Origin of the sequence: Weizmannia sp. FSL W8-1119 (genome assembly GCF_038008605.1) — a bacterium.
Classification (GTDB): Bacteria; Bacillota; Bacilli; order Bacillales; family Bacillaceae_C; genus Weizmannia; species Weizmannia coagulans.
In genome coordinates this window covers 1605881-2067253 of record NZ_JBBOZL010000001.1, presented here as the reverse complement: position 1 = coordinate 2067253, position 461373 = coordinate 1605881, and the positions used below count along the sequence as shown (strand labels likewise).

The 461373-nt window shown below is 48.8% G+C and carries 466 protein-coding genes, 1 tRNA gene, 1 other RNA gene, 4 pseudogenes, 3 riboswitches and 7 other annotated features (1 of these 482 running past the window's edge); of the genes and pseudogenes, 391 read left to right on the top strand and 81 right to left on the bottom strand.

Annotation, left to right across the window (positions count from 1 at the left end; genetic code table 11):
• Positions 1–105: 105 nt before the first annotated feature.
• Complete coding sequence (locus NSQ19_RS10140; protein ID WP_061567098.1) at positions 106–417, bottom strand: PepSY domain-containing protein; 312 nt, start codon at positions 415–417, stop codon at positions 106–108.
• Positions 418–797: 380 nt separating this feature from the next.
• Between NSQ19_RS10140 and NSQ19_RS10135 the strand changes: the two genes are divergently transcribed.
• Positions 798–3563, top strand: coding sequence for a hybrid sensor histidine kinase/response regulator (locus tag NSQ19_RS10135; RefSeq protein WP_340702803.1), 2766 nt, complete (start codon positions 798–800; stop codon positions 3561–3563).
• A gap of 245 nt (positions 3564–3808) precedes the next feature.
• On the top strand, positions 3809–4648 hold the full coding sequence (locus NSQ19_RS10130) for a CheR family methyltransferase (RefSeq protein WP_340702802.1): 840 nt from the start codon (positions 3809–3811) through the stop codon (positions 4646–4648).
• Positions 4649–4888: 240 nt separating this feature from the next.
• On the opposite strand, the gene NSQ19_RS10125 is transcribed toward NSQ19_RS10130, so the two are convergent.
• Complete coding sequence (locus NSQ19_RS10125; protein ID WP_340702801.1) at positions 4889–6028, bottom strand: fused response regulator/phosphatase; 1140 nt, start codon at positions 6026–6028, stop codon at positions 4889–4891.
• A 142-nt stretch (positions 6029–6170) separates the two neighbouring features.
• Here NSQ19_RS10125 and NSQ19_RS10120 point away from each other — a divergent pair, with 142 nt between their 5' ends.
• The 3 genes from NSQ19_RS10120 to ytpR all read left to right on the top strand — a co-directional run bounded on the left by NSQ19_RS10120 (position 6171) and on the right by ytpR (position 8047).
• Positions 6171–6485 carry a thioredoxin family protein gene (locus tag NSQ19_RS10120; RefSeq protein WP_013859987.1) on the top strand — a complete coding sequence of 105 codons (315 nt, stop codon included), beginning with the start codon at positions 6171–6173 and terminating at the stop codon, positions 6483–6485.
• Between the two features lie 148 nt (positions 6486–6633).
• Positions 6634–7428, top strand: a complete 795-nt coding sequence (locus tag NSQ19_RS10115; RefSeq protein ID WP_061567105.1) for a DUF1444 domain-containing protein — start codon at positions 6634–6636, stop codon at positions 7426–7428.
• 13 nt (positions 7429–7441) lie between these two features.
• A complete protein-coding gene (ytpR, locus tag NSQ19_RS10110) occupies positions 7442–8047 on the top strand; it encodes a YtpR family tRNA-binding protein (protein WP_340702800.1) in 606 nt (201 codons plus the stop codon).
• A 51-nt stretch (positions 8048–8098) separates the two neighbouring features.
• Here ytpR and NSQ19_RS10105 read toward each other — a convergent pair whose 3' ends face one another.
• Positions 8099–8734 (bottom strand): YhcN/YlaJ family sporulation lipoprotein, encoded by a 636-nt coding sequence (locus NSQ19_RS10105; protein WP_340702799.1) that lies wholly within the window; start codon positions 8732–8734, stop codon positions 8099–8101.
• Positions 8735–8908: 174 nt separating this feature from the next.
• On the opposite strand from NSQ19_RS10105, the gene NSQ19_RS10100 reads away from it, so the two are divergent.
• The 6 genes from NSQ19_RS10100 (at position 8909) to ccpA (ending at position 17206) form a co-directional block, all read left to right on the top strand.
• The gene (locus NSQ19_RS10100; protein WP_340702798.1) at positions 8909–11734 is read left to right on the top strand and encodes a DNA translocase FtsK; all 2826 of its coding nucleotides are present in this window, start codon (positions 8909–8911) and stop codon (positions 11732–11734) included.
• Between the two features lie 290 nt (positions 11735–12024).
• Positions 12025–13338: a UDP-N-acetylmuramate--L-alanine ligase gene (murC, locus tag NSQ19_RS10095; RefSeq protein WP_061575937.1), complete on the top strand. Its 1314-nt coding sequence runs from the start codon at positions 12025–12027 to the stop codon at positions 13336–13338.
• Positions 13339–13540: 202 nt separating this feature from the next.
• On the top strand, positions 13541–14065 hold the full coding sequence (locus NSQ19_RS10090; protein ID WP_019720690.1) for a DUF948 domain-containing protein: 525 nt from the start codon (positions 13541–13543) through the stop codon (positions 14063–14065).
• A gap of 18 nt (positions 14066–14083) precedes the next feature.
• Entirely contained in the window at positions 14084–14461 is a 378-nt protein-coding gene (locus NSQ19_RS10085; RefSeq protein WP_061575939.1) for a YtxH domain-containing protein, read from the top strand.
• A 329-nt stretch (positions 14462–14790) separates the two neighbouring features.
• The gene (locus tag NSQ19_RS10080; protein WP_017553447.1) at positions 14791–15867 is read left to right on the top strand and encodes a bifunctional 3-deoxy-7-phosphoheptulonate synthase/chorismate mutase; all 1077 of its coding nucleotides are present in this window, start codon (positions 14791–14793) and stop codon (positions 15865–15867) included.
• Positions 15868–16207: 340 nt separating this feature from the next.
• Entirely contained in the window at positions 16208–17206 is a 999-nt protein-coding gene (gene ccpA / locus NSQ19_RS10075; RefSeq protein WP_133536247.1) for a catabolite control protein A, read from the top strand.
• 90 nt (positions 17207–17296) lie between these two features.
• Here the strand turns inward: ccpA and NSQ19_RS10070 are convergent, their stop codons facing one another.
• The 3 genes from NSQ19_RS10070 to NSQ19_RS10060 are packed head-to-tail and all read right to left on the bottom strand — an operon-like array spanning position 17297 to position 19755.
• Positions 17297–18451, bottom strand: a complete 1155-nt coding sequence (locus NSQ19_RS10070) for an acetoin utilization protein AcuC (protein WP_340702797.1) — start codon at positions 18449–18451, stop codon at positions 17297–17299.
• On the bottom strand, positions 18448–19095 hold the full coding sequence (locus tag NSQ19_RS10065; protein ID WP_014097698.1) for an acetoin utilization AcuB family protein: 648 nt from the start codon (positions 19093–19095) through the stop codon (positions 18448–18450). Before NSQ19_RS10065 ends, NSQ19_RS10070 begins: the two co-directional genes overlap by 4 nt.
• A gap of 27 nt (positions 19096–19122) precedes the next feature.
• Positions 19123–19755 carry a GNAT family N-acetyltransferase gene (locus tag NSQ19_RS10060; protein WP_013859974.1) on the bottom strand — a complete coding sequence of 211 codons (633 nt, stop codon included), beginning with the start codon at positions 19753–19755 and terminating at the stop codon, positions 19123–19125.
• A gap of 223 nt (positions 19756–19978) precedes the next feature.
• Here NSQ19_RS10060 and acsA point away from each other — a divergent pair, with 223 nt between their 5' ends.
• From acsA to NSQ19_RS09995, 13 genes are all read left to right on the top strand, one after another.
• A complete protein-coding gene (acsA, locus tag NSQ19_RS10055) occupies positions 19979–21697 on the top strand; it encodes an acetate--CoA ligase (protein ID WP_265114987.1) in 1719 nt (572 codons plus the stop codon).
• Between the two features lie 165 nt (positions 21698–21862).
• Positions 21863–22651: a molybdate ABC transporter substrate-binding protein gene (modA, locus tag NSQ19_RS10050; protein WP_340702796.1), complete on the top strand. Its 789-nt coding sequence runs from the start codon at positions 21863–21865 to the stop codon at positions 22649–22651.
• Positions 22652–22654: 3 nt separating this feature from the next.
• Positions 22655–23374 carry a molybdate ABC transporter permease subunit gene (gene modB / locus NSQ19_RS10045; RefSeq protein ID WP_340702795.1) on the top strand — a complete coding sequence of 240 codons (720 nt, stop codon included), beginning with the start codon at positions 22655–22657 and terminating at the stop codon, positions 23372–23374.
• Positions 23334–24041: a sulfate/molybdate ABC transporter ATP-binding protein gene (locus tag NSQ19_RS10040; RefSeq protein ID WP_061566131.1), complete on the top strand. Its 708-nt coding sequence runs from the start codon at positions 23334–23336 to the stop codon at positions 24039–24041. Before modB ends, NSQ19_RS10040 begins: the two co-directional genes overlap by 41 nt.
• A gap of 349 nt (positions 24042–24390) precedes the next feature.
• Positions 24391–25392 (top strand): GTP 3',8-cyclase MoaA, encoded by a 1002-nt coding sequence (gene moaA, locus NSQ19_RS10035; protein WP_026104877.1) that lies wholly within the window; start codon positions 24391–24393, stop codon positions 25390–25392.
• Between the two features lie 4 nt (positions 25393–25396).
• Positions 25397–25897, top strand: coding sequence for a MogA/MoaB family molybdenum cofactor biosynthesis protein (locus tag NSQ19_RS10030; RefSeq protein ID WP_013859968.1), 501 nt, complete (start codon positions 25397–25399; stop codon positions 25895–25897).
• Positions 25894–26574 (top strand): molybdenum cofactor guanylyltransferase, encoded by a 681-nt coding sequence (mobA, locus tag NSQ19_RS10025; protein WP_046721540.1) that lies wholly within the window; start codon positions 25894–25896, stop codon positions 26572–26574. The genes NSQ19_RS10030 and mobA overlap by 4 nt, the downstream gene beginning before the upstream one ends.
• A complete protein-coding gene (locus NSQ19_RS10020; protein WP_340702794.1) occupies positions 26471–27769 on the top strand; it encodes a molybdopterin molybdotransferase MoeA in 1299 nt (432 codons plus the stop codon). Before mobA ends, NSQ19_RS10020 begins: the two co-directional genes overlap by 104 nt.
• On the top strand, positions 27729–28211 hold the full coding sequence (gene mobB, locus NSQ19_RS10015) for a molybdopterin-guanine dinucleotide biosynthesis protein B (protein WP_061575951.1): 483 nt from the start codon (positions 27729–27731) through the stop codon (positions 28209–28211). The genes NSQ19_RS10020 and mobB overlap by 41 nt, the downstream gene beginning before the upstream one ends.
• Positions 28212–28215: 4 nt before the next feature.
• Complete coding sequence (locus NSQ19_RS10010; protein ID WP_013859964.1) at positions 28216–28671, top strand: molybdenum cofactor biosynthesis protein MoaE; 456 nt, start codon at positions 28216–28218, stop codon at positions 28669–28671.
• A complete protein-coding gene (gene moaD, locus NSQ19_RS10005) occupies positions 28668–28898 on the top strand; it encodes a molybdopterin converting factor subunit 1 (protein ID WP_013859963.1) in 231 nt (76 codons plus the stop codon). The genes NSQ19_RS10010 and moaD overlap by 4 nt, the downstream gene beginning before the upstream one ends.
• Positions 28899–28901: 3 nt before the next feature.
• Complete coding sequence (gene moaC, locus NSQ19_RS10000) at positions 28902–29390, top strand: cyclic pyranopterin monophosphate synthase MoaC (RefSeq protein WP_013859962.1); 489 nt, start codon at positions 28902–28904, stop codon at positions 29388–29390.
• A gap of 2 nt (positions 29391–29392) precedes the next feature.
• Positions 29393–30394 carry a ThiF family adenylyltransferase gene (locus tag NSQ19_RS09995; RefSeq protein WP_340702793.1) on the top strand — a complete coding sequence of 334 codons (1002 nt, stop codon included), beginning with the start codon at positions 29393–29395 and terminating at the stop codon, positions 30392–30394.
• Positions 30395–30435: 41 nt separating this feature from the next.
• On the opposite strand, the gene NSQ19_RS09990 is transcribed toward NSQ19_RS09995, so the two are convergent.
• Entirely contained in the window at positions 30436–30963 is a 528-nt protein-coding gene (locus tag NSQ19_RS09990) for a DUF1641 domain-containing protein (RefSeq protein ID WP_017554563.1), read from the bottom strand.
• A 15-nt stretch (positions 30964–30978) separates the two neighbouring features.
• On the bottom strand, positions 30979–33921 hold the full coding sequence (gene fdhF, locus NSQ19_RS09985; RefSeq protein WP_340702792.1) for a formate dehydrogenase subunit alpha: 2943 nt from the start codon (positions 33919–33921) through the stop codon (positions 30979–30981).
• Between the two features lie 241 nt (positions 33922–34162).
• Between fdhF and fdhD the strand changes: the two genes are divergently transcribed.
• Positions 34163–34972 carry a formate dehydrogenase accessory sulfurtransferase FdhD gene (gene fdhD, locus NSQ19_RS09980; protein ID WP_014097714.1) on the top strand — a complete coding sequence of 270 codons (810 nt, stop codon included), beginning with the start codon at positions 34163–34165 and terminating at the stop codon, positions 34970–34972.
• A 213-nt stretch (positions 34973–35185) separates the two neighbouring features.
• Positions 35186–35384: a binding site (T-box leader), on the top strand.
• Positions 35385–35524: 140 nt separating this feature from the next.
• Positions 35525–36784 (top strand): tyrosine--tRNA ligase, encoded by a 1260-nt coding sequence (gene tyrS, locus NSQ19_RS09975; RefSeq protein ID WP_013859957.1) that lies wholly within the window; start codon positions 35525–35527, stop codon positions 36782–36784.
• Between the two features lie 100 nt (positions 36785–36884).
• Here the strand turns inward: tyrS and NSQ19_RS09970 are convergent, their stop codons facing one another.
• A complete protein-coding gene (locus tag NSQ19_RS09970; protein ID WP_014097716.1) occupies positions 36885–38258 on the bottom strand; it encodes a sigma-54 interaction domain-containing protein in 1374 nt (457 codons plus the stop codon).
• Between the two features lie 181 nt (positions 38259–38439).
• Between NSQ19_RS09970 and pruA the strand changes: the two genes are divergently transcribed.
• The 4 genes from pruA (at position 38440) to NSQ19_RS09950 (ending at position 42948) form a co-directional block, all read left to right on the top strand.
• Positions 38440–39987 carry an L-glutamate gamma-semialdehyde dehydrogenase gene (gene pruA, locus NSQ19_RS09965; protein ID WP_014097717.1) on the top strand — a complete coding sequence of 516 codons (1548 nt, stop codon included), beginning with the start codon at positions 38440–38442 and terminating at the stop codon, positions 39985–39987.
• Positions 39988–40003: 16 nt separating this feature from the next.
• Complete coding sequence (locus NSQ19_RS09960) at positions 40004–40999, top strand: proline dehydrogenase family protein (RefSeq protein WP_340702791.1); 996 nt, start codon at positions 40004–40006, stop codon at positions 40997–40999.
• A 481-nt stretch (positions 41000–41480) separates the two neighbouring features.
• On the top strand, positions 41481–42155 hold the full coding sequence (locus NSQ19_RS09955; RefSeq protein ID WP_013859953.1) for a hypothetical protein: 675 nt from the start codon (positions 41481–41483) through the stop codon (positions 42153–42155).
• A gap of 16 nt (positions 42156–42171) precedes the next feature.
• Positions 42172–42948 carry a hypothetical protein gene (locus NSQ19_RS09950; protein ID WP_013859952.1) on the top strand — a complete coding sequence of 259 codons (777 nt, stop codon included), beginning with the start codon at positions 42172–42174 and terminating at the stop codon, positions 42946–42948.
• A 187-nt stretch (positions 42949–43135) separates the two neighbouring features.
• Here NSQ19_RS09950 and rpsD read toward each other — a convergent pair whose 3' ends face one another.
• A complete protein-coding gene (gene rpsD, locus NSQ19_RS09945; RefSeq protein WP_013859951.1) occupies positions 43136–43738 on the bottom strand; it encodes a 30S ribosomal protein S4 in 603 nt (200 codons plus the stop codon).
• A 499-nt stretch (positions 43739–44237) separates the two neighbouring features.
• On the opposite strand from rpsD, the gene NSQ19_RS09940 reads away from it, so the two are divergent.
• Positions 44238–46106, top strand: coding sequence for a sensor domain-containing diguanylate cyclase (locus tag NSQ19_RS09940; RefSeq protein WP_340702790.1), 1869 nt, complete (start codon positions 44238–44240; stop codon positions 46104–46106).
• 230 nt (positions 46107–46336) lie between these two features.
• On the opposite strand, the gene NSQ19_RS09935 is transcribed toward NSQ19_RS09940, so the two are convergent.
• The gene (locus NSQ19_RS09935) at positions 46337–46816 is read right to left on the bottom strand and encodes a GAF domain-containing protein (RefSeq protein WP_340702789.1); all 480 of its coding nucleotides are present in this window, start codon (positions 46814–46816) and stop codon (positions 46337–46339) included.
• Positions 46817–46978: 162 nt separating this feature from the next.
• Between NSQ19_RS09935 and refZ the strand changes: the two genes are divergently transcribed.
• The 14 genes from refZ to NSQ19_RS09865 all read left to right on the top strand — a co-directional run bounded on the left by refZ (position 46979) and on the right by NSQ19_RS09865 (position 61370).
• Positions 46979–47617: a forespore capture DNA-binding protein RefZ gene (gene refZ, locus NSQ19_RS09930; RefSeq protein ID WP_019720711.1), complete on the top strand. Its 639-nt coding sequence runs from the start codon at positions 46979–46981 to the stop codon at positions 47615–47617.
• Positions 47618–47909: 292 nt separating this feature from the next.
• Positions 47910–49610 (top strand): septation ring formation regulator EzrA, encoded by a 1701-nt coding sequence (gene ezrA, locus NSQ19_RS09925; RefSeq protein WP_340702788.1) that lies wholly within the window; start codon positions 47910–47912, stop codon positions 49608–49610.
• 394 nt (positions 49611–50004) lie between these two features.
• Positions 50005–51159: a cysteine desulfurase family protein gene (locus NSQ19_RS09920; RefSeq protein WP_019720714.1), complete on the top strand. Its 1155-nt coding sequence runs from the start codon at positions 50005–50007 to the stop codon at positions 51157–51159.
• Positions 51156–52364, top strand: coding sequence for a tRNA uracil 4-sulfurtransferase ThiI (thiI, locus tag NSQ19_RS09915; RefSeq protein WP_035188423.1), 1209 nt, complete (start codon positions 51156–51158; stop codon positions 52362–52364). The genes NSQ19_RS09920 and thiI overlap by 4 nt, the downstream gene beginning before the upstream one ends.
• An 88-nt stretch (positions 52365–52452) precedes the next feature.
• Entirely contained in the window at positions 52453–52656 is a 204-nt protein-coding gene (locus NSQ19_RS09910; protein WP_013859944.1) for an alpha/beta-type small acid-soluble spore protein, read from the top strand.
• Positions 52657–52789: 133 nt separating this feature from the next.
• Positions 52790–54364 (top strand): acyl-CoA synthetase MbcS, encoded by a 1575-nt coding sequence (gene mbcS, locus NSQ19_RS09905; protein WP_340702787.1) that lies wholly within the window; start codon positions 52790–52792, stop codon positions 54362–54364.
• A gap of 115 nt (positions 54365–54479) precedes the next feature.
• A complete protein-coding gene (sppA, locus tag NSQ19_RS09900) occupies positions 54480–55496 on the top strand; it encodes a signal peptide peptidase SppA (protein WP_340702786.1) in 1017 nt (338 codons plus the stop codon).
• An 11-nt stretch (positions 55497–55507) separates the two neighbouring features.
• Positions 55508–56032 carry an RDD family protein gene (locus NSQ19_RS09895; protein ID WP_019720717.1) on the top strand — a complete coding sequence of 175 codons (525 nt, stop codon included), beginning with the start codon at positions 55508–55510 and terminating at the stop codon, positions 56030–56032.
• Between the two features lie 55 nt (positions 56033–56087).
• On the top strand, positions 56088–56759 hold the full coding sequence (locus NSQ19_RS09890; protein ID WP_118497816.1) for a DUF2953 domain-containing protein: 672 nt from the start codon (positions 56088–56090) through the stop codon (positions 56757–56759).
• A 35-nt stretch (positions 56760–56794) separates the two neighbouring features.
• On the top strand, positions 56795–57244 hold the full coding sequence (ytfJ, locus tag NSQ19_RS09885; RefSeq protein ID WP_118497765.1) for a GerW family sporulation protein: 450 nt from the start codon (positions 56795–56797) through the stop codon (positions 57242–57244).
• A 120-nt stretch (positions 57245–57364) separates the two neighbouring features.
• A complete protein-coding gene (gene tpx / locus NSQ19_RS09880; RefSeq protein ID WP_019720720.1) occupies positions 57365–57868 on the top strand; it encodes a thiol peroxidase in 504 nt (167 codons plus the stop codon).
• A 113-nt stretch (positions 57869–57981) separates the two neighbouring features.
• Positions 57982–58983, top strand: a complete 1002-nt coding sequence (locus NSQ19_RS09875; RefSeq protein ID WP_340702785.1) for a class I SAM-dependent methyltransferase — start codon at positions 57982–57984, stop codon at positions 58981–58983.
• Between the two features lie 210 nt (positions 58984–59193).
• Positions 59194–60384, top strand: a complete 1191-nt coding sequence (locus NSQ19_RS09870) for an acetate kinase (protein ID WP_029141419.1) — start codon at positions 59194–59196, stop codon at positions 60382–60384.
• A 155-nt stretch (positions 60385–60539) separates the two neighbouring features.
• The gene (locus NSQ19_RS09865) at positions 60540–61370 is read left to right on the top strand and encodes an EcsC family protein (protein ID WP_019720724.1); all 831 of its coding nucleotides are present in this window, start codon (positions 60540–60542) and stop codon (positions 61368–61370) included.
• 30 nt (positions 61371–61400) lie between these two features.
• Here the strand turns inward: NSQ19_RS09865 and NSQ19_RS09860 are convergent, their stop codons facing one another.
• Positions 61401–61865: a universal stress protein gene (locus tag NSQ19_RS09860; RefSeq protein ID WP_019720725.1), complete on the bottom strand. Its 465-nt coding sequence runs from the start codon at positions 61863–61865 to the stop codon at positions 61401–61403.
• 68 nt (positions 61866–61933) lie between these two features.
• On the opposite strand from NSQ19_RS09860, the gene NSQ19_RS09855 reads away from it, so the two are divergent.
• Together NSQ19_RS09855 and ald are read left to right on the top strand one after the other, a co-directional pair.
• The gene (locus tag NSQ19_RS09855; RefSeq protein ID WP_142918780.1) at positions 61934–62197 is read left to right on the top strand and encodes a hypothetical protein; all 264 of its coding nucleotides are present in this window, start codon (positions 61934–61936) and stop codon (positions 62195–62197) included.
• Positions 62169–63284: an alanine dehydrogenase gene (gene ald / locus NSQ19_RS09850; RefSeq protein ID WP_340702784.1), complete on the top strand. Its 1116-nt coding sequence runs from the start codon at positions 62169–62171 to the stop codon at positions 63282–63284. The genes NSQ19_RS09855 and ald overlap by 29 nt, the downstream gene beginning before the upstream one ends.
• A 79-nt stretch (positions 63285–63363) precedes the next feature.
• Here ald and NSQ19_RS09845 read toward each other — a convergent pair whose 3' ends face one another.
• A complete protein-coding gene (locus tag NSQ19_RS09845) occupies positions 63364–64458 on the bottom strand; it encodes a M24 family metallopeptidase (protein ID WP_061575649.1) in 1095 nt (364 codons plus the stop codon).
• Between the two features lie 151 nt (positions 64459–64609).
• Between NSQ19_RS09845 and NSQ19_RS09840 the strand changes: the two genes are divergently transcribed.
• Together NSQ19_RS09840 and NSQ19_RS09835 are read left to right on the top strand one after the other, a co-directional pair.
• Positions 64610–65293, top strand: coding sequence for a metal-dependent hydrolase (locus tag NSQ19_RS09840; protein WP_013859929.1), 684 nt, complete (start codon positions 64610–64612; stop codon positions 65291–65293).
• Between the two features lie 198 nt (positions 65294–65491).
• Positions 65492–66808, top strand: a complete 1317-nt coding sequence (locus tag NSQ19_RS09835; RefSeq protein WP_019720729.1) for a CBS domain-containing protein — start codon at positions 65492–65494, stop codon at positions 66806–66808.
• A gap of 18 nt (positions 66809–66826) precedes the next feature.
• Here the strand turns inward: NSQ19_RS09835 and NSQ19_RS09830 are convergent, their stop codons facing one another.
• A complete protein-coding gene (locus tag NSQ19_RS09830; RefSeq protein ID WP_195850575.1) occupies positions 66827–67135 on the bottom strand; it encodes a YtpI family protein in 309 nt (102 codons plus the stop codon).
• An 82-nt stretch (positions 67136–67217) separates the two neighbouring features.
• Between NSQ19_RS09830 and NSQ19_RS09825 the strand changes: the two genes are divergently transcribed.
• A complete protein-coding gene (locus NSQ19_RS09825) occupies positions 67218–68156 on the top strand; it encodes a DHH family phosphoesterase (protein ID WP_327076665.1) in 939 nt (312 codons plus the stop codon).
• 41 nt (positions 68157–68197) lie between these two features.
• Here the strand turns inward: NSQ19_RS09825 and ytrI are convergent, their stop codons facing one another.
• Positions 68198–68704, bottom strand: a complete 507-nt coding sequence (ytrI, locus tag NSQ19_RS09820; protein ID WP_017554745.1) for a sporulation membrane protein YtrI — start codon at positions 68702–68704, stop codon at positions 68198–68200.
• Positions 68701–69033, bottom strand: a complete 333-nt coding sequence (locus NSQ19_RS09815; protein ID WP_013859924.1) for a YtrH family sporulation protein — start codon at positions 69031–69033, stop codon at positions 68701–68703. The genes ytrI and NSQ19_RS09815 overlap by 4 nt, the downstream gene beginning before the upstream one ends.
• A gap of 146 nt (positions 69034–69179) precedes the next feature.
• Here NSQ19_RS09815 and dnaE point away from each other — a divergent pair, with 146 nt between their 5' ends.
• From dnaE to pyk, 6 genes are all read left to right on the top strand, one after another.
• Positions 69180–72518 (top strand): DNA polymerase III subunit alpha, encoded by a 3339-nt coding sequence (gene dnaE, locus NSQ19_RS09810; protein ID WP_340702783.1) that lies wholly within the window; start codon positions 69180–69182, stop codon positions 72516–72518.
• A 93-nt stretch (positions 72519–72611) separates the two neighbouring features.
• Complete coding sequence (locus tag NSQ19_RS09805) at positions 72612–73844, top strand: NAD(P)-dependent malic enzyme (protein WP_041819251.1); 1233 nt, start codon at positions 72612–72614, stop codon at positions 73842–73844.
• Between the two features lie 104 nt (positions 73845–73948).
• On the top strand, positions 73949–74824 hold the full coding sequence (gene accD, locus NSQ19_RS09800) for an acetyl-CoA carboxylase, carboxyltransferase subunit beta (RefSeq protein ID WP_328191960.1): 876 nt from the start codon (positions 73949–73951) through the stop codon (positions 74822–74824).
• Positions 74818–75792: an acetyl-CoA carboxylase carboxyl transferase subunit alpha gene (gene accA, locus NSQ19_RS09795; protein ID WP_061575644.1), complete on the top strand. Its 975-nt coding sequence runs from the start codon at positions 74818–74820 to the stop codon at positions 75790–75792. The genes accD and accA overlap by 7 nt, the downstream gene beginning before the upstream one ends.
• Positions 75793–76212: 420 nt before the next feature.
• On the top strand, positions 76213–77175 hold the full coding sequence (pfkA, locus tag NSQ19_RS09790) for a 6-phosphofructokinase (protein WP_019720737.1): 963 nt from the start codon (positions 76213–76215) through the stop codon (positions 77173–77175).
• A 21-nt stretch (positions 77176–77196) separates the two neighbouring features.
• On the top strand, positions 77197–78957 hold the full coding sequence (gene pyk, locus NSQ19_RS09785; RefSeq protein WP_118497773.1) for a pyruvate kinase: 1761 nt from the start codon (positions 77197–77199) through the stop codon (positions 78955–78957).
• A 42-nt stretch (positions 78958–78999) separates the two neighbouring features.
• Here the strand turns inward: pyk and ytvI are convergent, their stop codons facing one another.
• Positions 79000–80118, bottom strand: a complete 1119-nt coding sequence (gene ytvI, locus NSQ19_RS09780) for a sporulation integral membrane protein YtvI (protein ID WP_029141411.1) — start codon at positions 80116–80118, stop codon at positions 79000–79002.
• Between the two features lie 167 nt (positions 80119–80285).
• On the opposite strand from ytvI, the gene NSQ19_RS09775 reads away from it, so the two are divergent.
• From NSQ19_RS09775 to rplT, 19 genes and pseudogenes are all read left to right on the top strand, one after another.
• A complete protein-coding gene (locus NSQ19_RS09775) occupies positions 80286–80753 on the top strand; it encodes a DUF441 domain-containing protein (RefSeq protein WP_014097750.1) in 468 nt (155 codons plus the stop codon).
• 379 nt (positions 80754–81132) lie between these two features.
• Positions 81133–82248 (top strand): citrate synthase, encoded by a 1116-nt coding sequence (citZ, locus tag NSQ19_RS09770; RefSeq protein WP_328014089.1) that lies wholly within the window; start codon positions 81133–81135, stop codon positions 82246–82248.
• Positions 82249–82444: 196 nt separating this feature from the next.
• Positions 82445–83719 carry an NADP-dependent isocitrate dehydrogenase gene (icd, locus tag NSQ19_RS09765; RefSeq protein ID WP_017554735.1) on the top strand — a complete coding sequence of 425 codons (1275 nt, stop codon included), beginning with the start codon at positions 82445–82447 and terminating at the stop codon, positions 83717–83719.
• Between the two features lie 71 nt (positions 83720–83790).
• Positions 83791–84726, top strand: a complete 936-nt coding sequence (gene mdh, locus NSQ19_RS09760) for a malate dehydrogenase (protein ID WP_340702782.1) — start codon at positions 83791–83793, stop codon at positions 84724–84726.
• A gap of 232 nt (positions 84727–84958) precedes the next feature.
• Positions 84959–87586, top strand: coding sequence for a DNA polymerase I (gene polA, locus NSQ19_RS09755; RefSeq protein WP_445798156.1), 2628 nt, complete (start codon positions 84959–84961; stop codon positions 87584–87586).
• 35 nt (positions 87587–87621) lie between these two features.
• Positions 87622–88455 carry a DNA-formamidopyrimidine glycosylase gene (gene mutM / locus NSQ19_RS09750; RefSeq protein ID WP_013859910.1) on the top strand — a complete coding sequence of 278 codons (834 nt, stop codon included), beginning with the start codon at positions 87622–87624 and terminating at the stop codon, positions 88453–88455.
• A 64-nt stretch (positions 88456–88519) separates the two neighbouring features.
• The gene (ytaF, locus tag NSQ19_RS09745) at positions 88520–89161 is read left to right on the top strand and encodes a sporulation membrane protein YtaF (RefSeq protein ID WP_017554730.1); all 642 of its coding nucleotides are present in this window, start codon (positions 88520–88522) and stop codon (positions 89159–89161) included.
• A 16-nt stretch (positions 89162–89177) separates the two neighbouring features.
• Positions 89178–89780 (top strand): dephospho-CoA kinase, encoded by a 603-nt coding sequence (gene coaE / locus NSQ19_RS09740; protein ID WP_013859908.1) that lies wholly within the window; start codon positions 89178–89180, stop codon positions 89778–89780.
• A gap of 132 nt (positions 89781–89912) precedes the next feature.
• Complete coding sequence (locus tag NSQ19_RS09735) at positions 89913–90950, top strand: glyceraldehyde-3-phosphate dehydrogenase (protein WP_340702780.1); 1038 nt, start codon at positions 89913–89915, stop codon at positions 90948–90950.
• 97 nt (positions 90951–91047) lie between these two features.
• Positions 91048–91536 (top strand): annotated as a pseudogene (locus NSQ19_RS09730) (benzoate transporter); the annotation flags it as partial.
• 205 nt (positions 91537–91741) lie between these two features.
• The gene (nrdR, locus tag NSQ19_RS09725; protein WP_013859905.1) at positions 91742–92200 is read left to right on the top strand and encodes a transcriptional regulator NrdR; all 459 of its coding nucleotides are present in this window, start codon (positions 91742–91744) and stop codon (positions 92198–92200) included.
• Between the two features lie 14 nt (positions 92201–92214).
• The gene (locus NSQ19_RS09720) at positions 92215–93612 is read left to right on the top strand and encodes a replication initiation and membrane attachment family protein (RefSeq protein WP_017554726.1); all 1398 of its coding nucleotides are present in this window, start codon (positions 92215–92217) and stop codon (positions 93610–93612) included.
• Positions 93609–94553: a primosomal protein DnaI gene (gene dnaI / locus NSQ19_RS09715; RefSeq protein ID WP_340702779.1), complete on the top strand. Its 945-nt coding sequence runs from the start codon at positions 93609–93611 to the stop codon at positions 94551–94553. The genes NSQ19_RS09720 and dnaI overlap by 4 nt, the downstream gene beginning before the upstream one ends.
• A 126-nt stretch (positions 94554–94679) precedes the next feature.
• Complete coding sequence (locus NSQ19_RS09710; protein ID WP_061566488.1) at positions 94680–95516, top strand: putative sporulation protein YtxC; 837 nt, start codon at positions 94680–94682, stop codon at positions 95514–95516.
• Between the two features lie 117 nt (positions 95517–95633).
• Positions 95634–95856 (top strand) — a binding site (T-box leader).
• Between the two features lie 76 nt (positions 95857–95932).
• On the top strand, positions 95933–97855 hold the full coding sequence (gene thrS, locus NSQ19_RS09705; RefSeq protein ID WP_061566489.1) for a threonine--tRNA ligase: 1923 nt from the start codon (positions 95933–95935) through the stop codon (positions 97853–97855).
• Between the two features lie 111 nt (positions 97856–97966).
• Positions 97967–99220 carry an MFS transporter gene (locus NSQ19_RS09700; RefSeq protein WP_340702778.1) on the top strand — a complete coding sequence of 418 codons (1254 nt, stop codon included), beginning with the start codon at positions 97967–97969 and terminating at the stop codon, positions 99218–99220.
• A 397-nt stretch (positions 99221–99617) separates the two neighbouring features.
• Positions 99618–99733: a sequence feature (ribosomal protein L20 leader region), on the top strand.
• A gap of 71 nt (positions 99734–99804) precedes the next feature.
• Positions 99805–100326 carry a translation initiation factor IF-3 gene (gene infC / locus NSQ19_RS09695; RefSeq protein ID WP_162096694.1) on the top strand — a complete coding sequence of 174 codons (522 nt, stop codon included), beginning with the start codon at positions 99805–99807 and terminating at the stop codon, positions 100324–100326.
• Between the two features lie 23 nt (positions 100327–100349).
• Positions 100350–100547: a 50S ribosomal protein L35 gene (gene rpmI / locus NSQ19_RS09690; RefSeq protein WP_013859898.1), complete on the top strand. Its 198-nt coding sequence runs from the start codon at positions 100350–100352 to the stop codon at positions 100545–100547.
• A gap of 33 nt (positions 100548–100580) precedes the next feature.
• The gene (gene rplT / locus NSQ19_RS09685) at positions 100581–100934 is read left to right on the top strand and encodes a 50S ribosomal protein L20 (protein WP_013859897.1); all 354 of its coding nucleotides are present in this window, start codon (positions 100581–100583) and stop codon (positions 100932–100934) included.
• A 144-nt stretch (positions 100935–101078) separates the two neighbouring features.
• Here the strand turns inward: rplT and NSQ19_RS09680 are convergent, their stop codons facing one another.
• Positions 101079–101219, bottom strand: a complete 141-nt coding sequence (locus tag NSQ19_RS09680) for a hypothetical protein (RefSeq protein WP_013858507.1) — start codon at positions 101217–101219, stop codon at positions 101079–101081.
• Between the two features lie 87 nt (positions 101220–101306).
• On the opposite strand from NSQ19_RS09680, the gene NSQ19_RS09675 reads away from it, so the two are divergent.
• The 3 genes from NSQ19_RS09675 (at position 101307) to NSQ19_RS09665 (ending at position 103764) form a co-directional block, all read left to right on the top strand.
• Positions 101307–102425: a transposase gene (locus NSQ19_RS09675; RefSeq protein WP_237348971.1), complete on the top strand. Its 1119-nt coding sequence runs from the start codon at positions 101307–101309 to the stop codon at positions 102423–102425.
• A gap of 234 nt (positions 102426–102659) precedes the next feature.
• Complete coding sequence (dut, locus tag NSQ19_RS09670) at positions 102660–103127, top strand: dUTP diphosphatase (protein WP_340702777.1); 468 nt, start codon at positions 102660–102662, stop codon at positions 103125–103127.
• 118 nt (positions 103128–103245) lie between these two features.
• Entirely contained in the window at positions 103246–103764 is a 519-nt protein-coding gene (locus tag NSQ19_RS09665; protein ID WP_148256254.1) for a VOC family protein, read from the top strand.
• Between the two features lie 346 nt (positions 103765–104110).
• Here the strand turns inward: NSQ19_RS09665 and NSQ19_RS09660 are convergent, their stop codons facing one another.
• From NSQ19_RS09660 to queC, 3 genes are all read right to left on the bottom strand, one after another.
• Complete coding sequence (locus NSQ19_RS09660) at positions 104111–104665, bottom strand: NADPH-dependent FMN reductase (RefSeq protein ID WP_013859893.1); 555 nt, start codon at positions 104663–104665, stop codon at positions 104111–104113.
• A gap of 460 nt (positions 104666–105125) precedes the next feature.
• Positions 105126–106058, bottom strand: coding sequence for a ketopantoate reductase family protein (locus NSQ19_RS09655; protein WP_207368919.1), 933 nt, complete (start codon positions 106056–106058; stop codon positions 105126–105128).
• 48 nt (positions 106059–106106) lie between these two features.
• Complete coding sequence (gene queC, locus NSQ19_RS09650; RefSeq protein ID WP_445798149.1) at positions 106107–106802, bottom strand: 7-cyano-7-deazaguanine synthase QueC; 696 nt, start codon at positions 106800–106802, stop codon at positions 106107–106109.
• Between the two features lie 254 nt (positions 106803–107056).
• On the opposite strand from queC, the gene NSQ19_RS09645 reads away from it, so the two are divergent.
• From NSQ19_RS09645 to NSQ19_RS09635, 3 genes are all read left to right on the top strand, one after another.
• Complete coding sequence (locus tag NSQ19_RS09645; RefSeq protein ID WP_013859890.1) at positions 107057–107254, top strand: hypothetical protein; 198 nt, start codon at positions 107057–107059, stop codon at positions 107252–107254.
• Between the two features lie 125 nt (positions 107255–107379).
• Entirely contained in the window at positions 107380–107715 is a 336-nt protein-coding gene (locus NSQ19_RS09640) for a PadR family transcriptional regulator (protein ID WP_003353767.1), read from the top strand.
• Complete coding sequence (locus NSQ19_RS09635) at positions 107708–108403, top strand: DUF1129 family protein (RefSeq protein WP_340702774.1); 696 nt, start codon at positions 107708–107710, stop codon at positions 108401–108403. The genes NSQ19_RS09640 and NSQ19_RS09635 overlap by 8 nt, the downstream gene beginning before the upstream one ends.
• A 562-nt stretch (positions 108404–108965) precedes the next feature.
• On the opposite strand, the gene NSQ19_RS09630 is transcribed toward NSQ19_RS09635, so the two are convergent.
• Entirely contained in the window at positions 108966–110189 is a 1224-nt protein-coding gene (locus tag NSQ19_RS09630; RefSeq protein WP_237349286.1) for an IS110 family transposase, read from the bottom strand.
• Positions 110190–110600: 411 nt separating this feature from the next.
• Here NSQ19_RS09630 and NSQ19_RS09625 point away from each other — a divergent pair, with 411 nt between their 5' ends.
• Positions 110601–110972, top strand: coding sequence for a hypothetical protein (locus NSQ19_RS09625; protein WP_017553840.1), 372 nt, complete (start codon positions 110601–110603; stop codon positions 110970–110972).
• Between the two features lie 129 nt (positions 110973–111101).
• On the top strand, positions 111102–111755 hold the full coding sequence (locus NSQ19_RS09620) for a hypothetical protein (RefSeq protein ID WP_340702773.1): 654 nt from the start codon (positions 111102–111104) through the stop codon (positions 111753–111755).
• Between the two features lie 26 nt (positions 111756–111781).
• On the opposite strand, the gene sspI is transcribed toward NSQ19_RS09620, so the two are convergent.
• Positions 111782–111994, bottom strand: coding sequence for a small acid-soluble spore protein SspI (gene sspI / locus NSQ19_RS09615; protein ID WP_029142306.1), 213 nt, complete (start codon positions 111992–111994; stop codon positions 111782–111784).
• A gap of 103 nt (positions 111995–112097) precedes the next feature.
• Here sspI and NSQ19_RS09610 point away from each other — a divergent pair, with 103 nt between their 5' ends.
• The 3 genes from NSQ19_RS09610 to pheT all read left to right on the top strand — a co-directional run bounded on the left by NSQ19_RS09610 (position 112098) and on the right by pheT (position 116939).
• Positions 112098–112853, top strand: a complete 756-nt coding sequence (locus tag NSQ19_RS09610; RefSeq protein ID WP_029142307.1) for a TrmH family RNA methyltransferase — start codon at positions 112098–112100, stop codon at positions 112851–112853.
• Between the two features lie 339 nt (positions 112854–113192).
• Positions 113193–113426, top strand: a binding site (T-box leader).
• 48 nt (positions 113427–113474) lie between these two features.
• Positions 113475–114512: a phenylalanine--tRNA ligase subunit alpha gene (gene pheS / locus NSQ19_RS09605; protein WP_013859882.1), complete on the top strand. Its 1038-nt coding sequence runs from the start codon at positions 113475–113477 to the stop codon at positions 114510–114512.
• 12 nt (positions 114513–114524) lie between these two features.
• Positions 114525–116939 (top strand): phenylalanine--tRNA ligase subunit beta, encoded by a 2415-nt coding sequence (gene pheT, locus NSQ19_RS09600; RefSeq protein ID WP_340702772.1) that lies wholly within the window; start codon positions 114525–114527, stop codon positions 116937–116939.
• 630 nt (positions 116940–117569) lie between these two features.
• On the opposite strand, the gene NSQ19_RS09595 is transcribed toward pheT, so the two are convergent.
• Together NSQ19_RS09595 and rnhC are read right to left on the bottom strand one after the other, a co-directional pair.
• The gene (locus NSQ19_RS09595) at positions 117570–118478 is read right to left on the bottom strand and encodes an NERD domain-containing protein (protein ID WP_013859880.1); all 909 of its coding nucleotides are present in this window, start codon (positions 118476–118478) and stop codon (positions 117570–117572) included.
• 765 nt (positions 118479–119243) lie between these two features.
• Positions 119244–120179 carry a ribonuclease HIII gene (rnhC, locus tag NSQ19_RS09590; RefSeq protein WP_041819237.1) on the bottom strand — a complete coding sequence of 312 codons (936 nt, stop codon included), beginning with the start codon at positions 120177–120179 and terminating at the stop codon, positions 119244–119246.
• Between the two features lie 100 nt (positions 120180–120279).
• On the opposite strand from rnhC, the gene zapA reads away from it, so the two are divergent.
• From zapA to NSQ19_RS09525, 13 genes are all read left to right on the top strand, one after another.
• Entirely contained in the window at positions 120280–120570 is a 291-nt protein-coding gene (gene zapA, locus NSQ19_RS09585) for a cell division protein ZapA (RefSeq protein ID WP_013859878.1), read from the top strand.
• Positions 120557–121093: a CvpA family protein gene (locus NSQ19_RS09580; RefSeq protein WP_019720771.1), complete on the top strand. Its 537-nt coding sequence runs from the start codon at positions 120557–120559 to the stop codon at positions 121091–121093. The genes zapA and NSQ19_RS09580 overlap by 14 nt, the downstream gene beginning before the upstream one ends.
• Positions 121094–121339: 246 nt before the next feature.
• Positions 121340–123058, top strand: a complete 1719-nt coding sequence (polX, locus tag NSQ19_RS09575; protein ID WP_340702771.1) for a DNA polymerase/3'-5' exonuclease PolX — start codon at positions 121340–121342, stop codon at positions 123056–123058.
• Between the two features lie 75 nt (positions 123059–123133).
• Positions 123134–125494 (top strand): endonuclease MutS2, encoded by a 2361-nt coding sequence (locus NSQ19_RS09570; RefSeq protein ID WP_340702770.1) that lies wholly within the window; start codon positions 123134–123136, stop codon positions 125492–125494.
• Positions 125495–125731: 237 nt separating this feature from the next.
• Complete coding sequence (locus NSQ19_RS09565) at positions 125732–127429, top strand: AMP-binding protein (RefSeq protein ID WP_340702769.1); 1698 nt, start codon at positions 125732–125734, stop codon at positions 127427–127429.
• Positions 127430–127571: 142 nt separating this feature from the next.
• On the top strand, positions 127572–128165 hold the full coding sequence (locus NSQ19_RS09560) for a TetR/AcrR family transcriptional regulator (protein WP_029142316.1): 594 nt from the start codon (positions 127572–127574) through the stop codon (positions 128163–128165).
• A gap of 34 nt (positions 128166–128199) precedes the next feature.
• Positions 128200–128973, top strand: a complete 774-nt coding sequence (locus NSQ19_RS09555; RefSeq protein ID WP_019720777.1) for an enoyl-CoA hydratase — start codon at positions 128200–128202, stop codon at positions 128971–128973.
• 61 nt (positions 128974–129034) lie between these two features.
• Positions 129035–129808 (top strand): electron transfer flavoprotein subunit beta/FixA family protein, encoded by a 774-nt coding sequence (locus NSQ19_RS09550; RefSeq protein ID WP_013859871.1) that lies wholly within the window; start codon positions 129035–129037, stop codon positions 129806–129808.
• A 30-nt stretch (positions 129809–129838) separates the two neighbouring features.
• Positions 129839–130819, top strand: coding sequence for an electron transfer flavoprotein subunit alpha/FixB family protein (locus tag NSQ19_RS09545; protein ID WP_019720778.1), 981 nt, complete (start codon positions 129839–129841; stop codon positions 130817–130819).
• Between the two features lie 215 nt (positions 130820–131034).
• Entirely contained in the window at positions 131035–132450 is a 1416-nt protein-coding gene (locus NSQ19_RS09540; RefSeq protein WP_340702407.1) for an ISLre2 family transposase, read from the top strand.
• 385 nt (positions 132451–132835) lie between these two features.
• On the top strand, positions 132836–133150 hold the full coding sequence (trxA, locus tag NSQ19_RS09535; RefSeq protein WP_013859869.1) for a thioredoxin: 315 nt from the start codon (positions 132836–132838) through the stop codon (positions 133148–133150).
• A 106-nt stretch (positions 133151–133256) separates the two neighbouring features.
• The gene (gene uvrC, locus NSQ19_RS09530; protein ID WP_340702768.1) at positions 133257–135029 is read left to right on the top strand and encodes an excinuclease ABC subunit UvrC; all 1773 of its coding nucleotides are present in this window, start codon (positions 133257–133259) and stop codon (positions 135027–135029) included.
• A 102-nt stretch (positions 135030–135131) separates the two neighbouring features.
• Positions 135132–135309, top strand: a riboswitch (Lysine riboswitch).
• Between the two features lie 136 nt (positions 135310–135445).
• Complete coding sequence (locus NSQ19_RS09525) at positions 135446–136675, top strand: aspartate kinase (RefSeq protein ID WP_340702767.1); 1230 nt, start codon at positions 135446–135448, stop codon at positions 136673–136675.
• Between the two features lie 39 nt (positions 136676–136714).
• Here the strand turns inward: NSQ19_RS09525 and NSQ19_RS09520 are convergent, their stop codons facing one another.
• On the bottom strand, positions 136715–137173 hold the full coding sequence (locus NSQ19_RS09520) for a YslB family protein (RefSeq protein ID WP_041819228.1): 459 nt from the start codon (positions 137171–137173) through the stop codon (positions 136715–136717).
• 428 nt (positions 137174–137601) lie between these two features.
• Here NSQ19_RS09520 and NSQ19_RS09515 point away from each other — a divergent pair, with 428 nt between their 5' ends.
• From NSQ19_RS09515 to NSQ19_RS09500, 4 genes are all read left to right on the top strand, one after another.
• Positions 137602–138210 (top strand): succinate dehydrogenase cytochrome b558 subunit, encoded by a 609-nt coding sequence (locus tag NSQ19_RS09515; RefSeq protein WP_237348285.1) that lies wholly within the window; start codon positions 137602–137604, stop codon positions 138208–138210.
• A 71-nt stretch (positions 138211–138281) separates the two neighbouring features.
• Complete coding sequence (gene sdhA / locus NSQ19_RS09510; RefSeq protein WP_019720782.1) at positions 138282–140033, top strand: succinate dehydrogenase flavoprotein subunit; 1752 nt, start codon at positions 138282–138284, stop codon at positions 140031–140033.
• A 72-nt stretch (positions 140034–140105) separates the two neighbouring features.
• On the top strand, positions 140106–140873 hold the full coding sequence (gene sdhB / locus NSQ19_RS09505; protein WP_237348284.1) for a succinate dehydrogenase iron-sulfur subunit: 768 nt from the start codon (positions 140106–140108) through the stop codon (positions 140871–140873).
• Between the two features lie 98 nt (positions 140874–140971).
• A complete protein-coding gene (locus NSQ19_RS09500) occupies positions 140972–141448 on the top strand; it encodes an acyl-CoA thioesterase (protein WP_013859860.1) in 477 nt (158 codons plus the stop codon).
• A 33-nt stretch (positions 141449–141481) separates the two neighbouring features.
• Here the strand turns inward: NSQ19_RS09500 and NSQ19_RS09495 are convergent, their stop codons facing one another.
• Positions 141482–141706: a hypothetical protein gene (locus NSQ19_RS09495; RefSeq protein WP_061574094.1), complete on the bottom strand. Its 225-nt coding sequence runs from the start codon at positions 141704–141706 to the stop codon at positions 141482–141484.
• A 96-nt stretch (positions 141707–141802) separates the two neighbouring features.
• Between NSQ19_RS09495 and NSQ19_RS09490 the strand changes: the two genes are divergently transcribed.
• From NSQ19_RS09490 to NSQ19_RS09430, 13 genes and pseudogenes are all read left to right on the top strand, one after another.
• Complete coding sequence (locus NSQ19_RS09490; RefSeq protein WP_014097816.1) at positions 141803–142027, top strand: helix-turn-helix domain-containing protein; 225 nt, start codon at positions 141803–141805, stop codon at positions 142025–142027.
• Between the two features lie 636 nt (positions 142028–142663).
• Positions 142664–142963 (top strand): DUF1648 domain-containing protein, encoded by a 300-nt coding sequence (locus NSQ19_RS09485; protein ID WP_019720898.1) that lies wholly within the window; start codon positions 142664–142666, stop codon positions 142961–142963.
• Positions 142964–142975: 12 nt separating this feature from the next.
• The gene (locus NSQ19_RS09480) at positions 142976–144064 is read left to right on the top strand and encodes a DUF2157 domain-containing protein (RefSeq protein ID WP_340702766.1); all 1089 of its coding nucleotides are present in this window, start codon (positions 142976–142978) and stop codon (positions 144062–144064) included.
• Complete coding sequence (locus tag NSQ19_RS09475) at positions 144057–144575, top strand: GDYXXLXY domain-containing protein (RefSeq protein ID WP_133536951.1); 519 nt, start codon at positions 144057–144059, stop codon at positions 144573–144575. Before NSQ19_RS09480 ends, NSQ19_RS09475 begins: the two co-directional genes overlap by 8 nt.
• A 362-nt stretch (positions 144576–144937) precedes the next feature.
• Entirely contained in the window at positions 144938–145390 is a 453-nt protein-coding gene (locus tag NSQ19_RS09470) for a MarR family winged helix-turn-helix transcriptional regulator (protein WP_013859856.1), read from the top strand.
• Between the two features lie 10 nt (positions 145391–145400).
• The gene (gene racE, locus NSQ19_RS09465; RefSeq protein WP_013859855.1) at positions 145401–146210 is read left to right on the top strand and encodes a glutamate racemase; all 810 of its coding nucleotides are present in this window, start codon (positions 145401–145403) and stop codon (positions 146208–146210) included.
• Positions 146211–146291: 81 nt separating this feature from the next.
• The gene (locus NSQ19_RS09460; protein ID WP_013859854.1) at positions 146292–146507 is read left to right on the top strand and encodes a hypothetical protein; all 216 of its coding nucleotides are present in this window, start codon (positions 146292–146294) and stop codon (positions 146505–146507) included.
• Positions 146504–146872, top strand: a complete 369-nt coding sequence (locus tag NSQ19_RS09455; RefSeq protein ID WP_168986082.1) for a spore coat protein — start codon at positions 146504–146506, stop codon at positions 146870–146872. Before NSQ19_RS09460 ends, NSQ19_RS09455 begins: the two co-directional genes overlap by 4 nt.
• 9 nt (positions 146873–146881) lie before the next feature.
• Positions 146882–147610: pseudogene (locus NSQ19_RS09450) on the top strand (alcohol dehydrogenase catalytic domain-containing protein); the annotation flags it as partial.
• Positions 147611–147727: 117 nt separating this feature from the next.
• Positions 147728–148768, top strand: a complete 1041-nt coding sequence (locus NSQ19_RS09445) for a GerMN domain-containing protein (RefSeq protein WP_340703178.1) — start codon at positions 147728–147730, stop codon at positions 148766–148768.
• A 106-nt stretch (positions 148769–148874) separates the two neighbouring features.
• A complete protein-coding gene (locus tag NSQ19_RS09440; protein ID WP_013859849.1) occupies positions 148875–149483 on the top strand; it encodes an XTP/dITP diphosphatase in 609 nt (202 codons plus the stop codon).
• A complete protein-coding gene (locus NSQ19_RS09435; protein WP_013859848.1) occupies positions 149480–149989 on the top strand; it encodes a metallophosphoesterase in 510 nt (169 codons plus the stop codon). The genes NSQ19_RS09440 and NSQ19_RS09435 overlap by 4 nt, the downstream gene beginning before the upstream one ends.
• A gap of 243 nt (positions 149990–150232) precedes the next feature.
• Positions 150233–150306, top strand: a tRNA-Arg gene (locus tag NSQ19_RS09430).
• An 82-nt stretch (positions 150307–150388) separates the two neighbouring features.
• Here NSQ19_RS09430 and NSQ19_RS09425 read toward each other — a convergent pair.
• Positions 150389–150685, bottom strand: a complete 297-nt coding sequence (locus NSQ19_RS09425; protein WP_340702765.1) for a hypothetical protein — start codon at positions 150683–150685, stop codon at positions 150389–150391.
• A gap of 135 nt (positions 150686–150820) precedes the next feature.
• Between NSQ19_RS09425 and NSQ19_RS09420 the strand changes: the two genes are divergently transcribed.
• From NSQ19_RS09420 to yihA, 7 genes are all read left to right on the top strand, one after another.
• Entirely contained in the window at positions 150821–151264 is a 444-nt protein-coding gene (locus tag NSQ19_RS09420) for a YndM family protein (protein ID WP_029142253.1), read from the top strand.
• Positions 151265–151403: 139 nt separating this feature from the next.
• Positions 151404–152396, top strand: coding sequence for a tetratricopeptide repeat protein (locus tag NSQ19_RS09415; RefSeq protein ID WP_013859845.1), 993 nt, complete (start codon positions 151404–151406; stop codon positions 152394–152396).
• 163 nt (positions 152397–152559) lie between these two features.
• On the top strand, positions 152560–153846 hold the full coding sequence (tig, locus tag NSQ19_RS09410; protein ID WP_340702764.1) for a trigger factor: 1287 nt from the start codon (positions 152560–152562) through the stop codon (positions 153844–153846).
• A gap of 369 nt (positions 153847–154215) precedes the next feature.
• A complete protein-coding gene (gene clpX / locus NSQ19_RS09405) occupies positions 154216–155484 on the top strand; it encodes an ATP-dependent protease ATP-binding subunit ClpX (protein WP_029142254.1) in 1269 nt (422 codons plus the stop codon).
• A gap of 293 nt (positions 155485–155777) precedes the next feature.
• Positions 155778–157415 (top strand): ATP-dependent protease LonB, encoded by a 1638-nt coding sequence (lonB, locus tag NSQ19_RS09400; RefSeq protein ID WP_013859842.1) that lies wholly within the window; start codon positions 155778–155780, stop codon positions 157413–157415.
• Between the two features lie 40 nt (positions 157416–157455).
• Positions 157456–159780, top strand: coding sequence for an endopeptidase La (gene lon / locus NSQ19_RS09395; protein ID WP_340702763.1), 2325 nt, complete (start codon positions 157456–157458; stop codon positions 159778–159780).
• Positions 159777–160361 carry a ribosome biogenesis GTP-binding protein YihA/YsxC gene (gene yihA / locus NSQ19_RS09390; RefSeq protein ID WP_258921363.1) on the top strand — a complete coding sequence of 195 codons (585 nt, stop codon included), beginning with the start codon at positions 159777–159779 and terminating at the stop codon, positions 160359–160361. Before lon ends, yihA begins: the two co-directional genes overlap by 4 nt.
• 181 nt (positions 160362–160542) lie before the next feature.
• Here yihA and NSQ19_RS09385 read toward each other — a convergent pair whose 3' ends face one another.
• Complete coding sequence (locus NSQ19_RS09385; RefSeq protein WP_340702762.1) at positions 160543–161037, bottom strand: LiaI-LiaF-like domain-containing protein; 495 nt, start codon at positions 161035–161037, stop codon at positions 160543–160545.
• Positions 161038–161223: 186 nt separating this feature from the next.
• On the opposite strand from NSQ19_RS09385, the gene hemA reads away from it, so the two are divergent.
• From hemA to ysxE, 8 genes are all read left to right on the top strand, one after another.
• Positions 161224–162555, top strand: a complete 1332-nt coding sequence (hemA, locus tag NSQ19_RS09380) for a glutamyl-tRNA reductase (protein ID WP_019720883.1) — start codon at positions 161224–161226, stop codon at positions 162553–162555.
• A gap of 15 nt (positions 162556–162570) precedes the next feature.
• A complete protein-coding gene (gene ccsA, locus NSQ19_RS09375; protein WP_340702761.1) occupies positions 162571–163395 on the top strand; it encodes a cytochrome c biogenesis protein CcsA in 825 nt (274 codons plus the stop codon).
• A gap of 12 nt (positions 163396–163407) precedes the next feature.
• A complete protein-coding gene (gene hemC, locus NSQ19_RS09370; protein ID WP_340702760.1) occupies positions 163408–164340 on the top strand; it encodes a hydroxymethylbilane synthase in 933 nt (310 codons plus the stop codon).
• Complete coding sequence (locus NSQ19_RS09365; protein WP_340702759.1) at positions 164337–165125, top strand: uroporphyrinogen-III synthase; 789 nt, start codon at positions 164337–164339, stop codon at positions 165123–165125. Before hemC ends, NSQ19_RS09365 begins: the two co-directional genes overlap by 4 nt.
• A gap of 211 nt (positions 165126–165336) precedes the next feature.
• Complete coding sequence (gene hemB / locus NSQ19_RS09360) at positions 165337–166314, top strand: porphobilinogen synthase (RefSeq protein ID WP_013859834.1); 978 nt, start codon at positions 165337–165339, stop codon at positions 166312–166314.
• 15 nt (positions 166315–166329) lie between these two features.
• Positions 166330–167619 (top strand): glutamate-1-semialdehyde 2,1-aminomutase, encoded by a 1290-nt coding sequence (gene hemL / locus NSQ19_RS09355; protein WP_013859833.1) that lies wholly within the window; start codon positions 166330–166332, stop codon positions 167617–167619.
• Between the two features lie 312 nt (positions 167620–167931).
• The gene (locus tag NSQ19_RS09350; RefSeq protein ID WP_340702758.1) at positions 167932–169824 is read left to right on the top strand and encodes a LysM peptidoglycan-binding domain-containing protein; all 1893 of its coding nucleotides are present in this window, start codon (positions 167932–167934) and stop codon (positions 169822–169824) included.
• A gap of 363 nt (positions 169825–170187) precedes the next feature.
• A complete protein-coding gene (gene ysxE / locus NSQ19_RS09345; protein ID WP_019720878.1) occupies positions 170188–171204 on the top strand; it encodes a spore coat protein YsxE in 1017 nt (338 codons plus the stop codon).
• A gap of 16 nt (positions 171205–171220) precedes the next feature.
• Here the strand turns inward: ysxE and NSQ19_RS09340 are convergent, their stop codons facing one another.
• On the bottom strand, positions 171221–171412 hold the full coding sequence (locus NSQ19_RS09340) for a hypothetical protein (RefSeq protein ID WP_017553791.1): 192 nt from the start codon (positions 171410–171412) through the stop codon (positions 171221–171223).
• A 142-nt stretch (positions 171413–171554) separates the two neighbouring features.
• Positions 171555–171783 (top strand) — a binding site (T-box leader).
• Positions 171784–171838: 55 nt separating this feature from the next.
• Between NSQ19_RS09340 and NSQ19_RS09335 the strand changes: the two genes are divergently transcribed.
• The 17 genes from NSQ19_RS09335 to NSQ19_RS09255 all read left to right on the top strand — a co-directional run bounded on the left by NSQ19_RS09335 (position 171839) and on the right by NSQ19_RS09255 (position 190790).
• On the top strand, positions 171839–174484 hold the full coding sequence (locus tag NSQ19_RS09335) for a valine--tRNA ligase (protein ID WP_017553790.1): 2646 nt from the start codon (positions 171839–171841) through the stop codon (positions 174482–174484).
• A gap of 62 nt (positions 174485–174546) precedes the next feature.
• Positions 174547–175869 carry a bifunctional folylpolyglutamate synthase/dihydrofolate synthase gene (locus NSQ19_RS09330; protein WP_340702757.1) on the top strand — a complete coding sequence of 441 codons (1323 nt, stop codon included), beginning with the start codon at positions 174547–174549 and terminating at the stop codon, positions 175867–175869.
• A 117-nt stretch (positions 175870–175986) separates the two neighbouring features.
• The gene (locus NSQ19_RS09325) at positions 175987–176406 is read left to right on the top strand and encodes a prepilin-type N-terminal cleavage/methylation domain-containing protein (RefSeq protein ID WP_029141301.1); all 420 of its coding nucleotides are present in this window, start codon (positions 175987–175989) and stop codon (positions 176404–176406) included.
• A complete protein-coding gene (locus tag NSQ19_RS09320) occupies positions 176403–176912 on the top strand; it encodes a prepilin-type N-terminal cleavage/methylation domain-containing protein (protein ID WP_340702756.1) in 510 nt (169 codons plus the stop codon). Before NSQ19_RS09325 ends, NSQ19_RS09320 begins: the two co-directional genes overlap by 4 nt.
• Positions 176912–178579, top strand: coding sequence for a polymer-forming cytoskeletal protein (locus NSQ19_RS09315; RefSeq protein WP_340702755.1), 1668 nt, complete (start codon positions 176912–176914; stop codon positions 178577–178579). Before NSQ19_RS09320 ends, NSQ19_RS09315 begins: the two co-directional genes overlap by 1 nt.
• A gap of 127 nt (positions 178580–178706) precedes the next feature.
• Positions 178707–179750, top strand: coding sequence for a hypothetical protein (locus tag NSQ19_RS09310; protein WP_340702754.1), 1044 nt, complete (start codon positions 178707–178709; stop codon positions 179748–179750).
• Positions 179751–179882: 132 nt separating this feature from the next.
• The gene (locus tag NSQ19_RS09305) at positions 179883–180236 is read left to right on the top strand and encodes a hypothetical protein (RefSeq protein WP_340702753.1); all 354 of its coding nucleotides are present in this window, start codon (positions 179883–179885) and stop codon (positions 180234–180236) included.
• Positions 180237–180252: 16 nt separating this feature from the next.
• Positions 180253–181668, top strand: a complete 1416-nt coding sequence (locus NSQ19_RS09300; protein ID WP_340702752.1) for a VanW family protein — start codon at positions 180253–180255, stop codon at positions 181666–181668.
• Between the two features lie 45 nt (positions 181669–181713).
• Entirely contained in the window at positions 181714–183375 is a 1662-nt protein-coding gene (locus tag NSQ19_RS09295; protein WP_340702751.1) for a GspE/PulE family protein, read from the top strand.
• Between the two features lie 9 nt (positions 183376–183384).
• Complete coding sequence (locus NSQ19_RS09290) at positions 183385–184437, top strand: type IV pilus twitching motility protein PilT (protein WP_340702750.1); 1053 nt, start codon at positions 183385–183387, stop codon at positions 184435–184437.
• Positions 184424–185629 (top strand): type II secretion system F family protein, encoded by a 1206-nt coding sequence (locus NSQ19_RS09285; protein WP_340702749.1) that lies wholly within the window; start codon positions 184424–184426, stop codon positions 185627–185629. The genes NSQ19_RS09290 and NSQ19_RS09285 overlap by 14 nt, the downstream gene beginning before the upstream one ends.
• An 81-nt stretch (positions 185630–185710) precedes the next feature.
• Entirely contained in the window at positions 185711–186187 is a 477-nt protein-coding gene (locus tag NSQ19_RS09280; RefSeq protein ID WP_340702748.1) for a prepilin-type N-terminal cleavage/methylation domain-containing protein, read from the top strand.
• A gap of 95 nt (positions 186188–186282) precedes the next feature.
• On the top strand, positions 186283–187281 hold the full coding sequence (gene pilM, locus NSQ19_RS09275) for a type IV pilus biogenesis protein PilM (protein ID WP_340702747.1): 999 nt from the start codon (positions 186283–186285) through the stop codon (positions 187279–187281).
• On the top strand, positions 187282–188118 hold the full coding sequence (locus NSQ19_RS09270; RefSeq protein ID WP_340702746.1) for a PilN domain-containing protein: 837 nt from the start codon (positions 187282–187284) through the stop codon (positions 188116–188118).
• Positions 188115–188819, top strand: a complete 705-nt coding sequence (gene pilO / locus NSQ19_RS09265) for a type 4a pilus biogenesis protein PilO (protein WP_013859815.1) — start codon at positions 188115–188117, stop codon at positions 188817–188819. The genes NSQ19_RS09270 and pilO overlap by 4 nt, the downstream gene beginning before the upstream one ends.
• A gap of 107 nt (positions 188820–188926) precedes the next feature.
• The gene (locus NSQ19_RS09260) at positions 188927–189688 is read left to right on the top strand and encodes a prepilin peptidase (RefSeq protein WP_013859814.1); all 762 of its coding nucleotides are present in this window, start codon (positions 188927–188929) and stop codon (positions 189686–189688) included.
• A gap of 109 nt (positions 189689–189797) precedes the next feature.
• Positions 189798–190790, top strand: coding sequence for a hypothetical protein (locus NSQ19_RS09255; protein WP_340702745.1), 993 nt, complete (start codon positions 189798–189800; stop codon positions 190788–190790).
• A gap of 336 nt (positions 190791–191126) precedes the next feature.
• Here the strand turns inward: NSQ19_RS09255 and NSQ19_RS09250 are convergent, their stop codons facing one another.
• The gene (locus tag NSQ19_RS09250) at positions 191127–192350 is read right to left on the bottom strand and encodes an IS110 family transposase (protein ID WP_237349286.1); all 1224 of its coding nucleotides are present in this window, start codon (positions 192348–192350) and stop codon (positions 191127–191129) included.
• 411 nt (positions 192351–192761) lie between these two features.
• On the opposite strand from NSQ19_RS09250, the gene radC reads away from it, so the two are divergent.
• The 18 genes from radC to pheA all read left to right on the top strand — a co-directional run bounded on the left by radC (position 192762) and on the right by pheA (position 209811).
• A complete protein-coding gene (radC, locus tag NSQ19_RS09245) occupies positions 192762–193445 on the top strand; it encodes a RadC family protein (protein ID WP_081105548.1) in 684 nt (227 codons plus the stop codon).
• Positions 193446–193616: 171 nt separating this feature from the next.
• Positions 193617–194633, top strand: coding sequence for a rod shape-determining protein (locus NSQ19_RS09240; protein WP_029141928.1), 1017 nt, complete (start codon positions 193617–193619; stop codon positions 194631–194633).
• Between the two features lie 107 nt (positions 194634–194740).
• Entirely contained in the window at positions 194741–195613 is an 873-nt protein-coding gene (gene mreC, locus NSQ19_RS09235) for a rod shape-determining protein MreC (protein ID WP_029141929.1), read from the top strand.
• Complete coding sequence (gene mreD / locus NSQ19_RS09230) at positions 195613–196131, top strand: rod shape-determining protein MreD (RefSeq protein ID WP_237348262.1); 519 nt, start codon at positions 195613–195615, stop codon at positions 196129–196131. The genes mreC and mreD overlap by 1 nt, the downstream gene beginning before the upstream one ends.
• A 231-nt stretch (positions 196132–196362) precedes the next feature.
• The gene (gene minC / locus NSQ19_RS09225; protein WP_017552667.1) at positions 196363–197055 is read left to right on the top strand and encodes a septum site-determining protein MinC; all 693 of its coding nucleotides are present in this window, start codon (positions 196363–196365) and stop codon (positions 197053–197055) included.
• On the top strand, positions 197048–197857 hold the full coding sequence (gene minD, locus NSQ19_RS09220) for a septum site-determining protein MinD (protein ID WP_019720858.1): 810 nt from the start codon (positions 197048–197050) through the stop codon (positions 197855–197857). Before minC ends, minD begins: the two co-directional genes overlap by 8 nt.
• A 126-nt stretch (positions 197858–197983) precedes the next feature.
• Entirely contained in the window at positions 197984–198736 is a 753-nt protein-coding gene (locus NSQ19_RS09215) for a M23 family metallopeptidase (protein ID WP_019720857.1), read from the top strand.
• Complete coding sequence (locus NSQ19_RS09210; RefSeq protein ID WP_340702744.1) at positions 198729–199595, top strand: M50 family metallopeptidase; 867 nt, start codon at positions 198729–198731, stop codon at positions 199593–199595. The genes NSQ19_RS09215 and NSQ19_RS09210 overlap by 8 nt, the downstream gene beginning before the upstream one ends.
• Positions 199595–201124, top strand: coding sequence for an Rne/Rng family ribonuclease (locus NSQ19_RS09205; protein ID WP_340702743.1), 1530 nt, complete (start codon positions 199595–199597; stop codon positions 201122–201124). The genes NSQ19_RS09210 and NSQ19_RS09205 overlap by 1 nt, the downstream gene beginning before the upstream one ends.
• A gap of 47 nt (positions 201125–201171) precedes the next feature.
• Positions 201172–201255, top strand: a sequence feature (ribosomal protein L21 leader region).
• An 11-nt stretch (positions 201256–201266) separates the two neighbouring features.
• On the top strand, positions 201267–201575 hold the full coding sequence (gene rplU / locus NSQ19_RS09200) for a 50S ribosomal protein L21 (RefSeq protein WP_013859803.1): 309 nt from the start codon (positions 201267–201269) through the stop codon (positions 201573–201575).
• A 12-nt stretch (positions 201576–201587) separates the two neighbouring features.
• Positions 201588–201917, top strand: coding sequence for a ribosomal-processing cysteine protease Prp (locus NSQ19_RS09195; protein WP_013859802.1), 330 nt, complete (start codon positions 201588–201590; stop codon positions 201915–201917).
• A gap of 12 nt (positions 201918–201929) precedes the next feature.
• Positions 201930–202220, top strand: coding sequence for a 50S ribosomal protein L27 (gene rpmA / locus NSQ19_RS09190; protein ID WP_013859801.1), 291 nt, complete (start codon positions 201930–201932; stop codon positions 202218–202220).
• A 244-nt stretch (positions 202221–202464) separates the two neighbouring features.
• A complete protein-coding gene (locus NSQ19_RS09185) occupies positions 202465–203880 on the top strand; it encodes an ISLre2-like element ISBco6 family transposase (protein ID WP_308928167.1) in 1416 nt (471 codons plus the stop codon).
• Positions 203881–204784: 904 nt separating this feature from the next.
• Positions 204785–206200, top strand: a complete 1416-nt coding sequence (locus NSQ19_RS09180) for an ISLre2 family transposase (RefSeq protein WP_340702407.1) — start codon at positions 204785–204787, stop codon at positions 206198–206200.
• A gap of 379 nt (positions 206201–206579) precedes the next feature.
• Complete coding sequence (locus NSQ19_RS09175) at positions 206580–207110, top strand: Spo0B C-terminal domain-containing protein (protein WP_340702742.1); 531 nt, start codon at positions 206580–206582, stop codon at positions 207108–207110.
• Positions 207111–207144: 34 nt separating this feature from the next.
• Positions 207145–208440: a GTPase ObgE gene (gene obgE / locus NSQ19_RS09170; RefSeq protein WP_019720853.1), complete on the top strand. Its 1296-nt coding sequence runs from the start codon at positions 207145–207147 to the stop codon at positions 208438–208440.
• 47 nt (positions 208441–208487) lie between these two features.
• Positions 208488–208940, top strand: a complete 453-nt coding sequence (locus NSQ19_RS09165) for an ACT domain-containing protein (protein ID WP_014097873.1) — start codon at positions 208488–208490, stop codon at positions 208938–208940.
• Positions 208941–208965: 25 nt separating this feature from the next.
• Entirely contained in the window at positions 208966–209811 is an 846-nt protein-coding gene (gene pheA, locus NSQ19_RS09160; protein WP_013859797.1) for a prephenate dehydratase, read from the top strand.
• A 127-nt stretch (positions 209812–209938) separates the two neighbouring features.
• Here pheA and NSQ19_RS09155 read toward each other — a convergent pair whose 3' ends face one another.
• Positions 209939–210526 carry a transcription repressor NadR gene (locus tag NSQ19_RS09155; protein ID WP_029141938.1) on the bottom strand — a complete coding sequence of 196 codons (588 nt, stop codon included), beginning with the start codon at positions 210524–210526 and terminating at the stop codon, positions 209939–209941.
• Between the two features lie 155 nt (positions 210527–210681).
• Here NSQ19_RS09155 and safA point away from each other — a divergent pair, with 155 nt between their 5' ends.
• The 9 genes from safA (at position 210682) to yajC (ending at position 218529) form a co-directional block, all read left to right on the top strand.
• Complete coding sequence (safA, locus tag NSQ19_RS09150; RefSeq protein WP_340702741.1) at positions 210682–211920, top strand: SafA/ExsA family spore coat assembly protein; 1239 nt, start codon at positions 210682–210684, stop codon at positions 211918–211920.
• Positions 211920–212888 (top strand): aminoglycoside phosphotransferase family protein, encoded by a 969-nt coding sequence (locus NSQ19_RS09145; protein WP_315958503.1) that lies wholly within the window; start codon positions 211920–211922, stop codon positions 212886–212888. Before safA ends, NSQ19_RS09145 begins: the two co-directional genes overlap by 1 nt.
• Before the next feature lie 111 nt (positions 212889–212999).
• Positions 213000–213722 carry a YebC/PmpR family DNA-binding transcriptional regulator gene (locus NSQ19_RS09140; protein WP_017552656.1) on the top strand — a complete coding sequence of 241 codons (723 nt, stop codon included), beginning with the start codon at positions 213000–213002 and terminating at the stop codon, positions 213720–213722.
• 400 nt (positions 213723–214122) lie between these two features.
• Positions 214123–214725: a Holliday junction branch migration protein RuvA gene (ruvA, locus tag NSQ19_RS09135; RefSeq protein ID WP_019720849.1), complete on the top strand. Its 603-nt coding sequence runs from the start codon at positions 214123–214125 to the stop codon at positions 214723–214725.
• Positions 214726–214741: 16 nt separating this feature from the next.
• Positions 214742–215740, top strand: coding sequence for a Holliday junction branch migration DNA helicase RuvB (gene ruvB, locus NSQ19_RS09130; protein ID WP_017552653.1), 999 nt, complete (start codon positions 214742–214744; stop codon positions 215738–215740).
• The gene (locus NSQ19_RS09125; RefSeq protein WP_013859790.1) at positions 215737–215943 is read left to right on the top strand and encodes a DUF2905 domain-containing protein; all 207 of its coding nucleotides are present in this window, start codon (positions 215737–215739) and stop codon (positions 215941–215943) included. Before ruvB ends, NSQ19_RS09125 begins: the two co-directional genes overlap by 4 nt.
• A gap of 35 nt (positions 215944–215978) precedes the next feature.
• Positions 215979–217007 carry a tRNA preQ1(34) S-adenosylmethionine ribosyltransferase-isomerase QueA gene (gene queA, locus NSQ19_RS09120; protein ID WP_029141942.1) on the top strand — a complete coding sequence of 343 codons (1029 nt, stop codon included), beginning with the start codon at positions 215979–215981 and terminating at the stop codon, positions 217005–217007.
• Positions 217008–217024: 17 nt separating this feature from the next.
• Positions 217025–218164 carry a tRNA guanosine(34) transglycosylase Tgt gene (tgt, locus tag NSQ19_RS09115; RefSeq protein WP_013859788.1) on the top strand — a complete coding sequence of 380 codons (1140 nt, stop codon included), beginning with the start codon at positions 217025–217027 and terminating at the stop codon, positions 218162–218164.
• Between the two features lie 29 nt (positions 218165–218193).
• Positions 218194–218529, top strand: a complete 336-nt coding sequence (gene yajC / locus NSQ19_RS09110; protein ID WP_019720847.1) for a preprotein translocase subunit YajC — start codon at positions 218194–218196, stop codon at positions 218527–218529.
• Positions 218530–218558: 29 nt separating this feature from the next.
• Here yajC and NSQ19_RS09105 read toward each other — a convergent pair whose 3' ends face one another.
• Positions 218559–218954, bottom strand: coding sequence for a TIGR04086 family membrane protein (locus NSQ19_RS09105; RefSeq protein WP_017552650.1), 396 nt, complete (start codon positions 218952–218954; stop codon positions 218559–218561).
• A 143-nt stretch (positions 218955–219097) separates the two neighbouring features.
• Here NSQ19_RS09105 and NSQ19_RS09100 point away from each other — a divergent pair, with 143 nt between their 5' ends.
• Complete coding sequence (locus tag NSQ19_RS09100) at positions 219098–219751, top strand: DUF421 domain-containing protein (protein ID WP_265115148.1); 654 nt, start codon at positions 219098–219100, stop codon at positions 219749–219751.
• Between the two features lie 34 nt (positions 219752–219785).
• On the opposite strand, the gene spoVB is transcribed toward NSQ19_RS09100, so the two are convergent.
• On the bottom strand, positions 219786–221330 hold the full coding sequence (gene spoVB, locus NSQ19_RS09095; RefSeq protein WP_041819186.1) for a stage V sporulation protein B: 1545 nt from the start codon (positions 221328–221330) through the stop codon (positions 219786–219788).
• 102 nt (positions 221331–221432) lie between these two features.
• Between spoVB and NSQ19_RS09090 the strand changes: the two genes are divergently transcribed.
• The 9 genes from NSQ19_RS09090 to NSQ19_RS09050 all read left to right on the top strand — a co-directional run bounded on the left by NSQ19_RS09090 (position 221433) and on the right by NSQ19_RS09050 (position 233118).
• Positions 221433–221753, top strand: coding sequence for a post-transcriptional regulator (locus tag NSQ19_RS09090; protein WP_017552647.1), 321 nt, complete (start codon positions 221433–221435; stop codon positions 221751–221753).
• A 157-nt stretch (positions 221754–221910) separates the two neighbouring features.
• The gene (gene secDF, locus NSQ19_RS09085) at positions 221911–224175 is read left to right on the top strand and encodes a protein translocase subunit SecDF (protein ID WP_340702740.1); all 2265 of its coding nucleotides are present in this window, start codon (positions 221911–221913) and stop codon (positions 224173–224175) included.
• An 88-nt stretch (positions 224176–224263) separates the two neighbouring features.
• Positions 224264–226627: a single-stranded-DNA-specific exonuclease RecJ gene (gene recJ / locus NSQ19_RS09080; protein ID WP_340702739.1), complete on the top strand. Its 2364-nt coding sequence runs from the start codon at positions 224264–224266 to the stop codon at positions 226625–226627.
• Positions 226618–227139 (top strand): adenine phosphoribosyltransferase, encoded by a 522-nt coding sequence (locus NSQ19_RS09075; RefSeq protein WP_013859780.1) that lies wholly within the window; start codon positions 226618–226620, stop codon positions 227137–227139. Before recJ ends, NSQ19_RS09075 begins: the two co-directional genes overlap by 10 nt.
• A 221-nt stretch (positions 227140–227360) precedes the next feature.
• Positions 227361–229550, top strand: coding sequence for a RelA/SpoT family protein (locus NSQ19_RS09070; protein ID WP_340702738.1), 2190 nt, complete (start codon positions 227361–227363; stop codon positions 229548–229550).
• Between the two features lie 13 nt (positions 229551–229563).
• Positions 229564–230004, top strand: coding sequence for a D-aminoacyl-tRNA deacylase (gene dtd / locus NSQ19_RS09065; protein ID WP_019720839.1), 441 nt, complete (start codon positions 229564–229566; stop codon positions 230002–230004).
• Between the two features lie 182 nt (positions 230005–230186).
• The gene (locus NSQ19_RS09060) at positions 230187–230627 is read left to right on the top strand and encodes a MarR family winged helix-turn-helix transcriptional regulator (protein ID WP_019720838.1); all 441 of its coding nucleotides are present in this window, start codon (positions 230187–230189) and stop codon (positions 230625–230627) included.
• 7 nt (positions 230628–230634) lie between these two features.
• The gene (locus NSQ19_RS09055) at positions 230635–231285 is read left to right on the top strand and encodes an HlyD family efflux transporter periplasmic adaptor subunit (RefSeq protein WP_061575629.1); all 651 of its coding nucleotides are present in this window, start codon (positions 230635–230637) and stop codon (positions 231283–231285) included.
• Between the two features lie 9 nt (positions 231286–231294).
• Positions 231295–233118: a DHA2 family efflux MFS transporter permease subunit gene (locus NSQ19_RS09050; RefSeq protein ID WP_340702737.1), complete on the top strand. Its 1824-nt coding sequence runs from the start codon at positions 231295–231297 to the stop codon at positions 233116–233118.
• A gap of 28 nt (positions 233119–233146) precedes the next feature.
• On the opposite strand, the gene NSQ19_RS09045 is transcribed toward NSQ19_RS09050, so the two are convergent.
• Positions 233147–234610: an N-acetylmuramoyl-L-alanine amidase gene (locus NSQ19_RS09045; RefSeq protein WP_340702736.1), complete on the bottom strand. Its 1464-nt coding sequence runs from the start codon at positions 234608–234610 to the stop codon at positions 233147–233149.
• Positions 234611–234747: 137 nt separating this feature from the next.
• Here NSQ19_RS09045 and NSQ19_RS09040 point away from each other — a divergent pair, with 137 nt between their 5' ends.
• From NSQ19_RS09040 to NSQ19_RS09015, 6 genes are all read left to right on the top strand, one after another.
• Positions 234748–234924 (top strand): hypothetical protein, encoded by a 177-nt coding sequence (locus NSQ19_RS09040; RefSeq protein ID WP_328194377.1) that lies wholly within the window; start codon positions 234748–234750, stop codon positions 234922–234924.
• A gap of 126 nt (positions 234925–235050) precedes the next feature.
• Positions 235051–235273 (top strand) — a binding site (T-box leader).
• A gap of 144 nt (positions 235274–235417) precedes the next feature.
• Positions 235418–236701 (top strand): histidine--tRNA ligase, encoded by a 1284-nt coding sequence (gene hisS / locus NSQ19_RS09035; RefSeq protein WP_029141953.1) that lies wholly within the window; start codon positions 235418–235420, stop codon positions 236699–236701.
• Positions 236698–238470 carry an aspartate--tRNA ligase gene (aspS, locus tag NSQ19_RS09030; RefSeq protein ID WP_328191910.1) on the top strand — a complete coding sequence of 591 codons (1773 nt, stop codon included), beginning with the start codon at positions 236698–236700 and terminating at the stop codon, positions 238468–238470. The genes hisS and aspS overlap by 4 nt, the downstream gene beginning before the upstream one ends.
• 162 nt (positions 238471–238632) lie before the next feature.
• A non-coding RNA gene (gene ssrS / locus NSQ19_RS09025) (6S RNA) lies at positions 238633–238817 on the top strand.
• 108 nt (positions 238818–238925) lie between these two features.
• Positions 238926–239861 carry a bile acid:sodium symporter family protein gene (locus tag NSQ19_RS09020; protein ID WP_050808939.1) on the top strand — a complete coding sequence of 312 codons (936 nt, stop codon included), beginning with the start codon at positions 238926–238928 and terminating at the stop codon, positions 239859–239861.
• 73 nt (positions 239862–239934) lie between these two features.
• Positions 239935–240702 (top strand): tRNA threonylcarbamoyladenosine dehydratase, encoded by a 768-nt coding sequence (locus NSQ19_RS09015; RefSeq protein WP_017552633.1) that lies wholly within the window; start codon positions 239935–239937, stop codon positions 240700–240702.
• A gap of 32 nt (positions 240703–240734) precedes the next feature.
• Here NSQ19_RS09015 and NSQ19_RS09010 read toward each other — a convergent pair whose 3' ends face one another.
• Positions 240735–242012 (bottom strand): replication-associated recombination protein A, encoded by a 1278-nt coding sequence (locus NSQ19_RS09010; protein ID WP_019720831.1) that lies wholly within the window; start codon positions 242010–242012, stop codon positions 240735–240737.
• A 263-nt stretch (positions 242013–242275) separates the two neighbouring features.
• Between NSQ19_RS09010 and NSQ19_RS09005 the strand changes: the two genes are divergently transcribed.
• The 6 genes from NSQ19_RS09005 to recD2 all read left to right on the top strand — a co-directional run bounded on the left by NSQ19_RS09005 (position 242276) and on the right by recD2 (position 249597).
• A complete protein-coding gene (locus NSQ19_RS09005; protein WP_017552631.1) occupies positions 242276–243019 on the top strand; it encodes an SDR family NAD(P)-dependent oxidoreductase in 744 nt (247 codons plus the stop codon).
• Positions 243020–243401: 382 nt separating this feature from the next.
• A complete protein-coding gene (cymR, locus tag NSQ19_RS09000; protein ID WP_013859764.1) occupies positions 243402–243821 on the top strand; it encodes a cysteine metabolism transcriptional regulator CymR in 420 nt (139 codons plus the stop codon).
• A gap of 20 nt (positions 243822–243841) precedes the next feature.
• Positions 243842–244987: a cysteine desulfurase family protein gene (locus NSQ19_RS08995; protein ID WP_340702735.1), complete on the top strand. Its 1146-nt coding sequence runs from the start codon at positions 243842–243844 to the stop codon at positions 244985–244987.
• Positions 244988–245002: 15 nt separating this feature from the next.
• Positions 245003–246118, top strand: coding sequence for a tRNA 2-thiouridine(34) synthase MnmA (mnmA, locus tag NSQ19_RS08990; RefSeq protein WP_013859762.1), 1116 nt, complete (start codon positions 245003–245005; stop codon positions 246116–246118).
• A gap of 376 nt (positions 246119–246494) precedes the next feature.
• Positions 246495–247163, top strand: coding sequence for a tetratricopeptide repeat protein (locus NSQ19_RS08985; protein ID WP_013859761.1), 669 nt, complete (start codon positions 246495–246497; stop codon positions 247161–247163).
• A 10-nt stretch (positions 247164–247173) separates the two neighbouring features.
• The gene (gene recD2 / locus NSQ19_RS08980) at positions 247174–249597 is read left to right on the top strand and encodes an SF1B family DNA helicase RecD2 (protein ID WP_340702734.1); all 2424 of its coding nucleotides are present in this window, start codon (positions 247174–247176) and stop codon (positions 249595–249597) included.
• A gap of 179 nt (positions 249598–249776) precedes the next feature.
• On the opposite strand, the gene NSQ19_RS08975 is transcribed toward recD2, so the two are convergent.
• A complete protein-coding gene (locus NSQ19_RS08975) occupies positions 249777–250217 on the bottom strand; it encodes a YndM family protein (protein WP_258921399.1) in 441 nt (146 codons plus the stop codon).
• Positions 250218–250376: 159 nt separating this feature from the next.
• On the opposite strand from NSQ19_RS08975, the gene NSQ19_RS08970 reads away from it, so the two are divergent.
• From NSQ19_RS08970 to NSQ19_RS08915, 12 genes are all read left to right on the top strand, one after another.
• A complete protein-coding gene (locus NSQ19_RS08970) occupies positions 250377–250589 on the top strand; it encodes a hypothetical protein (RefSeq protein WP_013859758.1) in 213 nt (70 codons plus the stop codon).
• A gap of 17 nt (positions 250590–250606) precedes the next feature.
• The gene (locus NSQ19_RS08965; protein WP_235962360.1) at positions 250607–250738 is read left to right on the top strand and encodes a YrzQ family protein; all 132 of its coding nucleotides are present in this window, start codon (positions 250607–250609) and stop codon (positions 250736–250738) included.
• A 239-nt stretch (positions 250739–250977) separates the two neighbouring features.
• Complete coding sequence (locus NSQ19_RS08960) at positions 250978–252069, top strand: AI-2E family transporter (protein WP_328013652.1); 1092 nt, start codon at positions 250978–250980, stop codon at positions 252067–252069.
• A 417-nt stretch (positions 252070–252486) separates the two neighbouring features.
• Positions 252487–255132, top strand: coding sequence for an alanine--tRNA ligase (gene alaS / locus NSQ19_RS08955; RefSeq protein WP_340702733.1), 2646 nt, complete (start codon positions 252487–252489; stop codon positions 255130–255132).
• A gap of 146 nt (positions 255133–255278) precedes the next feature.
• Positions 255279–255551 (top strand): IreB family regulatory phosphoprotein, encoded by a 273-nt coding sequence (locus NSQ19_RS08950; RefSeq protein ID WP_019720823.1) that lies wholly within the window; start codon positions 255279–255281, stop codon positions 255549–255551.
• The gene (ruvX, locus tag NSQ19_RS08945; protein ID WP_013859753.1) at positions 255548–255964 is read left to right on the top strand and encodes a Holliday junction resolvase RuvX; all 417 of its coding nucleotides are present in this window, start codon (positions 255548–255550) and stop codon (positions 255962–255964) included. Before NSQ19_RS08950 ends, ruvX begins: the two co-directional genes overlap by 4 nt.
• Positions 255965–255976: 12 nt before the next feature.
• The gene (locus NSQ19_RS08940) at positions 255977–256282 is read left to right on the top strand and encodes a DUF1292 domain-containing protein (protein ID WP_013859752.1); all 306 of its coding nucleotides are present in this window, start codon (positions 255977–255979) and stop codon (positions 256280–256282) included.
• Positions 256283–256468: 186 nt separating this feature from the next.
• Positions 256469–257569 carry an endolytic transglycosylase MltG gene (mltG, locus tag NSQ19_RS08935; RefSeq protein ID WP_340702732.1) on the top strand — a complete coding sequence of 367 codons (1101 nt, stop codon included), beginning with the start codon at positions 256469–256471 and terminating at the stop codon, positions 257567–257569.
• 101 nt (positions 257570–257670) lie between these two features.
• Complete coding sequence (locus tag NSQ19_RS08930) at positions 257671–258312, top strand: O-methyltransferase (RefSeq protein ID WP_340702731.1); 642 nt, start codon at positions 257671–257673, stop codon at positions 258310–258312.
• 5 nt (positions 258313–258317) lie between these two features.
• Positions 258318–258953, top strand: coding sequence for a uridine kinase (gene udk / locus NSQ19_RS08925; RefSeq protein ID WP_019720819.1), 636 nt, complete (start codon positions 258318–258320; stop codon positions 258951–258953).
• Positions 258954–259106: 153 nt separating this feature from the next.
• Positions 259107–259577: a transcription elongation factor GreA gene (gene greA / locus NSQ19_RS08920; RefSeq protein WP_013859748.1), complete on the top strand. Its 471-nt coding sequence runs from the start codon at positions 259107–259109 to the stop codon at positions 259575–259577.
• Positions 259578–259748: 171 nt separating this feature from the next.
• Positions 259749–260363 (top strand): DUF1510 family protein, encoded by a 615-nt coding sequence (locus NSQ19_RS08915; protein WP_340702730.1) that lies wholly within the window; start codon positions 259749–259751, stop codon positions 260361–260363.
• Between the two features lie 17 nt (positions 260364–260380).
• Here the strand turns inward: NSQ19_RS08915 and NSQ19_RS08910 are convergent, their stop codons facing one another.
• Positions 260381–260587, bottom strand: coding sequence for a YrzA family protein (locus NSQ19_RS08910; protein WP_014097926.1), 207 nt, complete (start codon positions 260585–260587; stop codon positions 260381–260383).
• Positions 260588–260703: 116 nt separating this feature from the next.
• Between NSQ19_RS08910 and mtnN the strand changes: the two genes are divergently transcribed.
• The 6 genes from mtnN (at position 260704) to sigK (ending at position 265828) form a co-directional block, all read left to right on the top strand.
• Positions 260704–261396 (top strand): 5'-methylthioadenosine/S-adenosylhomocysteine nucleosidase, encoded by a 693-nt coding sequence (mtnN, locus tag NSQ19_RS08905; protein WP_340702729.1) that lies wholly within the window; start codon positions 260704–260706, stop codon positions 261394–261396.
• A gap of 88 nt (positions 261397–261484) precedes the next feature.
• Positions 261485–261763 (top strand): YrhC family protein, encoded by a 279-nt coding sequence (locus tag NSQ19_RS08900; RefSeq protein WP_230951705.1) that lies wholly within the window; start codon positions 261485–261487, stop codon positions 261761–261763.
• A gap of 373 nt (positions 261764–262136) precedes the next feature.
• On the top strand, positions 262137–262280 hold the full coding sequence (locus NSQ19_RS08895) for a YrzI family small protein (RefSeq protein ID WP_013859742.1): 144 nt from the start codon (positions 262137–262139) through the stop codon (positions 262278–262280).
• A gap of 524 nt (positions 262281–262804) precedes the next feature.
• A complete protein-coding gene (gene ahpC, locus NSQ19_RS08890) occupies positions 262805–263368 on the top strand; it encodes an alkyl hydroperoxide reductase subunit C (RefSeq protein WP_013859741.1) in 564 nt (187 codons plus the stop codon).
• Between the two features lie 13 nt (positions 263369–263381).
• The gene (ahpF, locus tag NSQ19_RS08885) at positions 263382–264938 is read left to right on the top strand and encodes an alkyl hydroperoxide reductase subunit F (RefSeq protein ID WP_013859740.1); all 1557 of its coding nucleotides are present in this window, start codon (positions 263382–263384) and stop codon (positions 264936–264938) included.
• 164 nt (positions 264939–265102) lie between these two features.
• A complete protein-coding gene (gene sigK / locus NSQ19_RS08880) occupies positions 265103–265828 on the top strand; it encodes an RNA polymerase sporulation sigma factor SigK (RefSeq protein WP_013859739.1) in 726 nt (241 codons plus the stop codon).
• Positions 265829–265866: 38 nt separating this feature from the next.
• Here the strand turns inward: sigK and pssA are convergent, their stop codons facing one another.
• From pssA to NSQ19_RS08865, 3 genes are all read right to left on the bottom strand, one after another.
• The gene (gene pssA, locus NSQ19_RS08875) at positions 265867–266406 is read right to left on the bottom strand and encodes a CDP-diacylglycerol--serine O-phosphatidyltransferase (RefSeq protein WP_237348235.1); all 540 of its coding nucleotides are present in this window, start codon (positions 266404–266406) and stop codon (positions 265867–265869) included.
• A gap of 92 nt (positions 266407–266498) precedes the next feature.
• Positions 266499–266639 carry a sporulation histidine kinase inhibitor Sda gene (locus NSQ19_RS08870; protein WP_017553160.1) on the bottom strand — a complete coding sequence of 47 codons (141 nt, stop codon included), beginning with the start codon at positions 266637–266639 and terminating at the stop codon, positions 266499–266501.
• 397 nt (positions 266640–267036) lie between these two features.
• On the bottom strand, positions 267037–267948 hold the full coding sequence (locus NSQ19_RS08865; RefSeq protein WP_017553161.1) for a cation diffusion facilitator family transporter: 912 nt from the start codon (positions 267946–267948) through the stop codon (positions 267037–267039).
• A 202-nt stretch (positions 267949–268150) separates the two neighbouring features.
• On the opposite strand from NSQ19_RS08865, the gene NSQ19_RS08860 reads away from it, so the two are divergent.
• The 5 genes from NSQ19_RS08860 to NSQ19_RS08840 all read left to right on the top strand — a co-directional run bounded on the left by NSQ19_RS08860 (position 268151) and on the right by NSQ19_RS08840 (position 271233).
• The gene (locus NSQ19_RS08860) at positions 268151–268849 is read left to right on the top strand and encodes a VIT1/CCC1 transporter family protein (RefSeq protein ID WP_207368137.1); all 699 of its coding nucleotides are present in this window, start codon (positions 268151–268153) and stop codon (positions 268847–268849) included.
• A gap of 91 nt (positions 268850–268940) precedes the next feature.
• Positions 268941–269354 (top strand): fluoride efflux transporter CrcB, encoded by a 414-nt coding sequence (gene crcB, locus NSQ19_RS08855; RefSeq protein ID WP_026683581.1) that lies wholly within the window; start codon positions 268941–268943, stop codon positions 269352–269354.
• A 13-nt stretch (positions 269355–269367) separates the two neighbouring features.
• Entirely contained in the window at positions 269368–269739 is a 372-nt protein-coding gene (gene crcB / locus NSQ19_RS08850) for a fluoride efflux transporter CrcB (protein WP_237348233.1), read from the top strand.
• A 130-nt stretch (positions 269740–269869) separates the two neighbouring features.
• Entirely contained in the window at positions 269870–270448 is a 579-nt protein-coding gene (locus NSQ19_RS08845) for a LemA family protein (protein ID WP_013859734.1), read from the top strand.
• The gene (locus NSQ19_RS08840; RefSeq protein ID WP_029141926.1) at positions 270448–271233 is read left to right on the top strand and encodes a TPM domain-containing protein; all 786 of its coding nucleotides are present in this window, start codon (positions 270448–270450) and stop codon (positions 271231–271233) included. Before NSQ19_RS08845 ends, NSQ19_RS08840 begins: the two co-directional genes overlap by 1 nt.
• A gap of 142 nt (positions 271234–271375) precedes the next feature.
• Here NSQ19_RS08840 and NSQ19_RS08835 read toward each other — a convergent pair whose 3' ends face one another.
• On the bottom strand, positions 271376–271570 hold the full coding sequence (locus NSQ19_RS08835; RefSeq protein ID WP_328192083.1) for a hypothetical protein: 195 nt from the start codon (positions 271568–271570) through the stop codon (positions 271376–271378).
• A 92-nt stretch (positions 271571–271662) separates the two neighbouring features.
• Between NSQ19_RS08835 and NSQ19_RS08830 the strand changes: the two genes are divergently transcribed.
• Entirely contained in the window at positions 271663–272277 is a 615-nt protein-coding gene (locus NSQ19_RS08830; RefSeq protein WP_013859732.1) for a TlpA family protein disulfide reductase, read from the top strand.
• Between the two features lie 56 nt (positions 272278–272333).
• Entirely contained in the window at positions 272334–272570 is a 237-nt protein-coding gene (locus NSQ19_RS08825) for an SHOCT domain-containing protein (RefSeq protein ID WP_014097940.1), read from the top strand.
• A 66-nt stretch (positions 272571–272636) separates the two neighbouring features.
• Here the strand turns inward: NSQ19_RS08825 and NSQ19_RS08820 are convergent, their stop codons facing one another.
• Positions 272637–273074: an Hsp20/alpha crystallin family protein gene (locus NSQ19_RS08820; protein ID WP_013859730.1), complete on the bottom strand. Its 438-nt coding sequence runs from the start codon at positions 273072–273074 to the stop codon at positions 272637–272639.
• 170 nt (positions 273075–273244) lie between these two features.
• Between NSQ19_RS08820 and NSQ19_RS08815 the strand changes: the two genes are divergently transcribed.
• The 7 genes from NSQ19_RS08815 to NSQ19_RS08785 all read left to right on the top strand — a co-directional run bounded on the left by NSQ19_RS08815 (position 273245) and on the right by NSQ19_RS08785 (position 281522).
• Positions 273245–274465, top strand: coding sequence for a multicopper oxidase family protein (locus tag NSQ19_RS08815; RefSeq protein WP_340702728.1), 1221 nt, complete (start codon positions 273245–273247; stop codon positions 274463–274465).
• A 1213-nt stretch (positions 274466–275678) separates the two neighbouring features.
• The gene (locus NSQ19_RS08810; protein ID WP_042512439.1) at positions 275679–277142 is read left to right on the top strand and encodes a transposase; all 1464 of its coding nucleotides are present in this window, start codon (positions 275679–275681) and stop codon (positions 277140–277142) included.
• A gap of 819 nt (positions 277143–277961) precedes the next feature.
• Positions 277962–278216: an SHOCT domain-containing protein gene (locus tag NSQ19_RS08805; RefSeq protein ID WP_014097942.1), complete on the top strand. Its 255-nt coding sequence runs from the start codon at positions 277962–277964 to the stop codon at positions 278214–278216.
• A gap of 162 nt (positions 278217–278378) precedes the next feature.
• The gene (locus tag NSQ19_RS08800; RefSeq protein ID WP_061566457.1) at positions 278379–280319 is read left to right on the top strand and encodes a CoA-disulfide reductase; all 1941 of its coding nucleotides are present in this window, start codon (positions 278379–278381) and stop codon (positions 280317–280319) included.
• 15 nt (positions 280320–280334) lie between these two features.
• Complete coding sequence (locus NSQ19_RS08795) at positions 280335–280694, top strand: rhodanese-like domain-containing protein (protein ID WP_013859726.1); 360 nt, start codon at positions 280335–280337, stop codon at positions 280692–280694.
• Positions 280695–280882: 188 nt separating this feature from the next.
• Positions 280883–281116, top strand: a complete 234-nt coding sequence (locus tag NSQ19_RS08790) for a glutaredoxin family protein (protein ID WP_013859725.1) — start codon at positions 280883–280885, stop codon at positions 281114–281116.
• 13 nt (positions 281117–281129) lie between these two features.
• Positions 281130–281522 (top strand): DsrE/DsrF/DrsH-like family protein, encoded by a 393-nt coding sequence (locus tag NSQ19_RS08785; protein WP_013859724.1) that lies wholly within the window; start codon positions 281130–281132, stop codon positions 281520–281522.
• A gap of 38 nt (positions 281523–281560) precedes the next feature.
• Here the strand turns inward: NSQ19_RS08785 and NSQ19_RS08780 are convergent, their stop codons facing one another.
• On the bottom strand, positions 281561–282001 hold the full coding sequence (locus NSQ19_RS08780; RefSeq protein ID WP_013859723.1) for an Hsp20/alpha crystallin family protein: 441 nt from the start codon (positions 281999–282001) through the stop codon (positions 281561–281563).
• 177 nt (positions 282002–282178) lie between these two features.
• Here NSQ19_RS08780 and NSQ19_RS08775 point away from each other — a divergent pair, with 177 nt between their 5' ends.
• Positions 282179–283603, top strand: a complete 1425-nt coding sequence (locus tag NSQ19_RS08775; protein ID WP_340702727.1) for a multicopper oxidase family protein — start codon at positions 282179–282181, stop codon at positions 283601–283603.
• Positions 283604–283857: 254 nt separating this feature from the next.
• On the opposite strand, the gene NSQ19_RS08770 is transcribed toward NSQ19_RS08775, so the two are convergent.
• On the bottom strand, positions 283858–284943 hold the full coding sequence (locus NSQ19_RS08770) for a CdaR family transcriptional regulator (RefSeq protein ID WP_061566456.1): 1086 nt from the start codon (positions 284941–284943) through the stop codon (positions 283858–283860).
• A gap of 167 nt (positions 284944–285110) precedes the next feature.
• Here NSQ19_RS08770 and glcD point away from each other — a divergent pair, with 167 nt between their 5' ends.
• From glcD to NSQ19_RS08720, 10 genes are all read left to right on the top strand, one after another.
• Entirely contained in the window at positions 285111–286520 is a 1410-nt protein-coding gene (gene glcD, locus NSQ19_RS08765) for a glycolate oxidase subunit GlcD (protein ID WP_340702726.1), read from the top strand.
• On the top strand, positions 286517–287857 hold the full coding sequence (locus NSQ19_RS08760) for a (Fe-S)-binding protein (RefSeq protein WP_029141919.1): 1341 nt from the start codon (positions 286517–286519) through the stop codon (positions 287855–287857). Before glcD ends, NSQ19_RS08760 begins: the two co-directional genes overlap by 4 nt.
• 299 nt (positions 287858–288156) lie before the next feature.
• Positions 288157–288675, top strand: a complete 519-nt coding sequence (locus tag NSQ19_RS08755; protein ID WP_017552590.1) for a YqeG family HAD IIIA-type phosphatase — start codon at positions 288157–288159, stop codon at positions 288673–288675.
• Positions 288676–288677: 2 nt separating this feature from the next.
• Positions 288678–289784: a ribosome biogenesis GTPase YqeH gene (gene yqeH / locus NSQ19_RS08750; protein WP_340702725.1), complete on the top strand. Its 1107-nt coding sequence runs from the start codon at positions 288678–288680 to the stop codon at positions 289782–289784.
• 33 nt (positions 289785–289817) lie between these two features.
• Positions 289818–290660 carry a shikimate dehydrogenase gene (aroE, locus tag NSQ19_RS08745; protein ID WP_340702724.1) on the top strand — a complete coding sequence of 281 codons (843 nt, stop codon included), beginning with the start codon at positions 289818–289820 and terminating at the stop codon, positions 290658–290660.
• Positions 290654–290944 (top strand): ribosome assembly RNA-binding protein YhbY, encoded by a 291-nt coding sequence (gene yhbY, locus NSQ19_RS08740; RefSeq protein ID WP_017552593.1) that lies wholly within the window; start codon positions 290654–290656, stop codon positions 290942–290944. The genes aroE and yhbY overlap by 7 nt, the downstream gene beginning before the upstream one ends.
• A gap of 11 nt (positions 290945–290955) precedes the next feature.
• On the top strand, positions 290956–291525 hold the full coding sequence (locus NSQ19_RS08735) for a nicotinate-nucleotide adenylyltransferase (protein ID WP_340702723.1): 570 nt from the start codon (positions 290956–290958) through the stop codon (positions 291523–291525).
• Positions 291515–292084, top strand: coding sequence for a bis(5'-nucleosyl)-tetraphosphatase (symmetrical) YqeK (gene yqeK, locus NSQ19_RS08730; protein ID WP_029141916.1), 570 nt, complete (start codon positions 291515–291517; stop codon positions 292082–292084). Before NSQ19_RS08735 ends, yqeK begins: the two co-directional genes overlap by 11 nt.
• Positions 292085–292438: a ribosome silencing factor gene (gene rsfS / locus NSQ19_RS08725; RefSeq protein WP_017552596.1), complete on the top strand. Its 354-nt coding sequence runs from the start codon at positions 292085–292087 to the stop codon at positions 292436–292438.
• A complete protein-coding gene (locus NSQ19_RS08720; protein ID WP_340702722.1) occupies positions 292435–293181 on the top strand; it encodes a class I SAM-dependent DNA methyltransferase in 747 nt (248 codons plus the stop codon). Before rsfS ends, NSQ19_RS08720 begins: the two co-directional genes overlap by 4 nt.
• 80 nt (positions 293182–293261) lie before the next feature.
• Here the strand turns inward: NSQ19_RS08720 and comER are convergent, their stop codons facing one another.
• Positions 293262–294083 carry a late competence protein ComER gene (gene comER, locus NSQ19_RS08715; protein ID WP_340702721.1) on the bottom strand — a complete coding sequence of 274 codons (822 nt, stop codon included), beginning with the start codon at positions 294081–294083 and terminating at the stop codon, positions 293262–293264.
• A 105-nt stretch (positions 294084–294188) separates the two neighbouring features.
• Here comER and NSQ19_RS08710 point away from each other — a divergent pair, with 105 nt between their 5' ends.
• The 3 genes from NSQ19_RS08710 to NSQ19_RS08700 are packed head-to-tail and all read left to right on the top strand — an operon-like array spanning position 294189 to position 297827.
• The gene (locus tag NSQ19_RS08710) at positions 294189–294902 is read left to right on the top strand and encodes a helix-hairpin-helix domain-containing protein (protein ID WP_029141914.1); all 714 of its coding nucleotides are present in this window, start codon (positions 294189–294191) and stop codon (positions 294900–294902) included.
• Between the two features lie 24 nt (positions 294903–294926).
• Positions 294927–295529, top strand: coding sequence for a ComE operon protein 2 (locus NSQ19_RS08705; protein WP_017552599.1), 603 nt, complete (start codon positions 294927–294929; stop codon positions 295527–295529).
• A 12-nt stretch (positions 295530–295541) separates the two neighbouring features.
• Positions 295542–297827 carry a DNA internalization-related competence protein ComEC/Rec2 gene (locus NSQ19_RS08700; protein WP_340702720.1) on the top strand — a complete coding sequence of 762 codons (2286 nt, stop codon included), beginning with the start codon at positions 295542–295544 and terminating at the stop codon, positions 297825–297827.
• A 54-nt stretch (positions 297828–297881) separates the two neighbouring features.
• On the opposite strand, the gene NSQ19_RS08695 is transcribed toward NSQ19_RS08700, so the two are convergent.
• On the bottom strand, positions 297882–298016 hold the full coding sequence (locus NSQ19_RS08695; protein WP_017552601.1) for a YqzM family protein: 135 nt from the start codon (positions 298014–298016) through the stop codon (positions 297882–297884).
• Between the two features lie 268 nt (positions 298017–298284).
• Between NSQ19_RS08695 and holA the strand changes: the two genes are divergently transcribed.
• Positions 298285–299310 carry a DNA polymerase III subunit delta gene (holA, locus tag NSQ19_RS08690; protein ID WP_046720731.1) on the top strand — a complete coding sequence of 342 codons (1026 nt, stop codon included), beginning with the start codon at positions 298285–298287 and terminating at the stop codon, positions 299308–299310.
• 38 nt (positions 299311–299348) lie between these two features.
• Here holA and rpsT read toward each other — a convergent pair whose 3' ends face one another.
• Complete coding sequence (rpsT, locus tag NSQ19_RS08685; RefSeq protein WP_340702719.1) at positions 299349–299609, bottom strand: 30S ribosomal protein S20; 261 nt, start codon at positions 299607–299609, stop codon at positions 299349–299351.
• 135 nt (positions 299610–299744) lie between these two features.
• On the opposite strand from rpsT, the gene gpr reads away from it, so the two are divergent.
• The 11 genes from gpr to mtaB all read left to right on the top strand — a co-directional run bounded on the left by gpr (position 299745) and on the right by mtaB (position 313490).
• Positions 299745–300896 (top strand): GPR endopeptidase, encoded by a 1152-nt coding sequence (gene gpr / locus NSQ19_RS08680; RefSeq protein WP_327076615.1) that lies wholly within the window; start codon positions 299745–299747, stop codon positions 300894–300896.
• A gap of 103 nt (positions 300897–300999) precedes the next feature.
• On the top strand, positions 301000–302202 hold the full coding sequence (locus NSQ19_RS08675; protein ID WP_061566448.1) for a stage II sporulation protein P: 1203 nt from the start codon (positions 301000–301002) through the stop codon (positions 302200–302202).
• Positions 302203–302326: 124 nt separating this feature from the next.
• Complete coding sequence (gene lepA, locus NSQ19_RS08670; RefSeq protein WP_371729402.1) at positions 302327–304159, top strand: translation elongation factor 4; 1833 nt, start codon at positions 302327–302329, stop codon at positions 304157–304159.
• 91 nt (positions 304160–304250) lie between these two features.
• Positions 304251–305384, top strand: coding sequence for a radical SAM family heme chaperone HemW (gene hemW, locus NSQ19_RS08665; RefSeq protein ID WP_118498193.1), 1134 nt, complete (start codon positions 304251–304253; stop codon positions 305382–305384).
• Between the two features lie 99 nt (positions 305385–305483).
• On the top strand, positions 305484–306512 hold the full coding sequence (hrcA, locus tag NSQ19_RS08660; protein WP_340702718.1) for a heat-inducible transcriptional repressor HrcA: 1029 nt from the start codon (positions 305484–305486) through the stop codon (positions 306510–306512).
• A gap of 108 nt (positions 306513–306620) precedes the next feature.
• Positions 306621–307283, top strand: a complete 663-nt coding sequence (grpE, locus tag NSQ19_RS08655) for a nucleotide exchange factor GrpE (protein ID WP_340702717.1) — start codon at positions 306621–306623, stop codon at positions 307281–307283.
• A gap of 34 nt (positions 307284–307317) precedes the next feature.
• Complete coding sequence (dnaK, locus tag NSQ19_RS08650; protein ID WP_133536708.1) at positions 307318–309144, top strand: molecular chaperone DnaK; 1827 nt, start codon at positions 307318–307320, stop codon at positions 309142–309144.
• A 131-nt stretch (positions 309145–309275) separates the two neighbouring features.
• Positions 309276–310412 (top strand): molecular chaperone DnaJ, encoded by a 1137-nt coding sequence (gene dnaJ / locus NSQ19_RS08645; protein WP_118498202.1) that lies wholly within the window; start codon positions 309276–309278, stop codon positions 310410–310412.
• A 22-nt stretch (positions 310413–310434) separates the two neighbouring features.
• The gene (prmA, locus tag NSQ19_RS08640; RefSeq protein ID WP_340702716.1) at positions 310435–311373 is read left to right on the top strand and encodes a 50S ribosomal protein L11 methyltransferase; all 939 of its coding nucleotides are present in this window, start codon (positions 310435–310437) and stop codon (positions 311371–311373) included.
• A gap of 6 nt (positions 311374–311379) precedes the next feature.
• Positions 311380–312132: a 16S rRNA (uracil(1498)-N(3))-methyltransferase gene (locus tag NSQ19_RS08635; protein WP_013859695.1), complete on the top strand. Its 753-nt coding sequence runs from the start codon at positions 311380–311382 to the stop codon at positions 312130–312132.
• Between the two features lie 5 nt (positions 312133–312137).
• On the top strand, positions 312138–313490 hold the full coding sequence (gene mtaB, locus NSQ19_RS08630) for a tRNA (N(6)-L-threonylcarbamoyladenosine(37)-C(2))-methylthiotransferase MtaB (protein WP_013859694.1): 1353 nt from the start codon (positions 312138–312140) through the stop codon (positions 313488–313490).
• A 173-nt stretch (positions 313491–313663) separates the two neighbouring features.
• Here mtaB and NSQ19_RS08625 read toward each other — a convergent pair whose 3' ends face one another.
• Both NSQ19_RS08625 and NSQ19_RS08620 read right to left on the bottom strand, forming a co-directional pair.
• Positions 313664–314587: a Na/Pi symporter gene (locus tag NSQ19_RS08625; protein ID WP_237348217.1), complete on the bottom strand. Its 924-nt coding sequence runs from the start codon at positions 314585–314587 to the stop codon at positions 313664–313666.
• Positions 314588–314657: 70 nt separating this feature from the next.
• Positions 314658–314942 carry an acylphosphatase gene (locus NSQ19_RS08620; RefSeq protein ID WP_013859692.1) on the bottom strand — a complete coding sequence of 95 codons (285 nt, stop codon included), beginning with the start codon at positions 314940–314942 and terminating at the stop codon, positions 314658–314660.
• A 201-nt stretch (positions 314943–315143) separates the two neighbouring features.
• Between NSQ19_RS08620 and rpsU the strand changes: the two genes are divergently transcribed.
• From rpsU to NSQ19_RS08525, 19 genes are all read left to right on the top strand, one after another.
• Positions 315144–315317, top strand: coding sequence for a 30S ribosomal protein S21 (rpsU, locus tag NSQ19_RS08615; RefSeq protein ID WP_017552614.1), 174 nt, complete (start codon positions 315144–315146; stop codon positions 315315–315317).
• 14 nt (positions 315318–315331) lie between these two features.
• The gene (locus NSQ19_RS08610; RefSeq protein ID WP_029141283.1) at positions 315332–315778 is read left to right on the top strand and encodes a GatB/YqeY domain-containing protein; all 447 of its coding nucleotides are present in this window, start codon (positions 315332–315334) and stop codon (positions 315776–315778) included.
• 193 nt (positions 315779–315971) lie between these two features.
• Positions 315972–316256 (top strand): sporulation protein YqfC, encoded by a 285-nt coding sequence (gene yqfC, locus NSQ19_RS08605; protein WP_013859690.1) that lies wholly within the window; start codon positions 315972–315974, stop codon positions 316254–316256.
• A 12-nt stretch (positions 316257–316268) separates the two neighbouring features.
• The gene (gene yqfD / locus NSQ19_RS08600; protein WP_041819158.1) at positions 316269–317462 is read left to right on the top strand and encodes a sporulation protein YqfD; all 1194 of its coding nucleotides are present in this window, start codon (positions 316269–316271) and stop codon (positions 317460–317462) included.
• Entirely contained in the window at positions 317459–318412 is a 954-nt protein-coding gene (locus NSQ19_RS08595) for a PhoH family protein (RefSeq protein ID WP_013859688.1), read from the top strand. Before yqfD ends, NSQ19_RS08595 begins: the two co-directional genes overlap by 4 nt.
• A 136-nt stretch (positions 318413–318548) precedes the next feature.
• Positions 318549–320645 carry an HD family phosphohydrolase gene (locus NSQ19_RS08590; RefSeq protein ID WP_340702715.1) on the top strand — a complete coding sequence of 699 codons (2097 nt, stop codon included), beginning with the start codon at positions 318549–318551 and terminating at the stop codon, positions 320643–320645.
• 37 nt (positions 320646–320682) lie between these two features.
• On the top strand, positions 320683–321153 hold the full coding sequence (ybeY, locus tag NSQ19_RS08585) for an rRNA maturation RNase YbeY (RefSeq protein ID WP_013859686.1): 471 nt from the start codon (positions 320683–320685) through the stop codon (positions 321151–321153).
• Positions 321137–321532 (top strand): diacylglycerol kinase family protein, encoded by a 396-nt coding sequence (locus NSQ19_RS08580; protein WP_340702714.1) that lies wholly within the window; start codon positions 321137–321139, stop codon positions 321530–321532. The genes ybeY and NSQ19_RS08580 overlap by 17 nt, the downstream gene beginning before the upstream one ends.
• A 369-nt stretch (positions 321533–321901) precedes the next feature.
• Positions 321902–322810: a GTPase Era gene (gene era / locus NSQ19_RS08575; protein WP_013859684.1), complete on the top strand. Its 909-nt coding sequence runs from the start codon at positions 321902–321904 to the stop codon at positions 322808–322810.
• Positions 322811–322927: 117 nt separating this feature from the next.
• A complete protein-coding gene (locus NSQ19_RS08570) occupies positions 322928–323071 on the top strand; it encodes a YqzL family protein (protein ID WP_340702713.1) in 144 nt (47 codons plus the stop codon).
• A 39-nt stretch (positions 323072–323110) separates the two neighbouring features.
• Entirely contained in the window at positions 323111–323878 is a 768-nt protein-coding gene (gene recO / locus NSQ19_RS08565) for a DNA repair protein RecO (RefSeq protein WP_340702712.1), read from the top strand.
• 241 nt (positions 323879–324119) lie between these two features.
• Positions 324120–324761, top strand: a complete 642-nt coding sequence (locus NSQ19_RS08560; RefSeq protein WP_013859681.1) for a helix-turn-helix transcriptional regulator — start codon at positions 324120–324122, stop codon at positions 324759–324761.
• 17 nt (positions 324762–324778) lie between these two features.
• A complete protein-coding gene (locus NSQ19_RS08555) occupies positions 324779–325579 on the top strand; it encodes a pyruvate, water dikinase regulatory protein (protein WP_041819155.1) in 801 nt (266 codons plus the stop codon).
• Between the two features lie 463 nt (positions 325580–326042).
• Complete coding sequence (gene dnaG / locus NSQ19_RS08550; RefSeq protein ID WP_340702711.1) at positions 326043–327848, top strand: DNA primase; 1806 nt, start codon at positions 326043–326045, stop codon at positions 327846–327848.
• A gap of 77 nt (positions 327849–327925) precedes the next feature.
• Positions 327926–329059 (top strand): RNA polymerase sigma factor RpoD, encoded by a 1134-nt coding sequence (gene rpoD, locus NSQ19_RS08545; RefSeq protein WP_019720565.1) that lies wholly within the window; start codon positions 327926–327928, stop codon positions 329057–329059.
• A gap of 148 nt (positions 329060–329207) precedes the next feature.
• Entirely contained in the window at positions 329208–329744 is a 537-nt protein-coding gene (locus tag NSQ19_RS08540; RefSeq protein WP_013859676.1) for a hypothetical protein, read from the top strand.
• A gap of 219 nt (positions 329745–329963) precedes the next feature.
• The gene (gene cccA / locus NSQ19_RS08535; protein ID WP_315958469.1) at positions 329964–330335 is read left to right on the top strand and encodes a cytochrome c550; all 372 of its coding nucleotides are present in this window, start codon (positions 329964–329966) and stop codon (positions 330333–330335) included.
• 90 nt (positions 330336–330425) lie between these two features.
• Positions 330426–331124: a tRNA (adenine(22)-N(1))-methyltransferase gene (locus NSQ19_RS08530; protein WP_340702710.1), complete on the top strand. Its 699-nt coding sequence runs from the start codon at positions 330426–330428 to the stop codon at positions 331122–331124.
• Positions 331121–332239, top strand: a complete 1119-nt coding sequence (locus NSQ19_RS08525) for a Nif3-like dinuclear metal center hexameric protein (RefSeq protein ID WP_340702709.1) — start codon at positions 331121–331123, stop codon at positions 332237–332239. Before NSQ19_RS08530 ends, NSQ19_RS08525 begins: the two co-directional genes overlap by 4 nt.
• Positions 332240–332522: 283 nt before the next feature.
• Here NSQ19_RS08525 and NSQ19_RS08520 read toward each other — a convergent pair whose 3' ends face one another.
• Together NSQ19_RS08520 and vrrA are read right to left on the bottom strand one after the other, a co-directional pair.
• Positions 332523–333488: a 4-hydroxy-3-methylbut-2-enyl diphosphate reductase gene (locus NSQ19_RS08520; RefSeq protein ID WP_195850660.1), complete on the bottom strand. Its 966-nt coding sequence runs from the start codon at positions 333486–333488 to the stop codon at positions 332523–332525.
• A gap of 226 nt (positions 333489–333714) precedes the next feature.
• A complete protein-coding gene (gene vrrA, locus NSQ19_RS08515; RefSeq protein ID WP_195850659.1) occupies positions 333715–334347 on the bottom strand; it encodes a VrrA/YqfQ family protein in 633 nt (210 codons plus the stop codon).
• A 211-nt stretch (positions 334348–334558) separates the two neighbouring features.
• Here vrrA and NSQ19_RS08510 point away from each other — a divergent pair, with 211 nt between their 5' ends.
• From NSQ19_RS08510 to NSQ19_RS08500, 3 genes are all read left to right on the top strand, one after another.
• On the top strand, positions 334559–335869 hold the full coding sequence (locus NSQ19_RS08510) for a DEAD/DEAH box helicase (protein WP_013859669.1): 1311 nt from the start codon (positions 334559–334561) through the stop codon (positions 335867–335869).
• A gap of 15 nt (positions 335870–335884) precedes the next feature.
• Positions 335885–336784 carry a deoxyribonuclease IV gene (locus NSQ19_RS08505; RefSeq protein ID WP_195850658.1) on the top strand — a complete coding sequence of 300 codons (900 nt, stop codon included), beginning with the start codon at positions 335885–335887 and terminating at the stop codon, positions 336782–336784.
• A gap of 283 nt (positions 336785–337067) precedes the next feature.
• Positions 337068–338441 carry a C40 family peptidase gene (locus NSQ19_RS08500; RefSeq protein WP_340702708.1) on the top strand — a complete coding sequence of 458 codons (1374 nt, stop codon included), beginning with the start codon at positions 337068–337070 and terminating at the stop codon, positions 338439–338441.
• Positions 338442–338482: 41 nt separating this feature from the next.
• Here the strand turns inward: NSQ19_RS08500 and NSQ19_RS08495 are convergent, their stop codons facing one another.
• The gene (locus NSQ19_RS08495; RefSeq protein WP_014098002.1) at positions 338483–338737 is read right to left on the bottom strand and encodes a DUF2624 domain-containing protein; all 255 of its coding nucleotides are present in this window, start codon (positions 338735–338737) and stop codon (positions 338483–338485) included.
• Between the two features lie 194 nt (positions 338738–338931).
• Between NSQ19_RS08495 and NSQ19_RS08490 the strand changes: the two genes are divergently transcribed.
• From NSQ19_RS08490 to NSQ19_RS08480, 3 genes are read left to right on the top strand one after another with little or no spacing between them, the layout of a single operon-like run.
• Positions 338932–339690: a metal ABC transporter ATP-binding protein gene (locus NSQ19_RS08490; protein ID WP_340702707.1), complete on the top strand. Its 759-nt coding sequence runs from the start codon at positions 338932–338934 to the stop codon at positions 339688–339690.
• Between the two features lie 14 nt (positions 339691–339704).
• Complete coding sequence (locus NSQ19_RS08485) at positions 339705–340562, top strand: metal ABC transporter permease (RefSeq protein ID WP_340702706.1); 858 nt, start codon at positions 339705–339707, stop codon at positions 340560–340562.
• A gap of 2 nt (positions 340563–340564) precedes the next feature.
• Complete coding sequence (locus tag NSQ19_RS08480) at positions 340565–340996, top strand: Fur family transcriptional regulator (protein ID WP_013859662.1); 432 nt, start codon at positions 340565–340567, stop codon at positions 340994–340996.
• Between the two features lie 147 nt (positions 340997–341143).
• On the opposite strand, the gene NSQ19_RS08475 is transcribed toward NSQ19_RS08480, so the two are convergent.
• The 3 genes from NSQ19_RS08475 to NSQ19_RS08465 form a co-directional block, all read right to left on the bottom strand.
• On the bottom strand, positions 341144–341737 hold the full coding sequence (locus NSQ19_RS08475) for a 5' nucleotidase, NT5C type (RefSeq protein WP_340702705.1): 594 nt from the start codon (positions 341735–341737) through the stop codon (positions 341144–341146).
• A 123-nt stretch (positions 341738–341860) separates the two neighbouring features.
• The gene (ispG, locus tag NSQ19_RS08470) at positions 341861–342961 is read right to left on the bottom strand and encodes a flavodoxin-dependent (E)-4-hydroxy-3-methylbut-2-enyl-diphosphate synthase (protein ID WP_340703177.1); all 1101 of its coding nucleotides are present in this window, start codon (positions 342959–342961) and stop codon (positions 341861–341863) included.
• A gap of 107 nt (positions 342962–343068) precedes the next feature.
• Positions 343069–343401, bottom strand: coding sequence for a hypothetical protein (locus NSQ19_RS08465; protein WP_029142057.1), 333 nt, complete (start codon positions 343399–343401; stop codon positions 343069–343071).
• 181 nt (positions 343402–343582) lie between these two features.
• Between NSQ19_RS08465 and sodA the strand changes: the two genes are divergently transcribed.
• The 3 genes from sodA (at position 343583) to NSQ19_RS08450 (ending at position 347796) form a co-directional block, all read left to right on the top strand.
• Positions 343583–344191, top strand: coding sequence for a superoxide dismutase SodA (gene sodA / locus NSQ19_RS08460; RefSeq protein WP_013859658.1), 609 nt, complete (start codon positions 343583–343585; stop codon positions 344189–344191).
• 122 nt (positions 344192–344313) lie between these two features.
• Positions 344314–345528 carry an MFS transporter gene (locus NSQ19_RS08455; protein ID WP_019720582.1) on the top strand — a complete coding sequence of 405 codons (1215 nt, stop codon included), beginning with the start codon at positions 344314–344316 and terminating at the stop codon, positions 345526–345528.
• A gap of 102 nt (positions 345529–345630) precedes the next feature.
• Positions 345631–347796: a peptidoglycan D,D-transpeptidase FtsI family protein gene (locus NSQ19_RS08450; protein ID WP_328004585.1), complete on the top strand. Its 2166-nt coding sequence runs from the start codon at positions 345631–345633 to the stop codon at positions 347794–347796.
• A gap of 65 nt (positions 347797–347861) precedes the next feature.
• Here NSQ19_RS08450 and NSQ19_RS08445 read toward each other — a convergent pair whose 3' ends face one another.
• Positions 347862–348224 (bottom strand): hypothetical protein, encoded by a 363-nt coding sequence (locus NSQ19_RS08445; protein ID WP_118497745.1) that lies wholly within the window; start codon positions 348222–348224, stop codon positions 347862–347864.
• A gap of 276 nt (positions 348225–348500) precedes the next feature.
• Between NSQ19_RS08445 and rpmG the strand changes: the two genes are divergently transcribed.
• From rpmG to NSQ19_RS08420, 5 genes are all read left to right on the top strand, one after another.
• Positions 348501–348650 carry a 50S ribosomal protein L33 gene (gene rpmG, locus NSQ19_RS08440; RefSeq protein WP_014098013.1) on the top strand — a complete coding sequence of 50 codons (150 nt, stop codon included), beginning with the start codon at positions 348501–348503 and terminating at the stop codon, positions 348648–348650.
• 114 nt (positions 348651–348764) lie between these two features.
• Positions 348765–348941 (top strand): hypothetical protein, encoded by a 177-nt coding sequence (locus tag NSQ19_RS08435; protein ID WP_181980963.1) that lies wholly within the window; start codon positions 348765–348767, stop codon positions 348939–348941.
• A 100-nt stretch (positions 348942–349041) separates the two neighbouring features.
• Positions 349042–350208 (top strand): rhomboid family intramembrane serine protease, encoded by a 1167-nt coding sequence (locus NSQ19_RS08430; RefSeq protein WP_029142060.1) that lies wholly within the window; start codon positions 349042–349044, stop codon positions 350206–350208.
• Positions 350209–350516: 308 nt separating this feature from the next.
• A complete protein-coding gene (locus NSQ19_RS08425; RefSeq protein ID WP_029142061.1) occupies positions 350517–350738 on the top strand; it encodes a YqgQ family protein in 222 nt (73 codons plus the stop codon).
• Complete coding sequence (locus NSQ19_RS08420) at positions 350731–351699, top strand: ROK family glucokinase (protein WP_029142062.1); 969 nt, start codon at positions 350731–350733, stop codon at positions 351697–351699. The genes NSQ19_RS08425 and NSQ19_RS08420 overlap by 8 nt, the downstream gene beginning before the upstream one ends.
• A gap of 98 nt (positions 351700–351797) precedes the next feature.
• Here the strand turns inward: NSQ19_RS08420 and NSQ19_RS08415 are convergent, their stop codons facing one another.
• Entirely contained in the window at positions 351798–351971 is a 174-nt protein-coding gene (locus tag NSQ19_RS08415) for a DUF2759 domain-containing protein (RefSeq protein WP_019720590.1), read from the bottom strand.
• 129 nt (positions 351972–352100) lie between these two features.
• Between NSQ19_RS08415 and NSQ19_RS08410 the strand changes: the two genes are divergently transcribed.
• On the top strand, positions 352101–352730 hold the full coding sequence (locus tag NSQ19_RS08410) for an MBL fold metallo-hydrolase (protein WP_013859649.1): 630 nt from the start codon (positions 352101–352103) through the stop codon (positions 352728–352730).
• 69 nt (positions 352731–352799) lie between these two features.
• Here the strand turns inward: NSQ19_RS08410 and NSQ19_RS08405 are convergent, their stop codons facing one another.
• Together NSQ19_RS08405 and NSQ19_RS08400 are read right to left on the bottom strand one after the other, a co-directional pair.
• The gene (locus tag NSQ19_RS08405; RefSeq protein ID WP_014098019.1) at positions 352800–353042 is read right to left on the bottom strand and encodes a DUF2626 domain-containing protein; all 243 of its coding nucleotides are present in this window, start codon (positions 353040–353042) and stop codon (positions 352800–352802) included.
• A 77-nt stretch (positions 353043–353119) separates the two neighbouring features.
• A complete protein-coding gene (locus tag NSQ19_RS08400; RefSeq protein ID WP_029142063.1) occupies positions 353120–353836 on the bottom strand; it encodes a helix-turn-helix transcriptional regulator in 717 nt (238 codons plus the stop codon).
• 194 nt (positions 353837–354030) lie between these two features.
• Here NSQ19_RS08400 and comGA point away from each other — a divergent pair, with 194 nt between their 5' ends.
• The 9 genes from comGA to NSQ19_RS08355 all read left to right on the top strand — a co-directional run bounded on the left by comGA (position 354031) and on the right by NSQ19_RS08355 (position 358752).
• Positions 354031–355146: a competence type IV pilus ATPase ComGA gene (comGA, locus tag NSQ19_RS08395; protein ID WP_285958217.1), complete on the top strand. Its 1116-nt coding sequence runs from the start codon at positions 354031–354033 to the stop codon at positions 355144–355146.
• 1 nt (position 355147) lies between these two features.
• Positions 355148–356110, top strand: a complete 963-nt coding sequence (gene comGB / locus NSQ19_RS08390; protein ID WP_328004587.1) for a competence type IV pilus assembly protein ComGB — start codon at positions 355148–355150, stop codon at positions 356108–356110.
• A 68-nt stretch (positions 356111–356178) separates the two neighbouring features.
• Positions 356179–356490, top strand: a complete 312-nt coding sequence (comGC, locus tag NSQ19_RS08385; protein ID WP_029142066.1) for a competence type IV pilus major pilin ComGC — start codon at positions 356179–356181, stop codon at positions 356488–356490.
• Positions 356487–356930 (top strand): competence type IV pilus minor pilin ComGD, encoded by a 444-nt coding sequence (gene comGD / locus NSQ19_RS08380; protein ID WP_118497741.1) that lies wholly within the window; start codon positions 356487–356489, stop codon positions 356928–356930. The genes comGC and comGD overlap by 4 nt, the downstream gene beginning before the upstream one ends.
• Positions 356917–357225 (top strand): type II secretion system protein, encoded by a 309-nt coding sequence (locus tag NSQ19_RS08375; RefSeq protein WP_029142068.1) that lies wholly within the window; start codon positions 356917–356919, stop codon positions 357223–357225. The genes comGD and NSQ19_RS08375 overlap by 14 nt, the downstream gene beginning before the upstream one ends.
• Entirely contained in the window at positions 357188–357670 is a 483-nt protein-coding gene (comGF, locus tag NSQ19_RS08370; protein ID WP_061566238.1) for a competence type IV pilus minor pilin ComGF, read from the top strand. Before NSQ19_RS08375 ends, comGF begins: the two co-directional genes overlap by 38 nt.
• Positions 357667–358035 (top strand): competence type IV pilus minor pilin ComGG, encoded by a 369-nt coding sequence (gene comGG / locus NSQ19_RS08365; RefSeq protein WP_029142070.1) that lies wholly within the window; start codon positions 357667–357669, stop codon positions 358033–358035. The genes comGF and comGG overlap by 4 nt, the downstream gene beginning before the upstream one ends.
• Positions 358032–358589: a shikimate kinase gene (locus NSQ19_RS08360; protein WP_029142071.1), complete on the top strand. Its 558-nt coding sequence runs from the start codon at positions 358032–358034 to the stop codon at positions 358587–358589. The genes comGG and NSQ19_RS08360 overlap by 4 nt, the downstream gene beginning before the upstream one ends.
• Positions 358576–358752: a YqzE family protein gene (locus NSQ19_RS08355; RefSeq protein WP_237348197.1), complete on the top strand. Its 177-nt coding sequence runs from the start codon at positions 358576–358578 to the stop codon at positions 358750–358752. Before NSQ19_RS08360 ends, NSQ19_RS08355 begins: the two co-directional genes overlap by 14 nt.
• A gap of 33 nt (positions 358753–358785) precedes the next feature.
• Here NSQ19_RS08355 and NSQ19_RS08350 read toward each other — a convergent pair whose 3' ends face one another.
• Both NSQ19_RS08350 and NSQ19_RS08345 read right to left on the bottom strand, forming a co-directional pair.
• Positions 358786–359577 (bottom strand): YqhG family protein, encoded by a 792-nt coding sequence (locus tag NSQ19_RS08350; RefSeq protein WP_340702704.1) that lies wholly within the window; start codon positions 359575–359577, stop codon positions 358786–358788.
• Positions 359546–361249 carry a DEAD/DEAH box helicase gene (locus NSQ19_RS08345; RefSeq protein WP_328197599.1) on the bottom strand — a complete coding sequence of 568 codons (1704 nt, stop codon included), beginning with the start codon at positions 361247–361249 and terminating at the stop codon, positions 359546–359548. Before NSQ19_RS08345 ends, NSQ19_RS08350 begins: the two co-directional genes overlap by 32 nt.
• 218 nt (positions 361250–361467) lie before the next feature.
• Positions 361468–361558: riboswitch (glycine riboswitch) on the top strand.
• A 170-nt stretch (positions 361559–361728) separates the two neighbouring features.
• On the opposite strand from NSQ19_RS08345, the gene gcvT reads away from it, so the two are divergent.
• The 3 genes from gcvT to gcvPB are packed head-to-tail and all read left to right on the top strand — an operon-like array spanning position 361729 to position 365649.
• Complete coding sequence (gcvT, locus tag NSQ19_RS08340; RefSeq protein WP_340702703.1) at positions 361729–362850, top strand: glycine cleavage system aminomethyltransferase GcvT; 1122 nt, start codon at positions 361729–361731, stop codon at positions 362848–362850.
• The gene (gcvPA, locus tag NSQ19_RS08335) at positions 362847–364199 is read left to right on the top strand and encodes an aminomethyl-transferring glycine dehydrogenase subunit GcvPA (RefSeq protein WP_340702702.1); all 1353 of its coding nucleotides are present in this window, start codon (positions 362847–362849) and stop codon (positions 364197–364199) included. Before gcvT ends, gcvPA begins: the two co-directional genes overlap by 4 nt.
• Entirely contained in the window at positions 364189–365649 is a 1461-nt protein-coding gene (gcvPB, locus tag NSQ19_RS08330) for an aminomethyl-transferring glycine dehydrogenase subunit GcvPB (protein WP_013859634.1), read from the top strand. Before gcvPA ends, gcvPB begins: the two co-directional genes overlap by 11 nt.
• A 35-nt stretch (positions 365650–365684) precedes the next feature.
• Here the strand turns inward: gcvPB and NSQ19_RS08325 are convergent, their stop codons facing one another.
• Positions 365685–366071: a rhodanese-like domain-containing protein gene (locus NSQ19_RS08325; protein ID WP_013859633.1), complete on the bottom strand. Its 387-nt coding sequence runs from the start codon at positions 366069–366071 to the stop codon at positions 365685–365687.
• A gap of 246 nt (positions 366072–366317) precedes the next feature.
• Between NSQ19_RS08325 and NSQ19_RS08320 the strand changes: the two genes are divergently transcribed.
• The 5 genes and pseudogenes from NSQ19_RS08320 (at position 366318) to NSQ19_RS08300 (ending at position 372084) form a co-directional block, all read left to right on the top strand.
• A complete protein-coding gene (locus tag NSQ19_RS08320) occupies positions 366318–367154 on the top strand; it encodes a lipoate--protein ligase family protein (RefSeq protein ID WP_017553551.1) in 837 nt (278 codons plus the stop codon).
• A gap of 345 nt (positions 367155–367499) precedes the next feature.
• Positions 367500–370058, top strand: coding sequence for a vitamin B12-dependent ribonucleotide reductase (locus tag NSQ19_RS08315; RefSeq protein ID WP_019720601.1), 2559 nt, complete (start codon positions 367500–367502; stop codon positions 370056–370058).
• Positions 370059–370189: 131 nt separating this feature from the next.
• A pseudogene (locus NSQ19_RS08310) lies at positions 370190–370504 on the top strand (FAD-dependent oxidoreductase); the annotation flags it as partial.
• 88 nt (positions 370505–370592) lie between these two features.
• A pseudogene (locus NSQ19_RS08305) lies at positions 370593–370940 on the top strand (thiolase family protein); the annotation flags it as partial.
• Positions 370941–371199: 259 nt separating this feature from the next.
• On the top strand, positions 371200–372084 hold the full coding sequence (locus NSQ19_RS08300; protein WP_328004591.1) for a patatin-like phospholipase family protein: 885 nt from the start codon (positions 371200–371202) through the stop codon (positions 372082–372084).
• A gap of 16 nt (positions 372085–372100) precedes the next feature.
• On the opposite strand, the gene NSQ19_RS08295 is transcribed toward NSQ19_RS08300, so the two are convergent.
• Both NSQ19_RS08295 and NSQ19_RS08290 read right to left on the bottom strand, forming a co-directional pair.
• On the bottom strand, positions 372101–372466 hold the full coding sequence (locus NSQ19_RS08295; RefSeq protein ID WP_234969520.1) for an SA1362 family protein: 366 nt from the start codon (positions 372464–372466) through the stop codon (positions 372101–372103).
• A gap of 158 nt (positions 372467–372624) precedes the next feature.
• A complete protein-coding gene (locus NSQ19_RS08290) occupies positions 372625–373548 on the bottom strand; it encodes a DUF1385 domain-containing protein (protein ID WP_029142193.1) in 924 nt (307 codons plus the stop codon).
• A gap of 184 nt (positions 373549–373732) precedes the next feature.
• On the opposite strand from NSQ19_RS08290, the gene NSQ19_RS08285 reads away from it, so the two are divergent.
• The 27 genes from NSQ19_RS08285 to NSQ19_RS08155 all read left to right on the top strand — a co-directional run bounded on the left by NSQ19_RS08285 (position 373733) and on the right by NSQ19_RS08155 (position 396895).
• Entirely contained in the window at positions 373733–374251 is a 519-nt protein-coding gene (locus NSQ19_RS08285; protein WP_201028578.1) for a YqhR family membrane protein, read from the top strand.
• Positions 374252–374377: 126 nt separating this feature from the next.
• Complete coding sequence (gene aroQ, locus NSQ19_RS08280; RefSeq protein WP_328004592.1) at positions 374378–374833, top strand: type II 3-dehydroquinate dehydratase; 456 nt, start codon at positions 374378–374380, stop codon at positions 374831–374833.
• Positions 374827–375888, top strand: a complete 1062-nt coding sequence (locus NSQ19_RS08275; RefSeq protein ID WP_017553543.1) for a M24 family metallopeptidase — start codon at positions 374827–374829, stop codon at positions 375886–375888. Before aroQ ends, NSQ19_RS08275 begins: the two co-directional genes overlap by 7 nt.
• Before the next feature lie 49 nt (positions 375889–375937).
• Positions 375938–376495: an elongation factor P gene (gene efp / locus NSQ19_RS08270; RefSeq protein ID WP_013859621.1), complete on the top strand. Its 558-nt coding sequence runs from the start codon at positions 375938–375940 to the stop codon at positions 376493–376495.
• A 208-nt stretch (positions 376496–376703) separates the two neighbouring features.
• A complete protein-coding gene (gene spoIIIAA / locus NSQ19_RS08265) occupies positions 376704–377630 on the top strand; it encodes a stage III sporulation protein AA (RefSeq protein WP_118497731.1) in 927 nt (308 codons plus the stop codon).
• Positions 377623–378138 carry a stage III sporulation protein SpoIIIAB gene (gene spoIIIAB / locus NSQ19_RS08260; protein WP_029142198.1) on the top strand — a complete coding sequence of 172 codons (516 nt, stop codon included), beginning with the start codon at positions 377623–377625 and terminating at the stop codon, positions 378136–378138. The genes spoIIIAA and spoIIIAB overlap by 8 nt, the downstream gene beginning before the upstream one ends.
• A gap of 30 nt (positions 378139–378168) precedes the next feature.
• Positions 378169–378372, top strand: a complete 204-nt coding sequence (gene spoIIIAC / locus NSQ19_RS08255; RefSeq protein WP_013859618.1) for a stage III sporulation protein AC — start codon at positions 378169–378171, stop codon at positions 378370–378372.
• A 34-nt stretch (positions 378373–378406) separates the two neighbouring features.
• Entirely contained in the window at positions 378407–378796 is a 390-nt protein-coding gene (spoIIIAD, locus tag NSQ19_RS08250) for a stage III sporulation protein AD (protein ID WP_017553540.1), read from the top strand.
• A gap of 4 nt (positions 378797–378800) precedes the next feature.
• Positions 378801–379997, top strand: coding sequence for a stage III sporulation protein AE (spoIIIAE, locus tag NSQ19_RS08245; protein WP_340702701.1), 1197 nt, complete (start codon positions 378801–378803; stop codon positions 379995–379997).
• 13 nt (positions 379998–380010) lie between these two features.
• The gene (gene spoIIIAF, locus NSQ19_RS08240) at positions 380011–380652 is read left to right on the top strand and encodes a stage III sporulation protein AF (RefSeq protein WP_340702700.1); all 642 of its coding nucleotides are present in this window, start codon (positions 380011–380013) and stop codon (positions 380650–380652) included.
• Positions 380642–381295: a stage III sporulation protein AG gene (gene spoIIIAG / locus NSQ19_RS08235; RefSeq protein WP_013859614.1), complete on the top strand. Its 654-nt coding sequence runs from the start codon at positions 380642–380644 to the stop codon at positions 381293–381295. Before spoIIIAF ends, spoIIIAG begins: the two co-directional genes overlap by 11 nt.
• 12 nt (positions 381296–381307) lie before the next feature.
• On the top strand, positions 381308–381850 hold the full coding sequence (locus NSQ19_RS08230; protein WP_340702699.1) for a SpoIIIAH-like family protein: 543 nt from the start codon (positions 381308–381310) through the stop codon (positions 381848–381850).
• 308 nt (positions 381851–382158) lie between these two features.
• Positions 382159–382641, top strand: coding sequence for an acetyl-CoA carboxylase biotin carboxyl carrier protein (gene accB / locus NSQ19_RS08225; RefSeq protein WP_013859612.1), 483 nt, complete (start codon positions 382159–382161; stop codon positions 382639–382641).
• A gap of 13 nt (positions 382642–382654) precedes the next feature.
• Positions 382655–384004 (top strand): acetyl-CoA carboxylase biotin carboxylase subunit, encoded by a 1350-nt coding sequence (accC, locus tag NSQ19_RS08220; protein WP_013859611.1) that lies wholly within the window; start codon positions 382655–382657, stop codon positions 384002–384004.
• A gap of 25 nt (positions 384005–384029) precedes the next feature.
• Positions 384030–384440 carry an Asp23/Gls24 family envelope stress response protein gene (locus tag NSQ19_RS08215; protein ID WP_237348190.1) on the top strand — a complete coding sequence of 137 codons (411 nt, stop codon included), beginning with the start codon at positions 384030–384032 and terminating at the stop codon, positions 384438–384440.
• A 106-nt stretch (positions 384441–384546) separates the two neighbouring features.
• A complete protein-coding gene (gene nusB, locus NSQ19_RS08210; protein WP_026104799.1) occupies positions 384547–384942 on the top strand; it encodes a transcription antitermination factor NusB in 396 nt (131 codons plus the stop codon).
• Positions 384943–384955: 13 nt separating this feature from the next.
• Positions 384956–385807 carry a bifunctional methylenetetrahydrofolate dehydrogenase/methenyltetrahydrofolate cyclohydrolase FolD gene (gene folD, locus NSQ19_RS08205; RefSeq protein WP_340702698.1) on the top strand — a complete coding sequence of 284 codons (852 nt, stop codon included), beginning with the start codon at positions 384956–384958 and terminating at the stop codon, positions 385805–385807.
• A gap of 164 nt (positions 385808–385971) precedes the next feature.
• Positions 385972–387312: an exodeoxyribonuclease VII large subunit gene (xseA, locus tag NSQ19_RS08200; RefSeq protein WP_013859606.1), complete on the top strand. Its 1341-nt coding sequence runs from the start codon at positions 385972–385974 to the stop codon at positions 387310–387312.
• Positions 387305–387532: an exodeoxyribonuclease VII small subunit gene (locus tag NSQ19_RS08195; RefSeq protein WP_340702697.1), complete on the top strand. Its 228-nt coding sequence runs from the start codon at positions 387305–387307 to the stop codon at positions 387530–387532. Before xseA ends, NSQ19_RS08195 begins: the two co-directional genes overlap by 8 nt.
• Positions 387533–387534: 2 nt before the next feature.
• The gene (locus NSQ19_RS08190) at positions 387535–388404 is read left to right on the top strand and encodes a polyprenyl synthetase family protein (RefSeq protein ID WP_019720614.1); all 870 of its coding nucleotides are present in this window, start codon (positions 387535–387537) and stop codon (positions 388402–388404) included.
• 148 nt (positions 388405–388552) lie between these two features.
• On the top strand, positions 388553–390454 hold the full coding sequence (gene dxs / locus NSQ19_RS08185) for a 1-deoxy-D-xylulose-5-phosphate synthase (protein WP_061566878.1): 1902 nt from the start codon (positions 388553–388555) through the stop codon (positions 390452–390454).
• Positions 390455–391279, top strand: a complete 825-nt coding sequence (locus NSQ19_RS08180) for a TlyA family RNA methyltransferase (protein ID WP_013859602.1) — start codon at positions 390455–390457, stop codon at positions 391277–391279.
• 163 nt (positions 391280–391442) lie between these two features.
• The gene (gene ahrC, locus NSQ19_RS08175; RefSeq protein WP_013859601.1) at positions 391443–391892 is read left to right on the top strand and encodes a transcriptional regulator AhrC/ArgR; all 450 of its coding nucleotides are present in this window, start codon (positions 391443–391445) and stop codon (positions 391890–391892) included.
• A 17-nt stretch (positions 391893–391909) separates the two neighbouring features.
• The gene (gene recN, locus NSQ19_RS08170; RefSeq protein WP_340702696.1) at positions 391910–393613 is read left to right on the top strand and encodes a DNA repair protein RecN; all 1704 of its coding nucleotides are present in this window, start codon (positions 391910–391912) and stop codon (positions 393611–393613) included.
• 179 nt (positions 393614–393792) lie between these two features.
• Positions 393793–395076 carry a SpoIVB peptidase gene (gene spoIVB / locus NSQ19_RS08165; RefSeq protein WP_019720618.1) on the top strand — a complete coding sequence of 428 codons (1284 nt, stop codon included), beginning with the start codon at positions 393793–393795 and terminating at the stop codon, positions 395074–395076.
• Between the two features lie 166 nt (positions 395077–395242).
• Positions 395243–396028 (top strand): sporulation transcription factor Spo0A, encoded by a 786-nt coding sequence (gene spo0A / locus NSQ19_RS08160; RefSeq protein WP_017553057.1) that lies wholly within the window; start codon positions 395243–395245, stop codon positions 396026–396028.
• 123 nt (positions 396029–396151) lie between these two features.
• Entirely contained in the window at positions 396152–396895 is a 744-nt protein-coding gene (locus NSQ19_RS08155; RefSeq protein WP_061575203.1) for a glycerophosphodiester phosphodiesterase, read from the top strand.
• Between the two features lie 9 nt (positions 396896–396904).
• Here NSQ19_RS08155 and NSQ19_RS08150 read toward each other — a convergent pair whose 3' ends face one another.
• On the bottom strand, positions 396905–397147 hold the full coding sequence (locus tag NSQ19_RS08150) for a DUF2627 domain-containing protein (RefSeq protein ID WP_061565219.1): 243 nt from the start codon (positions 397145–397147) through the stop codon (positions 396905–396907).
• A 133-nt stretch (positions 397148–397280) separates the two neighbouring features.
• Between NSQ19_RS08150 and NSQ19_RS08145 the strand changes: the two genes are divergently transcribed.
• From NSQ19_RS08145 to NSQ19_RS08100, 10 genes are all read left to right on the top strand, one after another.
• A complete protein-coding gene (locus NSQ19_RS08145) occupies positions 397281–397700 on the top strand; it encodes a Fis family transcriptional regulator (RefSeq protein ID WP_340702695.1) in 420 nt (139 codons plus the stop codon).
• A 44-nt stretch (positions 397701–397744) separates the two neighbouring features.
• A complete protein-coding gene (locus tag NSQ19_RS08140; RefSeq protein WP_013859594.1) occupies positions 397745–397897 on the top strand; it encodes a helix-turn-helix domain-containing protein in 153 nt (50 codons plus the stop codon).
• Between the two features lie 272 nt (positions 397898–398169).
• A complete protein-coding gene (locus tag NSQ19_RS08135) occupies positions 398170–399273 on the top strand; it encodes a Leu/Phe/Val dehydrogenase (protein WP_029142209.1) in 1104 nt (367 codons plus the stop codon).
• Between the two features lie 22 nt (positions 399274–399295).
• Positions 399296–400708 carry a dihydrolipoyl dehydrogenase gene (lpdA, locus tag NSQ19_RS08130; RefSeq protein WP_340702694.1) on the top strand — a complete coding sequence of 471 codons (1413 nt, stop codon included), beginning with the start codon at positions 399296–399298 and terminating at the stop codon, positions 400706–400708.
• A 23-nt stretch (positions 400709–400731) separates the two neighbouring features.
• Complete coding sequence (locus tag NSQ19_RS08125) at positions 400732–401721, top strand: thiamine pyrophosphate-dependent dehydrogenase E1 component subunit alpha (RefSeq protein WP_013859591.1); 990 nt, start codon at positions 400732–400734, stop codon at positions 401719–401721.
• 11 nt (positions 401722–401732) lie between these two features.
• Positions 401733–402716 carry an alpha-ketoacid dehydrogenase subunit beta gene (locus tag NSQ19_RS08120; protein ID WP_013859590.1) on the top strand — a complete coding sequence of 328 codons (984 nt, stop codon included), beginning with the start codon at positions 401733–401735 and terminating at the stop codon, positions 402714–402716.
• A 24-nt stretch (positions 402717–402740) separates the two neighbouring features.
• The gene (locus tag NSQ19_RS08115; RefSeq protein ID WP_327076742.1) at positions 402741–404021 is read left to right on the top strand and encodes a dihydrolipoamide acetyltransferase family protein; all 1281 of its coding nucleotides are present in this window, start codon (positions 402741–402743) and stop codon (positions 404019–404021) included.
• A gap of 213 nt (positions 404022–404234) precedes the next feature.
• Positions 404235–405146 (top strand): 1-phosphofructokinase, encoded by a 912-nt coding sequence (pfkB, locus tag NSQ19_RS08110; RefSeq protein ID WP_013859588.1) that lies wholly within the window; start codon positions 404235–404237, stop codon positions 405144–405146.
• Positions 405147–405412: 266 nt separating this feature from the next.
• Positions 405413–405850, top strand: coding sequence for a BrxA/BrxB family bacilliredoxin (locus tag NSQ19_RS08105; protein ID WP_019720627.1), 438 nt, complete (start codon positions 405413–405415; stop codon positions 405848–405850).
• A 148-nt stretch (positions 405851–405998) separates the two neighbouring features.
• On the top strand, positions 405999–406502 hold the full coding sequence (locus tag NSQ19_RS08100; RefSeq protein WP_017550501.1) for a L,D-transpeptidase: 504 nt from the start codon (positions 405999–406001) through the stop codon (positions 406500–406502).
• Between the two features lie 27 nt (positions 406503–406529).
• On the opposite strand, the gene prli42 is transcribed toward NSQ19_RS08100, so the two are convergent.
• Complete coding sequence (prli42, locus tag NSQ19_RS08095) at positions 406530–406622, bottom strand: stressosome-associated protein Prli42 (protein WP_017550500.1); 93 nt, start codon at positions 406620–406622, stop codon at positions 406530–406532.
• 122 nt (positions 406623–406744) lie between these two features.
• Here prli42 and NSQ19_RS08090 point away from each other — a divergent pair, with 122 nt between their 5' ends.
• Genes NSQ19_RS08090 through NSQ19_RS08080 form a run of 3 tightly spaced genes read left to right on the top strand, consistent with a single transcriptional unit; the run spans position 406745 to position 409631 of the window.
• On the top strand, positions 406745–407866 hold the full coding sequence (locus NSQ19_RS08090; RefSeq protein ID WP_340702693.1) for a tripeptidase T: 1122 nt from the start codon (positions 406745–406747) through the stop codon (positions 407864–407866).
• Between the two features lie 6 nt (positions 407867–407872).
• The gene (locus NSQ19_RS08085; RefSeq protein ID WP_081105616.1) at positions 407873–408400 is read left to right on the top strand and encodes a chemotaxis protein CheW; all 528 of its coding nucleotides are present in this window, start codon (positions 407873–407875) and stop codon (positions 408398–408400) included.
• 19 nt (positions 408401–408419) lie between these two features.
• Complete coding sequence (locus NSQ19_RS08080; protein ID WP_013859583.1) at positions 408420–409631, top strand: DNA polymerase IV; 1212 nt, start codon at positions 408420–408422, stop codon at positions 409629–409631.
• A gap of 58 nt (positions 409632–409689) precedes the next feature.
• On the opposite strand, the gene zwf is transcribed toward NSQ19_RS08080, so the two are convergent.
• The gene (gene zwf, locus NSQ19_RS08075) at positions 409690–411189 is read right to left on the bottom strand and encodes a glucose-6-phosphate dehydrogenase (protein WP_013859582.1); all 1500 of its coding nucleotides are present in this window, start codon (positions 411187–411189) and stop codon (positions 409690–409692) included.
• A 272-nt stretch (positions 411190–411461) separates the two neighbouring features.
• On the opposite strand from zwf, the gene rnz reads away from it, so the two are divergent.
• Positions 411462–412379, top strand: coding sequence for a ribonuclease Z (gene rnz, locus NSQ19_RS08070; RefSeq protein WP_340702692.1), 918 nt, complete (start codon positions 411462–411464; stop codon positions 412377–412379).
• Between the two features lie 41 nt (positions 412380–412420).
• Here rnz and proC read toward each other — a convergent pair whose 3' ends face one another.
• The gene (gene proC / locus NSQ19_RS08065; protein WP_340702691.1) at positions 412421–413251 is read right to left on the bottom strand and encodes a pyrroline-5-carboxylate reductase; all 831 of its coding nucleotides are present in this window, start codon (positions 413249–413251) and stop codon (positions 412421–412423) included.
• A 490-nt stretch (positions 413252–413741) separates the two neighbouring features.
• Between proC and NSQ19_RS08060 the strand changes: the two genes are divergently transcribed.
• The 3 genes from NSQ19_RS08060 (at position 413742) to NSQ19_RS08050 (ending at position 416264) form a co-directional block, all read left to right on the top strand.
• Positions 413742–414539 (top strand): SDR family NAD(P)-dependent oxidoreductase, encoded by a 798-nt coding sequence (locus tag NSQ19_RS08060; protein WP_017553634.1) that lies wholly within the window; start codon positions 413742–413744, stop codon positions 414537–414539.
• A gap of 151 nt (positions 414540–414690) precedes the next feature.
• Positions 414691–415926, top strand: coding sequence for a DNA polymerase IV (locus tag NSQ19_RS08055; protein ID WP_013859577.1), 1236 nt, complete (start codon positions 414691–414693; stop codon positions 415924–415926).
• Positions 415923–416264: a YolD-like family protein gene (locus NSQ19_RS08050; protein WP_013859576.1), complete on the top strand. Its 342-nt coding sequence runs from the start codon at positions 415923–415925 to the stop codon at positions 416262–416264. Before NSQ19_RS08055 ends, NSQ19_RS08050 begins: the two co-directional genes overlap by 4 nt.
• A gap of 116 nt (positions 416265–416380) precedes the next feature.
• On the opposite strand, the gene NSQ19_RS08045 is transcribed toward NSQ19_RS08050, so the two are convergent.
• The 5 genes from NSQ19_RS08045 to NSQ19_RS08025 form a co-directional block, all read right to left on the bottom strand.
• A complete protein-coding gene (locus NSQ19_RS08045) occupies positions 416381–417790 on the bottom strand; it encodes a LysM peptidoglycan-binding domain-containing protein (protein WP_340702690.1) in 1410 nt (469 codons plus the stop codon).
• A 75-nt stretch (positions 417791–417865) separates the two neighbouring features.
• Positions 417866–418789: an alpha/beta hydrolase gene (locus tag NSQ19_RS08040; protein WP_013859574.1), complete on the bottom strand. Its 924-nt coding sequence runs from the start codon at positions 418787–418789 to the stop codon at positions 417866–417868.
• Between the two features lie 478 nt (positions 418790–419267).
• Positions 419268–420749 (bottom strand): ArnT family glycosyltransferase, encoded by a 1482-nt coding sequence (locus NSQ19_RS08035; RefSeq protein WP_340702689.1) that lies wholly within the window; start codon positions 420747–420749, stop codon positions 419268–419270.
• A gap of 452 nt (positions 420750–421201) precedes the next feature.
• A complete protein-coding gene (locus NSQ19_RS08030; RefSeq protein WP_340702688.1) occupies positions 421202–422404 on the bottom strand; it encodes a toxic anion resistance protein in 1203 nt (400 codons plus the stop codon).
• On the bottom strand, positions 422401–423051 hold the full coding sequence (locus NSQ19_RS08025; RefSeq protein ID WP_017553629.1) for a 5-bromo-4-chloroindolyl phosphate hydrolysis family protein: 651 nt from the start codon (positions 423049–423051) through the stop codon (positions 422401–422403). The genes NSQ19_RS08030 and NSQ19_RS08025 overlap by 4 nt, the downstream gene beginning before the upstream one ends.
• A 236-nt stretch (positions 423052–423287) precedes the next feature.
• On the opposite strand from NSQ19_RS08025, the gene NSQ19_RS08020 reads away from it, so the two are divergent.
• Positions 423288–423629 (top strand): YqkE family protein, encoded by a 342-nt coding sequence (locus tag NSQ19_RS08020; protein WP_327076748.1) that lies wholly within the window; start codon positions 423288–423290, stop codon positions 423627–423629.
• 212 nt (positions 423630–423841) lie between these two features.
• On the opposite strand, the gene NSQ19_RS08015 is transcribed toward NSQ19_RS08020, so the two are convergent.
• Together NSQ19_RS08015 and mciZ are read right to left on the bottom strand one after the other, a co-directional pair.
• Positions 423842–424753, bottom strand: coding sequence for an aldo/keto reductase (locus tag NSQ19_RS08015; protein ID WP_013859570.1), 912 nt, complete (start codon positions 424751–424753; stop codon positions 423842–423844).
• Between the two features lie 69 nt (positions 424754–424822).
• Positions 424823–424954: a Z-ring formation inhibitor MciZ gene (gene mciZ, locus NSQ19_RS08010; RefSeq protein ID WP_013859569.1), complete on the bottom strand. Its 132-nt coding sequence runs from the start codon at positions 424952–424954 to the stop codon at positions 424823–424825.
• An 85-nt stretch (positions 424955–425039) separates the two neighbouring features.
• Here mciZ and NSQ19_RS08005 point away from each other — a divergent pair, with 85 nt between their 5' ends.
• From NSQ19_RS08005 to NSQ19_RS07930, 16 genes are all read left to right on the top strand, one after another.
• Positions 425040–425588 carry an NUDIX hydrolase gene (locus NSQ19_RS08005; RefSeq protein WP_061566879.1) on the top strand — a complete coding sequence of 183 codons (549 nt, stop codon included), beginning with the start codon at positions 425040–425042 and terminating at the stop codon, positions 425586–425588.
• Positions 425585–426760, top strand: a complete 1176-nt coding sequence (locus NSQ19_RS08000; RefSeq protein ID WP_340702687.1) for an endonuclease Q family protein — start codon at positions 425585–425587, stop codon at positions 426758–426760. Before NSQ19_RS08005 ends, NSQ19_RS08000 begins: the two co-directional genes overlap by 4 nt.
• Before the next feature lie 93 nt (positions 426761–426853).
• Positions 426854–427498, top strand: coding sequence for a stage II sporulation protein M (gene spoIIM / locus NSQ19_RS07995; RefSeq protein ID WP_340702686.1), 645 nt, complete (start codon positions 426854–426856; stop codon positions 427496–427498).
• 109 nt (positions 427499–427607) lie between these two features.
• On the top strand, positions 427608–428084 hold the full coding sequence (gene fur, locus NSQ19_RS07990) for a ferric iron uptake transcriptional regulator (protein WP_013859565.1): 477 nt from the start codon (positions 427608–427610) through the stop codon (positions 428082–428084).
• Between the two features lie 142 nt (positions 428085–428226).
• Positions 428227–428445, top strand: coding sequence for a YqzK family protein (locus NSQ19_RS07985; protein WP_328004599.1), 219 nt, complete (start codon positions 428227–428229; stop codon positions 428443–428445).
• 5 nt (positions 428446–428450) lie between these two features.
• Positions 428451–429344, top strand: coding sequence for a site-specific tyrosine recombinase XerD (gene xerD / locus NSQ19_RS07980; protein ID WP_340702685.1), 894 nt, complete (start codon positions 428451–428453; stop codon positions 429342–429344).
• Positions 429345–429616: 272 nt separating this feature from the next.
• On the top strand, positions 429617–430780 hold the full coding sequence (locus tag NSQ19_RS07975; RefSeq protein WP_340702684.1) for a D-alanyl-D-alanine carboxypeptidase family protein: 1164 nt from the start codon (positions 429617–429619) through the stop codon (positions 430778–430780).
• Between the two features lie 111 nt (positions 430781–430891).
• Positions 430892–431242 carry an anti-sigma F factor antagonist gene (gene spoIIAA / locus NSQ19_RS07970; RefSeq protein WP_014098106.1) on the top strand — a complete coding sequence of 117 codons (351 nt, stop codon included), beginning with the start codon at positions 430892–430894 and terminating at the stop codon, positions 431240–431242.
• A complete protein-coding gene (gene spoIIAB, locus NSQ19_RS07965) occupies positions 431243–431686 on the top strand; it encodes an anti-sigma F factor (protein WP_013859559.1) in 444 nt (147 codons plus the stop codon).
• A gap of 12 nt (positions 431687–431698) precedes the next feature.
• The gene (gene sigF / locus NSQ19_RS07960; protein ID WP_013859558.1) at positions 431699–432457 is read left to right on the top strand and encodes an RNA polymerase sporulation sigma factor SigF; all 759 of its coding nucleotides are present in this window, start codon (positions 431699–431701) and stop codon (positions 432455–432457) included.
• Between the two features lie 216 nt (positions 432458–432673).
• Positions 432674–433294 carry a stage V sporulation protein AA gene (locus NSQ19_RS07955; RefSeq protein WP_017553619.1) on the top strand — a complete coding sequence of 207 codons (621 nt, stop codon included), beginning with the start codon at positions 432674–432676 and terminating at the stop codon, positions 433292–433294.
• Positions 433281–433706: a stage V sporulation protein AB gene (locus tag NSQ19_RS07950; protein ID WP_019720469.1), complete on the top strand. Its 426-nt coding sequence runs from the start codon at positions 433281–433283 to the stop codon at positions 433704–433706. Before NSQ19_RS07955 ends, NSQ19_RS07950 begins: the two co-directional genes overlap by 14 nt.
• A gap of 16 nt (positions 433707–433722) precedes the next feature.
• Positions 433723–434295: a stage V sporulation protein AE gene (locus NSQ19_RS07945; protein ID WP_017553617.1), complete on the top strand. Its 573-nt coding sequence runs from the start codon at positions 433723–433725 to the stop codon at positions 434293–434295.
• Entirely contained in the window at positions 434288–435766 is a 1479-nt protein-coding gene (locus NSQ19_RS07940; RefSeq protein ID WP_340702683.1) for a spore germination protein, read from the top strand. The genes NSQ19_RS07945 and NSQ19_RS07940 overlap by 8 nt, the downstream gene beginning before the upstream one ends.
• Positions 435767–435909: 143 nt before the next feature.
• Positions 435910–437226, top strand: coding sequence for a diaminopimelate decarboxylase (gene lysA / locus NSQ19_RS07935; RefSeq protein WP_340702682.1), 1317 nt, complete (start codon positions 435910–435912; stop codon positions 437224–437226).
• Positions 437227–437374: 148 nt separating this feature from the next.
• Positions 437375–437734, top strand: coding sequence for a GNAT family N-acetyltransferase (locus NSQ19_RS07930; protein ID WP_017553614.1), 360 nt, complete (start codon positions 437375–437377; stop codon positions 437732–437734).
• A 72-nt stretch (positions 437735–437806) separates the two neighbouring features.
• Here NSQ19_RS07930 and NSQ19_RS07925 read toward each other — a convergent pair whose 3' ends face one another.
• Positions 437807–437899, bottom strand: a complete 93-nt coding sequence (locus NSQ19_RS07925) for a YjcZ family sporulation protein (RefSeq protein ID WP_014098115.1) — start codon at positions 437897–437899, stop codon at positions 437807–437809.
• Between the two features lie 156 nt (positions 437900–438055).
• On the opposite strand from NSQ19_RS07925, the gene NSQ19_RS07920 reads away from it, so the two are divergent.
• From NSQ19_RS07920 to NSQ19_RS07860, 13 genes are all read left to right on the top strand, one after another.
• Positions 438056–438799, top strand: a complete 744-nt coding sequence (locus NSQ19_RS07920; protein WP_013859550.1) for a segregation/condensation protein A — start codon at positions 438056–438058, stop codon at positions 438797–438799.
• A gap of 1 nt (position 438800) precedes the next feature.
• Positions 438801–439403 (top strand): SMC-Scp complex subunit ScpB, encoded by a 603-nt coding sequence (scpB, locus tag NSQ19_RS07915; protein WP_013859549.1) that lies wholly within the window; start codon positions 438801–438803, stop codon positions 439401–439403.
• Positions 439369–440643, top strand: coding sequence for a D-alanyl-D-alanine carboxypeptidase family protein (locus NSQ19_RS07910; protein WP_142236784.1), 1275 nt, complete (start codon positions 439369–439371; stop codon positions 440641–440643). The genes scpB and NSQ19_RS07910 overlap by 35 nt, the downstream gene beginning before the upstream one ends.
• Positions 440636–441226 (top strand): nucleoside recognition domain-containing protein, encoded by a 591-nt coding sequence (locus tag NSQ19_RS07905; RefSeq protein WP_207368211.1) that lies wholly within the window; start codon positions 440636–440638, stop codon positions 441224–441226. Before NSQ19_RS07910 ends, NSQ19_RS07905 begins: the two co-directional genes overlap by 8 nt.
• A complete protein-coding gene (locus tag NSQ19_RS07900) occupies positions 441226–441759 on the top strand; it encodes a spore maturation protein (RefSeq protein WP_017553611.1) in 534 nt (177 codons plus the stop codon). Before NSQ19_RS07905 ends, NSQ19_RS07900 begins: the two co-directional genes overlap by 1 nt.
• 135 nt (positions 441760–441894) lie before the next feature.
• Positions 441895–442632 carry a pseudouridine synthase gene (locus NSQ19_RS07895; RefSeq protein ID WP_019720474.1) on the top strand — a complete coding sequence of 246 codons (738 nt, stop codon included), beginning with the start codon at positions 441895–441897 and terminating at the stop codon, positions 442630–442632.
• A gap of 117 nt (positions 442633–442749) precedes the next feature.
• Positions 442750–443289, top strand: coding sequence for a thiol-disulfide oxidoreductase ResA (gene resA / locus NSQ19_RS07890; protein WP_017553609.1), 540 nt, complete (start codon positions 442750–442752; stop codon positions 443287–443289).
• Between the two features lie 15 nt (positions 443290–443304).
• Positions 443305–444945: a cytochrome c biogenesis protein ResB gene (resB, locus tag NSQ19_RS07885; protein WP_340702681.1), complete on the top strand. Its 1641-nt coding sequence runs from the start codon at positions 443305–443307 to the stop codon at positions 444943–444945.
• A gap of 43 nt (positions 444946–444988) precedes the next feature.
• Positions 444989–446191, top strand: coding sequence for a c-type cytochrome biogenesis protein CcsB (ccsB, locus tag NSQ19_RS07880; RefSeq protein ID WP_237349380.1), 1203 nt, complete (start codon positions 444989–444991; stop codon positions 446189–446191).
• Between the two features lie 139 nt (positions 446192–446330).
• Complete coding sequence (locus NSQ19_RS07875) at positions 446331–447047, top strand: response regulator transcription factor (RefSeq protein WP_019720476.1); 717 nt, start codon at positions 446331–446333, stop codon at positions 447045–447047.
• A complete protein-coding gene (locus tag NSQ19_RS07870; protein WP_013859540.1) occupies positions 447044–448813 on the top strand; it encodes an ATP-binding protein in 1770 nt (589 codons plus the stop codon). Before NSQ19_RS07875 ends, NSQ19_RS07870 begins: the two co-directional genes overlap by 4 nt.
• A gap of 109 nt (positions 448814–448922) precedes the next feature.
• A complete protein-coding gene (locus NSQ19_RS07865) occupies positions 448923–449639 on the top strand; it encodes a peptidoglycan DD-metalloendopeptidase family protein (protein WP_340702679.1) in 717 nt (238 codons plus the stop codon).
• A gap of 70 nt (positions 449640–449709) precedes the next feature.
• Positions 449710–449845, top strand: a riboswitch (FMN riboswitch).
• A 147-nt stretch (positions 449846–449992) separates the two neighbouring features.
• Positions 449993–450571, top strand: a complete 579-nt coding sequence (locus NSQ19_RS07860; RefSeq protein WP_035188057.1) for an ECF transporter S component — start codon at positions 449993–449995, stop codon at positions 450569–450571.
• 31 nt (positions 450572–450602) lie between these two features.
• Here the strand turns inward: NSQ19_RS07860 and NSQ19_RS07855 are convergent, their stop codons facing one another.
• Positions 450603–450851, bottom strand: coding sequence for a ferredoxin (locus NSQ19_RS07855; RefSeq protein ID WP_013859537.1), 249 nt, complete (start codon positions 450849–450851; stop codon positions 450603–450605).
• A 265-nt stretch (positions 450852–451116) separates the two neighbouring features.
• On the opposite strand from NSQ19_RS07855, the gene NSQ19_RS07850 reads away from it, so the two are divergent.
• The 5 genes from NSQ19_RS07850 (at position 451117) to NSQ19_RS07830 (ending at position 455044) form a co-directional block, all read left to right on the top strand.
• Positions 451117–452193, top strand: a complete 1077-nt coding sequence (locus NSQ19_RS07850) for a helix-turn-helix domain-containing protein (RefSeq protein WP_013859536.1) — start codon at positions 451117–451119, stop codon at positions 452191–452193.
• On the top strand, positions 452165–453649 hold the full coding sequence (locus NSQ19_RS07845; RefSeq protein ID WP_207368214.1) for a RecQ family ATP-dependent DNA helicase: 1485 nt from the start codon (positions 452165–452167) through the stop codon (positions 453647–453649). The genes NSQ19_RS07850 and NSQ19_RS07845 overlap by 29 nt, the downstream gene beginning before the upstream one ends.
• Positions 453622–454200 (top strand): CPBP family intramembrane glutamic endopeptidase, encoded by a 579-nt coding sequence (locus tag NSQ19_RS07840; protein WP_017553602.1) that lies wholly within the window; start codon positions 453622–453624, stop codon positions 454198–454200. Before NSQ19_RS07845 ends, NSQ19_RS07840 begins: the two co-directional genes overlap by 28 nt.
• A 24-nt stretch (positions 454201–454224) precedes the next feature.
• Entirely contained in the window at positions 454225–454464 is a 240-nt protein-coding gene (locus tag NSQ19_RS07835) for a hypothetical protein (RefSeq protein WP_340702678.1), read from the top strand.
• A gap of 133 nt (positions 454465–454597) precedes the next feature.
• Positions 454598–455044 (top strand): YpbF family protein, encoded by a 447-nt coding sequence (locus NSQ19_RS07830; RefSeq protein ID WP_013859532.1) that lies wholly within the window; start codon positions 454598–454600, stop codon positions 455042–455044.
• Between the two features lie 65 nt (positions 455045–455109).
• Here NSQ19_RS07830 and NSQ19_RS07825 read toward each other — a convergent pair whose 3' ends face one another.
• From NSQ19_RS07825 to NSQ19_RS07815, 3 genes are read right to left on the bottom strand one after another with little or no spacing between them, the layout of a single operon-like run.
• Positions 455110–455679: a manganese catalase family protein gene (locus NSQ19_RS07825; RefSeq protein WP_133536043.1), complete on the bottom strand. Its 570-nt coding sequence runs from the start codon at positions 455677–455679 to the stop codon at positions 455110–455112.
• A gap of 23 nt (positions 455680–455702) precedes the next feature.
• Positions 455703–455963 carry a spore coat protein CotJB gene (locus tag NSQ19_RS07820; RefSeq protein WP_017553600.1) on the bottom strand — a complete coding sequence of 87 codons (261 nt, stop codon included), beginning with the start codon at positions 455961–455963 and terminating at the stop codon, positions 455703–455705.
• The gene (locus NSQ19_RS07815) at positions 455960–456187 is read right to left on the bottom strand and encodes a spore coat associated protein CotJA (protein WP_019720962.1); all 228 of its coding nucleotides are present in this window, start codon (positions 456185–456187) and stop codon (positions 455960–455962) included. The genes NSQ19_RS07820 and NSQ19_RS07815 overlap by 4 nt, the downstream gene beginning before the upstream one ends.
• A gap of 176 nt (positions 456188–456363) precedes the next feature.
• Here NSQ19_RS07815 and NSQ19_RS07810 point away from each other — a divergent pair, with 176 nt between their 5' ends.
• The 6 genes from NSQ19_RS07810 to sleB all read left to right on the top strand — a co-directional run.
• Positions 456364–457143 (top strand): metallophosphoesterase, encoded by a 780-nt coding sequence (locus NSQ19_RS07810; protein WP_019720961.1) that lies wholly within the window; start codon positions 456364–456366, stop codon positions 457141–457143.
• 59 nt (positions 457144–457202) lie between these two features.
• A complete protein-coding gene (locus NSQ19_RS07805) occupies positions 457203–457748 on the top strand; it encodes an adaptor protein MecA (RefSeq protein WP_340702677.1) in 546 nt (181 codons plus the stop codon).
• 97 nt (positions 457749–457845) lie between these two features.
• A complete protein-coding gene (locus tag NSQ19_RS07800) occupies positions 457846–459123 on the top strand; it encodes a Glu/Leu/Phe/Val family dehydrogenase (protein WP_035184678.1) in 1278 nt (425 codons plus the stop codon).
• 155 nt (positions 459124–459278) lie between these two features.
• Positions 459279–460262 (top strand): YpdA family putative bacillithiol disulfide reductase, encoded by a 984-nt coding sequence (locus NSQ19_RS07795; protein WP_029141306.1) that lies wholly within the window; start codon positions 459279–459281, stop codon positions 460260–460262.
• Between the two features lie 106 nt (positions 460263–460368).
• Entirely contained in the window at positions 460369–461049 is a 681-nt protein-coding gene (prsW, locus tag NSQ19_RS07790; RefSeq protein WP_340702676.1) for a glutamic-type intramembrane protease PrsW, read from the top strand.
• Between the two features lie 111 nt (positions 461050–461160).
• Positions 461161–461373 carry the 5' end (the start) of a spore cortex-lytic enzyme gene (gene sleB, locus NSQ19_RS07785; protein ID WP_013859525.1) on the top strand. 582 nt of this gene lie beyond the right edge of the window, so only the first 213 of its 795 coding nucleotides appear in the window; it begins with the start codon at positions 461161–461163; the stop codon falls past the right edge of the window.

Here is a 461373-nt window from a genome sequence, read left to right as displayed (position 1 = left end):
CGCATAGAGCCGGCATGAAAAGCCAGCCCTAAAAGGATGCTGCTTTTCCAGCCATCCGGCACAAGCCGGTTTACAAAACCGGGTCCTTACAGATCTGCTTTTCCGTTAAATCGGATAGACATCGAGGACGGTGCCGGTTTTGGAGTCAGCAATAAACTCATACTGCTTCTTCTCCCCGTCTTTTGTAAGCGAAACCCCGCCTTTATAAACCCTCGTTTTAAACGGATATTTTTCATAATCTTCCTCTGTCATTTGAATCCAGGAACCGTCAATCGGCCCGTTTTCTTTAAACGCTTTCTTGACTTTTGCAAGAACGGTTTCTGCGGATACGTTAACGGTATGGTGCAATGTTTCATTTACGGCATACCCGGCGGCTGCGCCCACTGCAATTCCGGCTATAAAAGTTTTCCAATTCATAAGTGCCCACCCTTTCATTATTTAGTGCATCTAATATTTCACCTAGCTATCATTATACACTGAAAAAGCAAAGAAAGATAACGATCGGAAAATTTGAATAAATCAGCTTTTTCAGATCGGGCGCCTCTTTTTCCGCGCCAACACTTCTGCCTTTCGAGAAAAATTTTACCACACAGACATTTCTTTGCAACGGCCACAGGCTTTTGTCCCGGGAAAAACGTCCGGTTTTGCGGGGGACAGCGTTTTGTAACAAATTTGCCACAAATTGGTGGTATAATATGTTGGAAAATCGGGAATAGAGTATAAGCTTCAATGGCTTCATCACTTGGCTTGAGAAGTGTTGATATATCCGGCAGATGGAAAAACAGGGGGAAGAAAGCATGGGCTTTAAGAAAAAACAATATGCAGGGTTCGGCGTGATACTCGCTTTTATGCTTGTCACGGCTGTCGTCATGCTCGTTTCCATGAACCATATGAAAAAAAACATGTCTGAAATCGTGCAGGACCGCTATATGAAAGTAAAAATGGCAACGGAGATCCAGCTGCTGTTTTCGCAGTCCGACCGGGAACTTTTAGCCATTATCAATGATGAAAAAGCAAGCGGCACGGAAACCGCCATTCAAAATATTACGGCTAACCGTGCAAAAATCGAATCAAGGCTGAACCAGCTAGACAATATATTAAACCATAGCCAGGCAAAGAATATTTTGGCAAAGCTCCAAAATGAATTTGCTTCCTATACGGAAACGGAAGAAACGATTATCAATGATGCACGGCACAATAAAACGGTGCCGTCCGGGGTGATTTCCGACTATCAAACGAAGCGGAGCCATTTAACGGCATACATTACCGATTTTAAAAATTTCCAGGAAAACTTGATGTCGAAAGCAATGAAAAATGCCAGCCAGCTGGAAAAAAACTTGCTGCAGATGATTGTCGTTTCTTCCGGGCTGATGATTGCTGTTATGCTGTTTATTGCTTACTGGATTGTATCGGGAACGGGGAAAAGCTTAAACAACATCTCAAAAGTAATGGCGCATATCAATTACGATGACCTTACGTCACTGCCGCGGGTGGATGTGAAGACAGAGGATGAGATCGGAGAAATCGCCGCGGCTTTTAACCGGATGGCCGCATCGCTTGAACAGGCAAGCCAGAAAGAAAAAAATTATATCGAACAAATATCGGAAAGAAACTGGATGCAGACGACGCTTGCCGAAATGGCGACGATGTACCAGAATATTACCCATATCAACACGCTGGCGGAACGGTTTATTCAAAAAGCCGTACCTGTTATGGCAGCCTCGATGGGTGCCTTCTACTTGAAAAGAGGAGAAAAAACAAAAGCCGAGTTTGTTAAAATTGCCGCTTATGCGGAAGACCGCGGAAATCCGGGCCGCGAAACATTTTCATACGGGGAAGGGCTGGCCGGCCAGTGTGCACTGGAAAAAGAGAGCCGGGTCATTACCGATGTTCCCGAAAATTATTCGCTCATTTCGACCGGGTTAGGTGAAGCGAAACCGCGCAGCATTTTGATCGCGCCTGTTATTTATGAAGAAGAAGTGCTGGCGGTTTTGGAACTGGCAAGCCTGGAGGAGTTTACGCCGGCTGAGCTTGAGCTCATTAAGCAAATTAACCATACACTCGGGATGGCGATTAACAGTGTCCTGAGCAGAATGGAGGTCGAGCGGCTCCTGAAAGAATCGCAAATGATGACGGAGGAGCTGCAGGCCCAATCGGAGGAATTGCAATCGCAATCGGAAGAGCTGCAGGCCCAATCAGAGGAATTGCAGTCGCAGTCTGAAGAATTGCGCATGATCAATGAACAGCTTGAGGAACGGACGAAAGAAGCGGAAAAAAGAGCGCATGAACTGGAAAAAACAAAGCAGCAGCTGGAAGAAAAAGCAGATCAGCTTATCCAGAGCTCGCAGTATAAATCTGAATTTCTTGCGAATATGTCGCATGAACTGCGGACGCCGCTCAACAGCATTCTGCTTCTTTCCGAAATGCTTGCGGATGAATCGGAAGAGGGCAATCTAACCGAAGAACAAAAAGAATTTGCCCGTGTGATCCATTCATCCGGCAGCGACTTGCTCAATTTAATTAACGATATACTTGACTTGTCCAAAGTGGAAGCCGGGAAGATGGAAATTGTCATTGAAGAGACGAACACCCGCGAATTACCGGTGTATGTCGGCAATCAGTTTGCTTATTTGGCAGAGCAAAAAGGGCTTGAACTGAAGATTGATGTCGATGATAATGTGCCGGATTTGATTTATACCGACCAGCGGCGTTTCCAACAAATCGTGAAGAACCTGCTTTCAAATGCCGTCAAATGTACGGAAAATGGTTCGGTAACGTTCCGGATGCGCAAAGTGGGCGCAGAAACAGCCGGAAAATACGTGAAAACCGAAGGCGCAGATTTTTGGCTGGAAGTGGCTGTGCAAGATACGGGGATCGGGATTCCGGAAAAGAAACAGGATCTCATTTTTGAAGCCTTCCAGCAAGGGGACGGCGCAACCGGCCGCAAATACGGCGGCACGGGACTCGGTTTGTCCATTTGCCGCGAATTTGCCCGCTTGCTCGGCGGCACGATCCGTCTCGACAGCACTGTCGGAAAAGGCAGCACGTTCATTTTGTATATTCCAAGCCTGCCAAACGGGATGGCCGCCACGGAAGAAGTGCCCGCGCCGGAAAGCGAAGCGGCGCCGGCATTGCTGCGTGAAGAGGACCAGCAGCCGGGCGAAGAAGAATCAGCCGGCCAGGCGTTCCGGAATAAAACCGTGCTGATTTGTGACGATGACAACCGGAATATTTATGCACTGAAAAAGGCGCTGTCAAAAGAAGGCATGAAAGTGCTTGTGTCGCAAAACGGTTTCGAATGCCTGGATATGCTGGACGTTCACAAAGAGGTCGACATCGTCCTCATGGATATTATGATGCCGGGCATGGACGGTTACGAAACGATGCAAAGAATCCGGGAGAACGATGCATTTGCGGATTTGCCCATTATAGCCCTGACAGCAAAAGCGATGAAAGGCGACCGGCAAAAATGTCTGGATGCCGGCGCAACAGATTATATCAGCAAGCCGCTGAAGATGGACCAGCTGTTGTCTGTCATGCGGGTATGGCTGCCGCAAGAGTAATTGGCAGGCTGAGGGAAGGAAGCCCGTGAAAAAGCATGCTGTAAGTAGGGGATAAAGGGATTCCTCACGAGGATTGTTCTATGTAAAGGGAGGCCGCAATTTAGCGTGGTTTCTTCCCGCAGGAATGCTTTTTTAGTGAAGGAAGCCCGAAAAATTTCGTTGCTTTCTTAGCCGCCTGTCCGGAATGGATGCTTCCTTCTACAATTCAATAAGCCCAAACTTTAGGATGATGGAGTGCAAAAAGCGTGAAAAAAAACCAACTAACAGATGATGACATCAGGAAGCTTGAAATGGATATGCTGCTATTTGCCATTTACCGGATATCAGGCTATGATTTCCGCCAGTATGCCCGTTCTTCCATTGAAAGGCGGGTTACGCACCGGATGCGGCTCGAAAATCTCCCGAGCATCAGTGCGCTGATCGAAAGGGTGATCCATGAACCCGAATTCCTTGAAGTGTTGCTAAACGATTTGTCCATTCAAGTGACAGAAATGTTCCGGGATCCGGACTTTTTTGCCGCCTTCCGTGAAAAAGTCGTCCCGGAATTAAGGCAGTACCCGGAAATCCGGATCTGGCATGCAGGCTGCTCCTCTGGTGAAGAAGCCTACTCGATGGCCATTCTTTTGGACGAAGAGGGGCTGCGCGAAAAAACGAGAATTTATGCAACCGACATGAATGAACGGGTGCTGCGCCAGGCGGAAAGCGGCGCCTTTTCGCTTCATAAAATGCAGATATATACAAAAAATTATTTCCAGGCAGGTGGGAAACGGGAATTTTCCTATTATTACACGGCGGATGCCCAGCATGCCTATTTCAACAAGAGCCTTGCGGACAATATCGTCTTTGCCCAGCACAATCTTGTCACGGACGGTTCGTTTAATGAGTTCCATGCCATTATTTGCCGGAACGTGATGATCTATTTTGACCAAAACCTTCAAAAAAAAGTTTTGCGATTATTTGATGAAAGCTTAACGAACCGGGGGTTTCTCGGGCTCGGCCATAAAGAAACCGTGCTGACGATTGATACGGAAGGAAAGTATGAGGTTTTTGACAGAGATGAAAAAATTTACCGAAAAAAAGCATAATCCATTTGCAAAAAACGGCGGGGCAATATGACCCCGCCGTTTTTCATTGCAATGGATCCGGCAAATAGCCGGATCCATTGCAAGTGATATAAGCGCGCGGAAAGCTGCATCGCACAGAAAAAGCCTGATTTTCCGTTTTTAAGCAAAACAGTGCGTGCTGAATGGAACCGGTCGTTTTTTTACGGCATCTGCGCAAGGAGCCTGAACGGGCACAACACATCCGGCCAATGGGACCAGCACTCAATTTGCCTGAACGAGCACAACACACATATCATCCGGCTGTTGTTCTTGCTGTTCTTTGGCAAGGATAGCATCCAAGGGGGAAGCGGCCTTTTCCGGAGGCCAGGCGGACGAGGCGAGCTGTTGCAGGATGTTCAGGCCGTCGCGGCTGTCCGAATCGAGTGCTTCCATTACGCCGTCTGTAAATAAAAGGAGCTGCAGGCTTTCATGGTAACGGAGCACCTGCTTTTCCACTTCCAATTGCGGGAAGAAGCCGACAGCACATCCGCCTTCCGAAAGCGGCACGACTTCCTTTTCATCCACGAGGGCGAAAGCGGGCGGGTGGCCGGCATTCACATATTCAACCGTTTTGCCGGCACAGTCAAGCACAAGGTAGATCGCCGTAAAATAATGCTGCATCCCGCCGTCCTTATTCAAGTAACGCATCAGTTCGTTTAATTTCTGCATCACTGTTTCAGGGTCTGCCTTGCTTTGCATTAAATCCCTTAATTTGGAAGAAATAAACATGCAGACGAGCGATGCCGAAATGCCGTGCCCCATCACATCGAGTAGCATGAGGCTGTAGCGGTGGTCATCTATTTTATACCAGTAATAAAGATCACCGGCCAATTGATGTGCCGGTTTGTAAGAAGATGTAATGGAAAGGCAGTTTTCTTTGATCGGTTTGCTCAAAAGCGTGCGCTGAACCTGCATTGCAAGATCGAGCTCGTCTTTTAAATGTTTCTCCTGTTCCGTATGCCAGTCTTTCTCCTCTTTCAGGCGAAGTGCCACTTTAAGGCGGGCGATCAGCTCGACTTTGTTGATCGGCTTTGTAATATAATCGATTCCCCCGGCGTTTAACGCTTCCGCCAGTTTCCGGGCATCATCAAGCGCGGTCAGGAAAATGACGGGAATATCACGGAAACGCGGCGACTGCTGCAGCATCCGGCACGCTTCAATCCCGTCAATTTCGGGCATCATAATATCCATCAGAATACAGTCGGCAGGCGGTTTTGGAGCATGTTCCTCTTCCAGATGCAAATAAGCGAATAATGCTTTAGCCGAAGTGAAAGATACATATTGATCATATCCGGCATTTTTTAAAATTTTTTCTATGACAAATAAATTTACTTTATGGTCATCTACAATTAAAATGGTCATGAAGTCTACCCCTTATGTAAAAAATCCATTTCCCGCAAACTGATCAACTTTCATTATACCGGGAAAGCCGGGTGATGAAAAATGAAACAGCTCTGCCGTTACGGTATAATAAAAAGCAGAAACAGAAACTGGAGGGTTAACCATGCAGGAATTGCAATCAATGGAAGATTTTAAAAACTTGAAAGAAAACGGGGCGCACATTTTTTTGTTCTCAGCGGACTGGTGCCCGGACTGCCGCTTTTTAGACCCGTTTATGCCGGAAATTGAAGAAGCATACAGCGATTATACTTTTGTCCATGTTGACCGCGACAAATTTTTGGATTTATGCGCGGATCTCGATGTATATGGCATCCCGAGTTTTGTCGCATTCCGGGACGGCAAAGAAATCGGCCGTTTCGTCAGCAAAGACCGGAAAACAAAAGAAGAAGTCGAAAAATTTATCGAAAGCCTTGCCTGAATCATCGATGCCCATGCCGCATGGAACGTGGCATCACCCGAATGCACGCGCATATTTTCAGGAAAGACAAAAAGCAGGCCGGATTTCCCCCTCTTTGCGGATGGGGGATTTTTCCGTAGCCGACGATAAAGGAGGTGCCAGCCGGAAAATGGATACGAAACAATTAAGGCGGGAACTGGAAAAAAGGCTGGAGAAAAAAGGCCGCATTTTTTCCTATGACCGTGAAAAAGATATACTCCGGGTCGAAAATGAAGACACGCATCAGGGACTCAATATTTCCCTGCCGGAGATTGCCGCCAAATGGGTCTCCCAAAAAGAAGAAGCGATTGAAGAAGTTGTCTATTATGCGGAAGAAGCGCTCGGCGTGATGGGGAAAAACCATTCACTGCATGGCCGGGAAAAAAGTATTTTTCCTGTGATCCGGTCTACTTCTTTTCCGGCAGAAGCCCCGGGAGGCATCCCTTTTTTAACGGATGCGCACACGGCGGAGACGCGCATTTATTACGCGCTCGACCTCGGGAATACGTACAGGCTGATCGATTTTCAAATGCTGGAGCGGGAAGGATGGAGCCCGGAACATGTCCGGGAAACGGCGCGGTTTAATTTGCGGTCGCTTTCCACGAAAATGAAAAAAGACACTGTCGCCGGGAATGATTTTTATTTTTTAAATACGAATGACGGCTATGATGCGAGCCGGATTTTAAATGAAAAGTTTTTGCAGGAAATGTCTGTAAAAACGGAAGGGGAGATGGTCCTCGCCGTTCCCCATCAGGATGTTTTCATTATAGGTGACATCCGCAATGAAACAGGTTATGATATAATCGCGCAAATGGCGATGAATTTTTTTGCAAACGGCCATGTGCCGATTACAGCCCTCTCATTTTTATATCAGGACGGCGAACTGGAGCCGGTCTTTATTTTGGGCAAAAACCGGAAGTCTTGAAAGGAGTACGTTTATGAATGTTTTTTACAACCGCGAAGGCATCGGCGATACATTGATTGTCATGATCAAAGAGACGGAGCATGCCGCTTATGAAAAGAGGGGCACTGTCGCCCGCATTTATGATGAAAAGACAAAAGAAACAGTCGGGTTCAATATTTTCGAAGCATCCCGGTACGGGGGGTTTGAAGGAAGCGGCCCCGTGAAACTGACGGAAGCTTTGGTCGACAAGCTGAACGGAATTCTCGCCGAAAATGGGTTCAATGAAAAACTTGACGCCGATCTTTCCCCGAAATTCGTTGTCGGGTATGTAAAAGAAAAGGAAAAGCACCCGGATTCCGACCATTTAAGCATCTGCCAGGTTGACACCGGCACTGAGACATTGCAAATTGTCTGCGGCGCGCCGAATGTGGAAGCCGGGCAAAAAGTAGTGGTTGCAAAAACAGGCGCTGTGATGCCGAACGGGATGATCATTAAAGATGCTGTCCTGCGCGGTGTGGCTTCAAGCGGCATGATCTGCTCGGCGCGTGAACTCGGGCTCCCGAATGCGCCGCAGAAAAAGGGCATCTTAGTGCTCGACGGGCAGTACGAAGTCGGAAGCGAATTTCCGCTGCCAAAATAAAGCCGGGATGGCAAAAAAGGGCGCATCACGCGTGATGCAGCCCTTTTTTACTTATCTTGATCCATTCGGAAAGACACGCTGGATGGTATCGTTAAACTGGTTAAAAAATCCTGAAATCGGGCGGCCATTCCGGATGTCGTTGACGTAATCACTCATCTGGTCAAAGAAATCCGGGTTTTCGGAAATGTACACATCATTGATCGATGGATCGGTTTGCTTGACGACTTTTGAAATTTTGTTTTTCAATTTCTTGTCAAGTTTGTCGTTGTTTTGGTTCCTTTCCAGCAAGACAGCCACATAAGCATTGTCATTCGTGGCGATGACGTGCGCTTGTGCCACCTCTTTTAAATCCTCAATGCTGCGCGCAATACGGTTGGCCACCCGGACATTGTTGTTGTTATTATTGTTGTTGCCGTTGCCATTATTGTTCGTCAAATTGGCGTTGTTGATCCCCTGTGTACCCCGTGTATTATTCGTCAAATCAGCGCCGTTATTGCCGTTTGTTCTTCCTGTATTGTAACGGACGTTATTGTAACGCACATCATTATTGTCGGCTGTGTCGTTATATCGTACAGGCCGTGCATTGTTGCGGGTGCCGTTATTGTCGCCGGTGCCGTTATTGTTTCCGCATCCCATTAACAGCCCGGATGCAAGCCCGATGCCGAGCAATGCTTTTGCGATCTTCAATCCATTCCCTCCTTCAAAAAGATAGTATCACTCATAATGTGCCTAACCCCGATTTTTTTATGCTGGCGTGCCTGTGTTAAAAAATCCCTCGAAAAACATGTGTTTCCTTTGTATAATGGAAGGTGAGAGGAATTTTTGAAAGGCTCTTCGGACGCATGAGCATAGGAAAGAGTGATGAATTTGAGCTGGATTAAAAAAATGGCAAAATACTTCAAAGATGAAAACGTGCACGAAGAGGCCCCGGATGCGGCCGGGCTTTACCAGGCACGCCCGGAGAAAATAGATACCCGTGTGGCTTATCATTATCCGAAAAAACAGTTTCGTTTTCCTGTGATTCCGGATCAGGAAGGGGCACGCCGGAAGACGACTGAAAAACCGGAAAAGCAGCAACCGCGGGCAAAAAAACATCGTCCGGATCCACGGCCAGAACGGGGAGAAAAGGTGCAAAAAGGCCATCCTTTCCGGCCGACGGACATCCCTTCCCCGGTCTTTGGATTCAAACGGCCGGCAAATGATTTGCCTTCGCAAGAAGAAACAACAGTGTTGGAATACGAGCTGGAAGATCATTATAAAAAGGATATCCATCTATTCGATATGGCAAAACTGCAGCAATCGCTTGATTTTGCAGAAAATCCGGGCACGGACGGCGAAGGGAACCCGGCAGAACCGGAACACGGCATCCAAATGGCGGATCAATGGTTCGAAGAGGAACAAACTGATTTACCGGCAGATCAAGCCGGGCGCACAACAGCGGATCAGGCGGAAAAGGGCGAATCTGTCCAAACGGAAACAGGGCACGGCGAAGATTCGCCAGGTGCGGCAGATGAAGCCGCAGGAACGCCGGAATCCGAAACGGCATACAGGCTAGAAGTACCCGGCGCAATTCCGTCTAATGAATCGGAACAGCCGAAAGTGAAAACGTCGGAATCCGGCCCGGCAAGTGCGCTGCCAAAAGAGGATGCGGCGGCCATTTCTTCTGAAGAATCCGGTGCAAACCCGGCAGATGAAGCAGAAAAAGAAACAATGGCATCCTATCCGGCAAGTGAACCGGCAAAAGGGAAAGCGGAAGAGACCCCGGCGTCCGCTTTGGAGAATATGGAGCCAGAACAATATAGCATAGGAACGCCGGAATCTGGAGCAGCAGACGGATTGGAGAAAACTGACATAAGCCTGGCGGATGAACCGGAAACAGGGAAAGCCAGCCTGGCAAGTGATCCTGGAAAAGTGGAATCCGAAGCCGATCCGGCAAACAGACCGGAAACAGGGAAAGCCGCGGCTGTTTCTCCGAAGGCAAGCATGGCGGACCTTGCAAATGAACCGGAAAAAGTCTCTTCGACATATGCTTTGGAAAAAGCCGAAAAAAATGCAGGAAATGAACCGGAACAGCGGCATACGGAAACGGCGGGCATTTCTCCGTCATCCGGCGAAGCAACAAAAACGGAAGGACGCCCGAGAAAGCATCTGCCGTTTAACGTGCTGATGCTGAAACAGGATCGCCGGAAGATCACAGAAAAAAAAGAGGCCCCGGTTCCCCGGCCGGAACAGGAAAACCCGGCCGAAAACAGTCGTGAAAAACCGTTTTCTTTCCCGCCGCTCTCGTTGCTGGAGCCGCCGGTAAAGCAGACCCGGGATGAGGGGTGGATCCAAGAACAAAGCTATACGCTGGATGAGGCACTTGAAAATTTCAATGTCCGCGCGAAAGTGGTAAATGCAAGCCAGGGGCCTTCCGTTACCCGGTTTGAAGTCCAGCCTGAACCAGGCGTAAAAGTCAATAAAATCACCAATCTGAACGACGACTTAAAATTAAGCCTCGCTGCGAAAGATATCAGGATCGAAGCGCCGATTCCGGGCAAGCATACGGTCGGCATTGAAATCCCGAACTTGAAAAGCCGCCCTGTCCGTTTGCGTGAGATTATCGGCGATCCCGTATTTCAAAACAGCAAATCCCCGTTGACGGTTGCGATGGGCCTGGATATTTCCGGAAAACCGGTTGTAACCGACCTGCAAAAAATGCCGCACGGGCTGATTGCAGGCGCCACCGGATCGGGAAAAAGCGTCTGTATCAATTCGGTGCTTGTTTCGCTTCTGTATAAAGCGGCGCCGCAGGATTTGAAACTGCTCCTGATCGACCCGAAAATGGTGGAGCTTGCGCCATATAATCAGATTCCGCATCTCGTCAGCCCGGTCATTACAGATGTCAAAATGGCAACAGCGGCATTAAAGTGGGCGGTTGAAGAAATGGAAAGGCGTTATGAATTGTTTGCCCATGAAAGTGTACGCGATATTCACCGTTATAATGAAATGGCCGCCCGTACCCGCAGGTTTTCCGAAAAGCTGCCGTATATTGTCATTGTCATCGATGAGCTCGCTGATTTAATGATGACCTCGCCGGGGGATGTGGAAGATGCCATCTGCCGGATTGCGCAAAAAGCGCGCGCCTGCGGGATTCACCTGATTCTGGCGACACAGCGGCCGAGCGTGGACGTCATTACCGGCTTAATCAAGGCCAATATCCCGACGCGCATTGCTTTTTCCGTCTCTTCACAGGTCGATTCGCGCACCATTATCGATATGAGCGGGGCGGAAAAGCTGCTTGGAAAAGGGGACATGCTGTTTTTGGAAAACGGTACTTCCAAACCGGTCCGGCTGCAGGGCACTTTTGTGAGCGACCGTGAAATCGACGATGTTGTGTCATATGTAAGGGAAGCTGCAACGCCTGAATATTTGTTCCAGCCTGAAGAATTGCTGAGACAAACGGAACCGGGCGAAGAAGAAGACGAGCTTTTTCCCGACGCCTGCGAATTTGTCATTCACCAGGGCGGGGCGTCCACGTCACTTTTGCAGCGCAATTTCCGGATCGGCTATAACCGGGCTGCCCGCCTGATTGATATGATGGAGCAGCAGGGGATTATTTCCGGGGCGAAAGGAAGCAAGCCGCGGGATGTTTTAATCACGAAAAGCGAATTGATGCAAATGCAGGAAGCAGAAAGCAGAGAGTGATGGTTTTTCCTTATAGCCGGCAGCTGTTTTGGCAAGGATAGTGGAAAAAGGGCATGAAGAATGCGGATGTGAGCTGCCCTTTCCGGCTTCCGGCGGGCTGCGGGCAAAATTCCGCTTTTTCATGTTCACGGCTGCCTGGAAATGATATAATGATGAAGTATGATTTTTTTATGATGGGCATGAAGGCGGCCGTATAAAGCCTGTACAGCTGCTGTGGAAACATGCCTTATCGCACATGGCGGGTTTTTATCATATACTGCATACATATAGACATTGTTGGAGGTTCTATTATGACTGTATACCATTTCGTAGGGATTAAAGGATCGGGCATGAGCGCACTGGCACAGATCCTGCATGACATCGGATACGAAGTGCAGGGGTCTGACGTGGAAAAGCGCTTTTTTACCCAGCAGGCATTAGAAGATGCCGGCATTAAGATCCTGCCTTTCAACCGGGAAAACATCCGCCCCGGCCTGACGGTGATTGCCGGCAATGCTTTTCCCGATACGCACGAAGAAATTGATGAAGCGATGAAACGCGGTATTCCTGTGATCCGTTACCATAAATTTCTCGGTGAGTTTCTGAAAAATTTTACGAGCGTTGCTGTAACAGGCGCGCACGGCAAAACATCGACTACCGGGCTGCTTGCCCATGTCATGCATGAGATCAAGCCCACTTCCTATTTGATCGGGGACGGAACGGGAAAAGGGGTTCCGGGAGCGGAATATTTTGTATTTGAGGCATGTGAATACCGGCGCCACTTTCTTTCCTACCATCCGGATTATGCGATTATGACCAATATTGACTTCGACCATCCGGATTACTATGCGAACATTGACGATGTCTTTTCCGCTTTTCAAGAAATGGCGCTGCAAGTCAAAAAAGGCATCATCGCTTACGGGGATGACGAGCAGCTGCAAAAAATCCAGGCAAAAGTGCCGGTTGTTTTTTATGGCTTTGAAGAAGGCAACGATTTTCAGGCAAGAAATATTGTGACGGAGCCGCAAGGAACGAAATTCGATGTGGTGGTCCGCAATAGTTTTTACGGAACGTTCGAAATTCCCTCCTTCGGGAACCACAATGTGCTGAATGCGCTCGGGGTCATCGCCCTCTGCCAATACGAAGGCATCGAAAAAGAAGCGGTTAAAACGCATTTAAAAACATTTCACGGGGTCAAACGCCGCTTTACGGAAAAAGAAATCGGCACGCAAATCATCATTGATGACTATGCCCACCACCCGACCGAGATTAAGGCAACCATTGATGCCGCGCGGAAAAAATATCCGGAAAGAGAGCTTGTCGCCGTATTCCAGCCGCATACTTTCAGCCGCACGCAGGCATTTCTTACAGAGTTTGCGGAAAGTTTAAACCTTGCAGATCGGGTTTTTCTGTGCGATATTTTTGGCTCGGCGCGTGAACATCACGGAAAGCTTTCTATTTACGATTTGCAGGAAAAAGTCGGCGGATCGCAAATTATCAAGGAAGAGGACATGTCCCCGCTTCTTGGCATTGAAAACAGTGTCATCCTCTTTATGGGTGCCGGGGATATCCAAAAGTACCAAAAGGCATACGAAACATTGCTGCAAAAGCATGTAAGCCGGTAAGGCAGAGGCATTGTCCGAAAAACAGGCGGGCAATGCCTCTTTTTGTTATGAGATTTGTCAAGCAGAAAATGTTTCCATTTTTGTTGGCATAAGGCGGCCGTTATGCGAAAATAAGGGTGGTACCCGCAAAGATTTCAACCCCCAATTGTTTAAGGAAGGCAATTTGGGGTAATTTTATTGTACATGGAGGTGGTAACGAAAGATGAAAATTATCCTGTATTTGAGCGTGGCGCTAATTGCTGTTGCATTCCTCATTCTGGTCATCGCCCTGACGAGGACATTGAAATCATTAAGCAAAACATTGGACAACTTGTCGGATACGGTAAAGGGCCTTGAAGGGCAGATGCACGGCATTACAGAGGAATCTACAAAATTACTAGAAAAAACGAATGTGCTGGTTGAAGACATCGAGCATAAATTGGAAAGGCTGAACAGTGTCGTCTATGCCGTGGAAGATATCGGTGTTTCCGCCCAGCAACTGAGCCAGACGCTACGTAAAGTCACAACATCGATTGCTTCGGCCGTCAGCAAAAGGCAGGACAAAATTGCACAGGCCGTGCAATGGGGCGCTGCGCTGAAGGAAATAAAAGATAGATGGTCGGGCAAAAAAGGTGCAGGCACGAATGAAACCCATCCTGTCCATGCCCAAAACCCTATCCCGAAACACCTTCTTGAAGAACCGGCCCGTAATGATGAAAGGCTGCTCCAACGGGTAAGAAATTCATAAACTGAAGGAGGAATTTACATGTCTGAAGAACAAATGTCCACGAAAGATTTTTTGACTGGTGCAATTGTCGGCGGTGTTGTCGGTGCTGCGGTAGCGCTTATGTTGGCGCCGAAATCAGGGAAAGAACTTCGGGAAGACTTAAGCGGCCAGGTGGAAACCATCAAAGGAAAAACAGACGGCTGGCGTGAATTTGCGACCGAAAAAGGCACCCAGCTGGCTTCGCAGGCTGCTGAAAAAACAAAACAAGTACGCGATTTTGCCGTGCAGAAAGGCAGCCAGCTGAAAGACAGCGCCGTCCAGACCGCGCAGCAGGCAAAAGATAAAGCCGAAACGGATATGGGAGATGTAAACCAGCAAAGTTCAAATCCAGGCAGTTCCTCATCGGCCGGCGAGTAACGACGCAAAAAAAAGCGGCATGTCTGCCGCTTTTTTTTGCGCTTTTCAGGCGGCAAAACAGAACAAGACGAATGATACGGGCTAAGAGCCTGCCCCTTTTTGTGCGCTTTTTTTCAGGCCGAGCGGGAACCTTTTCCGAAAAAAACATATAAAACAATAACAGGACGGTTGTTGCTTTAGTACATAAAAGCGTTTATCCAGTAAAGAATTTTTCCGTGACTTTTTAAAATGAATCGATTATAATAAGTGCAATCACTTGTAAACTTTTATGGCAACAGGCACCGGCAACAAAATGAGATAAGGATATTGACAGAGAGGATGAGAGGTACGTGGGGAACAGAGAGCTTGAACAATTGCGGAAAGAAGTTGAAGAAGTAAACTTAAAGCTGCTGGAGTTGATCAACAAGCGGGGTGAGCTCGTCCAGGAAATCGGGAAACTGAAAGAAGCCCAGGGCGTAAGCCGCTATGACCCGATCCGGGAACGCGAAATGCTGAATGCCATTATAGAACATCACGATGGCCCGTTTGAAACGTCTACCATTGAACATTTATTTAAAGAGATTTTTAAAGCGGCCCTTGAACTGCAGGAAGATGACCACCGGAAAGCATTGCTTGTTTCGCGGAAGAAACAGCCGGAAAATACAATTGTTGACATTAAAGGCGAAAAAGTGGGCGACGGCAACCCGCATTTTGTATTCGGCCCGTGTTCGGTTGAATCGTACGACCAGGTTGCGGCTGTTGCGGCATCCGTAAAAGCGAAGGGGCTGAAACTGCTTCGCGGCGGCGCCTACAAACCGCGCACCTCTCCGTATGATTTTCAGGGGCTTGGGCTTGAAGGCCTGAAAATTTTAAAGCAGATTGCCGATGAATATGATCTCGCTGTGATCAGTGAAATCGTGACACCTGCTGATCTCGAAAAAGCGGCCGATTACCTCGATGTAATCCAAATCGGCGCGCGCAATATGCAGAATTTCGAGCTGTTGAAAGCGGCAGGTTCCATCCAGAAGCCAATTCTCTTAAAACGCGGGCTCGCGGCAACGATTGAAGAATTTATCAATGCCGCTGAATACATTATGTCAAGAGGAAACGGACAGATTATTCTTTGCGAACGGGGCATCCGGACGTACGAACGGGCGACCCGCAATACGCTCGATATCACGGCGGTTCCGATTTTAAAACAGGAAACGCATTTGCCGGTATTTGTGGATGTGACCCATTCGACAGGGAGAAGGGATTTGCTCCTTCCGGCTGCCAAAGCGGCGCTTGCGATCGGCGCGGACGGTGTGATGGCGGAAGTGCACCCGGATCCGGCAGTCGCGCTTTCGGACGCCGCACAGCAAATGGATTTGAAACAGTTCGATGCGTTTTATCAGGAAATCCAATCCGCCTTGCCGGCGAAAATATAAGGATCTGCATCCAGCCTTCTGCCTTGCAGAAGGTTTTTCTTTGTGGCGCTTTTTCAGTTGGCTACATTCTGTTATAAAACGTTGAATCCGGATGGTTGGCTAAATTCGTTTGTGAAGAATGTGGCAATTTTGTGTCAAACCTTGCAGGAAGTTTTTGCCTGGCTTATCATATATGGTATAATGAGAAGTCTAATGAACCGATAAAAGTGTCGAACGCGATCGTGTTTGGGCATTTTTTTGTACGATACACCAGAGGAAAAAGCCTTACATTTCTATGTTTAAGACAGACTGATTGGTGAAAACTATGAACAGGACTTGTATATTGGAGAGTGATTGAAAGATGAATATTACGATTTATGATGTTGCCCGTGAAGCCAACGTTTCCATGGCAACGGTCTCGCGGGTCGTTAACGGAAACCCGAATGTGAAACCGACAACAAGGAAGAAAGTGCTCGAAGTGATCGACCGGCTCGGCTACCGCCCGAATGCGGTTGCGCGCGGCCTCGCCAGCAAAAAGACGACAACCGTGGGCGTCATTATCCCGGATGTGTCGAATATGCTGTATGCGGAACTTGCCCGCGGGATTGAAGATATCGCGACGATGTACAAATACAATATTATTTTAAGCAATTCCGACCAAAATAAGGAAAAGGAACTGCGCCTTTTGAACACGATGCTCGGCAAACAGGTGGACGGCATTGTGTTTATGAGCGGGAATATTACGGAAGAGCATATTGAGGAATTTGAAAAATCTTCAGTCCCGATCGTACTCGCCGGGTCGATTGAACCTACGGGGAAAATTCCGTCCGTTAATATCGATTATAAAAAAGCGACCATTGAAGTGATCAGCGAATTTGCCAAAAAAGGCCATAAGGAGATTGCATTGGTAATCGGGCCGCTGCATGATACGGTCAACCGCGAATTGCGCCTGGAAGGATACAAAGAAGCGCTCCGTAACGCAGGCATCGAATTCAATGAGGATTATGTGCTGGAAGGGGACTATACATATGATTCCGGCATAGAAGCATGGCAACGGCTTCAGGAATTGGACAAGACCCCTACGGCCGTGTTTGTCGGAAACGATGAAATGGCGCTCGGCGTAATCCACGGCGCCCTTGATGCCGGCGTCAACATTCCGGAACAGCTGGAAGTCGTTTCTTCCGATAATACGCGTCTCGCTGAAATGGTGCGCCCGCAGCTGACTTCCGTTGTCCAGCCGTTGTATGATATCGGTGCTGTTTCCATGCGGCTTTTGACGAAATACATGAACAAAGAAACCGTAACGGAAAACCAGGTCATCCTGCCGCACCGCGTGGAGTACCGGAATTCGACAAAATAAAAAAGCAGCATGGGCGTAAAACGCTGCGCACCATTGAAACGAATAAAATTAAGGCCGGTGCTGCCAGAATGGTCTGGCAGGGCCGGCTTTTTATTTTGTTTGTTTAATGAATTGCAGCAACCGGTTCAGCACAAGCCGGTTTTTTTCTTCAATTTCCGGTTTGCGCGGGATCGGGCGGTATAAACCTTCCGGGTCGTCCCATCTTTCAGGCAGGGGGTAGGGGGAGATTTTTTGCCATTTTTCGAGCCATGCAGCAGGGATCTCTCCGCCTCCGCCTGCCTTTTCCGCCATTTCCAGCCAAATGAGTGACCAGGCCCGCGGCACGACCCGCCAAATGTCATAGCCGCCCCCGCCGGTTGCAATCCACCGGGCTTCGCAATATTCGTGCGCAATTTTGTGGGCCAGTTTCGGAATTTCGCGGTAAATGTTCATCGTCGCGGACAAATGGGTGAGCGGGTCATAATAATGGGCGTCCGCCCCGTTTTGCGTGACCAGTACATCCGGCTTGAAATATGCGGCGATTTCTTCCAATGCTTTTGAATAACATTCCAGCCATGATTCGTCTTCTGTAAACGCATCCAAAGGAATATTGAAAGAATAGCCATATCCTTTTCCCGTTCCCCATTCGTTGACATTACCGGTGCCGGGGAAAAGGTAACGGCCTGTTTCATGGATGGAAAACGTACAAACATTTTCATCATCGTAAAAAGCCCACTGCACGCCGTCGCCGTGGTGGGCATCCGTGTCCACATAAAGAACGCGCGCGCCGTATTGTTTGCGCAAATATTTGATTGCAATCGCCGTATCGTTATAGATGCAAAATCCGGAAGCTTTGCCGCGGAATCCGTGATGCAGCCCACCACCAAGGTGCAAGGCATGCCGCGCCCTCCCCGACATCACTTCTTCGGCTGCCTGCAATGTGCCGCCAGCGATTAAAGCGCTTGCTTCGTGCATATTCGGAAAAACAGGGGTGTCTTCTGTCCCGAGCCCGTAATTTTCAGCTTTGACCGGATCAAGTTTTCCATGGCCGGCCAGTTTTACGGCTTCCACATAAGACGGGTCATGGATAAGCAACAGTTCTTCATCAGCAGCTTTCCGCGGTTTGACGATATCCTCCCCGCTTAAAGCCCCGATCGTTTCGAGCAGCTCTTTTACCAATTGGAGCCGCATCTGATTAAACGGGTGGTCATCGCGGAAACGGTAAGCCAGCAAATCGGCGGAATAGACGAAAACAGCATCTTTCATCGCGGCATCCCCGGCATATTCGGCCAGAGTACTTCATAGCCGGCCTCCTTCAAATGCGTAATAAGGGACACCGGATTCATCGTGCTGACCCGGAACACGAGCACACGGTTTTCCTCATTTTTACGATCGGGGTAAATCAGCACACTTAAAATATTCAGATGATGTTCGTATATGATTTCGGTAATATCGCGCAGGATGCCGGTCCGGTTGCGGGCGCGGATTTCAATCTGCGAACTCGGATGCCCTGCGCCGGTCAGATCGACAAAAGTCTGAAGCAGATCGGTCCCTGTCACAATCCCGGCCAGTTGCCCGTTTTCAAGAATCGGCAGGCAGCCGATCCGGTTGTCATTCATGAGCGCGGCAATGTCTTCGATAAAGTCGAGCGGATGCCCTGTCAAAAGGTCCGTTTTCATAATTTTTTCAAGCGGCAGCGAAAGTTTTTCCAGCTGCTCGCCCGGGAAAAACGGATTGGGCGCCACTTCCTTGATGTCACGTTCAGTGACGACCCCGCACAGTTTGCCGTTTTGGTCGAGCAGCGGGATATGGCGGATCTGTTCCTTCTGCATCAATTTTAGCGCGTCCTGTACGGTATGCCGGGGCGACAGCGTCTTGACGTCTTTTTGCATGATTTCTTCCACAATCATCTTTACCCATCCCCTTTTGCCGAAGTTTTAGTACATATACCGGTTTTTAAAGCGGATCCGGTCAAATTTTTCAACCGATTCCTGATCGACTCTTTTCCCGATCCGCACCATTAGGCAGTTTGCCGGATGCGAGCAAATTTCGGGATCGTCCGTGGCGAACCATTTCAAGCCGCCTGCTGCCATCATTTTTTCCATCATCTTCCGGTATTCCCACACGTTCAGGCCGGTTCCTTTCATATCCCAGTGCCAGTAATATTCGGTCGTGATAATAATATAATCTTCCATCGCGTCGTCCATCATGGAGACTTTCAGCAAATGCTTGCCGACAGCGCATCCCCGGTATTCCGGAATGACTTCGATTGCGCCGAGTTCGAGAAGATTGTCCATATGGCCCTCTGACCAGCGTTCGAGCGGGTCCGGGAAAAGAAACGTGACATAGCCGACGATTGTATTGCCGCTGCGTGCCAGAATGATCCTCCCCTCCGGCAGGTCGGCAATTTCAATCAGGGCAGCATGCTGTTTCGGCGCGGGGCGGAAAGCTTTTAAGTCTTCATGGAATTCCATTTCCGCAAGCCTTTTCCCGGGAACCGGCCCTTCAATCACAAGCGGCCCTGCTTTTGTAGGCAATTCGATAGCATAATATGTTTTCTTATGTTCCATTTTTCCACCATCCCTTGAACAAATCAAAGAAAAAACAGTATGATGAATGACCGTTCATTTCACAATTTCATCATCTCATGTTTACAGAACAAAAACAATATGGAAAAAGGGAAATTCCAGAATTGTTCACAATGGTGGCATTTGCGGAAAGAAGTTTTAAATTGTGAATAAAACAGTTTTCATATATAATAAATGTGTGAATCTAAACAAAGGGGGACCTTACATGAAACTGGAAGCGTTACCAACCGTACAAGGGGATTTCAATCTGAAAAACTATGAAGAAACCCGCAAAACGTTCAGCTGGAAAGACGCCGAGAAAAATTTTTCATGGTATGAAACAGGGCGTGTCAACCTGGCGTATGAAGCCATTGACAAACATGCGGAAAGCTCCCGCAAAAATAAAGTAGCGCTCATGTACTTAAGTGATTCACGCAACGAGAAATATACTTACTATGAAATGAAAAGGCTGACAAACAAGGCGGCAAATGTTTTAAAAGAAAAAGCGGGCGTCCAAAAAGGTGACCGCGTTTTCATCTTTATGCCGCGCTCTCCGGAACTGTATTTTGCCATGCTTGGCGCCATCAAGCTCGGCGCCATTGTCGGCCCGCTGTTTGAAGCGTTTATGGAAGGGGCTGTAAAAGACCGCCTTGAAGACAGTGAAGCGAAAGTGCTTGTGACAACCCCTGACCTTGTCGGGCGTGTCCCGGCCGGCCAGCTTCCGGCATTGGAAACCATCTTTGTTGTCGGGGAAAATGTCAAAGAAGAAGGAAAGTACAAAGACTACCTGAAATATTTTAACGAAGCTTCCGATAAACTGGAAATCGAATGGGTTGACCGGGAAGACGGGCTGATCCTCCACTATACGTCCGGTTCAACCGGAAAGCCAAAAGGCGTCCTCCATGTCCATAATGCCATGATCCAGCATTACCAGACGGGAAAATGGGTGCTTGATTTAAAAGAAGATGATATTTACTGGTGCACGGCAGACCCGGGATGGGTAACGGGAACTTCTTACGGCGTGTTTGCGCCATGGTTAAACGGCGCAACAAACGTCGTTGTCGGCGGCCGCTTCAGCCCGGCAGCGTGGTACAGAACGATTGAACGGTTCGGCGTCACCGTTTGGTACAGCGCCCCGACTTCGTTCCGGATGCTGATGGGGGCCGGCAATGAAATCATTAACCAATATGACCTCTCGACATTGCGCCATATTTTAAGTGTCGGTGAACCGCTGAATCCGGAAGTGATCCGCTGGGGCAATGAAGTATTCGGGCTCCGCATCCATGATACATGGTGGATGACGGAAACCGGCGCACAGCTGATCTGCAACTATCCTTGCATGGATATCAAACCGGGATCGATGGGGAAACCGCTCCCTGGCATTGAAGCGGCCATTGTTGATGACCAGGGAAATCCGCTTCCGCCGAACCGGATGGGCAATCTCGCCATTAAAAAAGGCTGGCCTTCCATGATGCGTGCCATCTGGAACAACCCGCAAAAATATGAATCTTACTTTTTCCCGAACGGCTGGTACGTTTCCGGTGACTCGGCTTATATGGACGAGGACGGCTATTTCTGGTTCCAGGGCCGCGTGGACGATGTCATCATGACGTCCGGCGAAAGGGTCGGGCCGTTTGAAGTGGAAAGCAAACTGATCGAACATCCGGCCGTTGCGGAAGCCGGCGTCATCGGCAAGCCGGATCCGGTCCGCGGCGAAATTATTAAAGCCTTTATCGCTTTAAGGGACGGATACGAACCGTCAGATGAGCTGAAGGAAGAAATCCGCCAATTTGTGAAAAAAGGGTTGGCCGCCCATGCCGCGCCGCGGGAAATCGAGTTTTGCGAAAAACTGCCGAAAACCCGGAGCGGGAAAATCATGCGCCGCGTCCTGAAAGCCTGGGAACTGGACCTGCCGACCGGCGACCTTTCGACAATGGAAGATTGAGTACGAAACCGGACAGCTTTAGTGCTGCCCGGTTTTTCTATCTAAAGGTTTCAGTGATACGGAACAGTGGAAAAATCCCCAGGTAAGTGAAAAAATTGAGAAAGAAAAAATATTCCGCTATCATAAAAACATATCCTTTTATAAAAGTTAAGGTTGGTGTTCAATATGAAAAGGTTCGGTATGGCGTTGCTTTGCCTTTTCCTGCTTGCGGGCTGTTCCGCACAAGGGCGTGCATCCGGCTCCACCAAAAAGCAATCGAAACAAACAGAAATTAGTGTAGCGGCAGCTTCAGATTTGACAAAGTCTTTCCGGCAAATCAGCAAACAGTTTGAAAAACAGACCGGCATCAAGGTGAAACTTGTTTTTGCCGCATCCGGCGAGCTGGAGCAGCAAATTGAAAACGGCGCGCCGTATGATGTGTTTGCGGCAGCGAACGCGGATTACGTCAACCAGCTGGCGGATAAAAACATGCTCGTTCCTGGCACAAAAATCGTCTATGCCTACGGGAAAATCGGGATTGCCGCCAAACAGGGCAGCCATCTTTCCATCCGCAGCCTTAAAGATTTAACCCGCCCTGAGGTGAAAAAAATTGCCATTGCCAACCCGGAAACAGCGCCATACGGATTGGCGGCAAAACAAGCGCTTCAAAAAGCGGGGATTTGGGATGAAGTGAAATCAAAATTGGTTTACGCCAAAAATATTTCAGATACCCTCACATACGTAAAATCGGGAAATACAGAAGCCGGCATCGTTTCTCTTTCTCTTGCGCAAGGTGAAAAGCTGGCTATTGCCAGCATTTCAAGCAGCCTGTACAATCCGCTGAAACAGACGGCAGGGGTTGTGAAAAGCTCGAAAAAGCAGGAAGCCGCGAAGAAATTTGTGCATTATTTAGCCGGCAAGGAAGCGCAAAATACGATGAAAAAATACGGCTATGCAGTGTCTGCGGGGCAGTAACAAGTGGGGCAGGTCGATTTATTTCCCATCTATCTGTCTTTTAAAGTGGCATTGCTTTCAACTGTTTTTTCCCTTATCCCCGGACTGTTGGCAGCCTATCTTTTAAGCCGGTCGGAGGGAAAAGCGGCGGATGTGGCAGACGCTTTGCTGACGCTTCCGATTGTGCTGCCGCCGACCGTGCTCGGCTATTATCTGCTCGTGATCCTCGGAAGGCAAAGTGTGTTCGGCCGGTTTCTTGAACAACAATTCGGAGTGACGATTGTATTTACGCAAACAGGAGCGGTCATTGCGGCAATGTGCGTATCCCTTCCATTTTTCATCCAGTCGGCGCGCACGGCTTTTGCCGGTATTGATGAATCGCTCCTTCATGCCGCACGCCTTTTGGGGCGGACGGAATGGAATATCTTTTTTTCTGTCATGATCCCTTTATCATGGCGGGGGCTCACAAGCGGCGTCATGCTTGCATTTGCACGCGCCCTCGGCGACTTCGGGGCAACGTTAATGGTGGCCGGCAGCATTCCGGGAAAAACGGAAGCGATGTCCATTGCCATTTACAATTGCCTGATGAACGGGGATGAACGGACGGCAGGGCTCCTCGTTGCGATCATGACGTTTTTATCGCTGGCCGTCTTATACGGCATGAAGCGGATGGAAAAAAAGATGGGAAGGGGTGGCAGCAGGCATGCTCCGCATAAACATAAAAAAAACATTTCCGGAATTTGAGCTGGATGCCGCATTTGAAGCAGGCCCCGGCGTCACCGGCATTTTAGGGCCGTCCGGAAGCGGCAAAAGCCTGACGCTGGAGTGCATTGCCGGGATCGACAAGCCCGATGAAGGAAAGATTGAACTAAACGGCCGGATATTATTTGATAAGGAAAAGCATATGGATATCAAGACGCGGCACCGCCATACGGGCTATATGTTCCAGCATTACGCCCTTTTTCCGCATTTAACGGTAAAACAAAATCTTGCATTTGGTTTAAAGGGGCGGCCAAAAAAGGAAATAGAAGAGAAGACGGCTGCTTTTCTGAAAAAAATCAAAATGGAAGGTTTTGAAAACCGCTACCCTGCTGAACTGTCAGGCGGGCAAAAGCAGCGTGTGGCGCTTGCAAGGACGCTCATCACGGAGCCCTCCTGCCTGCTTTTGGATGAACCTTTTTCCGCACTGGACCCGGACACGAAGGAACTTGTGATGGAAGAATTTTTATCGTTTCTTCACGATCATTTTCACGGGGCCGTTTTGCTGGTTACCCACAATATGGCAGAGGCTGATCTGCTTTGCGACAATGTCATTTTGTACAGAAACGGGAAAGTATTGCAGGCGGGCCCGAAAAACGAAGTGCTGAAACACGCAGCCGCCCGGCAAGATGCCCGAAAGTGCGGAATCTGAACATGAGAGCCGGGGACCAAAGAAAAAGGCGTGCCGTCCGGTAAAATGCCCGGATTCCTCTCAAAGAAGCGGCATGCTTCAGGCAAACATGGCAACCGTGGACAAAGAAAGCGGTGTGCGCCCGGCAAGATGCTCGGAACCGTGGAAGCAGAACCGGGGACCGAAGAAAGCGGTGGGCCGCCCGGCAGGATGCCCGGGTTCCCGCGGCATAACAAACCGTGGCCAGTGCGTGCGCCTTACAATTGAATGGGAACTTTGGCGGTTAAGAATGGCAGCCGGGCGCCTGCAAACATTTGGCAAATGCATTTTTAACAGAGAAACAGAATTTAAAACGGAGATGATGGAGAACATGCTGACCGATAAGCTGAACCGGCCGCTTTTGGATTTGCGGATTTCGGTAACGGACCGCTGCAATTTCCGTTGCACGTACTGCATGCCTGCCGATAACGGCCAGAAATATTGTTTTATGAACCGGTCCGAACTCATGACATTTGAAGAAATCACGCGCCTTGCGAGACTTTTTGTATCCCTTGGCGTCCGGAAAATCCGGCTGACGGGCGGGGAGCCTTTGCTGCGGAAAGACATCGATCAGCTTGTGGCCATGCTCCATCAAATCAGCGGCCTTGAAGATTTATCGGTGACAACGAACGGCTTTCTGTTGAAACGATATGCCGCACCGTTAAAAAAGGCCGGCCTTTCGCGCATCAATGTCAGCCTGGATGCCCTCGATCCGGAAATCTTTCCGGCCATCAACGGCGTCGGGGCAAAACCGGCAAGAATTTTGGAAGGGATGGAGGAAGCCATCCGCCAGGGCATCAAAGTCAAAGTGAATATGGTGGTCAAAAAAGGGATGAACGATTCGCAAATTGTACCGATGGCCGCCTATTTCAAGGAAAAAGGGATTTCCCTCCGTTTTATCGAATTTATGGATGTCGGCTCCCTGAACGGATGGAAGCTGGATGAAGTCGTGACCAGCAAAGAAATTCTCAACATGATTTCAAAAGAAATGCCGCTTGAACCGTTGAAAGAAAATTATTACGGGGAAGTTGCCAAACGGTACCGTTACAAAGGGACGGATACGGAAGTCGGGTTCATTTCATCCGTATCCCAGCCTTTTTGCGGCGACTGCACGCGCTTGCGGCTGTCGGCAGACGGGAAAATATACACCTGCCTGTTTGCCGCACAAGGCACGGACCTGCTTGGCGCCATAAGGGAAGGGGCAAGCGATGAAGTGCTGGCTGCCCGCATTGCAGGCATATGGCAGAACCGAGCGGACCGCTACTCACAAGAACGGGGAAAAAACCCGACTTTTAGAGGAAAACGGATCGAAATGTCGTATATTGGAGGGTAAAGGATTGAGCACGAAAGAACATAAACAACAGGCCGATCTTCCGGTGCTGTGCAAAGTGATCACCGTTTCCGATACCCGGACGGAAGAAACAGACAAAAGTGGCAGGCTGATGATAGATTTGTTAAAACAGGAAGGGATGGAAGCGGCGGAATACAGCATCGTTAAAGATGAAGCGGACGAAATCAGGCAGGCGGTTTTACAGACGAAAGAAACCACCAATGCCATTTTGCTGAACGGCGGCACCGGCTTTACGAAAAGGGATGTTACAGTGGAATCGGTCCGGCCGCTCCTCGATAAAGAAATGCCCGGTTTTGGCGAGCTGTTCCGCTATTTAAGTTATGAAGAAATCGGAAGCGCCTCGATGCTCAGCAAAGCGCTTGCCGGCACAATCGGGAAAAAAGCCGTATTTTCAATGCCGGGCTCCAGCAACGCCGTGTCCCTTGCCATGAAAAAACTCATTTTGCCGGAATTAAAGCATATTGTCTGGGAGCTCAGCCGGCAATGAATACAGCCGGAATTGTTCTGGCAGGCGGGAAGTCGAGCCGGTTCGGCGGCGAAAAATCGCTTGCGAAAATCGGCGGCATAGAGATGGTCGCACGCAGCGTGGATGCGCTCGCCGGAACTGGGGCGATCATTGTGGTAGCGCGGCCCGGGCTTGCGGAAAAAATCCCGCGCAACCGGCCGATTGAGGTGATTTGCGATCTTCCCCGCTACCGCGGAAAAGGCCCGCTCGCCGGCATTTATTCGGCGATGCTCGCAGTGGACGCCCAGTGGTACGCTGTGTTGCCGTGCGATACGCCGTGGATCGGAAAAAGAACGGTTGCCCGGCTGCTTCAAGAACGCGATCCGGCATATGACGCCATCGTGGCCCGGGCAGAGGGGAGAATCCAGCCGCTCGTTGCCGTTTTTCACAACAGGGTGAAAGAAAAAGTAAGGGAGCAGCTTGAAACAGGCCGCCTCAGCATGCGGGCGCTTTTTGAACGCTGCCGCCTGAAATTTATCGATTTTGCGCAGGAAAAGGCGTTTGCCAATATCAATACAAAAGAAGATTATATTTTACAACAAAAAGAAGCCGGTGATGTTGATGAGAAAACCAATCAAAGTGGCGGAGGCCATCCGCAAAGTGATGGCCCATCCGCTTGCAGGCGAAAAGGAGCTTGTGCCGATTCAGAGCAGTTTTAACCGGGTGCTTTCCGATGATTTGGCTGCAACCCATGACGTGCCGTGGTTTAAACGGTCGCCGTATGACGGGTATGCGATTTTTTCCGGGTCCACACTTGAAGCGAGCGCGGACCACCCCGTTCTCCTTGAAGTTGTCGCCACAATCGGGGCAGGTTTTACATGGGATGAAGGGATAAAGCCGAATCAGGCCGTGAAAATCATGACCGGCGCCGCCATCCCGGACGGGGCGGATGCCGTGATCATGGTGGAGCTCACAAAAGAAGTGGTGCAGAACGGGAAAACATTTGTGCAGATTAAACGGAAAGTCCGGCCCGGTGAGAACATTGTCGGCATTGGCGAAGATATGAAAAAAGGCGAAGTGCTTGTCCCGAAAGGCACGCTCGTTAATCCGGGCGTAATGGCGGCGCTTGCAACTTTCGGATATACAGAAGTGCCGGTCACAAAAAAACCGAAAGCCGCCGTTATTGCAACGGGGACGGAGCTGCTCGAAGCCGGCGAGCCGCTCGAAAAAGGGAAAATCCGCAACAGCAATGCCTATATGCTCTGGGGGCAAATCATCCGCGCCGGGGGCGAACCGGTTTTTTACCGGCTTGTGAAGGATGATTTCGAGGAAACATATGAAGCGGTTAGGCAGGCGGTTAAGGAAGCGGATATCGTCATGACAACGGGCGGCGTTTCGGTCGGCGATTTTGACTATATTCCGAAAGTCTACGAAAAGCTGGGGGCAACGCTTTTATTCAATAAAGTGGCGATGCGCCCGGGGAGCGTGACATCGGCGGCCGAATTGGACGGGAAAATCCTTTTCGGCCTCTCCGGCAATCCGTCCGCCTGCTACGTCGGTTTTGAACTGTTCGTCCGCCCATACTTAAAAACGATGCTTGGCGAACGAAATGTTTATTTGAAAAAAACGCAGGCTGTACTTGGGGAGGATTTCCCGAAACCAAACCCGTTCACCCGTTTTGTCCGCGCCAAACTTTCTTATCAGGAAGGCCTGCTGCACGCGCTTCCGGTAAGAAGGGACAAATCGAATATTGTTTCCTCTTTAATAGAAGCGGATGCGTTGATTGTGCTGCCGGGCGGGTCCCGCGGTTTTACAAAAGGGACCATGGTGGATGTGCTGATGCTGGAAGACGGGGAAGGGGCGCCTCTTTGGGATGAAAATATTACAGATCGCAGGCCGCAAAGACAGCGGTAAAACCGCTCTTGCCGAACTTTGGACACGGGCTTTGGCGGATAACGGATACCGGGTCGGAACACTGAAACACCACGGCCATGGCGGGAAGCCGTTGCTCGCTCCCGGCAAAGATTCCACGCGGCACTTTGAAGCGGGTGCCCGGGCAGCCGGGGTGGAAGGGGACGGCTTGTTTGTCCTCGCCGTTCGTGCCGATCAAGGGCTCGCACTGGAGCAGCTAATCGGCTGGTACGAGGCATTGCCGCTTGATTTGCTGCTGATAGAAGGCTACAAATACGCGCCTTATCCGAAAGTGGTCTGCCTGCGTGATGAACAAGACAGGGATTTGCTCAGCCTGCCGAATGTGCGGGCCGCCTTCAGCCTGAATCCGGCATTATCCGGCTGCATGAAACTCTCTGACCGGAAAAGCTGCGTCGAATGGGTTGAAGCGTTTTTAAAGGGGTGAAAAGATGTTTGAAATTGTAAAAGAACCGGTGGATGTTTCCAAACTGATCCAGGCTGTTGCCGACCGGAATGCAGGCGCCATTGTCACTTTTATCGGCACTGTCCGGGAAATGACAAAAGGAAAGAAAACATTGTATCTGGAATATGAAGCATACGAACCGATGGCCCGGAAAAAGCTGGAACAAATCGGTACGGAAATCCGGCAGCAGTTCCCGGAAGCCAAAACGGCGATCGTGCACCGGACCGGGCGCCTCGGCATCTCCGACATTGCGGTTGCCATTGCGGTTTCCGCCCCGCACCGGGATGAGGCTTACCGGGCAAACCGGTACGCGATTGAAAGAATCAAAGAAATGGTGCCGATCTGGAAAAAAGAACATTGGGAAAACGGCGAAATGTGGGTCGGCAACCAAAAGGAAACGGTTTTCTATGAATCAGGGGCACCGGAGGCGTTTGAACGATGATTAAAGTATTGTTATTTGCCCATTTAAAAGAACAGGCCGGCCGTTCTGAAATGGACATCAACTGCGAAAAAATGACGGTCGCCGAACTGCGCCAGGCGCTTGCGGAAAAAGGGATTTTGCAGCAGGATGCAGTTATGGTGGCCGTGAACGAAGAATTTGCCCGCGATGAGGAAATGGTCCATAGCGGCGATACCGTTGCCCTCATCCCGCCGGTCAGCGGAGGTTGAAAGATGGGAAACTTGACGCATATGAACGAACAGGGCCGCGCCAAAATGGTCGATGTAACGGCAAAACCGGAAACCGCCAGGACGGCGCGCGCAAAAAGCAGTGTGATCGTGTCAAAGGAAGTCTATGAACAGATTACAAACTTTAAAATCAAAAAAGGGGACGTGCTTGCCGTCGCACAGGTAGCCGGCATTATGGGCGCAAAAAAAACGGCGGATGTCATTCCGATGTGCCACCCCTTGCCTTTAACAGGCGTTGACATTTCGTTCAGCTGGCACGAACGGGAAGACGGGTACAGCCTTGATATCGAAGCGATGGCCAAAACGAAAGGGCAAACGGGCGTGGAAATGGAAGCTTTGACAGCGGCGTCCGTATGCGCGCTGGCCGTTTATGATATGTGCAAGGCACTGGACAAAGGCATGGTCATCGGGCCGACCTATCTGATCGAAAAAACAGGCGGAAAAAGCGGGCATTATATCAGGCAGGAGGAATGAGCATGGAACGGTATTCCCGGCAAATGCTGTTTGCCCCGATCGCTGAAAACGGGCAGCAAAACATTTCAAAAGGCCATGTGCTGATCATTGGCGCCGGCGCGCTCGGCTCCGCTGTTGCGGAAAGCTTGGCGCGGGCGGGCGCCGGAAAAATCACGATTGTGGATCGTGACTATGTCGATGAATCGAATTTGCAGCGGCAAAATTTGTATTGTGAGGAAGATGCGCGCACCCATTTGCCAAAAGCCATCGCCGCAAAAAGACGGCTTGAAGCCATCAACAGCACCATCCGGATCGAGGCGCATGTGATCGATGCATTTGACTCGAAATTGCTCTCTGTTTTGGAAGAAGGCGTTGATGTGATCATTGACGGGACCGATAATTTTGAGACGCGCTTTTATGTGAATGACCTGGCGCAAAAATACCGGATTCCGTGGATTTACGGCTCCTGCGTTGGCAGCTGCGGTGTTTCGTTTCCAATTATTCCCGACGAAACGCCTTGCCTCCGCTGCCTGATTGGCCATCTCCCCGCTTACCACGCGACGTGCGATACAGCGGGCATTATCGCGCCGGCTGTGCAAATGACCGCGGCTTATGAGACAACAGAGGCTTTAAAGCTGCTTTCCGGGGAAAAGCCGCGCCCATCTGTTGCCGTGTTTGATATTTGGCAGGGCGAACACCATTTTATCAAAGCAGGAAAAATGAAAAATAAGGACTGCCCGTCATGCGGAGGGCATCCGGTCTATCCGGCCCTTCAATCCCAATCATCCGCCGATGTATTGTGCGGGCGGGATACAGTCCAAATCCGCCATCCAGGCACGTTCGAGCTTGAAAACATGGCGCGGGAGATGAAAGCGGGCGGTGCTGCCGTGCAGTATAACGGCTACTTAATGATCACTGCGCTTGAAGGCCACCGGACGGTTTTATTTCCGGACGGGAGGATGCTCATTCACGGGACGAAAGATAAGAGAGAGGCCCGTTCGCTTTATCAAAAATATTTTCAATGAAAAAGGAAGCACGCATTTCCGTGCTTCCTTTTTGAATGGCGTTAAATATTTGCCAATGTTTCATGATCCACGTCTTCTTTTTTCGGCACCGGTTCCTGGAGCGCTTTTCCCATGCCTTTCAAAAAGGAAATGGCGAAACCGACTGCCCGGTTGACGTCCGGGTCGCTCAACGATTTCAGCAGCCCGAACAATGTCACTTTTTCCTCCGAGCCAATGAATTGCTTGCCTTCATCAAAGCCTGATGATACACCGTTCATCAAGTGGATAATAAGGTCGTGGTCGGCTTTCATAAAGACGCCGGCCGTGCCGAGCAGCATGTTGATCAGGTTGACGACCTGTTCCCGGGACAATTGCTCGAGGACGATTTTTAAAATATCGTTTTTTGCGAGAATCATTGCATTTGCGGCTTCCAGTGCACCGGTATCATTGAAATCATCGATCAGGCGGATCAAATTTTCAAACGCATCTTTATGATCGGCAACCAGTTTTTCCAATTCCTCGAGCTTTTGCCGGGTGATTTCTTCTTCCGCCGGCTGCTGTTTTACAATCTCTGTGATCGGAGCGGCCATCCTTTTTTCCCTCCCTTAGCGTACGTCTGTTAATGGTTGATAGCCTTCGCGCTGCCATTTCCGTTCGACTTCCACGCCGCGTGTAGGATTTCTTTTCTTATCGCGGTGGTTTGTTTTTGGCAGCGGCGGCTTCCCGCCTTTTTGGATCAGTTCCATCTTCACTTTCGTTTGTTTAAACGCCGGTGTGCTTTGCCGTTTATCGTAAATCGGCCCGGTTAAGAAGTTGATCGCCGATTCCTTTTCTGTCGAGTGCATCGGCAAGTACAGCTCATTGCCCTGCACGCGGTCTGTAACCAGCACATGCAGTTTCAGCGATCCGAACGGGGAAGTGACGCGGACAAGGTCTCCGGTGTAGAGATTGCGTTCTTTTGCAAGCTCCAGTGACACTTCAACAAATACGCCTGGGACTTTTGATTCGATGCCTTCCGATTTATTGGTCAGGTTGCCTTCGTGGAACTGTTCCAGCATCCGGCCGTTATTAATATGCAAATCGTATTGTTCCGGAAATTCAGCCGGTTTTACCCAGTCTGTCAGGGCAAACCGCGCTTTGCCGTCCGGGAACGGGAAGCCGTCCTTGTAAAGAAGCGGGGTATTGGCGCCATCAAGGCTTCCCCAAAGGAAACTGTTCCAGCCTTCCAATTTGTCGTAGTCCGCCTGTGCAAACAGCGGAGCCAGGCTGGCCATTTCGGCAAATATTTCGCCCGGGTGGCTGTAATGCCAGTCTGCGCCGAGCCGTTTTGCCACTTCCTGGATAATCCACCAGTCCGGTTTGGATTCGCCCAAAGCCGGGAGTGCCTGGTACATCCGTTGCACACGGCGTTCCGTGTTTGTAAAGGTGCCTTCTTTTTCAAGCGACGGGGCTGCAGGCAAAACAACATCCGCATATTGGGCCGTCCTTGAGAAAAAGACATCCTGGACGACAAGAAAGTCAAGATTGGAAAGTTCCTCGCTAACATGGTTGGCGTCGGAGTCGACAAGCGCCATGTCTTCGCCGATGATATACATGGCTTTTAACTGCCCGGCTGCAATCTCATGCAGCATTTCAATATTGTTCAGCCCCGGTTTGTTGCTGATTTTGACGTCGTACGCTTTTTCAAATTTTTCGCGTGCCGCATCATCCTCCACATGCTGGTAGCCCGGCAGCCATCCCGGCAGCGTGCCCATATCGCATGCGCCTTGCACATTGTTATGCCCGCGCAACGGATAAGCGCCTGTACCCGGGCGCGCGTAGTTTCCGGTGGCAAGGAGCAGATTGGAAATAGCGGCGGACGTATCGGAACCGCCTGTATTTTGCGTGACGCCCATGCCCCAGAGGATACATGTCCCGTCTGCCTGATGGATCATTTCGGCGATTTGGACCAGCGTTTCCTTCGGGATGCCGGTAATCTTTTCAGCGTAGTCGAGCGTGTATTTTTCAAGCGTTTCTTTAAATTCATCGAAAAAGTTCACTTTTTCCTCGATGAATTTTTGGTCATGCCAGCCCTGGTCGATGATATATTTTGTCACCGCCATCAGCCATACCTGGTCTGTGCCCTGGTTCGGATGGATAAAAAGATCGGCGCGCTCTGCCATTTCGTTTTTGCGCATATCGGCAACAATCAGTTTCTGGCCGTGCAGTTTATGGGCCCGTTTGATGCGGGTCGCAAGGACCGGGTGGGCTTCCGCCGGGTTCGCGCCGACAATCATGACAAGGCCGGCTGACGCAATATCTTTAATCGTGCCGCTGTCGCCGCCCATGCCGACGGTTCTGAGCAGGCCGTCCGTTGCCGGCGACTGGCAATAGCGCGAACAGTTGTCGACATTGTTAGTTTCAAACACCTGGCGCGCCAGCTTTTGCATCAAATAGTTTTCTTCATTGGTAACTTTTGAAGAAGAAATAAAACCGACGGAATCTTTTCCGTATTGGGAATGGATTTCTTTCAGCCGGCTTGCCACCACGCTGAGCGCTTCATCCCATGACGTTTCTACAAATTTTCCGTCTTTACGGACAAGCGGTTTTGTCAGCCGCTTATCGGAATTCACAAAATCCCAGCCGAATTTGCCTTTGATGCAAGTGGAGATGGCGTTTACCGGTCCTTCATGCTTCGGTTCGATTTTTAAAATTTTCCGGCCCTTTGTCCATACTTCAAATGTGCAGCCGACACCGCAGAAGGTGCAAACGGTTTTCGTTTTTTTCGTGCGCTGTTCGCGCATCGAAGCTTCGATTTCGGATATGGCAAAAATGCTGCCGTAACCCGGTTCGACTTTTTTCACAAGATCAATCATCGGGTCAAGCAGGTCTTCTTCAAGCCCGGTTAAATAGCCTGCCTCGCCGAGCATTGATTTTTCCATCAATGCATTGCAAGGGCAGACGGTGACGCAATGCCCGCAGGAAACGCATGACGATTCGTTGATCGGAACGCCGTTATCCCAAATGACGCGCGGGCGTTCTGCTTCCCAGTCAATGGAAAGCGTTTCGTTCACCTGCAGATTTTGGCAGGCTTCCACGCATCTCCCGCATGCGATGCACTGGTTCGGGTCGTACCGGTAAAACGGGTGCGAATAGTCGACCCCGCTTGCGTCCGTTTTTGGCGTAAACGGATATTTCTGGTGTTCGATGCCCATTTTTTCCGTTGTATTGTGGACGATGCAGTTGCCGTTGTTATTGTCGCACACCGTACAGTATAAAAGGTGGTTGGCGAGAATCCTGTCCATCGCTTCATGCCGGGCCGCTTCCGACCGGTCATCGCTGAGGTGGACCACCATGCCGTCCTCCGCCGCCGTCGAACAGGTGCGCATCAGTTCCCCGTTCACTTCCGCAATACACGTGTCGCAAGTTTGGATCGGATCTACTTCCGGGTAATAGCAAATTTGTGGATGAAAAATATCATTCCGGTTGATCACATCGATGATTTTCTCGCCGGGGCGGGCTTCATAATCCCGGCCATCAATCGTGATGTGAATCGATTTGGTTTCCATTTTTTTCCTCCTTTTGCAAACAGTGAAGGCAGGCCTTCAGAAAAGAATACAAAAAACCGGCAACTCTGTTACTTATACCAAACCTTTGCAAAAATAAAACTACTATTCTCTTTTTTTATTCTAGCATCTGATGCAAAAATGAACAAACCATCAGAGTGTTTTGCCTATTTGAGCGGGCGGCTTTTGTTTTTAATCTGATTCCTTTAAAATAAAACATTATAGACAGGGGGCTGTTGAACCCATGAAAAATGTGGACACGCAGAGGGAAATTCTCCGTTTCAAGAACGGGCGGCTCGAACGGGCGCTGGATACAGTCGCAACGGAATTCCCGGTGACATTAAAAGTGAATGGGCAGGAATGGGTGACGATGGTGTGCACACCTGAATATATCGAGGACATGGCGGTCGGTTATCTTGTGTCGGAAAGGGTTGTCCGGCGCTATGAAGATATCCGCGACATCTGGACGGATGAAAAAGGAGGATTCGTCCATGTCCGGACCGATCATCTTAATCCTTATTACGAACAGCTGCAAAATAAACGTTATATCACCTCCTGCTGTGGAATGAGCAGGCAGGCGTTTGTTTTTGTCAATGATGCTCTGGCGGCGAAAAAAATGGACGGTGTGCACGTCCGGATTACAGTTGATGATTGTTTCCGGCTGATGGAAGCATTGCAGGAGAATGCCGAAGTGTTTAAAAAAACAGGGGGCGTCCATAATGCTGCGCTGTGCGATGCCGGCGGGATCCTTGTCAGCCGGATGGATATCGGCCGCCATAACGCGCTTGATAAAATTTACGGATATTGTTTGAAAAATCAGGTTTCCACAAAAGGGAAAATCCTTGCATTCAGCGGGCGCATTTCCTCGGAAATTTTATTGAAGACAGCCAAAATCGGCTGCGAGGTGATTTTATCGAAATCGGCACCCACCACACTCGCCCTGGAATCCGCTGAAGAACTCGGCATTACCACGATCGGCTTTATCCGCGGTGGGTCGATGAATATTTACACCTGCCCGGAACGGATTGCCGGTGTTGCCGCCCATGCCCGGTGATTGCCGGGTGTATACGATCGGAAAGGCACGGTTTGGGTTGGAAGAAAACGGGAAGACACGCTGGAAGGCGTGCTTCGGGACGGAACAGGGCCTTTGCCGGATGAGGAAAGGTTAAAATGGGCATTACCGGATTTGAAGAAAGCGCTGGTGCAGCCTGCTTGGCAAGGTTGACATTTCAAAATGTATATGGTAAAAATAACTTACAATTTGATGAATGAAGCGTCGAAAGGATCAAGTAGCTTCCTGTTGCTGCATACAAGAGAGCCGGTGGTTGGTGCGAACCGGTACAGGCAGGCGGCGAATTACACCCCGGAGCTTTTGCCGGATACGGCAGACGGCCCCCAGCCGTTATCCAAATGAGTGGAGAAGCAATTCTCAAGTTGGGTGGTAACGCGATACAATCGTCCCTTCGTTTTGGCGGAGGGGCGTTTTTCTGTTTTACAGGAAAAAGAAGGCAGCAACAGGTTCCTGCCCATTATCGCCGGATATAAGCCGGGCGCTGGAACCTGAATGCTGCCGGCATTTGAAATGGCACAAAAGGAGTGGTTTGAAATGGATTTACTCGAAGATTTAAAATGGCGGGGAATTGTTTACCAGCAGACAGACGAAGAAGGGCTCGCGGAGTTGCTTCAAAACCGGAAAGTGACCCTGTATTGCGGGATTGACCCGACAGGCGACAGCATGCATATCGGGCATCTGCTCCCGTACCTGACGCTGCGCCGTTTCCAGCAAGCGGGACACCGGCCGATTGTCGTGCTCGGCGGGGCAACCGGCATGATCGGCGACCCGAGCGGCAAGAAGGAAGAAAGAAAGCTGTTAACAGTTGAAAAGGTCAAGCAAAACGGCGAAGCATTGAAAAAACAGCTGGAACGCTTTTTTGATTTTGACGGCGAGTCAGGCGCCATCATGGTCAATAACTATGACTGGCACGGCTCGATGGATCTCGTTACTTTCCTGCGTGATTACGGAAAGCATATCGGCATCAACTACATGCTTGCAAAAGACACGATCGCATCACGGCTTGAAACCGGTATTTCGTTTACGGAATTTACATATACAATCCTCCAGGCCGTCGATTACTTTAACTTGTATAAACAATACAACTGCCGCCTGCAAATCGGCGGAAGCGACCAGTGGGGCAATATTACAAGCGGCCTTGAGCTGATCCGCAAGCTCGAACCGGAAGGAGAAAAAGCTTTCGGGCTTACCATTCCGCTTGTCACAAAAGCGGACGGCACAAAATTCGGGAAAACAGAAAGCGGCGCAGTCTGGCTCGATGCCGAGAAAACATCGCCATATGAGTTTTACCAGTTCTGGGTCAACACGGCTGACCTCGATGTCGTAAAATACTTGAAGTACTTCACCTTCTTGCCAAAAGAAGAAATCGAAGAGCTGGAAAAATCGGTTGAAACCGAACCGCATCTCCGCAAAGCCCAAAAAGCGCTGGCCGCGGAAATGACAAAACTGATCCATGGGGAGGAAGCATTGCAGCAGGCTTTGAATATTACAGAAGCATTGTTCAGCGGCAATGTGAAGAAACTGTCGGCTGAAGAAATGAAGCAGGGATTTAAAGATGTTCCGTCATTCCAGCTTGAAAGCGAAGAACAAAAGCAGCTTGTGGAGTTGCTCGTTGCCGCCAAAATCTCCCCGTCAAAACGCCAGGCACGCGAAGATATCCAAAACGGCGCCATTTACGTAAACGGTGACCGCGTAACGGATCTCGGGTTTGTGTTGCAGGAAAAGGACAAAATCGGCGGCGAATTTACCGTTATTAGAAGAGGGAAGAAAAAATACTTTTTAATTAAACATTGAGGATATTAAGGGATGCACAATGAAGATGCCTGAAATGTGCATCCCTTTTTTATTGCTCCGATCGCGGCTTGCCCTTCTTCGTTTTTCCCGGCGGGGGAAGTCAGCTCCCAATTCCAAATTTTTTCAGCTTCTGATACAGGGTGACCCTTGAAATGCCAAGTTCTTTTGCTGCGGCGGATTTGTTCCCGCCTGCTTTGCGCAATGCTTTTTCAATGAGCTGTTTTTCCATATTTTCTTTTTCCACAGGCAAAGTGCCGCTTTCCGGGATGGCACTTCCGGACGGTTGGGTTTCATTTCCCTGGAAAAAGCGGAGAAGGGAGGCGCGGTCAATAAACGGCTTTTCTGATAGGATCACCATCCGTTCCATTAAATTCCGGAGCTCCCGGACATTCCCTGGCCAATGATACGCTTGCAGGAAAGAAAGGGCATCAGGGGCGAGTTCCGGTTCAGGCATCTTGTACTGGACGGCAAATTGTTTCAGAAAGTAGCGGGCGAGGACAGGAATATCGTCTGTGCGCACCCTTAATGGCGGCATCGTAATTTGAATAACATTTAACCGGTAATAAAGGTCCGACCTGAATGTCTTTTCTTTCATCATTTTTTCAATGTCTTGGTTGGTGGCGGCAATAAAACGGACATTGATTTTCCTGCCCGAAGCGTCGCCAATGCGGTAAATCACTTTTTCCTGCAGCACGCGCAGCAGCTTCACCTGCATATCTAGCGGCAGTTCGCCGATTTCGTCCAAAAACAGCGTACCCCCGTCCGCTTCTTCAATTTTTCCCGCTTTTCCTTTTTTCTCCGCACCCGTAAACGTGCCAGGTTCATAGCCGAATAATTCGCTTTCAAACAGGGCGGAAGGGATCGAGCCGCAGTTCACCGGAATAAAAGGGCCGTTTTTCCGCGCGCTTGCTTCATGGATAGCGCGCGCACATATTTCTTTCCCGGTGCCGGACTCGCCGAGAATAAGCGTGACGGCATCCGTTTTCGCCGCTTTCGCCGCAATTTGGATCGTATCCCGGAGCGCGCGGCTTTTCCCCTTTAATTTGGAAAAAGGCGTTTCTTCATAGCTTGTGTACATTTTTTGGCGCAGTTCATTCAGTTCTATGGAAGTGGAGACGAGATTGTCGTTCAGCCTAACAATCTGGGTGATATCGCGTTCCACGGATACCGCGCCGATCAGCCTGCCGCGGTTGTCAAAAATGGGCCGCGCATTGACGACGACATGCTTGTCGGGGCGGGGCCGATGATATTGGTCGGTGATACGGGCTTTTGTCCGCAGCACTTTGAGCACCATTAAATCATCATCGCGAAAAAAATCGGTAATTTTTTTGGTTAAGATCATTTCTTTTGGAATATTGTAGGTCCGGACGGCGGCATCATTCCAATAAATGACTTCCTTTTTTTCGTTTACGATCGTAATCGCATCATTTTCCGCCGATAATACCGCCTGCAAATAAGACAGTTCATTTGCCATTTCCGTCTTCCTCCCCTTTGTCGTGTAAAGGTATTGTACATTCGATTTACAATTGTGTAAATATATTGTACATAGAAAACGGTTTATTTTTTTGCGGATATAGGGAAACAGGGATGTTCCGGAAGTTGGCATGATTCTTGCATGGTATTAAGCCAGAACGAGGATGAAGGAGGTTTTTTCATTGGTCTTGCCTTTTAAACATGAACCATTAACGGATTTTAACCAGCCTGAAAACGTACAGGCGTTTCAAGCGGCACTTGAAAAAGTGCGTGCGGAACTCGGGAAGGAGTACCCGCTTGTAATAAACGGAGAACGGATTTTTACAGAGGATAAGCTCGTATCCGTCAATCCTGCGAATAAAGAACAGGTTGTCGGGAAAGTTTCGAAAGCATCGAAAGAACTGGTTGACAAAGCTTTCGAAGGCGCCAATGAAGCATTTCGCAGCTGGCGGAAAATGGCACCCGAAGCGCGGGCGAATGTGCTGTTCAAAGCCGCTGCGATTGCGCGCCGCCGCAAACATGAGCTGTCGGCGTGGCTTGTGTTTGATGCCGGCAAGCCGTGGAGCCAGGCGGATGGGGATACGGCGGAAGGAATCGACTTTTTGGAATACTACGGCCGCCAGATGCTTGAGCTTGCAAAGGGGCAGGAAATGGAACAGCGTGAAAATGAGCACAACACTTATTTTTATCAGCCGATGGGGCCGGGGGTGACCATTCCGCCGTGGAATTTTGCTTTCGCCATTGTTTGCGGCACGACGGTTGCCCCGCTTGTTGCCGGGAACCCGGTTCTGCTGAAGCCTTCGGAAAGCACGCCTGTTATTGCATACAAACTCGTTGAAATTTTGGAAGAAGCGGGGGTTCCGAAAGGCGTGCTCCAGTTTGTGCCGGGCGATCCGGCAGAAATCGGCGATTACCTGGTGGATCATCCGTCTGCCCATTGGATTAACTTTACGGGTTCCAAAGCAACGGGCCTGCGCATTTATGAACGGGCTGCGAAAGTGCAGAAGGACCAGCACTTTTTAAAACGGGTCGTTGCTGAAATGGGCGGCAAAGATACGATTATTGTCGATAAAGAAGCGGATCTCGATCTCGCCGCAGATGCGATTGTCCAGTCGGCATTCGGTTTTTCCGGCCAGAAATGTTCAGCCTGCTCGCGGGCAGTCGTGCATGAAGACGTATATGAAGAAGTGCTCGAAAAGGCGATCGCCCTTGCGAAAAACGTAACCGTCGGCGACCCGTCCGAAGAAAATGTGTACATGGGTGCTGTCATTAACGAAAAGCAGTTTAACAAGATTAAAAGTTATATAGAAATCGGCAAAGAAGAGGGCAAACTCGTCTTTGGCGGGGAAACGGATGGCGAAAAAGGATTTTTCGTTTACCCGGCGATTTTTAAAGATGTAAATCCAAAGGCACGGATCATGCAGGAAGAAATTTTCGGGCCGGTTGTCGCTTTTGCGAAAGGAAAAGATTTTGACGAACTGCTTGAAATTGCCAATAATACGGAATACGGTCTGACAGGCGCCGTCATTTCGAAAAACAGGGAGCATTTGGAACGCGCCCGGTACGAATTCCATGTCGGCAACCTGTATTTTAACCGGGGATGCACGGCGGCCGTTGTCGGTTACCAGCCGTTCGGCGGTTTTAAAATGTCCGGTACCGATTCGAAAGCGGGCGGCCCGGATTATTTGAAGCTGTTTATGGAAGCAAAGTCTGTATCGGAAATGTTTTAACGGGAGGGAAGGCGATATGGCAAATTTGACGAGGGATTTTTTCATCGGCCTTTCAAACAGCAGGTTTTTAAATAAAAGTGCGCAAAAATGGGGTTTTCGGTTCGGTGCTGAAAAATTTGTTGCGGGGACGGATATTGATTCCGTCACCCGGACTATCCGGGAAATGAATGCCCGCGGAATCAGCTGCACCGTTGACAATCTGGGCGAATTCGTATCGGAAAAATCGGAAGCGGCATCGGCGAAACAGCGCATCCTGCAAATGCTGGACAGGATCCATGAGGAGAACATGGACTGCCATATCTCGGTGAAACTGACCCAGCTCGGGCTGGATATTGACCGCACGTTTTGCCTGCAAAATATGGAAGACATTTTGGCGCGTGCAGCGGAATACGGGATTTTCATCAATATTGACATGGAAGATTATACCCATTTTCATGCTACAATAGAGGTGTTGAAAACCCTGCTTGAAACGTACCAAAATGTCGGAACAGTCATCCAGGCGTATTTGCGCAACGCCGAAGCGGTTATGGATGAACTGAAGGATGTCCGGCTCAGGATTGTAAAGGGCGCTTACAAAGAAAGCGAGACAGCCGCTTTTCAGTCAAAAGCGGAAATTGACCGGAACTATGTAAAGCTTGTAAAAAAACGGCTGCTCGGCGAGGCATATACGTCCATTGCCACCCATGACCACCACATCATTCGCGAACTGGAAGCATTTATTGAAGAAAACCAAATCCCACACAGCCGGTTTGAGTTTCAGATGCTGTACGGATTTCGCCAGGAGATGCAGTATGAACTGGCGAAAAAATACCATTTCACGACGTACATGCCGTTCGGAAATGACTGGTTCGGCTATTATATGCGGCGCCTTGCCGAACGCCCGCAAAATGTGAACCTGATTGTAAAGGATGCACTGTATACAAAAGATAATAAATTGAAAAAAGAACCGCTTCTCACCGCTGCCCTGACCGCTTCGCTTTTCATGCTGTGGCGACGCAAAAGGAAGAGGTAAGAAAAAGGCCGCTCCGCAAAGCAACCGTGCCCCGGGCGGCCTTTTCTATTTCATTTTGTTGATTTGTATTTCTATCCCGGCCGCGCCGTGCCTAACCCGGCATGGGCAAGCTATCAGTAAATTGTGCCACAACGGTGAAAACCAATGGCACGGACTCCTCTTTTTTTATTTTCCCGCACGGTTAAGGACTTTCCAGTTTGGACCAACCCAATTATGCATATTGGACTTCTTTCGGTTCAATTTTTGTAATCGAAAACATGTTCATTGCTTCCATTACATCACGTATACGTTCAATCGTAGCGCCATAGTATTCATTTCTTTCATCCCTTGATACTTGAGACGGGGCCACTCCCAGTCCGAAGATTATTTTTCAATAGTTTGACCGTATCGGAATTTGTCGAATGAATTTAGTGGATTTTTGGCGAACTTTATCTATATAATTTATTTAAAATATTAAAACAAAAAAGGGGGGAATAAGCTAATGAATAGAAAAATTAAAATCTGTATTTTTTCATTCATTGCATTTGTAATGACAATAGTTGGTTATGGAGGTACGTCTAAAGCATTGGCAGATGACTCTGAATCAGAAGTTTCAGCAGTTTATGATATTAAAAATGGCGATCCCATAGCGGTTTCAAAAAACCAATGGGATGAATATCAAGAGGTGCAGGATTGGGAGGATGAACCCGATGTTCCATCAACCTATTTAAAAAAAGCTGTTGACATTTCCGAAAGACGTGCATGTATGGGTGGCTGGGCTTATTCCGCAACAAAACAAGGATATGCATTTTATAAGATAGTGGAGGGAACTCATTACCTTAATAGAACAAAAGACAATGTGACTATAACATCAACATTTACTGGTACACATTCCAAAAGCTCAACAGCAAGTGGAAAATTAGGTGGTGGTTGGAAACCTGTAAGTGCTGAAGTGGGATATAATGCCGACCGGACAGTATCATGGTCTAAATCTGATTCAGTGAAAATAACTGTCCGTCCTAAATATGAAGGATGGAATGATTATGGAACAAAACGTGATAAATGGTATGGCACGTATTACTATCTAAGCAATAGTTGTGTGCAATCAAAAAACGTTCAGCTCACCGTGTATATTCCGAAAGTGAAAGCAGTCGTTGCACACACAAAACATTTATAGATGAGGGGCAACGACCATGACACGGCCGATTTTTAGACACGCTTGTACAATTTTTGTGATGCTTCCCATTCTATTAAACGGTTGTTCAGCAAGTCATTCCGGTAACCAGGTGAAGCATGAAATACAGCCAAACCACACCAAGGCCAAGGAGAATAGCCAAGCGGCGTCCCTTAGTCTTGACCAAATGATGATGACTGAGGCATCAAAAGACGAACAGCAAACACCGCTCGATACCGTTACCCATGTGGTTAAATGGAAGTTTTCAGATGAAAAAGATGTTGTTCCTTCTAAGAAGAATATATTATGGGAAACCCATTTGGGAAGCGAAGCGGTCGTAGCAACCAAAGTACCAAAACTTAAAGATTCAAGATTGAATCTGTTTGCCCTGTCCTTTCATGACGGTAAGTGGGGAATAAAAAACGTGACAGATGCCCCTATTGATCGTTTGGAAGATCATGTTAAAGGTTTAACGCTTCCTATGCAAAAATATGCTGTAATCACCTCAGATTTTGATGGAAAATCGATATGGAACATCACAGACGGGAAAAGAACAGTCATGATTGCACTGTATCCCCAATTTTCCTTTTCCATGCCTGAAGGAACGAAAACCATTCCGTTTAAGGGCGATGAGGCTTTTGTAAATACTCGATCGAAAACGCAATCCTTGTTTTATTATTTTGACCAGGAAAAACTGATTTGGATCTATGGTGATTTGTCTGAAAGCGAAATCATAAAATTGGCTAATTCACTGCCAAGTGCTGGATCTCCCAGTTTTCCCGAAGCATCATCATAGACCCAAACCGGGAATGCCATCTGAGAAAATGTGATGCAGTGGTTTTTTATGATCCTCGATTAAGAGGGGAGGGCTTGGAAGTCTGAGGGCCATATCTTTCTGTTGGCTAATTTTTCACCTGTTTATAAATTTGTGTCTCAGAATATAAAAAAACCCCGGAACCAGAGCGGTTTCGGGGTTTTACACATTACCTGGAATAGAACTCAACGATTAACGATTCGTTAATTTCAGCCGGCAGTTCCGAGCGTTCAGGGAGGCGGCTGTAAGTCCCTTCAAGCTTGTCTGCATCAAAAGAAAGGTAATCCGGAACGAATGTCGTTGTTTCGATCGCTTCTTTGATAACATCAAGGTTGCGGGATTTTTCGCGTACGCCGATCGTTTGCCCCGGTTCTACACGGTAAGACGGGATATCGACGCGTTTGCCGTCAACGAGAATATGCCCATGGTTTACGAGCTGGCGTGCCTGGCGGCGTGTGCGGGCCAAACCCAGACGGTAAACAAGGTTGTCAAGGCGTGATTCCAAAAGCACCATGAAGTTTTCACCATGTTTCCCTTGCATTTTGCCGGCTTTCAAGAAAGTGTTATGGAATTGGCGTTCATTTAAGCCGTACATATGGCGAAGCTTTTGTTTTTCCTGCAATTGCAAGCCGTATTCAGACAATTTTCTGCGCTGATTCGGGCCGTGCTGCCCGGGTGCATAAGGGCGCTTCTCCAATTCTTTTCCGGTACCGCTTAAAGAAATCCCGAGACGGCGGGACAATTTCCAGCTTGGACCTGTATAACGAGCCATGAAAGACTCCTCCTTTGTTTTTATTTTGTTGTAAAATAAAAACAGATATCATGGACACTTCTTCATGCGTATTTTGTTTTCATGTACCATCGCCCCAGCAGCAGAGGGTTACACGATACACCTTGCATTCAGGCAAGGAACAAAATACAAACACAAAGCCGTCCAATAAGGCTGCATTATTTTACACAACGTTGATTATATGTTTTTAAAGATAAAAAGTCAACAACAAACGCAAATTGGGCTGTGTTGCGACAAAAAATTTTCACATTCCGTTCGCGCGGCTTCATAACAGGACTTAAGACACAATATATACAGTATATCGGTTAGGCAGACTGTACATTTATAGTTCTTTTGCATTATAATGGTATTAATTTGACCGGTTTTTAACATTTTTACGTCTCCCGTGCAGTTTTTTGTTTTAATATTCTTCATTTTTAAGGCTCGCGCTTTTTATGCGTTTTTCGCTTTTATACGGAAACAGGGTCAGGGTGATTAGGAAATGGAAAAGAAAGAAAATCATTTAATCCTATATTATAAGTCCCGTTTACTGGATTTAATGAATCTTGAGGCAGCAAGTAGCCTGGATGACTGGGTGGCGGTCGTGGCAGAAGTGCTCAGCGCTGATCATATCGTGTATTATAAGCCGGACAGCGAGAACACAAAGTTTTACAAAATATGCGGCTTTTACAATCCTTTCCGGCATGACGTCGAACTTGTCGTGCCATCCGGAAAAATTAAAGCTTTAAAAACAGCCTCCCAGGTTGTCACAAATGGGAAACTGAAAAAGGATCCTTATTTAAAACAGTTTAACATTGCTTTTTTTATTCCGGAAAAAAACATGGAGGATGGCTGCCTGCTTCTTTCCATTCCAAACAGGATGTTCGGGGAGCTGTCTGACGCGGATTTGCAGGCGTTTGTCAGGGAAAGCCGGAACTTCCTGCAGCTGAAGTATGAGTTGTCTGTTGTCGAAGCCGACAGAAAGCGTTACATCGAATTATTCCAAGTGACCGGAAAATTCCATTCTTCCATGGATACGGATACGATCCTTGCAGAAATCATTTACACGCTGAAAAGGCTGTATCCGGTTTTTGAATACACCTTAATGCTGTCGGACGATTATCACCACAATCTTGATTTGCCGATCAAATCGCTGCAATATGATGCGGTCGACGAAATGGCGCTCGAATCATATGTAAACGGCCAGGTCCACCTTGCCACGGTATGGCGGACAAACGAAACGATGCTTTATGCGCCGCTAAGGGGAAAGCAGGGCGTGTATGGCGTGCTGCAGGTCATCACTTTTACCAACTATGAATTTAATCGCAGCGATTTGGAATTTATCAGCCTGCTGGCCAATACGGCGGGAAGTGCGCTTGAAAATGCCAAGCTGTACCAGCAGTCGATGCAGTCCATTGAAGAACTCCGCCTGATCAATTCGGTTTCCCGCCAGTTAAATAAAAGCGCGAATTTAAAAGAAACCGTCGATTTTTTAATGAAACAGATCTCCAGTTCATTTGATACCCAGGCAATCGGGTTCGTGATGATGGAGAATGGGAAAATGGACCTACTTGAAGGTAGCAGCCCCATTTTTGAAGAAAAGGAAGGCGCCCGTTATCTTGAATTTGCAAACCGTTCGTTTGCCGAAAAGAAAGAATCCCTGTTTATCAGCAATTTAAACCGGCGCTTTCCCGGCAGGAACTATCGTTTTTCTTCGCTGATGGCTGTCCCGATTATCCAGGAAGATGATTTAAAGGGGTTTTGCCTTGTTCTTCATGAAGCGCCTTACCATTTTTCTTTCGACAGGTTCAAACTTTTTCAGTCGCTTATTTATCAGTCGGGCATGGCCTTAACCAACTCCATGCTTCGCGAGCGGCTTGAAAAAATGGTGATTACCGATCATCTCACCCAGCTGTTTGCCAAAAATTACTTGAACAGCCGGATGGAAACTTCTATTGGTGAAGATGAGCAGGGCACGCTGATTTTGCTCGATATTGATGACTTTAAAAAAGTCAATGATACATACGGCCATCAAACCGGGGATGAAATTTTGATCCAGGTTGCAAAGCTGATCAAAGAAAACATTCGTTCAACCGATATCGGAGCAAGATGGGGCGGAGAGGAAATGGCGATTTATCTTCCCGGCGTGCCGCTTCAAACAGGGGTGCAGGTCGCCAAAAGGGTGCTTGCGGCTGTTCGGAAAAATACAAATCCTCCGGTTACCATTTCCTGCGGGGTGTCGTACTGGAATAAAGAGATGAATGAAACGGCGGAGTCCCTCTTTAACAGGGCGGACGCCGGATTGTACCATGCGAAAAGCCTCGGGAAAAACCAGGTTGTCATCAGCGATATGGAAATGAAATCCAATTAGGGCGCACTGCAGCTGATTTCTTTTGTCAGCCGCCTTTAAAACCCCCCTTGCCGGATCCGGCAAGGGGGGCATTTTTTATGCATTTCGTTATTGTTGTAATATCTGCTTCAGGCCACAAACCCCGGCTGCCTGTGCCAAGTTCGTCCGGCCTGCGGATTTTGGGTTTGGGCATGGGGCTTTGCCAGCCAGTATCTTTTGCCGCCCTGATTTTTCAGCCTGCGAAACCGGCCTTACAGCACTTTTTCCAGCGCAGCGGCAAAAGCTGCCAGCCCTGCCTCATCTTCTGCATCAAAACGATTTTTTTCCGGGCTGTCGATATCCAAAACGCCGACCACTTCCCCGTTTTTCATAAGCGGTACGACAATTTCAGACTGGGAAGCGGCGTCACAGGCAATATGGCCTGAAAACTGCTGGACATCGGCGACCCGGAGCACCCGTTTTTCTTTCCAGGCTGTCCCGCACACCCCTTTCCCATACGGAAGCCGCACACAGGCCGGCAAACCCTGGAACGGCCCGAGGACGAGTTCATCCCTGGATGCGAAATAAAACCCAACCCAGTTCACCCGGTCAAGAAACTGGTTTAACAGCGCTGTAGCATTGCTTAAATTGGCAATTTTGTCCGGTTCGCCTTCTGTGAGCGCGATCAGCTGTTTTACGACAAGATCATACTTTTCTTTCTTCGTACCCTGGGCATTTTCTGCATGAAACATTGCCATCATCCTTACATCAGCAAATTTTTTAAAAACGGGGCGGGATTTTGTCGGAAAGTTTTTAAAGGAACCCCGACCCGGCATATGGAATAGTACGGAATAGAATATTTTTAACACAAAAGGGGAAGCCCGGCAAGCAAAAAAGAGGAAAGGGTGGAACAAATGGACGGAAACAGCAGCGAAACAAAAGAAAAAATATTCAATACGGCGATTGCTTTATTTCATACGAAGGGCTATAAAGGAACGACGATCAGGGCGATTGCGGCTTCCGCAAAAGTCAATTCGGCCAATATTTCCTATTACTTTAACGGCAAGCAGGGGTTGCTGGAGGCGTGCTTTATCCGCTTTTTTGAACCGTATATTGCCTGCCTTGAAGAAGAAGTGCAAAATCTTTCGGAAGAAGGATTAAAACGGGCGGCCTTCCGCATCCTGCACTTTCAAAGCGAAAACCACCTGCTGTCCAGATTTGTATGGCGGGAAGTCACCGTTGATTCGCAAATTGTCCGCGAAATTTTGTCCACTTATTTCATGAAAGAGCGTTATTTATTGAAAAAACTTGCCAAGGCTTGGTGCGGGCCCGGAATCCAGGCGGGCAAACTGAACTTTCTCATGATTCAGCTGAAAAGCATGCTGTCGATGCCGTATTTAAACAGCCAGTACATTCGGGAAGTATGGGGCATGCAGCCGGAAGAACCGTATTTTGCCGAAAAATACGGCAAATCGGTTGCCGAATGGCTGGACAGCATCCGGCAAAACGCGGGGGCGCAGCCGGAACCGCTGCTGCTTGAAACCGCTTTTTAATGTGCCGGCCCGGGCCGGCTGTTTTTAAATGCCGGCAGCTTTCCGAAAAAGCCCGCCGCCGTGCAAAAAATAAGCGCCGGCTTTTTTTATTTTGGGTGCGGAAAAAACCTTCCCCAAAATGAATCGAAAAATCTCGAATTTCATAGTCAAATATTGTCATTACATGGTATCATAGAATAAAAATAAACATACATGCCTATGGATATCGGGAAGGATTGCTCCGGTATTCATACATACATAATGAGCGGATATTAAGGTTTGATTTGTGGACGAACGGGAGGCTTTCAAGTTTATGATGTATGGCATCATTGGCGCTATTCTTTTGTTGCTCGTTTTATTGACTTGCGGTTTTTTTATCAGGAGGCAATTTTATAAAGAGATTGACAAGCTTGAAGCATGGAAAATTGAAATCATGAACCGGCCTGTCACTGAAGAGCTAGGAAAAGTCAAACGGCTCAATATGGGCGGGGAGGCGGAAAGTTTATTTGAAGGCTGGCGCAAAGACTGGGAGGACCTTTTAAACGAGGAACTGCCGGCAGTGGAAGATAAGCTCTTTGAAATCGAGGAGCACACCGACAAATACCGTTTCAAAAAGGCGAAAGAAGTACAGGCGGGAGCAGAGGCGATTCTTCAAAATGCGGAACAAAAAATAAAAGATATACTGGACGGCGTCAATGAACTGATGGATGCCGAGAAAGAATCCCGGAAAGAAGTGGAAGAACTCGGGAAAATCTTCAAAGACTTGAAGAAACAGCTCCTGACACGGCGCCATACATACGGAAAAGCCATTAAAAGCCTCGATTTGAGAGTGGACAGCCTGGCGGAGAAATTTGTCCGTTACCATGAACTGACGGAAGCCGGGAACTATTTGGAGGCAAAGAAATTAGCCGATGAACTGAAAGCAGAAACAGAAATGTTGCAGGAGGATGCCGGGAAAATTCCGGATTTGCTGGCGGAAACGGAATCGCTTTTGCCGATGCAGTTTGCAGAATTAAAAGAGGGCTACAAAGAAATGGCTGCACAAGGCTTTGCGCTCGATCACCTGCAATTTGATGAAGAAATGAAGGAACTTACAGAGAAGCTTTCGGCTTACCGAAAACAACTTGAACAGGCTGACACAGCGGATGTCGAGGAAGGCATCCGGGAAATCAAGGAAAGAATAGAAACGATTTACGATATTTTAGAAAAAGAAGCGTACGCGAAAAACTATGTGCTCAAGCATTTCCGCGAAGTGAAGGATATCCTGGATGAAGTACGGGAAGAAAACAAGCGCCTCAAAACAGAAACAGAATCCGTGCAAAAGACATACCAGCTGCATGAGGAAAACATGGCTGTTCCTGCTGAACTCGAGAAACAATTGGAGAAACTGGCCGCGCGTTTGGCGGTCCTTGAAGTAAAAATTCCCGAAAACGAAACGATTTATTCCGTGTTAAGCGAACAGCTCAAAGAAATGGAAGGGCAGATTGAAAAACTGCGGGATGACCAGAAGACGTTTAACGAATTTTTGCAGAACCTGCGGAAAGAAGAAATGGAAGCACGCGCGAAGATCGCGGAATTGAAGCGGACAATCCAGGATATGCGCCGCCTTGTCGAAAGAAGCAATATTCCTGGGCTGCCGGACTCGTACCGTACCCTGTACGAAGCGGCCTGGAACGCGATTCGTGACACTGCCGAAAGCCTCCATGCCACGCCGCTAAACATGGAGAAGGTCAACCGCCATCTGCTGGAGGCGGAACAGGCAGTCGGAAACTTTGAAAAAAGCACGAAAGCTTTAATGGAAAATGTGCAGCTTGCTGAAAAAGTGATTCAATACGGCAACCGTTACCGCGCTAAATATAAGAAAGTGGCGGACGGGCTAGAACGCGCAGAAGCGGCTTTCCGGCGCTACGATTATGAGAAGGCGCTTGAAGAAGCCGCAACGACAGTGGAAGCGGTGGAGCCCGGCGCATTGAAAAAAATTGAAAAAATGCTGGAAACTGAAGAATTACTTTGAAGCAAACGGAAAAAATACGGAGCACTCCCCGTTTTTTTCGTTTGCTTTTTTCTGCGCCTTTCAGCCGGCAGGCAGGCCTTTCATGCGGCTGATGCCAAACAGACGCACTCGTTTTTTGGCGCCTGGTTCTTTAACCTGGTAAACAGGCACGGGTGAAGACCTTTGAGCCTTAAGCAATTCATTTTCTGTCTGAACGGGTACAACACGCACGGTCGCAGGGCCATTTCCGCCCCATTCTGGAGATTAAAGACCAGTGCCGCGAAAGAAGCGGCGCGGAGACCGGGATGGGCGGCGCATAACGGGAGTATATCGGTTGTAAGCTCGTTATCCGGCATGGTATATTAGGCAATGATGCAGGTCTGGATCCAATTTTATGCCAACAGAGGGTGTTCAAATGATTTACTTTGACAACAGTGCCACAACGAGGCCTTATCCGGAAGTGCTGGATGCTTTTGTGAAAACATCGGAAAACTATTTTGCAAATCCCTCTTCCCTGCACAGCCTCGGCGCGCGTACAGAGAAACTTCTCACGCAGGCAAGACGGCAAATTGCGAGCCTTCTCGGCGCAGACGAGAACGAAATTTTTTTCACATCCGGCGGCACGGAAGGCAATAATCTGGCGATTAAAGGGACAGCCCTCGAGTACCGTTCAAGGGGGCGCCATATCATTACGACGGCTGTTGAACATGCATCTGTTTTTGAAACATGCCGGCAGCTGGAAGAATGGGGCTTTCGCGTCACGTATTTGCCGGTTGACAGGAGCGGAAGAATCAAACTGGACGATTTAAAACAGGCCATCACGGATGAAACGATTCTTGTTTCCGTGATGCATGTGAATAACGAAGTAGGAACAGTGCAGCCGGTGGAAGAAATCGGGCAGCTTCTCAAAACTTACCCGAAAATCCTGTTTCATACAGACGATGTCCAGGGTTGCGGAAAAGTTCCGCTTTCCCTGCATGATGCCGGCATCGATCTTTGTACGGTTTCCGCGCATAAATGCCATGGCTTAAAGGGAACCGGGATATTATATAAACGGGCAAATCTCCGCCTGTCACCGCTTTTAACCGGCGGGCACCAGGAGAGGGGCTTGCGCAGCGGCACCGAAAATACAGGCGGAATCGTTGCAGCCGGAAAAGCGCTCCGCCTGGTCCATGAAAAATTTGAAGCCGGGGCGGCAGAAAGAACGGCCCGTATCCGGGATGCCCTGATCGAAAAACTTCAGGAGATGCCTGCTGTGACAGTCCATACCAATCCGGCTGTTTCAGCGCCGCACATCCTGAATTTTTCCGTCCGCGGCATCCGCGGCGAAGTGCTCGTGCATGCGCTTGAAGAGGAAGGCACTTATATTTCCACAACAAGCGCCTGCTCTTCAAAAACGCGGGAACTGAGCCGCACGCTTCTTGCCATGGGGGTTTCCGAAGACGAAGCCGAATGGGCGGTGCGCGTGAGCCTTTCTTATGAAAATACAATGGAGGAAGCGGAACGTTTTATCCGCATATTAAGGCAAACAATCACAAATTTACAACAAGTGTTGGGGAGAAATCAATGAACTATGACCGCATTTTAATCCGTTATGGGGAACTTTCGACAAAAGGGCATAACCGCCAGTTTTTTATCCGGCATTTAAAAGACAATGTCAAAAAAGCGCTCAGGCCTTTTGGCGGCATTGAAGTCCAGGCGCTGTACGACCGCATGTACGTGCTCTTGCATGGCGCAGACGGCGGGCAAGTCATCGATATTTTAAAATCAATCTTCGGGATCCAGTCATTCAGCCCGGCCGTCCGCACCCGGAAACAGCTCGAAGACATCGAGCAGGCGGGGCTCGAACTCGTCCGGCAAAACTTTGCGAAAGGCAAAACCTTCAAAGTGTCAGCCCGCCGCGGCGATAAAACATTTGAATACGATTCGAATGATTTGAACCATCTCGTCGGCGGCTATATTTTAAAGCAGCTGGACGGCATTCAAGTCAATGTAAAACAGCCGGATATCGAGCTGCTTGTGGATGTCCGGAAAAACGGCGTCTATTTGTCCACTGAAGTGATAAAAGGATCCGGCGGGCTTCCTGTCGGTGCGTCCGGAAAAGCGATGCTCATGCTTTCGGGCGGTATTGACAGCCCGGTTGCAGGATACCTCGCGATGAAACGCGGCGTGAAAGTGGAAGCGGTCCATTTCCACAGCCCGCCGTTTACAAGCCCGCGTGCAAAGCAAAAAGCGCTTGACCTTGCGCAAAAAATTTCCGCCTACAGCGGCTCCATGAAAGTGCATATTGTCCCCTTTACAAAAATCCAGGAAACGATCCATAAAGGGGTTCCGGAAGGCTATTCGATGACCGTGCAGAGAAGGGTGATGCTTGAGATTACCGACCGGCTCCGTAAAATTCATAACGGGCTTGCGATTGTAACCGGCGAAAGCCTCGGCCAGGTTGCCAGCCAGACGCTCGACAGCATGGTTGCAATCAATGATGTCACAACGACACCAGTGTTGCGGCCGCTTGTTTCGATGGATAAGCTGGACATTATTGATATTGCCCAAAAAATCGGCACATACGACATCTCAAGCCTTCCGTATGAAGACTGCTGCACGATTTTCACGCCGCCTTCGCCGAAAACACGGCCGAAACTCGAGCTTGCGCGTCTTTACGAAAGCCGCCTCGACCTGGAACCATTGATTGAAGAAGCGGTGCAAAATACGGAGGACGTCTTTATTACACCAAATGAAACGGCGCAGGAAGAAGATTTTTCTGAGCTGTTATAAAATCCAGTAATTGGCAGCACCGCCAATAAACTTACAACATGATGCCATGTGTTTATGCGCAATCTATACTCACAAGGAGGTGAGACACATGGCACAAAGCAACAACAGCAACCAATTGCTTGTAAGCGGTGCTGAACAAGCACTGGACCAAATGAAATACGAAATCGCTCAGGAATTTGGCGTAAACCTTGGTGCTGATACGACTTCCCGCGCAAACGGGTCTGTCGGCGGCGAAATCACGAAACGCCTTGTTTCGATGGCTGAACAACAATTAGGCGGTACTTCCCGATAACTGAATGAAGAATGGATAGAGAAGCGGGCCTGAATCGGGTCCGCTTCTACTTGTTTTTGGCGTAAATTTGTATCATATTTTTTTAATATCAGGTATAATAATGAGGTACTAAAAAATTCTGGAGGCGATTCGCTTGCGTCGTAGTGACCTGATTGCGCCACAAACATACAATATAGCCGAAGAAATTGAGAAATATGCCCGGGACCCGCACAAAGTTGCGCTGATTTGGGAAGACAAAGAAGGCATGCACAGAGAAGTCACATATAAAGAATTAATTGAAAATGCAAACCGGACCGGCCATGTCTTTTTGGAAAGCGGGCTGAAAAAGGGAGATACCATACTTGTCATGGTTCCGCGTATTGTAGAAGCATACGAAGTATATCTCGCTGCAATGAAATGCGGCATCGTCCTTTTACCGGCCTCGGAAATGCTGCGGACAAAAGATCTCGACTACCGGATCGAAACAGGGGATGTAAAAGGCGTTGTCGCCCATTATTCATGCACCGCACAGTTTAAAGATGTCCGCGGCATTGAAAATTTGAAAAAATTCGTAATTGGAGCACCGGAACCGGGATGGGCGTTCCTGGATGAAAAGAAAAAAGCAGCCCCTTGTGAACTGGAAATCTTCAAAACGTCAAAAGATGATATCGCCATTTTGTCCTATACTTCCGGGACAACCGGCAATCCGAAAGGCGTTATCCATACGCACAGCTGGGGATATGCCCATTTGCGCACGGCTGCCCCGAACTGGCTTGGCATTCAAGAAGGCGACCGTGTTTGGGCGACGGCCGCACCGGGATGGCAAAAATGGGTGTGGAGTCCGTTCCTTTCCGTTCTCGGTTCAGGCGCAATCGGGTTTGTTTACAACGGCCGTTTTGACCCTGAAAAATATTTGTCCCTTTTAGATGAATATGAAATCAATGTGCTCTGCTGCACACCGACTGAATACCGTTTAATGGCAAAAGTCGATGATTTGTCCCAGTATCATCTGAAAAGCTTAAGGAGCGCGGTCTCAGCCGGAGAACCGCTGAACCGCGAAGTCATCGATGTTTTCCAAAACCATTTCGGCATCACGATCCGCGACGGTTACGGCCAGACGGAAAGCACGCTGCTCGTCGGTTATTCCCTTGATACGCCGTTGCGCCCGGGTTCAATGGGCAAACCGTTTCCCGGGAATGAAGTCGAAATCGTAAATGATGACGGGAAGCCGTGCAAACCGGGTGAAACCGGCGATATTGCCGTCCATAGAGACACGCCTGCGCTTTTTAAAGGCTATTATAAAGAGCCAGAGCGCACGGCCAAGCAGTACCGCGGCGATTACTTCATTACAGGGGACAGGGCAAGAAAAGACGAGGACGGTTATTTCTGGTTTGAAGGCAGGCGGGATGATATCATTATTTCTTCCGGCTATACGATCGGACCGTTTGAAGTCGAAGATGCCCTTGTCAAGCATCCGTATGTGAAAGAATGTGCCGTTGTTGCAAGCCCGCACGAAATCCGCGGCAGCATTGTGAAAGCTTTTGTCGTTTTAAAAGACGGCATCAGCGAGAATGTGCCGGGTCTTGTAAAAGAACTGCAAAACCACGTCAAACAACTGACCGCGCCGTACAAATATCCGCGTGCAATTGAATTTATCAAGGAATTGCCAAAAACGGCCTCCGGCAAAATTCGCCGTGTCGAGCTCAGGCAGCAGGAATGGAATAGATAAGAAACGAAAAGCCGGGCATTTTTTTTCAAAAAATGCCCGGCTTTTTGTTTTAATGTCCCGGATCTTCAAGTAGAATAAAAGAAAAACCAAAAAAGTGGAAGGATGAAATGTTGGCATGAACAAAAAAAGATGGGGAGCGCTTGCTTTGGCAGGCGGGCTGTTCGTCGTTTCCATTATTGTGAACTTGGCGAGCATGGCGGCATCAACCAACTTTTCCAAAATCTTTAAAGAGACCGTGGAAGCTGGGGAAGGGGATGTTTCCGAAAATGTATTGCAGGATGGGAATGAGTCAAAGAAAATCGTCGTGCTGAATGTGAACGGGACAATTCAGGATACCGGCACGACACCATCACTGCTTGACACCGGTGAATATAACCACCAAAGTTTTTTGAAAGAACTGGATCAGGCGAAAAAAGACAGCGATGTAAAAGGGATCATTTTACATATTAATTCGCCGGGTGGCGGGGTGGCCGAGTCGGCAGAAATCCATCACCGCCTGATGGAAATTAAAAAAGATACGAAGAAGAAGATTTACGTGTCCATGGGGCCGACTTGCGCATCCGGCGCTTATTATATTTCAACGCCGGCCAATAAAATATTCGCAAGCCCGGAAACCTTGACCGGGTCGCTCGGGGTCATCATGGAAAGCGTGAACTACGGGAAGCTTGCCAAAAAATACGGCATTGATTTTCCGGTTATCAAAAGCGGGGAGTATAAAGACATTATGAGCCCTTACCGGGACATGACGAAGAGCGAAAAAGAAATGCTGCAGAAAATGGTCAACAATTCGTACAACGGTTTTGTCAATGTGATTTCCAAAGGGCGCCACATTCCGAAAGAAGAGGTGCGCAAAATTGCGGACGGGCGTGTCTATGATGGCAGGCAGGCACTCAATTTGCATCTGATTGATAAATACGGCTACCTGGATGACACCATTTCGGCAATGAAAAAAGACCTTCATCTCGGGAAAGCGCAGGTTGTGGAATATGAAACAAGCGGCGGGCTCGATTCGCTGTTTTCTGCTTCAGTGCAAAAAATGCTCGGCAAAGAAGCAGAAATGACAGGGCTTGCGCATTTGTTGACGCAATCGAACGCACCACGCCCGATGTACCTGTATTCCGGGGCTGAATAGGGGGGAGCATCATGAATTCAAACGAAAACCATATTCCTGAAACATTGACAAAAGCGCCGGAACAAATATCCGGGAGTTTATCAGGAGCCCGTTATGCCGGGTTCTGGATACGGTTTTGGGCTTATTTGCTTGACCTGCTTGTTGTCCAAAGTGTGAAATGGCTGGTCATCCATCCCATTTTCCGGCTTTCCGGACTGTCCCTTACAGACGAAAAAATTTACTCGCCGATTACGATCGCATCAGCCCTTGTATTTTACGGTTATTTCGTTCTAATGACGAAGTTTTTCGGCCAGACGCTTGGGAAAATGGTGTTTGGCCTCAGGGTTGTACCGCTGAACCATCCCGGGCCGCTGAAATGGAGCACCGTTTTATTCCGGGAATGGATCGTCCGTTATGTTTGTGTCAAGATTGCGGTCATCTATATTGTCGTTGCATTTACGCCGAAAAAACAAGGGGTGCACGATTTGTTTGCCGATACGGCCGTCATTCATGAACGGTCCCATGAACCGGTCTATCCTTATTATGAACCTGCTTAAGGGCAGGTTTATTTTTTTGCTCTGTTGGCGATAATGGTTGCAAAAAAGGCTGATGATGGAAATGATATGGTGGCTATCCGCGTTTTTCGCACTTGCCGCAATCACTGCGATTGTATGGTTCTCTTCCCTGTCCGTCCTTATTGAATACGGGCACCGCTTAGATGATGATAAAATTTTTATCCAAATCAGGGTGTGGGGCATCATCTGCTATACCGTGAAAATCCCGGCAGTGAAAGTGGACCGGAAAAAACCCGGTGTCGTATATGAAAAAGAGACAAAACATGCAGAGCAGGAAAGGAACATTACGCCGGATGTCCTCGAACAGCGGATTGAAGATGTGAAAAAAATTGCGGAGCGCGTCATCGGTTTAAAGGCGATTGTAGGCAAGTTCATCCGCAATGTCCAGTTAAGAAAATTCGAATGGCATACAGCAATCGGGCTGCATGATGCCGCGTGGACGGGAATTGTCGCCGGAAGCATCTGGGCGGTGAAAGGGGGGATCTTAAGCCTCATTACCACACATCTGCGTGTAAAAACGGATCCTGTCCTTTCCGTTACGCCCTTTTTCCAGTACCCGATTTCCGAAACACAGTTAAAATGTATGGTGAAAGTCCAGATCGGGAAAGCTATAATAGCCGCATTTAAAATGCTGAAATACTGGCGGGGAGGAAAAGCGGAAATCGCGCTTACACCGGTTTCTGAGCCGGAAAACGGCCGGCATGCTTAAATCCCGGCAGAAACAAATGACAGGAGGAAACAACAATGGGTTCACATCCGATTGAAGGCCTGATGACGGCCGCAATGGAAAATTTAAAAGAAATGATTGACGTAAATACGATTATCGGGGATCCGGTGGAAACGCCGGATGGAAGCGTCATTTTAACCGTATCCAAAGTCGGTTTCGGGTTTGCGGCAGGCGGCAGCCAATTTAACGGGCCATCCGGATCCGGCGGCAGCGGCGAATCCCGCCCGGCAGAGCTGCCTTTCGGGGGCGGCAGCGGCGGCGGCGTCTCGATTATGCCCATTGCCTTTTTGGTTGTTGGCGCACAAGGCGTGAAAATGCTGCATCTGGACCAAAACACGCATCTGATTGAAAAAATTATGGATGTCGCACCGGGCGTTATCGAAAAAATCCAGAGCATGCTGAAACAAAACGGCCAAAATGGCGGGCAACAGCCGGCCAACCAGCAAAAACAGGATCTTGATTTTTAACAACCCGCATGATTCGCGGGTTTTAAATTGGAAATTTTTTTCGTTGTCCAGTATGATAAGGTATGAGTACAGCTGAAATACGGGGATTGTAAGCCCCGGCAAAAATAAGGAGGGTATTTCATGGCTTCGGTTACATTTAAAGGGAATCCAGTCACATTGGAAGGGACACAAGTAAAAGTTGGCGATAAGGCACCGGACTTTACGGTTCTGGATAATGACTTGAATGAGGTGACACTTTCGGATACAAAAGGCGGCGTCCGCATCTTCAGCGTTGTCCCGTCGATTGATACCGGTGTTTGCGATGCACAGACGCGCCGTTTTAACGAAGAAGCAGCAAAACTCGGGAAAGAAGTCAACGTTTATACTTTCTCCTGTGACCTGCCTTTTGCTCAAAAAAGATGGTGTGCGGCATCCGGGCTCGACCATGTAAAAGTGTTGTCCGACCACCGCGACCTGTCATTCGGCAAAGCTTACGGGGTTGTGATGAAAGAACTTCGCCTGCTTGCCCGCGCCGTATTTGTCGTGGATTCCAATGATACGGTTACATATGTGGAATATGTAAGCGAAGGCACCAACCATCCTGACTACGAAAAAGCCTTGCAAGCCGCAAAAGATGCATCGTAAAACAGGCATTGAATAGCGCCGGGAAACGCGAAGAGCGCTTGCTATACTGCGATAAAATCCCCGATCTCCATCGGGGATTTTATATGGAAGAAGAATATGAAGGAGGAGAATGAATGTCGGCCTCTCCTGTTGAAACCCTTTTTACCGTTTTTAACGAATCCGCGCAAATCTTGGAAAATCGCCTCTCTGTCCCGTATTTGGAAGCCGTGGCGATGACCGGGGAAAATTTATTCACCGGAAGCATCCGCCAAAATGGGATTGATGCGCGCGATGAAAAACGCCTTGAAAACATATACGGAACGGTCCGCCTCGGGGACTTTACCCGCGAGCAAATCCGGAAAGCCTACCAGCTCGCCATCCTGAAGGGGATGAAAGCAAACGTCCAGGCAAACCACCAAATGACGCCGGATTCGATCGGACTGCTGATGAGCTATTTTATCGGCAAGTTTGCAGAAGATACCAGTGCGTTTTCGATTTTGGACCCTGCGGTGGGCACCGGCAATTTGCTTTTGACCATTTTGAACCAGCTCAGCGGGAAAAACATCACTGCTTACGGCGTGGATATCGATGATGTTTTGATCCGGCTCGCATACACGGGGGCGAACCTTCTGCACCATGAAATCGAACTGTTTACGCAGGATGCCCTGTCCCAATTGTTCATTGACCCTGTCGATATCGTTGTTTGCGATTTGCCGGTCGGATACTACCCGAATGATGCGGGCGCCGCAGATTACAAGCTGAAGGCAGATGAAGGGCATTCGTACGCCCATCATTTGTTTATCGAGCAGAGCCTGAGAGCGGCGCGCCCGGGCGGATTTTTATTTTTTCTCATCCCAAACGGATTATTTGAAACAAAAGAAGCCCCGAAACTTCGCCGGTTTTTAAAAGAAGAGGCGGATATCCAGGCGATTTTGCAATTGCCGATGACCATCTTCAAAAACGAACAGGCTGCCAAAAGCATTTTTGTCATCCGCAAGAAAGCGGAAGGCGTGAAGGCGCCGGAACAAGTGCTGCTGGCGTCGCTCCCGTCCCTGTCCAACGAGGGGGCGCTAAGGCAGCTGATGGCAAAAGTGGACGCCTGGTGCAAAGAAAATATCCAAAGCGGCAAAATTTGACGAATTGGGAAAAGTGGGGGCCGGAAAGCAGAAAATTGCGTTCCGGCCCCCATTTGTTTGTGTTTTTATGGTATCATTTTATATGTTCCCGGGAGACGAAACCAAAAAACCGGTTGAAAAAAACCGGATAGAATGGCAAAATGAGAAAATGAGATCACTATTTTAAAAAAATAAAAGGGTTCATTTGATTTTGCGAAGGGAAGACGAGCAATGGCAAAAATTATGGCAATTAATGCGGGGAGCTCCTCCTTAAAATTTCAATTATTTGATATGCCGAATGAAAGCGTTATAACGAAAGGCCTGATTGAACGGATCGGGTTAAACGATGCTTTATTTTCCATTACGGTAAACGGGGACAGGGTGAAGGAAATTACCGATATTCCGAACCATGAAGTTGCCGTGCAGTTTTTATTAAAAAAATTAACGGAAACCGGTATTATCCGGTCTTTGGATGAAATAGAAGGCGTGGGCCACCGGGTTGTGCACGGCGGCGAAATATTCAATGATTCTGCTGTCGTCAATGACCAGGTGCTCGCGCAAATTGAAGATTTGGCGGAACTCGCGCCGCTTCATAACCGGGCGAACGCAACGGGGATCCGGGCGTTCCGTGCCGTGCTGCCGGATGTGGTTCAAGTGGCCGTGTTTGATACCGCTTTCCACCAAACGATGCCGGAAAGTGCTTTCCTATACAGCCTACCCTATGAATACTACGAAAAATATCGGATCCGCAAATACGGGTTTCACGGCACTTCCCATAAATATGTAGCGATGCGCGCCGCTGAGCTGCTCGGCAGGCCGCTTAAACAGCTGCGCCTGATTTCATGCCATTTGGGCAACGGGGCAAGCATTGCGGCGATCCAGGGCGGCCGGTCAATCGATACGTCCATGGGCTTTACGCCATTGGCCGGTGTGACGATGGGCACGCGTTCCGGCAATATCGATCCTGCGCTGATTCCGTTTATTATGGAGAAGACAGGCAAAACCGCGGAAGAAGTGCTCGAAGTGTTAAACAAAGAATCCGGGCTTCTTGGCATTTCGGGCGTTTCCAGCGATTTGCGCGATATCCAGGTGGCGGCAGAACTCGAGCGGAACAAGCGGGCTGAACTGGCGCTTGACATTTTTGCAAGTCGCATCCATAAATACATCGGGTCGTATGCGGCGAAAATGGCCGGCGTGGATGCGATTATATTTACAGCCGGCATCGGGGAAAACAGCGATGCCATCCGCGCAAGAATTTTAACGGGACTGGAATTTATGGGCATTTACTGGGATCCGACCCTGAACCAGATCCGCGGGACCGAAGCGTTTATCAATTATCCGCATTCCCCTGTAAAAGTGCTCGTTATCCCTACTAATGAAGAGCTGATGATCGCACGCGATGTTGTCCGGCTGTCTTCATGACCGCGGAAGCCGGCCGGCGCCGGCAGCTTGCTTTCTCTGCTGCCCGTGCCCGAATAAATCGTTTCAGGAAGCGCTTTGGCATAACATAAACGGACAGCCGTGCATGGAATTTATGTTATAATGGCTGTAAAACAGAGTTTGGGAGCGGATCGAAAATGGCGGAATGGACAGACAGGGAAAAAATAGTCCTGGATGAAATCAACGACTGGGCGGAGAAGCTGTTAGCGGCCGGAAAAGAAGGGGGCGGGCGCAAGCAAAAACTGGATGCGCTCTTTGCCAATTTTCCGGATGAGGCGCTGGAAAATATCCATGAAAAAATAGATGCCGTTTTGTTTCAAATCTGTTCATTTGCCGATGAAAATCTGCCTTACGGGCATGAGATCGAAAAAATACTTGCTGCGGGGCGTCTCTTTGACAGTTCTGTCGCAACGATTCCCGATATGAGGAAACTTACCATCGACCAGGCAGGGTTTATTGCGGCACGGCAGCAGGCAAAATACCGCCGTCTCTCACTCTTCGAAGGGGCATTGAGCGGAACCGGGAAAGCCGTTTTTGCCGCGGCGGACCCGTTTTTCCTGCTGGCTGTGAATCTCCGGGCGGTCCAGCTCACCGGTGCAGCTTACGGATTTGAAACAAAATCGCCCGGCGGACTCGTGGCGGCGCTGAAAATCGTGCTGATGGCCGCTGCCCCGGACATGGTGAAATATGCGCTCTGGGAAGAATTGATGGATGAGCTGGAAGCGCGCGGAACCGGCTTCTATGCAGGGAATGAAAAGTTATTCCACCGCTATTTGTGGCCGGGGGCCATCGGGCATGCCGGTAAGCTCGCTTTTCTGGCGCTGCTCCGGCCGAAAAAGCGGGGAGAAAACAGCTGGGCCGGGATGGCCATCGGGGCTGCTACAAACTACTATTTTTCTAAAAAAGTTTGTGAAATTGCAGAGAAATATTATCAATACCGGTTTTTAACAGAAAAAAGCGGCCGTTAAAAAACCAGCCCGTAAAAGGCTGGTTTTTGCTTAATTTTCCGCTTTGCCTTCTTCTTCCTTAGGCGTTCTCACAACGAGCACATCGCAGGGGGAAGTGCGGACAATATGCTCGGAAACGCTTCCGATTAGGAGCCTTTCCACTGCATTTAAACCGGTTGCGCCGCACACAATTAAATCCGCATGCACTTTTGGCGCGACATTTTTTGTGATTTGAAGTTTCGGAGAGCCGAGCTGGATGATCGTCTGGACTTTGATCCCTTTTTCCGCGGCGCGGTCTTTGTAATTGCTTAACAGCTCATCCCCGAATTTTTCGTTCTGCTCATACAATGTCGAATCAATCGGCGTCAAAGTGGCGAGCGCCCGGTTATCGACGACATGGACAACCGATAATTCCGCCTTGTTCCGTTTGGCGATTTCAACCGCTTTTGTAAAAGCCCAATCGGCTTCTTTGGAGCCATCTACCGCTACTAAAATATTCCGGTATTGTGTGCCCATCTTACTCATCTCCTTTATAAACTGCCTGCCTTTCATGTCTATTTTACTAGAATTTTCCCGGTTTGTGTGTGAAAAATGAAAAAACCCGGCGATCCATTTTTCAATCAAAACGGGCGGAAGCAGGCAAAAATGAAAACGGTATCCCGTTCCTTGCCGCGGATAAGAAATTTGCAAAAAACATAGGAAAAAGAGGGAATTTTTGCTACAATAAAGATGTTTGGGAAAGTTTTCAACCGTTTGATATGTTTTCTTACAATAATAAGAAAACGGATGGCAAAACACGAACACGAGGAGGAACTTTCTATGCGAATTGGCGTGCCAAAAGAAATTAAAAACAATGAAAGCCGTGTGGCCATGACCCCGGCCGGCGTGGTGACCCTGTCCAAAGCGGGGCATGAAGTTTTTATTGAAAAGAATGCGGGCCTTGCATCGGGGTTCAGTGACGAAGAATATGCCAAAGCCGGTGCCCGGATCGTAGAGACTGCTGAAGATGCGTGGTCTTTTGAAATGGTCATGAAAGTGAAAGAGCCGATCGAAAGCGAGTACCGCTATTTCCGTGAAGGCATGATTTTATTTACATATTTGCATCTTGCCGCAGCACCCGGGCTTACGGAAGAACTGCTGAAAAAGAAAGTGACCGGCATTGCTTATGAAACCGTGCAGCTTGCCAACCGTTCGCTGCCGCTTTTGACGCCGATGAGCGAAGTGGCGGGCAGAATGGCGCCGCAGATTGGCGCACAGTTTCTTGAAAAAAATAACGGTGGAAAAGGGATCCTGCTTTCCGGCGTGCCGGGCGTCAAAAGAGGCAGGATTACAATTATTGGCGGCGGGGTTGCCGGAACGAATGCGGCAAAAGTCGCGATCGGCCTTGGGGCGGATGTAACGGTTGTCGAGTTGAATCCGGACCGCCTGCGCCAGCTTGATGACATTTTCGGCAGCAAAATTACAACCCTGATCTCGAATCCGTACAATATTGCGGAAGCGGTGAGTGATGCGGACATTGTGATCGGATCCGTTCTGATCCCGGGTGCAAAAGCGCCAAAACTGGTGACAGAAGAGATGATCAAAGCGATGCAGCCGGGCTCTGTTGTCGTGGATATTGCGATTGACCAAGGCGGCAGTTTTGAAACGACAGACCGTGCCACGACCCATGATGATCCGGTTTATATCAAACATGATGTCGTCCATTATGCAGTCGCCAATATTCCGGGCGCGGTTGCCCGCACATCGACGATTGCCCTCACCAATGTGACGGTGCCGTACGCGGCGGAAATTGCCAATAAGGGGTATGAGAAAGCAGTTTTGGAAAATGAGGCGCTGTTAAAAGGAGTCAATACGCTGAACGGGCATGTAACGTATCAAGCGGTGGCCGATTCGCTCGGGCTCTCCTATACCGATGTGAAAAAGCTTTTAAAATAAGTTTTCAAAAGCCGGCTGCAAGAATTGCCGGAACAAAAAAAGAAGCACAAGCAGCATGAAAGCTGCTTGTACTTCTTTTTTAAACATACTGCAAGGCTTTCGGGTACTTTGTCAGCACTTCGGCACCCGTTTTTGTAATGCAGACGTCATCTTCAATCCGGACGCCGGCAACTCCCGGCACGTATATTCCCGGTTCGATCGTGAAGACCATCCCTTCTTCAAGCACCAGCTCATTCGTATGGGTGACAGAAGGATATTCGTGGATGCTGATGCCGAGCCCGTGGCCGAGCCGGTGTGTAAAATATTCGCCGTATCCCGCGTCTTCAATGATGCGGCGTGCAATCAAGTCGAGCTCTTTTGCCTTTACCCCCGGTTTTGCTGCCGCCACGGCTGCTTCTTCCGCTTTTAATACCGTTTCGTAAATCCGGGTTTTTTCTTCGCTGAGCCCCCCGAATGCGACCGTCCTTGTAATATCGGAACAGTAGCCTTGGTGCACAACGCCCAGGTCAAACAGGACAAAATTCCCTTTTTCGATTTTGTCAAGGCCGGGCGCGCCGTGCGGGGAAGCCGCCTTCGCACCTGAGAGGACGGTGGTGGCGAAGCTCATTTCCGAAATCCCTTTTTCTTTCATTGCAAATTCAATGGCAGCCACGATTTCAAGTTCGGTTTTTCCTTCTTGAATTTCGCGGATGCCCGTTTCAACGGCCAGATCGGCAAAAGCGGCCGCTTCCCTTAAAATCTTCTGTTCCTGCTCATCTTTGATGAGGCGCATCGTGCGCAATTTTTCTTCAGCAGCGGTAAAGCGGGCGCCGCCAAACCGTTCTTTCAGCGCTTCGAACCGTTCCACGTTCAAATGCTCTTTTTCAACCGCAAATGTATCGACATTCCCGATTCGCCCGCGTATTTCTCCAGCCACCAAATCCCACGGGTTATCCGTATCCCGGATACCGAGAATGTCATATTCCCAGCCGGCTTTTTTCGCATCATACGCTTCCATTGCCGGGCAGAAGAGAAACGGCTCTTTTTCCTGGAATACGCAAATGCCGAGCAGCCTTTCGTGCGGGTCGCTGCGGTAACCGCTCAAATAAAAGACATTGTCAGGCGACGTAATAAAAGCAGCATCGGTCTTTTCCGCTTTCAGCCACGCTGCCACACTTGCCAAACGCTTATTCATCCCATTCATCTCCTTATCAGACGTTACTAGCATAGCAAAAAATAGGTTAAGAGGCTACATGTAGAGCATCAGGCAGGATTACGGGGCAAAGAAATAATATAATGAAAGTGGCCACTGAAGCCGTACAAATTTTAAAAGGAGTGATCAGCTGATGAAAGTTTCTTTTCACGGCCATTCAATTGTAAAAGTGGAAACGGGCGGCAAAACGATACTCTTTGATCCGTTTATTACCGGCAACAGCCAGACAGACCTGAAAGTGGAGGAAGAAAGCCCGGATGTGATTATTCTCACACATGGGCACGGCGATCATATCGGGGATACAGAGGCGCTTGCCCGCAAAAAGAATGCGCTTATTATTGCCAATAATGAAATTGCAAATTACTTTGCCTGGAAAGGGCTGAATACGCATCCGCTCCATATCGGCGGCTCGTACCAGTTCGATTTCGGAAAAGTAAAGCTTACCCAGGCGTTCCACGGCTCGGCGGTTGTGGATGATGAAAAGAAAGAAATCGTTTACCTCGGGATGCCGACGGGCGTTTTGCTGATGGCGGAAGGGAAAACAATCTACCACGCTGGCGATACCGGGCTGTTCTCGGATATGAAATTAATCGGCGAACGCCACCCGATTGATCTCGCATTTCTGCCGATCGGCGACAACTTCACGATGGGGCCGGAAGACGCAGCAGTGGCGGCAACATTTCTGCAGGCGAAAACGGTCGTGCCGATCCATTACAATACGTTCCCGCTCATTCAGCAGGATCCGCAGAAATTTATCGATTTGCTCGACGGCGTAAACGGCAAAGTCATGAAAGCCGGAGATGCGATCGAATTGTAACAGAGGTCCAGGATTGGCAAATACAGGGGTTCGCTTGCAGCCGGCATGTGCTGAAAAAGTGCCGGCCGCACTCCCCCTTTTCCATTATTTAAAGGGACCTGATTGCCCTTTTCCCCTTTTTCCATCTATAATAGAAATATACAGATTGCTCCATACATATTCCTTGAAAGCGTACAAAAACGGAAAGAAGGTGAAAAAATGGCGACAAAACACGAACAGATTTTACAATATATCAATGAGCTGCCGGTCGGGGAAAAAATATCAGTCCGCCAGATTGCAAAGGCGCTGAATGTCAGTGAAGGGACCGCTTACCGCGCCATTAAAGATGCTGAAATAAAAGGGTATGTCAGCACGATTGAACGGGTCGGCACCATCCGGATTGAGCAGAAGAAAAAAGAAAATATCGAAAAGCTGACATTTTTGGAAGTCGTCAATATTATCGACGGCCAAGTGCTGGGCGGAAAATCCGGCCTGTATAAAACGCTTACAAAATTTGTGATCGGCGCCATGGAACTCGAGGCGATGTCGAAGTATACGGATCCTGGGAGCCTGCTCATTGTCGGAAACCGCACAGATGCGCATGAATTGGCGTTAAGGTCAGGGGCTGCCGTTTTGATTACCGGCGGATTTGATACAAAAGACTATGTAAAAAAAATTGCGGATGAGAAATCGCTGCCGGTCATCTCGACGAGCTATGACACGTTTACCGTTGCGACGATGATTAACCGTGCTGTCTATGACCAGCTGATTAAAAAAGAAATTATTCTCGTGGAAGATATTTTAACACCGATCGAAAAAACGGCTTATTTGAATACAACGGACATGGTCCGGGACTGGTACCGCAAAAAACGGGAAACAGGCCACTCGCGCTTTCCTGTTGTCGACCGCAATTTAAAGGTGGCGGGCATCGTTACCTCGAAAGACGTGATGGAAACCGATACGGACTCAAATATCGAGAAAGTGATGACGAAAAATCCGATTACGGTCAGTGAAAAAACAAGCGTCACATCCGCTGCCCATATGATGGTCTGGGAAGGGATCGAAATCTTGCCGGTGACCGATGATTTTAACCGGCTGAGGGGGATTGTCAGCCGCCAGGACGTCTTAAAGGAGCTGCAAATGACACAGCGCCAGCCGCAAGTCGGGGAAACGATCGACAATATCGTCACGACCCAGCTCGATGCTTCATCGGCCAAAACGGAGGATCCGGATGATTTCCAGTTTGAAGTGACGCCGCAAATGACCAACCCCTTAGGGACGATTTCATACGGTGTATTCACGACACTTGTGCACGAAACGGCCAACCGCTTTTTGCGCTCCAGAAAAAAAGGCGATATGATCATCGAAAGCTTAACGGTCTATTTTATCAAACCGGTCCAGCTCGAAAGCATGATCCGGATTGTACCGAAAATTCTCGACTCCGGCCGGAAATCTGCCAAAATCGATGTGGAAGTCTTCAATCAGGGCAACCTTGTCGGCAAAGCCCTGCTGATGTGCCAGCTGATTGAAAGATAACGGGACGTGCCACGCCTTTTACGGTGCACGCCGGGATTCGTCCCTTTCTTTCTGCATTTCGGGCTGGTAAAACCGCAGCCTTTTGAAACCGCCTGCGATATTGAAAAGCCCGAGCGCGATAAAAACGGCTGCGATGATATAAGTGGCGGCAGTGTGGAACAGAAACAATTCATTCACGCCGAACAAAAAAATAAATGAACCGAGCGCCATATTGGCTTTGGCGGAAAACACCTTTTTTTGCATCACCAAAAGGCTGCGGATGTTTTTTAGTTTAAAGTATACATACGCGCTAATAGATGCGAGAATCAAAACGGCAAGGATCGGCATCGTGCACCTCCAAATCGAGTTGTCCGTATTTCCTTCTATTTTACAAAATGAAAAAAATCTTGCCAGAGAAACGGGGAGTAAGATGAAAGCAAAAATTTTACAGACGATCAGGCTTTTTGACACGATCATCATCCACCGCCATGTCCGGCCGGATCCGGATGCTTACGGATCGCAGGGGGGACTTGCGGAAATACTGAAGGCGTCTTTTCCGGATAAAAACATTTACATCGCGGGCGACGATGAACCGGCCCTCGCCTATTTGAACAGGATGGACCGGATTCCGGATGAAACGTACCGCGGGGCGCTTGTCATCGTTTGTGATACCGCCAACCGCGAACGGATCAGCGACCAGCGCTTCCATCTCGGGGAAAGGCTGATCAAAATCGACCACCACCCGAACCATGATGCTTATGGGGATATTCAATGGGTTGATGAAGACGCGTCCTCTGTCAGCGAAATGATCTATGAGTTTTACTTATCCGGGAAAGAAGAGGGGCTAAGGATGACAGATGATGCGGCAAGGCTGCTGTTTGCCGGCATTGTCGGGGATACAGGCCGGTTTTTGTATCCGAGCACGACGGAAAAAACATTTGACTATGCCGGTGAACTGATCCATTACAATTTCGACCGGACAGCGCTCTTTAACAAGATGTACGAGGTTGAACCGGAAGTCGTGAGGCTCCAAGGGTATATATACCAGAACCTGGACATTCTTGAGCACGGGGTGGCGATCGTCGTGCTGAAAAAAGAACTGATTGAAAAATTCGGCGTAACGGTGCGGGAAGCCTCCCAGCTTGTCACCACGCTCGGCGATATTAAAGGGCTTAAAGCCTGGTGCTTCTTTATCGAAGAAGAAGGCCAAATCCGCCTCCGTTTCCGTTCAAAAGGCCCTGCCATCAATGAGCTGGCCCGCAAATACGGCGGCGGCGGGCATCCGCTTGCTGCCGGGGCCACCGTGCATTCGTGGGAAACGACAGAGGCGGTAAAAAAGGATTTGATCGCGCTCTGCAAGGAAGGGTAAAAAAAGAAGGCAGAACCGCGGGAAAGCGGATTTGCCTTCTTTCAGTCTGCCAGCTTTAAATTCAGGTGGACGCGGACAACGGAGTAAAACAAAATGTCTCGTACTTCGAAGGTATAGCGGCGGTGGTTGATTTTAATGACTTTGTTTTCGAGCATGCGGATAATCAAGTCTTTGTTCAAATAAGCGGTTTTTAAATTTTTTGCGATCAGCGGGCTTAAGTCATGTTTAATATCCTCTTCTGCTTCAAAAATACTTTGTGAATCGTGGATATCATATTTTTCATAGTTGCTGATTTTCACGTCAATACGCTGGATGGTCAGGAGCTTTTCATTTTTTTGATTGAGTTTTTTATAGTCTTCCTGCCAGATTGCCTTTTCCTGTTGCAAATCCTGGATTGTTTTTTCCTGGCGTTCAATCATTTGCGCCTGCCTTTCCTGCATGACACCGAACATATACAGAAAAATAAGCCAGCTGATGCAACCGCCCACGATAAATCCGGCCATGAACCGCTGCCAGCCCGGTTTCCGGTAAAGCGGCGGGATTCTCATAGCACATTCTCCTGGGTAATCCATGAAATAATAAGCGCGGCCGTTTTGGCACCGCCCATGGCCGACAGAATTAAAAGCAGCTGCTTGAACAATACCATCGTCTCGCTTTCCAAAAATCCTTTTTCAAAGCTGTAAACGGTATCGAACGTCCCCCCGATGGCGGCAATGATCGCCCAGATGCGGAGGTCGCGCGCAATCTTCGAAATTTCCGTCAAAAGCGGCTCACCGGTAATGAACGAAGCGAGCCCCCCGATCAAGGCGCCGCCGAACATTACGCCGAACGCGATAAAATAACTGTTGAAAAATGCGGGAAAAAATCCTTCGCTCAACCGAACCATCCCCATCTTTTCTTCATTACTAAACAATATATGGGACAATGCGTGCCCGTATGAAATCGAACGTATCTTCTTTTTTGCCCGCTTGAAAACATGTATAATAAGAATCATGTACAGGTACGAATAGGAGGCAGTTTAACATGCGTTTTGTCCATTTGCAGGTCCAAACAGCCTACAGCCTGCTGGAAAGTACGATCTCCATCCCTGAATGGGCGGCGTACGCAAAAGCGCTTCATTATGACACCCTTGCGATCACGGACCGCAATGTGATGTACGGGGCCTTCCCTTTTTACAAGGCTTGCCGCGAAAACGGCATCAAACCCGTTATCGGCATGACAGCGGATGTGATGAGCCAATTTGAACCCGGCAAAGCCTATCCGGTTGTGTTGCTTGCCAAAAACGAAACCGGCTACCGGAATTTGATGAAAATCTCAAGTGCCATCCAGACGAGGCCCGAACCCGGCATTTTCACAAAATGGCTGCGCGCCTACAGCGATGGCCTGATCGCCTTTACGCCGGGGCTTGAAGGGGAAATCGAGCAGGCGCTGTTGCGGGACGATGGACCGCGCGCAGAAGAGGTTGCGGTTTTATACCAGGAAATTTTCGGGCCGAGCTTTTATCTTGCACTTGAAAACAACGGGACAGCGCAAGCTAAGAAAGTGCTTCCCGATGTGCATGCGCTGTCGGAAAAACTGGGCATCCCGGAAGTCGTTGCCGCAAATGTGAAGTACTTAAAGAAGGAAGATGCTTTTGCCCATGAAGTGTTGCGCGCGATCAAAGCCGGGGTGAAACTTACGGATGAAAACCGGCCGGGCCCGGAAAGCGGGATGTACGACTTTAAGCCGCAGCAGGAAATGGAACAGCTTTTTGCCGATTTCCCGGAAGCTTTGGCCAATACGGAAAAAATCGCAGATGCCTGCTCTGTGGAAATCAAAACGGGACAGCGGCTGCTGCCGGCGTTTCCTGTTCCGGGCGGGCAGACGGCGGATGCCTTCCTGGAAGAAGTGTGCCGCAAAGGCCTCAGCGAACGCGTGCCGAATCCGGGCGAACGGTATACAGGCCGGCTGGAGTATGAGCTGAGAATCATCCGGGAAATGCAGTTCAGCGACTATTTCCTCATTGTCTGGGATTTTATGAAATATGCCAGGGAACACGGGATTCTTACCGGGCCGGGGCGCGGTTCCGCTGCCGGCTCCCTTGTCGCATACGCGCTTTATATTACCGATGTCGACCCGGTGCAATACGGGCTTTTGTTTGAACGGTTTTTGAATCCGGAGCGCGTTTCCATGCCGGATATTGACAGCGATTTTCCGGATCACAGGCGGGACGAGATGATCCGCTATGTCGCGGAAAAATACGGCCGGCAGCATGTCGCGCAGATCATCACATTCGGCACATTTGCCGCGAAAGCCGCAGCCCGGGATGTTGCCCGGATTTTCGGCCTCAGCGCAAAAGAGCTTGAACGGTTGTCGCGCTTCATCCCGTCACAGCCTGGCATGACGCTTAAAAAAGCATATGAAGCATCAAGCGCCTTCCGGGAGTGGATCGGCCAGTCGGACCAGCGCCGCAAGCTTTTTGAAACGGCCCGGCTTTTGGAAGGATTGCCGCGCCATGTTTCCACCCATGCTGCCGGCGTCATTATCAGCGGTGAACCGCTTACGGGCATCATCCCGGTGCAGGAAGGGCATGACGGCATTTTTTTAACCCAGTATCCGATGAACCATCTCGAAGAAATCGGGCTTTTGAAAATGGACTTCCTCGGTTTGCGGAATTTAACCATTCTTGAGCATATCCTCGCGGGGATCGAAAAGGGGACGGGGAGAAAAATCCGCCTCCAGGATGTGCCGCTTGATGATCCGGAGACATTTCGCCTTTTTAGTACGGGCAATACGACTGGGATCTTCCAGTTCGAGTCGGACGGCATGCGGAAAGTGCTCGAGCGGCTTAAACCGACCGAATTTGAAGACATTGTCGCGGTCAATGCGCTGTACCGGCCCGGGCCGATGGAAAATATCCCGGCCTATATTGAGCGGAAACACGGGGTGAAACCGGTCGAATATCCGCATCCCGATCTTCAGCCGATTTTGGAAAAAACATACGGCGTGATTGTCTACCAGGAACAAATTATGCAGATCGCTTCAAAGATGGCGGGCTTTTCGCTCGGGGAGGCGGATTTGCTCCGCCGGGCCGTCAGCAAAAAGAAAAGGGAAATCCTGGACGAACAGCGGCTGCATTTTATAAATGGCGCGCAAAAAAAAGGATATGAGAAAAAAACGGCGAATACTATTTATGATTTTATCGTCCGTTTCGCCAATTACGGTTTTAACCGCAGCCATGCCGTCGCCTACAGCATGCTCGCTTGCCGGCTTGCTTATTTAAAAACCCATTACCCGCTCTATTTTATGGCGAGCCTTTTGACGAGCGTGATCGGCAACGAGGATAAAATTGCCCAGTATATTCGCGAAGCGCAGCAGATGGGGATCCGGGTCTTGCCGCCTTCCGTGCAGCACAGCCATTATCCGTTTACCGTGGAAAACGGCGCCATCCGCTACAGCCTTGCCGCAATAAAAGGGATCGGATACGCCTCCATCAAAGAACTGCTTAAAGAAAGAAAACGGCGCCCGTTTAAAAGCTTGTTTGATCTTGTCCTGCGGGTGAAAGGGCTGAACCGGAAAATTTTAGAGGCGTTTGCATTTTCAGGCGCGATGGATGAATTCGGAAAAGACAGGGCTGTCTTGCTTGCCAGCATCGATGTCGCCCTTGAACATGCGGACATTATGCAGCCGGATGACGGGCAGGCGGATCTGTTCTTTGAGGATGAAGCGTTCAGCATTGAACCGAATTATGTGGAAACCGAGCCGATTTCACTGATGGATAAGCTCGCATTTGAAAAGCAATATTTGGGGCTCTATCTATCCGGGCATCCGGCCGGGCAGTACCGGCCTTTTTGGGACAAGACAGGCGTGCTTGCGGTAAGCAAGCTGCATTCGGGCATGAGGAAAATCCGGTTTGGTGCCTGCATTACGGACACAAGAACGATCCGCACAAAACAAGGCAGCCTGATGGCATTTTTGCACATGAGTGACGAAACGGATGAAATAGAATGTGTCGTCTTTCCGGATATCTTTAAAAAATACAGCCCGTTATGCCAAAAAGGGTTGATTGTGGTCGTGGAAGGAAATGTCGAAAACAGGAACGGCAAAAAGCAGGTGATTGCCCGGGGGCTGCAAGATGCCGGCCCGTTCATGCCTGCCGGCGCCACGTTATATTTAAAGATTCCGGCTGGAAAGGACCGCATGCTGCTTGTTCAAGTGAAGCAGGTGCTTGACGCTTTTCCGGGGGACTCGCCGGTCATTCTTCATTATGAAGAGGAACGGAAAACGATCCGGCTTCCGGAAAAAAGCCGGGTCCGGGCGGAGGAAGCGTGCCTCGAAAAGCTCACGGAACTGCTTGGTGAAGGGAATGTCATATTGAAATAAGTTTTTCTCTCCAGATTAAATATGTTATATTGTTTAATAGGCTTGTGAATAAGAAATCGCATATCGTGCAGTGAAAACGGGGGAGTGAGGTTCATGTCATTGCGGGAAGAAGCGTTACATATGCACCGCGAACACAAAGGGAAATTGGAATCCAAGTCAAAAGTCACCGTCAAAAATGCAAAGGATCTGAGCCTGGCCTATTCGCCCGGCGTGGCTGAGCCTTGCAAAATGATCTACGACAAACCGGAAACGGTCTATGAATATACGATGAAAGGCAATATGGTCGCAGTCGTAACGGACGGTACCGCCGTTCTCGGGCTTGGAAATATCGGCCCTGAAGCCGCACTCCCGGTCATGGAAGGCAAAGCAATATTGTTCAAAAGCTTTGCCGGCGTCGATGCCTTTCCCATTTGCCTTGATACGACAGATATTGATGAAATCGTGGAGACAGTGAAACGGCTGGAACCGGTTTTTGGCGGCGTGAATCTGGAGGACATCGCTGCGCCGAACTGCTTTGTCATTGAAGAAAAGCTGAAGAAGGAAATGAATATTCCTGTTTTTCACGATGACCAGCACGGGACGGCCATTGTAACGGCTGCAGGGCTCGTGAACGCTTTAAAACTCGTTGGCAAAGAAATGTCTGAAATTAAAGTGGTGGCAAGCGGCGCGGGTGCTGCCGGCATCGCGATCATCAAACTGCTTTACAACTTTGGCGTCCGCGATATTATCATGTGCGACTCCAAAGGGGCAATTTATGAAGGGCGCCCGTTCGGAATGAACAAGGTGAAATCCGAAGTGGCCAAATATACAAACCGTGACAAAGCAGCAGGCAGCCTGGCGGATGTGATCAAAGAAGCGGATGTTTTTATCGGCGTTTCCGTGGAAGGGGCGCTGACAAAAGAAATGGTGCAGTCAATGAAAAAAGATCCGATTATTTTTGCAATGGCCAATCCGAATCCGGAAATCATGCCGGCAGATGCCAAAGCGGCCGGCGCGAAAGTCATTGGCACAGGCCGCTCCGATTTTCCAAACCAGGTCAACAATGTCCTCGCCTTCCCGGGCATTTTCAGGGGGGCATTGGATGTGCGCGCCACGCATATTAATGAAAAGATGAAACAAGCCGCCGTCCACGCGATCGCCGGTTTAATTGATGAACATGAACTGAATGCGGATTATGTCATTCCGCGCCCGTTTGATCCGCGTGTTGCGCCGGCGGTTGCGGCAGCTGTTGCGAAAGCGGCGATGGAAACCGGTGTCGCCCGCATTCAGGTGGACACGGAAGAAATCCGCGAAAAAACGAAGCAGCTTTCCGAAATTGGCAAATAAGCATCAGTGCCGGAAGAAAAAAGCCGCCTTTTTTGCCGGTACTTCGGCAGAAAAACCGCCGGCTTGCCCGGTGGTTCCGGTGCCAGATACAGGAGGGGTAAGATTTGCTGAAAGATTTTTTTTCTAAACCGAAAAAGCGAAAATATGCGACTATCCCTTCAGACCATACAAAGCAGGAAGTTCCTGAAGGGATCATGTCAAAATGCCCGAAGTGCGGCAAAATCATGTATACAAAAGAACTGCAGAAAAATTTAAAAGTCTGCCTCCATTGCGGCTACCATTATCAAATGACCGCTTATGAAAGGGTGGAAAGCCTGCTGGATGAAGGGACGTTTGAAGAGTTCGACCGCGGCCTTGTTTCCAAAAACCCGCTTGCGTTTCCGGGTTATCTTGAAAAACTGGAAAAAGACCGCAACAAAACAAACCTGAATGAAGCGGTACTGACAGGTAAAGGCGACATTCAGGAAAGGCCGGTCGTGCTTGCTGTCATGGATGCGCAATTCCGGATGGGCAGCATGGGCTCGGTTGTCGGCGAAAAAATTACGCGCGCCATCGAAGAAGCAGACAGGCTCCATGTGCCGTTTATCATTTTCACTGCTTCAGGGGGCGCCCGCATGCAGGAAGGGATATATTCTTTAATGCAGATGGCAAAAACGAGCGCGGCGCTTCAAAGGTTCAGCCGCCACGGCGGGTTAACGGTAACCGTGATGACCCATCCGACAACAGGCGGCGTGACTGCAAGCTTTGCTTCGCTCGGGGATATCAATCTTGCGGAACCCGGCGCGTTGATCGGTTTTGCCGGTCGCCGTATTATTGAACAGACGATCCGAGAAGAACTTCCTGAAGATTTCCAGACTGCAGAATTTATTCTTCAACACGGCCAGCTCGATGCGGTTGTGAAACGCCATGACCTGAAAAAAACATTGGCAGGCATTCTGGACATCCATCAACCAACAAACGCAGGTGAATTACAATGGTGAATGAACTTGAATTTGAAAAACCGGTCATTGAGCTGAAACGCAAAATTGCCGAGTTAAAGGAATTTACAAAACAGTCGGATGTCGATTTGTCAAGCGAGATTAAAAAACTGGAAGCAAGGCTTTCCCGGCTGGAAGAGGAAATTTACGAAAACATGGATCCGTGGGACAGAATCCAGATTGCGCGTTTTCCCGAACGGCCGACATCATTGGACTATATTCAATATCTTTTTACCGATTTTCTCGAGCTCCACGGCGACCGTGTATATGGCGACGACGGGGCGGTTGTCGGCGGGATCGCAAAATTTGAGGGTCTTCCTGTCACCGTGATTGGCCAGCAGCGGGGCAAAGATACAAAAGAAAACATCCGCCGCAATTTCGGCATGCCACACCCGGAAGGCTACCGGAAAGCATTACGGCTGATGAAGCAGGCAGAAAAATTTAAACGCCCGATTATCAGCTTCATCGACACAAAAGGTGCGTATCCGGGAAAAGCAGCGGAAGAAAGGGGCATCGCTGAATCGATCGCGCGCAATTTGTTTGAAATGTCCGGGCTGTCCGTTCCGATCATCTGCCTGATTATCGGCGAAGGGGCCAGCGGCGGGGCGCTCGGCATTGGCGTCGGCGACCATATCCATGTCCTCGAAAATGCATGGTTCTCAGTGATTTCACCGGAGTCCGCCGCGGCGCTTTTATGGAAAGATGCATCGCAGGCAAAACGGGCTGTCGCCACCATGAAGATGACCGCGCCCGAGCTGAAAGAACTGGGCATTATCGATGATCTGATTCCGGAAGTAAAAGGCGGCGCACATAAAGATCCAAAAGCGCAGGCAGAGCTGATCCGCCCCGTGCTTGCCGCATCATTAAAGGAGCTGCGGGCATATGCCCCTGAAGAACTGGTGGAAAAAAGGTACGAAAAATACCGTAAAATCGGCGTGTTTTCAACGCTCGAACAGTTTGCCCGCCAGTAGCCGCAAGGATGACAGGCAACCGGCTGACTTTGTGCCGGTTGCCTCGCTTTTTACACGGTGCAATGTATACAACCCAAAATTTTTGGCGTTCTGTTTTTCCAGCTAGTCCCTTTCTTCTAAGTGGTTGGAACGTAAAAACAGATCCTGGTTTACCGGCATGGAAACCGGGAAAAGAAAAAAGAACGCCCTTTGCTGGCAAGCGGGAAGGCTGGGGAATTGGTAGCGTATTCATACTATTCCGACACAGTTTGTTCAAAAACGCACATTTTTAAAATTTTTACTTTTTCATGATTGATTGTGAACATGCTTTTAAAGTGGTATTTTAGAAATATCCGAAGGCAGACTTGGCGATACTATAGTTACTTTGCTTGATTGAAATACCGGCCTGCCATGAGAATTACATATACAGAGGTGAAGCATATGAAGCGAATTGGAGTATTGACAAGCGGCGGCGATGCACCGGGGATGAATGCGGCGGTCCGCGCGATTGCCCGTAAAGGGATTTATCACGGCCTGGAAGTTTACGGCATTCGCCAAGGTTATAACGGATTGATTCAAGGAAACATCCAAAAGCTCGAAGCAGGATCTGTTGGCGATATTCTCCAGCGGGGCGGCACGGTTTTGCAGTCGGCAAGAAGCGAAGAATTCAAAACGCCGGAAGGGCAGCAAAAAGCGATCAGGCAGCTGAAAGACCATGGCATTGAAGCGCTCGTTGTGATCGGCGGCGACGGTTCCTACCAAGGGGCCAAAAAGTTGACGGAACAGGGCTTTAACTGCATTGGTGTGCCAGGGACAATCGATAACGACATCCCGGGGACGGATTTTACAATCGGTTTTGATACGGCATTGAACACAGTGCTTGATGCGATTGATAAAATTCGCGACACCGCTTCTTCCCACGAACGCACCTTTATTATTGAAGTCATGGGCAGAAATGCCGGGGATATCGCGCTCTGGTCCGGCTTGGCCGGCGGAGCCGAATCGATTATTATTCCGGAAGAAAAATTTGACTTAAAAGATGTCGTGGAGCGTCTTGAACAGGGGAGAAAACGCGGCAAACGCCACAGCATCATCATTGTCGCGGAAGGCGTGATGAGCGGCAACGAGTTTGCTGAACAATTGAAAAAAACCGGTGTGATCGGCGATACCCGCGTTTCTGTTCTCGGCCATATCCAGCGCGGCGGTTCTCCGACGGCATTTGACCGCGTGCTTGCAAGCCGCCTCGGCGCAAGGGCTGTTGAACTGCTGCTTGAAGGAAAAGGGGGCCGCGCTGTCGGCATTCAAAATAACCAGCTGGTTGACCACGATATCCTTGAGATTCTCGGAAAACCGCACGCCGTTAATAAAAACATGTACAAGCTGTCGAAAGAATTGTCGATCTAACGTTTCTTAGGAGGAAATAAAATGAAAAAAACCAAAATTGTATGTACAATCGGGCCTGCCAGTGAAAGTGTGGAAATGCTTGAAAGATTAATGGCAAACGGGATGGATGTTTGCCGCCTGAACTTCTCGCACGGCAGCCATGAGGAACATCTTGCCCGGATTAAAAATATCCGTGAAGCTGCAAAAAACCAAAACAAAACGATCGGGCTTCTGCTCGATACAAAGGGCCCGGAAATCCGCACCCATGATATGAAAGACGGCGGATTCGAGCTCGTTGAAGGCATGACACCGGTCATTTCAATGACAGAAGTGCTCGGGACACCGGAAAAATTTTCGGTCACATATGAAGGGCTGATTGATGATGTGCACGTTGGCTCTAAAATTTTACTTGATGACGGTTTGATTGAACTGGAAGTGACGGGCATCGATAAAAACGCCGGTGAAATCTTTACAAAAGTGTTGAACCGCGGCGTTTTGAAAAACAAAAAAGGTGTTAACGTCCCGGGTGTTTCCGTGAACCTTCCGGGCATCACCGAAAAAGACGTGAGCGATATCCTGTTCGGGCTTGAACAAGGCATTGACTTCATTGCGGCTTCGTTTGTACGCCGGCCGTCCGACGTTTTGGAAATCCGCCAGCTCCTTGAAGAACACGATGCTTTGCATGTGAAAATTTTCCCTAAAATTGAAAACCAGGAAGGCGTCGACAATATCGATGAAATCCTTGCGGTATCAGACGGCTTAATGGTTGCCCGCGGCGACCTCGGCGTTGAAATTCCGACCGAAGCGGTGCCGCTCGTGCAAAAAGAACTGATCAGAAAATGTAATACGCTCGGCAAACCGGTGATTACCGCAACGCAAATGCTTGATTCGATGCAACGCAACCCGCGCCCGACCCGCGCGGAAGCAAGCGACGTGGCCAACGCCATTTTTGACGGCACGGATGCGATCATGCTTTCCGGCGAAACGGCAGCCGGAAAATATCCTGCTGAAGCGGTTAAGACGATGTACAATATTGCGGTTCATGTGGAAAAAGCAATTAACCACCGCGATATTCTGAACAAGCGCAGCAAGAGCACAGACCATAATATGACAGACGCTATCTGCCAGTCCGTTGCCCATACGGCTTTAAATCTTGATGTGAATGCCATTATTGCGCCGACTGAAAGCGGCTATACGGCACGCATGATCTCCAAATACCGCCCGGCGGCTCCAATCATTGCTGTCACGAGCGATCCGAAAGTACAACGCGGCTTAACTGTTGTGTCCGGCGTATACCCACAATTGGGCACAAAGGCAAACAATACGGATGAAATGCTTGAAATTGCAGTGGAGGAAGCGTTGAAATCCGAAATCGTCCATCACGGCGACCTTGTGATCATTACAGCAGGCGTCCCGGTTGGTGGGAAAGGCACCACCAACCTGATGAAAGTGCACCTGATCGGTGATATATTGGCAAAAGGCCAGGGAATCGGCAGAAAATCGGCATTCGGCCCGGTCATCGTTGCTGAAAGCCCTGAAGAAGCAAACGCAAAGGCAACAGAAGGTTGTGTGCTCGTCACGAGAACGACCGACAAAGAAATCATGCCGGCCATTGAAAAATGCGCCGCGCTGATTACGGAAGAAGGCGGCTTGACAAGCCATGCTGCAGTTGTTGGCATCAATGTCGGCATTCCGGTCATTGTTGGCGTTGAAAAAGCCGTTTCCATTTTTGAAGACGGGCAGGAAGTTACGGTAGATGCGGCAACCGGCTCGGTTTACAACGGCCATGCGACTGTATTGTAAGTAAACTATAAAAAGCGCAGAGGCATCCGGCCTCTGCGCTTTTTATATTGCTTTTTTGCCCATAATATAGTTCCAAATGTCATGGAACACATGGGCACGGATCAATGCGGTCAGCAACACGAGCGTAATCGGCCCGAGAATCAGGCCGAGAAACCCGACTGTTTTAAATCCGATAAACAGGGCAATCAGCGTCGCGAGCGGATTCATTCCGATGCTGGACGATAAAATTTTTGGCTCCATAATCTGCCTTTGCACGATCACGACAATGTAAAGGACGGTTAGCCCGATCGCAAGCGGCAGGCTGCCGGTAATGAATTCGTAAATGATCCACGGGACAAACACAACGCCCGTTCCCAAATACGGAAGAATATCGACAATACCGCAAACAAGGGCGATCGTAATCGCGTAATTCACACGCAAAATCAAAAGCCCGATCAGCACAATGACAAGTGTCATGGAAATCAATGTCAATTCAGCGCGGATAAAACCGAACAGCGCATTGCGCAGGTCGGCAAACACGGTGATCCCGCTTTTTCTTGCTTTTTTCGGCAGCAACAGCTTTCCTTTGCCTGTCAAATGGTTCCAGTCTTTGCTGATGAAAAACGTTGCAAGCAGGGCAAAAATCAGCACGGTTGCCGCATTTGGAATCCAGGAAACAAGCCCCGGCAGTTTTTTAAACAGCCCGGACAGGAAATCGCCTGCTGAAGAAGCGATCTTTTGCCCGGCTGCCTGGATGTTTTGCACGATCGTTTCCTGCTGGCCGGCATCGAGATTTTTAAAGAGGCCCGCCAGCTTGTCGTACAGCGGCAAAACTTGTGCGGTGACAAGCGATTCCGAATAATTGACAAGCGTCTGGACATGCTCCGGCAAAACGTCAGCAAGGTAATTCGCCCCCGTTACAATCTCGGCAACAAGCAGCGTAATGATGCCGACAAAGACACTAATGATCAGGATCAGGGATATGATAACAGCAAGCGCCCGCGGAAGCCTCACCTTTTTGTCCAGAAAATTGACGAGCGGGTTGATCATAAGCGCGATCAACAGGGCAATAATAAACGGGTAGGCGTATTTTACAGCCAGATAGACTGCAAAAAAGCCAACCAGGATACAAAGTGCAACAAAAAGGCCCCGCAGCGCGCGGTGTATGTAAACGGAATTCAAGTTTGACCCTCCTGTATTCGTTAATATGTTATTATTTTACACGGCGGGGCGCGTAAAACAAAGAAAAAGCCGTTTTTTTTTGATGGATTTTCTATTTCCGTCTTTCCAAAAAAGTTCAGAAAGATACCCGGCACCAATAGTTTTCCAGCAAGAAAGAAGGGATGCTTATGTACCAGCCGTATTTATTTTTGCTGCTGCTTTTAGCGATCGGATTTGCGGCAAAAAACCAATCGTTAATCATTTCAGTTATTGTGCTACTTGTCTTGAAAGTGGCAGGGCTGGATGCAAAAATTTTTTCAACCGTCCAGTCGAAAGGGATCAACTGGGGCGTCACCATTATTACGATTGCCGTCCTTGTGCCGATTGCAACCGGGCAGATCGGCTTTAAAGATTTGTATGAATCACTCAAATCGCCGTATGCATGGATTGCACTTGCATCCGGCATCATTGTCGCGCTTCTGGCCAAAAACGGCATCACCCTGCTTGCGAGCGACCCGCAAATTACGACGGCGCTCGTGCTTGGCACCATTCTCGCCGTTTCTTTGTTTAAAGGGGTTGCGGTCGGGCCGCTGATCGGCGCCGGCATTGCCTGGATGGCCATGAAAATTGTCGAATGGGTGACAAACAGTTTTTAGCCGGGAGAAATTTGCAGGTCATATAAAAACCGTTGAAAAAAAGACTTTTCAACGGTTTTTCTCCTGTTGGCCACAGAAAGGCGCATGCTAAAATCAAAATGATTGCCAGCACGGCTGCGAAAGCGCTATACTGAAAGAAGAAATTTGGCTTTTTTCTGTACCAATGTGTTTGAAAATTGTTTATAATGATTTATGTAAGCGGGCACATGTACGTCAAAAAATAGACAAATATAATTATTATATTATAATAGAGTATGTGATCGCTTGCATATTGCCGGCCGGCAACCGTTATTTATTCCGCAGAAGAATATATGCCCCGAAATCAACTTATTTACGTTTGAGATGGGGGAAACAACCTTAAGGAGAAGGAGAGATAAGCATGACAGCAACAAGAGGTCTGGAAGGGGTCGTTGCAAGTGAAACTTCAATCAGCTCAATCATCGATGACACGCTTACATATGTCGGCTACGGCATTGATGATTTAGCGGAAAAAGCCAGTTTTGAAGAAGTCATCTACCTGTTGTGGCATTTAAAACTGCCGACAAAATCCGAACTGGAAACATTTAAGCAGGAACTGGCGGATCATATGGATTTGCCGAATGAAATTTTGGATAGCTTTAAAACCTACCCGATCGGGAAAGCGCACCCGATGGCCGCGCTCCGCACCGCTGTTTCCGCACTTGCGCTGTACGATGATGAAGCAGATGCAATGGACCGGGAAGCAAACTTGCGCAAAGCCATCCGGCTGCAGGCAAAAATACCGGCAATTGTTGCCGCTTTCGCAAGAGTCAGGAAAGGCCTGGAACCTGTCGCGCCGCGCAGAGATCTCGGTTTTGCCGCAAACTTCCTGTACATGTTAAAAGGAAAGGAACCGGAACCGATTGAAGTGGAGGCCTTTAATAAAGCGCTTGTGCTGCATGCGGACCATGAACTGAACGCATCCACTTTTACTGCACGCGTTTGTGTTGCGACGCTTTCCGACATCTATTCCGGCGTTACCGCTGCAATCGGCGCATTGAAAGGCCCGCTCCACGGGGGCGCAAATGAGCAGGTCATGAAAATGCTCACGGAAATCGGTTCGGTCGATAAAGTGGAAGATTACCTGCATGAAAAATTCATGAAAAAAGAAAAAATCATGGGTTTTGGCCACCGCGTTTACAGAAAAGGCGATCCGCGCGCAAAACACCTGAAAAAAATGTCGGAAAAATTGACAGAGCTGACCGGACAGCGTAAATATTATGATATGTCGGTAAAAATTGAGCAAATTGTCACGAGCGAAAAAGGCATTCCTGCCAATGTGGACTTTTATTCCGCATCTGTCTACCATTGCCTTGGCATCGACCATGACCTGTTCACGCCGATTTTTGCCGTCAGCCGCATTTCCGGATGGATTGCCCATATTCTGGAACAATACGCCAACAACCGGATTATCCGCCCGCGCGCGGAATATATCGGCCCAGGCATGCGCCAGTACGTTCCGCTCGAAGACCGGTAACGCAAACCTAGGCGGGGAATCCCGGCTGAAATTTTTCGCGATTTTTTAAAACGCCCGCCCGTGCCTTTCAATCTTTCGGGGACGGGCAAGCGTGCGCTTTTTGGAGAAGGACCGGCCTGTGGCCATTTTACGGGGCCGGTTCATTCCGTGTACACCACAAGTATAAACTGATATTGGGACTGGAGGAGATTTTGAAATGGCACAAGGAGAAAAGATCACCGTAGAAAACGGCGTATTAAACACACCGAATCACCCGATTATTCCATTTATCGAAGGGGACGGCACAGGCCCTGATATTTGGGCGGCTGCACAGCGCGTATTGGATGCGGCTGTTGAAAAGGCCTATAAAGGCGAAAAGAAAATTGTCTGGAAAGAAGTCTATGCAGGGGAAAAAGCATTCAATAAAACAGGGGAATGGCTGCCGCAGGAAACGCTTGACACGATCCGCGAATATTTCATTGCCATTAAAGGACCATTAACCACTCCGGTCGGCGGCGGGATCCGTTCGCTGAATGTTGCGCTGCGCCAGGAACTCGACTTATTCGTCTGCCTGCGCCCTGTCCGTTATTTTGATGGCGTCCCTTCCCCGGTCAAACGCCCGCAGGATACCGATATGGTCATTTTCCGCGAAAACACGGAAGACATTTATGCCGGCATTGAATATAAAGAAGGTTCGCCGGAAGTGAAAAAAGTCATTTCGTTTTTGCAAAATGAAATGGGCGTAAAAAAGATCCGCTTCCCGGAAACTTCCGGCATCGGCATCAAACCGGTATCGAAGGAAGGCACGGAACGGCTGGTGCGCGCCGCAATTAACTATGCGATCAAAGAAGGACGCAAATCCGTTACGCTCGTACATAAAGGCAATATCATGAAATTTACGGAAGGCGCGTTTAAAAACTGGGGTTACGAACTGGCGGAAAGGGAATTCGGCGATAAAGTCTTCACCTGGTCCGAATACGACCGCATTAAAGAAGAAAAAGGCGCGGATGCTGCCAACCAGGCGCAGAAAGAAGCAGAAGCAAACGGCAAGATCATCATCAAAGATGCGATTGCCGATATCTTCCTGCAACAAATTTTAACCCGTCCGCGCGAATTTGACGTCGTCGCAACGATGAACTTAAACGGCGACTATATTTCGGATGCACTCGCTGCACAAGTCGGCGGCATCGGGATTGCCCCTGGCGCGAACATCAACTACGAAACCGGCCATGCCATTTTCGAAGCAACGCACGGAACGGCACCGAAATATGCCGGCTTGGATAAAGTGAACCCTTCATCCGTTATTTTGTCGGGTGTTTTGATGCTCGAACATTTGGGCTGGAATGAAGCGGCAAAATTGATTATCGGTTCGATGGAAAAAACGATCGCATCCAAAGTTGTCACATACGACTTTGCCCGCCTGATGGATGGCGCGAGGGAAGTCAAATGCTCTGAATTCGGCGATGAACTGATCAAAAACATGGCGGAATAACGGACAAATGATTTACGGCAAGCCGGCTGCCTTTTTACAGCCGGCTGACATTTAAACAAAGGGGGCTCGTCATGCTGAAAAGGAAAAAAATATCGGTCATTGGCGGCGGTTTTACAGGGGCGACAACGGCGTTTCTGATTGCCCAAAAAGAACTGGGGGATGTGGTGCTCGTTGACATCCCGCAAATGGAAAACCCGGTAAAAGGGAAAGCCTTGGACATGTTTGAAGCATCCCCGGTACAGGGGTTTGATGCAAAGATCACCGGCACGTCCGATTATGCAGACACAAAGGATTCCGATGTTGTCGTCATCACGGCGGGCGTTGCGCGCAAACCGGGGATGAGCCGGGACGACCTCGTGCAGACAAACCAAAAGATCATGGAAAACGTGACAAAGGAAATTGTGAAATACTCGCCAAACGCCGTGCTGATTGTACTGACGAACCCGGTTGATGCGATGACTTACACCGTTTTTCAAACATCCGGTTTTCCGAAAAACCGCGTAATCGGCCAGTCGGGTGTGCTCGACACGGCGAGATTCCGCGCTTTCGTCGCAGAGGAACTGGACGTCTCCGTCAAAGACGTTACCGGTTTTGTGCTCGGCGGCCATGGCGATGAAATGGTGCCGCTCGTTCGTTACGCTTACGCAGGCGGCATTCCGCTTGAAACATTGATTCCAAAAGAGCGCCTTGATCAAATTGTGGAACGGACAAGAAAAGGCGGCGGGGAAATCGTGAACCTGCTTGGTAACGGCAGTGCTTATTATGCGCCCGCAGCAGCATTAACGGAAATGGTAGAAGCCATTGCCAAAGACCAGCGCCGCATCCTGCCCGCCGTTGCTTATCTCGAAGGCGAATACGGCTATAACGGCATTTATCTCGGCATTCCGGTCATTTTGGGCGGCAACGGTCTTGAAAAAATCATCGAACTCGATTTGACACCGGAAGAAAAAGCAGCGCTTGACAAATCCGCCGCTTCCGTCCGGAAAGTCATGGATGCACTCGTATAAACAGAAAAATTCTGCTCCAAATCCGCACGAAGGGTTTGGGGCTTTTTTTCGTGCCTGCTCCTTTAAAACCTGCCGGAAAAAGCGATGATCGCGCCTTTCCCGGCGGCAACAGAGCGGCAATATTTCGTTTCTTTTTTTAAAAGCGCCGCGATTTTTCCTTTGCGCCGAATCATGGTAAAATGGGGAAAGGAATATGAACGGATATTCTCCATTTTTCCGGGAGGTTTTGGTTTTGAAAAAATTGATTTTAATTGATGGAAACAGCATTGCCTACAGAGCGTTTTTTGCTTTGCCGCTTTTAAACAATGACAAAGGCATACATACAAATGCGGTGTACGGCTTTACGATGATGCTTACCAAAATATTGGAAGAAGAAAAGCCGACGCATATTTTGGTGGCGTTTGATGCCGGCAAAACGACCTTCCGCCACGAAACATACAGCGAATACAAAGGAACGCGCCAAAAAACCCCGCCGGAACTGTCCGAGCAGTTCCCGCTGATCCGGGAACTGCTCGATGCCCACGGGATTGAACGGTATGAACTAGAAAATTACGAAGCGGATGACATTATCGGCACCCTGTCGAAAAAAGCGGAAGAAGAAGGGTTTACTGTTAAAGTCATTTCCGGCGACAAAGATATGACGCAACTAGTCTCGCCGAAAACAACGGTCATGATTACACGTAAAGGGATCACCGATATGGAAGCCTACACGCCGGCGCATGTCGAGGAAAAATACGGGTTAAAGCCGCACCAGATCATCGACATGAAAGGGCTGATGGGTGATTCATCCGATAACATTCCCGGCGTGCCGGGGATCGGGGAAAAAACAGCCATTAAGCTGTTAAAACAGTTCCCGACGGTGGAAGAGCTGCTTAGCCATATCGGGGAAGTATCTGGAAAAAAACTGCAGGAAAAATTGGAGGCGCACAAAGAACAGGCGCTGATGAGCAAAGAACTCGCCACCATCCACCGCGACATTCCGCTTTCGATTTCCATTGAACAGACGGCATACAAGCACGCCGACCCGGAAAAATTGCGGCATTTGTACCAGGAATTGGGCTTTAAATCGATGCTTGAAAAAATGGGCGGGGGCGCCCGGACGGAAGAAAAACCGGCACTGGAAGCTATTTCTTTTTCAATCGCCGAAGACATTACGGACAACTTGTTTGCGGATGTCTCTTCTTTTTATGTGGAGATCCTCGATGAAAATTACCATACGGGCGAGATCATCGGGTTCGGTTTAAAAAACGAAAAAGGGCTCTTTTTCCTCCGGGCGGAAGAAGCACTTGCTTCCGAAGCGTTCAAAAGATGGGTGGAAGATGAAAGCAAAATCAAGCACGTCTATGATGCAAAACGTTCGATTGTCGCTTTGAGGCGGTACGGCATGGAACTGCGCGGGACCAGATTTGACCTGCTGCTCGTTTCTTATCTTTTGAATCCTTCCGATACGGTCGAAGATTTTGCTTCGGTGGCAAAAACGCATGATTATGGGAATGTGGAAACCGATGAGGCCGTCTACGGAAAAGGCGCGAAACGGAAGCTGCCCGGGGAAAAACGGTATGCCGAGCATATTTCCCGGAAAGCGGAAGCGATTGATGCCCTTTGCGAACCTTGCACAAAAGCGCTCAAAGACAACGGCCAGCTTGAACTGTTTGAACAACTCGAGCTCCCGCTGTCCCTTATTCTGGCGGATATGGAATACATCGGCGTGAAAGTCGATACGGACCGTTTAAAAGAAATGGGTGAAGAATTTAAACTCCGGCTCCATGAGATTGAGCAGCGGATTTACAGTATGGCCGGCACTGAATTCAATATTAATTCGCCGAAGCAGCTTGGCGCCATTCTTTTTGAAAAAATGGGGCTGCCGGTCATTAAAAAAACAAAAACGGGATACTCCACGTCTGCCGATGTGCTGGAAAAATTGGAACCTGCCCACGAAATCGTCAGGGAAATCCTTCATTACCGGCAGCTTGGGAAATTGCAGTCCACCTATATTGAGGGGCTTTTAAAAGTGGTCCACCGGGATGGCAAAGTCCATACGCGTTTTAACCAGGCTTTGACGCAAACCGGCCGCCTCAGCTCGACGGATCCGAATTTGCAAAATATCCCGATCCGAATGGAAGAAGGCCGGAAAATCCGCCAGGCGTTTGTCCCGTCGGAAGAAGGCTGGCTCATTTTTTCGTCGGATTACTCGCAGGTAGAGTTGCGGGTGCTCGCCCATATTTCCGGCGATGAAAAGCTGATTGAAGCGTTCCGCGAAGGCATGGATATCCACACAAAAACGGCGATGGAAGTTTTTCATGTAAAAGCGGAAGAAGTAACGCCTGAGATGCGGCGCCAGGCAAAAGCGGTCAACTTCGGGATCGTATACGGCATCAGCGACTACGGGCTTTCGCAAAATCTCGGCATTACCCGCAAGGAAGCCGGCGAATTTATCAAACGGTATTTTGCATCCTACCCGCGCGTCAAGGAATATATGGATGAAACTGTCAGGGAAGCCAAGCAAAAAGGCTATGTCTCCACCCTTTTAAAGCGGCGGCGTTACTTGCCGGAAATTACAAGCCGGAATTTCAACTTGCGCAGTTTTGCTGAAAGGACGGCCATGAATACCCCGATCCAGGGAAGCGCAGCTGATATTATTAAAAAAGCGATGATCGATATGGCAAAAAGGCTGAAAAAAGAAAAGCTGCGGGCGCGGCTGCTGCTGCAGGTCCATGATGAGCTGATTTTCGAAGCGCCGGAAGAAGAAATTGAAGTGCTGAAAGAAATTGTGCCGGAAGTGATGGAGCATGCCGTAGATCTCGCTGCTCCCCTGAAAGTGGATTCTGCATACGGGCCGACCTGGTTTGATGCAAAATAGCTGCAGGCAACAAAGAAAGAAAAGAGGAAAAAGCAATGCCGGAATTACCGGAAGTGGAAACGATACGAAGAACGCTGGCACAGCTCGTTGCCGGCGAAACGATTGAAAGCGTAACGGTGCTTTTGCCGAAAATGGTCAAAAAGCCGCTTAACACAGAGGCGTTTGCCGATGCCCTGGCCGGTGAAACGATCCGTTCGCTCGGGCGGCGCGGCAAATTTCTCATTTTTTACACGGACCATTATGCGCTTGTCTCCCATTTGCGCATGGAAGGGCGGTACCGGGTTTATGGCCAAAATGAGCCGGTTGAAAAGCATACGCATATGATTTTTCATTTTCAATCCGGGAAGGAACTAAGGTACAAAGATGTCCGCAAATTCGGGACGATGCATCTGTTTTTAAAGGGGGAGGAACTGTCCTCGCTCCCGCTTTCGAAACTCGGCCCTGAGCCGTTATCCGATGCGTTTACGGAAAAATATTTATACGGCAAATTAAAGAAAACGGAACGCAATGTCAAATCCTGTTTGCTCGATCAGACGGTCATTTCCGGGCTCGGGAATATTTATGTGGACGAAGCCTTGTTCCGCGCCCGCATCTTTCCGGAGCGGAAAGCAAAGTCTCTGACAAAAAAAGACGTGCATCTTTTACACAGCGAGATCATCCAAACGCTGCAGGAAGCCGTTGAAAAAGGCGGCAGCACGGTCCGTTCCTATGTAAATTCACAAGGGCAGATGGGCATGTTCCAGCTCGAACTGTATGTTTACGGCCGGAAAGGGGAGCCGTGCCGGAAATGCGGCACCCCGATTGAAAAGATGGTTACAGCAGGCCGCGGCACCCATTACTGCCCGAACTGCCAAAAGAAACGCAGATAACGGGATGAACATTGGTCAGGCCCCCTCCATACACTGATAGCAGCGATGCAAAACGGAAGGGGCGATGGCCGTGGGTTTCCGGCTTTCGATTTTGCTATTGGCATTGGCGGTCAGCATGGATAATTTCAGCACCGGTTTTACATACGGGCTGCGGAAGATGAAGATTCCGCTTAAGTCCCTTCTCATCATCGCCGTTTGTTCGGGGGCCTCTTTATTTCTTTCCGTGCTGTTCGGGAAGAGCCTGCTCCACTGGATTCGCCCGGAAACGGCAAACCGGATTGGCGGCGTGATTTTAATTTTGATCGGGGGATGGGTGATGATCCAGTTTTTCCGGTCAAACGACGAAAAAGAAGAAGAACCCGGGGAAAAAGTCGTGCTCAACTTTGAAATCCGCTTTTTGGGCGTCGTCATCCATATTTTGAAAAAACCGACGAGCGCGGATTTTGACCGTTCCGGGGCCATTACCGGAATCGAAGCGGTCATGCTCGGGATTGCGCTCTCGCTCGATGCATTTGGCGCCGGGATCGGTGCGGGCATCATGGGCTATTCCCCGTTTCTGCTCAGTTTCCTTGTTGCCGGCATGAGCTTTTTGCTTGTCTCTTCCGGCATCCGGCTCGGCATGCTGTTTTCCCGGCTGCAATGGATCCGGAAAATTTCCTTTATACCAGGTGTTCTCCTCATTTTGATCGGTATATGCAAGTTTTAACAAGGCAGGTGGGAATATGGCAAAGATTATCGGCTTAACAGGCGGGATTGCAAGCGGCAAAAGCACGGTGTCCAAGATGCTGAAAGCAAAAGGGTTTACGATTGTCGATGCGGATATTGCCGCAAGAAAAGTTGTCGAACCCGGCGAACCGGCATATGAACAAATCATTGAAGCGTTCGGCGAAGGGATTTTGCTGGAAGATCTCACGATTGACCGTAAAAAACTCGGGGCACTCATTTTTGCGGATGAAGCACTCCGGATGAAACTGAACAGTATTGTCCACCCTGCAGTCCGCGCCTGGATGACGCGGGAAAAGGACCGGGCAATTGAAAATGGGGAAAAAACCGTCTTTCTGGATATCCCGCTCCTGTTTGAAAGCCGGCTCACCTATATGGTTGAACGCACCATCCTCGTTTACGTGGATGAAGAAACGCAATTAAAGAGATTAATGGCCCGCAACGGCCTTTCAGAAAAAGAAGCGCAGATGCGGATCCGGGCGCAGATGCCGCTGAGCGAAAAAAAGGCATTGGCGGATGCGGTGATCGACAACAATGGCAGCCCGGAGGAAACAAAGCAGCAGCTTGAAAAAATCGTGTCAGATTGGCAGCTCGTTCCATGATGGGGTACATCATGGTTTTTTTTATACAAAAATAGGGAAATAACGCTACATAACTTTTAAAATATGATATACTAATTGATGAATAATGGATTAAAAGTATGTCATTTATTATTCGAAGGAGTTGTCTGCACTGTGGAAACAAAAATTGCGATTAATGGCCTCGGCCGCATCGGCAGGATGGTTTTCAGAAAAGCCATGATGGATGACACTTTAAATATTGTGGCGGTGAATGCCTGCTATCCGGCGGAAACACTGGCACATTTGATTAAATATGACACCATCCACGGCGTATTTTCGGGGGAAGTGGAAGCGGAAGAGGGAGAGGAAGCACTCATTGTAAACGGCAAACGCATCCGGCTTTTGGCGGAGCGTGATCCGGCCCGGCTGCCATGGGGGAAAATGGATATCGATGTGGTGATTGAAGCAACGGGAAAATTTAATGCGAGGGAAAAAGCCGCGCTCCATCTCCAGGCAGGCGCGAAAAAAGTGCTGCTGACAGCACCCGGAAAGAATGAGGATGCCACCATTGTTTTAGGGGTAAATGAAAACGTTTTAGATATCGAACGGCATCATATTATCTCGAACGCTTCCTGCACCACAAACTGCCTGGCGCCGGTCGCGAAAGTGCTTGATGAACAATTCGGGATTGTAAACGGCCTGATGACAACGGTCCATTCTTATACGAATGACCAGAACAATACCGACAATCCGCATAAAGATTTAAGGCGTGCCCGGGCCTGTGCCGAATCGATCATTCCGACGACAACCGGGGCGGCAAAAGCGTTAGGCCTTGTCCTCCCGCAGCTGAAAGGGAAACTGCACGGCATGGCGCTGCGCGTTCCGACCCCGGATGTATCACTGGTGGACCTTGTCGTCGATTTGAAAAAAGAAGTGACGGCAGACGAAGTGAACGATGCATTTAAGGCGGCGGCGAAAGGTTCGCTGAAAGGCATTTTGGACTATACAGAAGTGCCGCTCGTTTCTTCCGATTATACGACAAATCCGTATTCGGCCATTGTCGACGGCTTGTCCACGATGGTCATGGAAGGGCGCAAAGTCAAGGTATTGGCCTGGTACGATAATGAATGGGGCTATTCTTGCCGTGTCGTACAACTGGCGCAGCTCGTCGCAGAAAAAATGGAAGAGACCGGAAAAATCAATATTGCCTGACACGAACGGAGCAGAACCAGCCTGCTCCGTTTCCTTTATCGGGTAATTGTTGAAAACGGCTGGAACAGGGAGCCTAAACGCTGTTGGCCAATAGATGAATGATTTAATCGCTTTCCGGGCGCTGCTTGTTCCGCCTGTTGATGAAGAACACCTCGGGATTGATATCGGATTATCCGGCAGTGAACTGGCAAAAGTCATCTATCAGGAAATTTCCGTTGTGCTACCGGCGTATCGCGGCAATCGTCTGCAAAAAATACTCGCCGGCGTGATTATGGAAGAACTCGGGAAGGAAGGCCATTCCTTCCGCTATATTTGCTGTACGGTCGCGCCCTTTAACATGCCCAGCTTGAAAGATAAATTTGCACAGGGCATGCAAATTGCGGCCCTGACCGAAAAATACGGCGGCCTTACGCGCTATGTATTCGTGAAAGACCTGTACGAACCGGTTCCGCCTGCCTGCCGGGAAGTCACCCCGATCCCGATGAATGACTTCAGCGCGCAAAAAGAAAAACTTGCCGCCGGCTTTCGGGGAATTAAAATGGAAGAAAAGGAAAACAGGCTGTGGATCCACTACGGCCGGAAGTAAAAAATGGCGGTTCATAAAACGTCAGGGATCCTTTATGGCGGCGGAAGGAAGCCCGAGGCCGGCATTCGGTGCCGCAACAGGTACAGAAGCTTTCCAAAAACGTGCGGGGTGATTTTTCATCCCGTTTTTCTAATGGCAATCTGTTGTCTATTCGCCTTCTTTTATATATGATGGTAATAAGAATGTATCAGAACGGGGGGTTCATATGAAATGTCCGTCTTGCCATAGCAACAATACGCGTGTGATCGATTCAAGGCCGGTCGACGAAGGCCGTTCCATCCGCAGAAGGCGTGAATGCGAAGACTGCTCTTACCGCTTCACCACGTTTGAAAAAGTGGAAGAAACCCCGCTCATTGTCGTGAAAAAGGACGGCAACCGCGAAGAATTTAACCGTGAGAAAATTTTGCGCGGGCTGATTAAAGCGTGTGAAAAACGGCCTGTGTCGCTGGACCAGCTTGAAAAAATCTCCATGGAGATCGAAAAAGAAATCCGCAGGCAAGGATATACAGAAGTCAGTTCCACCCTGATCGGGGAAATGGTCATGGACAGGCTGTCAAAAGTGGATGAAGTGGCCTATGTCCGCTTTGCTTCCGTTTACCGCCAGTTTAAAGATTTGAATGTTTTTCTCGATGAACTGAAAGAACTGCTCAACAAGAATGCTTAAACGGAGTGCCTTTTATGAAACAGATATGGAATGAAATACAGCCGGCTGACCGTTACCGCGCATCGTCGAACGGCCTGCTCCAGGATTATGATCAAAAGGTCATTTCGCTCCTGTACCAGCCGTTAATCGGGCCGCAATGTTACAGCCTGTATATGACACTGTGGAATGAAGTGGAAGTCGGCCGGCTCTGGTCTGAAGACTGGAACCATTACCACCTGATGAGCTTTTTGTCCATGAATCTGTCCGAAATTTACGAAGCCCGGCTGAAACTTGAAGGCATCGGGCTTTTGAAAACATATATGAAACAAACGGACGACATCCGCATGTTTATATACGAACTGCAGCCGCCCCTGTCCCCGGAACAGTTTTTTAACGACGGTTTGTTAAATGTTTTCCTGTACCGGCAGCTCGGCAGGACACATTTCCTGCGGTTGAAAAACTTCTTTTCCGACCGTGCCGTAGAACCGGGCGAGTACCGGGACATCACCCGCTCATTCCAGGATGTGTATGCCGCAAAAATCGGCCCCGAAGTGCTGAATGACGCAGAAGCGCAGCAACTCAGCCGGCTGGAGGAAAACCGCCGCTATATCGAAAAAAACGCCGCCCCGGTCATTAAAATCGAAAACACCCATTTCAATTTTGACCTTTTATATGCAAACTTGCGTGACGACCTGATTCCGCTGCGCGCCATCACGCCGGAAGTAAGGGAAGCGATTGTCAAGCTTTCATTTTTATACGGTTTAAATGAACTGGACATGAAGAAAATTTTACTCCAGGCATTGACGGCGGACTTGGAAATCCGGGTGGAGGATTTGCGGAAAATCGCGCGCAGCTGGTTCCAGATTGAGCATCATGATGAACTGCCGCGCCTTGTTGACCGTTTCCAGCCAGAAACGGATGCGAAAGAACAAAAAGAGCCGGAAAACGATGAGGAGAAATTCCTCCGCTACCTGGAAACGACCTCTCCACGGCAAATGCTCATCGATTTTTCAGGCGGCAGCGAACCGGCGAAAGCAGATCTTGCCGCCATTGAAGAAGTCATGTTTGCCCAGCAGCTTCCCCTCGGGGTTGTAAATGTATTGATCCAATATGTTTTATTTAAAACCGATATGAAACTGTCGAAAAATTATTTGGAAAAAGTGGCCTCCCACTGGGCGCGCAAAAAACTGAAAACCGCTAAGGAAGCGATGGCGTTTGCCAAAAAAGAAGACCGCCAGTACAAACAATGGCTGAACAATAAAGAGAAAAACGGCACCGGACGGAGAAAGCCGGTCCGTGTTGAGAAGCTGCCGGACTGGTTTAAAAAAGAAGACCAAAAAACCGCTGCGGCCGCAGTCCAAGCCGATGGGGAGTCATTGGAAGAGAAAAGGAAAAGGCTTGAAAAAATACGTGAACAATACAAGAAAGGGTGAAGGCGGTGGAAAACATAAACGAGACGCTCAAAAGGCTTTCATCCAATCCCGGTTTCCGCAAGCGTTATGAAGAAATGAAGCAGGAAATCATCACGCATCCCGAAGTCCGCGCTTTTTTGGATGCACACCGCGGCGAAGTCACAAGATCGATGATTGAAAAAAGCTGGATGAAACTGTACGAATTCATTTCACAGGAAAAAAATTGCAGCCGGTGCAAAAGCCTTGGCGAATGCGTGAATATGATGAAAGGGTATGTGCCGGAACTTGTTATTGAACAGGGCAATATTGAGGTCCACTATAAAAGGTGCCAGAAGAAAATATTGGAGGATGAGCGCAATAAAACGCGCAGGCTGATCCAAAGCATGCACATGCCGAAAAAAATACTGGCGGCATCCTTTGGCGATTTTTTCCTTGAACAAACGGGGCGCCTGGATGCATACGATTTTGCGCATCGCTTTGTCCGTGAATACGAGCCGGGCAAAAAAATGAAGGGGTTATATTTATTCGGCAATTTCGGCGTCGGGAAATCGTATTTGCTCGGTGCGATTGCGAACGAGCTGGCGGACCGGAAACAGGTCTCTTCTTTAATTGTGTATGTGCCCGAGTTTTTCCGCGAAATGAAGGATTCCATCGGCGACCACTCCACCGGGGAAAAGCTGGATATGGTGAAACAAGTGCCCGTATTGATGCTGGATGATATCGGCGCGGAAACGAACTCGAGCTGGACGCGGGATGAAGTGCTCGGCCCGATTCTCCAATACAGGATGCAGGAAGACCTTCCCACTTTTTTTACATCCAATTTCAGCTATGAGGATTTAGAATACCATTTCACTTATACCCAGCGCGGGGAAAAGGAAGAATTGAAAGCCGCGCGCATCCTTGAGCGCATTAAATATTTAAGCGTCCCTGTCCGGATGGAGGGGCCGAACCAGCGGGCCTGACCCTTATATGAAGGGGGCCCGCCTTTTTCATTTCGTAACGCTTTGCCGCCTTCTATTTGCCGGTGCCCCTTCATATACATAAGGTAAAGCAAACGAGCATGTTTTACCGTACAGGGGGGGCTTGGATTGGAATTCCTGATCAGGGACAAGGATGATGCATTATGGATAAAAGCATATTTTGCAAAGGAAAAAGGGCGCGCTGTGAAAATCCGGGAAGCAGTGCTGCATGGGAAAATACATTATGTGGTGGAAGCGGCCGGCAGTAAAAAGGAACTGCAGGCGGCCGTTGCAGATTTTATCATGAAGAAAAAAAGAAACGAGTGGATTTGCAATCAATTGCAACAAGCCTATTTTTTTCGGGCGGAAGAAGAGCAAAACCGGATACTCGAAATCGTGGCCGGCATGCTGAAAGGAGAGCGGCCGGAGCTGACGGATCTGGCGGGCGGGATTGAAGAACGTGCCGCCATCGAAGGGGCGGTCGCACCGCTGGTTGGCGAATCGCGCACATTGCCGCTCGCTTCCGTGCTGACGTTCCGCTTAAAAGGCTATTTTGACTGCCTTGACCGATACATCGGTATTGCGATTGACGAATACAAAATGGAACAGGAATACCAGATTTTTGTGCAAAGCTTGAGGGATTACTTGAAGCAAAAAGAACCAAAAAGAGAAAAAATAAAGCTCTGCCTCGGGGAACAGGTGAAATTTTACAACGGCCAATTCCGGGAAATGACGAGGGAAGAACTGGATGGGCTGATTGACCGCAGGCTTCTGTCCAACCACCCTGTCTATATTGACTCTGTCACGATTGCACCGCTTTTATCGATTGCGCCTGCCCGCATTGAAATTTATACGGATACCCCGGACCATGCTTTGATCCGTACGATATGCAATATTTTTGAAGAACGGGTGGCCGTGAAAAGCCGGATGCACTTTATGCACGATCAGCTCGCCGCCAGCGAATGATAAAAAGGGGGCCTTGAAGCGGGGCAACGCAGCACGGCAACAAAATCCATCGCCATCCCTTGATTTTTTCATTGCAAACTTCTATAATTACTTACATAATCAATTGGAAATGAAAAATTCAATGTGATGACGAGGACAACAGGATTCTGTTACCGCCTTTCAGAGAGGAAAGCCCCAGGCTGCAAGCTTTCCGGCACGGGCAGGATGCTTACCGCCTCCGAACTTCAGCCGTGAACAAAATAAGTAGCGGCTGGCGGATATTTCCGTTATCAAACTCAAGCCGTACGTAGAGACGTGCGGAAATGAGGGTGGAACCGCGTGTACAAAACTCGTCCCTTGCCGGGGGCGGGTTTTATTTTTTTGGCTTTGTTCTTGCGGCCACCCGCGTTGACATCATTTTTAAAGGAGTGGGACATATGGCAGAGATCGTAAAAATCACATTTCCAGATGGCGCTTTAAAGGAATTTCCATTTGGGACAACAACGGAAGAGATTGCCCAATCGATCAGCCCGGGCCTCCGAAAAAAGGCGCTCGCCGGCAAACTGAACGGCAAACTGCTCGATTTGCGCACACCGATTGAAGAAGACGGCGCAATTGAAATCGTCACCCCTGAGCATGAAGATGCGCTTGGCATTCTGCGCCACAGCACGGCACATTTAATGGCACAGGCTGTCCGCCGCCTGTATGGCAATGTCAAGTTTGGCGTCGGCCCTGCAATTGAAAACGGATTTTATTACGATATGGATCTTGACGCGTCGATCACGCCGGAAGACTTGCCGAAAATTGAAAAGGAAATGAAAAAAATTGCTGCGGAAAACCTTGAAATTGTCCGCAAAGTCGTATCCCGTGACGAAGCCAGAAACATATTTGCGAATGATGAATACAAGCTTGAACTGATTGATGCGATTCCGGACGAAACGGTCACGGTTTATGAACAGGGCGAATTTGTTGACCTGTGCCGCGGCGTCCATGTGCCGTCAACCGGAAAAATCAAGGAATTCAAATTATTAAGCATTGCCGGTGCATACTGGCGCGGCGACAGCAACAACAAAATGATGCAGCGCATATACGGGACGGCTTTCTTCAAGAAAGAGGATCTCGAGGCCCATTTGAAATTCCTGGAAGAAGCAAAAGAACGCGACCACAGGAAAATTGGGAAAGAACTCGAACTTTTCACGAACTCGCAAAAAGTCGGACAAGGCCTGCCGCTCTGGCTGCCAAAAGGCGCAACGATCCGCCGCACCATTGAACGGTATATTGTCGACAAGGAAGTCAAACTCGGCTATGACCACGTCTATACGCCGGTGCTTGGCAGCGTGGACCTGTATAAAACGAGCGGCCACTGGGACCATTACCAGGAAGATATGTTCCCGGTCATGAAAATGGACAATGAAGAACTCGTGTTGCGCCCGATGAACTGCCCGCACCATATGATGGTGTATAAAAATACGATCCACAGCTACCGCGAATTGCCGATCCGGATTGCCGAACTCGGGCTCATGCACCGTTATGAAATGTCAGGTGCGCTCTCCGGCCTGCAACGGGTGCGCGGCATGACACTGAATGATGCCCATATTTTCGTGCGTCCGGACCAGATTAAGGAAGAATTCAAGCGCGTAGTCGAACTGATTCTTGAGGTATATAAAGATTTCAACATTACCGACTACTCGTTCCGCCTGTCGTACCGTGACCCGGAAAATACGGACAAGTATTATGATGATGATGAAATGTGGAACAAGGCACAGGCGATGCTGAAAGAAACGATGGATGATTTTGGTTTTGACTATTACGAAGCGGAAGGCGAAGCTGCATTTTACGGCCCGAAGCTTGACGTCCAGGTCCGCACGGCGCTTGGCAAAGACGAAACATTGTCAACCGTGCAGCTTGACTTCCTGCTCCCGGAACGATTTGATCTGACGTATGTCGGGGAAGACGGCAAGCCGCACCGCCCGGTTGTCATCCACCGCGGCGTTGTTTCGACAATGGAACGGTTTGTCGCTTATTTGATCGAGGAATACAAAGGGGCGTTCCCGACATGGCTGGCACCGGTCCAGGTACAAGTGATTCCGGTATCGCCGGATGCCCATTATGACTATGCGCGGAAAGTCCAAGAAACGCTTAAGTCTGAAGGAGTCCGCGTTGAACTGGACGACCGCGATGAAAAACTGGGTTACCGGATCCGTGAAGCCCAAGTGCAAAAAATCCCGTACGCGCTCGTTGTCGGCGACCAGGAAGCTGCCGACAACACGGTCAATGTCCGCAAGTACGGCGAGAAACAAACGGAAACGGTGCCGGTCGACACCTTCCTCAGCAAGATAAAAGAAGAAATAAAACGGTAAAACAGACAAGAAATCACGCACCCTAAAGGACCACAAAAAGGTTTGCAGGGTGCTTTTTATTATATAATAGAGGAAAAAATGGGTTGGCACAGGGGAAGGGGACGGAGCCCAATGCACTTATTTCGGAATCGTCATTTTAATGCGTTGTTTTTTGGCAGGCTGTTCACCAATATTGGGGATAGTGTTTATTATATTGCCATGATGTGGATGGTTTTAAAATTAGGGGGGAACTCGACGGTCTATACCGGATTTGCCGGATTCTTATTTTCGCTGACAGAGGTGCTGAGCTTATTTTACGGCCCGGTTCTTGACAAAATAAATGCAAAAAAATTGCTGGTTACAGCAAGCGTTTTACAAGCCGGCTTACTGCTTTTTCTTGTTGTTTTAAGCAAGTATGGAATCATGAATGTCTGGCTGCTGTTGCTTTCCATCCCGGTTCTTTCGTTTTTATCGGAACTGACTTACCCGTTAGAGAGCGTATTATTGCCGAAAGCCGTGGAAAAGAAAGATCTCGTCAAGGCCAATTCACTCATGTCCATTGCATATAAGGGTTCGGATTTTTTCTTTAATGGGATTGCCGGGTTTATCCTTGCCGCTTTCTCGATGTCGATGGTGCTCGGTATGAATTCGCTTCTTTTTATACTCTCATCCATTCTGTTTTTGTTTTTAAAAGTACAGGTAAAAAGAAGCAAGCAAACCGGGAGCGTACGGGAAGAATGGCAGGCGTACAAACGGGATTTTAAAGAAGGAATATCGTTTGTCAAACAGCCTTTCATCTTGCAATTATTAATCCCCTTGCTGTTTTTAAACTTTTTTTTCGCAATTGTAATGGTCGTATTGCCTTCTTTCGCCAATACTACGGGCGAAGGCGCTTCATCCTACGGCATCATGACAGCGGCTTTGGGCTTAGGGGCTTTGGCAGGAGCAGCAGGTGCGGATAAAATCAGCCGGATATTTCCATTTGGCAAAATATTGGCTGCAGGCTTTTTGCTCTCCGGGTTGTCCTGGCTTTTTATGATTTTATTGAGCAATGTTTCGATATGGTATGTTTATACGCTTATGTTTATTTCCGAGTTATCTATTGGCGCCATCAATGTTTTGTTTTCTGCCATATTTCAGCAATTGCCTGATGAACAAATGTTAGGGCGGGTCAATACCATCAATGTGAGTTTGCTATCGCTTGCGATGCCGGCAGGATCATTGATCGGCGGCGTGATGGCCAAGATCACTTCTGTCCAGCTTACCATGAGCTTTTTTGGAATAGGGCTGTTTGTCTTGGCACTGTTTTATATGTTAAGCAAAAGAATGAGAGAATTGCCAAAGGTGATGGAGATTGACCATACGTATGTGAAATTAAGTAGATAAAAAAGGAGATAAATGGAACGCACGGCTATTATCGGAAAATTGGATTGAAACCGGTGGCATGGTTAGGAGGGGAAAATGAAAAATTGATTTACATTTGATCCGATTTCCGTTCATTTTATATAAAATGTCGCTCTCTTGCCTACCGAAAAAAGCATGTAAATAGATGCTCAGGCTTGATGTAAAAACTTTATTTTTAGAAGCTTTTGTTTCAACAAAGACAAGCATTTTCATTAAGCACTTCAGAGAGGAGACCAAAAAAACACTTGTGATTCCTCTGCCGGTTTGATAAAATAACGCATGTTGAGCCAAAAAAGTTAAACAGATTTTTCGGGATTCTTGCAAATTGACATGGATACGGTAAAGTGATACAATAATGGAGTGGAATTGAATATAAGTTTGTGAAAAGAAGGAGCAGCCCGCTTCTCACCTGTTGACGCAATTGTGCAGTTGCCAGGTATCTATTGATGATTGTGACTATAAGCGCGGGTGTGTTCCCTGCGCTTTTTTTCGTGTACAGTACGTTCAGGGCTTTTTCGCAAGCGATATATTCACACGTTTGTTTGAAATTATCTTGGAGGTGGCTCATTATTAGCAAAGACATGATGGTGAACGAAGGCATTCGTGCCCGCGAAGTCCGTTTAATCGGCCAAAACGGTGAACAGATGGGGGTTAAATCCCGGAACGAAGCATTGGAGATTGCGGCACGTGCCAACCTTGACCTTGTACTTGTTGCGCCAAACGCAAAACCGCCTGTTGCCCGCATCATGGATTACGGAAAATACCGTTTCGAGATGCAGAAAAAAGACAGGGAAGCACGAAAAAAACAAAAAATCATTAACGTAAAAGAGGTTCGTTTGAGCCCGACCATCGAAGAACATGACTTTAATACAAAACTCCGCAATGCCATTAAGTTTTTGGAAAAAGGCGATAAGGTAAAAGCCTCGATCCGCTTTAAAGGCCGCGCCATTACCCATAAAGAAATCGGGCAGCGTGTCCTCGACCGGTTTGCAGAAGCATGTGCCGAAGTCGCCACGGTCGAATCCAAACCGAAAATGGACGGACGGAGCATGTTCTTAGTGCTCACACCAAAAACAGAGAAGAAGTAACGCCAACTTAAGGAGGACTAATCATGCCAAAAATGAAAACTCACCGCGGCTCTGCCAAGCGTTTTAAGAAAACCGGCTCCGGCAGCCTGAAACGTTCCCACGCTTACAGAAGCCATTTGTTCGCAAATAAAGTGACAAAACAAAAACGCCAGCTGCGTAAATCAACGCTTGTATCCGCAAGCGACATGAAACGCATCCGCCAAATGCTCGACAATCTGTAAGAAAACAAAGCTTTCAATTAGGAGGAAAAGATTATGCCACGTGTAAAAGGCGGTACAGTTACCCGCAGACGACGCAAAAAAGTTCTGAAATTAGCCAAAGGTTATTATGGTTCAAAACATACATTATTTAAAGTTGCCAATCAGCAAGTAATGAAATCCTACATGTATGCGTATCGCGACCGTCGCCAGAAAAAACGCGATTTCCGCAAACTGTGGATTACCCGTATTAACGCTGCGGCAAGAATCAACGGCCTTTCCTACAGCCGTTTGATGCACGGTTTGAAACAGGCCGGCATTGAAGTGAACCGCAAAATGCTTGCCGACCTCGCTGTGAACGATGCACAAGCATTTGCCGAACTGGCAAACAAAGCAAAAGCAGCATTATAATCAAAAAACAGAGCTTCCTACATGCCGGGGGCTCTGTTTTTTTAACGGCTTTCCGAAAGAAGTCTCCCATCCTCAAGGAATGTGAAGGTGCGAATCGCACCAATGAGTAGGTGGAAGATGAATTTCGGTTGGCTTTAGCCAAAGTTATTTTTCCAATCCTTTTCTCAACAATTCTAAGATTGCGGCTGTTCTAGTTGGAATCCCATTTTCTTTTTGATATTGCTTCAATTTTTCTAATATCGTCTTAGGCATACGAATTTCTACACGTTCTTTCTCTTCTCTCATGATTATCACCTCATATTGATTGTACGGATTTTTTACGATATAATCAATATATACGAAATTTTTCCGCACAAAGTGAGGTGAATGGATATGGCCAAGCAAAACAAAGCTTTCAAGTTTCGTTTGTTACCAAACAAAGAACAATCCGCATTATTAGCTAAGACATTTGGTTGTGTTCGCTTTGTCTACAATAAGATGTTAGCTGAACGCAAAGAAACGTATGAAAAGTTCAAGGATGATAAAGAATTGCTTAAAAAGCAAAAGTTTCCGACTCCTGCAAAATATAAAAGTGAATTTCCATTCCTAAAAGAAGTGGATTCTTTAGCTTTGGCAAATGCACAAATGAACTTACAGACTGCTTATAAGAATTTCTTTGAAGGAAATGCGGATTTTCCAAAGTTCAAAAATCGTAAAGCAAAACAATCCTATACAACTAATATGGTCAACGGAAATATTAAGCTAGAAAATGGTCATATCAAACTGCCAAAAATCAAAAAGCCAATAAAAATGAAACAGCATAGAGAGATACCTGCTGATTATAAAATCAAATCTTGCACTATTTCTAAAACAAAGACAGGCAAATACTACATTTCAATTTTGACAGAATATGAGAAAGATATTCGTCCAGTTAAAATACAGAAAGTTGTTGGTTTGGATTTTGCTATGGATGGTCTATATGTCGAGAGTGAACAGGGTAAGAAAGCCAATTACCCACGTTACTATCGGCAAGCCTTAGATAAATTAGCAAAAGCACAACGAATTCTTTCTCGAAGAAAGAAAGGTTCTGCACGTTGGAACAAGCAACGACTAGTAGTGGCTAAGTTACATGAGAAAGTGGCGAACCAACGCATGAATTTTCTTCATCATAAGTCAAAAGAATTAGCTTCTAACTTTGATGCTGTCGTGATTGAGGACTTGAACATGAAAGGGATGTCTCAAGCCCTTCACTTTGGGAAAAGCGTTCATGATAACGGCTGGGGGATGTTTACTACTTTCTTAGCGTATAAGCTAAAAGAACAGGGGAAACAACTTGTGAAAATTGATAAGTGGTTTCCCTCCACTAAGAAGTGTTCTTGTTGTGGTGCAGCAAAACCTGTGAAACTATCTGAACGCACCTACCGTTGTTCGTGCGGTTATGTGGCAGATCGCGACTATAATTCAGCAATCAATATCAAAAATGAAGGTATACGCTTATTAGCGTTATCATAAGTAACAAAACTCTTGGAACAAGAGGGTTAGCTCGGTCAGTTTTCGTTGGCTAGTAAAAGCAACGATAAGTCGAGAAGCCCCCACTTCAATCAAACCGTAAGGTTGATAAGTGGAGGGTAGTTCACCCAAGCATAGTCCCCCTTCTGGTAAAAAATTTCCGGATTCCCCGGAAAAAAGTAAAAACCTGTTTTAGTTTGATATAATCATGAAAGAACTATACGAGGAGCGATTTCAATGGATGATGTCTTAAAAGTAAAATTATTGCATCCTGATGCACAACTGCCGCAAAGGGCCAATCCCGGAGATGCAGGGCTAGATTTATTTTCCATCGAAGAAAAAACCATTGCGCCGGGGGAAGCGGAACTGATCCGTACCGGCATTGCCATCGAGCTGCCGCGCAGAACAGAAGCGCAGGTCAGGCCGAGAAGCGGGCTCGCTTTAAAACACAGGGTCACCGTTTTAAACAGCCCGGGTACGATTGATGAGGGGTACAGAGGAGAAATTAAAGTCATTTTAATCAACTTTGGAAAGACGCCATTCAAAGTTGAAAAAGGGATGCGAATCGCCCAAATGATTATCGCACCCGTCATGTCTGTCACCGTAAGTGTTACGGAACAGTTAGCAGAATCCGAAAGAGGGGAAGGCGGATTTGGGTCCACAGGATTGGCCGCGTTAGAGGGGATGGACCACAGCAATTTCTAAACGGCACGGCAGCTAAAATCCGGAAATGGCGGGGCTTGTGAAACAGGCGGATCCATATATACTTCTGAAAATTTCCGTTATAATAAATCGCATGAATGTGATGCTGGAGGGGAAAACGATGGCAAAATTAGACCAAACACACCTGCGCGGTGCGAAAACAGCAGCCCATAAAGTAAACCCTGACATCGCATTTGCCTTAGATGTCGGCATTGCAGGCGATACGCCGGGAATGACCGAAAAAGAATCACTCAGCAAAATGGGCGCAGGGCCGCAAATCATGTTTGAGTTCAAAAACATTGAAACACCTGACAATCATTTTGAGTACTGGAAAACGGGCATTTTCCATTATGCCGTCCAGGACCCAGATGTAGAAGGGCTCGTGGAAAAAATAAAGGCGCACGGGGGCAAACAACGGATGCCGGTCCGCGAATATTACCCGGGGAAAAAGCCTTACCGGATGGTCTACTGTGAAGATCCGTTCGGAAACTTAGTGGAAATTTACAGCCACAGTTATGAATTGACATATAACCCGATGGTCAATCAAGTGCTCCCGCGTGAGGAACTGCCGGCCGGTTTGAAAACCTTAAAAGGCCGCCACGTACGCGGGAAAATCATTGTCAGAATGCATGAAGCATGATTCTAAAAGCGCCGCTTCCGGACTTGCATACGTTAAGGTCCTGAGTTTGGCCGGATTTGGTTTATTCCCACTCATCAAAACAGGCAGTGTGGCCACTTGCATGTGATCATACTGTCTGTTTATCATTAGCTGACTTTAAATTGATTCAATTCGGTATCCAGCTTGCCGGCCAGCTCCTGCGTTGTGAACTAATCTCTGTGAAGGCCCGCTGTTCCTGGCCGGAAAAGATATTTCTCCGGATTTTCAGCTGCTTTTAAACGATCAAGGAATGGCACAGGGGCGAAAAACAGCGGGAACCCTTTGGCGAAAGGGCATCCCGCTGTTTTTCAGCTTCCGATATGGAACATCAGCCTTTGTACTTTTTAATCAAATCAACAAATGCATCTGTAAAAGATTGCAGGAACTGGACTGTGCCTTCATTTACAATCTTGCCGCTTTCATCAAACAGTGCAGCCACATTGCTGATATAAGCTTCAGGCTGCTGGAGGATCGGCATGTTCAAACAAACAAGCGACTGGCGCAGATGATGATTGGCGCCAAACCCGCTCAAGTTTCCAGGGGATTGGCTGATGATTGCCGCCGGTTTTCCATTCCATACACTTTGGCCGTACGGGCGGGAACCAACATCGAGGGCATTTTTTAAGACAGCCGGGACGGAACGGTTATATTCCGGTGTGACAAACAGCACCGCATCGAGCCATTTTACTGTATTCCGGAATGCCGTATACTCGGCCGGAACCTGGTTATGGTCATCAAAATCCTGATTGTATAAAGGGAGATTTCCAATCTCGATAAATTCTGTTTCATATCCTTCAGGAAAAAGGTTAGCTACATTTTCCGCAAGTTTTCTTGAAAAAGATGCTTTCCGCAAAGAACCAAGCAAAATTCCAACTTTTGTCATTTTATCGACCTGCTTCCATTTATATTTTATGTTAGATAATGATAAGTAAACCGCACCAGAAAGTCAAAATTTCCGCTTGCTATGTTGCTGTGCCCTAAGCCGGCTGGTGGTTTCCTGATTTCTGGTGACAGCAAAAGCAATCGAAGGCCAATCTGACATTTCCCGATTACAGTATTGACCATTCTTCTTCATGATAATCAAAACGAAAATCTTTCTTTATACAGCGCGTATCTGCATAAAAGATTACCTATTGGCTTTGCTGGATTGGAATACATGAGAACAACAAGCATTAACGAAGAAAAAGGTGGATTCTGGACTGGAGAGGGAAACATCAATCGAAGATATTTACGTTTTGTTCTGCCATCAGACCGTCTTCCTGGCCTTCACTGCAAACAACAGGAAGCGTATCCCATACCAAAAAGGGAGCTTTCCGGAAAGCTCCCTTTTTTGGTATTCTGCTTCAATGCACTGGGGCGTAAGTGCTTTCGATTTCCCGGATGCGCCGGTTCAGTTCTTCGTTGACCGGGACCGGAACGCCGTATTTTTTGCCGAGTTTGATGACGGTTCCGGAAAACAGGCCGACTTCGCTGTACCGTTTTGCCTCCACATCCTGCGCCATTGACGGCTTGCCGGCAGGGCTCAGGTTTCCGACCACTTTCAGCCAGTAACGGAGATCTTCTTCCGTAAGCGGAAACCCTTCTTTTTCGGACAATGCCATTACTTCCCGCATGGCGGCAATCATCATCTCGCGCGCAGGGCCGTCTTTTTGGATTTCGCCGTAATTGCTTTTGTAAACGGCGACGGTCTGGTTGACGCCGACATTGAGCATGAACTTGCCCCAAAGCCTTTTCATCATTTGGGTATCGGCTTTGTATGGCAAATCCGTTTGCTCAAAGAAACGGGCCACTTTTTTCATTTTGTCCGAAAATATGCCCGGCTCTTTTTCCCCGAAGCAAAGCATGCCCATATGCGCATATGTCAGCCGGTTTCCGGTTTTGACGGCATCCATCCCCTGGGCGACACAGTATAACATTTTGTCCATTCCATATGTACGGCCAATGATTTCTTCGCTTGAGATCCCATTTAAGGCAGACAAAATCACCGTATCCGGCCCGACATGTTGTTTGACTGCTTCAACTGCCTCGTCCAGTCCGTTGAATTTGACCGTAAATAGCACCAAATCTGCCGGCTCCACTGTTTCTTCCGGTGTGACATAATGAAAGTGGCATTTTTCGCCGTTACAATAAACGCCTTCCCGCTCATATCGTTCAATGCGCTGTTGGTCAGCGATGATCCGCAAGTTTTTCGCCGGCATTTTTTTCGATAAATGATGCCCGAATAAAATACCGAGCGCGCCTAACCCAATGATCGATACTGTTTTGATTTCAGCCATTCCCCCGCCTCCTTTTTTCATTATTTTACCACAATTCCAACGAAATCGTCATTCAGACTGCCCGTTCCGGATGGCCAGGTATTGCTCCAGCCCTCTTTTGCGCAATTTGCACGCCGGGCATTCCCCGCAGCCGTCAGCGATGATGCCATTATAGCAGGTCAGCGTCTTTTCACGGACAAAATCAAATGCCCCGAGTTCATCCGCGAGCGCCCATGTTTCTGCTTTGTTACGCCACATGAGCGGGGTATGAATGACAAACTGCTGGTCCATTGAAAGGTTCAAAGTGACGTTTAAAGATTTGACGAAGATATCGCGGCAGTCCGGGTAACCGCTGAAGTCCGTTTCGCACACACCGGTTACGATATGCCTTGCGCCGATCTGGCTGGCAAGCACCCCGGCAAAAGAGAGAAACAGCAAATTCCGCCCGGGCACAAACGTATTCGGAAGCTCCCCGTCAGCCCCTGCTTTCACGGTCATGTCTTCCCTCGTCAGCGCGTTCGGGGCGAGCTGGTTCAACAGTTGCATATCAAGAATATGCTGTTTTACCCCGAGCTCTTCCGCTATATTTTTTGCACATGCTATTTCAAGACGATGGCGCTGCCCGTAATCGAACGTAACGGCTTCCACTTCCTGAAACTTTTGCTTTGCCCAGAAAAGGCAGGTGGTGCTGTCCTGGCCGCCGCTGAAAACAACGACTGCTTTTTCTTTTTTCATTGATAATCGTCCTTTCACGCAAAACAGCACCGAAAAAGGATGCTGTTTTCTTAGTTTTTTAGAGAGGGTTTCCTAAAAACCTCTGCCCTAAATGAGGGGTTCTTCCCAATTGATTATACCATGGAACAGGCGCCATCTTTTAAAACATCCGTGCTAATCCCAAAACACGTCTTTTCACATAAATGCCATAAACAGCCGGCTTTGCTATGATCCAGATCACAGTTTTCGCCCGGACCATTTTTTAAGATCATCATAGTGATTATCTTTATTTGGGAGGGACGGCTATGAAACGATATGTGCAATTATTTTTCATGTTTGCGGTGACGGTGCTCATTGTAATGGGCATCCAGAAAGGGCTGAGCACACTGAATGTGTTAAACCTTGAAAACTTTTGGGCAAATTATGTGGTATTTTTAATTTTGGCTTATATGATTCTGTCCTTTTTCCTTCATTATTTTTCCAAGCGAAAAAAGCAATCATAACATTTCTCCAGCGGTTTGCCTGCCGCTGGATTTTTTTATTGTTTTTTGCTATTTTGCATTGCAAAGTAGTTCGTTTTTTGATAAACTAACTTGCATAACAAAGTAGTTGAAATGGGGGTGGAGGGATGTCCATTCGAAGCCAGTTACTGAAAGGCATTTTAGACGGCTGTGTGCTGGCTGTGATTGAAAAAGAACCGGTTTATGGCTACATTCTTTCAAAAAAACTTCAGCAAATAGGCCTCCAGGAAATTAGCGAGGGGACGCTTTACCCGGTTCTGTTGCGCCTGCAAAAGAACGGCTGGATCCATGGAGAGATGCGACCATCCGATTCCGGGCCAAGCCGCAAGTATTATGAATTAACGGAGAAAGGAAAATCCGCGTTAGATGAGATTACAACAGAGTGGCAGCAAATCGCAGCCCCTGTTCAACTTTTATTGAAAGGAAGAAGTGAGGATGCTTAGTGTAAAACAGTTGATTGAGGAAAACAACCGTAAACGGCAGAAACTGGCACCTGAGAACAAAAAATTTTACAACGATCTGCTTGTCTACCTTCGCCTGCAAACCGTTTTGTCCGAGCAGCAAACAGAAGAAGTGCTGATGGAACTGCTTGACCATCTGCTCGAAGGCCAAAAAGAAAACAAGACAGCTGCGCAAATGTTCGGCGGTGACCCGAAAGCATTTGCCGACGAAATCATCAGGCAGCTGCCGAAAGAAAACAAACGCAATATGGTTTCTTTTACAATCAGGATAATGATCTTGCTTTTGGGGATTGATTTGGTCATTAATGGCATTACTGCTTTTGTTGTTGAACGGTTCTTTTCCAGACCTTTGCCGCCGTTTTATCCTGTACCCGCGGCCCTGAACTTTTTCATTGCCGGGCTATACGTGATCTTTGCCATTTGGTATATCTTTCGTATCTTGAAAAAGAGTTTGTTTAAGGAAAAGACAAAAAAGGTGCAAATCCTAACTTTTTTGAAAATAGATGCCGTAATCTTTGTTTTTCTGGGCGTCGTTATTTTGCTGGATAAATTCATGCCGAAAATCGGCCCGTCCTTTTCTTATCCGTGGTGGTTGCCGCTCGTTTTAGGTGTGGTGAGTTTAGGGGTTTACTATAGCTGGGAGAAAGCAGCAAAGTCCCGGGGGATATAGTTCTAGCGTGCAATAAATCTGTTGTTCAAAAGCCCGTGTGCGGTTTCGCCACGGGTTTTGCATGCGCCAGCTATGCTGCACGCAATTGCAAAAAAACAGCGGGGATCGTGAAAGGTTCTTCATCAGATTGATGAAAGACAAAACGGGCGGCCAGTATTCTCGAACTGTCCCTCATTGAATTGATGAAGGACAAAAAAACAAGGTTGCAACAGTGAACTGTCCTTCATTGGGTTGATGAAGGACAAAAAGGGCCTTCAAATTTCCCTCCGGGGTCAATTGATGATCTCATACACGTGCTCCTTTCTGTATACAATTGTATACGAATCGTCTAGAAAAAATTGATAACAAACAGAAATGATAGATAGTAGGAAAAGCAATCTTTGTGATATACTATTTGAAAAAGGAAGTCCTACGGTGTGATGTCAAGGGTTAAAAACAAGTGAATTGGAAATTTTGTTGGCTCTATGTCATAAAAATGGCAATACTGAACTAAGCCTCCAGATAATTGGAATAATCTGGAAGTTTTCAAGTTCAGGCTATCGATGATGGTTACCTGGTTACCTCATCGCGTCACCTTCTTTTTCGGCGCATAAATTTGATCGTTGCGGAGCAGCGCATCGATCAGGCGCACCAGTTTTCTTGCCGTTAAGACGAGGGCGCGTTTGTGTGAGTGCTTATGCACCTCACGATATTTCTTTTGGTAAAAGGCGCGGTACTCAGGTTCGTGTCGCCGGACCAGATTGGCAGCCTCAACCAGGTAATACCGGAGATAACGATTGCCTGTACGCGCAAGCATTTTGTCATCAGCCTCAAAATCACCCGATTGGTGGCGGGGCCAGAACAATCCGGCAAATTTTGCGATCGCGGCTTGGTCGTCAAAGCGCTCAATGTCGCCGATTTCAGCGAGAATCCCAGCACAGCTCACCGGGCCTATTCCCGGAATGGTCTGGAGGGTATTCGGGATTCCATCAAGAACGCGGGCAATCGCCTTATCCAAATCCTTGATTTGGCGTTTAAGATGCCGGATGATCTCAATAGAACTGCCCAGGACCAAGTCAATCGAATCCTCCACACATTTAGAAAGCCGGTAAGAGGACCGGGCAGCTTTTTGGATGGATGCGGCCAAATCCTCGGGATCGCTAAAGCGGCCATGGCCTTTGGTCTGGAGATACATCGCTAAGTCCTCCAGAGGCATTTGGGCAATTTCATCGAGGCTATAGGCCTCAAGCAAAAATTCCGTTATGGCATGGCCGAAGACCGATGTATCCACTTCAAGGTTAAAGGCACTGAATTTGAAAAACAGATGATTCAAAAATACCTGTTGTTCCCGGGTTAAACTTTGAATCAGGTGATAGCGCATCCGTGTTAACCGTTGAAGGGCAAGGTATTGTTCTGACTGAATCACGGATTTCGGCAATCTCCCGAAACGCAAGCGGTCCGCAATTACCCAGGCATCTTTGGGATCGGTCTTGTCCATCTCGGCATAAGCCTTTTTGAAATTTCTCACCAGCTTCGGATTCAGGGTAAACACCTTTGTACGACGCTGTTTCAGCTCGGGATCTTCATGGAAAAACATTGCCGGGTGCCAACTATACACAGATGTGGCCTCCATGGCGATCTGGATGGTGTCATCCGCCTCCGCATGTTGGAGGATGGTGTCTCTTAACTCAGAGGCACCGGGAAGATTGTTTGTCACCGTTTGGGTGGCCAACGTTTCCCCCATTCCATCCATCAGGCAGGCATCGAGGTTTTTGGAGCTCACGTCAATACCGACAAATAAGGGCATATGATTTCCTCCTCTCTGTATTGGGATCGATGGAATCGGACGCTTCGGGATATCCCCAGATGGCTTGCCGATCTGTCAGCCTCGCGTATGAGAACTCATCCGGGCCGTGGGCTGCCTGGAACTGCTCATTTCCAGCACGGAGATCCGGAGGAACGGCCTACGGGTTAGACGTTCAAGCAAGAACCTGGGGATGCAGACTTTTCGAGTAGTCAGGCTACAAGGAGGGGAAGCATTGACCCAAACGATCCTAAGACCATTATCCGGGAACATCGCGAAGCGTCCAAGTCCGAACTTGTATTCCGGGCTCGCCCGGAATACAAAATCTTATATTCACTTGTCAATGAGCAGCAGAATGAACTGGAAATTGACATCCACTTTGGATTTAAACTTATTATACGAGGAGGTAAAATGATGGATGAGATTTTGCAGCAAATTCTTCATGAATTGAGAGATTTGAAAAGTGATGTGTCCGGTTTAAAGAGCGATGTTTCCAGTTTGAAGAGTGATGTGTCCGGCTTAAAGAGCGATGTTTCCAGTTTGAAGAGTGATGTTTCCAGCTTAAAAGCAGGGCAGGAACGCATTGAAACGAAAGTAGACAACCTTGCTTTGGAACTGCGAAGCAATTTTAAATTCACAAACGATAAACTGGAAGAACATAAAAGCATTTTTACAGTTGTTTCAAATGAAATCAAAGGCATTAAGGGCGATATTGAGTTTCTTAGCGGGAAATCCGGCAAGCATGACACAGAAATTAACCATATTATGAATATGTTAAGAGGTTAATGTACATGCACCCAACCCGGGGGCTTTTTGTTTCTACAAGTAGGGCTTGCTGAACGAATCAAATTTGGCTTGTATCTGACCAAATTTGATTCGTTCAGCCAGCCCATAAATAGAGCACGGGGGGATGTAGTGAAAAAATTAACCGAAGAAAAATTTTTGCTCATTTTAAATGCTGATGCGAGAAGCCGGTTGCTGACATTTTCCGATCTGCGGAAATTTTTATGCGCATTGTTTGTTTATTCTTTGGTGATGATCGGAGTCGCATACAAAGTTGTAAATGGCGGAAATATCGGATGGGAAAACTTGTCTCCTTTTTGGCAACGGGTATTTCGCCTTGAAATCCTGTTGTTTATCGTGCATGTACTTTCAATCCTTTTATCTATTCCGAGCCGTCCTTTCAGCTGGAGGTTCTCAAGTATTGCCGCCGTTATTTTTATGTACAAGGCTGCGTTTGACGCATTTGTTGCATTTATGATGTTAGCAAAAGACACGCATATTGATGATGTTTACGTCTGGACGGCGCTGTACAGTATAGCGGCTTGTGTGCTTTTTCATCTTTTCTTTCTTTATTTTTGGATCAGAAAAAGGATCCATCTGCAGGAGATCGGCAATCTAGAGGTAAAAACGTACAACAAGGAAATAAGCGCTTCTATTATCGGATTTTTTGTCGTTTTGTCTTCCATTCAGTTAAACAAAGTGCCGATCGGTTACGGCCGGCATAAAAGGAATCTAGCATCCTTCATTGCAACTGTAAACGGGTTGGAAAAGCCGGTGCACATATAAAAGGAGCGGCTCTTTCCGCTCCCTTGTTACACCTGGCCCAGCCCCTGCTTGAGCGTTTCCAGCATCATTTTTTGTTCCTGTGTATCCGCATGGTTCCAAATGACTTCAAAGAGGACGCCGAGCCCCGGGAGCATTTTTTCTTCGCCCCTTTGAATGGCATCGACAATCGTATCTTTTAACTGATCCTGCGTGTCATCTTTTACATTGTGAATGACTGCTTTCCGCAAGTCCAAATCCATTTCGGTTCAGCTCCTTTGATCGTTTCACTGCTAGCATTTCACATGGCCGCTATTTTTATGTATACTATTCCAAGGAAAACTTAACGAAAAGGGAGCAAACACGTTGAAATACATACAATCCTTGCAAAATCCGCAAGTAAAGCATTGGAAAAAACTCGCCGCGAAAAAAGAACGCGAAAAAACATTTACTTATTTGCTGGAAGGGTTCCATCTTGTCGAAGAAGCGCTGAAAGAGGAAGTGGTGGCAGAAATCATCGTTGAAGAAGGCGTAGACCTGCCAAACCGCTGGAATACGGAAGGGGTGCCGGTGATAACTGTCACGCATGAAATCAGCAAAACACTTGCCGATACAGAAACGACGCAAGGCATTTTTGCCGTGTGCCGGATGAAAAAACAGCCGTCCAAAATCATCGGCAGGCGTTATCTTTTAATTGATGCCGTGCAGGATCCTGGCAATACCGGCACGATGATCCGGACGGCGGACGCAGCCGGGTTTGATGCCGTTATTTTCGGCAAGGGCACGGCGGATCCGTACAGCCCGAAAGTGTTGCGTGCGGCACAAGGAAGCCATCTCCACGTCGGGCTTTTAAAAGGCGATTTAAACATGTGGATTGAAAAACTGAACGAAGCGGCAGTGCCGGTTTACGGAACAGCGCTTGAAAACGGCGTAACTTTTCGCGATGTAAATCCGGGCGATGCCTTTGCGATCCTTGTCGGCAATGAAGGAAGCGGCGTACACCCCGGCTTGCTTGCGCAAACGGAACAAAACCTGTCCATCCCGATTTTCGGCAAAAGTGAGTCGCTGAATGTTGCGGTGGCAGCCGGCATTTTAATGTATGACTTTGCAATGCGGGCGTAACCTTTGGCGGAAATAATGGATGCCACCTTTGCTGCCCCGTGTTTGAGGCAGAAAAGCAGGCCTTATCCATGCGGTGAACGCGGCACCAGAAGAAGATGAAAAACAGCCGGCACCATTTTTCAGGATAGGCGCCAAAAGGCAATCGAGGCAGACGATTTTTCATGAGGGCGGCTGCGTTGTTTGGCCAGGATAAACAGGGACAACCGCGTGGTCAAAGCGTCCATTTATTGCGGAAAACGGGAAATATTCCGTGCCAAAACGGCCGGGCCCATGCCTATTTTCACTTTCCGTTTGAAATTGCGGGCATTTCCCGCTATAATAAAAAATAACTGAAAAATGATAAAAACCATGACAGGGAAAAGTAGCTTGATCTTCGCCATGCAGGGAGAAAATGCCGCAGACTGGAAGCATTTTTATGGGGAAATGAAGCGAAGTTCACCCCTCGAGTTGCCGCTTGGACCATTGCTTGCAATGTAAAGGCGGGACGGTTAAAAGCCGTTATTGAAATGAAGCGAACATAATTTAGTTATGTTAACTAGGGTGGTACCGCGAACCATTAGCCTCGTCCCTTTTCCAGGGCGGGGCTTTTTTAACGCCCAAAACCTAAAGGAGGTACAAAAAATGGAAGAAACGTTGAAAGCACTGCAAACCGAAGCGCTTGCCAAAATTGAAGCGGCTGCTGATTTAAAAACGCTGAACGGGATCCGTGTCGCCTATCTCGGCAAAAAAGGCCCGATTACGGAAGTTTTGCGCGGCATGGGGAAGCTGCCAGCGGAAGAACGACCGAAAATGGGCGCGCTCGCCAATGAAGTGCGTGCCGCCATTCAAGCAGGTATTGAAAAGAAACAGGCGGCATTGGAAGCAGAAGCCGTCGAGAGGCAACTGGCATCCGAAAAAATTGATGTCACGCTGCCGGGCCGCCCGGTAAAAGCAGGCAGCCACCATCCGCTTACAAAAGTCATTGAGGAAATCGAAGACTTGTTTATCGGGATGGGCTATACCATTGCCGAGGGGCCGGAAGTGGAAACCGATTACTACAATTTTGAAGCGCTGAACCTGCCGAAAGGGCACCCGGCACGCGATATGCAGGATACCTTTTACATAACCGATGAAATGCTGCTTAGGACCCATACTTCACCGAACCAGGCGCGGACAATGGAAAAGCATCACGGCAAAGGGCCGGTCAAAATCATCTGCCCGGGGAAAGTGTACCGCCGCGACAATGATGATGCGACACATTCCCACCAGTTTATGCAAATTGAAGGGCTGGTTGTTGACGAAAACATCACGATGGCCGATTTAAAAGGGACGTTGGAAGTATTTGCGAAAAAATTATTCGGCGAAGATCGCGAAATCCGGCTGCGCCCGAGCTTTTTCCCGTTCACCGAACCGAGTGTTGAAATGGATATTTCATGCAAAATGTGCGGCGGGCACGGTTGCCATGTATGCAAAGGCACCGGCTGGATTGAAATTTTGGGCGCCGGCATGGTCCACCCGCGCGTATTACGGATGTCCGGCTTTGATCCGGAAAAATATACCGGTTTTGCATTCGGCATGGGGCCGGAGCGGATTGCGATGCTGAAATACGGCGTTGATGACATCCGCCACTTTTATACAAATGACATTCGTTTTTTACGGCAGTTTTCCGTACAAGAATAAGGAGGGTCAAACATGTTTGTTTCATATAAATGGCTGCAGGAATATGTGGATTTGGACGGCATTTCGCCGGAAGAATTGGCTGAAAAAATTACGCGGACCGGCATTGAAGTCGAAAGCGTGGCATTTAAGGGGGAAGGCATTAAAAATGTCGTTGTCGGGCATGTATTGGAAAAAGAAAAGCATCCGAACGCCGATAAATTAAACAAATGCCTGGTCGATATCGGGGAAGGCGAGCCTGTCCAGATTATTTGCGGCGCGCCAAACGTCGATAAAGGGCAGAAAGTTGCTGTTGCCAAACCGGGCGCCTGGCTGCCGGGGCATGTGAAAATCAAACGTTCGAAACTGCGCGGCGAGGAGTCGAACGGGATGATCTGCTCGCTGCAGGAACTCGGTGTTGAAAGCAAGCTCGTCCCAAAAGAGTACGCAAACGGCATTTATGTGTTCCCGGATGATGTGGAAGCGGGGCAGGATGTGCTGCCGCTTTTAGGATTGGATGACACCATTATCGAACTGGGCCTCACCCCGAACCGGGCGGACTGCATGAGCATGCTCGGCGTTGCCTACGAAGTGGCGGCGATACTCGGGAAAGATGTGAAATTGCCGGAAACAAAAGTGCAGGAAGCAGCCGATAAAGCTGCTGATGCCATTTCGGTCCGTGTCGATGCAAAAGAAGCGGCGCCGCTTTACACATTAAAAGTCATCCGCAATGTGAAAATCGGCCCGTCCCCGCTCTGGATGCAGGCACGGCTCATGGCAGAAGGAATCCGCCCGCACAACAATGTGGTCGACATTACGAACTATATTTTGCTCGAATACGGCCAGCCGCTGCATGCGTTTGACTATGACAAGCTCGGTTCCAAAGAAATTGTCGTCCGCATGGCGCATGAAGGGGAAAAGATGGTGACGCTCGATGGCCAGGAGCGCACGTTAAAAGACGTCCATCTTGTCATTACGAGCGGCACTGAACCTGTCGCAATGGCCGGTGTCATGGGCGGCGCCAATTCAGAAGTAACCGAAACGACGGCAAACGTGCTTTTGGAATCCGCCTATTTTGATGCCGGAACGATCCGCGCGGCTTCAAAAGACCACAGCCTGCGCAGCGAGGCAAGCAGCCGCTATGAAAAAGGGGTTGATCCGAACCGCGTCCTGCCTGCATCAGAGCGGGCCGCCATGCTGATCAGCAAATATGCGGGCGGGGAAGTGCTCGCCGGGACGGTTGCCGAAAACCATTTGCATATTGAGCCGGCTGTTGTCACCATTACGCTAGAAAAAATCAACCGTGTGCTTGGAACGCAAATTTCAGCGGAAGAAGTGCTCCGTATTTTCAAACGCCTCCGGTTTGAAGCATCATGGGAAGACGGCCGTTTTACCGTTATTGTGCCGACCCGCCGCGGCGATATTACGATTGAGGAAGATCTGATTGAAGAAGTGGCGCGCCTGTACGGCTATGACCTGCTGCCAAAGACATTGCCGGCGGGCAGGGGAACGCGGGGCGGCTTGAACGCCATCCAGCAAAAACGCCGCGCCATGAAACGTTTCCTTGAAGGAGCGGGGCTGTACCAGGCAACCACGTATTCTTTAACAAGCGAAGAAAAAGCACACCAGTATGCACTTGAAAAACGCGAACCGGTCCGCGTCGCCATGCCGATGAGCGAAGAACGCAGTGTGCTGCGCTTAAGCCTTTTGCCGCATCTTTTGGAATCTGTCGCGTATAATGTCGCGCGTAAAAACGAGTCGGTTGCATTGTATGAAGTCGGCAATGTCTTTTTAAAAAAGGCGGACGGGGCACAGCCGGAAGAGCAGGAACACCTCGCCGGCGCCATCACCGGGCTTTGGGTTGCCAACTTGTGGCAAGGAGAAAAGAAAGCAGTTGATTTCTTTGTGGCAAAAGGGATTTTGGAAGGCCTGTTTGAAAAATTCGGGGTCTCAGGCGCTGTTTCCTACCGCGCGGCCGCATTTAACGGGCTGCATCCGGGAAGGACAGCCGAAATTTTGCTGGACGGGGAAGCAATTGGTTTTGTCGGCCAGGTGCATCCGAACGTGCAAAAAGAACTCGATATCAAAGAAACATACGTGTTCGAACTGAAACTGGAGCCGGTGTACGATTACCCGGCCGAACCGGTCCAATACCGGCCGATCCCGCGCTTCCCGGCCATCACCCGCGATATTGCGCTTGTTGTCGACCGCGATGTGGAAGCAGCCCGGCTGCAGGCAATCATCCGGGAGGCCGGCGGAACCCTTTTGAAATCCGTTTCGATTTTTGATTTATATGAAGGCGGGCATATGGAACCCGGCAAAAAATCAATTGCCTTCTCGCTTACTTACTTCGATCCGGAACGTACATTAACGGATGAAGAAGTCGTCGCCCGGCATGAAAAAGTGCTGGATGCGGTAAAAGAAAAAGCAGGCGCAGTACTACGGGGCTAATCCCAAGAAAAAAGAAGAGGCTTAAAGGCCTCTTCTTTTTTAGTGCAAAAATCAAAGCGCTGTCTATGTGAAGGAAGCGCGGAAAATTGAGGGTCTTTCTTCACATAGTAGAGCCCGTCTATGTTAAGAAAGCGCGCAAAAATGAAGATCTTTCTTAACATAGAGGGCGTCTACGTTAAGGAAGTACGGAAAAACGAAGGCCTTTCTTAACATAGAGCCCGTCTAAGTTGAGGAAGCGTGGAAAAATGAAGGCCTTTCTTAACATAGAGCCCGTCTACGTTAAGGAAACACGGAAAAACGAAGGTCTTTCTTAACATAGAGCGCGTCTAAGTTAAGGAAGCGTAGAAAAATGAAGGCCTTTCTTAACATAGAGCCCGTCTAAGTTGAGGAAGCTTGGAAAAACGAAGGTCTTTCTTAACATAGAGCCCGTCTAAGTTAAGAAAGCACGGAAAAACAAAGCGCTTCCTTAACATAGAGCGTTTCTACGTTAAGGAAGCAAGCCAAAACGAAGGTCTTTCTTAATATAGGCCATGTCTATTACATTAAGATCCACCATAAACCAACGGGCTCTTTTTTTAACCATTGTTCTTTAAAATTATGCATGCATCCCTATTCCTGTAATCAAAGGTGTCAACAATAATAAGCCCAACGTCCTTTTCCCACGGTTTTAAAATGATCTTCCAGCACCTTTCGAATGCTGCTGTTAGACTCGATAATTTTACACCATTCTTTCATCATGGCTGTCGTCATCTTTTGTTCCGGAAACAAAAGCCGAAACTCTTGGATGGTTCGAAATATAGCGGAATAAATGTCTTCCTCTTGGCCGCAATTCCTGCATACAATATGCCTTCCCTCAGCGTTACATGCAAATGCCCCGCATGCCGTGCATATGATACCTTTTCGCAACTGTTCAAATTTATATGTCGGTAGTTTTGTATAGGGCGTTTTTTCCATATGCAACGACAGCAATTTATCCGCAAGTTTTTTGTGTTTGCCACTCAACTTTGACGGGAGTGTATTTAATTCTTTAAAGAACCGGTTGAGTTGGGTTGGAAACAGAATGGGTAAATTTAAAGGGGCTTGATACAATGTGAATTCTGGATGAATAAATACAACGAAGGCCGTAACGGAAAGGCTTAATCCGAGTGAATGAATTAGTTGACGGAAAAGGGATTCACACCGTTGCAATTGAATAAGGGGATTGCTGACTTCGGATTTGTTTTTTCGATAATAAATTCTATCTCTATCTAAATAAAAATCTCCTTCATGATTTTTCACTTCAAATAAGAAGGCCGTTTCGTCGGTGATAACCAATGCATCAATTTGAAATGTTGTATTGGTTACCGAGAGACGTAAATCATTTAACACGAGGCAATCACATTTCAGCTTTTCCGTATACTTGTCAAATTGGCGTTCCCCTTCAAAGCCTTTCTCAAGGTTCAGATAGTATTGCCTGTCTTTTTCTTCAAGTTCTATCCGTCTGTTTAAGAATCTTAAAGTAAGCAACTCTGTTGATTCTTTGCGGGCTTTATAAAGCATAGTTCACATCCTTTCTAAAAATTCAAACTACAACTCTATTATAATTCATTTTTTACAAGTTTCAAGGGTTTTTCTAACAACTTGAGCAAATGATCAGGTGTATTTTAATTTTACAGTTTTCTGAATTTCGATTCCTCTCTCTACTAAAAAATTCCCGTAAATAGTCCCGATAACTTGAGGAGCACCTATCCTGAAAATATGCGCTTGCTCATTTTTATTCTTCCACTAGTGCCAGTTAGAAGCGGGCACGGGCAAATATTAAGAAAAAATCAGCGTGCCTTCCCATAGAGCGTGTCTACGTTAAGGAAGCGCGGACCCTCCTTCACATAGAGGTCGTCTACGTTAAGGAAGTAAGCAAAAACGAGGGTCTTTCTTCACGTAGAGCCCGTCTATGTGAAGGAAGCACGGAAAAACGAAGGCCTTTCTTAACATAGAGCCCATCTAAGTTAAGGAAGCTTGGAAAAACGAAGGTCTTTCTTAACATAGAGGGCGTCTACGTTAAGGAAGCGCGGAAAAACGAAGGTCTTTCTTCACGTAGAGGTCGTCTACGTGAAGGAAGCAAGCAAAAACGAGGGTCTTTCTTCACATAGAACGCGTCTATGTGAAGAAAGCACGGAAAATTGAGGGTCTTCCTTCCCATAGCCCCCGCCTACGCTAAGTTACGCAGAAAAATGCATCCGTTTTCTTCGCTTAACGTCCCTCCTCGTTCGCCTTTCCTTCAAAATTTATCGCCTATCGTCACCCCATGGCTTTTCCCACCATCCTTTATTTCACGCCCGCAATCCTTTTCGCTTTTTCCGTATTGGCGAAATGCAGTTTGACAAAATGCGGCAGCGCGGCCATGCCTTTTTCCTTGATGAGCCGCGCGGCAGCCTGGTCCACCTGTGCGCCGGCGCCCTTTGGCAAAACAAAGCCGGCTTTTTTGCTTAATTTTTCTAACTCCCGGACAAAAGCATAGCGTGCGAGAATGGAAGCGGCTGCAACCGCAAGATGGACGCCTTCCCCTTTTGTGCTGAAATAGACGCCGTCGCGCATGACGATTTTTTCGTTTTGCAAATACCGGTAATACGTGGATGCTTCCGCGAACTGATCAATTAAAATTGCATCCGGTTTTGCCGGCGCAATTTTTTGGGCGGTATTGTACAAAGCCCGGTTATGGAGCAATGCTTTCATTTTTCCTTGCGACATGCCCGATTGTTGGAGCCGGTTGTATTTTTCGTTCGGCAAAATAAGCAGGCTGTACGGAATAAAGGTGAGAAGCTCTTTCGCTATTCCGGCAATCTGACTGTCTGTTAATCCTTTTGAATCTTTTACGCCCAGTTCTTTTAAAAGCGGGAGCTGCCCCTTTTCGACGTAACAGCTGACAACCGTAATCGGCCCGAAAAAGTCGCCTGTCCCGACTTCATCTGACCCAATGACGGAAAGCTGCCCGATATTAGGAGGCAGCGGGTTGCCGGAAGATTTTGCGCGCCGGGCGGCATCCGGCTTCTTTTCCGGCGGCTGTCCCCATTTTGACGCTTCCGTTTCTGCGGTCGGCCCTTGAAATAAAACTTTTCCGGACTTATAGCCGGTAATGGAGCAACCCGGTATTTTTGCGGCAAAAACGGCGCCGGGCGGAACTTTCCCCGTCAGGCTGTTCTGGTAAGATTGTTTCATTTTTTGCATGGTTGAAGCAGAAACGACAATGACAGTGTTTTGCATTTTGATTCCTCCGGCAGTTTCAGGATCTCCGTGAATTTGTTCGACATTGTTAGACAAAGGCTTTTCCGCCATGCTATGATAGAGAATAGGATTCTTACAAATGGGGAGGCAGGCAACATTGGAAAAAACCCGAATTACAGTTGGCATATACGGACAGCAATATACCATAATCGGAACGGATCCGGCAAGCCATATTCGCCTGGTTGCCTCGATGGTTGATGAAAGAATGCGGGAAATCAGCGCGAAGAATCCTTCATTAGATACCGGCAAAGTGGCTGTGCTGACAGCCGTAAATGCTGTCCATGATTATATAAAGCTGAAAGAGCAGTATGAGCTGCTTGAACAGCACTATTTACAATTGCTGAAAAAGGATGAAGATGAAAATGGTTAATATGGCCATCATCATTTTGCTTGTGCTTGGATTCCTGAACGGGAAGCGGAAAGGATTTATATTGCAGGCTGTCCATATTACAGGGTTTGTAATTGCCTCCGCAGTTGCGTACATATTGTATGATGACCTGGCGGAAAAATTGAAGCTGATGATTCCGTATCCTTCTTTTAACAGCGACAGCTCATTTGCCCTTCTGATGCACGAAGGCAATATGGAAACGGCCTTTTACCGGATTATTGCGTTTGCCATCCTTTTCTTTGCTGTCAGGATTATTCTGAATATTGTCGGGTCATCCCTTACTTTTTTGGCCCAGCTCCCGGTCCTCAAACAAGTCAATGGATGGGCGGGCGGCATCCTCGGGTTTGCCGAGCTGTACCTGATCCTTTTTATCGTTTTATATATCGGATCTTTGCTGCCGGTGGATGAGATCCAGTCCGCGCTCAAGGGATCCGCAGTCGCAGAAGGCATGATTAAAAATACACCTTATATTTCAGCTCTTGTGGCGTCATGGTGGGTGAAATAGAAACCCGGCCGTCACGTTTACCATTTGCAAAACGGGTTGGAAACGGGTTTTTCAAAACAGCACTTCTCGCGGCGGGGGAGTGTTTCTTTATGGACGGGGCCGGGATGCCGGGCTCGGATCCAAGCACTCCCCATGCTTCCAGGAAAAAAGGCGCGGCCATTGGAAGGGCGCTTTTTAATCACCGTGGCGGGTAAACGGTAAAAACCCGATCCTTCACTTAATAAGTTAAAAAAAGGGGGCAGGCGAATGCGGACGAATAAACGCAGTGTCATCCGGCTGCTGGAACAAATTGCGGTGTACTTGGAATTGAAAGGGGAAAACCATTTTAAAATCGCGGCTTACCGCAGGGCTGCATCCGCATTGGAAGCGGACGGGCGCGACTTGTCGGAAATCAGCCGTTTTACGGATATCCCGAATATCGGAAAAACAACCGCTTCCGTCATCGAAGAGTTCGTGGAAACAGGGCGGTCCACCCTGCTTGAACAATTAAAAGACGAAGTCCCAAAAGGGCTGGTTCCGCTCATGGAGATACAGGGCCTCGGTGCCAGAAAAATATCAAGGCTTTACAGGGAGCTCGGCATTACAGATGCGGATTCTTTACGAAAGGCTTGTGAAGAAGGAAAAGTTGAAAGGTTAAAAGGGTTTGGAAAAACGACGCAGTCCAATATTTTGCACGCGCTTGACCAGCTTTCAGGGAAACCGGCCTATACCATCGGCCGACTGCTGCCGGTTCTTCTGCTGATCGAAGAAACGCTGTCCGGAAACAGGAAAATAGAAACCTATTCGCGCGCTGGCAGCATCCGCCGGTTTGAAGAAAGAATAGAAGAGCTCGATTATGTCATCTCCACATTCGATCCAAAATCGGTTGCGGAGGACATTCTTCAAATGAACGAAGTCGTGGAAGCTGTTTCGATCCGGAGTTTAAAAGTGACGGCTAAATTAAAAGGGGAAGCCGGCTTACGGATCAATTTCCGGATCGCAAAGCCCGACCTGTATGCGTTGACGCTTATTCTTTCAACAGGGCCGGATGCGCATCTGGAAAAAATGCAGCAGATTGCCGGCCTTCATGGCGAGCGGCTGACACAATCCGGCGTCAAAATCCTGAAGACGGGCGAATTGCTCCGTTTTCCGAGCGAGGCTTCGTTCTATCATCATTATGGGCTGCCTTACATCCCCCCGGAAATCCGCGCTGACGGCAGCGAAGTGGAAACCTATAAGGGGACGCCTTTTGTCCAGTTTGATGATATAAAGGGCGACCTGCACATGCATACTGTCTGGTCGGACGGGAAAGATTCGCTTGAAGACATGGTCAATGCATGCAGAAAAAGAGGGTACGAATATATCGCGATCACGGACCATTCCAAATATTTAAAAGTGGCCGGCGGGCTTTCACGTGAACGTTTGATCAGGCAAATGAATGAAATCCGCCGGTTAAATGAGAAATATCCGGATATCCTGATTTTATCCGGCATTGAGATGGACATTTTGCCGGATGGGACTTTGGATTTTGATGATGATGTGCTGTCAGGCCTAGATTTCGTCATTGCTTCCATCCATTCGGGTTTTGGGAACAGCCGCGCGCAGATCATGAAACGGCTGCACAGCGCTTTATTCAACCCGCATGTGGACATGATTGCCCATCCGACCGGAAGATTAATCGGCAAAAGGCAGGGGTACGATGTTGATTTGGACCTGCTCTTCCAATGGGCAAAAGAAACCGGCACGATCCTTGAATTAAGCGGCGATCCCGCCCGATTGGACCTGTCCGCGGCCCGTGCACGAGAAGCGCAGGCGGCCGGTGTGAAAATCGCGATTAACACCGATGCACACGCAACCGCGGAACTGGGCAATATCGCTTTCGGTGTCGGGACCGCGAGAAAAGGCTGGATTGAAAGGAAAAATGTGGTCAATACGTATACGAAAGAACAACTCCTTGATTTTTTAAAACAGAAACATCAGCACTGACCCATTCCCGTTCTGCAATGAAAAGAGGGCAGTTTTCCGGAACGCTGGAATCCGGAATGCATGGAGGACGAATAGATGCAACATAAAATCATCAAAACACTCGAGTTTGATAAAATTAAAAATCTGCTGCTTGCGCACGCTTCTTCACCGCTTGGGGCCGAAAAAATTGAAGCCCTTTTCCCCTCCTCTTCCTACGAAGAAGTGGTCCGGATGCAGGAAGAGACGGATGAAGCGGCACAAGTACTGCGTTTAAAAGGGCATGTGCCGCTTTCAGGCATTTATGACATCCGCCGCCACCTGAAAAGAGCGGCGATCGGCGGCAGGCTGAACCCGCAGGAATTGGTGCAGATTGCGAGCACCATCCATGTCAGCCGGACGATGAAACGGTTTATTGAAGGAATCGCGGAAGAAGAAACAGCACTGCCGATCTTAACCTTAACAAGCATGGCGGACAGAATTGCGGTCCTTACTCCGCTTGAACATGACATCCGGAATGCGGTGGATGAAAACGGGGAAATACTGGACACTGCAAGCGAAACGCTGCGCCAAATCCGCCACGGGCTGCGCGGCACGGAACGGCGCATCCGTGAAAAACTGGAAGGCTATATTCGCGGCAAAAATGCGGCGAAAATGCTGTCGGATGCGATTATTACGATCCGGAATGATCGCTATGTCATCCCGGTAAAACAGGAATACCGGGCAAATTACGGGGGAATCGTCCATGACCAGTCTTCTTCCGGGCAGACTTTGTTCATTGAGCCGCAATCGGTCGTGGACTTGAATAACCAGCTGCGTGAATGGCATTTAAAAGAACAGCAGGAGATTGAAAGGATTTTAGACGAATTGTCCGCCGCAGTGGCAGCAGCCGGCGGGGAGCTTAACACTATCGTCGAAATTCTCGCCGATTTTGACTTTATGTTTGCCAAAGCTTTATACGGCCGGTCCATTAAAGGTTCGAAACCGGTGATCAACAACCACGGCGCCATCCGTATGTTCAAAGCGCGCCATCCGCTGCTTCCGGCTGATAAAGTGGTGCCGAATGATATTACGCTCGGGCAGGATTATACGACAATTGTAATAACCGGCCCGAATACAGGCGGAAAAACGATTACGCTGAAGACAATCGGGCTGTGCACGCTCATGGCGCAGGCCGGGCTGCAAATTCCCGCCTTGGACGGTTCGGAAATGGCTGTTTTTAAAGAAGTATTTGCCGATATCGGTGATGAACAGTCGATTGAGCAAAGCCTTAGCACCTTCTCCTCCCATATGACAAATATCGTTGAAATCCTGAAACGGGTCGACGATCAGTCGCTCGTCCTGTTTGATGAGCTCGGCGCCGGCACCGACCCGCAGGAAGGGGCTGCCCTTGCGATTTCAATTTTGGACGAAGTGTACAAAAGGGGGGCCCGCGTTGTCGCCACCACCCACTACCCGGAACTGAAGGCATACGCCTACAACCGCGAAGGTGTCGTCAATGCAAGCGTCGAGTTTGATGTGGAAACATTAAGTCCGACATACCGGCTTTTAATCGGCGTTCCCGGCCGGAGCAATGCATTTGAAATCTCAAGGCGCCTCGGGCTCTCCCCGTCCGTCATTGCACACGCCCAATCATTAATCGGCGCGGACACGAACGAGGTCGAAAATATGATTGCCGCGCTCGAATCGGCGAGGCGCGAGGCGGAAAAAGAACGGCAGGAAGCGCAGAAACTGTTGGAGGATGCCGAGAGGCTGCACCATGATTTGCAAAAACAAATGAGACAGTTTTATGCCCGCCGCGATGAGCTGTATGGAAAAGCGGAGAAAAAAGCAGCAAAAGTGGTGGAAGAGGCAAAGGAAAAAGCGGAAGAGATTATCCGCGATTTGCGGAAAATGCAGCTTGAATCCAAAGCCAATGTGAAAGAACATGAACTGATTGATGCAAGAAAACAGTTGGAGGAACTGGCGCCGAAACTGGACCGCAAACCGGCGGCAAAGGCAAAGAAACAGCATGTCTACCAGCCGGGCGACGAAGTCAAAGTGCTCAGTTTCAACCAGAAAGGCACGCTGCTTGAACAAACGGCAGGCGGCGAGTGGCTCGTGCAAATGGGCATTTTGAAAATGAAAGTAAAAGAATCCGACATGGAATATATCCGGCCGCCGCAACAAAAACAGCCGGAGAAGCACCTGGCAACGGTCAGGGGGCGCGATTCCCATGTCAGCTTGGAACTCGACTTGCGCGGGGAGCGTTATGAAGATGCGCTCTTAAAAGTTGAAAAATATATTGATGATGCGCTTTTAGCCGGGTATCCGCGCGTTTCGATCATCCACGGGAAAGGAACAGGGGCGCTCCGGAACGGGGTACAGGAATTTTTGAAACATCACCGCGCCGTAAAACGCATCCGCCTTGGGGAACCGGGCGAAGGCGGCAGCGGCGTCACGATTGTAGAATTCAAGTAATCTTCAAGGGCAAGGGGGAGGGCCTTTTGTTTCTCGAAAAGCTGGCAAAGGTTTTGCTTGTTTGCTGTGCTGTTTTTGCATTGTTTGGCGTCATTTATTTGTTTGTTGCAGATTAGCCCGTAACAAGGAGAAGGAGCGCATCCTTCTCCTGTTTCGGCTGCAAACAATTGTCAGCGGTTTCAATTTTCGTTATAATAAAATAAGTCAATAAAAAATGCAAAAATGGAGTTGATGCAAATGACAGACAGGCCATGGCTGTCCCAATATCCGCTGGAAATACCCGGTTCTCTTACGTATCCGCGAAAACCGGTTTGTGCATTTTTAACCGAAGCAGCTGAGCAGTATCCTGACAAAATAGCGCTCCATTTTATGGGGAAAGAAATGACATACCGTGAAGTGTACGAAGCTGCGCTCAAATTTGCCGGGTATTTAAAAAAACTCGGAGTGGAAAAAGGCGACAGGGTTGCCGTGCTGCTCCCGAATTCCCCGCAGGCCGTCATCGGGTTTTACGGCATCCTTTACACGGGCGGGATAGCCGTCATGGCGAATCCGCTGTATACGGAAAGGGAACTGGAATACCAGCTGAAAGACTCCGGCGCGAAGGCCATCCTGACGGTTGATTTCCTGTATCCGGCAGTGGCAAAAGTGTTTGAGAAAACCGATCTCGAACATATTATTATAACCGCTATCAGCGATTATTTGCCTTTTCCCAAAAACGTCATCTACCCGTTTATGCAGAAAAAGCAAACGGGCGTCACAGTACGGGTTCAGCACGGCGGGCACCATCACTTGCTAAAGAACATCATGAAGGAAGAAATTCCGGAACCGCTTGACACGCCGTTCGATATCGAAGAGGACCTTGCGATTCTCCAGTACACCGGCGGCACAACCGGCGTGCCAAAAGGGGTTATGCTGACGCATCTGAATTTGATTGCAAACGCGACGATGTGCGATGCCTGGATGTACAGGACCAAAAAAGGAGAAGAAGTGGTGCTCGGCATGCTTCCGTTTTTCCACGTGTATGGCATGACGACCGTGCTGATTCTTTCTGTCATGCAGGGCTTTAAAATGATTTTAATTCCGCGCTTTGATGCGGAGTCGCTGCTGAAGACGATCGAAAAACAGCGGCCGACCCTGTTTCCGGGTGCGCCAACCATTTATATCGGGCTTTTAAACCACCCGAAAATCAAGGAATATGATTTGTCATCGATTGAAGCATGCATCAGCGGTTCTGCCCCGCTGCCGGTAGAAGTCCAGCAGAAATTTGAAGAGGCAACCGGCGGCAAGCTTGTGGAAGGGTATGGCCTCAGTGAATCGTCTCCCGTCACCCATGCCAATTTTGTATGGGGAAAACGCGTCAAAGGTAGCATCGGCGTGCCATGGCCGGATACGGACTGCGAAATCCGGTCGCTCGAAGACGGCAGGCCGTTGCCGCCCGGTGAAGTCGGCGAGCTGGCGGTAAAAGGGCCGCAAGTGATGAAAGGCTACTGGAACCGCCCGGAAGAAACGCAGGAAGTGCTGAAAGACGGGTGGCTGTTTACGGGGGACCTGGCTTATATGGACGAAGAAGGTTATTTTTATATTGTCGACCGGAAAAAAGACATCATCATTGCAGGCGGCTATAATATTTATCCGCGCGAAGTAGAAGAAGTGCTGTATGAGCACCCTGCCGTCCAGGAAGCCGTGGTGGCCGGCGTACCGCACCCGTACCGCGGGGAAACCGTCAAAGCCTATATTGTGCTGAAAGAGAATATGGCAGTAACGGAAGAAGAACTGGACCGGTTTGCGCGCCAATATCTGGCGGCCTATAAAGTCCCGCGCATTTACGAATTCCGGGATGAACTGCCGAAAACGGCCGTCGGGAAAATTTTGCGGCGCTCATTGGTTGCAGAAGAAAAAGAAAAGATGGAAAATGAAGGAGAGAAGATCGGTTAAGGAAAATTTTTTATAAACAGGACTTGACAAATGCTGCATTCCTGTATAATATGAAAATATGAATGAATGGTCATTCATTTTCCGGTCGCCATCAAACCGGCCGGCCAAATTGACAGATCATGAGATTGAAAGGTGATAGCCCGTGAGGAAAAACAGGCCAAAGTACAAACAAATTATTGATGCAGCAGTGGTGGTTATCGCACAACACGGCTATCATCAGGCACAGGTTTCAAAAATTGCAAAACAGGCGGGCGTAGCGGACGGCACAATTTATTTGTATTTTAAAAACAAAGAAGATATCCTGATTTCTTTGTTTGAAGAAAAAATGCAGCTGTTTATCGAAAAGGTTTCCGAATATATTGCAGGGGACCTTTCCCCTTCCGAAAAGTTGCTCAAGATGATCGAAAACCACTTCAAAGTCCTTGCCGCCGACCACCATTTGGCGGTCGTGACCCAGCTGGAACTGCGGCAGACAAATTTAGACCTGCGGCTTAAAATCAACAGCGTGCTGAAAGAATATTTGACGCTCTTTGACCAAATCATCCGCGAAGGCATGGAAAAAGGCGAATTCGATTCCGGGCTTGACGTCCGGCTCGTCCGGCAGATGATTTTCGGGACAGTCGATGAAACGGTGACGACATGGGTGATGAATAAAGAAAAATACGACCTCGTTTCACTGGCTGCTCCCGTCCATCAATTGATCATTAACGGCTGCGGCAAAAAAACGGCGGTTTAATTGCCGCAGCTTTCACAAGGGGGTTGGAGACGGGATGGAATTTATTACGATCAAACGGGAAAATGCGGTTGCCTGCATTGAAATGAACAGGCCGCCCGCCAACGCGCTTGCGCAGGCCCTTTTAAAAGAACTTGCGCAAGCGTTTGGACAGCTTGAAAACGATCCTGAAACCCGGGTCGTGCTCCTTTACGGGAAAGGAAGATTTTTCTCGGCGGGAGCGGATATTAAAGAATTTGTCCAATTAAGGGAATCCGGCGGCTCCGATGCGATAGCGGTTTCCGGCCAGGAATTGTTCGAAAAAGTGGAAGCGTTCCCGAAACCGGTCATCGCCGCAATCCACGGCGCGGCACTTGGCGGCGGGCTCGAACTTGCGATGGCATGCCATATCCGGCTTGTCACAGAAAATGCGAAGCTCGGCCTTCCGGAACTGAGCCTCGGGCTTGTGCCGGGTTTTGCCGGAACGCAGCGGCTGCCAAAGTATATCGGGCGCGGCAAAGCGTTTGAAATGCTGTGGACAAGCGAACCGCTGACCGGAACGGAGGCCGTGCAGCAGGGGCTTGCAAACCATGCTTATAAGGAAGAGGAACTGCTCCCGAAAGCAAAGGCGCTGGCTGAAAAAATTGCAAAGAAAAGCCCGCTGGCCCTGAAAGCCTCTATTGAACTCGTCAATTATGCAAAAACAAATGATTACGAAAAAGGCTTGGAGCAGGAATCCGCACGTTTTCTTGAGCTGTTCGGCTCAAAAGATGCAGAGGAAGGTATCAAAGCTTTTATTGAAAAAAGGGAACCGCGTTTTACAGGGGCATAACATTTTTATTTTGTATGCGCTTAAATGATTTTATTTTTTAACGATTCAGGGAGGGAACGGCATGAATATCTTCGTATTATTAAAACGGACCTTTGACACAGAAGAAAAGATTGCAATTGCAAACGGCCGCATCCAGGATGACGGGGCGGAATATATCATCAACCCGTACGATGAATACGCCGTTGAAGAGGCCATCCAGGTGCGGGATGCCCAGGGCGGCGAAGTCACAGTGGTCACAGTCGGCAATGAAGATGCCGAAAAGCAATTGCGGACGGCGCTTGCGATGGGTGTGGATAAAGCAGTCCTCATTAATATTGAAGACGATGTGGAAGCAAGCGACCAGGTCACAACGTCAAAAGTGCTTGCCGCTTATTTGAAAGAGCAGGAACCAGACCTCATTATCGGCGGGAATGTCGCCATTGACAACGCTTCCGGACAGGTCGGACCGCGGGTGGCGGAGTTGCTCGGCATCCCGTATGTAACGACAATTACCAATCTGGAAATTGACGGAGGCAAAGCGACGGTCACAAGAGATGTCGAAGGGGATTCCGAAATCATTGAAACGGACCTTCCGCTGCTCGTCACAGCGCAGCAGGGCTTAAATGAGCCGCGTTATCCTTCGCTACCGGGGATCATGAAAGCGAAGAAAAAACCGCTTGAAGAACTGGAACTGGATGATCTTGACCTTGAAGAAGAAGACGTGGAGCCGAAAACCAAAACCATCGAGGTTTACCTGCCGCCGAAAAAAGAAGCAGGAAAAGTGCTTGAAGGCGAAATCGCCGACCAGGTAAAAGAACTTGTCCAATTATTGCATGCCGAAGCAAAAGTGATTTAAGCGAAGAAACCGGAAATGGAGGGGATCAGCATGAGTCGAAAAGTATTAGTAGTGGGCGAAGTCCGTGACGGGTCGCTCCGCAATGTATCATATGAAACCATTGCTGCCGGAAAAACGGTAGCGGAAGGCGGGGAAGTAGTCGGCGTTTTGATCGGGGACGCTGTGAAAGATTTGGGGAAAGACATGATTCAATACGGTGCTGACCGTGTTGCCGTGGTGGAAGACGAGAAGCTGAAAAGCTATTCTTCAGACGGTTTTTCCCAAGCATTGCTTGCGGTTGTCGAATCTGAAAAGCCGGACAGCATCTTAATCGGCCATACGGCGCTTGGTAAAGACCTGGCCCCGAAAGTAGCGGCTAAATTGGATGCCGGCCTGATTTCGGATGCGACCGCAGTGGAATCAGCCGGAGAACATGTCGTCTTTACCCGCCCGATTTACTCCGGCAAAGCGTTTGAGAAAAAGATCGTAACAGACGGGATCATCTTTGCGACCATCCGGCCGAACAACATCAGCCCGCTTGAAAAAGATGAATCGCGGACAGGGGATATCGAAACCGTCCAGGCGGAAATTAAAGATTTGCGCACGGTCATCAAAGAAGTAGTCCGGAAAGTAAGTGAAGGGGTTGACCTTTCGGAAGCGAAAGTCATCGTTTCAGGCGGCCGCGGCGTGAAAAGTGCGGACGGCTTCAAACCGCTGAAAGAGCTTGCCGATGTGCTCGGCGGCGCGGTTGGGGCTTCGCGCGGCGCATGTGACGCCGGCTACTGCGATTATTCCCTGCAAATCGGGCAGACGGGCAAAGTGGTGACACCGGATTTGTATATCGCATGCGGCATTTCCGGCGCCATCCAGCATTTGGCCGGCATGTCCAACTCAAAAGTCATTGTGGCCATTAACAAAGATCCGGAAGCAAACATCTTCAACGTAGCGGACTACGGCATCGTCGGCGACCTGTTCGAAGTGGTCCCGCTTCTCACGGAAGAAATCAAAAAACTGAAAGTCACATCGGCGTAAATCCCGGGCCCGGACGAAAAAAATCGTTCCGGGCCTGTTTTCTGTTGGATATTCGCGGAAAAAGGGTATAAAATAATAAAATCATTACTGCTTACCCGGACCGGACGTATGTGTAAAATTTTACTCGAAGGGCAGATGAGTGGAAAAAAATGGGAAGACGCTCTATCATTTAAATGTACGCTTGTGGGCGAATACATTTAGAAAGAGGTCTTCCTATGGATATTATATCAATAATTGCTAGATTATTAAAGGATACAAAAAGTCTTATTGAATTTGAAGAACAAGTTAAAATTCTGATCCAGAATGCCTTTACGCAATGGGTTGGGGAAATATTTGAGACGTTAGATAAAACAATTAAGCAAAAAAAGCTGGAGGATGGCTGGGAGTACTGCCGGAGTGATAACAGAAGCATTCAGTTTTTATTTGGAAATGTGACCTTTAAACGTTCACTAATGCATGACCAGAAAGGGAATTCACATTATCCTCTGGATGAATGGTTAGGGCTTTTACCATACCAACGATACAGCCCGTTAGTGGAGTTAAAGGTGGCAGAGTTGGCAAGTGAGAACACCTATCGGGAGGTAGCTGATATTTTAAAAGAATGGACAGCAGTGAGCCTTAGTCACACAACTGTAGGGAACATGGTGAAACACGTAGGGAAAACGCAAGCTGAAGCCGACAAGGCACTTGTAGAAGAGCTAGAAATAGCTGATTCACTACCTGAGGGAAAGAAGGTAGATTACCTGTTTTCCGAAGCTGATGGTATATTCGTCCGGGGACTAGAAAAGAAACAGGGTTTGGAAGTCCACCACGCCATTCTCTATGAAGGATGGGAAACCAATGGCAAAAGAGTCTCTCTACACCATCCCGTTGTTATCATGACGACGAAATCCATCCAGACATTTTGGGATGAAGTCCAAGCTGTAGCAGCCAACACCTATTCCCTAGAAAAAGCTCGTGTCATTACAAATAGTGATGGAGGTGCGGGATACACAGCTGAAAGGTTTCAAACAGCTTTCTCACAGTCGGAATTTCCGGTGCTCAACCAGCTGGATACCTACCACGTTGCACAAGCCATCGTAAGGACATTCGGGGGCGGAAAGAGCGAGATCAAAGAGCAAATTAGAAAAGCGATTAGAACGCATGACCTGGACCAATTCACGTTATATTTGGATACGCATGAAAGCACATTGACGGATGAAAAGAGCCTTAAGAAAGTCAAGGAGTTTCGTTCGTACATCCTAAAAAACTGGGACCGCATTTTTGACTGGAGGGACAAGGTAGAGAACGTACCGGAAGGTGCGAGAGGCCTGGGGGCAATGGAATCAAATCAAAGGCATATCTCATTCAGAATGAAGAAAAGGGGGATGCATTGGAGTAAAGCTGGCGCCGAAGCCATGGTAAAGGTGAAACAGGGCATGCTTAACGGGACATTGCAGGAAACCTATCTGAAACACCGTTCAAGAAGCGCGAGAAAGCAACGGAGCTTGCAACAATCCATCAGGATGTCTCAACTATTCAAGCAGCCTGTACGCCCGTCAGTGGGCGTAAAGCACGGATCAGTTGCCCTGCATTCAAGCCGTTCATCGGCAATGGGACATTTAAGCAAAATATTAGAGCTTTCGTTTTAAGCTTGGCTCAGTGGGGACTGATCGTTGAGGCGCGCGAAATTTACGAGACTCCTGCGGGAAAAGCGAGCCAGGAGAGACCCCGCAGCGAGGTACGAGCGAGGAGGCTCGCCGGCCGCCCGCGGAAAGCGAGTGAATTTCGCGCGCCTCAACATCCCCGTTATCCATCTTTATACGGAAATATTACATCTTTTCCGAAAATTACACCGAGCAAGTAAAGCACGGTAGCCGAAAGTGTACAAAAAGAGTGTCTTGGAATACCCGATATTTAAACCTTGTCGAGAAAAACTTGACACATACGGACCGGACAAATTGTTCGCAACATATGATAAAGGATGATATACTAATCCCAAGCAGTAATAGTTTGATTTAGGAGGGTTCTTTCAATATGGCAATTACACATGCTACCGACGCGACTTTCGATCAGGAAGTCAGCCAAGGTTTGGTATTAACGGATTTTTGGGCAACATGGTGCGGCCCGTGCAAAATGATTGCACCGGTACTTGAAGAAATCGATGCTGAAATGGGCGACAAGGTGAAAATTGTCAAAGTGGACGTTGACGAGAACCAGGAAACGGCCAGCAAATTCGGCATCATGAGCATTCCGACCCTTGTTCTCATGAAAGACGGCAAACCGGTCGACAAAGTGATCGGTTACCAGCCGAAAGAAGCTTTGCAAGAATTAGTGAACAAACATTTATAATACAATAAACGCGCGGCTTCAAGCCGTGAGCAAATGCATTTTTAAAATCCGGGCCGGCTGTGGTCCGGGTTTTTTACAGAACGCAGGATTTTGAGGTGAAGAAAAATTGAACGAAACGATCCGCAATAAACTTGCCCTCCTGCCCGCCCAGCCCGGCTGCTACTTAATGAAAGACAGACAGGGGACCATCATTTATGTCGGGAAGGCCAAAATTTTAAAAAACCGTGTCCGCTCTTACTTTTCCGGTTCGCATGACGCAAAAACGCAGCGGCTTGTCAGCGAGATCGAAGACTTTGAGTATATTGTCACTTCTTCCAATATTGAAGCCCTTATTCTTGAAATCAACTTAATCAAAAAGCATGACCCGAAATACAACATCATGCTAAAAGATGATAAAACATACCCGTATATTAAGCTGACCCATGAACGCCACCCGCGTCTGATCACCACCCGGAAAGTGAAGAAAGATAAGGGAAAATATTTTGGCCCGTATCCGAACGTGCAGGCGGCCAATGAAACAAAAAAGCTGCTGGACCGGTTGTATCCTTTGCGGAAATGCACCAATATGCCGGACCGCGTCTGCCTTTATTACCATTTGGGCCAGTGCCTTGCGCCGTGTGTCAATGAGGTGAAAGAAGAAACATACAAAGAGATCACCGACCAAATTACTCGCTTTTTGAACGGGGGCTACACGGAAATCAAAAAAGAACTGGAAGAAAAAATGCATGAGGCTGCTGAAAAACTTGAATTTGAGCGGGCAAAAGAATACCGCGACCAGATCGCCAATATTGAAATGACGATGGAAAAACAGAAAATTACCATGACGGATTTTACGGACCGCGACATTTTCGGCTACGCAGTGGATAAAGGCTGGATGTGTGTCCAGGTGTTTTTCATGCGCCAAGGAAAGCTGATTGAACGGGATGTCTCGCTTTTTCCGTCTTACGATGAGCCGGAGGAGGAATTTTTGAGCTATTTGGGGCAGTTTTACGCCAAACCGGAGCATATTAAGCCGAAAGAAGTGCTGATTACGGAAAAAGCAGACCGGGAACTGGCAGAACAACTGCTGGAAATCAAAGTGCTCCAGCCAAAAAAAGGCCAGAAACGGGAACTTGTGTTAATGGCCGAGAAAAACGCAAAGATTGCTTTGAAAGAAAAATTTGCGTTGATTGAACGGGACGAGGAACGGACGATCAAAGCCGTTGAAAATCTAGGCGAAAAGCTCGACATCTATACGCCGCACCGGATTGAAGCGTTCGATAATTCGAATATCCAGGGGACAAACCCGGTTTCGGCGATGGTTGTGTTTGTGGACGGCAAGCCGGCAAAAAAAGAATACCGCAAATATAAAATCAAAACGGTGGAAGGGCCGGATGATTATGAATCGATGCGCGAAGTGATCCGCCGCCGTTACATCCGTGCCCTGAGGGAAAACTTGCCGCTTCCGGACCTCATCATCATTGACGGCGGAAAAGGGCAAATTGACGCGGCAAGGGATGTGCTCGAAAATGAGCTCGGGCTTGAGATTCCGCTCGGCGGCCTGGCAAAGGATGAGAAGCACAATACATCGCAGCTTTTGTTCGGCAACCCGCTGGAAGTCGTGCCGCTCGGGCGGAACAGCCAGGAATTTTACCTGCTCCAGCGCATCCAGGATGAAGTGCACCGGTTTGCGATTACGTTCCACAGGGAATTGCGCGGAAAATCCGCATTTCAATCGGCGCTTGACGATATTCCGGGCATCGGACCGAAACGGAAAAAACAACTGCTCCGCCACTTTGGTTCCTTAAAGAAAATGAAGCAAGCGAAGTTGGAAGAATTTGTGGAAGCGGGCATCCCGCGCCCGGTATCCGAAACATTAATCAAAAAATTACAAGAATAACCTGGCAGGGTTTTTCCGTATATGGTATAATCATGATAATTTCATATGGCAGGCTTTGTTTCAGACTTTCGGGAGCGGCTATCCCGGCGTCCGGCAAAGCCGTTACATGATAGAGGCGCAAAACTTAAGAGTAAGGAACGGGAGAAGATTGGGCTTCCGGGATCGTTCCTGAAAGGAAGTTTTGCCGAAGTGGAAATGGCCTCAATGCCGTTTTTGCTGGTTCTGTACTGAAGAAGTCCGGAACTGTCAGGATGGAATGTCTTGGAGCGCTATCTCACAGGAATAACTGCGTACCCGCGTATGCAAAAGCGATGAGATATCCGTTCTCATTGCTTTTTTTAAATGGGCGCCAAGTTGCTTTGCTTTCAATCTGACAGCCTCATCTTACTTATAAACTGCAGAAGGTGGCGGAGTTATTGGGAATCATTGTTCAGAAATTCGGGGGAACTTCGGTTGGAAATGTGGAAAGGATCCGGAATACGGTCGACCGGATTATTGAAGAAAAGGAAAAAGGCCATGATGTTGTCGTCGTTGTCTCCGCGATGGGCAAAACAACGGACCAGCTTGTCGGGCTTGCAAATGAACTTTCGGCGTATCCTGCAAAACGCGAAATGGATATGCTGCTTTCAACCGGCGAACAGGTGACGATTTCGCTTGTCGCCATGGCACTGATTGATCGCGGCTACGATGCCGTTTCTTATACCGGTTGGCAGGCCGGCATTATAACGGAACCTGTGCACGGAAACGCCCGGATCACGGAAATCCGGACTGAAAAAATCAAATCCCGTCTGGCAGCCGGGCAAATTGTCGTTGTCGCCGGGTTTCAGGGCATTACCCCGGAAGGCGAAATTGCGACACTCGGCAGGGGCGGCTCGGATACAACGGCGGTGGCGCTTGCAGCAGCGCTTCATGCCGACCGCTGCCTGATCTACACGGATGTAACCGGCGTGTTTACGTCCGACCCGCGCTATATTCCGACTGCCCGGAAGCTTAAGGCTGTATCCTACGATGAGATGCTTGAACTGGCGAGCCTCGGGGCGGGCGTCCTGCATGCAAGGGCGGTGGAGTTTGCCAAAAATGCGGCTGTGCCGCTGATCGTTTGTTCGAGCCTTGAAAGGGAGGAAGGCACGTTAATAGAGGAGGAAGTTTCGGTGGAAAAAAATTTAATTGTCCGCGGCGTTGCATTTGAAGACGGCATTACAAGGGTAACCATTTTCGGGCTGGAAAACGGCTTCTGGAATTTGCCGGATATATTCACGACACTGGCGGAACACCATATTGATGTCGATATCATCATCCAGAACCGGACGGCGGACCATAAAACATATTTATCATTTTCGATAAAAGATAAAGATCTAAAAGAAACGGCCGATCTTTTGGAAGCCGGGAAAGAAGCCCTCAGCATCGACCATTTTGAAACGGAAACCGGCCTCGCAAAAGTGTCCATCATCGGCTCGGGCATGGTTTCCAACCCAGGCGTTGCGGCAAAAATGTTCCAGGTTCTGGCCGACCACGGCATTGCGATTAAAATGATCAGCACGTCCGAGATCAAAGTATCCACCGTTGTCGATGCAAAAGAAATGGTCCGGGCCGCCCGGTGCCTGCATGAAGCATTTGAACTGGATGCAGTGGAACAAAATATATGAAAATATGAAAAAGCAGGGGAGCCCCCTGCTTTTTCATATTTATTCCTCGGCCGGGTCTTTCGCATCCCACTGCACGGTGATCCGGATTTTTTTTGCCTTTTTCGCAACTTCTTCCACAGCTTCCGTGATCAGTTTTTTCTGCATCTGGTACTGCTCGGCCAAAAACCCGGCTTCAAGCTTGAATGTCGGTTCTGCGCCTGCGCCCATATCCAGCTGCCGTTCAATCATCGGCCCGGATAACTCAAATTCAATATGATATTTCTCTTCTTTTTTGATTGACAACGTTCCCCAGCCGGCCTCTTTGAAAAAAGAAACTATTTCTTCATAGGTAAGCAACTGGAATTTTCTTGCCAAATGTTTTCCCGCCCAGTACAGAATATCCGGCGTTTCCTTGCCGAGTATATCCGGAATTAATATATTGCGCAACAGCTCATATCCGAATGCGGGCACCATCAGCTGTTCCGCAACGGTTTGTTCATTTCCGCCAGAAGATTTCACGCAATTCCCCTCTTTCTATATGCTATATTATATACAAAATAAAACCGGACTTAAAAGCATTTTTTAAGTATACACAAAAATAAAGGGAACTTTTTCCGCCGGTTTCCGCGTTATACGGGGAAGTGGTACCGGTTGCGGTAAAATCCGATGAAAAAAGACAAGCCTTGGATAAAAATTCCTTTTTTATGCAAAAGCATATGGCAAAAGAGCTATACTGAAAAAATTTTAAAAAAATGGAAGAAAGACTGACAAATATGACAAATAAACGGCATTTTCAGCGCAAATTCATGAATGCGTTTCCTTGACGTGCCCATTTGTCGGGAGTACAATAAAACTGTCACATAATTGTTATAAAATATTTATGCGGGAGGAAGCTATGCAAAATTTGTCTTCTTTGCATAAATTCACACTACAAAGGGGGATACAATGTGGCTGGAAATCGAGAGTTTTATAACCGCAAACTGCATTCTTTGCTGGGTGTTGTACCCATCGGCTTATTTTTAGTCATCCACTTGACCGTAAACCACTATGCGGTAAACGGTGCTGCTGCCTTCAATAAAGCAGCCGGTTTTATGGAAAACCTGCCGTTCCTGCTTTTTGTGGAAGTAGTATTCATTTATCTGCCGCTTCTGTTCCATGCAATTTACGGCTTATACATTTCGTTTACGGCATCGAGCAATGTCGGCACGATGGGCTACTTCCGGAACTGGATGTACCTATTGCAAAGAATCAGCGGTGTGCTGGTCCTGATCTTTCTCGTATTTCACATCTATGAAACACGCATTCAAATGGCGCTTGGCAAGGAATTGAATTTTGATCTGATGGCAAATCTTTTAGCAAATCGTTGGATGCTCGCCTGGTACATAATTGGGACAGTGGCTGCCATTTTCCACTTTTCCAACGGTCTCTGGTCGTTCCTGGTCAGCTGGGGCATTACACAGTCACGCCGGTCACAGCAAATTTCCACATATGTGATGATCGTGGTCTTTGTGCTGCTTTCCGTTGTCGGCGTCAGGGCTTTATTAGCATTTGCATAATGAAAAGATTCGAAAAATAGCAGTTTACTGGTTTGTAAGAGGCATCAAGTATGAAAAGGGAGTGAATCAAGTTGGCTAATGGCAAAATCATTGTTGTCGGCGGAGGGCTTGCCGGTTTGATGGCGACTGTAAAAATTGCAGAAGCAGGCCGGCAGGTTGATCTGTTTTCTTTAGTGCCGGTAAAAAGGTCGCACTCTGTTTGCGCACAGGGCGGCATTAACGGCGCTGTCAATACAAAAGGGGAAGGGGATTCGCCATGGATCCACTTTGACGATACGGTATACGGGGGCGACTTCCTTGCCAACCAGCCGCCGGTAAAAGCGATGTGCGAAGCGGCGCCGGGGATTATCCACTTGTTTGACCGGATGGGTGTCATGTTCAACCGCACGTCGGAAGGGCTTTTGGACTTCAGGCGTTTCGGCGGCACCCAGCACCACCGCACAGCATTTGCAGGCGCGACAACCGGCCAGCAGCTTTTATACGCATTGGATGAACAGGTAAGGCGCCATGAAGTGGACGGGCTTGTCACGAAATACGAAGGCTGGGAATTTCTCGGCATTATCAAAGACGATGAAGGCATCTGCCGCGGCATTGTTTCGCAAAACCTGACCACAATGGAAATCAAAGCTTTTCCTGCGGATGCTGTCATTATGGCATCAGGCGGCCTTGGCATTATTTTCGGGAAGTCGACCAACTCGATGATCAATACCGGCTCGGCGGCTTCTATTGTATACCAGCAGGGCGCAACGTATGCGAACGGCGAATTTATCCAGATCCACCCGACTGCTATCCCGGGTGATGACAAACTGCGGCTGATGAGTGAATCCGCACGCGGGGAAGGCGGGCGCATCTGGACGTACAAAGACGGCAAACCGTGGTATTTCCTGGAAGAAAAATATCCGGCATACGGGAACCTCGTGCCGCGCGATATTGCAACCCGTGAAATTTTCCATGTCTGCGTGGACTTGAAACTCGGAATTAACGGCGAGAACATGGTCTATCTCGATTTGTCGCACAAAGATCCGCATGAACTGGACGTTAAACTGGGCGGGATTATTGAAATCTATGAAAAATTTGTCGGCGATGACCCGCATAAAGTGCCGATGAAAGTATTCCCGGCCGTCCACTATTCCATGGGCGGATTATGGGTGGACTATAAGCAGCATACGAGCATTCCGGGGCTGTTCGCAGCAGGCGAATGCGACTACTCGATGCACGGCGCGAACCGCTTAGGGGCAAACTCCCTGCTTTCTGCCATCTATGGCGGGATGGTAGCCGGGCCTGAAGCTGTCAACTACATCGACGGGCTTGAAAAGAGCGCGGATGCACTGCCGTCAACCGTCTTTGAACGTGCTGTCCAGGAACAGGAGAAAAAATGGAACGATATATTGTCGCTTGACGGAACCGAAAATGCCTATGTGTTGCATAAGGAACTGGGCGAATGGATGACAGACAATGTGACGGTTGTCCGTTACAATGACCGTTTGAAGAAAACGGACGAAAAGATTCAGGAATTAATGGAAAGATGGAAAAATATTAATGTTGTAGATACATCGAAATGGAGCAACCAGGCGGCTTCGTTTACACGGCAGCTGTATAACATGCTGCAGCTGGCGCGCGTCATTACGATCGGCGCCCTGAACCGTAATGAAAGCCGCGGCGCCCACTATAAACCTGATTTTCCGGACCGCAACGACGAAGAATGGCTGAAAACGACGATGGCAAATTATGACCCTGTGAACAATGAGCCGGTTTTCAGCTATGAAGATGTGGATGTATCGCTGATCAAGCCGCGCGTGCGCGACTACACGAAGAAGCACTGATTCGGATCGGGCGAAAGCGGATTTTTTCCAGCTTTTGCCCGGGTGATTTCATAAGGAAAGAGGAGAATAAGGATGGGTGAACAAAAAACCGTTACATTTATCATACAACGCCAGGATAATCCGGAATCAGAACCATACGACGAAACGTTTGAAGTTCCGTACCGGCCGAATATGAATGTCATTTCGGCCCTGATGGAAATCCGCCGGAATCCGGTCAATGCCAAAGGGGAAAAAACAACACCTGTTGTTTGGGAAATGAACTGTTTGGAAGAAGTTTGCGGCGCCTGTTCCATGGTGATTAACGGCAAGCCGCGCCAGGCTTGTTCAGCGCTTGTGGACAAACTGGAGCAGCCGATCCGCCTTGCCCCGATGCGGACCTTCCCGGTTGTAAGAGATTTGCAAATTGACCGCAGCCGCATGTTCGACTCGCTGAAAAAAGTGAAAGCCTGGATTCCGATTGACGGCACTTACGACTTAGGGGAAGGGCCGCGCATGCCGGAGAAAAAAAGGCAGTGGGCTTATGAACTGGCAAAATGCATGACGTGCGGCGTATGTTTGGAAGCCTGCCCGAATGTCAACAGCCGTTCAAACTTTATCGGGCCGGCCCCGCTTTCGCAAGTACGGTTATTTAATGCGCACCCGACCGGCCATATGAACCGTGATGAACGGCTTGAAGCGATCATGGTTGACGGCGGCCTTGCCAATTGTGGCAACTCGCAAAACTGTGTGCAAGCCTGCCCGAAAGGTATCCCGCTGACAACATCCATCGCAGCGTTAAACCGTGAAACAACCATTTATATGTTTAAAAAATTCTTTGGCAGTGACCATATGGTTGACTAATGCCGAAAGTGCCACATCAAAGCGGAAACAGTACGATGTGGCGCTCTTTTTCAAACAAAAAATGAATGGCTGTTCACTCATTAAAAGGAGGCATTCCATTGAAAAAACATATCTCTTATATTGATGACTGGGACGCCTGGGAAGAAGGATTTTCGTTTTATCTCCCGGTGACGGTCCGTTTTTCCGAAACCGATATGTTCGGCCATATGAACAATACCGTTCCGTTTATTTATTTTGAACAAGCGCGGATTGAATTTCTCCAGCAGCTCGGGTTTATGGGCGACTGGGCAAAAAGAGGCACCGGATCCATCCCGGTCGTGGCGGATTTGCAGTGTGATTTTTTGCAGCAGGTTTTTTTCAATGACAAGCTCCGCATTTATGTAAAAGTCTCAAAAATCGGCAATTCGTCCGTTGACTTGCACTATATGGCGAAAAATGAAGCGGATGAAATCTGTTTTACCGGGCGCGGGACAATGGTGCAAATTTCGGCCGCAACCGGAAAAGGAAAACCGTGGACGGCGGAAGAAAAAGCGAGATTCGCCGACCCGCAAGCTTATGTCTCATCCGGCAACTGAACGAAAGAGTCCATCCCGCCGTATAATATAAACTTAAGTGCGTGCGTTGGGGATTAATTCGAGCGGAGAAAAGAGCGGCAATACGTGGTATTTTTTACAACAATTGTTTGCCTGCTTTGCCGTCTTCGTACAGGCCATAAACAGAATCCATAACTGCCAGTCTACAATGCCGGATAATGCTTCATTCTTCTTTTGCACAGAAAGGATTTCCGGTATCCGCCCTTTTTTGCTGATTTGTGCTGTTCCTTGCCTCGCCAAGTCACTCCCGGCTGCGCTAAAACATAAGATATTGTGACAATCAAAATACCCATCCCCGCGGTTTAGAGCTGGCGAAGGCAAGGAGGGTTATCATAGTTGAAGGACAACGATTTCACACATAAACCGCTGCTGACAAAAAGAGAAAAAGAAGTATTCGAGCTGTTAGTACAAGACAAGACAACAAAAGAAATCGCAAGCGAATTGTTTATCAGCGAAAAAACAGTTCGAAATCATATTTCCAACGCCATGCAGAAATTAGGAGTCAAGGGGCGCTCGCAAGCTGTTGTTGAATTACTCCGCATGGGGGAATTAAAGCTTTGAAACAAAATCGGCTGCAATGTTGCAGTCGATTTTGTGGTTTAAAGAGGGGGAGAGAAACGGAAGGATCTGCGGATAAAGCGTTTACTCTTTTTGACTCCGATTTTTACATTTTTCATATTTTTAGATGAAGCTGGAAATTTGCCGGCGGTTTTAGTAAAATGGCCACAAGCTCACGAAGCGGAATCATTTTCAATGGTGCCTTTAAATGAAACTCCGGCCGACAATCGATCATGTTAGTAAAAGGCGGGGCGTCCAGACGCCGGATACCGTATAAAAAATCACGAGGCTTACAAAAACAAACGGCGTTGTTATCTCAAAAGACGGCATTAAAATTTTTTCCTAAGCCCTCATGAGGCAGTGTGAAGTTTTCTCCAAAGACGTTGGACGATTTGGCTTTAAATCAAACGCTGCTGCACCCAAATTTGCATACAGACGCCCATGCCGAATGAATGCGGCACCAGCAGAAGGATGAAAGCCAGCCGGCGCATATTTTCAGGAGAGATTAATAGATTTATCCGCAAACATCGCAATTTAACATACAGGTGGACGATGCTTTGCCGGCATTTTGTTTCCGGCTTTTCCCACATGAAAACATCCGCCAAAATACAGTACAATCGCATGAAAGGATGTGTGTTGATGCGGCTTTTTCTCAAAGTGACGGATCCGGCATTTTTGTTTATTTTGATACTGGTTGCCATTCTTGTATCCCTGACCGGGTTTGCATTTGCGCCAGCGATCATTCCGATCCATTTTAACGGACATTTACGGCCGGACGGATTTATAAATAAATGGGCTGGTTTTTCCATTCTGCCTGCCGTGATGTTGCTTATCTGGCTGCCCTCAAGGAAAGGAAAGTCATACAAAGCGTCACTGTGCATTCTATTTTTATTTATCATCCATGTCTTGCTTGTCCTGTATGCGCTTTTTTCAAAATGAGGGGGAGTCAAAATGAAAAGAAAGATTGGCAGGAAAAATTATACATGGATGAAAAGCGAGCTTGCTTTTTTTGAAGAAAAGGGGACCATTACGCGTACGCAAAAGGACGAGATGCTCGCACAGTATGAGGTTTCCCGCGGGGTGAGCCTTGTCCGCATTCTTGTCACGGTCGGGGCCCTTTTGCTCGGGGCCGGCATTTTTAGCTTTATTGCCAGCAATTGGATCTATCTCGGCAAAACAGTCAAATTTCTCATCATCCTTGCTGCGATTGCAGGCGTGAACGGAGCGGCTATTAAATTGGAGAACAGCCATCCGAAAACAGCGCGCGGCTTGTACTTTCTCGGTGTCCTGTTTTTCGGGGCAGGCATTTTTCTCACCGGGCAAATTTTTAACCTTGGCGGCCCATTCGGCCAGGCATTTTTATGGTGGGGGATCGGGTCGCTGCCGATGGCCTATGTGCTGAAAGACAAATGGCTCTTCATTTTTGCCACAGTGCTTTTCCTTTTGTATTTGGATGCTGAAAATACCGGCATCGGGTACTTCGCTGTTCTCATCACCGCACTTTTGGCAGCATTCCTTTACTGGATAAATGAAAAAATGGTTGCTTCCCGGCTGCTGCTGTTTTTCGTAAACGCGCTTTCGATTGCTGTGCTGTCCGTATTTCTGTTTAAACTCAATGCGTTTTTCCCCGCATACGGACATTTGGCTGCCCTCCTGCTTCTCTTTGTTGCCGGCTTCGTTATGCTGCGATTGCCGGTTCAGGAAGCGTACAAAGAAGTGATGCGGCTGGAAGGCCATTTGCTTCACGGCTTGACGGGCATCCTGCTTACTTTTTCGTCTGTTTGGGAAGGCACGGTTTTTGGCAGCCATTTCAATTTAGCATTTTCCGTTGTGTACTTTTTGCTTGTCCTGTATTTTATCAAAATCGGCAGCCTTACCAATATCTTCATTCTCTGCATTTTTGTGCTGCGTTTTTACCTTGACTTTTCCTACGGCTTTTTGCCGAAATCCATTGTTTTCATCATTGGCGGCCTGATTTTTATCGGTTTTGGCTTTTATTTTGAAAAGCAGCGGAAAGAAGGGGGAAACGGCCATGCATGATCTGGTGAAAAGAGGGCTTGCTGCATTTGTTCCGATTGCCATTTTACTCGGGATGATTGTTCCGCCGTTATATACGGTTGCTGTCGGGGAACCGGTCAAATTGCGAATGGAGCCGGTGGACCCGACGGATGCCTTCAGGGGCGATTATATACAGGTGAATCTTGAAGCGGAAACGGTGCCGGAAAGCCGCCTGGACCGCAGTGCCATCGAGTATTTTGCGCGCCATAAAGGCGGGGAGCTGACCGTGTATGCCCTGCTTAAAAAAGATGAGGCAGGCATCTGCCATGTGAAAACCGTATCCGCCGAAAAGCCGCGGGGCGGAATATATTTAAAAGGGAAAGCTTGGGAAGACGGCGATCAAAAAGTGTATATTGATTATCATCTTGACAAATTTTTTGTGCCCCAGCATGCCGGAAAAGAAATCGAGCAGGCGGCAGCAAAAGGGCGCGCTGCAGCAGTGGTGAAAATTTACCGCGGCCGTGCCGTTATCACGAATCTCGTAACCGAGTGACGGCTACCCAGCCGAATGCCTGCCGCATGTTTTTTCGCCCATAAAGGAAATGCCGGGTGAAAAATTCCCCTGTATCCGCACCCGGTGCACGTTCCATCAAGCGCCATTGGCTTGGAACCGCAGCGTGCCGTTTTCTTTTACAAAAAATGGAAGGACGGAACCTTATTCAATATGCAAATTTTGCCCGGACAGTGTTTTCACAACCGTGCACCGGGCCGCTTTTCCTTCCACAGCTTTACTTGGAAAGCAATGGAACGGAAGCCTATGTGAAACTCTTTCTTGAAATTTCGGGTGAAAAGGGTCAAAATAGCTTATAGTAAAACAGTCATCACCGTATTTTTGAGAGAGGGGCCGCTTTGGACATGGAACAGCAACCATACATACATGATCCGGAAGTTGTGGCACAGATTGAAAAAGATTTGCGTTACATATCCGGCATTGTCAAGCAAAAGGGCCGTGAATTATTAAGCGATTATAAAATCACGCCGCCGCAGTTTCTGGCGCTTCAATGGCTTTTTGAAGAAGGCGACATGACGATCGGGGAACTGTCGAACCGGATGTATCTGGCTTTCAGCACAACGACGGACCTGATTGACCGGATGGAAAAAAATGAACTCGTCAGGCGCGTAAAAGATCCGCATGACCGGCGGGTTGTCCGCATTCATTTACTGGAAAAAGGGCGGGTATTAATCGGCGAAGTGATCCGGAAACGGCAAGCTTACCTGCAGGGTGTGCTGAGCCATTTTTCACCGGATGAGCTGGTCAAATTAAAAAGCAACTTGCTGCAGTTGCATCAGGAAATGAAGACAGAATGAGGCGAGAAGTTTGAATGCACCAATAGGCGTGATTGATTCGGGGGTTGGCGGCCTGACCGTGGCAAAGGAAATGATGCGCCAGCTTCCGAATGAGACCATTTATTATGTGGGCGACACAGCACGATGCCCGTACGGACCGCGGCCGGTGGAAGAAGTCAAAAAATTCACCTGGCAGATGATCCGTTTTCTGATGGACAAACAAATTAAAATGCTGGTCATCGCCTGCAATACGGCTACGGCAGTGATTTTGGACGAAGTCAGGGAAGAGCTGAAGATTCCGGTTCTCGGCGTCATTTATCCCGGCGCGCGGGCCGCTTTAAAACATACAAAAAATTTCCGGATCGGCGTGCTCGGCACGGTCGGCACGATTAAAAGCCAGGCGTATGAACGGGCGTTAAAAAGTATCAATAAAAAAGTCAGGATTACAGCGCTTGCCTGCCCGAAATTTGTCCCGCTTGTGGAAAGCGGCCAGTACAACAGCCCGATTGCCAAAAAAATTGTCGCCGAAACCTTGTATCCGATCCAAAATTGCGGCATTGACACAGTCATTCTCGGGTGTACCCATTATCCGCTCCTCGGGCCGATTATCAAAAACGTGATGGGCGCGGGCGTTTCGGTCATCAGTTCCGGGGAGGAAACTGCGCGCGAAGTAAGCACGCTTCTTTACTTCCACGACCTTTTTAATATGGAAGACACGCGGCAGAAGCACCGCTTTTACACCACCGGCTCGAGCAAAATATTTGCCGCGCTTGCATCAGACTGGCTTGAACAGGATATTACTTGTGTGGAAACCATTCAATTAGGGGAGACGCTCTCCTAATTGGATGGTTTTTTGTTTTGCCTTAGCCCAAGAAACGGCCGCGAGTAGGCACAATAGCTTTTGAAAAACGGAGGTGGATATATGGAAAACAATGGTTTGGCTTACCACGAAACAAGGGAGCTCCATGAAATGCTCAATTTCAAAACCATTTGTTTATTAAAATCGAAAATGATGTCCGGCCTGGTATTCGACCAGGATTTAAAGGCATTGATGGAAAAAGACGTGCAGCAGGCAGAAGCAGCCGTTCAAGAAATGAAAGCTTTATACCAGCTGAATCCGGGAGAGATGCTGCAATGATCCATGATTACTTGGAAATCGAAAACGCGGAAGGCATGCCGGAAATGGCGGATTCAGCAGTTGCGCTTGAATTTTTGATGAGCATTAAAACCGGGATCCGGAATGCAGCGGCAGCCATTACGGAATCGAGAACGCCTGCGGTGAGGGCCGCCTTCCGGAAACAGCTTGCCGAGGGGCTTTCCCTTCATGAAGAAGTTTCAAATTTCATGATGCAAAAAGGCTGGCTCCACCCGTACAACGTAGATGACCAATACAGACTGGATATGAAATCCGCTGATATGGCGCTGATGATCGGCAAACTGAACCTGTTTCCCGGCAATACGTCGCGCATGGGCATGATGGCTCAGATTGATGCGGACGAATAGGAGGCAAACATGAAAGCAGTCACTTTCCAGGGGATCAAAGATGTCAGAGTAAAAGACGTGCCGGATCCCAAAATTGAGAAAAAAGACGATATCATTGTAAAAATTACGTCATCGGCCATTTGCGGCTCCGATTTGCATCTCATCCATGGCATGATTCCAAATTTTCCGGAAGACTATATGATCGGGCATGAGCCGCTCGGGATTGTCGAAGAAACCGGCCCCGATGTCACAAAGGTAAAAAAAGGGGACAGGGTGATTATCCCGTTCACTGCCGCCTGCGGGGAATGCTGGTATTGCACACACGATCTGGAAAGCCAGTGTGACAATGCGAATGCCAACGGGGAGATGGGCGGCTATTTTGGATACTCCCATCTGACAGGCGGCTATCCGGGGGGGCAGGCGGAATATTTGCGCGTCCCGTATGCGAACTTTACACCATTTAAAATTCCGGAAAACAGCGAAGTCAAAGATGAAGAACTCGTGTTGCTTTCAGATGCCGCTTCCACTGCGTTCTGGTCGGTGGACAATGCGGGTGTGAAAGACGGCGACACGGTTGTCGTGCTCGGCTGCGGACCGGTCGGCCTGCTTGCGCAAAAATTCGCGTGGCTGAAAGAGGCGAAACGTGTCATTGCCGTTGATTATCTGGATTACCGGCTGCAGCACGCCAAGACGTATAACAAAGTGGAAACCGTCAATTTTGAACAGCACGACAATACCGGCGAATATTTGAAAGAACTTTTATTATGGAAAAGCGTGCCGTTTTTATTCTGCCCCGGAAATTTTTGCATGTCCGGTCTAAATTTGCGGAAAGCCAGTATACATAGTAGTACAAACAGTCTTCGGGAGGGGAAAGGGATGGCAAAAAAGATAAAGGCAGCCAGCAAGTTTGCCCTGGCGCTTGCGGCATGCGGCATCTGGATCTCGGGTTGCAGCCTGCTGCCTGAGAAGCAGCCGGAAAAAATCGATCCGCATCAAAGTGTTTCTGTAAAAGATGGGACCAAACAAACCGCAACAGCAAAGAAAGGGAAGGTGCTGACAGAACTGTATTTGATTGACAAAAATGGTTATGTCGTTCCGCAAACGATCGCCTTGCCTGAAAGCAAAAGCATTGCAAAACAGGCACTGGAATACCTCGTGCAGGACGGCCCGGTTTCCAATTTGCTGCCGAACGGCTTCCGCGCGGTGCTTCCTGCGAATACGCAGTTGTCGGTAGATGTGAAAGACGGTTTGGCGACGGTCGATTTTTCGGGGGATTTTAAAGACTATCAAGCGCACGATGAACAAAAAATATTGGAATCGGTCACATGGACGCTGACCCAGTTCGACTCCATTCAAAAAGTCTCGCTTAAAATGAACGGCAAAAAACTGAAGGCGATGCCGGTTGCAGGGACACCGGTAAGCCCGGGCGGTTTGACAAGGGAAGCAGGCATCAATACAGATACAAAGTATGTTGCCGATATTACAAATACCCATCCGGTCACCGTTTATTATTTGGCGGAAACAGGGGGACAAAGCTATTATGTGCCGGTAACAAAGCGTGTTGCGGACAGCAGCAAGGACGATGTGGCAGCAGCGGTTGAAGAACTGGTCAAAGGTCCTTCCCCGGGTTCCCATCTTGTGTCCGGATTCATGGACGATGTCAAACTGAAGAAACAGCCGGAAATTGCAAACGGGAAAGTGACGCTTGATTTTAATAAAGAAATTTTAGGAAGCCTCGATAAAAAGATGATCTCAAACGAAGTGCTGGATCCGCTCGTCCTGACGCTGACAGAGCAAAAAGGGATTAAAAGCGTTGTAGTCGAAGTGGACGGCAGTACAAAGGTTGTTACGGAAGACGGAAAATCGGTTTCAGAACCGGTGACAAGGCCGGAAAAAGTCAACACGGATAGTTTTTAGCATCGTTTTTTTGTTATACTATAGAATATGAGACAAAAGGGGTAGCCAGACTACCTCTTATTTGTATCGTGCATACATACTACATTTCCGGTAAAGGGGGAGAAAATTGGCGGCTGTTTTAATTGCAACAAAAAACAAAGGAAAAGCAAAAGAATTTGCAGCTTTATTTTCCCGGTTCGGGCTCGAGGTTAAAACGCTTTTGGATATGGAAGGCGCACCGGACGTAGAGGAAACGGGGAAAACGTTTGAAGAAAATGCGATTTTAAAAGCGGAAGCGGCGGCCAATGCATACGGCATGATGGCGATTGCCGATGATTCGGGGCTTATGGTCGATGCGCTTGGCGGCAGGCCGGGGGTTTATTCTGCACGCTACGCAGGGAAAGAGAAAAATGATGAGGCAAACATCGATAAGGTGCTTTCCGAGCTTGAAGGGGTACCGGATGAAAAACGTACAGCTTCTTTCTATTGTGCACTTGCGGTTGCGCGCCCCGGAAAAGAAACATTTACGGTTTCCGGAACGCTTCAGGGAAGGATCACGCGGGAAAGGATCGGAGAGAACGGATTCGGGTACGATCCCATTTTTATGCTTTCGTCCGGAAAAACGCTTGCCCAGCTTTCTGCCGAAGAAAAAAATAAAATCAGCCACCGTGCCCATGCACTGGCGAAACTTTCGGATGCACTGTATTCGATTTTAGGGGAGGAAGGCAAAAAATGAAACTGCTGATTGCAAGTGACAGCCACGGACTTACGGAAGAGCTGATCGAGCTTAAACGGCGGTACGGCGGGGAAATGGACGCGATGATCCATTGCGGCGATTCGGAGTTGCGAGCGGACGAGGAGGCCATCCGGGACTTTTTAACCGTGCGCGGCAATTGCGATTATGAGCGGAAATTTCCGCTTGATATCACGAAAGAAATTGGGGACAGCAAAATATTTGTCACCCACGGCCACCATTATAATGTAAAAATGACCCTGTTGAATTTGTCTTATAAAGCAAAAGAAGTGGGGGCGGATTTTGTTTTTTTCGGGCACTCCCATATTCTCGGTGTCGAGCTGATTGAAAATACTCTTTTCCTGAATCCCGGCAGCCTTTTGATGCCAAGGGGCAGGACGGAACGGACGTATGCGATTGTGGAGAAAAACGGAAATACGATCCGTGTTTCATTTTATACGGACAAGCACCGCGAACTTGAGGATTTACGCCAGGAATTCTCGTTATGACGCCGGGAACTCTGGCTGCAGAGCAAGGCGGGTACGAAGCCGGGCCAATCCGGTTGCGGAAACCGCTGCCTGCTGCTGCACCCGCCCGTTGCAGGAAAAAATCGTGTTTTTTTCAAATTCATGATTGACATTTGCCCACCTGCTGATTAAAATGAAATATGTTCGTAACAAACCTTATAAGGTTTGTTTTCAAGTGATTTTTGATTGAAATGGAAAATATTTGACAAAAAACCATTTTAAAGTGTCCCAGTAGCTCAGCAGGATAGAGCATCGGCCTTCTAAGCCGCAGGTCGGGGGTTCGAATCCCTCCTGGGACGTAGCGTATAACCGCAAAAAGGCCGGGCAGTAGGGATTTTCCCTTGTTGCCCGGCCTTTTGTGTAAAATGGCGGAAAGAGCAGTTATGATTTTTGCCCTTCTTTTTCCAGTTCTTTCATTTCTTTATGGGTTTGCGGAAATCCGTTTACGATCCATTCGGAACGGTATGTGGAGTCCAGCTGTGTAAGTCCTTTTTCTTCCGGCACTTTGTCTGCATCCACACTTTCCATCCGGTCGATTTTTTTGCTGTTTCTCATATCCGTGTCTTCCCAAGTTTCAGCCGAATCTTTTTGCCGTTTGTTGCAAGCGGCCATGGCCAGCACGGCTACCCCGGCGGAAAGCAAAGTGCCTGAAATCAGATTCATCGTTGACCTTTTCATCGAATCCCTCCGTCATGTGTAGACTTGTTATAGCTTTACCCCTTTTTTCTTCTTTTAAATCATCACAATATGTTTCAATCCTTTTTCATTTGGACAAACTATAAGTAAAACTGCCTGTTTAAGGGAGGAACTGGAATGCGGAATGCAATGGTTTTACTGGCAAAATTTATCACGTGCATCGTCGCTTTTGCGGTTGCGCTTGACTTCTTTTTCTATGCGACGATCACAGATATTTTATCGTTCAGCCTGCTTGTAACAATTGTGTCTTATGTTGTCGGGGATGTGCTCCTTTTACCGCGCATCGGGAACTGGAAAGCAACAGTTGTCGACTTTTTGCTTGTTTATGCCAGTGTCTGGATTTTCGGGAACGTGGTGCTTGACAATTATTTGCAAATTGCATGGGGCAGCATCATTGCCGCCTGCCTGATTTCGGCTGCGGAAGTATTCGTGCACAGGTTTTTGCAACATGATGCCCCAAGCGGCGAAAAAACGGCAAAAAGGCAAAACCAGCGCCTTGCTTACGGCACGGAAATGGCTGAGGAAGAGGACATTCACGATATCAGGCCGGATAAGAAATAAGCAAGCCGGACACGGAAGCTTTATGGCTTTCTGTGTTTGGCTTTTTTCATAATGGAAAGCCCCCCGGCAGTATAATCCCTTTGCAAAAAAACCGGTTCATGCTACACTAGTGACGATCTAAAAAAAGGCGGAATGGACAATGAAAAACGGAAAAAGCAATGTGGTGCCGTTCCCTCGTCTGAAAGAACGCCTCTTGGAGCGGGGACTCGAATCCATCAGCCAAAAAGAATATAAAGAAGCTGCCGCGCTGCTTCGCCAGGCACGCCGGCTTGACCATGACGATGGGGAGATCGGGACCGCCTACATGATTGCACTCTATGAAGCCGGCGATTATGAAAGAGCGAAAGAACAGGGCAGGCAAATGCTTCGTGAAGGAACCGGCGATTACTTCGAAATTCTCGATCTGTTTCTCATGATTCTTGTGCAGCTCGGTGAACATGAAGAAATCAGCAGCACCCTGCATGCCCTGCTGGAAGAAAAAGAAGCCCCGCCGGACAAGCTGGACCATTATGAAAAACTGCTCGCTTTCAGTGAAAAGCGGATGCAGATGCCAAAACCGGAACAGGAGCCCGGGCAGACAGGCCGCAAACTTTTTGAAACCGAGAACCAGGAAGAACAAATCTTGCGGGTTTCGCATCTGGTGCATGAAAATATACGCCCGTATCTCGATGAAATCCGGGCGTATATCCGGGATCCGGACGAACATCCGTTTATCCAGACCCTTTTGCTGAATGTTTTAAAAGAACAGGGGATCACGGATGAATTCGAAGTGCAAAAACTCGGCAAGGCTGGCGCCGTAAATCCCAAGCATCTTTTGCCGATTTTTGAAACGCAGCTGTACAATCTTTTGATTACGCGGCTTTCAAGGGATGTCGAACAAAAAAATCCGACCCTTTTTGCCCAGGTTAAAACGGTTTTGGACCGGCACTTTTTCCTGCTGTATCCGTTTGAACCGGAGCCGGAAGATCCCTCGCTGTGGGCGGCTGCCTATTACAGCATGGGCCTGAAGCTTTTCGGGCAGGAAGCGTATTTGGATAAAATCGCGATGTACTATTCGGTGGAGCCGGATGCGCTGCTTGAGGCCGTCCGCTATCTCGAAAGCCTTGAGGAAATTTCTTTGCCGAATCTGTAGGCTCATCATTGAAAGACAAAAAAGCTGTGTTATAATTAAATGGTTGTAAACTGTCTTTTTTCAATCCGTATTTGAAAAAAGCAATAGACAAGGGAATCAGGAAACAGACCCGGTCTATTTCCTATTATTACATTATTATTTATAGATTGTTGGAGGGAAAGGTATGTCAGCAAAATGGGAAAAAACTGAAGGAAACCAGGGGATCCTGACAGTTGAAGTAGATGCTGAAACGGTTGATAAAAGTCTGGATAAAGCCTTCAAAAAAGTAGTAAAACAAATCAATGTCCCGGGTTTCCGGAAGGGGAAAATCCCGCGTCCTTTATTTGAAAAACGTTTCGGTGTGGAATCTCTTTACCAGGATGCACTGGATATGATCGTGCCTGGCGAATACGAAAAAGCGATCGAAGAAACCGGCATTGAACCGGTCGATACGCCGAATATTGATGTCGAACAAATGGAAAAAGGCAAACCGTTAATCTTTAAAGCGACTGTTACCGTGAAACCGGAAGTAAAACTTGGCGAATACAAAGGCCTTGAAGTCGAAAAACCGGATACAGAAGTAACGGACGAAGACGTGGAAGAAGAATTGAAGAAACTGCAGGAACGCCTTGCCGAACTCGTGATCAAGGAAGACGGCGAAGCGGAAATGGGCGACACGGTTGTCATCGACTTCGAAGGATTCGTTGACGGCGAAGCGTTCGAAGGCGGATCTGCGGAAAACTATTCGCTTGAACTTGGGTCGGGCAACTTCATCCCGGGTTTTGAAGAACAATTAGTAGGCGTAAAAACCGGCGATGAAAAAGAAATCGAAGTCACTTTCCCGGAAGAATACCATGCTAGTGAACTTGCAGGCAAAAAAGCTGTTTTCAAGGTAAAAGTCCATGAAATCAAAGCGAAACACCTGCCTGAACTGGACGATGAATTCGCGCAGGATGCGGATGACGAAGTGGAAACGCTGGATGCATTAAAAGAAAAAATCAAAAAAGACTTAAAAGAATCGAAAGAACATGCGGCAAAACACGCGGTTGAAGATGCAGTGGTCGAAAAAGCAGCGGAAAATGCGGAAATGGACATTCCGGAAGCGATGATCAATACGGAATTGAACCGCATGCTGCAAGAATTCGAACAAAACCTGAGTGCCCAGGGGCTGAACCTTGAACTTTACTATCAGTTCTCCGGCCAGAATGAAGAAGCGCTCCGCAATCAGATGAAAGAAGATGCGGAAAAACGCGTCCGCTTTAATCTGACACTTGAAGCGATTGCCAATGCGGAAAAGCTTGAAGTATCCGATGAAGAAGTGGATGAAGAACTGAAACGCATGTCCGAAATGTACGACATGCCCGTTGAAGATATCAGGCGGGCGCTCGGTTCTACGGATGGCATCAAAGCCGATCTGAAAGCGCGCAAAGCGATCGATTTTCTTGTGCAAAACAGCAAAACTGTTGCATAATATAAATAGAAATACAAGGCACGGCACTGGCTCGTGTCTTGTTTTCTAACCTGCGGGCTGTGCCAAAAAAAATACATAGAAGCCTATACTGTAAGAGAAGCGCACCAGAAACTTAGCGGTGCAATTTTTCAGGATGGAGAAGAATATTTGTCTGGTTTTTGGGAAAATCTGGAGTAGACAGGAATTTTACATATGCATGGAGAATGATATAAGCAGTTTATTTCCTGCCACCATAGTTTTGTGATACAATCCATATACAAATCACAGCAAAAGGGGTTTGTATAATGGTAAGCGGGAGTCATGAAGGGTCCCTGTTATTTCAGGAACTGCCAATAGAGTGGAAGAAGTACAATATAAGGGGTGAATGGAATGTTCAAATTCAGCGATGAAAAACAGCAGTTAAAATGTTCTTTCTGCGGAAAATCGCAGGACCAGGTGCGAAAATTGGTCGCTGGTCCGGGTGTGTATATATGTGATGAATGCATTGAATTGTGCACGGAAATTGTTGAAGAGGAATTTGGCACGGAAGAAGAAGTGGAATTCAAAGACATTCCGAAACCGCATGAAATCCGTGAAATTCTTGCGGAATATGTAATCGGCCAGGAACAGGCGAAAAAATCGCTTGCGGTTGCCGTATATAACCATTATAAACGGATTAATTCCAACAGCAAAATTGATGAAGTAGAGCTGGCAAAAAGCAATATTTGCTTAATCGGGCCGACGGGGAGCGGGAAAACGTTGCTTGCGCAAACGCTGGCACGCATTTTGAATGTGCCGTTTGCGATTGCCGATGCCACATCGCTGACGGAAGCCGGCTATGTTGGAGAAGACGTCGAAAATATTTTGTTAAAGCTGATCCAGGCGGCTGATTATGATGTGGAAAAAGCGGAAAAAGGCATCATCTATATTGATGAGATTGATAAAATTGCCCGTAAATCGGAAAACCCTTCGATTACGCGCGATGTTTCCGGTGAAGGCGTGCAGCAGGCGCTCCTGAAAATTTTGGAAGGCACGGTTGCGAGCGTTCCGCCTCAAGGAGGGCGCAAACATCCGCACCAGGAATTTATCCAGATTGACACAACCAATATTCTGTTTATTTGCGGCGGTGCGTTTGACGGCATCGACCAGATCATTAAACGCCGCCTCGGCAAAAAAGTGATCGGTTTCGGCACCGATTTAAAAAATGACGAACTCGATGAAAAATCGCTCCTGAAGCAGGTACTGCCGGAAGATTTGCTTTCTTTCGGGCTGATTCCGGAATTCATCGGCCGCCTTCCGGTCATTGCCACTTTGGAACAATTGGACGAAGAGGCATTGATTAAAATTTTGACCGAACCGAAAAATGCGCTGGTCAAGCAGTATAAAAAAATGTTGGAACTCGACCATGTAGAATTGGAATTCGAACAGGATGCGCTGAAGGAAATCGCGAAAAAAGCGATCGAAAGAAAAACGGGTGCACGCGGCCTGCGTTCCATTATTGAAGGCATTATGCTCGATGTGATGTTCGACTTGCCGTCCCGGGAAGATATTAAAAAATGTATTGTCACAAAAGAATCCGTCCTGGACAAAGAATTCCCGCGGCTTGTGCTGAAAGACGGCACAGTCATTGAAGGCAGCGACCAGACAAAATCGGCATAAATAAAACGGAGCCGGGCTGCCCGCCGGCAATCCGGCGTGAACATTCTTTTTGAGCAGGAACCAGCCTCCGGCAGCAGGGGCAAATATTCTCGGTATTGGCACAGCGCCGGCAAAATGAAAAGCGAAGCAGAATAAAGAAGCAAAGGGCGAGCGGTGCGCTTGCCCTTTTTTCTTCCACTTACCCGTTCCCGGTTTTCAGAAATCCCCGTTTATTCCCTCCGGCAGCCGGAGATACTAGGTAAATAAGGAAGCGGCATGATCAGGCTGCAACTGAAATGCTTGGAGGGAATAGGATGAATTGGACGGGGATTGCCTTATTGATCCAGTTATTTTTCGGGGTCATAATCGGGCTTTACTTTTGGAACTTGTTAAAAAGCCAAAAAACACAAAAAATGACGATAGACAGGGAATCGAAAAAAGAAATGGAACAGTTGCGGAAACTGCGGGAAATTTCTTTATCTGTGCCGCTTTCGGAACGCGTCCGCCCGGCAGCGTTCGCGGATATTGTGGGCCAGGAAGACGGCATTAAAGCGCTGCGGGCGGCGCTTTGCGGCCCGAACCCGCAACACTGTATCATTTACGGGCCGCCCGGTGTCGGCAAAACGGCAGCGGCCCGGCTTGTGCTTGAGGAAGCCAAAAAAAATCCGAAATCCCCTTTTCAACACGGCGCTGTTTTTGTTGAACTGGATGCCACAACAGCCCGCTTTGATGAGAGGGGCATTGCCGATCCTTTAATCGGTTCCGTTCACGACCCAATCTACCAGGGGGCGGGCGCCATGGGGCAGGCCGGCATCCCGCAGCCGAAGCAGGGTGCGGTCACCTCTGCCCACGGCGGCGTCCTGTTTATTGATGAAATCGGGGAATTGCACCCGGTTCAAATGAATAAATTATTGAAAGTACTGGAAGACAGGAAAGTTTTTTTGGAAAGTGCGTATTACAATCCTGAAAACCGGGAAATTCCGCATCATATCCATGATATTTTCCAAAACGGGCTGCCTGCGGATTTCCGGCTGATCGGCGCAACGACCAGAACGCCGAACGAAATTCCGCCGGCCATCCGTTCGCGCTGCATGGAAGTGTTTTTTCGCGAACTTGACCGCAGCGAAATTAAACAGGTTGCAAAAAAGGCAGCTGATAAAATCCATATGGCAATCAGCGAAAACGGCCTGGACATTTTGGCGCAATATACCCAAAACGGCAGGGAAGCGGTCAATATGGTGCAAATTGCTGCAGGACTTGCGATCCAGGAAGGACAGGATTTTATCCGGGAGGAGGACCTGGAATGGGTGGCAACAGCCAGCCAGTTGTCGCCGCGCTATGAGAAAAGGGCCCCTGAACAGCCGGCGGCCGGCCTTGTCAACGGGCTTGCCGTAACCGGGCCGAACACAGGGATACTTCTTGAAATTGAAGTGGCGGCCATTCCGGCAAAAGAAAAGGGCAGCGTCAACATTACCGGGATTGTGGACGAAGAGAGCATCGGCGGCGAAGGGAAATCGGTCCGCAGAAAAAGCATGGCGAGAGGTTCCGCCGAAAACGTCATTACCGTTTTACGGACGATGGGTGTGCCCGCTGACCAGTATGACCTCCATGTCAATTTTCCGGGCGGGATTCCGGTTGACGGCCCCTCCGCCGGGATTGCGATGGCATGCGGCATTTATTCCGCCATTTATAAAATTCCTGTTGACCAGACAGCAGCCATGACAGGGGAAATCAGCCTGCACGGCAAGGTCAAACCGGTCGGCGGCGTGTATGCCAAAATAAAAGCAGCAAAACAGGCAGGCGCCAAAACGGTGATCATTCCTGCCGAAAACATGCAGGCCTCATTCAAGGAAATAACCGGCATTGCGATCGTTCCGGTCCGGCAGCTTGAAGAAGTCCTGGATATCGCATTAAAGAAACATTTTAACGACAATGCGCTCATAGGGGGTTAATGGATAGCCCTAAAAGACGTATCAAGATAGGGGTGCTGAGATGACAACACAATCCGCATACACAGTTCCTTTGCTTCCTTTACGGGGGATTCTTGTGTATCCATCGATGGTTTTGCACTTGGACGTCGGCCGGGACTACTCTGTACAGGCCCTTGAAAACGCCATGATGCATGGCAGCGAAGTTTTCATGACGACACAAAAAGACGTTTCCATCGAAGAACCAAAACAGGAAGATTTATACCAAACCGGAACGCTCACAAAAGTGAACCAGATGATGAAACTGCAGAACGGGACCATCCGCGTGCTCGTGGAAGGCGTGCGGCGCGCAAAAATTGTATCTTTTGAAGATGAAGGCACCTTCTATTCCGTCGAAGTCGAAACATTTGATGAGCGGTTTCTGCCGGATGCAGAAACGGAAGCGTTGATGCGCACGATGCTCGAATTTTTCAATCAGTACATCAGCCAGTCGAAAAAAATTTCGGGTGAAACCTTCCAAGCGGTCTCCGATATGGAAGACGGGGGCAAGGCGGCCGATATTATCGCATCCCATTTGCCGCTCCGCCTTCCGCAAAAGCAGGACATTCTCGAAACGATTGACATAAAAGAAAGAATTCGAAAGCTGATCGGGCTGATCAAAAATGAACAGGAAATTTTGCAGCTTGAAAAAGAAATCAGCCAGCAAGTGAAAAAGTCGATGGAGCGGACGCAAAAAGAATATTATTTGCGGGAACAAATGAAAGCCATCCAGAAAGAACTCGGGGATAAAGAAGGCAAAACGGCGGAAGTGCATGAGCTGCGCGAAAAAATTCTGAATGCCGGCATGCCCGAGCATGTGGCCAATACCGCGTTCAAAGAATTGGACCGGTATGAAAAAATTCCGGCCGCTTCGTCTGAAAGCGCGGTGATCCGCAATTATTTGGACTGGCTGATCACGCTCCCGTGGTCGAACGCTACAGAAGATGACCTCAACGTCGCAAAAGCGGAAAAGATTTTGAACGAAGACCACTACGGCCTTGAAAAAGTGAAGGAGCGCGTCCTTGAATACCTGGCGGTGCAGCAGCTGACCCGGTCGATCAAGGGGCCGATCCTTTGCCTTGCCGGGCCTCCGGGTGTCGGGAAAACGAGCCTGGCACGGTCAATTGCAAAATCTTTGGGCAGAAAATTTGTCCGCGTTTCGCTCGGCGGCGTGAGGGACGAATCGGAAATCCGCGGCCACCGCAGAACATATGTCGGCGCAATGCCGGGGCGGATCATCCAGGGCATGAAAAAAGCCGGCACGATAAATCCGGTTTTTTTGCTCGATGAAATCGATAAAATGGCCAGCGACTTTCGCGGCGACCCCTCAGCAGCGATGCTTGAGGTGCTTGATCCGGAACAGAACCATGCGTTCAGCGACCATTTTATTGAAGAGCCGTATGATTTGTCGAAAGTGATGTTCATCGCAACGGCCAACGATCTGTCTGCAGTTCCCGGCCCTTTGCGCGACCGGATGGAAATCATTTCGATCTCCGGTTATACGGAATTGGAAAAAATTGAAATTGCCAAGTCCCATCTGCTCCCTAAGCAAATAAAAGAAAACGGGCTTGCCCGCAATCAGCTGAGGATGGATGCGGAGGCTCTCCGCTTGATCGTGCGCCGCTATACGCGCGAAGCAGGCGTGCGCGGACTGGAACGGAGATTGGCCGAAGTTTGCAGGAAAACGGCGAAGATCATTGTATCCGGGAAAAGAAAACGGGTCACGGTCTCAGCAAAAAATATCGTTGACTTTCTGGGAAAGCCGCTTTTCCATTACGGGCAGGCCGAAATGGAAGACCAGGTTGGCGTGGCGACCGGGCTTGCCTACACGACTGTCGGCGGCGATACACTTCAGATCGAAGTGTCGCTTTCGCCGGGGAAAGGAAAGCTGGTCCTGACCGGAAAACTTGGGGATGTGATGAAAGAGTCCGCCCAGACCGCCCTCAGCTTTGTCCGCTCCAAAGCGGAAGCACTCGGGCTTGCGCCGGATTTCCATGAAAAGTATGATATTCATATCCACGTTCCGGAAGGCGCTGTGCCGAAGGATGGCCCTTCTGCCGGGATCACGATTGCAACCGCCCTGATTTCCGCACTGACGAAGCATGCCGTGCATAAGGAAGTCGGGATGACAGGCGAAATCACCCTGCGCGGCAGAGTACTCCCGATCGGCGGATTGAAGGAAAAATCGCTCGGCGCACATAGAGCGGGGCTGAAAAAAATTATTATTCCGAAAGAAAATGAGAGAGATTTGGATGACATTCCGGAAAGCGTGCGCGGGGATCTCCATTTTTACCCGGTCACGCATATGGATGAAGTCATTGAAATTGCCATTGCAGGTGAGGAGAAATGAAAGTAACGGAGGCAGAACTGGTCATCAGCGCGGTGCGGCAGGAGCAATATCCGGAAGGGCATTTGCCGGAAATTGCGCTTGCCGGCCGGTCAAATGTGGGAAAGTCTTCCTTTATTAATAAAATGATCAACCGCAAAGCCCTTGCCCGGACCTCTTCCAAGCCGGGGAAAACCCAGACGCTGAACTTTTACAAAATCGAAAACAAATTGTACTTTGTCGACGTTCCCGGCTACGGGTTTGCGAAGGTGTCGAAAAAAGAACGGGAAAAATGGGGCCAGATGATTGAGGCGTACATGACATCAAGAAAACAGCTGAAGACGGTCGTGCTCATTGTGGATGTCCGGCATCCGCCGACAAACGACGACTGCCTGATGTACAATTTTTTAAAGTATTACAAAATCCCGTGTATCGTCGTGGCCACAAAAGCCGATAAAATCCCGAAAGGCAAATGGGCATCCCATTTGAAAACGGCAAAAGAAACGCTGAATTTGGAAAAAGAAGACGAAATCATTTTATTTTCATCTGAAACAGGAGAGGGGAAGGACAAAGTGTGGGCTTCCCTGATGGAAAGAATCAAGTGAATAAAAGCCCGGGGCCAGCATGTGGGCGCCGGGCTTTTCTGCAGGCTTCGGGACCGCATCCGAAATAGTATTTATTCAGCCGGGCTTGTAGCGGCCCGTCCCCGGAATTTGCCGGTGGGGATCGCCTGGCCGTTTTTTTCGGGCGCACGGGCTGTTTGAATGCCCGGCTTTTACGGGCGGGTTATTTCTGCCCCCTTCTTTTCGCAAACAGCAGGTAGACGCCGATAACGACAAGCACGGCCGGCCAGAAATTGATCAGGGAAGAAACATTGTTCTCGACAAGGCCGAACCACCCCATCACTTTATCGGAAAACAGGAGCAGGATGGACAGCACGAGAAACAGCAGGCCGTAAAACGTGCCATCCCCGGTTTTTTGCGAACGGAGCAAAAAACCGATGGCAATGATGAGAACAAAGACCCCGATATTGTCCGGCCAAATTGCGATTTTGCCGGCAAGGTGGAAGTGGAGGCCGAACCCGACGAGAATGACCCCCGGCAAAATCGATTCCCCGTCCCGGCCCCAGTAGCCTTCGCCTAAAAAAGCGAGCCCGACAATGATCAACAGCGTCGGCCATGTAAAGTAATCCTTCATGCCGGTAAGGTCAAAACGCTGCAAATAAAAATACAGGCCGAACCCGATCAGGATAATCGCGGAAAAAATTTTGCGGCTTTTCAATGGGACACACTTCTTTCCTTCAATCTAGTTGCTTGAAACCATCGCCTGTTTCTGCTATTTTACAGGTAGGAATGGTTATTATGCCAAATGGGAAAAACGAGCTTTTTTCTTTTATTCATCTTAACATAGATCAACATTCAATCCTATGCATTTGGCAAGATAAAATGGGGGTGCCGGAGGGCAACAATGAGAATACTTACTGTCGGTTTAAACTATAAATCTGCGCCGGTTGAAATCCGCGAACAGCTGTCATTTGATGAGGCGGACCTCGCGGATGCGATGGCGGCGCTGCAAAAGAAAAAGAGCATTTTGGAAAATGTCATCGTGTCTACATGCAACCGTACGGAAATTTATGCGGTCGCCGACCAGGCGCATACCGGGCGTTATTATATTAAAGATTTTTTGTCGGAATGGTTCGGGATAGATAAGGAAGCATTTGCCCCCTATCTGCTTATTTACGAAGACAACGAAGCCATTGCGCATTTGTTTAAAGTGATTTGCGGGCTTGACTCGATGGTGCTTGGCGAAACGCAAATTCTCGGGCAGGTGAGAGACAGTTTTCTGCTGGCCCAAGCATCCGGTTCAACCGGCACCATTTTTAACCGCTTGTTCAAAGATGCGGTTACACTGGCAAAAAAAGCCCATACAGAAACGGAAATTGCTTCCAATGCCGTTTCGGTCAGTTATGCGGCTGTGGAGCTTGCGAAGAAAATTTTCGGCGGCATGGCTGATAAAAAAGTGGCCATCATCGGCGCCGGCAAGATGGGCGAACTGGCTGTGGAAAACATTCACGGCAGCGGCGCCACTCGGATTACCGTCATCAACCGCACGCCGGAAAAAGCCGGGCGCCTTGCCGCACGCTTCCATGGCGAGGCACTCGGGCTGTCATCTTTGGAAACCGCGCTTTTGGATGCGGATATCGCGATCACCTCCACTTCGGCAAAAGAGTACGTCCTTACAGCAGATATGCTGAAACCCATTGAAAAGAAACGGAACGGGCGCCCGCTGCTGCTTGTGGATATTGCCGTGCCGCGCAATATTGATCCGGAAGCCGCGTCCCTTGAATCCGTTTTCCTGTATGATATTGACGACCTGGAAGGCATCGTGGAAGCCAATCTGAAAGAACGGGAAAAAGCTGCCCGGCAGATTGCGGACATGATTTCCGATGCCGTTTGCGCATTCAATGAATGGGTCCATACACTCGGAGTGGTGCCGGTGATCACGGCGCTCCGGGAAAAAGCGCTCGCGATCCAGGCGGAAACGATGAAAAGCATTGAACGGAAGCTGCCGGACTTAACAGAACGCGAACGGAAAGTCATCAGCAAACATACAAAAAGCATCATCAACCAGATGCTGAAAGATCCGATTCTGCAGGCAAAAGAAATGGCGGGTTCGCCGGATGCAGCCCGGAATCTGGAACTGTTCCGCCAAATTTTCAATTTAGAAACAGAGACGGGGCAAGCGGAGCCGGCAGCCGAAATGGCGCGGCATGCAGTCCGCCCGTCCTATTCGGGTTAACCGGAGAGCCCGGCAATGTATGCCGTATGGACGGACAGGCTGCATGAAGGCATGATTTTGCTGTATGCCGCCAGTATTTTGCTTTATTTTCTTGACTTTCTCCACCGGAACCGGAAGGCCAACAAGGCTGCCTTCCGTTTTCTTTCCGTTGTCTGGGCATTGCAGACTTTGATATTTATCTTATATATGGCCCACACCAGACGGTTCCCTGTCTTGACATTGTCTGAGGGGCTTTATTTTTATGCATGGGCATTGCTGACGCTGTCTCTGGCCCTGAACCGCCTGCTGCGCGTTGACTTTACCGTGTTTTTTACAAACGTCATCGGCTTTTTCATCATGACGGTCCACGCTTTTGCGCCGGGGAAGGTCTCACAAGGGGCAGGGAGAAGGGTATCGGAACTTTTGCTCATGCATATTACGATGACGCTGATCGCTTACGTGCTGTTTTCCCTGTCCTTTGTCTTTTCCATTCTGTATTTATTACAATATAAGTGGCTGAAGGAAAAGAAATGGAACCACAGAATCTGGCGCCTGAATGATCTAGCAAAACTGGAGCGGCTTTCGAAATGGATGAATGCCATTGCGGTCCCGGTCCTTTTGCTCGGGCTGATTCTCGGGCTGGAATGGGCATACTTGCGGCTTCCGGCCATTCATTGGTTCGATCCGAAAATTGTCGGTTCGTTTGCCATGCTGCTTGTATACAGTTTTCTCCTGTATGCCGGCGAACGCCGCCGCATGTTCGGAAAAACACTGGCTTACTGGAATACGGCCGCTTTTTTGATCATTTTGATTAACTTTTTTCTAATTACGGGATTATCGGATTTTCATTTGTATTATTAGGAGGGTTGCCGGATGAGAACAATTGTCGTAGGGTCGAGGCGGAGCAAACTTGCCCTGACGCAGACGAAATGGGTGGTGGCGAAGCTTGAACAGCTCGGGCTGCCTTTTCGTTTTGAAATCAAGGAAATCACCACAAAGGGCGATAAAGTGCTCGATGTCACCCTGTCCAAAGTCGGCGGGAAAGGCCTGTTTGTCAAAGAAATTGAAGATGCCATGCTGCATCATGAAATTGACATGGCTGTACATAGCATGAAAGATGTGCCGGCTGTGCTTCCGGACGGGCTTGTGATCGGCTGCATTCCGGAGCGCGAAGATGTGCGGGACGCATTGATTTCCAAAAATGGCACCCCTTTTTCCGGCCTTAAGGAAGGGGCGGTTGTCGGGACAAGCAGCCTCCGCCGCGGCGCCCAGCTGCTTGCCGTAAGAAGCGATATCCGGATTAAGTCTGTTCGCGGCAATATTGATACAAGGCTGGAAAAATTAAAAAACGGGGATTACGATGCGATCGTCCTCGCGGCAGCCGGTTTAAAACGGATGGGCTGGAGTGCGGACACCGTCACCGAATTTTTTGACCCGGATATTTGCCTGCCTGCAATCGGGCAGGGCGCGCTGGCTGTCGAATGCCGCGCTGATGACGGGGAACTGCTCGATGCGCTCCGGGAGCTTGAGAGCGCAGAAACGGCGGAAACAGTAAGGGCGGAGCGCGTCTTCCTTGATAAAATGGAAGGCGGTTGCCAGGTACCGATTGCCGGCCTTGCGAAGAAAACGTCAGAAGGCATTTCCCTCACGGCCCTTGTCGCCTCCCCTGATGGCAAAACGGTTTACAAAGAAACGGTTGTCTCCCGCAACCCGGTAACAGCCGGAGAAAAGGCGGCAGATATTTTAAGCCGGCAGGGGGCAAAGGCGCTGATTGAACAAGTGAAAGCGGAGCTCGGGCAGCCATGACGGCAAACGGGCCTTTAAGCGGAAAAAACATTCTGGTCACAAGAGGCGGAAAAGACGGCGAAAAGCTCGCAGCACAAATTGAAGCGCTCGGCGGCACCCCTTTTGTCGTCCCGATGGTTGCCTTCCGTGCATATGCCGACCCGTCCGCACCTGTATTTTTGCGAAAACTGCCGGCATACGACTGGGTTGTGTTTACAAGCAAAAACGGGGTCCGTTATTTTTTGGAAGCATGCAGCCGTGCGGGTATAGCATGTGAGCATTTGAACATAAACTGGGCAGCCGTGGGGAAAAAGACGGCTGCCTGTATGGAACAGTCCGGTTTAAAGGTTTCCTTTGCACCCGGGAAGTTTACGGCAAAAGATTTTGCCCGGGAATTTATGCGGAGCGGGCACCGTGCAGGCCGCGTCCTTCTCCCGAAAGGAAACCTGGCCGGGACAGAAATTGCGGATTTTCTAAGAAAAAGCGGTATAATAGCAGAGGAATGGATTGTCTATGAAACGTATATGCCAGAAGGGGCAAAAGAAAAGCTTGCCCGCTTGCTCGGGCGGGAAACAATCGATTTTGCCCTGTTTTTAAGCCCGTCCGCCTTCCGCCATTTTAAAGGCGCGCTTGAGGAAAACGGCATAGATATCGCGGGGCTTTCAACCCGGATCGCAGTCATCGGCCCTTCAACCAGGCAGGCAGTGGAAAAAGCCGGAATCCGTGCAGCGGTTTGCCCGGATGAATACACCGTCGGGGCCATGCTTGGGGCATTATGCGATTTTGTCCGTTTAGAAGAAAAATAGCAAGAAACCGGCACGAACCCGGGATTGAAGCGGCCGGCCTGACAGACGGTTGCCGTGCATGGTTTGCCCGGGGGACAGCCGGGCGACGCTTGACCGCAAAGAAAAAATAGAAAAAGCGGGATGTGCCCGCCGCCGCAATCATCGCCAACAAGCCGGCCCGTCGTGCATATGCAATGCATTGCGGCATTCTACCAGTTTAGGAGGAAATAAAATGAAAGATTTGCAGTTTGCCCGCCACCGCAGGCTCCGCCAAAGCGCCAATATGCGGGCTTTGGTGCGCGAAACGAATGTAACAGTGAACGACTTGATTTATCCGATTTTTGCTGTTGAAGGCGAAAATGTTAAAAATGAAATTGCTTCGATGCCGGGTGTGTACCACTGGTCGCTGGACCGCCTCCATGAAATCATGGATGAAGTTGTTTCCCTCGGCATCAAATCCGTCATTTTATTCGGCGTACCGAACCATAAGGATGCAACCGGAACGGAAGCGTACCACGACCACGGCATCGTCCAGGAAGCCATCCGTTTCATCAAAAAAAATTACCCGGATATCATTGTCATCGCTGATACCTGCCTGTGCGAATATACCGATCATGGCCATTGCGGCGTTGTGGAAGACGGGAAAATTTTAAACGACCCGAGCCTTGACCTGCTTGCGAAAACGGCGGTCAGCCAGGCAAAAGCAGGTGCTGATATCATTGCGCCTTCGAATATGATGGACGGATTTGTCACAGCGATTCGCAAAGGGCTTGATGAAGCAGGCTTTGAAGATGTGCCGATCATGAGTTATGCGGTCAAATACGCATCCGCTTTTTACGGCCCGTTCCGCGAAGCCGCTGACAGCACCCCTGCTTTCGGGGACCGGAAAACCTACCAGATGGATCCGGCCAACCGGCTCGAAGCATTGCGTGAAGCGCAGTCGGATGTGGAAGAAGGGGCGGATTTTCTGATCGTAAAACCGACGCTTTCTTATCTTGATATCGTCCGTGATGTGCGGAATGAATTCCGCCTTCCAGTTGTCGGGTATAATGTGAGCGGAGAGTATTCCATGGTAAAAGGCGCTGCACAAAACGGCTGGATTGATGAAAAAGCGATTGTTCTTGAAATGATCACAAGCATGAAACGCGCCGGCTGCGATCTCATCATTACCTATTTTTCACTCGATATTGCCCGCTGGCTTGCGGAATAAACGGGAGGTTGAAAGATGCGCTCATATGAAAACTCAATCGAAGCATACAAAGAAGCGGTCACATTAATGCCGGGCGGGGTGAACAGCCCTGTCCGTGCCTTTAAAGCGGTCGGCATGAACCCGATTTTTATGGACCACGGCAAAGGCGCAAAAATTTATGATATTGACGGAAATGAATATATTGATTACGTGCTGTCATGGGGGCCGCTCATCCTTGGCCATGCCAATCCCAAAGTCGTGGATGCCCTGAAAAAAACGGCTGAAAAAGGGACGAGTTTCGGCACGCCGACGATCATGGAAAATAAACTGGCGTCACTCGTGAAAGAACGCGTGCCGTCGATTGAAATTGTCCGCATGGTCTCATCCGGTACGGAAGCCACGATGAGTGCTTTGCGCCTGGCAAGAGGTTATACAGGCCGGAATAAAATTTTAAAATTCGAAGGCAGCTACCATGGACATGGCGATTCGCTCCTGATCAAAGCAGGGTCGGGCGTTGCTACACTGGGTTTGCCGGACAGCCCCGGCGTGCCGCTCGGGATCGCGCAAAACACGATTGCCGTCCCGTACAATGATCTGGAAGCCGTCCGTTCGGCATTCGAGCAGTACGGGGAAGATATTGCCTGCATCATCGTCGAACCGGTTGCCGGCAATATGGGCGTTGTTCCGCCGAAGCCCGGCTTTTTGCAAGGGTTGCGCGATGTCACATCAGCATACGGCGCCCTCCTGATCTTTGATGAAGTGATGACCGGTTTCCGTGTCGACTATCACTGTGCACAAGGCTATTTTGATGTAACGCCTGATTTGACCTGCCTCGGCAAAGTAATCGGCGGCGGCCTTCCTGTCGGTGCATTTGGCGGACGGGCCGACATTATGGAAAAAATCGCACCGACCGGCCCTGTTTACCAGGCAGGGACTTTGTCCGGCAATCCGCTTGCGATGACGGCGGGATATGAAACATTGCGGCAGTTAACACCTGAAACGTATGCAGCGTTCAGGAGAAAAGCAGACCGCCTCGAACAGGGCTTTCATGAGGCAGCGGTGAAATACGACATCCCGCATACTATTAACCGGGCGGGATCGATGATTGGCATCTTTTTCACCAATGAAGAAGTCAATAATTTTGCATCAGCAAGAACTTCGGATTTGGATCTGTTTGCCCGCTACTACCGCGGCATGGCAGAAAACGGCATTTTCCTCCCGCCGTCCCAATTCGAAGGCATCTTCCTGTCCGCCGCGCATACGGATGATGATATTGACCGTACCGTCGAAGCAGCAGAAAAAACATTTAAGGCAATCCGCGGGTAAATCCTGCGGCTATGAACCGGCAAGTCCGAAAACGGATGAGCCGGTTTTTTTTGCGTCTTGTCCGCTGCGGGTGAGAGAAACGGCAATAAGGGAAAGCATGCTGGGTGCCCTGCGGTTTTGGACGGGTAACTTTGAAAACGGATGGGCCGGTTTTTACCGATCTATCACCGCATCCAATATTGCAGCAGAAAAGCCATTCAAGTGATTTGCGGATGCTGCGGTTTTTTTGCGATCATAAAAACCCCGATTGCTTCATACAGTGTAAATGACATATTCATTGGGATTTGGAGGAATTGAAGGGAGGAACCCGCTTTGCCGCAAAATCAATCGTCCATACGATTTTCATTAGAAGAATTGATTTGGTTTAAAAAAGGACAGGAAGTTGAAGAACTTTTATCGATATCATTGGATCCCCATATCACCATACAGGAATTGGAGCAGTATGTCGTGATCAAAGGCAATCTCTATTTATCCGGGGAGTACATTGGTTGCGGGGAAGAAGAAGGGGAAGATGTGCTGTTCAGGAAGTATGTGCAGGCGGTCCAGTACCGGGAAGAAGACGGTATATTTGAATTTTACCAATCTTTCCCGGTAGACGTTACCATTCCAAAGACAAGAATTGCGGATATTGAGGAGCTGGACGTCAATATAGAAGGTTTTGACTATCAGTTTCACGGAACCGATTGTTTAAAAATCAATGCGGATATTGCGATTGAGGGAATATTGCAAGACGGGGATGAGGAAGAAGACGAAGCAGAAACAGCGCCATACCCGGATTTAAACGGCAGGGAAACATATTTGGATGAGCCGGACGCAGCATATCAGGCGCCTTTCAGCCATTCCGAATGGGGCTTGGCGGAACAAGAAGAAGAGAGCGCCGAACTGCCCCGCCATTTTATGCAAGAAGCGGAAAGCTTTGAAGAAGTGCCTTTTCGTGCAGATGAGGAAAAGGCAGAAGAGGATGAATCTCACGTTGACCCGGAATTGTATACGCCTTTTACAATTGAATCGCGTGTGGTGCCGGAAGAATCGGTTGCTCAGCCGGAACCGTTCACAAACGAACTGAATGTATTGGAACCGGTCGAACTGCCAGAAGAGGAGGAGGAGAGCCTCTTGCCGGAAACAGGCGGAAAAAGGCCGGAAAGTGCTTCATGGCAGGCAGAAACAACCGCGCCGGTACGGGATGAATGGCATGGGGATCCGGCGTTTTCCAGTAATAATGAGTCTGCCTCGTTGGCGGAAAGCGGAGTGGTGCAGGACGAATGGCAGGCAGATCCTGAGTTACCTGGTAAAAATGAATCGGCATCGTTGGCGGAGAGCGGAGCGGCGCGGGATGAGTGGCACGCGGAGCCGGGGTTTTCCGGAAAAAACGAATCGGCATCGTTGGCGGAAAGTGAACCAGTGCAGAATGAATGGCATTTCGAAGCGGACTTTCCTGGTAAAAACGAGTCGGCATCGTTGGCGGAAAGTGAACCGGCGCAGGACGAATGGCAGGCCGGCCCGGAGTTACCTGATAAAAATGAGTCGGCATCGTTGGCGGAAAGCGGAGTGGCGCGGGATGAATGGCATGCGGAACCGGAGTTTTCCAGCAAAAACGAACCGGCATCAATAGCAGAAAGCGAATCAGTGCGGAATGAATGGCAGGCAGATCCGGTACGGGACGAATGGCCTCCTGATCAGGAATTGTCCGGAGAAACCGCATCCGTGTCCCGGACGGAGAGCAAAACGGCGCTGAATGAAGAATCTCTTGAGCCGGACGATTCCAGGAAGACTGAACCCGTTTTCCGGATTGAGAGCAAAGCAATGGAAGATGAATCTTCTGCTTATATCGAGCAAGAATCGCCTGAAAAATACGAATCCTCTTCTGAAGCCGGCGGCGAAACGATGGTGGAAGAGTCGCCTGAAAGCGAAGGAAAAACAGAGGAAGAGCCGGAAGAAAAGGATTCGGCTGACAAGAAGAAAAAGAAGCAAAAATACGAATCCATTTCACTTGCCGACTTTTTTGCCCGGAGAGATGAAGAAAAGCCTGCCAAGTTAAAGGTTTGCATCGTCCAAAGCGGGGAGACGCTCGACCAGCTTGCTGAAAAATACAATATCAATGTCCAGCAGATTTTAAGGATGAACCATTTGGAAGTGAATCAGGATGTGTATGAGGGGCAAGTGCTGTACGTTCCCGCCAACGCGCGCGCCGAAAAAAATCACTGAGCCCGGGCATTCACAGGCACGGGCGTCCAGGTGAAGATGCATTGGCATTCAGAGCCTGCGTTAACATAGAATTGACCGCGTAAAGGAAGCGTGCAAAATATGCGTCTTCCTTACTCAGAGTGTGTTTCCGTGAAGGAAGCGTGCAAAAGCGGGGGCCTTGCCTAACCCGGCGTGCGCCTGTGTGAAGGAAGCAGGCAAAACTTAGTGTCTTCCTTAGCCTAAAGCGGTCTATGTTCAGGCATCAAGCAAAATGAAAGTCTTCCGAACCCGGAAGGCGCCTGCGTCCAAGCTGCGGCGAATGCGGCGCCAGCGGGGAATGAAAATGAGCAAGCGCCTATTTTTGAGGAGTAACGCTCTAAGAAGGTGAAACGGGTGACTGACCTTTCGCAGCAGGACATCAATCGGATTGTGAAGCATTACGGCCTGAACACTGAATATGTCGGGCGGTACGGAAAAGTGTATAAAATTTATACCGGCCAGGGTATTTTTGCTTTAAAAAAAATTGCACCGCAAAACGGGATGGGATTTATCCGGCATGTCCAGTCCCTGTACCAGCGGGGGTATAACCGTATTGTCCCGGTCTATCCCACGTTGGACGGCCGTTACGGGGTGCTGTATAACGGGGCATTGTACTATTTAATGCCCTGGCTGCCAAACGAAGAAAAAGAAGCACGCGGCGAGAAACATCAAAAAATGTTCAGGGAACTCGCGCGCCTGCACAGCTTGTCCGTCAAAGATACGGAGGTCTCAATAGAAAAACGGCGGGAATACTATGAAGAAACCCTTTCCCGCTGGTACGGGCAGCAGGATTTTTTAGAAGAGTTCCTTGAACGGTGTGAAGAGCAGGTCTATATGTCCCCGTTTGCCCTGTTGTACTGCACCTTTTACAATGAAACGAACCAGGCGCTCAAATTCTCGATCCAGCAGCTGGAAAACTGGTATGAACAATCGAAAGAGATGGAGAAAGCGAGAACGGTGACCATCCACGGAAAAATTTCAACGGAGCATTTCCTGTACGATGAACGCGGGCTCGGATACTTCACCAATTTCGAACTGGCAAAAACCGCTGCGCCTTTTTATGACCTGCTTCCCTTCTTGTCGCGGGCGCTCGACTCCTATCCGAGCCGGTTTGACGACTGCGTGGACTGGGTGAAGACCTACTTCAGCTATTTTCCGCTTAAGGAAGATGAAAAAAGCTTATTTTTCAGCTATCTCGCTTATCCCGCACCGATCATCCAAACCGTGGAGGAATACTTTGCAAATGAAGGGAAACGCCATGAAGCGAGAGCAGTCGCGAAACTGCAGGAAAAGTACTGGCGGATGAAAAATACCGAGTATGTCGTCATGCAGTTGTCACAAGGGACCGCCCCCGCGTCATGAAAAGCAGGGACGGCCATTAAAACCATTCATACTGGAACCCGAGATAAATGAGAATAAATATGGCAAGCAGCAGGACGTCAAACGTGGTCGGAAAAATAATCGTGCGGATGGCCTGAAAGACGGAGAACGGAAGAATCAGCTGCTTGCACACTTTTTTTGCATTCCGCCCCCAAGTACGGACGGCCTGTTTGTCAATTTTTTTCTTCATCATCATCCACCTATCCCTCAAAGATAATGTATGAAAAGCGGGCGGATAAGTGAATCCGTTGCATATTTTTTCTAAAAATGGGCAATGCTATTGACGATTTTCAAAAAAACCGATACCATAAACTATAGCCAATTTCAAAAATCAAAATACAATGAACGGGAAGAGTACAGATTTTGTTTCCATGCAGAGAGGGGAATCAGCTGCTGAAAGATTTCCTATGCGAAACAGGCTGGAAGGTCGCCCGGGAGTAGCTTTTGTGAACCCGATAATAGCAAAAGCCGGCGAAGTGCCGTTAATGACCCGAGAGTGCCGGGCATCCGTTTGCCCGTGAAAAAAGGTGGTACCGCGAACAGACTCCTTTCGTCCTTTTATGGCGAAGGGAGTTTTTGTGTTTATCCGCAAAAAACGCAGAAAGGAATGATACAAATGGAACAGCAGGACATCAGCATGCCGACCAAATATGATCCGCAGGCTGTTGAAAAAGGGCGCTATGAATGGTGGGTGAACGGCAAATTTTTCGAAGCAAAAGGCGATCCGGAAAAGAAGCCGTACACGATTGTGATTCCGCCGCCGAACGTAACCGGCAAGCTCCATCTCGGCCATGCCTGGGATACGGCTTTGCAGGATATTTTAACCCGGATGAAACGGATGCAGGGCTATGATGTGCTCTGGCTGCCGGGGATGGACCACGCCGGGATTGCAACGCAGGCAAAAGTGGAAGCCAAACTGCGTGAAGAAGGCAAATCCCGCTATGACCTCGGCCGCGAGAAGTTTACGGAAGAAGCATGGAAGTGGAAAGCGGAATACGCTCACTTTATCCGCAAACAATGGGCGAAACTCGGCCTCGGGCTCGATTATTCGCGCGAACGTTTTACGCTCGATGAAGGGCTGTCAAAAGCTGTAAAAGAAGTATTTGTTTCGCTTTATAAAAAAGGCTTGATTTACCGCGGCGAGTACATCATCAACTGGGACCCGGAAACGAAAACGGCGCTTTCCGATATTGAAGTAGTCTACAAAGAGGTGCAGGGCGCATTTTACCATCTGGCATACCCGTTAAGCGACGGTTCCGGCACGATTGAAATCGCGACAACGCGCCCCGAAACGATGCTGGGTGATACGGCGGTCGCTGTCCACCCGGATGATGAACGCTACAAACATTTAATCGGGAAAACGATTGTATTGCCAATCGTCGGCCGCGAAATTCCGATTATCGCAGACGAGTATGTTGATATGGCATTTGGTTCCGGCGCCGTAAAAATTACACCGGCCCATGACCCGAACGACTTCGAAGTCGGGAACCGCCACAATCTCGAACGCATCCTTGTGATGAACGAGGACGGCACAATGAATGAAAATGCCGGAAAATACAAAGGCATGGACCGGTTTGAATGCCGCAAACAGATCGTGAAGGACTTGAAAGCACTCGGCGTTCTTGTCAAAGTGGAAGACCATCTCCATTCGGTCGGCCATTCCGAACGGAGCGGCGCGGTTGTCGAACCGTATTTGTCCACGCAATGGTTTGTGAAAATGCAGCCGCTCGCTGATGCCGCGGTAAAACTGCAGGCGTCGGAAGGAAAAGTCCATTTTGTGCCGGAACGCTTTGAAAAAACCTACTTGCACTGGATGGAAAATATCCGCGATTGGTGCATTTCGCGCCAGCTCTGGTGGGGCCACCGGATTCCGGCCTGGTACCATAAAGAAACCGGCGAAGTATATGTTGACACCGAGCCGCCCCGTGACATCGAAAACTGGGAACAGGATCCGGACGTGCTCGATACGTGGTTCAGCTCGGCGCTCTGGCCGTTTTCGACAATGGGCTGGCCTGATGAAGAAGCGGAAGACTACAAGCGTTATTATCCGACCGATACGCTTGTGACCGGCTATGATATCATTTTCTTCTGGGTATCGCGGATGATTTTCCAGGGGCTTGAGTTTACCGGCAAACGCCCGTTCAAAGATGTCCTGATCCATGGCCTTGTCCGCGACGAGCAGGGGCGGAAAATGAGCAAATCGCTCGGCAACGGCGTCGACCCGATGGAAGTAATCGACAAATACGGCGCGGACTCGCTCCGCTATTTCCTTACTACCGGCAGCGCGCCCGGCCAGGATTTGCGTTTCAGTTACGAAAAAGTCGAAGCGGTCTGGAATTTCGCCAATAAAATTTGGAACGCCTCCCGTTTTGCGCTTATGAACATGAACGGGCTGAAATACGAAGAAATTGACCTTTCCGGTGAAAAATCAGTCGCTGACAAATGGATTTTAACGCGTTTGAACGAAACGATCGAAACCGTTACAAAACTGGCGGACAAATACGAATTCGGCGAAGCCGGGCGCATGCTTTACAATTTTATCTGGGACGATTTCTGCGACTGGTACATTGAAATGGCAAAACTGCCGCTTTACAGCGAAGATGAAGCAGCGAAGAAAACGGCGCGCTCGGTCCTCGCGTATGTGCTCGACAATACGATGCGGCTTTTGCACCCGTTCATGCCGTTTATTACCGAGGAAATTTGGCAAAACCTGCCGCATCAGGGGGAATCGATCACAACAGCCGCGTGGCCGGAAGCGGACGAAAGCCTTACGGATGCCGCGGCCAGCGAAGAAATGAAACTGCTTGTCGACATCATCCGTTCTGTCCGCAATATCCGCGCCGAAGTGAACACGCCGTTAAGCAAAAAAATCAAACTGCATTTGAAAGCGAAAGACGAGACGGTCTTAGCGGCTTTAAAACGAAACGAAGCGTACATTACCCGTTTCTGCAACCCGGATGAATTGAAAATGGGGCTTGACCTTGAGGCGCCGGACAAAGCCATGACTGCGGTCGTTTCCGGTGTGGAACTGTTCCTGCCGCTTGAAGGGCTGATCAATTTTGAAGAAGAACTGGCACGGCTCAGGAAAGAGTTGGAAAAATGGAATAAAGAAGTTGAACGCGTCCAGAAAAAACTGTCCAATGAAGGGTTCCTGAAAAAAGCGCCGGAAAAAGTCGTTGCCGAAGAACGGGCAAAAGAAAAAGACTATCTCGAAAAACGAAGCGCCGTCGAAACGCGCATCAGAGAACTTGAAAACCAGTAACACAAGGGCGGAAGGCGAATTCTTTACGGATTCGTCTTCCTTGCATACGGGAGGAAAGGCAAATGTTTGAAACCTATGAAGAAGCGGTCGGCTGGATCCGGTCCTGCTCGAAATTCGGGATGAAACCGGGGCTTGAACGGATGCAGTGGCTGATGGAAAAATTGCACCACCCGGAACAAAAAATCCGGACGGTCCACGTGGCCGGGACGAACGGAAAAGGGTCGACCGTCACCTTTTTGCGCAATATTTTAGAGCAGGCAGGATTACTGGTTGGCACCTTTACTTCCCCATATATTGAGCAGTTTAACGAAAGGATCAGCGTAAACGGAACGCCGGTGACGGATGCAGACCTCGTCCGGCTTACAAACGAGATCCGCCCGCTTGCAGAAGAACTGGAGCACACAGCATTCGGCGCACCGACAGAGTTTGAAGTCATTACAGCGATGTCACTTTTGTATTTTGCCGGGATCCGGCCGGTGGATATTGTTATCTATGAAGTCGGCCTTGGCGGCAGGCTTGATTCCACAAACGTCATCACACCGCTTGCCAGCCTGATTACCAATATCGGCCATGACCATATGAATGTGCTTGGCCATACGATTGCAGAAATCGCCTCTGAAAAAGCGGGCATTATCAAACACGGGGTGCCGGTTGCAACAACAGCCATGCTGCCTGATGCGCTGGCGGTAATTGAAGAAAAAGCGGCAAAAGAAAAGGCGCCGCTTTTCCGTGCCGGGAAGGAATTTTCTTTCGCGGAGATCGGCGGGGATCTAACCGGTGAACAGTTCCGTTTTGCTTCCCCGTACGGCGCCTATGACCGTTTGTCGATCACGATGATGGGGCGCCATCAGATTTACAATGCCGCCCTTGCTGTTATGGGGGCGGAACTGTTACAGCATTTCCACCATTTCCGCATCCCGCAGCATGCGCTGGAAAAAGGCCTTCTCGAAAGCAAATGGATCGGCCGTTTTGAAAAACTGCTGGATGACCCGCCCGTTATCATTGACGGCGCCCACAACCCGGAAGGCATTGATAGCCTGATCGAAACGATGGACACCCATCTGCGCGGAAAAAAAATCCGCATGATTTTTTCCGCACTTGGCGACAAAGACTTGGATCACATGATTCCAAAACTCGACCAAAAAACAGACGAAATCATTTTCACAACTTTTGATTTTCCAAGAGCCATTCCGGCAGAGGTGTTGTATAAGATAAGCCGTCATCAAAATAAATCATTTTCTAAGGATTGGAAAGAAACCGTACGCACCAAAATAAAAGAAATGAAAGGCTCAGAAGATGTTTTAGTGATTACAGGGTCCTTATACTTTATTTCAAAAGTCCGGAAATACATTTTGGGCCAATCAGAGAGAAATGGGCAGAGCTGAAAAAGTTCTGCCCTTTTTGTTTATTTGTTCTTTTGTTGAATTACTTTCCCGGCGCTTTTTGATAAAATAAGTTTTATAGGTAAGAAGGCTCATGACAAAATGCTTACGGAGGTTGCTATGAAAAAACCCCTTTTTAAAAACAGCCGGGGATTTACACTTGTCGAAGTGCTGGCTTCGATTACGATTTTAGCGATTGTGATGCTTACAGTGGGCGCCATCTTGGCCAATAATGCGGGCGTGACAAAAAAAGCGGATGACTCGCTGTCTGCATTGCAAATTGCAACCGGGATATTAAGAGCTTACCAGAAAAAAAACTTTAATGAAGTGCAGCAGATGGCGAACACCACACAACAGGCTGATATTCAATCGGTTTTAGGGCTGGACAGCGATGCGGAAATTTCCGGTTATAAGGCATATGTGTCCGTTTCCCTTCCGGCGGATTCTTCTCTTTCTGATCGCCTCCTGCTGGTCAAAGTGAAAGTCGACACTGGAAATAATCCAAAGCCAGTTGAAGTGAAAGGGTATGTGAAAAAATGAAATGCCGGAATGAAAAAGGGCTCACTTTAGTAGAATTACTGGCGGCTGTTACCATTTCATTTATCATTATCGGGGTTATTTATGCCGTTTTAAATTCGGTGATCACCCAATCCAAAAGCGACATGGCCCGTAAATACTTTGTCAAAGAACAAACGGCAATTTTGCAATATATGGAGAGAACAATGGAAAATATAGACGACGTTGAACCTGATGACGAAAGTGATGACGGGACTTTTACCCGTTTCAAAGCAGTGGCTATCAATATAGATGTTGCGGGTGACGGTACCTACCAGGAAAGTTCAACAGACAAGACAATCGCTGTATCAGACGGGAATTTGTCGGTAGGAGGCACCATTGTAAACAGCGATGAAATTTCACTTGACGGGACAACTTTTACGGTCGAGAACGGCAGCCTGATATGCCATTTTGTAATGAAAGACACGCAAAATCATTTCGAGAAAAAGATCTATGCCGCTTATAAACTGGGCGAAGAGGGGGATCAATGATGCATGTTTTAAAAGAAGAGAAGGGGTATACGCTTGTGACAGTGCTTCTCATTTTCGCAGTCGCGGCGATCATCACCGTTTCGCTCGTATCCGCATCCGTCAGCACTTTTAAAACAGTAAAAGTATCTGAAACGGGCACCCAGGATAAATTAAACGCGGAAATGGTGGCTGATGAAGCGACTGCTTTAATTGAGAAACAAGTTGACAGCATCAACAGTGTTATTGCAACCGGGACTGTCATGCCAAGCCAGCTGATCAGCATGCTTCAGGCAGCAATAACCAACATACAGCAACAGAAAAACGGCAAATGCAGCATCGCATATAAAACATTGAAAGACGGGACAGCACCAGACGGCATTGTTTTGGGCAAAGTCACCATTTCCGTTCCGGTCGGAAAGTCCGGAAAAACGTTAACGAAGGTAATGACGCTTTCCACTGTCTCGGATGTTTTTCAATATACAGCCGTGACACCGTCGAATATGTATTTGTACGGATCCCCTTATATTATCGGAGATGTGAACATCGGTGGAAATTTGTATGTTTCAAATTACGGGAACTATATAGATGGGTATACGAAATATATTCAAACTTACTATCCGGCTATCAATGGGACGTTAACTGTGAAGGGAAGATATTATGAGGCCGGTCAGCAGCCGGTCGGAAAAGGGATATCAACGCCGGTATACAACTTTTATTCATGGAATACATTTGGACCTGAAAGCTTCAAAAAGTACTTTTCTGTTGCCCCGGTTGTGAAAAATCGCCAGTTAACTGTTGATAAAATAAATATAGGCGATGTGATTACGGCCAAGGCGCTGAAATGGCCGGAAAATGTAGAAAAAAATTCCTGCGATTCTTACAATATAGACAAGAATGGGAACGCTTTTGGTTATGATGTAACAGCCAGCCAGGTTGGCAGTCAACCGATAAAAGGAAACTTGTACGTTGGCGATGATTTAATCGTTGAGGAAAACAAAAGCCTGACTGTAAATGGGGATCTTTATGTAAAAGATGTTTTGACTGTCAAAGGGAATTTAACAGTAAAAGGCAAAATTTACGTAGGCGGTAATGCCGATTTAAACGGAGTGCTGTCGACAGGGGCGGATAAGTATATTTATATTGCCGGAAATGCTACTTTAAGCGACGTTTCAGCATTAAATTTAAACGGGGTGATGTATGTCAACGGTTCCCTTACGAGCAAGGGGGATGTCAATACGAACGGCAGCATTTATGTACGTGGAAACGCAGACGTCGAGAATTTCTCGAACAGTAACGGCACGCTTATTTTACTCTGTGATGGAAATATTCAGCTGTACAACAATAATTTGTATAAGGACAACCCAAAAGTGATTGATGCTTATCTCTATTCAAATAGTAACTTATTTATATACGGAATCGGATCAAACTTGAAAATTAACGGCGGGATTTACGGAAACACCATTAGCTTAAGTGCATCAAGGGGCAGAACGATTAATAAGCCAATCTATGATTGGTTCAAGATAATCTTAATTGGTTATAAATTGGAGTTTCAAAATCCCCAGCCTGCGGATCCTGCAAAGTCCAGACTGACCGTTAATTTTAAAAAAGATATGATTTTAAACCCGCCGAAAGGGATCCCGACCGTGAATAAAGTAACTTTGAAAGAAATCAATACATCGGTCCAATAAGATACAGTTAAAAAGATGCAGTACAATCTTCCCTTCCACCGTGATTTATAATAAAATAGTCTTAGTTGATTTTCGATAATTGGTTTTTCTGGAAATATTGTACTCTGACAGAAACAGAGGTGGGATGATGTATCTTCTCACTGCGGCGTTTGCCGTGATTGGATTTTTATGCGTAATTGCCTTTTTTGTCTTTTTTTCTTTCGGATTTTCCAAAAAAGGCGTGGTTGTGCTGGCCGGCACCGCTTTTTTGCTGGCGCTTTTCGGCATTTTGGCGGGCAATGTGGTTCCGCTATGGGAGAGCTGTTTGATTGTTTTTTTGCTCGTGCTTTGTGTGGCTTATCTGTTCGAAAAAAAGCTGGCATTTTTGTTCGCTGGAAAGGATAACGATGCAGACGAATTTCCAGTATGGGATGAGCAAGAAAAGCTGGCGGTGATGCGGGAAAACCGGCCGGCAGCACTGGACTGGCCTGCCGCAAATGACGCGGTTCTCCCGGCTGAAAAAAGTGCTCCGGCTCCTGAAACGAAAGAGATTTTGCCGGGGGAAAACGGCCCGGGACCCGAAACAGAAAGTACCCTGCCAGAAGAAAAGGATGAACCGGAATGGGAAGAACTGGAGGATGCGGCCGGAAACGAAACGGGAACCGCTCTACCGGAAAACGAACAGGCGGCAGAACGCTCCGGGGAAGAAGAAATTGCGTTTCTTGAAAACCGCCTGGAAATGCTTGAAGAAACAAATGAAGAACATGCGGTTGATCAATTGCCTGAAATGTATGGAGTTGAAGAATGGGTTGCGGAAGCGGAGAGCCCGGACACCAACCCTCTAGACGTGGTAACCGCAAAAGAGGCGGATGACCAGAATTCCGAAGCTGTTGCAGGAACCGGGACGGGAACGCCATCCGGTTCTGAAAATGTTCCATATGTTGAACAAGAAGAGATCCCGCTCCTTTCTTTTGAAAAGGAAGCGGAAGCACCTGCTGCACTTTCCGGGAAAGGCATGCCTGCCGTGGATGAGCTGGAAGAAATCGATAGGATGCCTAACCAGGAAACCAGAAAGACGGAAAAATTCGGGAATCTTTCGGAGGCAGGCCACGGCCTCCAAGAAGAAAAAGGCACAGGTATGGACAACACAACTGCAAAAAAAAGAGGAGACGGCCGGAAACACTGCTGTTGAGGAAGCGCCGGCAGCAGCAGCCGTGCCAAACGGGACAACGCCTATTCAAAAGCAATTGCTTGGGGTGCTGCTTGAACAACTGTAAAAGAATTTTACGCGGATGAAAATACAGGCAAAATTTTAGGCATTGTTTTGCAAACAGGCGAGTCGGAAACGATCCTTTCTGCTGACTTTGTCATGACGTACGGAAAAGATATTGTCGTTGTGGAAGAGGAAGCACCCGGCCATTTTCTTGACGATCCTGAAGAACTGCTGAAAAAAGAAGAGAAAGAGGATCTTGAACAACCGGGCGAAGCGGGAATGGAAGCGCTCCGGGCTAAACAGGTGGAACTTTTAAAAGGAAAGAAAGCGTCAAAAGACATTTACGCGGGAAACGGAGAACGGGTTATCACGGCCGGAACGGTTTTGTCTGAAGAAGACATTAAGCGGGCGCAGGAGGCCGGGCCGGGTGTTCTTGTTGAATTGTCCATGCATGTTGATGAATGAAAGGCGGCGTTGAAGTGTGGGAAACAAGCGGTTTTTAAAAGTGTTTACAATCTTATTGATCAGCACAGCTTTTATATTCAGTTTCTCACATTTTGGGGCTTTGGCCATTGAGAACGGATTCGGCCATAAAGAAAAATATGCGCAGGGCACTGCAGCCGGGGGAATAGAGCTGTCCGGGCTGACTGAAGAGCAGGCCCGGCAAAAATTATCGGCTGCCGTGCAGAAATGGAAGGCATCCAATTCGGCAGAAATTGTCTATTTGTCAAAAACGGTGAAGCTTCCGGCTGGGCTGCTGCATTTTTCCGTAACAGAAAGTATGCTTCGGGTAAAAAACGGGCAGGCCTCGTCACTTGTTGTTACGCTTGACAATAACGGGCTTCGGAACCTGGTCTCAAAGTCTTTTCCAGACGTCAGCCCGGATGACGTGGATATTTCCCGGCTGGACAAGGCCATATGCCATGCCGCTGCCAGGCTTGAGACCACCAATCTTTCCTTTGATTTGTCCGGTTATGCCCTGGACGGGAGCGAAAAAGAAACGACAGTATCAAAAGGTTCCGTATCAAATGTTTCAATTGCGGAAGCAACGGAGCTCGAAAATTGGGCAAAGCAGTTTCCGGAAGTCAACATTCCTGCGCACGGGATGTTTTCCTTATTAAAAACAGCGGAAAAAACAGGCGCTTCTTTTTCAAATGAAGCACTCAGCATAGTCGCAACCGCAGTATACGGTGCGGTGCTGCCGACCAATTTTGAAATCATTGAACGCAATACGGGGAACGAACTACCGTATTATGCAGCGCTTGGAAAAGAAGCGAAAGTGGTGAAAGGAAAGCTGGATTTCTCTTTTGTCAACCCGAACCCAACCGCTTATCAGCTGAAATTTACGGTTCATAACGGTGTTTTTTCCGTTTCTGTGGCAGGCCGGCCTTTTCTCGAAAACTATAAAATGGTGCTGAAAGATAAAAAAACGATTCATCCCGAAACAACCGTGCAATTTCAAGCCGCTTTAAAAACGGATCAATCTGTTGTCGTGCAAGCTGGAAAAGCAGGTTATTATGCCAGGGTGTTCCGCAATATTTACAGCCGGAATCACGGCCTGCTGAAATCCGTGCTGTTGGCGGAAGATTTTTATCCGCCGGTGGCACAAAGGGTTGCAAAAGGCAATCCGGTGCAAACGGAAAACACGGATGGCTCATCGGAAACAGATAACGGTTCCGGTAATGAAACGGACACGCCAACAAGCGGCGGCAATTCAGAAAGCAGCGGAAAAAGTGCCGGCGCGGAGGCTGCGAAAAGCAGCGGAAAAAATGCCGATGCGGAAGCTTCAAAAAAGAACGGAAAAAGCAGCAGCACAAAAGCTGGAACTTCAAATGACAGCAAAGACAGCACCGGTACGCATGACGGCAAGGATAACGGGGCGGATAGCAAAAGCTGACATAAGAAAGGCCCGGGACATGACAGATAAAGCGGGGGAATTCAGATGAAACAAGTGCGAAAAAGGCTTGGCGATTTATTGGTGGATGCAGGGTTGATTACAGAAGAACAGCTGGAACAGGTGCTGAAGGAAAAAGCGGCGGGCCAAAAACTGGGCGATGCGCTTCTTCAGCGCGGGCTGATTACCGAGCAGCAGCTCATTGAAGCGCTCGAATTCCAGCTCGGCATCCCGCACATCAGCCTTTTCCGCTATCCTTTTGACCAGAGCATCATGAACCTTGTGCCGAAAGAAATGGCGAAACGAAATCTTCTTATTCCGCTCAAAAAAGACGGGGATAAACTGTTTGTCGCAATGGCGGACCCGATGGATTTTAATGCGATCGATGACTTGCGGCTATCGACCGGCTTCCACATTGAACCGGCGATTGCCTCGAAAGACGATATTTTGCGGGCGATCCATAAGTATTACGACCTCGATGACAATATGGAAGAATTGCTGGATGGCATTTTTGAAAAGGAAGAGGCGGCTGAAACCGGTCCGGGGGAAGAAGATTCGCCTGTCGTCCAGCTCGTCAACCAGATTTTGCAAAATGCCGTCCAAATGCGGGCGAGCGATATCCATCTGGACCCGCAGGAAACAAAGTTTATCGTCCGTTACCGTGTTGACGGGATTTTGCGGACGGAACGGGTGCTGCCGAAATCGATGCAAAGCGTGCTTGTGGCGCGCATTAAAATTATAGCAAATCTTGATATTACCGAACACCGCATCCCGCAGGACGGACGCATTAAAATTGACGTCGATTTCCATCCGGTTGATATCCGGGTATCAACGCTACCGACCGTATTCGGGGAAAAAATTGTGCTCCGGATTTTGGATCTGTCAACAGCCATCCATGATATCCACCAGCTCGATTTTAACAAGCTAAATCTCAAGCGTTTTACGCAGCTGATCCACCGCCCGAACGGCATCATTTTAATAACCGGGCCGACCGGTTCCGGGAAGTCATCGACTTTATATGCGGCCCTAAACCATCTCAATGATGAACAGGTGAATATCATTACGGTAGAAGACCCGGTAGAGTACCAGATTGAAGGCGTCAACCAAATTCAGGTCAACCCGGGGGTCGGCATGACGTTTAGCAAAGGGCTGCGGGCGATTTTGCGGCAGGACCCGAATATTATCATGGTCGGGGAAATCCGGGACAAGGAAACGGCTGAAATTGCCATCCGCGCTTCCCTCACCGGCCATCTCGTCTTAAGTACGCTGCATACCAATGATGCGCTCGGCACGATTACGAGATTAATAGACATGGGCGTTGAGCCGTTTCTCGTTGCCACCTCACTCAGCGGTGTCGTATCGCAGCGGCTCGTGCGCAAAGTATGCCGCGACTGTGCAGAAGAACAGGCGCCGACAAAACGGGAAATAGAAATTTTTAAAAAGCGCGGCATCAAAATTGAGAAAATCATCCGCGGCCGCGGATGCGGAAACTGCAACATGACCGGCTATAAAGGGCGGATGGCAGTCCAGGAACTGCTGGTGATCAATGAAAACATCCGGCGCGGGATTATGAACGGGGAACCTTTGTCCAAATTAAGGGAGTATGCAATCCAAAATAAAACGATTTTTCTGCTCGATGACGGATTACTAAAGGTAAAGCAGGGGATGACAACAACCGAAGAAGTGTTGCGCATCGCCCTGCCGGAGTAGGTGAAAAGAATGAAGGAAAAAATCGAGTACTTGCTTCGCTCGGCTTTCGAACTGAAAGCATCGGATCTTCACTTGTCCGTTGGCGTGCCGCCGGTTCTGCGTTTGAACGGCCGGCTGAAACGTTACGGGAAAGAAGTAATGACGCCGCAATTGACGGAAGGAATGGCAAAAGCGATCATTTCCGATACCATGTGGCCGGTTTTTCAGGAACGCGGGGAGCTTGATTTTTCTTACGGCATCCCGGGCGTATCCCGTTTCCGGATCAATGTGTACCGGCAGCGCAACTGCGTGTCCCTGGCGATCCGTGTCGTCCCGACTGCGATCCCGACAGTTGAAGAACTGCATCTTCCGCCTGTGTTGTATGCGTTCACGGAAAAACCGCATGGCTTAGTGCTGGTGACAGGCCCGACCGGAAGCGGGAAATCGACGACGCTTGCCGCCATGATCGACCATATGAACAAAACGCTGCACAAACATATCATTACGCTTGAAGACCCGATTGAGTATTTACATAAACACCAAAAATGCATCATTGACCAGCGCGAAGTCGGGTTTGACACGCAAAACTTTGCGAACGGCCTGCGCGCGGCACTCAGGCAGGACCCGGACGTGATTTTAGTCGGGGAAATGCGCGATCTCGAAACGATCCATACAGCGATTACGGCAGCGGAAACCGGGCACCTTGTCCTTGGCACGCTGCACACATCGGGCGCGCCGTCGACAATTGACCGGATCATTGACGTTTTTCCGCCGTCCCAGCAGGCGCAAATCCGCATCCAGCTGGCAAATGTTTTAGTTGGGATTATTTCGCAGCGCCTCTTTCCGACAGCCGACAACAAAGGGCGGAGGGCTGCCACGGAAGTGCTCGTCAACAACGCGGCCATTGCCAATCTGATCCGCAATGAAAAAGTTCACCAGATCGTGAATGTCCTGCAGACGAGCCGCGCACTCGGGATGCACACGCTTGAAACCGATGTGAAGGAATTGCTTGCAGTGGGCGCGATTTCCAAAGAAGCGGCAGAACCTTATTTACAGGAGATTGTCCAAAATGCCACGATTTAAGTACGAGGGAAGGACAAAAGCCGGGAAGAAAAACGGCGTCGTCACGGCCGAATCGAAACGGGAGGCGCTGGTCAAGCTGCGCGGGCAGGGCGTCCGCGTGCTCCAAATCAACGAGCTGCCGGAAACGTTAATGACGATGGAAATCACCCTCGGCGGCAGGGTGAAACTGCAGGATTTTGTCATTTTCCTCCGCCAGTTTTCAACACTGCTGAAAGCCGGCGTAACCGTCGTCGATTCCACAAACATACTCGCCAGCCAGACGAGCAGCAAAACATTAAAGAAAACGCTTTTGGCCGTCGAGGAAGATTTGCGCAGCGGGATTCCGCTTTCCCAGGCGGCCGCAAAACATAAAAAAGTGTTCTCCCCGATGTTCATTAACATGGTTTACGCCGGTGAAGCGGGCGGCAATCTTGACGGCACATTGGAAAGGCTCGCAACCTACTACGAAAAGCAGCACCGCACAAGGCAAAAGGTAAGGTCGGCGCTGACGTATCCGGCTTTTGTCGGGGTGATGGCGATTGTTGTTGTCATTTTTATGCTCGTGAAAATCGTCCCGACCTTTGTGTCGATGCTCAAAAACTATAACGCCAGCCTGCCTGCGGTTACACGCCTTGTCTTGTCGGCAAGCGGGTTTATGCAGCATTATTGGTGGCTTGTCGTGCTGATTTTGATCGGGGTGTACGTGCTGCTGGTCGTTTTGCGCAAAAACAAAACGAGCAAATTTTATTTGGACTATGCGTTGCTCAAATTCCCGATTTTCGGCAAGCTCGTCCAAAAATCGATCATTGCCCGGATGACGCGGACATTGAGCTCGCTGTTTTCCAGTTCCGTGCCGATTTTACAGGCATTGTCGATTGTGGAGGCAATCGTCGAAAACGAAGTGATGACAAAAGTGCTCCGCCAGGCCCGCGATGCGCTGGAAAAAGGGCAGTCGATGACAGAACCGATGCGGCGCCACTGGGTCTTTCCGCCGCTTGTCACGCAGATGATTGCGATCGGCGAGGAAACCGGTGCGCTGGACGCCATGCTTGGCAAAGTCGCTGACTTTTACGAAGCCGAAGTCGAAGCCGCCACCGACCAGATCAAAGCGCTGATTGAGCCGTTTATGATCGTTGTCCTCGCAGCCGTTGTCGGCACGATCATTGCCGCCATCATGATCCCGATGTTCGAAATTTATAATAATGTTCAATAAATTGGCCAAAAAAGGTAGGATTATGCAACATGATCATGTATAATATAGGAAAAAAGTTCTATGACAATAGGAGGAGAAACAATGTTGCACAAGAAAAGAAAGTTATTGAAAAATCAAAAGGGCCTTACGCTGATTGAACTGCTGGCGGTTATTGTCATTTTGGGCATTATTGCCGCGATTGCGATCCCAGCGATTGGGAATGTCATCAAGAATTCGAGATTTAATGCGATTAAGTCAGACGCTATACAAGTGATTAGTGCAGCAAAGCTCTATGTTTCTGACAATGGTGTAAAGTCTCCGCTTAGCTATAACGACTTGAAACCTTATATTGATGATCAAGATTCAAAATTGAAGACTTCAGATAATGCCAACCATCCGTTTTCAGTTTCTGTTTCAACAAATAACAGTGATGGTAAGACTGTATATAAATTTACAGGTTATGGTGAAGACGGTGATGTTAAAATTAAATTTAATGACGCTGATTTGAAAACCATTAATACAGCAAAGAGAAGTGACATTAATCCTGATAAAGATGGTGTTTATACTATTGGACAATGAAACAATATTAATTATTTTCATTTCACTCAAGGCCTGCCCTCTGTGCCAGGCCTTGGTTACTGGTTTTTAAGATTTCTAGTTAAGGAGCCATCATGATGCCACGCTCATTTTTTCCTTCATCAAAAAAAACCGGAAATTTCATTATTAAAGACCATGTCATCCGTTTTCTCGAATTGAGGCAGGCCGATCCGCCTGTTGTTTCAAAAATGGGCGAGCGGTATTTGCCGGAAGGGCTGGTCCGCGGCGGGAAAATCATCGATGCCGAGACGCTTGCGATGATCGCCGAAGAGTGCCTTGGCGACTGGGGGGTAAAGGGGAAACACCCGGTCCGATTTGCTGTGCCCGACAATTTTGTCGTCGTGCGCCAAATTGCTGTTCCGGATGAGATTGCCATGGATGAAATGGAAGGTTATATTACCCTTGAGCTCGGTTCCACCATTCATTTGCCGTTTGACGATCCTGTATTTGACTTTGCGCTCCTTGGTGCATCGAATCAAGAAAAGCAGGTGTTGTTATTTGCTGCGCCCCGGGATGTCGTCGAAGATTATGCCGATTTTTTTAACGGTATCCGCCTGAGCCCGGTTGCTGCCGATATTTCCCCGTTATGCGCCTATCGGTCTTTTTATCATTTGAATACGTTGAATGCGATGGACCACCTGCTCCTACTCCAGTTTGATTTGTCCATGGCCACTGCAACCATTTTCCATCGGCATTTCCCGCTGCTTACCAGGGAGATTGAAGTCGATATTCCGCTTTCCAAATGGGAGACGGAGACCAATGCTTTTGGCGAAAAAAAGTACCGCTGGCCGGAGGGCGACCCGCTGCTCCGCTACCAGACGGAAAATATCGATAAAGAGCTGGACAGAATCATGAATTATTACCAGTTTTCGATCCGGAAAGGGCAGGATGCAGTCAATCAAATTTTGCTGAACGGCGATTATCCGTATTTGCCTGGGGTTGCGGAGAATCTTGCGGAGCAGTTTGGCCTTCCGGTCACGATGATTGTAACGGAAAAAGTATCTTCCGCAACCGGGCAGCCGTTTCCCGCCCGCTTTGCGCCTGTTTTGGGCCTTGCACTGAAAGAGGTGAAATAAATGCTCGTTGAGATTAACCTGCTGCCGAAAAAAGAACCGAAAAATATCGCATTGCTCTTTTGGGCCGGGATACTGGCCGGTGCATCCGCCATCTTTCTCATCGTCTTCTTTATTGCGCTCCATCAGACAAAACAGGACCTTGCTGCTGTCAATCAGCAAATCAAACAGACGGAAGCGCTCCAGGCCGCTGAACAGGCAGCACAAAAAAGCAATGCGGACATACAGGATTTCAAAAAGCTTTCGTCCGCCGTTAAATGGGCAAGCGATACGCAGGTCAAGACGGTGCCGGTATTGGACAAGCTTACCAAACTTTTGCCGCAATACGGCTATATCACGGACTTTTCCTGCGGCAGCACAGGCGCGAATGTGACCGTCCAGTTTGATTCTTCTGATGAAGCGGTTTACTTTTTAAAACGGCTGAATGACAGCCAGTACTTCAGCGGCGCTGTCCTGGACAACATCAAAATGAATACGGAAACGGCCGGTGCTTCGTCAAGCGGCACATCCGGCGCTGCAACCGGCTCAGCTGCAGGAACGGGCACAACATCCGGCACTTCCAAAACGGCAAGCAGCACATCTTCCGGATCAGATGCATCCAAAACGACCGGCGAATCTTCTTCGGGAACGTCTAAAACCGGTTCCTCTTCCTCATTTGCTGTGTCCAGAACGACCGGTGAAACAAAGGGGGCCGCCCCGGCGGCAGCGGGTGGCACAGCCGGCGCGGACAATGTGGCAACCGGGGAAGCGGAAGGCGTCACGGTTTATGAAGCGACATATACGATCCAGCTCAATCAAGCCGCGCTCAATGCCGCCGGCAAAAGGGAGGAACAGCAATGAACCTCCGTTTAAACCGGAAGCAGCTTTTTATCATTCTTGCCCTCTTTGCCGTTTGCCTTGCCGGTGCAGCCGGTTTGTACTGGTTTGTGCTGGCGCCGGCCAAGTCCGGGCTGGCCGGGCAAAAAGCCGCGTTGAAATCGGAACAGCAGGTGCTATCCAGCCTGCAGTCAAAAAAACAGCAAAGCCCGGAACTGCAGCTTGGCAATGTCGTCAGCCTGATGCGGAAAATCCCGGCAAAACCGCTTGCGGAACAAGTGCTGCTTCAGTTCAGGATGGCAGAGGCCCTTTCCGGCAGCCGGATTACGGAAACAGACGCCCAGCAGGACTCCGCCGGTACGTCCGGGAGCGAGGAGGCTACACAAAGCACAACGAGCGGCACTTCATCCGGCACACAGCAAAAAACAGACGTGCTGCCTGCCGGTGTCAAAAAACTGTCGTATACTTTAAAAGTGGAGTCAGACAGCTACAAGAGCATGAAAACATTTTTACAGACGATTGAAAACTTGCCGCGCATTACGGTGATCGAAAGCCTCAATTTCAGTCCGGGGGAAGGAGCGCCTGGATCGAGTGGATTGCAGTACACCGTCACGGTTTCCACTTTTTATTACCCGGCGTTAAGCCGGTATTCGGACTATTTGCCGGAAATCGACGTGCCGGCAGCAGGACATAAAAGTGACCCGGTCGCAATAAAGGGGCAATAAGCTTTCGGCATGTTCATCCTTGCCATTACATATGCTTAATATCGCCCGTTGCTTGCCGGTAGCGAACCAAGAAAATACCATATGCTGAAAGATCAGAGGGATCAAACATGCATGGATTATGGACTGCTTATTTTGCGGCACTGGGGATGGTTTTCGGCTCGTTTTATAATGTCATCGGGCTGCGTGTGCCGAATCATGAATCGATTATCCGTCCCGGGTCGCATTGCCCGAAGTGCGGGCACTCGTTAAGCTGGAATGAAAATATACCGGTATTGTCTTTTCTTATTTTACGGGGCAGATGCAGAAGCTGCCGCGCGCCGATCTCCCCGATTTATCCGGTGTTTGAGGCGCTGACCGGGGGCTTGTTTGCCTGTTCCTTTTACCGGTTCGGTTGGAGCCTTGAATTTTTGCTTGCCATTTTGTTCATTTCGCTGCTTGTCATCATTACCGTTTCCGATTTGGCGTATATGCTTATTCCTGATAAAGTGCTGTTTCCTTTTGCAGCCGCCATTGCCGCCGTCCGGCTTTTTCACCCGGCATCGCCGTGGTGGTCCGCCTGGCTCGGGGCGGTTTTCGGCTTTTGCCTCCTCTATCTCATTGCCTTTTTCACAAAAGGCGCGATGGGCGGCGGGGACATTAAATTGTTTTTTGTGATCGGGCTTGTGCTCGGCATAGAGAAAACTTTTCTGGCCTTTTTTCTGGCCTGCCTCTTTGGCGCGCTTTACGGCGTCGGTTTGATGGCTGCCGGCAAATTTAAAAAACGAAAACCGGTGCCGTTTGGGCCGTTTATCGCCATCGGTGCGCTTACCGCCTATTTTTTCGGAAACAGCCTTATCGGGATGTATTTGCGTTTCTCCGGGCTCGGATAAAATTTGCATAAAATGCCGGAAATCGGCGAATGGTTTTTGGACAAGGCGACAAAAGTCTTGTTCTTTTTTTTGCCGGTTATGGTAGCATGAAGCAAATCGGGCAGGAGAGGTGAAAGCATTGGACAAGGCGAAAAAAAAGGCGAAAATTACAGTCAAAGTGGGCGGAAAAAAGGAGCAGCCGGAAGACAGCGTAAAAGTCCATGACTGGAAAGCGGCCGAGGAAACGGCTGCCGCACAGGAAGACAGCGCAAAAGAAGAGGAGTCATTTGAATGGGTGCTGCCCGAACTCGATGCGGATCAGATTGAAGAATTCCGGCCGATCCATTATACACCCGCGCCCAAAAAGAAAAGCATCTTCCCGAAAAAAACGGCGGCGAATAGGGCCGCGCCGGCGATTTTGTTTTCTGTCGTGTCCGCAGTGGTGTTTGGGGCGCTGCTCGGGTTTGTTGTATTAAAATTTATTGCGTACGGAGATCATCAAACAAAACTCCCGAATCAGCAGGCTGAAGGCGCTGCAACGGGCGCAGCACAGCAAGAGGCCAGGCTTCCGGCGCTAAGCATCGGCATCATCCAGGCAGGGGTGTTCAGCACGGAAGGCGCCGCCTCTAAAGTGTCGCGCGAACTCGCCTCAAAAAAGGTCCCGTCGATGCAGCTTTCGATGGACGGGCAGCGCTATATTTTTGCAGGTGTGGCCGACAGCCCTGGCACGGCCAAAAAAATGGAAAGTGCCTGGAAAGACAAAGGCGTCGAACTGTATGCAAAAGAAATCAGTTTTTCCAGCAAAAAGGTCCAAACGACGACAAAGGATGAGCAAATTTTTGCCCGGGAAACGGTTCCGCTTTTTCAAAAACTGGCAAAAGAAACGGCCGCCGCTGTCCAGAACGGAGAGGTTTCACCGGACGGCATGAAGACAGTCGGAACAGCAGCCGGCAACGTCAAAAAGCTGGCAAAAGTCAGGCAGGAAACGCTCGGCCGGCTGAAAAAATACGAAATGGCCGCGTATGAATCGCTCGCGGCTTATCAAAAAAGCGGCAACCGGCAGGATTTAACGGATGCCGAACAAAACCTGCTGGACTACGTAAAGGTCTACAGCGGGCATTGAAACCAAATGTGGGCTTCCGGCTGAAAAGCTGCGGTGCCACGAATGCCCGCATGGCACTATTTTTTTGTCTGAAAAGGTTGAATTTGCAGTTGTTACACGGCCCGTTTTTTGGTACGATACAATTGTATCTCCCATACAAAAGCCCATTGGTTTGATTCCCCCGCCTCCAGCTTTAGAAAAGTCCTACGGTGTGATGTCAAGGGTTAAAAACAAGTGAATTGGAAATTTTGTTGGCTCTATGTCATAAAAATGGCAATACTGAACTAAGCCTCCAGATAATTGGAATAATCTGGAAGTTTTCAAGTTCAGGCTATCGATGATGGTTACCTGGTTACCTCATCGCGTCACCTTCTTTTTCGGCGCATAAATTTGATCGTTGCGGAGCAGCGCATCGATCAGGCGCACCAGTTTTCTTGCCGTTAAGACGAGGGCGCGTTTGTGTGAGTGCTTATGCACCTCACGATATTTCTTTTGGTAAAAGGCGCGGTACTCAGGTTCGTGTCGCCGGACCAGATTGGCAGCCTCAACCAGGTAATACCGGAGATAACGATTGCCTGTACGCGCAAGCATTTTGTCATCAGCCTCAAAATCACCCGATTGGTGGCGGGGCCAGAACAATCCGGCAAATTTTGCGATCGCGGCTTGGTCGTCAAAGCGCTCAATGTCGCCGATTTCAGCGAGAATCCCAGCACAGCTCACCGGGCCTATTCCCGGAATGGTCTGGAGGGTATTCGGGATTCCATCAAGAACGCGGGCAATCGCCTTATCCAAATCCTTGATTTGGCGTTTAAGATGCCGGATGATCTCAATAGAACTGCCCAGGACCAAGTCAATCGAATCCTCCACACATTTAGAAAGCCGGTAAGAGGACCGGGCAGCTTTTTGGATGGATGCGGCCAAATCCTCGGGATCGCTAAAGCGGCCATGGCCTTTGGTCTGGAGATACATCGCTAAGTCCTCCAGAGGCATTTGGGCAATTTCATCGAGGCTATAGGCCTCAAGCAAAAATTCCGTTATGGCATGGCCGAAGACCGATGTATCCACTTCAAGGTTAAAGGCACTGAATTTGAAAAACAGATGATTCAAAAATACCTGTTGTTCCCGGGTTAAACTTTGAATCAGGTGATAGCGCATCCGTGTTAACCGTTGAAGGGCAAGGTATTGTTCTGACTGAATCACGGATTTCGGCAATCTCCCGAAACGCAAGCGGTCCGCAATTACCCAGGCATCTTTGGGATCGGTCTTGTCCATCTCGGCATAAGCCTTTTTGAAATTTCTCACCAGCTTCGGATTCAGGGTAAACACCTTTGTACGACGCTGTTTCAGCTCGGGATCTTCATGGAAAAACATTGCCGGGTGCCAACTATACACAGATGTGGCCTCCATGGCGATCTGGATGGTGTCATCCGCCTCCGCATGTTGGAGGATGGTGTCTCTTAACTCAGAGGCACCGGGAAGATTGTTTGTCACCGTTTGGGTGGCCAACGTTTCCCCCATTCCATCCATCAGGCAGGCATCGAGGTTTTTGGAGCTCACGTCAATACCGACAAATAAGGGCATATGATTTCCTCCTCTCTGTATTGGGATCGATGGAATCGGACGCTTCGGGATATCCCCAGATGGCTTGCCGATCTGTCAGCCTCGCGTATGAGAACTCATCCGGGCCGTGGGCTGCCTGGAACTGCTCATTTCCAGCACGGAGATCCGGAGGAACGGCCTACGGGTTAGACGTTCAAGCAAGAACCTGGGGATGCAGACTTTTCGAGTAGTCAGGCTACAAGGAGGGGAAGCATTGACCCAAACGATCCTAAGACCATTATCCGGGAACATCGCGAAGCGTCCAAGTCCGAACTTGTATTCCGGGCTCGCCCGGAATACAAAATCTTATATTCACTTGTCAATGAGCAGCAGAATGAACTGGAAATTGACATCCACTTTGGATTTAAACTTATTATACGAGGAGGAATTCATTTGGAAAAAATGCTGATCAAAGATTTTCCTGCAGAAGACCGCCCGCGTGAACGGCTGATCCGCACAGGAGCGGAGAGCCTCTCCAATCAGGAACTGCTTGCCATTTTACTCCGTACCGGCACGAAAGATGAATCGGTGCTCGAGCTTGCCAACAGGCTGATCCGCCATTTTGAAGGCTTGCGGTTTTTAAAAGATGCTTCCCTTGAGGAAATGACAGCCATCAAAGGCATCGGCACAGCAAAAGCGGTCCAGATTCTGGCCGCCATTGAACTCGGCAGAAGGATCGCCAATTTGCAGCACGATACGCGTTATGTGATCCGCACGCCGCAGGACGGGGCCAATTATGTCATGAATGATATGCGCTTTTTGTCCCAGGAACATTTTGTCTGCCTGTATTTAAATATTAAAAACCAGGTGATCCACCGGCAGACGATTTTCATCGGAAGCTTAAATGCCTCGATCGTCCATCCCCGCGAAGTGTTCAAAGAAGCGCTGAGGCGTTCAGCTGCTTCCATTATTTGTTTCCATAACCATCCATCCGGGGACCCTTCTCCTTCCAAAGAAGATATCGAAGTTACCAAACGGCTTGCCAAATGTGGTAAAATAATGGGGATTGAGATTCTTGACCATTTGATCATCGGTGAGAAAAAATTTGTGAGCCTGAGAGAAAAAGGGTATTTGTAAGGCTTTGAATTTTTTTATGGTTACGATATAATAAATCGTATGATTTTTACGGTCGGCACTGCGCCGGAAAGCCTGAATCCGGATGCATTTTCAAAGCGGCATCCATAAATAAGCAAAAGTATGGCACCAACTGGTGATGAAAATTTATCGTGAAGAAAGGGAGATACATCCATGTTCGGAAGTAAAGACCTGGGGATTGATCTTGGGACAGCCAATACATTGGTTTTTATAAAAGGGAAAGGAATTGTCGTGCGGGAACCTTCCGTTGTGGCTATCCAGACGGATACGAAACAAATTGTCGCAGTCGGGGATGCCGCGAAAAAAATGATCGGCAGGACGCCGGGAAACATCGTGGCGACGCGGCCGATGAAAGACGGCGTGATTGCGGATTATGAAACGACGGCTGCGATGATGAAGTATTATATTCAGCAGGCCACAAATAAAAAAGGCTTTTTTTCAAAAAATCCGTATGTCATGGTCTGCGTTCCGTCCGGCATCACGGCGGTGGAAGAGCGCGCGGTGATTGATGCAACCCGCCAGGCCGGGGCAAGGGATGCTTTTACGATTGAAGAGCCTTTTGCAGCAGCGATCGGCGCCGGGCTGCCTGTCTGGGAGCCGACCGGAAGCATGGTTGTCGATATCGGCGGCGGCACAACGGAAGTGGCGATTATTTCGCTGGGCGGGATTGTGACAAGCCAGTCGATCCGGGTGGCCGGGGATGAAATGGATGAAGCGATCATCAGTTATATCCGCAAAAATTATAATCTTTTAATCGGGGACCGGACCGCAGAACAAATTAAAATGGAAATTGGTTCAGCAGGCGAGCCGGAGGGGATCGAACCGATGGATATCAGGGGCCGGGATTTGCTGACCGGTTTGCCGAAGACGATCACGATTTCCGCGGATGAGGTGGCCGATGCGCTGCACGACACGGTGTATGCCATTGTCGATGCGGTCAAATACACGCTTGAACAGACACCGCCTGAACTGGCAGCTGATATTATGGACCGCGGCATCGTCCTGACAGGTGGGGGTGCCCTGTTGCGCAACCTCGACCATGTCATCAGCAAAGAAACCGAAATGCCGGTGCTCATTGCCGAAAACCCGCTCGACTGCGTAGCAATCGGAACAGGCGGCGCGCTCGAAAATATTGAACTGTTTAAAAACAAAGCAAAAGATTCTAAATAAGAAGAATGCCAGTGTCCTGTTAACTCATTCTCCTGCCGGCTTTCCTGGCGGGAGAATGGTTTTCAATCCGGGAATGGCCGGAACAAAGTGTTATGGGAGTGGATTTTATGCCACAGTTTTTTTTGAATAAACGATTGATCGTCCTTTTAATCAGTGTTATCCTGCTTGTCGCCATGATCGGGTTTTCCATCAGGGAACGCGACCGGATTTCAAAACCGGAACAGTTTGTGCGCGATATCGTCGGGCTCGGCCAGTCCGTCATTGCCAAACCTGCCAATGCCCTTGCCGGTTTTTTTGACAATATCGAGGACTTAAAAAATACATATACCGAAAACAAAAAACTGAAATCCCATTTGGAACAGCTGACAAGCCTGGAAGCGCAAAATCACGAACTAAAAAAAGAAAATGAAAATTTGAGATCTATTATAAAGGAAAAAAACAGTCTCGGAGATTCAGAGTCCATTCAGGCCCAGGTCATTGCACGCAACCCGGATAATTGGTACGAGCAAGTGGTGATTGATAAAGGCGAAGTCAACGGCGTTGCCAAAAACATGGCCGTCGTCACTTCAGGCGGTTTCCTCGGAAAAGTCACGCAGGTCGACAAATTTTATTCAACCGTCGAACTTTTGAGCTCGCCTGATGAAACGAACCGCGTATCCGCCAAAGTGCAAAATGCCAAAAAAGATGCTTACGGATTAATCGAAGGGTACGACAAAAAAACCAAAATGCTGCTTTTGAAACAGCTTGATTTTAATATCAAAGTCAAAAAAGGCGATCATGTCGTGACATCCGGTTTAAGCGGCATGTTTCCGAGCGGGCTTCTGATTGGTGACATCGAAAAAGTGACCCCGGATGAAAACGGGCTGACGCAAACCGCTTATGTCAAGCCGGCAGCCAATTTTTATGATGTCCGCGAAGTGCTCGTCATCAACCGGAAAACACAAAAATTCAACGCGGGCGGCACGGGAGGAGGGCAGTGATGAAACGTATCGTGCTCCCTCTGATTTTAAGCCTGTGCTATATTGCTGAAAGTTTATTTGCCCAATTTTTTGCGTCCCGTTCTTTTGGCGGAAAATTTACCATCGTTCCCCATTTTCTGCTCGTGATGCTGATTTTAATGGGGATGCACTACCGCAAAAGGCTCTCCATCATTTATGCTTTTGTATTCGGCATGCTGTTTGATGCTTTTTACACGGGCATTTTGGGCATTTATCTGTTTTTCTATCCGCTTGCGGTTTACCTGACAGAAAAAATGGACAGGATCCTCCAATCCAATATTTTTACCGGCACGCTTGTGGCAGTCTTAAACATGGCGATTGTCGAATTTTTGGTCTATGGCATCAATGCTTTAATTAATCCGCAGGTGATGGGATTTGACGATTTTCTCTTGTTCAGGCTTTGGCCGACTTTGATCTTAAACGCCGCTTTTTTTATTTTGGCATGGTATCCGATGGGAAATTTTTTAAAGCGGCGCGCAAGGGAAGAAGAAAAGGAATAACCGGCGGGGAGAAAATCTGTTAAAATGGGAAAGAAGGATTTCCTGCCTTTTTGTCGAATTATCCGGACAAGGGGGAGTGGAAAAAGCAAAGGGGTTTGCGGGCCGAAAAACCGGCAGGAACCGCACGCACGGAGGCTTGAAATCCCGTGTGCCGGGCCGAAAAACGCCGTCTGAAAGCCATTTCGGATGGATGCCGTTTCATTTATCAGCCGTTGAGGTGAGCAGTTTGAAATGAAAAAAACGCAAAATGTAACCATAAAAGGCACGAAAGACGGAATTGTGCTGCATTTAAACGACCAATGCTCCTTTCAAGCTTTAAAGGCGGAGTTAGAGCAAAAATTACTGGCCCAGGCTGCCGATGAGGAAGAGAACAGCCCGATTCTTGCCGTCAAAATTCAGCTTGGCAACCGTTATTTGACGCCCGGTCAGGAAGAGGAGATCAAAAGCCTTGTGCGTTCCCGGCGCAACCTTGTTGTCGATGAAATCACAAGCAATGTCATCACAAAAGAAGCGGCTGCGCGCGAAAAAGCGGAAAATGAAATTGTGCCTGTCACCACCATCGTCCGGTCCGGGCAGGTGTTAAAGGCGGAAGGCGATCTTTTGCTTATCGGCAATGTCAATCCGGGTGGTACCGTGATTGCAAACGGCAATATTTTTATCATGGGAAACCTCCGCGGCATTGCGCATGCCGGCTACAGCGGGAGAAGGGACGCCGTTGTTGTCGCTTCCAATATGGTTCCATCCCAAATCCGGATTGCCGATTGCCTGAACCGGGCCCCTGATGATTACGGGGAAGAGGGCCGGCATGAGATGGAATGTGCTTACATAGATGAATCGGACCATATTATCATTGATAAATTGCAAGTTTTGAAATATTTGCGGCCGAATATGACAAGATTAAAAGGAGGGTTCTCATATGGGTGAAGCGATTGTCATCACATCCGGAAAAGGCGGCGTCGGCAAAACGACGACATCGGCAAACCTCGGGACAGCGCTCGCGCTTCTCGGAAAGAAAGTCTGCCTTGTCGATACAGACATCGGGCTCCGTAATCTTGATGTCCTGCTGGGGCTTGAAAACCGGATTATCTACGATCTGGTCGATGTCGTAGAAGGCCGCTGTAAAATCCACCAGGCAATCGTAAAGGACAAGCGTTTCGATGACAAGCTCTTTTTGCTGCCGGCTGCCCAGACAAGCGACAAATCCGCCGTCACGCCGGAACAAATGAAACAATTGATCCACGGGTTAAAACAGGATTACGATTATATTCTGATTGACTGCCCGGCCGGCATTGAGCAGGGATATAAAAATGCAGTGGCGGGTGCTGACCAGGCGATTGTTGTGACAACGCCGGAAATCTCGGCGGTAAGGGATGCCGACCGGATCATCGGGCTTTTGGAAAAGGAAGAACATATCGAGCCACCGAAACTGATCATCAACCGGATCCGGAGCCATATGATGAAAAGCGGGGACATGCTGGACATCGATGAAGTGACAAACCATTTATCGATCGATTTGATCGGGATTGTAGCCGATGATGAAGAAGTGATCCGCGCCTCGAACCAGGGCGAACCGATTGCGCTAAATCCGACGAACCGCGCATCCCTTGCCTACCGGAATATTGCCCGCCGGATTTTGGGGGAAACGGTGCCTTTAATGCCGCTTGAAGACCAGAAACCCGGCATGTTTGCGCGTTTAAAAAAATTATTTAGTTCGAAATCTTCTTAATGGTAGAGCCGTTTCTGAACGTTTTTCCAAACGATCAGGGCGGCTTGTTTTGTTCCCGGTTCTAACCGCTTTGGACAGGTCATACATTGGTAATAAACGAATGCCTGTACAGAAGGGGTGAATCGATTGGGAAACCGCGCCGATGAAATCCGGAGGCAAATGGCGAAGCGGAGAAAAACGATGAAACAGGCTTATAACGGCAAAGAAACGGTCTATGCGAGCCTGATTAAGGATGAAGGCACACATGTATATGAACCGCCGGGCAAAACGCCGCATCCGCTTTTTAAAAAAGAAACGGTGCTATTTAAAATTCTGGCTTCTGCCTGCCTTGTCCTCGCTGTGGCAATTCTGTTTAAATCGGAACGTCCGGAATTTGACAAGCCGAAAGCCGCCGTCAAACAGGTAATGGTGTCCGAATTTCAATTTGCAAAAGCAGCCGCCTGGTATGAAAAAAAGTTTGGCAAGCCGGTCGTGCTCTTTCCGGAAAAATCGTCAAAAACGGAAACCGCTGCTTCCAATGAAGATCCGCAATATGCGATGCCGGTATCGGGAAAAGTTCTGACCAGTTTTACTGCCGATGGAAGAGGGGTTACGATTGAAACAAAGCCGGGCGCAAGCGTAAAAGCGATGAGCGGCGGGACGGTCATTTTTGCCGGGAAAAAGCCGAAACTGGGCAATACCGTCATTATCCAGCATGCCGATTCAACGGAAACATGGTACGCAAACCTCAGCAAAATTGATGTGGGCCAGTATGACAGCCTCAAGACGGGCGAAAAGGTCGGCACGGCGCGAAGCAGCGGGGAAAAAGGGGAATTTTATTTTGCGCTTAAAAAAGACGGCGGTTTTATCGACCCGATCCAGGTGATTAAATTTGAATGAGCGGTTTTGGCTTCTGAAAAAAATCAAAATCCATCCCCTTTTCTGGGTCGTGGCCGCCATTGCTGCTGTTACCGCCCGTTTCCAGGATCTCATCCTGCTGTTTGCGATCATTTTCATCCACGAAATGGGGCACGCGGTTGCGGCGCAATATTTTTCATGGCGGGTTAAAAGAATTGCCATTTTGCCGTTCGGCGGCGTCGCTGAAACGGAGGAACACGGAAACCGCCCGCTGAAAGAAGAACTGATCGTGACACTCGCAGGCCCCCTCCAGCATATTTGGATCGCTGTTTTCGCGCACGTGTTGTTCCGTTTCGATGTCTTGCCCGGGCAGATGTATACGCAAATCGGGGAGTGGAACCGGGCCATTCTTTTTTTTAATTTGCTCCCGATTTGGCCGCTTGACGGCGGGAAACTGCTGAATATGGCGTTTTCCACGGTCTATCCTTTTTTGCGCGCATTTAGGATGACGATTTGTTGTTCGTTTATCGCGCTGTTCCTTTTTCATGCGGCCGCCCTGTTGAATGCGCCGGCAAATTTGAACGTCTGGGCGATCGTCGTTTATTTATATGTCGCACTTTGGAAAGAATGGAAACAGCTTTACTTTGTTTTTATCCGTTTCCTGCTTGAACGGTATTACGGAAAAAGGGAACCGCTCCGCCATCTGGAAACGATCGAAGTGGATGCGGGCGCATACTTGTATGAAGTGCTTGAAAGCTTTAAACGCGGGCGCAAACATCCGCTCATTGTCCTTAAAAACGGGGTGGAAGTCGGGAAACTCGATGAAAATGAACTCCTTCACGCCTTTTTTTCCGAGAAGCAAACCAATGCGAAAGTAAGCGATATTCTGTATAATTATTGATGGCAATCGCAATAGAAGCGGCTGAAAGCGAAGACAGTGTGGTGGAATTTTTGGACAGGTCAATCATCATCAATGTGAAAACAAGGGAAAAACGGTATGCGGTCATGGAAAACGGCGAAGTATCCGCCATCCGCATCCGGCAGCCGGGCGGCGCGGCAAAAGTCGGGAATATTTATCTCGGTAAGGTGGCGGACGTCAAACCCGGCATCAATGCCGCGTTTATCGATATCGGCGGGGGCCGGCACGGTTACTTGCATATCAGCCGGCTTCCCGCTTTTGTGCACGGCAAAAATCCAAATGCCGCGATTTCCGCTTATCTTTCGCCCGGGCAGACGGTCATGGTCCAGGTGAAAAAAGATGAAACAGGGCAAAAAGGGCCGCTTCTGACCGGCATCATTGAGCTTTCGGGGGAACAGATTGTGTATCTGCCGGAAGGAAAGTACACGGCTGTTTCCAAAAAAGCGGATGATGCGGACCGGAACAAGTGGCGGGCCAGGGCCCGCAAAGCGCTTGAACCGCAGGAAGGGATTATTGTCCGGACCGCGGCCATCCATGCCGGCGGGGACGGGTGGCTCGATGAACTAAAATCCCTCAGGCTTCGGTACAAAAGCCTGCTCGAAAAGGCGGCACAACTGAAAGCGCCGGCTGTTCTGCACGAAAAAAGCACGGTGGAAGCGGAAATTTTCCGCGAACTTGCCCGTTTAAAAAGCGGCATGGTGATTGCGGACGATGCGGAGGCGCTTGCCCGCCTGAAAGCATTGCTTGCGGGCCGGCCGGAACTGGACTGGTCGTTTGAGCTCTATAGCGGAAAACAGAATATTTTTACCCGCTACCGTATCGACCGGGCGCTTGAGGATGCGTTGAAAAGAGTGGTCTGGCTTGAAAACGGCGCCTATCTTGTCATCGACGAAGCAGAAGCGCTCACCATCATCGATGTGAATACCGGAAAATATACGGGCGCAACGGACCAGGCCGAGACGGTGTTGAAAACGAATCTGCTTGCGGCGAAAGAAATCGGCCGCCAGCTGAAACTGCGCGATTACGGCGGCATCATTCTCGTTGATTTTATCGATATGCAGCGCGATGAACAGCGCGCGCAAGTGAGGGCGGCGCTAGAAAAAGAGCTGGAAAACGACGAGAAGCAAACTCGTATCACCGGTTTTACGGAGCTCGGCATTTTGCAAATGACGCGCAAGAAAACGCGCAAATCGCTCCCCGAGGCACTGCTTTCCGTTTGCCCGGTCTGCGGGGGCAGCGGCAAAATCGAAAGCCCCGAGACGCTTGCTTTCCGCCTCGAACGCGAGCTGTGGGAAGCGCCGCACGCGGATTACGAAGCCGTTTTGATTGAATGCACGCAAGATGTGAAAGATTGTTTTTGCGGGGAAACGGGGGTACACTTAAAGCGGCTGGAAAACCTGCTCGGCATGAGACTGTTTTTTCACATCTCCCGCGATGCGCATCCGTTTTATGCCATCCGGCAGTTCGGGCCCCTGTCCGCGCTTGCCGCAAAAGGCAAAGATCCCAATTGACAAAGGAAAAAGTGTGTGTTACCATCAGTATGTTATGTTTGTAGCGCCCTGTGCTACAACCGCTCAGGAACAGGCTTTCCAAGTTTTTACGCTTCGTAAAACGCCTGTCTTTGGCGAGTCTGAGTCTTAAGGAGGTGCAGTGATGTACGCAATTATTGAAACCGGCGGGAAACAAATCAAAGTAGAAGAAGGCCAGGCTGTATACATTGAAAAATTGGATGCAGCAGAAGGCGAATCTGTTACATTTGACCGCGTTCTTTTTGTCGGCGGCGAATCGGTAAAAGTTGGCAGCCCTGTTGTTGAAGGCGCTACGGTTACGGGTAAAGTGGAAAAACACGGCCGTGCGAAAAAAATCGTTGTGTTCAAATATAAAGCGAAGAAAAATTACCATAAAAAACAAGGCCACCGTCAGCCGTACACAAAAGTGGTCATTGAAAAAATCAATGCGTAAGGTGCACGCGGCATGATCCGGGTCCGCATCAAACGCAAAAAGAATGGGAACATCTCGTCTTTTGAAATGAGCGGCCATGCCGAATTTGCCGGATACGGCCAGGACATTGTCTGTGCCGGCGCTTCCGCTGTTTCTTTCGGGACGGTGAACGCCATTATGGAAGTGGCGGGGGTTGAACCTGAAATCCGCCAGTCCGAAAGCGGCCTTTTGGAATGCAAAATCCCTGCGCAGCTGCCGGAAGAACAGGCGGCAAAAGTGCAGATTCTGCTTGAAGGCATGGTTGTATCCCTCGAGACGATAGAACGGGAATACGGCGAATTTATCCATATAACCTTTGAATAGGAGGTGAGCATCATGTTGAAATTAGATCTTCAGTTTTTCGCTTCCAAAAAAGGGGTCGGCTCCACGAAAAACGGCCGTGACTCGATCGCAAAACGCCTCGGCGCAAAACGTGCGGACGGGCAGTTCGTAACAGGCGGCTCGATCCTTTACCGCCAGCGCGGGACGAAAGTCTTTCCGGGCGAAAACGTCGGTCGCGGGGGCGACGACACTTTGTTTGCGAAAGTTGACGGCGTTGTGCGTTTTGAACGCCTCGGCCGCGACAAGAAAAAAGTGAGCGTATATCCGGTGGCACAAGAAGCCTGACCCATAAAGCCCCGGGCTGCGATATTCGCGGCCCGGGGCTTTTGCATTTTCCGGCAGTACAAACGCCGCGTCTGTACCGAAAAACGTACAAAAACCGCGCTGCCGCACCCGCCTGGCGAGTGCGCTATCCATTCGTATGTGTAAAATTTTACTCGAAGGGGCAGATGAGTGGAAAAAAATGGGAAGACGCTCTATCATCTAATTGTACACTTCAAGATGAACATCTAGAGAGAGAGGTCTTCCCATGGATATTATATCAATAATTGCTGGATTATTAAAGGATACAAAGAGTCTTATCGAATTTGAAGAACAGCTTAAACTTCTGATGCAGAAGGCTTTTACACAATGGGTTGGGGAAATATTTGAAGAGTTAGATAAAACAATTAAACAGGAGAAGTTAGAGGAGGGCTGGGTGTACTGCCGGAGTGATAACAGAAACATTCAGTTTCTATTTGGAAGTGTGACCTTTAAACGCTCATTAATGCATGACAAGAGAGGAAATTCCCATTATCCTCTGGATGAATGGTTAGGGCTGGTACCACACCAACGATACAGCCCGTTAGTGGAATTAAAGGTGGCAGAGTTGGCAAGTGAGAACACCTATCGGGAAGTAGCTGATATTTTAAAAGAGTGGACAGCAGTGAGTCTTAGTCACACAACTGTAGGGAACATGGTAAAACACGTAGGGAAAACTCAGGCGGAAGCCGATAAGGCACTTGTAGAAGAGCTAGAAATAGCTGTTTCCCTGCCTGAGGGGAAGAAGGTAGACTACCTGTTTTCTGAAGCAGATGGTGTATTCGTTCGGGGACTAAAAAAGAAACAGAGTATGGAAGTCCACCACGCCATTCTCTATGAGGGATGGCAAACCAATGGTAAAAGGGTCTCCCTGCGTCAGCCCACAGTCATCATGACAACGGAAGCCATCCAGACATTTTGGGATGAAGTCCAAGCCACAGCTGCCAACACCTACTCCCTCGAAAAAACGCATGTCATTACAAACAGTGATGGAGGTGCGGGATACACAGCTGAACGGTTTCAAACAGCTTTCTCACAGTCGGAATTTCCGGTGCTCAACCAGCTGGATACCTACCACGTTGCACAAGCCATCATAAGGACATTTGGGGGCGGAAAGAGCGAGATCAAGGAGCAAATTAGAAAAGCGATTAGAACGCATGACCTGGACCAATTCACGTTATATTTGGATACGCACGAAAGCACCTTGACGGATAAAAAGGCTCTCAAGAAAATCAAGGAATTCCGTTCGTATATCTTGAAAAACTGGGACCGCATTTTTGACTGGAGAGACAGGGTGAAAAACGTGCCGGAAGGTGCGAGAGGCCTAGGAGCGATGGAATCGAATCAAAGGCATATCTCCTTCAGGATGAAAAAAAGGGGCATGCATTGGAGTGAACTTGGCGCAGAAGCCATGGTGAAAATCAAACAAGGCATACTCAATGGGACATTGAGAGAAGTCTATCTGAAACACCGTTCAAGAAGCGAGAGAAAGCAACGGAACTTGAAACAATTAATCAGGATGTCTCAACTACTCAAGCAGCCTGTACGCCCGTCAGTGGGCGTAAAGCACGGATCAGTTGCCCTGCATTCAAGCAGTTCATCGGCAATGGGACATTTAAGCAAAATATTAGAGCTTTCGTTTTAAGCTTGGCTCAGTGGGGACTGATCGTTGAGGCGCGCGAAATTTACGAGACTCCTGCGGGAAAAGCGAGCCAGGAGAGACCCCGCAGCGAGGTACGAGCGAGGAGGCTCGCCGGCCGCCCGCGGAAAGCGAGTGAATTTCGCGCGCCTCAACATCCCCGTTATCCATCTTTATACGGAAATATTACATCTTTTCCGAAAATTACACCGAGCAAGTAAAGCACGGTAGCCGAAAGTGTACAAAAAGAGTGTCTTGGAATACCCGATATTTAAACCTTGTCGAGAAAAACTTGACACATACGTGCTCGCAGAAGCATGACCTGTTTGTAAAACAAGTGCTGGTAAAATTAATGCAATTGCCAAGACCAAGTAAATGGTTTTCTTTATAACCTTCACTATTCAATCCCTCCAGTATCGACAAATTAAAAATAAGTGGGAAAACACGTCTCCTTTCTTTGCAAAATTAAAAAAACTAATTCTATTATAAAAGAAATTGGAAAAATAAACAACAATTTTTATAGGGCTTTTGTATGAGGGATTTATCGTATTTTTAAAGCTACAAATCCTGTTTTCCAGAGTAGTTCGGGAATTCCGGGGAAGTCAGTTAGTACCAGCGGGGCTGCAGCTGGGTTCCGTTTAAAAGTGGGGATTTTCAATCTGAAAAAAATATGAGAAGGTTCTTCATAGGACAGGAAACTATGGCCCCATTGTTTGGTAACAGACAAATTTTCAACTTGTGGCATCATGGGGAAGGTGAGATATCATATGAATAAGTTGCCAGTTACAACAAAATTTTGTCGTATGTGTAAAATTTTACTCGAAGGGCAGATGAGTGGAAAAAAATGGGAAGACGCTCTATCATTTAAATGTACGCTTGTGGGCGAATACATTTAGAAAGAGGTCTTCCTATGGATATTATATCAATAATTGCTAGATTATTAAAGGATACAAAAAGTCTTATTGAATTTGAAGAACAAGTTAAAATTCTGATCCAGAATGCCTTTACGCAATGGGTTGGGGAAATATTTGAGACGTTAGATAAAACAATTAAGCAAAAAAAGCTGGAGGATGGCTGGGAGTACTGCCGGAGTGATAACAGAAGCATTCAGTTTTTATTTGGAAATGTGACCTTTAAACGTTCACTAATGCATGACCAGAAAGGGAATTCACATTATCCTCTGGATGAATGGTTAGGGCTTTTACCATACCAACGATACAGCCCGTTAGTGGAGTTAAAGGTGGCAGAGTTGGCAAGTGAGAACACCTATCGGGAGGTAGCTGATATTTTAAAAGAATGGACAGCAGTGAGCCTTAGTCACACAACTGTAGGGAACATGGTGAAACACGTAGGGAAAACGCAAGCTGAAGCCGACAAGGCACTTGTAGAAGAGCTAGAAATAGCTGATTCACTACCTGAGGGAAAGAAGGTAGATTACCTGTTTTCCGAAGCTGATGGTATATTCGTCCGGGGACTAGAAAAGAAACAGGGTTTGGAAGTCCACCACGCCATTCTCTATGAAGGATGGGAAACCAATGGCAAAAGAGTCTCTCTACACCATCCCGTTGTTATCATGACGACGAAATCCATCCAGACATTTTGGGATGAAGTCCAAGCTGTAGCAGCCAACACCTATTCCCTAGAAAAAGCTCGTGTCATTACAAATAGTGATGGAGGTGCGGGATACACAGCTGAAAGGTTTCAAACAGCTTTCTCACAGTCGGAATTTCCGGTGCTCAACCAGCTGGATACCTACCACGTTGCACAAGCCATCGTAAGGACATTCGGGGGCGGAAAGAGCGAGATCAAAGAGCAAATTAGAAAAGCGATTAGAACGCATGACCTGGACCAATTCACGTTATATTTGGATACGCATGAAAGCACATTGACGGATGAAAAGAGCCTTAAGAAAGTCAAGGAGTTTCGTTCGTACATCCTAAAAAACTGGGACCGCATTTTTGACTGGAGGGACAAGGTAGAGAACGTACCGGAAGGTGCGAGAGGCCTGGGGGCAATGGAATCAAATCAAAGGCATATCTCATTCAGAATGAAGAAAAGGGGGATGCATTGGAGTAAAGCTGGCGCCGAAGCCATGGTAAAGGTGAAACAGGGCATGCTTAACGGGACATTGCAGGAAACCTATCTGAAACACCGTTCAAGAAGCGCGAGAAAGCAACGGAGCTTGCAACAATCCATCAGGATGTCTCAACTATTCAAGCAGCCTGTACGCCCGTCAGTGGGCGTAAAGCACGGATCAGTTGCCCTGCATTCAAGCCGTTCATCGGCAATGGGACATTTAAGCAAAATATTAGAGCTTTCGTTTTAAGCTTGGCTCAGTGGGGACTGATCGTTGAGGCGCGCGAAATTTACGAGACTCCTGCGGGAAAAGCGAGCCAGGAGAGACCCCGCAGCGAGGTACGAGCGAGGAGGCTCGCCGGCCGCCCGCGGAAAGCGAGTGAATTTCGCGCGCCTCAACATCCCCGTTATCCATCTTTATACGGAAATATTACATCTTTTCCGAAAATTACACCGAGCAAGTAAAGCACGGTAGCCGAAAGTGTACAAAAAGAGTGTCTTGGAATACCCGATATTTAAACCTTGTCGAGAAAAACTTGACACATACTATCCATTCGCGCCCCGTGCAACCTGGGGCAATTTTTGTTATACTTAAACATAACCTATTTCGGAGAACGGGAGCTATGAAAATGCGGGAATGGACGACGGTTGACGTGCTTCGCCACGCCAGGCATGACTGGCTGAACAAGGTGCAGCTGATCAAAGGATACGCCAGCTTGAACAAGATGGAAAAAGTCAAAAATATTGTGGAAGACATTATCCGGGAAACGCAGCAGGAGTCAAAATTATCAAATTTGCATCGGCCGGAATTTGCCGAACTTTTGCTTACATATAACTGGGAAGGGCACACGGTGCAGATTGCATATGAAATATTGGATGTAGACCAGAATGCGCTCCCGGATGACGGGGAGCTGACCGGCTGGATGAATCATTTTCTCGCGGCTGTTGAGGAAGCAGCCGATCCAAACGGGGACAACCGGTTATATTTATCGGTCAGCACTTTGCCATCCGGTGCCCGTTTCTTTTTCGAGTTTAGCGGAACAATAAAAAAGCGCGGACTGCTTGCCGGGTTTCTGGAAAACGATTGCCCGGGGATGAACGTGATCCACGCATACCCGGCATCCGCTTTCCCGGTTGAAATAATCTTTCCGAAAGCCTAACGATACAGCAATTGCAAAGGTGGTTTTATCTTTTATGTTTGTGGACCAGGTGAAAATTTATGTGAAAGGCGGGGACGGCGGCAACGGGATGGTCGCATTCCGCCGCGAGAAATATGTGCCGATGGGCGGCCCTGCCGGAGGAGACGGCGGCCGCGGCGGCGATGTTATTTTTGAAGTCGATGAAGGGTTGCGGACGCTCATGGACTTCCGCTACAAGCGCCATTTTAAAGCGGACCACGGCGAAAACGGCATGAGCAAAGGAAAACACGGCCGCGGGGCGGAAGACATGATTGTCAAGGTGCCGCCGGGTACGGTCGTCATCGATGACGATACAAAGCAAACGATTGCCGATTTAACGCGCCACGGGGAACGGGCAGTGATTGCCAAAGGCGGGCGCGGCGGCAGGGGCAATATCCGCTTTGCGACACCGGCCAACCCCGCACCGGAAATTGCCGAGAACGGCGAACCGGGCCAGGAACGTTATATTGTCCTTGAACTGAAACTGCTAGCCGATGTCGGCCTTGTCGGTTTTCCGAGCGTCGGGAAATCAACCTTGCTTTCCGTTGTCTCTTCGGCACGCCCGAAAATTGCGGAATACCATTTTACGACGCTTGTGCCGAATCTCGGTGTAGTCGAGACGGAGGACGGCAGAAGTTTTGTCATGGCCGATCTGCCGGGGCTGATTGAAGGCGCGCACGAAGGCGTCGGGCTCGGCCACCAGTTTTTGCGCCATATCGAACGGACACGGGTGATCGTCCACGTCATTGACATGGCGGCGGTGGAAGGGCGCGACCCGTATGAAGATTATTTGACGATCAACAAAGAACTGAAAGCTTATCATGAACGCCTTTCTGAGCGCCCGCAGCTCATTATTGCCAATAAAATGGACCTTCCGGGCGCGGAAGAAAATCTGGCGGCATTTAAAGAGAAGCTGGGCGATGATGCCGCACGCGTCTTCCCGATTTCCGCGGTGACGCGCAAGGGATTAAGGGATGTTTTGTTTGCGATTGCCGATCTGCTCGATGAAACACCTGCCTTCCCGCTTCACGCCGGCGAAGAACCGGATGCGGAACCGTCCCGTGTATTGTACAAGCATGAAAAAGAAAAGGCTGATTTTACCATTACACGCGATCCGGACGGCAGCTTCGTCATCCACGGGGAAAAAGTTGAGAAGCTGTTTAAAATGACGAATTTCAGCCATGACGAGTCTGTCCGGAGATTTGCCCGCCAGCTGCGCGGAATGGGCATTGATGACGCGCTCCGTGCACGCGGCGCGAAAAACGGCGATACCGTCCGCCTCTTGGATTTTGAGTTTGAATTTGTAGATTAACCGTGCTGGGCCGGGGAATCCCGGCTCCGAGTGGAGGAAAGGGCATTTTGGAAAAGAAAGCAGAGCATAAGTTTATCTTGGTGCGTGAGGATGTTTTGCCGGAAGCGATGATCAAAACACTTCAGGCGAAAGAACTGCTGGAAAGGGGACAAGCGGTATCAGTCGGGGACGCGGCGAAAAAAGCGGGCTTAAGCCGCAGCGCTTTTTATAAATACCGCGATACCGTTTTTCCGTTCCATTCAGTTGTAAAAGAAAAAATTGTGACCTTGTTTTTTTATTTGGAAGACCGGTCCGGGACATTATCCGAAATTTTAAGGATCATTGCGTCTTATTCATGCAATATTTTAACGATTCACCAGACGATTCCGATACAGGGGCGGGCAAATGTCACTGTCTCGCTGAATGTGTCCGGGATCAACAGGAGTTTAAATGATCTGCTGGAAGAACTGCAGGCATTTGAGTTTGTCAATAAAGTAGAAATATTAGGGTCCGGAGCCTAGAACTCCGGCCGGCGGGGGAGAGGAAATGAAAGCAGCTTTTTTCGGGCCGGAAGCGACGTTTACCGATATCGCTGTCCAGTCAGTGTTCCCGGAGGCCAGCCGGGTTGCGTACCGGACGATTCCGGAATGTCTGGAAGCCGTTAAAGCAAAAAAGGTGGATATGGCGGTTGTTCCGCTTGAAAACGCCCTGGAAGGTTCGGTAAATTTAACGGTCGATTACTTGTATCATGAAGAACTGCCGCCAATCCGTGCGGAAATCATTGTGCCGATCGAGCAGCATTTTATGGTTCATCCTGCAAATGCCGGCGCCTGGCGAGAAACGGAAAAAATCATTTCCCATTCCCATGCGCTTGCGCAGTGCCACCAGTTTCTGCGCCGGGAATTCCAGCATGCGGAAGTGGAAGCAATGGGCTCTACGGCCGCTGCTGCGAAATATGTGAGCGAACACCCGGAACTGAAATGGGGGGCAGTCGCCAATGAAATGGCAGCGGAACTGTACGGCCTTGAAATCGTCAGGCGTGCCATCCATGATTATCCGTTTAACCATACGAGATTCATTGTCCTTTCAAATGAGGAGCTTCATATCGAAAAAACGCCTGATTTCCTGAAATCGACGATCATGGTCACACTGCCGACGGACAAGGCCGGCTCGCTGCACCAGGTGTTGTCTGCCTTTGCTTGGCGAAAGATTAACTTGAGCAAGCTTGAATCGCGACCGTTAAAGACGGGGCTTGGAAACTACTTTTTTATGATTGATCTGAACCACTCCTTAGAGGAAAAGCTTGTCCGCTTTTCGCTTGAGGAAATCCATGCGCTCGGCTGCACCGTGAAAGAACTCGGGACCTATTACAGGTATATGGCGGATGAATGATGGCCGCTTCTTCAATATTGTTTTGATAAGCTCGGCTGGAACCCGGGCTTATTATTTTTTTGCAAAACAAGCTTTAAACCCGGTTTTTTAGGCCGGATGGGAGATAAAAAAGAGCTGTCCTTTATGTTCAGGGCAGCTCTTTTTCATTTTCTGCAAATAAAATGCCGGCTTCTTTCAGCGCCTGTTCCGCTTCTTCAAGCTGTCGCCCGCTTGTGGCTTCAACCGTATGCAGGTGGATGCCGCCCGTTAATTCGGATAAGTAGCTGGCATTTGTTTCTTCAATGCGGCGGATAAACCGGGCCACTTCTGCGCGGGTGGAGACCATAATCGAGGCGGTCAGATCGCCGTATACCGGATGCTCCACTTTGACATCTTTTACGGTCACCCCGTGGTCCACGAGCAAATTCAGCTCCTGTGCAACCTGTTCGCGCGTATGCATGCAAACAAGCGTTTTTTCCACTTTGTTTTCCGCACCGGCGGGGTGTATGTACAAATATCCCTGGCTCGTTGCCAGGATCGGCTCGTTTTTCGCTTTCAGGAGCGTAATATCGTTTACAATAATCTGCCGGCTCACATTTGTCCTTTTTGCCAGCTCCCCGCCCGTAATCGGCTCCCGGCTATTCTGCAGCCATTCGAGGATCAAATGCCGCCTTTTTTCCCCGGGAATTTTTTTCTTTCCTGCCAACAGCGTTTCCTCCCATTCATTCGGCCTCATTCGGATTTTATCATACGAAGGCGCCCGGATAAAAGAATCAATCCTTTTAGTGCATAAAGGACGCGGGACGTTCATAAGTTTTTATGTAAAATCAATCGCATTTTGCCCGGCACCACATAGAATGTATGGACTTAAGCCTTGAGGAGGGGAAATGTGTGAAAATCCATATCGTGCAAAAAGGCGATACGCTTTGGAAAATCGCTAAAAAATATGGCGTCGATTTTGACGAACTGAAAAAATTGAATGCGCAATTATCCAATCCGGAAATGATTATGCCCGGCATGAAAATTAAAGTCCCGACAACGGGCGGCATGGTAAAAAAAGAGACACATACAGGCCATGCAGGCGACAACGGCCACGCGGGCACAAAAGAAATGCCGCTCGTGACCCATCCGTACGAGCAAATGCCTGAGGTAAAGATGCCTGTGGCGAAAGAAATGCCGGTTCAAAAAGAGTTGCCAAAAGCGGCGGGACCGAAAGAAATGCCGGTGAAAGAAAAAGTGGTTGAAAAAAAAGAAACGATTTATAAGCCGGTAATGCCGCAACCGGTCATTCCTGAAATTGACATCCATAATTACTATGTGACCAATATGGCTGAAATCGAAACCCATACAGCGGCACCGCCGCCGAAGCACCATGAAAGCGAATCGTCGGAAAGCATGCACTACACCATGCCGGTAAAGGAAGAGTGCCCGGAAATGTATGTACCATACAATCCGTGTCCGCCCGTGATGCCGGTATACGATTGCGGCTGCGGGGGAGAGGACATGCACGCCGGATTTTTCCCGCATCCTTTCAGCATGTCTTATCCGCAAGTCCCGTATCCAATGCCGTACCCGATGGCCTATCCGCAAATGCCGGTGATGTCCGCGCCGGCAGGATTTATGCCGCAACAGCAGCCGGCGTGGCAGGAGGGGCAGCAAGTGATGCCGGGTTACGAATGGGAAGAAGAATCTTCTTCATCTTCTCCTTACCCGTATGGCCCCGGTATGCAGGCAGGGGTTTCTGCGCAACATCCTGCCGCCGTGCCGCAATGGGGAGCGCAGCAGGCTCCTTTATACGGCGCTGCTTCAGAAAGCCCCGCTTATATGCCGCAGTACATGCCGCCGCAAACCATGCCGCAGTACGCCCCGTATCCGCCGCACCAGCCGCAGCCATGCGGGTGCCAAAAGCAACCGTACGCCGGCATGCAGGAATCGTACGGGATGGCGGCGCAACCGTACGGCATGCAGGAACCATTTGGCGGCATGCCGCAACCGCCATACGGGATGCCACAACCGCCATACGGCGTGCAGGAACCGTACGGGATGCAGGCCCCGTTCGGCTATGACCGGGGCGAAAAAACGGACCAGCCGCAGGAAACCCGGGATCCTTCCGGCGAAGAAGAAAAATAATGGGCGGCGGAAGACAAGAGGGAGACGAAACCAAACGTCTCCTTCTTTATGCGGAAAACAGGCTGCAGGAACCCATTGTTCACTGGCGCAGGTTGCGCGACCGGGTGTGGCTTGTCGGGACAAAGACAAAAAAAGTGATGATGAAGCAATATGGTTCCGATGCGCGCCTTAAACGGCAAATGCTGCTTACATCGGAACTGCAGAAAAGCGGTTTCACTCAAACTTGCCGTTTTCTGGAAGATGAAAGCGGCAGCCCCTTTCAAGGCAAAACTTTTGGCTTTATGGCATACATTGAAGAAGACCCGGCCGGTTTCACCTTCGGGACGGAAGAAGACATCCGCGCTGCTTTCCGCCTGTTAAAACAGTATCACGAAAAGACTGCACATTTTCCGCAAGCCGTAAAAATGGAATTTCCACGCTTTTTTCAGCTGAGAAAATGGCAGGCGCGGTACCGTGCATTTCTTGAAAACAAAGAACAGATTGTCCGATATTTGCCGGAAACGTATTTCACCGCGTACGAAAGATGGGCAGGCGAGGCGTTAAACCGGCTCGAAAAAAAACAGCATTGGCTTCACCGCCCGCCGTACTGCATCACGCACGGCGATGTTGCCCACCATAATTTTTTGCGTGCGAAAAACGGGAAACTGTATTTGATTGATTTTGACCTTGCCCGCCTTGCCCCGGCCTGGACTGATGATCTCCAGTTTTGCAACCGGGTTTTGCCCGCTGCTTCATGGTCGCTTGCCGCCCTTGAAAACTGGGGAATGCTGGACGGCGCGCCGGACCGGGAAACTTTTCTGGAGGCGCTTCTTTACCCGACGGATGTTTTAAGGGAGTGGAACCGTTTTGCTGGAAGCGGCAAAAAAGAAAAAGAGCAGTACTGGCCGCATCTTTCCCTGCTTTCAATTGGGCAGTTCGGGGAACGCGCCCGGTTTCAAAAAGAAGTAAAAAGGCGTTTGCAAGCATAACGGAAAACCAGGGGCGCTCCCCGCCGGCATAACGATTTTCATCCTCCTTTCGGGCGAGTATGGTATAGTAATAGTGGACTGTATCAGCGCTGTCAGAAAGGAGTGATGGCCATGTCCGGCCATTCCAAATGGAAAAATATTCAGGGCAGAAAAAATGCGCAGGATGCAAAGCGCGGAAAAATCTTTCAAAAACTGGCAAAGGAAATTTATGTAGCGGCGAAAAACGGGCCTGATCCGGAAGCAAATTCAAGCCTCCGCCTGGTCATTGAAAAGGCAAAGGCCGCCAATATGCCGAATGACAATATTAAACGCGCCATCGAGAAAGCAAACGGCAGCCAAAACGCCGAACATTACGAGGAAATAACATATGAAGGGTACGGGCCGGGCGGCGTTGCCGTCATGGTCACGGCTTTAACCGATAATAAAAACCGGACCGCTTCGAATGTCCGTGTTGCTTTTTCGCGCAACGGCGGAAATCTCGGCGAAAACGGATGCGTGTCTTTCCTGTTTGACCGCAAAGGCTATCTTGTCATCGAGCGAGAAGGGCTCGAGATAGATGAAGACGGAATGCTGCTTGCCGTGATTGAAGCAGGCGCCGAGGAAATGGAAACGAGCGATGAAGTGTTTGAAATTTATACAGACCCGGAGCAATTCATGGATGTGAAGAAGAATCTGGAGGAAAAAGGCTTTACATTTGCCCGGGCAGAAATCACCATGGTGCCGCAAAACACAATTGCTTTGGATGAAGCGCAAAAAGAAAAGATGGAGCGATTGCTGGACAGGCTGGAAGACGATGACGATGTAAAGGAAATTTACCATAACGCCGAATTATAATGTCCCAGGCACTTTCTGCACCCGGCCCGGCCGGGTGCAGAAAGTGCCTTTTTTGCGGCAAAGCCGGTTAGGCCTGTATCAAACCGGCTACAATGTGGAGTGTGGCCCGTGCTATTTTAAACCGATGCACTGCGGCTAATCGTGCCATTTAAACCCGGGCGATTGTTCCAGCTGAAAATCCGGGGAAGCCCGTCCGGAGGCAGCGGCGGCCCGGTATGCCGGACGGACACTCATCTGTCTCCGGATGCCGGTTTCCTTCCGCCATGGAAACAGGAAAAGCGCCTCATCTTTAGGAACCATCCGGCCGGAAAAAAGGGCAAGACCGGACATTCGTTCCCAAAACGGTTGCGTTCTGTGGTACAATATGGGATAGCAAGTTTTTGAGGAGCGTGTGGGAAGGTTGTACGAATATATTAAAGGCATCATTGATTCCGTGAGCCCGGATTACGTTGTCGTGGAAAACGGGGGGATCGGCTACCGGCTGCTGGCGCCGAACCCGTATATTTTTTCAAAAAGCATCGGGCAGGAACGAAAAATTTTTACATACCAGCATGTGCGCGAAGATTTGATCGCGCTTTACGGTTTTGAAACGGCGGAAGAACGGGCGCTGTTTCAAAAGCTGCTTAATGTTTCCGGCATCGGGCCAAAAGGGGCGCTTGCCATTCTAGCGTACGGGCAGCCGCAGCAGGTCGTTGACGCCATCGAGAATGAAAATGAATCTTTCCTTGTCAAATTCCCCGGTGTCGGCAAAAAAACGGCAAGGCAGATGATTCTTGATCTGAAAGGAAAGCTGCAAGGCCTCGTGCCGGAGATGCCGGATGATGTGGGCGGGGAAAAAGCGGCGCCTGCTTCCGGCAACCAAAACCTCGAAGAAGCGGTGCTCGCTCTGGCGGCGCTCGGCTACTCGGAAAAAGAAATCGCGAAAGTGGTGCCTGAACTTCCGGAAGAAGTGCTTTCTGCGGATGAATATATTAAACTCGCTTTAAAAGCAATGGTAAAATAATGGAGGAGGGGAGAGCATGGAAGACCGCGTAGTTTCCGGCGAGGCAAACGAACAGGAAGTTTCCTTTGAAATGAGCCTCAGGCCGCAAACCCTTGCGCAATATATCGGCCAGGATGAAGTGAAGCATAATTTAGCCGTGTTTATTGAAGCGGCAAAAGGACGGCGCGAAACACTCGATCATGTGCTGCTTTACGGTCCGCCGGGGCTTGGCAAAACGACGCTTGCCGCCGTGATCGCAAACGAAATGGGCGCGAACATCCGGACGACTTCAGGGCCTGCCATCGAGCGGCCGGGCGATCTTGCCAGCGTGTTAACCGCGCTTGAACCGGGGGAAGTGCTGTTTATTGACGAAATCCACCGCCTGCCGAAAGCGATTGAAGAAGTGCTGTACCCGGCAATGGAAGACTTTTGCCTTGATATCGTAATCGGTAAAGGATCGGGTGCCCGCTCCATCCGCCTTGATTTGCCCCCGTTTACTTTGATCGGGGCGACGACAAGGGCTGGTTCGGTTTCAGCACCGCTGCGCGACCGGTTCGGGGTGATCAGCCGGCTCGAATATTATAACGAAGCGCAACTGGCGGAAATTGTGCTGCGGACAGCCGGCATCCTTGAGACGGCGATTGAGCCTGAGGGGGCGGCGGAAATTGCAAGGCGTTCGCGGGGCACGCCGCGGATTGCGAACCGGTTGTTAAGAAGGGTGCGCGACTTTGCCCAGGTCAAAGGAGACGGAAAGGTAACCCTTGAGATCGCCAATTATGCCCTTGAACTTTTGCAAGTTGACAAACGCGGGCTTGACCATATTGATCATAAACTGTTAAAAGCGATCATAGAGCGCTTCCGGGGCGGTCCTGTCGGGCTCGACACGATTGCGGCCAGCATCGGGGAAGAAAGGGAAACGATTGAAGATGTATATGAGCCGTATTTGCTGCAAATTGGCTTTTTGCAGCGAACGCCGCGCGGCAGGGTAGCGACCCCGCTTTGCTATGCGCATTTTCATATGGAGGTGCCGGAATGAGCGGATTTGGAAAAGTGCTGATGACCATCGCCGTGATTCTTTTTGCTCTCGGCCTGTTGTTGCAGTTTACGAAAATCGGCCGGCTGCCCGGCGATATCCTCATTAAAAAAGGGAACACAACCTTTTATTTTCCAATCGCAACATCGATCCTTTTAAGCGTGATCTTAAGTGTGTTATTATATATCATTGGACGGTTCAAGTAGCCGCAAATGGAATTCAAAACGAAGGGGAAGCAACAATGAAACTCGATTTATTTGATTATGACCTGCCGGAAGAGCTGATTGCCCAAACGCCTTTAAAAAACCGTTCGGACAGCCGGCTGATGGTGCTGGATAAAAAAACAGGGGAAATTGAACACAGCGTATTTAAAAACATTACGCAATACCTGCGCCCGGGGGACTGCCTTGTCCTGAACAATACAAAAGTATTGCCGGCAAGGCTGATCGGCATAAAAGACGAAACAGGCGCAAAAATTGAGGTGCTGCTTTTAAAACAGCTCGAAGGAGACCGGTGGGAAACCCTTGTCAAACCGGCAAAACGTGTGAAAACAGGGACGGTTGTCCGGTTTGGCGACGGAAAGCTTTCCGCCGTTTGTGCGGAGGAGCTGGACCATGGCGGCCGGGTAATGAAATTCCGGTACGAAGGGATTTTTTACGAAGTGCTGAATGAACTCGGAAAAATGCCGCTGCCGCCCTATATTAAAGAACAGCTCGAGGACCAGGACCGCTACCAGACCGTGTATGCAAAAGAACCGGGTTCTGCCGCTGCGCCGACGGCTGGGCTCCATTTCACGGAAGCGTTATTGAAAAAAATTGAAGCAATGGGCGTGAAAATAGTCTATATTACGCTCCATGTCGGCCTTGGCACCTTCCGTCCCGTCAATGAGGAAAATATTGAAAACCATGATATGCATGCGGAATTTTACCAGGTATCAGAAGAAGCGGCCCGCACGATTATGGAAGTAAAAGAAAACGGCGGCCGTGTGGTCTCTGTCGGCACCACCTCCACCCGCACACTTGAAACGGTGGCAAGCGCCCATGGTGGAAAAATTGCCGCCTCAAGCGGATGGACGGATATTTTTATTTATCCGGGTTATCAATATAAAGCAATTGATGCCCTGATCACCAATTTCCACCTGCCGAAGTCGACGCTTATTATGATGGTAAGCGCATTGGCAGGGAGGGAAAATATTTTGCATGCCTACGAGACGGCGGTAAAAGAAAAATACCGTTTCTTTAGTTTCGGGGATGCGATGCTGATTAAATAGTGGAAGGAGCGCATCACTTGGCTGCCATTACTTATGAACTGATCAAAACGGAAAAACATACAGGCGCCCGCCTCGGAAAACTCCATACGCCGCATGGCACCTATGATACCCCGATGTTCATGCCGGTCGGAACGCTCGCCACGGTGAAGACGATGTCGCCGGAAGAATTGAAAACAATGGGGGCCGGCACCATTTTGAGCAATACATATCATTTGTGGCTGCGCCCCGGGCATGATATTGTTAAAGAGGCAGGCGGGCTGCACAAATTTATGAACTGGGACCAGGCGATCCTGACCGATTCAGGCGGGTTCCAGGTCTTCAGCTTGAGCAAGATCCGGGACATTACGGAAGAAGGCGTCCATTTCCGGAACCATTTAAACGGAGACAAGCTGTTTTTGTCTCCGGAAAAATCAATGGAAATCCAGAATGCGCTCGGTTCCGATATCATGATGGCATTCGATGAGTGCCCGCCGTACCCTGCTTCTTATGAATATATGAAACAGTCGGTGGAAAGGACAGCGCGCTGGGCGGAACGCTGTCTCCGTGCGCATGCGCGCCCCGGTGTGCAGGGCTTGTTCGGGATCGTACAGGGTGGCGCGTATGAAGATTTGCGGCTTGAAAGCGCAAATGCCCTTGTGTCGCTCGGCTTCCCGGGCTATGCGATCGGCGGCCTGTCCGTCGGCGAGCCGAAGGACGTGATGAACCGGATGCTCGCATTTACAACACCGCTGCTTCCGTCGGACAAGCCGCGTTATTTAATGGGGGTCGGTTCGCCCGATTCTTTGATTGACGGCGCCATCCGCGGCATTGACATGTTCGACTGCGTGCTGCCAACCCGGATTGCAAGGAACGGCACGGTGATGACATCAACCGGCCGGCTTGTTGTCAAAAATGCACAGTACGCCCGCGATTTCCGCCCGCTTGATGAGCATTGCGACTGTTATACATGCCGGCACTACTCACGCGCTTACATCCGGCATTTGATTAAATGTGGCGAAACTTTCGGAATTCGTCTGACCACTTACCATAATTTATATTTTTTGTTAAAATTAATGGAAAATGTAAGGCAGGCGATCCGCGAAGACCGGCTGCTTGATTTCAAGGAAGAATTTTTTGAGCAATACGGATTTAACCGTCCGGATGCAAAAAATTTCTAATACAAGCAACTTAAGAAGGGAGGATTCAGATGGCGTGGGCCCAGTTACTGCCTTTGGTGATTCTGTTTGTGCTGTTTTATTTCCTGCTCATCAGGCCACAGCAAAAAAGGCAGAAAAACATCCAGCAGATGCAGAGCAATCTGGCGAAAGGGGACAAAATTGTCACTATCGGCGGCTTGCATGCAACTGTGGATTCGATTGATGAAAATAAAGTCGTCTTAAGATGCGGCGATGGCACGCGGTTGACGTTTGACCGCTCGGCGATCCGTGAAGTGACGGAATCCGTTGCAGCGAAAAAAGCAAAAGCCGAAAGCCAGAAAGTAGACAAAAAAGCGGCAGAAAAAAATGCCGGGGAAAAGAAATAAAAAAAGCGCCGCGCGATGCGGCGCTTTTTTCAGGTTTCCCGCGATCTTCCCGAGAAGAGGTTGACCCCTAAAATGCCCCCCATTGCGGCGGCAACAATATAGCAAGCATGATAAATGGCCTGTTTCACCGTAAAGAGTTCATTATAACCAAGATACTGGACGAGAAAAACAATCGCTGTGTAGAGGATCCCCGTCAAACTGCCGAGAAGCCACCCTTTCTTTTTCCCTTTTCCGCCCCCGACGAGCCCCCCGAGAAATAAACTGAAAAAAGAAATCATCGTGACCGCCATATGCAAAGCATGCTCCGTCATATCTGAAAACCGCAGAATCAGTGAAATCACGAGGCTTGATATGGCAAGCAGGACAAAAATGGCGCCCAGCCCGTAAACAAGGCCGATGCTATATTTTTGCGCTCCGATTTTCATTCTCCCCCTTTGGCAAGCTTTTTTCCTCAGTACAAGCATATGCCTGGAAACAGCAAAAAGAACCGGGCAAAAGATTTTTGAGAGTTATTTAAGCATGCTGCGCATACTAAATACATGATTTTGACCGAACGGGGGGATTGGCGTTGGAAAATTTATTGATTATTTTTTTTCGGACACTGCTGATGTATTTTGCCATTCTTATTATTTTCCGGTTGATGGGAAAAAGGGAGATCGGCGAACTGAGCGTTTTGGATCTTGTTGTGTTTATCATGATCGGGGAGATGGCGGTTGTTGCCATTGAAAACCACAATGAGCCCGTTGTAAATACCCTTTTGCCGATGGTTGTCCTGCTCGGCATCCAAATCGCGCTGGCGCTTTTCTCGCTCCACAGCAACCGGTTCCGCAAGCTGATTGACGGCAAGCCGAGCATTCTCATCAGTAAAGGAAAAATCGATGAAAAAGAAATGCGCAAGCAGCGTTACAATTTTGACGACCTTTTGATGCAGCTCCGTTCAAAAGATATTGACAATATTGCGGATGTGGAATTTGCGATTCTGGAAACTTCCGGGGAGCTGTCAGTGGTGAAAAAAAGCAAAAACAAAAACAAACCGGCATCCTATACGGAACCGCTCATTGTCGGAGGGAAAATCCAGCAAAACAATTTAAAGAAAAGCAACAAGACCGAAGCATGGCTGCGCAGCGAGCTGCAAAAAAGAGGGTACGGGGATATCAGCCGGATTTCGTTTTGCAGTTATCAGGATGGCGAGTTTTATATTGATCTGGATGATGTGCAATAAGCCCGGCCGGAACATGCAGGGCCTATTGCTCTTTTTATAGCCATTTATTCAGGATTGGAACATACATGAGATCGGACCGGCGGATCAATTTTGTCATCACAAGCAGCAGAGCATAAACAGCCACGGTCAAACAAATGCCCGCTAAAAGCCGCAGGAAAGATGCGTCTTGCGCCATTATACCGGTGAACCACCAGTGCCCGAATGCGCCGGAAACGACCGAAACAGCCAGAAGCTTGGCCCAGTCATGGACATACAGGGTAAACTGGATTTTTTTCAAAACGGTTGCAAAATGAAGAAAGGTCACAAGCACCATTCCCGCCATGATGCCGATCGCGGCGCCGTTGATCCCGAACTCCGGTCGGGAAGCAAGGACAAAAATGGTGCCCAATTTCACGACTGCCCCGATGATGCTGTTGATCATCGCCGCTTTTGCCAGATCCATTGCCTGCAGTGCGGCCTGGAGCGGTGCCTGGCATGCTTGAAAAATAAAAAACGGCGCCATGATTTTGATAAACTGTGCCCCGTTTGCCGTCCCGTACATCGCCTGCATGAGCGGTTCCGCAAAGACATACAGGATGACAACCGAGATGCCGCCGGTTAAAAGGGAAAAACGCAATGCCTGCTGGAGCCTGTGTTCAACAAGCCTGGCATTTTTCCTTGAATTGGCTTCGCTGATCGCAGGCACAAGGGCGGTTGACAAGGAAACCGTCACAAAAGACGGCAGCATCAACAGCGGCATGGCAAAGCCGGTTAAAGAACCGTACTGTTTTGTTGCAAGATGTGAAGCGACACCGGCAAGGGCAAGGCAGTGGGAGACGACAATCGGCTCGAGGAACCAGGAGAAATTGCCGATCAGCCGGCTCCAGACGGTCGGAACCGCCACGCGCATCAGTTCGTAAAACGTGTCTTTCCCTGATTTTACGGCTTTGAAAAAATGTTTGCGGACGCGGATCTGCTTTTTCAATTTAAACATCGTAAACATATAAAGAAGGGATGACAGTTCGCCCAATATGGATGCAAACATTACGCCGGCTGCCGCATATTCAATCCCGTACGGCAGAAGCAAATTGGCAAAAAACGCAATCAGCATAATCCGCACACTTTGCTCGATGACCTGTGAGACGGCAAAAGGCTTCATGTTTTGCTTCCCCTGGAAATAGCCGCGCAATACAGCGGAAACCGCTACAATCGGGATAATTGGCGTGATGGCGGCAAGCGGGTAATAGACGCGCGGATCTGTGAATAAATGGTCAGCCAGATACGGCGCCAGTAAAATCAGCCCGGGCGTAAAAACGGCCGACAGCGAAATGGTAACCGTTAAGGAAATGACAAGGATCTTCTTGATTTTTACCCTGTCTCCGACCGCGTCTGCTTCGGCAATGCATTTCGAGATCGCGACCGGCAGCCCGAGCTGGGTTACCGTAATGACGAGCATTAAGGTCGGGAAAGCCATCTGATGGAGCCCGACGCCCGTTTCCCCGAGCGACCGGGCAATGACAATCCGGTTGATAAATCCAAGCACCCTTGTTACAAAACCTGCGGCGAGCAATATAATCGTTCCCCTTAAAAACTTGGACATTCTGTTAACCTGCCTTCTCAAATCTGCAATTTTCCTATACAATGATGTATATGCACGGTAATGGACAAGAATACATCAATGCTCAGGAAAGGGGCAGAACGTGTGAAGGACCGCCATCCGTATGAAAAATACTATAAAAAACTTGAACCTGCGGTTAAAAGCAAGGCGGAAGAACTAGCCGTCTTCGGCTACGGGTCTTTTGAAGCAAGGGATGTCTGGGAATATTTAATCCGGAAAGTGTGGAAAAATCCGGATCCGGCGCATGTCCGCATGTATGCGCTTGTTTCCGACGTTTTAACGGTTAAGCCCGGCGATTTGATGAGTTTTAAAACCGTGGAAGCTTACCGTTCGCCAAACTGGTTTGCTGAGCTGGACGAAAAGGAGCTGGATGCGCTTTTTAACGGGGAAAGGACGGAAGAATAGGCGGGCAAATAAGCAAAACCGGGCATCCTGCTGCTGCATGCGGAATAATAAGAAAAATTGACACGCTTTTTGCCCTGCATCATAATAGAAATGATATTGCCGGAAGCATGTATTTTCGGCATGCTACATGTTTTGATTTGCTAGGAGGCTGTACATAATGGTGAAAAGGAGCCGCATCGTTGCCTTCTTTCTCATTGTCCTGCTGTTTGCGGGATTAATAGGAGGAACGACGGATAAAGTTGTGAAAAAAATTAACCTTGGCCTTGATTTACGGGGCGGGTTTGAAGTGCTTTACAAAGTGGAACCGGTCAAAAAAGGGCAGAAGATTGATAAAGCCGCGCTTGCGGATACGGCAGCCGCTTTGGACCGGCGCGTGAATGCCCTTGGCGTCAGCGAACCGCAGATCTCAGTCGAAGGCAACAACCGGATCCGCGTCCAGCTTGCCGGGGTGAAAGACCAGAACGAAGCGAGAAAGATGCTTTCGACAACCGCGAACCTAACTTTCCGTGACGTCAATGACAAAGTGATGATGGACGGGACGGACCTTGTACAGGGTAAAGCGAAACAGTCATTTGACCAGAACGGCAAACCGGATGTTGTCCTGCAGTTAAAGAGCCGGAAAAAGTTTGCCAATGTCACGAAAAAAATCCTGGCGATGGCGCCGAACAACCAGCTTGTCATTTGGATGGACTTTCAAAAAGGCGATTCCTATAAAAAAGAAGTGGCAAAGAAAAATCCGAAATTTTTGTCAAATCCGAGTGTAAATTCTGTTTTAAATACAGACCAGGTTGAAATTACCGGGAACTTTACGGTAAAAGAGGCGTCCAATCTTGCAGACCTGCTGAATGCAGGGGCGCTTCCGGTGAAGCTGCACGAAATCTATTCGACATCTGTCGGCGCGTCTTTCGGCCAGGAAGCGCTGCATGATACAATTCTTGCCGGAATAATCGGCGTTGCAGCCATTTTTCTCTTTATGATCGGCTACTACCGTTTTCCGGGTTTTATCGCATGCATTACGCTGTCCGTTTATATTTTCCTGATTTTGCTCGTTTATCGTTTAATGGGCGCGGTACTGACGCTTCCCGGGATTGCTGCGCTTGTCCTCGGGGTCGGGATGGCGGTCGACGCCAATATTATCACCTATGAGCGGATCAAAGAAGAACTGCGCGTCGGCAAAAGTGTGAAATCGGCGTTCCGGGCGGGGAACAAGTCATCGTTCGTGGCCATTTTTGATTCCAACATCACGACCATTCTTGCGGCCATCATTCTCTTTTATTTCGGGACAAGTTCAATCAGGGGATTTGCGACAACATTAATTATCAGTATTCTGCTGAGCTTTCTGACGGCTGTTTACGGTTCCAGATGGCTGCTCGGCCTCTGGGTAAACAGCAATTTCCTGAAAAAACGGCCGCACTGGTTCGGCGTGAAAAAATCGGCGATCCACGATATTGCTGAAAACGTTGATACGCATGATTTGAAAACAAAGTTTGACTGGTACGACTTTGTCAAGCACCGCAATATTTTCTTTGCGATTTCAGCTGTGCTGATCATCGGCGGGTTTATTCTCCTTTCGATTTTCAAACTGAATCTGAGCATTGATTTTTCGAGCGGGACGCGCATTGAAGTCAGTTCAAACCATGCGCTCAGCCAGCAGGAGATTCAGCGCGACCTCGACCATTTGCATTTGAAATCAGAAGATATTGTGATGCAGGGGGCCAACCGGCATCATGCCGTGATCCGGGTGAAAGGCTCGTTCAGCGACAAAGAGAAGAGCACAAAAATCAACCAGTATTTTACAGAGAAATACGGAAAGAGCCCGAGCATCAGCTCCGTTTCACCGACAGTCGGAAAAGAGCTGGCCTTAAGCGCCGTGTATTCTTTGCTGTTGGCGGCAGTCGGCATCATTATTTACGTGGCCTTCCGGTTTGAATGGAGAATGGGGGTTGCCTCCATCGTGGCGCTCTTCCATGACGTCTTTTTCATGATCGCCTTTTTCAGCATCACAAGGCTCGAGGTCGACGTCACCTTCATTGCGGCGGTCCTGACGATTGTCGGTTATTCCATCAACGATACGATTGTCACATTCGACCGGATCCGCGACAATTTAAACCGGCGGCGGAAAATTAAAACGGCGAAGGAAATCCATGATATTGTCAATGCCGGGATCCGCCAGACACTGGCCCGGTCGGTCAATACCGTTTTGACCGTGCTGATGACGTCCGTGGCTCTCGCCATTTTCGGCAGCGAATCGATCCGAAATTTCTCGATCGCGCTGATTGTCGGGTTAATTACCGGGACATACTCGTCTGTTTTCATTGCCGCACAAATCTGGTTTGTACTGAAAAAACGGCAGCTGAAAAAACACGGCTCCATTCTCATTCAAAAAGCGCGGCGCACCCGCGCGGATGAACCGCAAGTATAAGAAAAATGCAGGCGAAAAGCCTGCATTTTTTGTAATGACAGTTTTCCTCCGAAACGTTATAATAAAGTATTGTGAAAGAGGTGGGGATATGCTGCAGTCAAGAACAAGGTGGCGGGTGCCGGAAACCGATCCGGAGGCAGCCGCAACGATCTCGCAACAATTGAACGTTTCGCCACTTGTTTCAAAATTGCTTGTAAACCGCGGCATAACGGATGTTGAAGAAGCGCGGTCTTTTTTATTCCATGAAGGGGCAGAATACCATGATCCGTTTTTGCTGCATGATATGGAAAAAGCAGCCGCCCGTATCCGCGAAGCGATTAAAAGGGAAGAGCCGGTTCTCGTCTTCGGCGATTACGATGCGGACGGCGTAACGAGCACCGCGATCATGATGGCCGTTTTAAACGATCTTGGCGCCCGTGCGGAATTTTATATCCCGGACCGGTTTAAAGAAGGGTACGGGCCAAATGAGGCGGCTTTCCGGCGGGCGGCTGAAGAAGGATTCCAGCTGATCATTACCGTGGACACCGGTATTGCCGCTGTCCACGAAGCGGAAGTGGCCCGCGAACTGGGGATCCCGCTCATTATTACGGACCATCACGAACCCGGGCCGGTGTTGCCGGAAGCTTTTGCCATCGTCCATCCGAAGCATCCGGAAAGTACATACCCGTTCCGGGAACTGTCGGGCGCAGGCGTCGCTTTTAAAGTCGCCCATGCGCTGTACGGCAAAGTGCCGGAACAACTTGAAGAACTGACCGCTATCGGGACGGTCGCGGATCTTGTGCCGCTATTGGATGAAAACCGGCTGATTGCCGCAAACGGCATCAAACGGCTGAGAACAACAAAGCGGCCGGGGCTTGCGGCGCTGTGTCGGTGTGCGGATATCCGCCAGGAAGAGATTAACGAAGAAACAATCGGCTTTGTGCTCGCCCCGCGCTTAAATGCGGCCGGGCGCCTGCAACATGCGGCACCGGCAGCAGAACTGCTGATGACCGAAAACGCAGAAGAAGCCGGGATGCTCGCTGAAACGATTGACGGGCTCAATAAAGAACGGCAAAAAATCGTAAACGAGATGACAAATGAAGCAATCGAAATGGTGGAAGAAGAAGTGGAAAAGGGGGCGCGTGTCCTTGTTGTCGGGAAAGAAGGATGGAATGCCGGTGTAATCGGCATTGCCGCCTCGCGCCTTACAGAACGCTTTTACCGGCCTGCGATTGTGCTCAGCTTTGATCTGGAAACAGGGCTGGCAAAAGGATCGGCGCGCAGTATTGACGGCTTCCATATGTTTAACGAATTATCGAAATGCAGGGATATTTTGCCGCATTTTGGCGGGCATCCGATGGCGGCGGGGATGACGCTTTCTTTATCCGATGTGGATGAACTGCGGCGCCGGCTGAACGAACAGGCCGCGGCATTGCCGGATGAGATGTTTGTGCCGGTTACGAACATCAGCGCTGAAATTTCCATAGAAGAAGCCGGGATGGAAGCGATCCGCGAAATGGCATTGCTCTCGCCGTTTGGCACGGCGAATCCGAAGCCGCTTCTGTTGCTGGATGGGGCCTATTGCCCGCAAATCCGGGCGATCGGCGCAGACGGGAAACATTTGAAATTGGCGCTTTCCAAAAACGGCACAACGCTCGATGGAGTCGGCTTCGGGCTCGGAAATCTTGCCCCGCATATTTCCCCTTCTGCCTGCATATCGGTTGTCGGGGAACTGTCCATCAATGAATGGAATAATATCCGCAAGCCGCAAATGATGGTAAAGGACATCAAAATCACAAACTGGCAATTGTTTGATTTCAGGGGCAACAGGCCTTTAAAGCAATGGGTCGGGCACGTCCCGGAAGATGGCCAGGCTTTTGTTGTGTTCCAAAAAGAAACATTGCGGAAACTGTCGCTGCCGGATTTTTCCGTCCGCCTTGTGCCGGTGGCGACAATGGAAGAGGCAAGGGCATTTGACCCGGCAAATAAAAATATTGTGTTTCTTGATCTTCCGCCAGGCCCGAAGATGATGGCGGCACTGCTTGAAGGCGGTGCGCCGGCCAGGATTTATGCGTATTTTTACCATGCCGGGAACCACTTTTTCAGCACGTTTCCGACGCGCGAACATTTTAAATGGTTTTACGCTTTTCTTGCAAAAAGGAAAACGTTCAACCTGAAGCGGCACGGGGATGAGCTGGCGGCTTACCGCGGCTGGTCGAGAAATACGATCGATTTTATTTCGCAGGTGTTTTTTGAACTTGATTTTGTTACAATAAAGGATGGATTTATTTCCCTGAAAGCAGCCAAACAAAAACGCGATTTAAAGGAATCTTTTACGTATCAGAAAAAACTGGCACAATATCAAATGGAAAAGGACCTGCTGTACTCATCTTTCCATGAGCTGAAGATGTGGTTTGACCAAATGATCAAGCCTGCTGTACAGTATGAGGAGGAAACAGCAAAATGGATTTAAAACAATATATTGCACTCGTCCCCGACTGGCCTAAGAAAGGCGTGATGTTTAAGGATGTGACGCCTTTGATGAATGATGGAGAGGCGTTTAAATATGCGACGGACCAGATCGTCCAGTATGCGAAAGACAAACATATTGATCTCGTCGTCGGCCCTGAAGCGCGCGGCTTTATTATCGGCTGCCCGGTCGCATACGAACTTGGCGTCGGCTTTGCCCCGGTCCGCAAAGAAGGCAAGCTGCCGCGGGAAACGATCCGTGCGGAATATGATCTCGAATACGGGAAAGCGGTGCTCACGATCCATAAAGATGCGATCAGGCCAGGCCAGCGCGTTTTGGTTACGGACGATCTTTTGGCAACAGGCGGCACGATGGAAGCAACCATCCGGCTTGTTGAAGAACTGGGCGGGGTTGTAGCCGGCCTTGCTTTTTTAATTGAACTGAATTATTTGCACGGCCGCGATAAATTGAAGGGCTATGATATCCTCACCCTGATGGAATACGAGAATGAATAAACTGTAAGGAAATCGGCAAAATTGTCGGTTTCTTTATTTATCCTTCATCCGGATGAAATGACGGGATGGTTTTGTCTGTACCGGGAAAAACCGTCTTTTTTCGCCAAATTTCTTCCATTCTGTGTCATTTGCTTTACAATCTTCTTTTTTTTCATGATAATAATGACAATATGATATTGCAATCATCGATTCATATATTCCAGTTTAAAGGTGATTTTTTTATGGCGAATGACCGAATAATGATCGCCGAAGACGTCATTGACAGGACAAAACAATATTTAAACGACGAACATGTTGAAATGGTGCGGCATGCCTGTGCGTTCGCCAGTAAAGCGCATGAAGGCCAGAAGCGCAAATCGGGGGAGCCGTATATCATTCACCCGATTCAGGTTGCTGGGATACTGGCGGATTTGGAGATGGATCCTTCAACGGTAGCAGCAGGTTTTCTGCATGACGTTGTGGAAGATACAGATGTGACACTTGACGAACTCCGTGAAGAATTTAACGATGAAGTGGCGATGCTTGTTGACGGGGTAACGAAACTCGGGAAGATTAAGTATAAATCGCACGAAGAGCAGCAGGCGGAAAACCACCGGAAAATGTTTGTCGCGATGGCGCAGGATATCCGCGTCATTTTGATCAAACTCGCAGACCGGCTGCACAATATGCGCACATTGAAACATCTTCCCCCCGAAAAACAGCGGCGGATCGCGAATGAAACACTCGAAATTTTTGCGCCGCTCGCCCACCGCCTCGGCATTTCCGCCATCAAATGGGAGCTTGAGGACACCTCGCTCCGTTATTTAAATCCCCAGCAATACTACCGGATTGTGAATTTGATGAAGCGGAAGCGCGCCGAGCGTGAACAGTACCTGCAAAATGTCATTGAAGAAGTGAAGGAACGGCTTGCGGATATTCGCATCAAATCGGAAATTTCCGGCAGGCCGAAGCATATTTATTCAATTTACCGGAAAATGGTCCAGCAGCATAAGCAATTTAACGAAATTTATGACTTGCTTGCCGTAAGGATTATTGTGAAAAGCATCAAAGACTGTTATGCTGTGCTCGGTGTGATCCATACATGCTGGAAACCGATGCCGGGCCGGTTTAAAGACTATATTGCAATGCCAAAGCCGAACATGTACCAGTCGCTCCATACGACGGTGATCGGGCCAAAAGGCGAACCGCTTGAAGTGCAGATCCGGACGTTTGAAATGCACCGCATTGCCGAATACGGGGTTGCCGCACACTGGGCATATAAAGAAGGAAAAACGGTCAATGAGAAAACGTCTTTTGAGAAAAAATTGACGTGGTTCCGCGAAATTCTAGAATTTCAAAATGACACCAATAATGCGGAAGAATTCATGGAATCGCTGAAAATCGACCTGTTTTCCGACATGGTGTTTGTCTTTACGCCTAAAGGGGATGTCATTGAACTGCCGTCCGGGTCCGTCCCAATTGATTTTGCCTACCGGATCCACTCGGAAATCGGCAACAAGACGATCGGCGCGAAAGTCAACGGCAAAATGGTGACGCTCGATTACCAGTTAAAAACCGGCGATATTGTCGAAATCCTCACTTCAAAACACTCATACGGGCCGAGCCTCGACTGGGTGAACCTTGCCCAGACATCGCAGGCGAAAAACAAAATCCGCCAGTTTTTCAAACGCCAGCGGAAAGAAGAAAATATTGAAAAAGGCCGCGAGATGGTGGAAAAAGAAATCCGGGCGATGGAATTCGACGTAAAAGAAGTGATGGCAGCCGACAATATCAAAAGAGTTGCCGAAAAATTTAATTTTGCCAATGAAGATGATATGTATGCTGCTGTCGGGTACAACGGGATCACCGCAAGCCAAATCGCCAACCGGCTGACGGAAAAATGGCGGAAGCAGCGGGATTCCGAAGAAACGATTAAGGAGATTGTCTCCGAGCAGAAACCGGCCGCAAAGCACCGGAAAAAGGATGCAGGCGTACACGTGAAGGGCGTCGACAATTTACTGATCCGCCTTTCGAAATGTTGCAACCCGGTGCCGGGCGATGAAATTGTCGGCTTTATCACGAAAGGCAGAGGCGTTTCCGTCCACCGTGCCGACTGCCCGAACGTGCAGAACGAAGAGGCGCAAAACCGGCTTATCCCGGTCGAATGGGAGACGGATGCGGCCGACCGGAAAGAGTATAATGTCGACATTGAAATTACCGGGTACGACCGCCGCGGCCTGCTCAATGAAGTCCTGCAGGTGGTCAATGAAACGAAAACGAATATTTCAGCCGTCAGCGGGCGCACTGACCGCAACAAAATGGCTACGATTATCATGTCGATTTCCATTCAGAACATCAGCCATCTGCACCGGGTCGTGGAAAGAATTAAACATATTCCGGATATTTATTCAGTCAGAAGGATCATGAGTTAAAGGAGCCAGAAAAATGCGGGTTGTTTTGCAACGCAGCAAGGAAGCATGCGTCACTGTAGGCGGAGAAGTGGCAGGAAGCATTACAAAAGGCCTTGTCCTCCTTGTCGGCGTAACGCACGAGGATACCGAAAAAGATGCAGCCTATCTCGCCGACAAAATCGTCCATCTCCGCGTGTTTGAAGATGAACAGGGAAAAATGAACTTGTCGCTTTTGGATACCGGCGGGGACATTTTGTCGGTTTCCCAATTTACTTTATACGGCGATTGCCGGAAAGGGCGGCGCCCGAATTTTATGGCGGCGGCAAAGCCCGGACAGGCGGAAAAGCTTTACCATCTGTTTAACCGGAAGCTTGAAGAAATGGGGGTCCATGTCGAAACCGGCAGATTCGGGGAGATGATGGATGTCCGGCTGGTAAATGACGGGCCGGTTACGCTCATTTTGGAAAGCAAATAAACAGCTAAAACCCCGAAAAATCTGGGGTTTTTCTTTTTCACAAAATAAAAACGTTTCCAAAAAAGTTTTGGTGTAATATAGTTGACAATTGTACTTTGGATATGCAAAGATAGATAGCGTTAATAATTCGGATTCGAATTATTTCGCAAAGAATCATTTAAAGGTTAAAGGAAGGGGGATACATGGAGAACGGTTCATATGATTTGTTAAAATCGCTTTTCAGGCTGAATAAAGCCATTTTTCGTTTGGCCGCGAAAGACGCGGAACAGCACGGTTTAACCGCGATGCAAATGTTTGCGCTGAATGCCATCGCGCTTCATCCCAATATGCGATTAAATGAGCTGGCGGACAGCCTTTATTTAACGAACAGCACGGTCAGCGGCATTGTCGACAGGCTTGTGCAGCAGGAATTTGTTAACAGGTTATCATCCAAGGATGACCGGAGAGCCGTTGTCCTCTGTTTGACCGAAAAAGGGAGAAGCAAGCTCAAAGCGTTTATGGGCGGCAATACAGTGCTGAAACAAAAAATGGACCTGATCACAGAACGTTATGGAGCGGAGTTGGAAAATCTGTTAAGGCTTCACAACGAAATGCTGGAAATTTTAACATCTGAGGAGGAGTAAACTTTTTATGAACGCAAGGCGGATGATTTTGATCAATATTATTATTCTTGTTATTCTCGTTGGCGGCGGTTTTACCGGATATTATTTTTACAACCGCTCGGTCAGCTATGTCACAACCGATAATGCCTATATTGACGGCCAGTCGGTCACCATCGCTTCCCCTGCAACCGGCAAACTCGTTTCATGGGATGGCAAAGAAGGGAAGGCTTTTACCAAAGGGGATAAAGTCGGCACAGTTGAAGTACAAAACGGCGCCAATACGGTGAAAATGGATATTAAAGCGCCGGCGGATGGCACGATCGTGAAAAATTCCGCGGTTGCGAATACGTATGTTGCAGCCGGCACAACGCTTGCACAAAGCTATGATTTGGACAGCTTGTTTGTCACCGCTGAAGTAAAAGAAACGGATCTCAATGACGTGAAAACCGGTCAGGACGTTGACGTGTACGTGGATGCCTATCCGAACACCAGACTGACAGGAACTGTCGATTCAATCGGAAAAGCGACTGCCAGCACGTTCTCCCTGATGCCGACGGACAGAAGCTCCGGCAATTATACGAAAGAAACACAGGTCATTCCTGTTAAAGTTAAACTTGACAGCTATGGCGGGCTGGACCTGGTTCCGGGCATGAACGTGACTGTGCGCATTCATAAGTAGGTGAATCCGATGGGAAAATTTATCGCAGGTTATGTTCTTTTATCGGTCATTGTCCTTCTTGTCCTGAATCTCATATTAAGGAACAGGGGAAGGAAGAAAAAGATGGAAAGCCCGCTTCTTGACAAGCGGGTGCCGGAAATGGAAACAATGCCTGCACCGCCTGAAAAAGCGGAAACGCAGGTGTCGGCAAAAACAGATGAAGGATTGGCGGCACGGCCAGAAAAAATGGAAACGCGCCGCGCCGGAACGGACGGCGAAAAACGTCCGGCGGAAGCGCCCAGTCGAGCTGTTCCTCGGGAAGTGGAAGAAGGGCACGGCAGGGGGAAAATTGTTGCTGCCATGATGCTCGGGGCATTTGTGGCGATTTTGAACCAAACGCTTTTGAATGTCGCCATTCCGCATATTATGAACGACTTGAATGTGACGGCAAATACGGTGCAATGGCTGTCAACCGGATATATGCTTGTAAACGGGATCCTTGTTCCGGTTACGGCATTTATGATCAGTAAATGGGGCACGCGGAAAATGCTGATTACAGCCGTTTCCCTCTTTACGGCCGGATCGGTTTTTTGCGCCATTTCGACAAACTTCTCGATCCTGATGCTCGGGCGCATTGTCCAGGCTTCCGGTGCCGGGATCATCATGCCGCTGATGATGACGGTGTTCTTAACCATCTTCCCGCCGGAAAAACGCGGTAGCGCGATGGGGATGATGGGGGTTGCCATGATTTTCGCCCCGGCGATCGGCCCGACATTGTCAGGGTGGCTGGTCGGCCATTACGACTGGCACATTTTGTTCTGGATTGTCATTCCGTTCGGCGTGATTGATATATTTGTCACTTTGGCATGGATGAAAGATGTCATGAAAACGACAAACCCGAAAATCGATTTTCCGGGTATTATATTCTCCACGCTCGGTTTCGGATTTTTGCTGTACGGATTTAGTGAAGCCGGAAATGACGGCTGGAGCAGCAAACAAGTGGTTATTTCCCTGATCATTGCCGTTATCTCGCTTGTTTTGTTCGTATGGCGGGAATTAACGACGGAAAAACCGATGCTTGATTTGCGTGTATTCAAGTATGATATCTTTACTTTAACGACGATTGTCAGCATGGTGGTGAATATGGCGATGTTTGCCGGGATGATTTTGCTGCCGATTTATTTGCAAAACATCCGCGGGTTTACAGCGCTTGATTCCGGTTTGCTGATGCTGCCGGGGGCGATCATCATGGGGATTATGTCGCCGATATCCGGCTGGCTGTTTGACAAGATGGGGGCAAGGCCGCTCGCTGTCTTTGGTTTGATTATCACCGTCTGGACGACTTACGAATTTACGAAGCTGTCGATGACGACCTCCTACGGCCACTTGTTGTTCCTATATGTTTTGCGCAGCTTTGGGATGTCTTTCATTATGATGACCATCATGACAGAAGGGATGAACCAGCTGCCAATTCATATGACCAGCCATGGGACGGCTGCGGCCAACACCGCCCGTACGGTTGCCGGAAGTCTCGGAACGGCATTTCTCGTAACCGTAATGTCCACTCGTGCCGATTTCCATACGGCAAACTATGTCAATGCCTATGCAAACCTCAACCCGTATGTGTCTGAAAAAATTGCGGCCATCGGACAGGGCCTGGCCCATGCTTCCGGTCTGCCTTCCCAGTACGGACAGGTGCTTGGCTCCTATATTGTATATCAAAAATCGGTTGTGAATGCGACGATCAGCGGCATAAACGATGCCTTTTTCGTCGCGACCGGGATCGCAGCGTTTGCGTTAATTTTGTCGTTCTTTATCAAACGCGCAATGCCGCAGCCAAACATTAAAAAATAAAAAATGCCGGGGATGCCCCGGCATTTTTTTACTGAAAATAAGCTTTTAACCCGTTATAAATCCCGGCCACCGCCTTCGTTTGAAAAGATTTCTCCGCGATATGCTTTTCTTCAGCCGGGCTGCTCAAGTAACCGAGTTCAAGCAAAATGGCTGGCTGTGTATTTTCACGGATGACATGGAAATCCCCGAATTTTACGCCCCTGTCAACGGTGCCGAGCCGGCTTGTGATCTGGTTATTGACAAGCCTTGCGAAATTATAGTCCTGCGCGTGGTAATAGTACGTCGTATGCCCGCGCGTATGAGGATCTTCAGCGCTGTCAAAATGAATGCTGACAAAAGCATCGGCATGGTTTGTATTGCTGATGGCGGTTCTTTCCGGCAAGGATACGTACGTATCGCTGTTCCGGGTAAGGATGACGCGGGCGCCTGCTTTTTTCAGCTTTTCGTACAGGGCATTCGCCGTTTTCAGCGTCGCCAGTTTTTCAAGCGTGCCGTAAGCGCCGGTTGTGCCGTTATCCGTTCCGCCGTGCCCGGGATCAAGCACAATCGTCTTTCCCTTGATGCCTTTTTTTACAGTCTTATTGCTTTTTTGGGCGACATTTGCCGGAATATAGGCTGAAATGCCGCTTTCCATCCTGATTTTATACCAGCCGTCCATTTCTGAAACTACGGGAAAACGGTCCCCTGCCTTGGCGGTTCCCACCGTGTCCGAGCTGGATTGGGGCCTTTTGTAAAGGCTTGTGCCGGAATGGAGGGTCACCTCTGCTTCACTGCTGCGCTTTGCCTGGCTTTCGCGCGCCACGTAGAAGCCTGCGACCCATCCGTGCGTGCCGTCGTCCAGTTCGACTTCATACCAGCCGTGGTCGGTTCCGGTAATTTGCAGCCTCGTCCCGTATGTCACCGTTGCCACCGTTTCGCTTTGAAGCGAAGGAGACTGGCGGATATTCAGGCTGGAGGCGGCAACAATCGCGGCGCTTACATTGTTTTCCACCGTTTTCCCGGCATCCCGGTTTGTTTCCGTCTGTACATACCGGTTGTCTGCCCAGCCTGAAACATTGCCGCTTTCGATATAAACCCAGCTGCCTTCCGTCTTGGCAACCGTGACAGCGGCGTTTTTTTCAAGCGTACCAATGATTGCGGCGGACTTGTCCGGCGCTTTTCTGATGCGCAGGCGGTCAGCGGTGATTTTTCCTTGTTCTGCTTGTTTTGCGGAAGAGGTGCCTGTTTCCACAAGCCAGTCCGCAATCCAGCCCGTATTTCCCGACGGCAGGCGGATTTGAAACCAATCCCCGTCTTTTTGAAGAACCGTGTACGTGTCGTTTTCGGCTGCTTTGCCTGTGATCGGGTAGGACACTCCGGGCCCGCTGCGGATGTAGACAGCCGCATGCGTCACCGTCACCGTCCCGGCCTCTTCCGCCCTCGCATGGATCACGCCGGGTGCAATCTGAAAAAAGAGTGCCAGGAAAAACAGCCGGAAAAAAAGTTTTTTCACATCTCCACCCCTCATCCCTGTCTGGAAAATTATGCACTATTTGTTATTCGCGCTCCGTAAAAAAACTCCTTTTTTCGGGTAAGAAAAAATAAAAAAGGGAAAAATAGAAAAGATGGAACGAGAAGGAGTGAACGGCATTGAGAGCAGCGGATAAAAATATGACAGCAGGTAATGTATTTAATCAAGTTTACGGCGTCAATTTCCAGGATCCGGGAATTGACGGACAGGAAATGTTCAACGCTGAATCAGCAATCGAACCCGGCCTTTCAAAAGGGGACGTGAAACTTTTAAAAAAGAAGCTGGGGCGCTCATAATGAAAAAATCCGATCCGAAAAAAAGGCATTTTCAGGCGCTGAACGCAAACCGGGGAAAAACTTTGCCGGCAGCCTTGACAACAGCCGGTGCCACGCGTAACATAATAAAAATAGATGGTAAAATTGGCAAAACCGATGACAAAGAAGAGTAATTAAGATCCGTGTGAAAAGAGAGGAAATGTCCCGGGCTGAAAACATTTCTGCGCAACGGCTTAATGAACGAACACTTTGTAGGTTCTGTCCTGAACGGAAATCCAGTAGGGACGGGCGTTACAGGCGTTAACTGTAAAAGTGGAAGCAGACGCTTCAATTAGGGTGGCACCACGGGAATTTAACTCTCGTCCCTTGTTTACAAGACAAGGGACCGGGGGTTTTTTATTTTACATAAACATTGGCTGAGAAGGAGGATACTCGTCTTCATATTAATTTTTTTAGACATGGAGGATAAAAATGGAACCCCATCATTTTTCAGCAATAGAAGGAGGAGTACGCCATGACCGTTCAAATTCCGCGCGGCACGCAGGACATCCTGCCCGGCGAGGTGGAAAAATGGAATTATATTGAGAACACCGCAAAAAAAATATGTGAAAACTATCAGTACCGGGAAATACGGACACCGATTTTCGAATATACCGAGCTTTTCCAAAAAGGGGTCGGGGACACGACGGATATCGTCCAAAAAGAAATGTACACATTCAATGACAGGGGCGGGCGCAGCCTGACACTGCGGCCGGAGGGCACAGCGCCTGTCGTCCGTTCCTTTATCGGGCATAAAATGTTCGGAAACGCGGTCCAGCCGGTCAAATTGTATTACAACGGCCCGATGTTCCGTTATGAACGGCCGCAAGCAGGGCGCTTCCGCCAGTTTGTCCAGTTCGGCGTTGAAGCGCTCGGAAGCGAAGACCCGGCCATCGATGCCGAAGTCATTTCGCTCGCAATGGACATTTACAAACAGCTTGGTTTAAAAAATGTCAAACTTGTGATCAACAGCCTCGGCGATAAAGAAAGCCGGCTCAGGCACCGTGAAGCGCTGATTGATCATTTCAAACCGCATATCGGGGAGTTTTGCGCGGACTGCCAAAAACGTCTTGAACAAAACCCGCTGCGCATTCTTGACTGCAAAAAAGACCATGACCATCCGCTCATGAAAACAGCACCGTCTATTTTGGATTATTTAAACGATGCGTCAAAAGCCTATTTTGATAAAGTTTTGCAGTTTCTCGCAACGCTCGGCATCCCTTATGAAATTGACCCCGGGCTTGTGCGCGGCCTCGATTACTATGTGCATACGTGCTTTGAAATTATGAGCAATGCGGAAGGATTCGGCGCGATCACCACCCTTTGCGGCGGCGGGCGTTACAACGGCCTCGTGCAGGAAATGGGCGGGCCGGAAACACCGGGGATCGGGTTTGCCCTAAGCATTGAACGGCTGCTTGCGGCACTGGACGCGGAAGGCATCGAACTTCCTGCCGGCCACAGGACGGACTGCTATGTTGTCGCGATCGGCGAGGAGACGAAACCGGCTGCTTTTAAATTGCTCCAGGCATTAAGAAGGGCCGGATTCTCGGCCGACCAGGATTATTTGGGCCGCAAAGTGAAAGCACAGTTTAAAGCGGCGGACCGGGTGAAAGCCGCGTTTGTTGCGGTCATCGGCGAAGCGGAGCTGCAGGCCGGGAAAGCAAGCGTCAGAAATATGGCGACAGGCGAACAAAAAGAACTGCCGCTTGAAGGGTTTATTACAGCCTTTAAAGATATGGCAAACAGGGGGGAAGCATGATGGAAGGACGTTCTTACTATTGCGGTGATGTAACGGAACAACAAATTGGCGAAAAAGTGGTGCTGAAAGGATGGGTACAGAGAAGGCGCGACTTGGGCGGCCTCATTTTTATCGATTTGCGCGACCGCGCCGGCATCGTCCAAATTGTATTTAATACAGCGGTCTCTGAAGAAGCTTTTAAACTTGCGGAAAAAGTCAGGAACGAGTATGTGCTCGAAGTAGAGGGAAAAGTCGTCGCCCGTTCCGAAAATACGGTAAATCCGAACTTAAAAACGGGCAAAATTGAAATTCAGGCCGACCGCCTTGCGATCATCAACAATGCAAAAACCCCGCCGTTTATGATTGAAAACGAGACGGATGTGGCGGAAGACGTGCGCCTGAAATACCGTTACCTCGACTTGCGGCGCCCTGTCATGTTTGAAACCATGAAAATGCGCCATGCGATTACAAAGTCGATCAGAGGCTTTCTCGATGAAGAAGGGTTTATCGAAGTAGAAACCCCGGTTTTAACAAAAAGCACCCCGGAAGGCGCCCGTGATTATCTCGTGCCGAGCCGAGTGCACCCTGGCGAATTTTACGCCTTGCCGCAGTCGCCGCAGTTGTTTAAGCAGCTTTTGATGATATCCGGTTTTGACCGCTATTACCAGATTGCCCGCTGTTTCCGTGATGAAGACTTGCGTGCAGACAGGCAGCCGGAATTTACGCAAATTGATATTGAAACAAGTTTCATGAGCCAGGAAGACATTTTGGCCATGACGGAAAGAATGATCAAACGGCTGATGAAAGAAGTGAAAAATGTTGACATCGAAACGCCGCTGCCAAGGCTGACCTACGAAGAAGCAATGAACCGGTACGGATCGGATAAACCGGATACCCGCTTCGGCATGGAACTGGTTGATGTATCCGAAATCGTCAAAAACGCCGGTTTTAAAGTATTTGCGTCTGCCGTCACCTCGGGCGGGCAGGTAAAAGCGATCAATGCAAAAGGGGCGGCAAGCAAATATTCGAGAAAAGACATCGACGCGCTCGGCGAATTTGCCGCACGTTACGGCGCGAAAGGCCTTGCCTGGTTGAAAGCGGAAAACGAAGGGCTAAAGGGCCCGGTCGCAAAATTTTTCACAGAAGCGGAACAATCGCAAATAGCGGCCGCGACGAATGCAGAAACGGGCGATTTGCTGCTGTTTGTGGCAGATAAAAAATCAGTCGTTGCCGATGCGCTCGGGGCGCTGAGGAACAAGCTCGGCAAAGAACTCGGCCTGATTGACGAGTCGAAATTCAACTTCCTGTGGGTGACGGACTGGCCGCTTTTGGAATATGACGAAGAAGCAGGGCGTTATACGGCGGCACACCATCCGTTCACGATGCCGTTTGAAGAAGATATTGAGAAACTGGAAACCGATCCGTCAAGCGTAAAGGCGCAGGCCTATGATATTGTATTGAACGGATATGAACTCGGCGGCGGATCGCTCCGGATTTATAAACGGGATATCCAGGAAAAAATGTTCAAGGCGCTCGGCTTTTCAAAAGAGCAGGCACAGTCCCAGTTCGGCTTTTTGCTCGATGCGTTTGATTACGGCACGCCGCCGCACGGGGGCATCGCACTCGGCCTTGACCGGATTGTCATGCTCCTTGCCGGCCGCAGCAACCTGCGCGACACGATTGCATTTCCGAAGACAGCCAGCGCCAGCTGCCTGCTGACGGATGCACCGGGCGCGGTCAGCGAGGCGCAGCTGGATGAACTGCAATTGAAATTAAACGCAAAAAAATGATATAAAAACCCGGAAAAAAGGGCATGAAATTTTTTCAGCCACTTGGCGAAAAAACGCGCCCGCTGCCGCTATCCCGTACGGACGGGAAAAATGCGGGCCGCCCGCGGGCCTTTTTTCGTTTGAAAACGGGTGAAAAAAATGCTATGATATAAACAAGTTGAATGAGTCCTGGGGTGTTCGTATATGTTCCTATCGTTTTGACCGAACACTTCATTATCGGGAGTCCGGAGTCGCCAGACGGCGTGCATGCCCTTTGCGGGGACGCATAAAGCCTGGTGCAGGGCACCCACCTGCTCGAGAGCGGGATCAAAACAGAGGATTGCAAGAACGGCACGTCCGGGGCTCATTCCACTCTTTTCCCTCTTTTAGAAAAAGAGGGTTTTTTATTTTTTGGAAAAGAAGGAATTTTTGTGTGTTTCTCGTTTTTTGATCGCGCAAACCGTTTCCTTGGCAAAATGATGCCGATTTTTATCCCGGGAAGCTTAATCATCGGGATGGTGATCGGGCACCGGCTGACGGGCCTTTTATTTTTAGTGCCGTGGCTGTTTGCTTTTATGACTTTTACGGGGAGCATCGGCTCAACCTTTAAGCAGCTCGGGGCGGTTGTCCGCCATCCATTTCCGGTTTTGCTTGCTTTAGGGGTGCTGCATCTTTTTATGCCCCTGTTTGCTTACGGAACGGGGCATTTGCTTTTTTCCGGGCACCCGCTGACGACAACCGGGTTTTTGCTTTCGGCTGCCATTCCGACCGGTGTGACAAGTTTTGTATGGGTTATGATGCAAAAAGGGAATATTCCGCTTGTTCTAACCGTCATTTTGATCGATACCCTGCTGTCGCCGGTTGTTGTGCCGCTTACTTTGCTCTTGTTTGTCGGCAAGCGTGTACATATTGAGGGTTGGCCGCTCATGCAGGACCTTTTTACGATGATCGTCATCCCGTCTTTGCTCGGCATCCTGTTCAGCCAGTTTACACAGCTTGAAACCCAGCGGAAGGCCGCTTCAGTGCTTTCCCCGTTTTCCAAAATCGGCATGTTTCTTGTCGTCATGATCAACGGCGGGGTCGTATCGCCGTACCTCAGGGGAATGGATGCCCATGTGCTATTTATTATTTTGACCGTGCTGTTTATTTCGGCTTCCGGCTATTTATTAAGCTGGCTGATCGGCGCTTTGTTCCATCTTGACCGCAGCATGATCGTGACATTGACTTACAGCGGCGGCATGCGCAATATCAGTGCCGGATCTGTCATTGCCGTCACCTTTTTCCCGGCCCAGGTTGTGCTGCCCGTCATCTCCGGCATGCTTTTTCAGCAGGTGCTGGCATCTTTTTTCGGAACGTTGCTTTCGAGCGTATACAGGGATAAAAAAACGGAAAAGCCGGCGGCAAGCAGCTGAACATAAAGGTTTGCTTTCCGGGCCGTTTTTGGATAATCTAGGGAAGAAATGAGTATGTTTGGAGATGAGAAAATTGCTGCACCAGTTTTCACGGAATGAATTGGCGATCGGGCAGGAAGGGCTGCAAAAGCTGAAAAACAGCACCGTTGCTGTTCTCGGGGTCGGCGGCGTGGGCTCGTTTGCGGTTGAAGCTCTGGCCCGGTCGGCAATCGGAAGGTTAATCCTGGTTGACAAAGATGATGTTGACATTACAAATATTAACCGCCAGATTCCGGCGCTGCTTTCCACCGTCGGGCAGGCGAAAGCCGATTTGATGAAAAAACGGATTGCCGATATCAATCCGGATTGTGACGTGATTTCTTTAAAAATGTTCTATACGGAAGAAACGGCTGAACAGTTTTTCTCTTACAAGCCGGATTATGTGGTGGATGCGAGTGATACGATAATTTACAAAGTGCATGTAATGAAAGAATGCCTGAAACGGAAGATCAAAATTATATCCAGCATGGGGGCGGCCAATAAAATGGACCCGACGCGCCTCCGCATCGCAGACATTTCCGAAACGCACACCGATCCGATTGCCCGCGTTGTACGCCTGAAGCTGCGAAAAGAAGGCATCAAAAAAGGCATTCCGGTCGTGTTTTCCGACGAAAGCCCGATCGTCATCCGCGAAGATGTCCGCAAAGTGGTCGGAAATGAGGAAGCCGAAATCCGCAAAGCGAAAATGCCGCCATCATCCAATGCGTTTGTTCCGTCCACCGCAGGGCTGTTTATGGCCAGTTTCGTTGTCCGTGACATTTTGAAAGACATCCCGGTAAAAAGGGTAAAAGATGAACATTGAAAAAAGAAAGCATCCCAGATGCTTTCTTTTTTTTACGGCTGACGGTTCCACTCAATTTTTTCATATACTTGGGCGAGTGCCTGCTCAAATTTGCCCGTTTTTTTCGGGTCATAATAGCGGGCAAATTTTAGGGTGTCCGGAAGATATTGCTGTTTGACCCAGCCGTTTTCAAAATCATGCGGGTATTTGTAACCGATGCCCCGCCCTAGCCGTTTTGCGCTTTTATAATGGGCGTCTTTCAGATGGGCGGGCACTTCGCCGCTTTTTCCGGCACGGATGTCGGAAAGGGCGGCATCAATTGCCATCATCGCGGAATTCGATTTCGGCGACAGGCATAATTCGATGACCGCGGCTGCAAGCGGGATGCGCGCTTCCGGAAAGCCGAGCCTTTCTGCCGCTTCGATGGCGGCAAGGGTGCGCGCGCCGGCCTGCGGGCTTGCAAGGCCGATGTCTTCGTAAGCAATCACAAGGAGCCTGCGCGCAATGCTCGGCAGATCCCCGGCTTCGATCAGCCGGCCCAAATAATGGAGGGCGGCATTGGCATCGCTGCCGCGGATCGATTTTTGAAAAGCACTCAGCACGTCATAGTGCGCGTCGCCGTCCTTATCATGGGCAAGGCTTTTCTTCTGCAGGCATTCTTCGGCAATGTCAAGTGTAATGTGGATCACGCCGTCATTGTCCGGTTCGCTTGAAATGACGGCCAGTTCCAGCGCATTTAACGCGCTGCGCACATCGCCGTTCGAGCCTTGCGCAAAATGGTTAAAAGCCGCTTCCTCTATTTTCACTTTGTATTTGCCAAGGCCCCTGTCCGCATCATCAAGAGCACGGGCAAGCGCCGTCTTGATCTCATCAAGCGATAAAGGGAAAAGCTCAAAAATCTGGCAGCGGCTTCGGATCGCCGGGTTAATGGCATGGTACGGGTTGCTCGTTGTGGCCCCGATCAGGACGATCATGCCGGACTCAAGATACGGCAGCAAAAAATCCTGTTTTGCTTTGTCGAGCCGGTGGACTTCATCGAGAAGCAAAATGACTTTGCCGCTCATTTTTGCTTCGGCAGCGACAATCTCCATATCTTTTTTATTGTTCGTCACGGCATTTAATGTACGGAATGCATATTTTGTGCTTCCCGCAATGGCACTGGCAATCGACGTTTTCCCAACACCCGGCGGCCCGTACAAAATCATGGAAGAAAGCTGGCGAGCTTTTACCATCCGGTATATGATTTTATTTTTGCCGACGAGATGCCCCTGCCCGATCACTTCATCAATCGTGCGCGGCCGCATCCGGTAGGCAAGCGGTTCGTCTTTCATTTTAATCGCTCCAAACCTGTTTTCGTATCCTTATCTTATCAGATTTCACGGGCATGCGGAAAGCAATCAGTTTTCCCGGGCACGGGTTTTAAAGGGGAATAGGAATGATGGGGCTTTTTATATTTTTCGGTTGATCCCGGCTGTACATTGTTGCTTTTTTGATATAATGATGGTAAGACTGGAAATAGGCGCCGTGGACGGCCTCGGAGAAAATGCCGGCTGTGCATGGTTTTTGTATGATTTGACATAGGAAGGTGAACGCGGTGAAACTGAAAAATAAAGTGGCTGTCATTACAGGCGGCGCTTCCGGAATCGGGGAAGCAACGGCCTGGCTTTTTGCAAACGAAGGTGCGAAGATTGTCATCGGGGATGTAGCGGAATCCAAGATGGAAATTGCCGATAAAATCAAAGAAACCGGGGGAGAAGCCCTTTTTGTCCATTGTGATGTTTCCGATAAATACAGTGTCAAACATTTGATGGAGAAGGCGACAGATACTTACGGGAAGCTTGACATTCTGGTTGCGTGTGCCGGAATACCGGAAAAGCACGGGCCTGTCCATGAACTCGACCAGGATTACTGGCAAAAAGTTTTGGACATTAACTTAACCGGTGTGATGCTCTCCAATAAATATGCGATCCCGTATATGCTGAAAAATGGAAAAGGCGCGATTGTCAACATGGGCTCTTTTATGGCCCATGTCGGAATTACCAACAGTGCGGCCTATTCCGCCGCCAAAGCCGCAGTTGTGAATTTGACGCGGGCGGAAGCTGTCACGTATGCCAAACAGGGCATCCGTGTCAACAGTGTCTCCCCTGGCACGACAGAATCCCCGGCGCTGAAATATTTCACAAAAGAACAAATTCAGGAAACCATTGACCACAATCCGATGGGCAGGCTCGGCAAGCCGGAAGAAGTGGCGAAAGCCGTCTTGTTCCTTGTAAGCGATGACGCATCGTTTATTACCGGCACGGACCTTCATGTGGACGGGGGCTATACGGCACAATAAAAAACACCATCCGGGGAAAACCGGATGGTGTTTTTTTGGATGAAACCGGTTTTTTGAAAGAACCGGGCCCCTTCGAGACGTCTTTATCCATACCGATTGTCGCCCGCCGATATTTATCCCCCGCCTGCCCGGTGGGAGATAAGGAAATCCGATAAACAGGGCCTGCCGACAGATGGGGAAGATAAGCAAACAGGGCCGGTGCCCTAAGCCGCAGGCCGGCCGCTCTTGTTTCGCACTATGCCGATAAATATGCTATAATATGTTAAGTTTGGGACCAGTCTGTTCGTTCATTTATATGAATGGGCTTCTTTTTTTACGCGCTCATCTGCCGTTTTTGGCTTAACAATTTTTTTCGGGAATAATCGGAAAGAGGTGGAATGAAATGAAAATCTCAACGAAGGGCCGCTACGGGCTGACCATTATGATTGAACTGGCAAAGCGGTACGGCAAGGGGCCGACTTCCCTGAAATCCATCGCCCAGAGCCAGAATTTGTCTGAACATTATCTGGAGCAGCTGATTTCCCCGCTCCGCAATGCCGGGTTTGTCAAAAGCATCCGCGGCGCTTACGGCGGCTATGTTTTAACGCAAAAACCTTCGCAAATCACAGCCGGTGATGTGATCCGCGTGCTGGAGGGCCCGATTACGCCGGTAGAGGGCATTGAAGACGAAGAACCGGTGAAACGCCAGCTCTGGATCCGGATCCGGGACGCGGTCAAGGACGTTCTTGACAGCACAACCATCGAAGATCTGGCCAAATACCGGGAAGATACAGAACCGGATGCCTACATGTATTATATTTAAATTGATATGGGGTGCGAAAAGTGGAGAAAATTTATTTGGACCATGCGGCCACTTCCCCTGTCCTTCCGCAAGTTGCAGAAAAAATGATGCAAGTGCTTACCGGCCATTTCGGGAATCCGTCGAGCATTCATGCATTCGGCAGGGAAGCGCGCCGCATTTTGGACGAAGCGCGCCAGGTGATTGCAGACAGCATCGGCGCGCAGTTTAATGAAATCATTTTTACAAGCGGCGGAACCGAAGCGGATAATTACGCGATTCTCGGTACGGCAGAAGCAGCCGCTGAAAAGGGAAAACATATTATTTCCACGGAAATCGAGCATCACGCTGTTTTGCATCCGCTGGAATATTTGGAAACAAAAGGGTACAACGTCACGTATTTACAGCCGGATGAAACAGGGCGGATTAAGGCGGAAGACGTGCAAAAAGCGCTCCGGAATGATACCATTCTTGTCAGCGTGATGTATGGGAATAATGAAGTCGGATCGATCCAGCCAATTGCCGAAATCGGCGGGCTGCTGAAAAACCATCCGGCCGTTTTCCATACGGACGCCGTCCAGGCTTACGGAAATGTGAAGCTCGACGTAAATGCCCTGAACGTGGACATGCTTTCCGTTTCGGCCCATAAAATTGGCGGGCCAAAAGGGATCGGATTTTTATACGTTCGGAACGGAACAAAATTGAAAAATCGCAACTTCGGCGGCGCACAGGAATTAAAACGCCGCCCGGGGACGGAAAATACGGCGTCCATTGCCGGTTTTGCCGAGGCCGTCAAATGGGCGCAGCAGGCGCTTGCTGATAAACCAAAGCAATACGGCACTTTTAAACAAAGATTTATGGAAATTTTAAAGCAGGAAAAGGTGGAATTTCAGCTGAACGGCAACGCGGAGGCGGCACTTCCGCATGTGCTCAACTTAAGTTTTCCGAAAACGGACGTGGAATCGCTGCTTGTCAATCTGGACCTTGCCGGGATTGCGGCTTCAAGCGGCTCTGCCTGCACAGCCGGGTCGATTGAGCCATCCCATGTCCTTGTTGCCATGTTCGGGCGCGATTCGGAACGGCTCCGCACCTCCATCCGTTTCAGTTTCGGGATTGCCAATACGATGGAGCAAGTGGAAGCGGCCGCCCGCAAAACGGCAGAAATCGTCCGCAAGTTCCAGCAACAATAGAAAAGAGGAGGCATTATGCAAAAAGCACCAGAAGATACAAGAGTGGTTGTTGGCATGTCGGGCGGCGTTGACTCTTCTGTTGCCGCCTATTTGCTCAAACAGCAGGGCTATGACGTGATCGGCATTTTTATGAAAAACTGGGATGATACCGATGAAAACGGCGTCTGCACGGCAACGGAAGACTACAATGACGTCATCCGCGTTTGCAACCAGATTGGCATTCCGTACTATGCCGTTAATTTTGAAAAACAGTATTGGGATAAAGTGTTCACATATTTCCTTGATGAGTACCGCGCGGGAAGGACGCCGAACCCGGATGTGATGTGCAATAAGGAAATCAAGTTCAAGGCTTTTCTTGAACATGCTTTAAACCTCGGTGCCGATTATCTTGCGACCGGCCATTACGCACGCGTGGCTTACCGGGACGGCGAATATAAAATGCTGCGTGGCGCGGATGGAAATAAAGACCAGACGTATTTCCTCAATCAGCTCGGGCAGCACCAGCTTTCGCGCGTGATGTTCCCGATCGGGGAGCTCGAAAAACCGCGCGTCCGCGAAATTGCGAAAGAAGCCGGGCTTGCCACGGCAAATAAAAAAGACTCGACCGGCATCTGCTTTATCGGCGAACGCAATTTCAAAGAATTTTTAAGCCATTATCTGCCTGCGCAAAAAGGGCTGATGAAAACGCTTGACGGAAAAGTGATGGGCGAACACGAAGGCTTGATGTACTATACGATCGGCCAGCGCCACGGCCTCGGGATCGGCGGTTCCGGCGAGCCATGGTTTGCTGTCGGCAAAGACCTGAAAGAAAATGTCCTTTATGTGGAACAGGGATTCCATCATCCGGCCCTCTACTCCGATTATATGACCGGCGTGAAAGCAAACTGGGTATCGGGCCGGAAGCCGCCTGAAGAATTCAGGTGCACCGCGAAGTTCCGTTACCGCCAGCCGGACCAGAAAGTAACGGTCCAATTGCTTGGCGATGATGAAGTCAAAGTCATTTACGATGAACCGGTCCGCGCCGTCACCCCCGGCCAGGCTGTCGTTTTTTACAACGGCGAAGAATGCCTCGGCGGTGCCACGATCGATAAAATTTATAAAAACGAAGAACAGCTCATGTATGTCGGCTGATCTTGCAGGAGCCATGCACACGATTGATGTGTGCATGGCTTTATTTATGGGCAAACAGGTCACCGCTCTAAACCTTTGGCCAGGGGAAACTGACTCCCGGATGAACATGGAAACGGAAAGTCCGGCATGATCGCGGCACAGGCTTTTGCACCAAGCAGGAAAAAGGCTGTTCTCCTTTATACAGCCCGAAAAGACGACCGCCTCGCGCGCTGATGTAAAAAGCGCCTCGCCCTTCATATAGCCTGAGAAGCCCATCATCCGGGCCGGGCGCGGGAGGTGCAAAAGCAAGCCCTCACAAAATGCCGGGGTTCGTTAAAAAAGTGAAGGGATTCATTTTATGTTATAATACTCGTATCATCAATCAGGAGTGTACGAAATGAACAAGCATGAACGCGGTATGAAGGCCTTGCAAGATAAAAAATATGATGAAGCGCTGAAATGGTTTAATGAAGCGATCGAAGACAATCCGGACGACCCGGTCGGCTATATCCATTTCGGCGATGTGCTGCTTGCTGCAGGCGAGCGGGAAAAAGCGCAGAATTTTTACCGGAAAGCGCTGGAATTGAAAGAACTTCCCGCCCCCTTTTACAGCCTTGGCACAATCCAATACGAAGAGGGGCACTATGAAGCGGCTGCCGGCTGTTTTGAAAAAGCAATCCGGCTCGGGCTTAAGGACAAAGATACGTATTTTATGCTCGGCATGTGTTTTATGATGCTCGGCAATCCGCGCTTTGCCATGCCGTATTTGCAAAGGAGCGTCGAACTGGGCGAAGGGGATACGGAAGCGAGGTTCCAGTATGCGCTCTCCCTCGTCAAATCCAATTTCGCGGATGAAGCGCTGGAACAATTTCAAAAAGTGCTGGAACAGGACCCAAAACATACGGATGCTTTATACAATGCAGGCGCGATTTATATGCAATTCCTTGGCGACCTGGAGAAAGCGGCCCGTTATTTCAAAAAAGCGGTGGAGATTCAGCCTGGTCATCTGCTTTCGGGATACGGCCTGAAAATGGTTGAAAAACTGAAAGACATTGAAACGCTGTAAGGTGATGAAATTGGAAAAACAGCATGCGATGGATTTATTCCAGGACCAGGAAAATTTTATAAAAGGAAAGCATCTCGCGACCATTTTCCATAACGAGCAAAATTTGTATTCCGTCATCCGTGTGCGGGTTGAAGAGACCAATACCGGGATGGAAGAAAAGGAAACGGTCATTACCGGCTATTTTCCGCGCATCCATGAACAGGAAACGTACACCTTTTTTGGAAAAATGCAGGAACACCCGAAATTCGGCCCCCAATTCCAGGCAAACCGCTTTCAGAAGGACATTCCCAATACAAAGCAGGGTGTTGTTGAGTATCTTTCCAGTGATTTATTCAACGGCATCGGCAAAAAAACGGCGGAGCGGATCGTTGGCGTGCTCGGTGAAAATGCGATCAGCAAAATATTGGAAAATCCCGCCGCCCTTGACGAAGTACCAAAACTGGCGCCGGAAAAAGCACAGCTGATCCATGATACGTTGGTTGAACACCAGGGGCTTGAACGTGTCATGATCGGGCTTGCGCAATACGGTTTCGGGCCGCAGATTGCGATGCGCATTTACCAGGTTTACGAGGATGAGGCGCTCGAAATGATCGCACAAAATCCGTACCGGCTCGTCGATGATATCAAAGGCATCGGTTTCGGGCGGGCCGATGAACTCGGCCGGCAGCTCGGCATCAGCGGGACGCATCCGCACCGTATCCAGGCCGGCTGCTGTTACATGCTGGAAATGGAAAGCATGCAGCATGGCCATGTGTACGTCCTGAAAGAAGAACTTGCGCAGGATGTCAAGGCCCTTTTGGAAGAGTACCAGAATGTTGAAATCCCGGTCGGCCTGATTGAAAATGAGCTGGTAAAACTGCAGGAAGAGAGCAAAGTGATCATGGAAGAAGACAAAGTCTATCTTCCGTCCCTCTATTTTTCGGAAAAAGGAATCGTTTCCAATATTGAGCGGATAATGTCGCAAACCGAGTATGCGGAACAGTTCCCGGAGTCGGAATTCCTGCTTGCCCTGGGCAGCCTTGAAGAACGGCTCGGCGTCGAGTATGCCCCGTCGCAAAAGGAAGCCATCCAAAAAGCGCTGATGAGCCCGATGATGATTTTAACGGGCGGACCCGGCACAGGGAAAACAACGGTCATTAAAGGGATTGTGGAACTGTACGGCGAATTGCACGGCGTTTCGCTTGACCCGCAAACCTATAAAAAAGATGAGGCATTTCCGATTGTCCTCGCGGCGCCGACAGGGAGGGCCGCGAAAAGAATGGCGGAATCAACCGGTCTGCCGGCGATGACGATCCACCGCCTGCTCGGCATGACCGGCATGGAGGACCTGGACGATTCAGAGGAACGGCAAGTAGAAGGCAAGCTCGTCATCATTGATGAAATGTCGATGGTCGATACATGGCTTGCGAACCAGCTGTTAAAGGCGCTGCCGGATGAAATCCAAGTCATCATGGTCGGGGATGAAGACCAGCTGCCGTCCGTCGGTCCAGGCCAGGTGCTGAAAGATTTATTGAAATCGGGCGCCATCCCGGTTGTCAGGCTGACAGACATATACAGGCAGAAAGATGGTTCTTCGATTATTGAACTGGCTCACCATGTCAAAAATGGGCGTATTCCGGAAAATATTTTTCAAATGCAGGCAGACCGTTCGTTTATCCGCTGTTCTTCCGGCCAGGTGGCGGAAGCGGTGGAAAAAGTGGTGAAAAGCGCGAAACGGAAAGGCTATACGGCAAAAGACATTCAGGTGCTGGCGCCGATGTACAGAGGGCCGGCCGGCATTGACCGTCTGAACAGCCTGTTGCAAAATATTTTTAATCCGAATGAGAACGGCGCCCGCAAAGAGCTGAAGCACGGGGACGCGGTTTACCGGATCGGCGATAAGGTGCTGCAGCTTGTCAACCAGCCGGAACACGGAGTGTATAACGGCGATATCGGCGAGATTGTCTCCCTTTTTACCGCAAAAGAAAATACGGAAAAACAAGATATGCTCATCGTTTCTTTTGACGGGATTGAAGTGACGTATACGAAGCCTGATTTCAACCAGATTACGCTTGCGTATTGCTGTTCGATCCATAAATCGCAAGGAAGCGAGTTCCCGGTAGTGATTTTGCCGGTTGTCCGCAGCTATTACCGGATGCTGCGCCGAAACTTGCTGTATACTGCGATCACAAGAAGCAAAAAAATTTTAATTCTGCTTGGCGAAGAACCGGCTTTCCGGATGGGTGTGGAAAGGGAAGATGACCAAAAACGGAAGACGACACTGTGTGAAAAACTGGCTGAAGCATTAAAAACGGAACAAATAGAGGAAGGGACGAAGACACTCCTGTCCCTGACAGAAGAAAATTGGGACCATGTCGACCCGATGATTGGCATGGCGGGCATTACCCCGTACACTTTCGCGGAAGAAAAGCAAACGGCTCCCCAAGCGGATTAAGCAGATCAAAAAGCAGCGAGGCCGGCCGCTGCTTTTTGATTTGGCTCAGGAATCAAGCTTTCTGGCAGGCCGGGCCTGGCTGATTTGGACATTTTTATCCCCGGCGTATCCTTTATTATTTTTAAACTTAAAGATAGATATAGCAGTTCATGTGTCATTTAAAACATCCAGGCAAGCCCTTATTGCTGTTTCTTTTCCGTTTCTGGGCGGATTTCCTCTGCTGTTTCCGTACCATACCGGAGGCTTGATGCTTTGCTCCGCCGCGGGACCCCTTTTTGGAGCACATAGTCGGCCAGATATTGGTGATAAAAATATTCGAATACGCTGATGACGACGGCAGCACCGAGCGAAACCGGAAGCCCCGGCAAATTGTTGTGGGCGAAAAACCGGGTCATCCCCCAGATGACAGAAAATGCAAGCCCGAAGTCTGAGATCAGCACAAACCAATCCGCTGTGCGCGGAAGAAGGCCGAGATCAGCCAAAAAATAAGAAATGACGCCAAGAAGCAGCGCTGTAAACAGCACACCGAAAAAAGACATGCCGTAAATGAGGCCGAGCACCAAATACAACAAAATAAAATGCCCGGCGATTTTAATCAAAAGCGGTTTAATGTTTTGCATACATGTCACTTCCTGTTGTTGGTTTTCTATATTTTTTCCGGAATGGGCGATCATACGCTGGGAACCGTTCCCTTGCATGCCGCCCGTCCGCCCCGGCAAACGATACATGCCGGTTTGACGTATGCTTTTTGGAAAAATTGGGCATATTGGTAAGCAAAAATGGCGCTTGAAAGCGAGGTGCTTACCATGCAATGCCCGAATTGCCGGAGCAAGGACATCGGAAAAATCGGCGTGAACCAGTATTACTGCTGGAACTGTTTTATTGAACTGTCGATTGCAAAAAATACGATCCATACCCATCAGGTGGAAGAAGACGGCACATTGAGCTCTTTGGATGATTTGTTTGAGGAAGAAGCGCGCAAACTGAGCTGATGGAGGGAATGGGGAAAATGAACAAAATGCTGATGGCTGCGGCCGGTTTTGGTGCGGGGATTGTCGCCGCCCAAATGGCGAAGAATGGCTTCGCGGACAGGCGGCAGATGCGGAATATGGCAAAGCGGGTGCGCAAGGCATTCCGTTAAATCTGCATACCCGGTAAAAAACCCCGGCCCCGTTTCCCTCGCCAGACGCCAGCGGCCGAAATGGAACGCACGGATGCATCATGCCAAATGGCGGATACCCCTGTTCGCCGGCAGCTCGTTCATAAGGTGTATGCGCCCTCCGTATTTCAGTTGTCCCAAAGGTTGCTGCATTGGATCGGTGATAAAAATCCTCATAAACTTCCCTCTTTCGCAAACACTTGAAGGAGGGAGGTTTTTTTATGCAACGGTTTCGCGGTACATGGCTGTATAAATTATTTTGGCTGTTATTCATCCTGGTTATTTTATATGTGCTGCTTTTGCTCAAGCCTTTTTGGGCGCCCGTATTGCACGTCACATTGGCGGTATGCCTGCCGCTTTTGATCGGCGGTTTTATCGCTTACATCCTCCACCCGCTTGTTGAATTTCTTTATAAAAATGGGCTGCCGAGAGGGCTTGCTATCCTGATTATCTATATTTTGTTTTTTGGCGGCACCGCTTACGGCATTTACAGAGGGCTGCCGCTTGTGATCGCCCAAATGAACGATCTGTCGGAACATCTGCCGCAGTTTGCCGACCAGTACAGGGACGGCGTTGTTTACTTGCAAACATCGATGAAGCACTGGCCGGACGGGCTTCAGGACCAGATTGACGAGCGCATTGAACGCTTTGAATTATGGCTCTCTGCAAATGTTTCAAATTCAATCAATATGCTGATGCAACTTGTCAATTACGCCATTGCGCTTGCCGTCATTCCGTTTATTTCATTTTACCTTCTGAAAGATTTTGAACATGTCAAAAAAGCGGCACTGGCATTGACGCCGGAAAAATGGCGGCCGTCCGCAGCAGAATTTATTCGCGATGTCGACCGGTCGATCGGTGGCTATCTCCGCGGCCAGCTTTTGGACTGCCTGTTGATCGGCTTTCTTTCTTTTGTCGCATTTGCCATCCTTGGCATGAAATACCCGATTTTACTCGGTATCATCATCGGGGTCACCAATGTCATTCCGTATTTCGGCCCTGTTTTGGGCGCCATTCCCGTTTCGGTTATTGCGGCGACCATTTCATTAAAATTTGTCCTTTATGTCGTCATCATTGTGTTCGTCCTGCAATTTATTGAAAGCAATATCCTTTCCCCTTTTATTGTCGGGAAATCTTTGCATCTTCACCCGCTGTTTATCATCATCGCCTTGATCGCGGGAGAGGAAATCGCGGGGATCGCAGGACTGATTCTCGCTGTGCCGGCGCTTGCCGTGCTGAAAGTGGCCATCATCCATGCTCGCAAAACTTTGCGCTTTTCAGGCCGCACGAATCAAGTTGACAAACCGGAGTAAACTTTTTTATAATTTACCCATGAACATACGTGTCCTGTTGGCAAAACGGGCTTTTCGGACAGGGATTTGTCCGGATGGCTTAGAAATTGCGTGGCACAGGCCGTTCCTATTGACAGAACTGCATATCAAAAAACGAAGAAAGATCGAGTATGTTATCGCCCATTTTAAACCGTGATGCACGGCCCAGAGAGGAATTTCCGCGGCTGAAAGAAATTCCAAAATGAAGGATAACAGAACGCTAATCCGGAGTGCAGCCAAACCCTGCCGTTTTGCCCCGTTACCGGCACCCAAAGAGAAAGGCGTTTTTTGCCTTTAATCAGGGTGGTACCGCGAGCAAGCCTCTCGTCCCTGTCCGGGATGGGGGCTTTTTTGCGTCCAGGGGTTCCGGTTTTCATAAATCACAGAGGAGGTTTTCTCATGAAAAAAAGATCAAGTGCGGAAATCCGCAGCATGTTTTTGGACTTTTTTAAGGAAAAAGGGCATAAAGTCGAACCGAGCGCTTCGCTGATCCCGGTCAATGACCCGTCGCTGCTTTGGATTAACAGCGGTGTGGCCACTTTGAAAAAATATTTCGACGGAACGATCATTCCGGAAAACCCGCGCATTGTCAACGCGCAAAAAGCAATCCGGACAAACGATATTGAAAATGTCGGAAAAACGGCGCGCCACCATACATTTTTTGAAATGCTCGGCAACTTTTCAATCGGGGATTATTTCCGTGAAGAAGCGATTGCCTGGGCATGGGAGCTCCTGACTTCCGACAAATGGTTTGGCATGCCAAAAGAAAAATTGTATGTCACCGTTTATCCCGATGACCTGGATTCGATTGCATGCTGGAAAAAAGCCGGGGTGTCCCCGGATCATATTATCCCGCTTGAGGGCAATTTCTGGGAAATCGGCGAAGGGCCATCCGGGCCGGATACGGAAATTTTCTTCGACCGCGGCGAAAAATACGACCCGGAACGGTTAGGCATCCGGCTCCTTCAGGAAGATATTGAAAACGACCGCTATATTGAAATCTGGAATATCGTGCTGTCCCAGTTTAATGCGATACCAGGGGTTCCGCGCAGCGAGTATCCGGAGCTGCCGAAGAAAAACATTGATACCGGGATGGGCCTCGAACGGATGGCATGCGTGCTGCAAGGGGTCGATACCAACTATGACAGCGACCTGTTCATGCCGATTATTGAAGAGGTTGAAAAAATTTCCGGCAAAAAATACCGTGCCGGAAATAAAGAGGCGGATACGGCATTTAAAGTAATTGCCGACCATATCCGCACCGTTGCCTTTGCGGTTGCGGACGGGGCACTGCCGTCAAACGAAGGCCGCGGCTATGTTTTACGCAGGCTTTTGCGCCGGGCGGTTCGATACGCCATTCAGCTCGATATTCACGGCGCTTTTATGTACAAGCTTGTGCCGACGGTCGGCCGGATTATGAATTCCTATTATCCGGAAGTGGAAAAAAATGCCGATTTTGTGCAAAAAGTGGTTCGTTCCGAAGAAGAACGTTTCCAGGAAACGCTGAACGAAGGGCTTTCCATTTTGGAAGAACGGATCAGGGCGGCAAAGAAAAACGGCTTAGAACAGCTGCCGGGTGAAGATATTTTCATGCTTTACGATACGTACGGCTTCCCTGTTGAACTGACAGAAGAGTATGCGCACGACCAGGGGCTCCGTGCCGATCATGAAGGCTTTGAAAAAGAAATGGAGCGGCAGCGTGAACGCGCACGCAACGCCCGCCAGCAGGCAGAATCGATGTCCGTCCAAGGCGGCGTGCTCGGCAATATTACAGTGAAAAGCGAATTTATCGGTTATGACCACCTGGAGGGGACGGCACATGTCGCTGTCCTTTTAAAAGACGGTGACATCACAGAGTCGGCTGTAAGCGGAGATGAAATCCAGTTCATTTTGGATAAAACTCCTTTTTACGCGGAAAGCGGCGGCCAGATTGCCGATAACGGCACTTTGACAGCAGAAGGGCTGAAAGTAGAGGTCACAAATGTGCAGAAAGCACCGAACGGCCAAAATCTGCATCAGGGCGTTGTCGTATCGGGCACCATCAAAACCGGCCAGGAAGTATTTGCACAGGTGGACGGGGCAAAACGCCGCGACACGGAAAAGAACCACTCCGCCACCCATCTGTTACACCAGGCATTGAAAGATGTGCTCGGAATTCATGTTAACCAGGCCGGATCGCTTGTCGAACCGGGGCGCCTCCGTTTTGACTTCTCGCATTTCGGGCAGGTGACAGAAGAAGAACTCGAAAAAATTGAAACGATTGTCAATGAAAAAATTTGGGCAAGCCTGCCGGTTACAACCGATTTGAAAAAACTGGACGAAGCGAAAGCAATGGGAGCGATGGCGCTGTTTGGCGAAAAATACGGGGAGATCGTCCGCGTCGTTCAAATGGGCGGATACAGCCTGGAACTGTGCGGCGGCTGCCATGTTTCAAACACGGCCCAGATCGGCCTGTTCAAAATTGTCTCCGAATCCGGGATCGGTGCCGGCACCCGGCGGATTGAAGCGGTGACGGGAAAATATGCTTACGGATTGATGCAGGAACAGCTCCACCTTTTAAAAGAGGTAAGCGCCAAATTAAAAGCAAAACCAACAGAATTGCCGGGCCGTATCGACGCCCTCCAGCAGGAATTGAAAGAAGCACAGCGTGAAAATGAATCCCTGGCTGCAAAACTCGCCAATATCGAAGCCGGATCGCTTGTGGACCGCGTAAAAGTGGTAGACGGCATAAATGTGCTCGCGGCGAAAGTCGAAGCCGGCGACATGAACCAGCTGCGCAATATGGCGGACAATTTAAAACAAAAACTCGGAAGCGGGATTATTGTCCTCGCTGCGGCAACAGGCGGGAAAGCCAGCTTCATTGCCGGCGTCACCAAAGACCTTGTCGAAAAAGGGTACCATGCTGGGAAGCTTGTAAAAGAAGTGGCATCGCGCTGCGGCGGCGGGGGCGGCGGCCGTCCGGACATGGCGCAGGCCGGCGGCAAACAGCCTGAACAAATTGATGCCGCATTACAAATTGTAGAAGAATGGGTAAAATCCGTTTGATTCGCGCAAAAAGTAGTGTACAATGAAACAAAGCTGGTTGTTTACACGGATCGTTTTCAGGCAGAAAACGGAAAATGCACCTTTAAAATTTGTGTAAACCGGAACATCTAAAAAAAGCCAAGCTTTAGTAGAGAGGTGCTGCGATAATGAGCTCATTCGATGAAACGATGAGATTTAATTTTCCGGAAGAACCGACGGAACACGAGGTCAAGGAAGCTTTGCTTCATGTATACAGCGCGCTGCAGGAAAAAGGCTATAATCCGATTAACCAGATTGTCGGATACCTTCTCTCGGGCGACCCGGCTTATATCCCGCGCCATCAGGATGCCCGGAATATGATTCGCAAACTGGAGCGGGATGAAATTATCGAAGAACTGGTCAAATCGTATTTGAAACAACATCGCGGGGGATTAAATTGAAAATTATGGGCCTTGATGTCGGTTCGAAAACCGTCGGTGTGGCGGTCAGCGATGCCCTGGGCTGGACTGCCCAAGGCATCGAAACGATTGCCATCAATGAAGCAAAGGGCAATTTCGGTTTCGACAGGGTCGCTGAGCTCGCACAAATCCACGGCGTCGAAAAAATTGTCGTCGGTTTCCCGAAAAATATGAACAACACGATCGGCCCGCGGGCAGAGGCCTCAAAGGTTTATGCTGAAGAATTAAAAAAACGGCTCAATCTGCCCGTTATTTTATGGGACGAACGTTTAAGCACGGCGCAGGCGGAAAGAATATTACTGGAAGCCGATGTCAGCCGTAAAAAAAGAAAAAAAGTAATCGATAAAATGGCGGCAAGTGTAATTTTGCAAGGATTCCTTGACAGCCAAACTTAATGGGGTGAAGAAATGACACATAACCATGAACATGACCACGAAGACCACCAGCATATTACCGTAGTGGACGAAGACGGAAACGAACAATTGTATGAAGTGCTTTTTACGTTTGAATCCGAAGATTTCGGAAAATCGTACGTTCTGTACTATCCGATTGGCGCGGAAGAAGACGAAGATGAAAGCATTGAAATCCATGCTTCCGCCTATGTGGAAAATGAAGACGGCACAGAAGGGGACCTCCAGCCGATTGAAACCGATGAAGAGTGGGAAATGATCGAGGAAATGCTGAATACGTTTCTCGATGAAGAAGAAGCATAAACGGATCTTTAACATGCACACGGGACAAACCGTGTGCATTTTCCGTCTGCCGGAATGGATATTCCCTTTTGAAAAGAAAATGAAATAAAACTTGGCGAAATTTGTAGTATAATGGACAGGAAAAAAGCCGAAAATGGCTTTCTGTACTTGTTTTAAGATTTTTCTTATTGAGAGGAAGATTCTGTTTTGGCCGGAAAGGAAAATCCGTTTCAAATGTTGCTTCAAAAAATGAAGCAGAAACCGAAATTATGGATAGCCGCATGCATCATCATGCTGGCTGTTGTTGTTTTCGGAGGGGCAGCCTTTTTTTACGTGTCGGCGCTGAAACCGGCGGAGCCCGGCAACCATAAGACAAAACTCGTCACGATTCCGCCCGGCTCCGGGGTAACGGAGATCGGGCATATTTTGCAAAAAAACGGGATCATCCAAAATGCCTGGGCTTTTGCGATTTATGCGAAATCCCACCGCCAGTCCGGTTTAAAGGCAGGCACTTATCAAATGTCACCGTCCATGGATACAAGCACGATCGTCCGCGGCATGCAAAAAGGCGGTATTGCCGCAATCCGCTTTACCGTGCCGGAAGGGGCCGGCCTTGAGGAAATTGCGGAGATCATCGAAAAACACAGCTCCTTCCGGAAAGAAGAGGTGCTCAAGCGGGCAGATGACCCTGCTTTTGTACAACATTTGATGAAAAAATATCCGCGCCTTGTGACAAAAGAAGTTTTCAATCAGCAGATCCGGCATCCGCTCGAGGGCTACTTTTTTCCGGCGACCTATTCGTTTTATGATCAGCATGTGCCGCTTGATGCCGTACTGGAAACGATGGTGGCTAAAACAAATGCGGTTTTTTCCGCTTACGCCGGGCAAAGCACACAGGCCCGTTTAACGCCACACAAACTGCTTACGATGGCTTCACTTATCGAGGAAGAAGCAACTGAAAAAGCGGACAGGGCAAAAATTTCAAGCGTCTTTTACAACAGATTAAAGAAGAACATGCCGCTGCAGACGGACCCGACCGTACTGTATGCTTTAAACCGGCATAAAGAAAAAGTGACGTATAAAGATTTGCGGGTGAATTCCCCTTATAACACGTACAAACATAAAGGCCTGCCGCCGGGCCCGATTGCAAGTCCCGGAGAACAATCGATCAAGGCTGCGCTCAAGCCCGAAAAAACCGATTATCTCTATTTTCTTGCAAATGTGGATACAGGAAAAGTCTATTTTGCCAAGACATTGAAGGAACATAATGCTTTAAAGGAAAAGTACATTGCGAAGGCGAAACGGTAAACATTCGCTTTCCCGTTTGAAATGTGCTACGATAATAAGCGGAATTTTTTTGAGAAGCAGGGAGAAGTTATGGAAATGTGTTTATGCCGGAGGGCCCAGCGATGAACGGCCCGGTCGAAGCGTATATAGAACAGTTGATGCAAAAGAAAGATCCTCTTTTTGAAGAAATGGCGTCTTTTGCAAAATCAGAGCATATTCCGATTATGGATCCGATCGGAATGGAAACACTCTGCCAGATGTTAAGGATTCAGAAGCCGGAAAGCGTGCTTGAAATCGGGACGGCGATCGGGTATTCGGCCCTGAAAATGGCAGATGCGCTTCCGAATGTAAAAATCGTCACCATTGAACGCGAAGAAGAAAGGGTTGCCCAGGCAAATGCGTATTTTGCCCGCACCCCTTTATCCCGGCGGATCCGCCTGCTGAAAGGGGATGCACTTTCTTCCGACGTCATCCAAAAGACCCGGGAACTCGGCCCGTACGATGCGATATTTATTGATGCGGCAAAGGGGCAGTACCGGAAATTTTTTGATTCGTTTACGCCTTTTCTGCGGGAAAAGGGATGTGTATACACGGATAATGTGCTATTTAAAGGCCTTGTGGTACAAGACTTCATCGCAAAGAAGCAAGTCAGCAATCTGGTGCGGAAAATCAGAAGCTACAACGAATGGTTAATGCAGCATGAGCAATTTATCACCGCGATTTTCCCAGTCGGAGATGGATTGGCAGTCAGTATGAAGAGGTGAAGGAAATGGAACGAAAGCCGGCTGTGATCGGCGTGGCCGGGGGCTCCGGGTCCGGGAAGACAAGCGTAACCCGGGCGATTTACGAAAGCTTGAAGGGACACTCCATTCTGGTGCTTGAACAGGACTTTTACTACAAAGATCAAAGCCATCTCCCGTTTGAAGAAAGGCTGAAAACAAATTATGACCACCCGTTTGCATTTGACAATGACCTGTTCATTGAGCATCTGCATAAACTGCTTTCTTATGAGGCAATTGAAAAACCGGTTTACGATTTTTCCAAACATACGCGCGCTAGCCGCACCATCCATGTGGAACCGAAAGATGTCATTATTTTGGAAGGCATTTTAGTATTGGAAGATGAGAGATTGCGCAACTTAATGGATATTAAGCTGTATGTCGATACCGATGCCGATTTGCGGATCATCCGGCGGCTTGAACGGGATATCGAAGAGCGCGGCAGGACGCTCCAGTCGGTCATCGAGCAGTATATTACGGTGGTCAGGCCGATGCACAACCAGTTCATCGAGCCGACTAAAAGATATGCGGACGTCATTATCCCGGAAGGCGGGCAGAACCGGGTGGCGATTGATTTAGTCGTGACAAAATTGCAATCCATCCTTGAACAAAAGTCTTTTTTGTAATACGATTATTTAGAATACATGGTGAGCGCGCCGGAATCTTTTCGGCGCGCTAAACAACATGGTGGAAAAAACACAGCCGCTTGCAGAAAGCGTCATCTTGTATGTTGAAACGCATACACATTTGATAACTAAGAGATATAGGAGTGAAGGGATTTGGCTCAGGAAAAAGTTTACCCGATGACCCAGGACGGGAAAGAAAAATTGGAACAGGAATTGGAATATTTAAAAACGGTCAAACGGAAAGAAGTCGTCGAACGGATTAAAATTGCCAGAAGTTTCGGGGACCTTTCCGAAAATTCCGAGTACGACTCCGCGAAAGAAGAACAGGCTTTTGTGGAAGGCCGCATTACGACGATTGAAAACATGATCCGCAACGCGAAAATCATTGAAGATGACGGGACAGATACGGTATCGCTCGGAAAATCCGTTACGTTTGTGGAATTGCCGGACGGGGAAGAAGAAACGTACACGATTGTCGGAAGCGCCGAAGCTGATCCGTTTGAAGGAAAGATTTCAAACGATTCCCCGATCGCAAAAAGCCTGCTCGGGAAAAGCGTCGGAGAGGAAGTCACGGTTCAGACGCCGGGCGGGGATATGAGAGTCAAAATCATCTCGATTCAATAATCCGGAGCGGGTGCGCAGGTGTTCCAAGGTGCATGTTGTAAAGGATACGGCCTGCTGCAAACGCTTATCACATCCAGATTGCGGTGGGCCATGCCCGCCGAATTTTCTTTGTGCGCCTTTTCGATTCGGTAAAACCGTGGTATGATAAGGCCAGGAAATGGAGGGATGACCTTGCCTGAATTTTACAGCCGTGAAGAACGGAAACAGGCCATGCAGCAGTCAAAACGGCGGAAAACAAACATCATTTTAAATACCCTGATTGTGATTGTCATCGCGCTTATTTGTATCGTGGCTTACTCCATTTTTTTCGCCGGGAACGATAACGCAAAACCGGCACCGAAGGAAAAGAAAGCGGCCGTAACAAAGACTGCTTCGTCCGGCCATGAAACGACATCATCTCATACATCCAAAAAAACGGCGGACAAAGACAGCAAAAAATCAACCCGTAAAGTGGAAAAAAGCAATGAACCGAATGTGAAAGAAGTCATTACCGATTCCAGCTGGAAACCGGTCGGAACCGAACAAACAGGCGGACATGTCTATTCCGCCTCATCCACTTCCCTTGACTGGAAGGAAAAGCTGAAGGCATTGTCGTATGCAACAGGCATACCGGAAGACAATATGACGGTCTGGTTTTTGGAGCATGGGGCAACGACCGATGAGGCGATCGGGACGGTTTCCGCGAAAAATGCCGATACGACCTACCGTGTTTATTTGACATGGGTGGACGGAAAAGGCTGGAAACCCACAAAGATGTATGAATTGATCGAGAACGATAAAAAATAAGCGGCCGTCTGTGCCGCTTATTTTTGTGCCGTAAAATGGACGACGGCGGAATAATGGGGTCTGCCGTCCGCGTCAAACTGCATTTGGTGTGAAACAGACGCCACCCGGAGCAGCAGGGTTTTATTGGCTTCGATTTGATCATTGATTTTTTTCTCGAGCGCCTCAAGCCGGTCCGCTTCGAAAAATTCAATCTTATCCTCTATCCTGTCAAGCTCAAATGCCATTTTCGTACACCTCCATGTTCATCGTATCAGACGTTGTTTTTTTGGCAAGCCGTATCCACTTCTGCTTTTTTGCTATATAATGGGGATTGGAACTTTTGGACGAAAGAGGGAGTCATATGAAAATTGGAATCATCGGCGCAATGGAAGAAGAGGTGTCGATTTTGCGCGGGCAGATCGAGCATCCGCATGTTAAAACGATTGCCGGTTATGAATATACGGCGGGAAAAATGAGAGGGAAAGATGTCATCTTGCTCCGATCCGGCATCGGGAAAGTGAATGCTGCGCTTTCTACCGGCCTTTTGCTGCAAACATACGCGCCGGATTGCTTAATCAATACCGGTTCAGCAGGCGGCGCAAACTCCGCCCTTCACGTCGGCGATGTCGTCATTTCAACGGAAGTGCGCCACCATGATGTCGACGCGACAGTATTCGGCTATGAATACGGGCAAGTGCCGCAAATGCCGCCCGCTTTTTTGGCGGATGAGAAACTTGTCCGGATTGCGGAAAGCTGCGCAGGGAAATTGCCTGGCATTCAGGTTGTGAAAGGATTGATTGCTACCGGGGACTCGTTTATGGATGATCCTGCGAAAACGGCGGCTGTAAAGGAGCACTTCCCGGAAGTGCAGGCGGTGGAAATGGAAGCCGTTGCCGTCGCCCAAGTGGCATGGCAATTTGGCATCCCGTTTGTGATCATCCGCTCCCTTTCCGATATTGCAGGGCAGGAGTCCGGGATCTCTTTTGATGAATATTTGGAAACAGCGGCCGTGAACTCTGCCCATCTTGTCACGGGTATTGTTGAACATCTGTAGACCCATTTTTTTCCTTTCTTTCCTGTAATTACTTGTCTTTTTTATGTTTCATCTGTGATAGAGTAGGTTTAGCAGATTGATAGAAAGGGTGAGGCGGTTGAAGAAAGCGAAATCGATGTACGTGAAAATGGTGGATTTTAAAATGTACGGCATCGTGCTGCTTGCTGTGACGGGCTTTTTATATTTGGGTGCGGTGATGCCGATCGAAGGGAAATCCGAACTGGGGACAAAAATTTTACTCGTTGCGTCAAGCGGGTTTGTTGCCGTATCTGTTTTGTTTTTCTCGATTTCACGCGCTTACCATAAACGGCTTTTAAAAAGCGAAGAAGGCGCACAACTTTTACAGCGGAATAATCGCAAATCATAATGGAAAAGGCAGGGGCCTTTGTAACCCGGGCGGTGCAGTAACGAAGCACACGGTTGTCCGGCATACAAGGTTTTCGGCCTTTTTTTATTTTTTTGCCAATTTGCGGTTTACAAACCCGCCGGAATTGGATATACTTTCCTATGTAAGCAAATTCAAAGGAGGTTGGAGAACATGGCATACACAATCCTATTTTCAGCAGTTGCAACTGAACATGTTCTGCATCCGCTCCGTATCGGTTTGAATTTGCGCTGATTTTTTAATTTGACGCACAAGCCGCAGGATGCATTTGCCTGATCCGTGCGGTTTTTTTCCGGAAAGCCGCGGGATCATGCCGGTCCTGCGGCTTTTTTGTGCCCTGAAGGAGGTGGAAAAAATGACATTAAATTTAATCTTTATTACGGTCACGATTAAACGGCTGAAAAAGACAGCAGAACAAAGGCAGCGTGATGAAGAAGTTTTCAGGCTGTACGATGAAATGAATGCGAAGCGTGAAGCATTCCAAGTAAGGCATTTTTAAGCAAAAAAACATCTTGAGAAAGGAGCGGTTGACGATGGCCCGTTATCAGAGACGTTTGGACTTTATCTTTATGGAGACAGATTCCACCTAGCAAAACCGGATCAGGGGATGGCGCTATGTTTTTGCATATTTTGATTTTTACCGCTGTTTTCCACAGGCGGAAAAGGAAAAGCTGATGGCTGCGGCCACCGGCTTTTTTGGTATTGATTCATTGAAAAGCATTCTCAATAGTGAAATGGGAGAGCGGCAGTCTTTGGGCGCAAAAAATTTCAATTATCTGCCCTGATTTTCAATTACAAGCGTGCAAAAAAGAGGCGGAAACAGCATAAAAAACATAAATATCATGGTTTTATGACTATATCATTTAAAATCCGGAAACGATAAAATAGAAATCCGGGTGTAATTGCTTGACAAGAAATTAATTCCATATAATAATTGGTATTGAATTAAAATGATTATTGTTTGCTGGCCGGGCCGGCAAACCGTGATCATTCACACAAATGATTTTAAGGAGGAATTGCACGATGTCCCTTATTGGCAAAAAAATTGAACCATTCAAAGCACAAGCATACCGCAACGGCGAATTTGTCGAAGTAACGGATGAAAATTTCAAAGGAAAATGGAGCATTGTCTGCTTCTATCCTGCTGATTTTACATTTGTCTGCCCTACTGAACTGGAAGATCTCCAGGAACATTATGCCGCTTTAAAAGAACTCGGCGTGGAAGTCTACTCGGTTTCAACAGACTCCCATTTTGTGCACAAAGCATGGCATGACCATTCTGAAGCGATCAGCAAAATCGAATACACCATGATCGGCGACCCGACACAAAAACTCACCCGCATGTTCGATGTATTGCGCGAAGAAGAAGGCGTTGCCGACAGGGGCACTTTCCTGATCGATCCGGACGGCGTCATCCAGGGGGTTGAAATCAACGCTGACGGCATCGGCCGCGACGCAAGCATTTGGATCGACAAAGTGAAAGCCGCACAATATGTACGCCAGCATCCAGGCGAAGTATGCCCGGCAAAATGGAAAGAAACGGGTGAAACACTGAAACCAAGCCTTGATCTTGTAGGCAAAATCTGAGGAGCTGAACGATATGATACTGGATGAAGAGATTAAAGCGCAACTGGCCCAGTATCTGCAAATGATGGAGGGCGACGTTCTGCTGAAAGTGAGCGCGGGTTCCGATGAAACATCGCGGAATATGCTCGAACTGGTCGACCAATTGGCCGCCATGTCGCCCCGGATAAAAGTGGAAAACACAAAACTCGAAAGAACCCCGAGTTTCAGTGTAAACCGTCCGGGAGAAGACACCGGAATTATATTCGCGGGCGTGCCGCTCGGGCATGAGTTTACCTCGCTCGTTTTGGCCCTGCTGCAGGTCAGCGGCCGCCCTCCTAAAGTGGATCAGAAGGTCATTGACCAGATTCAAAGCATAAAAGGCGAATACCATTTTGAAACCTATGTCAGCTTGACTTGCCAGAACTGTCCTGTTGTGGTACAAGCCTTGAACATCATGAGTGTGCTCAGTCCGAATATTACGCACACGATGATTGACGGGGCTGCATTTAAAGAGGAAGCGGAAGGAAAAGGCATTATGGCCGTCCCTTCCATTTATCTGAACGGCGAATTCTTTGAAAGCGGCCGGATGGAAGTGGAAGAAATTCTTGCCAAGCTTGGCAGCACAGCGGATCCGTCCGAGTTTGAAAAGAAAGACCCGTTTGATGTGCTCGTCATCGGCGGTGGACCGTCCGGCGCAAGTGCAGCCATTTATGCGGCACGCAAAGGCATCCGGACAGGGATTGTCACTGAACGCATTGGCGGGCAGGTGCTCGATACAGTCGGCATTGAAAACCTAATCGGCACGAAGTATACGGAAGGCCCGCAACTTGCTGCAAACCTTGAAGAGCATGTCAAACAGTATAATGTTGATATTATGAATCTGCAGCGTGCAAAACGGGTCGAAAAGAAAGATCTCGTTGAGGTGGAATTGGAAAACGGGGCTGTATTAAAGAGTAAAACCGTGATCATCTCCACCGGTGCACGCTGGCGCAACATCAACGTGCCGGGCGAAGCAGAATTCAAAAACAAAGGTGTGGCATACTGCCCGCACTGTGACGGGCCGTTGTTTGCCGGTAAACATGTTGCCGTAATCGGCGGGGGAAACTCCGGCATTGAAGCGGCCATTGACCTTGCTGGTGTGGTCAAACATGTAACCGTCATTGAATTTATGCCTGAATTAAAGGCGGACCGTGTGCTGCTCGAGCGCCTTTACAGCCTTCCGAATGTGACGGTTGTAAAAAATGCGCAAACGAAAGAAATTACCGGCACGGATAAAGTGAACGGAATCACATATATTGACCGTGCAACCGGGGAAGAACACCATATTGAACTCGAGGGCGTGTTTGTCCAAATCGGCCTTGTCCCGAATACCGAATGGCTTGGCGATACAGTGGAACGGACACCGCGGGGTGAAATTGTGGTGGATAAGCGCGGCGCGACCAGTGTTCCGGGCGTGTTTGCCGCAGGAGACTGCACAGACAGCGCTTATAAGCAAATCATTATTTCGATGGGGTCCGGCGCGACAGCTGCGCTCGCCGCTTTTGATTACATCATCCGGGAAACGAAAACGGATGAAGCTGTACACAATTAAGGAATCTTTTCAACCGCATTACAGCGCGCTGTAATGCGGTTTTTTGATTTTTTTAAATGCCGTGCAATATTTACCAGACCGTCTTTTCTTCGGGACAGACACAATTCCGCCTCCTTGTTCATATGTTTGAACTATATAGGCTCAAGCCTAATGGAGGTGGAAGGATGTCGGGGATCTTAACTGCGGTAAGCTATATGATGAAAGAGCTTGTTTTTTTGGTTTCCTATGTGAAAAACAATGCTTTTCCACAACCTCTTTCGGCAAGCGAAGAACGGAAATATTTGAAGCGGATGGCGGAAGGCGACGCGGATGCCCGGAATATTTTAATCGAACATAACCTGCGGCTTGTAGCGCACATTGTCAAAAAATTTGAAAATACCGGTGAAGATACAGAAGATCTCATCTCGATCGGGACGATTGGCCTGATCAAGGCAATCGAAAGCTACTCGGAAGGGAAAGGGACAAAACTTGCCACATATGCGGCCAGGTGTATAGAAAATGAAATACTTATGCATTTAAGAGCTTTAAAGAAAACAAAAAAAGATGTTTCGCTGCATGACCCGATCGGCCAGGATAAGGAAGGAAATGAAATTTCGTTAATTGATGTTCTCCAGTCTGAAGCGGAAGACGTATTTGACACGATCCAGCTGAATATGGAGCTGGAAAAAGTGAAACAATTCTTTGACATATTGGATGAACGCGAAAAACAGGTGATCATCGGCAGATTCGGCCTGAATTTAAAAAAGGAAAAAACGCAGCGCGAAATTGCGAAGGAGCTCGGCATTTCAAGAAGCTACGTTTCCCGTATTGAAAAGCGGGCCCTCATGAAAATGTTCCACGAATTTTACCGGCTTGAGAAAGAAAAAAGAAAGGAACAAAACGGCGAATAATGAAAAAGGCACATTGCAAAATTTGCAGTGCGCCTTTTTCATATTTTTTTTAACTTAAACGGCGCCACCATCAGGACCGATAACAGCACCATCCAGACGAACAACCAGAAGTGGGTGACATAAGGAACGGCAAAAAAACCGGCTGTTACACATAAGCCTGCTACGGGGATCGGAAGCCCGTAAAAAAAGCCTTTTTGCTTGCTGATATTAAACCGGGCGAGCCGGATCATCCCGCAAAGCATATAAAACATGGCGGCCAGCATACCCGGAATGCCGTACAGACAAAACAGCGCTGTATGGATCAGCATGGCAGGCGCGGCGCCAAACGAGAGCAAATCGCAAAGGGAATCAAGCTGCTTGCCGAGTGCGGATTCCGTTTTTAGCTTCCTGGCCAGTTTCCCGTCATAACGGTCGAACAATACAGCGGCAAAGATCAGGGCTGCGGAAACCGCCGGCTCGTGATTGTCGCAATAAAAAAGCGCTGCAGCCCCGCAGCATCCGTTTGCCACTGTCAATCCATTGGCGGCTTGCGATTTGATAAAATTCAAGATAGCATTATACCAATGATCAAAATCCACCCCCGCAAACCTCCCAACTGCCTTTATTTTTATACATATTCACAAAAATAGGATTTATCACACAAAAAAAGCCACATATCAAGCAAAAGTGGCTAGGAGGTTGCTTTGATTTTATGCGTCAGCGACCGGCGTTCAATCTCTTTTTCAATGAGCTTAACAAACTCGGAACTTAATTTCAGTTCTTTTGCTTTAAAATAGGACTCGATCAATAGTTCATCAGATAACTTATACATTTGTACCACCTCCGAAAATCATGTTCTTTTTTTAAAGCAGCCCGCGTATCATAAAGATAGAGTATTTGTACCCTTACTTTATCAAATTTAGTCTTGCGGAACAAGCGTTCTTTTATCCACAGTAGAATGTTTATATCTTGTGGGTAAATTGTTTATAAACGCGCGAAGGACTGGTGTTACTTTGTGCAAAATGTGTATAAGAATATCCACAACGAAGGAGAAATGTAGAAATCTGTCGAAAAGTTTTTGCTTTTGAAGGAGCAAAAGAAAAAAGCTGCACGGTGGCAGCCTTTTTTCTTTTGCCGGTACACGAGGAAAATCTGTGTTGTGCCCGGAAGAGATCCTGCATGGGGCCCGGCTATAATCTTGCATTGCCGCAAGTTTTGTTTATCTGCTTTTACACTTTGTTGTCCGGCGCTAGCCCGCAAACATAAGTCCCTTTCTCAATCTGGATGGTAGCGTGCTCGATCCCGAATTTGTCATGCAGTTCTTTTTCCAGCTTTTCCAGCAGCTGGTCGTTGTCTTCAATTTGGGAGCGGACAATATGGACCGTCAGTATCGTTTCTGTCGTGCTCATTCCCCATATATGCAAATCATGGACGTTGAGCACGGTCGGAATTTGTTCTAAATAGGTTTTAATCGCACCGGCATCAACGCCTGCAGGCACCGCATCAAGCGAAAGGTCGGCCGCTTCCCGCAACAGGCCCCATGTCCCTGCAAAAATCACAACCGCAATGATGATGCTTGTAACCGGATCGACCCACTCCCAGCCTGTGAACAGGATAATCGCACCTGCGATGACAACGCCGAGTGAGACAAGCGCATCGGCAGCCATATGCAAAAAAGCGCCGCGGATATTGAGGTCAGTTTTTCGCCCGGACATAAACAGTAAAGCGGTGATGGTATTAATAACGATCCCGATCACGGCAACGATCATGACCGTTTTGCCTGCGACAGGTTCCGGATGGGCAAAACGCTGGATTGCTCCGAGAAAGATCGCGCCGATTGCAATCAGCAGAATAATCGCATTTAAAAGCGCAGCCATCACGGATGATTTTTTATAGCCGTATGTGCGCTTTTTTGTTGGCAATTTTTTGCCGAGCCAGACAGCGGCCCAGGCAATAATGAGCCCGAGCACATCGCTCAGATTGTGGCCTGCATCCGCCAACAGCGAAAGGGAATCGGAAAAGAAGCCGTAAATGGCTTCAACGGCAACAAAAAGAATATTCAGCCCGATGCCGGCTGCGAAAGCTTTTCCGTATTGTGCCGGCTCATGATGATGGTGTTGGTGTCCATGGCCGTGTGACATTTTATTGGCTCCTTTTACACATGCTGTCCAAAAGCCGGAAAACTGGCTTTTGGACGGACGTCAGTTGTTAAGTTCATTATATGCGTATCTCAAAAGTTTGCAAAGAAACTTTTACAAGAAAGTAAATTTTATGTTCATTTTCGCCCAATTCCGGCTTGACATGCTATAATAATACCTATAAAGACAGAAAGGAAGAGAAGGAATGCCAGAATATGAACATGTTGAGGAACATTTCCAGGCATCCGACACCGTCCGTGATATCGTAATTGGCATGTCGGACGGGCTGACCGTGCCGTTTGCACTGGCGGCAGGGTTATCCGGTGCAGTGGATTCGCCGGTGCTCGTTCTCGCGGCCGGCGCGGCAGAAATTGCGGCCGGTTCCATTGCCATGGGGCTTGGCGGTTATCTGGCAGCAAAATCGGATGCCGAACATTATTATAGCGAATTAAAAAGGGAATACCGGGAAGTAGAAGAAGTGCCGGAACGGGAAAAAGACGAAGTCCGGGATGTATTTAAGGCATATGATCTGAAACCGGAACAAATCGAGGCAATCGTCGATAAAATGGCAGAAAACCCTGATAAATGGGTGGATTTTATGATGAAATTCGAGCTGGGGCTTGAGAAGCCGGAAAAGGGGCGCAGCTTAAAAAGCGCGTTAACGATTGCCCTGTCATATATTGTGGGCGGGCTGATCCCGCTTTCCCCGTACTTTTTTGTCACCAGGGCATCACAGGCCCTGCTTGTTTCCGTCCTGGTGACGCTCGTTGTGCTGTTTATTTTCGGGGCGGTGAAAGGGCGGTTTACCGGTTCCAATGTGTGGAAGAGCGGGCTTGAGACCGTTGTGATTGGCGGTTTGTCCGCTGCCGCTGCATTTGGGCTGGCAAGGCTTTTGACAAAATAAACGAACCCTTAGGCACGGCACGGGAACTCTTTTCACGAAAAAAGCAGCGCAGGGGGCAAATCCCATGCCGCAATGGACTGGAGGGAGCTGTATGCTATATATTTGGGTCGGGGTTGCCGGTATTTTCGGCGCTTTGGCACGCTATTATTTCGGCATATGGATCGGCATGTACACGCATGCCGTTTTTCCATATCCGACACTTGCGATCAATCTGGCCGGCTGCTTTCTGCTTGGCTGGCTTACGATGCATCTTTTTAAATCCAATAAGATTCATCCGTATATTGTAACCGCGCTTGGCACCGGGTTTGTCGGTTCCTTCACAACATTTTCGACTTTCAGCGTGGAGACGGTGCAGCTTATCCAGCAATCGCATGCGTTTGCCGCGCTGTTATATGTTTTCTGCAGTTTATCCGGCGGGCTGTTCATGTCATGGACCGGCTTTAAACTAGGCGGGATGCTGCATTCGCGGCTAAAGGGAAGAGGCGGTTCAGATACAGCGTCATGAAGGAGGCGGATTAATGGTTTTAAACGGCATTTTTATCGCAATCGGCGCCTTTTTCGGGGCGGTTTCCCGGTTTTCTCTTTCGCGGTGGATCAACCGGGCGTTTCCGGCAAAATTCCCGCTGGCCACATTTTTCATTAACCTTTCGGGCTCATTTATGCTCGGCCTTCTGTTTGGCACGGGTGCCGGGAGTTCGTGGCGCCTGCTTCTCGGGACCGGCTTTTTGGGCGCCTTTACAACTTTCTCCACTTTTAAACTTGAGAATATTCAGCTGCAGGCTGACAAAAAATATCATATTCTTGTTCCGTACCTTGTGCTGAGCTATCTGTTCGGCATTGCCCTGGCATTTTTAGGCATCCTGCTCGGGAATATTTTACCTGAAGCATGAAACTTTTGGGCAGACATTCCGTATCTTAATGGTAGGCGGCCGGTACATACTTTCTTTTTTTGCCGGGCCTGGCATTTCAATGCTGCTGGCAGGGTATTGGATTTATAAGCATAAATAAGGAGGATTGTATATGAAGAAGTGGATGCCATGGCTGATTGTGGCCGCCATATTGGTGGTTCTGATCGTCAGCGTTTTTACAAGTTATAACAGCTTGGTGAATGCGGAAGAAAACGTAAATCAATCTTATTCGCAAATTCAAAACCAACTGCAAAGGCGGACGGATCTGATCCCGAACCTTGTGAATACCGTCAAGGGTTATGCTTCCCATGAAAAAGCGGTGATAGATGACATTTCGAAAGCCCGCGCACAATTGGCCGGGGCAAAAACACCCGGAGACCAGGCAGCGGCAAACGACCGCCTGGATAGCGCGTTAGGACGGCTGTTGGTGGTGGTTGAAAAATATCCAGATTTAAAAGCAAACCAGCATTACACGCAGCTGATGGATGAACTCGCCGGCACGGAAAATCGCCTTGCTGTGGCGCGCCAGGATTACAATAGCGCCGTCGCAACGTATAACAAAAAGGTGAAAAGAATGCCCGGCGCACTTATTGCCGGCCTGTTCGGTTTTGAGAAAAAGGAATATTTTAAAGCGGATGAAAGTGCAAAGAAAACCCCGAAAGTTGATTTCGGGAACAGCAGTGATCAGTGATGAAAAGGGCCGCGCTTATTACAGCCGTTTTTCTCGCCTTTCTGTTGGCCGTATGCACGGCCGTTCCCGGTGCGCGTGCTGCAGCGGGCATTCCGGAACCGGCCGGGGACATCTATGTGCAGGATTTTGCCGGGGTGCTGACAGACAGCCAGAAACAGGAACTCGTTTCGCTCGGCAGGCAGCTGGATGAGCAAACAAAAGCGCAAGTCGCGGTATTGACTGTGGACACGACCGGGAAAGACACAAACATTGATGCTTACGCCAACAAAGCTTTCCGCCAGTACGGGCTCGGCAATAAAACCATGAACAACGGGGTATTGCTCGTAGTGGCAGTAAAAGACAGGAAAATTAGAATTGAAGTCGGGTACGGCTTGGAGGGGGCGCTTCCGGACGGAAAAGTAGGGCGGATCCTTGATCAGTATGCCATACCGTATTTGAAAGAAAACAAGCCGGATGCGGCGGTTATCAATACGTATAAGAAGCTTGCCGCCGAAACGGCGAAGGAATACAATGTAAATCTTCAGGCCCATCCAAAGGCGTATGAGCGGCCCTCTTCCGCCCAGGCTTCCCCCTATTCGTTCTGGAAACAGATTTTGATCGGGCTTGGGATCCTTATCCTGATTTTCATTGATTTCAAGTTTCTCGGCGGAACCATGACGTATTTTCTGCTGAATATCCTGATGATGTTCTTTCGCGGCGGCGGTGGCGGCGGAAGCGGCGGCGGGGGAGGCAGCAAAGGCGGCGGCGGTTCTTCCGGAGGCGGCGGCGCAAGCCGGGGATGGTAACGCCAAAGGTTCTCCTTTTTTGAACGGCCGGGATGCCCGCTTTAAACCGCTCCCCGCATTGGCAAAAGCCCGGCGCAGCCATAGGAGAAATGAAAACGGGTAAAGCAGCAGGATAAAGCACCCTGCTGCTTTCTTTGCATGGCTATTGATATTTCGGAATGTCCAGTTTGACCTTGCGGGAATCGAGCAGGCTGTACAGCTTATAGATGGTTACAACCTGTTTGGATGCCCAGCCGATATCCGTCGCATACTGGTTTGTGGCAGAGCGGTTCTTTGCATTCGCAACACCGGCTGGGTTCCATCTCGTTTTATAGAGCGTCTCCTGCCCCTTTTGCAAATAATGGTATTATAGCGTTTGCTTCTATTTCATCGTAAAAAAGAATAAAAATGATAGAAAGCACTTTAATACCCGGAAAGGAGTTGAAGCGGTTGAAAAAAAAGGTGTTTCTGGCTGCCGCCGTGCTTCTGGCCTCAGCCATTTTGCTTATGGCCTTAAAAAAACCGGACGATCCCGATAAAAATAAAACAGCAGGGGAGAGGCAGGAAACCGCGGTGAAGGCACAACCGCTATCCGGCGGTGCAGAAGCAAAAGAAGGGGAAAAGGCGCCGGATTTTGCACTGACAAATCTATCGGGGCAAACGGTCAAACTGTCTGATTTTAAAGGGAAAACGGTGATCCTGAATTTTTGGGCTTCCTGGTGCCCGCCGTGTAAAGCGGAGATGCCGGATATGCAGCGTTTCTATGAAAAAAACCCGGATGTCGCAGTGCTTGCTGTGAATTTAACGAATACCGAAACAAACGAGAATGCGCCGCTTGACTTTGTGAAGAAAAACGGCCTTGCTTTTCAAATTCTGTTTGACATGGACGGCTCCGTCGGCACCCTTTACAAAACGGTTACCATTCCGACGACTTACTTTATTGATGCAGAAGGGACCATCATCCGTAAAGTCATCGGCCCGATGGATGAGAAAACGATGGCAGGATTTGCGCAAGAGTGCAAAAGGGGGAAAAAGGGAAGCCGGGATAGAACAAAGATTTTTTAAGAAAAAAGTGGTATAGTATACAGTAGTAGGGAATATAAAAAGGAAAGGTGCTGACCATGATGATGTACGGTGGCTATGGCATGATGGGCGTATTCAGCCTAATCGGCATGATTGCCCAGCTTGTCATCTTTGTGCTCGTGATTTTTTTGATAGTGGCAGGCATCAAAAAAGTGAGTGAATTCCGGCCGCATCAAAGGGAAGACAAAAGCCTCGACATTTTGCGGGAACGGTATGCAAAAGGGGAAATCACGGAAGAAGAATTTAAAAAAATGAAGAAGGATTTGATGGATTAAGGGATTATCCGGCTTCTTTTTTACACAAAAAAGCGGGGGCTTGCATTACAAGCCTCCGCTTCATGATTACTGGATTTGAATCCGTTTTCCGGATGGGCCTTCCTTCGTTTTCTTCGGAATATGAATTTTCAGGACGCCATTATCAAGGGTGGCGCTGATTTCGTCTTCATTAATATTATCCACGTAAAACTTCCGGACGAATTCGCCATAGCGGCGTTCCTGCCGGATAACTTTATGTTTTTCATCTTTGCTTTCTTCCATTTGGTCGCGTTTTGCACGGATGGTCAGCTCATTATTGCGGACATCAATGGTAATGTCCTCTTTTGAGAAGCCCGGCAGTTCGGCCTCCACAAGATAAGCATCTTCTTTTTCCGTAATGTCGGTACGGAACGAGTTTGCGTTCGCAAAAGGCGCCAACGCATTCGCATCAAACATCTCATTGAAAGTCTTCATCATACGTTCGAAAACATCGTCGTTTCTTCTGAACGGCATTAAATCAAACATATTCAATCCCTCCTTTTCACTATTATTATACCCCACTATAAAAAAATTGAAAACAAAGATGCCTATGCACAACAGATGTTCACAAAATTGTCAATCTATAACGATGGATTTCCGGTGTTAAAAAACATTACAATGGTACTGAACATCAAAAAAGAAAAAGCAGGGGTAGGATGAACAAGACAAAGTTAGGGGCTCTGATTTTAATCGTGGTCATTGTGGGTATTGGCGGTGTTTTCTTTTATAACGGCTATGTGAAAATCAGCACAAATCATAAAGCGGCACAGCATCCGGATCTGCCCATTCCAGCCGTTTTAAAAGATACGAACCCGGATCCCAACGCGGCGGAGTATACTTTAACCGCACAGCAGGGGAAAAAGGCGTTTATTTCCAGGAAAACAACAGCAACGTACGGATATAACGGCGACTATTTGGGGCCGGTCATCCGGTTGAAAACGGGCGAAAAAGTGAATATCATCGTAAAAAATAAATTGCCGGAAGCAACGACGGTCCATTGGCACGGCCTCATTGTCCCGGGTTCGGCTGACGGCGGCCCGCATGCTGCCATCCAGCCGGGCAAAACATGGAAAGCAAAGTTTACGGTGAGCCAGCAGGCTGCCACGCTCTGGTACCATCCCCACCCGATGGGAAAAACAGGCGAACAGGTATACAAAGGCCTGGCCGGTCTGATTTATGTCGATAACAAACATGCGGAAAGCCTTGATATTCCGAAAGACTATGGCAAAAATGATTTTCCGCTTGTGCTGCAGGACCGCCGTTTTAACAAAAACGGCCAGCTCGTGTACAAATTAAATATGACAGATGAAATGTACGGCTTCCAGGGCACAACCGAACTGGTAAACGGCGCGGTTAAGCCGCAGTTAACGGTCAGGCGCGGCCTCGTCCGTTTCCGGATTTTAAACGGGGCAAACGGCAGGACGTACAATCTTCATCTGAGCGGCAACAGGACATTTGTGCAAATTGCATCCGACGGGGGATTTCTCAAGACGCCTGTGCAAATGAAAAAATTAACGCTTTCTCCCGGGGAACGTGCAGAAATTTTGGTTGATTTTTCAAAAATGAAAAACGGCAGCACGCTCCGGCTCCAAAATGGGAAAGAAACGCTCATGTATTTTAAAGTAAAAGGAAAGGCCGACCAGACCTACAAAGTTCCGCAAAAACTGGCTGTGATCGAAAAAATGCCGGTGCAAGAAGCGGTGAAAACGCGGAAATTTGTCATGTCCGGCATGGGCCCGAACGTCAGCATTAACGGCAGGCAAATGAACATGGACCGGATAGATGAGACGGTTAAATTAAATACGATGGAGAGCTCACCTAAACTTACACCGTTCCATTTTCTTTTATGGTCATTGCGTGCTATCCACACTTTGTAGCCTAAAGCCCGCCCTAATTTGGCAAGATCATATTGCATTTCTGAATGGGAGTTTTCCTCCGCCATATCTTTCTCTACTTCTTTATGTCGGCGTGCAATTGCTTTTACCTGCTTATCCAGTTCATTTTGTAATACAAGTTTTGCATTTTCATCGATGACTAAACGGTTCGATCCGATTTCAAAGAGAAGGCCGGCGAAAGCGCCCAAATCTTTGGACAGCATGTTACGGTATTCCTGATTTTTAAAGAGAATAATCTCCCTCATTTTTAAATACTCAGGCCAGGAGCCGAGTTTAATTTTTTGGCTGAACAGCAAATTAAAGCCTTTCACAATGGCTGTATTAAACGGAGGAAATAAAGTCGGATGCAAAAAATAGATTATATTTGCAACAGCCGGTCCTAGCCCTTTTATGTTGTATCCATTCAATTCACGTATTTCATCCAAAACTTGTTTTTCATTTGTTGCATTCAGGCACGCTTTCAAAAACCGCCCGAACGCTTTTTTGTTTGCCTCATTTTCGTAAATATCCGGGATACGCAGTTTTGGTTTCCAAAAAAATGCATGGGCGGCGCCTTCAAATATTTGTTTCTGTTCTGATATCGCCGTCACTACCGTTTCTAAACTGGAACCTTTAAAATCATTTCCAAACTTGCCTTCTTCAATTTCATCTATAACCTTTGCCAGGCTTTTTCTAATGGACCGGAAAGCTTTTAATCTATCATCATTATTTAAGAACCAAGTGTGGTATACGGACTCGGGGGTCATTTTTATAGGTGTTGATGATGTCTTCCATTGATAAAACTCCTTTTTAAAAATGGCAATTTTACTAAATTATACTAATATTATATCTAAAAAATAGAGGCGGGGAACGAGTGGTAAGAGCCCTTGCCAAAATGCTATATCCCCTGAAACTGTAAGCAGTCAGACAATTAAAGGTCGTTGATTTATTCCACTAAAGAAAAAAGACGTTTGTAGGAACATTATGACAAATGTAAAAATAAATTGTGAGTTTTTGATTTTAATGGGGTAAATTTATTTATTATAAGTGTCTAAATTTTTCCATTTTAGTCGGGTTTCAATAGATTAAGCTACTCATTCCTGTGGTAAATATTGTAAAACGGAAAAGGATGATTTTTTTTTGAAAAAAAAAAGAGCCATGAAAGCCACTCCTTTGTTAAGATATAAGTACCACCAAATATCCAGGGAGTGATTTCATGACTAGTTCTATTCTAACACAAACCAGAGACTTTTCAATACAACAAAATTTGATTCCCCACAATTGGCAAGACTATGCCGATATACCATTTGTCATTCCAGCCATGTGTTTCCCATGGGAGATTTTTAAGCCGATTGAACGAGAATACTACACCCTTTTATATTTGCACCTAAAAAATGAAAGAGCACATGATCCTTCTAATGAAATACAACCGGCACTATTTTCAATAACGGAGGAAGAAGACAAGTCTGCGTCTTCATTATTTCATCTCCCTTCCACTGGGAGAAAACCGCATCCTTTCATGCCCTTTTTTCGTGCTTTTGAACTGGCCTCTTTACAGTATATTGAAGTGATGGTGGAGAGTGTCTATTTGCAAGTGAAATCAAACCCGCTATTTGCCACCATGTGTGGATTTACAGAGAAAATTCCGAGCTACCGGTCCTTTGCTCGTTTTGATCAAATCATGACAACAAATGGTCTTTGGGAAAAAGCCCGGCTATTGGTTGTTGAATATAATAAAGGGGAAGGCGTGGTTGAAACGAATGAGGAAGCAGCCGCCGTGGATACATCGCATATAGAGGCAGAAGCAACCTTGAATAAAACAAGGAAGACGTGTTCTTGTGAGGGTGATTGCGATTGCCCCAGAGTCCTTACGGACGACAATGTAGGGGTAATGCGTAAAAGTAATGCAGTCTCCTATATTGCGCATAAATTATCAATGGTATGCGGGGTGAAATCCGGTTTGCCTTTGACGCGGGAAGTATTTAAAGGAAATACACCCGATGGGAAAACATTAGAACCGACATTGGAAACGTTTAAGGCAGAGCACCCCGAGATGGCTGAGCAGTTGAGCTTTATCCTGGCAGATGGAATCTACCAAACGCCGGAAAATCAAAAAGTGACAAAGGATGTATTACAGGCGAAATTGGTGGCACCGATCAATCCACGGAACCGTAAAGATAAACCAACTACCGCCCGGGGGATTGAAAAAATCAACCGGTACGGCACTCCCATCTGTATCAGTGGACATAAAATGGAACTTAGAGGATCTGATCGGGAAAAGGGGCAATATATTTACACTTGTCCTGTATTTCATCCAAATGCCAAGCAAGAAGGTCTCACCTGCCCGCTAGCGAATCACGCGGAATGTTGTAATGGGGCAGCACAAGGAAGAGTATTTAGGATAGACTTTGATCAAACGCCTCAAGTAGATGTCGAGTTGCCTCAACATGGTCGCACATTTGAAGTGTTATATAGTGCCAGGACGATCATCGAAAGAATCTTTGGCATTCTAAAAGACGGATACAGTCTCCGTCGTGTTCACAAGCGTGGGAAACAGGCAGTTGAAGCTCATGTAGATCGATGCATGATATCTATGCATATCATGGCAAATATGGCGTACCATCAGACTGGAAAGGCCAATTGTGGATGGACACGCAATCGGCTGCAAAGAGCAAATTAAGTTATTCACAGGTGGATATGTGAATAACTCAAATGAACGTTTTCTTTCCACAAAGGGTAGTGAAAAAAACCATTTTGTGAAGGCGGGATACGTATGCCCTTTTTTTGAAGAAAAATGACCGTTTTACTTCTATTGAATTGAAAATCTGGATGTAAATTGAAAATCTGGATGAAAAGGCAAAAAAAAATCGGGATAATTAATTTTCCAGAGCCTCGCTCAAGGGTATATTTTTATTTTGGCAGAGGCTCTAAAGAAAAAATTTGTTACAGAGACAATTGATGATAAAAAATGAAGTAATCCACACTGTCTAATTAGGGCTTGCTGAACGAATCCGATTATGGCTTGTATCTGATTTGTCAGCAAGCTCTACCTCAATATCATAGGAGAATGCATCTGCGAAAATGCTTTATTCTGTCCTCTCTGTATGTTGAATCAGCTTTAGAGTGCAAAGTTTTTCCTGCATTTTTTATAAAACCCTTGCATTTAAAGTTCGGCCAAAGCTGTCAGTATCCTTACCAAGTCTAGGACTTTTGCTTATTCAGCAAGCCCTAATTATGAGATAAAAAATCTTTTTGGGTCCACAACCCCTTATACCCCATTCCCCAAACGGTGATCAAAGTATGATATACCGAAAACCGGCATTTCTCAGCTTGTTCTGGACGTTGCGGATATTCCTCGAAAAACAAAGAATTAGTTGGAAGCCATTACAGGCCAATATAAGCATGTTTAAGGAATTTTTTAGAAAAAGGTGATACATTAAGTATGAAGATCGAAATATAATTTGGAGAGCGAAAATTAAAAATGAAAGGATGCTTGTCTATGCATATGTGGTACAATGAGTACGGTGGATACGGCATGATGGGCGTTTTCGGGATGATTGGCATGATCGTCCAGCTGTTGATTTTCATATTAATTATTTATTTGATTGTAATTGGCATTAAAAAAGTAAGCGAAAAAGATTTCGGGGTTCATCCGAAAGAAGACCGTAGCCTGGAAATATTGCGGGAACGGTATGCAAAAGGCGAGATCACGGAAGAAGAATTTAAGAAAATGAAGAAAGACTTGGCGGAATAAGGGGCTGCAATTGGCTCCTTTTTCGTTAAATTTTATTGACAATATACCCATAGGGGTATAAAATGAGTTTTGTAAATACCAAGTTAAATAAAAATCAAATTATTTTTTGGTTTCCAATATACCTATATGGGTATTTAGACAGATCATTAGGAGGTAAATATCATGGCTGTAAAGAAAGTGATCATCGTAGGAGGTGTAGCCGGCGGGGCAACCGCTGCCGCCAGACTCAGAAGGCTGAGTGAAGACATCCAAATCGTTCTTGTGGAACGCGGTGAATACATCTCTTTCGCAAACTGTGGATTGCCGTACTATATCGGCGAAACGATCAAGGACCGCAGCAATCTTCTTGTGCAGACGGTTGAGGGCATGTCGAAACGGTTCAATATAGATATCCGCACTTTAAGCGAAGTAACAAAAATTGATCCGGAGAAGAAGGCTGTCACCATACAAAACTTGCGGACCAATGAAGTGTACGAAGAAACGTACGACAAGCTGCTCTTGTCCCCGGGTGCACGCCCGATTGTGCCGCCTGTTCCGGGGCTGGGAGAAAACAAAACGCTCTTTACGCTTCGCAATATCCCGGATACGGATCGCATCAAAAACTTTGTGGATCAGGAAAAACCGGAACGTGCAGTGATTATTGGCGGCGGTTTTATCGGCCTTGAAATGTCGGAAAACCTTGCACATCGCGGGATTCAAGTGACAATCGTAGAGATGGCAAACCAAGTGATGGCGCCAATCGACTATGAAATGGCGAGCCTTGTACACAACCATTTGAAAGAAAAAGGCGTCCGCCTTGTGTTGGAAAACGGGCTTCAAGCTTTTGCAAATGAAGGAAAAAAAGTGATTTTATCAGACGGGACAGAAATTGAAACGGATATGACGATTTTGGCGATCGGCGTCCGTCCGGAAAACCAATTGGCAAAGGATACGGGCCTTGCTTTGGGCGAGCGCGGCGGCATTGTTGTTAACGAATACTTGCAAACTTCAAATGAAGATATTTACGCAGTCGGTGATGCGGTAGAAGTTGTGGATTACATCAACGGAAACAAGACAATGATCCCGCTTGCGGGACCGGCAAACCGGCAAGGGCGCATTGCCGCCAATAACATCATGGGCAAAAAGGAAAAATACGAGGGGACGCTCGGCACTTCGATTGCAAAAGTATTTGACCTCTCTGTTGCGGTAACCGGCAATAACGAAAAAACGCTGAAACGGCTTGGCGTGTCATACGAAGTCGTCCATATTCATCCGAGTTCGCATGCCGGCTATTATCCGGGCGCCACGCCGATTTCCTTGAAACTGATTTTTGACAAAGATACTGGAAAAATTTTCGGAGCACAGGCGGTCGGTACGGACGGCGCTGATAAACGGATCGATGTCATTGCGACGGCCATTAAAGGCGGCTTAACTGTTGAAGATTTGACGAACCTGGAACTTTCCTATGCTCCGCCATATTCTTCTGCGAAAGACCCGGTCAACATGGCTGGCTATGTCGCTACCAATCTCATGAACGGGGAACTCGAACATGTCCAGTGGCATGAAATTGACAAGATCATTGAAGATGACGGGATTTTGATAGACGTCCGGGAACCGATAGAACGCGAATTCGGCCATATCAAAGGATCGATCAATATTCCGCTGAACGAATTAAGGGACAGGCTCGATGAAATTCCGAAAGACAAAACCGTTTATGTCAGCTGCCAGGTTGGTTTGCGCGGCTATTTGGCTACGAGGATTCTGAAAAACAACGGTTTTGACGTGAAAAACGTGGACGGTGGATGGAAAACATACTCCGGCGTGTTTGGAAGCAACATTGAAAATGACAGCAAAACGACTGTGAATGACAGAGGCGAAACGGAAGTTACAGGTGAAGTACAGGCGGATAAAGTACTGGATGTGAGCGGTCTGGTTTGCCCGATGCCGGTGATCCGCTTGAAAAAAGGCATCGAAACAATTAAAAGCGGCGAAGTGCTTGAACTGCATGCAACAGACAGAGGCGCGCTCAATGATCTTCCGGCATGGTCAAGAAATGCAGGCCATCAAATTTTGAAAACCGAACAAGACGGACCAACGATTAAATTCTGGATTCAGAAAAAATAATAGCGGAGGCGCAATATGACGATCTTAAATATTGTCATCCTGGTATTGATCGTGCTGCTTGTGATTCCCCGCCTGATCCCGGCAAAAGGGGTCAGGCAGATCACCACAGCAACGTTAAAGAATGAATTAAAAGATAAAGGGAAGCAATTTATTGATGTGCGAACGCCTGCAGATTTCAAAGGGAACCACATCAAAGAATTTAAAAACATCCCTTTGCACCAGCTGGCCGAAAAATCCGCACAGCTTTCGAAAGACAAAGAAGTGGTGGTCATCTGCCGAAGCGGGATGAGAAGCAGCAAAGCATGCAAAATTTTAAAGAAACAGGGATTTAAGCAGATCACAAATGTAAAAGGCGGCATGTCAGCGTGGAGATAGCTTGGGATGCCAGATACCCCTCCCTGTATAATTCGGGCAGTCCACTGATAAATAGGTAAGAAGTGCTGATATGTATTGAATTTCCGCTGATATTTTCCAAAAACCGCTGATAAAAGCATGAGAACCGCTGATTTTTTATGAAACAGCATCGGAGATACCCCTTGTAAAACAAAAAGGAGAGAAGACAGATGAACAATGTAACAGTTTATACTACGACGCATTGCCCGTTTTGCGCGATGCTAAAAAACTTTTTAAACGGACAGAACATTCCTTACAGAGAAGTAAATGTGGAAAGGGACCCTGCGATGATGCGGAAACTTGTCGCAACAACCGGGCAGATTGGCGTTCCACAAACCGAAATCAACGGCAAATGGGTGATCGGTTTTGACCCGGAAGGCATTATGCAGGCATTACAAAATTGAGGAGAGATGAAACATGGGAAAAGTAGCGATCATTGCAAGCAACGGCGGATTGTTTGATGCCTATAAAGTATTTAACATTGCAACGGCAGGGGCAGCGTCCGACATGGAGGTGGCCATCTTTTTCACATTTGAAGGATTGAACCTCATCCATAAAGAAGTGCATAAAAATTTGCCGATGCCGGAAGGAAAAGAAAACTATGCGGAAGGTTTTGCGAAAAGCAACACCCCTTCTATTCCTGAACTCGTTGAAATAGCAAAAGACCTGGGTGTAAAATTCATCGCCTGCCAGATGACAATGGATGTCATGGGCCTGAAGAAAGAAGATTTTATCGACGGCACTGAAGTCGGCGGCGCTGTCACTTTTCTCGAATACGCAAAAGATGCGGATGTAACGCTGGCGTTTTGAAAAAGAGCGGAGACTCTCCCTCGAGTCCCCGCTCTTTTTTATTGAATTTCAATCCTTTTTCCGGATGAACCTTCTTTCGTTTTCTTCGGGATGTTGATTTTCAGGACGCCGTTATCAAGGGTGGCGCTGATTTCGTCTTCTTTAATATTGTCGACATAGAACTGCCGGACGAATTCGCCGTAGCGGCGTTCCTGCCGAATGACTTTATTTTTTTCGTCTTTGCTTTCTTCCATTTGGTCGCGTTTTGCGCGGATCGTTAAATAGTTATTGTTCACATCAATCGTAATGTCTTCTTTGGAAAAGCCAGGCAATTCCGCTTCAACGAGATAAGCATCTTCTTTTTCAGTAATATCTGTCCGGAACGAGTTGGCATTACCGTTGAACGGTGTTAAAGCATTTGTGTCAAACATATCATTGAAGGTCTTAAGCATACGTTCGAAAACATCTTCATTCCTTCTGAATGGCATTAAATCAAACATCTCAAAATCCCTCCTTCTACTTACACTATCATTATACCCTGCTGAAATCGGTTTAAAACAAAGATACTATTCAAAATAAATTTGTTCACAAAAGCGTCAAAACTTATTAATAGAACTCCTGCACAAAAAAACGTTAAGATGATACCGAACATAAAAATAACAAAAAGCAGGGGTAATATGAAAAAGAGAGTATGGATAACAGCCATTATCCTATTGGCTATCGTGATCATCGGGGGTGCCGTTTTTTACAGTTGGCACGTGAAAAAGAGCGCGGAGCAAAAAGACGCGCAGCATCCTGCACTGCCGATTCCGGCGGTGCTTAAAGACACCAATCCGGATCCGGATATGGCGGATTTCACTTTAACCGCACAGCATGGCAAAAAAGAATTTATAGCTGGAAAAACGTCAACGACATACGGGTATAACGGCAATTATTTAGGTCCTGTGATCAGGGTGAGAAAAGGCGAAAAGGTCAATATGACAGTAAAAAACGACTTAAAAGAAGTGACAACGGTACACTGGCATGGCCTTCTGGTACCGGGTTCCGCAGACGGAGGCCCACATAATACGATTTTGCCGGGCAAAACGTGGAAAGTCAGCTTTACCGTAAGCCAGCAGGCAGCCACGCTTTGGTACCATCCGCACCCGATGGGAAAGACGGGTGAACAGGTTTATAAAGGCCTGGCCGGGCTGATTTATGTCGATGATCAAAATTCGGAGAAACTAGATATCCCGAAAGACTACGGAAAAAACGATTTTCCGCTCGTGCTGCAGGACCGCCGTTTTACGAAAAACGGGCAATTGTCCTATAAATTGGACATGAACGACCAAGTATTCGGCTTTCAGGGCACGACCGAACTCGTCAACGGCGTAATCCAGCCGCAATTGACAGTCAAACGCGGTCTTGTCCGCCTCCGGATTTTAAACGGCTCAAACGGCAGGACGTATAATCTGCACCTAAGCGGCAACCAAACATTTACGCAAATTGCATCTGACGGCGGGTTCCTTGCATCGCCGGTGAAAATGAAAAAACTGACACTTTCAGCCGGAGAGCGCGCGGAAATCCTTGTTGATTTTTCCAAGCTAAGAGACGGCGGTATGCTCCAGTTGAAAAACGGAAAAGAAACGCTGATGTATTTTAAAGTTAAAGGCAAATACACAAAATCTTACAGCGTCCCAAGGAAACTTGCAACCATTAAGAAAATCCCGGATTCAAAAGCGGTCAAAACCCGCAAATTTGTGATGAGCGGCATGGGCCCGAATGTCAGCATCAACGGCAAGCAAATGGATATGAACCACATTGATGAAACAGTGAAACTGCATTCCATCGAAATTTGGGAAATCAAAAACGCTTCAACTTCCATGGGGACGAAAAAAATGGTGCACCCGTTCCATGTCCACGGTGTCCAGTTCCAGATTTTGAGCATAAACGGCAAAACGCCGCCTGCAAATGAGCAGGGCTGGAAAGATACAGTGCTCGTCAATCCGGGAGATACGGTGAAAGTGATAATGCGGTTCCCGTTTAAAGGCATTTATATGTATCACTGCCATATCCTCGAACATGAAGACCTTGGCATGATGGGGCAGTTTGAAGTGAAATAAGCCAGAAAGGGAGTTCTCGCAAAAGTCCTTTTTAAACAAGAAAACCCTTTGAGAAATTACTTTTTCTCAAAGGGTTTTCTTGTTTAGAGCAAAATTTTCCCGAGGAAACGGTTCAGAGAAGCTTTGTCAGGATCATTAGAGCAAAAATCTCTGGAGAAACGGCTTTGAGAAGCTGTGTCACGACCGTTAGAGCAAAATTCCTACTTAAATGGGGCTTTTGGGACAGCTCCGTTACGCTTTCAGTGAAAAATCTTCTACTCCGCCAAATGTACCGCCAAATAAAACAGTGCAATGCCTTCCGCTGTTTTCGGATCAATGCCCGTGACTTCGGTGATTTGCTTCAGCCTGTAATGGAGCGTATTAATATGCACATGGAGCTGTGCGGCTGTTTCTTTCAGCGACAGGTTGTTTGCAAGATAGGCTTGCAATGTTTCTGCGAGGCCCGCATGTTCCTGCAGTTTCGCGATTGTTTTTTGCAAATACTCCTGGCGCGCCTCTTCCGACACTTCTTCTATCAGCAGATCAAGGAGCAGGTCTTCATAAAACACAATACCGCCATTTTTTCCGGCAACTTTCAAAGCTTTCTGTGCTTCTTTGAACGACTGGCGGATCACATATGTACCGGCTGTTTTTCCGACCCCGACTGCGCAATTTGGCGCAAATCGCCGCTTAAAATCTTCCAATTGCCCATAAAACCGTTCTTTTGAAAACGGCGCTTCCACGCTTTTCAGCAGCAAAAACAACCCCGGACCCCAGTGCACAATCATGTCGCGGTCCGTTTCAATATAGGATTGCAGCCGTTCAAATATTTCTGTTTCCCCCGATGGCGGCACCGCCATTTTTAAAAAACAGCAGATGTGAGGCACCTGCATCGGAATCCCAAGCATCAGTCCCCGTTCAACGAAATGCTGGTCATACGCCTTTACTGTCGCCCATTCGTAGAAATATGCCTCGAGCCCCCTCGTTTTGGACCGTGCTTGTTCAGCATGGACGGTTTCCTGAATAATAAGCTCCGTCAGCCGGCGGATCAGCTCCGCATAATGTTCGACTTCTTTCGGATTGCCGGTGACGCCGATAACGCCAATCGTCCTCCCTTCGAACCGGATCGGCATATTTATCCCCATCCGCACCCCTTCCATTTGCGCCGCCATTTCTTCATCAATATACAATTTTTTGTTCGTTTGAAAAACTTTCTGTGCCCCCATATGGAAGTTTCCAATCCGGTCTTTTTGCGTCGAGGCCATGATCACCCCGTTTTCGTCCACAACAATAATATCCTCATCCATCACCGACTGCACTTCATTCACGATTTTTCCGGCAATTTTTGGAAACAACAGCATGTTGACCACCTTTGTATATAAATTTAAAAATCAACCAATAGTAACCGCTAAACTTTGTATTTTTATCTATATCATTCTTGCACTTTTAGCTTTATCATAAAATGAAGCACAAAACAATATTTTTCTCGTTAAAATATTGAAAATTTGCAGAACGGGGGGAAGGTTTGATGATTCAAGCCGATATAAAAGAAAAACTGCAGCAAATTGTTGGCCCGGAAAATTACGATGATTCGAAGGCGGGCAGGCTTGTGTATTCGTATGATGCAAGCCCGCAGTTTCAGTCAATGCCGGATGCGGTCGTGGCGCCGCGCAATAAAGAAGAAGTGCAGAAAATCGTAAAAATTTGCAACAAACACCGGATTCCTATTGTGCCGCGCGGGTCGGGCTCCAACCTTTGTGCCGGCACATGCCCGATAGAAGGCGGCATCGTGCTGTTGTTTAAGCATATGAACAAGATTTTGGAAATTGATGAAGAAAATCTGACGGTGACGGTGCAGCCCGGCGTCATTACGCTTGATATGATCAAAGCGGTTGAAGAAAAGGGGCTGTTTTACCCGCCGGACCCAAGTTCCATGAAAATCTCGACGATCGGCGGCAATATAAATGAAAATTCGGGTGGCTTGCGCGGCTTGAAATACGGTGTGACGCGCGATTATGTGCTGGCGCTTGAAGCCGCGCTCGCAAACGGTGAGATCATCCGCACCGGCGGAAAACTGGCGAAAGATGTAGCCGGCTACGATTTGACGCGGCTTTTGGTCGGTTCGGAAGGGACGCTCGCCGTCATTACGGAAGCGACGCTGAAACTTTTGCCGATGCCGGAAGCAAAAAAGACGATGCTGGCGCTTTACCAGGATATTGAAGCGTGCGCGCAAACGGTTTCCGACATTATTGCGAACCGGATCATCCCGGCGACGCTGGAATTTCTGGACCAGCCGACACTGCAGGCGGTGGAAGCTTTTGCGCATATCGGCCTACCGACCAATGTGAAGGCAGTGCTTTTGATCGAGCAGGACGGCCCGCAGGAAGTGGTGGAACGCGATATTGAAAAGATCGCGGAAATTTGCCGCAAGCAACATGCAGTCGATGTAAAGGTGGCAGCTTCCCCGGAACATGCGGAAGCGCTCATGACGGCAAGAAGGAGCGCTTTAAGCGCACTCGCCCGCCTGAAGCCGACAACGATTTTGGAAGATGCGACCGTGCCGCGTTCCGAAGTCGCAAAGATGGTGGTGGCAATCAATGAAATTGCTGAAAAATACGGGCTCCATATCGGGACATTCGGCCATGCGGGGGACGGGAATCTGCACCCGACCTGCCTTGCCGATATCCGGGATCAGGACGAAATGGAGCGGGTTGAAAAAGCCTTTGCGGAAATTTTTCAAAAAGCGATTGAACTGGGCGGCACGATTACCGGCGAACATGGCGTCGGGAGGGCGAAAGCGCCGTATCTTGAATGGAAACTCGGGGAAACGGGCATTGGCGTCATGAATGCGATCAAAAATGCGCTGGACCCGAACCATATTTTAAATCCCGGCAAAGTCTTTGCCAAAGAAACGGATCGAGTGGTGATGGAAAAATGATTACAGCCGAACAACAAAAAGAAATCCAGCAGAAATTCAGGGAAAGGATGGACGAAGACCAGCTGCTGAACTGCATGCGCTGCGGCTTTTGCCTGCCGTCTTGCCCGACCTATATTGAATCGGGGTTCAAAGAATCGCACTCGCCGCGCGGCCGGATTGCATTGATGAAAGCCGTTGTGGACGGCATTATCGAACCGGATGAAGATGTGGAGCGCTCTTTGGACTTGTGCCTCGGCTGCCGGGCTTGCGAATCGGTATGCCCGCCCGGCGTCCAGTACGGGCATCTTTTGGAAGAAGCGCGGGATATTATCCAGCAGTCGAAGAAAAAGAAGCAGTCCCTGCCGGTAAAAGTGCTCCGCAAAGCGGTCTTTGAAGAATTGTTCCCGCACCAGAATCGGATGCGCGCTTTAACAGGCCTGATCGGTTTTTACCAGCGGAGCGGCCTGCAAAAAGCGGCGCATGCGACAGGCGCTTTAAAGCTTCTGCCGAAAAATTTATCGTCCATGGAAAAAGTGCTGCCAAAAATTCCAAAATGGAAGGAAATGAAACAGCGCCCGGAACATTTGATGCCAAAAGCGGAAGTGAAAAAACGCGTTGCCTTTTTTACCGGCTGCCTGATGGACACGATGTTCATGGAAACCAATGATGCGACATTGAAACTATTGCAGCTTGCCGGCTGTGAGGTTGTCATCCCGCAGGACCAGGCATGCTGCGGGGCGCTGCATGGCCATGGCGGCGAAAAAGAGATGGCAAAGGACCTTGCCCGCCGCAATATCAAGGCTTTCGAAGATTTGCGCGCTGATTATATTATCACGAATGCCGGCGGCTGCGGCGCTTATTTAATCGATTACGGCCATTTGTTAAAAGACGATCCGGAATGGGCGGAACGGGCCGCGGCATTTTCAAGCAAAATAAAAGATATTTCCGCTATTCTCGTAGAGCTGGGCTTCCATAAACGGAAACTCAGCCTCCCGCACCAGGTGGTCACGTACCAGGATTCATGCCATTTGCGCAATGTGATGAAGACCTCTTCCGCGCCGCGCCTGCTCATTGGCGCCATCGAAAATGTAGAATTCCGGGAAATGAAGGAAGCGGACCACTGCTGCGGGTCGGCCGGCATTTACAATATTGTCGAGTCGGAGATGTCCATGCAAATTTTGGACCATAAAATGGAAAATGCAAAAGCGACACATGCCACAACCATTGTGACCGCCAACCCGGGCTGCCTGCTGCAAATGAAACTCGGGATCGAACGGGCCGGTTTAAGCGGAAAAGTCCGCGCTGTCCATATCGCCGACCTGCTGATCGAAGCAATGGGGGAAAATGCGAAAGTATAAAGCGCAAAGCAAGAAAAACACAACATTTTCAAGCAGCAGGCATGGCAGCTTTGCGATTTACCCATGGATACGGACATGACTAATGGAAAGCAATCAAAACCGCTGAGCGCGCACTGCCCGGCGGTTTTTCCTGTTTCCGGCTTCCGGGGAACAGGGCATTGCTATCAGTTGAATAATTTGTAGAAATTGTTATGATAAAAGAAACTTGAATGAAGCATATTCGGGACAATATACTCATAAACGGGCGGGTAAGCTTGCATCTTGTGGACAGAACGGTAAAATGAATGGAGTGTCACGGATTGATCTTGAAAAATTTTTTGCCGGACCGGCAAGTGAACTCGGTGCTGTCAATCAGGCCGGAAGAATTAAAAAAGCATGGCATTAAAGCCATCATCACCGATTTGGACAATACATTGGTCGAGTGGGACAGGCCGAGTGCGCCGCCAAAACTGGTCCAATGGTTCCAGGACATGCAGGAACATCATATCAAAATCACGATTGTTTCCAATAATAATGAAATGCGGGTCAAAACATTTGCGGACCCGCTTGGCATCCCGTTTCTTTTCAGAGCGAGAAAACCGCTTGGCAAAGCATTCCGCAAGGCGCTTGCTATCATGGACGTGAAAAAGGAAGAAACCGTCGTGATCGGCGACCAGCTTTTGACCGATGTGCTCGGCGGCAACAGAAGCGGTTTTTATACGATTCTCGTCGTCCCGGTTGCGCAATCAGATGGCTTTGCGACGAAACTCAACCGGATGATTGAACGCCGGATTATGGGCTGGTTCAGGAAAAAAGGTTATTTGACTTGGGAGGATTGAATTTGGAAAAAGAAGCTGTCCATTGTATCGGCTGCGGGGCGCTCCTCCAGACGGAAGATCCGGATGAGGCAGGCTACGCGCCAAAATCTGCGCTGGAAAAAGAGCAGGTCATTTGCCAGCGCTGCTTCAGATTGAAACATTACAATGAAGTGCAGGACGTGCCGCTTACAGACGATGATTTTTTAAAAATTTTAAACCGGCTCGGGCAGGTGGATGCGCTGGTTGTAAAAATTGTCGATATTTTTGATTTCAACGGGTCCTGGCTGCCGGGATTCCACCGTTTCGCAGGCAAAAACCCGGTTCTTTTAATCGGCAATAAAGAGGATCTCCTGCCAAAATCGGTGAAAAGAGCGAAAATGGCCAACTGGATGAAGCAGCAGGCGAAAGAACTCGGGCTCCGTCCGGCCGATGTGCTGCTTGTGAGCGCGGCAAAGGGGCACGGCATGGATGAAGCGATGGCTGCCATCGAACAGTACCGGAACGGGAAAGATGTGTATGTTGCCGGCTGCACGAATGTTGGGAAATCCACTTTTATCAATCGCATTATACGGCAGGCAACAGGGGAAAAAGATGTCATCACCACATCCTATTTTCCGGGGACGACGCTGGATATGATCGGCATCCCGCTTGATGACGGCACATCTCTTTATGACACGCCGGGGATCATCAACCACCACCAGATGGCGCATTTCGTCGGGAAAAACGAATTAAAGGTGATTACACCGAAAAAAGAAATCAAGCCGGCTGTATTCCAGCTGAATGAACGGCAGACGCTGTTTTTCGGCGGCCTTGCGCGGCTTGATTATATAAAAGGCGGCAGACGGTCATTTGTCTGCTATGTTTCAAATGCTTTAAAGATTCACCGTACAAAACTTGAAAATGCGGATGATTTATATACGCGCCAGCTCGGGGAATTGCTCCAACCGCCGGGGAAAGCGGAAGCCGCGGATTTCCCGGCGCTCGTTCGCCATGAATTTTCCATTAAAGAAGGAAAGACGGATATTGTTTTTTCCGGGCTTGGCTGGGTGACGGTCAACGAACCGGGCGCCGTTGTCGCGGCCTATGTGCCAAAGGGCGTCCGGGTCATGCTGCGCCGGTCGTTGATCTGAAAAAGGTTCTGTTTTTAACGGGGAGTGAGAAATATGCGCGATTTATACGGGGTGATCGGTGACCCGATTGCCCATTCGCTGTCGCCTGCGATGCACAATGAAGCATTCCGGGCACTCGGGATTGATGCAGACTATCATGCTTTCCATGTCACACCGGAAAATCTGGAAACCGCCGTAAACGGCATGAAAGCAATCGGCGTGGCCGGATTTAATGTGACCATTCCGCATAAGCAGGCGATCATGCCGTATCTCGATGACATTGATCCGCTTGCGGAAACGATCGGTGCCGTTAATACCGTAATCCGCACCCCACACGGATGGGTCGGGTATAATACGGACGGCCCGGGGTTTATGCAGGCGCTGAAAGAAGAAAGCGGACGGGTGCTTTCCGGAGAAAAAGTGCTTGTCATCGGCGCGGGCGGTGCGGCAAGAGCGATTTATTATACGCTTTGCCGGGAAGGGGCGGTAACCGTTGATCTGTGCAACCGCACGGTAAAAAAAGCGGAAGAAATGCGGGACGAAAGCCCTTTTCCGTGCCCGTCTAAGGTGCTTACGCTTAAAGAAACGGAAGAACAGCTGGGGAATTATACGCTGATTGTGCAGACGACGTCGATCGGCATGCATCCGGATACAGACGCGCAGCCGCTTTCCCTCCGCCATTTAAAGCCTGGTGCGTTTGTGTCTGATATCATATACAATCCTTTTGAAACGAAATTTTTAAAAGAAGCAAAAAAACGCGGCGCCCGGGTGCAGAACGGCCTCGGCATGTTTATCTACCAGGGGGCCATTGCGTTTGAAAAATGGACCGGCGTAAAGCCGGATACCGGGAAAATGAAAAAGATCGTTGAAGGCATTTTAGGAGGAAGTTCATGTTAACAGGTAAACAAAAACGTTTTTTGCGGGCAAAAGCCCACCATTTGAGCCCGATTTTTCAGGTTGGAAAAGGCGGGGTCAATGAAAATATGGTCAAACAGGTGCAGGAGGCGCTTGAAGCGCGGGAACTGTTAAAAATCAGCGTCCTAAAAAACTGCGAGGAAGATAAGGATTCTGTTGCCGCAGCACTTGCAGAAGGGGCGCATGCGGAACTCGTGCAAATCATCGGCAATACGATTGTCCTTTATAAAGAATCGAAAAACCATAAAGAGATTGTTTTGCCTTAAGGGTGGGCGGCATGAAAAAAGTGGGTATTTTAGGGGGGACGTTCGACCCTCCGCATATCGGCCATTTGATTATAGCGAACGAAATTTTGCAGGATCTGAAACTTGACGAAGTCCGTTTTATGCCGAACCAAAATCCGCCCCATAAAGAAAAAACGGCCGGCATCACCGGATGTGACCGGATCAAAATGCTCACGCTTGCCATTTCGGGGCAGCCGGCATTTTCGATTGAGGACATAGAGATGGAGAGGCCAGGCCGTTCCTACACATATGACACAATGGTGCTGCTTAAAAAGCGGGAACCTGATACGGACTTTTATTTTATCATTGGCGCGGATATGATCGAATATTTGCCGAAATGGCGGAATATCGACCAGCTCGTCCGGCTTGTCCGCTTTGTCGGCGTCAACCGGCCGGCATATTCGCACCAGACAAAGTATCCTGTCCAATTTGTTGAAATTCCAGAAATTCATATTTCCTCCTCGCTGATCCGTGAACGCCTGGAAAAAAAACGGTCGGTAAAATATTTAATTCCGGATGCAGTGTGGGAATATATAAAGGAGCATCATTTATATGGAACGTGAGAAAGCATTGGAACTTGTGAAAGCCCAGCTGACGGAGCGCCGTTATATCCATACGCTCGGCGTTGCCGAAAGCGCCGTCTGGCTGGCGGAAAAATATCATGCTGACCGGAAAAAAGCGGAACTTGCGGCGATTTTCCATGATTATGCAAAATTCCGTCCGGAAGAGGAAATGAAGCAAATCATCATTGATCAAAAGATGGATGAACGGCTGCTTTCTTTCCATCATGAATTATGGCATGCCCCTGTTGGCGCTTATCTGGTGGAAAAAGAAGCCGGCATCACTGACCGGGAAGTGCTCGATGCCATTAAATACCATACATCGGGCAGGGCCGGGATGACGCTGCTTGAAAAAATTGTATATCTGGCTGATTATATTGAACCGGGCCGGAATTTTCCGGGTGTCGAAGAAGCAAGGCGGCTTGCGGGCAAAGATCTCGATGAAGCGGTGTTGTATGCAGCCGGGCACACCATTGCATTTTTAATTGGCCGGAATCAGCCTGTTTTTCCGGATACGATTGCTTTATACAATGATTTAGTGATGAAGGAAGAAGGGGCGTAAATGGACAATCAGACGTTATTAAAAACAGTCGTAAAAGCTTGCGATGATAAACGTGCGGAAGACATCGTCGTTTTGGATATGCGCGGGATTTCATTGATTGCGGATTATTTTCTGATCTGCAATGGGAACTCCGATAAACAAATTCAGGCGATCGCCCGCGAAGTGAAAGAAAAAGCGGAAGAAGCAGGAACTGCGGTCAGGCGCATTGAAGGGTTTGAAGAAGGGAAATGGGTGCTGATTGACCTTGGGGATATTGTCGCCCATATTTTTAACCGCGATGAACGGAATTACTATAACTTGGAAAGGCTTTGGGGAGACGCGCCGGCTGTCAGTGCGGAGAGCGTTCTGCAATGAGTTACGAAAATTTCGCCTATGTATACGACACGTTGATGGAAGAGGCGCCCTATCCGCAATGGCTGCAGTGGGTGATGCGCCAAAGGGAGCGGAATGGTGTCAAAGGAAGGCGCATGCTTGATCTTGCCTGCGGTACCGGTGAACTGTCACTGCTGCTTGCACGGGAAGGCTTTGAAGTAACGGGCGTTGATTTATCAGAAGACATGCTTACAGTCGCGAGCGGAAAAGCACTGGCTGAAGGGGCCCGCATCACTTTCCTCAAGCAGGATATGCGCGCGCTTTGCGGCCTGCATGATTTTGATATTGTCGCGATTTTCTGTGATTCCCTGAACTACTTGGAAACGGAAACGGATGTGAAAGAAACGTTTCGGCATGTGCATGCAGCCCTGAAGGCGGGGGGAATGTTTTTGTTTGACGTGCATTCCGTTTATAAAACAGATGTGCTATTCCCGCATCACACTTTTGCCGATAACGGGGACGAGGTTTCCTATATCTGGAACTGCTTTCCGGGTGAGGGCCCGCATGCCGTTGAACATGATCTCAGCTTTTTCGCATATGATGAGAAATCCGGCTTGTATGAACGGTTTGACGAGTTACATAAACAGCGGACGTTTCCGGTTGCTGATTATGAAAACTGGCTTACGGAATCGGGCTTCGATTGTATGCCGCCCGCTGCCGATTTTACAGAAGAAGCGCCCGGCCCAAAAAGCGAAAGGATATTTTTTACGTGCATCAAACGATAAAAGCATTCTGCCCGCGCAGAATGCTTTTTTTGAAAAAATTTTAAAAAAGAAGCAGGAATAAACAGAAAGATGTCGAAATATCATGGTGTGCCGAATTGCCCGGCCACCGCGTCCGTGTCCTCTTTAAATTTCTCCTGTGTCGCTTCAAACAGTTTTTCGAATAAGCCATCCGTCCCTTTTTCAAGCACCTTTAATCCTTCGCCGGTGATACCGCCCTTTACCGTCACTTTTTCCTGCAGGGCAGGCAGCGTATAAATTTGTTGCTTCAAAAGTTCCCCCAGGCCGATTAGCATCTCAGCCGTTAATATGCAGGCGGTGTCGCTGTCAATCTTTGTTTTGCGGACGGCTCCTTCTATCATTTTTTGCGCCAAAAAACTGAAAAAAGCAGGGCCGCAGCTGACCAGATCTGATGCCACTCTCGTGATTTGCTGGCCAACTTCAACCGGGGTGGATATTTTGGAGAACAGTGTTTTTACTTTTTCCTGCCACTCGCTTGTGCACTGGCTGCCAAATGTCAGCAAAACCGCACCGGCAGCTGCCCTGTTCGTGATGCTCGGGATGGCCCTTGCGCACGAGCAGGGGACCATTGCGGCGAGCTGCCCGACTGTAACGGGGCTTGTAATGCTGACAAGGCACTGTTCATTCCGGAAGGCGCCTCTGGCCTTCTCCAGAATGCCGTGCATCTCAAGCGGTTTAACACACAACAAAATTAAATCGCTCTCCAAAATGGTATTTTCTATATTCTCAACCTGAATCCCGGGATACTTGTTTGCAAGTTTTGCGGCTTTTTCAGGTGTGCGATTTGTGATCCGAAATTGTGCAGGCGTAACGGCTTTTGTTTCTATCAAAGCTTCAATTAACATGCTGCCCATATTTCCCGTTCCGATCACGCCAATGTCCATGCTGTTTTCCCTCCCCAAGCCGCCGATCTTTCAGCGCCCGGTACAATATATGCGCAGATCCGGGCGATTATGTATCTGAAAAAAGAAAAACAGAGGTGAAGGTCTTTGAAAACGTTGTTTCTCAAATACCGCTGGCATGCTGCTGCAGCTGTGGCAGCCATTACGATTGCAATCTTTTACTATTTTAGCCAAAATGGAGGTATGGACACCGCGTCCGGGGCTTACCGGCAACCCGAAACGGCCGTGCAGTCCGGACAAACTGAGGGGGGCGGGACGGATGTGCAAAATCACTCGACCCAAAACACCGCCCAAACGCAATCCTCGGCCCAAACGCAGAACGCTGCCGAAATTTACGTGGATGTGAAAGGCGCGGTGAAGCATCCCGGCATCTACAAAGCGGAAGCGGATGACCGGGTCTATGACCTCATTCAGGAAGCGGGGGGTTTTAACGAAAACGCCGACCGGAATCAGGTCAATCTCGCGCAGAAGGTAAAAGATGAAATGGTAATCGAGGTGCCGAAAAAAGGCGAAAAAGCGGCTTCTGCCCAAACTGCCCCGGCGGCTGCCGGAATTTCAGCTCCCGCTTCCGCTTCTTCCGGGACGGCGGCAAGCAGTGAAGCGGCCGCACAGGTCAATATCAATACGGCCGACCAGACCCAGCTTGAGACGCTTCCGGGCATCGGGCCGTCAAAAGCTGCGGCTATTATCGAATACCGGGAGAAAAACGGCCCTTTTCAAAAGCCGGAAGATTTGAAAAATGTGTCGGGGATTGGGGACCAGACTTTTGCCAAAATCGAAAATTCCATCACTTTACAGTAAGGATGAGCAGAAAGGAAGAGAAAAATGGACCGGATTTCCTGGAACCAGTATTTTTTGGCGCAAAGCCATTTATTATCCTGGCGGAGCACCTGTTCAAGGCTTGCAGTTGGGGCGACGATCGTCAGGGATAAAAGAATTATCGCAGGCGGCTACAATGGATCCATCGCGGGGGACGAACACTGTATTGACAAGGGCTGCTACGTGATTGACGGGCATTGCGTGCGGACGATCCACGCTGAAATGAATGCAATTTTGCAATGTGCAAAATTCGGGGTGGCGACAAACGGCGCGGACCTCTATGTAACCCATTACCCGTGCCTGCACTGTACCAAAGCGATCATTCAGGCAGGGATTCAAAACGTGTACTATGCACAGGATTACCGGGTGCATCCGTATGCAAGAGAGCTTTTTGAAAAAGCGGGGGTGCATGTCGAGCATGTCCCGTTCCATCCGGAAACACTCGATATCCGGGCAAGCGAAAAAGCCAAACTGGTGGAGAAATTATTCATGATTGCAAAGGACCACGGGGCGGAAGCGGCAGAACTGGAGGAATTGCAGCAAATGGCGGCGGCATTATTTGCAGGCGCTTATCAAGAAACGGAAACGGGATCCGTTCCGAAAGCGTAACAGGGTGATGGTGTGAAAGGCAACTGGCTGTTCGCCGCGCTCGCTGCATTAAGCGGCATCCTGGTTGGCCTTCACGCGCCGCCGCTTCTGGTTCTTTCGACCCATTTGATTTGGATCCGGATTTTCCTGTCCCGGAACCGGCCTTTGCTCCTGTTGTCCGCCGTTTTTTACGGGTTGGGGATTTTTAGCGGTTATTTCCAGGCATTTGCGTATGATACAAAATTTCATGCCGGCAGTGCCCGGATGCCCGTCCGTTTCAGCGATTATCCGCGCATCGACGGGAACGCGGTCAAGGGAAAGGCGGAAGCCGGAAAAGAAACGTTTATGTTAACGTATTACGCCGGGAGCGAGGCAGAACTGGAAACCTTAAAACAAACTTTATCCCCCGGAACGGTTTGCATGGCTCAAGGGGAACTGGAAGCTCCTGAGCCAAACCGCAACCCGTCCGCATTTCATTACCGCAACTATTTGGCCCATCAGCATATCCACTGGATTTTAAAAGCGGACCGGCTTTCCGCGTGCAACAGCCCGCCGCAGCATCTGCACGGTTTCTTGAAAAAAATCCGCCACCGCTCCCTGCTTCAAATTCAAAAAACATTTCCGGAAAAATCCGTACCGTACGCAGAAGCGCTTTTGTTTGGCGAGCAAACAGACTTTGATGACGATGTGTACCAGCTTTACCAGCGGCTTGGCGTTGTCCATCTGCTTGCCATTTCCGGGCTTCACGTACAACTTGTTGCCGGGTTTTGCTACTATTTGCTCATCCGGCTCGGGCTGACAAGGGAACGTGCCACCGTTTGCTTACTGGGGGTGATGCCGGTTTATGCGGGATTATGCGGCATGAACCCGCCAGTTGTCCGGTCGGCGGCAATGACGATGCTGCTTGTGCTGGCCGGGCAAAAAAAACTGCCGATCGGGCCGCTTGATGCTTTGTCCATCTGTTTCATTTTGTACGGACTAAAAAATGCGAATATTGTGTACAATATCGGATTCCAGCTCTCTTTTGCTGTTTGCGCCGCGCTGCTTCTTTCAGGGCCTCTTCTAGAGCGGTTCCGGGGCCCGTTGCAAAAAGGGCTCGCGATTTCGTTCATTTCCCAGCTTGCGGCACTTCCCATCCTATCTTATTCATTTTATGAGTTTTCCATTGCGGGGCTTGTTGCCAATCTTTTTTATGTACCGCTTTATACGTATGTGCTGCTCCCGCTTGCTGCGCTTGCCTTTGTTACAGAATGGGTGGCGCCGCCGCTGTTTTCCGTCTTTGCCGCGTGCTTTGACGGGCTCGTTCGGCTTTCGGAAAAAACGGGGGAAGCGATAGACGGCCGCTGGTCCACGCTCGTTACCGGGAGGCCGCCATACTGGGGATCGATCCTGATGGCAGGTGCGGGAGTTTATTGTTTGGCGGCGATGGAAAACGGCAAGAAAACGATCCGGGCTGTCCTGCCGCTTGTTTGTGTTCTCATGCTCCTCCTTGCGGCAAACAGGTATTCGCTTTTCGGCAAAATCACCTTTATCGACGTCGGGCAGGGGGACAGTATTTTAATCCGGCTACCGCTTTCAAGGGGGGCGTATTTAATTGACACAGGTGGGACCGTCCGGTTTCCGGAACCGGCATGGAAAAGAAGGGAGCATCCGTTTGAAACCGGCAAAGATATTGTGGTGCCATTTCTAAAAAGCCAGGGGATTACGACGATTGATAAGCTGATTTTAACGCACAGCGACGAGGACCATATCGGCGGCGCAACGGCTGTGATCACATCTCTCCACGTCAAAGAAATCCATATCTCGCCCCATTCATGGGAAAAACCGCTCATGCAGAAGGTGCTCGCTTGCGCCCGCCAGAAAAAAATCCCGGTGTATGAGATGAAAAACGGGGACGGATGGCAAAACAAATCGGGGGTATTTCAATATCTTTCGCCGTTTGAGGAAACGTATGAGGGGAATAATGACTCGCTTGTCCTTTATGCGAAAACAGGTGGAAAGACGTGGCTGTTTACCGGGGACCTTGAGCAGGAAGGAGAAGAAAAACTTGTGGCGGCTTATCCGGATATCCGTATTGACGTATTAAAAGCCGGGCATCACGGCAGCAAAACTTCGACAAGCGAAACGCTCATCCGGAAGTATCATCCGCGGATCGCCGTCATCTCTGTCGGAAAGCATAACCGTTTCGGGCATCCGTCTCCGGGAGTGGTCAAACGGCTCAGCGAAAACGGGGTGTTCATTTTCCGGACGGATGAGGACGGGGCGGTGCAATACCGCTTTTTCAAAGAAAAGGGAACCTTTTCAACCGTCCTCCCATAATATACATTAATTAAAAAACCGTCCGGAATGGCTCCGGCACTGCCCGGAGCGGGGCTATCTGCCAATGATGTCTGCTGCAGTTGCAATGATAAACATCAGCGCAAAAAACAAAAAAGAGATGAGAAAACCTGCTCCGGCATCGGCGACATCATTCGTTTTCGACTGGACATCCTGCTCGAATTCGTTCATCCAAATCCCTCCCTGTTTTTTGATTATATGATAATTTCAGAACGATTTCCACCGTTTTGGATGGAGTTGTCATTCATAGATATCCGGCTGCGTGTGACAATAAGGGTACGGGTCCACCGTTAACGGAAAAGCTTCCCGGGACTGTTCCGTTAACGTTTATATAGATAAAGGGGATTTTACGGATCCCCTTTTCCATTTGTTTTCTGCTTGCAACAATGCGCCCGTTCTCTTAACATAGGGAGTAAGAAAGGTTTGGGAGCGGAACAGAATGGATGAATTATGGAAAAAGATTGAGCGCGGGCAATTTTCCCCGCTTTATTTATTGTACGGTGCAGAAGATTATTTCATTCAAAAAACGAAACAGAAATTGCTGGATTATGCGCTCACTCCGGAAGAGGCGGATTTTAATTATGCTTCGTATGACCTGGAGGAGGTGCCGGTCGAGACAGCGATCGAAGATGCGGAAACATCCCCTTTTATGGGGGAGAGGCGGCTCGTGATTGCGCACCACCCGTTTTTTTTGACTGCTGAAAAGCAGAAACAGAAAGTGGAACACCGGCTGGACAAGCTGGAAGCATACGTGAAGTCTCCCGCCCCTTACACGGTTTTCGTGCTGGTTGCGCCTTATGAAAAACTGGATGAACGGAAAAAACTGGTGAAATTGATCAAAAAGCAGGCCGCAACTTTCCAGGCAAAAAAATTAAATGAAAGGGAGCTTGAAGGGTGGCTTGTCTCCCGCGCCGCTGAAGAAGGCTGCCGGATTGGCAGGAAGGCAGTGGAACATTTGGTTTCCCTTGCCGGCACCAATATGAATGCGCTCGATCATGAAATAAATAAGCTAGCCCTGTATGCCGGAAGCGGCAATGAAATAACAGATGGAATGGTGGAAATGCTGACGGCGCGGTCGCTGGAGCAAAATGTATTTGAACTCGTTGAAAAAGTGGTTCACCGCCGCATTGATGAGGCGCTCCGGATCTATTATGACCTTTTAAAACTTAATGAGGAGCCGATTAAAATATTGGCGCTCCTTGCCGGCCAGTTCCGGCTCATCTACCAGACGAAAGAACTGGCGAGGCTCGGCTACGGCCAGCAGCAAATCGCATCTTATTTAAAAGTGCATCCATACAGGGTAAAACTGGCGGCGGGGCAGGCGGGGCTTTTTTCCGCGGATGAACTGAACCGGATCATGGCGCTGCTTGCCGACAGCGACTACCGGATGAAATCGGGCGGGCTGAAAAAAGAAATGATCATTGAAATGTTTTTGTTTCAACTGCATGAAATGAAGGCAAAATAAAAAAGACGCGGATCGCGCGTCTTTTTTATTTTGGTGCGTTACGCCTGTGCGGATAATTTTTTCATCAGGCGTGATTTTTGGCGGCTTGCCGCATTTTTATGGATAAGGCCTTTAGATGCAGCTTTATCAAGGCGTTTTACCGCATCGACTAAAAGTTCTTTTGCGTTTTCGTCGTTGTTTTCAACCGCTGCTTCAAACTTTTTCACTGCCGTGCGCATGGCGGATTTTGCCGCTTTATTTTGAGCATGGTTTTTTTCGTTCACTTTTACGCGTTTAATCGCAGATTTAATGTTTGGCACCCGTTTCACCTCCTACGAGCAAACCTTGTTTGGCTCGTCCACATTCACTTTAGAACAAATGATATTGTAACAAATGGAAGACGAGATTGCAATACATTGGGCCGGAATTTGCACAAAACGAATGGTCTGCCGGGAATGGGGAAAAACAAGGATAAAGGAAACGGCAAAAAGGAGGAAGACGAACAAATGGATCTTAGTGTTTATTCCGTCCGCACAGATTTAGCGATTGAAGCGCGCGATCTTGCAGTGGAAGAGAAAGTGAAGAACCGGGAAAGCGAAGAATTGGAAGGCGTAACGGTGGAAGAACGGACCGTAAACGATATGAAAGTGACGACGGTTCAAATTTCCAAAAAAGGGGAAAAAGTCATCGGAAAAAAGGCCGGGAATTATTTGACCATTGAAATGCAGGGCATCCGCAGCGGGGATACGGACATCCAGCAAAAGGTGGAAGAAGTGTTCGCGGATGAGTTTAACCAATATTTGAAGCATATAAATATTGGAGAGGAAGCGAGCTGCCTTGTTGTCGGGCTCGGCAACTGGAATGTGACGCCTGATGCGCTCGGCCCGCTTGTCTGCGAAAAAGTACTCGTCACCCGCCATCTGTTTAAAATCGAGCCGGAAAACGTTGAATCGCGCTACAGGCCGGTGAGCGCGATTGCCCCGGGGGTCATGGGGCTGACCGGAATCGAAACGAGCGATATTATATTCGGCGTCAGTGAAAAATCGAAACCGGATTTTATTATTGTCGTCGATGCACTTGCATCCCGTTCGCTGGAAAGGGTGAATGCCACGATCCAGATCTCGGATACGGGCATTCAGCCGGGATCCGGTGTTGGCAACAAGCGGAAAGAATTGTCGAAAGAAACGCTCGGTGTGCCGGTTGTTGCGATCGGCGTTCCGACAGTGGTGGACGCCGTGACGATTACAAGCGACACGATCGATTTTCTGTTAAAACATTTCGGCAAAGAAATGAAAGAATCAGGCCGGCCTTCACGGGCGCTTGCACCGGCAGGGCTTTCATTTGGGGAAAAGCGGAAGCTGACGGAAGACGATCTGCCGGGAAGTGAAGCACGGAAAATGTTCATGGGGATTGTCGGCAATCTGGATGAGCAGGAAAAGCGGAAATTGATTCACGAAGTGCTCGCGCCGCTCGGCCATAACTTAATGGTGACGCCGAAAGAAGTCGACATTTTTATGGAAGATATGGCAAATCTTCTAGCGAGCGGACTGAATGCGGCGCTCCACCCCCATGTGAACCAGGAAAATACCGGCTTTAAGACGAGATAAGTTGCAGGCGCCGCCATAACCCGGGGGTGCCTCTTCTTTTCGGTGTTCTATTCTTCCATGAGATTCATAGAATGTAATAGAATCGATTGGAAAGGGTGGGACGATGAAAAGCGGCAGGCATTCCAGCCATTTTTTTATATTGAATCTGACCAGTGTGATACGCCTTATCTCCATAGTCATCCTGTCCCTTGTGCTTGTTGTCATCTTAATTGGCACGCTGACGTCTTTGAAGCCGGGTTACCGGGTTTCCTCTTCAGCCGTCAATGAAGCCGCAAAGCATCTTTCAAGCAAAACATTGTACAAGTACCTGCTGTCGGACAGCCAGCTGCTTGTGCACCATTTTCCGGATACGGACGAGCGGCCGGTCGGCAATCTTGTTTTTGAAATGCTCACCAACATCCGCTTTGAAGATCCGCGCAGCTTTCTCGGGCGTGAACTGCCAGGATTTGAAATCTTTGACAGCAAAATACTTGTTGCCGGAGACGGCGCTGACTATACCAATATGCCGATTGAATCCGTCCCGCCTGACAGCGCCTTGCAAGCGAAAGACCCGGCCACACAAAATACGGAAAAAATCGAGGAAAAAGGCGGTCCGGACGATGCAAAACGGCGGCCCGGGCGGACAACGGGCGGCAAGAAACGGGTGTTGATTTATTTTACCCATACACATGAGTCCTATCTGCCGTATTTAAAAGGCGTCACGAATCCCGACCTTGCCCAGCATTCGAAGATCAACGTAACAAAAGTCGGGGAGAGGCTCGCTGAAGATCTCGAGGACAAGGGAATTGGCGCAGAGGCAAATACGACCGATGTTTTAAAGCTGCTTGAGAAAAACCATATGCAGTATTACCAGTCTTACCAGGGATCGCGCACCGTCGTCGAATCGGCGATGAGAAACGACCGCGACCTTCAATATTTTATTGATATCCACCGCGATTCGAGAAGAAAAAAAGATACGACCGTTACCATCAATGGAAAATCGTATGCGAAAATCGCTTTTGTAATCGGCGGGGAAAACCCGAACTGGGAAAAGAATGCAAAGCTGGCTGAGGATTTGCACAACTTGATCAAAAAGAAGTATAAAAATCTGTCAAGGGGGGTCATTTTGAAAAAAGGGGCGTCGACCAACGGAAAATTCAACCAGGACTTATCGGGAAATGCTTTTTTAATTGAAGTCGGCGGTGTGGATAATACTTTTGAAGAAATGTACCGGACAATGGATGTTTTTGCCGATGTGTTCGCCGGGTATTACTGGCAGGCGGACAGTGTAAACGGCGCCGGGAGCGGGCAATCAGGAAACCGTTAGCCGTCTTGACAGGCGGTTCTTTTTTTGCGATGCGCGGCTGATCATTTTTCGTTGAAGTCGCGCTTTCCTGCTGATATAATCAGAAATAGTGTACATGTGCCGAATACAGGAGTGAAGGTAAATGATGAACCGTGAAGAAAAATTAGACAGGCAGAGGAGGATCCGCAACTTTTCCATTATTGCACATATCGACCATGGCAAGTCGACTTTGGCCGACCGCATTCTGGAAAAGACCCACGCGCTGAGCAAGCGCGAAATGAAGGACCAGCTCCTCGATTCGATGGAACTGGAACGGGAACGCGGAATTACGATTAAATTAAATGCCGTCCGGCTGAACTATAAAGCAAATGACGGGGAAGAATACATTCTCCATTTGATTGATACTCCGGGACATGTAGACTTTACATATGAAGTGTCACGCAGCCTTGCCGCCTGTGAAGGGGCGGTACTCGTCGTCGATGCCGCGCAGGGGGTGGAGGCGCAGACGCTTGCAAATGTTTATCTTGCGCTGGATAACAATCTTGAAATTATCCCGGTCATCAATAAAATTGACCTGCCTTCCGCCGATCCGGAACGCGTCCAGCAGGAAATAGAGGATGTGATCGGCCTTGATGCGTCGGAGGCCGTTCTTGCTTCCGCTAAAGCCGGGATTGGGATTGAAGATATTCTTGAACAGGTTGTCGAAAAAGTGCCGGCGCCTGAAGGAGATCCGGACGCCCCGCTGAAGGCGCTTATTTTTGACTCGCTGTATGATCCGTACCGCGGCGTCATTGCCTATATCCGTGTAATGGAAGGCTCCGTCAAAGTCGGGGATAAGATTAAAATGATGTCAACCGGCAAGGAATTTGAAGTGACAGCGCTCGGCGTAAGCACCCCGAAACCGTTGTACATAGACGAATTAACCGTCGGTGATGTCGGGTTTCTAACGGCATCAATTAAAAATGTAAAAGACACGCGCGTCGGCGATACGATTACGGGCGCCGAAAACCCTGCAAAAGAAGCGCTTCCCGGTTACCGGCGGATGAATCCGATGGTTTACTGCGGCCTGTATCCGGTAGACAGCGCGAAATTCAATGATTTGCGGGATGCCCTTGAAAAGCTGGAGTTAAATGATTCGTCGCTGCAATATGAGCCGGAAACGTCGCAGGCGCTCGGTTTCGGTTTCCGTTGCGGTTTTCTCGGGCTCCTGCATATGGAAATCATCCAGGAGCGGCTGGAACGCGAATTCAACATTGATCTCATTACCACCGCGCCAAGCGTCATTTATAAAGCCAAACTGACGGACGGCAGTGAAGTGACGGTTGATAACCCGGCGAATTTGCCGGAACCGCAGAAAATCGAATATATCGAAGAGCCGTACGTGCGCGCGTCCATTATGGTCCCGAACGATTATGTCGGCGCAGTGATGGAAATTGCCCAGGCAAAGCGCGGCGATTTTATCGATATGCAGTACCTCGATGATATCCGCGTTAATGTCATTTATGAAATCCCGCTCTCCGAGATTGTATACGACTTTTTTGACCAGCTGAAATCAAGCACAAAAGGGTATGCTTCTTTTGATTACGAATTGATCGGCTACAAACAGTCCAATCTCGTAAAAATGGATATTTTATTAAACGGGGAAAAAGTGGACGCCCTCAGTTTCATCGTCCACCGCGACTTTGCGTACGAACGCGGCAAGACGATTGTCGAAAGATTAAAAGAACTCATCCCGCGCCAGCAGTTTGAAGTGCCTGTACAGGCGGCAGTCGGCCAGAAAATTATTGCGCGTTCCAATATTAAAGCATTGCGCAAAAACGTGCTTTCAAAATGTTACGGCGGGGACATTTCCCGGAAACGGAAACTGCTTGAAAAGCAAAAAGAGGGCAAGAAAAGGATGAAGCAGGTCGGTTCTGTTGAAATCCCGCAGGAAGCGTTTATGGCTGTGCTGAAGATGGACGATACCCCGAAAAAATAACCGGGGCGGGCAGGGAGCGGATTGGCGGCTGTCCGCGCGCTCCTTTTCCCCGGGACATGCCCGTGATGAAAACAAATAAGGTTGTGATGGAATGAAAGCCGCATATATCCATGTTCCATTTTGCGAACATATTTGCTATTACTGCGATTTCAATAAATTTTTATTAAAAGGCCAGCCGGTGGATGAATACATTGAGATGCTGCTGGAAGAAATGCGGATCAAAACGGCTGAATCCCCTTGTGAAAAGCTGAGCACGGTCTTTGTCGGGGGCGGCACCCCGACAGCGCTGAATGAGCGGCAGCTTGAAAAACTGCTTGCCGGCATCCGCACGATTCTGCCTTATGACGGGGACGGGGAGTTTACGTTTGAAGCCAACCCTGGGGAAACGTCCGAAGAAAAGCTGCGCCTTCTGCATGATTACGGTGTCAACCGGCTGAGTTTCGGCGTCCAGTCGTTCAATGACCGGCTGCTCGAGAAAATCGGGCGGACCCACCGCCGGGAAGATGTGCACCGGACGATCAGTCATGCGAGAAAGATCGGCTTTTCCAATATCAGCATGGATTTGATGTTCGCGCTTCCTGGGCAGACGCTTGAAGATTTCCGTGAAACGCTTGGCGAAGCCTTGTCGATGGGGCTGCCGCATTATTCAAGTTATTCGCTGATCATTGAGCCAAAGACGATTTTTTACAATCTGATGCGGAAAGGAAAACTCCGCCTGCCGTCACAAGATGCGGAAGCGGATATGTACAGCATGTTAATGGACGAGATGGAAAAGCACGGCTTGAAACAGTATGAGATCAGCAATTTTGCCAAACCCGGCTATGAAAGCCGCCACAATCTCGTCTATTGGAACAATGAAGAATATTTCGGTTTCGGCGCCGGCGCACATGGGTATGAAAAGGGTGTCCGTCTGTCCAATTACGGCGCATTGAAGAAATATATCGGCATGCTTCGGGACGGGTGCCTCCCTGTCATGGAAAAACATACAGAGACAAAAAAAGAAAAAATGGAAGAAGAAATGTTTCTCGGGCTCAGAAAAAACGAAGGCGTCCGTTTCCGCCATTTCCGTGAAAAATTCGGGGCGGATATGAAGGAGGTTTTTGCAGGCGCGATCAAAGAAATGACAGAACGCGGGCTTCTTGAAGAAAAGGGCGGTTTTCTCCGGCTGACAAGGGAAGGGCGTTTTCTCGGCAATGAAGTCTTTGAAGCTTTTCTCCTCAGTTGACGGGCAAAGTAAATATATTGACAACAACAGGGGATTTTGTTAATTTATTTATATAAATTAGCACTCGTTTATATGGAGTGCTAACAGGGGTGATGGAAGTTGTTAACTGATCGTCAGCTGTTGATTTTGCAAGTGATCATTGATGACTTTATTCGTTCCGCCCAGCCGGTAGGCTCTAGGACGCTTTCCAAGAAAAACGGCATTTCCTTCAGTTCCGCTACGATCCGGAATGAAATGGCGGATCTTGAGGAACTCGGGTTTATTGAAAAAACACATACGTCATCCGGCAGGGTGCCTTCTGAAAAAGGGTACCGTTATTATGTCGATCACCTTCTGTCGCCACAAAAACTGGAACCGGCAGACATTTGGCAGCTTCATTCGATTTTTGCCGAAAAAATAGATGAAATGGAAGAGCTTGTGAAAAAGTCCGCCCAAATTCTTTCCGAAATGACGAATTACACGGCGATTCTGCTTGGCCCGGAAGTCAAAGATACGAAACTGAAAAATATGCAGATCGTCCCGCTGAATGAAAAAACGGCGGTTGCCATTATGATTACCGATACCGGCCGCGTGGAGAACAAGACGGTTTCGCTGCCGGAAGGATTCCGCCCGGGCGAGCTGGAAAAAATGGTCAATATTTTTAACGAACGGCTGGCCAATGTGCCGATTCCGGATTTAGAGGATAAAATATATAAGGAAGTCGCTGACATTTTGCGCAGCCATACTGAAAACTATGAATCGATCCTGAAGACCGTGATCAGCATGTTTAACGAAAACCGGCATGATAAACTTTTTGTCGGCGGGAAAGCCAATATTTTGAACCAGCCGGAGTTCCATGACCTCGAGAAAGTCCGGCCCCTTCTTGATATGATAGAACGGGAAGACAGTTTTTATGACTTGGTCAAACGCGTGCCGAGTGGCATTCACGTAAAAATCGGGAGAGAAAACCAGATTTCCGAGATGGTAGATTGCAGCATGATTACAGCCACCTATTCGATCGGTGACCAGCCGGTCGGCAAAATTGCAATTTTGGGCCCTACGCGCATGGAATATTCACGTGTCATCAGCATAGTGGATTTCTTGAGCCATGATATGACCAACGCCTTGACGAAATTGTATGACAGATAGGCAATACGGGCATATTGGGTAGGGAGGCTTAAAGCGTGGGTACATGCTTTAAGTCCTTTCTTACTGGGCTTTTTTATGCCTGTCTCATTTTAAAGGGGGTGAACGCTCATGGCAGAAGAACAAAACAAACGCGCTTCAGAAGAAGTGAAAGACGAACAAAAACGGGCTTCGGATGAAGTGAAAGAAGGACAAATTGAATCCATTTTTGCGGAAGAAAAAGATACGGAAAATCCGCAGGCGGCGCCGGAGGGCGAAGGCAATGAAGCTGGAACGGCGGAGAAGTCTGAAACAGAAAATGCCGCTGAAGAACTGGAAAAAGCAAAAGAGGAGATTGAGAAATTGCGGAATGAGCTCGAACAGGCTGAAAACCGCTATCTCCGCCTGCGCGCAGATTTTGATAATTACAGGCGCCGCGTGAATCTGGACCGTGAAGCAGCCGAGAAATACAGAGCACAGGATCTGATTGTGAACCTGCTGCCGGCGCTTGACAATTTTGAACGCGCACTGTCCATGGCTGAAAGAAACGAACATACGGCCCAGTTGCTGGACGGGATGGAAATGGTCTACCGCAGCATTTTGGAGGCGCTGAAAAAAGAAGGCGCAGAACCGATTGAAGCAATTGGGAAAGAATTCGACCCGCGCTATCACCAGGCGATCATGCAGGGGCAGGAAGAAGGCACTGCGTCCAACGTTGTGATTGAGGAATTCCAAAAAGGGTATATGTTAAAAGACAGGGTGATCCGCCCGTCCATGGTGAAAGTGAACGAGTAACGCGCTTTACATAATTTTTAAGGGAGGTATTATCATGAGCAAAATTATCGGCATTGACTTAGGTACGACGAACTCATGTGTCGCAGTTCTGGAAGGCGGCGAACCGAAAGTCATTCCGAACCCGGAAGGAGGCAGGACAACGCCGTCTGTTGTCGCTTTTAAAAACGGGGAACGCCTGGTAGGGGAAGTCGCAAAACGCCAGGCGATCACAAATCCGAATACGATCATTTCGATCAAACGCCATATGGGCACGACACACAAAGTCAAAGCGGAAGGAAAAGAATATACGCCGCAGGAAATTTCCGCCATGATTCTGCAATACTTGAAATCATATGCGGAAGATTATCTGGGCGAAAAAGTCGAAAAAGCGGTCATTACGGTCCCTGCTTATTTCAATGATGCCCAGCGCCAGGCAACAAAAGACGCCGGGAAAATTGCCGGGCTTGAAGTCGAACGGATTATCAACGAACCGACTGCTGCAGCGCTGGCATACGGCCTTGACAAAACGGATGAGGACCAGACCATCCTTGTATTTGACCTTGGTGGCGGTACGTTTGACGTCTCCATCCTTGAACTCGGCGACGGCGTCTTTGAAGTGAACGCAACTGCCGGCGACAACCATCTCGGCGGCGACGACTTCGACCAGGCGATCATCGATTACCTTGTCAGTGAATTTAAGAAAGAACACGGCATCGACCTGTCGAAAGACAAAATGGCGCTCCAGCGTTTAAAAGATGCGGCTGAAAAAGCGAAAAAAGACTTGTCAGGGGTCACTTCCACCCAAATATCGCTGCCGTTTATTACGGCAGGGGAATCAGGCCCGCTCCACCTGGAAATGACGTTAACCCGTGCGAAATTCGACGAACTGACGGCAGACCTTGTTGAACGGACAATGGGCCCGACACGCCAGGCATTGCAGGATGCAGGGCTTACAGCGAATGACATCGATAAAGTCATCCTGGTCGGCGGCTCAACCCGGATTCCGGCCGTTCAGGAAGCGATCCGCAAAGAAATCGGGAAAGAACCGCATAAAGGCGTCAACCCGGATGAAGTTGTAGCAATGGGTGCCGCAATCCAGGGCGGGGTATTGACGGGGGATGTGAAAGACGTCGTGCTCCTCGACGTTACGCCGCTGTCGCTCGGAATTGAAACAATGGGCGGCGTGTTCACGAAATTGATTGAGCGCAATACAACGATCCCAACTTCAAAATCGCAAATCTTTTCAACTGCAGCGGATAACCAGACAGCCGTTGACATTCATGTCCTGCAGGGCGAACGCCCGATGGCTGCCGACAACAAAACGCTCGGCCGTTTCCAATTGACCGATATTCCGCCGGCACCGCGCGGCATTCCGCAAATTGAAGTTACGTTTGATATTGATAAAAACGGGATTGTCAATGTCAGCGCAAAAGACCTTGGCACCGGCAAACAGCAAAAGATTACGATCAAATCGTCCACCACTTTGTCCGATGAAGAAATCGAACGGATGGTAAAAGAAGCGGAAGCTAACGCAGAAAAAGACAAGAAACGCAAAGAAGAAGCGGAACTCCGCAATGAAGCCGACCAGCTTGTATTCACTGCTGAAAAAACATTAAAAGAACTGGAAGGTAAAGTGGACGCATCTGAAATTTCCAAAGCTGAAAAAGCAAAGGACGAATTAAAAGCGGCCATTGAGAAAAATGATCTCAATGAAATGAGGCAGAAAAAAGATGCGCTGCAGGAAATCGTGCAGGACTTGTCCGTCAAGCTGTATCAGCAGGCAGCACAACAGCAGCAAAATACGGATGCCGGGGGAGACGGAAAAAAGGATGACAATGTTGTCGACGCTGATTTTGAAGAAGTCGATGATAATAAAAAATAACGATAAAACAATATGGCCATTTTTCAATGAGCCAGGAAAAAAGTCAAAGTCTGGTCTATTCTCGGCTTTGACTTTTTTCTTATGCGAATGCTACAATTACCTTTATGTGAACGTTTCGGGAGTGAGAAGAAATGAGTAAACGGGATTACTATGAAGTGTTGGGCGTCGCGAAAGATGCATCGAAAGACGAGATAAAAAAAGCGTACCGCAAGCTTTCCAAAAAATACCACCCGGATATTAACAAAGCGCCTGATGCTGCAGAAAAATTCAAGGAAATCCAGGAAGCGTACGAAGTGTTGAGCGATGACCAGAAACGCGCCCAATATGACCAGTTCGGGCATGCAGGGCCGAACCAGGGCTTCGGGGGCGGAAACGGTTTTGGCGGATTCAGCAGCTCTGATTTTGACAGTTTCGGTTTCGAAGATATTTTCAGCACATTCTTTGGCGGCGGCAGAAGAAATGACCCGAATGCGCCAAGGCAGGGGGCTGATTTGCAATATACGATGACGCTTGAATTTGAGGAGGCGGTTTTCGGGAAAGAGACGGACATCCAGATTCCGCGCGAGGAAACTTGTGATACCTGCCACGGAACCGGGGCAAAACCGGGGACGCATCCGAAAGAATGCCCGCACTGTCACGGAACCGGACAGCTCAATACTGAGCAACAGACACCGTTCGGCCGGATTGTGAACCGCAGGGTATGCCATTACTGCGGCGGTACCGGCAAGATCATTACAGACAAATGCAAAACTTGCGGCGGTACCGGAAGAGTGAAAAAACGCCGCAAAATTCATGTCAAAATTCCGGCCGGCATCGACGACGGGCAGCAGCTCCGCGTTGCAGGCCAGGGCGAACCGGGCATAAACGGCGGACCGGCCGGCGACCTGTACATCATTTTCCACGTCCGGCCGCATGAACTGTTCGAACGGGACGGCGACGACATCTACTGCGAAATCCCGATTACTTTTACCCAGGCTGCTTTAGGCGATGAAATCGAAGTGCCGACGTTGCACGGGAAAGTAAAATTGAAAATTCCGGCCGGCACACAATCCGGCACAAAATTCAGGCTGCGCGGGAAAGGCGTGCCGAATGTCCACGGGCACGGCACCGGCGACCAGCATGTCATCGCGAGAATTGTCACCCCAAGGAAGCTTACCGAACGGCAAAAACAACTTTTGCGCGAATTCGCCGAAGCGAGTGGAGAGGTCCCGGATGAACAAAGCAGCAATTTTTTTGACAAAATGAAACGGGCATTTAAAGGGGACTAAACAGGAATGGAGTGAGGCGTTCATGAAATGGTCGGAAATTATGATCCACACCACGAACGAAGCGGTGGAGCCGATTTCGAATATTTTGTATGAAGCGGGCGCCGGCGGGATTGTGATCGAGGACTCGGATGAGCTGCTGAAAGAGCATGACGACCGGTTCGGTGAAATTTATGAACTGGATCCGGACGATTTTCCGGAAGAAGGAGTCATCATTAAAGCGTACCTGCCCGTAAACAGCTTTTTAGGTGAAACCGTCGAGGAAATCAAACAGGCGATTACCAATCTGGCCACTTTTGATATTGATATCGGCCCGAACAAGGTGACGATCAGCGAAGTGCATGAAGAAGAATGGGCAACGGCATGGAAAAAATACTACAATCCCGTGAAAATATCCGAAAAATTTACGATTGTGCCGACGTGGGAAAACTATGAGCCGGTATCAAGCGATGAGCTGATCATTGAATTGGACCCCGGCATGGCGTTCGGCACCGGTACCCATCCGACCACGGTCATGTGCATCCAGGCATTAGAACGGACGGTAAAACCGGGCGACACGGTCATTGATGTCGGCACCGGTTCCGGCGTGTTAAGCATTGCCAGCGCCCTGCTCGGAGCAGGGCGGGTGCTTGCGCTTGATCTGGACGAGGTGGCGGTCCGTGCGGCTACGCTCAATGTGAAACTCAATAAAGTCCAAAACCGGGTAACTGTCAAACAAAATGATTTGTTGAAAGGCGTAAGCGGGCAAGCCGATGTGATGGTGGCCAATATTCTTGCTGAAGTGATCGCCCGTTTTGCTGAAGAGGCATTCGGGCATGTCAAACCGGGCGGCCGTTTTATTGCTTCCGGCATCATTCGGCAAAAAAAGGACCTTGTCGTGGATGCGCTCACTTCTTCCGGCTTCACGATTGAAGAAACGATGGTCATGGAAGACTGGGTTGCGCTCATGGCAAAGCGCGGGTGAGAGGCCATGCAGCGTTATTTTTTAAACCGGCCGTATCGGGGGGAGCAGGAAATCCGCCTGGACGGCGAAAATTACCATCATATCGCGCGCGTCATGAGAATGTCCGCCGGAAGCCGCTTTTATGGTGTATTTTCAGATGAAAAAGTGTGCATTTGCGAAATCGGGGAAATCACAGGCGATGCCGTTATGGCCCGGATTACCGGATGGGAAACCGCCGTAAAAGAGCTTCCGGTCCATGTTACTGTATCATGCGGCCTTCCGAAAGCGGATAAACTGGAATGGATCATCCAAAAGGGAACCGAGCTGGGTGCCTTTCATTTTTTGCCTTTCATTGCGGAAAGATCCGTTGTAAAATGGGACACAAAGAAAGAAGCAAAAAAACGCGAACGCTGGCAAAAGATTGCCCGGGAAGCCGCAGAACAGTCGCACCGCAGCCACTTGCCCGAAATCAGCCCCCCTGTTTCTTTCCAGCAGCTGATCGAAGAAAGCCATACATATCAATATAAGCTGGTTGCTTTTGAAGAAAATGCAAAAGAAGGGGAACGGCACCGGTTTGCGGAAGTATTGTCGAACATATCGGAAGGCGGCAATGTACTGGCCGTTTTCGGGCCGGAAGGGGGCCTATCCCTTGATGAAATCCGCAGGCTTGAAGCAGCCGGATTCGTATCCTGCAGCTTAGGCCCGCGCATTTTGCGGGCGGAGACGGCGCCGTTATATGTACTTTCTGCCATAAGTTACCATTTTGAATTAATGAGGTGAAGAGGATGTCAACCGTAGCATTCCATACATTAGGATGCAAAGTGAACCATTATGAGACTGAAGCCATTTGGCAGCTGTTTAAACAAGCGGGCTATGAAAGAACCGACTTTGAAACGAATGCCGATGTCTACGTGATCAATACTTGCACGGTCACCAATACAGGAGACAAAAAGAGCCGTCAGGTCATCCGCCGGGCAGTCCGGCAAAATCCGGATGCCGTAGTTTGTGTGACCGGCTGTTATGCGCAGACATCGCCGGGCGAGATCCTCGAAATTCCCGGTGTCGATGTCGTTGTCGGCACACAGGACCGCACCAAAATGCTTGGGTATATTGAACAGTATTTGAAAGAGCGCAAACCGGTCAATGCTGTCAAAAATATTATGAAAAACCGTGTGTATGAAGAAATGGAAGTGCCGTATTTTACCGACCGGCACCGGGCTTCCCTGAAAATCCAGGAAGGCTGCAACAATTTCTGCACGTTTTGCATCATCCCGTGGGCGCGCGGCCTGATGCGGTCAAGGGATCCTGAAAAGGTCATCGCGCAAGCCCAGCAGCTTGTCGATGCAGGCTATAAAGAACTGGTTTTAACCGGCATTCATACAGGCGGATACGGCCAGGATTTAAAAGATTACAATCTTGCGATGCTGCTTCGGGACCTGGAAGAAAAAGTGCAGGGGCTGAAACGCGTCCGCATTTCGTCTATTGAAGCCAGCCAGCTGACGGATGAAGTGATTGGTGTGATTAAACATTCGAAAGTCGTTGTCCGCCATATGCATGTCCCGATCCAGTCCGGTTCCGATACGGTGCTGAAAAGAATGCGCCGGAAATATACGATGGACCAGTTCGCGGAACGGATTACCAAGTTGAAAGAAGCATTGCCGGGCCTTGCACTGACTTCTGATGTCATCGTCGGCTTCCCGGGTGAAACGGAAGAAGAGTTTATGGAAACATACAATTTCATAAAAGAACACCGGTTCGCGGAACTCCATGTTTTCCCGTACTCGCCCAGGACAGGTACGCCTGCTGCCAGAATGAAGGACCAGATTGATGAAGAAATCAAAAATGAACGTGTCCACCGCATGATCGCATTAAGCGACCAGCTGGCAAAAGAATACGCATCCCAATTTGAAAATGAGGTGCTTGAAGTCATTCCGGAAGAGCCGTTCAAAGAAGATCCGGAAAGCGGGCTGTACGAAGGCTATACCGATAATTACCTGAAAGTCGTTTTCCCGGCCACCCCGGATATGGTTGGAAAACTCGTCAAAGTGAAAATCACAAAAGCTGGGTATCCATATAATGAAGCACAGTTCGTCAGAGTGATGGACGACGTCATGCCGGCCGTAAATGAAGCCATGTAACGCAAAAACCGGATGGCGTGTTTGCCCGGAAAAAGCGCGCCTGATAAAAGGCAGCCCCATAATAGGAAAAAAGTGCCGCATAATGGCATTGAAGAGGCCAGGGCAGTTTCCGGATAAAATGCCCGCCCTTTGAAGCACATGGCAAAAACAACCGGGCTTTTAGCCCGGTTGTTTTATTTTTTTCCGTGCAAAGCGATGATAAACCGGCCGAATCTTTCGGAAAATGGCAAAACAGCCAGTGAGGATAGAAGATTAAACAATAGGCTTGCATGGGCAAGCTGTTGTTCCGGATTAGCCGACAGCATTCGGCAAGTGTCCGCGAGCACATACAGGAAAGGCAAAAAAACAAGCGCCCCTCCGGCATTCAGCCAGACATGGGTAAATGCCGTCAGCCTTGCTTCCTCTCCGGCCCCGATGCTGGCCAGAAGCCCGGTGATGCATGTCCCGATATTGGCCCCGAGCATGATGCTAATTCCGGTTTCAAGCGGGAATACCCCGGCTGCAAGAAAACCCATCGCCATCCCGATCGTCACGGTGCTGGACTGGATCGCTGCAGAAAGCAAGATTCCGAGTAAGAAAGCGGACAAGAGGTGGGTATTTAAAACGGTAAACAAATGCTGGACAAAAGCGGTTTTTGATACCGGCACGGCAAGCTCCTCAAATCCGCGCATTGCCCCGAACACAAGCGAGAGGCCGAACAGAATAATACCGGCGCTTTTGACGCGGCCTTTTCCGAAAAAATAGAACACTGCCCCTGCCCCCAAAAAAGGCAGGCTCAAAGAGGAGAAGTCGAAAGTCAGCAATTCGAGCGTGAAAGTCGTGCCAATATTCGTGCCCAAAATGATTCCGATCGATTGCGAAAACGTCAGCATTCCGGCAGAAACGAGCCCGACAGTGATGACCATCACGGCGGAGCTGCTTTGCAAAAGCGCCGTCAAAACCATCCCGAACAGCATGGCGGACAGCGGCCTGCCTGCCAGTTTTTTCAGCGCATTTCCGGCATGGCCGCCGGATAAGGCAAACAGCCCGGCCCGCAGCCTGTGAATGCCGAATAAAAATGTCACCGTCAACAAAAGAAATGAAAGTAAATAAAGCATGTCCTTCCCCCCTTATGATCATATGGAAAGGGGGGATCGAACATGCCTTTTTATTATTTGGAAAATCCATTTAATACAACACACGAAAATCACGGTACTGTTCTTGCTGCTGTAAATAGTCAATATCCATTCCGGTTACTTTTGCAAAGCGCGACGGCCCTTTTTTCAGCCCGCGGATAAATTGTTCCATCTCTTTTTTCCCGCCTTGTGCCATCACTTCGACAGTGCCATCGTCTTTGTTGCGGACCCACCCGCATATATTGTATTGCTTTGCCAAAAATTGGGTGTGGTAGCGGAAGCCGACGCCCTGTACCCTTCCTGAAACAATGATATGTGCCGTTTCCTGTTGTTCCATCGTCTCCCTCCAATCGTTTCCATCCATCTTTGATCTCTATTATACCAAAAGGAGGAACAGGCGGGGCAAATAAGGCAAAAGCCAAATCACGAAAGACAAGGCGCAAATGTTGACCGGTTATGGAGGATATTATATAATAATAATGTGCACGGGTTGCTCAACCTGACATGTAACCGTTTGTGTTCGGAGGGAGGGAAAGAAATGTCTAAAACTGTCGTTCGAAAAAACGAGTCGCTTGATGATGCGCTTCGCCGCTTTAAACGTACTGTTTCGAAAACCGGAACTTTACAGGAATACAGAAAGCGCGAATTTTATGAAAAACCAAGCGTAAGACGCAAAAAGAAATCAGAAGCTGCTAGAAAACGTAAGTGGTAAGAGAGGGTGGAATGATGAGTCTTCTCGAGCGTTTAAATAGCGATATGAAGCAAGCGATGAAGAACAAAGATAAAGAAAGACTCTCCGTAATTCGTATGCTTAAGGCAGCTGTTCAAAACGAAGCGATCAGGCTCGGAAAAGACGGTTTGACGAATGATGAAGAGTTGACAGTCCTTTCTCGCGAAGTGAAGCAACGGAAAGACTCCCTCCAGGAATTTAAAAATGCAGGTCGCAGTGACCTTGTTGAAAAAGCGGAAAAAGAATTGGCATATGTGAACGCATATTTGCCGGAGCAGCTTTCTGAAGACGAAGTGCGTGAAATTGTCCGGCAGACCATTGAAGAAGTGCATGCCGGGTCTAAAGCTGATTTCGGAAAAGTTATGGGAGCCGTCATGCCGAAAGTAAAAGGCAAAGCTGACGGTACGGTTGTAAGAAATATTGTGCAGCAGCAATTATCCTGACCTTTCTCATATAAGCCGGAAATCAATATGATTTCCGGCTTTTCGCTGTGCTTTTTACCGCACCTTTGCCGTATCCTTGAACCGGAAACACGGGTTTCCAAACGGTCCCGGACGTTTCGGACAAAAAAACTGCAAATAAAGTGATGAACCCCTTTTTTATTTCATAAATATGAGATGAAAGGGGGTTCTTTTTATGGCGAAAAAATGGCGGCAGCATTTGCAAAACTGGATGTCACAAAAAATGGACCTTCCGCAGGATGTCATGATGGACCTTCCGAGAATCACGATGATCGGCCAAATTCATATTTATGTTGAGAACCACCGCGGCCTTTTGACTTTTTCCGATAAAGAAGTCCGGCTGCTTTTAAAAAACGGGCAGCTCTTAATCAAAGGCCGGTCTTTTGTCATCAAAACGATCTTGCCCGAAGAAATTTTATTGGAAGGCAAAATAGATGAAGTGTTGTATTTGAACGGATAGGGGTGGCTTTGGTTGAAAAATCATTGGGTAACTTTTTTACAGGGGTCGGTGGCTGTAAAAATTGAGGGAAAAGGGATCGAACGCTTTATCAACCAGCTGACAAGAGCCGGCCTCGCTGTTTGGAATGTCAGGCGGCAGGGCACCATGGCCGTCACGTTCGAATTGCGCCTTTCAGACATTCACCAGCTCAGAAAAGCAGTAAGGGGACAAGATTTGCATGTCCGCTTTTTAAGGGGGCGCGGCGTTCCTTTTTTATGGAAAAGGACGCTGAAAAACGCCGGATTCCTGTTCGGCTTTTTTCTCTTTCTTGCCGTGATCACGGTGCTTTCCAACATGGTTTGGGGCGTGGAGATCAAAGGCGCAACGCCAAAAACCGAGCACGAAATCCGCAAACAATTGGACAAACTGGGCATTCAAACAGGGCATTCACAGTTTTTTCTCGATGATATTGAAACCATCCAGCGCAAGCTGACAAACAATCTTCCGGACGTGACATGGGTCGGCGTGGAGCTGCGCGGGACAACCTATCATTTTACCGTTGTGGAGAAAAACATGCCGGAACCGGTGAAAAATCCGGGCCCACAGCATCTTGTCGCTTCACAGAAAGCGGTGGTGGAAAATATGTTTGTTGAAAAAGGCAAGCCGGTTGTAAAAATTAACCAGTATGTCAAAAAAGGCCAGCTGCTTGTTTCCGGTGTCATTGGGAATGATAAAGAAAAATACCCTGTGGCAGCCAAAGGGAAAGTATACGGAAAAACGTGGTATAAAACGGCGGTTGAACTTCCGCTTTCCTCCCGTTTTCAAGTGTATACCGGCAATGCAGCCCAAAAATATTATATTGGAATCGGCTCGATGAAGCTGCACATATGGGGCTTCCGGACCCCCCGTTTTAAACAGTACCGGACATCGGAAGAAGCAGAAAAGGTCAAGTTTTTAAAATGGACATTGCCGGTCCGCTTTATCAGGGAAACGGTCCGCGAGAAAGAAGAGCGGGACAGAAATTATACCAAAAAAGAGGCTGAAGCAGAAGCAAAAAAATTAGCAAGGCAGGATTTGCGCAAAAAACTGCCAAAAGAAGCAACCGTTACGGATGAATATGTTTTGCAAGAACATGTTCGCAATGGTACATTAAAAATGATGATTTATTACGAAGTAGTAGAAAATATCGCAATCGCAAAACCAATTGCTCAAGGAGACTTAGAATGACAGAAGAAAGTACGGCAAAACTTCAATTGGAGAATACAAACGAAGCAGTGCTTTTATTCGGCATTTCCGACCATCATCTGAAAATGCTCGAGGATGCCTACGGGGTCCATATCCTCACCCGCGGCGAAACGATCCAGGCAAGCGGCAAAGAAGATGCGGCGGAAAGGGTGATCGCCGTCATGTCCGAACTGCTTGGTTTGATTAAAAAAGGCATCACGATCAGCGGGCGCGATGTGCTTTACGCTGTCGAAATGGAAAAAAAGGGCCATCTTGAATATTTGGGAAGCCTGTACGAAGAAGAAATTGCCCGGAATGCGAAAGGGAAAGCGATCCGGATCAAGACATTCGGGCAGCGCGACTATATCCAGGCGATCCGCCATCATGACCTTGTGTTCGGCATCGGCCCGGCCGGAACGGGAAAAACGTATTTGGCCGTTGTAATGGCGGTGAATGCTTTAAAAAGCGGCGAGGTAAAAAGGATTATTTTAACCCGCCCGGCTGTTGAAGCCGGGGAAAGCCTCGGGTTTTTGCCGGGGGATTTGAAGGAAAAAGTCGATCCGTATTTGCGCCCGCTCTATGATGCATTAAACGATGTGCTCGGCGCGGAGCATACACAGCGCCTGATTGAAAGGGAAACAATCGAAATTGCCCCGCTTGCCTATATGCGCGGGCGCACACTTGATGATGCGTTCGTCATTCTCGATGAAGCGCAGAATACGACACAGGCACAAATGAAAATGTTTCTGACCCGCCTCGGTTTTCACTCCAAAATGGTGATTACAGGGGACAGAACGCAGATTGACCTGCCAAAAGGCGCGGAATCCGGCCTTTTGACAGCTGAAAGAGTGCTGGAGAAAGTCCGCGGCATTTCGTTCGTCTATCTGGAAGAAAGCGATGTCGTCCGCCACCCGCTTGTTGCGAAAATTATCGAAGCTTATCAAAACGCATAACCCGGGCCGTGGCACCCGGGTTGTTTTGCCATGCATTTTTGCCGGAAAACTGATATGATGGAACCGTTAAGAGCGATTGCAAAAGGCGGTGTATGAAAAGCAAATGAAAATTCCCGGGCAAATGGGCAGGTTGCGGATGATGTTAAGCTTTAAATGGTTTACATTCGTGATCCTGTTTTTACTGTCCCTTATTTTATTCGGCATTTTTTATCCGAACATTAGGCCCCAGACGTATGATATCAAACTGTTTTCAGTTGCGAACAATACGATCCGTTCTCCGAAAACGGTCATCGACGAAGAAAAAACAAAAGAAGAAAAACAGCTGGCGGCCGCTAGTGTTGCGAAAGTCTATACGTTTGACAGCGGCCTGGCACAAAACCGAGTTTCGCTAATGGATTCGATTTTTGATGTCGCAGAAGAAGTGAACGCGGAATATAAAAATAAAAAACATGACGGAAAAAACAGCAGCGGGCTGCAGGAAGAGAAGCTGGCAAAATTGAAGGAAATATTGTCTGAAAATGTGTCCGGCAATGTGACCGGCTCTATTTCCGACACAAGTTTTCGCGCGCTTTTGTCCGCTTCCCCGGATGAATTGAAAGCGGCAAGGCACATTGTCGAAACAAATGTCAATGAGGCGCTCAGCCAAAAAGTGACAGAAAACAATGCGGCAGAAGCCAAAAGCCGGGTGGCCTCGCAAATCGAAAAGTCAGGGTTGAAGACAAGCATCCGGAATGCTGCGTCCGAGCTTGGCCAATATGCGATCGTGCCCAATTATGTGTATGATGCAAAGCAGACGGAAAAAAGAAGGCAGCAGGCGATGGATAACGTTGAACCGGTGAAAATCCTGCAGGGGCAGGTCATCGTCCAGGAAGGGCATCTGATCGACCGGGAAACTTACCGCGAACTCCAGCTGCTCGGACTGTTAAAAAGCAGCGGATCGGTTAAGCCGTATATCGGATTGGCTTTATTTGCCGTTTTTGCATCCGGCGTTTTGTACCTCTATACGAGCCGGATGCGCGCAACGGAAGAAGAAAAGCAAAACCGGCTTGTCATGGCCGGCCTGATTCTTGTCATTGCCCTTGCGTTAATGAAGCTGGCAGGGATCTTGACCCATCTTGAGATTCCGGGCATCGAGTACGCCTATCCGGCTGCAATGGCGCCGCTGCTCGCCCGGATTTTGCTCAGGGACCGTTCCGCCTTTTTGCTTTCAGCCCTGCTTGCCGCTTGTGCGAGCATCGAATTTCACGGTGACATTGCAGATACATTTAACGCCGAGATGGTTGTATACGCGCTTATTACAGGGACAGGGGGCATTTTGCTTTTGCCGAAACGGCCGGAGCGCGCGCGTTTGTTTAAAACCGGGATTTTTGCAGCGCTATTGAATGTGCTTGCGGTAGGTGCCATCTATTTTTTGAATGCCGGCCAGATCGTAAAGATGGACTTTTTATATACCCTTTCATTTGCGTTTCTTTCCGGCATTTTGTCCGCCGTGCTTGTGATGGGGCTGCAGCCGTTTTTTGAAGCGGCGTTCGGCATTTTGTCGCCGATCCGCCTTGTGGAGCTGTCCAATCCGAACCACCCGCTTTTGAAGAAGATTTTGACGGAAGCACCGGGCACGTATCACCATAGCCTGATGGTTGCCAATCTTGCCGAAGCGGCTTGTGAAGCGATCGGGGCGAATGGCCTCCTTGCCAGGGTCGGCAGCTATTATCATGATATTGGGAAAACAAAACGGCCGCATTTTTTTATCGAAAATCAGCTGAATATCCCGAATCCGCATGACCGCCTTTCGCCTGAAACAAGCAGGGATATTATCATTGCCCATGCAAAAGACGGGGCAGAAACATTGAAAAAATATAAGCTGCCGAAAGCTTTTTCGGATATTGCCGAACAGCATCACGGCACGACTTTGCTGAAGTATTTTTACCATAAAGCAAAAGCGCAAAACCCGGATGTGAAAGAAGAAGCGTTCCGTTACCCGGGCCCGAAGCCGCAGACGAAAGAAGCGGCTGTCATCAACATTGCGGACAGCGTGGAAGCGGCTGCCCGGTCCATGAACCATCCGACGCCCGATGACATTCAAAATTTAGTCGGCAATATCGTGCAAGGGCGCATTATGGATGGGCAATTTAATGAATGTGACATTACCCTGAAAGAACTGGAGACCGTTAAACGCACGCTTTGCGAGACGCTTAATGGCATCTTTCATTCAAGGATCCAGTATCCGAAATAAGGGTATCCCGTAAAAATAACGAAAAAGGATGGCTGACATGACATTATCACTCGATATGATGGATGAAACAAATGAGCTGAAAGCGGAGCATCTCGAGCTTGTCCGGACATTGCTCGATTATGCAGCCCGGCAGGAAGGGGTGGAGGACGGCACCGAGTTGTCGGTAACTTTTACGGATAATGAAGGGATCCGCGAAATCAACCGCGATTACCGCGGCAAAGACCAGCCGACCGATGTCATTTCGTTCGCGCTTGAAGAAATGGGGGAAGGGGAGATCGAAATTACCGGTGCAGAAATGCCACGCGTGCTCGGGGATATTATCATTTCCGTGCCGCGGGCAAGGGAGCAGGCAGGAGAGTACGGGCATTCGTTTGAAAGGGAACTCGGCTTTTTGGCGGTTCACGGATTTCTTCACCTGCTCGGCTATGACCATATGACAAAAGAAGATGAAACGGAAATGTTCGGGCGCCAAAACGAGATCCTCGATCGCTATGGACTTAAACGATAAAAAAATCCCGAAATACCGCACCCCTTTCCGGCCGGCTGTGGAGGGGCTGTTTGCAACCATCCGGCAGGAACGGAATTTCCGTTTTCATCTTCTGGCGGCGTTATGCGCTTGTCTGCTCGGATTTTTCTTCTCCCTTTCCAAAACAGAGTGGATCGCCATTTTATTTTCCATTTTCGGCGTGATTGCAATGGAGCTGATGAACACAGCAATTGAGCGGGCGGTTGACCTTACCGTGGGGCATAAATACCACCCGCTTGCCAAGCTTGCGAAAGATGCAGCGGCGGCGGCGGTCCTGATGTGGGCCGTGCTTGCGGCCATTATCGGCTGCATCGTATTTCTTCCAAAATTAGGGCATGTATTCCAGGGAGCGGCTTTTTAATGCGGCTTCTTTTTTATGGCCCGCTTCTCCCCGCCTGAAAAAGCAGATGGCGGATCCGGCCGGGCTGCCGTACAGTTAGGGGAGTTAGGGGCGCCAACGGGATCTGCCGCAATTTGAAAGGCGCAGGCCGTTGCGCTAAAATAAAGGTAATCGCATTGCTTGAAAACGGCCATGGCATGCAAGTGACGCTAAAATCAGTGCAAACACGCCACGAGTCGACAAATTTTTCACGAACCTTTAAAATATTCAAAAGTAATGAAAAATACATTTTAACTTTCGGGCATATTTGTAGTAAAATATAGGTAAGGGGAAAAGATATGGAAACAATGGTAAAGCTGCTTTCGGGCGCTTATTCAACGGAGGATTTGCATGGAACAACCAACATATAAATCAGGCTTTATTTCTATCATTGGACGCCCGAATGTCGGGAAGTCCACTTTCATCAACCAGGTGGTCGGGCAAAAAATCGCCATCATGAGCGATAAGCCGCAGACCACAAGGAATAAGATACAGGGCGTTTACACAGCTGATGATGCACAGATGATTTTTATTGATACACCTGGCATCCATAAACCGAAGCATAAGCTTGGCGACTTCATGGTAAAATCAGCCACGGACACATTAAAAGAAGTGGACCTGATTTTATTTATGGTCAATGCGGAAGAAAAACGCGGCCGCGGCGACGAGTACATTATCGACCTGCTTAAACACGTGCGCACGCCTGTTTTTTTGGTCATCAACAAAATTGACCTCGTCCATCCGGATGATTTGCTTGCCTTTATTGAACAGTACAAAGATTTATACCCGTTCCGTGAAGTGGTCCCGATTTCCGCGCTCGGAGGAAATAACGTCGGCCGGCTGCTCGGTGCCATCAAGGAATATTTGCCGGAAGGGCCGCAGTATTATCCGGCGGACCAGGTGACGGACCATCCGGAACGGTTCATCATTTCGGAACTGATCCGCGAAAAAGCATTGCAGCTTACAAGAGAAGAAGTGCCGCATTCGATTGCAGTTGTCATTGAGAAAATGGAGCAGGCGGAGAACAAGGATGTCATCCGCGTGATGGCGACGATCGTTGTCGAACGGCCGTCCCAAAAGGGGATTATCATCGGCAGGCAGGGAAGTATGCTGAAAGAGATCGGCAAAAGAGCAAGGGCTGATATCGAAAATTTGCTCGGGTCGCAAGTTTATTTGGAATTATGGGTAAAAGTGCAGAAAGATTGGCGGAATAAAATCAGCCAGCTGCGCGATTTCGGTTTCCGGGAAGACGAATATTGATTTTGGCGCCCGCTTTTGGTTGTAAATTTTACCCCGAATGTTTGCGTGTCCCCTGGTGAAGCTATTAAAGACTTTTAATGAAATTTCATGACCTACAACATGAAAGGCGTGGTGAATATGTTAGAATTTACCTGGAAAGTCTTTGCGGATACCGGCAATATCGATACGTACCTGCTTTTTAAGGAACTGGAAAGGGACCGGCGCCAGGACCAGTATGAACGTGACGAAGATCCGGCAGATGTGGATTTTTCCATTACTTAAGGATATGCCGCACTGCCTGCCGGGCAAGAGGTGGAGAGGTTGTTTGAAAAATGTGAAGGGATCGTCATTAAAAATACCGACTACGGCGAATCCAATAAAATCCTGCATATTTACACGAGAGAATTTGGGAAGCTGGGCTTTATGGCGCGCGGAGCCAAAAAGCCGAACAGCCGGCTGGCTGCGGTTTCCCAGGTTTTTACATATGGGAATTTCCTTTTTCAGCCGTCGCGCGGCCTTGCCACCCTTCAGCAGGGAGAGGCCGTCTCACCGATGCGCCATATCCGCGAAGATATTTTTAAAACGGCGTATGCTGCCTATGTGGTGGAACTTTTAGGCCGGGCGGTTGAAGATAGAAAAAAGAATCCGTTTTTGTTCGAACTTTTGCTCCGGACACTCGAATATATTGATGAAGGCTATGACCCGGAAATTATCAGGGATATCTTTGAAATGAAGATGCTGAATGTGCTCGGCATGTACCCGGCGATGGACCGATGTGCGGTATGCGGAAACACGGAAGGGCCCTTTGCGTTTTCCATCCGGGAAAATGGCCTTCTTTGCCACCGCTGTTTTGCGCGCGACCCGTACCGGCTTCCGTTGCCACAGCCGGTTATCCGCCTGCTCCGGCTTTTTTATTTTCTGGACATCAACCGGCTCGGTAGCATTTCTGTCAAAGACTCGACAAAAAAAGAACTGAGAACGGCCATTTCCATGTATTATGATGAATATACCGGCCTGCAATTGAAAGCCGGCCGGTTTCTCAGCCAGATAGAGGCGCTTGAAAAAAAGCTTGGGCCGGACAATGCATAAGGTTTCCCCGTATAGAAGGGAAAAGGAGGGCTCTCCTTTCTGCCCAGGGCTGGATGATGCATCATGCACGGCCCGCGGTTTGGTTTCAAACTGTTTTTGCCTGGCCGTAAAATGCATGACCCGCTACCTGAGTATACGCAGCTGTCTTCCGAAATATCAATGGCATTTTGATGTATAATGATGGCAGATAAGGACAGATTCCTGTAAACGTGTTATACTATTGTCTTGCATGGTTGTGTGAATGAAGGCGGTGATTACGATCGAATTAACGAAAAGGCAGGAACAGATTCTCGAGATCGTCAAAACGAACGGGCCGATTACAGGCGAGCACATCGCCGAAAAGCTGAATTTAACGCGGGCAACGCTCCGGCCGGATCTTGCTATTTTGACAATGGCAGGTTATTTGGATGCACGCCCGCGCGTCGGCTATTTTTATACCGGAAAAACGAGCACGCAGCTTCTTACGGAAAATTTAAAACATATTTACGTAAAAGATTACCAGTCTCTGCCGGTCGTGGTTAACGAGAATATGTCCGTGTACGATGCCATCGTAACGGTTTTTCTTGAAGATGTCGGCACGCTTTATGTCGTCGACAATGCATCCCATCTGACCGGTGTTCTGTCGCGGAAAGATTTGTTGCGGGCAAGCCTTGGAAACAAAGACTTATCCGCATTGCCGGTGCATATCATTATGACAAGAATGCCGAATATTACCTGCTGCAAAAAAGATGATCTTCTGATTGATGTGGCAAAAAAACTGATTGAAAAACAAATTGACTCGGTGCCGGTTGTGAAAGAAACAGAAACCGGGCTTGAAGTGACCGGACGGATAACGAAAACGAATATCACGAAAGCATTCGTTGAGCTTGCAGACGGCGATTAAAAAGGAAGTGATCACTTTTGGCAAAACCCCATATTTACATTGTTTCAGACTCGGTCGGAGAGACGGCGGAGCTCGTCACAAAGGCGGCCATCAGCCAGTTTGAAAACCAGGACGCAGAATTAAAACGCTTCCCGTATGTGGAAGATACGATCCATATTGATGAAGTGGTTTCGCTTGCATCCATGAATTACGGCATGATCGTTTATACGCTTGTGAAGCCGGAAATGCGAAAATACATGAATGACCAAGCCGTAAAACACGGCCTTGCTGCTGTCGATTTAATGGGACCTCTCATGGACCGGCTGCTCGAATTGTATGAATCCAAACCGCTCTATGAACCGGGTCTCGTCAGAAAATTGGACGAAGCTTATTTTAAAAAGGTGGAAGCGATCGAATTTGCGGTGAAATATGATGACGGCCGGGATCCGCGCGGCATTGTCCGGGCGGATATTGTCCTGATCGGTGTTTCCCGTACATCCAAAACGCCGCTTTCACAATACCTGGCGCATCACCGCTATAAAGTTGCGAATGTGCCGATTGTGCCGGAAGTGGATCCGCCGGAAGAACTTTTTCGTATTCCTTCCAAAAAGTGTATCGGTTTAAAAATTGATCCCGACACATTAAATCATATCCGGAAAGAACGGCTGAAAACACTCGGGCTTGACGGTTCGGCAAGTTATGCGACCATTGAGCGCATCAAATACGAACTCGATTATTTTAATCAGATAGTGGAGCGGCTTGGCTGCAAAGTGATCGATGTTACCAATAAAGCGGTCGAAGAAACGGCAAATATTATTATGGATGAAATGAGAAAGTAAAAGCGGCCAAAGGCGCGGGGAGCGCGCGCCTTTTTCGCGGCATCGGCCGGATGAAAATAAACCATTTGAAACGGGGGAAGCAGGCTAAAACGGTCTTTGTTTCCGCCCGTTTTTTTTAGAATTTTCTTTTGAAAAAACGAGGCATATTTTTTTCTGCTTTTCAGTATTTATTTATAGTCAAAATGAAGCAAGTATACTATAATAAAAAATTGTGATAAAAATGTATGATACGGGTTTAGAGTAGGCTATTAAGGAATAAACTATTTATAGTAAATGTCAAGTCTGAATTTAAATAAATTTCGACAGGGCCAAAAAAATTATGGGAAGAAGCGCAAAACATGCAGGATTCTGTGGAGCGATGTAGAATATTTTAGGATGAAAAGAAAAACAGCAAACGAATAAGCATTGCCCGCATCCCGGATGAAATGCTGTTGAATAAAGGTGGAGCAGAAGGGATTGTTTGATGACAGGGATGATTCCGAATGAAAAAATTGATGAGATCCGCCGGTCTTCCGATATTGTGGAGGTCGTGAGCGATTATGTACAGCTCAAAAAGCAGGGACGCAATTACTTCGGCCTGTGCCCGTTCCACGGGGAGCATACGCCGTCATTTTCCGTATCCCCCGACAAGCAGATTTTTCACTGCTTTGGATGCGGCGCAGGCGGCAATGTGTTTACTTTTCTCATGGATATCGAAGGCATCTCTTTTCAGGAAGCGGCAGAAAAACTGGCACAAAAAGCGCATATCGAGCTTGGCGTCGTTTTACGGCGCGAAGAGCAGAAAAATATCGATCCAAAGCGCCGCCAGATGCTGGAAGCGCACGAACTGTTGCAAAAATTATACCATCATTTGCTTTTGCATACAAAAGAAGGGGAACCTGCGCTAAAATACCTGCGCGGGCGCGGGTTTACAAACGAAGCAATCGAAAAGTTCGGGATTGGATATGCGCTGCCTGCCTGGGATTTTGCCGCCAATATGCTGCAAAAGCGCGGTTTTCCCCTTTCCGTGCTGGAAGAAAGCGGGCTTGTCATCCGCAATGAAAAGGATGGCAAATATTTTGACCGTTTCAGGGACCGGATCATGTTTCCAATCATGGATGAAAAGGGAAACATGGTAGCATTTGCCGGAAGAGCTGTCCGGAAAGAGGAACACCCGAAATATTTGAACAGCCCTGAGACGCCGCTTTTTAACAAAAGCAAGCTGCTTTTTAACCTGAACCGGGCAAGAGGGCCGATCCGCAAAAAACAGCAGGCGGTCATTTTTGAAGGCTATGCAGACGTGATCTCCGCCGACCGGGCTGGCGTTGAAAACGGCATTGCCACAATGGGCACATCGATTACAGCGGAACACGTCCGGATGATAAAAAGGCTCACGGACGGCGTCGTCATTTGTTACGACTCGGACCAGGCCGGCTTCACTGCGGCTTTCCGTGCAGGAAAAATGCTCAGTGAAAACGGCTGTGAAGTGCGGGTTGCGCAAATGCCGGACGGACTGGACCCTGATGACTACATAAACCGGCATGGCGGAGAAAAATTCCGCAGAGATGTAATAGGGGCCAGCCTGACTTTTATGGCTTTTAAAATGCAATATTTCCGCATGAATAAAAATCTCCAAAATGAAGGAGAAAAGCTGGCGTATATAGAAGAAGTCATTCAGGAAATTGCCAAGCTGGAGAATCCGGTGGAGAAAGATCTTTACTTGCGCCAGCTGTCCGAAGAATTTTCGTTGTCTTTGGATGCCCTGAAAGAGCAGGAAAGGCAATACGGTTCCCGTGAAACCGGAAACCGGAAGAGAAGCCGGCCTGCAGGGAATCCGGCGCCTGTGCATGAAGAAGCCCGGATGCTGCCTGCCAATATGACCGCGGAGAGAAGGCTGCTTTGGCATATGCTGCGGGACGGGGAAGTTGCCTATAAAGTGAAAGATTTCCTTGGCGAAAACGGCTTTTACGGGGACGAACACCAGGCCATTTTTACTTACCTGCTTGGCTGGTACGAAGAAGGGAATCCGCCTGATACGAGCGCTTTCCTGTCTTATTTGCCAGATTCAAAATTGCAGAGGATTGCTGCCGAAATCGAAATGATGACGGTAGGCGGGGAGCTGACGGATGAGGAATTGGAAGATTATGTGCAGTATGTGCTGAAACACCAGAAATTGTTGCGCATTCAGGAAAAACTGAGGGCACAAAAAGATGCCGAACGGCAAAATGATTTCCAAAAAGCGCTGCAATTGGCGGGTGAAATCGTGGCACTGAGAAAGTCCATGACCTGAAATCTCTGCTTTTTATAAATGATCAAGCTGCTGTTGGATCATTGAGTGTGTTGAAATTGTCGGAAGGAGGGGAACATATGGCTGAAAAGTCAGCACGTTCCAAAGAAGTAGAAGAAAGTGAGTTTACAGTGGAAAAAGCAAAAGAGCAACTCGTTGAACGCGGGAAAAAGCGGGGGGTTCTCACTTATGATGCCATTTCCGAAAAACTCGGCCATTTTGATTTAACATCCGACCAGATGGATGAATTTTATGAATTGCTCGGCGAACAGGGCATCGATGTGACAGATGAGGCCGGCGACGAGGATGCACCTTCCCATCTCGAACTGGAAAAAGAGAATGACGAAGAGTTTGACCTGAATGATTTGAGTGTTCCCCCGGGTGTGAAAATCAATGATCCGGTACGCATGTATTTGAAAGAAATCGGGCGGGTCGACCTTCTTTCCGCAGACGAAGAAATCGAACTGGCCAAAAGAATCGAGCAGGGCGATGAAGAGGCAAAACGCCGGCTCGCTGAAGCCAACTTGCGCCTTGTTGTCAGCATTGCAAAACGGTATGTCGGCCGCGGCATGCAGTTTCTGGATTTGATCCAGGAAGGCAATATGGGCCTCATCAAGGCGGTTGAAAAATTCGATTACCGAAAAGGCTACAAATTCAGCACCTATGCCACATGGTGGATCCGCCAAGCCATCACGCGCGCGATTGCAGACCAGGCGCGGACGATCCGGATTCCGGTCCATATGGTAGAAACGATCAATAAACTCATCCGCGTGCAACGGTCACTGCTTCAGGATTTAGGCAGGGAACCAACACCGGAAGAAATTGCTGAAGAAATGGATATTTCTCCGGATAAAGTCAGGGAAATCATTAAAATCGCCCAGGAACCGGTTTCACTTGAAACGCCGATTGGCGAAGAAGATGATTCGCATCTTGGAGACTTTATTGAAGACCAGGATGCCACATCGCCTTCTGACCATGCCGCTTATGAGCTGCTGAAAGAACAGCTGGAAGATGTGCTTGATACATTGACCGACAGGGAAGAAAATGTGCTCCGCCTCCGGTTCGGGCTTGATGACGGGCGCACCCGGACCCTTGAAGAAGTCGGCAAAGTATTTGGCGTCACAAGGGAACGGATCCGGCAAATTGAAGCAAAGGCTTTGCGGAAACTCCGCCATCCGAGCAGGAGCAAACGCCTGAAAGATTTCCTTGAATAAGCCGGAAAAGAAACAGGCACGGCGCTTGTGCAGCTATTTTTACAGGCGCCTTGTTTTCAGTTTACTTCCTCGGGAAGTAAACTTTTTTCTTGTAAAAAAAGGATTTTCCACCCGCCTGTCGAATAGGTTACACAGGATGTGTTGAAAAATGGACGATAAGAGAAAACAAATCATTGTCAACGAAATTAAAATGTGGAAAGAGACCAAAATGATTCCACAAGAATACTGCGATTTTCTGCTCGCGATCTATACGGAGGGAACTGAAGGCAATACCCGCAAACAAAACGGCGCAGGGAAATCCGTTAAAAAACAAGCTGCGGTTTCTGCTTTCATTCTTGCACTCGTTGCAATCGCTGTATTTGTTATTTATTTTACTGAATTACATTTTATTTTGCAAACAGGGATTTTGACAGCTTTTGTCGGATGCTTACTTTTTCTGGGAATTCATTATGCTAATAAAGAAATTTTTTACTCGATTTTCTTTGTTGGCGCTGCGCTTATTTTGCTTCTTTTCAGTGTGTTTTTGAATGAAAAGTTATTTGGAAATCACCGCTATACTTTATATTTGCTGTTTTTTGCCAACTGCGGGCTCTGGCTTGCCGCCGGAAAGGCATACAAACTGCTGTATTTTACCCTGTCGGGGCTTCTCGGTCTTGCCATCTTGCTGGTCTCTATTGTAATATAATATATAATTTTCAGTTTTCCTGCTGCTTTTTTCCGCCTGCCATCAATTGTATCATTTTATTGAATTTTTTGCTGCTTTTATTATAATACAAGATGAAAGCGCATTCAAGGTGTTATTTTTGGGTGGGAAGGCTTTCTTTCGAAAGAATTTTCAGTTAAAATGAAAGAGATGGGTGCGGTAAATACGCTGGAGAAGCGGAAAAACAAGGGGGGGAACGCATTGAAAAGAAATCCTGTCATCCCATATGTGCTGATTATGGCATTCGGGCTTGCCCTTATCTTTTTTCTTTCCGTGAAAGGGATCGGGGATGCGAAGGAAGTGGCCAAAGAAAAGGAGCATCCAAAGCAAACCGAAACCGCTTCCTCGGAAAAGTTTGATCCGGAGAGCTTTGCCAAAAAGACTTGCGTGACCTGCCACGGGAACAATTTGCAAGGCGGGGCGGGGCCGAATCTTCACGGCATCGGCAAGAAATTGTCCAAAGATAAGATCAAAGAGGTGCTCAGGAACGGCACGAGCGGGGGCATGCCGGCCGGACTTGTCGAAGAGGACCATATTGATGAAATGGCGGACTGGGTATCAAAGCTAAAATAAGAGGCAGGTTCGCCGTACGGGGGGCATCCCCCTTTTTTTTATGGCAAAAAGTGGCTACAATAGAGGTATCACATGTAAAGTGGTGAAGAAATGAACAGCGGGAAACTTTCAAAAAGGCTTGAGTCGGTGGCGGCTTTTATTCCGGCCGGCACTGTATTGGCAGATATCGGGTCTGATCACGCTTATTTGCCCGTATTTTGCGTGAAGTGCGGCAGAGTAGCAGAGGCGGTTGCCGGGGAAGTGGCGGAAGGGCCGTACCATTCGGCGCAAAAACAAGTGGAAAAAGCAGGGCTGGCCGGAAAAATCAGCGTCCGGAAAGGAGACGGACTTGAAATCCTGGCTCCAGGGGAAGCGGGATGCATTACGATTGCCGGGATGGGCGGCGCGTTGATTGCCTCCATCCTTGATCGCGGAAAAGCAAAACTAAACGGCAAAGAAACGCTCATCCTGCAGCCGAATACCGGATCACACATTGTCCGCGGATGGCTGGCGGAAAACGGATGGGCCATTACAGGAGAAGACATTCTCGAGGAAGACGGGAAAATATATGAAATCATCGCGGCAGAATACGCGGGCACGCTTGTGGCGCTCGCGGAAGCGGAACGCCTGATGGGCCCGGTTTTAATCAAAAACCAAAATGAAGCTTTCCGGAAAAAATGGCGCAATGAAATCAAAAAATGGCAATCCGTGCTCAGCCATCTGGAGCAGGCAGGCGCAAGCCCGGAAATTGAAGAAAAAAAGCGCGTCTATCGCCATTTGATTGCTTTGGCAGAGGAGGTTTTAACATGAAGCATGCGAACGGGCATGATGTCATCCAGCTATTTGAGCAGTTTGCACCGAAAAAGTTTGCAATGGACGGGGATCCGGTCGGGCTCCAAATCGGGCGGTTAAACGGGCCGGTGAAAAATGTGCTGGTGGCACTTGATGTGCTGGAAGATGTGGTGGATGAAGCGATTGAAAAGGATGCCCAGCTCATTATCGCCCATCATCCTTCCGTTTACCGGCCGTTAAAAAACATGGCGACGGACACCCCCCAGGGCCGGCTGATTGAAAAATGCATCCGCCACGGAATTGCTGTATATGCCGCCCATACGAACCTTGATATTGCAGAAGGGGGTGTGAACGACTTGCTGGCGGAGGCGCTCGGGCTCCGCGATACGGAAGTATTATCGCCCCTTTTTGAAGACAAATTGAGGAAACTGGTTGTTTTTGTCCCGGTATCCCATGAAGAAGCCGTAAGAACGGCGCTTGGGAATGCCGGCGCGGGGGCGATCGGGAATTACAGCCATTGTTCTTTCTCAGCCCGCGGTACCGGCCGTTTTCTGCCGGGGGAAGGGACAAACCCGTTCCTCGGGGAAGCGGGCAAACTCGAGGCAGCAGATGAAACAAGGGTTGAAACGATTTATCCCGCATCGATTGAAAAACAGGTGCTCGCCAGCATGCTTGAGGCGCACCCGTATGAAGAGGTCGCCTATGATATTTATCCGGTCGTAAATGAAGGCCGGAAGTTCGGGCTGGGCCGGATCGGCGAAATCGAACAGGAAATGGCGCTGCGGGATTTTGCGGAACATGTAAAAAAAACGCTCGAAGTTCCGGCATTGCGCGTCGTCGGAAATCTTGACGAAAAAGTGAAAAAAGTGGCTGTTCTCGGCGGAGACGGCAACAAATATTTTGCTGAGGCAAAAAAGGCAGGGGCCGATGTGTTTGTCACCGGGGATTTTTATTACCATAACGCCCACGATGCACTGGCGCTCGGGCTGAATGTCGTAGACCCCGGGCATAACGTGGAGAAGGTGATGAAAAAAGGGGTTGCGGCCTATATGCGAAAAGCATGCAGGGAGCATCAGCTCGATGTCCGCTTTATTGCATCCGAAGTAAACACAGACCCGTTTCAGTTTCTTTAAGAAAACGCCGGGGCCGCTGAAAGCAGGGAAAAGGCGGCCTTTTTTAACCCGGGCCGCGTTATCCTTTAAAGATTGCGATGGCTCATTTTCATTCTTTTTGCCGGTGCCTCGTTGCATCCCGTATGGATGCCTTCCTGAAAATACGTGCCAACGGGTATTCATTTTCATTCCGGTGCTGCAGTCGTTCCAGCATGGATAGTTAAAGGCAAAAGGGCGGATGCCCACCGGACTCCGCCCTTTTGCCTTTATTACTTTTCCGGCCGGAAGCGTTCCAACCGGGTTTTTATGCTTTTTGGCCGGAAGAAGGGTGCGGCGCTTTGACTTTCGGCAAAATTTTGTTTAATGGTACGTCCCGCTTTCGTTCCCAGGTTGATTCGTCTTCCGGGTCGAATTTCTCAAGAAATGCAATGACTTCACGCACGATCGGCGTCGGCGTCGATGCCCCTGCCGTTACGGCAACTTTTTGTACACCTTCAAGCCATGCCAGCTCAATTTCTTCGACATCGGCAATCCGGTATGCTTTTGTGCCGGCGATTTCTTCCGATACTTGCGCGAGGCGGTTTGAATTGTTGCTGCGCGGGTCGCCGACTACAAGCAGCAAATCGGCCTCCCCGGCCTGCCTGGCAACGGCTTCCTGGCGAATTTGCGTGGCATGGCAGATTTCATTGTACGTTTCCGCATGCGGGTATTTCTTTTGGATGTGTTCCATCAAATCCGCTACGTCCCATTGGCTCATCGTCGTCTGGTTTGTTACAATAATTTTATCATTGCGGATATCGAGGGCTTCCACGTCTGCTTCCGTTTCGACGAGATGGACAATCGCGGGTGCGACACCGGCTGCCCCCTCGGGTTCCGGATGGCCTTTTTTTCCGATATAAATGACATCATAGCCTTCTTTTTCTTTTTCACGGATTAAATCATGGGTTTTCGCCACGTCCGGGCATGTGGCATCAATGGCCGTCAAGCCTTTTTTCCGGGCAAGTTCGCGCACTTCGGGGGAGACGCCGTGCGCGGTAAAAATAACGGTGCCTTTTTCCACCTTTTCGAGAATTTCTTTGCGGTTTTTGCCGTCGAGCGTAAGGATCCCGTCTTCTTTAAAGGCATCCGTCACATGCTGGTTGTGGACGATCATGCCAAGGATATAGATGGGACGCGGCAAAGTTTTATCCATTGCGGCGTTGCGGGCAATGACCATTGCGTCAACAACGCCGTAGCAGTAACCCCTGGGGGAAATTTTCAGCACTTCCATCGCGATCCTCCTAACAGGGTGCCGGAACGCCGGCATCCGGGCTGGGAAATGAGTCTATTACATTTGTATTATATCGGAATGCGGCAAAGAATACAAAACGGGTTTTTGCACAGCCGGCCGTGCCTGAAATAGGGCGCGCTTCCCCGGAAGGATGGAAACGCACGGGCCGGTGCCAGCTTTTAATAGAAAAAACCGTCTGCACGCGGGTACAAACGGTTTTGGCGCCTTAAATAAACAATTTCGGCACGGAAGCCCCTTTTTCCGGGCGTTTTTCGCCATTTGTGCTTTCTGCGGGTTGAGATGATGCGTTACGACCCGCCTGCCGGTTGCTTTTTTTCTCTTTTGCCGGTTCAGGTTTTTTCTCTTTGCTGCTTAATTCGCGGTTCTCCTGCCCCTCCTCTTCCGGGGCATTTTTCAGGCCGCGGTACAATTTCCACATCGCCGGCAGATTTTTGACGAGCGGGCCGACCTGCTGGATCTGCTGGATCATCGGGCCGACCTGTTGCGCGGTTTTCAGGACGTTTTGTGTATTGTTTAAAAACGAACTGATCGAAGAAGGATTTGTGATGGATTTGAAAAGTGATCCGCCTCCCCCGGCGGCACCCCGCTGGAAGGCGGCTGCCGGGTTGGCGGCTGCTGTTTGCCCGCCCCTTTGGAACAGTCTGGATAAAAACCCTCCGCCCCGTCCTGCAGTTGCGCCCGCTCGGCCCGGAAATCCCGGCATTTGCCCTCCGGCTCTGAATTGTCCGGGCATGCCCGGCCCGCCCAGGCGGTTCCCGGTAAACAGACTACGCTGCATTCCGCCGAACGGGGGCGGGTTTTGCCGGCCGAAAACCGGCGGCATATTTCTTGGCGGCATCCATTTGACCCCCTTTCTGTTTGGCTTTTGCGTTCAATATTACAATATGCAGGCCAAACGGAAACGTCTGGCATGCAAAAAAAGTTTCTTTCTGCCCGTAAACGGCACAAAAATTTCCATTTGCATACCGGGGCATGCGGAAATTGGCATTTTTCTCGGATGTTGATTATAATAACAAGACGTTCTGCTGCATGAGAGAAGGAGTGGAAACATGAACGGAACAAAATGGAAAGATTTCGGTTTTAAACCATTTATCGAAAAAGCGATCGAACATAAAGGCTTTGCCGAACCGACGGAAATACAGCGAAAAATGATCCCGCTTGTTTTGCGTGGGGAAAGTGCCATTGGACAGTCGCAGACGGGAACGGGGAAAACACATGCTTATGTGCTACCGCTCTTGCAAAAAACAGACCCGTCTCTTGCGGAAGTCCAGGCGGTGATTACGGCCCCGACGCGGGAACTGGCGGCACAGATTTACCATGAAATTCAGGAAGTATTAAAATGGGAAGAAACAGGCCGGATAACCGCCAAACTGTTTATCGGCGGAACGGACAAGCAGCGTGATATCAGCAAACTGAAAAAACAGCCGCAAATTGTAGTCGGCACGCCGGGCAGGGTGAATGATCTTGTGAAAGAGCAGGCGTTGTTTGTCCATACAGCAAAAACGTTTGTTGTAGATGAAGCGGATATTATGCTCGATATGGGCTTTATCGTGGATGTCGACCAAATTGCGGGGAGGATGCCTGAAAAACTGCAAATGCTCGTGTTTTCGGCAACCATTCCCGAAAAATTAAAGCCGTTTTTAAAAAAGTACATGGAAAATCCGAAATTCGAGCAGGTAGCGCCGCGGCAAATCGCAGCAGAAAAAATTGAACATATTCTGATCCCGAAACGCGCGCGGGAGAAAATTGACGTGTTGCATGATGCCCTCGAGGCGTTTAACCCGTACTTGGCGATTGTATTTGCAAACACAAAAGCGATGGTGGAAGAAATTGCCGCAGGGCTCTCGGCAAAAGGGATGAAAACGGCCCGCATCCACGGAGACCTCTCGCCGCGGGAACGGGCGAAAACGATGAAACAAATCAAAAACCTGGAATACCGGTATATCATTGCCACTGATCTGGCCGCGCGCGGGATTGATATCGAAGGGGTCAGCCATGTCGTAAACTACGAGCTGCCAAAAGATTTGACGTTTTACGTCCACCGCGCCGGCAGAACGGCCCGCGCCGATCTATCGGGCATATGCGCAACCATTTACGAACCTTCCGATGAGTTTGCCCTCACGCAGCTTGAGAAAATGGGGATTGCCTTCATCTACCGTGATGTGCGCCGCGGCGAATGGGTGGAACTGGGCGACCGGAACCGCCGCAAAAAGCGTGTGAAAAAAGCGGATAAAACGGAAACCGCGGCGAGAAAGGCAATCGGCAGGCCGAAAAAAGTGAAGCCGGGCTATAAAAAGAAAATGGAACGGCAGATCGAAATGCTGAAAAAACGGCAAAGGAAATTGCAAAAACGGAAATAAAAGGGGAGAAACACCATGCTTAAAATTGGTTCACATGTCTCGATGAGCGGCAAAAAAATGCTGCTTGCGTCAAGTGAAGAGGCGGTTTCATACGGCGCCAACACATTTATGATTTATACCGGCGCACCGCAAAATACAAGGCGGAAGAAAATTGAAGACTTGAACATTGAAGCAGGCCTTGCCCATATGAAAGAACATGGCATAGAGGAGATTGTCGTCCATGCGCCGTATATTATCAATATCGGCAACACAACAAATCCTGCGACATTTGAACTCGGTGTCCGTTTTTTGCAGTCGGAAATTGAGCGGACGGAGGCAATCGGGGCGAAGCAGATCGTTTTGCATCCGGGCGCCCATGTTGGAGCAGGGCCGGAAAAAGCGATCAAAAAAATCATTGAAGGGCTGAATGAGGTGCTCGTTCCGGGGCAAACCGCCCAGATTGCGCTTGAAACGATGGCCGGCAAAGGATCCGAATGCGGCAGGACGTTTGAGGAACTGGCGGAAATCATAGACGGCGTCAAATACAATGACAAGCTTTCCATTTGCTTTGACACTTGCCATACCCATGATGCCGGCTATGATGTGAAAAACCGGTTTGATGAAGTGCTGGATGAATTTGACCGGATCATCGGCATCGGTCGCCTGAAAGTACTGCATATCAATGACAGCAAAAATGAAGCCGGCTCGCACAAAGACCGGCATGAGAATATCGGGTTTGGCCATATCGGATTTGAAGCCCTTGACTATATCGTGCATCACCCGGCGCTTTCTGACATCCCGAAAATTTTGGAAACCCCTTATGTCGGCGAAGACAAAAAGAACCGCAAGCCGCCGTACAAATACGAAATCGCCATGCTTAGAAACAGGGAATTTGACGAAAATCTGCTGGCCAAAATTGTGGAACAGCCCGTTTGAATCCCGGCCGGGTTTTAAAGCCGCTGAAAAAGGCCAAATAAAAACATAAAAACGGCGGGACACCACCATTCATCGTGCCCCGCTGTTTTTTTGCATCTATACCGTTTCAAAGCTTTTGGTTTTGCCTGGATTTTTTAAAAATAAACCTCCATTTTCAAAATGAAATAAAACTGTAATCTATTTGCCAAAGAATGAATGCTATAATCAGAAATATCAATAGATTAATAGAACGGGAGCTTTACATAATGGGGAAAAGCCGGTACATAGCAATGGAGGCGTTAAGGTGAACAGGAAGTTTTTGTTGTTAACCGCTGCTGCATTTATCGCAGGCAGCGCTTTCGTCCCGCTTAGCAAAGCATCCGCAGAAACCGCTGCCAAAAGCATTCAAAACGAGGAGTCGGCCGTGCAGGAAAGCATTTCCGGCAAGCAAAACGAGATTGCGAAGATTGCAGAAAACGAGAAACAGCTTCAGTCGGATATGGATAAAATTTCGGCTAAGATCCGCCAGACCAATCAGAAAATCAGTGAAAAAACGCAGGAAGTGTCAAATGCGCAAGACGAAGTTGCATCGTTAAATGCAAAAATGAAAGAAACGCAAAAAAGAATAGAAGAACGCAACAACGTACTTGCCCGACGCGCGCGTGACATTCAGCAAAACGGCGGGCTGGACAGTTACCTGAATGTGCTGCTTGAATCCGACAGCCTGAGCGATTTTGTCAGCCGAGCAGCGGCGTTAACGACGTTTGTCCAAGCAGACCGCGCCATTTTAAAAGCGCAGGAAAAAGACAGCCAAACATTAAATGCAGCAAAAGCTGAAGTGGAAAAGAAGCTTCAGAAAGTACAGTCGGATTTATCCGAGCTGCAGGAGCTGAAAGAAGAAAACAAATACCGGTTTGCAGACCAGAAAAGCCTGAAAGCAGCGCTCAAGGAGCAAAAACAGGCTGCTGCAGCTGAGTTGGCCAGGCTGAAAGACAAAGAAGCTTCCTTAAACGCAGAGGAAAAAGCAGCGCTCGCTGAACTTGAAAGCAAGCAGGCCGCGGCCGCGCCATCTGATGCGGCAAAACCTTCCGCTCCTCAAGACCGGGCGCAAGAGGATTCCGCCTCTTCCGGCACGGGCGCCGGAAGAGGCCCGGATGGTTCAAACGGAAAAACCGCGGCACATACACAGAAGGAAAAGGCAAAGCCCGGATCCCGCGCAAAACATGTTGCGCGCGTATCTTCCTTTTCTGATTCCGGCCGCTCTTCAAATAACGGTTCCGGAACGGTTGAAAAAGCGATCAGCGCCGGTTCAGCTTTAATCGGGCACACTTCCTATAAAATGGGCGGCGGAAGAACGAAAAGCGACATTGCAAACGGGCTTTTTGACTGCTCCTCATTTGTTCATTGGGCCTACGCACAGGCAGGCGTGAACCTGGGTGACTCCGGTGCGAATACGGATACGCTTGCAGGGCTTGGGCAAGCGGTCAGTGCTTCGCATATGAAACGGGGAGACCTGGTCTTTTTCAATACTTATAAGTACAACGGCCATGTGGGCATTTACCTGGGCGGCGGCAAATTTCTCGATTGCAATAGTTCAGATGGCGTTTCCATCGACACCATGAGCAGCGGTTACTGGAAACAGTGCTTTAATGGCGTTGTCAGGCGCGTAGTGAAATAAGGAAGAACCGGCCGAAAAGCTTTTTCCGGCCGGTTCTTTTTCTATTTTGCCAATAAGACAAACACCCGGTTGATTTCTTTTGCGGTGAGCGGGCTTGTAATTTTTGCAATGTCTTTCAGTGCTTTGCTGCGGGCCTCGTCATCAAAGATGTCCAACTGTTTTCCCCGCACATAATCCGCGATTTTTTCCGCATCTTCGCGGCTGATTTTCACGTTAAACTGCCGCGCGTATTTAAAAAGTTCCGCGCCGGTAATGATATTCACCTTATAATTGACCATATTTTGAATCAGTTTCAATATCCATCACTCTCCCCGTTTCATGTATATGCGGGCCGGGAAGAAATGTTTCGGATGGGGCATTGCGCCGGAAGCAGAAAAGCGGCAAGAAGGCGGCAACCGCCGGCATTTCACCGCGAACCGCCACCCTTTACAATCTTCCGGAAAGCGGGTATAATGTTTAAATCGGAATGATTCTGATTGAGGAGTTGCGTATGGAAGAATACATTGTGGAAGTTTCAGGCCTCTCTTTCCGTTATGACCGGAAGAATGTGCTGGAACAGATCGATTTAAACATACCAAAGGGAGCGTTTCTCGGCATCATTGGCCCGAACGGTTCCGGAAAATCAACACTGTTAAAGCTCATGCTCGGGCTGTTAAAACCGCAGGAAGGGGAAATCCGCCTTTTCGGCACGCCGCTCAGCCGCTTTAAAGACTGGAGCCGGATCGGTTTTGTTTCGCAAAAAGCCAATGCATTTAATACCGGTTATCCTGCGACTGTTTTGGAAGTGGTCGAAAGCGGCCTGGTGAAAAAAACCGGCCTGTTCCGTTTCCTTGGCCCCAGCGCCAGAAAGGAAGCAATGGAAGCGATCCGCTCAGTCGGGATGGAGGCGTACGCCCATCAAAATATTGGCGAGCTAAGCGGCGGCCAGCAGCAGCGTGTGTTTATCGCGCGGGCCATTGTCAGCAAGCCGGAGATTTTAATGCTGGATGAGCCGACAGTCGGTGTGGACCAGCACCATGTCCGCTCTTTTTACGAAATGCTGGAGCGGCTGAACAGGGAATGGGGCATTACCCTGATTCTTGTCACACATGATATCGGCGCCGTTTCCGACGAGGTGACGCATGTTGCGTGCCTGAACCAGCATTTATACTTCCATGGCGACATCCACGCGTTTCAGCAACTGGATAAAGAAAAACGTTCATTCTGGTACGCCCGCGATGCCCGGTTGCTGGCACATGAATATGGGTGAGAAGGAGAAACCGAATGATTGCTGCACTTTTTCATTATCACTTTTTGCAAAATACATTTTTGGCCGGGATTTTAATCGGCCTTATTGCCCCTTTGATCGGCAGTTTTATTGTCGTGCGCCGTTTGTCGCTGATTGCGGACGCGCTCAGCCATGTCACATTGTCCGGGATTGCTGTCAGCCTGTTTTTAAGCAGCAAGCTTCCTGTTCTTGCCGGGCTGAACCCGCTTTATATCGGCACCGGCTTTTCCGTGCTCGGATCCGTGCTGATCGAGCGGCTGCGCGGGGTTTACCGGCATTATGAAGAACTTGCGATTCCGATTATCATGTCGGGCGGGATTGGCATCGGGCTGATCTTTATTTCTGTGGCCGGCGGGTATAATGTAGATTTGATGAATTACCTGTTCGGCAGCGTAAGCGCGGTAAGCCGGGCTGATCTTTGGCTCATTCTGGGGATTGCCGTCATTGTGGCGGCTATGATCCTTTTGCTGTACAAGGAACTTTTCCTGCTTTCTTTTGATGAGGAATATGCTAAAGTGTCCGGCATCCCTGCGAAAACGATCCACCTGCTGTTTATGGTGCTGATTGCGCTTGTAATTTCGGCCGCGATGCGGATCGTGGGGATTATGCTTGTATCTGCGCTGATTACGCTCCCGGTAGCGGCCAGCATCCGCATCAGCCGGGGATTTAAACAGACCATTTTGTTTTCCGTTCTTTTTGGCGAAATTTCCGTTTTGGGCGGGCTGGTCACGGCGTTTTATCTGAATTTGCCGCCCGGCGGTACAATTGTGATGATTTCCATCGCTATTTTGCTTTTGGCGGTTTATATGAAACGATTCCGGCCCGGTGCCGGTTTGAACAAAAAGAAGGTGTGAACATGCTTTTGGATGAGGCAATTGAAATCTTGAAGGAAAACGGCTATAAGCATACAGGAAAAAGAGAAAAAATGCTCGATTTGTTTTCGGAGAGCAATAAGTATTTGACGGCAAAAGACGTGCTCGAGTGGATGAAAGATGATTACCCGGGCCTCAGTTTTGACACGATTTACAGGAATTTATCGCTTTTTGCCGAACTTGGCATTCTGGAAGTGACAGAGCTGTCCGGTGAAAAGCATTTCCGTTTCAAATGCTCGACAAACCACCACCATCACCATTTTATTTGCTTGGCGTGCGGGAAGACGAAAGAAATCCCGGATTGCCCGATGCCGACGGTCAGCGGTTTGGAAGGGTATGCCATTTCCGGCCATAAGTTTGAAATTTACGGCACGTGCCCGGAATGCATGGCGGATGAAACGCGGCAAAATATTTAACAAACCCTGCTTCCGGCAGGGTTTGTTAAATACTTGGAAATTTTCACACATGCATTTTCAAGAAATAAGCCAAGCGGGCGGCGCACAGGTCACCCGCAAAAAGCGCACCCCCAATCCGGCCTGCCCCTTACAGAAAGAAGGAGCCCTTTAATCGTGTGCGGCGCGGCCGGATTGGGTGATCCAGCGCCTGACCCAGTCGTCCGCTTCTTTCCAGTTTTTCACCCGGTACACATTTTCCGGGACGGGATCCCGGTTGTACGGGGTGTCAAACAGAAGGACGGGGATGCCAAGGGTTTGTGCAATGGCAGCCGCATTGTCATGTTTGTCTTCCAAAAACAGATCAACGCTGTATTTTTTTGCGGTTTCCACTTTATGATGCGTGCCGATCAGCTCGATATGATGGTATTTCAGCTGTTGTTTTGTAAACCAGTTTTTGGTCACATCAAGCAGATGGGATGCGCGTGCACTGATAAAATACAGCTCAAACCGGTCTGCCCATTTGTTTAACACTTCTTTTGCCCCTTTTGCAACCGGGGATTTTGCATAGATCACAGGCTCCGAGCGGATAAACCAGTCGGCAAATGTCCCGGCAGGAATATCGACGACATCTGTGATCTCATACTTCGTTAAGTCTTCATATTTCAGGTCAATGTGAAAGGCATCGTTAATGAACGGAATAAGCGTTTCAGGATCTGTCACAGTCCCGTCAATGTCAATGCCGAAACGGTATTTTTTCACCATGGTGCGCCTCCTTTTCCGTTTTGAATGTGAAGCGATCGTGCCGCCTGTTGTCCGGGCCAGGCCTGGAAGATAAAAGTTGCCGCGCATGAAGAAACACCGGCTTGTTTTACGCCGGTGTTTCGGTCAGACGGGGTTCGCGTTTTGCGCGGCCTGTTTTTGGTAATACGCTTCGGCAAGCATGTCGATTTCTTTTTTCAATTCTTCTACCATTTTATCTTCCGGCACTTTCCGTATGATTTTCCCTTTGCGGAACAGGAGGCCTTCCCCGCGTGCACCGGCGATCCCAATATCCGCTTCTCTTGCTTCACCGGGGCCGTTGACGGCGCAGCCGAGGACGGAAACTTTAATCGGCGCTTTTATGGTCTGTAAATATTCTTCGACTTCGTTTGCAATGCTGATTAAATCGATCGCAATCCGGCCGCAAGTCGGGCATGAAACGAGCGTTGGGGCATTGGAGGAAAGCCCGAATATTTTCAGCAGCTCGCGCGCGACTTTCACTTCTTCCACCGGGTCGGCGCTTAAAGAAATGCGGAGCGTGTTGCCGATTCCCATATTTAAAAGCGCCCCAATCCCTGCGGCACTTTTGATGGTGCCGGAAAACAGCGTCCCGGATTCGGTAATGCCGAGATGGAGCGGGTAGTCAAATGTCCTTGCCGCTTTCTCGTACGCTTCGATGGCAAGGCGGACGTCCGAGGCTTTCATGGAAACGATAATGTCGTGAAAATCCAGGTCTTCGAGAATCCGGATATGGTGCAGGGCGCTTTCGACCATGCCGTCTGCTGTAGGGTATCCGTATTTTTGCAAAATTGGTTTTTCAAGGCTTCCTGCATTGACGCCGATCCGGATTGGGATGCCGCGCTCTTTTGCCGCTTTCACGACCGCTTCGACTTTTTCACGCTTGCCGATATTGCCCGGATTAATCCGGATTTTATCGACACCGCCTTCAATCGCGATTAACGCAAGCCGGTAATCAAAGTGGATATCCGCGACAAGCGGGATATGGATTCTTTTTTTTATGTCGGGAATAGCCCTTGCCGCCCGTTCATCCGGGACAGCAACGCGCACGATCTGGCAGCCTGCTTCTTCAAGCCGCTCAATCTGGCGGACGGTTGCATCGGCATCATGTGTTTTCGTCGTCGTCATACTTTGAATGAATAGTTCATTGCTGCCCCCGATCGTCAAGTTTCCGACCTTGACAGGGCGCGTTTTTGTACGGTGTATGATCTCACCCAAGGATATTCGCTCCTTTAATGATCTGTCAGTCCATAAACATTTTACCAACTTACATTTTAACAATTGACTGCCCCGATTGACAAGCCATTGTCCGCATTTTACCGGGATTCGCCGTAAATGGGAAATCGGTACGTTTGTCCGATCTGGATGTCTTCCGGTGCAATTCCGCCGTTCAGTTTGCTGAAATCACGGATCGCTTTTTCAATCGAAGGCGCCGGCCCGCCCGATATTTGTTTGATAATCGTAAGCACCGTGTCACCGGAATGGACTTTGGCTGTGACATACGGGCGGTGCGTTGTTTGCGGTTGTACGGCAACGGTTTTTCCGGCTGTTTCTTTTGCATTCGTCGGGATTGTGCCTGCGTGGAGATCGTAGTAGATGCAGTAAGAGATAAGGGCAGCGAAAAAGAGCACAGCGATTTTTTTCAACATGGACATTCCCTCCTTTATGAGTGCTACCAGTATATGCCGGTATGCTGCAATTAGAACCCGGGGGGATTCTGAAAAATGCAGGCGTAAAATTTGCCATCTATCAACCGGTTTTGGTACATTAAATATGACAAATCTTTGAATCTTTCCGGTTCAAAACATTACATAAAGGAGGAATAAAGATATGACGTACACTTTACCGCAATTGCCGTATGCGTATGATGCACTGGAGCCTTATATTGACAAGGAAACGATGAACATCCACCATACGAAGCACCATAATACTTATGTCACCAACTTGAACAAAGCGCTGGAAGGCCATGACGATCTTGCTTCCAAATCCGTTGAGGACTTAATTTCGGATTTGAATGCGGTTCCGGAAGAAATCCGTACAGCGGTTCGCAACAACGGCGGGGGGCATGCCAACCACTCGCTGTTCTGGACGCTGCTTTCGCCAAATGGCGGCGGCGAACCTAAAGGCGCGCTGCTTGACGCGATCAACAGCAAATTCGGCAGCTTTGAAAAATTCAAAGAACAATTTGCAGCTGCTGCAGCAGGCCGTTTCGGTTCCGGCTGGGCATGGCTTGTTGTCCATAACGGCGAGCTCGAAATTATGAGCACCCCGAACCAGGACAGCCCGCTTTCCGAAGGCAAAAAACCGGTTCTTGGCCTTGATGTTTGGGAACATGCTTACTATTTGAAATACCAAAACCGCCGTCCGGAATATATTTCTGCATTCTGGAATGTTGTAAACTGGGACGAAGTGGAAAAACTGTACGAAGCAGCGAAATAATCGCGATCCATTTAAAAAAGGGCGTGCCGCGCAATTTGCGTGCACGCCCTTTTTGCATGCACCCGTGCATAAACGCCCCCGTTTTTCAAAACAATATAGGGGAATGGGGGGAGTTTTGATTTATGAAGCGTGTGCAAAAATGGTTCGGAGATATAGAACTGTCAAAAGATCTGCTGCTGCTGCTTGCGATCGGCGGGCTTTATTCTTTAAGCGTTTCGCTGTCCAATTCTTTCGTTAACATATATTTATGGAAGCAGACAGGGAAGTACATAGATCTGGCGGTATATAATTTATCGGTTGTCATCCTGCAGCCGCTCACTTTTATCATCGCGGGAAGATGGGCAAAAAAAGTGGACAGGGTCATGGTGTTCAGGATCGGGGTTGCCTTTTTGGCGCTGTTTTATTTATGCGTGCTGTTTTCGCGGGGGCATGCTGGCGATTTTATCGTTTTGCTTGGCGGGCTGCTCGGGATCGGCTACGGCTTTTACTGGCTCGCCTACAACGTACTGACGTTTGAAATTACGGAGCCTGAGACGAGGGATTTTTTTAACGGCTTTATGGGGGCATTCGGTTCCATCGGCGGCATGGCCGGGCCGTTTGCCGCAGGGCTGATCATTTCAGCAATCGGAAAAACCGGTTATACGGTCGTTTTTGCCCTCTCCCTGATCCTGTTTGCCCTTGCCGTCGTCCTCAGTTTTTTTATTGCGCCGCGCCCTGCACACGGCCGTTATTTGTTTAAGCAAATCGTAAAGGAACGACACCGCAACCCGAATTGGAAACGGATTACAAGCGCCCATTTTGTCCAAGGTTTAAGGGATGGCACGTTTGTGTTTATGATTTCCGTTTTCGTGTTCCTTTCTACGGGGAGCGAGCTTTCTCTCGGCACGTTCGGGCTGATCAATTCCTGCCTGCAGTTTCTCGGGTACACGCTCGTTGCCCGTTATATTAAAATCAAGCACCGCCAGCGCTCGATTTTTTTGGGCGGGCTGCTTCTGTATGCGGCCGTGTTTTTGTTTGTTTTTGAAGTCACCTATCCGAGAATGCTGCTTTATGCCGCAACGATTGCGATTGCTTACCCGCTTCTGCTTGTCCCGTATAATTCGATGACATACGATGTGATCGGCAGGGCATGGAAAGCAGCGGAAGCACGGATTGAGTATGTTGTCGTGCTTGAAATATTTACCAATGCCGGCAGAGTTGCTTCGATTTTACTTTTCATTGCAGCCGTCACTTTTTTCAACAGCCAGGTGAGCATCCGCGTGCTGATGCTAGTCATTGGGGCAGGGCATTTGTGCATTTCGCTTTTTACAAGGAATATCCGGATTGGGGATATGTAGGGCCGCGGTTTCCAAAAATGGCGGTATTTTTTATAGCCATGTCCGCATTTTTTCGCTAAAATGGAATGTATAGCCGATGGCGAAGGGAGGAGCAGAAAAAGGTTGAAAAAAAAGAAGCGGAAAAAGCGGTCGCATATTCCATTTAGAATGAATATGCTGTTCTTTGCTGTTTTTGTGCTTTTTTCGGTCTTAGTCGTGCGTCTGGGCATTGTACAGATTGTCTACGGCCAGGATTACAAAAAAGAACTTGAACAGACGGAAGACAAGACGATCCATACTTCTGTTCCAAGAGGAAGAATTCTTGACCGGAACTATAAAGTGATTGTGGGCAATAAAGCGCTGAAGGCGATCACATATACGAGAACCCAGGCGGATGACAACAAAAAAATGCTGAAAGTGGCAAGGAAACTCGGGGAAATCATCAAAGTGCCGGATGCGGATGTGAAACGGCTGACGGACCGGGATAAAAAAGACTTTTGGATCCTGACCCATCCGAAAGCGGCAAAACAGCTCGTTTCCAAAGCAGAACAGGCAAAGCTCGACAACGACAGCGACAAAATATACAAGTTGCAGCTGAAGCGGATTACGAAACAGGATCTGGATTCAATGTCGCCGGAAGATCTCAATGTGCTCGCGATCTACAGCAAAATGTCGGCCGGCTATGTGCTGTCCCCGCAAATTATCAAAAACACGGGCGTGACAAATAAAGAGTATGCGACTGTGAGCGAGAATCTTTCAGCGCTGCCGGGCGTGGACATTACAACCGACTGGGAACGGAACTATGTGTTCAAAGAGGCAAACAGCAACGATTCGGTTTTAGGGTCAATCCTCGGCGATGTGACAACCGAAAAAGAAGGCTTGCCTGCCGACAAGGAGCAGTACTACACGGCCCGTGGATACAGCCGCAATGACCGCGTCGGGAAAAGCTACATTGAACAGCAGTATGAAGATGTCTTGAGCGGCGAAAAAGAAAAAGTGGAAGCGAAACAGGATAAAAAAGGGAATGTCATCTCTTCAAAAGTGATCAGCAAAGGGAAGCCGGGCAGCGACCTTGTCCTGTCTATTGACATTGACCTGCAAAAAGAAGTGGAGAAAATTATTACCGATGAAATCAAAGCGGCCCGCGCAAGCAATCCGCTTGCTGACCGTGCCTTTGTCACCGTCATGAACCCTTATACCGGCGAAGTGTTGTCAATGGCCGGCAAACAGGTGGTCACAAAGAACGGATCTGCGAAAATCAAGGACTTTGCGCTTGGGAATATGACAACCGCTTATCCTTCAGGTTCAGCGGTAAAGGGTGCGACTGTTTTGACCGGGTACCAGACCGGGGCCATCTCGCCCGGGAGTGTATTTGTTGACCAGCCGCTCCATTTTGCCGGCACCCCTGTGAAAAAATCGTGGGTTGCCAACGGTTTTGGGGCGATTAACGACTTAAAGGCCCTGCAGGTTTCATCTAACGTATATATGTTCCGGACGGTGATGGCGATCGGCGGGCAGCACAATTATGTGCCAAATGGCCCGCTCAGGATTGACAAAATGAAAACGATCCGGACATTGCGCAAATATTTTGCCCAGTTCGGGCTTGGCGTCAAAACCGGCATTGACCTTCCGGGCGAAGTCGGCGGCTACCAAACGGAAGTCCCGCCGAACAGCGGGAACGTGCTCGACTTTGGGATCGGGCAGTTTGACACGTATACGCCGCTGCAGCTTTGCCAGTATGTTTCCACGATCGCAAACGGCGGTTACCGTGTGCAGCCGCATATTGCGAAGGAAATCCGTGAACCAAGCCCGGACGGCAAGACACTCGGGCCTGTCGAGAAAGACATCGGCACGACGGTCTTAAACCGTGTGGATATGAAAGAATCATACATCAACCGCGTCAAACAAGGTTTCTATAATGTGGTGAACGTTCCCCACGGAACAGCTTACGGGCGGATTGATTCCAGCCTGAAAGTGGCAGGGAAAACCGGGACAGCCCAGGCTGTTTATGGCGGTGAACTGGTGGAAAAATACGACGCCGCAGGAAGAACACATCCTTCTCTCTGGAGCAATGCATGGAATTCCACTTTTGTCGGCTATGCGCCGTACAATCATCCGGAAATTGCCATCTCGGTCGTCGTGCCATGGTCCTATATGGGGGGAGCATCCGACCCGCACACGAATTTAAAAATTGCAAACCGTGTGTTTAAAGCCTATTTTGATCTGAAGAAAAAAGAGGAGAGTAAAGCAACAAATACGCCGGAAATGACAGTTGCAAATGCCAACTAGGCCGTCTCCGGCTGAGGAAAAAACGGATAACAGGGGGAACCCTTTTATCCGTTTTCTGTATAAATCTATTCTGGTGTTTGCATGGCACCGGAAATGATGCGTTTCACTTCGTTTACGGGGAGGGCGGACTGCCTTGCGATTTGTTCGAATGAAAGGCCCTGCCGGAACAAAGCGAGCACCTGGTTTTTTACAATTTCATTGACCGGACTTTTGCCGGACGGATCCGGAAGAAGCGGATCGGCTCCGGGCATCATAAATTCTTCTTCGAGCGTCTGTAATCTTTTTTTGATCTGGTACGTTTCCTGGAAAAATTTTAAAGACAAATCTTCCAGTTCCTGTTCTACCAGATGTGCGTGGTCCTGGCGGAAAAACGAAATAAGAAACAATACCACAGAAAGCGCCAGTAACACAATCAGCGTAATAACCATCCGGTTCTCTCCTTTTTCATTGCAAAGTACTATTGTTAGTTATATCATGATTTTCCTGTGAAGTGTACCGCCTATCCGGCAAGAGGGGGCCAATTCGTGCCAGCAAAGCGGGACCGGCAGGCTTGCTTGCCCCATTCAAGTGAAAATTTCACATATATCGGCAGCCGGTGGGAAGAACGGTTTTGTTTGAAAAAACATACTGGCAATCGTACGTGAAAAATGCTATGATAGAAAAGTCGTATGCACGATCGATTGAGAAAGATGGAGGGATGAAACATGCGTGTAAACATTACACTGGCTTGCACGGAATGCGGTGAGCGTAACTATATTACAACAAAAAATAAACGTACGACCCCGGACCGTATTGAATTGAAAAAATATTGCCCGCGGGACAAACGTGCAACCGTACATCGCGAAACAAAGTAAACAGCAGGCGTTTTCCTGCTGTTTTTTCTTTTGCCACAGCGTTAGCGGATAATTTCTCCCCCGGTAGGAAAAATAGAAATGAGTTGCAGAAAATTTTTCGGGGGAGGAATCGCCATGAACAGATGGGTGAAGTGGATTGCGGTGCTGCTTCTGTTTTCAGCAGCTTACCGGAACCGTTACCGGGTATTAAACACTGTATTTGGGTACGGCCCTGCGAGAAAATTGGCGGTCACGGCGGCAATGCGGATTCCCGGATTACGGTCGCGCGTCATGGGCCAGGTTTTTCAATAACGGTGAAAAAAGGGCGGGTGTAAAAGGCCAAACGCTTTACACTCCGCTCTTTTTTTCGATATAGTTAGGATAAAATGGATGGAAAAAGGCAGGGGAAATCGTGAACAGTAGGGCAGATGTTTTGTTTTGGGCAATCAGCCGCCATTTTGTCGTGGAACAGGAGTACCGGATCCTGTTTTTGAGTGAAAACCGGGATGAAATGTGGCTTGCCAATACAAAAAAGAAGAATTTGCCGCTTGTGCGTCTTTTGCGGTATGACATCGACTGGGGCAACTGGTTATACCGCGACATCCGCGATTGTTGCGCACAGGCTGAAGATTTATGCAAACAAATAAAGCGGCTTGCTCCGCGCGTACTCAATATTTACGTAAGCGAGTATGCGCCGGTTGACGATTATGAAATCTATTTGGATGAACCGATGCATATCAATGGCGGAAAAACGGAACTCCGCAGCGTATTGATTGAAGGGGAGAATCCTGGTCCCGGGATCAGTAAGCTGCGCCCGTTCACGGAAAGCCGGCTTGCCATTGCGCCTGAAACGATGAGCGGGGACGCCTATGCATTACAGCGGACGGTGTTCGAAGCCGAGGCGCGCCGGGAAGAGGAGGAACGGCAGCTGTTTGACGCGGGCAGGCCATTTTTTACATACGTCTTTCTGGCCGTACAGATTGCCGTGTTTATTGTTATGTCGCTTACCGGCGGGACGCAGAATACGCAAAACCTGATCCGTTTCGGCGCCAAGTACAATCCGCTGATTATGGAAGGGCAATATTGGCGGCTGATTATGCCCGTTTTTATTCATATCGGGATCATGCACCTTTTTATGAATTCGCTCTCTTTATACTATATCGGGCCGCTTGTCGAACGGATTTACGGCAAGGCGCGCTTTGCCCTGATTTATTTGTTCGCCGGGTTTACAGGCTGCCTGGCCAGCTTCCTGTTTTCACCAAGCCTTTCTGCCGGCGCAAGCGGTGCGATTTTTGGCTTGTTCGGCGCGCTTCTTTACATCGGGACGGCTTACCGAGATCTTTTTTTCCGGACAATGGGACCGAGTGTCATTACGCTCATCATCATTAATCTCGTTTTCGGTTTTTCCGTTTCCGGCATTGACAATTTCGGGCATCTTGGCGGGCTTTTCGGCGGCTTTCTTGCAGCATGCATCGTCCACTTTCCGAAACGGAAGCGCATCGGTGTGCAGCTTCCGGCTCTTCTTATTGCCGCTTTCCTCGTTTATATGGGTCTGCGCGGCATTCACCCGGCAGACTAATAAGCATGCCCCCGTTTCGGTTCCGGGCCGCTTCTTTGGCGTGCAAGTGTGGGCCTTTCGGGGGACGGATCGTGCCGGGATAAAAATTTCTCTCTTTAGGGCCGGGGGAAGCGCGCCGGTATATAGGGGCGCCGTGGGTTTCCGCGGCTATCCTTCAAAAAATGCACCGGGCAAGGTTTCACGGCGTACTTCCACGCCGGGCGGCCAAATGATCCGGCAAATTGCCGCAATTTGATGCTTGTTAGAAGTTGCACAATCGACTATACTTTTCTTGGAACAGATTTTTTATAAATGAAAGCTGGGTCGAAATGAGAACACTTTATGATGTGCAACAGCTTTTGAAAAAATTCGGCATTATTGTCTATATCGGGGACCGGCTTGCCGATCTCGAGCTGATGGAATTGGAACTGAGGCAGTTGTACCAGGCAAGGGTGCTGGAAAACAGCGAATACGAAACCGCCCTGTTGATCATCAGGCAGGAAAAACGGTTGGAAAAAGAGAAAAAAATGGAGGGTGAGCGAAATGGCTGAGAAGTGGATCATTGGCATTGATTTGGGGGGCACCACCACAAAACTGGCATTTGTGAATGAAGCAGGCGATATTGTACACAGATGGGAGATCCCGACTGTGACGGCTAACGAGGGGAAAGCGATCCTTCCGAATATCGCAAAATCGATTGAGGACGAATTGGCCCGGGCAAAGCGGGAGAAAAAAGAGATCACAGGGATCGGCCTCGGCGTACCGGGGCCGGTTGATATGGAAGCCGGCGTGATTTATGAATCCGTCAATATCGGCTGGGCGCAGCATTATCCGGTTGCCGGGACATTGCAAAAATTGGCGGGGTTAAAAGTGGTGATCGATAATGATGCAAATGTTGCGGCACTCGGTGAAATGTGGAAAGGCGCCGGGAAAGGTTCCGGGGAAATGGTCTTCGTTACGCTTGGCACCGGTGTCGGCGGCGGCATCATTACAGGCGGGGATATCGTCCACGGCGTAAAAGGGGCGGCAGGCGAAATCGGCCATATTACCGTCATCCCGGAAGGCGGGGCACGATGCAACTGCGGGAAAACCGGCTGCCTTGAAACGGTCGCTTCCGCAACAGGCGTGGTCAGGACAGCCATAGCGAAACTGGCTGCATTTAGCGGCGCGTCCCCGTTAAAAGATTTGTATGCCCGAAGCGGATCGGTAAGCGCCAAAGACGTGTTTGACTTTGCGAAAGCGGGAGATGCCCTTTCCCACGAAATTGTTGACGAAACGGCAAAATACCTCGGGCTTGCGCTGGCAAGTGTGGCCAATACGTTAAATCCGGAAAAAATCGTGTTGGGGGGAGGGGTGTCAAAAGCAGGCGAAACGCTCTTAAACCCGGTGCGCGCTTATTTTTTGAAATACGCGTTCAACACGGTCGGCCAATCGACAAAACTGGAACTTGCCACATTGGGAAACGATGCCGGCGTGCTCGGGGCAGCGTGGCTGGCGTTAAATAAAATTTAAGCGGGGCGCCCCCTTCCATGATACGCGCTGATTTTGGCAGACTACAAACAGCGATATAATGAGATGAAAAAAAGCGGCATGGCGCCGCTTTTTCAGCATTAAGTAAAGGCCGGGTAGCCCGAATGGATGACGGTCATGATGGCAAACCAGCCGAAAAGGGCAAAAGAAATGATGCCGAAAATAAATCCGAGGATATTTTTGTTTTTGGCCGCAGTAATGAAACCAATCAGTGACAGTATGGAGACGAGACTGAAAATAATGACTGTACCCATGACATCCCCCTTATAATGAAAAGGTATTCAATTATCTTTATTTTACAACCGGTCTGGTGATTTGTCGAGTAAATGAACAGGCATTTTTTACGGATGAAAACATGATACAATAAGGGAGGAGGGATACGAATGAAATGGAAACAATTGCCGGTCGGGCCCATTCAGACGAATTGCTATATCCTGTGGAACCACGAAAAAGACTGTTTGATATTTGACCCCGGAGCGGAATTTGAAAGGCTGCACGCTTTTATCGGGGAAAATGCGCTGAACCCGCTTGCGGTGCTTTTAACGCATGCCCATTTTGACCATATTGGCGCCCTTGATGCGGTAAGGGATGCGTACAAAATCCCGGCCTATATCCATCAAAAGGAAGAGATGTGGCTCGGGGATCCAGGGCAAAACGGCTCCCATTTTTTCGGGATGGGAGAAATCAGCGCGCGCGGGGCGGAAAAGCTTATCGCCGGGGAAGACATGTTGAAAATCGGCTCTTTTTCGCTTCAAGTGCTGGAAACGCCGGGCCACTCCCCGGGGAGCGTTTCGTACTGGCTGCCTGATCACAACATTGTCTTTTCAGGGGACGCCCTTTTTTCCGGCAGCATTGGGCGGACCGATCTTCCGGGCGGGAACCATGGCGTTTTGCAGGAAAGCATTCATACAAAGTTACTGGTTTTGCACCCGGATACAATCGTGTTCCCGGGACACGGGCCGCAGACAACGATCGGGGCCGAAAAAAGTTCCAACCCGTTTTTGGGGGGATAAAAAAACCGGCAGCGAATGCCGGTTTTTTTAGTGCAAGGAAAAAGCAAGCAGATTTTTAAGAGGAACAGGTTATTCGCCGAAGCCGGGTGTGAGTATAAACGTGGTGTAGTACGTAAAGCCGGCGAAGAAAATTGTTAAATAAGCCCCAAAGATGTACATATACATGCGTTCGGACAGTTTCAAGTAGCTGACAAGCACAAAGAAACCGGTCTGGGCCAGAAACAGTAAAGCGGTTTCTTTCATGCCGCCAAGGAAAAACATGACTGCCATTACACCAGTCCAGAAACCCAATACGCGGTACATACGATCCAAATGAACCACCCCTTCTTTTTATGTCCATCAAGTTATATTATAAAGGAACAAAGAAGGGGTGTAAACACAACCGGTACTTAATTCGCAACTTTAGCAACTTTAGCAACTTTCACATGATAAATGCATTCGCTGCAATCATGAAGCATGGTTTCCTGCTGGTTGATGTCGAAATCGTCAAACAACGCTTCAAACAACCCGTGAATATAAGCAACATGCATCTCGCAAACATCCGCCGAGTGATGGATTAATTCCCGGAACGGACAGTTGTATACATGGTAATCGAGTTCGTTCTTGTCTGTTGTTTCCAGCGTTTCGATGCAGTATCCGTCCACGGTGGACACGCTTGCGAGCACAGATAATTTTTCATTAAATGTCAGCTGGTCTTTTGTTTTATTCATGTTTTTTAAGATGTTTTCGATGATCCGTTTTCCGTACTCCCGGCCGATCTCTTTCAAAAGGCCTGCATCTGCCAGTTTCATTTTGTTGATGGCTTCAAGCAAAATGTTGGACAGCAATTTGTATTCACGGTGCGGGAAGGAGAGTTCCACCACTTGTTCAGAGCTTTTATACAGCCTTGCCGGGCGCCCGCCTTTTCCGGTTTTGTTCAGTTCGGATGAAATGATCTTTACATCTTCGAGCTTCGACAAATGGAGCCTTGCCACATTTGGATGAATATGAAATTCATTGGCCACTTCCTGGACGGATACTTCGCTCCGTTTCTTCAGTACAAATTGGTAAATCGAGTAGCGGGTCGGGTCAGAAAGGGCGTTGATCACTTTTAATGTTGGTTCCATATTAAACACCTCTATATTTTTTATCCTATCTATATTATAAATGATAACAACGCCAAAATTTGTGACAAAAATCACACACTTTTTTTGCGGCTGAGAGAAAAAAATAGCGAAAAAATTTTTGCTTTCAGCAGGAATTTTGAAAGCCGTGTCGAAATGAGAGAATATCCCAAAAGAAAGGTGGTATGTGATGGATTATGTCGGTTGAAAAAATCGCGGAACTATTGATTGGACAGGCGGTGAAAAACAATGTGACCGATGTCCATATCGTTCCGAAAGAGAAGCATTACCATGTCCAGTTCCGGCAGTACGGAAGGCTGTACCCCCACCGCAACCTTTCCGCGAAAGCCGGGGAAAGGCTGATATCCCATTTAAAATTTATGTCTTCCATGGATATCAGTGAAAAACGAAAGCCCCAAAGCGGGTCGTTTGCCATAAACGTTTTGCAGCAAGCGGTCTCCTTAAGGATTTCGACGCTGCCAACCTCTCTTTCCAAAGAGAGCCTCGTCATCCGGATTTTGCCCCACGAAGAACAATTCCAGCTCAGCCAAATTTCACTTTTTCCATCGAGCACGAAAAAATTAATGGCGCTATTAAACCATTCGCACGGCATGCTGATTTTCAGCGGTCCGACCGGAAGCGGCAAGTCGACGACGATGTATACGCTTGTTGAGCACTGCGCAAAACGGTTTTTACGGAATGTAATTACACTGGAAGACCCTGTTGAAAAACAAAGCGATTCGTTTTTGCAGGTGCAGGTGAATGAAAAAGCAGGCATTACTTATAGCACAGGGCTGAAAGCAATTTTGCGCCATGATCCGGATATTATCCTGGTGGGGGAAATCCGCGATGCCGAAACAGCAAGAATTGCGGTACGCGCATCGCTTACCGGCCATCTTGTCCTGACGACTTTGCATACGCGTGACGCAAAGGGCGCGATTTACAGGCTGATGGAATTCGGCGTGAGCATCCACGAAATGGAGCAGACTTTGCTCGCTGTCAGCGCACAGCGGCTGATTACATTGCGTTGTCCGGTATGCGGCGGCATCCGCTGCCCGCATGATTGTCCCGGCAGCCGGAAAAAGCGGCAAACCGCGGTATATGAGCTGCTGTACGGGAAAAATTTGCAGCGGGTGCTGAAAGAAGCAAAGGGGGAACAGGTCCGCTACCATTATCCGACGCTGAAAGAATGGCTCAGAAAGGGGATTGTGCTTGGATACATTTCTGAAGAAGAGTATCACCGCTGGATTGCCGAAGAGGAAGAAGCGGATAAGCCTCAAACAACAGGGGCGCTTTCTTACCCGGGTCGGTGAAATGCTCGAAAACGGATTTCCGATTGCGGATGCTATCGATTTTCTCGGGCATGTGGACGGCGAACTGAATGCGCGTTCCATGAACAAACAGCTGCAAAACGGAACGCCGCTCCATGACGTGCTGCTGAAACACCGGTTTGATGCCAACGCATGCATGCAAATTTATTTTGCCGGGCAGCACGGGGAGATGGTTGCTGCCCTTAAAGAGGCAGGTGCTTACTTATTGAAAAAGCACGAGGACGCCCTTGCCTTTTGGAAACTGATCCGTTATCCGCTCATACTGGCAGCCGCGCTATTTATCGCCACGGCTTTTGTGAGAAACGTGCTGCTGCCGCAATTTGAACATATGTATGTCGCAATGGATTACAAGCCTTCGCGAAATCTCCGGCTGTTCCTGGCCATCATGGAACAGGCCCCGCATGATATCCTGGTTTTAAGTAATTTTCTCTTCCTGTTTTTCACACTCTTTTTTCTCTATTTTAAAAGAAAAAAACCGCTCGCGCAGGCGGCATGGCTTTCGCGGCTGCCGGTATCCCGTTTTTACTATACCAGTTACTACAGCCAGTTTTTGGCGAGGGAATGGAGCTTTATGCTGAAAAGCGGTTTTTCCGTCTATGAAATTCTGCATGTAATGGAATCGCAAAATTTCAAGCCGCTTTGGCGCGATACCGCAAAATATGTGCGCGAAAAACTGCTTGCCGGCGAGACATTTTCCCACGCCCTGGCCTCTGTCCCGTTTATCGAGCCGCAGCTGGTCATTTTGGTGCGCCACGGGGAGAAAAACGGGCGCCTTGATCAGGAGCTCTATTATTACAGCCAAATTAGCTTGAAAAGAATGGAAGAGAAAATCCAAAGCCTGTTCGGGCTGATTCAACCGGTTGTATTTATTTTCATCGGTTTCTTTTTGGTTGCCATTTATTTGTCGATCATGTTGCCGATGTTCCAGATGATTGACGCGGTTTAACCGGGGAAGGCTTGCCGGGCGGCGGGGCTTAAAGCCTTCCCCCCAGAAAAAGAAAGGAGAAATTGCCCATGTCTTTAATCAAAAATCAAAAAGGTTTTACGCTGATCGAAATGCTGATTGTTTTGCTCGTTATTACAGTTCTCTTGTTTTTGATGATTCCGAACATTTCCAAACATACCGATGCGATCAATAACAAAGGTTGCGATGCGTTCATTGCCATGGTGCAGGGTCAGGTGCAGGCGTATGAAATGGACCACAATGAATATCCGTCATCCATCAGCCAGTTGAAAGACGGCGGCTATGTGTCGAAAACGAGCTGCCCAAATGGAAACGGAGTGAACATTGGGGCGGACGGGAAAGTAACGGAGGTTGCAAAGTGAAGCGGCCAAAAAACGAATCCGGTTTTACCTTTCCGGAAATGCTCGTTGTTTTGTTGATTGTATCCGTGATCACCGCCCTTGCGTTTGCCGGATTTAAGCCGGTGAAACATACGACCGTCAAAAAAATGTTCATCAACCAGCTTGAAAATGATTTGTACCTGGCGCAAACGGACGCGATTTCCCGCCAGACGAACGTATACGTCCAATTTTTCCGCCAGAACAATATGTATTCCATTTTTGAGGCGAGGAAAAATGCGGCGATTGTAAAAAGAAAGCTTCCGGAAGGCATCAAAATGTTCGAAAACGGCAGCTTTCATTCCTATACGATCGGGCCGGACGGGAATGTTACCCAGTTCGGCACGCTCTATTTCCAGTCCGGCGGAGAACAAATCAAGCTGGTTACGCATATTGGAAGCGGGCGGTTTTATGTCGAAGAGTGAACGGGGCTTTACTTTTCCGGAAGTCATCGCTGCGTTTGCCGTATTTTGCCTGATGGCGGCCTGCCTGTTCCCGCCGTTTCTCCATATGCTTGGCCAGATCAAAGAGACAAAACAGGAGATGGAGGCAGCCCGTTTTTTATACGAAAAAACGGAGGAATGGACTTTTACCGGAAAAGTCGTTGAAAAAGAAAAAAAGGCCGGCGGGGCCACGTGGACATTTCAAATCAAAGACAATGGCAGAAAGGCATGTGTCAAACATGAGCAAAACAAGACTTGTGTTTCGCTCCGGCAATGAAAAAGGCTTTACGCTGCTTGAAAGCGTGTGCGTGCTGTTTCTCGTCACTTCCTTGTTCTCGCTTTTTCCCCTGGCAGTGAAAACATTCGGGACAGCCGGGGAAGCATTCCGGCCGGAAGAAGATGAAGAGTGGAATCTTTTTCTCATGCAGTTGCGCAAAGAAATCCGGGTGAGCAGCTCGTGCCAGGCAGCCCAAAATACTTTGAAACTGAACGAGGCAGGAAGGACGGTTACGTATGAACCGTACCAGAACAGTTTGCGGCGGAGAGTGAACGGTGAGGGGCATCAAATTGTGCTTCAAAATGTGCGGTCCATCCAATTTGCGGCAACAGGAAACGGGGTCAAAGTGTCCGCTGTTTATCCGAATGGCGCGGAAAAAACAGCGGAAATGACCTTTCTTTCCCGCCATGCGCTCTTCGGCCAAACGGAGGGCAATGCCCGATGAACAGGCAAAAAGGGTTTATTTTGCCGGTAGTGCTGTTTTTGGCGCTTGCCGCATGCAGTATGGTCATTTCGGGAACAAATATTTACCTAGGCGAAAAGAAATATGCCGTGCTGGTGAAGGAATATTATTTGCGGAATACCATGTCGCTTTTCGCCATCAGGGAGGCGGCGCAAAAATTGGAAAAAGGCGACAAAAGCCCGGGGGAACTCCGTTTTTCAGACGGATTGGTGTCTTACAATATCAAACAGGACGGGGATACTGCAGTGATTTCCTTAACTGCGGAAAATGGCAGTGGTGAACTGTTTAAAAGTACGATACGATATAATCAGGCAGAAAAAAAGGTGCTTCAATGGGAGGAACAATGAACAAAAGGATCTATTTGACCGGGTTTATGGGTGCCGGAAAAACGACTGTCGGCCATGCGCTCGCCTCGCTTTTGGGCAGTGCGGCGACGGATCTTGACCGCTGGATTGAAGATGAGGAAGGAATGCCGCCCGCTGCCATTTTTGCTGTAAAAGGGGAAGCCTATTTTCGCCGGAAAGAAACAGAAATGCTGAAACGGGCCGCATCGCTTGCAGGGGTGATCATGACAGGCGGGGGGATTGTCATGCGGGAAGAGAACGCCTGTCTATTAAAACGGGACGGCGTGACGGTTTTTCTGGATTGCGATCCGGAAATCCTGGTTTCACGCATTCAAAATGACCCCTCAAGGCCTGTCGCAACAGGAAGGACAAAGGAGGAGATCATCGCCCTTTACAAAAAAAGGCGGCCGTTTTACCTTTCGTGTGCCGATTTGGTTATTGATACGACGGGAAAATCGGTTGCGGAGATTGTTGCGGAAATTTCCGGCCGCATAAAAACGGAGGCTTTCGGTTATACTGGCGCCTGTAAGGATGGTGGCGCCAATGTCGACAAATGATTATGTCAAATTGCTGGCACAAACATGGATACAGCATATGAGCACGCCAAAAAGCGAGCGGCAGAAAAAGCGGAACGAGAAAAAGGAAGAGATGCCGCCTTTTGCCGAAAGATGGTTCGGCATTCTTCCTTATTTTTTTCTCTTTTTCAAAAGAAAACAGTAGCAGAATCAGGCAGCCTTTTTGGGGCTGCCTGATTTATATAAACGCATCTTTTAAATAAAAGAGGCCGCCGTTTAGGACATGAACGGTAATTTTCGGCTCATACTGTTCCTTCAGCGCCTGTTTTTCAATTTCATACGATTCCGGGCGCTCTTCCATATCTTCGTAAAAATGGTCCAACAGCGCGAGATCCTGGTGCCACCGTTTTACCGCTTCTTCCGCCCAATGATGCGGTTCTTTCGACAGGCCTTGCCGGATATACTGTTCAATCCTGGTGACGGCGCTTTTCGGCATGATCATCGGCGTCAGTGTAAAACAATAATCCGGAATTTTCGGCGTCAGTGCCCGTTGTTCCAGCAAGTCCTGAAAATTTTCAGCCATTGTGCCGTGGATTAAATTCAACCCGATCGAGCGGAATACATCTTTTTTTAAATCACAGCGGTACGAAATTTTGGCGTTCATCCCAAGCCAAGGGTAAAGTGGCACCTGTTTTTGCCCGGGGCGGACGTCTTCAAACAGGCGGATATAGCGGGAAAACTGCTTTGCCGTCTCGAAAATCTGGTTCAGACGAGGGCTTCCAAAATGGACCGGTTCCCCTTTTACCGTATCCGGTGCTTTTTCCCGGTCCGTAATGAACGTAACGGTCATCGGATTCGGGATGCCGCCTGTTTTTTCAAGATAGGACCAGTAAAACGGCCGGTTCATTAACGCCTTATCCAGTTCAACCGTCAGCTGCACCGTCATCCAGCCGGGGCGGTTTTCAACCAATACAGCGCCGTTTGCTTCAAAAAAGCGTTCAAGATATTGATGTATTTCTTCCTGCAGCATCCGCATTTCCCTCCTCTTTCCGTACCGCTTCCGCAAATTCGATCATTTGGGTGAGATTTTCCATTTTGATGTTCATTTCGCCTTCCGATTGCGAGTTTTGGAAGACATCCAGCAGGTGGTCTTCCAGTTTTCCGAATTCGAGCCGGGTCAGAATTTCATCGAGTTCCCCGATTACCCGCTCAAACAAATGGATTTTTTCGTACAACAGTTTCATGATATGTTCTTCAACCGTATTTTTGGTTGCGAAATTATAAATATGCACATCCTTTTCCTGGCCAAGGCGGTGGACACGCCCGATCCTTTGCTCGAGCCGCATCGGGTTCCACGGCAGATCAAAATTAATCATATGGTGGCAAAATTGCAGGTTGATCCCTTCACCGCCCGCTTCTGTCGCAATGAGCACCTGGGCGCGGTTTTCAAACAGCTGCCGCATCCAGTCTTTTTTGCCGCGCTTAAAGCCGCCGCGGAAGGGGACGGATGAAATGCCGTGTTGTTTTAAAAACCATTGCAGGTAAAGCTGTGTTGCCCGGTATTCCGTAAAAATGATCACTTTATCATCAATGTTTTGGATAAGCTCGAGCGCTTTTTCCGCTTTTGAATTGGTTTTTATCGCTTCAATTTTCTGGATCAGCGCAGCAACGGTTTCTTCTAAAACGGGCGAGGGCTGTTCCGTTTTTTTCAGCAGGTTTTTTAAGGTTACAAAAACGGCTTCACGGCTCGAACACGCCTCGCGCTGCAGCGTCAATAGCGAGAAGCCGGCGTGGCTGTACGATTCGCTGCCTCTGCGGATCGTTTGCAGCGCGTCATACAGTTCGCGCTCTTCTTTGCTGAAGTCAATCAGCACCGTTTCAACGCGCCGTTTTGTCCATTCCACCCCGGTGTTTGTGCGCCGGTTCCGGATCATCACTTTGCTGACCAGCTTCCGCAAATGTTCGTCTTCCTTCACCTGCCTGTCCCCATTTTTATATTTTTTGCTGAAATTCGATTCGCTGCCTAAATGGCCGGGTTTCAGCAGGGAGACAAGGTGGAAGATTTCATCGATCCGGTTTTGGATCGGTGTCGCCGTCAAAAGCAGGCAGAATTTCTTCTTTAAGCCCTGGACAAATGCGTAGTTTTTTGTATTCGGATTTTTCAGCTTGTGCGCCTCGTCAATAATAATCATGTCGTACTGCTGCTTGTAAATGATGTCGCGGTGCGGGCTTCTTTTTGCGGTGTCAATGGAAGAGACAACACAGTCATACTGCTCCCACATATAACTTTTCTTCTGCCCGACAGCGGGAATATGGAATTTGCTGTTCAGTTCCGCGACCCATTGCGACACGAGCGATGCCGGGACCAAAATGAGCACTTTTTTTGCAAGCCCGCGAATCATATATTCTTTTAAAATAAGGCCGGCTTCAATCGTTTTTCCAAGCCCGACTTCATCCGCCAAAATGGCTTTGCCGTTCATCTTTTCAACCACCTGGCGGGCCGCTTCCAGCTGGTGCGCAAGCGGTTTGACATTGGCCAGATGCTTTGGCGCCTGCAACCCTTCAAATTCCGGAATGACCAGCCGTTTTTCCATTTCCACTGCAAGCTTATAAAGTTCCCATTTTCCCCACGGCCCGTCCTCCTGATAGCGTTCCATCAATTCCGTTTCCCACGAGCGGTCAAATTCAATGTTGACTTCCATGCTGCCTGCACTCCTTTTCCAATCGTCCCCGATGCATCGTTTTCCATTTCTTACAGCCGCTTTTTATTTTAAAAAATTCAATTGATTTTCAGAATGGTGTCATGATACGATGAAACTGACCAAGAGTTTTTACAGGGTTTACAGGGAAAATCGTATGGAACAGCCTGCATCAGGCATTTTAACTTTAGTATGCCCGATTTTGAACTGAATATTGGCGGATGAGAATAAGAGGAGAGACTGCATTTTTTGTAGCGCCGACGGAGCAAGCGGAAACGTGAATCTCTCAGGCAAAAGGACTCTTAATTTGACGCATCTCTGGAGAGCGCTTCTTTTTTCGGGAAGCCACCAAAGGGGAAAACCGTTTTTCGGTAAACTTTCAGGTGCAAGGACAGGGAATATTTCGTGAAGCAGGCGGAATATTCCCTGTTTTTTTGCTCCCGGATCCACATCCGGATAAAAAACAGAATGGAGGGGTACTAATGCCGGAATTAAAACGGACGCCATTATATGATGTATACCGGAAATACGGCGCAAAAACGACCGGTTTCGGCGGTTGGGAACTGCCGGTGCAATTTTCGGGCATTAAAGCCGAACACGAAGCCGTCCGCACACGGGCAGGCCTGTTTGATGTTTCGCATATGGGCGAAATCCTGGTGGAGGGGCCGGAAAGCCTTGGCTTCCTTCAAAAAATGATGACGAACGATGTGTCCAAATTGAAGCCGGGTGCTGCCCAATATACCGCCATGTGCAATGAAGCCGGCGGCACAGTCGATGATTTGCTGGTTTACCAATTGGGCGAAAACCGGTATTGGCTCGTGGTGAATGCCGCCAATACGGAAAAAGATTACAAATGGCTTGTTTCACACCGGACGGAGGATGTTTCTATAACGGACATCAGCGTAAACGTTGCCCAGCTCGCGCTCCAGGGGCCGCTTGCTGCGGAAGTAATGCAAAAACTTGCGCCAGAAGCGGATGTTTTTACCATTCCATCGTTTTCATTTATTGAAAACGCAAATGTTGAAGGGTTTCAAGTGCTGCTTTCGAGAACCGGTTACACGGGCGAAGACGGCTTTGAAATTTACTGCCGCAGTGAAGATGCGCCAAAGCTATGGGACGAAATATTGGCGAAGGGCCGGGAAAAAGGCGTTTTGCCGTGCGGGCTCGGGGCGAGGGATACGCTCCGCTTTGAAGCCGGGCTCTGCCTTTACGGCCAGGAATTGGTAGAAGACATTTCCCCGCTTGAAGCCGGCATCGGGTTTGCTGTAAAGCTTAAGAAAGAAGCGGATTTTATCGGGAAACAGGCGCTCCTTGCACAGAAAGCAGAAGGCCTGAAACGGCGCCTTGCCGGCATCGAAATGACCGGCCGCGGCATTCCGCGCCACGGATACAGCGTTTATGCAGGGGATGAACGGATTGGCATGGTGACAACCGGGACACAGTCGCCGACTTTAAAGAAAAATATCGGCCTTGCCCTTTTGCGTGTACCGTGGGACGCGCCCGGCACCGAAGTAGAAGTGGATGTTCGTTCCAAAAAGATCAAAGCCGTCGTTGTCCAAACACCGTTCTATAAAAAGCAAAAAAACGAGGAGGGGGAAAAGTGATGCACCGTTACCTGCCGATGACGGAAGAAGATAAACGCGAGATGCTGGATGCGATCGGGGTCCGAAGTGCCGGGGAACTGTTTTCCGACATCCCCGAAAAAGTGCGGTTTAAAGGGGATTACCGGATCAAAAAAGCAAAATCGGAAACGGCGCTGTTAAAAGAACTGTCAGAACTTGCCGGGAAAAATGCCAATTTAAAAGAATATGTCTCTTTTTTGGGGGCGGGGGTTTATGACCACTATATTCCAACGGTCGTGGACCATGTGATCTCAAGATCCGAATTTTATACGGCCTATACCCCTTACCAGCCGGAAATCTCGCAAGGGGAACTGCAGGCCATCTTTGAATTCCAGACGATGATTTGCGGGCTGACCGGCATGGATGTGGCCAATTCCTCGATGTATGACGGCGGCACGTCCATGGCTGAAGCGGCCATGCTTGCGGCCGGGCAGACGAAGAGGAAGAAAATATTGGTTTCAAAAGCTGTCCATCCGGAATACCGGGCCGTTTTACATACGTATGCCAGGGGACAGGGCATCACCGTGGAAGAAATACCGCTCGCAGACGGCTGTACCGACCTGGAAGCGGCCAAAAAACAAATAGACGGCGGGACAGCTGCCGTCATCGTCCAATACCCGAACTTTTTCGGTTCGCTTGAACGGTTAAAAGAAATCGGCGAACTGGCCCATGGCGAAAAAGCTTTGTTTGTTGTATCCGCCAATCTGCTTGCCTTAGGGGTGCTTGCGCCGCCGGGCGATTTCGGCGCCGATATCACAACCGGCGACTGCCAGGTCTTCGGCATTCCGGCTGCATTCGGCGGCCCGCATTGCGGCTACTTTGCGACAACGTCAAAACTGATGCGGAAAATACCGGGCCGGCTTGTTGGCGAAACAGTCGATGAGGACGGGAAAAGGGGGTATGTGCTGACGCTCCAGGCGCGCGAACAGCATATCCGCCGCGACAAAGCGACGTCCAATATTTGCTCAAACCAGGCGCTCAATGCCCTTGCCGCATCGGTGGCCATGAGCGCCCTCGGCAAAAAGGGCGTAAAAGAAATGGCACTGGCCAATATTGCAAAAGCACAGTACGCGAAAAGGAAGTTGGCGGAAAAAGGGTTTGAAATCCCGTTTTCGTCTCCTTTTTTCAATGAGTTTCCCGTGAAATTGCCAAAAAGCGTTCAAGAAGTAAATGAACATTTATTACAGAAAAAAATCATCGGCGGCTATGATGCGGGCAAGGATTACCCGGAATTTGCCGGTTGCATGCTGATTGCCGTGACGGAATTGCGGTCAAAAGAAGAGATTGACCAATTGGCTGAAGAAATGGGGGTCGTGTGCTATGGCAAATGAAGAAATGTCGCTGATTTTTGAACGGTCCAAACCAGGCCGGATCGCGTATAGCCTGCCGGAAATGGACGTGCCGGAAGTGGATGCTGCTGGCCTTTTTCCGCCTGAATACATCCGCAAACAGGATGCGGAACTGCCGGAAGTGTCGGAACTGGATTTAATGCGGCACTACACAAAGCTGTCAGAAAACAACCACGGCGTCGATTCCGGTTTTTACCCGCTCGGATCCTGCACGATGAAATACAATCCGAAAATCAATGAAACGGTTGCGCGCTTTCCGGGATTTGCCCATATCCATCCGCTTCAGGATGAAAGCACCGTCCAGGGGGCGCTCGGGCTGATGTATGACCTGCAGGAACATTTAAAAGAGATTACTGGCATGGATGAAGTGACCTTGCAGCCTGCTGCCGGCGCCCACGGGGAATGGACCGGGCTGATGCTGATCCGCGCTTTCCATGAAGCAAACGGGGATACAAAGCGGACAAAAGTGATCATTCCCGACTCCGCCCACGGCACCAACCCGGCTTCCGCGACCGTTGCCGGCTTCGAAACGGTCACTGTGAAGTCGAATGAAGAAGGGCTTGTGGATCTCGACGACTTAAGAAAAATTGCCGGGGAAGATACCGCAGCGCTCATGCTTACCAATCCGAATACGCTCGGGCTGTTTGAAGCGCATATTCTTGAAATTGCAGAAATTATCCATGAGGCGGGCGGCAAACTGTATTATGACGGCGCCAACCTGAATGCCGTGCTTGCGAAGGCGCGCCCGGGCGATATGGGATTCGATGTTGTCCACCTGAATCTTCATAAAACATTTACAGGCCCGCACGGCGGCGGCGGCCCGGGTTCGGGTCCGGTCGGCGTCAAAAAAGAGCTGGTCCCGTTTTTGCCGGTGCCGGTTGTTGCGAAAAAAGGCGGCCGCTATTATCTGGATGAAGACCGGCCGCAATCAATCGGCAGGGTGAAGCCGTTTTACGGCAATTTCGGCATCAATGTCCGGGCCTATACGTATATCCGTTCAATGGGGCCGGACGGCTTGCGGGAAGTGACCGAGAATGCGGTGATCAATGCCAATTATATGATGCGGAAGCTGGCGCCGTACTACGACCTACCATATGACCGCCATTGTAAGCATGAATTTGTGTTAAGCGGCAGGCGCCAGAAAAAACTCGGGGTGCGGACGTTTGATATCGCCAAGCGGCTGCTTGATTTTGGCTTCCATCCGCCAACCGTGTATTTTCCGCTCAACGTGGAAGAGTGCATGATGATTGAGCCGACGGAAACCGAGTCGAAGGAAACGCTGGATGCCTTTATTGATGCGATGATCCAAATCGCAAAAGAAGCGGAGGAAAATCCGGAAATCGTCCAGGAAGCCCCGCATACAACCATTGTCAAACGCCTGGATGAAACGCGGGCGGCGCGAAAACCGGTTTTGCGTTATGTGAAAAAATAAAAGGAAAAATGCCGCGGCAAAGCCGCGGCATTTTTTTAGTTCCCTGATTTGATTTTGCCTGTCCAGTTTTTAAAGCCGCCTTTCAACTGGTAAAGGTCGCGGCAGCCGTTTTTATAAAGCATTTCAGCGGCGCGCCCGGTGCGCGTCCCGTTCTGGCAATATAAATAAACCGGTTTATCGGTCCGGATCTCTTTTAATCTCATTTTCAGCTGAGACAGCGGAATATTGCGGGCGCCTAAAATATGTCCGTTTGCAAATTCATTCGGTTCGCGCACATCAATGAGCTGCGCTTTGCGGTAACCCGCCTTGAATTCTTCTTCCGTCAAGCTTTTCAGGATTTTTTTCTGCCGGTAGTATCTGGCGAGTGTATACGCCGCTACCGCAACAATAACAATGATGACTGTGTACCACGATTGTGACATCTGCATGCCCCCTTTCTTACCTGATGCGCTATCTACTATTATATTCGTGTTGCGCTTCTGAATCAAAATCTTTTTTTCAGAAAGCCATGTCACCGCTATTTTTTCAGTTTTTCCGCCTGAAAAGCCTGTAGCCCTTGAGTTTTTAATGTTAGCGGAAAAACCGGCACAAACGTGAGCGGGGCTTTGCCGTTTTTCGTCGTTTTTTGGTAAACTGGTAAAGTGATATTTTTAAGAAGAGGGGTTCATATGGGAAAAGAAACCTGGTTGTTTGTAGATTCAGGCCACTGTCCGCCGTTTTTTAACATGGCGCTGGATGAGGCCCTGCTCGACTGGCACAGCAAAGGGGAGATCCCGCCCGCCATCCGCTTTTACGGCTGGGATCCGGCCACCCTTTCAATTGGGTATTTCCAGCGGGCAAAACAGGAAATCGATCTCGAAGCGGTAAAACGATACGGGCTCGGCTTTGTCCGGCGTCCGACAGGGGGAAGGGCTGTTTTGCACGAGCACGAGCTGACCTACAGCGTGATCGTATCGGAAGCGCATCCGGATATGCCGAAAACGGTCACGGAAGCCTACCGTGTGATTTCGGAAGGGCTTGTCAGGGGATTTCGTGCGCTCGGCCTTGAGGCGTATTTTGCGGTGCCGCGGACGGAAGCAGAACGGGAGGCGCTAAGATCCCCGCATTCTTCGGTTTGTTTTGATACGCCGAGCTGGTACGAACTGGTCGTGGAAGGGAGAAAAGTCGCCGGCAGCGCGCAGACGCGGCAGAAAGGCGTCATTTTGCAGCACGGCTCGATTTTGCTCGATATGGATGAGGAGAAGCTGTTCAGCCTGTTTAAATATCCGAGTGACAGGGTGAGGGAAAGAATGCAGCGGAGTTTTAAGCAGAAGGCGGTTGCAATCAATGAACTACGCACCGTTCCCGTCACATACGGGGAAGCAAAAGAGGCTTTCCATAAGGGGTTTGAAGAAGGGCTCGGCATCCGGCTGGAACCGTACACCTTGACGCCGGCGCAACAGGCGTATGTGGAAGAACTGGCAGACAGGCGGTACAGGTCGGATGAATGGAATTTTAAGAGATAAATGAACATTTGTTTTTTTAGCGGCCAGAGGCATGCTTTTTCGCTATTTCCTTTTGTGCCGCGCTTTTTATGGCTGCTTTTTTGATGCAAGCGGCAAATTTTTTCGTTACGCCCGGATTTGCCTGCTTTTTCGGGGGATTTCTCGCATTTTCAGCATGTCTTATTCTTTTTTTTATTTGACAAAAAGAAAGAGGTTTGACCTAACTACAATATATGGTATATAAAAACAGAATACCAATACAATATCTAGTGTTTTTGCTTGCAATTTTTGCCTGCGGTGTGCTATTTTAAAGGAGGCAGAACCACCAGAGAATTTGCATGGAGAAATAGAGAAGGAGTTGTCGTTATGTCTGTTGCTTCGACAGAAAAATTATGGGATGTGGAGAAGCTGAACGAAGATATCCGCTTATTTCCGCAGGTCCATCCGATTACACCGGATATGAACATCACGTACAAAGGCGTTTCAAGGCTTGTCATGATTGACAGATACGCGTTTAAAGACACGGAAAAAGTCACATTGGGCAAGGGCGATTTTGTTGTCCTCACGATTAAAGAAGACCCGAAATTTCCGGCCAGGGGGCTCGGCGTCATCAAAGAAATCGACTGGGAAAAAAATGAAGCGGAAGTCTTAATTGAAGAAGATTATCGCCAGGCGCTGGAACACCCGGATGAAAGAGAAACAGGGGTCATCAAAAGGCCGCTTGATATCATTGAGAAGCCGCTTGAAGTCTACTACGAACAAATCGCAAAACGGAATGCAACCGGCTTAGCGGCAGTGGAAAAAACAGAAGAGAAACGGAAAGAATGGTTTGGGAAGTTTTACAATGAACTGGTAAACTTAAACTTCATCCCGGCAGGCCGCGTCCTCTACGGCGCAGGGTCGGAAACGGAAGTTACTTATTTTAATTGTTATGTGATGCCGTTTGTACCGGATTCGCGGGAAGGCATTTCCGAACACCGCAAACAAGTGATGGAAATTATGAGCCGCGGCGGCGGGGTTGGGACAAACGGTTCGACGCTGCGCCCGCGCAATACGCTGGCAAGGGGCGTCAACGGCAAATCAAGCGGCTCTGTCTCATGGCTCGATGACATCGCCAAACTCACGCACCTGGTCGAACAGGGCGGCAGTCGCAGGGGAGCGCAAATGATCATGCTGGCTGTCTGGCATCCGGACATTGTCGAATTTATCATTTCGAAAATGCAGAATCCACGGATTTTGCGTTTCCTGATCGAAAATACGAACGATGAGTGGATCCGCAAGCTAGCCCACGACAAATTGAAATTCACGCCGCTTTCCGAAATGGAAAGGCAAATGTACCATGGGATTGTGAACTACAAACATATTCCGGGACAGGGCGGCTTTACGGACGAAGTCATGAAAGAGGCGGAAGAAAAACTGGCAACAGGCGGGCATTACACCGTCCATAATCCGGAATTTTTAACCGGCGCCAATATTTCCGTCTGCCTCACAAAAGAATTTATGGAAGCCGTTGAGCAAGACGCAGAATTCGAACTGAAATTTCCGGATGTGGAAAATTACAGCGAAGAAGAAATGCGCATATATAATGAAGAATGGCATAAAATCGGCGATGTGCGCGAATGGGAAAAACTCGGCCGCAAAGTGCGCGTCTACCGCAAAATCAAAGCAAAAGAACTTTGGAATTTGATTAACATCTGCGCGACTTACTCGGCGGAACCGGGCGTCTTCTTTATCGACAACGCCAACGACATGACAAACGCAAAAGCATACGGCCAGAAAGTCGTCGCAACGAATCCTTGCGGAGAGCAACCGCTCGCGCCCTATTCCGTCTGCAACCTCGCAGCGGTCAATCTTGCAAAAATGGTCGACAAAGAAACGAAAGAAGTGCGCTGGGACCAATTGAAACAAACCGTCCATACCGGCGTCCGCATGCAGGACAATGTCATTGACGCGACCCCGTACTTCCTGAAAGAAAACAAAAAACAGGCGCTCGGGGAACGGCGTGTCGGCCTTGGCGTTATGGGCTTAGCCGACCTTCTCATTTATATGGAAAAAGAATACGGATCCGAAGAAGGCAACAAACTTGTCGACAAAGTGTTTGAAACGATCGCGACCGAGGCATACCGCGCATCCATTGAGATCGCAAAAGAAAAGGGGAGTTTCCCGTTTTTAACGGGTGAAACCGAAGAAGAGACAAACCGCCTGCGCCGTGCATTCACGGAAACCGGTTATATGAAAAACATGCCGGAAGACATCCGCAAGGCAATTTTAAAACACGGCATCCGGAACTCCCATTTGCTGACCGTTGCACCAACCGGATCCACCGGCACCATGGTTGGCGTTTCCACCGGGCTTGAGCCGTATTTTTCCTTTTCCTATTTCCGCAGCGGGCGCCTCGGCAAATTTATCGAGGTCAATGCGGACATCGTCCAGGAATATCTGAATCAGCATCCGGAAGCGGACAAAGACCATCTGCCGAACTGGTTTGTAACCGCGATGGATCTTGCACCGGAAGCCCATGCCGATGTCCAATGCGTCATCCAGCGCTGGGTGGACAGCTCGATTTCGAAAACGGTCAACGCCCCGCGCGGTTACACGGTTGAACAGGTGGAAAAAGTGTACGAACGCCTGTATAAGGGCGGCGCGAAAGGCGGAACCGTTTATGTGGACGGCAGCCGGGATTCGCAAGTCCTGACATTGAAAGCAGAAGAACCGCAGGAAGAAAAACAGGAAAAAGCGGAAGTGAAACATGCGAAACAGCATGTCGTCCTGGTTGATACAATCCCGGATATCCGGTCAACAAACGTCACATACGGCAACGAAATCGGCGATACCTGCCCGATCTGCCGGAAAGGGAAAGTGAAGGAAATCGGCGGCTGCAATACATGCGATAACTGCGGCGCGCAATTAAAATGCGGCTTGTAAACGGAATAGTTGAGAAAAAACGGAGCAAAGCGATGCTCCGTTTTTTTCTGCTTACAAAACACCGGTTAAAAGAATAATCGGAAAAATGGTTAAAAAACTTTAATTCGAATATTGACAGCAAAAACGTGATGAAAAAGATTGGATTGAATTTTGATAAGAATGCGATTGTCGTAGATTCGGCGATGCGGACAAACATCGAAGGCATATTTGCGGCGGGTGATGTAACAACGTTTGACGGCAAGGTAAAGCTGATCGCCACGGGATTTGGAGAAGCAGCGACAGCCATTGCAAGCGCAAAAGTTTATCTCGATCCGGCCGCACTCGGCGGTTTCAAAGTCAGGCTGGTAGATGTCCGGCCTGACATCCTGCATCAAGCGGAAAACATAATCGGATCCGTCATGGAAAAGGGCTGGCGAGGGGGAAAATCAACGGGGGGTAGACGCTGAAAGGATAAAGGCAAATATCGAATATACCGTTGATTTACCGGCAGTAGCCGGTTCTGCAGATGTGATCATCGAGGCAGTGCCGGAAAACGGCTACCCGAGGGGAAATCTGGAAATGTTTGACACAACGATCGGATGGAGATTTGTAAATGAAAAATTGAAGAAAATGTACGGGACAGACAGCATGCCGGAAACAGCGGAAAATGTCGCAAAGCAATTCCACATCAGCCGGGAAGCGCAGGATGCCTTTGCTTTTACGAGCCAAATGAGGGCGAAAGCGGCCATAGAAGCAAACCGCTTTCAAGATGAAATCGTGCCTGTCGTGTATACGGATCAGAAGGGGGAATCCGTATCTGTCATCCGGGATGAACATCCCCGCCCCAATACTACGCCGGAAAAACTGGCAAGGTTGAAACCGCTTTTTGCAGGGGGCCAAATTGCCGGCCTTATTGAGGACTGCCCGTCTGTTGCCCAATTATTAGAAGAAATGGTAAAAGAAGCACGGGCTGTGCTAACCAGGAGCATGGCGCGGTTATAATCCCGTATGAACTCTTTGTTCTAATTCCTTTCCTTATGCGCTAAAATAATAAAAAAGCATTTTTTTCATCTTTCGTTCAAGCGGGGCATCCTGCCAACATTCCGCATTTTTTCTGACCAACAAACCGAAACGCCCGGTGCAAATCCAAGGGTGGATTTCCATGGAGATTGACGCGGTGTTTTCCGGCGGAGGCATAAAAGGCCTTGCGCTCATCGGGGCATTGGAAGTTTTGGAAAAAAAGGGATTTACGTTTAAACGGCTGGCCGGCACAAGCGTCGGCTCCGTTTTTGCAGGGCTGCGGGCTGCAGGCTATACAAGCGGCGAAATGAAGCAAATGCTTGCGGAAACAGACACGGCCGCGTTTCTTGACCAGCGAAAACCGCTGCTGCCGGTGCCGTTTGCGAAATGGCTGCTGCTGTATTGGCGGCTCGGGTTGTACAGGGGCACCGCGTTTGAGGAATGGATCGGGGAAAAACTCGCATCTAAAGGTGTGTACACGTTCAAAGATGTTCCAAAAGGCTCCCTTTATTTCACGGCATCCGATCTTACCCATAACCGGCTTGTTGTTTTGCCGGATGACCTGGAACGTTACGGGGTTCCATGGCAAACCTTTCCGGTGGCAAAGGCCATTCGGATGAGCTGCAGCATTCCATATTTTTTCGAACCGGTACGGTTGCGCTCGCTGGAAGGCACAAGCCTCATTGTAGACGGCGGGGTATTAAGCAATTTTCCGATGTGGTTGTTTGTCAAACCGGAAGAAAAAAAGGCGCGGCCGGTGCTCGGCATTACGCTCAGCCCGAAACCACCGGAAGAGCCGGATGTGGAGATAAAAAATGCGATCCAGCTGTTCGATGCCCTGTTCAAGACGATGAAAGACGCCCATGATGCCCGCTATATTTCAAGAAAACTGGAAAAAGACATTATTTTTATCGCTGTAGATGGCGTGACTGCTACAGATTTTCAGCTTTCCGCCGCACAAAAAGCAGCCTTAATCGAGGCGGGCCGGAAAAAAACAGAAACGTTTCTGAAAACGTGGTCCTATTAATAAAAAAGAATCGAGCTTAGTAGACAGCTCGATTTTTCTTTTTGCCCTTTTTGCCTTCAATCACGGTTAACTGGACATTGGATTTTTTGCGCAGCGGCCGTTTTGAAAATTTAACCGTGTGGACAGTATGGACCTTCATATTCCTTTTTTTCATTCTTTTCCTGGATTTGCGGGCGGCTTTTAAAAATGCTTTTTGTTCCTGGTTGGAAACATTCGTGCTTCTCTTGAGCAGGAAACGCATGCCAGCCAAAAGCACTGCCGCAAAAATGAAGGCTATCAACACCCTTTTCAAGAATACAACCGGCTCATGAAACAAAGAGGAACCCAGGCCGACCAGGGCCAAAAGAAAAATGCCGGCGATGATCCATTGACGCGTCTTCAACAAAAGCCACCTCCTCATGTTTTCCCAACCATTTTTTCCATCATTCTATCAGTTTATACGGATCCGGCCGTTTTTATTTTGAGGTTGATTCCCCGTCGCACAAACAAGCTTGTGATAGTAAATGTATTCCCATGCGCTGGAAATTTCAAACGCCGTTTTTAACGGGCGGCAGAAGCCGTATCACCCGATTCCAGTTCAAGCAGCGCCTGAAAGGAGGAAATCGCGACTTCAATTTGCTTGTCATCCGGCTCTTTTGTCGTTAACAGCTGCAGCCACAGGCCCGGATAGCCAAGATACTTCAGAACCGGAATATGGCGGACTTTATTGGTCAGCTGAAGGACTTCAAACGCCGTGCCGAGCACGACCGGAATGAGCAAAATCCGGTCGGTGATGCGGAGCCAGAGCGGATCTGTCGGGACAAGCGTATAAATCAGGACGCTCACAATCACGGTAAACAGAATAAAACTGCTGCCGCACCGGTAATGCAGCCTCGATTGCGAGCGGACGTTTTCAACGGTCAGGGCAAGCCCGTTTTCAAATGTATTGATGACTTTATGTTCAGCCCCGTGGTATTGGAATACCCGCTTGATAAACGGCGTTAAAGAAATCAAATAAATATACGAAAGCACGAGCAGCAGTTTAAACGCGCCTTCAATGAGAATTTGCGCGGCATCCCCGGGAAAAAACGGCCTTGCCAGTTCTGCCAGAAAAACGGGAATAAGCGTCATGAAAAATTTGGCAAACAAAAAGGACAAGACGCCGGCAGCAGCCACGCCGAGCACCACGGTTGTTTTTGCGGGGGCTGCTTCCTTCCGTTTTTCGTCTTCTTCCGGGTCAACATCATACCGCTCGCTTGCAAAATTCAAATGCTTTGCTCCGTTTGCGGATGATTCAATGATGGCAATGATCCCACGCAAAAACGGGATTTTTTTCAATTTTTGGATGGACGGGCGCGTCTCTTTTGGCAGATAAAAGAAGTCGATCCGGTTGTTTTTGCGGCGGATGGCAGTGACCGAATGCCGCTTTCCGCCGAACATAACCCCTTCCACGACTGCCTGGCCGCCATAAACTGGTTTTGTCAATTTCTTTTCCCCCAAACCTGAACTTCAAATGCTTCTTTCCCGTTTAACCTGAAAACGGAGTGGATTTCCGAAACGATATTCACTCTTATTTTACTAAATCATTTTAAATACGACTAGGGGAAAGACTTGTGGGAAAGATAAGAAAGAAAAGATGCATGCCGTCACATGTGAAGGAGTGGAAAATATGGAAAATGGCAGCAAAGTATTAAAAAACCAGGAGCATTCCATGACCTTTTTTCAAATGGTGCTTGTGACCGGATTTGCGGGCGGGATCATTTGGAGCCTGGTTGCTTATTTATACTTTTCTTTTCATTTTACGGCGATTGAACCGAATGTCCTGCTTGAACCATTTACAGTAGGATCCTGGCGCAATATGTGGATCGGAAAAATCATTTCCATATTGGTATACGGATTGCTTTCTACCGGCTGTGCCCTTGTCTATTATCTTTTCTTTAAAAAATTGAAATCGATGTGGGTCGGCGCGATATACGGGCTTTGCCTGTGCGCAGTCGTCCTCATTGTGCTGAATCCGATTTTTCCCGGCATGAAACCTTTTTTAAAACTGGATGCCAATACGATCATTACCTGCTGTTGCATTTACATTCTCTACGGTGTGTTTATCGGTTATTCGATTTCATTTGAGTATGAAAGAAGCCGGGTTTTTAAAAGAAAACTGGAGAGGCAGACGAACCCGCTGCCGTAAATCGATCCGGGCGGGAGGAACGCCCCGGATTCAGGCGCAAGCATGCGGCCGAAAAGTTAAAAAATAGAAATTTTCTTCAATTTATGGTAAAATGGGCACGTTAAATATGGGAAAAAGGTGCTTGAAATGAAAAAATACCTCGTATTAAACGGCCCAAATCTGAATTTGCTCGGGCAAAGGGAACCCGGCACTTACGGGAAAGATTCGTTAAAAACCCTGATGGCGCGCATGGAAGCGGCGGCCCGAAAGCACGGCGTCGCCATCGGTTTTTTTCAATCCAACCATGAAGGCGCCCTGATTGACAAGCTGCACGCTGCCGGGGATGAAGGCTTTGCAGGGATTATTTTCAATCCGGGCGCGTTCACGCATTACAGCTATGCTTTGCGGGACGCGATCAGTGCCATCCGCCTACCGGTGATTGAAGTTCATATTTCGAACATCCATGCCCGCGAGGAATTCCGCCACCATTCTGTAACGGCGGCTGTTGCGCAGGGGCAAATTGCAGGCTTCGGGCTGTTCGGCTATGAGCTTGCCCTCATGGCCTTGCTTGAGGCAGAAAAGGGAGAGGAAGAAAGATGTTAAAACTGGAGAAACTGAGAGAAACATTTCCGCAGGCCGGTATTGACGGCTTGCTCATTACAAGCCCGTATAACCGCCGCTATATGTCCAATTTTACGGGGACTACCGGGATTGTCCTTATATCCGGGGAAGCGGCAAAATTTATTACGGACTTCCGCTATGTCGAGCAGGCATCGAAAGAGTGTGAAGGCTACGAAATCGTCCAGCATCAGGGGCCGGTGGAACAGGAAGTGGCCAAACAGGTGGAAGCAATGGGGATCAAACGGCTCGGGTTTGAGCAGGACCATATGAGCTATGCGCTTTTTAAAACGTATGAAGGGCTGCTCGATGCGGAACTGGTCCCGGTTTCCGGCCTTGTTGAAAATTTGCGCTTGATCAAAACAGATGCGGAAATTAAGATATTAAAAGAGGCTGCGGATATTGCGGATGCTGCCTTTAAACATATCCTTGACTTCTTAAAACCGGGCGTCACGGAATTGGAAGTTTCCAATGAACTGGAATTTTTCATGAGGAAATGCGGCGCGACTGCTTCTTCATTTGATACCATTGTCGCATCCGGCCTCCGCTCTGCCATGCCGCACGGAGTGGCGACGGACAAGGTGATCGAAAAAGGCGATTTGGTTACGATGGATTACGGCGCGCTCTATAAAGGCTATTGTTCGGATATTACAAGGACGGTTGCGGTCGGCGAGCCTTCCGGGCAATTGAAGAAAATCTACAATATTGTGCTGGAATCGCAGCTGCTTGCCGTCCAAAACATCAAACCGGGCATGTCCGGTATTGAAGCAGACGCCATTTCCCGCGATTATATCGCCCGGAAAGGTTACGGCGATGCGTTCGGCCATTCCCTTGGGCACGGGATCGGCCTTGAAATCCACGAAGGCCCGAATCTTTCCATGCGCTCGGCCTATACTTTGGAACCGGGCATGGTTGTCACCATCGAACCGGGCATTTATGTGCCGGGTGTCGGCGGCGTCCGGATTGAAGACGATACGGTGATTACCGAAAATTCGAATGAATTGCTGACGCATTCCGCAAAAGAACTGATTATATTATAATAGTTACAGCCCTCAACAGGGGATCGAATGAACATGTAGGAGGAAAAATATGATTTCAGTAAACGATTTTCGCACCGGCTTAACGATTGAAGTGGACGGCGGCATCTGGCGCGTCCTCGATTTCCAGCATGTTAAGCCGGGAAAAGGCGCCGCTTTTGTGCGCTCAAAGCTTCGCAATTTGCGTACCGGCGCTATCCAGGAAAAAACGTTCCGTGCCGGCGAAAAAGTTGAAAGGGCACAGATCGACAACCGGAGAATGCAGTATTTATATGCAAACGGCGACCAGCACGTATTTATGGATACGGAAACGTATGAACAAATCGAGCTGAGCAGCGCCCAAATTAAAGATGAGCTGCAATACTTGCTGGAAAACATGGAAGTGCAAATGATCATGTACCAGGGAGAAACGCTCGGCATTGAACTCCCGAATACGGTCACGCTGACAGTTACCCATACGGAACCGGGGGTAAAGGGCGATACGGCAACAGGCGGGTCCAAACCGGCCACGCTTGAAACCGGCCTGACGGTACAGGTGCCTTTCTTTGTCAATGAAGGCGATAAAGTGATCATCAATACAACGGACGGTTCATACGTGTCCCGTGCCTGATTTCTTTGAAAAAAGCTTGGCGTCCCAAACGGCGCCAAGCTTTTTTGCTTTTCCGGCAAGAGACAGGCAAAAATAAGTTTACATAATCATGTTATAAATAACTTAAACTTTCAGCATCTGCCTCGCTTCCTTGTCATAGTTTTCAAACCCGGCGAATAGATTGTACTATCCATGAACCAAACTGTATGTTTTGAAAGCAGGGATGAAGATGGAAGATTTGCTGGGCATTTTGCCGAAAACCTTATCCAAACAGCTGGAAAAGTTGGGGGACATGCTCGAAGATGTGGAAGAAATCCGCATCCGCGTAAACCGCCCGCTTGAAATTACTTCAAAAGGAATCCCGCATTTTTTGCGCTATACGCCAACGGAGAGCGATGCTGAGCAGCTGATCAACCGGCTTGCGAATTTCTCTTTTTACGCCCTTGAAGAAGAGCTGAAAAAGGGATACGTCACGATCAGCGGCGGGCACCGTGTCGGATTCGCGGGGAAAGTCATTCTTGAAAATGGACAAGTAAAGGCGATCCGCTATTTTTCATCTTTTAATATCCGGATTGCCCGGGAAAAAATCGGGACTGCGGATCCTTATCTTTTCGCCCTTCACAACGGGCGCTGGCTGTCCGCGATGATCATTGGGGCGCCCCAGACCGGAAAAACGACTTTTTTAAGGGATATCGCGCGGCTGATTTCAAGCGGCATCCCGGAACGCGGGATTTCGCCTGCCAAAGTGGGGATTGTCGACGAACGGTCTGAAATTGCCGGCTGCGTCCATGGCATCCCGCAACTCCATTTCGGGCCAAGGGTCGATGTGCTGGATGCCTGTCCGAAAGCGGAAGGGATGATGATGCTGATCCGGTCGATGAGCCCGGATGTCATTGTCGTGGATGAGATCGGCCGCGAAGAAGATGCGGCGGCGATTATGGAGGCGGTAAATGCGGGCATTTCGCTCGTCATGACAACGCACGGGGAAAACTTCCGGGATATCCAAAAACGCCCAATTTTAAAGAAAATCCTCGAATCGTATGCGTTTGACCGCTTTCTCGAACTGTCACGGGGGAGCCGGCCGGGAAGGGTAACAGCGGTCCGCGATGCGGAAGGGAACATCATCCGTACCGGTGAAGGTGTTTCCCGTGCTTAAACTTTTTGGAGCAGCACTGATTGTGCTCGCCACCAGTTTCATCGGCTTTGAGGCAGCAAAACGGTTAAGCGAACGCCCCCGCCAGCTGAGAATTTTTCAAAACGCGCTTCAGGCACTGGAAGTGGAAATCATGTACGGGCATACCCCGCTGCATGAAGCGGCAAGAAAACTATCAGGCCAGCTCCCGGATCCGGCTGCCGCCTTCTTCCGTTCCTTTGCCAGCCAGTTGACCACATTGGAAACAACGGTCAAAGAAGCGTGGGAAAAAAGCCTTGACGGAATTTGGAAACTGACGGCCCTGAAAGAAAACGAGTATGAAGTATTGCGGCAGCTCGGGGAAAACCTGGGCAAACATGACCGCTATACCGAGCAAAAGCAGCTGCTCCTGGCCCTTTCACATTTAGAAAGGGAAGAAAAAGAAGCGCACGAAAGGCAGCTCCGCTATGAAAAAATGGCAAAAAGCCTTGGCGTCCTCACGGGTTTACTGATCGCTATTTTACTGATCTAAAGTCTCACGGATCATATTGGGGGAAAAGCAATGGGCATTGATGTGGACATCATTTTTAAAATTGCCGGGGTCGGGATTGTTGTGGCATTTCTCCACACGATTCTGGACCAGGTCGGCAAAAAAGAATATGCGCAATGGGTCACGCTTCTCGGTTTTCTTTACATTTTGTTTTTAGTGGCATCCATCGTAGGGGATTTGTTTTCCAAAATCAAAACGGTCTTTCTTTTTCAATAAGCCGGGAAAAAAGGGGGGATTTCCCATTGAAATTTTGCAAATTGCGGGTGTGGCGCTCATCACGACTTTCCTTGCGCTCATATTAAAAGAGCAGAAACCGAATTTTGCCTTTTTGCTGACGCTTTTTGCCGGCTGTTTTATCTTTCTTTTTCTGGTGGACAAGATATACGAAATCATCCACCTGCTGCAAAAAATTGCCCAAAAAGGGAATGTCGACACGATGTATATCGAAACGATCCTGAAAATCATCGGCGTCGCTTATATTGCCGATTTTGCAGCCAATATTACAAAAGATGCCGGGCAGGGGGCACTTGCGGCAAAGGTGGAGCTGGCCGGCAAAATCATTATTTTGACAATGGCCATCCCCATTCTTACCGTGCTGATCGAAACGATTGTCAATCTCGTTCCGCGTGCAGGGAGTTGAGGATATGGGGCACAAAAAAATATGCATCGCACTTTTCATTCTGTTTGCCTTCTGTTTCTTCGCACAGTCGGCATCCGCCGCTTCGGAAAATACGGACAAACAGGAGAATATTCCGGAAAAAATGGTCGATGGACAATTGAATCAATTGGACTTATCAGAACTGAAAAACTACTGGGACGACATTGTCAGCAAATACGGCGGATACTTGCCGGAAAGCCAGAAAGGGAGCCTTATGGATTTTATGAAAGGTGAGAAGCATTTTTCCTTGCAAGCCTGGCTGAAAGGGCTGCTTTCGTATATTTTCCAGGAGCTGCTGATCAACGCAAAACTATTAGGCTCCCTTATCATCCTTACGATTTTAAGCATCCTGCTGGAAAACCTGCATCATTCATTCCAGCAAGGGACGATCAGCAAAATTGCGTACGCGGTTGTTTTCATGGTGCTCGTCATTATTGCCCTGAACAGTTTTCATGTCGCCCTTCAATACGCGCTTGAGGCGATCCGGACAATGAAAGGTTTTATCCTGGCGCTGATGCCGCTCTTGCTGGCTGTGCTTTCCACATCAGGCGGCGCCGGCTCGGCAGCCTTTTTTCACCCGGCCATTATTTTTCTCTCCAGTACAAGCGGCATGCTGGTCGAGATCATCGTGCTGCCGCTTCTGCTGCTTTCAACACTTTTAGGCGTCGTCAGCACCCTCTCGGAACAGCATAAAGCAACACAGCTGGCCGGTCTGTTGCGCAATATCGGGATCGGCATACTCGGCGCTTTTATGGCTGTGTTTTTAGGCGCCTTGTCCGTTCAGGGGACGGCAACGGCGGTGATGGACGGGCTTGCGGTCCGTACCGCAAAATTTGTGACCGGCAATTTTGTTCCGGTTGTCGGGCGGATGCTGACGGATGCCGCCGATACGGTGATCAGCGCTTCCGTCCTTTTGAAAAATACGCTCGGCATTGCCGGGGTTGCCATTGTGCTGCTCATTGCGGCGTTTCCAGCCATCAAAATTTTCGCCATGTCGTTCATGTTCAAGCTTGCTTCCGCCCTTTTGCAGCCGCTCGGCGGGGGGCCGGTCATCAGCTGCCTTGATATCATCAGCAAAAACATGCTGTACGTATTTGCCGCCCTCGCGATTGTGACCATCATGTTTTTTCTCAGCATTACGATCATCGTTACGGCGGGCAATCTTACGATGATGATGCGTTAAGGGGGGAGACCTTGTGGACGTTTTGACAAAATGGGTGCTGAACATCATCATTTTTATCCTTTTGGCGGCCATAACGGACATGCTTCTGCCCGACTCCGGGATGCGGAAATATACAAAGCTTGTGACCGGGCTTTTGCTCATTGCCATTATTGTCACACCGATATTCCGGCTTTTTTCCGCCGATCCTGCCATTTGGATGGAAAAATTGGGGAATTCCAGAATTTCAAGCCCGTCTGCGGAAGAAAATGCGCTTGAAACGAAGAAAAAAGAAATAAATGCCATACAGCAGGAATATACATTACAACAAATGGCTGTCCAACTGAAGCAAGATGCGGAAGGGGAGGTAGAGGAAGCGTTTGGAAAATCAATTTCAAAAATCACGGTCGAGTGGAAAGACGGGGCCAAAAGCGGGGATCTTACCGCTTTAAAAGCTTCGGATGTAAAAAAAGTCCGTGTCTATCTGAAAGCGCAAAACGAAAAAGAAGCTGTTGCTGCCGTTAAACCGGTTGAAATCGGGGCGGATAAACAAACAGAAAAACAAAGCACACGCGAGCAGCAATCGATCATTGCCATGTTGTCGAACCGCTGGAAAATCAATAAAGAAAAAATTGATCTCCGTTTCGAAGGGGGGCTTGAAAACGAAAATGGATCGTAACCAGGGACCGTTCAAAAAACTGAAAGAAAAATGGCTGCCATCTGGCCCGCCTGATAAAAAGAAAAAGCTTGTGCTGTTAACCGTACTACTGATTTCCGGTCTCGGGATGATGTTTATCAATGACCTTTTCGGACATTCAAGCGAAAAAAACGAAGCGCTGACTGCATCTTCACCCGTAAAAACGGCAGGCGGAAAAGGGACAGCCGCATTCGGTGCAGGCACTTCCAAAAAATCAAAATCGATCTCCACGTACGAAAACCAATATGAGAAAGAACTGAAAAGCATTCTGGAACAAATCAAGGGCGTCGGCTCCGTAAACGTACGGGTGAATGTGGCCGCATCAGAAAGCAAAGTGTATGAGAAAAACGCCACCATCCGGAATGAAACAACAACCGAAACAGATAAAAACGGCGGGGAACGGAAAATTGACAGCATTTCAAAGGATGATAAAGTCGTCATTGTCCAAAACGGGGACAAGGAAGTGCCCCTTGTAACGGAAACAAGGAAGCCAGAGATCACAGGGGTGTTAGTCGTTTGCAGCGGCGGCGGCGATGTCTCCATCCAAAAATCGGTAAAAGAAGCTGTTGCAAGCGCCCTTGACATCGCAAGTTACCGTGTTTCCGTCATGCCAAAAAAAGAATGAGGAGGAATGGGTATGCTTTTGAAAAAACAAACAGTCTGGCTGTTGACCATGTTAAGCCTTGTTGTGGTTTTGTCCGTGTACTATGTGACGGCGGAACCGAAAACAACGAATCAGGTTACCCGACAAGAGAAAGAAAAGGAATCGGCGGCAACAAAGGAAAAGGCTTCCGGTTCGCAAAAAATCAAACTGACAACAAAGTCTGCCAGTGATGAAGTGTTTGAGACGCTCCGCCTTGAGCGGCAGGATGAAATGAGCAAAAAGCGGGAAGAACTGACCAATAAACTTGCATCGACCGACCTGACGCCGGATGAAAAAAGCAAGGCGATGGATGAAATGAAAAAATTGACGGAGACGGCGAATAAAGAACAGGTTTTAGAAAGCCTGATCAAAGCAAAAGGATATGAAGATGCGCTCGTTCAGGCGGACGGCGATGAAGTGGTCGTAACCATCAAATCGAAAAAGCATGATAAAGCGGCTGCAAATGAGATTGTCAAGCTTGTGAACCAGGAGTTGGGCAATACGCCAAAACTGGCTGTGGAATTTCAGACAAATTAAGAAAAGCCAGAATAGGGGGCGGTTACAGCCCTTTTTTCTGTGCGGAATAACAAGGGGGCCCCGCTTTTTTGCCGGGCTTTTTTCTATATTTAAAAAATGATTGAAAAATAGATTTGCGCGTGATTTTAAATTTCCGTAAAACGCTTCATTCCTTTTGCTCCAAGCAGGGAAGGCATTTTTGCAACGTGCCGGAAATCCGTTTTTTATACAAATCATTGAATTTTTTCCTCCGGTTATCGTATGATATGGATAGTTATTCATAAATTGTTAACAATTTTGGAAGCTGAAAAAACGAAGGAGTGTCACATATGCTAAAAGTAGAGGAAATCCAGGCTTTGATCGAGCTTGTGGACCGTTCAAACCTCGATGAATTTGAATTTGAAAATGACGGGACCGTCATCAAAATGAAGAAAAACACCGGCGTTCAAGTCATTGAACGCCCGGTGCGCGAAATGGCCCAGGTTTCCGCACCCCCGCAAATGCCTGCTGAGCCCCGCCAGCTTGCAGAAAACCTGCAGCCTGAAGCCCCGGCGCAAGCAGCCGACGAAAATCTGCATAAAATCGTGTCGCCGATGGTCGGCACCTTTTACCAGGCGGGTTCCCCGGAAGATGAACCGTATGTGCAAATCGGCTCCAAAGTCAGCCCGAATACGGTTGTATGCATGATTGAAGCGATGAAGCTGTTTAACGAAATCGAAGCGGAAGTGGAAGGCGAAATTGCAGATATCCTCGTCAAAGACGGGCAGCTTGTTGAATTTGGTCAGCCGTTATTTTTGGTAAAGACAAAGTAAGGAGCGGACTTTCATGATTAAAAAAGTTTTGATTGCAAACCGGGGCGAAATTGCGGTCCGGATTATCCGTGCCTGCCGCGACCTCGGGATCGAAGCCGTTGCCGTTTATTCGGAAGCGGACAAAAATGCGCTGCATGTCCAGCTTGCCGATGAAGCGTACTGCATCGGCCCGAAAGCATCGAAAGACAGTTATTTAAATTTTGCCAACATCATCAGCGCAGCAACTTTGACAGGCTGTGACGCGATCCATCCCGGTTACGGATTCCTTGCCGAAAATGCCGATTTTGCCGAGCTTTGCCGCGAATGCAATATTGAGTTTATCGGGCCAAGCCCGGAAGCCATTGCGAAAATGGGCGCGAAAGATGTGGCACGCGAAACCATGAAAAAAGCGGGCGTGCCGATTGTCCCGGGTTCGGACGGGCTTGTAAAAGATGCAGAAGAAGCAAAAGTAGTCGCACAAAGAATCGGCTATCCGGTGATTATTAAGGCAACGGCCGGCGGCGGCGGCAAAGGGATCCGCGTGGCCTTGAATGAAGAAGAGCTTGTAAAAGGCATCCACATCACCCAGCAGGAAGCCGCGACTGCTTTCGGCAACCCGGGTGTTTACCTTGAAAAATATATTGAAGACTTCCGCCATGTTGAAATCCAGGTCATGGCTGACAAATTCGGCAATGTGATCCACCTGGGCGAACGGGATTGCACCATCCAGCGGCGGCTGCAAAAACTGCTTGAAGAATCCCCGTCCCCGGCGCTATCGAGCGAAATGCGCGAAGAAATGGGGCAGGCTGCCGTGAAAGCGGCAAAAGCTGTTGACTATACGGGGGCCGGCACAATCGAGTTTATTTTCGACCACCGCAACCAGAAGTTTTACTTTATGGAAATGAATACCCGCATCCAGGTGGAACACCCGGTTACAGAAATGGTCACCGGCGTGGATCTCGTCAAAGAACAGATCCTTGTGGCATCCGGTGAACCGTTATCCTTAAAGCAGGATGAGGTCACATGGAGCGGCTGGGCAATCGAATGCCGAATCAATGCCGAAAATCCTGAAAAGAATTTTATGCCGTCTGCGGGCAAAATTAATTTTTATCTGCCGCCGGGCGGGATCGGCATCCGCGTGGAATCGGCCGTATATCCGGGTTACAGCATTCCGCCGTATTATGATTCCATGATTGCCAAGCTCATTGCCTACGGGGCGACGCGCGATGAGGCAATTGCCCGCATGAGGCGCGCGCTCAGCGAATTTGCCGTGGAAGGCGTCCACACAACGATTCCGTTCCATCAGCGCCTCCTCGAGCATGAAGTTTTTGTCGAAGGGGATTTCAACACGAAATTCCTTGAAAAATATGATGTAATGAAATAACGTGTAAATAGAGGAGGTGTTGAAGATGGCAGAAGACAACCAAATGTTGGAGATGCATCATGATGAAGACGGCCTGGGAAAAGTGGAAATTGCCCCTGAGGTGATTGAAGTTATTGCGGGCATTGCTGCTTCCGAAGTCGAGGGGGTTGCCCAAATGCGCGGCAATTTCGCAAGCGGCGTTGTGGAGCGCCTTGGAAGGAAAAACCACGGAAAAGGCGTAAAAGTGGAACTGAATGATGACGGCATTAAAGTCGATGTCTATTGCACTATGAATTTTGGCGTTTCCATTCCGGCAGTTGCCCAGGAAGTCCAGGATAATATCCGCCAGGCTTTGCTCAATATGACAGCCCTGGACGCGTCTGAAGTGAATATTCATATTGTCGGCATTCAATTTGATACGCAAAAAGCGGAGCCTGAATTTCAGGCGGAAGAGTAAGAGAAAAAGGGTCCGGGCAAAGCGTCCTGGCCTTTTTTTGGTCCTGCCTTTCTGTTACAATAAAAGCATGCGAATTTGAGCTTTTTAAAGGAGTTACTGCCGAATGATGAAAAGAAGAACCGCCCGCGAAAAAGCGCTTCAGGCTTTATTCCAGATGGATATGAATGAAGCGAGCCCGGAGGATGCGATCCGGAATGCGCTGGACGGGCAGGAAAGTGATGATTATCTGGAGAAATTGGTAAACGGAACGGCAACACATCTCGCGAAAATCGACGCCATGGTCAGCCGGCATCTTGAAAATTGGACGCTTGACAGGCTTGCAAAAGTGGAACTCAATATTTTGCGCCTTGCCGCTTACGAACTGATGTATGCGGAAGATGTGCCCGCTAATGTGGCAATCAACGAAGCGCTCGAAATTGCCAAACGGTTTGCAGATGAAAAATCCGCCAAATTTATTAACGGCGTTTTGAATCAAATGAAAGACTCGATTGAATCTAAGTAACGGGGGATGGATAATGGAAGCGGAAATCATTGACGGAAAACAACTGGCCGAAGCACTCAGAAAAGAGATAAAGGCGGAAGCGGAGCAGCTAACGCAACAGGGGATTACCCCGGGGCTTGCCGTCATATTAGTCGGAAACGATCCGGCTTCACGTACATACGTCAAAAACAAAGAAAAAGCGTGCCGCGCGCTCGGGATGAAATCCGTTTTAATCGAGCTTCCCGGGGACGTGCCGGAACAGGCATTGCTCGGACATATTGCAACCTTAAATGAAGATCCTGACATTCATGGGATTCTCGTCCAGCTTCCTTTGCCGCCCCATATCAATGCGCAAAAGATCGTGGAAGCGATCAGCCCAGAGAAAGATGTGGACGGTTTCCATCCAGTAAATATCGGAAGGATGATGACGGGCCAGGACGCTTTTTTGCCTTGCACCCCCCACGGGATTTTAAAGATGGTGAAGTCAAAGGGCATCCGGATCGAAGGAAAGCATGTTGTCGTGATCGGCCGCAGCAATATTGTCGGCAAACCATGCGGCCAGCTGTTCCTCAATGAAAATGCGACCGTCACATACTGCCATTCCAAAACGGCGGATTTAAAATCTTTCACCCGCCAGGCGGATATTTTGGTCAGCGCTGTCGGCAAAGCGAAATTCATCAAAGCGGATTTTGTCAAAGCGGGTGCTGCTGTCATTGATGTCGGGATGAACCGTGACGAGTCCGGGAAGCTGTGCGGGGATGTGGACTTTAATGAAGTAAAGAAAAAAGCTTCCTATATTACTCCTGTCCCGGGCGGCGTAGGGCCAATGACGATTACCATGCTGCTTTCCAATACAGTAAAAGCCGCAAAACGCTTGCGCCGTTAAACAGGCTGCCCTGCCGCCACGGCATTTTTTCCCGGAAAGCCGCTCTTCGTCCGGAAGTGTGCCGGGGGAGCATTTGTGCGGGAAGCAGGCCGCATTAAAAGAAAGCTGACTTCCGGCGGGAAGGCAGCTTTCTTCATGCATGAGAAAGGTGGTGGAAAAAGGCTTTGCAATATTTATCCGTACACACGCTGACAAAATATATCAAACGGAAATTTGACGCGGACCCTTATTTAAACGATATCCATGTAAAAGGGGAAATTTCCAATTTCAAACGGCATTCAAGCGGCCATATGTATTTTACGTTAAAAGATGAAAAAGCGAGGCTGCTTTCGGTCATGTTTGCTTCTGCAAACCGGACATTGAAATTTATGCCGGAAAACGGCATGAAAGTGCTTGCCACAGGGTCCGTATCTGTTTATGAAGCAGGCGGCAGTTACCAGCTGTATGTGAAAAGCATGCAGCCTGATGGAATCGGCGCACTTTATCTTGCTTTTGAACAGCTCAAAGAAAAACTGGAGAAAGAGGGCCTGTTTCAAAACCGCCGACCCATCCCGGCTTACCCAAAAGTCATCGGGGTGATCACATCGCCGACAGGGGCTGCTGTCCGCGATATCATCACCACCATCAGGCGGAGATATCCGGTCGCTGAAATCATTTTACATCCGGCCCTTGTCCAGGGGGAAAATGCAGCCCCTTCGATTGTAAAGGCAATTGAACAGGCAAACCGGATCGGCAGAGCGGATGTGCTGATTGTCGGAAGGGGCGGCGGCTCCATCGAAGAACTGTGGGCTTTTAATGAAGAAATAACGGCCCGGGCGATCTTTGCGTCAAATATCCCGGTGATTTCTGCTGTCGGGCATGAGACGGATTTTACGATCGCCGATTTTGTGGCAGACTTGCGGGCGCCGACGCCGACTGCTGCAGCTGAACTTGCCGTTCCCCATATTGATGACGTGCGGGAAAAAATATTATATTTGCAGACGCGCCTAATACGGAACATGCGGGAGAAAGTGCGCCATGAAAAAAGCCGGCTTGTTTACCTCGAACGGTCGCCCGTTTTTACAAATCCTTACCGGCTCATCCGCCAGCAAATGGAGCAGGCCGACCGCCTTACAGACCGCCTGCACAGAGAAGCGGGGCGCTTAATCGGTACAGCGGAGGAACAAACCCGCAATCTGCACGGCCGGCTTTTGCGCAACCGGCCTGAACAGAAACTGCTGCAGGCGCGGCGGAATTTCACAAGCCTAGAAGCAAACCTTGTGAAGCAAATGCAAGCGGTTTTGCGGGAGAAACAGCATCGCTTTGCCAAAAATATTTCCGCCCTTGAAGCGCTGAGCCCGTTGAAAGTAATGGAAAGGGGCTACAGCCTGGCCATGGCGGAAGACGGAACGATTCTGAAAAAAACAAGCCAGGCCAAAACGGGTGACACGATCCGGGTCCGGCTGACGGACGGCGGCCTTTTGTGCACGGTGGATGAAATTGAAAGGGGGAAAGAAAATGGCTGATTCATTAACTTTTGAAGAAGCAATGGTGCAACTGGAAGACATTGTCCGGAAACTGGAAGAAGGGGATGTGCCCCTCGAAGAAGCCATTTCCATTTACAAACAGGGAATGGAGCTATCCAAATTACTCCATGGAAAATTGAAAAATGTAGAGGAACAGCTGGCAAAAATTATGTCTGAAGTCGGCGAAGAGCAGGATTTTGAGATCCGGGAGGAGGAATAACCGTGCAGAAGCCTGCGTATGATGTGAAAAAAATTGAAAAACACCTGGCACAATATATCGCGGATCTCCATGCGCCGGCTGTATTAAAAGACGCGATGCATTATTCCCTCCAGGCCGGGGGAAAAAGGATCCGCCCCCTTCTTTTGCTGTCAACCGTATCCGCACTCGGCAAACCGGTTGGGCGGGGCATGCAGACCGCGTGTGCAGTCGAGATGCTCCACACTTATTCCCTGATCCATGATGACCTCCCGGCAATGGACGATGATGATTTGCGGAGAGGAAAGCCGACCAACCATAAAGTATTTGGCGAAGCGGTGGCGATTCTTGCCGGCGACGGCCTTTTGACGTACAGTTTCGGGCTGATTGCCGAAGATCCGGGTTTGGATGACGCTTTGAAGGTAAAACTGATTGCGCTCCTTGCAAAATCTGCGGGCCCGGAAGGCATGGTCGCCGGGCAGGTGGCGGATATGGAAGGCGAAAATAAAACACTGACCCTCGGGGAACTGCAATATATCCATGCCCACAAAACCGGCAAACTGCTTCGTTTCAGCGTGCTTGCCGGCGCGTTGATTGGCGGCGCGTCAACAGAGCAGCTGGAAAAATTCGGGCAATTTGCCGATCATCTCGGCCTCGCTTTTCAAATCCGGGATGACATATTGGATATCGAGGGGGAACAGGAAAAAATCGGCAAGCGGGTCGGCAGCGACGAATCCCGCCATAAAAGTACATATCCGGCTCTTTTAACACTTGAGGGCGCCAAACAAGAACTCAGGCGCCATACCCGCCTTGCAAAGCAGTGCCTCGCAGAAACCGGCGCCGAAACTGGCGCCCTAATGGAACTGACGGGGATGATCGAAACGCGGGACCATTAACGGTCGTTCATTTGGCGCAAAACGAACGGCCGGAACGGCAAAACCGGCGGCGTTTGTTTAAATGAGGTATTTCTTGTCTAAACGCGTTGATTGTTTATAATAGATGTAAGTGATGCCGTACATTGATGAGGAAAGCGAGTGATCCGCATTGGATCTTGAATCGATCAAGGACCCGTCCTTTTTGAAACAAATGGACATCCCCGCATTGAAACAACTGAGCGCGGAAATCCGCCGTTTTTTGATTGAAACACTGTCTGAGACCGGCGGGCATATCGGGCCGAATCTTGGTGTCGTGGAATTGACGCTTGCCCTGCATAAATGCTTTGACAGCCCAAATGATAAAATCCTCTGGGACGTGGGGCACCAGTCGTATGTGCATAAAATTTTAACCGGCCGGGCCGGAGAGTTCGGTTCATTGCGCCAATACCACGGGCTTTCAGGGTTTCCGAAACGGGACGAAAGCATTCATGATGTCTGGGAAACCGGGCACAGTTCCACTTCCTTGTCCGCCGCGATGGGCATGGCGGTCGCCCGCGATTTAAAAGGAGAAAAATCGTATATTGTCCCGGTGATCGGAGACGGCGCGCTGACTGGCGGCATGGCATTTGAAGCGCTCAACCATATCGGCCATGAAAAACGGGATATCATCGTTGTGCTGAATGACAATGAAATGTCGATTGCCCCGAACGTCGGCGCGCTTCACCAGGTGCTCGGCAAACTGCGGACGGCAAATAAATACCGGCGCGCAAAAGATGAACTGGAGTTCCTGCTGAAAAAAATTCCGGCTGTCGGCGGAAAGCTTGCGGCCACTGCGGAACGGCTGAAAGACTCATTGAAGTATTTGCTTGTCTCCGGTATTTTTTTTGAAGAACTCGGTTTCACTTATTTAGGCCCCGTTGACGGCCATCATTTTGAGGCATTGCTCGAAAATATCCAGTATGCGAAAAAGACGAAAGGCCCGGTTCTTTTGCATGTCATTACCAAAAAAGGAAAAGGGTATGAACCGGCCGAGAACGATACGAAAGGCGCCTGGCACGGCACCGGGCAGTATAAAATTGAAACCGGCGATTTTATCAAACCGGCGGATGCCCCTCCTGCCTGGAGCAAACTCGTCAGTGATACCGTCCTTAGCCTTGCAAAGGAAGATGCGCGCATTGTTGCGGTTACGCCTGCGATGACAGTCGGCTCGAAGCTGGAACGGTTCCAGCAGGAGCTCCCCGAGCGGGTATATGATGTCGGGATTGCCGAGCAGCATGCCGCCACTTTTGCTGCGGGGCTTGCAACCCAGGGCATGAAGCCGTTTCTGGCAATTTATTCGACATTCCTGCAGCGGGCGTATGACCAGGTTGTGCACGACATTTGCCGGCAAAACTTAAATGTTTTCATCGGGATCGACAGGGCGGGCCTTGTCGGTGCGGATGGCGAAACCCACCAGGGCGTGTTTGACATTGCTTTTTTGCGCAGCCTGCCCAATATGGTGTTAATGATGCCAAAAGACGAAAATGAAGGCCGGCATATGGTCTATACGGCTTTAAAATACGACAGCGGGCCGATCGCCATGCGGTTTCCACGCGGCAACGGCCTTGGCGTGGCGCTTGATGAAGAACTGAAGGAAATCCCGCTCGGCACCTGGGAAGTCCTGAAAGAAGGAAATGACGTGTGCATTCTCACATTCGGGACGACGATCCCGATGGCCATGGAAGCAGCGAAATTTTTGCAAAAGCAAGGGGTATCGGTTAAAGTGGTCAATGCGCGCTTTATCAAACCGCTTGATGAAGCGATGCTCGAATCTGTTTTCAACACCGGGATGCCGGTATTGACCGTAGAAGAGGCCGTGCTTGCCGGCGGATTTGGCAGCGCAGTGCTGGAATTTGCGGGTGACCGCGGCTTCTCTGACCGGATCATTCGCCGCATTGGCATTCCCGACCGCTTTGTCGAGCACGGCAGCGTAAAAGAATTGTGGCAGGAAATTGGGCTGACAAAGGACCGGCTGATTCGGGAAGTCCGGCAGATATTGCCTCAAAAACAGCAAAGAAAGGCTTCATTTTAAATGAAAAAAGAACGGGTGGACGTTCTCCTCGTAGAACGCGGATTAATGGAAACAAGAGAAAAAGCAAAAAGGGCGGTAATGGCGGGGCTTGTCTTTTCAAATGAGACCCGCCTTGATAAACCGGGTGAAAAAATTGCTGCAGATGCGCCGCTCATCATAAAAGGGAAGCCCCTTCCGTACGTTTCACGGGGCGGACTGAAACTGGAAAAAGCGTTGGAAGTGTTCGGCCTTGATGTAAAAGGCAAAATTGTCCTCGATATCGGCGCTTCGACCGGGGGGTTTACCGACTGTGCCCTCCAGCACGGCGCCAAAATGTCTTATGCCCTTGATGTCGGTTATAACCAGCTCGCATGGAAGCTGCGCCAGGACGGGCGGGTCGTTGTTATGGAAAGGACAAATTTCCGCTATGTTACCCCACAGGATTTCACAAAGGGCATTCCGGAATTTGCCTCAATTGACGTGTCCTTTATTTCCCTGTCCCTGATCCTCCCGGTATTAAAAACGCTCCTTGCGCCTGGAAGCGATGTTGTCGCCCTGATTAAGCCACAGTTTGAAGCGGGGCGCGGTCAGGTGGGCAAGAAGGGGATTGTAAAAGATAAAAAGGTCCATCGCGAAGTGATTGAAAAAATCATCCAGCTTGCCTTACGGGAAAACTTTTCGGTGGAAAACCTCTCCTTCTCGCCGATTACAGGCGGGGAAGGAAATATTGAATTTTTAATCCACCTCGTCCAGCCCGCCGGCCAAACAGAAGGCGGCGCCAACCGGTTGCGCGTAACCGTAAAAGATGTGGTGGAAGAAGCCCATGCCGCACTCAGGAAGGGATAATTTGGCAGCCTATTGGATAACCGGTAGGCTGTTTTATAATAAAGGCGTTTCGCACCCGGAAAAAAGCCCGTTTACGGATAAAAGCTGCTTGTACATTTGCCTGTAAATGCGCTAACATACAAGTAGATGCATATTTACAAAAGAGCATCCTTGAGGTGAGGATATGAATAAAGGACAGCGCTTGATCAAAATCAGGGAAGTGATTACCAATTATGATATCGAAACACAGGACGAGCTTGTCGAGCATTTGCGGAATGCCGGCTTTAATGTGACACAGGCCACCATTTCAAGGGATATAAAAGAACTTCATCTTGTCAAAGTGCCGCTCAATAACGGCAGGTACAAATACAGCCTGCCTGCCGACCAGCGCTTTAACCCGATGCAGAAACTGAAACGGGCGATGACGGATGCGTTCGTTAGCATTGATACAGCCGGGCACCTGATCGTGTTGAAAACGTTGCCCGGCAACGCGCATGCAATCGGCGCTTTGATTGATATTCTGGATTGGGAAGAAATTATCGGCACCTTGTGCGGGGATGATACATGTTTGATCATTTGCAAAAATCACGATGAGACCGAAACGGTTTCGCAACGTTTTTTGGAGTTGCTGTAGAAAGTGGTGATGTTTGATTGCTGCAGGAATTATCGATTAAAAATTTTGCCATTATTGATGCGCTAACCCTCTCATTTGAAGCCGGGCTGACTGTCCTGACAGGGGAGACCGGTGCCGGCAAATCGATTATTATCGATGCGATCCAGCTTTTAACAGGCGGGAGAGGGTCATCGGAGTTTGTCCGGCACGGGGAAAACCGTGCTGAGATTGAGGGTTTATTTCTGGTCGAAGACGGCCATCCGTGTATGGAGCGCGCCCGCGAATTCGGCATTGAGATTGAGGAAGGCATGGTGATTTTGCAGCGCGATATATCGAAAACAGGGAAAAGCGTCTGCCGCATCAACGGAAAACTTGTGACGATTTCGGTGCTGCGCGAAATCGGGTCGACTTTAATTGATATCCACAGCCAGCACGAAACGCAGGAACTGCTGAACGAAACGTACCATCTGCCGCTGCTTGACCAGTACGGGCAAAGCGAGATCGAAACGGCCCTCCTTGATTACGAAAAATTATATAAAAAATACGAAGCCGTTTACGGGCGGTTAAAAAGAATGAATGAAAACGACCAGCAGCTTGCCCAGCGCCTTGACCTCATCCAGTTCCAGCATGAGGAAATCCAAAACGCAGGGCTGAGGCTGCATGAAGACGAGGAATTAGCGGAAGAAAAACGAAAACTCGTCAATTTTGAACGGCTGTTTGAATCATTGAACACGGGGTATGAAGCGCTTGCCGGGGAACAGCACGGCCTCGACTGGCTCAGCCTTGCCATGAGCCATCTTGAAACCGCGGCCGAAGTGGATGGCGGGCTCTCTGACATTTTGGAATCCGTCCAAAGTTGTTTTTATACGCTCGAAGACATGTCCCGCTCGATCCGTTCCCGGCTTGACGGGCTTGAATTTGACCCGGAACGGCTTAACGTGATTGAAGCGCGGCTGAATGAGATTAACCAGTTAAAACGAAAATACGGCAGCACGATCGAAGAAATTCTGGAATACGGGTCCAAAATTGAAGAAGAAATTGAATCGATCGTAAACCGCGACCATCATGTAGAGCTTTTGCAAGAAGAACTGCAGACGGTAAAACGCGATCTTTATTTGGAAGCCAAGCAGCTCAGCGATTTGCGCAAAAAATGGGCAGGAAAGCTGACTGAAAATATCCATTCCGAATTAAAGCAGCTGTATATGGATAAAACAAAGTTTGAAGTCCGTTTTCTTGCCGCTGCTGATGATTATTATGAGGCGGATGACATTCCGTTTAGGCGCGACGGGCTCGATCAGGTTGAATTTTACATTTCCACCAACCCGGGCGAACCGCTAAAACCGCTCGCAAAAACTGCTTCAGGCGGGGAATTGTCGCGGATTATGCTGGCATTAAAAACGATTTTTTCCCGGCACCAGGGGATCACTTCCGTCATTTTCGACGAAGTGGATACCGGCGTAAGCGGCCGCGTAGCACAGGCGATTGCGGAAAAAATTTACCATATCTCGGTCCATTCGCAAGTCCTTTGCATTACCCATCTGCCGCAGGTTGCCGCCATGGCGGACACGCATCTGCTGATCATGAAAGAAACCGAAAAGGGGAGAACGCGGACAAAAGTGAAGCCTTTAGGGCAGGAAGAAAAAATTAAAGAAATCGGCCGCATGATTTCAGGTGTTGAAATGACAGAGCTGACAAGACAGCATGCGAAAGAGCTCCTCGAACTGGCCGAAGCGATAAAATAAGGGTCCGGTCCGCCTATTTGGAAAAATGGTGGAGCCGGACCCTTTCTATCCAGATTGGGCAGCATTTTTCCCGCAGGCACTGTTATATTTAAAACGCTTCAAGGCTAAATTAAAATCATAGCCAAAACAAACAAAGGCTAAACAAACAGGGTGAACCGGAAGCGAGGAGAGTGGAATGTTTGAACTTTGAAAAAATAAGGAAGCTGACAGGCGGATTTCTCCTTGTTTCACTTTTATTATGCGTTTTTTCGCAGCCTTTTCAACAATATCTTCACTTTCCGAAGCAAGTTCGCTTACTGGAAGGCCAGCAAACCGAGCTTTCTAAATCCGCTGCTGCCGCCGTAATGGCAAGCGGAAACAGTGCGGAAATCCATGCGCATCAACATACGGTTTCCATAAAAGGGAAGTCAGCCGGGAAGGAAGAAATGTTTCTTGAACTGGCAGGCATCCCGATCAAAAAAACGAAAGTAGAAGTGCATCCAAATATTAAGATGATTCCCGGTGGCCAGTCGATTGGCGTAAAGCTGAATACGCTCGGCGTCCTTATCGTCGGCCATCACCTTGTGCAGACGGACAAAGGGAAGTTTTCTCCCGGTGAACAGGCCGGAATCGAAGTTGGGGACATGATCCTTGAATTGAACGGGAAAAAAATCGAAAATATGTCCGATATTGCACCGATTGTCCAGCAGGCAGGGGAAACAGGAAAACCGCTCGAGACTGTCATTAAAAGGGATGGACAAACCATCCGGAAAACGATAAAGCCGTTAAAAGATAAAAACGGGCAGTCGTATAAACTCGGGCTTTATATACGGGATTCGGCTGCGGGAATCGGCACGATGACGTTTATCGATCCGAAAACGAAAAAATATGGCGCCCTCGGACATGTCATATCGGACATGGATACAAAAAAACCGATCGTCGTCGAAAAAGGCAGGATTGTCAATTCAGTCGTAACGTCGATTGAAAAAGGCAAAAACGGAAGCCCGGGAGAAAAATTGGCGCGTTTTACCGAAGAAGGTCAAATCGGCAATATAACGAAAAACAGCCCGTTCGGCATTTTTGGACAGCTGGATCCGGACGCAAAAGACAGCACATACGCAAAACCGATGCCGATCGCACTGTCAGACCAGGTAAAGACAGGTCCGGCAAAAATTTTAACGGTTGTGGACGGGAAAAAAGTGGAAGCCTATTCGATTAAAATTGTCAGCTCCATTCCGCAAAAATTTCCGGCAACAAAAGGGATGGTCATCAAAATTACCGACCCGGAATTGCTGAAAAAAACGGGTGGCATTGTCCAGGGAATGAGCGGGAGCCCGATCATCCAGAACGGGCGGCTTGTCGGTGCAGTAACGCATGTGTTTGTCAACGACCCGACATCCGGATACGGCGTCCATATCGAATGGATGCTCCATGAGGCAGGCATTTACGGAGGGGGCAGGTCCCCTTCCGCTTTTAAAGAATAATGCACTTATCTATCATTATAATGCGTGAGGACGTTTTGTCCGGGCGATTTACGGCATCCCGGTTTTCAACAAAAAATAATAAATAAAAAAGCAGGAAATTTTCCGCCATTGTCGAAACTTATTCTTGTACAGAGATATGGCTATTTTTTTGAGGAGGACAGTGGCAGTGAAAAAAATCAGAGTGTTTATTGTAGACGACAACCGTGAACTTGTTCGATTGTTAGAAGATTATATATCCCAGCAGGAAGACATGGAAATTTGCGGAACGGCCTACAGCGGGACGGAATGCCTTGAACGGTTAAAAGAGGCGGACCCCGATATTTTGCTTTTGGATATTATTATGCCACATCTGGACGGGCTCGGCGTGCTCGAGAAACTGAAAGAATCGGCTTATTCCCGGATGCCGAACGTCATCATGCTGACGGCTTTCGGCCAGGAAGATGTGACGAAAAAAGCGGTGGAACTGGGCGCATCCTATTTTGTGCTGAAACCGTTTGATATGGACATGCTTGTTTCGCAAATCCGGCAGACAAGCAAAAAAGGCTCCGTGCTGAAATCATCGCCCGGCTTAGCAGCTTCCAAAGCGGAATCAAAGCCTGTCAATCTCGATGCAAGCATTACGAGCATTATCCATGAAATCGGCGTGCCGGCCCATATTAAAGGCTATATGTATTTACGCGAAGCGATTGCAATGGTGTACAATGATATTGAATTGCTCGGCTCGATTACAAAAGTGTTATACCCCGAAATTGCAAAGAAATACAATACCACTGCCAGCCGTGTTGAGCGCGCCATCCGCCATGCGATAGAAGTGGCATGGAGCAGGGGAAATATCGAATCCATTTCCTCCTTATTCGGTTATACGGTTTCCATGACCAAAGCAAAGCCGACAAACTCCGAGTTCATTGCCATGGTCGCTGATAAACTCCGCCTCGAACACAAAGCTTCCTGAAAGGAAAGGGAAAGGGGCCGGTGCAGTGAGTTGTACCGGCCGGATCCCGTGCGCAAAAGGTTACGCTTTTCTTGTTCGGGGAATATATAATGATGAACGAAATAAACAAAGGATGTGTATCGAGTGACGTTTATTTTTGCCCATCGGGGATCGGCAGGCACACGTCCGGAGAACACAATGGAAGCTTTTTTTGAAGCGGAAAAGGCCGGAGCGGACGGGATTGAACTGGATATTCAGTTGTCAAAAGACGGCGAACTGGTCGTCATTCATGATGAAACGGTCAATCGCACGACAAAAGGCAAAGGGTATGTGAAAGATTTAACGTTTGCTGAACTGCAGTCGCTGGATGTGATTGACCGGTTCGAAACCGGCAAGCCGCTAAGCATCCCGGCACTTGAAGAAGTTTTTGAATGGCTCGCCCAAAACCAGCTTCTCTGCAATATTGAACTGAAGACGGCAAAAGTGGATTATCCGCTGATCGAGGAAAAAGCTGTTTCGTTAATCCGGGCATACCATTTGGAAGAAAGGGTCATTTTTTCTTCCTTTAACCACTATTCCATCATTCAATGCCACCGTCTGGCACCTGAAGTGGAGATTGCCCCGCTGTATTCGGAGGTGATGTTTATGCCATGGGTCTACGCGAAATCGATCCGGGCAAAAGCGATCCATCCGCGTCTTTTGACAACGGCCGACTGGATCATCTGCGCCACCATGAACCACGGTATTGCAGTCAGGCCGTATACAGTGAATAAAGCGAAAGATATGAGAAGGCTGTTTAAAATCGGCTGCACGGCAATCATCACGGATTTCCCGGAAATCGCGGTACAGGAAAGAAAAGCAGAACGGGAAAAAGCATCCGGGCAATAGCCGGATGCTTTATTTTGATGGTTTGCTGAAACGTTTCTGTACCTTTTGGCGCTTTCTGTCCCGGTGCAGAATAAATCCGGCGGTAAAGGCAATGCCGCCGGCAGAGAACAAAAGCCCGGCCAGAAACTGGAGCGTCAGCGAGGAAAACGGGCGGTCCGGAATCCCGAAAACCATATCCCGCATCCATTTGATCCCGTAAGCGGCGGCGATGACCGGCACCGCCAATACAAAAAGTGCCACCAGCCTGCCCATTCCGGCCCCCCTTTAAACCGTTTCCACCATTATAACACCCGGGATTGGACGCAGGCAATGCAGCCCATTGTAAATGTAAGCCCTTTCAAATAAAATAAAATAGCGGAGACCAGCACGAAAAGGGGGAGCAGCGATGCAAAATGTTTTAATCGTTGGCGGGGGGAAAGGCGGAAAAGCGATTTTAAAAATATTGTCCGAGAGCGCACGGTTCCGTGTGGCCGGCATCGTTGATATCAATCCGCAGGCGGAGGGGATCCGGCTTGCCAAAAACATGGGCGTTCAAACCGGAAACAACTGGCACGTTTTTTCAGGCCCCCATGTCGATATTATCATTGAGGTAACCGGGGATGAGCAAGTTTTTCATGAAATCGTTGCAGCGTGCACGGGCCGGATTGTTATTCCCGGCAGTGTCGCCTATTTGATTGCGAAATTGCTGGAGGAAAAAGAAGCTTTAATCCGAAAGCTGGAAAGCGAAACAAAAAAACATGCGCTCATTCTTCAGTCGACGGCAGAAGGCATGACGGTGATTGACAAAAACGGCAGGATCATCTAAAGCAAGGAGCGGCCGACATACCCGAAAAAGGCAGCCTCGATGAAATGCTGTCCGCTTTTGAAAAGCAGCTGATCCAAAAAGCGCTCGAAGAAAATGCCGGAAACAAAACGAATACGGCAAAGCAGCTTGGCATTTCACTGAGAAGCCTGTACTATAAATTGGAAAAATACCGGCTTGCAAAAATCAGCATGCAATAATTTGCATATTCGTGCAAAAAGTAGCAAACTGGTAAACGGAAGTTTATTTTTTTAAGCCCCGCTCTTTTCGCCATTTCTGCATGAAAAGCGGAAACAGGAAAACAATGCGAAAGTGGCATTCTTTTTGCATTTTCAACAGTGAAGGCTGGCCCGTGATCCCGGAAAAAGCGGTGTGCCGTTTTAAAAAGAGGCATCGGGATGTCCGTTTTACAGCCGCAAAAATGCCGGTTCAGCCTTCTGACAGCTTTGCTTGCGGAAAAGGAGGAAATCCATTGGAAATTTTTGATTATATGCGAAAATACGATTATGAACAACTGCTGTTTTGCCATGATGACGCATCCGGATTAAAAGCGGTGATCGCCATACACGATACAACGCTCGGGCCGGCGCTCGGGGGCACGAGAATGTGGACTTACGCAACGGAAGAAGCCGCCATTGAAGATGCATTGCGGCTTGCACGGGGGATGACGTATAAAAACGCTGCCGCCGGGCTCAATCTTGGCGGAGGGAAAGCCGTCATCATCGGTGATCCGCGCAAAGACAAAAATGAAGAAATGTTCCGGGCGTTCGGCCGGTTCATCCAGGGGCTCGGGGGACGCTATATTACAGCTGAAGATGTCGGCACCACTGTTGAAGATATGGATGTCATCCATGAGGAAACCGATTTTGTGACAGGCGTTTCACAAACGTACGGTTCATCCGGGAATCCTTCGCCTGTCACGGCGTACGGCTGCTATGTCGGCATGAAAGCCGCGGCAAAAGAAGCATTCGGAAGTGATTCGCTTGAGGGGAAAACCGTAGCCGTCCAGGGTGTCGGCCATGTTGCATTTGAACTGTGCCGCTATTTGCACGAAGAAGGCGCCCGCCTTATTGTGACCGATATTTCAACGGAGGCGGTAAAACGGGCTGTTGAGGCTTTCGGGGCAAAAGCAGTGGACCCAGCTGACATTTACGCCCAGGACTGTGATATTTTTGCCCCATGCGCGCTCGGGGCCATTTTGAATGATGAAACGCTTCCGCAGCTGAAAGCAAAAGTGATTGCGGGGTCTGCAAATAATCAGTTGAAAGAACCGAAGCACGGCGACCGGCTGCATGAAATGGGCATTCTTTATGCGCCTGATTATGTCATCAATGCCGGCGGGGTGATCAATGTAGCTGACGAACTGTACGGTTACAACCGGGAAAGAGCGATGAAAAAAGTCGAGCAAGTCTACTATAATGTACAGAAAGTCATCGACATTTCAAAACGCGACGGGATCCCGTCCTATTTGGCGGCAGACCGGATGGCGGAAGAACGGATTGCAAAAGTTTCCCGCGCACGTTCACAGTTTTTGCCGCACAATAAACACGTGCTCGAAAAAAGGCTTCCGCGGTAATGCAAGTGAAGGAGGAACAACATTGGCAAAAGAATACGATGTCGTTGTTTTGGGCGGCGGAACAGGCGGCTATGTGGCCGCCATCCGCGCAGCAAAAAACGGGCTGAAAACAGCAATTGTAGAAAAATCAAAACTTGGTGGCACCTGCCTCCATAAAGGCTGCATTCCGACAAAAACCCTGTTAAGAAGCGCGGAAGTATACCGGCTGGTCCGAAAAAGCGCCGATTTCGGCGTGGATGTCCGCGATGCCGCCTTGAATTTTGCAAAAATCCGGGAACGGAAAAACGCAGTTGTGGCGCAATTGCACCGCGGCGTCCAATCCTTGATGAAAAAAGGGAAAATTGATGTGTATGAAGGCACCGGGAGAATCCTTGGCCCCTCCATTTTTTCGCCGGTAGCAGGAACAGTTTCAATAGAGGGCGCGGGTGCGGATAATGAGATGCTCCTCCCGAAAAATTTAATCATTGCGACCGGCTCGCGCCCGCGGGTTCTTCCCGGGTTTGCCGTCGACGGGGAATATGTGATGACGTCTGACGAAGCGCTTGAAATGGAAGAACTCCCCGCGTCGATCCTGATTGCAGGCGGCGGGGCGATCGGTGTGGAATGGGCATCGATGCTTGCCGATTTTGGCGTAAAGGTGACGGTCATTGAAGCTTCCCCGCGCCTTTTGCCGGGAGAGGACAGCGACATTTCAAAAGAAATTACGCGCCTTTTGAAGAAAAAAGGGGTTGCCGTTTTTACCGGTACCGCATTCAATGCATCTTCCCTCCAGACAGGGGGCAAAAAGGTGCGGGTCGGTACGGAAGACGGAAAGACGTTTGAAGCAGATAAGCTTTTATTATCGGTCGGCCGGCTGGCCAACACGGAAAATATCGGCCTTGAAAATACGGATATTGAAATCGAAAACGGCGTCATTAAGGTCAATAAAGTTTACCAGACAAAAGAATCCCATATTTATGCGATCGGGGACTGCATCGGCGGGTTGCAGCTTGCCCATGCAGCAGCAAGGGAAGGCATCATTGCGGCGGACCACATCGCCGAAAAAAGTGTGGACCCGCTTGATAACACCATGGTGCCGAAATGTGTGTATTCCAATCCTGAAATTGCCAGCGTCGGCCTGACGGAAGAGAAAGCAAAAGAAGAAGGATATGATGTAAAAATCGGCCGGTTTTCGTTCCAGGCAGTCGGCAAAGCGCTTGTCTACGGGGAACCGGACGGCTTTGTCAAAATCGTGGCAGACGCAAAAAACGACGATCTGCTAGGCGTACATATCATCGGGCCGCATGCAACAGACATGATTTCAGAAGCCGGGCTTGCACGCGTTTTGGATGCGGCGCCGTGGGAGGTGGCAATGAGTATCCATCCGCACCCGACGCTAAGCGAAGCGATCGGGGAGGCGGCACTCGCAGTAGACGGGCTTGAAATCCATGCGTAGCTTTTGGATAAGGAGTGAAGACAATGAATGAAAATCGGCATAAAAGTTTAGGTTTAAGCGACCAGGAAGTATTGGAAATGTACGAAACGATGCTGCTTGCGCGCAAGGTGGATGAACGGATGTGGCTTTTAAACCGGTCCGGCAAAATTCCGTTTGTCGTATCCTGCCAGGGACAGGAAGCAGCCCAGGTCGGCGCTGCTTTTGCACTTGACAGGACAAAAGATTATGTATTGCCGTATTACCGCGATCTCGGGGTTGTGCTCGCTTTCGGCATGACCGCGCGCGACATTATGCTTTCCGGGTTTGCCAAAGCGGAAGACCCGAATTCGGGCGGCCGGCAAATGCCGGGCCATTACGGGCAGAAGAAAAACAGAATCGTCACCCAGTCCTCCCCTGTAACGACACAGGTACCGCATGCGGCCGGAATTGCGCTCGCAGGCAAAATGGAGAAAAAGGATTTTGTTACGTTTGTCACTTTCGGGGAAGGATCATCCAACCAGGGCGATTTCCATGAAGGGGCGAATTTTGCCGCGGTCCACAAGCTGCCGGTCATTTTCATGTGCGAAAATAACCAGTATGCCATCAGTGTCCCGATTGAAAAGCAGCTCGGGAACCCGCGCGTTTCCGACCGGGCGATCGGTTATGGCATGCCGGGTGTGACGGTTGACGGAAACGATCCGCTCGCTGTCTATGAGGTGGTCAAAGAAGCGGCGGACCGTGCCCGGCGCGGGGAAGGGCCGACTTTAATCGAAACGCTTGTTTACCGCTTTACACCGCACTCTTCCGATGATGATGACCGCTACCGTGCGCAGGAAGAAGTGAAGACGGCAAAAGAAAAAGATCCGGTTGTTTTATTTAGCCGGTACTTAAAAGAGGCGGGCCTTCTTGACGGGGAAAAAGAAAAAGAAATCGATGCGCGCGTCATGCAAACCGTCAATGAGGCAACCGATTACGCCGAAAAAGCGCCGTATGCCAAACCGGAAGATACGCTCCGGTTTGTTTACGGGGAGTAAGGAGGAGAACGATGGCTGTCATTTCATATATTGACGCAATTACAAAAGCATTGCGGGAAGAAATGGAACGGGACGAAAAAGTATTTGTGCTCGGCGAAGATGTTGGAAAAAAAGGCGGGGTATTTAAGGCGACGGCCGGATTATACGAGCAGTTCGGCGCTGAAAGAGTCATCGATACGCCGCTCGCTGAATCGGCGATTGCCGGGGTCGGCGTAGGGGCTGCGATGTACGGGATGCGGCCGGTTGCCGAGATCCAGTTTGCCGATTTTATTTTGCCGGCTGTCAATCAGATTATTTCGGAAGCGGCGAAAATCCGCTACCGTACCAATAATGACTGGCAATGCCCGCTTGTCGTGCGTGCACCGTACGGAGGCGGCGTCCACGGGGCGCTGTACCACTCCCAGTCGCTTGAATCGGTGTTTGCAAATCAGCCGGGGTTGAAGATTGTCATGCCGTCCACCCCCTATGACGTAAAAGGGTTGCTGAAAGCCGCAATCCGGGACGATGATCCGGTTCTCTTTTTCGAACATAAGCGCGCGTACCGCCTGATTAAAGGCGAAGTGCCGGATGACGATTATGTGCTCCCGATCGGCAAGGCCGAAGTGAAAAGGGAAGGAACGGATATTACGGTGATCACGTATGGGCTTTGCGTCCATTTTGCCCTCCAGGCTGCGGAAAAGCTTAGAGAAGACGGGATCGAAGCACATATTCTCGATTTGCGCACCGTTTATCCGCTCGACAAAGAAGCAATCATCGAGGCAGCTGCCAAAACAGGGAAAGTGCTGCTGGTCACGGAAGACAATAAAGAAGGAAGCATTATCGGCGAAGTTGCTGCGATCATTGCGGAAAACTGCCTGTTTGACCTGGACGCCCCGATCATGCGCCTGGCCGGGCCGGATGTTCCGGCGATGCCGTATGCGCCGTCGATGGAAAAATATTTTATGGTCAATCCCGAAAAAGTCGAAAAAGCAATGCGGGAACTGGCCGAATTTTAGAATTGCAGGATAGGAGGGTGCCAATTGGCGATAGAAAACATTACGATGCCGCAGCTCGGGGAAAGTGTGACGGAAGGGACCATCAGCAAGTGGCTTGTATCCCCGGGCGATCATGTCCATAAATACGATCCGCTTTGTGAAGTATTAACAGACAAAGTCAATGCCGAAGTGCCTTCTTCGTTTGAAGGGGAAATCGTGGAACTGATCGCTTCGGAAGACGAAACCGTTGCTGTCGGGGAAGTCATTTGCACGGTCAAAACCGGATCAAGTGAAACAATTGCCCGGCCTGAAGCGGAACCGGGCCTGGATCCGGATGCTGCGGTGCCGGAGCCGGAAGCGGAAAAAGGGAAAAAAGTCCGCTATTCCCCGGCCGTTTTAAAACTGTCCCAGGAATACGGCATTGACTTGAACCGGGTCAAAGGAACGGGAAGGGAAGGCCGGATTACGCGCAAAGACCTGTTGAAAATCATTGAAAGCAGGGGGAATGAGGCAGAACCGGCACCTTCAAAACCGGAACCGGCAAAACCCGCACCTTCAAAACCGGAACCTGCCCGGCATACGCCGCCTGCTTCCCGGCCTCAGCCTGTACGGGAAGCTGCAGAAGAAGATATGGTGATTCCGGTTACCGGCGTGCGTAAAGCGATCGCGAACAATATGGCACGCAGCAAACAGGAAATTCCGCATGCGTGGATGATGGTCGAAGCGGACGTTACGAACCTTGTCCGCTACCGGGAGGCCGTAAAAGAAGAGTTTAAGCGGCGCGAAGGCTTTAACCTGACATACTTTGCCTTTTTTGTCAAAGCCGTTGCCCGGGCGCTGAAAGAGTATCCTGCGCTCAATTCCAGATGGGCCGGGGATGCCATTATCCAGAAACATGATGTCAACATCTCGATCGCCGTTGCCGCCGAAGACAGGTTGTACGTGCCGGTCATAAAGCATGCCGATGAAAAATCGATCAAAGGCATTGCCCATGAAATTGCTGTGCTGGCGCAAAAAGCCCGCGCCGGGAAACTTGCCCCGGAAGACATGGAAGGCGGCACCTTTACCGTCAATAATACCGGGTCATTCGGTTCGGTGCAGTCGATGGGGATTATCAACTATCCGCAGGCTGCCATCCTCCAGGTCGAGTCGATTGTCAAACGCCCTGTCATCATGGAAGAGGGAATGTTTGCGGCGCGCGATATCGTGAACCTTTGCCTGTCGATTGACCACCGCATTTTGGACGGACTCGTCTCCGGCCGCTTCTTAAAGCGCGTCAAAGAGATTTTAGAGGCGGTCACACCGGAAACGGCACCGCTCTATTAATGAAATGCCCGCTGATGAAGCGGGTTTTTCTATGTTGGAAAATGTGGCGATTTATCAAAACTGATTGTTTTTGAACGATTTTAATTGATTTTTACTGTTTTTGAAGGTAAAATAACGACCGGATGCACCGCTTGCAATCGTGCAGGCGGGGAACGATTGCCATCAAAAAGGGGAATACTAAAAATGATCTCCAAAGCAAAGGTTGTGTAAAAAATGATTTATACGGTAACACTGAATCCGTCTGTTGACTACATCGTACAGGTGGAACATTTTGAGCTTGGCGGATTGAACCGTTCCGTGATGGACACTAAGTTTCCGGGCGGAAAAGGCATCAACGTCTCGCGCGTCATGAAAAGGCTGGGCGTTGATTCCACGGCACTCGGTTTTCTCGGCGGTTTTACCGGCAGCTACATTGAAAATTTTCTTAAAGCGGAAGGTATTTTAACAGATTTTGTCCAAGTTTCAGGCGACACGCGGATCAATATAAAATTAAAATCCGGTGTGGAAACGGAAATCAACGGAATGGGGCCCTCTATTTCGGAAGCTGAGCTGGACCGGCTGCTTGCCAAAATCGACAGCCTGGACAAAGAGGATGCCATTTTGTTTTCCGGCAGCATCCCAAGTTCCCTCCCGCCATCCATTTATGCCGGCCTCATTCAAAAATGCCGTGAAAAGCAAATCCGCGTGATTGCAGATGTTTCCGGCGAATCGCTCGGCCATGTCATCAAAACGGGCCCGTTTTTGATCAAACCGAACCATCATGAAATCGGCGAAATTTTCGGCGTGAAAGTCGAAACGCCCGAAGAAGCGAAACAATACGGCAGCCGCCTGCTTGACATGGGCGTTGAAAATGTGATCGTTTCGATGGCGGAAAAAGGCGCGCTCTTTTTGAACAAGGAAGTATCCTATTTTGCGCAAGCGCCGAAAGGGAAGGTAAAAAATTCTGCCGGCGCCGGCGATTCGGTTGTGGCCGGGTTTATAAGCGGGATGGCAAAAGGGAAATCGTACAAAGAATCGTTTGCGCTTGGGGTTGCCTGCGGTTCTGCGACGGCATTTTCCATGGAACTTTGCACAAAGCAAGAAGCAGAATCGCTTCTCGGACAGGTCCATGTCCAATCTTTATAAAACGGAAACCGGGATGCCCCGGTTTTTTTGCATAAAAAAGGGATAGCGCATGAGGCGCCATCCAAAGCATCTAGGGAGTTTAGGGGTATGGATCTAGATGTACTGTCATTTTACCCGGTTTTTTGGAAAAATAAACGCTTTCCGGCTATTTTTTTCGTTTTCATGCGTAAAATAAGAGAAAAGTGGCGGCTGCAAACAGAATGTTTGAAAAGCAGCGTGAAAACCTGCTATGATTAGCTTTAAAGTAGAATGAAAGGATGAGTGGCATGTCTGTCAATTTTAATCTTTATATGAACGATGTCGTGCGCATGTCCCGTGAAGAGGCAGTAGAAGCCGGCTACCGGGAACTGAGGACGCCGGAAGAAGTGGACGAAGCGTTTTCCAAAAAAGGGACGACACTTGTTTTGGTCAACTCTGTGTGCGGCTGCGCAGGGGGCATTGCACGGCCGGCTGCGGCGCACGCCATCCATTATGATAAGCGCCCGGACCAGCTTGTAACCGTCTTTGCTGGCCAGGATAAAGAAGCAACGGCAAGGGCACGCAGCTATTTCACCGGTTATCCGCCGTCCTCCCCATCTTTCGCACTTTTAAAAGACGGCAAAATTGTGAAAATGATTGAACGGCACCAGATCGAAGGGCATGACCCAGCGGCTGTCGTGGCTGAGCTGCAGGCAATGTTTGAAGAATACTGTGAAGAACTGTAATGCGGGAAGCCTTCTCCTTCCGTTCTGGAAAGGGGAAGGCTTTTTTTAACAGGGGCGGTGTCCCGGGTGTAAAGCGCACTTTCCGTATGCATGAACTGGCATGCGGGATGCATACTAAAGAAAAACACAACTAGCAGGTGAATGGCTTATGCATATATGGGTGGCATGGATGCTTGTTTTCGGGTTATCGGTATGGCCGGCGGACGGGCACGTTGCCCCGGGAGACCCGCTCATTATTGTCAATAAAACAACAAACCGACTTGCCTGGATCCGCGGCGGGAAAATCCGGCTCGAAACGCCGGTTGCGACTGGGAAAACAAATGACCTGACGCCGGAAGGTTTTTTTACGGTCAAAGTCAAGGCGAAAAATCCTTATTACCGGAAAAAGAATATTCCCGGCGGCGACCCGCGCAATCCGCTCGGCTCGCGCTGGATCGGTTTTGATGCGCGCGGCACGGACGGCCGGATTTACGGCCTGCACGGCACAAACAATCCTTCTTCAATCGGCCGGTATATTTCAAACGGCTGCATCCGCCTGCCGAAAGCGGCGCTCGAAAAGCTGTACGAAGAAGTGCCGGTTGGAACAAAAATTTACATCACCCGGTCAAACCGGCCGATGACCGAACTGGCGAAGGCAAAAGGCGCCATTTAAAAAAGGAACGCATACCCCGTTCCTTTTTTAAAACAGCATGGAAAGGCCGGAAAGCACTGTTCCTGCCAGCATGGCAATGAGCATTAAGTACACGACAATTTTCTGCGTTTTTTTCGACAAAGCGGACTTCACCTCTTAATCGGACGGTAATCATTTTTATTCTAGCCTGAAGCCGCCGGTTGTACAAGTAAAATCATTCGCGTTATACTATTAACGTACATATACATATTGGAGGTTTTTCCATGGTAAATGAAGAACGGTTAGTAAAAGAATTTTTGGAACTGGTCCAGGTGGATTCGGAAACCGGCCATGAAGAAGAAATTGGCAAGGTTTTAAAACAAAAATTTGAAGGCCTTGGCCTTGAAGTATATGAGGATGATACAAAAGCAAAAACGGGGCACGGCTTTGGCAACCTGATCTGCACTTTGAAAGGCAATGTCCCTGAAGCGGCGCCGATTTATTTTACTTCCCATATGGATACAGTCGTTCCGGGGAAAGGCATCAAACCGTCCATCAAAGACGGCTGGATCCGGTCAGACGGTACAACAATCCTCGGATCTGACGACAAAGCCGGGCTTTCCGCTATGCTGGAAATGATCCGGGTATTGAAAGAAGACCAAATCCGCCATGGGGATATCCAGTTTGTCATCACTGTTGGCGAAGAGTCCGGCCTGGTCGGTTCGCGCGCGCTCGATCCTTCGCTGTTAAAAGCGAAATACGGTTTTGCGCTTGACAGCGATGGCCCTGTTGGCACGATTGTGACGGCTGCCCCGACGCAGGCCAAAATCAAAACAACCATTTTAGGCAAAACCGCCCATGCCGGTGTCGCGCCGGAAAAAGGGGTTTCCGCGATCACCATTGCCGCAAAAGCGATCTCAAAAATGCCGCTCGGCCGCATTGACAGTGAAACAACCGCAAATATCGGGCGCTTTGAAGGCGGCCAGGCAACCAATATCGTCTGCGACCGCGTCGATATTCTGGCGGAAGCCCGTTCGCTCGTTCCGGAAAAAATGGAAGCGCAGGTTGCCAAAATGAAAGCGGCTTTTGAACAGACGGCGCTTGAAATGGGCGGAAAAGCGGAAGTCGAAGTGAAGGTCATGTACCCGGGATTTAAATTCTCAGACGGCGACCAGGTGGTGGAAGTGGCCAAAAAAGCAGCGGCAAAAATCGGACGCGAGAGCAAGCTGGTGCAAAGCGGGGGCGGAAGCGATGCCAACGTCATTGCAGGTTTTAACATTCCGACGGTCAATCTCGGCACAGGATATGAAGAAATCCATACGACAAAGGAAAGGATCCCGGTTAAAGAACTGGTCAAACTGGCTGAGATGGCGGTTGCCATTGCGGAAGTGGCCGGCGGGGAGTAACAGGATTTGAGGCGGAAGCGGGATAACCGCTTCCTTTTTAAGAAAGGAAGCGATAAGTTGGAAGCGCTCAATAAATATATCATTTTTAAAACGGGGGAAGAGGAGTACGGCATTCATATCGGATCGGTCATCTCTGTTGAAAAAGCGCAAGCAGCCAATCCTGTCCCGAAACTGCCTGCATTTGTACGGGGCATCATGAAGGTGAGGGATGAACTGATCCCGATTATTGACGTCGAGCACTGTTTTTACCAGACACCGCTTTCCTCCATAGAGGACGCCCGCATGATCGTCGTCCGGACGGAAGCCATTCCGGTCGGCCTGCTCGTCAAAGAGGCAAACGATATTGTGGAAATACAGGAAGAAGAGAAAAAACAGATCGGCCTTGCCGGCTACGGGCGGACAAATTATTTTACGGCTGTCGCAAGTTTGAAGGACAGGCTGATTACCATTGTGGATGCCGATTTGTTTATGGCGTCGCTTGAAGGGATTGCAGACATTGCCGCTTATATGAAAGAAGCGGCTGAAAATTCGTGAAGCGCCGGAGTGGGTGAAGATGAAAGCATTTTATCCGAAAAACGGCCGTGTCATTTTGCATGTCGATATGAACAGTTTTTTCGCCTCGGTTGAAATGGCGGAAAACCCTGCGCTTAAAGGGAAGCCGCTGGCCGTTGCCGGGAATCCAAAAGAACGGAAGGGCATCATTGTGACGTGCAGCTATGAAGCGAGAAAATTCGGCGTAAAAACGACCATGCCGGTCTGGGAAGCAAAAAAACGCTGCCCGGATCTTTTAATCGTGCCGCCCCGTTTTGAACTGTATAAAAAAGCATCCGCCGAAATGTTTTCGATTCTCCGCGCGTACTCGCCTTTGGTCGAACCGGTTTCGATCGATGAAGGCTATGTGGACATTACCGGCCTGGAGGAACTGGGGACGCCGCCTGCCATTGCTGAATCGATCCAGCAGCAAATTCTTGTGGAACTCGATTTGCCGTCAAGCATCGGGATCGCCCCGAATAAATTTTTGGCGAAAACGGCGTCGGATATGAAAAAACCAATGGGCATCACCATTTTAAGAAAGCGGGATATTCCCCGTTTATTATGGCCGAAGCCGTTGATCGAGATGCACGGCGTAGGCGGCAAAACGGCGGAAAAGCTTAGCGCCCGCGGCCTTTTTACCATCGGCGATCTGGCGCATGCGGATGATTTTCTTTTAAAGCAGCTCCTCGGCATCCGCGGCATCCGTTTGAAAGAAAGGGCGAACGGGAGAGACCCGCGCCCTGTTGACCCCGAATCCGCAAACGTCACCAAAAGCGTCGGGCGGATGGTGACGCTGCCCGAGGATACGGAGGAGGAACACCGCATCGATGCCGTATTGAAAAAGCTTGCGGATGAAACGGCGGAACGGATGAGAAAAAAGGAGGTTGCGGCAACCAATGTCGGCATCATGATCCGTTACGCGGACCGGAAAACAGTGACGAGGAGCAAAAAAAGCGCAGGGCCGGTTGAAAGCGGCGATGCGTTATTTCAAGCCGCCCGCACGCTTTTTATCCGGAACTGGAACGGGCAGCCCGTGCGCCTTTTGGGCATTACCGCGTCCGGTTTAACGGACCGCAAGGCGGAAGCGGAGCAGCTGAGCCTGTTTTCATATGAAGACGCAGCCAAAAAAGAGCCGCTGTATGAGGCAATCAGCCGGCTCCGCGAGAAATTCGGGGAGCAGATTATCCAAACCGGGAGAGAAGCGGGAAAGCCGCCGGATCCCCGCAAGTAATTACCGGCACACCCCATAAAAAAGGAACACGCCTTGCGCGTGTTCCTTTTTAACAGGTTCAGCAGTTCCCGACTTCCAGATCTTCGACCGGCCACCAGAAGAAGCCGTCTTTTTCCAGCAGTTCATCAGCTGCTTTCGGCCCCATCGAACCGGATTTGTAATTCGGGAATGAAATCGGCTTGTTTTCCCACACTTTTGAAATATTATCGACAAAGCTCCATGATAAGGCGACTTCATCCCAATGGGTAAAGTTGGTCGCGTCGCCCATCAGGCAGTCATGGATCAATTTTTCATAAGCTTCGGGCGTATTGATGCCGTTTTTGCTGCTGCTTGCAAAACTGAGCTGCACAGGGGTGGTTTCCATATGCTGGCCCGGTTTTTTGGCGTTCAGATGAAGCGAAATCCCTTCTTCCGGATGGATATGGATGACAAGCAGATTCGGATTCAGTTCATGATTTGTATTGTAGTACAAATTCATCGGGATATCTTTAAACTGCACGACAATTTTCGTCGATTTCGCCGCCATCCGTTTGCCGGTACGGATGTAAAACGGCACGCCCGCCCATCTGAAATTATCAATCATCAGTTTCCCAGCGACAAACGTTTCGGTCCGGGAATCCGGCGCTACATTCAGCTCTTCCCGGTAACCCGGGACTTTCTTGCCGCCCATTTCGCCCGGGCCGTACTGGCCGCGCACGAAGTATGCCGGCACATCTTTTCCTTCAATGGAGCGCAAGGCACGCAGCACCCGCACTTTTTCGCTCCGGATCTCGTTTGTTGTCAGGCTGATCGGCGGTTCCATTGCAAGAAGCGCCACCATTTGCAGCATATGGTTTTGCACCATATCCCTGAGCGCCCCGCTCGCTTCGTAATACCGCGCCCGTTCTTCCACGCCGAGCATCTCGCTTGATGTAATCTGGATGTTGGAAATATAACGGTTGTTCCAAAGCGGCTCGAACAGGGCATTGGCAAACCGGATGACCTCAATATTTTGTACCATCGCTTTGCCTAGATAATGGTCGATTCGGTAAATCTGGTCTTCTGAAAAAGATTTCCGGATCTGGCTGTTCAGCTGTTTCGCTGATTCGAGGCTGTGCCCGAAAGGTTTTTCAATAACAAGCCGTTTAAACCCGTTTGTAGCGGTAAGCCCGTCACTTTTCAGATGGTCCGAAATCGTCCCGAAATATTCCGGGGCCATCGCCAAATAGAAGATGCGGTTGCCTTCCAGTTGGTACTTTTCATCCAGTTCATCCGCCAATTGCTTCAACTGTATGTATGAGTTGCTGTCTGTCACATCATGCGGCTGATAGTAAAAATGGGTGGCAAACGCTTCAAGCTGTTCAGCATGTTCTCTCGCGCTCAGAACGGAATCTTTGATATGCGCACGGAAGATTTCATCCGTCCATTCTCTTCTTGCCGTGCCGATCACGGCGAAATGCTCTGACAGCCTGCCTTTCCGGTATAAATTGTACAGGGAAGGAAACAGCTTGCGCTTCGCCAGATCACCTGTTGCGCCAAAAAGCATAAATAACGATTTCGGTGTCTCGGTTGTCTGCATCTTTCTTACCTCTCTTTGTTCAAAAAATCACGATTTAAGGCCGGCTTGTCTCCTGATACGGTTATAGTTTGCCTTGTTGCAGCCGTTTCATTTCAAAGGCAGGGAAAAATCATTTGTTTTTTCCGCTTTCCGGCCCCATTTCATTGTCACTATATTCTAGACTTTCACGGGCAAATACGCAAATGATATGCAATAGTTTCCTTTCCGTAAAATTATGATAAGATAGTTCTATATGTGCGGCCGGGATCCGGCAGGAAAGGGGGGAACATCATTTGGAAATTTTATTTTTAGGAACCGGCGCGGGTGTGCCTGCCAAAGCAAGAAACGTCACGTCCATTGCGCTCAAATTGCTGGAGGAACGAAATGCAATCTGGCTTTTTGACTGTGGGGAGGCAACACAACACCAGATTTTGCACACCAACATCAAACCGCGCAAAGTTGAAAAAATTTTTATCACCCACTTGCACGGCGACCATATTTTCGGGCTTCCCGGGTTTCTCGGGAGCCGGTCGTTCCAGGGCGGGAACGGTCCGCTTACCGTTTACGGCCCGAAAGGCACAAAAGCGTTTGTGGAAGTTTCCCTGAAGGTGAGCGAAACCCATCTGAAATATCCTTTGGAGATCATCGAAATTGAAGAAGGGACGGTATTTGAAGACGACCGCTTTATGGTTTGTGCCCTGCGGCTTGACCACGGGATCGAAAGCTTCGGCTACCGGATTGCCGAAAAAGACAAACCGGGCGCGCTGAATGCGGATCAATTGAAAAAAGAAGGGATCCGCCCGGGCCCTGTTTACCGGCTGCTGAAAGAAGGCCGGACGGTAACATTGGAAGACGGCCGCGTGATCAGCGGAAAAGATTATCTTGGCCCGGCGAAAAAGGGAAAGATCATTGCCATCCTTGGCGATACAAGGCCGAATGAGGCGGCAATCCGGCTCGCAGCCAATGCCGATCTTCTCATTCACGAAGCAACGTTTAACAAAGAGAGCGGGCAAATGGCGCATGATTATTTTCACTCGACGACGGCGGACGCGGCGCAAACGGCAAAGCAGGCGGGGGCAAAACGGCTGCTTCTCACCCATATCAGTGCCAGGTACGGAAAAGAAGACTGGCCGGCGCTTGAGCAGGAAGCGCAAGCATTATTCCCCGACAGCCTGCTTGTCCATGATTTGATGGAAGTGCCTGTTTTTTAAAGCAAAAAAAGCGGCTTGCCTGCCGCTTTTTTTGCTGCCGGTTATTCTCTTGCGGGGATTTCTTCTTCTGCGTTCGACAATTCATTTGCCCGCTTTGCTGCTGCTTTTACACAGTCAATGAAAGCTTGTTTGACCTCGCGTTCGTCAAGGACGCGGATCGCGGCTTCGGTGGTGCCGTTCGGGCTTGTGACGGCTTTTCGGAGCGCTTCCGGCGGTTCGGCTGAAGTTTTCAGCATTTCTGCTGCGCCGATGATCGTCTGGAGGATGAATTGTTTTGCCGTTTGTGCGTCGAGCCCGATTTCTGCAGCTGACTGCTGGAGCGCTTCGGCGATATAATAAATATACGCCGGCCCGCTCCCCGACAGCCCGGTTACGGCATCGAGCTGTTCTTCTTTTACCGCCATGGCCATGCCGACTGTCGAAAAAATGGCAAACGCCCGGTGCCGGTGCTGTTTTGTCGCGGCGGCGTTAAAGGCGATGCCGGTTGCCGACAGCCCGACTTTCGCCGATGTGTTCGGCATCGCGCGCGCAACAGGAATGTGCCGGCCAATCTTGTTTTCGATAAACGGAATCGTGATGCCGGCCGCTACCGATACCAGCAGCGTGTCCGGGGATACGAGCGGCCGGACCGATTCGAGCACATCCGGGGCGTCTTTCGGTTTTACAGCTAAGATGACCGCGTCCGGGCCTTCAAAAAGCTGGTTAAGGCCGTCTGCAGCCCGGATGCCGTATTTCTGTTCCAACGTGCGGAGCCTTTTTTTGTTCGTGCGGTTATGGGCGTGGATGTCCCCAGGTTTTACGATTCTTTTTTCAAGCATGCCGCTGATCATCGCTTCGGCCATGGACCCGGCGCCAATAAATGAGATTTTCATGCAAATACCTCCTTTCAAAGCAAAAACCCCTTCATCCGTAAAGGACGAAAGGGCATGTTCCGCGGTACCACCTTTATTGCAGGAATCCATCCTGCATCTCATTTGGTTAACGGTTTTCATCCGGTTTGGTTTTGCCAAACAGCTCACAGGCAGGTTCGGACGGGCAGCGGATGGCGGAGTCTTCCAGCCTGAGAACCCCGCTCTCTTGCATCATGCCCGGCTTACTGGTCCTGGTCACAGCCGATCGCTTATCAAAATGGTATTACTTATTATGAAGAAAAATCGGGGAGTTGTCAAGGGTGATTCCGCGAATTTTCAGATAAAAAATCCGTGCCCGGCGTGCATGCCGCAATGAACGCCGGACGGGTGTAAGCATGAAAATTAGCCGGCGCCATTTTTCAGAATAGGCATCCATGCCACGGCAAACGGCACCAGCTGAGGAAAAATGGACAAGCACAAATTTTCAGGATAGAAGGGAGAAAATGGCAACATGGCAAATAAACGGATCCGGAAGAAAACGGTCGTGATTACCGGTGCTTCCGGCGGCCTCGGGGAAAAAATCGCCTTTGCCGCCGCCAAAAACGGGGCTAACCTTGTTCTGCTCGCCAGAAGCCTTGACAAACTTGAAAAAATCAAGGCGGAGATCGAAGCAGTTTACCCGGTTTCGTGTCTGGCCGTCCGCTGTGATGTGGCGGAACACGGCAAAATTCCTGCTGTTTTTGAAACGATTTATAACCGCTGCGGCCATATTGATGTGCTCGTGAACAATGCCGGTTTCGGCGTTTTTGATGAAGTGCAGGATATCCGCATGGAGGATGTCAGGGGGATGTTTGATGTCAATGTCATCGGGCTCATTGCCTGCACCAAGGCGGTTGTCCCGCATATGCAAAAAAACCGCGCCGGCCATATTATCAATATTGCTTCCCAGGCGGCCAAAATGGCGACCCCGAAATCAAGCGTCTATGCGGCGAGCAAGTTTGCGGTGCGCGGCTTTACGGATAGCCTCCGCATGGAAATGGCGCGGTTCGGCGTCTATGTGACAGCCGTTCATCCCGGCCCGGTTGCAACCGGTTTTTTCGACATTGCCGACCGGTCCGGCACTTACCGGAAAAATATTGAAAAATGGATGCTGGATCCCGAAAAACTTGCAGAAAAAGTTACAGATACGATGCTTGTAAACCGGCGTGAAATCAATGCGCCAAAATGGATGAATGCATCCGCCGCCATCCATGGGCTTTTCCCCGGGCTTGTGGAAAGGCTCGGACGGCGGGCTTTCTTTAAAAAATAGCAGCCGGTGTGATGCGCGTTTTGGAAAAATATAGCCCCTCTGCCTGAAAAAACAATTGGCGAAAGAACGTATATTCGTTTATAATGAGGAATAGAATAAGAACTATAGTTCGTGTTGGTTGTTCAGTTTCTAAGGTAAGAGGGGTTGAAAGATGAGCCAGCGTGTGATTTTTCTCGTCGATATGCAGTCTTTTTATGCAAGTGTGGAAAAAGCCGATCATCCGGCATACAGGGATAAACCCGTAATTGTATCGGGCGATCCGGCGCGCCGGTCCGGGGTGGTGCTCGCTGCCTGCCCGCTCGCGAAAAAGCGCGGCGTGAAGAATGCGCTCCGCCTGTGGGAAGCGCAGCAGCTCTGCCCGGATGCCGTCATCGTCCGGCCGCGCATGCAGCGCTATCTCGATGTATCGGTGCAGATTTCTTCGATTCTTGCCCGCTATACGGATATGGTTGAACCGTATTCAGTTGACGAGCAGTTCATGGATGTAACGGGCAGCAGGCGGCTGTTCGGGGAGCCGCGCGAGATCGCCGCGCAAATCCAGCGGGACATCATGGAAGAAACCGGCGTGTATGCTCGCTGCGGGATCGGGCCAAACAAAGTGCTGGCGAAAATGGCGTGCGACCATTTTGCAAAGAAAAACAAAACCGGCATTTTTGAACTGGACCATCATCATCTCAAAACGCATTTATGGCCTTTGCCGGTTGGCAGGATGTTCGGTGTCGGCAGCCGGATGGAGCAGCATCTGAAGCGGCTCGGCATTTATACAATCGGCGCGCTTGCCTGCTTTCCGCTTGCCGTTTTAAAAAAACGGTGGGGGATTGGCGGCCAGGTGCTGTGGGAGACGGCAAACGGTATTGATGAGTCGCCCGTCTTGCGGGAATCGCACGCCGGGCAGAAAGCGATCGGGCATGCGATGACACTGCCGCGCGACTACGCCGATTTTGAGCATGAAATCAAAGTCGCCCTTCTTGAACTTTGCGAGGAAGTCTGTTTCCGGGCGCGTACTTCAGGTGTCATGGGCGCTTGTGTTTCGGTCGGCTGCCAGGGGGCGGATGATGCACATCCGTCCGGCTTTCACCGCCAGATGACGCTTGCGGCACCGACAAACGGGACAATGGACGTTTACCGGGCGGCATGCCGGCTGTTTCTTTCGTTTTGGGACAAAAACCCGGTCCGCCGTATCAGCGTCGGGCTGTCGCGCCTGTCGCGGGATACTATCCGGCAGCTTGATCTGTTTGAAAACAGGGAGGGGGAAAGAAAGATCGGGTATGCGGTCGACCGTATCAAGCAGAAATACGGTTCCGGCGCCGTCATCCGCGCCGTGTCGCTGCTTGAGGCCGGTCAGGCGCTTGAACGTGCCAAAAAGATAGGAGGGCATTACAAATGAGCGGCCGCTTGCAGCGCGGCAACAAACTTTGGGAAGGGTCACGCATGTTTTTGCCCGAGCATAAGCAGGCGCTTTTAAAATGGCAGAAAGAACAGGAGAAACAGGCAAAACCCGAACTCGATGAGCAGCAGCTTGAAGAGATGAACCGCATGCTCGTATCTGCCTGCCGGCTGCACGTGCCGGTTACGGTCCGTTTCTTTGAAGCGGGGGATTTTCTTACAGCCACCGGTACCATTACAAAATTCCAGCCGCTTGAAAAAAGGCTGGAGCTGGCAGGGGAGACAGGGGAGCGGATATCGATCAAACTTTCCGCGGTGACGGAAGTGGAGCAGGCATGAAAAAAACCGGCAAGCCTGAAAAGGCCTGCCGGGCGGATTGTTTTCGTACGGGCGATGCAGGGAAATGCGGCAAAAAGCAGCATTCCATGAAACAGCATCCGTCCGTTTTTTGTGGATTACCGTTTTCTTGCTTGAATGAGCGCCTGCTGCACGACCCAGTTTTCGGGAAACGGATTGCCGAGCACCCAGTAGCTGATTCCGCGCAGCCCGTATTCGTTCAGCAAATTGATTTTTGCCCGCATGCTGCGCGCGTCTTCAAACCAGACTTCATGCTGCTGGCCTGATGCATCGGTGTAACGGAAATAAGGCGCCTGGTCGGTCGGGTGGTAGCGGATGTCAGCCCCGTACCGTGCCGCCAGGGAAACAGCTTCCTGCGGGCTGATCGTACGCGCCGTTGTGCCTGCGCGCCACGGGATTCTCCAGTCGCGCCCGTAAAGCGGCGCCCCCATCATGATTTTATTCCGCGGAATGACGGTAACGGCATAGTCAAGGACACGCCTCACTTCAGGAATCGGGGCGATGGCACGCGGCCTGCCGCCGGCCCATCCCCATTCATACGTCATCAAAATAACAAAATCAACGATCGCCCCGTGTGCGCCGTAATCGTGGGCTTCGTAAAGCAGCCCCGGCTGCGTGCCGGAAATTTTCGGCGCAAGCGCAGTCGAGACGAGCAGGCCTTCCGGGCGGAACCGGCGGACGACGCGCCTGAGAAACGCCGTATAACGGTCGCGGTCTTCCGGATACACGTATTCAAAATCAAAATTGATGCCCCTGTACCCTTTTTGCCGCATCGTGGCGAGAAGATTGCTGATCAAAGTTTCCTGCAATGTTTCATTGCGAAGCAGCCGGGCAGCCAGATCGGAGCTGAATCCTTCCGAAGTGAAATTGGCCAGGATTAAAAGTGGAAGGACGCCGTTTGCTTCCGCTGCCTGAAGGACGGAGCGGTCGTTGAGCGGCGTCAGGCTGCCGTCTTCGCGGAATGTATAGCGGAAAGGGGACAAGTACGTAAAATACAGCCCGAGCTGGTAAACTTCGGCGGTGCCCGCAGCGCCGAACCTGGTTGTATAGGCATTGACTTCTTTTACAGGGCGGCCGGGTGCGGGCACACGCAGCACCTGGCCAGCGGAAAGAGCCGTGCCGGGCAGCCGGTTCGCCTGGATAATGGCCCCCATGTCCGCCCCGTAAGTACGGGCAATGCTGTATAAAGTTTCACCTTGTGTTACCGTATGGTTCCGGTAGGGGATAAAAAGCACCTGCCCCGGAAAAAGCAAGGCGGGGTTGCGGAGCTGGTTGGCGTTTATAAGCGCTTGTGCCGGAACGCCGAGGCGTGCGGCAATCGTGCCGAGCTGGTCCCCTTCCTGGACGATGTACTGAAAGAACCGGTCAGGAACGGCAAGCGCCTGGCCGGGGACGAGCGGGGATGATGCAGTCAGCCCGTTTGCCAAAAAAAGCTGGGCAAGATCGGCATCGAGGCAGTTTGCAATCCGCCAAAGGGTATCGCCTTGCTGTACGGTATAGATTTCCATCATAGACACTCCCTGTTTTGATAGGCTCCTATACCATATTCAGCCACATGGGCGGACGTTCGCAAAAAAATGGCATTAAAGCTTACGGGGCGCCGCCATTTTTTCAAGAAATTCATCAATCGCCTGTTCATACTGTTCGCGGTTTAAGTTGAGCGACTGGGCGTGGGCGCCGTTTTCGGCAATAAACAGCTGCTTCGGCCCTTTTTTCTTTTCATACAGCGCTTTGGTCATCGCGGGCGGAATGTAGTCGTCCTTGGCGCTGTGGATAAAGAGGACCGGCTGTTTGATCCGGCCGACTACATCAATCGGCGACACACGGCGGAGTGAGTAGCCGTCACGGATGCGGACAAAAAAATCGGCAAGCGGAAAAAAACATTTTCCGGGAAGCCGCGTTTCCCGCGTAAATTCCCGGATCAATTGCGCCCGGAACGAGGAAAACGGGCAGTCGGCGATGTAAAAATCGGCGCGGCCGCAAAGCTCGCCGGCATACAGTAGGAGCGTGGCGGCGCCCATCGATTCGCCGTGGATCCCGAAAAAGATGCCGTCCCCTTCGCGCCGGATCAGTTCATCCGCTACCGCTTTTAAGTCATGCTTTTCATAGTATCCGTAGCTCGTTGTACTGCCCCCGGATTCCCCGTGGCGGCGGTGGTCATAGAGGACAGCGTTAAAGCCCCGTTTCAAGAACAGGTTCATATATTTAACGGAATTCATTTTGTTTTCCGTTACGCCATGGCAAAAAATCATCCATTTTTTCGACTCGGGAAACGGCTTTACAAAAACCGATTTGAGTTTGTAACCGAATGGGGACGGAATAAACACTTCTTCTTTCGGCAATGCTTCGTACGCTTTAAGATCCAGCCTTTTCGCTGCCGCTTCCCGGCTTATGACAAGGCTGTCCTCTTTTTTTCGTATATGCATTACCCGCTCTGACATGTAAAAGCCGATCCCGCCTGCAGCAAGCGCTGCTGCCGTGGCGGGCAGGGAGAACCACTTTTTCATCAAAATCCTCCTCTAATATGATGGTAATGTTAGAATTCAAACAAATGTTATATAACTTAACACAAAATAAATATAAAATATAACCCACTTTTTGTCAATACTAAATTTTCTGAAATATAAAGCTGTAGTTCAGATTATTTCTCCCATTTTCGGTGGTTTTGACATTATGTTCTTAACACGATATGTTAAATTTTTTAACAATGAATAAAGAAATAGGATTATAGAGGAAATAATGGAACTTTGTTTTTTCACAACGTTTGAAATGGAAGATTTGGGGATTAGAGAGTGCAGATATAAGTATTGAAAAAGGACATGTGAACAATATATGGGGCATTTCGGCATTTTAAAGACCTAAAGAATAGAAAATATTTGTCACCAATCACTTTTGAATTGAACAAAGCAGGCAAGAATGAATCCATAAATTCTTGCCTGCTCCTTCGATAAATGGTGTCCAATCCCACATGTGTCATTCTCTGATTCAATTCAATTGATGTTTCATCCGAATCTTCTCTTTATTAAGAATGTAGCCCCAGTGATTGGAGGCGACGATGTTTAAATGATTCGAAGCGGCCAATTGTTTTGTATAAAACTTTTTTTTCACTAAAAGCAAGGCTCTATCATTTTTTAAGAAGGCATGAAAATCTCCGCCTTGCACTTTCAAATCATTCACTAATTCAGCCGTTAGAACCGCACTTTGAGCCCATACCGCCTTATGTCTTTTTGGATGGTATTTAAATAAGCTGTAGCCCCTTACTCCATCCAATGACTTCGTTTTTTCAATCAAACTTAATTGATCATTCGGTATGGGGTTGTTGACATACATTAGAATTTCCCCTTCATAATAATGAGCAACAAAAAGAATGGTCGATAAAAGAACTATTTTGACCAACCATTTACCTTTCAACAAAATTCTGCTGGCCAAAATCCCTATCATGATGGCTAGCGGAGGATAAACAGGCAAAATATACCATCTTATCTTCGTTTTAGCTAACGTATACAGGGTGAAAGGAACAATCACCCATAAACAGAGCCCTATTATATAAGATCGTTTTTCATGCTTGAATAGATTAATCGAAAGATTTTGATGAAAATGATAGACTAAAATCATTCCCAATAAAACAGCGAACCACAAAAAGTAAAAATGGGATAATATGACTCCATAGTAAGATTCATCGCCTACATGACCTTCAATGGTAACCGTTGATCTATGCAGCAAGTCATACGAAATCATATTTTGGAAAAAAGCAAAGCCGTCATATTGATATCGCATAACCGCCCAAATCAAAATGGGCACGATCATGCACAAACATAACATCATCCATTTTTTAAAGGATAATTTTTTGTATTTTCCAGTAATAAAGAGGTACAATCCCATAATGACGGCTATATTCCCTGCATGCCAACTTTTTGTTAAAAAAGCCAAAGCAAAGGCCAGTCCCGATACATACAGCCAATAATCCTTTTTCTCGCTAAGCAACAAAGACAGAATAGCCACTGTAAATAAAAAGACATAAAGAGAATCTGCGTCACCGGTTCGTGCACTATGATTGATTAAAAATTGAGTGCTTGTCGACAATGTTAGCATCGATAATAAGGAAGCTGCATTTCCGAAATTCTTTTTCACAAAAATGCCCACGATGATAATCGTCAACATAGCACAAATGCCTGAGATTAATCTTAATCCTAAAGCATTGAATCCCGCCGTTTTATAGCCAAACATGATGGCCCAATAACTAAGAGGCGGTTTTAAATTCCAATAATCCATCTTATAACGATAAGTATTGACGATAAAATTTCCTTGTCTTAACATCTCATAAGCATTTACTCCGTGTCTTGCTTCATCCCAACTATAAATAGGAAATTTACCTAAATTGAAAAAGATATTATAGCAAGCAACAGATAACAAAATCAGAGCCAGCAAAAAATAAATGACGTTTCCTTTTCGATCTGACCAGTACATAACCCAAACTCCTCATATTTGTTTTTTGCAAGAAAAAAGTGTAGAGTATTGCAGTATATAAATTCGTTTATACCGCATAAAAATTCAATCTGAATTCTCGCTATTAAGGGCTTGACATGGAGCCTCTGCAGCCATGATTCTTTTGCCAAGCGGCCAGCTGTAACAGATTTGGCAAACCTAAACAGGTTATCATGGCTATCCCTCCATGTCAAGCCCCTCTGCATAACCATTTGCATAGAAATTTTGCACATCTCTGCACTTTAATTTTGCAATAAACACATATTGAAGTAAAAAAGGATGCCGGATGCGTTTTAATAAGCGGAAAGAGAAACCGGCGCAAGTTTCCGGTTGCGCCGGTTTATTTTCAGGCTCCTGCCGCTTTTCCGGATGGATCTTTTTTTGAAAGCGGAAACGGGCTTTCCGGCCGGTTTGTCCTGCTTTGCCCGTCCCGGTCAGGACGCCCCGGCATCCGGCCCTTTCAGGTTCATCAGTTTTTGTTTCAGTTCGTTTTCCATCGTCGCCAGTTCCTGTTCGGCCTGGAACCGCCGGCTTCTTCCTTCCTGCTGGATGCGCAGCGTTTCTTCGAGCGTTGAAATCAGGCTTTCCTGCGTTTTTTTCAACGTTTCAATGTCGACAAGGCCACGCTCATTTTCCTGTGCCGTTTCGATCGTGTTCGATTTCAGCATTTCGGCGTTGCGCAACAGCAGTTCATTGGTCGTTTTGGACACCTGTTTTTGCGCTTCGACCGCATGGCGCTGGCGGATGAGCGTCAGCGCAATCGCAATCTGGTTTTTCCATAGCGGGATCGCCGTCATAATAGAAGACTGGATTTTTTCAGCCAGCGTCTGGTTTGTGTTTTGAATCAGCCGGATTTGCGGCGCGCTCTGGATCGTGATTTGCCGGCTTAATTTTAAGTCGTGCAGCCGTTTTTCAAGCCGGTCGGCAAACTGGATCATGTCGTTGACTTCCTGGAAGGCCATCTGGTCGCCGGTTGCCTCCGCTTTTTTCTTCATTTCAGGAATCGTTTTTGTGTTCAGTTCCTCAAGCTTCAGTTCGCCGGCTGCAATATAAATATTAAGTGCATGGAAATAATCTTTGTTTTTTTCATACAGCTGTTCGAGCAGCTGGATATCTTTCAGCAATGTCTTTTTCGAGAGGTCGAGCTTTACGCTGATGCGGTCGATCTGCGCGCTCGTTTTCTGGTATTTTGAAAGCAGTTCCTGCACCGAATTGGAAATTTTTCCGAACATGCGCGAAAAGAAGTTTTTCTTTTCCGGGGCGAGTTCTTCGGGATTCACCTGCTCAAGTTTTTTCATCAGGTCATTTAATATATCGCCGATTTCCCCGATATCTTTTTTTTGGACCTGGTCAAGCATGGCATGCGAGAAATTCAGCAGCTTCGATTGCGCCTGCGTGCCATATAAAATGACGGCCTGGTGATTGGCCGGGTCAATTTGTTTTGCGAGTTCGTATGCCTTTTGCCTGTTTTCCTCCGGCAGCATATCCACAAGGCGGGACGGTTTTGCTCCGGCAGCAGGCTCTGTTTTCTGCCCTTCTTCCGGCAGCATGTCGTCACGCGCGCCGAACGGATCGGCAAGCAGATCATCCAGCCCGCCGCTTGTTGGTTCCTGCCAAAGTTCTTTATCTGCTGTCACTTTTTTGCACTCCTTTCATGCCTGGAAGGGGATTTGCGTTCGATCGTGTGCCTGGCGTATGCCAGTTCGTAATCGAGCTCGTCCATATCCGTTGAAAGCATATGGTACAGATCTTTCTCTGTTTCACGTCCCAATTGCTTTAACGTTTCTTCCGTTTCCCGGATTTGCACGGCCATTTCTTTGTTTTTCACAGGCTGGGATTGCAGGAGGGCATATTTTTCCGCAAGCTCCGCCATCGAATCCAAATGGTAAAAATAAAAGGATTCAGCCTGATAGAAACGTTTCGGCTCTTTTTTGACCAGTGCCTGTATTTTCCTGATGACTTTATTCATATCATAAAAAAGTTTGAACGTGCTGATTGAACGGACGGATAAAAAAGTTTTTTGCAGCCGCCTGATTTTTTCGTCCGCTTCTTTCAGGTTTTTCCGGATATACTGATAATCTTTCCGCGTCAGCTGCTGCGCTTTCAGAAAACGCCGGAACATCTGCCACTTCACAAGCCGGTTGATCAGAAAGCCGCCGGCAAGCGAAAGCAAAAGCGACAGCCAGAACAGATGGCCGGATGAAAAATAAATGGCGAGAAAGAGAAGAAAAACGCTGAGAATGGTCATCACGGTGCGAATCACCGTACCAATAAAGAATTTCATCATCGACACCCCTGATCACGATCTTGGTTGATTCGGCCATAAGTCTTATACGAAAAGCAGCCCCGGAAGGATTCAAAAACCTTGCAAATTTCTTCTTTAACGCTACTATACCAGAGATACCGCATTGATTTAAAGAGAGAAACCAGCATCCGGAAAAATTTTTCAGCCCGGGAAAGCCCGGTTTCCCTATGAACGGACCGCCTGATGGATGATGAAGCGCCGGTAAATGTATTATAATGAAAAAAGAAGATGGAAGAAGGGAGGTGAAAGCGGTTTGCAAAATGCCTCCGGCTGCATTTGCGGCATGCGGGCTTTGCAAACGGCGGAAAATGGCAAAAAAGAGACAGGCGCAACAAAAAGGAAAACAGGATGAGAAAGTGCGGCTGGAGGATGCGCTGCAAAAAGATGTGCTCGAAAAATTGAGGCAGGCAAAGCAGGAACTTGCAGCAGCGGAAGCAGAAAAAAAGAGGGCGGAAGAAGAACGGAAAAGAAAAGAACGGAAGCAGCGCGAGCGGAACAAATCGTTTGCGGAACTACTGGAAGAATCCGATTTGGATTGGAAACGATATAAAGGCTAAAAAAGATGGCAATAGGACAGGCAGTCGCTTTCACGCAACTGCCTGTCCTATTTATGACGCCCTGATTTTCATTTGCCGTATGCAAGGAAATTCTTCCTTTGTACGGGGAAAACGGATGATTTCCGGCATAACCAAGAAAGAATGGCCGGGACATGGTAAATAAGTAAACAGAAAAAAGCAAAGAACGCGATGCATTCTTTGCCGAAAACAGATTACCGGTGCGCCTCGTACCGGTTTTGCTTGGTGAGTTCGCGCAGAAGCCGGTGCTCATCCGGTGTAAGCGGCGCAGCGTTTACGGCTTTTGCATTGGCCCGCACCTGGTCCGGGGAACTGGCGCCGGCAACCACGGCGGCAACCGGAGGGCAGGCGAGATCATATTGGAGCGCAAGTTCAAGCATCGTGCGTCCGCCGGTTAAAAGCGTATTTTTAATCTTCTCAAGAAGGGCGGCGATTTCTTCATGGCGGTAATCAAGATAGCCGCCTGCCGGAATCTTTTCCGCCAGGCCGCTTAAAATTCCTTTTGCGACCGGGCCTCTTGCGACAATACTGATGCCGTTTTCGCCCAAAAGCGTCGTGATTGCCTCTTCCGGCCGCCGGTCAAGCAGGCTGTACTGCATCATGACGCTTGTGATGGATGACTTTTTCACATATTCGCGGATGACGTTCGGGCGGATGGAAGAAATGCCGTAAGCGCGGATGACGCCTTCCGCCTTTAATTCCTCGAACGCTTCGATCGTTTCGTCTATCGGGTCTTCGATCGTGCCGCCGTGCAGCTGGTACAAATCGATATAGTCCGTGCCGAGGCGTTTCAGACTTTGTTTTGCCGCTTCTTTTATGTATGCTTTGGAAGCATCCCAGCGCCACGTTTTGCCGTCTTCATTCCAGCGGTTTCCGGCTTTTGTGGCAATGACCACTTCGCTGCGCACAGGTTTAAGCGCTTCTGCGACTAGTTTTTCATTCACCCCGTGATCATAAAGGTCGGCCGTGTCAAAATAGTTGATGCCTGCTTCAAGCGCGGCTTCAATCACAGCCCGCGCTTTTTCCGGATCCGTGCCGAGTGACATGCAGCCGAGCCCGAGCTTTGAAACATATAAATCTGAATTTCCCAACCGGTTTTTTTCCATGTTTTCCTGCCTCCTTTTTTTTATTGTATAAAAGGGGCGGGGGAAAATACAAACGTGGGGACAGAACCTTTAGGAGGAAGCTGTTTTTGCAACCCATTCGGCGACCGTTTCATATTTTTTGCGGTATGTTTTCAACCTGTCGCGAATTTCCCATGCTTTTCCCTTCATAAGGATGCCTTTCGGATGGACAATGATGATCATGAAGCTTTCCCTCCCGGAACAGTCTGTTTTTTATGGTAAAATATATGCGTCAGTTTCAGATGAAGAACAAAAGGAGCCGGGTAACATGCATAAATACGAAGAGAGAACATTGAAGACGGAAGAAATTTTCAACGGCAAAATTTTGCACGTGCAAGTCCTGGAGGTTGAACTGCCGGACGGAAAAACGTCGAAACGCGAGGTTATCAAGCACCCCGGCGCCGTCTGTGTGCTTGCGGTCACAAATGAGCATAAAGTGGTGATGGTGGAACAATACCGGAAAGCGGCTGAACGTGCGCTCATTGAAATTCCGGCGGGGAAGCTCGAGCCGGGGGAAGATCCGCTTGAAGCGGCAAAACGAGAACTGGAGGAAGAAACCGGTTATGCCTGCGCAAAATTAGAACCGGTAACCGCTTTTTATACGTCACCGGGCTTTGCGGACGAATATATCCACCTTTATGCCGGAACCGGCCTTGAAAAGCTTTCCGATCCAAAAGCGGGCGATGATGATGAATTTGTCGATATTTTGGAACTGGGCATGGATGAAGCCAGGGAAATGATCCGGTCAGGGAAAATATGCGACGCCAAAACATTGGTTGCCCTCCAGCACTGGATGCTTGAAGAGGCGCGAAAATGAGTGCCGGCCCGTACTTTGCAGATTTGCACATCCACATCGGGCGCACGGAAACGGGCAGGCCTGTTAAAATTACGGGGGCAAAAAGCCTGACGCTTGAAAATATATTAAAGGCAGCCAAACAGCCGAAAGGGCTCGATCTCATCGGGGTGATCGACTGCCATGTCCCGGAAGTCAGGGAAGAAATGAAGGCGCTTCTTGCAGCCGGCGAACTGGTGCAGCTTGATGAAGGCGGCCTTCTCTACCAGGGCGAAGTCACGCTGATTCCCGGGATTGAAATGGAAGTGTATGATGAAAACTGCCGCGGGCCGGTCCATCTGCTCAGCTATTTTCCGGATATGGACGCACTCGGCAAGTTTTCCGAATGGTATGGCGGGCGCGTGTCCAATCCGCATTTAAGCACACAGCGGGTCCGCGCAGAGGCCCGGAAAGTGCAGGAAAAAACGAAAGAACTCTCCGGGATGTTTATTCCCGCCCATGTGTTTACTCCCTTTAAGAGCCTTTATGGAAAAGGTGTGGAACGGTCGCTAACAGAAGTGCTAGATCCGGATCTGATAGATGCTGTGGAACTGGGGTTAAGTTCTGATACCGCCATGGCTGATAAAATCAGCGAGCTGCACCGCTATCCGTTCGTGACAAATTCAGACGCCCACTCCCTCGGCAAAATGGCCAGGGAATACCAAAAATTGCTGCTGGAATCGCCGGGGTTTACAGGGCTGTTAAAAGCTTTGCGCGGCGAAGGAGAAAACCGGATTGCCGCCAATTACGGCTTAAACCCGAAACTCGGGAAATATTATACAACGACGTGCGCCAAATGCCGGAACCCTGTTTCAAACGGCCCATGCTTGCATTGCGGGTCGCACTTGAAAACAAAAGGTGTCTCGGAAAGAATAGAAGAGCTGGCAGACGCCCATTCGCATCCTGCCCGGCCGCCCTACATCCACCAGGTACCGCTTGATTTTTTGCCGGGGCTCGGCCCGAAAACGATGGGCAGGCTGCTGAGCCATTTCGGGACGGAGATGAATATTTTGCACCGGGTGCCGGCATCCGCCCTGAAAAGCGTTGTAAAACCGCCGCTTTCGGAACTGATCTTAAAACAGCGTTCCGGGGGATTGGCGTTTGAGGCCGGCGGGGGCGGAAAATATGGCAGGGTAAAGAATCCAAAGCCGGAATAGTTTCGCTCCGGTTTTGGACTTTTTTTCATAAACGGCACTTTCCTTTCATAGATTAATAGCAAGTGCCAATCTTTTGAAGGAGGGACGCCGCTCATGAAGCAAATTGCCCTGCAAAATCCTGTCAGCCGCCATATCCGGGAAAACTCCTCTATTTATGCATTTGTCATCGCGTTGTTCCTGATGGGCGTCATTTTTGGCGCCGTCATCGTCAACAGCCTGTCGATCGCACAGAAAGAAGACTTGTTTTTTTATTTAAAGCAATTTTTCGGACAAGTCTCAACCGGCAAACTTGCCGCGCCTGAGGACCTGTTCCGTTCAAGCTTCCTGCACAATTTGAAATTTCTCGGCCTCATCTGGCTGCTCGGGATTTCGATCATCGGCCTGCCGCTCATTCTTGTTCTCTTATTTTTAAAGGGGCTTGTCGTCGGGTTTTCGATCGGTTTTCTTGTCAACCAGATGAAATGGGGCGGTTTTTTGCTTTCGTTTGTGACCGTTCTCCCGCAAAATTTGTTGATCATTCCTTTGTTTATTTTCACCTCGGTGATGGCTGTCATGTTTTCCTTGAACCTGATCCGGAAAATTTTTATGAAACAGGCTGCCCACTTTGCTTTTTTTCAATTGTTTTTAAAGTATTGCAGTGTGCTTCTCGCTGTTTTCATCGCATCTCTCGCGGCTGCCTGCATCGAGGCTTATCTTTCCCCGCAGCTGATGCAGGCCGTGATGAAGATGATTCATTAAAATGATTCTTAAGTAATAAATGTTGTTTTTAACTGTTTATAATCATTTCATTTTGACTATTTCCCTTAATCTGCTATAATATCAGAGACAGCGGCAAGGGGGAGGAATCATGGAAGAAGCTCGTATTGATAGAATTAAGAAGCAATTGCATTCGGCCAGTTACAAACTGACGCCGCAACGGGAAGCAACCGTGCGCGTTTTGCTGGAACATGAAACAGACCATTTAAGTGCGGAAGATGTATACCTCCTTGTGAAAGAAAAATCTCCTGAAATCGGCCTGGCCACCGTTTATCGCACGCTGGAACTGCTGTCCGAACTGAAAGTGGTGGACAAAATCAATTTTGGCGACGGGGTATACCGTTATGACCTGAGGCAGGAAGGCGCCGCACATTTTCACCATCATCTTGTCTGCATTGAATGCGGCGCGGTGGACGAAATTCAGGAAGATTTGCTGGAAAATGTCGAAAAAGTTGTGGAAAGCCGCTGGAATTTTATTATAAAAGACCATCGCCTGACATTTCACGGGATTTGTTACCGGTGCCAGCAAAAAGAAAAGGGAAACGAAAACGGAAAAAACGAAAAATAACCGGCCTTTTCGCACGACGAAAAGGTTTTTGTTATAACACCGCATTTTTCAGCCGGTTTTAATTTTTACATAAAAGGATGTATAAAACGGCGGAAGTCTGTCATAGCTTGTATGTAAAGCGATACAGAAAGGCGGGCGGGATATGCCGTGGCTGAAACTTTTGCTTCATGCGCTTAAAGTCTTCATATTATTTTTAAGCTGTACCTTGCTGTTCTACTTTGCCCTGCTTTGGGTGAACCAGGAATATGAAAGCTACCACCGTTATGAAAAACCAAAAGGCGCGGCTGTAAAGGTGAGTGCCGGGGACCATAAGCCTGCCTGGGCAGAACGGCTGCTGCTCTTTTATATGGATGGGGAGTAATCGGAATGGAAGATCAAATCAAAGATTTCATGCATTTTATGATCGTTGAAAAAGGGCTTGCTGAAAATACGGTCGCGTCCTACAAACGCGATCTGCACAGTTATCTCCGCTATTTGCAAAAAGTGGAGCTTGTTTCATCCTGGAATGAAGTGACACGGTTTCACATCCTCCATTTTCTGAACTTTTTAAAACAGCAGGGAAAGTCCTCGAAGACGATTGCCAGGCATGTCGCCTCCATCCGGTCTTTTCATCAGTTTTTGTTGCGGGAAAAATTTGCGGGCCAGGATCCGACTGTCCATATTGAAACCCCGAAGCCCGAGCGGACGCTCCCGAAAGTGCTGAGCGTTCAGGAAGTGGAAGCGCTCCTTGCCACGCCAAAAGGGGATACGCCCCTTCATATGCGGGATGCTGCGATGATTGAACTGCTGTATGCAACCGGCATGCGCGTCAGTGAGATGACCGGCCTTAATCTTGATGATTTGCATTTATCGATGGGATTTATAAAATGTATCGGAAAAGGGGACAAGGAAAGGATCATCCCGGTCGGCCGCACGGCGTCGGCTGCACTTGACCGGTATTTAAAAGAAGGGCGCCCCAAACTGGTTTCAAAAACAACAAGAACGGATGCCCTGTTTTTGAACCATCACGGCGCCCGTCTCTCACGGCAAGGCTTTTGGAAAATATTAAAGGCGCTTGCGAAAAAAGCCAATATTGAAAAAGACATCACCCCGCACACACTGAGGCATTCATTTGCCACCCATCTGATTGAAAACGGGGCAGACTTGCGGGCGGTACAGGAAATGCTCGGCCATGCCGACATTTCCACAACACAAATTTACACCCATGTTTCAAAAACGAGGTTAAAGGATGTCTATGCGAAATTCCATCCAAGGGCTTAAACCCGCCGCCTGCTTTTCCGGGCGCGGCGGTTTTGGCAGGGCCTCGTTTTTCGGGAACACAGGGGCAAATCAAAAACAGATCTTTAAGGCGCACGGCGTAAAAACCGTGCGTTTTTTATTTGTCCGGCAGCCGGCATTCCGCGGATGAGAAGAAAGGGAATTTATCCAGTATAAAAATGGCGCAACTGGAAAAAATGATTTTATGCATATCTCCCAGCGTGTACGGAGGTTTTGTTTTCACGTTTTACGATTTTACAAGTTGGAGGGTCATCATGAAGAAAATCATTGGTTTGGTTACCTGCTTCATGCTCGCTTCCGGCGTCCTTGTGCCTGAAGCGTTCGCAGCCGAAAAGAAAAATGAACTGGCGCCGGAAGCGAAATCCGCCATTTTAATTGAACAGGCCACGGGCGAGGTGCTGTACACTAAGAACAGCCATGAAGAATTGCCGCCTGCTTCCATGACGAAAATCATGACCATGCTTTTAATTATGGAAGCGCTCGATAAAGGCGAAATCAAAATGGATGAAAAAGTACGGACGAGCGAGTATGCGGCATCCATGGGCGGATCGCAAATTTTTCTCGAGCCCGGCGAGGAAATGACGGTGGAACAAATGCTGAAAGGGATTGCGATCGGTTCGGCAAATGACGCGGCCGTTGCGATGGCGGAAAGAATTGGCGGAAGCGAGGAAGCTTTTGTCGACAAAATGAATGAACGGGCAAAAGCGCTCGGTTTGAAAAACACCCATTTTGAAAATGTGACCGGGCTCCCTGTCAAAGGCCACTACAGTTCAGCTTATGACATGGCCGTCATGGCGAAGCAATTGCTGAAACATCACGGCATTACAAATTTCACCGGCAAATATGAAGATTACTTAAGGGAAGGCTCCGATAAAAAGTTCTGGCTCGTCAATACCAATAAACTGGTCCGCCATTATCCGGGCGTTGACGGCCTGAAAACCGGTTTTACAAATGAGGCAAAATTCTGCCTGACCGCAACGGCAAAGAAAAACGGCATGCGTGTGATCGCCGTCGTTTTCGGGGCGCCATCAACAAAAGTGCGAAACGCCCAGGTTTCCAAAATGCTTGACTATGCGTTCAGCCAGTACACCTCCCATCCGCTTTACAGAAAAGGCGCGGTGCTTGATCAGGTCAAAGTGTCAAAAGGGAGCATGCGGCACGTCCGGGCGGTCACGAGCGAACCGGTATCGGTGCTGACGAAAAAAGGCGTCAAATTGTCAAATTTGAAAAAAAACGTGAAGCTCAAAAAAAATGTGCAGGCCCCCGTCCAAAAAGGCGATGAAATTGGAACACTGACTGTCAGCCAGGACGGAAAGGTGCTTGCAAAAACAACGCTTGTTGCCGACAAAACAGTGAAACGCGCAGGTTGGTGGCAGCTGTTTAAACGTGCGGCAGGCATGTTTGTCCAGAAAGATTGATGTCGAATCCGCCAGGTTTCTGTTTTTTTAAAGCTTCTTTTGTCTCCCAGAAGGAAAAACGGGAATCAAGGTCGAAATGACTCACTATTAACAGCGAAGGAGGCTTTAATTGTGAGTCTGGCTATTGACCTGGAAGTGAAAAAAGATGTCCTGTGCATCCGGCTGCAGGGGGAATTGGACCACCATACGGCTGAAAGCTTGCGTGCAAGCGTGACAAAAGCAATTGAAGAAAACGGCATCCGCCATCTTGTATTAAATCTGGAGCAGCTTTCCTTTATGGATAGCTCCGGTTTAGGCGTGATATTGGGAAGATACAAACAGATCAAGCAGAAAAACGGGGAAATGATCGTCTGCGCCATTTCTCCGGCCGTAAAAAGGCTGTTTGAACTGTCCGGCCTCTTTAAAATCATCCGCCTTGATGAATCGGAACAATACGCGCTGCACAGATTGGGGGTTGCCTGAATGAAAAATAAAATGCAATTGCAGTTTTCCGCGCTCAGCCGGAATGAATCTTTCGCCCGCGTGGCGGTTGCCGCTTTTGTTGCCCAGCTTGATCCGACGCTTGATGAATTGACCGAAATCAAAACGGTCGTATCCGAAGCGGTAACAAACGCGATTATTCACGGATATGAAGAAAACCCGGATGGAATGGTTTATGTATCGGCTGCCATTTGTGACGACGGCACGGTTGAAATTACCGTCCGCGATGAAGGGAAAGGCATAGCGGATATTGAAGAAGCCAGGCAACCGTTATTTACAACAAAGCCTGAACTGGAAAGATCCGGAATGGGCTTTACGATCATGGAAAACTTTATGGACGATGTAGAAATCCAGTCGCAGCCAGAATCAGGCACCATCATTCGTCTAAAAAAGCATTTGGCCTTGAAAAACGCCCTATGCAATTAAGGAGTCGTGCCGATGGATGCAGAACTGAAAAAGGCAGAAAATAAAGCCCGGTTAAAAGATGAGGAAGTGAAAAACCTGATCAGGCGCAGCCAGGAAGGCGACCAGGAGGCACGCGACCTGATCGTTGAAAAAAATATGCGCCTTGTCTGGTCGGTTGTCCAGCGCTTTTTAAACCGCGGATATGAACCGGATGACTTATTTCAAATCGGCTGTATCGGGCTGTTAAAATCGGTTGATAAATTTGATCTTTCGTATGATGTCAAATTTTCCACCTATGCAGTCCCCATGATCATCGGGGAAATCCAGCGGTTTTTGCGCGATGACGGGACGGTAAAGGTGAGCCGTTCTTTGAAAGAAACGGGCAACCGGATCCGCAAAATCCGCGATGAGTTAACGAAAAAGCTGGGGAGATCGCCGACCGTGCATGAAATTGCATCAGAACTCGGGATGCCGGTGGAAGAAGTCGTCATGGCGCAGGAGGCAGGCAAAGCCCCATCATCGATCCATGAGACGGTATATGAAAACGATGGCGACCCGATCACGCTTCTTGACCAGATTTCAGACCAGAACGACCAGAAGTGGTTTGACCAGATTGCCCTCCAGGAAGCGATCAGAGGGCTTGAGGAACGCGAAAGGCTGATTGTGTACCTCCGCTATTACAAAGACCAGACACAGTCCGAAGTGGCGGAACGGCTTGGCATTTCGCAGGTGCAGGTTTCACGGCTTGAAAAGAAAATACTTGAAGTGATGAAAGAGCGCATGGAATTGTAAACGTGCGCTTTTTTCATTCCCGGATGTGCCATCCAACTGAAGCGTTTTTCCCGAAAATAACACGGGATACACGGTTCCCCGGACTCCGGCAATGGAAAAAAGCACAGGAAGCGTGCAAAAGTGATCATACGATACATACAACATTAAACCGGTGCATGAAAATCTTCCAATATCACATACTACAAACACAACGTATGAAAGCAGGGGGTGAAGGCAGTGGATGAAACGATTTATTTGCGGCTCCGCCACCGTATTCGCGTCAATCCGGGCTTTACTGTAAAATTATCCCATATTGCCCAGATTCACGCGCCGTCCGGTATACAGGAAACCCTTTTGGACACTCCCGTCCAAACCATTTCCAAGGCTGACGGCAACACCGTTGTCATTGACATGATGAAAATTATTTCCAGTATCAAGAAAAAGGTTCCGGACGCTGCCATATCTCCTGTCGGCCCGGCGGCAACGATTGTGGAAGTAGCTGCAAAAAAGAGATACCTGCCGATTTTGTTTTTTATGTTGATTTGGATTTTGCTGTTTTTAGGTTCCGCGCTCGGGATTATCAATTTTCATGAAGACGTCGACATGCGGGCTGCCCAGGAAAAAATTTATTACCTGATTACAGGCATCCGCGACAATACGCCGCTTATGTTTCAAATTCCCTATACGCTCGGCCTCGGGGCGGGTATGGTGATTTTTTTTAACCATGCGTTTAAGAAAAAATTTAATGAAGAACCGAGCCCGCTTGAAGTTGAAATTTTTAACTATCAACAGGACATCGACCATTATATCCTGTTGAATGAGAATAAGGAGAACATGAAACATTTTGACCATCCTTAAGCAGATCTTCACCGTGTTTTGCGGGCTCGGCGGCGGGCTTGTGGCCGGCTGCGGGTATGTGGCTTTTTTAACAGTGCTTGGCATTGTGCCGCGGCTTGTCCAGTTGTCCAGGACGGAACGATTCATCCAATCATACGAATGGGCCGTTGTATTCGGGGTGCTGTCCGGGACATGGTGGGGGCTCGGTGGTGAAGGCGGCCGGCTTTCTGTAATTGTTGCGGCGCCTGTTGGGTTGTTTTGCGGACTGTTTGTCGGCATGCTTGCTGCGGCGCTCACGGAAGTGGTCAATGTCATCCCGATTTTTTCCAAAAGAATCGGAATGGACGGGCGTCTTGCCGGCGCATTGATGGCGATCGTGCTCGGGAAGGTGGCCGGCGCCTTATTTCAATGGCTTTACTATGTAAATCATTAAGAAAGGAATAACCGGCATGGTGGAAAAACGGCGGGTGATCCTTGTCACGGACGGGGATGAGTATGCGAAAAAAGCAATCGAATGCGTTGCGAAAAAAATTGGCGGGCGCTGTATTTCACAGTCATACGGAAATCCGACCCGGTTGAAGGGGGAACAGATCGTGGACCTGATCCTCAAGGCGGCCGGAGACCCTGTTTTTGCCATGTTCGATGATTCAGGGGTGATCGGCCCGGGATCCGGCGAAGAGGCGCTCACTTTTGTGGCCGGGCATCCGCACATCGAGGTGCTCGGCGTGATTGCGGTCGCATCGAAAACCCATCAGGCCGAATGGTCAAGGGTGGATGTATGCATTGACAATACCGGTGAAATAACGCCGTACGGGGTGGACAAATTCGGCATTCCGGAAATGGATTTGAAAAAAATCAACGGGGACACGGTTTACAGTCTTGACCGGCTGGACGTGCCCATTATTGTCGGTATCGGGGATGTGGGCAAAATGTCGAAAAAAGACGATTATCATATCGGCGCCCCGATCACGGAAAAAGCGGTACGCCTGATCTTGGAAAGGAGCGGGTTCAAGAATGGCTGAAGCAGGCAGGAAAAGGCCGATTTCATCCAATCCGGCAGAAGTGGAAGCATTTTTTAAAAATAAAGTCGGGCTTGGCATCAGCTATGATATCGGTGTCAGAAAAATTCGGGTCCTTGATGCAGAAATCCAGCTGTACTATGTCAACGGGCTCACGGAAACGATTTCGATTATCCAAATTATGAAAGAACTGCTGAAATTAAATAACGGCAAGTTTTCTTCCGGAAAAGTGCATGAACTTGTTGAAAATTATATCGTCCATATGCAGGTCGAAAAAGTCAAAACCTATAATGAAATGGTGGATAAAGTGCTGTCCGGGCTGATCGCCATTTATGTCGAAGGGAAGCAAGAAGCATTTATTATCGATGTTCGCAATTATCCGGGAAGGACGCCGATGGAACCGGATACGGAAAAAGTCGTCCGGGGTGCGCGTGACGGTTATGTCGAAAACATCGTCCTCAACACGGCCTTGACGCGGCGGAGGATCCGCGATGAGCGACTGCGCTTTGAAATGATGAAAGTCGGCGAACGCTCGAAAACGGATGTGTCGATTGCTTATATTGAAGGCGTGGCAGATCCGGGCGTCATCGAAACGGTCAGAAAAGAACTGAAGGCGATCGATATTGACGGGATTACGATGGCAGATAAAACAGTGGAAGAATTTATTTTGAAGCAAAATTATAATCCTTTCCCGCTGATCCGATATACGGAACGGGCGGACGTCGCGGCCACCCATTTGCTGGAGGGGCATGTGCTTGTATTGGTGGATACCTCCCCAAGCGTGATGATTATGCCGACAACGGTTTTCCACCATATGCAGCACGCCGAAGAATACCGCCAGGCTGCAGCAGTCGGCACGTTTATCCGCTGGGTAAGGTTTTTCGGGATTGCCGTTTCTCTTTTTCTCCTGCCCCTTTGGTATTTAGTGGCGGTGGAACCGTCGCTTTTGCCGGACCAACTGGATTATATCGGGCCGAATAAGCAGTCGCATGTCCCGCTTGTCCTTCAGCTTCTTATCGCTGATTTAGGCATTGAGTTTATGCGGATTGCCGCCATCCATACGCCGACGCCGCTCGCCACCGCAATGGGCTTGATTGCGGCTGTATTAGTCGGACAGATTGCGGTCGAAGCCGGGCTGTTTGTTTCGGAAGTCATTTTGTATGTATCCGCCGCGGCAATCGGGACTTTTGTCACGCCAAGTTATGAGCTGAGCGTGGCGAATAAACTTGTAAGAATGATTTTACTGATTATCGTGGCGCTTTTTAAAGTCAAAGGTTTTGTGATCGGCAGCACCGTTTTTCTGCTGTTCCTTGTGTCCATCCGTCCGTTGAACACGCCGTATTTCTGGCCGTTTATCCCGTTTAACCCGCAGGCATTTTTCCAAATCCTGTTCAGAAAGCCGATTCCGGGCTCCAAATACCGCCCGAGCATTGTCCGCCCGGTCGACCGCTTCCGCCAGCCGCCTGAAGCTTGAAACTATTGCAGAAAGCCTGTTTTTATGTTAAAGTTAGTAGAAAATTAACGCAAAAGTTGCAGGAAAGGGAGCCGGATGCCTGCCCGGTTTATGCCGGGAAGGCTTCTCTCCCGATTGGCGGAATATTAGGTGGGGTTGAAAACATGAAGCATAACGGGTCGGTAAAGGTGAATGCAAAGGGGCATCTCGAAATCGGCGGTGTTGACACGGTAAGTCTCGCTGCCCGTTACGGAACGCCTCTTTATGTATATGACGTTGCTTTAATACGGCAAAGGGCCAGAGCATTCAAGGAAACATTCCGGAAACTCGGCGTCAAATCCCAGATTGCTTATGCCAGCAAGGCTTTTTCCGCCATTGCCATGATCCAGCTTGCAGATGAAGAGGGGCTGTCTTTGGATGTTGTTTCAGGCGGGGAGCTGTATACCGCACTTGCTGCCGGTTTTCCTGTTGAACGCATTCATTTCCACGGCAACAATAAAAGCCGGGAAGAATTGGAAATGGCGCTTGATGCCGGAATCGGCTGCATCGTTGCCGATAATTTTTACGAGCTTGACATGCTGGAAAATCTGTGTGCAAAAAAAGGCCGCAAAGTTTCCGCGCTCTTAAGGGTCACACCGGGCATTGAAGCCCATACACATGATTATATTTTAACGGGCCAGGAAGATTCAAAATTCGGTTTTGACTTGCAAAACGGGCAGGCGGAGGCAGCGCTGAAGCAGGTGCTGGCATCCGGCCGGATAAAACTGCTCGGGGTGCATTGCCATATCGGATCGCAAATTTTTGAAACAGCCGGCTTTGTCCTGGCTGTGCGGAAAATTATGGATAAACTGGACGAGTGGCATGCCAGGTACGGCTATCTTCCGGAAGTGCTTAATCTTGGCGGCGGTTTCGGCATCCGCTATACGGAAGAAGACCACCCGCTTCCGCCTGCTTATTATGTGGAAGAAATCGTCAAAGAAGTGAAGAAACAGGCCGGTTCCCGCCGCCTGCCGCTCCCCGAGATCTGGATCGAACCGGGCCGTTCGCTTGTCGGCGAAGCCGGGACGACGCTTTATTCAGTCGGGTCCCGCAAGGAAGTGCCGCATGTCAGAAAGTATATTGCGGTTGACGGGGGGATGAGCGACAATATCCGCCCGGCGCTTTATGACGCAAAATATGAAGCGGTGCTGGCCAACCGCGCGCTTGATAAGTGTGAAGAGACCGTATCCGTTGCCGGGAAATGCTGCGAATCAGGGGATATGCTGATTTGGGATCTGCCGCTGCCGAAGACAGGCAGCAATGATCTTTTGGCCGTATTCTGCACCGGCGCTTACGGCTATTCGATGGCAAATAACTATAACCGGATCCCGCGCCCGCCGGTTGTGTTTGTCGAAAACGGCAAAGATGCGCTTGTCGTAAAGCGGGAGACGTACGAAGACCTGATCCGCAATGATCTCCGCCTGCGCGTGCCGCTTTCTTGACAAATCCGCGGCGGGGAAGCGGATGGCGCCTGTTTTCCGGCTTTGCTTTTGGAAAATATTGTACGTGCCTTGTTTACTTTCTCTGAAATAGGAATATACTAATAAGTAAAGCGTTTGAATTAAATTGGATGATTACGAGGGATTCAGTATGTTAATTCGGTATAAAAAATCTTTCGATAAAATTGCCATGGGCCTGTTGTCCTTTATGCCAGATGAAAAAGATTTGAAAAAGCTGCAGCAAACAAAGCAATTGTACGAAACAGAGGACAACTGGCAGCTTTTTTTATGGAAAGAGGATGATGACATTGTCGGCCTGATCGGGGTAGTGCTGGATGGGGACAAAGTGGAAATCCAGCATATTTCCGTCAATCCCTCTTATCGCGACCAGGGAATCGGGAAAAGCATGGTCAAGGCTTTAAAACAAATGTATGAAGGAAAAGAAGTGGTTCCGAATAAATACATTGTTGACTTCTTCCATAAGTGTGCTGAAAAAGAAGACCCGTCCTGACCGGGTCTTCTTTTATTTCGAATACGGCAAAAAGGACCTGCCGGCTTGATCCCGGAGGCCCTTTTTACGGTTTTACCAGATATACGCACTGCCGACAATGATCAACAAAATAAAAAGCACGACAATTAACGCAAATCCGCTGCCCCAGCCAAAACCGTCAGCCATGATAACCCCTCCCTCAACAGTCATTACATGGTATACTATGTAGGCGCGCCGGAACATGTATGGACTCCTGCCCATCTGCGCGCTTTTGATTGGAGATGCATACGTTTCAGGCTATACTTATTTTGACGTTTTGAAAAAGGAACGGTGTACAATTTTATGGAATATAAAGTGAAAATCGGTGCGTTTGAAGGGCCGCTCGATCTGCTTTTGCATCTGATCCACCAGCTTGAAATCGACATTTACGATATTCCGGTGGCTGAAATTACCGAGCAGTATTTGGATTACATCCATACAATGAAAGAGCTTGAACTGGACGTCGCGAGCGAGTATCTTGTGATGGCGGCCACACTTTTGGCGATCAAAAGCAAAATGCTTTTGCCAAAACAGGAGCCGTCCGAACCGGATGAAGATTATACGGTGGAAGAAGACCCGCGCGAACAACTTGTCGAGCGCCTCCTGGAATACAAAAAATACAAGGAAGCAGCCGGCACATTCAAACGCCTTGAAGCCGGCCGCAACGAAATCTTCACCAAGCCGCCGAGCGATTTGTCGGCGTTTGCGCCGGACGCAGATGGAAAAAAAATCGGCGCCAATGTGACGATCTATGATATGATCGGCGCGTTAAATAAACTTTTGCGCAGAAAAAAATTGCAAAAACCGCTGTTTACCAAAATCACACGGCAGGAAATCTCGATCGAAGAAAGAATGGCTGAAATTTTAAAACAGCTGGAAACGGCGCCGGGAAGCGTCCAATTTTACGACTTATTCTCTTTTCATGATAAAGAACAAATTGTCGTAACTTTTTTGGCTGTTCTGGAACTGATCAAGCGCCATCAAATTATGGCGGTACAGGAAGAAAATTTCGGCGACATTACCGTTGTAAGGAAAGAGGGGGATTGATATGGAAATCGTCCATTGGAGAGGCATCCTTGAAAGCCTGTTGTTTGTAGCAGGGGACGAGGGGCTTTCCCTGAAACAAATTTCCCATGTAATGGAAATTGAAGAGTTTGAAGCAGTTGAAATTTTAAAGAATTTAAAAGAACAGTACGAAAACGACCCGGATCGCGGCATCACGCTCGTTGAACTGGCAGGCACGTACCAGCTGGCAACCAAAAAAGAGCATGCGCCGTATTTGAAAAAACTGGTCGAATCGCCGAATACGAATACATTATCGCAGGCGGCACTTGAAACACTGGCGATCATCTCCTATAAACAACCGATTACAAGAATTGAAATCGAAGAAATCCGTGGTGTAAAAACAGAAAGGCCGCTGCAGACGCTGATGGCAAAAGGGCTGATCCAGGAAGTCGGCAGGCAGGAAGGTGCCGGGCGGGCGATCCTTTACGGTACGACCAAAGAATTTCTTGACCATTTCGGGCTGAAAAGTTTAAAAGAACTGCCGCCGTTTCCCGAACAGCCGGAAGATGAATTTTCGCAGGAAGAAGCAGATCTGTTTTTTGAAAAATTCCATGAAGAAAAAGGCGAAAACGGATTTTCGCCGTGAAGAAAGCTTGCCCAAACTGGTGCAGGCTTTTTTCGTCTTCCGCATATTCCGGTTATTTCTTCCTGTTCCGTGCATAAACTTGTACAAAACGCGGTTTGGAAAAGCTGAAAAAAGGAGCTTCTTTATGAAACGGTATTTCCTATATGCGGCGCTTGCGGTGCTAATTTTTTCGGCCCTTCCGCCAAGAGCGGCTGCTGCGCCGTCCGTGCAGGCAAAAAGCGCGATATTAATGGACCAGGATACAGGGCGGGTTTTGTACGAAAAAGATGCATACGAACCGAGAAGCATTGCCTCGATTACGAAAATCATGACGGCGCTAGTGGCCATTGAATCGGGAAAAATGAACAAGGAGGCTGTCGTTTCGGACCGTGCCGTACGTACCGAGGGGTCATCATTGTATTTGAAACCGGGAGACAAGTGGGAAATAAAGGATCTTGTTTACGGGCTCATGCTCCGGTCGGGAAATGACGCCGCCAATGTGATTGCCGAAAATGTCGGGGGCAGCATAGAAGGTTTTGTTTTTATGATGAACGAAAAAGCGAAAGAGATCGGCATGCATGACACCCATTTTGCCAACCCGAACGGCCTTGAAGACCCGAACGGCCGCCATTATTCGACCGCTTATGATATGGCGCTGTTAATGAAGTACGCGATGCAAAACAAACAGTTCCGGAAAATCACCGGCACGAAATTTTACAAAGGCTGGCGGAACAAAAACCGGCTGCTGACTGAAAAGTACCGGTATTGTACGGGTGGGAAAACCGGTTATACGAAAGTGGCCAAGCGGACACTTGTGACAACGGCGACAAAAGGAGGCGAAAATCTTATCGCCGTTACCCTGAACGATTCGGATGACTGGGATGACCATATTGCGATGTATGAGTACGGTTTCCGCCAGTATGACAGGAAACGGATTGTGGAAGAGGGGCCGGTTGCCGCCGTCCGCACGAAATATTTGAAACAGCATGTTTATGTGAAACGGGATATCGTCTACCCGCTTAAAGCCGGAGAAGAAGACGCCGTAAAAGTCGAATACCGGATCAAAAAGCCTGAAAGTTCGTGGAAAGACCCGGAAAGAGTGCCGGAGACCGTCGGAAGGGCGATTGTTTATTTGAACGAAAAAGTGATCGCAAGCACGCCTATTTATTATCAGAAAACGCCGGTTAAAGAGAAAGAAACATGGCTTGAACTGTTCGAGGAGACATTTTGGATCCAATTGGGGCTGAAAAACAATGGTTAATTATATTTGGATCGGCATGGCCGTGATTGGGCTTGTTTTTGCGGCGGTAAACGGGAAGATGCAGGCGGTGAACGAGGCGATTTTTACATCCGCGCGTGATGCGGTCTCGATCAGCATCGGCCTGATTAGCGTCCTTGTTTTCTGGCTCGGGATGATGAAGATTGCGGAAGTTTCAGGCCTCCTTTCGAAACTTTCCCGCCTGTTCCGGCCGGTGATCAAAAAATTGTTTCCGGATGTGCCGGACAACCATCCGGCAATCGGCTACATCCTCTCCAATATGATTGCCAATATGTTCGGGCTCGGAAATGCCGCCACCCCGCTTGGCATTAAAGCGATGGAGCAGCTGCACGAACTGAACGGAAGGAAACCGGAAGCAAGCCGCTCGATGATCACGTTCCTTGCCTTAAACACATCCGGGCTCACGCTTATTCCGGCAACGGTGATTGCCATCCGCCTGAATGCAGGTTCTGCGCATCCGACCGAGATTGTGGCGCCAACCTGTATCGCCACTTTTGCAACGACCATTGCCGCCATTTGCATTGACCGCTATTTTTACCACCGGCGGACGAAACGGAGGAAGTGATGTTTTTGAAATGGATCTCACTGATTTCAATTTGGCTGATTCCGGCAATGGTCGGATTTATTCTGCTTTACAGCGCATGGAAAAAAGTGCCGGCTTACGAAACATTTGTGGAAGGCGGCAAGGAAGGCATTAAAATTGCCTTTTCGATTATCCCTTTTTTAGTCGGCATGCTTGTCTCAATCACGATTTTCAGGGCATCAGGCGCGCTCGATTTTTTTGTCGGATTTTTAAAACCGGCCCTGCATTTGCTCGGTATCCCTTCCGAAGTCGTGCCGCTTGCTTTGATCCGGCCGGTTTCCGGCAATGCCGCCCTAGCCCTTATGGCGGATCTCGTCAAAACATACGGGCCGGACTCGCTGATCGGGAGAATGGCATCCGTCATCCAGGGCAGCACGGATACCACCCTTTATGTCGTAACCGTTTATTTCGGGGCGGTCGGCATCCGGAAAATGGGGGATGCCTTAAAGGTCGGGCTGCTCGCCGATCTGTTCGGGATTATGATCGCAATTTTCATGGTGCTCTTGTTATTCTGACGCGGCGAAAGGGAAAATCAACGGTTTATCCGCCATTTCAGGGTGCTTGTGCGCTTCGTCAGGCTTTGCTTTTCATTGCCGTTATGCCATAATGCTTAAAGGATAGTTTAAGCAAAACAAATTGAGGTGTAACGGATGGAACGTTTGCAAAAAGTGATCGCACAGGCCGGTGTCACATCCCGGAGAAAAGCGGAGCAGCTGATACTGGAAGGGAAAGTGAAAGTGAACGGGGAGATGGTCAGAACGCTGGGGACAAAAGTGTCCCAAGCGGATAAAATTGAAGTGGAAGGCATTCCGCTTGAGCGTGAAGAAAAAGTATATTACCTTTTTTATAAACCAAGAGGGGTGATTTCCGCTGTCAGCGATGACAAAGGGAGAAAAACGGTAAGCGACTATTTCCGCGATGCGGGCGCAAGGGTTTATCCGGTCGGCCGGCTCGACTACGACACGTCGGGCCTTTTGGTAGTCACCAATGACGGTGAATTTGCAAACCTTCTGATGCATCCGCGTTTTGAAATCGACAAAACGTATATCGCAAGGCTTTCCGGCATTCCATCCAGGCAGGAATTAAAGCAGCTGGAAAAAGGGATCCGGCTAAAGGACGGCATGACTGCGCCTGCCAGGGCAAAACTGTTGTCCATGGACAAACGGAAAAAGAAAGCGATCGTCCAGCTTACGATCCATGAAGGCAGAAACAGGCAGGTCAGGCGCATGTTCGAATATCTCGGCTACCCGGTTGAAAAACTGCGGCGCGAAGCATACGGCATGCTGACACTAAAAGGATTAAACGCGGGCGAAAAAAGGGAACTCACCCCGCATGAAGTTAAGACGTTAAGATCCCTTGCCGAAAACGGAGGCGCCTCCCGTAAATAAAAGCTCAAGTGAAGAGGCTTATTTTGTTCACAAAAACTTCAAAAAAAAGCGAAAAAGGACAGAAAAATGTTATAATGTATGAGAGTTGTGTGACACTTTTGGACAGGGGGAGGAGCAATGTCACAAACGAAACAGAAACGCCTCATTTTCCGCGCCTCGATTCTCGCTGTTCTGATATTGGCTGTCGGTTACACACTGTATGCAAATGCGACGAAGGAGTCGCAGGGAGCGCTTGCAGCGGGGGATAAGGCCCCTGATTTTATCCTGAAAGATTTGAATGGGAAAACGTACCGGTTGTCCGATTATAAAGGGAAAGGCGTCCTTTTGAATTTTTGGGGGACATGGTGCGAGCCGTGCAAGAAAGAAATGCCTTATATGAATGAACTCTATTCGTCCTATAAACCAAAAGGCGTGGAAATTCTTGCCGTCCACGTAAAAAATACGCGCTTTCTTGTGGACGAATTCGTGAAACAGTACGGGCTTACGTTCCCGGTGCTGATTGATAAAAACGGTGATGTCCAGCATGCGTATCACATCGACCCCCTTCCGACAACCTTTTTGATCGGGCCGGACGGGAAAGTCAAAAAAGTGATCATTGGAAACCAAAACCTCTCCAAAAAAGACATTCAGGACATGATGGATATGATCAAACCATAACCGAGGAGAGAGACAATGAAGGATATAAAATGTGAGTGCGGACATGTGAATCCTCCCGGGACCGTTTTGTGCGAGTCGTGCGGGAAAGCGCTGACAGCAGAAGCGGAGGCGGCAGTTCTCCATGATATGCGGTATGAAGGGAGCGCGCGCAGGTCGCAAGTGTATAAAAAAACGCCGGTGGATAAAATCTGGAATTTTTTTTCGTCCGTAAAAACCGGCGTCTGGCTGATTGTCCTGACGTTAATTGCGTCAGCCCTAGGCACCGTGCTGCCCCAGGCAGGCTATATCCCTTCCAATGCCGACCCGTCCGATTATTACGAGGATCAGTACGGCTGGTTCGGCAAGCTCTGGTATACGCTCGGATTTGATGACCTGTACAATTCCTGGTGGTATCTGCTTTTAATTGCCCTGATCGGCGTTTCGCTCGTCATTTGCAGCCTTGACCGCTTTCTCCCGCTGCGCCGCGCCCTTTCAAACCAGAAAGCGGCGCGCCACGAAGGGTTTCTGAAGCGGCAGCGCCTTTACGTGAAAAAGGAAGGGGCCATCGATGATGCGTCATATGCACAGGTCAAACGCCGGCTTGAAGAGAAGCATTATAAAATCCGTGAAGAAGGCGGGAACTTATTTGCCGAGAAAAACCGGTTTTCCCGCTGGGGGCCGTACGTCAACCATATCGGATTGATCATCTTTCTTTGCGGCTCTATGCTCCGCTTTATTCCCGGCATGTATGTCGATGAATTGGTCTGGGTGAGGGAAGGAGAAAAAGCGGTGCTCCCCGGCACAAACGGGCAGTATGTACTGCTGAACAAGCAATTCAAGCTGCAAGTTTACAGCAAGAAAGACAATCAAAATTTTGAACCGGCACTGAATAAGGCCGGCAATGTTGCGAAAAATTTTGAGACGGATGCCGTGCTTTACAAGCAGGGGAAAAAGCGCGTTTTAGGGGAAGATGCTCCGCTTAAAAAAGTGAAATCCTACCGCATCCAGGTCAATAAGCCTTTGAAATTCGGGCATTACGCCGTATATCAAATGGATTACAAGCTGGATGAATTCCAGGCGATGTCTTTTGCTTTTGAGAAGAAGTCGGATAAAAAAATATACGGCAAACTTAAAATTGACCTGTACCATCCAAAGGCGGAATACCCGCTCGGAAACGGCTATAAAGTCAAGCTGCTCGGCTACTATCCTTCGTTTACGGGGTTTGCCAAAAACGGGGAGCCGCAAACGGATTCGTATATTCCAAACAATCCTGCTTTTCTTTTCAGTTTAATTTCGCCGGAACATCCGAAAGGGGAAAAAAGTTTTGTTGCCATCCGCCAGACCGTAGAACCGCTCGGAAAAAATGACTACAAGTTGGCTTTTGCTGGGCTTGAAACACGGAATGTTTCTGCTTTGGCCGTAAGAAAAGACGAGACGCTCTGGGTGCTGGCCGTTGGCGGCGCGATCTTTATGATCGGGGTCATTCAAGGCGCGTACTGGAACCACCGCCGTTTTTGGCTGAAGCGGGAGAAAGGCGCCGTGCTTTTGGCAGCCCATACAAATAAAAACTGGTACGGGCTGAAAAGGGAGCTGGAATGGGTGCTCAGCGCATCCGGCATGCCAGCGCTTGTTGACAGAAAAGAAAGGAAGAATCCGCAACAGGCCCATACAGCTTAAACAGACAGGTGCAATCGGATGAGGAGGGGGAAAATTGGAAAATCTGGTCGAAACAAGCAGCCGGTTGTTGTTCGCCGCATTCCTTTTGTATTTAACCGGCACTTTACTGTTCGGCGGCGCGATCCGCACGCCGAAAAAGGGACAGGCAGGCGGCGCCGGGCCGCAAAAAACGAAGTGGGGAAATTTTGCGATCTTCGCAACGGCTGCAGGGTTTATTTGCCAGGCTGGTTATTTTATTACAAGGTGGATAGCATCCGGGCATGCCCCTGTAAGTAATTTATTTGAATTCACTACTTTTTTTGGTATGATGCTTGTTGGAGCATTTATGGTCATTTATTTTCTTTACAGGAGTGCGGTGCTCGGGCTGTTTGCTTTGCCGGTTGCGCTTCTTTTGATTGCCTATGCAAGCATGTTCCCGAAAGACATCAATCCGCTCGTGCCGTCTCTTAGGAGCTATTGGCTGCAGATTCATGTGACAACGGCGGCTGCCGGGGAGGCCATTCTTGCTGTCAGTTTTGCTGCCGGGCTGATTTACCTTGTGAAAAGCACCGATCAGCAAAAATCAAACTGGCAGACTTTTTGGCTGGAATTTGTTATGTTTTGTTTAATTTGCATCGCCGGTTTTATTGTTGCAAAATCCGCTTTCGGCTTGTTTCATTACAAAGTGGATTTCAGCTGGATTGACCGCAACGGGGCAAAAAACACGGGGGAAAATGCCCTCGTCTACCATATGCCGGCTGTTATCGGGCCGCATGACGGGGAAATTTTAACAGCCGGGAGAATGAAGCCGTGGTTTTACGTGCCGGCCTTTATCAATGCCGTCAAACTGAACACGGTCCTCTGGTCTGTTTTCAGCGGCATGATTCTTTACGCGCTGGTCCGGTTGGCGGCCAGAAAGCGGATCGGCGCGCTGTTAAAACCGCTCACCAAAAATCTAAATTTAGATTTAATGGATGAGATCGGCTACCGCTCGGTATTGATCGGATTTCCGGTGTTCACACTCGGCGCGTTAATCTTTGCGATGATCTGGGCACAAATTGCCTGGAGCAAATTTTGGAGCTGGGACCCGAAAGAAGTGTGGGCACTGGTTACGTGGCTGTTTTATGCCGCCTTTCTCCATTTGCGCATGTCAAGAGGCTGGCAAGGTGAAAAATCCGCCTGGCTGGCCGTCATTGGCTTTGCCATTATTCTGTTTAACCTGATTGCAGTAAATCTTGTCATTGCCGGGCTGCATTCGTATGCCTGATTTTGTAAGCTTTTGAATCCTGCGCACCCCCGGGAGGGCCCACCCGGTAATGCGGGGGCTTGCATGGACCCGCAAGGATTTTACCGGCGGATGTATCTTGCCCGGGCAGGCGGCTGATATTGACTGAGGAGGAATAGCCATGGATGAGGATGTAAAAATTTTAGTGGTTGATGATGAAGAAAGGATCCGGCGCCTGTTACGAATGTATTTGGAAAGGGAAAATTACATGATTGATGAAGCGGAAGACGGCGATACCGCTTTGAAAATGGCGCTTGAAAAAGACTACAGCTGCATTTTGCTCGATATTATGATGCCGGGCAAAGACGGCATTGAAGTGTGCCAGGAATTGCACGAAAAGAAAATGACGCCCGTGATCATGCTGACGGCCAAAGGCGAAGAAGCCAACAGGGTGGAAGGATTTGAAGTCGGCGCGGATGATTATATTGTAAAACCGTTCAGCCCGCGCGAAGTGGTGCTGCGGGTGAAAGCCCTGCTCCGCCGGTCGCTGCAAACGGGTTTCTTAAGCGCGGATACGAAAGCAAAAGACATTGTCGTTTTCCCACATATTACCATCGACAATGATGCCCACCGCGTCACAGCGGACGGAAAAGAAGTCAATCTGACCCCGAAAGAGTATGAGCTGCTTTATTTTCTCGCTAAATCTCCGGATAAAGTGTTTGACCGCGAACAGCTTTTAAAAGAAGTATGGCATTATGAATTTTTCGGCGATCTCCGTACGGTGGATACGCATGTCAAACGCTTGCGGGAAAAATTGAATAAAGTGAGTGAAAACGCGGCTAAAATGATCGTTACCGTCTGGGGCGTCGGGTATAAATTTGAGGTTGCGCCGGAATGAGAATTTGGCGGACGGTTGTCGGGAAACTGTGGATGACCATTCTGCTGATGGTTGCCTGCGTCTTGCTCATCCTGACGGTACTGTTGCTCAAGTTTTTTGAAGAATACCATATCAATCAGATTGAGCAGGATTTGTCCAATACGGCGCAAAAAATCTCGAGAGTTATGGAGGAGCACCCAAGTGGAAAGATCGGGAAAGAAATTGCCCTCGGCGTTCTGGACCAAAACGAGAAAGTGATGATCGTTTACCGCAAAAATGATATCTTTTATCCGTCCGGTTCCAAATCATATAAAGGGATCCCGTACGCGTCGATTTTAAGGGATAAGCAGTTGTCCAAAGTGTTTAGCGAAAAGAAGAAAGTGATCAAAGAGTTAACCCCTTCCGGCGGGTCTTCCCGCAATAAGTACCATCATGTGATTGTGACGGCCGTCCCGCTTCATGTGAAGGGGGAAGAACCGGGCGCGGTATTTGTTTACCAGTCATTGGAAGTGCTCCAGGAAATGACGCGGCAAACGACAAAAATCATTTTGCTCGGTGCAGGCATTGCCATTATTTTAACGACCGGCTTTGCCTTCTTCCTTTCAAAAAGGATTGGCGGGCCGTTGCATAAAATGCGGGAAGCGGCTTTTGAAGTGGCAAAAGGGCGCTTTGACAAAAAGGTGCCGATTTTAACCCGTGATGAAATCGGGGAACTGGCGACCGCTTTTAATACGATGGGGCGACAGCTTAAATTTAATATGGACGCCTTAAAGCAGGAAAAAGAGCAGCTGCGGAATATTTTAAGCAGCATGGCCGACGGTGTTTTGACCTTTAACCGGGACGGCGCCATTTTAATCATGAACCCGCCGGCTGAGATGTTTCTTCAAAACTGGTATCATAACCAGGCTGCAAAAGACGCCCCGCTTCCTGAAGGGCTGTCCGCATTGCTTGCGAAAGTGGTCGAAACGGAGAAAGAACAGACGGATGAAATTGAAATCAACGGCCGGTACTATGTTATGATTGCAAGCCCGCTTTATAATTTGTCCCGGATCCGCGGCGTTGTCACCATTATCCGCGATATGACGGAAGAACGGAAGCTGGATAAGCTGCGCGATGATTTTATCGCAAACGTTTCGCACGAATTGCGGACGCCGGTTGCCATGTTGCAGGGATACAGCGAAGCGATCATTGATGATATTGCGGCAAGTGAAGAAGAAAAGAAAGAATTTGCCAAAATCATTTACGATGAAACGCTCAGGATCGGCCGGCTTGTCAATGAGCTGCTCGATCTGGCAAGAATGGAAGCAGGGCATTTTTCGTTCAGAATGGAGCCGGTCTCATTCAACAGTTTCATCGAAAGAGTGACACATAAATTTAACGGCATCGCGAAAGAAAAAGGAATCGGCCTCGTTTGCGAGACTTCGGACAGCGATCTCACCCTTGAAATCGATGCCGACAGGATTGAACAGGTGCTGACGAATTTAATTGATAACGCCCTCCGGCATACTTCCCCGAACGGTTACGTCAAAGTAAAAGAGGAAGAAGCACCCGGCGGCGTATATGTACACGTCGAAGACAACGGATCCGGTATTCCGGATGAGGATTTGCCGTTTGTATTTGAACGCTTTTACAAAGCGGATAAAGCAAGGACGCGCGGCAAATCGGGAACAGGGCTGGGCCTTGCGATTGCCAAAAACATTGTCGAAGGGCATGGTGGCCGGATCTTTGTCAAAAGCAAATTAGGGGAAGGGACCACCTTTTCATTTTTCCTTCCAAAAAAAGGCTGACCTTTGCGCCGGGTCTGCCTTTTTTTGTATATTTTCCCGTTTTTTTGCGCATCTTAGAAGATGGCTTTGCTTGAAACGGAATTGAAAAAACGAAAATGGGGTGGATCAATTGCCGGCATACATCAAAATATGCCTTTTCGTTTCATTGGCAGCTGCATGCCTGGGGGTTGCCTGTTCGGCAAATGGCGTGTCCGCGTCCGGGCCGGATATCCATGAAGCGACAAAAGACTGGATTTTTCCGGCGGCAGGGACGATCTCCGACACATTTAACACAAGATACGGCACACATAAAGGGCTTGATATTGCCGGAAGATACCGCGCAAAAATATTCAGCGCCCAAGAAGGTACCGTTACCCGTTCCTATTTGTCCGCATCCTACGGCCATGTTGTTTTTATCCGCCATCCGTCCGGTTATGAAACGGTTTACGCCCATCTTGCCGGAAGGGCAGTCAGAGCGGGGCAGCATGTTGAAAAAGGAAAGGTGGTCGGCTATATGGGTTCGACCGGCCATTCAACTGGTATCCATCTTCATTTTGAAGTGCATAACGGGCCATGGACGCCGGATAAGAAAAACGCCATTGACCCGTTTTTGATCTTCGGACCAGGCGCGCCGGGCCAGACGGTTTCCGCCAATGCCCATGATCCTTACGGGGTTTTTGATGCTTCCGCCGTCCCTCAGCCTGGAGCTTACACTGTGAAAAAAGGCGACACGCTCTGGAACATTGCCCTCCATTTTCATACGAGCGTGGGCAGGCTGAAAAGCTGGAACAAATTGCGGTCGGACCGGATTATGGCCGGCCAGGTGCTGAAAATAAAAAATGAATGAAAGTGGTGCGGAATGCTTCACAAAATGGCAGCCGGCATGTATAATAAGCTTGTAATCAAAATTTCATACGATTTATCTTCGGGGCTGGGTGAGATTCCCGACCGGCGGTGATAAGGCAGTTGCCTTTCAGTCCGCGAGCCGGATTTCCGGCAGGATTTGGTGCAATTCCAAAACCGACAGTATAGTCTGGATGGGAGAAGATAAAGGTTGCCAGTGTTTAATGACGTGTTAAACGCTTATTTGGACTCGCCTATTACAAAGCCCCCGACATTTTGTTAGGGGCTTTTCATTTTGGTCCGCGGCACCTTTCTTCCTTTGATGATAAATCGGTCACAAGGAGAGAGGAAGTTTAAATGAAGAAATGGGATGTAAAGCAATTCGTTGCGGTCGCGTTGCTCAGTGCTCTGGCTTTTATGCTGATGTTTATTAAATTTCCGGTTCCGCCTTTTCCATCGTTTTTAACAGTGGATTTCAGCGACATTCCGGTATTGGTGGCAGCCCTTCTTTACGGGCCAATGGCTTCTGTTGTAGCGGAACTGATCAAAAATATCCTGAATTATTTATCGCTCGGCAGTGAAGCAGGGGTACCGATCGGAAATGTGGCAAACTTTTTTGCAGGGATGCTGTTCGTCCTGCCGACATATCTCATTTACAAACGGATGCGGACAAAAAAGGGCATGACTGTAGGTCTAGTCACTGGCACGGTATCCATGTCGGTATGTATGAGCATTTTAAATTATTTCGTCATTTTACCGGCTTACCTGTACTTCATGAACTTTTCGGTCGGGAATGTAAAAGCGTATATTGTGGCGGGCGTGCTGCCTTTTAATCTTGTGAAAGGCCTCATCGTGACGGTTTTGTTTATGCTCATGTTTACAAAAATGAAAAATTGGATTGACAAAGCATCCGCCATTGGGGGAAAAAGAATATGAAAAAAAGCAGGCTCAAACGGCCTGCTTTTTTTCATTCGTATTTTAACGGATCGCCATCAAAAGGCTTGTCGGAAACTTTAATCGATTCTGTCGGGCATCCTTCAAAGGCATCCATCAGGTCATCTTCCAATATTTCCGGGACTTCCGCAATGCCTTTATTATCATCCAAAATGACGAAAGAGAGCCCTTCATCATCATAGTCGAAAATATCAGGAGCGCTGGCGGAACAAGCGCCGCAAGCGATGCATGTATCTTTGTCTACGATTGTAAACTTTGCCATTTTGATTCCTCCTCGCTGTTCAATCACGGCAGAAAAGAAAAACGGGCAGCCTCGTAATGCGCAAGGAGGCATGCCGATGTTTCTCCTTCATTTTAAAACTCTTTTTTTCTTATTTCAATAGCGGGCTCCGCGGAGTTCGTGAAACCTGTCGAATCAATGAAAAAATGGTAAACAAATCGCCGGTTTCCATGTTAAAATAGAACCAACCCCCGATTTTTCCTTGCACTTTCCCCTTTTTTCAGCTAAAGAACAGGAGAGGATTCAGATGCCTTTTTTACAGGCTGTATTGCTGGATTGCTTCAGCAACCTGAATGGAGAACGCACCCCTTATGCTGTTTTTCATCTATTAAACGGCAAAAAATCAGCACAGACGATCCAGGATTCCCATTTTTTCAAGATTGGCAGGCTCTTTCAAACGTTTCCATTTATTTCCCGTGAGGCTTTCACACGCGAAGTAGAGGCCCTTTTAAAGGCCGGGTTGCTGCAAAAAAGCGGCCCGGATGCCTGCGTGGTCACAGAAAAAGGTGCTGCCCTGCTTTTGGCAACCGGCAGGATGGAAGAACGGTTTCCTTACCTGGACGGCTTGAAATACCAGGATTCGGCAAATCTGTTTTGGAAAAGGCTGAACCTCATCACCCAGGCCGTATCCAACTTAGTGTATGGAAATAAAGTATATTATCCGGTTCAAAGGGACCCGGCTCTACAGGCTTGGGCAAAAAACTGGCTGAAACAGCATGCAAAAAGCCGGACTGCTTTAGCAGAGCATCTGTATCGTGAATTTTACAGCCTGTTTTCCGGCAGCCCGCCGGAAAAGCCTGAAATTTTTGTCCTCCGGTTGACGGGTGCGGGCCGGATCGGATATACAATCACGCAGGCTGCCTCCGCCCTGCACCTTGATCCTGTAGAGTACTGGTATCGATATTTGCATTTGCTTCATTTTATGGTCCGGCGCATCCTGGGAGATCCTGAAACATTCTGGTATTTATACCAAATGCTTCATGATGTGCAAAAGGCCCTGCCGCTGACCCGGTCTGCCTCGGTGACATTCGGCTTCTTGAAGCAAGGGAAAACGATTGCGGAAATCAGCACGCTGAGAGGGTTAAAGCAAAGCACAATTGAAGACCATCTGATTGAAATCGCGTTAACGGTCCCGGATTTTCCGCTGAACCGGTATGTGCCAAAGGATGAAGAACAAAAGATCATCCGGGCAGCCGCTGATTTAAATACGAAGAAATTAAAACCGATTAAAGAAAAAGTAGGGGATGTCCCGTATTTCCATATTCGCCTTGTACTGGCAGAAAGGATGGGCCGCAGTGGATCTTTTAAGCTTTTTGAAAAGTAAATTCGGCTTCAGCGCATTCCGGGCGGGGCAGGAAGAAGTCATCCGTTCACTGCTGGACGGCAAAGATACACTGGCGATGCTTGCGACCGGTACCGGAAAATCTTTATGCTACCAGTTGCCTGCCTATTTGCTGGACGGATCCTGCGTCATCGTTTCCCCGCTTTTATCGCTCATGCAGGACCAGACAGAGCAGATGAAAATGCGCGGCGAAAAAAGTGTGGTGGCGTTAAATTCATTTTTAACCGGTCCGGAGCGGGAAGCCGCCCTTGCACATCTGGGTGCTTTCAAATTTATCTTTGTTTCGCCGGAGATGCTGCACAACCGCCATGTCCTCGGAAAATTAAAACAAATCCGGACTGCGCTCTTTGCAGTCGATGAAGCGCATTGTATTTCCCAATGGGGCCATGATTTCAGGCCGGAATACTTAAACCTTGGCGAAATCCGGAAACAATTGGGCACACCGCTTACCCTTGCCCTGACCGCCACAGCAACAGAACAGGTGAGGGACGATATTTGCAAGTATCTCGGCTTAAAGGACCCAAACCGGTTTATTTATTCTGTCAACAGGCCCAATATCGCCATCAAAATAGACCGGATCCCTTCATACCGCGAAAAAGAGGAAAAACTAGTTGCCTATGCGAAAAACTTGCAGAAGCCCGGTATCATCTATTTTTCAAGCAAAAAGGCGGCTGAGGAAATGGCGGCGCGGTTAAGGCAGGAGGGGATTGCCGAAGCGGCCGCTTATCACAGCGGCATTGACCAGGAGCAAAGAATTTTGATCCAGCAGCAGTTTATTTACGGACAGATCGGGATCATTTGTGCGACAAGCGCGTTTGGCATGGGGGTGGACAAAGCAGATATCCGCTTTGTCATCCATTTTCACCTGCCGTTGCAGATGGAAGCCTATCTGCAGGAAATCGGCAGAGCCGGGCGGGACGGGTTGCCGAGCATTGCCGTCCTTTTGTATACGGAAGGGGATGAACGGCTCCCTCTCCAGCTAATCGAGGCTGAACTTCCGACTGACGCACAATTGGCCGCTTTCAGCAGATGGAAAGGGGATCTGAAGGAAGCCGGGGCGCTGCTCGGATGCACGGAACCGCAACTCCGGTTCCTAGCGCACCACAGAGCGCTTAACCTGCCGGAAGAAGCATGGATCCGGGAGGTTGCAGCCATCCGGGACGAGCGGATGGCGTACAAGCGAAGGAAGTTAAAGGAAATGGTGCAGATGGTCCGGTCTTCGTCATGCCGCCGCTCGGAAATTTTACGGTATTTCGGTGAACCGCCCGCTGCAGGCAATGAAGCGTGCTGTGACATTTGCGGCCTTGAAACAGCCTTATATGAAAGCAATCAAAAAAGCGGGGGCACCCTGGAAACCGTTCCTGCATGGGAATTGCTTTTGCAGGATCTATTCAGAAAAGGGGAACAGAAATGGCGCGAAGAAAACAGGCGGATTTGATCAAGGAACTCACAGACCGGGAACTTACTTTTCACTTAATTTTGACGCAGCTGATTCTCCTGTTTGCTGCCGCTTTGCTCGGATTTCTGTTATTTCCGGATGGCGAAGCATTTTTTCAGCACTTTCACTTGTCATTTGCGAAATGTACATATGGTTTATTAAACGGAGCCGCTGTCGTTGCGGCGGATACTTTGCTCATGAAATGGCTCCCGAAAGCGTATTATGATGACGGGGGCGTAAATGAGCGGATTTTTAAATCCCGTTCAATTTCGGACATTATTGCTTTAACGGCGCTGATCGCGGTGGCGGAAGAGCTCTTGTTCCGGGGCGTCATCCAGACGCATTTTGGATTGCCGGCAGCAAGCCTTATTTTTGCACTCATGCATATCCGGTATTTTGGCCACTGGTATTTGATTGCGAATGTGCTGCTTTTAAGTTTTTGGATTGGTGCCGTTTATGCGCTTTCTCATGAAAATCTTCCGGCAGTCATCATCATGCATTTTACAATCGATTGTTTACTGGGTATCCGCATCAAAAAACAGAGGATTTAGTCCGGATGTGGGGAAGGGGAAGCCATGTCAGACGAAAAATATATCATTGAAATGGAAAAACGGCGGCAAAAGCTTGAACCGGCCGGCAAAGCAAAGGAAAAAACGGAGAAACAAACGGCGGCGGCCGTTTCGCGGGCAGAAAAGCGGAAAAATACCGAAAAGGAATCCCGTTCCAGGTTGCCGCTTGTGAACCTGTTGGCTGTCATTTTTATTTTAGTGCCGATTGCCGTTTACATCTGTTATACTTTTTTGTTTTTCAGATAGACGCCCATGCCGCGATAAATGGCGCCGCAAGAAGGGAAAAATCTGCAGGCGCAAATTTTCAGGACAGGGCAAGCTGCCTGCTTGTCATGGATCAGCCTCCTGCAGCATATAGTAGAGTGAGGGAGGGATCAATATGGAGCCGTCCATCACCGGGCTAAAAGGGACAGATGCGGCGACAAAGCAGATGTTACAGGGTGTCGTCAAACGCAAAAAAAAATTTGACCGGCTTCGGATGCGGCATCTTGTTTTTCTTTGGACAAGCATGCTCTACACATGCGCATGGGCTTACTATGTTTACCGTTCTTTTGAAAATGCCGATTCCATGTTCTCCGTTTTCTCCGGCATTTCAGAAAGCCCGTTTCAGCTGTTTTTCTTGCTCTTGGCCGCCGCGTTTTGGGGCATGAGTAAAATCTTGTTTGACAAGCGGGAAAAGGCTGAAAAAGAATTCCATGCGCTCCGCTGTGAAATTATTGATAAAAGCAAGGATTTATGGAAAGGGGAAAGCTGGAAGGACCGCCACCTTGTATTCGAAATGATGCAAAAAGAGTTTGATATTAATTTATACCACGAGAACAAGTAGCCATTCACCGGAAACAGGCACGGGGACTCAAAGCCGCCGAAAAAAAGAAGATGCTCCGGCATCTTCTAAAAAACTTTTTTCCTGCCTCTTTCTTCCATTAAAATTTGCGCGGCTTCGCGGAACCGCTGCGAGTGGATAATCTCCCGCTCCCTTAAAAAGCGGAGCCCGTCATTTAGGTCGGGGTCGTCACTTAAATTGATGATCCATTGATACGTAGCCCGCGCTTTTTCTTCGGCGGCAATGTCTTCATAGATGTCGGCAATCGGGTCCCCTTTTGCCTGGATATAGGTGGCTGTCCATGGGGCCCCTGCGGCATTATGGTAATGCAGTGCCTTATCATGGTCCACATAATGCGCGTCAAGGCCGGCAGCAATCAATTGGTCCGGCGTGGCATCTTTTGTTAATTTTAAGACCATCGTCGCAATCATCTCAAGATGGGCCAGTTCTTCCGTACCGATATCATTTAAAAGCCCCATCACTTTATCCGGGATGGTGTAGCGCTGGTTCAAATACCGGAGCGCTGCCGCAAGCTCTCCGTCCGCTCCGCCGTATTGTTCGATTAAAAGTTTCGCAAGTCTCGGGTTACAGCTTGAGACCCGGACGGGATATTGCAATTTTTTCTCATAGATCCACATGAACGTTTTCCCCCTTTATTTGCTTATACCTGCCATGGCCACGGCGGCTCTTTCCACTGGAAAGGCGTTGGCGAATAGCTGTGCCCGAAGTTTGTCAGCGGCCCGAACTGTTTTTCAAATGCTCTTTTGACTTTTTTCCTGGCATGGACAAAAGTGTTATACTGTTCGATCGCTGCCTGATCATCGGGATGGGTATCCAAATAAAGGTTCAGCTCCACAATTGCAAAATCAAGGGCCTGCAGTTCTTCAAGCCTTGTATAATACTCTTTTGGCAGCTGCTTCAATCGGTTTCCTCCTTTGCCCGTTCATAAGGGCTGTAATACGGGTCATAAAGCGGCCTCCAAAGCGTCCCGCGCCTCAACGCTTCCTGCGGCGCAAATTGCGGAAGGTTCGGGGGCTGGAACCCTAAATACAAATTCGGCGGGGTGGAATACACTTTTTCAGTTATCGGCGGGCAGGGGTCAAACGGCCCGATAAAGGGATGATACGTTTTATAATGGCTTTTCATCTCAGTCCTCCTGACATTTAAAAGTCTTTTTCATTTTATGCGCGGTTCTCTCCCGCTATGTCAAAAACAATGCCGGAATGCTTTCTATCTGGCGTGATTAAGATATAATACGAATAGGGATTGCAGAAAATTTCGTTTGTGCCGGCAAGGACCCGGCGGAACAGGAGCTCTCGTGTATGTTTGCATTTTTATGGATTGCCTCTTTGCTTGGCATAGTCTTATTGATGTATATGCGCTATGAAGCATCGTTAAACCGGCTCGTCCGGCACCGGTTTTTGCTTGATGAATATCCGGCCGGAGAGGAGCCGTGCACTTTTTTCTTTATTTCCGATATCCACCGGCGCAAAATCGATCCCGGACTGGTGGAAGAGGCAACAGGGAAAGCACGGTTTGCAGTAATCGGGGGAGATTTGCTGGAAAAGGGGGTTCCGCTTTCCAGAACAGAAGAAAATTTGCGGTTGCTGAAAAGAATTGGCCCGGTATTTTTTGTGTGGGGAAATAATGATTATGAAGCGGACGGCGAAGCGCTCGCGGCCGTTTTTGCCAGAACCGGCGTCCGCACGCTGCGCAACGCGGCGGATTTTGTATGCGTAAACGGAAAAAAACGGATTGCGCTGATCGGCGTGGATGATTTGACGACGGAAAATGAAAATCTTGATGAAGCGCTTCAATCGGTGCAACCGGACGATCTCCGGATTTTAATCAGCCATAACCCGAAAATGATCCACCAGCTTCATGAATGGGACGATATCGATGTGATGCTGAGCGGCCATACGCACGGCGGGCAGATCCGCATTCTCGGTCTCAGCCGCTACAGGCGCGGCGGGGTGAGAAAAGCGCGCAATGTTATCCATCTCATAAGCAACGGTTACGGCACGACGCTTGTTCCGCTCAGGCTTTGCGCAAAACCGGAAGCCCATTTGATTACGATCGAAAGCAACAGGCGGCCATCATGAACCATCTTTCCCCTCCCGCATACGATAAGGTAAGATCCGTATGCAGGGGGCGGAAATCAATGAAGCTGGAACGGATTTCATCCAATAAAATTAAATACTCCATTACGTTTGAAGAGTTATCGGAACGCGGTATTATGGAAAACGATCTCGACTCGCCCATTTGGAATCATTTATTTGAAGAAATGCTGGAGTTGGCGGATCAGGCTTACCATGTCGGCGAAAGCGACATGCTGACCATTGAAATCTATTCCTTTAATGTCCAGGAATTGGTGTTTATTCTGACAGTAGGGGAAGCGGACGACGCGGATCCGGGCGAATGGGTGGACCCGGAAAACTTGGAACAGGAAGAAGCCTACTTTTTTCCATCGATTGAGGAAATGATTGCGCTTGCGGGCTTTTTAAACCAGATCGGCCGGATTTCCGCGTGCAGCCTTTATATATTCGAAGACCAGTATTATTTGCTGCAAAAACCTTGGACCCAAAATGCGCCGCTTATTCTTGAATACGGCGAGCGCGCGCAAATCTCCCCGTTTATGGTCCGGGAATACGGGATCGCGGTGTTTGAGCAAAATGCACTTGCGGAACTTCTGAAGCATTTCCCGTAACCGTCCGGCATGTTTTTTCAGGTTTTCATCTGCTGGGGAACGTTGTATACTAAATTTGATAGCAGATATTTCTTTCGTATCTAGGAGGTTTGCGATAATGGCAGCCGAAAAGGGCGCAGATCATCAAACAATGGAAGCAAGTCGAGATGTGCTGAAATCGACACAGACAATTATTCACGAAGCTCTTGAAAAGCTTGGATACCCTGAAGAAGTATACGAACTTTTAAAAGAGCCGGTCCGTATGTTAACGGTTAAAATTCCCGTCAGAATGGATGATGGTACGGTTAAGATTTTTACGGGGTACCGCGCGCAGCACAATGATGCTGTCGGCCCGACAAAAGGAGGCGTCCGGTTTCATCCGGATGTGACGGAAAATGAAGTGAAAGCCTTGTCTATATGGATGACGCTAAAATGCGGCATTGTGAATCTGCCGTATGGGGGAGGAAAAGGCGGCATCATCTGCGATCCGCGGAAAATGTCTTTCCGCGAGCTCGAGAATTTGAGCCGCGGCTATGTCCGGGCGATCAGCCAGATTGTCGGTCCGACGAAAGACATTCCGGCACCGGACGTGTTTACAAATTCGCAAATAATGGCCTGGATGATGGATGAATACAGCCGGATCGACGAATTTAATTCGCCGGGCTTTATCACAGGAAAACCGCTTGTGCTTGGCGGTTCGCACGGCCGCGAATCCGCTACGGCCAAAGGGGTAACCATCTGCATTCGCGAGGCGGCCAGAAAAAAAGGGATTGATTTAAAAGGCGCCAGGGTTGTCATTCAAGGGTTCGGCAATGCCGGAAGTTTCCTTGCAAAATTTATGCATGATGCGGGCGCAAAAGTGATTGGCATATCCGACGCATACGGCGCGCTGCATGATCCGGAAGGCCTTGATATTGACTATTTGCTCGACCGCCGCGACAGTTTCGGGACGGTTACAACCCTGTTTAAAAATACGATTACGAACAAGGAATTGCTTGAACTGGATTGCGATATTCTCGTTCCGGCCGCCATTGAAAACCAAATTACAGAAGAAAACGCCCATAATATCCGGGCGAAAATTGTGGTGGAAGCAGCAAACGGCCCGACAACGCTTGAAGCAACCGAAATTTTAACCAACCGCGGCATTCTGCTCGTTCCGGATGTGCTTGCATCTGCCGGGGGCGTCACGGTTTCGTATTTTGAATGGGTACAGAATAACCAGGGGTATTACTGGACGGAGGAAGAAGTGGAAGAAAAACTTGAAAAAGTGCTTGTCCAGTCGTTTAATACGGTCTACAATACTTCCCGCTCACGCCGGGTGAACATGCGGCTTGCCGCTTATATGATCGGTGTAAGAAGAGTGGCGGAAGCTTCGCGGTTCAGAGGCTGGATTTAGAGTTTCCGAAAGCCGGCTCCAGCCGGGCGGCAAACGGGGCTTTACAGGTTTTAGAAGAAGAAGGCTGAAATCTCCTGTCGTGTTACGGTGGGAGATTTTTAAATAAATGGATGAAAACGAAAAGGCAGATACGAAAAAAGGATGAGTGGACAAACATGCGAAAAGAAGATTGTATCATTATTGGCGGCGGCCCTTGCGGATTGGCTGCTGCAATCAGCCTGCAGGAAATCGGGAAACATCCGCTTATACTGGAAAAAGGAAATGTCGTCAATGCGATTTACCGTTATCCGACGCACCAGACTTTTTTCAGTTCAAGCGACCGGCTTGCAATCGGCGATGTGCCGTTTATTACCGAAAATTTAAAGCCGAAGCGCAATCAGGCGCTTACATACTACCGCGAAGTGGCGAAACTGAAGGCTCTTCGCATCCGCCGGTTTGAAGAAGCGCTCCGTGTCGAAAAGAAACGCGGAACCTTTATCGTTACGACGACAAAAGGCCAATATGAGACGCCTTATGTGGTCATCGCAACCGGCTATTACGACAATCCGAACAGGCTGGATGTCCCGGGGGAAGATTTAAACAAAGTGTACCATTATTTTAAAGAAGCCCATCCGTTTTTTGACACCGATGTTTGCGTGATCGGCGGAAAAAACTCGGCTGTGGACGCCGCCATTGAACTTCACAAGGCAGGCGCCCGCGTGACCGTGCTGTACCGCGGCGATCATTATTCCGAAAGCATTAAACCGTGGATATTGCCGGAATTTGATTCGCTTATCCGCCACGGGAAAGTGAAAATGGAATTTCAGGCGCACGTGAAAGAAATTAAAGAACAGAGCGTTGTATACGAAGCGGGCGGAGAAGTGAAAGAGATCCGGAATGATTTTGTATTTGCGATGGTCGGTTATCATCCGGATCATTCGTTTTTGCGGAAAATGGGAGTGGGCGTCGATCCGGAAACAGGTCGCCCACATTACAAAGAAGAGACAATGGAAACGAATGTTGAAGGAATTTTTATTGCGGGCGTGCTTGCTGCCGGAAACAATGCCAATGAGATTTTTATTGAAAACGGGCGTTTCCATGGCGGTGTGATTGCCGCTGAGATCAAAAAACGGGAGGCTCACTTGCAAAAAGGAAATTAAAGGTTTTTTCAGGGGGCAGTATTTCTTTTCCGGCTTTTTCATGTTACGATGAAAACAAATGACTTGGCACGGATCATTTGATTTTTGCAAAAAGCGAGGTTTCGATATGCTTGCCCTTTTGTCAGCCGGCATCGCCCCCGGACTTGCCCTGCTATGCTATTTTTATTTGCGGGACCAGTTTGAGCCAGAGCCAATACTTGTTGTTGCAAAAGCGTTTTTATACGGTGCGCTTGTCACGCTGCCAGTTATGTTTTTGCAGTTTATCCTCGAACGGGAGCATCTCTTTTCGGGCAGCATCTGGCATGCTTTCCTCCATTCCGCTTTGCCGGAGGAACTTTGCAAGTGGCTGTGTTTGGCCGCTATTGTGTTTTTTAACCGGGAATTTGATGAACCTTTTGACGGCATCGTTTACGGCGTCAGCGTCTCGCTCGGATTTGCCACGCTCGAAAATATTTTATCGCTTTTTTCGGGCGGCGTTGACCTGGCTTTCGGGCGTGCGCTTCTTCCTGTATCAAGCCATGCCATTTTCGGTGTCATGATGGGCTTTTATATGGGAAAATCCAGATTCTCCCCGCGCAAAAAATGCTGGTTCCTTTTTTCTTTTATGGTGCCGGTGATCCTGCACGGGTTTTACGACTGGATCATGCTCACCCAGCAAAAATGGCTGTATTTTATGGTGCCGTTTATGCTCGGGCTTTGGTGGCTCGGCCTGAAAAAAGCAAAGCAGGCGCACAGCCTTTCTGCCGAACATTTTGCGCAGGATGCGGCAGGAACACAACAATTATGATAATGGGCAAAACAACCGGATCAATCGCCGGTTGTTTTTTTATGTCTTGTATAAAATTGCCGCCTTCTCCAGAAACTACGGATAATGCTTAAAGTTTTTGGGGGGTGCGGTATGATTGAAAAAAATCGCTTAAAATACATGTTGCTGCTTTGTGCCGTATTGGCCTTGCTTTCTTTTGGCACAAGTGAGACGGCCCGGGCGTTTTCGAATCAGGTGATTCAAAAAGGAGCGGTCGGGGATGATGTGATTGAACTGCAGGCGAGGCTGCAGTACATCGGTTACTATAAAGGAACGATTGACGGGGTGTTTGGTTACAGCACTTAC

What these genes read in the sequence shown, in the direction of transcription:
- NSQ19_RS09920 (WP_019720714.1), top strand. Translation starts at nt 50,005, where the DNA reads ATGATTTACTTTGACAACAGTGCCACAACGAGGCCTTATCCGGAAGTG.
- NSQ19_RS09145 (WP_315958503.1), top strand. Translation starts at nt 211,920, where the DNA reads ATGGGCGGCGGAAGACAAGAGGGAGACGAAACCAAACGTCTCCTTCTT.
- alaS (WP_340702733.1), top strand. Translation starts at nt 252,487, where the DNA reads ATGAAAAAAAGATCAAGTGCGGAAATCCGCAGCATGTTTTTGGACTTT.
- NSQ19_RS09020 (WP_050808939.1), top strand. Translation starts at nt 238,926, where the DNA reads ATGATGCCGATTTTTATCCCGGGAAGCTTAATCATCGGGATGGTGATC.
- NSQ19_RS07985 (WP_328004599.1), top strand. Translation starts at nt 428,227, where the DNA reads ATGCCGTGGCTGAAACTTTTGCTTCATGCGCTTAAAGTCTTCATATTA.
- NSQ19_RS09775 (WP_014097750.1), top strand. Translation starts at nt 80,286, where the DNA reads ATGTACCAGCCGTATTTATTTTTGCTGCTGCTTTTAGCGATCGGATTT.
- NSQ19_RS09655 (WP_207368919.1), bottom strand. Translation starts at nt 106,058, where the DNA reads ATGGCTGAAATCAAAACAGTATCGATCATTGGGTTAGGCGCGCTCGGT.
- NSQ19_RS08035 (WP_340702689.1), bottom strand. Translation starts at nt 420,749, where the DNA reads ATGTACTGGTCAGATCGAAAAGGAAACGTCATTTATTTTTTGCTGGCT.
- NSQ19_RS09140 (WP_017552656.1), top strand. Translation starts at nt 213,000, where the DNA reads ATGTCCGGCCATTCCAAATGGAAAAATATTCAGGGCAGAAAAAATGCG.
- NSQ19_RS08560 (WP_013859681.1), top strand. Translation starts at nt 324,120, where the DNA reads ATGAAGGCGGTGATTACGATCGAATTAACGAAAAGGCAGGAACAGATT.
- ytpR (WP_340702800.1), top strand. Translation starts at nt 7,442, where the DNA reads ATGAATGTTTTTTACAACCGCGAAGGCATCGGCGATACATTGATTGTC.
- NSQ19_RS09830 (WP_195850575.1), bottom strand. Translation starts at nt 67,135, where the DNA reads ATGCCGATCCTTGCCGTTTTGATTCTCGCATCTATTAGCGCGTATGTA.
- NSQ19_RS08520 (WP_195850660.1), bottom strand. Translation starts at nt 333,488, where the DNA reads ATGGAAGTGCTGAAAATTTCCCCCAGGGGTTACTGCTACGGCGTTGTT.
- NSQ19_RS08580 (WP_340702714.1), top strand. Translation starts at nt 321,137, where the DNA reads ATGGACTTAAACGATAAAAAAATCCCGAAATACCGCACCCCTTTCCGG.
- NSQ19_RS09180 (WP_340702407.1), top strand. Translation starts at nt 204,785, where the DNA reads ATGGATATTATATCAATAATTGCTAGATTATTAAAGGATACAAAAAGT.
- rpmG (WP_014098013.1), top strand. Translation starts at nt 348,501, where the DNA reads ATGCGTGTAAACATTACACTGGCTTGCACGGAATGCGGTGAGCGTAAC.
- NSQ19_RS07910 (WP_142236784.1), top strand. Translation starts at nt 439,369, where the DNA reads ATGAAGAAAAAGGCGAAAACGGATTTTCGCCGTGAAGAAAGCTTGCCC.
- NSQ19_RS07825 (WP_133536043.1), bottom strand. Translation starts at nt 455,679, where the DNA reads ATGTGGATCTATGAGAAAAAATTGCAATATCCCGTCCGGGTCTCAAGC.
- spoIIIAC (WP_013859618.1), top strand. Translation starts at nt 378,169, where the DNA reads ATGGGCATTGATGTGGACATCATTTTTAAAATTGCCGGGGTCGGGATT.
- NSQ19_RS08525 (WP_340702709.1), top strand. Translation starts at nt 331,121, where the DNA reads ATGAAGCATGCGAACGGGCATGATGTCATCCAGCTATTTGAGCAGTTT.
- NSQ19_RS08595 (WP_013859688.1), top strand. Translation starts at nt 317,459, where the DNA reads ATGACAGAAGAAAGTACGGCAAAACTTCAATTGGAGAATACAAACGAA.
- NSQ19_RS09865 (WP_019720724.1), top strand. Translation starts at nt 60,540, where the DNA reads ATGGCGGAATGGACAGACAGGGAAAAAATAGTCCTGGATGAAATCAAC.
- dnaK (WP_133536708.1), top strand. Translation starts at nt 307,318, where the DNA reads ATGAGCAAAATTATCGGCATTGACTTAGGTACGACGAACTCATGTGTC.
- aspS (WP_328191910.1), top strand. Translation starts at nt 236,698, where the DNA reads ATGATGGAAGGACGTTCTTACTATTGCGGTGATGTAACGGAACAACAA.
- NSQ19_RS09185 (WP_308928167.1), top strand. Translation starts at nt 202,465, where the DNA reads ATGGATATTATATCAATAATTGCTGGATTATTAAAGGATACAAAGAGT.
- rplU (WP_013859803.1), top strand. Translation starts at nt 201,267, where the DNA reads ATGTACGCAATTATTGAAACCGGCGGGAAACAAATCAAAGTAGAAGAA.
- NSQ19_RS08005 (WP_061566879.1), top strand. Translation starts at nt 425,040, where the DNA reads ATGCATAAATACGAAGAGAGAACATTGAAGACGGAAGAAATTTTCAAC.
- spoVB (WP_041819186.1), bottom strand. Translation starts at nt 221,330, where the DNA reads ATGTCCAAGTTTTTAAGGGGAACGATTATATTGCTCGCCGCAGGTTTT.
- NSQ19_RS09835 (WP_019720729.1), top strand. Translation starts at nt 65,492, where the DNA reads ATGGCGACAAAACACGAACAGATTTTACAATATATCAATGAGCTGCCG.
- NSQ19_RS09425 (WP_340702765.1), bottom strand. Translation starts at nt 150,685, where the DNA reads ATGAAAAGGTCAACGATGAATCTGATTTCAGGCACTTTGCTTTCCGCC.
- spoIIIAA (WP_118497731.1), top strand. Translation starts at nt 376,704, where the DNA reads ATGGAAGATTTGCTGGGCATTTTGCCGAAAACCTTATCCAAACAGCTG.
- NSQ19_RS09060 (WP_019720838.1), top strand. Translation starts at nt 230,187, where the DNA reads ATGGAGAACGGTTCATATGATTTGTTAAAATCGCTTTTCAGGCTGAAT.
- acsA (WP_265114987.1), top strand. Translation starts at nt 19,979, where the DNA reads ATGAAACTGGAAGCGTTACCAACCGTACAAGGGGATTTCAATCTGAAA.
- mciZ (WP_013859569.1), bottom strand. Translation starts at nt 424,954, where the DNA reads ATGATCATCATTGTCCATCCGAAAGGCATCCTTATGAAGGGAAAAGCA.
- NSQ19_RS08705 (WP_017552599.1), top strand. Translation starts at nt 294,927, where the DNA reads ATGGACCGGATTTCCTGGAACCAGTATTTTTTGGCGCAAAGCCATTTA.
- NSQ19_RS10135 (WP_340702803.1), top strand. Translation starts at nt 798, where the DNA reads ATGGGCTTTAAGAAAAAACAATATGCAGGGTTCGGCGTGATACTCGCT.
- NSQ19_RS09545 (WP_019720778.1), top strand. Translation starts at nt 129,839, where the DNA reads ATGAGTCGAAAAGTATTAGTAGTGGGCGAAGTCCGTGACGGGTCGCTC.
- NSQ19_RS08025 (WP_017553629.1), bottom strand. Translation starts at nt 423,051, where the DNA reads ATGAAATTCTTTATTGGTACGGTGATTCGCACCGTGATGACCATTCTC.
- NSQ19_RS08320 (WP_017553551.1), top strand. Translation starts at nt 366,318, where the DNA reads ATGGGAAAAGAAACCTGGTTGTTTGTAGATTCAGGCCACTGTCCGCCG.
- grpE (WP_340702717.1), top strand. Translation starts at nt 306,621, where the DNA reads ATGGCAGAAGAACAAAACAAACGCGCTTCAGAAGAAGTGAAAGACGAA.
- NSQ19_RS08810 (WP_042512439.1), top strand. Translation starts at nt 275,679, where the DNA reads ATGACTAGTTCTATTCTAACACAAACCAGAGACTTTTCAATACAACAA.
- gcvPB (WP_013859634.1), top strand. Translation starts at nt 364,189, where the DNA reads ATGGCAAATGAAGAAATGTCGCTGATTTTTGAACGGTCCAAACCAGGC.
- comER (WP_340702721.1), bottom strand. Translation starts at nt 294,083, where the DNA reads ATGGACATTGGCGTGATCGGAACGGGAAATATGGGCAGCATGTTAATT.
- NSQ19_RS10010 (WP_013859964.1), top strand. Translation starts at nt 28,216, where the DNA reads ATGTTTGAAATTGTAAAAGAACCGGTGGATGTTTCCAAACTGATCCAG.
- NSQ19_RS07895 (WP_019720474.1), top strand. Translation starts at nt 441,895, where the DNA reads ATGGAACGTTTGCAAAAAGTGATCGCACAGGCCGGTGTCACATCCCGG.
- NSQ19_RS08770 (WP_061566456.1), bottom strand. Translation starts at nt 284,943, where the DNA reads ATGCTGTTGTTTCCAAAAATTGCCGGAAAAATCGTGAATGAAGTGCAG.
- comGG (WP_029142070.1), top strand. Translation starts at nt 357,667, where the DNA reads ATGAACAGGCAAAAAGGGTTTATTTTGCCGGTAGTGCTGTTTTTGGCG.
- aroE (WP_340702724.1), top strand. Translation starts at nt 289,818, where the DNA reads ATGCGCGATTTATACGGGGTGATCGGTGACCCGATTGCCCATTCGCTG.
- moaD (WP_013859963.1), top strand. Translation starts at nt 28,668, where the DNA reads ATGATTAAAGTATTGTTATTTGCCCATTTAAAAGAACAGGCCGGCCGT.
- NSQ19_RS07870 (WP_013859540.1), top strand. Translation starts at nt 447,044, where the DNA reads ATGAGAATTTGGCGGACGGTTGTCGGGAAACTGTGGATGACCATTCTG.
- NSQ19_RS09055 (WP_061575629.1), top strand. Translation starts at nt 230,635, where the DNA reads ATGAACGCAAGGCGGATGATTTTGATCAATATTATTATTCTTGTTATT.
- NSQ19_RS09420 (WP_029142253.1), top strand. Translation starts at nt 150,821, where the DNA reads ATGCGGAATGCAATGGTTTTACTGGCAAAATTTATCACGTGCATCGTC.
- proC (WP_340702691.1), bottom strand. Translation starts at nt 413,251, where the DNA reads ATGAAAATCTCATTTATTGGCGCCGGGTCCATGGCCGAAGCGATGATC.
- NSQ19_RS08285 (WP_201028578.1), top strand. Translation starts at nt 373,733, where the DNA reads ATGGAAAATGGCAGCAAAGTATTAAAAAACCAGGAGCATTCCATGACC.
- NSQ19_RS09435 (WP_013859848.1), top strand. Translation starts at nt 149,480, where the DNA reads ATGAAACTGCTGATTGCAAGTGACAGCCACGGACTTACGGAAGAGCTG.
- NSQ19_RS09175 (WP_340702742.1), top strand. Translation starts at nt 206,580, where the DNA reads ATGCGGGAATGGACGACGGTTGACGTGCTTCGCCACGCCAGGCATGAC.
- NSQ19_RS08865 (WP_017553161.1), bottom strand. Translation starts at nt 267,948, where the DNA reads ATGTCACACGGCCATGGACACCAACACCATCATCATGAGCCGGCACAA.
- NSQ19_RS08145 (WP_340702695.1), top strand. Translation starts at nt 397,281, where the DNA reads ATGCAAAATGTTTTAATCGTTGGCGGGGGGAAAGGCGGAAAAGCGATT.
- mobA (WP_046721540.1), top strand. Translation starts at nt 25,894, where the DNA reads ATGAATACAGCCGGAATTGTTCTGGCAGGCGGGAAGTCGAGCCGGTTC.
- NSQ19_RS08970 (WP_013859758.1), top strand. Translation starts at nt 250,377, where the DNA reads ATGGCGCTTGAAAGCGAGGTGCTTACCATGCAATGCCCGAATTGCCGG.
- NSQ19_RS07900 (WP_017553611.1), top strand. Translation starts at nt 441,226, where the DNA reads ATGTTTTTGAAATGGATCTCACTGATTTCAATTTGGCTGATTCCGGCA.
- lonB (WP_013859842.1), top strand. Translation starts at nt 155,778, where the DNA reads ATGAATTGGACGGGGATTGCCTTATTGATCCAGTTATTTTTCGGGGTC.
- NSQ19_RS09970 (WP_014097716.1), bottom strand. Translation starts at nt 38,258, where the DNA reads ATGGCAAATGAACTGTCTTATTTGCAGGCGGTATTATCGGCGGAAAAT.
- resA (WP_017553609.1), top strand. Translation starts at nt 442,750, where the DNA reads ATGTCACAAACGAAACAGAAACGCCTCATTTTCCGCGCCTCGATTCTC.
- NSQ19_RS09195 (WP_013859802.1), top strand. Translation starts at nt 201,588, where the DNA reads ATGATCCGGGTCCGCATCAAACGCAAAAAGAATGGGAACATCTCGTCT.
- NSQ19_RS07905 (WP_207368211.1), top strand. Translation starts at nt 440,636, where the DNA reads ATGGTTAATTATATTTGGATCGGCATGGCCGTGATTGGGCTTGTTTTT.
- NSQ19_RS09550 (WP_013859871.1), top strand. Translation starts at nt 129,035, where the DNA reads ATGAATATCTTCGTATTATTAAAACGGACCTTTGACACAGAAGAAAAG.
- NSQ19_RS09875 (WP_340702785.1), top strand. Translation starts at nt 57,982, where the DNA reads ATGTCGGCCTCTCCTGTTGAAACCCTTTTTACCGTTTTTAACGAATCC.
- NSQ19_RS08870 (WP_017553160.1), bottom strand. Translation starts at nt 266,639, where the DNA reads ATGTATAAGTTATCTGATGAACTATTGATCGAGTCCTATTTTAAAGCA.
- NSQ19_RS08635 (WP_013859695.1), top strand. Translation starts at nt 311,380, where the DNA reads ATGCAGCGTTATTTTTTAAACCGGCCGTATCGGGGGGAGCAGGAAATC.
- citZ (WP_328014089.1), top strand. Translation starts at nt 81,133, where the DNA reads ATGACAGCAACAAGAGGTCTGGAAGGGGTCGTTGCAAGTGAAACTTCA.
- thrS (WP_061566489.1), top strand. Translation starts at nt 95,933, where the DNA reads ATGGCAGAGATCGTAAAAATCACATTTCCAGATGGCGCTTTAAAGGAA.
- NSQ19_RS09940 (WP_340702790.1), top strand. Translation starts at nt 44,238, where the DNA reads ATGGAAAAGAAAGAAAATCATTTAATCCTATATTATAAGTCCCGTTTA.
- NSQ19_RS09660 (WP_013859893.1), bottom strand. Translation starts at nt 104,665, where the DNA reads ATGACAAAAGTTGGAATTTTGCTTGGTTCTTTGCGGAAAGCATCTTTT.
- NSQ19_RS09295 (WP_340702751.1), top strand. Translation starts at nt 181,714, where the DNA reads ATGAAACAAGTGCGAAAAAGGCTTGGCGATTTATTGGTGGATGCAGGG.
- NSQ19_RS09910 (WP_013859944.1), top strand. Translation starts at nt 52,453, where the DNA reads ATGGCACAAAGCAACAACAGCAACCAATTGCTTGTAAGCGGTGCTGAA.
- NSQ19_RS08590 (WP_340702715.1), top strand. Translation starts at nt 318,549, where the DNA reads ATGATGTTAAGCTTTAAATGGTTTACATTCGTGATCCTGTTTTTACTG.
- NSQ19_RS09010 (WP_019720831.1), bottom strand. Translation starts at nt 242,012, where the DNA reads ATGAAAGACGAACCGCTTGCCTACCGGATGCGGCCGCGCACGATTGAT.
- NSQ19_RS08790 (WP_013859725.1), top strand. Translation starts at nt 280,883, where the DNA reads ATGAACAATGTAACAGTTTATACTACGACGCATTGCCCGTTTTGCGCG.
- queA (WP_029141942.1), top strand. Translation starts at nt 215,979, where the DNA reads ATGAAACTCGATTTATTTGATTATGACCTGCCGGAAGAGCTGATTGCC.
- ahpF (WP_013859740.1), top strand. Translation starts at nt 263,382, where the DNA reads ATGATACTGGATGAAGAGATTAAAGCGCAACTGGCCCAGTATCTGCAA.
- ybeY (WP_013859686.1), top strand. Translation starts at nt 320,683, where the DNA reads ATGACATTATCACTCGATATGATGGATGAAACAAATGAGCTGAAAGCG.
- tig (WP_340702764.1), top strand. Translation starts at nt 152,560, where the DNA reads ATGTCAGCAAAATGGGAAAAAACTGAAGGAAACCAGGGGATCCTGACA.
- rplT (WP_013859897.1), top strand. Translation starts at nt 100,581, where the DNA reads ATGCCACGTGTAAAAGGCGGTACAGTTACCCGCAGACGACGCAAAAAA.
- spoIIIAE (WP_340702701.1), top strand. Translation starts at nt 378,801, where the DNA reads ATGGGGCACAAAAAAATATGCATCGCACTTTTCATTCTGTTTGCCTTC.
- NSQ19_RS09845 (WP_061575649.1), bottom strand. Translation starts at nt 64,458, where the DNA reads ATGAATAAGCGTTTGGCAAGTGTGGCAGCGTGGCTGAAAGCGGAAAAG.
- NSQ19_RS08350 (WP_340702704.1), bottom strand. Translation starts at nt 359,577, where the DNA reads ATGCTGCAGGAAGAAATACATCAATATCTTGAACGCTTTTTTGAAGCA.
- NSQ19_RS09895 (WP_019720717.1), top strand. Translation starts at nt 55,508, where the DNA reads ATGAATTCAAACGAAAACCATATTCCTGAAACATTGACAAAAGCGCCG.
- crcB (WP_237348233.1), top strand. Translation starts at nt 269,368, where the DNA reads ATGGTTTTAAACGGCATTTTTATCGCAATCGGCGCCTTTTTCGGGGCG.
- dnaE (WP_340702783.1), top strand. Translation starts at nt 69,180, where the DNA reads ATGCGTTTTGTCCATTTGCAGGTCCAAACAGCCTACAGCCTGCTGGAA.
- NSQ19_RS08985 (WP_013859761.1), top strand. Translation starts at nt 246,495, where the DNA reads ATGAACAAGCATGAACGCGGTATGAAGGCCTTGCAAGATAAAAAATAT.
- hemW (WP_118498193.1), top strand. Translation starts at nt 304,251, where the DNA reads ATGAAAGCCGCATATATCCATGTTCCATTTTGCGAACATATTTGCTAT.
- era (WP_013859684.1), top strand. Translation starts at nt 321,902, where the DNA reads ATGGAACAACCAACATATAAATCAGGCTTTATTTCTATCATTGGACGC.
- NSQ19_RS09325 (WP_029141301.1), top strand. Translation starts at nt 175,987, where the DNA reads ATGAAAAAACCCCTTTTTAAAAACAGCCGGGGATTTACACTTGTCGAA.
- NSQ19_RS09070 (WP_340702738.1), top strand. Translation starts at nt 227,361, where the DNA reads ATGGCGAATGACCGAATAATGATCGCCGAAGACGTCATTGACAGGACA.
- NSQ19_RS08000 (WP_340702687.1), top strand. Translation starts at nt 425,585, where the DNA reads ATGAGTGCCGGCCCGTACTTTGCAGATTTGCACATCCACATCGGGCGC.
- NSQ19_RS07855 (WP_013859537.1), bottom strand. Translation starts at nt 450,851, where the DNA reads ATGGCAAAGTTTACAATCGTAGACAAAGATACATGCATCGCTTGCGGC.
- NSQ19_RS09485 (WP_019720898.1), top strand. Translation starts at nt 142,664, where the DNA reads ATGCGGCTTTTTCTCAAAGTGACGGATCCGGCATTTTTGTTTATTTTG.
- mnmA (WP_013859762.1), top strand. Translation starts at nt 245,003, where the DNA reads ATGCAAAAAGCACCAGAAGATACAAGAGTGGTTGTTGGCATGTCGGGC.
- NSQ19_RS08040 (WP_013859574.1), bottom strand. Translation starts at nt 418,789, where the DNA reads ATGAAAAAGTGGTTCTCCCTGCCCGCCACGGCAGCAGCGCTTGCTGCA.
- NSQ19_RS08315 (WP_019720601.1), top strand. Translation starts at nt 367,500, where the DNA reads ATGTCTGTTGCTTCGACAGAAAAATTATGGGATGTGGAGAAGCTGAAC.
- yqeK (WP_029141916.1), top strand. Translation starts at nt 291,515, where the DNA reads ATGGAACGTGAGAAAGCATTGGAACTTGTGAAAGCCCAGCTGACGGAG.
- NSQ19_RS07805 (WP_340702677.1), top strand. Translation starts at nt 457,203, where the DNA reads ATGAAGCTGGAACGGATTTCATCCAATAAAATTAAATACTCCATTACG.
- glcD (WP_340702726.1), top strand. Translation starts at nt 285,111, where the DNA reads ATGATTCAAGCCGATATAAAAGAAAAACTGCAGCAAATTGTTGGCCCG.
- obgE (WP_019720853.1), top strand. Translation starts at nt 207,145, where the DNA reads ATGTTTGTGGACCAGGTGAAAATTTATGTGAAAGGCGGGGACGGCGGC.
- NSQ19_RS09445 (WP_340703178.1), top strand. Translation starts at nt 147,728, where the DNA reads ATGGCAAAAAAGATAAAGGCAGCCAGCAAGTTTGCCCTGGCGCTTGCG.
- NSQ19_RS08020 (WP_327076748.1), top strand. Translation starts at nt 423,288, where the DNA reads ATGAAAAAAGAAGATGGAAGAAGGGAGGTGAAAGCGGTTTGCAAAATG.
- comGA (WP_285958217.1), top strand. Translation starts at nt 354,031, where the DNA reads ATGTCGGTTGAAAAAATCGCGGAACTATTGATTGGACAGGCGGTGAAA.
- crcB (WP_026683581.1), top strand. Translation starts at nt 268,941, where the DNA reads ATGCTATATATTTGGGTCGGGGTTGCCGGTATTTTCGGCGCTTTGGCA.
- NSQ19_RS08780 (WP_013859723.1), bottom strand. Translation starts at nt 282,001, where the DNA reads ATGTTTGATTTAATGCCATTCAGAAGGAATGAAGATGTTTTCGAACGT.
- yihA (WP_258921363.1), top strand. Translation starts at nt 159,777, where the DNA reads ATGAAAGTAACGGAGGCAGAACTGGTCATCAGCGCGGTGCGGCAGGAG.
- NSQ19_RS08610 (WP_029141283.1), top strand. Translation starts at nt 315,332, where the DNA reads ATGAGTCTTCTCGAGCGTTTAAATAGCGATATGAAGCAAGCGATGAAG.
- NSQ19_RS08695 (WP_017552601.1), bottom strand. Translation starts at nt 298,016, where the DNA reads ATGAACGAATTCGAGCAGGATGTCCAGTCGAAAACGAATGATGTCGCC.
- NSQ19_RS08195 (WP_340702697.1), top strand. Translation starts at nt 387,305, where the DNA reads ATGGCTGATTCATTAACTTTTGAAGAAGCAATGGTGCAACTGGAAGAC.
- pfkA (WP_019720737.1), top strand. Translation starts at nt 76,213, where the DNA reads ATGAAGCGAATTGGAGTATTGACAAGCGGCGGCGATGCACCGGGGATG.
- NSQ19_RS08625 (WP_237348217.1), bottom strand. Translation starts at nt 314,587, where the DNA reads ATGCTTTATTTACTTTCATTTCTTTTGTTGACGGTGACATTTTTATTC.
- ahpC (WP_013859741.1), top strand. Translation starts at nt 262,805, where the DNA reads ATGTCCCTTATTGGCAAAAAAATTGAACCATTCAAAGCACAAGCATAC.
- scpB (WP_013859549.1), top strand. Translation starts at nt 438,801, where the DNA reads ATGGAAATCGTCCATTGGAGAGGCATCCTTGAAAGCCTGTTGTTTGTA.
- NSQ19_RS08275 (WP_017553543.1), top strand. Translation starts at nt 374,827, where the DNA reads ATGTTAAAACTGGAGAAACTGAGAGAAACATTTCCGCAGGCCGGTATT.
- NSQ19_RS08910 (WP_014097926.1), bottom strand. Translation starts at nt 260,587, where the DNA reads ATGGCATTTGAGCTTGACAGGATAGAGGATAAGATTGAATTTTTCGAA.
- NSQ19_RS09565 (WP_340702769.1), top strand. Translation starts at nt 125,732, where the DNA reads ATGACAGACAGGCCATGGCTGTCCCAATATCCGCTGGAAATACCCGGT.
- NSQ19_RS08490 (WP_340702707.1), top strand. Translation starts at nt 338,932, where the DNA reads ATGGAAGAATACATTGTGGAAGTTTCAGGCCTCTCTTTCCGTTATGAC.
- rpmA (WP_013859801.1), top strand. Translation starts at nt 201,930, where the DNA reads ATGTTGAAATTAGATCTTCAGTTTTTCGCTTCCAAAAAAGGGGTCGGC.
- NSQ19_RS08795 (WP_013859726.1), top strand. Translation starts at nt 280,335, where the DNA reads ATGACGATCTTAAATATTGTCATCCTGGTATTGATCGTGCTGCTTGTG.
- NSQ19_RS09960 (WP_340702791.1), top strand. Translation starts at nt 40,004, where the DNA reads ATGGCAAATTTGACGAGGGATTTTTTCATCGGCCTTTCAAACAGCAGG.
- NSQ19_RS07860 (WP_035188057.1), top strand. Translation starts at nt 449,993, where the DNA reads ATGAAGAAATGGGATGTAAAGCAATTCGTTGCGGTCGCGTTGCTCAGT.
- resB (WP_340702681.1), top strand. Translation starts at nt 443,305, where the DNA reads ATGAAGGATATAAAATGTGAGTGCGGACATGTGAATCCTCCCGGGACC.
- NSQ19_RS09270 (WP_340702746.1), top strand. Translation starts at nt 187,282, where the DNA reads ATGCTCGTTGAGATTAACCTGCTGCCGAAAAAAGAACCGAAAAATATC.
- NSQ19_RS07795 (WP_029141306.1), top strand. Translation starts at nt 459,279, where the DNA reads ATGCGAAAAGAAGATTGTATCATTATTGGCGGCGGCCCTTGCGGATTG.
- mobB (WP_061575951.1), top strand. Translation starts at nt 27,729, where the DNA reads ATGAAAATATTACAGATCGCAGGCCGCAAAGACAGCGGTAAAACCGCT.
- NSQ19_RS09075 (WP_013859780.1), top strand. Translation starts at nt 226,618, where the DNA reads ATGGATTTAAAACAATATATTGCACTCGTCCCCGACTGGCCTAAGAAA.
- NSQ19_RS10120 (WP_013859987.1), top strand. Translation starts at nt 6,171, where the DNA reads ATGCAGGAATTGCAATCAATGGAAGATTTTAAAAACTTGAAAGAAAAC.
- NSQ19_RS09335 (WP_017553790.1), top strand. Translation starts at nt 171,839, where the DNA reads ATGGAACAGCAGGACATCAGCATGCCGACCAAATATGATCCGCAGGCT.
- NSQ19_RS08815 (WP_340702728.1), top strand. Translation starts at nt 273,245, where the DNA reads ATGAACAAGACAAAGTTAGGGGCTCTGATTTTAATCGTGGTCATTGTG.
- NSQ19_RS08060 (WP_017553634.1), top strand. Translation starts at nt 413,742, where the DNA reads ATGGCAAATAAACGGATCCGGAAGAAAACGGTCGTGATTACCGGTGCT.
- mtnN (WP_340702729.1), top strand. Translation starts at nt 260,704, where the DNA reads ATGAAAATTGGAATCATCGGCGCAATGGAAGAAGAGGTGTCGATTTTG.
- hemL (WP_013859833.1), top strand. Translation starts at nt 166,330, where the DNA reads ATGCGCTCATATGAAAACTCAATCGAAGCATACAAAGAAGCGGTCACA.
- NSQ19_RS09455 (WP_168986082.1), top strand. Translation starts at nt 146,504, where the DNA reads ATGATCCATGATTACTTGGAAATCGAAAACGCGGAAGGCATGCCGGAA.
- NSQ19_RS09460 (WP_013859854.1), top strand. Translation starts at nt 146,292, where the DNA reads ATGGAAAACAATGGTTTGGCTTACCACGAAACAAGGGAGCTCCATGAA.
- rpsD (WP_013859951.1), bottom strand. Translation starts at nt 43,738, where the DNA reads ATGGCTCGTTATACAGGTCCAAGCTGGAAATTGTCCCGCCGTCTCGGG.
- hisS (WP_029141953.1), top strand. Translation starts at nt 235,418, where the DNA reads ATGACCGTTCAAATTCCGCGCGGCACGCAGGACATCCTGCCCGGCGAG.
- NSQ19_RS08375 (WP_029142068.1), top strand. Translation starts at nt 356,917, where the DNA reads ATGTCGAAGAGTGAACGGGGCTTTACTTTTCCGGAAGTCATCGCTGCG.
- NSQ19_RS09890 (WP_118497816.1), top strand. Translation starts at nt 56,088, where the DNA reads ATGGAAATGATATGGTGGCTATCCGCGTTTTTCGCACTTGCCGCAATC.
- sodA (WP_013859658.1), top strand. Translation starts at nt 343,583, where the DNA reads ATGACGTACACTTTACCGCAATTGCCGTATGCGTATGATGCACTGGAG.
- NSQ19_RS08475 (WP_340702705.1), bottom strand. Translation starts at nt 341,737, where the DNA reads ATGGTGAAAAAATACCGTTTCGGCATTGACATTGACGGGACTGTGACA.
- coaE (WP_013859908.1), top strand. Translation starts at nt 89,178, where the DNA reads ATGGCAAAGATTATCGGCTTAACAGGCGGGATTGCAAGCGGCAAAAGC.
- NSQ19_RS09340 (WP_017553791.1), bottom strand. Translation starts at nt 171,412, where the DNA reads ATGAAGAAAAAAATTGACAAACAGGCCGTCCGTACTTGGGGGCGGAAT.
- nrdR (WP_013859905.1), top strand. Translation starts at nt 91,742, where the DNA reads ATGAAATGTCCGTCTTGCCATAGCAACAATACGCGTGTGATCGATTCA.
- NSQ19_RS08620 (WP_013859692.1), bottom strand. Translation starts at nt 314,942, where the DNA reads ATGGAACAACAGGAAACGGCACATATCATTGTTTCAGGAAGGGTACAG.
- NSQ19_RS09720 (WP_017554726.1), top strand. Translation starts at nt 92,215, where the DNA reads ATGAAACAGATATGGAATGAAATACAGCCGGCTGACCGTTACCGCGCA.
- NSQ19_RS08540 (WP_013859676.1), top strand. Translation starts at nt 329,208, where the DNA reads ATGGACGATAAGAGAAAACAAATCATTGTCAACGAAATTAAAATGTGG.
- hemC (WP_340702760.1), top strand. Translation starts at nt 163,408, where the DNA reads ATGAGAACAATTGTCGTAGGGTCGAGGCGGAGCAAACTTGCCCTGACG.
- mtaB (WP_013859694.1), top strand. Translation starts at nt 312,138, where the DNA reads ATGTCAACCGTAGCATTCCATACATTAGGATGCAAAGTGAACCATTAT.
- NSQ19_RS10125 (WP_340702801.1), bottom strand. Translation starts at nt 6,028, where the DNA reads ATGACCATTTTAATTGTAGATGACCATAAAGTAAATTTATTTGTCATA.
- NSQ19_RS09825 (WP_327076665.1), top strand. Translation starts at nt 67,218, where the DNA reads ATGAAAGCAAAAATTTTACAGACGATCAGGCTTTTTGACACGATCATC.
- tpx (WP_019720720.1), top strand. Translation starts at nt 57,365, where the DNA reads ATGGCTTCGGTTACATTTAAAGGGAATCCAGTCACATTGGAAGGGACA.
- NSQ19_RS09640 (WP_003353767.1), top strand. Translation starts at nt 107,380, where the DNA reads ATGTCCATTCGAAGCCAGTTACTGAAAGGCATTTTAGACGGCTGTGTG.
- NSQ19_RS08800 (WP_061566457.1), top strand. Translation starts at nt 278,379, where the DNA reads ATGGCTGTAAAGAAAGTGATCATCGTAGGAGGTGTAGCCGGCGGGGCA.
- NSQ19_RS09540 (WP_340702407.1), top strand. Translation starts at nt 131,035, where the DNA reads ATGGATATTATATCAATAATTGCTAGATTATTAAAGGATACAAAAAGT.
- pilM (WP_340702747.1), top strand. Translation starts at nt 186,283, where the DNA reads ATGCCACGCTCATTTTTTCCTTCATCAAAAAAAACCGGAAATTTCATT.
- zwf (WP_013859582.1), bottom strand. Translation starts at nt 411,189, where the DNA reads ATGCAGACAACCGAGACACCGAAATCGTTATTTATGCTTTTTGGCGCA.
- minC (WP_017552667.1), top strand. Translation starts at nt 196,363, where the DNA reads ATGAAAAAAACGCAAAATGTAACCATAAAAGGCACGAAAGACGGAATT.
- NSQ19_RS08775 (WP_340702727.1), top strand. Translation starts at nt 282,179, where the DNA reads ATGAAAAAGAGAGTATGGATAACAGCCATTATCCTATTGGCTATCGTG.
- NSQ19_RS08100 (WP_017550501.1), top strand. Translation starts at nt 405,999, where the DNA reads ATGCATATATGGGTGGCATGGATGCTTGTTTTCGGGTTATCGGTATGG.
- ccpA (WP_133536247.1), top strand. Translation starts at nt 16,208, where the DNA reads ATGAATATTACGATTTATGATGTTGCCCGTGAAGCCAACGTTTCCATG.
- NSQ19_RS08530 (WP_340702710.1), top strand. Translation starts at nt 330,426, where the DNA reads ATGAACAGCGGGAAACTTTCAAAAAGGCTTGAGTCGGTGGCGGCTTTT.
- dut (WP_340702777.1), top strand. Translation starts at nt 102,660, where the DNA reads ATGGATGATGTCTTAAAAGTAAAATTATTGCATCCTGATGCACAACTG.
- spoIIM (WP_340702686.1), top strand. Translation starts at nt 426,854, where the DNA reads ATGAAGCAAATTGCCCTGCAAAATCCTGTCAGCCGCCATATCCGGGAA.
- NSQ19_RS09680 (WP_013858507.1), bottom strand. Translation starts at nt 101,219, where the DNA reads ATGAGAGAAGAGAAAGAACGTGTAGAAATTCGTATGCCTAAGACGATA.
- icd (WP_017554735.1), top strand. Translation starts at nt 82,445, where the DNA reads ATGGCACAAGGAGAAAAGATCACCGTAGAAAACGGCGTATTAAACACA.
- NSQ19_RS08485 (WP_340702706.1), top strand. Translation starts at nt 339,705, where the DNA reads ATGATTGCTGCACTTTTTCATTATCACTTTTTGCAAAATACATTTTTG.
- NSQ19_RS09700 (WP_340702778.1), top strand. Translation starts at nt 97,967, where the DNA reads ATGCACTTATTTCGGAATCGTCATTTTAATGCGTTGTTTTTTGGCAGG.
- ccsA (WP_340702761.1), top strand. Translation starts at nt 162,571, where the DNA reads ATGTATGCCGTATGGACGGACAGGCTGCATGAAGGCATGATTTTGCTG.
- NSQ19_RS09365 (WP_340702759.1), top strand. Translation starts at nt 164,337, where the DNA reads ATGACGGCAAACGGGCCTTTAAGCGGAAAAAACATTCTGGTCACAAGA.
- NSQ19_RS08150 (WP_061565219.1), bottom strand. Translation starts at nt 397,147, where the DNA reads ATGGGCAGGCTGGTGGCACTTTTTGTATTGGCGGTGCCGGTCATCGCC.
- sspI (WP_029142306.1), bottom strand. Translation starts at nt 111,994, where the DNA reads ATGGATTTGGACTTGCGGAAAGCAGTCATTCACAATGTAAAAGATGAC.
- NSQ19_RS08735 (WP_340702723.1), top strand. Translation starts at nt 290,956, where the DNA reads ATGAAAAAAGTGGGTATTTTAGGGGGGACGTTCGACCCTCCGCATATC.
- rpsU (WP_017552614.1), top strand. Translation starts at nt 315,144, where the DNA reads ATGTCTAAAACTGTCGTTCGAAAAAACGAGTCGCTTGATGATGCGCTT.
- dtd (WP_019720839.1), top strand. Translation starts at nt 229,564, where the DNA reads ATGCGGGTTGTTTTGCAACGCAGCAAGGAAGCATGCGTCACTGTAGGC.
- NSQ19_RS09315 (WP_340702755.1), top strand. Translation starts at nt 176,912, where the DNA reads ATGCATGTTTTAAAAGAAGAGAAGGGGTATACGCTTGTGACAGTGCTT.
- NSQ19_RS08480 (WP_013859662.1), top strand. Translation starts at nt 340,565, where the DNA reads ATGCTTTTGGATGAGGCAATTGAAATCTTGAAGGAAAACGGCTATAAG.
- NSQ19_RS08940 (WP_013859752.1), top strand. Translation starts at nt 255,977, where the DNA reads ATGACACATAACCATGAACATGACCACGAAGACCACCAGCATATTACC.
- NSQ19_RS09625 (WP_017553840.1), top strand. Translation starts at nt 110,601, where the DNA reads ATGGATGAGATTTTGCAGCAAATTCTTCATGAATTGAGAGATTTGAAA.
- NSQ19_RS09480 (WP_340702766.1), top strand. Translation starts at nt 142,976, where the DNA reads ATGAAAAGAAAGATTGGCAGGAAAAATTATACATGGATGAAAAGCGAG.
- sdhB (WP_237348284.1), top strand. Translation starts at nt 140,106, where the DNA reads ATGGGTGAACAAAAAACCGTTACATTTATCATACAACGCCAGGATAAT.
- NSQ19_RS07875 (WP_019720476.1), top strand. Translation starts at nt 446,331, where the DNA reads ATGGATGAGGATGTAAAAATTTTAGTGGTTGATGATGAAGAAAGGATC.
- NSQ19_RS09475 (WP_133536951.1), top strand. Translation starts at nt 144,057, where the DNA reads ATGCATGATCTGGTGAAAAGAGGGCTTGCTGCATTTGTTCCGATTGCC.
- moaC (WP_013859962.1), top strand. Translation starts at nt 28,902, where the DNA reads ATGGGAAACTTGACGCATATGAACGAACAGGGCCGCGCCAAAATGGTC.
- NSQ19_RS08400 (WP_029142063.1), bottom strand. Translation starts at nt 353,836, where the DNA reads ATGGAACCAACATTAAAAGTGATCAACGCCCTTTCTGACCCGACCCGC.
- NSQ19_RS08355 (WP_237348197.1), top strand. Translation starts at nt 358,576, where the DNA reads ATGTCGACAAATGATTATGTCAAATTGCTGGCACAAACATGGATACAG.
- NSQ19_RS08455 (WP_019720582.1), top strand. Translation starts at nt 344,314, where the DNA reads ATGAAGCGTGTGCAAAAATGGTTCGGAGATATAGAACTGTCAAAAGAT.
- NSQ19_RS10140 (WP_061567098.1), bottom strand. Translation starts at nt 417, where the DNA reads ATGAATTGGAAAACTTTTATAGCCGGAATTGCAGTGGGCGCAGCCGCC.
- NSQ19_RS08465 (WP_029142057.1), bottom strand. Translation starts at nt 343,401, where the DNA reads ATGTTGAAAAAAATCGCTGTGCTCTTTTTCGCTGCCCTTATCTCTTAC.
- gcvT (WP_340702703.1), top strand. Translation starts at nt 361,729, where the DNA reads ATGCCGGAATTAAAACGGACGCCATTATATGATGTATACCGGAAATAC.
- NSQ19_RS08895 (WP_013859742.1), top strand. Translation starts at nt 262,137, where the DNA reads ATGACATTAAATTTAATCTTTATTACGGTCACGATTAAACGGCTGAAA.
- NSQ19_RS09645 (WP_013859890.1), top strand. Translation starts at nt 107,057, where the DNA reads ATGAAACGATATGTGCAATTATTTTTCATGTTTGCGGTGACGGTGCTC.
- NSQ19_RS08435 (WP_181980963.1), top strand. Translation starts at nt 348,765, where the DNA reads ATGAACAGATGGGTGAAGTGGATTGCGGTGCTGCTTCTGTTTTCAGCA.
- NSQ19_RS09840 (WP_013859929.1), top strand. Translation starts at nt 64,610, where the DNA reads ATGAAAGTTTCTTTTCACGGCCATTCAATTGTAAAAGTGGAAACGGGC.
- efp (WP_013859621.1), top strand. Translation starts at nt 375,938, where the DNA reads ATGATTTCAGTAAACGATTTTCGCACCGGCTTAACGATTGAAGTGGAC.
- ald (WP_340702784.1), top strand. Translation starts at nt 62,169, where the DNA reads ATGCGAATTGGCGTGCCAAAAGAAATTAAAAACAATGAAAGCCGTGTG.
- NSQ19_RS08180 (WP_013859602.1), top strand. Translation starts at nt 390,455, where the DNA reads ATGAAAAAAGAACGGGTGGACGTTCTCCTCGTAGAACGCGGATTAATG.
- NSQ19_RS10020 (WP_340702794.1), top strand. Translation starts at nt 26,471, where the DNA reads ATGTTGATGAGAAAACCAATCAAAGTGGCGGAGGCCATCCGCAAAGTG.
- NSQ19_RS08415 (WP_019720590.1), bottom strand. Translation starts at nt 351,971, where the DNA reads ATGGGTACAGTCATTATTTTCAGTCTCGTCTCCATACTGTCACTGATT.
- NSQ19_RS08445 (WP_118497745.1), bottom strand. Translation starts at nt 348,224, where the DNA reads ATGGTTATTACGCTGATTGTGTTACTGGCGCTTTCTGTGGTATTGTTT.
- NSQ19_RS09995 (WP_340702793.1), top strand. Translation starts at nt 29,393, where the DNA reads ATGGAACGGTATTCCCGGCAAATGCTGTTTGCCCCGATCGCTGAAAAC.
- sppA (WP_340702786.1), top strand. Translation starts at nt 54,480, where the DNA reads ATGAACAAAAAAAGATGGGGAGCGCTTGCTTTGGCAGGCGGGCTGTTC.
- zapA (WP_013859878.1), top strand. Translation starts at nt 120,280, where the DNA reads ATGGGGAGGCAGGCAACATTGGAAAAAACCCGAATTACAGTTGGCATA.
- lysA (WP_340702682.1), top strand. Translation starts at nt 435,910, where the DNA reads ATGAAGCATAACGGGTCGGTAAAGGTGAATGCAAAGGGGCATCTCGAA.
- NSQ19_RS09860 (WP_019720725.1), bottom strand. Translation starts at nt 61,865, where the DNA reads ATGGGCACACAATACCGGAATATTTTAGTAGCGGTAGATGGCTCCAAA.
- NSQ19_RS08055 (WP_013859577.1), top strand. Translation starts at nt 414,691, where the DNA reads ATGAGCCAGCGTGTGATTTTTCTCGTCGATATGCAGTCTTTTTATGCA.
- thiI (WP_035188423.1), top strand. Translation starts at nt 51,156, where the DNA reads ATGAACTATGACCGCATTTTAATCCGTTATGGGGAACTTTCGACAAAA.
- NSQ19_RS09470 (WP_013859856.1), top strand. Translation starts at nt 144,938, where the DNA reads ATGGAACAGCAACCATACATACATGATCCGGAAGTTGTGGCACAGATT.
- ezrA (WP_340702788.1), top strand. Translation starts at nt 47,910, where the DNA reads ATGATGTATGGCATCATTGGCGCTATTCTTTTGTTGCTCGTTTTATTG.
- dnaJ (WP_118498202.1), top strand. Translation starts at nt 309,276, where the DNA reads ATGAGTAAACGGGATTACTATGAAGTGTTGGGCGTCGCGAAAGATGCA.
- NSQ19_RS08965 (WP_235962360.1), top strand. Translation starts at nt 250,607, where the DNA reads ATGAACAAAATGCTGATGGCTGCGGCCGGTTTTGGTGCGGGGATTGTC.
- ahrC (WP_013859601.1), top strand. Translation starts at nt 391,443, where the DNA reads ATGAATAAAGGACAGCGCTTGATCAAAATCAGGGAAGTGATTACCAAT.
- NSQ19_RS08080 (WP_013859583.1), top strand. Translation starts at nt 408,420, where the DNA reads ATGAAAGCATTTTATCCGAAAAACGGCCGTGTCATTTTGCATGTCGAT.
- pheS (WP_013859882.1), top strand. Translation starts at nt 113,475, where the DNA reads ATGGAAGAAACGTTGAAAGCACTGCAAACCGAAGCGCTTGCCAAAATT.
- NSQ19_RS09250 (WP_237349286.1), bottom strand. Translation starts at nt 192,350, where the DNA reads ATGCCCTTATTTGTCGGTATTGACGTGAGCTCCAAAAACCTCGATGCC.
- NSQ19_RS09675 (WP_237348971.1), top strand. Translation starts at nt 101,307, where the DNA reads ATGGCCAAGCAAAACAAAGCTTTCAAGTTTCGTTTGTTACCAAACAAA.
- xerD (WP_340702685.1), top strand. Translation starts at nt 428,451, where the DNA reads ATGGAAGATCAAATCAAAGATTTCATGCATTTTATGATCGTTGAAAAA.
- folD (WP_340702698.1), top strand. Translation starts at nt 384,956, where the DNA reads ATGGAAGCGGAAATCATTGACGGAAAACAACTGGCCGAAGCACTCAGA.
- NSQ19_RS09330 (WP_340702757.1), top strand. Translation starts at nt 174,547, where the DNA reads ATGTTTGAAACCTATGAAGAAGCGGTCGGCTGGATCCGGTCCTGCTCG.
- NSQ19_RS07945 (WP_017553617.1), top strand. Translation starts at nt 433,723, where the DNA reads ATGGTGGAAAAACGGCGGGTGATCCTTGTCACGGACGGGGATGAGTAT.
- cymR (WP_013859764.1), top strand. Translation starts at nt 243,402, where the DNA reads ATGAAAATCTCAACGAAGGGCCGCTACGGGCTGACCATTATGATTGAA.
- aroQ (WP_328004592.1), top strand. Translation starts at nt 374,378, where the DNA reads ATGAAAAAATACCTCGTATTAAACGGCCCAAATCTGAATTTGCTCGGG.
- NSQ19_RS09415 (WP_013859845.1), top strand. Translation starts at nt 151,404, where the DNA reads ATGAAAAACGGAAAAAGCAATGTGGTGCCGTTCCCTCGTCTGAAAGAA.
- NSQ19_RS09990 (WP_017554563.1), bottom strand. Translation starts at nt 30,963, where the DNA reads ATGGCCGCTCCGATCACAGAGATTGTAAAACAGCAGCCGGCGGAAGAA.
- NSQ19_RS08825 (WP_014097940.1), top strand. Translation starts at nt 272,334, where the DNA reads ATGATGATGTACGGTGGCTATGGCATGATGGGCGTATTCAGCCTAATC.
- NSQ19_RS08950 (WP_019720823.1), top strand. Translation starts at nt 255,279, where the DNA reads ATGAGCTCATTCGATGAAACGATGAGATTTAATTTTCCGGAAGAACCG.
- yajC (WP_019720847.1), top strand. Translation starts at nt 218,194, where the DNA reads ATGGCGTGGGCCCAGTTACTGCCTTTGGTGATTCTGTTTGTGCTGTTT.
- sigF (WP_013859558.1), top strand. Translation starts at nt 431,699, where the DNA reads ATGGATGCAGAACTGAAAAAGGCAGAAAATAAAGCCCGGTTAAAAGAT.
- NSQ19_RS10040 (WP_061566131.1), top strand. Translation starts at nt 23,334, where the DNA reads ATGCTCCGCATAAACATAAAAAAAACATTTCCGGAATTTGAGCTGGAT.
- NSQ19_RS09290 (WP_340702750.1), top strand. Translation starts at nt 183,385, where the DNA reads ATGAAGGAAAAAATCGAGTACTTGCTTCGCTCGGCTTTCGAACTGAAA.
- recJ (WP_340702739.1), top strand. Translation starts at nt 224,264, where the DNA reads ATGCTGCAGTCAAGAACAAGGTGGCGGGTGCCGGAAACCGATCCGGAG.
- pilO (WP_013859815.1), top strand. Translation starts at nt 188,115, where the DNA reads ATGAACCTCCGTTTAAACCGGAAGCAGCTTTTTATCATTCTTGCCCTC.
- NSQ19_RS07925 (WP_014098115.1), bottom strand. Translation starts at nt 437,899, where the DNA reads ATGGCTGACGGTTTTGGCTGGGGCAGCGGATTTGCGTTAATTGTCGTG.
- udk (WP_019720819.1), top strand. Translation starts at nt 258,318, where the DNA reads ATGGAACGAAAGCCGGCTGTGATCGGCGTGGCCGGGGGCTCCGGGTCC.
- NSQ19_RS08820 (WP_013859730.1), bottom strand. Translation starts at nt 273,074, where the DNA reads ATGTTTGATTTAATGCCGTTCAGAAGAAACGACGATGTTTTCGAACGT.
- tyrS (WP_013859957.1), top strand. Translation starts at nt 35,525, where the DNA reads ATGGATTTACTCGAAGATTTAAAATGGCGGGGAATTGTTTACCAGCAG.
- NSQ19_RS08105 (WP_019720627.1), top strand. Translation starts at nt 405,413, where the DNA reads ATGTCTGTCAATTTTAATCTTTATATGAACGATGTCGTGCGCATGTCC.
- NSQ19_RS07815 (WP_019720962.1), bottom strand. Translation starts at nt 456,187, where the DNA reads ATGAAAAGCCATTATAAAACGTATCATCCCTTTATCGGGCCGTTTGAC.
- gpr (WP_327076615.1), top strand. Translation starts at nt 299,745, where the DNA reads ATGGGGAAAAACAAGGATAAAGGAAACGGCAAAAAGGAGGAAGACGAA.
- polX (WP_340702771.1), top strand. Translation starts at nt 121,340, where the DNA reads ATGCGGACGAATAAACGCAGTGTCATCCGGCTGCTGGAACAAATTGCG.
- pfkB (WP_013859588.1), top strand. Translation starts at nt 404,235, where the DNA reads ATGATTTATACGGTAACACTGAATCCGTCTGTTGACTACATCGTACAG.
- nusB (WP_026104799.1), top strand. Translation starts at nt 384,547, where the DNA reads ATGAAAAGAAGAACCGCCCGCGAAAAAGCGCTTCAGGCTTTATTCCAG.
- NSQ19_RS09870 (WP_029141419.1), top strand. Translation starts at nt 59,194, where the DNA reads ATGGCAAAAATTATGGCAATTAATGCGGGGAGCTCCTCCTTAAAATTT.
- comGC (WP_029142066.1), top strand. Translation starts at nt 356,179, where the DNA reads ATGTCTTTAATCAAAAATCAAAAAGGTTTTACGCTGATCGAAATGCTG.
- pyk (WP_118497773.1), top strand. Translation starts at nt 77,197, where the DNA reads ATGAAAAAAACCAAAATTGTATGTACAATCGGGCCTGCCAGTGAAAGT.
- NSQ19_RS09955 (WP_013859953.1), top strand. Translation starts at nt 41,481, where the DNA reads ATGAATAGAAAAATTAAAATCTGTATTTTTTCATTCATTGCATTTGTA.
- NSQ19_RS10085 (WP_061575939.1), top strand. Translation starts at nt 14,084, where the DNA reads ATGTCTGAAGAACAAATGTCCACGAAAGATTTTTTGACTGGTGCAATT.
- rpoD (WP_019720565.1), top strand. Translation starts at nt 327,926, where the DNA reads ATGGCTGAAAAGTCAGCACGTTCCAAAGAAGTAGAAGAAAGTGAGTTT.
- NSQ19_RS08410 (WP_013859649.1), top strand. Translation starts at nt 352,101, where the DNA reads ATGAAATGGAAACAATTGCCGGTCGGGCCCATTCAGACGAATTGCTAT.
- NSQ19_RS07830 (WP_013859532.1), top strand. Translation starts at nt 454,598, where the DNA reads ATGGAGCCGTCCATCACCGGGCTAAAAGGGACAGATGCGGCGACAAAG.
- modA (WP_340702796.1), top strand. Translation starts at nt 21,863, where the DNA reads ATGAAAAGGTTCGGTATGGCGTTGCTTTGCCTTTTCCTGCTTGCGGGC.
- secDF (WP_340702740.1), top strand. Translation starts at nt 221,911, where the DNA reads ATGGTGAAAAGGAGCCGCATCGTTGCCTTCTTTCTCATTGTCCTGCTG.
- ytrI (WP_017554745.1), bottom strand. Translation starts at nt 68,704, where the DNA reads ATGAGAATCCCGCCGCTTTACCGGAAACCGGGCTGGCAGCGGTTCATG.
- NSQ19_RS10090 (WP_019720690.1), top strand. Translation starts at nt 13,541, where the DNA reads ATGAAAATTATCCTGTATTTGAGCGTGGCGCTAATTGCTGTTGCATTC.
- NSQ19_RS09320 (WP_340702756.1), top strand. Translation starts at nt 176,403, where the DNA reads ATGAAATGCCGGAATGAAAAAGGGCTCACTTTAGTAGAATTACTGGCG.
- NSQ19_RS07835 (WP_340702678.1), top strand. Translation starts at nt 454,225, where the DNA reads ATGTCAGACGAAAAATATATCATTGAAATGGAAAAACGGCGGCAAAAG.
- NSQ19_RS09805 (WP_041819251.1), top strand. Translation starts at nt 72,612, where the DNA reads ATGTCATTGCGGGAAGAAGCGTTACATATGCACCGCGAACACAAAGGG.
- NSQ19_RS07930 (WP_017553614.1), top strand. Translation starts at nt 437,375, where the DNA reads ATGTTAATTCGGTATAAAAAATCTTTCGATAAAATTGCCATGGGCCTG.
- NSQ19_RS09125 (WP_013859790.1), top strand. Translation starts at nt 215,737, where the DNA reads ATGAGCGGATTTGGAAAAGTGCTGATGACCATCGCCGTGATTCTTTTT.
- NSQ19_RS09105 (WP_017552650.1), bottom strand. Translation starts at nt 218,954, where the DNA reads ATGAAAATCGGAGCGCAAAAATATAGCATCGGCCTTGTTTACGGGCTG.
- NSQ19_RS08050 (WP_013859576.1), top strand. Translation starts at nt 415,923, where the DNA reads ATGAGCGGCCGCTTGCAGCGCGGCAACAAACTTTGGGAAGGGTCACGC.
- fur (WP_013859565.1), top strand. Translation starts at nt 427,608, where the DNA reads ATGGAAGAAGCTCGTATTGATAGAATTAAGAAGCAATTGCATTCGGCC.
- NSQ19_RS09950 (WP_013859952.1), top strand. Translation starts at nt 42,172, where the DNA reads ATGACACGGCCGATTTTTAGACACGCTTGTACAATTTTTGTGATGCTT.
- accC (WP_013859611.1), top strand. Translation starts at nt 382,655, where the DNA reads ATGATTAAAAAAGTTTTGATTGCAAACCGGGGCGAAATTGCGGTCCGG.
- NSQ19_RS09310 (WP_340702754.1), top strand. Translation starts at nt 178,707, where the DNA reads ATGTATCTTCTCACTGCGGCGTTTGCCGTGATTGGATTTTTATGCGTA.
- NSQ19_RS09240 (WP_029141928.1), top strand. Translation starts at nt 193,617, where the DNA reads ATGTTCGGAAGTAAAGACCTGGGGATTGATCTTGGGACAGCCAATACA.
- mdh (WP_340702782.1), top strand. Translation starts at nt 83,791, where the DNA reads ATGCTGAAAAGGAAAAAAATATCGGTCATTGGCGGCGGTTTTACAGGG.
- NSQ19_RS09260 (WP_013859814.1), top strand. Translation starts at nt 188,927, where the DNA reads ATGCATGGATTATGGACTGCTTATTTTGCGGCACTGGGGATGGTTTTC.
- NSQ19_RS08675 (WP_061566448.1), top strand. Translation starts at nt 301,000, where the DNA reads ATGAAAAGCGGCAGGCATTCCAGCCATTTTTTTATATTGAATCTGACC.
- NSQ19_RS09155 (WP_029141938.1), bottom strand. Translation starts at nt 210,526, where the DNA reads ATGAGGCCGAATGAATGGGAGGAAACGCTGTTGGCAGGAAAGAAAAAA.
- mreC (WP_029141929.1), top strand. Translation starts at nt 194,741, where the DNA reads ATGCCACAGTTTTTTTTGAATAAACGATTGATCGTCCTTTTAATCAGT.
- trxA (WP_013859869.1), top strand. Translation starts at nt 132,836, where the DNA reads ATGGCAATTACACATGCTACCGACGCGACTTTCGATCAGGAAGTCAGC.
- NSQ19_RS08325 (WP_013859633.1), bottom strand. Translation starts at nt 366,071, where the DNA reads ATGTCACAATCGTGGTACACAGTCATCATTGTTATTGTTGCGGTAGCG.
- rsfS (WP_017552596.1), top strand. Translation starts at nt 292,085, where the DNA reads ATGGACAATCAGACGTTATTAAAAACAGTCGTAAAAGCTTGCGATGAT.
- spoIIIAG (WP_013859614.1), top strand. Translation starts at nt 380,642, where the DNA reads ATGGATCGTAACCAGGGACCGTTCAAAAAACTGAAAGAAAAATGGCTG.
- NSQ19_RS09280 (WP_340702748.1), top strand. Translation starts at nt 185,711, where the DNA reads ATGTTGCACAAGAAAAGAAAGTTATTGAAAAATCAAAAGGGCCTTACG.
- hemB (WP_013859834.1), top strand. Translation starts at nt 165,337, where the DNA reads ATGAAAGATTTGCAGTTTGCCCGCCACCGCAGGCTCCGCCAAAGCGCC.
- NSQ19_RS09665 (WP_148256254.1), top strand. Translation starts at nt 103,246, where the DNA reads ATGGCAAAATTAGACCAAACACACCTGCGCGGTGCGAAAACAGCAGCC.
- NSQ19_RS08720 (WP_340702722.1), top strand. Translation starts at nt 292,435, where the DNA reads ATGAGTTACGAAAATTTCGCCTATGTATACGACACGTTGATGGAAGAG.
- NSQ19_RS08785 (WP_013859724.1), top strand. Translation starts at nt 281,130, where the DNA reads ATGGGAAAAGTAGCGATCATTGCAAGCAACGGCGGATTGTTTGATGCC.
- ruvB (WP_017552653.1), top strand. Translation starts at nt 214,742, where the DNA reads ATGGAAGACCGCGTAGTTTCCGGCGAGGCAAACGAACAGGAAGTTTCC.
- NSQ19_RS09630 (WP_237349286.1), bottom strand. Translation starts at nt 110,189, where the DNA reads ATGCCCTTATTTGTCGGTATTGACGTGAGCTCCAAAAACCTCGATGCC.
- rpmI (WP_013859898.1), top strand. Translation starts at nt 100,350, where the DNA reads ATGCCAAAAATGAAAACTCACCGCGGCTCTGCCAAGCGTTTTAAGAAA.
- NSQ19_RS10065 (WP_014097698.1), bottom strand. Translation starts at nt 19,095, where the DNA reads ATGATTGTGGAAGAAATCATGCAAAAAGACGTCAAGACGCTGTCGCCC.
- NSQ19_RS08960 (WP_328013652.1), top strand. Translation starts at nt 250,978, where the DNA reads ATGCAACGGTTTCGCGGTACATGGCTGTATAAATTATTTTGGCTGTTA.
- NSQ19_RS08570 (WP_340702713.1), top strand. Translation starts at nt 322,928, where the DNA reads ATGTTAGAATTTACCTGGAAAGTCTTTGCGGATACCGGCAATATCGAT.
- holA (WP_046720731.1), top strand. Translation starts at nt 298,285, where the DNA reads ATGGATGAATTATGGAAAAAGATTGAGCGCGGGCAATTTTCCCCGCTT.
- NSQ19_RS10115 (WP_061567105.1), top strand. Translation starts at nt 6,634, where the DNA reads ATGGATACGAAACAATTAAGGCGGGAACTGGAAAAAAGGCTGGAGAAA.
- murC (WP_061575937.1), top strand. Translation starts at nt 12,025, where the DNA reads ATGACTGTATACCATTTCGTAGGGATTAAAGGATCGGGCATGAGCGCA.
- NSQ19_RS07840 (WP_017553602.1), top strand. Translation starts at nt 453,622, where the DNA reads ATGGCGCGAAGAAAACAGGCGGATTTGATCAAGGAACTCACAGACCGG.
- dnaG (WP_340702711.1), top strand. Translation starts at nt 326,043, where the DNA reads ATGACAGGGATGATTCCGAATGAAAAAATTGATGAGATCCGCCGGTCT.
- NSQ19_RS08140 (WP_013859594.1), top strand. Translation starts at nt 397,745, where the DNA reads ATGCTGTCCGCTTTTGAAAAGCAGCTGATCCAAAAAGCGCTCGAAGAA.
- minD (WP_019720858.1), top strand. Translation starts at nt 197,048, where the DNA reads ATGGGTGAAGCGATTGTCATCACATCCGGAAAAGGCGGCGTCGGCAAA.
- NSQ19_RS09050 (WP_340702737.1), top strand. Translation starts at nt 231,295, where the DNA reads ATGGGAAAATTTATCGCAGGTTATGTTCTTTTATCGGTCATTGTCCTT.
- NSQ19_RS08300 (WP_328004591.1), top strand. Translation starts at nt 371,200, where the DNA reads ATGGAGATTGACGCGGTGTTTTCCGGCGGAGGCATAAAAGGCCTTGCG.
- NSQ19_RS08860 (WP_207368137.1), top strand. Translation starts at nt 268,151, where the DNA reads ATGCCAGAATATGAACATGTTGAGGAACATTTCCAGGCATCCGACACC.
- NSQ19_RS09555 (WP_019720777.1), top strand. Translation starts at nt 128,200, where the DNA reads ATGGAATTTATTACGATCAAACGGGAAAATGCGGTTGCCTGCATTGAA.
- NSQ19_RS09285 (WP_340702749.1), top strand. Translation starts at nt 184,424, where the DNA reads ATGCCACGATTTAAGTACGAGGGAAGGACAAAAGCCGGGAAGAAAAAC.
- spoIIAB (WP_013859559.1), top strand. Translation starts at nt 431,243, where the DNA reads ATGAAAAATAAAATGCAATTGCAGTTTTCCGCGCTCAGCCGGAATGAA.
- fdhF (WP_340702792.1), bottom strand. Translation starts at nt 33,921, where the DNA reads ATGGAAACCAAATCGATTCACATCACGATTGATGGCCGGGATTATGAA.
- NSQ19_RS10070 (WP_340702797.1), bottom strand. Translation starts at nt 18,451, where the DNA reads ATGAAAGATGCTGTTTTCGTCTATTCCGCCGATTTGCTGGCTTACCGT.
- prsW (WP_340702676.1), top strand. Translation starts at nt 460,369, where the DNA reads ATGCTTGCCCTTTTGTCAGCCGGCATCGCCCCCGGACTTGCCCTGCTA.
- NSQ19_RS08975 (WP_258921399.1), bottom strand. Translation starts at nt 250,217, where the DNA reads ATGCAAAACATTAAACCGCTTTTGATTAAAATCGCCGGGCATTTTATT.
- lon (WP_340702763.1), top strand. Translation starts at nt 157,456, where the DNA reads ATGACAACACAATCCGCATACACAGTTCCTTTGCTTCCTTTACGGGGG.
- NSQ19_RS08420 (WP_029142062.1), top strand. Translation starts at nt 350,731, where the DNA reads ATGGCTGAGAAGTGGATCATTGGCATTGATTTGGGGGGCACCACCACA.
- NSQ19_RS07940 (WP_340702683.1), top strand. Translation starts at nt 434,288, where the DNA reads ATGGCTGAAGCAGGCAGGAAAAGGCCGATTTCATCCAATCCGGCAGAA.
- NSQ19_RS09570 (WP_340702770.1), top strand. Translation starts at nt 123,134, where the DNA reads ATGCAACATAAAATCATCAAAACACTCGAGTTTGATAAAATTAAAAAT.
- sigK (WP_013859739.1), top strand. Translation starts at nt 265,103, where the DNA reads ATGTCGGGGATCTTAACTGCGGTAAGCTATATGATGAAAGAGCTTGTT.
- rnhC (WP_041819237.1), bottom strand. Translation starts at nt 120,179, where the DNA reads ATGCAAAACACTGTCATTGTCGTTTCTGCTTCAACCATGCAAAAAATG.
- lepA (WP_371729402.1), top strand. Translation starts at nt 302,327, where the DNA reads ATGAACCGTGAAGAAAAATTAGACAGGCAGAGGAGGATCCGCAACTTT.
- NSQ19_RS08125 (WP_013859591.1), top strand. Translation starts at nt 400,732, where the DNA reads ATGAATGAAAATCGGCATAAAAGTTTAGGTTTAAGCGACCAGGAAGTA.
- NSQ19_RS07975 (WP_340702684.1), top strand. Translation starts at nt 429,617, where the DNA reads ATGAAGAAAATCATTGGTTTGGTTACCTGCTTCATGCTCGCTTCCGGC.
- NSQ19_RS10060 (WP_013859974.1), bottom strand. Translation starts at nt 19,755, where the DNA reads ATGGAACATAAGAAAACATATTATGCTATCGAATTGCCTACAAAAGCA.
- NSQ19_RS09635 (WP_340702774.1), top strand. Translation starts at nt 107,708, where the DNA reads ATGCTTAGTGTAAAACAGTTGATTGAGGAAAACAACCGTAAACGGCAG.
- pheT (WP_340702772.1), top strand. Translation starts at nt 114,525, where the DNA reads ATGTTTGTTTCATATAAATGGCTGCAGGAATATGTGGATTTGGACGGC.
- vrrA (WP_195850659.1), bottom strand. Translation starts at nt 334,347, where the DNA reads ATGCCGCCAAGAAATATGCCGCCGGTTTTCGGCCGGCAAAACCCGCCC.
- NSQ19_RS08845 (WP_013859734.1), top strand. Translation starts at nt 269,870, where the DNA reads ATGAAGAAGTGGATGCCATGGCTGATTGTGGCCGCCATATTGGTGGTT.
- ytaF (WP_017554730.1), top strand. Translation starts at nt 88,520, where the DNA reads ATGGCCGTGGGTTTCCGGCTTTCGATTTTGCTATTGGCATTGGCGGTC.
- NSQ19_RS08360 (WP_029142071.1), top strand. Translation starts at nt 358,032, where the DNA reads ATGAACAAAAGGATCTATTTGACCGGGTTTATGGGTGCCGGAAAAACG.
- mreD (WP_237348262.1), top strand. Translation starts at nt 195,613, where the DNA reads ATGAAACGTATCGTGCTCCCTCTGATTTTAAGCCTGTGCTATATTGCT.
- NSQ19_RS10100 (WP_340702798.1), top strand. Translation starts at nt 8,909, where the DNA reads ATGAATTTGAGCTGGATTAAAAAAATGGCAAAATACTTCAAAGATGAA.
- NSQ19_RS08045 (WP_340702690.1), bottom strand. Translation starts at nt 417,790, where the DNA reads ATGGAAATCTATACCGTACAGCAAGGCGATACCCTTTGGCGGATTGCA.
- NSQ19_RS09935 (WP_340702789.1), bottom strand. Translation starts at nt 46,816, where the DNA reads ATGTTTCATGCAGAAAATGCCCAGGGTACGAAGAAAGAAAAGTATGAT.
- NSQ19_RS08345 (WP_328197599.1), bottom strand. Translation starts at nt 361,249, where the DNA reads ATGGAAGTCAACATTGAATTTGACCGCTCGTGGGAAACGGAATTGATG.
- hemA (WP_019720883.1), top strand. Translation starts at nt 161,224, where the DNA reads ATGAGAATACTTACTGTCGGTTTAAACTATAAATCTGCGCCGGTTGAA.
- NSQ19_RS08760 (WP_029141919.1), top strand. Translation starts at nt 286,517, where the DNA reads ATGATTACAGCCGAACAACAAAAAGAAATCCAGCAGAAATTCAGGGAA.
- NSQ19_RS09205 (WP_340702743.1), top strand. Translation starts at nt 199,595, where the DNA reads ATGGCAATCGCAATAGAAGCGGCTGAAAGCGAAGACAGTGTGGTGGAA.
- NSQ19_RS08230 (WP_340702699.1), top strand. Translation starts at nt 381,308, where the DNA reads ATGCTTTTGAAAAAACAAACAGTCTGGCTGTTGACCATGTTAAGCCTT.
- NSQ19_RS08120 (WP_013859590.1), top strand. Translation starts at nt 401,733, where the DNA reads ATGGCTGTCATTTCATATATTGACGCAATTACAAAAGCATTGCGGGAA.
- fdhD (WP_014097714.1), top strand. Translation starts at nt 34,163, where the DNA reads ATGAAAAATGTGGACACGCAGAGGGAAATTCTCCGTTTCAAGAACGGG.
- accA (WP_061575644.1), top strand. Translation starts at nt 74,818, where the DNA reads ATGGTGAATGAACTTGAATTTGAAAAACCGGTCATTGAGCTGAAACGC.
- NSQ19_RS07920 (WP_013859550.1), top strand. Translation starts at nt 438,056, where the DNA reads ATGGAATATAAAGTGAAAATCGGTGCGTTTGAAGGGCCGCTCGATCTG.
- prmA (WP_340702716.1), top strand. Translation starts at nt 310,435, where the DNA reads ATGAAATGGTCGGAAATTATGATCCACACCACGAACGAAGCGGTGGAG.
- yhbY (WP_017552593.1), top strand. Translation starts at nt 290,654, where the DNA reads ATGTTAACAGGTAAACAAAAACGTTTTTTGCGGGCAAAAGCCCACCAT.
- NSQ19_RS08015 (WP_013859570.1), bottom strand. Translation starts at nt 424,753, where the DNA reads ATGGAAAAAAACCGGTTGGGAAATTCAGATTTATATGTTTCAAAGCTC.
- NSQ19_RS08215 (WP_237348190.1), top strand. Translation starts at nt 384,030, where the DNA reads ATGGCAGAAGACAACCAAATGTTGGAGATGCATCATGATGAAGACGGC.
- clpX (WP_029142254.1), top strand. Translation starts at nt 154,216, where the DNA reads ATGTTCAAATTCAGCGATGAAAAACAGCAGTTAAAATGTTCTTTCTGC.
- NSQ19_RS08805 (WP_014097942.1), top strand. Translation starts at nt 277,962, where the DNA reads ATGCATATGTGGTACAATGAGTACGGTGGATACGGCATGATGGGCGTT.
- NSQ19_RS08510 (WP_013859669.1), top strand. Translation starts at nt 334,559, where the DNA reads ATGAACGGAACAAAATGGAAAGATTTCGGTTTTAAACCATTTATCGAA.
- NSQ19_RS08425 (WP_029142061.1), top strand. Translation starts at nt 350,517, where the DNA reads ATGAGAACACTTTATGATGTGCAACAGCTTTTGAAAAAATTCGGCATT.
- mutM (WP_013859910.1), top strand. Translation starts at nt 87,622, where the DNA reads ATGCCGGAATTACCGGAAGTGGAAACGATACGAAGAACGCTGGCACAG.
- ytfJ (WP_118497765.1), top strand. Translation starts at nt 56,795, where the DNA reads ATGGGTTCACATCCGATTGAAGGCCTGATGACGGCCGCAATGGAAAAT.
- NSQ19_RS07810 (WP_019720961.1), top strand. Translation starts at nt 456,364, where the DNA reads ATGTTTGCATTTTTATGGATTGCCTCTTTGCTTGGCATAGTCTTATTG.
- accB (WP_013859612.1), top strand. Translation starts at nt 382,159, where the DNA reads ATGCTAAAAGTAGAGGAAATCCAGGCTTTGATCGAGCTTGTGGACCGT.
- NSQ19_RS08930 (WP_340702731.1), top strand. Translation starts at nt 257,671, where the DNA reads ATGAACGGCCCGGTCGAAGCGTATATAGAACAGTTGATGCAAAAGAAA.
- NSQ19_RS09595 (WP_013859880.1), bottom strand. Translation starts at nt 118,478, where the DNA reads ATGCTTTATAAAGCCCGCAAAGAATCAACAGAGTTGCTTACTTTAAGA.
- comGF (WP_061566238.1), top strand. Translation starts at nt 357,188, where the DNA reads ATGAGCAAAACAAGACTTGTGTTTCGCTCCGGCAATGAAAAAGGCTTT.
- yqfC (WP_013859690.1), top strand. Translation starts at nt 315,972, where the DNA reads ATGGCGAAAAAATGGCGGCAGCATTTGCAAAACTGGATGTCACAAAAA.
- NSQ19_RS09580 (WP_019720771.1), top strand. Translation starts at nt 120,557, where the DNA reads ATGAAAATGGTTAATATGGCCATCATCATTTTGCTTGTGCTTGGATTC.
- comGB (WP_328004587.1), top strand. Translation starts at nt 355,148, where the DNA reads ATGCTCGAAAACGGATTTCCGATTGCGGATGCTATCGATTTTCTCGGG.
- NSQ19_RS08090 (WP_340702693.1), top strand. Translation starts at nt 406,745, where the DNA reads ATGGTAAATGAAGAACGGTTAGTAAAAGAATTTTTGGAACTGGTCCAG.
- moaA (WP_026104877.1), top strand. Translation starts at nt 24,391, where the DNA reads ATGCTGACCGATAAGCTGAACCGGCCGCTTTTGGATTTGCGGATTTCG.
- NSQ19_RS07800 (WP_035184678.1), top strand. Translation starts at nt 457,846, where the DNA reads ATGGCAGCCGAAAAGGGCGCAGATCATCAAACAATGGAAGCAAGTCGA.
- NSQ19_RS08840 (WP_029141926.1), top strand. Translation starts at nt 270,448, where the DNA reads ATGAAAAGGGCCGCGCTTATTACAGCCGTTTTTCTCGCCTTTCTGTTG.
- NSQ19_RS07850 (WP_013859536.1), top strand. Translation starts at nt 451,117, where the DNA reads ATGCCTTTTTTACAGGCTGTATTGCTGGATTGCTTCAGCAACCTGAAT.
- refZ (WP_019720711.1), top strand. Translation starts at nt 46,979, where the DNA reads ATGGACGGAAACAGCAGCGAAACAAAAGAAAAAATATTCAATACGGCG.
- NSQ19_RS08505 (WP_195850658.1), top strand. Translation starts at nt 335,885, where the DNA reads ATGCTTAAAATTGGTTCACATGTCTCGATGAGCGGCAAAAAAATGCTG.
- pheA (WP_013859797.1), top strand. Translation starts at nt 208,966, where the DNA reads ATGAAAGCAGCTTTTTTCGGGCCGGAAGCGACGTTTACCGATATCGCT.